The sequence below is a fragment of the Pseudomonas sp. PvP009 genome (genome assembly GCF_017832995.1).
Classification (GTDB): domain Bacteria; phylum Pseudomonadota; class Gammaproteobacteria; order Pseudomonadales; family Pseudomonadaceae; genus Aquipseudomonas; species Aquipseudomonas syringae.
In genome coordinates this window covers 2338110-2799482 of record NZ_JAFIBG010000001.1, presented here as the reverse complement: position 1 = coordinate 2799482, position 461373 = coordinate 2338110, and the positions used below count along the sequence as shown (strand labels likewise).

Here is a 461373-nt window from a genome sequence, read left to right as displayed (position 1 = left end):
CCACTGCATCGACGGCCAGGGCGCCGAGAACAATCCGCAGGTAGCGGGGCTGGGCAGCGACAATCTGGTCTACGTCATTTATACCTCCGGCTCCACTGGCCAGCCCAAAGGCGTGATGGTGGAGCATCGAACCCTGGCCAATCTGGTTGACTGGCACTGCCAGGCTTTCGATGTGAAGGCGGGCAGTCATACCTCTTGCCTGGCCGGCTTCGGTTTCGATGCGATGGCCTGGGAGGTCTGGCCGACCCTGTGCGCTGGCGCAACCCTGCATGTGGCACCGGTCCAGGAAGGTGGCGAGGACATTGAAGCCATGCTCGACTGGTGGCGCGCCCAACCGCTGGACGTGAGCTTTCTTCCCACCCCGGTGGCTGAGTACGCCTTCAGCCAGGATCAGGATCATCCGACGTTGCGTACGATGCTGATCGGCGGCGATCGCCTGCGGCAGTTCACTCACAACCGCCGTTATGCCGTGGTCAACAACTATGGTCCGACCGAAACCACCGTTGTCGCCACCTCAGGTCAGGTGCTGGCCACCGGCTTGCTGCACATTGGCGGCCCCATCGCCAACACCCGTGTCTACGTCCTCGACAAGCACTTGCAAGCGATGCCCGTCGGTGTGCCCGGTGAGCTTTACATTGGTGGTGAGGGTGTCGCACGGGGTTATCTGAACCAGCCGCAACTGACCGAGGAGCGCTTTGTTGCCGACCCGTTCAGCGATGTCGCGCAGGCACGCATGTACCGCAGCGGCGATCTGGTGCGCTGGAATGGTGATGGAACTCTGGATTACCTGGGCCGTAACGACGATCAGGTGAAGATTCGTGGCATGCGCATCGAGCTGGGCGAAATCGAGTCGGTGCTGGCCACTCTGGAGGGGGTGAAAGACGCGGTTGTGCTGGTTCGCGATCTCCATCTGCTGGCCTGGTTCACTGAAACCACCACGGTCGACACCGACACGCTGGCACCGGCAATGCGTGCACGCCTGCCGGGCTACATGGTGCCGCGCGCCTTTACCCGGCTGGCGTCGCTGCCATTGACGGCCAACGGCAAACTTGACCGCCGCGCGCTGCCCGATCCGGACCCGGCGTACCTGCTTGGCAACGCTTACGAAGCACCGCAGGGCGAAGTGGAAATCGCCATGGCAGTCATCTGGGCAGAAGTGCTGGGCATCGGGCGCGTAGGGCGGCATGACAACTTCTTTGAACTGGGCGGCCATTCCTTGCTGGCCGTCAGCCTGGTCGAGCAACTGCGCAAGGCCGGACTCAAGGCGGATGTGCATGTGCTGCTCAGCCAGCCGACACTGGCTGCTCTGGCGGCATGTCAGACGGACGTCAGCGCCTTCAAAGTGCCGGCAAACCTTATTCCGGCAGGCTGCAAACAGATCACTCCGGGCATGTTGAGTCTGGTGGCGCTCGAACAGTCAGCCATTGATCGCATCGTCGCCAGCGTGCCGGGTGGTGCTGCCAATGTGCAGGAGATCTACCCGCTGGCACCGTTGCAGGAAGGTATTCTCTATCACCACCTGACCGCGGAACAGGGCGATCCCTATCTGCTGCAATGGCGTCTGGCGTTCGACACGCCAGAGCGTCTGTACAGCTGGGCCGCAGCCTTGCAGGAAGTCATCGACCGCCACGATATCCTGCGCACCTCGGTGGTGTGGCAGGGTCTGGAAAGTCCGCAACAGGTGGTCTGGAACAATGCCGAACTGACGGTACAGGCCATCGAGTTCGAGGCCGAAGACTCCGAATCGGCTGTCATTGATCGCCTGCAACGCCAGTTTGACGCCCGTCATCATCGACTGGATCTGACCCAGGCACCCTTGATGCGTCTGGTGCATGCCCAGCAATCGTCGAACGGCGAAACCGTCGCCATTTTGCTCTTTCACCATCTGGTACTGGATAACACGGCGATGGAGATCGTCAGCCGCGAGATGCAAGCGTTGCTGTTCGGCCACCGCTATGACTTGAAGGCGCCGGTGCCGTATCGCAACTACGTCGCGCAAGTACGCCTGGCCAATGACGACGCAAGCCACACAGCGTTTTTCACTGAAATGCTCGGTGATGTCGATGAGCCCACCCTGCCTTTTGGCATACAGGACGTTCACGCCGACGGCAGTGGCATCGAGGAGGCGCGACGGGCCCTCGACCCTGAACTGGCCCTGCGCCTACGCGAACAGGCACGCCAGCTCGGGGTGAGCGCTGCAAGTCTGATGCACGTTGTCTGGGCGCGGGTTCTGGGCGTGCTCGCCAATCGTCGCGACGTGGTATTCGGCACTGTTTTGCTGGGCCGCATGGGCGGTGAGGGCGCCGATCGGGCGCTCGGTGTATTTATCAATACCTTGCCGCTGCGCGTGGATACGGCGCAGGACACTCGTCCAGCCGTCAAGGCGGTCCACGCCAAGCTGTCTGCGCTGATCGCTCACGAGCAGGCTTCGCTGGTACTCGCTCAGGGCTGCAGTGCGGTGGCATCGGGTTCCCCGCTGTTCAGTGCGCTGCTCAATTATCGCCACAGCGGGGAGGTGAAACCGCAGGACGGTGAAGGGCTCTGGCAAGGCGTGCGGGTGCTCGGTGGTGATGTACGCAGCAACTATCCGTTGACCCTCTGTGTGGACGATCTGGGCGAAGGTTTCGACCTGCATATGCTGGCGCAGCAGGGTATGGGAGCCGAGCGTATCGCTGGCTGGGTGCTCAACACGCTGGAGCATCTGCTGGACACTCTGGAACAGGCGCTGCCGCTGCGGCTGGAAAACGTACCGATTCTCGACGCGGCAGAGCGCAACCATCTGTTGCTCGATTTCAACGGCAGCGAGCAGCCGTTCCCGCAGGGCCGCACCGTCAATGCGTTGATCGAAGCGCAGGCCGCCAGGCGGCCGCACAGCCCTGCGGTGATTCAGGATGGTCATGTACTGACCTACGCTCAGCTCAACGAGCGCGCCAATCGCCTGGCCCACTACCTGATTGACCTGGGCGTCAAAACCGATGAGCGCATCGCCCTGTGCCTGCACCGTGGTCCCGAACGCCTGGTTGCCATGTTGGCGGTGCTCAAGGCCGGTGCGGCCTACGTGCCGGTCGACCCGGTCTATCCGGCTGAGCGTATCGCCTACCTGCTGCAGGACAGCGCGCCCCGCGTGGTTCTGACTGAAAACTCGACCCACGAGCTGGCCGGCGATACCGCGCGGGTGAACACCGAGCAGGCGGACTGGCTGGGCTCTTCCGGCAATAACCCCTGTGTTGCGGACCTTGATGCGCAAAAACTGGCGTACGTCATCTACACCTCCGGCTCCACCGGCCAGCCCAAGGGCGTCATGGTCGAGCACTGCACGCTGGTCAATCTGGTGCACTGGCACTGTCAGGCATTCGCTCTGCAGGCTGGCAGTCACACGGCGAGCGTCGCCGGTTTCGGCTTCGACGCCATGGCCTGGGAAGTGTGGCCGGCGCTGTGTGCCGGTGCGGTACTGCATCTACCACCGGCCGAGGTCGGCAACGAGCACGTCGATGAGTTGCTCGACTGGTGGCTGGAACAGCCACTTCAGGTCGGTTTCCTGCCGACCCCGGTGGCCGAACAGGCCTTCAGACGCCCGCGCCAGCACCCGACGCTGCGCACGCTGCTGATCGGCGGCGACCGCTTGCGCCAGTTCGACAGCGACCCTGGCTTCGCCGTGATCAACAACTACGGCCCGACTGAAACCACCGTGGTGGCGACCTCTGGTGCCGTTCAGCCGGGCGGGCCATTGCATATCGGCACCCCGATCGCCAACACTCGCGTGTATGTGCTGGATGAGCAGTTGCAGCCCGTGCCGGTGGGTGTCGTCGGCGAGTTGTACATCGGTGGTGCGGGGGTTGCCCGTGGCTATCTGAATCGTCCGCAAATGACCGAAGAGCGTTTTATCGCCGACCCGTTCAGTGCCGCAACGCAGGCGCGCCTGTATCGCAGCGGCGATCTGGTGCGCTGGAATGCCGATGCCAGCCTCGACTACCTGGGACGCAACGACGATCAGGTGAAAATTCGCGGCATGCGCATCGAGCTGGGCGAAATCGAGTCGGTTCTGGCCAGTCAGGCCGAGGTGCAGGACGCTGTGGTGCTGGTGCGCGGTGAACGTTTGCTGGCCTGGTTCACCGAAAACGCTCCCGTCGAACCCGAAGCGCTGCGCGAGGCGTTGCGTGCATGTCTTCCCGCGCACATGGTGCCGCTGGCCTTCACACGCCTGGACGCGTTGCCGCTGACCAGCCATGGCAAGCTTGACCGCCGTGCCTTGCCGGACCCGGAGCTGGAAGCGCTGACCAGTCATGCCTACGCGGCACCCGTGGGTGAAACAGAGATCCTCATGGCTGATTTATGGGCGCATGTGCTTGGCCTGGAACATGTCGGTCGTCATGACAATTTCTTTGAACTGGGCGGCCATTCGCTGCTGGCGGTGAGTCTGGTCGAGCGCCTGCGCAATGCCGGGCTCAGCGTCGATGTACGCGTCCTGCTCGGCCAGCCGACCGTCGCCGCGCTGGCCGCGTCGGTGGGCAAAGGGCGTGAAATCCCGACGCCGCTCAATCGCGTTCCGGCCGGTTGTACACACATCACGCCGGACCTGCTGAGCCTGTCACAGCTCGACCAGACGACCATCGAGCGCATTGTCGCCACGGTGCCTGGCGGAGCGGCCAATGTTCAGGAAATCTACCCGTTGGCGCCCCTGCAGGAAGGCATCCTCTATCACCACCTGACTGCCGAACAGGGCGACCCGTACTTGCTGCAATTGCGCATGAACATCGACAGCCCGGAGCGTCTGGAGGCAGTGGCCGCTGCCTTGCGCAAGGTCATCGCGCGGCACGACAGTCTGCGCACGGCGATCGTCTGGGAAGGGCTGGAAACGCCGCAACAGGTGGTCTGGCGCCAGGCGGATCTGCTTGTTGAACGGGTGACACTGGCGCAAATCGACACCCCGGCGGGCGCGGCACGCATGGACTTGAACTGTGCGCCGCTGATTCGTCTGGCCTACTGCCCGGACCCGACCGGCCCAGGCCTGTCGGCAACGCTGCGCTTCCATCACATTGTGGTGGACGCCACCGCGCTCGAAATCATGCGTGAGGAAATGCTCGCCGATCTACGCGGCGAGCCGGGCCCGACTCAGCCCGCCGTGCCGTATCGCAACTATGTGGCCCAGGCACGTCTGGGTGTCAGCGAAGCGGAGCATGAGGCGTATTTTCGCGAGCAACTGGGCGATATAGACGAACCGACGTTGCCATTCGATCTGCGCGATGTGCAGGGTGACGGCAGCTGCATCGAGGAAGCCCAGCAGATGCTGCCCGATGCGTTGCTACAGCGCCTGCGCAGTCAGGCGCGGCAACTGGGTGTCAGCGTCGCCAGCCTGTTGCATCTGGCATGGGCGCGGGTGCTGGGCGCGGCCACCGGCAATGACCGCGTGGTATTCGGCACTGTGCTGCTGGGTCGCCTGCAGGGCGGTGCGGGTGCCGACCGTGGTATGGGCATGTTCATCAATACGCTGCCGTTGCGGGTCGATCTGTGCAACCTCAGCGTGCGCGACGGTGCACGCGCCACGCATGCCCGACTGGCAGCACTGCTTGGCCATGAGCACGCATCCCTGGCTCAGGCACAGCGCTGGAGCGGGGTGGCAGCGCCATTGCCTTTATTCAGTGCAATCCTCAACTATCGACACGCCGCAGGCCAGGCGCGACAGGATGCGCAGCTCGACGCATGGCAAGGCCTGGAGATTCTGACCAGCGAGAAGCACACCAACTACCCGTTGAGCCTCAACGTCGACGATCTCGGCGACAGCCTGCGCCTGAGCGTTACCGTGCCACCTCGGGTAGGGGCGCAACGTATCTGTGCTTATGTGCAGCAGACGCTGACGGCCATGCTTGACGCCCTTGAAGGCCAGCCGGATCTGCCGGTGCAGCATCTCTCGGTACTCAGCGCGGAAGAGCGGCAACGCTCGCTGGTCGAGTTCAACGCCACGGCGATTCATCACGATCTTCAGCAAACCTTGCACGGGCTGTTCGAAGCCCAGGCGGTGCGTACGCCGCAGGCGATAGCCCTACGCGCCGGGCGTGCACAATTGAGCTATCGCCAGCTCAACGAACAGGCCAACTGCCTGGCGCATCACCTGATCGATCTGGGCGTGCGGCCTGATCAGCGGGTTGCGATCTGTGTCGAGCGCGGCCTGTCGATGGTGATCGGTCTGCTGGCGATCCTCAAGGCAGGTGGCGCTTATGTACCACTGGATCCGAGCTACCCGCGCGAACGTTTGCAGTACATGGTCAAGGACAGCACGCCGGTCGCCTTGCTGGTACAGGCCGGCACCCGCGATCTGCTTGACGACGAGCACGCGCTGCGGATCGATCTGGACAGCGTGACCTGGGACGCCCAGCGTGATCAGAATCCGCGCGTTCCCGGTTTGACGGCGGAGCATCTGGCGTATGTGATTTATACCTCGGGCTCCACCGGTACGCCGAAAGGGGTGATGGTCGAGCACCGCAACGTCAGCAACCTGGTGCAGTGGAGCTCGGTGTTGTGCCCACCGAGCTCGGGCACTGTCATGCTGCAAAAGACCCCGATCAGCTTCGACGCCTCGGTCTGGGAGATTTTCTGGCCACTGAGCAGCGGTATTACACTGGTGCTGGCGCGTCCTGATGGCCAGCGTGATCCGGCCTACCTGGCGCAAGTGATTCAGGAGCGCCAGGTCAGCGTGGTGCAGTTCGTTCCTGCGCTGTTGCAGCAGTTCCTCGATCTGCCGCAGAGCAGCGCGTGCAGCAGCCTGACCGACGTTGTCTGCGGGGGCGGTGAGCTGACCGTGGAGATGGCCGCACAGCTGCGCAAACGTTTGCCAGAGGTACGCCTGCACAACGTGTATGGCCCGACTGAAACCACAGTCGATTGCAGTGTCTGGACGCTAAGACCCGATGAAGCCGTGCCGGACAGTGCGTTGCCTATCGGGCGTCCGATCAGCAACACGCGGCTTTACGTGCTCGACGCCCATGACCAGCCCGTACCGCAGGGGGTTATCGGCCAACTGCATATCGGCGGTGCCGGGGTGACGCGTGGCTACCTGAACCTGCCAAAGACCGATGCCGAACGTTTTATCGACAGCCCTTTCGTAGCAGGGGATCGCCTGTACCGCAGTGGCGATCTGGTACGCCAGCGGGCAGACGGCAACCTCGAGTTCCTTGGCCGCAATGACGATCAGGTGAAGATCCACGGGTTGCGTATCGAACCGGGCGACATTCAGGCCTGCCTGATCAGCCATCCGGGTATCGAACAGGCGGTCGTGCTGGTGCGCGACGAGCAACCAGGCGGGCAGCGGCTGGTGGCCTATTACACCGGCACACAGCTATCGGTCGAGACCTTGCGTGAGGTGCTGCGTGCGCAGTTGCCGGATTACATGGTGCCCGCACTGTTCGTGCATCTGGATGAAATGCCCCTGAGCCCCAACGGCAAGCTGGATCGCAAGGCGCTGCCTGCGCCAGGACAAGATGCGCTCCTGACCCGCCCTTATGAAGCACCGCAAGGCGAAACCGAAGCCTTGCTGGCCAGGCTCTGGAGCGAACTGCTAGGGGTCGAACAGGTAGGCCGTCACGACAACTTTTTCGAGCTGGGCGGTCATTCGCTGCTGGCGGTGAGCCTGACTGCGCGCCTGCGCCAGGAAGGCATCGAGGCCGATGTCCGGGCGCTTTTCGAACAACCTACGCTGGCGGGCTACGCAGCCATCACAGAGAACATGGAGATTACCCTGTGAGCATCAACGAACTCTTGGCGACACTCAAAGCTCACGAAATCCACCTGACGGTCAAGGACGGTCAACTGGTGGTGCAGGGCAATCGCCGTGCCTTGACCGAGAACGGGCTGCTGGAACATCTGCGCGAGCATAAGCCGGCGCTGATCGAGCTCATCGAACAGGGCGATTATCAGAACGGCAAGCGCGGCGCACCGGCATTGCCAGCCAACGGCATCGAGCAGGGTTGCGAGCGAATCACTCCCGAAATGTTGACGCTGGTAAAGCTCGATCAGGCGGCTATCGACCTGTTGATGGACGCGATACCGGGAGGTGCCGCGAATGTCCAGGACATTTACCCGCTGGCACCGCTGCAGCAGGGCATTCTTTATCACCACGTCACCGCCACCCAAGGCGATCCCTATGTCATGCAGGTGCAATTCGCCTTTTCTGATCAGGCGCGTCGGGACGCTTTCGCCGAGGCGTTGCAAAGCGTCATCACCCGGCATGACATTCTGCGCACCTCAATACACTGGAAGGGGCTGGAAACCCCGTTACAGGTGGTCTGGCGCCACGCTGAACTGAAGGTCGACAGCTCGCCGCTCGCGGCAGACCTGACGATGGACCTGGGCCAGGCACCGCTGATGCGTCTGGTCTGCCATGCACCCGTGGCAGGTCAGCGGGTCGAGGCTACGTTGCTGTTCCACCACATTGCCATGGACCACAGTGCCCTTGAGGTGGTGCGCCATGAAATACAGGCCTGTCTGTCGGGGCAAGCCGAAATGCTGGGCGTACCGGTACCGTTTCGCAACTATGTCGGGCAAGCACTGCTGGGCGTCAGCGAAGCTCAGCACGAAGCGTTTTTCCGCGAGATGCTGGGTGATCTCGACGAACCGACACTGGCCTACGGCCTGCAGGATTTGAGCGGCGAGGGTGATGCGATCGAAGAGCACAGCATCACGCTCGATCAGCAGCTGTGTCTGCGCCTGCGCGCCCAGGCGCGAACCCTGGGCATCAGTGTCGCCAGCCTGTTTCATCTGGGCTGGGCACGGGTGCTGGCGGGCCTCGCCGGGCAGTCGCGGGTAGTCTTCGGCACCGTGCTGATGGGGCGCCTGCTGGGTGCCGAGGCCACAGAGCGGGCGCTGGGCATCTTCATCAACACATTGCCGCTGCGCCTCGATCTGGACGAGCAAGGCGTGCAAGCCGCAGTGCGTGCCACTCACCAGCGCCTGACCGCGCTGATGCGCCACGAACACGCACCGCTGGCACTGGCGCAGCGCTGCAGTGGGGTAAAGGCGCCGACGCCGTTGTTCAACGCATTGCTCAACTACCGCCACAGTGCACCGGCGCAAGCGTCCGGTGAAACATGGCAAGGCATTGAAGTGCTGCAGGCTCAGGAGCGCAGCAATTATCCGCTGGTGCTGAGCGTCGATGATCTGGGTGAAGCCTTTGGCTTGACGGCACAAACCGCCGCAGGCATCGACCCGCAAAGCATTTGCGCTTATATGCAATGGACCATGGAGAGCGTGGTCGATGCGCTGGAGCAGACGCCGCAGATGTCGGTCGATCAGCTTGATATCGTGCCCGCCAGCGAGCGTGCGCAGCTGCTGCTGGATTTCAATGACCGACGTGCCGACTACGAACGCAGGCTGACGACTCATCAGCGCATTGAGCAACTGGCAGAGCAGCAGCCTGACGCTATTGCCGCACAGGTGGGCAATCAACACCTGAGCTACCGCGAGCTGAACGCACTCGCCAATGCGCTCGCCCATCATTTGATCAGTCTTGGGGTACAACCCGATGACCGCGTGGCGGTGGTGGCGCGGCGCAGTCTGGAGACGCTGGTTGGCTTGCTGGCGGTGCTCAAGGCCGGTGCGGGCTATGTGCCGGTCGATCCGGCGCACCCGGACGAGCGCATTGCCTATCTGCTCGGCGACAGCGCGCCGGTTGCGGTATTGGCTCAACCAGTCTTTGTCGAACGCCTGCAAGGGTTGGGCTTGCCGGGATTGAACACCCCACTGATCGAACTGGACCTGGCAAACTGGCCCGAGCAGCAAGACAACCCTCACGTCGGCACGCTCGACTCGACCCATCTCGCCTACGTGATCTACACCTCGGGCTCGACCGGCCAGCCCAAGGGCGTGATGGTCGAGCACCGCTCGCTGAACAATCTGATCGACTGGCACCGTGAGGCCTTCGATCTGCGTGCGGGCAGTCATACCGCCAGTGTGGCGGGTTTCGGTTTCGACGCCATGGCCTGGGAAATCTGGCCGGCCTTGTGCGCCGGGGCGACGCTGCACCTGCCACCGGCCGAAATCGGCAATGAGCAGCTTGATGCGCTGCTCGACTGGTGGATCGCCCAGCCATTGCAGGTCGCTTTTCTGCCCACGCCGGTGGCCGAATACGCCTTCAGTCGCAATCTGCGTCATCCAACCCTGCGCACGCTGCTGATCGGCGGTGACCGGCTGCGCCAGTTCCATCGCGATCCGGGCTTTGCGGTGATCAATAATTATGGCCCCACCGAAACCACGGTGGTCGCCACCTCCGGTCGTTTATTACCCGACGGCAGCCTGGACATCGGCAAACCGGTCGCCAACACCTCGATTTACCTGCTTGATGAGCGGCAACAGCTGGTCCCGCTCGGGGTGCCGGGCGAGCTGTACATCGGTGGCGACAGTGTGGCCCGCGGTTACCTGAATCAGCCGCAACTGACTGCCGAACGTTTTGTGCATGACCCGTTCGCCGGGCAGCCACAGGCGCGCATGTACCGCACCGGGGATCTAGCGCGCTGGAATGCCGATGGCACGCTGGAATACCTGGGTCGTAATGACGATCAGGTGAAAATTCGCGGGGTGCGCATCGAGCTGGGAGAAATCGAAAACCAGTTCAGCCAATTGCCGGGTATCGAGGAGGCACTGGTCCTGGCTCGCGAAGATGAACCGGGGCAAGCGCGTCTGGTGGGCTATTTCACTGAGCGTGCCGGCGCTGCCTCCAGCACCGTGGAGCAATTGCGTACCGCACTGCTGGCGCGCCTGCCGGGTTATATGGTGCCCGGCGCATTGGTGCGCCTGGACAGCTGGCCACTGACGGCCAACGGCAAGGTCGACCGCCGTGCCTTGCCGGTGCCCGACCGCACCGCGCTGTCTACCAGCGAATACCAGGCTCCGCAAGGCGATCTGGAGAGCGCGCTGGCCCTGATCTGGAGCGAATTGCTGCAGGTCGAGCGCGTAGGGCGTCATGACCGTTTCTTTGAACTGGGCGGTCACTCGTTGCTGGCCATGCGCATGGTTTCTCAGGTACGTCAGCGCCTGTCACTGGAACTGGCCCTTGGCGACCTGTTCGCCGACAGTTCGCTGATCGCGGTCGCACACTGCCTGAGCGCTGCCGCGCGCAGTCAGTTGCCGGTCATCGACGTGCAGCCACGCAATGGCCCGGTACCCTTGTCTTCCGCTCAGCAGCGCATCTGGTTCATGGCGCAAATGGAAGATGCCAACAGCGCCTATAACATCTCGCTGGGCCTGAAACTGACCGGTCCACTGGACAGCCGTGCCTTGACGCGTGCACTGGAACGTATCGTGGCCCGCCACGACAGCCTGCGCAGCCGCTTCAGTCAGGAAGACGACATTGCTTGGGTACAGGCAGCGCCTGTGACTGAGGTACCGAGCATCTGCTGGCAGGATTTACGTGATCAGGACCCGCAAGCGCTGCAGGCCGTGATCAGGGAAGAGGCCGCGCAGCCCTTCGACTTGCGGCATGACCTGCCGATCCGTGGCCGTTTGCTGTGTCTGGCTGAAGACCGTCACGTCTTGCTGCTGACCGTGCATCACATCGTTGCCGACGGCTGGTCGCTGGGCGTGCTGACCCGCGAACTGACCGCGCTCTACCAGGCGTTCAGTCAAGGGCAGGAGGATCCCTTGCCCGCGCTGGCCCTGCAATATGGCGATTACGCCGTGTGGCAACGCAACTGGCTGGACGAGGAACGATTGAGTCATCAGGCCGATTACTGGCAGCAGACCCTGACGGGTGCGCCGGTATTGCTGACCTTGCCCACCGACCGTCCACGTCCCGCGCATCAGGACTACACCGGGGCCAGCGTCGCGCTGGATCTCGACCCGCGTTTGAGCAACGACCTCAGAGCCTTCTGCCAGACGCAGTCGGTGACACCATTCATGCTGTTCATGGGCGCCTGGGCTGTTTTGCTGGCGCGGCTGTCCGGACAGGAAGAGGTGCTCGTCGGCATGCCGGTTGCCAATCGCCGTCATGCCGAAATCGAAGGTTTGATCGGGCTGTTCGTCAATACCCTGGCCGTGCGTGTCGATACGTCGGGCGATCCGGATGTGGTGACGCTGCTGGAGCGCATCAAGGCCCGCGTGGTGGCAGCACAGGATCATCAGGACCTGCCTTTCGAACAAGTGGTGGAGCGCCTGCGGCCGCCGCGCAGCCTGGCACACAGTCCGTTATTCCAGGCATCACTGGCCTGGGATGGCAGCCAGGGGCTGGGATTGCAACTGGGCGATATGCAGCTCGAGCCGCTGGATGAACAGGCCGCTTTCGCGAAATTCGACCTGGCGTTGAGCGTCAGCGATGGCCCCGATCATTTCCGCTGCATCGTGGAATACGCCACAGCGCTGTTCGACCACAGCACCGTCGAGCGCCACCTGGGGTATCTGGAAGCGATACTGCGCGCCATGGTGGCTGACAGCCAGACGGTGGTGAGCCACATTAGGCTGTTGTCGGAGGCCGAGCGTCGGCAGTTGACCGACGGTTTCAATGCACCCGATGCGGTTTATCCGCAAGAGCAGACGCTGCACAGCCAGTTTGAAGCGCAAGCGCAGCGCACGCCGGATGCGATTGCCGTCAGCTATGAAGAGGAGTCTTGGAGCTACGCGACACTCAACGCCCACGCTAACAGGATCGCGCATCGCCTGATTGGCATGGGCATCGGTGCGGACGACCGAGTCGCCATCTGCACGCCTCGCGGCCTGCAGATGATTGCCGGCCTGCTGGGGATTCTCAAAGCCGGTGCCGCCTACGTGCCGCTGGACCCGGCTTATCCTATTGAACGTCTGGCTTATACCCTCGACGACAGCGCACCGGTGGCGTTGTTGAGTCAGCGGTCAGTGCAGGGCACCTTGCCGGTCTCGGAAGTGCCGGTGATCTGTCTCGACGACGACTTGCAGGACGAATCCGTCTGTAATCCGCAGGTGCCGGTAACGCCCGGCAACCTGGCTTATGTGATCTACACCTCCGGGTCCACCGGTAAGCCCAAAGGCGTGATGATCGAACATCGCAACGTCGCGAGACTGTTCTCGGCCACCGAAGAATGGTTCGGTTTCAACCAGCAGGATGTCTGGGCGCTGTTCCATTCGTTCGCCTTCGACTTTTCGGTCTGGGAAATCTGGGGCGCGTTGCTGCATGGCGGGCATTTGGTGGTCGTGCCGCAACTGGTCAGCCGCTCGCCCGAAGACTTCTACACACTGCTGTGCAGCACCGGGGTGACGGTGCTCAACCAGACGCCGAGTGCGTTCCGTCAGCTGATTGCTGCACAGGGCGAGAACGGCCAGGCGCATTCGTTGCGCAAGGTAATCTTCGGCGGTGAAGCGCTGGACACCGTGATACTCAAGCCGTGGTATGCCCGCAACGTGAACGCCGGCACACAACTGGTGAACATGTACGGCATCACCGAAACCACGGTGCATGTGACCTATTACCCGTTGCAGCCCGAAGACGCCCAGCGCCTCGGCGCCAGCCCGATCGGCAGACGCATTCCGGATTTGCAGCTTTATGTTCTCGATGCGCGCGGCGAGCCCGTGCCGATGGGTGTGGTTGGCGAGCTGTATGTCGGCGGTGCCGGTGTGGCGCGGGGCTATCTGCACCGTGAAGCACTGACGGCTGAACGCTTTCTCGACAACCCGTTCAGCCACGCAGCGAATGCGCGGATGTACCGTACCGGTGACCTGGGCCGCTGGCTGGCCGATGGCAGCCTGGAATACATGGGCCGTAATGACGAACAGGTCAAGATTCGCGGTTTCCGTATCGAACTGGGTGAGATCGCAGCGCGCCTGAACGATCATCCAGATGTTCTCGACGCTGTGGTTGTGGCGCGCGAGGATGTGCCGGGTGACAAACGACTGGTTGGCTATTACACCTCGGCTGAAGATAAAGCCGGGCTGGATATCGAACAGTTGCGTGCCTGGCTGTCGGGCCTGCTGCCCGAATACATGGTGCCTGCGGCCTATGTACGGCTGGCCAGCCTGCCGGTGACGGCGAACGGCAAACTGGACCGCAAAAGCCTGCCGGCACCGGACCGCGACAGCATCGCCAGCCGGGCCTATGAAGCGCCGCAAGGACCGATCGAAATCGCCCTGGCAAGCTTGTGGGCCGAGCTGCTGCATGTGGAGCAGGTCGGCCGTCAGGATAATTTCTTTGAACTGGGCGGCCACTCGTTGCTGGCCGTGACCCTGATTGCGCGTATGCGTCGTCTGGACATGCGTGCGGACATTCGCGTTCTGTTTGTCCAGCCAACGCTGGCGGCGCTGGCCGAGGCCGTCGGTGGAGACACTGAAATCGATGTGCCAGCCAACCTGATCGATGCGCACTGCCAGCGCATCACCCCTGAACTGCTGCCCTTGGTAGCGCTGGATCAGCCCGCCATTGAGCGTATCGTGGCGCGGGTGCCGGGCGGTGCCGCTAATGTGCAGGATATCTACCCGCTGGGCCCGTTGCAGACCGGTATCCTTTACCACCACCTGACCGCCGGGGACCGCGATCCTTATCTGTTGCAGCCGCAGTTCGCCTTCGCCGACGCCTCGCGTCTCGAGGCTTTTTGCCATGCCTTGCAGCGAGTGATCGAGCGCAACGATATTCTGCGCACCGGGTTGTTCTGGGAGGGTTTGCAAGCACCGGTACAAGTGGTCTGGCGCCAGGCGCCTCTGCGGGTTGAAGAGGCAGCCTTGCAAGACCTGTTCAATGCGCCGCGCATGGACCTGACGCAGGCGCCGCTGTTGCAGCTGGTTTATGCCCATGATCCGGCCAACCAAAGGATCGCAGCGGTGCTGCGCTACCACCATGTGATCATGGACCACATCGCCCTCGACATATTGAGCCATGAGTTGCAGGCCATCCTGCTGGACGACGAAACTCAGCTTGCAGCGCCTGTGCCTTACCGAAACTACATTGCCCATGTTGTGCGAGGGCCTGGCGAGGACGCCCATGAAGCGTTCTTCCGCGAGCAGTTGGGCGATATCGATGAGCCGACCTTGCCTTACGGCCTGGCCATGGCATCCGCAGAGCAGATTCCTGGCGAGGCCCGACTTACGCTGGACAGCGACCTGTGCCGGCAGATCCGCGATCAGGCACGGCAGTTGAGTGTCAGCGCCGCCACGTTGATGCACCTCGCCTGGGCGAAGGTGCTCGGCCAGTTGTCCGGGCGTGACAGCGTGGTATTCGGCACCGTGCTGCTTGGACGGTTGCGCGGCGGTGAGGGGGGCGAGCGCGCCTTGGGGGTGTTCATCAATACCTTGCCATTGCGCATGGATCTGGTCGGGCATTGCGCGCGCAGTGCAGTGCTCGACCTCCATGGTCGTCTGGTCGGGATGCTCGCCCATGAGCACGCTCAGTTGGCTTTGACCCAGCGCTGTAGCGCCTTGCCGGCTGGCGCACCACTGTTCAATACGCTGCTCAATTACCGCCACAGCGCTGTGCCTGAGGTCGATGACCCGGCGAACAACACGGCATGGCAAGGGATTGAGGTCGTGCATGCAGAGGAGCGCAGTAACTACCCGATGACCTTGAGTATCGATGACTTCGGCGATGGTTTCAGCCTGACAGCCCAGGCTGCGCCGGGTATTGATCCGCAACGGATTTGCGCCTACGTGCAACAAGCCGTTGTCCATCTGGTGCAGGCCCTGGAGCAGCAGTCGGCAGCAGCCCTGATTGAATCGTCAGTGGTGCCGGAGGCAGAACGCGAGCAGATGTCGGTAACGTTCAACGATACCCGGCGTGACTACCCACGCGGGCAGCCCGTGCACCGTCTGTTCGAGCGCCGCGCTGCGCTTCATCCGCATGCAGTGGCGGCCGTGCATGGCCGTCGCTCACTCACTTATGGTGAGTTGAACGAGCGCGCCAACCACTTGGCTCACTACCTGCTGGGGCAAGGTGTGCGGCCCAACGAGCATGTGGCGATTTTGCTACCGCGCTCACTGGAACTGCTGATCAGCCAGTTGGCGGTCGGCAAATGCGCAGCGACCTACGTGCCACTGGACGTCAATGCGCCTGCCGAACGTCAGCATTACATGCTCGATGATTGCCAGGCGAAATGTGTGCTGACGCAGAGTGCCACCTCGATGGGCTCGACGGTGCAACGCATCGATCTGGACCAGTTGAACCTTGACGACCAGCCTGCGCATGACCCGGGCCTGCCACAGGCATCCGACACAGCGGCTTACGTCATGTACACCTCTGGCTCGACGGGAGCCCCGAAAGGCGTCCGTGTCGCCCATCGCGGCATTGCCAGGCTGGTGTTGAACAACGGTTATGCCGACTTCAACGAGCAGGACAGCATCGCCTTTGCCTCCAACCCTGCATTCGATGCCAGCACCATGGAAGTCTGGGGTGCCTTGCTCAACGGTGGACAGCTGTTGGTGATCGAGCACACCACGCTGATCGACCCGATGCGTTTCAGCGCGGCTCTGCGTCAGGGCAATGTCAGTGTGCTGTTCTTGACCAGCGCACTGTTCAACCAGTACGTGCAACTGATCCCCGAGGCGCTCAGCGGTCTTCGGCTGTTGCTTTCCGGCGGTGAGCGCGCCGATCCGGCGAGCTTCCGCACGCTGCTTGCCCAGGCTCCGGGCCTGCACCTGTTGAACGCGTACGGCCCCACTGAAACGACTACCTTCGCTACAGCCAGCGATGTAAGAACACTGGCCGATCACGCCGAGTCGGTACCGATCGGTACACCTATCGGCAACACGACGGTCTACGTGCTCGACGCTCATCAGCACCTGACACCGTTGGGGGCGATCGGCGAGCTTTACATTGGTGGCGACGGTGTGGCGCTGGGTTATCTGAATCGCCCGGACCTGACCGCAGAGAAGTTTATCGCCGACCCGTTCAGCGATCAGCCTGGCGCGATGATGTACCGCACCGGCGATCTGGGCCGCTGGCTGGAGGACGGCCAGCTGGAATGCCTGGGGCGCAACGACGATCAAGTGAAAATCCGCGGTTTCCGTATCGAACTGGGCGAGATCGTCAATTGTCTGCACCAGTTGCCGGGCATCAGGGAAGCTGTGGTTCTGGCGCGCGAGGATGAGCCGGGCCATGTGCGTCTGGTTGCCTACTTCACCAGCCGGGTGGACGCCGAGGCGCCAGCACCGGAGCAAATGCGTGCTCACCTGCAGGCTAACCTGCCGGAATACATGGTGCCTGGGGCCTTTGTCGAGCTGACCGCTTTGCCGTTGACGGCCAACGGCAAGCTGGACAGCCGTGCGCTACCCAAACCGGATCACTCGTCGCTGTTGGGACTGGCCTACGAGCCACCGCAGGGCGAGATTGAAATCGCTCTGGCGCAGATCTGGGCTGAAGTGCTGCAGCTCGAGCGGGTCGGTCGCCACGATCACTTTTTTGACCTGGGCGGGCATTCCCTGCTGGCCATGCGCATGGTGTCGCAGGTGCGTCAGCAGATGGGCATGGAACTGCCATTGGGCGAACTCTTCGCGCTGGGCGAACTGGCAGCCGTGGCCAGTGCGCTGGCTGGTGCGGGACGCAGTGAACTGTCACTGATCCTGCCTGCGCCGCGTGATCAGTCGCTACCGCTGTCGTTTGCCCAACAGCGTTTGTGGTTTCTGGCACAAATGGAAGGCGGTAATCAGGCTTACAACATCCCGCTGGCCCTCAGTCTGCAAGGATCGCTGGATGTGGCAGCGTTGACAGCCGCGCTTGGGCGGATCGTCGAGCGCCATGAAACCCTGCGCAGCCGCTTCATTGCCCGCGAGGAGGGGGCTGAAGTCGTGTTCACAGCTCCGACAGCCATGTCGTTCCTGCACATCGAAGACCTGCGTCAAAACCCGCAAACCCTGGCCGAACGCGTCGCAGCAGAGGCTACCGCAGCGTTCGATCTGACACGGGGGCCGCTGATCCGTGGCTGCCTGCTGCAGGTGGAAGACGCGCGGCACGTATTGTTGCTGACCGTGCACCACATCGTCTCCGATGGTTGGTCGATGGGCGTTCTGACCCGCGAACTGCTTGCGTTGTATCCGGCGCTGCGTCGCGGCGAGACCGATCCACTGCCAGCGCTGAGCATCCAGTACGCCGACTATGCGCTCTGGCAGCAGGGCTGGATGAGCGGTGAACGTCTGCAACACCAGGCTGCCTATTGGCGGCAGGTGCTGGAAGGCGCGCCGACACTGCTGACTCTGCCTGCCGACCGGCCGCGTCCGGCGCAGCAGGATTTCGCCGGTGCCAGCCTGAACGTACGGCTGGATGGGCAACTGACTGCCGGCCTGCGTGCGCTGGCTCAGCGGCAAGGCGTTACGCTGTACATGACCTTGCTGACTGCGTGGGGCGCACTGCTGGCGCGTCTGTCCGGTCAGGCCGAGGTGGTCGTCGGCAGCCCGATCGCGGGCCGTGGTCGCGCCGAGCTGGAAGGGCTGATCGGCCTGTTCGTCAACACGCTGGCCATACGCATCGACACAGCGTCGGCACCCACCGGTGAGGCGCTGCTGGCACAGGTCAGGACGCGAGTACTGGAGGCTCAGGACCATCAGGACCTGCCGTTCGAGCAGGTAGTGGAAATCGTCCGCCCGACACGCAGCCTGGCCCATGGCCCACTGTTCCAGACAACGCTCAACTGGCTGGCCGGGGAAACTACCTTACCGGAGATGGACGGGCTGTCGCTGGCAACGGTCGAACAGCAGAGTCAGGTCTCCAAGTTCGATCTGTCGCTTAACCTCGGCGAACAGGGTGATGCGTTGTTCGGCACGCTGGACTACGCCACTGCGCTGTTCGATGAGGCAACGGTGCAGCGCTATTGCGGTTATTTCGAACAGTTGCTGCGCACGCTGGTGAGTAACCAGCAGGCAGTGCTCGCTGATATTCCGCTGGTGGGCCCGCAGGAGCGCGAGTATCTGCTCGACACTCTTAACGCCAGCACGGTGAGCCTGCCGCAAGGTCAGACCATTCATGCCCTGATAGAGGCACGCGCCGAGGGCATGCCCGAAGCCGTTGCCGCCAGGGTCGGCCATCAGTCACTGAGCTACGCGCAGATGAACCGTCAGGCCAACAGCCTTGCCCATCATCTGATCAGCCTGGGCGTGCGCCCGGATGATCGCGTCGCGGTCGTCGCGCGCCGTGGCCTGGACACGCTGGTGAGCCTGCTGGCCGTGCTTAAGTCCGGTGCTTGCTATGTGCCGGTGGATCCGGCGCACCCCGATGAGCGCATAAACTATCTGCTGACCGATAGTGCGCCAGTAGTGGTGCTCGCTGAACAGGCTTTCATGGCGCGCCTGCCTGCACTGACGGTGCCACTGCTCGCGCTCGATCGCCCTCAATGGCCTGAACAACCGGCAAATCCGCTGGTGTCGGGTCAGACGCCCGGCGATCTGGCGTATGTGATTTACACTTCCGGCTCGACCGGACAACCGAAAGGCGTGATGGTCGAACACCGCACGCTGGCCAATCTCGTTCACTGGCATTGCCAGGCATTCGCTTTGCACGCCGGTAGCCATACTGCCACTGTGGCCGGCTTCGGTTTTGACGCGATGGCCTGGGAAGTCTGGCCGGCCCTGTGTGCAGGGGCAACGCTGCATATCCCGCCAGCCGAAATCAGTAATGAACAGCTTGATGTGCTGCTCGACTGGTGGCTGGCCCAGCCGCTACAGGTGGCGTTTTTGCCGACACCGGTGGCCGAATATGCGTTCAGCCGCGAGCTGTATCACCCGACGCTGCACACGCTGCTGATCGGCGGCGATCGCCTGCGGCAGTTCCACCGTGAGCCGGGTTTTGCCGTGATCAACAACTATGGCCCGACCGAAACCACGGTGGTCGCCACCTCCGGTCGTCTGTTGCCTGACGGCAGCCTCGACATCGGCAAACCGATCGCCAACACCCGCGTGTACCTGCTCGATGAGCAGCAGCAACTGGTGCCGACCGGTGTTGCCGGCGAGCTGTACATCGGCGGTGAAGGCGTGGCACGAGGTTATCTGAATCAGCCGCAACTCACTGCTGAACGCTTCCTCAGCGATCCGTTCTGCGAGCACCCGCAGGCGCGTATGTACCGCACCGGTGATCTGGCTCGCTGGAATGCAGACGGCACGCTGGACTATCTGGGGCGTAACGACGATCAGGTGAAAATCCGCGGTATGCGTATCGAACTGGGCGAAATCGAGGCGCAACTGACCTCATTGCCGGGTATCGAGGAATCGCTGGTGGTGGCGCGCGAGGACGAACCTGGACAGTCACGTCTGGTGGCGTATTTCATTGAGCAAGGCTCGCGCCCGGCGCTTGATATCGCCAGGTTGCGTGCCGACATGCTGGACCGCCTGCCGGGCTACATGGTGCCGAGTGCGTTCGTGCGCCTCGATGCCTGGCCATTGACCGCTAACGGCAAGGTCGATCGACGTGCCTTGCCAGTGCCGGATCGCGACGCTATGCCAGGGCGTGAATACGAGCCGCCGCAAGGCGAGCTGGAAATGGCCCTAGCCGACATCTGGAGCGATTTGCTGCAAGTCGAGCAAGTAGGGCGCAACGATCACTTCTTCGAACTCGGCGGCCATTCGCTGCTCGCCGTTACGTTGATCGCACGCATGCGTCGCCGTGGCATGGATGCCGATATCCGCGTGTTGTTTGCCCAGCCGACCCTGGCCGCTTTGGCACGCGCTGTTGGCAGCGGCGCTCAGGTGAAGATTCCGGCCAACCTGATCGGTGCAGATTGCGCGTCAATCACCCCGGACCTGTTGCCGCTGGTGAAACTGGACCAGGCAGGGATCGATCGCGTTGTCGCCAGCGTTACCGGCGGTGCGAGCAATATTCAGGACATCTACCCGCTGGGGCCTCTGCAGGCGGGTATTTTCTATCACTACCTGTCCGCCGCTGAGGATGATCCCTATCGCTTGCAGGCACGCTTCGCCTTTGCCGACCGCTCGCGACTGGAGGCCTTCAGCCAGGCGCTGCAACAGGTGATCGCCCGCAACGACGTGTTGCGGACCTCACTGTGCTGGGAGGGCCTGGAAACGCCTGTGCAAGTGGTCTGGCGACATGCCGATCTGCCGGTGATCGAAGTGCCGCTGGCGGCGCTGGATAATCCCGAGCCGCTGGAACTTGTACGTGCACCGCTGCTGCGGCTGATTCACGCCGATGACCCGGACAGCGGGCGTATCGTCGCGGTCCTGCTGTTCCATCACTTGATCATGGACCACGTTGCCCTGGACCTGCTGAGCCAGGAATTGCAGGCGGTACTGCTCGATCAGGCAGCGCAACTGCCTGCGCCAGTGCCTTACCGCAACTACATCGCGCAGACCTTGCTGGGGGCCGGTGACGACGCGCATGAGACGTTCTTCCGCGAGCAATTGGGCGATCTGGATGAGCCGACCCTGGCGTACGCCCAGACCTGGTTGCCAGGGCCGGACGTTGCAGGCGAGGCCCGACTGCGTCTGGATATGGACCTGAGCAGGCGGTTACGTCATCAAGTGCGGCAGCTGGGTGTCAGTCCTGCCAGCCTGATGCACCTGGCCTGGGCTCAGGTACTGGGCCGATTGTCCGGGCGTGACAGCGTGGTGTTCGGCACCGTACTGTTGGGTCGCTTGAACGGCAGCGAGGGCGCCGAACGCACACTCGGGGTGTTCATCAACACCTTGCCGTTGCGCATCGACCTGGCCGATCAGAGTGCACGCGATGCTCTGTCCCAAACCCACCGCCGCCTGACCGGATTGCTTGCCCACGAACAGGCTTCTCTGGCAATCGCGCAGCGTTGCAGCGCCTTGCCTGCAGGTGCGCCGTTGTTCAGTGCACTGTTGAACTACCGCCACAGCGCTGCACCCGGTGAGGCAAACGAGGCTGCCGGCAAGGCCTGGAAGGGCATCGAGCTATTACAATCGGGCGAGCGCAGTAGCTATCCGTTGACGCTCAGCGTCGATGATCTGGGCGAGGCGTTCGACCTGACTGCGTTGACCTCGAAAGGCATCGATGCCCGACGTGTTTGTGCGTATCTTGCCTGCGCCGTGGAGGGGTTGGTCGACGCGCTTGAACAGGCACCTGCGGGACCGATTCAGGCACTGAATGTTCTGCCCGGCGCCGAACGAAACGAGCTGCTCGATGGCTTCAATGCCGATCGCCTTACTGCGGAGTGCCCGCTGCCCGTTCATTTGCGTATCGAACAGCAGGCGCTGGAACAACCGAACGCCATGGCCGCAAAGGCGGGCGACCAGCATTTGAGCTATGGCGAGTTGAACGCCCGTGCCAACGCACTGGCCCATCACCTGGTCGGGCTGGGCGTACGTCCTGACGACCGGGTGGCGGTGGTCGCGCGGCGCGGCCTGGAGACCCTGGCCGGTCTGCTGGCAGTGCTGAAAGCCGGGGCGTGCTACGTACCGGTCGATCCGGGCCACCCGGATGAACGCATCAGCTACCTGCTGGAGAACAGCGAACCTGTGGTGGTGTTGGCTCAATTCGACCTGCTGACACGTCTGCCCGAACTGCAGGTGCCGGTGATCGCGCTTGATCGCCCGGACTGGTCACAGCGCACCGACAACCCGTCCGTGCCGGAAATGACCACGCAACATCTGGCTTACGTGATTTACACCTCGGGGTCCACCGGGCTGCCCAAGGGCGTGATGGTCGAGCACCGCACGCTGAACAATCTGGTGGATTGGCACTGTGAAGCCTTCAACCTGCGTGCCGGCAGTCATACCGCCAGCGTTGCCGGTTTCGGTTTCGACGCCATGGCCTGGGAAGTCTGGCCTGCGCTGTGTGCCGGTGCGGTGCTGCACCTGCCGCCTGCGGAGATTGGCAACGAACAGCTCGATGTGCTGCTCGACTGGTGGCTGGCCCAGCCGCTGCAGGTGGCGTTTCTGCCGACCCCCGTGGCCGAATACGCCTTCAGCCGTGAATTACACCATCCGACGCTGCAAACTCTGTTGATTGGCGGTGATCGCTTGCGCCATTTCAACCGTGATCCCGGTTTTGCCGTGGTCAACAACTACGGCCCGACAGAGACCACGGTGGTGGCCAGCTCTGGCCGGATGCAGCCTGGCGAGGTGTTGCACATCGGCAAGCCGGTTACCCATGCCCGACTGTACGTACTGGATTCGCGTGGCCAGCCCGTGCCACTCGGGGTGCCCGGCGAGTTGTACATCGGCGGCGCTGGCGTGGCTCGTGGCTATCTGAACCGAGCGGACCTGACCGCAGAACGCTTCCTCGACGATCCGTTCAGCGACAGATCCGGTGCGCGCATGTATCGCTCCGGCGATCTGGTGCGCTGGCTGTCAGACGGGACGCTTGAATACCTGGGCCGCAACGATGATCAGGTGAAGATTCGTGGCGTGCGTATCGAGCCAGGCGAGATCGAACAGCACCTGGCGCAATGCCCGGGTGTCGGCGAAGCGGTGGTGACCACCCAGCGTCTGGACGATGGCACGTTGCGTCTGGTGGGTTACTTCACCCGTCGTGACGCGTCGCTCGACAGTGCCGCCTTGCGCGCGCATCTGTTGGGGCAACTCCCGGAGTACATGGTGCCTGCGGTGTTTGTAGGCCTTGATGCGCTGCCATTGACCCAGAACGGCAAAGTCGACCGCAAGGCATTGCCTGCGCCCGACCTGGCGGCACTGGCGAACCTCGCTTACCAGGCGCCTTCAACGGCTCTGGAAGAGCGTCTGGCGGACTTGTGGGCCGAGGTTCTTGAAGTCGGAAAAATCGGCAGGCACGACAGTTTCTTCGAACTGGGCGGCCATTCGCTGTCGGCCATCCGCCTGGTCAGCCTGCTGCAAAAAGCAGGTGTGTCACTGACGCTGGCCGAGCTGTTCCAGCACCCTAGCGTTGCAGCGCTGGCCGGATTGCTCGATCAGCGTCCAGGATCGCCGGACGAGGCTCGGGAGGTGATCACAGTGCGCGCCGGTGGCAGCGAGTCACCCTTGTTTCTGCTGCACGATTTCACCGGGCTGGATGCTTATTTCCCGGTGCTTGGGCAACATCTGCAGGGTGACTTTCCGATTTACGGCTTGCCGGGCATTGGTCTTGGGCAGCAGCAATTACGCACCATGGAGTGTCTGGCTGCGCGGATGGTGGAGCGCATTCGTCAGGTCCAGCCGCGCGGCCCGTATCGGTTGGCCGGCTGGTCGTTTGGCGGGGTGCTGGCCTACGAAGTGGCCACGCAACTGCTGGGCATGGACGAGGCCGTGACATTCCTCGGCCTGATCGACAGCTATGTGCCACGCCTGACCGATCAGGGCAAGGCGCGCTGGCAGGGGCCTGATTTGCTTGAGCGGCAATTGCTCTCGCATTGCACTGCGCACTGGCAAGCCCGGGCGGGTGAGGGCGCTGCGAAGTTGGCGCGTCTGAACTCATTGAGCGAGCAAGCGCCGCTGCCGGACTTCGCCACGCTGTTGCAACTGTGCCGTGACGAAGGCCTGTTGTACGAGGAGCTGGCGCTGGCGAGCGATCAGCAACTGCACCATTACCTGGACCGTGAAGTGGCGCATGGTCAGGCCCTGGCGCATTACCAGCTGGAGTCACTCAGCCTGCCGATTCACCTGTTCCGCGCCGAACAGCGCCCAATGGCGCCGATTGGAAGCAGTTCGACCTTGGGCTGGGGGGAGATTCTCTCCGCAGATCTACTGCGGTGCGTCGATGTACCGGGGGACCACATGACGATGATGCAGGCACCGCACGTCGCCGTGCTTGGTCTGAGCATCGTTCAGGCGTTGCAAAGCGCGCCTGCCACGCCACCGCCGGCACCGGCTCATCAGTCGCTGCTGGCCATCCAGAGCGGGCGTGACGGGCATGCGCCAGTGTTTTGCGTACCGGGCGCCGGGGACAGCGTTACCAGCTTCATTGGCCTGGCCGAGGCACTGGGTCCGGACTGGCCGATCCACGGCCTGCAACCGCGCGGTCTGGACGGTCGCAGTGTTCCGCACAGCCGCGTGGAAGCTGCAGCGCAGAGCCATGTGCAGGCCATCGAAGCGCTGTATCCGAAGGGCCCGCTGCATTTGGTCGGGCATTCGTTCGGCGGGTGGGCGGCGCACGCCATGGCGGTCAAGCTGCAGGCCCGTGGCCGCGAGGTTGTCTCGTTGACCCTGATCGACAGCGAAGCGCCTGGCGGCGAGGGCCTGGACGGCAAACCGTATACTGCCACCGCCGTGCTGGAACGCCTGATCGAGGCGCTGCAGTTGTCCAGCGGAAGAAGCCTCGAGCTCGACCCGCTGACGTTTGCCGGCAGCGATACCGTTACGCAAATGCACCTGCTTCAGCAAGCCATGGTGCGCGTCGGACTATTGCCGCCGCGTCTTGCGGCACAGGCCCTGCAAGGGATTGTTCGCACGTTCGCCAGCGCCTTGCGCACGGTCTATCGACCTGAGCCAGCAGGCTACAGCGGCAGGGCGAGTCTGGTATTGGTGGACGATCCGCAACTGGATGCGCTGGATAATCAACTTGAGCATGCCGCTTGCGCGAGCCAATGGCAGCACCTGCTACCGCAGCTTTCACTCTGGCACGGGCCGGGCAACCACTTCAGCGTCCTGAAAGCGCCGGACGTCTATAGCCTGGCGGCCTGGTGGTACGACGGATTGGCAGTGGGTGTGGGGGAAACGCAATGACTTGGTGGGTATTGATAAAGCGTGATTGCAGGCGCAAGGAGGTCTTGCATCGGAGGCGGTGAGGGTGGATCCGGGAGGGGCGATCGGTATCGCCCCGTCCTTTGCATCAACTGGCGGTCAGCAGGTTGAAAAAACGCCCGCTGATGAGCCATACATCCAGCGCATAAGGGAATTGCGACCACTGATGCCCAGCTTGATCGCCGCGCGGCGCTGGTAACTGCCCACGGTATTGACCTTGAGTGCGAGCCGCTCGGCCTGCTCAAGCGCAGTATGGCCGGCGAGTAGCCCCAGGCACACTTGGGTTTCGCGTTCGGACAACGTCAGCCCTGTTTCGCGCAGTCGTTCCTGAAAGCGCTTTTCAATGCTTTCGGGCTTTTTATGCTCGATGCCGGGCATTGCTGATTGCAGGGCATTGACATGTTTTTCAAGTATCGAAAACAGCAGAGGAGAAATGTCGCCTAGTTGCCGGCGTTCCTTTTCTGAAAATTCATGGGCGGGAAGCGCCCGAAATACGGTTATTTTACAGCTAAAGTTTTCCGAGGCCTGATCAGGGTAAAGATGAATCGAGTCACTGAGCAACAGCGTGCCTCGTGATGACGTCACGGTCTCGTTAAAGACCGTCGGTGCAGAGGCGGGTGGCGTTTGCCAGGGCTGTGGCAGGGAGGAGAGGTGCGTGGCATCTACCGCAAGCTGAGTGTCGATCAGCTTGTGGAACATGCTGGAAAAATTCCCGCTACCGATGCTGGCTATGGCCCTGCCAATCTGCGGAAGTAGTGTGTTAGGCATGTAGTCATCCATGAATTTAAAACTGCTGACAATGGTATAGACGCTGTAAGCATGGCGCAGTCACATCAACTTGGCCGTTGGTGTTTCCGCCACAAAATCAGCGTTAGATGCCCGCTAGAGCATCTGCAGTGAAGTACAGCAAAGCGTATCGCCCTGAGGTTACCTAAATACTTCACTATCAGAAAGAGTGATGATCATCGGTCGGACGGCGCGTAAGGAGGCCGCAGAAAGCGCTCAGGCGAACTAGCGCTAGCGGGTGTTTCCTGCTCTTGTTACGGGAAGTAGGGAGTGGAAAAGATCCCCGCGAATGTGCACTTAACGTCGCGACATGACGGGGACATACCGTTTGGCACGCGTCTATTTACCGATCATGAATCGGGTGACCAGACGCGTAAGCCGTCCGTAAGGTGCCGAGACCTTGTCGGACATGTTGAAACGACCGAGCTTGAGAACACCGCGGGCGTGGGACAGACGTACGAAGCCTTCGTAGCCATGATAGGCCCCGGTGCCACTGTCGCCGACACCGCCAAAAGGCAGGTCATCCTGAGTCGCGTGCAGCATGGTGCCATTGATGGTCACGCCGCCGGACTGCGTGCGGTTCAGCACCCGGTCTACAGACACCTGATCGTTGGAAAAGCAATAAAGCGCCAGCGGTGCCGGACGCGCGTTGATAAAGGCGATGGCTTCATCCAGCGACTCATACGCGAGGATCGGCAGCAGCGGCCCGAAAATCTCTTCGCCCATGACATCTGCTTGCAGGGACACCTGAGTGAGTGCCATCGGTGCGATTTTGCGTTCGCCCGCCGTTGCGGGCGCATTGTGTTGCCATGCCTTGGCACCTGTCGCGACGGCCTGACTGGCCATCGCCATAAGCCGGTCGTAGTGGCGCCGGGAAATAATCGAGGTGTAGTCAGAATTGCCATCGAGGGTCGGGTACAGTTTTTTCGCTGCAGCGAGCCACTCGCTGGCAAAGCTGTCCACCTGTTCGCGGGGGACGAGCACATAGTCAGGCGCTACGCAGGTCTGACCGGCATTGAACAGTTTGCCGATAGCGATCATCCGCGCGGCTTTGGTGATCGAAAAGTCGTCGCAGACCACCACTGGCGACTTGCCGCCCAGCTCCAGTGTGACCGGTGTCAGATTGCGTGCGGCCGCCGCCATGACCTGGCGGCCCACGTGGGTCGAGCCGGTAAACAGCAGATGGTCGAAAGGCAACTCACTGAACCGGCCCGCCAGTGTGGCGTCGCCAGTGACCACGACAACCTGTTCAGCCGGGAACGCTTCGCCCAGCAGTTGCTTGAGCAGCTCGGAGGTTCGGGGTGTCAGTTCCGAAGGTTTGATCATTACCCGGTTACCCGCAGCCAGCGCCTCTATCAACGGCACCAGTGTCAGCGTCAGCGGATAGTTCCACGGAGCCAGAATGCCGACGACGCCCAGCGGCTGATAAACCACCCGGGCTTTGGCGGGCCTGAAAACAATACCCGCCTTGCGCCGTGAGGGGCGCATCCATGCCTTGAGGTGCGAGCGGATGTGCTTGATGCCGTTGACCACCGGCATCAACTCACCGAGGCGGGTTTCGTCGAACGAGCGGTTGCCGAAGTCTGCGCTGACCGCCTCGAGCAACCTGTCCTGATTATCGCTGACCATACGCAGAACGGCGTTGAGGTCTGCGATTCGTTGATCGAAGGAAGGCGCGCCCTGAGCACGGAATGCAGCCTGCTGCGCCTCGAACAGCTCGGTTAGCCCGGAAGCGTGAAACGTCGTGTCTGGCGAAACCCTGGCGGATTGATTCATGACGCTGCTCCTGTGGCTGCGTGGTTTTTATAGGGGCTGCATGACGGCGATGGAACCTGCCGCTAGTACGGAGGCGTCAGCAGTAGTGTGTATTTCCTGGCTCACGTAATCGTTTAGCACCCCGACAGGCTGATGGAGGAACGATCCGGCCGGTTAAAGGGGCCAACCGGCTAACCTGCATGCCGCTCATCGCTTGCCATGCCCGGGTTCGGGCGCCAGGCGATCCAGATGACTGACGATCATCGCCGCCACCATCGCGCAGGTTTTCGCGGGCTCCAACGGCTCATCGAACAACAACTCAATGGTCGCGTGAATCATTTCCACCGCGACGCGGGCAACCATGGCGATGCGCTCGGGATCCGCGTCTGGAAAAGCACTGTCAATGATCGCAGCCTGAGCCTGGGAAACCCTGCGGTGTGAGTCGAGCCGCACATGCTCCAGAGCGGGAACCGCCCTCAGTGCCTTGAGCGTCCACATACCGCCCAGTGTGGCGTCAGTGACCCGGTACGTATCCAGAATCAGCTCGGCGAGCGCCTGTTCCAGCGCCTGCGGCGTGCCTGCGATCAGCTCGGGGGTGATCCAGTGATCGATCCGCTCGTTCTGTTTTTCGAGCAGGCGCTCACCCAGAACCGTCAGCAGCGCGTACTTGTTCGGGAAATAGCGATACAGCGCGGGCGGCGTGAGGCCGGCCCGTTCGCATACCAGATTGGTCGACAAGCGTTCTATGCCGACCTCGCACAGGGTGTTTGCCGTGGCGACCAGGATGCGCTCGTAGGTTTCGGTAGCACGCTGCTGCGCGGGCAGCTTCTTGCGTTCAACGCTTTTCCCGACGATTTGCTCGGGAGGGATTTCGGTTTTCAGCCTGGCCATAAATACCTGTCAAGAAAAGTGGGGCGCCAGCATGAGGATCAAAAAACAGTTGCTGCACGATAAAATGATAGCTATAACTATCGTGTAGCGATGACTATCATAACTGAAGCGTCGTTATTGTGACGATCTGTCAAAACAAAAAATAAAAAAGGTGACGCTATGAACGTACGGCAGTGGCTTTTCCTCTCTTCGGTTCTGATGTGCTCCACCGGCCTTCATGCTGCTGCCGGTCCGCTTGAGGCCAAGGGCCTTTGGCTGACGGCTGAAAAGGACGCGGTGGTCAGGCTTGACGACTGCGCAGACAAGGCCGGCGCTATCTGCGGGCAGATTGTCTGGGTCAAGGATGCGGCCTCGACGTCGAGTGATTGCGGCGTACAGATTCTGCAGCTGACCCGCTATGACCAGGACGCTTGGCGCGATGGCTGGGTGTACGACCCGCGTGATCAGAAAAAATATAAGGGCGCCGTTCGAGTCAAGGACGGACGCCTCAATGTAAGGGCTTTTGTCGGCACCGAAGTTCTCGGCAAGACAGAGCAATTCGAGCGAATCGCAACACTGCCTCCTGCCCCGGTTTGCAAATCGTAAATCCGGCACTTTAGCGTGGGAGAGAATCATGCGCACTTATACAACCCGTTATGTAATGGCTGCAGCCCTGTGCTCCGCAGCAGGCCCGACGCTGGCCATCGCCGATGAAATGTCGAGCTACGCAGTGGATGTTACCGCCAAGGTCAGCTCGGACATTCGTACCCGCGGGATTTCCGATTCGCTGAATCGGCCCGGGGCCAAAGTGACCATTCAGGTCGCCCATGAAACAGGCCTGGTGGCGCTGGCCGAATTTACCACGGTCAGCAAGAAACAGTTTCTCGATGGCGACGGCGCAGGTGTATTGCTGGCTGGCGGTTATCGCTTCGGCGATCCGGATGCCTGGCACTATGGCGTCGGGCTTGCGGCCGAGATGTTTCCCGGGGCTCAGTTCAAGGCGCCGAACCGGTTCGATTTCGAGACCTTCACGCCAGGTGAGGAGCACTCGACCAACTACAACAGCCAATTCGCCGTGCTTGAAATCGGTTACGGCGCGCTCGAAGGACGAATCGCCCGGGTGCTCTCGAAAAACTACCGGGGCGCCAACAGCGGCGGGGTGTGTGGCGCGCAATTGCAGTTCCGCGATGACCCGACCAAAGGCCTCGATTGCTATGCCAAGGGTGATCGCAACTCCCGGGGCAGCATGCTCTATGACCTCGACTACAAGTACGCGCTGGGCATCAACACCAACCTGAAGCTGCACGCCGGCTACCAACAGATCGAAAACTTCTCGGAGGCCGACTTTGCCGATTATGGCGCAGGTCTGGTCCACCACTGGTGGGGCGTCGACTGGGGGCTTGACTGGGTGACGACCAAGACCAGGGCGCGCGAACTGTATATGGCCGAGGACGACGGACATGTGCGCACCACGGACGGCAGTCGCTGGGTAGCGTCGATTTCCCGCACATTCTGAGTAGACCTTTATGACTTCGCTTTTCATTTCCCGGACGCCTGAGGCGGCTACCGGCCTGGAGCAACTCGTCCTCGCGATCGACCTGGGAACGTCCGGCTGCAAGTGCGCGCTGGTCTCCATGGAGGGAGACATCCGCGCCTGGGCGTTTCACGGCGTGCCGCTGCACGTCAGTGGCCTGAGTGCCGAGCAGGAACCCGAGGACTGGTGGAACGCGTTTCTGCTCGGTGCCCACGAATTGCTGGCAGCCGACCCGCTCAGGCGTCGTCAGGTGGTGGCCGTGTGTTGCTCGACGCAAAGCGAAGGCACGGTCTGTGTCGATCGCGAGGGGACCGCGATTGGCCGGGCGCTGCTGTGGCTGGACAAACGCGGCGCCGGCTCGATCAAACGACGCATGGGCGGAGGCTGGTGCAATCTGGGTGGCTACGGGCCGCTCAAGCTCTGGAAATCGCTGCGACTGACCGGCGGGGTGGCGTCACTGTCGGGCATGGACTCGGCCGGGCACATGGCCTACATCCTTGACCACGACCCGGCAAGGTATGACCAGACGCACAAGTTTCTGAATGTGCTCGACTACATGAACATGCGCCTGTCGGGGCGCTTCTGCGCCACAGGTGACTCGATGCTGACCGCCTGGGTGACCGACAATCGCGATCCTCATCACATCCGTTACGACGCCAGCCTGATCAGGGCACTGGGTATCGACGCCGGCAAACTGCCGGAGCTGGTGGGCTCGACGGAAGTCATCGGCACCTTGAAGCCCGAGCTCGCCGATGCCCTGGGGCTGCTTCGATCCACACCCGTGGTGGCGGGTGCCGTGGACACCTCGGCCGTGGCCGTTGGCGCCACCGTGCGTGACTTCGCTCCGCATCTTTATCTGGGCACCTCGTCGTGGGTCGGCGCTCACGTGCCGTTCAAGAAATCCAGCGTACGCCATCACATCGCTGCAGTACCCAGTGCGGTCAAAGGCCGGTATCTGGCGATGGCGATGCAATCGGCGGCAGGTGCCAATCTGTCGTTTCTGCGCGACAAGGTGCTGTATCACCCGGACGAGTTGTTGAGCGATGAGCAGCAGCCGGACGTGTACGCCTTGCTGGACCGTATCGCCGCCCGAGTGCCAGCGGGTTCGCGGGGGCTGATCTACACGCCCTGGCTGTGGGGCGAGCGCTCTCCGGTAGGTGATCCGAGCCTGCGTGCCGGCCTGATCAACCTGAAACTGGAGCATTCGCGGGAAGACATCATCCGGGCCTTCATGGAGGGCGTCGCGCACAACACGCGCTGGATGCTGGAGCCGTTCTCGCAGTTTATCGGCCAGTCGCGCGGAGTCATCGTCGCCACGGGGGGCGGAGCGCAGTCGGATGTGTGGTGCCAGATCATGGCCGATGTCTGCGGGCGGGTCATTCAGCAGCCGCATAACCCGATTCAGATCAACGCACGCGGTGCGGCCTTCATTGCTGCAGTAGCGCTCGAAAAACTGCAGTTCAACGATCTGCCGGCCCTGCAACGGCCGCATCGGCTGTACGAACCCTCCGAATCAACCCGAAACCTGTATGACGACCGCTTCGCCACGTTCAAGGAAGTCCGCAAACGTCTGGCGCCGCTCTATCGCAGGTTGAACCCATCGCAGGAGACGGCACCATGAGCAATGTTCAACAGCAGATCGTCGACCTGTCGCGGCATCTGTCACGCCGCGGCTTCTTTGCCGCAACCGGCGGCAACCTTGCGCTGCGTATCGACGCATTGCACATCGCGGTCACTCCGTCGGCCACCGACTACTTCAGCATGCGGCCAGAGGACGTCTGCGTATTGCGACTCAAGGACCTCAAGCAGCTGTCGGGCGAACGTTCGCCCTCGGTTGAAAGCGAGCTGCACGCGAAAGTCCTGCGCAGTCGCCCGGACGTCAATTGCAGCATTCATACCCATCAGCCACTGGCCAGCGCCTGCACATTGTTCGGCAAATCGCTGGACGTACCTTACCCGCCGCTATGGCAATCGCTGGGGCGGAGGATTCAGCTGGTGGGTTATGCGCCGTCCGGTTCCGGCTGGCTGGCAGGCAAGCTGGAAAAGACCATCCGGCCTGACCAAAACGCCTACCTGATGCGCAATCACGGCGTTCTGTGCTGTGGCCCGGACATAGAAACCACCCTGAAACGCCTGGAGGACCTGGAAACATTCTGTCGTGACCATCTTCTCAACCAGATCAAAGCCAACAGCCGTGGCAAACCCGAATCGCGCGTCGCAATAGCACGCCTGATCGACGCCCTGACCAGCGCCGGCACGCACGCCCTCAGCCCTCAGCCTTTTTCAGAGACTCAATCATGAACAGACCTCTCGATCCCGCCAATATCCCTGACATTCCGGCATCGGCCGTGTCGCAATGGCCCGATGTCGACTCACTCTATCGCCGCTTCGACGAGCTGGTGAAACAGCCGATTCGCCCGATCAAGCGCGACGCGATGAACAAAATCATGGGCTATTTCGACGAGCGCTGCCAAGGATCGAAGCGCCTTTCCGAGGCCGCCAAAAAGGTCATACCGGGGGGCGTGCAACACAACCTGGCGTTCAACTATCCGTTCCCACTGGCCTTCGCCCAGGCCCACGGTGCGCACCTGACCGACGTGGATGGCAATCGCTACACCGACTTCCTGCAGGCAGGTGGCCCGACGTTGCTGGGCTCCAATCACCCGGCCATTCGCAAACAGGTTGACCGGATTCTTGACGAATGCGGACCGGTAACCGGCCTGCTGCATGAATACGAGGTCAAACTGGCTGAGCTGGTCTGCGAATCGATGCCGGGTGTCGACATGCTGCGCTTGTTGGGCTCGGGCACCGAAGCGGTCATGGCCGCAGTTCGTCTGGCCCGTGCCTATACCCGCAAGAAATGGGTGATCAAGATCGGCGGCGCCTACCACGGCTGGAGCGACCAGTTGGTCTATGGCATGCGCTTGCCGGGCACCGGGCGCATGGAAGCGGTGGGGATCCCGCGAGGCGCCACCGCGAACACTCAGGAAAGCCCGCCGAATAATCTCGACGCTTTGCGCCGCAGGCTGCAAATCAACCGTCTGCGTGGTGGCACCGCAGCCATTATGGTCGAACCTTTTGGCCCGGAAAGCGGCACGCGTCCGGTGCATGCCGACTTCAACCGACAGCTGCGGGCGCTGTGCAACGAATTCGATGCCCTACTGATCTTCGACGAAGTGGTCACCGGGTTCCGCGCCGGTCTGGGCGGCGCGCAGGCTTACTTCAATGTCATGCCGGACATCACGGTATTGGGCAAATGCCTGACCGGGGGCTATCCCATGGCCGGTGCCATTGGCGGGCGCCGGGACGTGATGCAACTGCTTGCCGGTGGCATTGGCACATCCTCGCGACGGGCGTTCGTCGGCGGCACGCTGTCGGCTAATCCGTTGTCATGCGTCGCTGGTTATTACGCACTGGTCGAAGCCCGCCGCCTGAACGCGCCGGCGCTGGCGGGAAGGGCGGGCGACCGTATGCGTGCAGGCCTGGAGGAGATCATCAACCGGCGCGGCTTGCCCTATGTGGCGTACAACATGGGTTCCATTGTTCACCTGCAGACGTCCGGCGTCCTGCTGCTCGATACCGGCAACCCGCTCAAGCTGCTGAGGGCGCGCAATGAAGCCAAGACCCGCAAGCACATGATGGAAGAGATGGGCGCCGCGTATACCGCTCACGGCCTGATCACGCTGGCCGGCAGCCGTTTGTACACCAGCCTGGCTGACACCGACGATGTCATCGACGACGCGCTTGAACGCTTCGACGCTGTCTTTCAACTGGTGTGAGGTGAGCAGCATGCGCGATTCACTTCGACAGCAGTGGTTTGATCTGCGTGAACGCCTGATGGGTCAGGTGGACTCGCACAGCAGTGTTTCGTTGCGATTGCCGGGCGGACAGAGTATGTGGCTGGGCAAACTCGATGACCTGGCGCCGCAGGTGGTTGATTGCAACGACTCGGCAGCGGACGACGGCCAGACGCACGCGGCGATCTACCGGGCCCGAGCTGACGTCGGCGCCGTGCTGCTCGGCGGCGGTGCCTTTGCCAAAAGCCTGGTGGATTTTGGCGGAGTCCTGCCGATTCTATTTGATGAGCAGGCACGCCATATAGGCCACATGGCTACGCCCGCCAGTTCCGAACAACCGCTGGCGCGTCTGTTGAAGCGGGGGGGCAATGCTGCGGTGATCGACAGCACCCCGGTGGTGATGGGTACTACAGGGGCGCGAATGGTCCTCAATGCAGAGTTGTTCGAGAAATGCGCCAAGGCCTACACGCTGGCCAAGGCATGCGGCACGCACCTTACGCTACTACCCTGGTGGGTGGTGCTGGTGGCCAACGGAAGGCTAATGAAAGACGAGAAGCGGGCGGCACAGTGTTTTGCCGAAGGCCGGATTCCGCCCGAAACCCGCGGTTACTGAAACTTCCGAAGAGGCGCATGCCATGCAAACGTCATCCGCTGTAACTCGCAGGCACCTGAGTGCGGCCTTGGCACTGGGCTCTGTCGCAGTGCTGATGGTAGGTCTGCAACCGTTGCTTCTTGGCGAGTTACTGGCGCAAGACCACGTATCACTGGAAGGTGTCGGGCTGGTCGCGATGGGTGAAATCGTCGCGCTGGGGCTCGGTGTGGTGCTGGGCGATCTGCTGCGGTCGATGCTCAACCTGCGCCTGCTGACGGTCATCGCCATCCTCTGCGCTGCCGGAATGGATCTGGTCACCGCCAATGTCACCGGCGACGGGCCGTTGACCGCTGCACGTGCGCTGGCGGGGCTGGCCGAGGGCCTGCTGTTATGGGGCGCCGTCAGCCTTATCGTTCAGGGGCCCGCGCCAGACCGGGTGGCTGGCGCATTCATGGTCGTCCAGACCCTGGCTCAGGCACTGATGGCCGCCGCGCTTGCGTACCTGATACTGCCTGATCGTAGCGTGCATGCAGGGTTCGTGTTTCTGGGAATGCTGACCGCAGGCTCGGTGCTGTTCATTGTCTGGCTACCCGGACGCTTGCCGCAGCAGCCTGACAGGCAGCCGGATACGACAGGATTCAAATGGAATCTGAAGCAGGTGCTGCTGTTGACGCTGGTGTTCATGCAACTCTCGGCTGTCGGCGGGCTGTGGGCGTATCTGGAACCGCTGGGCATTCACGCGGGGCTGCGCGCTCATGCGGCGCAATTGCTGGTGTCCGCGATGCTGTTCATGCAAGTGCTGGGCGGCTGCCTGGGCATTCTGCTGGTACGCAGGGTGCCTGATTACTCGATGTTGGCCATCGCAGCGTTTTTCCTGGCCGGCATTGCATTGGGCATGTACATAACGGCCGATCAGGGGATTAACGTATTTCTGGGCCTGTGCGCGTTGTTTGCACTGATCTACCTGATGCTGACGCCGTTTCAGGTGCGCATTGCGCTGCAGATCGATCCATCGGGACGCATCGCAGGGCTCATTCCGGGCATGCAACTGCTGGGCTGTGCCTTCGGGCCGCTGCTTGCGTCGCAGTGGGTATCGGGCGACAACGCTCAACCGGTGCTGCTGGTCAGCGTCTGGCTGTCGGTATCGGCTTTGTGCCTGATAGCACTGCTGCACCGGCGGGCAGTTGATAGAAGGGTTGGGGTTGTGGGCGGGGTTTGATTGGTCGCCTGGGTGCGATTACAGAGCGAACAACCCGGGAGCCTCATTCAGGAAGGGCTCAACCAGGCGACCTGATTTCCTGCCTTCCATGCCAGTCCGCTTAGGACAAGGAGCCCCAACAACACGGAATACACCCAGTACGCGCCGATCCAATCGTATGACCAACCAGCCAGAATAACGCCCACCAGCCCTGCAAAACGACTCATGAAATCAATGGCGCCGTACCAGCTTCCAATGATCTCCTTGGGTAACGTAAGCTGAATGGCGCTAGCTGTACTGCGAAAATATACAGTGGTACCAAACTGGAATAGAAACATACCGACAGCCACCCATAAGAAACTTCCTCGGAACCACAGGGTCATTGCGATACCGGTGAACATTAACGCGTGGGCGGACAGTATGGTGGTGATTAGGCTTTTGTCCTGGAAAGACGACATCGTAAATCCTCCCAGCACTGCGCCAGTGGTTCCGAGCGCATAAAGATAACCTGTTTGCTCGGGAGAAAACGCATGGAAATCTCGGAGAAAAGGAATCCATAAGAGCGCCAGCACGCTTATCACCAGAACGCAGGTAGAGTAAGAGGCAAGGAAATTACGCCACTGCGAGGACCTTAGAAGGTTCACGGTTGCCATCGAAGCGCCGGTCACGCTTTCCTGGAAACGCGCTTTGAATGATGAAGACTCGACATCTGGGCGGGTAACACTCGTGCCTGCGGCCACTGACCACAGACTGAGCGCAAGAAACAAAGCGCCCATCATGAAGACGATTGAGGCAGTAAGAGCCATGGACAAGCCGACCTGGAAAATCACCAGCGCACCAATGGCAGGCCCTACCGCTCTGGCGACGCCGTTGATAATTGCAAGAAAGCCATTGACCCGTATTATCTCCTCCCTTGAAAAGAGGAAAGGAATAAAGGAAAACATGATAAGCCGGACGTACTGATGTACGAGGTCAACCAGGAAAGCAAATAACCATACCTGTTCGACAGAGCTGCCTGGCGTCGAAAGGGTCGTCACAGCCACCGTAAAAACAATGATATTTATGATCTGCGTGGCGATGAACAGCTTCCATTTATCAAATCGATCAATAAACCCCGCCCCTAGCAGGGTGACCAGTATTTCAGCGCTGTAACCTATTGCATACGTCGTCATGACGGACAGGGTTGAGCCCGTCAACGTGTAGGCCAGGTTGGCAAATGCCAAGTCGTATACCGCTTCGGAGAGCGCAATCAGCACGCCCACCGAAGCAAATATATAGAGTACCTTTTTGTTTGAATAGGGAAGGGTGTGCACAGTGTCCATCCGTTATTTTTGCGTTAACGCATCAGGCTGCTATGATTTCAAAGTGTTCAGGTATCGCACTCTTTAATTCATCGAGGCTTGCGAAATTACTCTTCAAATCAAGCGCTTCAGCAGCGGGCGCCAACATTTGAATTTTCCCAAGCAACGTTCGAAGTGAGTCAGGTGTATCTAAATAAGGAGTCAGTGCTTTTTGAAACGCTTCCAGCGCAACGCATTCCGTTTCATCCTTGGCTGAGGCCACCAACGCGGCAAGTTCGGTTTTCCACGACATGCTGTGTGTTGTGATAACTTCTTGCATAGTGAATCTCCATCGTTATGAGAAAAGCAAGTGTGTGCACACCCCAATCAGGTAAAGTTATGCTGTTCAAATTTTGCCATCTTGTATACTACGCTGTGCGGGCACTGTAGCGTAGGGAGCGAAATTCTCGGGTAAGGAAGAGTATCTGATAATGGAACAAGGTCCTGTCCAAACATAGGGATGTCCGTTCTAGGCTCGTTCTTGTCAACGAAGACCTCATGCTCGCAACGAATCAATATGTCTTGGGTGCTTGTTATACGGTAAGCGATACCTTGCTCTATTCTTATATTTATCCTGGGATCAGAAATAATGGTGTGGTTTGTCATCTGTCCAAATGTTTCAGAGTTCTCTCTCAGGTCAATAAAGCTTAGAGTGATTTCAGCACCTTCATTATTTAGGAAGGTGTATATTTTTCTGGTGCGTGCATGCCAGTGGTAAGCAGCGGATTCTGCGTAATCTGACTTGAGCAGCAAAACATCTGAAACACAAGCATTAGTGTTTGGTACGAGGGTAAATGATTTACCCCCTGTCAATGCGTAACGATTGCGCCTGACTTCAACACCTGGGATTTTAGCTTTTTCTACAACCGCCGCCAATGAACGGTCATCGTTTGCCCATTGCTTGGGCTCAAGCATTACAAATTTCTTGGCGCCAGCAATTTGCACGGAAAAACGTGCGAGGTACGACTTCGGATTTTCAAGAAGTGATTGGGATATCTTTGACAAAAAAAGATGAGCCTCATCAGGCAATATATACCGGTTTGGTCTGATGATGGGAAACTCGTCTAGCGCTGAAGAGCGAGGAACTGAAACCAGATCATTGTCCAGATTCCATGCGGGATTGTCGTGATCCACATACCATACAGGCTCATCGCGTGTCACGATGCTTTCGAGATTATCAAATGTATGCGCCACGCCTCGGGGGATGACCAATCGTCTTTCTAAAGAGGGCTTAAAGCGCAAGCGAACTATACGATGAAGCGTAGCACTGCCTTCTCTACAATCCACGAAAAAACCATCAATTTCAACGATCGGATCTCCCATGAACGTGAGTCGGTCATCTTGTCCGACGTGAATTCCATAAGTAGAATAATGAAAATTTTTCTCGTGAGTTACAAAGTCTGAAATGAGAGGGCCGGGACTGGAAATAAGCTTCTTATGGTAAAAACTAGTGGGTGATTTAGCTAACGATGTGAGATTAGGCTCAAACTGTAAGCCTTCAATAGAAAAGCCTAAGGAAAGGCTGCCATCATCAACTTTTTTGAACATAGATCCCTCGCATATTTGGGCACTTGAAAACTTTATTGTTCAAGCGCTTGCCTGCCTTGGCTGCGTGAGCGCTAGAGACCGCGAACATTTTCGGGTATCAGTTGAGTACTCACCTTGCGACTTAAATATTGAGTAGCGAATTATTCGAAGTCAATATTTTTTTAATTATTTTTTTGAACTAGGGCGCTCTGTTTTTGTGCCTGGCTTACCAAAGTGGTGCAAGAAGGGTTTTTTGAAAATTATCATGTCTACTCAGGGATTACCGCAGGGGCCATGCGATAAAAGCACGAGCAATCTATTTAGGTATCACTCATTTTTTGCGCGTGCTCCGAGACAGTGCGCCCTTGTTAATACATGTCGCTGGATTGCCCGCCCCAAGTACTCTCTCTCTCTTAGGTGGAGGTTGAGGTCATCAAGACCACATCCAAGCTTTATTTATTTAAAAAAAGCTATAGATAGTGTTTGACTGATAGCTTGACGCTTCTAGCTCGCCTAACCGCTGCATTATGAGGACCGCACTTTTAATTGTTGAATCGGCGCGGTCTTTTAACAGAATGCCCGTGCGTTAACCGGTGGGCCGACGCTTATGATCACCCGGCGTTAACTCAAACATGGCACTTTCACGCGCCCGGTCAGCATTCACGACGGAGCTTGGCGTAGACCTATATCTTGATCGCGCGGCGCTGAGTGCACTAGCTTGAATGGACGGCTGATCAATCCTTGGCAGGCTTTGTCTCGGAAAACGTACAAACAGGACACGCAGGACGCTTTTTCAGCGCTCATTTGTCGTCCGGGTGAATCGCCCGGATGCAGCGCGGATCAACGTGTTGCGGGCTGACAGCCCCGATTTCACGCAGCGGCGATGGGCTTTTTGAAAAAAAGAGCGTGGACTCGGGATATAACACTAATTAGAATCAGTCTCATTTGGCGCATCCCATCGCTCAAGGCTTTTGACATGACTCAAGCAGCGACGCTATCACAGCAGACCTTGCATTCCCTGTACCGCGATCATCATGGCTGGCTGGAAAGCTGGCTGCGCAGACGCATGGGCAATGCCTGGGATGCGGCTGACCTGAGTCAGGATACGTTCCTGCGCGTGCTCTCCAGCTCCCAGCAGATCGCCGATATGCAGGAGCCGCGTGCCTACCTGCTGACCGTGGGCAAGCGCCTGCTGAGTAATTTCTACACTCGCCGCAGCCTTGAACAGGCTTATCTGGAAGCGCTGGCGCAGTTGCCCGAAGAAAGCGTGCCGTCGCCGGAGCAGCGCTGGTTGCTTCTGGAAACCCTGCAGGCGCTGGACGAGCTGCTCGATGGCCTGTCGGCAGTGGTGCGCCGGGCGTTTCTCTGGAGTCAGCTCGAGGGGCTGGGCTATCGGGAAATCGCTGAACGCCTGAGCGTTTCTGAACGCACCGTCAAACGCTATATGGCGCAAGCCTACGAGCATTGTCTGTTGGTGGACTGGTGATTCGCCCGGCACCTTCGAACGAAGAACGCGAGGTCGTACGCAAAGCGGCGCAGTGGCTGGCGCTTCTCGAGTCCGGCGGTGCCAGCGATGAAGATCACGCCATGCTGCAACACTGGCGTGACAGCTCCGCCAGCCATGAGCGCGCCTGGCAAAAGGCCCAACAGCTGCGTCAGCGTTTTTTCGGTCTGCCTGCCAACCTGGCCATGGCGACGCTGGATCGTCCTGACAAGGCCAGGCGCGCAACGCTGAAAAGGGCGCTTGGGGCCGTTGTGCTGGTCCCCACCGTCTGGCTGCTGGGGCGTCAATTGCCGCTGGATGTCTGGCGTGCCGACCTGCAAACCGCAGTCGGCGAGCACAAGCGCCTGTCGCTGGCCGATGGCAGCACCTTGCAACTGAATACCGACAGTGCGGTGAACGTGGATATGGGCGCCCGGGCAATCACGCTGGTGCGGGGCGAAATAGCCCTCAAGGTGCCTGGCAGCGTGCCGCTGACCATCAACGGTCCTTATGGCCGCATCGTGGTCGGTCGGAGTGAAGTCTGTGTGCGTCTCAATAATAGCGACTGCCGGGTTTCGGTCGTCAGTGGCACGGTGCAGCTTTATCCCCTGCACGGGCCTGTGCTGGCCTTGAATGCGCAGCAGCAGGTCACTCTGAAGCAGAGCGGCATCGGTGCTGTCAGTGCCTTCGACGCCTTGCTGCCTGGCTGGCGCGACGATGTGCTGAGCGCGCAGAACCAGCCGCTGGGCGATTTCCTGCGCGAGCTGGGTCGCTACCGTCCGGGCCTGCTGCGCTGGGAGCCGGCGCTGGAAAACCTTCGGGTGACCGGCAGTTTCAGGCTCGACAATACTGACCGCGTACTGTCTTTGCTGGCGGCCAGTCTGCCGGTGGAGGTGCAGATGCGCACCCGTTACTGGGTGACGCTGGCGCCTCGAAAAAACATTTCGACAAAAAATAGTGCGTAACGCTGTCCCTTTTTTTTGTCTCGCTGGTCATTCCAGGTAAGTGCACAAAAAATACGAGAGCTTCCCTCTATGTCCGCAGTGTCTTCCTACCGTTTGCGTCCGCTTTTGCATTTCAGCCTGTTGCTGACGTTGAGTTCCAGTCCGTTGTTCATCTCGACCAGTTGGGCCGACACCTCGGGTAGACGCGCCTATGAGGTACCGGCCGGCAGCCTGAGCGCCGCGCTCACCCGTTTTGCCGGGCAGGCCGGGGTCAATCTGTCGGTAGACCCTGCGCTGGTGAATGGCCGTAACAGTTCGGGGTTGTCCGGCGAGTTCGCGGTCGAGGAAGGGTTTGCGCGCCTGCTGCAAGGTTCCGGCCTGCAGTTGATGCCAGTCGGGGAGCAGGCTTACACGCTGATCCCGGCACCTGAAAGCGCCAGCGCAGGTTTGCAACTCGCGCCCACGTCGATCGTTGGTGACAGCGGAGTCACGGACGGTCAGGAATACGCGGGCGGTCAGGTGGCGCGCAAAGGCTCGCAGGGCATGCTGGGTTCCCGGGACTTCATGGAAACGCCATTCAGCATGACCACCTACACCAAGGACGCGGTGAAAAACCAGCAGGCCCGAACCCTTGGCGATCTGATCGCCAGTGACCCGTCGGTACGCGCCACCAACCCTGCAGGTGGGCGTTACGAGCAGTTCACTATTCGCGGCTTGAGCCTGTTCAACAGTGACGTCTCCTACAACGGTCTGTATGGCATCCTGCCCACTTACACGATCGACATGGAAATGGCCGAACGAGTGGATATCCTCAAGGGGCCAAGCCAGTTGATCAACGGCATTTCACCGCGAGGCAGTGTCGGCGGCGGGATCAACGTGGTCCCCAAGCGCGCGACGGATAAGCCGATCACCGAGCTCACCACCAGCTATGCCTCCAAGGGGCAGGTGGGTGCTGCAGTCGACGTAGCCCGTCGCTTTGGCGAAGACGACAAGTTCGGGATCCGTTTCAACGGCGTGAAGCAGTCCGGTGACACTGAATGGGATCACCAGAGCGTCGATCGCGACATGGCCGTGCTGGGTCTGGATTTCCGCGGTGATCGCCTGCGTCTGTCCACGGACATCGGGCACACCGAACGCGACACTGATGCGCCGCAGGAACGTGTGCAGGTCGGTGCCAACGCGAAGGTGCCTAACGCCAACGATGTGCGCGACAACTATGCGCAGTCCTGGAGCAAGGCGCGCACCAAGGATACTTTCGGTGCAGTGAATGCCGAATATGACCTCAGCGACTCGGTCATGCTGTACGGCGGTGTCGGCGCGCGCAAAAGTAACCATGATTTCCTGCGCCATGCGGTATCGGTCACTAACGACGCAGGTGACTTCAGCGTTCAGCCGCGCGATTTCACCCGCGACGAAAATGTGCGCACAGCCACTGCCGGTGCACGCAGCTGGTTCACTACCGGGCCGGTTAGCCACGAGGTCAATCTGGCTGCCAGCTATTTCTACATGGACTTTGAAAACGGTGGTGCGCGCTACGCAGCCGCGCCGAGCAATCTCTACAACCCTGTCGATACGCCGACTCCCTCCAACCCAACGCGTACCGACTCCAAGGTTTACACCGAGAACCGCTTCAGCGGTGTGGCGCTGACCGACACGTTGGGCTTCTTCGAGGACCGTCTGCTGCTGACACTCGGCGCTCGCTGGCAGCGGGTCAAGGTTGATGACTGGACCGATGACGTGAAGGGCGATACCGCATACGACGAGGAGAAGGTCTCACCGTCAGGCGGCATTCTGTACAAGGTGACCGACGACTTTTCGGTGTACGCCAACTACATGGAAGGCCTGAGCCAGGGCAAGATCGCACCGTCGACCTCGGTGAACGAAGACCAGATCTTCCCGCCGTTCGTCAGTCGTCAGGTCGAGGTCGGCGCCAAGTATGACCTGGGGTCATTCGCCTTCACCGCCAGCGTATTCCGTATCAAACAACCAGCCTACGATACCAATACCACCTCCCGAGTGTTCGGCCCGAACGGCAAGCGCCGTAACGACGGTGTCGAGCTGACCATGTTCGGTGAGCCAATGAAAGGTTTCCGTCTGCTGGGCGGGGTGATGTACATCGACAGCGAACTGACCAATACCGTCAACGGCACATTCGACGGCAATCGCGCACCGGCCACTCCCAAGTACAACGTCAATCTGGGCGCCGAATGGGACGTCCCGGGCGTCAACGGCCTGACCCTGACCGGCCGAGGTATCTATACCGGTTCGCAGTATCTGGATCAGGCGAACAGCAAGAGCATCGATTCATCGGAGCGTTTCGACGTAGGGGCGCGGTATGCCTTCAAGGTCGATCAGAAGGACATCACGCTGCGGGCCAATGTCGAGAACGTGATGAACAAGTACTACTGGAGCTCGGCCGGCGCGTCGGACGACAGCGAGCCGGGGCTGACCCTGTCGACGCCGCGTACCTATCTGTTGTCGGCCACTATCGGTTTCTGAGTCGATACGTGACGCCCAGGGAAGGGCTCACGTGTATAGCGAACAACTGGCAGTCCTCATCGAGGGATAACCTGTGTGCAGTATTAAATAATCAACCTCAACACGGCGATGCAACAGTCTGTTATTGAAACAGGCTCTTTGGTTATATTGCCAAAATAATAAGTGCATACGTTCAATGGTGGCACATTGAATTGTACCGATTAATCCTGTCGGTACAATTGCGTGCCTTATTCATTATCAGGCACGCAATCGTCTTCATTTAAATTTCATCTTGTTTTTCGCAACAATGGGTTGCACTTTCAGGTAAATGATAATAGTTTGCATCCGGAAATCCAGTGAGGACTTACAGATGTTGAATAATGGCTTATTGCACTCAACTACGTCGCAGAAAACCAATGCCAACTATCTGGACAGGCAGAGCAAGTTTGAATCGAATGTAAGGAGTTACCCACGCAAGTTGCCATTGGCGATCGCCAAGGCACATGGCGTGTGGGTCACGGATGTTGAAGGGACCACGTATCTGGACTGCCTGGCCGGCGCCGGAACATTGGCATTGGGCCACAATCACGAAGCCATCATGGCCAGTCTCGACAGCTTTCTGACCTCGGGCATGCCGATGCACACCCTTGATCTGACCACTGCGGTCAAGGACGCCTTCAGCGAAACGCTGCTGAGTCTGCTGCCAGGACAGGGACGTGATTACTGCCTGCAATTCTGCGGTCCATCCGGGGCAGACGCCGTCGAAGCCGCGATCAAGCTGGCCAAGACCGCCACCGGTCGCCATAACATCATCAGCTTTTCCGGCGCCTATCACGGCATGACCCACGGTGCCCTGGCGCTGACCGGCAACACAGGGCCAAAAAACGCCGTCGCTAATCTGATGCCCGGTGTGCAGTTCCTGCCGTACCCCCATGAATATCGCTGCCCGCTGGGCATTGGCGGCGAGGCCGGTACCGAAGCGCTAAGTTACTACTTCACCCAGTTCATCGAAGACGTGGAAAGCGGTGTGTCGCTGCCGGCGGCGGTGATTCTGGAAGCGGTGCAGGGCGAGGGCGGTGTCAATCCGGCACCTGCAGCATGGCTGCGGCAGATTCGCGAAGTCACCCGCAAGCACGGCATTCTGCTGATTCTGGATGAAGTGCAGGCTGGCTTTGGCCGCACCGGCAAGATGTTTGCCTTCGAACACGCGGAGATCGAACCCGACGTCATCGTCATGTCCAAGGCGGTCGGCGGCGGTCTGCCGTTGGCAGTGCTGGGTTTCAAACGCGAGTTCGACGCCTGGTCTCCAGGCAATCATGCAGGCACCTTTCGTGGCAACCAGATGGCCATGGCGACCGGCCTGGCGACCCTTGAAGTGCTGCAACGACAGAACCTCGCTGGCCAGGCCGCAAAACGTGGCGACTGGCTCAAAGAACAACTCGGTCTGTTGCAACAACGCTATCCGGCGATTGGCAATGTGCGCGGCCGCGGTCTGATGCTGGGCATCGAGATAGTGGACGAGCGCAAACCGGCGGACCGCCTCGGCAGCCTGCCGATGGACCCGGACCTGGCTGTTGCCATTCAACAGCATTGTTTCAAACAGGGGTTGTTACTTGAACGGGGTGGTCGCAATGGCAACGTCATTCGTTTATTGCCGCCATTGATCATTACCGAAGAGCAATGCCAATTAGTGATCCAGCGTTTCGAACAAGCGCTCAAGGCGGCACTGTCCCAGCTGCGCCAATAAAACTCAGGTGATAAGCAGGGATAAACAGTAAGTCATCCGTGACACTGACATCACGACTGAAACACTACCCGCACACAACGTTTGGCTGGGCGAACTTATCGGACCTCGACAGCTCGATTGTTGTGCCGCAAGCGATAAATCAACGTTTGTTGCGACGTCATTTAAACGGTCAGCGTAAAGGCGACTGTGGAGCAGACATGACTAATACCGATCGCACCGTCTTATCAAACATGGTGAGCGAGTTGGCAACCACTCGCGCGTTACTCAATTGCCTGATCAAGGAATTCGCACTGCCGGAAGAGTGCCTGCATTACACCTGGCCTGAAGGCATGCAAGGCATAGCGCCGGGCAGTTTCGTGGATGGTGGGCAATGGAAGGGCATTCCGCTCACCATCAGCCTGCCCAATCAGCAGCAGTTCTTTGTCCTGGTGGACCGCCGCGACCATTTGGGCAGCCATCGCTACCTTTCCGATGTCTACGCACGTCAGGGGCAGAGCACCTGGCGCTGCCTGGCGTTTGCTGAATTCGCCCGACAACTGTTGACAGCCTGTGAGCACATGACCCGTGCCAGCAATGACGAACTGCTGGATCAGGTCCTGCAAAGCCAGCACCTGACTGCCGCCATCGTTGCCCATAACATGACCGGTCAACACCCGGAGCCACTCAGCGGCTATCTGGCCAGTGAGCAGGGTTTGTGGTTCGGCCATCCCAACCATCCTGCGCCCAAGGCGCGCCTGTGGCCTGAGCATCTGGCGCAGGAAACCTACGCCCCGGAGTTTCAGGCGCAGACTGCGCTGCATCTGTTCGAAGTGCCGCTGGAAGGGCTGCGAATCACCTCCAACGGCTTGAGCGATTCAGAGGTGATGTCCGGGTTCGCTGACCAGTCGCGGGCCCGACCCGGGCACGCGCTGATCTGCATGCATCCGGTACAGGCGCAATTGTTCATGCAGGACCGTCGCGTGCAACGTCTGCTCGAACTGGGGGATATCTCGGATATGGGCGCCAGTGGCCTGTTGGCCAGCCCAACGGCGTCGATGCGCACCTGGTACATCGAGGGGCACGACTACTTCATCAAGGGCTCGCTGAATGTGCGCATCACCAATTGCGTGAGGAAAAACGCGTGGTATGAGCTGGAAAGCACACTGATCATCGACGAACTGTTCCAGCGCCTGCAGCAAACCCGCCCGGAAACCCTCGGCGGGCTGTCTACAGTCGCCGAACCCGGTTCGATGAGCTGGGCTCCCAAAGGCGTGAGCGAGGCGGATGGTCACTGGTTCCGCGAGCAGACCGGCGCCATTCTGCGAGAAAACTTCTGTCGCCGCTCCGGCGCCGATTGCAGCGTGATGGCGGGCACACTGTTTGCCCGTGATCTGCGTTCACGCCCGTTGGTGCACGACTTCCTCGAGCGTTTCAATGGTGGGGAGCTTGAGGACCAGCATCTGCTGGACTGGTTCGATGAGTACCAGGCCTTGCTGCTGAGCCCGGTCATGGCGTTGTTCTTCAATCATGGCATCGTGATGGAGCCGCATTTGCAGAATGCAGTGCTGATTCACGATAACGGACGCCCGCAACAGCTGCTGTTGCGCGACTTCGAAGGCGTCAAGCTCACCGAAGAGCTGGGCATCAAGGCGATTCAGGTGGGGCTGCACCCGAGAATTCGCCAGTCGTTGCTCTACAGCCGCGAACAGGGCTGGAACCGCATTACCTATTGCCTGCTGATCAACAACCTGTCCGAGGCGGTACTGGCCTTGAGCTGGGAGCGCCCGCACCTGGCACCACTGATGTGGCAGCGCGTCGAGCGACAATTGCAGCGTATTCGTGACGAACTGATGCTGCCTGCACCCGAGCTGGACGCGCTGATCGCTGGCCAGTCGATTGCCTGCAAGACGAACCTCAAGGTCCGGCTTGCCGCCAAGGCTGACCGCGAAGCCAACTATGTGCGTCTTGCGTCGCCGTGGGCCAAGGAGGCACGTTATGCATAAGGTGCCGGAAACCGTACTGGCGGCCATCAAAGAGGCTCGGGCGCTGGAAACCGATCCGCTGGCGGCCTTTGTCTACGATCTGGACGCGCTGCAGCAGCATGTCAGTGAAGTCATGGCGGCGCTGCCTGCAGGTGTCGAGCTGTATTACGCGATCAAGGCCAACAGCGAAGCGCTGATGCTGGAAACCATCGCCCCGCTGGTCAGTGGCTTTGAAATTTCCTCTGGGGGCGAGATCGAGCGAGTGATGGCCTGTCCGACACGCAAGCCCTACGTGTTCTCGGGCCCAGGCAAACTCGATTCCGATCTGCGCTCGGCGTTGCTGAACAAGGTTGAAGCTATCCACCTGGAGAGCCTCAACGAAATCGCGCGTCTGCAGCAGCTCGCCGAACAAGCGGGGCGCGTGCAGCCGGTATTCCTGCGCATCAACCCGCAACTGCCCGCTGCGCAGTCGAGCAGGCTGGCGATGGCCGGGACCGCGACACCGTTCGGCATTGACGAAGCCGACCTGGCCGAGGCGGTCAGACGCGTGGACAACGCCAGTCACCTGATGCTCAAGGGCTTCCACGTACACGCCATGTCGCATCAGATGTCGGTTGAACGTCATGAGCAGTTGCTCGATTTCTACCTGCAGCGCTGGCAAGAATGGAAGGCTCTGGCCCGCGACCCAGGCCAGCTCACCCATTTCAACGTTGGCGGTGGCATTGGCGTCGATTACCTCAACAGTCAGCAATTCGACTGGCAGCGGCTGTGCCGTTATCTGGAAAAACGCCTGGGCGAGCAGCACGATGCGCCGATCCTGCGCTTTGAGCCGGGACGCTTCATCAGCGCCTACTGTGGTTATTACGCCATTGAGGTGCTGGACAGCAAAACCAGCCACGGCGAGCATTTTCTGGTCTGCCGCGGCGGTACTCACCAGTTTCGCCTGCCGGTCGCGCAAAGCCATGACCATCCGGTTATCCACCTGCCGACTGCGCCGCAGAGCACTGATTCGTCAGAGCAGGCTTACACCATTGTCGGGCAGCTGTGCACGCCCAAGGACGTACTGAGCCGTCGCCAGCCACTCAAAGGCGTGAACATTGGTGATCTGCTGGTCCTGCCTTTGGCGGGGGCGTATGGCTACAACATTTCCCACGCCGACTTTCTCTGCCATCCAAGACCGTCACAGCACTTCGTGCGCAACGGTGAACGGGTTCGCCAATGAGTTTCAACGTCCCACGCCGCTGGGTGGTGTTCAACGTGCTGCTCGGTACGCTGACGGTCAGCCTGAGCAACAGCTCGCTCAACCCGGCGCTGCCGACCTTCATGGAGGCGTTCAGGATCGGCCCGCTGCTGGCCACCTGGATTGTCGCCGGATTCATGACCAGCATGGGCATGACCATGCCGCTGACCAGTTTCCTCAGTCAGCGCATCGGACGCAAACGCTTGTACCTGTGGGGTGTGGCGCTGTTCATTGGCGGTTCGCTGTTGGGCGCGCTGGCCGACTCTATCGCGCTGGTGATCACCGCACGGGTGGTGCAGGGCATTGCCAGCGGCCTGATGATTCCCTTGTCGCTGGCGATCATCTTCTCGGTGTATGAAAAGCACGAACGGGGCAGGGTGACCGGGCTTTGGAGCGCAGCAGTGATGCTCGCACCGGCGCTTGGTCCGCTGTGTGGCAGCCTGATGCTGGAGTGGTTCAGCTGGCGCTCGCTGTTCCTGATGAATGTGCCCATCGGCCTGCTGGCACTGCTGCTGGGCGTCGGCGTGCTGCCGGACTCCGAACCTGCCGAGCGCAAGCCGTTCGACCTGATCGGCTACCTGCTGGTGGCGTCGGGCATCGGCTTGCTGATGATCGCCATCAGCCGTATGCACCATGCCCAGGCACTGCTCGATCCGGTCAATCAGGCCATGGTGCTGGTCGCGGTGGCCTGCCTGGTGGCGTTCGTCCGCGTCGAGTTGAGTCGCCAGGCACCGCTGCTGAATCTGCGCCTGTTCAACCTGCGCGGTTATCGTCTGAGCGTGATCATCGCCGTGGTGCAATCGGTCGGCATGTTCGAGTGTCTGGTGCTGTTGCCGCTGCTGGTGCAGAGCGTGCTGGGCTACAACCCGATCTGGACCGGCCTGGCGTTGCTGTGTACCGCCAGCTTCGCGAGCCTGTTCGGCCAGTGGGGCGGCAAGGCACTGGACCGCCATGGCCCGCGCACCGTCGTCGCCGTCGGCCTGCTGTTGACCGGCGTTTCGACCCTGGCGCTGGGCATGCTCAAGGCCGATGCCGCGATCGGCGTGGTGTTCGTGCTGATGATGATTCGTGGCGCCGGCCTCGGGCTCTCCTACATGCCGGTGACCACGGCGGGGCTCAATGCCTTGCCCGAGCCGATGGTCACTCAGGGCGCTGCGATGAACAACATTTCCCGGCGTCTGGTCGCGTCGCTGGCCATCGTCATCGCATCGCTGTGGCTGGAGTTCCGCCTCAACACCGCAGGACCGGCCGCCACGCCCTCGGCCATCAGTGAGGTGTTCATCGCCACCGGCCTGCTGATCCTGATGGCACTGCCCTGTGCCTGGCGTTTCCCCCTTAACGACGAGCGCGCCGAGGCCCAGCCCGACGCGGTCGAACCCCGATAATTTTTCGTTCGAGGTATGAACATGGCTACCCCTTTACCGCTGCAACGTAACGCCGCTTCGACAACGACAACGACGGGTACTGGTGCCTGGTTGGCCGACGTCAGCGCCGAGCGCTATCAGCAAGTACAACGCCGCGTGATCGGCCAACTGCTGCAAACCTTGCTGTACGAGGCGGCGCTGCCTTACCGCTGTGAGCCGCTGGATGATCATCGGCATCGTTTTGTCGTGGCCGTCAGCGACGGGGTGGAATACCGCTGTGACGGTCTGCTGAGCACCAGCTTCGAGCTGATCCGCCTGGATCACGCTACCCTTGAGCGGGTGGACAGTGCCAGCGAACGCAGCGTGCCGGGTCTGCATCTGGCGTTGACCGAGCTGCTCAGCCCGTTCAAGGACAGCCCGCACCTGACACGCTTCATCCAGGAAATCGAGCAGACCCAGCTCAAGGACCTGCAGGCCCGTAATCAGGGTTATCAGCCCGCCAAGCCTGCGCATCAGCTGGATGTCGACGCGCTTGAGCAGCATTTCATGGATGCCCACAGCTACCACCCATGTTACAAGTCGCGGATCGGCTTTTCCCTGGCTGACAACCGCCACTACGGACCAGAATTTGCCACGCCTTTCGCGGTGGTCTGGCTGGCCGTGGCGAAATCGAGCGCCTCGGTCGGCCACTCGCGGAGCATGGATTTTCAGGCGTTCATTCGTCAGGAGCTGGGCATACAACGCTGGCACGAAATAACCCGAGAACTGGCCGAGCAGGGCAAGTCGATCGACGACTATCAACTGATGCCGGTGCATCCGTGGCAGTGGGATAACGTCACGGTGTCGACCTTCTACCCGGAACTGGCCAGCGGCGAGCTGATTTACCTGGGTACTTCGACCGATAGCTACAAGGCTCAGCAGTCGATTCGCACGCTGGCCAACGCCAGTCAGCCACAGCGCCCTTACGTCAAGCTGGCGATGAGCATGACCAATACCTCCAGCACACGCATCCTGGCGCGCCACACGGTGTTGAACGGCCCGATCATCACTGATTGGCTGCACCAGTTGATCGCAACCGACAGCACCGCTCAAGCGCTGGATTTCGTGATTCTCGGTGAGGTGGCGGGGGTGAGCTTTGATTACCGTCATCTGCCGGAATCACGTTCGGCGCAGACCTACGGCACGCTGGGTGCCATCTGGCGGGAAAGCCTGCATCAATACCTCCGGGGCGACGAGCAGGCGGTGCCGTTCAACGGCCTCAGCCATGTAGAAAACCGTTACGGTGATGGCCAGCAGACGCCATTCATAGATGCATGGGTCAGCCAGTACGGGCTCAAGGAATGGACCCGGCAACTGCTGCAGGTCACGGTGCCGCCGATCATTCACATGCTCTATGCCGAAGGCATCGGCATGGAGTCTCACGGCCAGAACATCGTGCTGATCGTCAAGCAGGGCTGGCCGCAGCGCATCGCCCTCAAGGACTTCCATGACGGCGTGCGTTATTCACCTGCGCACCTCGGACGTCCCGAACTGTGCCCGGAGCTGGTTCCGCTGCCCGCCAGCCACGCAAAGCTCAACCGCAACTCGTTCATCATCACCGATGACGTAAACGCTGTGCGTGACTTCTCCTGTGACTGTTTCTTCTTCATCTGCCTGGCTGAAATGGCGATTTTCCTGCGTCAGCAATACCAGTTGGACGAAGCGCTGTTCTGGCAGATGACCGCCGACGTCATTCTCGACTATCAGCGTGCTCACCCGCAGCATCGCGACCGTTTCGGGCTGTTTGACGTGTTTGCGCCCTCGTACGAAGTGGAAGAACTGACCAAGCGCCGCCTGCTGGGGGATGGCGAGCGGCGCTTCCGCTCGGTGCCTAACCCACTGCACACCTACAGGCCGCAATGATGCTGAGGACCAATACGCTCAAAAGCAGAATTGCCGACGGACAGCCTGCACACGGGGTGATCAGTTCGATCCCGGCCCCGGCCGCCATCGAGTTGATCGCCGAGGCCGGGTTCGACTTCGTGATCATCGACATGGAACACGTCCTGATCAACCCGGAAACCGTGGAAAACATGATCCGTGTGGCAGAGAGCTACGACCTCACACCACTGGTGCGGGTCGCCGATCTCAACCCGAAAACCCTGCTGCGCCTGCTCGATGGCGGCGCGCAGGGCATTGTCTTGCCGATGATAGAGAGCCCCGAGCAACTGGCGGATGCGATTGCCGCCTGCAAATACCACCCGCTGGGTCGTCGCAGCCTCAATGCCGGACGTCCCGGCTCGTTCGGCAAGCACAGCCTGGCGCAGTACGTGGAGGCCGCCAATCAACAGATCATGGTGGTGGCGATGATCGAAAGCGCCGAAGGCGTACGCCGTGCCGCCGAGATCGCCAGCGTGCCGGGGCTGGACATGATTCTTGAAGGCGCGGCAGACCTGTCGCAGTCACTGGGCATGCCCTGGCAGATCGATCAACCAGATGTACAAAACGCGTTGCTTGCGACCTGGCAAGCCACCCACGCGGCGGGCGTCGCCTATTGCGCGATCCCTCGTCAACCCGGTGACGCTGCCCGCTGGCAGGCTCGCGGGGTCAACACCTTTGTCCTCGGGGATGAGCGCGGCATTGCCTTTCGCGCGCTTCAGGCCCGCCTGGCTCAACATTCAGCAGAAGGAAAATAAACCATGAACTTCACTTCACTCGCCGCTGACCTGGTCATGCAGGATTTGGTCGATTGCCTGCTGGCTGAGGACTTCTTTGGTCGCGAGCCATTGCGCCTGCAGGACAGCAGCCAATGGCAGCTGCGCCACCCACAGGCTCCGCAACTGGTAGAGCAGGGCAGCGCGCAGCAAATCTGGGAGTGGTGCTGCGATGATTCGGAGCAACGCTTCATCAGCATCGCGTTGCGCCCCGGCATCACCCAGCAATGGGAAAAAGTGCCCGGCACCCCGGTACTGGGCCGACAGGACGAGCGCTGGACGCAGTTGTCGCCGGAAGACTTCATGAAGTGGGTGTTCGCCGGCAAAACGACGCTGCTTCAGGACAGCGAGCGTCAGGACAACGAAAAGGGTATCGCGCTGTTTCTCGAGGTGTTGCGCATCAGTGTCTGGCAGACAGCGCTGTCGCTGGACCACAAGGTCGACGAGCAGAACCTGATGGCTCAGGACGGCGCAACCTTCTTCAGAACCATGGAGCAGTGGGCGTCGCTGCGTGATCGCCCTTATCACCCGCTAGCCAAGGCCAAACAAGGCTTGAACGAACAGGAATACCTACAGTACCAGGCCGAGTTCGCCCGTCCGGTCGCGCTGAACTGGGTGGCCGTCGACAAGACCTTGCTGCAATGCGGCGACGGTGTGGAGGACTTGAATGCATCCTTTCCGGCACGCTATCTGCTGCCCGAGAACCTGCAAGCAGAGCTTGACCAGGAGATGCAGGCGCGTGGCATTGCCGGCAGCCATGTTGCGCTGCCGGTTCACCCGTGGCAGTTCGAGCATGTCTTGCAGGTCCAGCTGGGCGATGCGTTCGCCAAGGGCGATTGCCAGCGGCTTGATTTCAATCAGGCGCAGGTGCATGCCACGTCGTCGCTGCGTTCGATGACACCGTGCTTCAACAGCGCTGACTACCTGAAGCTGCCCATGGCGATTTATTCGCTCGGCGCTTCGCGCTATCTGCCAGCGGTCAAAATGATCAACGGCGGGCTAAGTGAGAAACTGCTGCGTCAGGTGGTCGACAAGGATGAAACCCTGAGCCGTTCGCTGCACCTGTGCGACGAACGCAAATGGTGGGCATTCATGCCGCCACAAGCCACGCTGTTCGACGAAGGACCTCGGCATCTTTCGGCCATGGTGCGCGGCTATCCGGCCGCGTTGCTCGATGATCCGGAGTGCCGCCTGCTGCCCATGGCGGCACTGGGTACACCGCTACCGGGGAGCAATCGGCATTTCTTCGATGAGTGGATGGACTATCGCGAACTGCCGCGCAATCAGGCTTCGGTACTGACACTGTTTCGCGAACTGAGCCACAGTTTCTTCGACATCAACCTGCGCATGTTCCGCTTGGGAATGCTCGGCGAAGTGCATGGTCAGAACGCGGTCATGGTCTGGAAAGCCGGTCAGGCGCAAGGGCTGCTGTTGCGTGACCACGACTCGTTGCGTATTTTCGTGCCCTGGCTGGAGCGCAACGGCATGCACGACCCGGAGTATCGAATCAAGAAAGGGCATGCCAATACGCTTTATCATGACCGTCCCGAGGACTTGCTGTTCTGGCTGCAGACGCTGGGTATTCAGGTAAACGTGCGGGCAATCATGGATACTCTGGCGCAAGTGTATGACGTACCGGTCACTGCGCTGTGGACCGTATTGCGCGATGTTCTGGATAATCTGATCACAACCATCGAATTTGACGACGAGGCGCGTGGCATGATCAGGCAACAACTGTTCGAAGCCCCCAACTGGCCGCAGAAACTTCTGCTGACGCCTATGATCGAGCGCGCGGGCGGTCCGGGCAGCATGCCGTTCGGCAAGGGTGAAGTGGTCAACCCGTTCCACAGGTTGCGCCGTGCAACCTGACCGAACCCTGCATCCTTCGCGGCGCACAGTGTTGCGCCTTTCGCTGGGGTTACTGGCGCTGCCTGGCATTGCCCGGGCAGCGCCGCTACGCGTTATCACCCTGTTTCAGGGGGCGTCCGACACTGCCGTGGCCCTTGGCGTAACGCCTTGCGGCGTGGTGGATTCATGGAGCGAAAAACCAATGTATCGCTACCTGCGCCCGGCGCTGGCGGCGGTACCGCATGTGGGCCTGGAAACCCAGCCGAGCCTGGAAGATATCGTGCTGCTCAAGCCGGACCTGATCGTCGCCTCACGCTTTCGCCATCAACGCATCGCGCCGTTGCTGGAGCAGATCGGCACGGTGCTGATGCTCGAAGAGGTGTTCGAGTTCAAGCGCACCCTGGCAATGATGGGCGCGGCCCTGCAACGTCAACAGTTGGCCATGGACCTGCTCGGGCAATGGCAACAGCGTGTGGCAGCGCTGCGTGGCCAGTTGCAGGCGAAGTTCGCCGGACGCTGGCCAATCACCGTGTCGGTGCTCGACATTCGCGAAGACCATATCCGTAGCTATCTGCCCGCCAGCTTTGCCGGCTCGGTGCTCAGTGAACTGGGCTTTGCCTGGACGTCCGCGGCCCGCGAAGCCACGGGCGTGTCCCTTAAACTCAGCAGTAAAGAGAGTTTGCCTGTGGTCGATGCCGACCTGTTCTTCGTCTTTCAGCGCGCGGACAGCAACGCCGCGCAGCACACCTACGACAAGCTGGTACAGAACCCGTTCTGGCAACAGTTGCATGCAATACGGGACCACCAGGTATGGCGCGTTGATGCCGTGGCCTGGAGTTTGTCCGGCGGCATTCTGGGCGCCAATCGCATGCTCGATGAGATCGCCCGCGTGGCCCTGGCGGATAGCGCCTCATGACGGCTGCGGTAAAACTGGGCCTGGGGCTGTTGATACTGGTAGCGTGCATGGGATTGAGTCTGGCCACCGGGGCCACCTGGATATCGCCCGCTGCCATTGTGCGAAGCGTCTGGCAGGCTGATGCGCTGAGCGCTATCGAGCACGTGCTGCTCGACACACGGCTGACACGCACCCTGATGGCCGTCGCAGTGGGCTCTAGTCTGGCGGTTGCCGGGGCGCTGATGCAGGCGCTGACGCGCAATCCGCTGGCGTCGCCTGGCCTGTTCGGCATCAATGCCGGCGCGACGTTTGCCATCATCGCCTGTTCGTCGCTGCTTGCACTGTCGTCCATGAGCCAATGGCTGTGGTGCGCGTTCATCGGCGCTGCGGTGGCGGGCACGATTGTCTGGGTCATCGGCAACCGGGGGCAGGGCAGCCTCAATCCATTGCGCATCGTGTTGGCCGGCGCAGCGATCACTGCCTTGTTTACTGCATTCAGTCAGGCCTTGCTGGTGGTCAATCAGGACGGTCTGGACACCGTGCTGTTCTGGCTGGCCGGCTCGTTGTCGGAGCGCGAACTGAGCACCGCAGCGCCGTTGCTCGTCTGCGTGGTCATGGGGCTTGTCGGCGCGCTGGTGCTGGCAGGGCAGGTCAACGTGCTCAACACCGGGGAAGCCATCGCGACGGCGCTGGGCCAGCGTACGGGGCTGATTCGCCTGATGATGAGCGTGGTGATCATTGCTCTGGCAGGCAGCGCCGTGGCGCTGGCGGGCAGTATCGGCTTCATCGGTCTGCTGGTGCCACACATGGTGCGCAAGACGCTGTCCATCGACCATCGCTGGCTGCTGCCCGGCTGCGCAGTGCTGGGCGCGACGCTGTTGTTGCTGGCCGACACGCTGGCGCGCGTCGTGATTGTCCCTCAAGAAGTCCCGGTGGGTGTGATGACTGCGCTGTTCGGTGCGCCGTTCTTCATTGCATTGGTTCGGCGGGGCGCACGCTATGGATAAGCATTTCACCGTGCGCTTCAGGAGCTTTTCCCGGCAGTTCAGCCTGACAGCATTGACGCGCTTGCTGACGGGCCTGGCGCTGACGCTGCTGGTCGCACTGAGCTCGCTGGCCTTGGGCAAGATCAACCTGACGCCAGCGACCCTGCTGAGTGTTTTTACCGGTCAGGCGGATGCCAGCCTGGTCTTCATCGTCGAACAACTGCGCATGCCCCGGCTGGCCCTGGCCGCCCTGGTCGGCGCGGCCCTGGCGGTGTCCGGACTGATCCTGCAAAGCATCATTCGCAACCCGCTGGCCTCACCGGATCTGTTAGGCATCACCAGCGGTGCCAGCGCCGCAGCCGTGTTGTATCTGTCATTCTTCTCGGCTGCACTGGGTGCGCAGTTTCTACCCCTGGCGGCGATCTCTGGCGCAGGCCTCGCGGCACTGGTCATTTATCTGCTGGCCTGGAACCAGGGCGCTTCACCCTTGCGCATGGTGTTGATCGGGGTAGGGGTGTCGGCTCTGCTGGCTGCGGTGACCACGTTCATTCTGGTGTTCAGCCCGTTGACCACCACCTTGTCGGCTTATGTCTGGCTGACCGGGAGCGTGTATGGTGCCAGTTGGCCGGAGCCCCGCGCACTGGCCGGCTGGCTATTGTTGACGTTGCCGCTGCTGGCGCTGCTCGCCCGTCAGGTGCGCATGCAGCAACTGGATGACGCGCTGGCCCAGGGCATCGGCGTGCGCGTGCAATGGCTGCGCGCGGGGTTGCTGCTGGTGAGCGTCGCGCTGGCCGGGCTGGCGGTCGCCTGGGGTGGGGCGATTGCCTTTGTCGGGCTGATTGCGCCTCATATCGCCAAACGCCTGATGCCGCCGGGGTTCGTCGGTCAGGCGCTGATGGCGGCGTTGATCGGTGCCAATCTGGTGATGCTTGCCGATCTGGCCGGACGCACGCTGTTCCTGCCGCTGGATCTGCCCGCAGGGATTTTTGTCGCGGTGCTGGGCACACCTTTTTTTCTGTACCTATTGATCAACCAGCGGCACTAAGGAATTACGGATGGCGTCAATCGCAACCCACGACCTGACCCTGAGTTACCAGCGGCAGGTGATCATCGACAGTCTTGATCTGCAGTTACCCGCAGGCCAGGTGACCGTGCTGATCGGCAGTAACGGTTGCGGCAAAAGCACCTTGCTAAAATCCTTGGCGCGCCTGCTCAAACCCCAGCAGGGCACCGTCGTGCTCAACGGTGCCGACATTCACCAGAAGTCCACTGCGACCGTCGCGCGTGAACTGGCGATTCTGCCGCAGATGCCCAGCGCACCGGAAGGCATAAGCGTGCGGCAACTGGTGGCGCTGGGGCGTTATCCGTATCAGAACTGGATGCAGCAATGGTCCGCCGAGGATGAAGCCATGGTCGCACGGGCTCTGGCGCAAACCGGCATGCAGGACCTGGCCGACAGACCCGTCGATGCCCTGTCAGGCGGCCAGCGTCAGCGCGCATGGATCGCCATGACCCTGGCGCAGGATACCGACATTGTATTGCTGGACGAACCGACGACCTTTCTCGATCTGGCTCATCAGATCGAAGTGCTGGACCTGTTGCGCGACCTGAATCGGCAAGAGGGCAAGACCATCGTGATGGTCCTGCATGACCTGAATCTGGCCTGCCGTTACGCCGATCACATGGTTGCCGTCCACGAACGCAGCGCCTTTGCCCAAGGGCGTCCGGCCGATATCCTCAGCGAGGCGCTGGTCAAGCAGGTCTTCGGCCTCAACTGCCGGATCATCGCCGATCCATTCTTTGGTACGCCGCTGTGCATCCCCTTTGGCCGGGAACTGCCGCAATGAGTCTGGCGCAGGCGTTCAGCGAATCTGAATGGGCGTTGCTGTCCGAGGCGCTGCGGCTCAGGCCGGCAGGTGAGCACGATCCGCGCTCACTATCGGCCCGCGCGCTGCTGGACGACGCAGTCTGCGAGCAATTGCTTGGCGTGTTGGGGCCGGTGATCGGTTCTCCGACACAGGCAATCACCGCATCACTGCTGGCCAAGCGCATTTCTTTCTTGAGCACCGGTGCCTGCCTGTACGCGATGTCGGTCTACGACAAGGGCCTGACCCTGTCGCTGGACAACAGCGTGATCGAATACTCGCATGATGATGGCCTTTGGACCTCGTCAATGCCTTTGCTCGATACAACGCCAGTGGGTTATGAGCCGGATGCTCGCGAAGCATGGCGTGATCAGATCGCCACCACTTTGTTCCGCGACCTGCTTCAGCCGCTGTGGGAAACCTTCAACCGTGTCACTGGCATTTCCCGACGCATTCTGTGGGAAAACACCGCAGTACGCGTGTATTCGCTGTACGACAAGCGCATGGACAAGGTTGAAGACCCGGCGATCCGGCAGCGCTGTGAAGCCGATTTCGACTGGCTGCTGCACCAGGCCGATCCCACGCTGTTCGGCCTGACCTACAACCCGCTCAAACACTTCCGCCGTCCGCCGGTTGTGCTGGAAGCCGAAGGCAAAAGCATCCGTTTTCGGCGCACCTGCTGCTTCTATTACGACGCCAGCAACCCCGTCGAGTATTGCTCGACCTGTCCGTTACTGAGGCCCAAAAAATGTCGATGAACAAGCAGATTGCACACCGCCAGCAACAACTCAGCGACGCCGTCATAGAGCAATACCGTGACATTGCCGCGTCAACCATCGGCCACCTGACCGACGCGGGTTACCTGCGCGGGATCAGACCGCTGTTCGAGGGGGCCAGACTGGTTGGCAACGTTGTCACGGTCAAACTGCAACTGCCCGACGGCAGCATTTTGCGCGATGCACTGCTGAACAGCCTGCCAGGCGATGTACTGGTGATCGAATGTGTCGGCGACGAGCATTGCGCCTGCTGGGGCGAACTGCGCACCCTGGCCGGGCTCATCAAGGGGCTTGCCGGCGTCATCGTCTCGAGCGCAGTCACCGACGTTGCCGCCTTGCGCGAACATCGTCTTCCCGTGTTCAGCCGGGGAGTCAGCGCAATGACAACGCGCAGTCTCGGGGAAAGCGGCGAGCTCAATGGACTGATCCATATAGGCGGCGTGGAGGTGAGGCCAGGGGACATTGCAGTCGGGGATGATGACGGCGTATTTATCCTGAGTCCGCAACAGGCGAACGAACTGTTACCCGAGTTGCTGGGCAAGGAGAGTGCGGACCGAAAAAGAAGGGAAGAACTTATCGACAGACTGAATGGGCGCCAGCCGGAAATCGGAAGTTAACATTGACACGATGTTTAATATTTGGATCCTATATCCACAATTAGACAATAGGCGCGTCTTTTATGTATTAAGTTTGCTAGCCCTGCTCAAGATTGCGATTCCATGACCGATGCAGATTGGAAACCCAAACTGTCCCGGATAGCCGCAATGTTCAATTCGCATTTGAAAAACACCAATAAGGCATTGGAGCGCCGCCTCGCCATGCTTGAGCAAGCAGGGCAAATCCTCAATCTGGAGACAGTTGCCGTCGTGCTGGATGGCACGGGCAAAATACAGACCGTCAACGCGTTGTTCGAGACGGAGATGAGCTACGCACAAGCAGAACTCGTCGGACGCAACCTGTCTGATCTGAGCCCGCCGGAACTGAACGGTGACGTTCACCAGAAGCGCGCATTGACCGCGATTCGAGACGGCAAGCACTTCAGCGGTACGTTACGCCTGGTCAGCAAGACCGGGTCCAGGGTGTGGCTGAGAACCGTGGTCGTACCCTATAAAAATGAAACCGGCGGCGTCGAACAGATCACCCTGTACTCGAGTGTTCTGACGCGAACGATTGAAGCCTCTCGCGAGAACGAGGCGCTGGTCAATGCACTGCAACGCTCCACCGCCGTTATCGATTTCACCCTCGATGGCATTGTCATCGGCGCCAATGACAACTTTCTGAGGGCGATGGGGTACGAGTTGAATCAGATAAAGGGCAAACATCACAAGATGTTTTGCGTGCCTGAAGAGTCTGCCTCTGACGCATATACCCGATTCTGGGAAAGACTGCGTCGGGGGGAGTTTATCGTCGATCGTTTCCGCCGAATTGACAAAGGCGGTCGTGATGTATGGCTGGAAGCTTCTTACAACCCTATTACCGACGCCAACGGCAAACTCTATAAAATTGCCAAGTTCGCAACGGTTATCACTGAACAGGTTGAGCGCGAGAAAGCCGTCGCTGAAGCCTCTGAAATGGCGTATCAAACTTCTATCGATACTGACAGCAGCGCACAGCAAGGCCGCAAAGTCATCAAGGACACGCTGCAGATGCTCGGCCAACTGACCATTTCAATGGAAGAAGCCACACGAGGTATCGAAGCACTGGACTCACAAAGTCAGGTGATTGGAACAATCATCAAAACCATCAGCGGCATCGCCGAACAAACCAACCTGCTCGCGTTGAACGCAGCGATTGAGGCCGCCAGGGCCGGCGAACAGGGCAGGGGCTTCGCAGTGGTGGCCGATGAGGTGCGCCAGTTGGCCTCTCGCACGACAAAAGCGGCGGAAGAAATTGTAAGCGTCGTGAAGACCAACCAAAGCCTGGCCTCAGATGCAGTGGGCGTGATTGTGCGCAGTACCGAACAGGCGTCCGAGGCGCTGGTATTGGCCAACGACGCAGACCGTGTGATTCAGGAAATCCAGCACGGCGCAAACACTGTAGTGCGGGCCGTCAGCCGATTTGTGGACCAGCGCTCCAGCTAAGTGCGTGAGCAGTCGAGTCGACTCAGGCGAGGCGTTTGAATCGGAGGTCGCGACAGGAGGACGGAAATTTTTCCGCGACCTCCAACTGAGCTATCAGGTAGGATGAATGGCAGCCTTGGCCAGAATCAACAATCTGGCCGAGACAGAGGAGCCATTAGAAAACACTCTTTGAACACTTCGTGGCACGTAAGAGAGACGCTATGAACTGGCACACGTGGTGGGTATTTGCGGTTACTGTTTTCCTGCTGTCAGGGACGCCGGGGCCTAATATGTTGCATGTGCTTTCCAGAGCCGTTTCGTTAGGTTTCGCAAGAAGTATTCCCGCGATGATCGGCTGCCTGGTTGCTGTTGTTGCGGTACTCAGTATTTCGGCTGCCGGCCTTGGCGCGTTGCTTGCCGCATCCCCAAGGGCATTTGAAGCGCTACGTTATCTCGGCGTAGCTTACCTTTTCTGGCTGGGCTACAAGGCATGGCGCGGGTCAGCGCAATCACCACAAGACGCACCTGTGTCTGGCCCAGCGGTGTCGAGCTGGCGCGTGTTCATCAACGGACTCATTGTAGGATTTGGAAACCCTAAACTCCTGCTCTTCGCAGCTGCATTCCTGCCTCAGTTCATTGTTCCCAGCCAGCCGCAAATGACCCAGCTCATTATTCTGGTTATGACTTTTGCTGCGTGCGAGATGTTCTGGTACATGGCGTATGCGCTAGGCGGAACTCAACTCCGCCGATATTTAACTCGCCCTGCTATGCGCCGAGCGTTCGATCGTTTTACCGGGGTGCTCTTTGCAGGCTTCGGTGTTCTGCTTCTTCGCTTTCGCCCACAATGATCGCACGATGGACAGTGGCTAATAGTCGGCATTAGCTGTCGGCTGCTGCACCTCAGGTGTGAATGGATAAAAATCAGTACCGCCATTTTATGTATAGAAACTCCATAGGGCCCCGGCCGTAAACCAGATACTCATCGCAACCCCGGCGCCCTTAGGCTTTGCGGATGTTTTTGATCACACGGATTTGCATCCGCACGATGTCCAACTGCTTGCCAATGAAATGCTTGCGGCAACCGCAGGTCAGTTCGTGCTCGGGTAGTTCGTGGATGACTTCGATACGTAGCAATTCAGCCAACAGGGTTTTGCGTTTACCACAGCGTTTGACCGGTACAACGTGTTGCGCTGCCACCGAAGCACCGCGCCCAGATCAGGTCTCCAAGGCGGCCGAGTGGAATCCATCGGCGGGGTAAGGTGCCTGATTCAGATATAAGCATTCCTTATTGTCGATGACTCATGGACTATATGCCCATTTGGCTGCCTCTCTGAGGCAAGCGCTCGCATCTGCAGGAGCCCGTGAATGAACATCAAGATTGAGGCGCTGATCGCCCGGAAGATCGGTTTCGCCTCCCACCAGAACGCCGTACCGCTCGTACGTGAATTGAGTATCTGGAACCAGGAAGAAAGCGGTTTTGAAAACCTGACCCTGACTTTAAGCACCGATCCGGATTTCGTAGAGAGCCGCACTTGGCTTATAGACCGCATTCATGCAGGTGATCGCCTCAACATTTCCGAGCGTGATATCAAGCTTAACGCAGGTTATTTGTCCGGGCTGACTGAAAGCCTTAGCGCTGAGGTGGTGATGCGCCTGTCCCAGGGCGACAATGTACTCGTCGAGCAGCGCTTCCCGACAGAACTGCTGGCGCGCGCAGAGTGGGGCGGCTTGAGCGCCATGCCGGAGTTGCTTGCGGCTTTTTGCATGCCCAATGATCCCGCAGTAGATCGGGTACTCAAAGCGGCCTCACAGGTTTTGCGGCGCGCAGGCAAGAAAGATGGCATCGACGGCTATGAAAGCAAGTCGCGCACGCGAACCTGGGAGCTTGCCTCTGCTATTTGGTCCGGAGTGTGCAGCTTTCAGTTGAGCTATGCATTACCCCCGGCCAGTTTTGAGCAACAGGGGCAGAAGGTCCGGCCTCCGAGTGTGGTTCTGGAAAACGGCGTGGCGACCTGCTTGGATACTGCATTGCTGTTTGCTGCAGCTTTGGAGCAGGCGGGCTTGAATGCCCTGCTTATCATGACTAAGGGACACGCATTTGCAGGCGTATGGTTGCAGCCTCAAGAGTTTTCTCAATTGTTAACCGATGAGGCGTCGGCAGTACGCAAACGCCTGGATCTGAAGGAAATGGTGGTATTCGAAACCACGCTTGCCACACAGACACCTGCGCCGGGCTTCTCCCAGGCGATTACAGTCGCCGAGCGTCAGCTAGATGATGAGCAGTTCATCATGGCCATCGATTTGCACCGCGCCCGAATGCAGAAGATTCGTCCGATGGCGCTCGTCTCAGTAACCGAGGGATCGGATGATACAGCCGATGCTCCACCCACTATTGAAGGGCTGGAGGAGGCTCCGGCACTCCCGGGGTTCGATGTCGAAATAAATACGGATAGCGAAGGTCCAGCGGACAAGCTGACGCTGTGGCAACGCAAGCTGCTGGATCTGACGACTCGCAATCGTCTCCTGCACCTTCCGGACAGCGCAAAGGGCGTGCGCCTGATATGCCCGGATCCGGCCGTGCTTGAAGATCTGCTTTCCAGTGGCCAGCGCATTCGCATCCTGTCAGTGCCTGACTTGAAAAGCAGTGGCCGGGATGTGGCCCTGTACGAGCAGCAGAATAATGAAAACCTGGTCGACGAAGTTGCTCGTCAGGCGCTTGCTCGTGGTGAAGTGCTCGCCACTCTGGAAAAGGTAAAACTTGAAGCAACCCTGATTGATCTGTTCCGAAAGGCGAGTAGCGATCTGGAAGAGGGCGGTGCAAACACACTGTTTCTGGCCATCGGCTTTCTCAAATGGAAGAAGAGTGCAGACGACCCTAAAACCTATTCCGCGCCCCTGATTTTGCTGCCAGTAAAACTTGAACGCAAAAGTGCCTTGTCCGGGGTGACGCTCAGTCTTCTTGATGAAGAACCGCGTTTCAACCTGACGCTGCTTGAATTGCTGCGCCATGACTTCGAGTTGGTAATTCCCGGACTGGACGGCGAACTACCCAGTGATGAAAGTGGCATTGATGTGACGGGTATCTGGAACCTGGTGCGGCGAGCAGTGCGTGACGTGCCAGGTTTCGAGGTGAGTATCGAACTTGTGTTGGGCACCTTCTCATTTGCCAAATACCTGATGTGGAAAGACCTGAATGCCAACGCAGCACAGCTGCTGCAAAGCCCTTTGGTCAAGCATTTGCTGGACCCCTCTGAGGAAGATGAGGGCTTCTCCGGTTCAGACGAGTTTCCCAGACCAGAGCATTTGGACTCGTCAGTAACGCCCGCCATGCTTTTCGCCCCGTTGCCGGCCGACTCTTCACAGTTATCTGCCGTGGTGGCATCTGCCGGTACTCATAGCTTCGTCATGGATGGGCCTCCGGGAACCGGTAAGTCGCAAACCATTGCCAACATGATTGCCCACAATCTGGCCTTGGGCCGTCGCGTACTGTTCGTGGCAGAGAAGCGCGCAGCCCTGGACGTGGTTTACCGTCGCCTGGCAGAACAGGGGCTGGGCGAGTTTTGCCTGGAGCTACACTCAAGCAAGGCCTCTAAAGTTGAAGTACTCAAACAACTGGACCGCGCCTGGGATGTCAGCGATGCGTTGAGCCCGGAGGAGTGGGAACGTGAAGCCACTCGTTTGCAGACGCTGCGCTCGCGACTCAACGAACTGGTCGAGGTACTGCACCGACGCTGGAGCAACGGGCTCTCCCTGCATCAGGCGATTGGTCGTGTGGTTCGTGATCATGGCCCTCAAACACCCAGGCTGACCTGGCCATCAGACACGCAACATGATGCAGCCCAGTACAGCCAGTTGCTGGACCTTTCGCGTCGGTTAGGCTTGAACGGTGATGCCGCACGTAATCTGTCAGGCAAATTCGGCGCTCTGGCGCAGACCCAGTGGTCGAACGCCTGGCAGGCACAAATTGCAAATGCCTCACGTGAGCTGCCGCAGGCCCTTGACGCGCTGAGTGCCACGAGTGAAAGTCTTCTTGGCCTTACGCACCTTGACTTGCCTGTATCTGAACCGGCGCAGGTTCAGCACCTTAACGAATTGGCGACTCTGGTCGTGGAGTCCTATGGACTGAACCTCTCATTCGCTTTTGCACCCGATGCGGTCGCGCGTATCGAAGCAGCCCGGCGCGCGTGCCAGTTAATCGAAAGCTATCGAGAGCTTGAGGAAGGTCTGTCGCTGGATTATGCAGACGAAGCCTGCCGTCGCATTCCCGTTGAGGCGATGCGCAGCGAATGGCGAGATGCCGAAGGAAAGTTCTGGTTTCTGGCGACTTTCGCCAAGAAAAAGGTCGCGAAGAAACTGGCCTCTTCAGGTGGCGCAGCAGGCCTGCCGGACACGCTTGGCGACCTGGCGATTTTCGAGCGCCTGCTCGCGCAACTGAACGAACTGGATACATTAGCCGTTGGCCTGCAGTCGATCCCGGGCTGGCAGGGCCTGAGCAGTGACGTGTCACAGATATTTCGTGCAGCCTCAATGGCTGAAAACCTGCGCGGACTGATGAGCGGCGTGGCCGAATCACCGGACCACCTCGTTTCATTGCGCGGCGCCGTCGCGCGGCTGGTCGTTGAGGCAAATGAAATGTTGGCGCCGGGCGGGCAAATCGGCGTAGCGTTATCAGCCTTGCAACAGGCTTTGTCACGCTATGAAGACGCCGCTCGACTGTTTGCCGAATTGTCTGTAGCCGGTACAGATAAACAACTGAGCGCTACTGCCTTGCGGGCTACTTCGCTGTCGATCCAGCAACAGGAGGAGCAACTCAAGGCATGGTGCGATTGGTGCCGGGTTCGCGAACAGGCGGGGGAGGCTGGTTTGGCAAGTCTGGCCCATGCGCTCGAAGCAGGGGGGCTGTCACCTGCAGCAAGCGAGGAAACCTTCATCACGGCCTATGCTCATTGGTTCGCCACGCAAGGTATAGACGGCGAACCGCTGTTGAGGAATTTCGTGGCTGCCGAGCACATGAGTGACATTGCGGCTTTCGTGCGTCTGGACGACGAAATGGCCAAACTGACGGTGCGCTACATCCGGGCCAAACTGTGTGGCTTGATCCCCTCCAAAAATGACATCCCCAAGAGCAGCGGCTTTGCCATTCTCAAACATGAATTGCAGAAGTCCCGCCGGCATAAACCTGTCAGGCAACTGGCTGTTGAAATGGGCGACGCACTCAATCGCTTGGCCCCTTGCATGTTGATGAGCCCGCTGTCGATTGCGCAATTCCTGCCCGCCGATCAACCGCCCTTCGATCTGGTCATTTTCGACGAGGCTTCGCAGATTGCCCCATGGGACGCAATCGGTTCGATAGCTCGCGGCAGACAAGTCGTTATCGCAGGTGACCCGCGTCAAATGCCGCCGACGAACTTTTTCAACCGTGGCCCGAATGCCAGCGACGACGATACCGCGGAAGACATGGAAAGCATTCTGGACGAATGCCTGGGAGCAGGGGTGCCAAGTCACAGTCTGAGCTGGCACTACCGGAGTCGCCATGAAAGCCTGATTGCCTTCTCCAATCACCGTTACTACGACAGTAATCTCATCACCTTCCCGGCAGCAGAGACCCGTGCAAGTGCCGTCGAGTGGCGCAGGGTCGACGGCGTCTACGCAAAAGGCAAAGGGCGTTACAACCAGGCTGAAGCCGAAGCTATCGTCAGCGAGACAGTCAAGCGCCTTACCGATCCCGCGTTCGTGGCTGCTGGCCATTCGATCGGTATTATCACGCTCAACTCTGATCAGCAAAAACTGATCAATGATCTGCTGGACAACGCCCGCAAGCAATACCCGCAGATCGAGCCGTTTTTTCAGGACACACAGACCGAGCCGGTTGTCGTCAAGAATCTGGAAACAGTCCAGGGGGATGAGCGCGATCTGATCATGCTCGGGATAGGCTATGGCCCGACCGAGCCGGGTGCGCAGGTCATGTCGATGAACTTCGGCCCCCTCAACAAGGACGGCGGCTGGCGCAGGCTTAACGTGGCGATCACACGGTCTCGCCGGGAAATGCTGGTGTTCTCATCCTTTGACCCGTCAATGATCGACCTGAACCGCACCAATGCCCGTGCAGTCCGTGATTTGAAGCATTTCATAGAGTTTGCGCAACGCGGACCAAGAGCCTTGGCCGAGGCGGTACAAGGCTCGGTCGGTGGTTATGACTCGCCGTTCGAGGAAGCAGTCGCTCAAGGGCTACGGCGCCTCGGTTGGCAAGTGGTGCCGCAGATTGGTGTGTCGCGTTTCCGCATTGACTTGGGAATCGTTCACCCTGACCGCCCGGGTGACTATCTGGCCGGCGTCGAATGCGATGGCGCTACCTATCACAGCGCCGCCACCGCTCGGGATCGGGACAAGGTCCGCGGAGCAATTCTCAGTGGCCTCGGCTGGAACCTGGTGCGGCTATGGTCCACTGAGTGGTGGGTAGACAAGGAAGGTGCATTGCAGAGACTGAACGCAGCGTTGAATGATCTTTTGGTGCAATCCCGGGAGGAGACAGCAGATCAACAGATAACCGAACAGCCAGCGGCCGAGCCCATCGTCATAGACTTCTCCACCGTACCCCGCATCAGTGGAGAGTCGCCTGATGAGCGGGTTGCTTCCATCAGTGAGTTGCCAGCAGAGATGGGTGAGAGCCGCATCGCGCTGTCTCATGGCCTTACACCTGCCGCCGCGGAGCAGAAGGGTATCTATCGCATAGCCGACCTTTCTTCTCTCGCACCACTGATCCAGGCTGACCAGTTTCACCTGCCTGGTTACACTCCGGTACTTCGTCAGCTCATTGAGGAAGTGCTGCGCCAGGAAGCGCCGATTCGCGACTCAGCTTTAATCCAGCGTATTGCGCGTGCACATGGCTTCCAACGATCAGGACGGCTTATCAGAGACAGAGTGCTGGAATTGGCGGAGCAGCACCATTATGTTCAACAAGCTGGGTTTGAAGAGGTATTCGTCTGGCACTCGGAAGGCGATGTAAATGAATGGTCGACTTACCGTGTTCCGGCGTCAGGCGATGAAGCGCGCTCCATCGAAGAGATTGCGGCGGAAGAGTTACGCATCGCCGCGAGCATTGTTGATGCAGAAGATAAGCCCCAAGAGGTTGCCCGGTTGCTGGGCGTCAAACGCCTCACCGGGGCTGCTCGTGAACGAATGGAGCGAATCTTTAGCGCATAAGACGTGACTGTTCGACGCACTGGGCTCTCTGACAAGCGAAAAGGTCGGAGGGCGCCAGGTTCCGCTAAGGTGCAGCATATTCCCTGACGGCAATCCTTATCGCATTATCCATTTCAAGTCACCGGACCGTTCACCCATATCATTCTGCCGACCATAGCCGCACACACCGTGAGCACCAGCGCAGTCCCTAGAAATACGCTACCCATGCCGAAGTAACCGCCTAAAAGCCCTCCGGCCAATGGGCCAATTACTTGCCCAAGATACTGGCTCGATGTGGAGTAACCGAGCATCTTTCCGACGACCTCATTCGGTACTGAATGACGGATAATGGCCGCAACGCAAGGTAATAAGCCTCCCAATGCAAGGCCCATGACAAAACGTAATGCTGCAAGTTGCCAAACGTTGCTCACCCACGCTTGAGGAATCAGGGTCAGTGCTGTCATCGCCAAACAGCCGGCCAGCACCGGCAGGTAACCGATCCGGTCCGCCAAGCGGCCCAGGCGCGACGCAGCGATAATGCTGCCAAGCGCTGTGGCTGACATCACTACGCCAGCCATAAGTGTCACGTGATCAGCCTTCAACTGCCTGAGGTAAACGGTAATGATCGGCTCGACAGACATGGTCGAGAACATCACCAGACTAGCTATGACAAACATGCGTTTCACCATCCCTCGCTGCTTTCTGCTGAGCCGCGTTAGGGCTGGCAAAGGCCTGTTAGCTGATCGGGAACAAGCGAGTCGCGGCCTCTCATGAAGCAACAACAGAGTTGCAAGGAAAGTGATGAAAATCACTCCCCCCGCCAGAAAAAAACTGTTGCGAATACCCACCAGCAGCGGTAATACACCGCCTATCAAAGGCCCTGCCAGACTGCCAGCCATAATTCCAGATGACAAAATGCCAAGTGCCCAGCCAGAACGTGACTTGGGCGTTTGCGTGGCGACCAAGATGGTTGCCCCCGAGGCGTACCCGCCTAACAAACCGGCCAGAAGCCTTAGCAATAACAACTGCCAGACAGTTTGGGCCAAGCCGATCAAAGACATCGCCACAGCCATGCCAAGGCTGGCACGGATTAACATCAGCTTACGCCCGTAACGATCACCCAAGCGCCCCCATAGGGGAGCAGTCAGCGCGGCGGAAAAAAACGCCGCTCCGTATATCGCCCCCGACCACAGCACGACAGCCGCCGGGTCACTGACCCCCAGTTGCTCAACATACAGTGGCAGGAAAGGCAGCAATAAGGTCATGGCAACGATGGTAGTGAATACACCGAATACACAAACACAAAGGTTACGAAGCCAGTGAGGGTCGTAATCAGTCAGTGGTAAAGCGGGTCTGTCGGTTGAAGATGGCATAAGTAACTCCTGGCAAGGAAACCAGAGTAAAGAGCACCATCCAATAAATAAAATTCATGTTTTTTATATGTTTCATTCCATTCTGGAATAGCTGGACGATAAATCCTCCAGACTTAAATAGCGGGTTTCCGGATATCAGATAGAGCGCGAGTAGTTCGTCCAAGTGGCAGCTGCTGGCCCTCTCATCACTGAACATAGTCCTCAACGATCAACCTGGCAGAGCCGCTAAAGCGCTCGTCGGAGCGTAATTCGGGTCAATTCCGAAGGTTTGCCGAGGCGAATGGCAAACCCGGGCCAGAGGGCGGTGCCGTTGTTGACGTACAGTTGCATTCCGCCCACATCATAAAGCCCTGACACAAATCCGCCATTGGCCAGGGCCAGCAACCAGTGAAGACCGAAGATCATGCCGCCATGGGTATGCCCGGAGAGTTGCAGCGCTACGCCGTGGGTCGCTGTTTCCTTCGCGTTTCTGGGTTGGTGGTCGAGCAGGATGATCGGCGTGTCTTTCGCGATGCCTGCTATGGCTTTTTGCAGGTCTGGCGCAGGGAAGCCGGTTTTCGGCGCAGTGACGTCGGTGACGCCGGCCAGAGCGATGCGTGCACCGTCGTGCTCGATCATCGTGTGGCTGTTGGCGAGAGGGATCATTCCCAGAGACACGAAGTGCTGCATCCACGCCTGATTGTCGAAAAAGTACTCGTGGTTGCCGGGAATGACGTACACGCCGTCCGGTGCACGCAAATCGCGCAGGGCCTCGATATCCTCTTTCCGGTTGCTTAGCGATCCATCAATCAGATCGCCGGTGATGACGATCAGATTCACCCCCAGCGCATTTGACTGCTGTACCACCGCCTGGGTCCAAGGCGCATCGAACAGGCGACTGATGTGCATGTCGGTCAGTTGCAATACTTGGTAGCCCTCGAATTGCGGAGGCAGGTTTTTAATCGCGATCTGGATGTCTTTCACCGGCGGCACGCGCACAGCCTGCTGGACGCCGACTGCTGCCAGCAGTAGAGCTGCCACACCGATGAAGTAACGCAGATTGGCCGGAATGCTCAGCGTCTGCCGGCGCACCAACATCGTCAGCAACGTGCCGATGTCGACGATGATTTGCAGTACCGCAAGCAACAGGATTGCGCCGAACGCCCAGTTGAACAGCATCACGACGTAGCGAGGAAACTCCGGCGAGAACACGCTGCCGGAAGAAAACCGGCAATACAAATGGTATTGCGAGGCAAGGACAAGCACTACGGCAACGGCGATTTTCGCCGATAGCGCCCAAGGCATCGGCCACAGGAACCGGGCGATGACGTACAGGCAGGGCATGCTGAACATGACATGAAACATTAACGTGCTCCGTTGGCCGTATTGATGAGGTGGGTAACTGCGTCAAGGGCACGGGCAGTAATGAGGTCGACCTCGTCATGCTGCAGCTTGTTGCCGGGCCGAGGTGTCAAAGATCTTCGTGCCGAGGTAGAACTTCGACACAAGCACAACCGTGATGCCAAGTTTCTTGTAACGGGCGGCGCTTGTCGAGCCATGCTTGAACGTAGCGAATATCGGTAGCCGCCGACATCAATGCCGCATGCCAGGTGCTTCTGTCCATGGCTGGACATGAAACTGTAGACCCGACGTTGCGCCGGCGGCGTTTTTTTGACCTGGGCAGCGTGGCTGATACCAAGGGTTTCATGGCTATCCGTTTTCAGCTAACGGATAATGTGCGAGTTCGAGGTTCATGCTGCAATCTGCCGCACAGGAGTTAATGATGGTCAAAACGCGTCCACGTCCCGCCGTGAATGGAGTCGCATCAGCGGATAGGGTGCTCACCGTTCTTTCTTCGTTTCAGATCGGAGACTCGGCCTTGAGCCTTGTGGAACTGGTAGAGCGCACCGGACTGATCAAAAGCACGATCATGCGTTTGATGGTTTCCCTGGAAACCTATGGTTTCGTCAATCGCCTTGCAGACGGTCGCTACATGCTCGCGAGCGAAGTCATGCGCCTCAATGCGGTCTATCAGGATGCCCTGGATCTTGAGCGGCATGTGTTGCCAAGGTTGCACAAGCTGACCGGAGAAACCGGCGAGACCGCCTCTTTTTATGTGAAACACGGTGCCTATCGGTTGTGTCAGTACCGGGTCAACTCTCCTCACCGTCTGCGATTGCACATGCAGCCTGGAGACATGCGCCCCATGGACGGTGCGGCGAGTGCCGAAGCATTGCGTACACCGTATGCACGTGCAAAGGATGGGCTGGAGCCTTTTTACTCGAGCGGTGCGACGGATCCACATGCGGCCTCAATGGCGTTGCCCATTTTTGGCCCGCTGCATGAAAACATCGGAGCGTTGGTGCTTTCAGGCCCGTCGATGCGGCTGACCGCCGACTACGCAAAAGCGATCCGCTCCATCTTCATCGAGGTGGCTGACGACCTGACGCGCAGCCTGGGAGGGAAAAGCTTCGGCGAGGAGAAGGTGGCACATCGCGCACCGGCGGTCGACGAAGCGGTCTGAGTCCGGCAGCAGTGCGAAGTTTCCATAAACGGCCGACTTGAAGCGCTGCGCAAGGCAGCGTTTCAAACCGTTATCGCCAGTTTCTCAGTTGACCTCTACAGATTTGGCGTCCTCATGCACCTCACGCTTGCGGCTTCTGCCCATCACAACCACGGCGATTGCACCAGCCGTGCACAGCGCGGCCAGAGGCAGCAGAGCGATCGCATAACTTCCCGTGGCCTGGTGAATAGCACCATAAGCATTGACCATGATCCCGCCTCCGATCAGATTCGCCAGGGCGCCGATGGCCGCCAGCCCGGCAGCGGCCGTACTGCTCGAAAGCCAGTTGGACACCAGTGCCCAGAACGGACCTTTCATCGAGTAGGCGCCGATCAGCACCATGGTCAGCATCACGACAGTGGCGGGTAGAGAGGACGTGACCAGCGCCAGCAGCAGCCCCGCCGTGATCAAAAACAGGGTGGCGGAGGTGTGCCAGCGACGTTCATTGCTGCGGTCCGAGCTGCGCCCCCAGATGATCATGGCAACCGATGCAATACCGTAGGGGATGGCATTGACGAAGCCGATCTCCAGATTGCTCAGGCCAAAGCTTTTCAACAGCTGCGGTGCCCAGACGCTCATGGTGCTGCCTGCTGCAGACGCGCCTGAATAGATAAGCGCCATGACCCATATGTCCTTGTGCTTTAGCAGCTTCCACAGCGAGATATGGCCGGTGTTGGTCTTGAGCTTGCGCTCCTCGTCCAGCTTGTTGACCAGCCAGGTGCGCTGCTCGTCATCCAGCCAACGAGCCTGAGCGGGACGATCCGTCAAAATGAAAAGGCAGGCGATTCCCAGCAGTACGGCGGGGATACCCTCAAGAATGAACAGCCAATGCCAGCCCCTCATGCCCATCCAGCCGTCCAGTGTCAGCAGGTAACCCGAAAGGGGGGACCCCAGAAAGTTTGCACCTGGAATAGCGACCATGAAGATCGCCACCATGCGTGCGCGATAGGCCGACGGCAACCAGTAAGTCATGTACAGCAGCACGCCCGGGAAGAAACCTGCTTCGGCAGCACCCAGCAGAAAGCGCATGACGTACAGCGAGTTAGCGCCCTGCACAAAAGCCGTGCCTGCGGAAATCAGCCCCCAGGTGATCATGATGCGTGCAATCCAGATGCGCGCGCCGAATTTCTGCAGGGCCAGGTTGCTCGGCACCTCGATCAGAAAGTACGAGACAAAGAACAGGCTGCTCGCGAAACCGAAGATCGCCGGGCTAAGGCCAAGGTCATTATTCATCTGCAGCGATGCCATGCCGATATTGCCCCGGTCGATGATCGCTATCAGGTAACAGAGGATAAGGAAGGGAAGCAGTCGCCATGCGACTCGGCGCATGGTGGTGCGCTCGAGTTCGGTGACCGGTTGCGTCGGTTGGGTGCGGGCCATGGTGCTCTCCTGTGTTTATTTTTGTGGAGAAACGGTAGATGTTTGCCCCGCCAGCTCGGCAGCAGGGCGCAAGCTGGATCAGCTATCGAGAAATTGGCGATTCACGATACAGCGAGGATCAAGCGCGTCGCCGTCCCATACTTTGACGATCTGTTGAACAGCCAGCAGCCCCACGCGATCACGGGATTCGGTGGTATTGGCACCCGTATGCGGGGTGGCAACAAGATTCGGCAGTTGCCACAGCGGACTGTCGGCAGCAGGCGGCTCCGGATTGAACGTGTCCAGCCCCGCGCCTGCGATCCTGTTGGTTTGCAGCGCCTGGATAAGCGCCTGAGTATCGACCAGTTCGCCGCGAGCAGTATTGATCAAGATGCAATTGGAGCGCATGCGGTTCAGTTGCGCGGTACTGATCAGGTTGCGATTTTCGTCGGTCAGCGGGCAATGCAGGCTGATGATATCGCTGGATTCGATCAGGCGGTCAAAGTCGGTTTCGCGCTCGACGTGTGAACGTTCGGGTAGCGTTTTGAGGTAAGGGTCGAAGACCTTGACCTTCATCTGCAAAGGCGCAACCAGATCCATCAGGACGCTGCCGATCGCCCCCAGGCCAACCAGGCCCAATGTCTTGCCGAACAGCTCGATGCCGTTGGCGGTGGCCTTGTCCCAATGCCCCTGACGTGTACGGGCATCCAGCCAGGCAATGTGTCGAGCCACGCTGAACATGAGTGCAAAAGCATGTTCGGCCACGGATTGCGCATTCGCCCCGAGAGCGATCATGACAGGGACTCCTTTCTCTGCCGCCGCCTGAATATCGATGGTGTCGTAGCCGACCCCATGCTTGGCGACCGCCTTGAGCCTGGGGGATGCTTCGATCATTTCTCGCGTGAGCTTGCCTTGCCTGACGATGATCGCGTCGGGCTGTACGTCGCGGATGAGCGAGGTGAGCTCTTCAGCCGGCAGGTAGGGGGTGGAGGGGAAAATCTGAATGCCCAGATCATTCGCATAGCTCATCGCGTCGTGTGCCAGGGCGGGCCCTGTCAGCAGAATCTTGCGGGTCATGGATGCGTACCTTGTTCTTGTTTGCGTTCGCGTTTGGTGTGCGACCGGGCAGCAACTTCAGCCCGATGCCTAAAACCTACCATAATGAAATGCCATTTCACTATATTGATTTTTATCGATCTAAAAAGGGTTATTAATTCTTTTTTACTGCTTGATTGATTCTAAATGAAATGTGATTCTGAAATTGGCATTACGCAGCTTTTCGGCGGCACCCCATAATTTCAAGAGAGATATGCCCCATGACGATAGGATTCCGAGTCCTCGAAGCAGCCCGCAAAGTCAGCGCCGAGTGGGTGTCACGTTATCGCGACGTACCCGTCGCGAATGTCAGCGATTCGATGAATCGAATGACCGCAGGCGGCGCTCGCCTGCGTCCGATGCACCGTGAAGGTGTGCTGGCGGGGCCGGCATTGACTGTGAAAGCGCGGCCCGGTGACAACCTCATGCTCCATTACGCCATTGATATCGCCGAGCCTGGCGATGTGATCGTGGTGGATGCGGGGGGAGATCTGAGCAACGCGCTCATCGGCGAGATGATGGTGGCTTATGCGGTGAAGCGTGGCGTGGCAGGCATCGTCATCAACGGCGCGATTCGGGATGCAGGGAGCATCGCTGCCGGGACATTCCCGATGTTCGCAGCGGGCATTTCCCACCGTGGCCCCTACAAGGACGGACCGGGTGAGATCAACGTGGCCATTGCAATCGACGGGATGGTGATCGAACCGGGTGATCTGGTCATAGGCGATGAGGATGGCTTGCTGTGCGTACCCTACGACCAAGTCGCCGACGTCTATGATCGCGCCTCAGCCAAACACCATGCCGAACAAAAGCAACTGGAACAGATCGCCAGCGGAGAAAACGATCGCGCCTGGGTCCTGGAGTCTTTGAAGAAAAAGGGCTGCCAGCTACCGCAGTAACCTGGTGCACATGGCGTAAGCACGAGCGTGGCGCAACGCTGCGCCGTGCCGTGCCGTTACGCCACGCCAGGCGGTTGAAAAGGGCGGCCGGGATGTGAGTGTCGGACTTGATGCTCAGCGTTGAGCAGGTATCGTGTAGGCGACACATTGAAAAACACGCGGCTCTGAAAAGGGCCACACGATATTTTTCAAGGCGCGATACAGACACCTCTTCGCGCTGACTGCACAAGGATTATGTTCATGAAAGCTTTTCAGATCGGATCTCAACAAGGCCTGGACGCTTTGACCGCGACCACTCGGCCCGAGCCGATCGCCGGGCCGGGACAGGCCATAGTGGCGCCGCGCCTGGTGAGCCTCATCAGCCGGGATGTGCAAATCCTGCGTGGCACGTACGGCCCCAGACAATTACCAGAACGCATTCCCGTGTCCGAAGGCGTGGGTGAAGTCATCGCGGTAGGCGAGGGCGTCAGCCAGGTCAAACCGGGCGACCGGGTCATCTGCGGTCACTTTCCCAGCTGGCTGCAAGGCGAATTTCGCAGCAGTGTGTTCGCCCACGATGTCGGTGTCACCCATGACGGCTGGCTGGCTGAAAAAGTCGTATTGCCCGCCGCCGCATTGATTCACGTACCGGACGCGTTGGCTGACAAGGACGTTGCCGCACTGGCATCTGCAGGCCTGACCGCCTGGAACGCGCTGATGGAGGTGTGCAAGGTCAAACCGGGTGAACTCGTTCTGTGCCTGGGGACCGGCGGAGTGGCGCTGGCCGCGTTGAAACTGGCCAGGCTTCACGGCGCACGCGTGGCGATCACCTCATCGAGTGACGAGAAGCTTGAAATCGCGCGTCAGCTTGGCGCCGACATCACGATCAATTACCGCACGCACCCGGACTGGGCAGCGCAAGTCATGGCGCTCAGTGATAACGCAGGTGCCGACATTATTATCGAGACAGGAGGCCAGGACACCCTGGGGCAATCGATCGCGGCGGCTGCCGTCAACGGACGTATTGCAGTAATAGGCGTGACGCCAGGTCAGCACTCGCCGATTCCCGACTACCTGTCGCTGATCCTCAAAAACGTCACAATCAGAGGCATTGCCAACGGCAGCCGCGAGATGTTTGTCGACCTTATACGAGCCATCGAAGCGAATGGAATTGAAACGGTAGTCGCCAGGACATTCAAATTCGCCGAGGCCCCCGAAGCCTACGCGTATTTCGCCGCAGCACAGCACATCGGCAAGGTGTTGATCGAGTTTGAACAGGGGTGATCTCGCTGCGCCATAGTTGAACCTATAGCGAAAGGCTTACACGCGCTGGAGTGCATCAGCCCTGTACGACGTGCTCGCGAAGTAGCAATCTATAGCCATCAACCGTTACGCAGGAGGCGCTTCGGAGGTCAAGGATGATCACCATTGCCGGGACGGCTACTGACAGGATGTCGGAATGGTATTGATAGAAAAACGACCCGCTTCGGCGGGTTTTTTTATGCGCTAGAGGAATAGCGCTATACGCATAAACCTGCACAGTATTGTCGTTTACCCTCGACATTGATCAGTCGAGGGGACGGCAATGACGTCCGGCATACGCCGGATGGCGCGGCGGTCGCGGTCGAGACGGGTATCAACTGGTCTACAGACCGTACCGCTGCACGGCGGGAGAATCATTTAACGTGGAACGACCATAAAACCGCACTCTGCTCAGACAGCCGCCTGAAACATCTCTACTGGGATTGGATGCTGCATGCGCTGCTCTGCATGCAACCAGCGAAGTAGCGCACTGCGACCCGCGATGCCCATTTTTACCGCCGCGCGCTTGAAGTAGCTCTCCACTGTGCTGACTTTCAGATCAAGCCTTTCTGCCAGTTGAGGCACCGTGAGACCAGCCAGCAGGCCGACGCACACTTCGGTTTCGCGCGAAGACAGGCTTAGCGCCGATGCCTCGAGGCGGCCCAGGAAACGCTGGCGCAGGCCTTCCATGGCATCTTTGTTTTTCAGGCTTTTTGTGACAGGCAAGGGGTTTGTCGAAACGAGGGTAGGTGTCACGGTCGCAATGTGTTGCTTCACGATGGGCAATACGACCCAGGACAGGTCTTTGAGTCGGGCGCGCTCTTGACTGGTGAATGCCTTGGCAGAGGGTGATCGATAAACCGACAGCACATATTCCCCCTTTCCCGGGTAAGCGAGGTGTACTTGGGGGAGAGCGGCGTGGGAGGGCACATGACCTGGCTTCTCTTGCACGCTGTAAGTGGGCGACTCGAACCTGATGGATCTGTCGATGCGCGTATCTGCCAGCTCTGTCGGGCTCAACAGAACAGGCTCCAGACGTCTGCTATCGACCCCGGGAGTGAGCACCTGGTGTAGGTTTCCGCCAAATGCACCTATGGCCTGAGCGCCGGTGACTTCATTCGTAGATCGACTGAGTCCCTGAATGACATGGGTCGCATCCACGGGCAATGAAGCGGTAATCATCTCGTGGAGCAAGCGAGCGAACTGACGGCTTCCAATACCGGAGATCACTTTGCCGAGATGCGGGAAAAGCTGTTGCATGTTCATCGGGGTTCCTTTTTCCGTTTATAAAGAGACACGCCAAGGCGCAGCCTTGATTCAGCAAATGAATAAGTAAGTGCTTTGTACTCTTCAAGCCCTGCGATCAAACAGATTATATGTAGGGCGTCATACAAAATTTATACTGACTTAACAAGAGGTTGAACGTGAAGCGATACCGTTGCCCAAGAGCATGCACTAGTAAAAAGTCATGCGTGTTAAGAAAAGCGAGAATGCTAACCATAAGCAATGCACTCGTTAATAGTGATAACTTCTTTTATCGATGTTTATTGAGTCTGAGGTGCGCCAGGTAGCGCAGGGAAATGCGAATCACTCTGAGTAACCAGAGGGTTGTCTGATGACAATCGTCCCACAGAGTGAAGCCATAACGCCTGCGGCGGCGATCTAAAGGCAGCGAGTAACGTTGGCATGACGATCAACTCCTATCCCGGTCCATGTTGTCCACGTACGCACACGGGGGTGGCAATACGGGGGCGTGTTGCACCATTTTTTTATATTAAGGTGATCATATTGATCGAAGGGGCCTTAAATAAATCCATCTGAGCGTATGACCGAATACTAACCATATAGTTCATGTTTCACACCTGAATTGCAATGAAAAAAGCTTAATAATAAGAGAGAGATCACACGTGACGCTTATAACGCTGGGTGTCATTCCGCGCAGTATTACTGAATGTGCTGGACAGCAGCGAAGCGGCATGACGCTCCGGATAGGCACGCCATACTAGTTATCCTGCTCGATAGCAAGTGAATAAGTACCCACGCGTACGATAGTGCACAGTAAGTGCGCATCACAACGCCCTTCATCAGGGGGGCGCTTGTTTTTTATTTTAGTGTTTGCTGACTTCGCTACAGGCATTTTATAAAACTATCGCTGTACAACAGTAGCCTCACTCGGTTTAGCCGATGGAGGGGCGGTTGGCTGGCGGTGCGACACAGGCAGCATCACCGAGCACCTGGTGCAGATTGGCTTCGGCCACCTGCTGGGCGAGACGATCAGACAGGTAAAACCGCGCTGCGGCGCAGGGCGGGCTCAGGCTGTTTGAGATACGCCTGTCATCCACTTGACCAAACCGTGTCGCCCCTTCACACCAAGCTTCGCTCCGGCGCGCTTGAGGTAGGTTTCGATGGAGCTGTTCTTGACATGCAGTTTGTCGGCAAGCTCTGGGACCGTAGCGCCAGCCAATATGCCAAGGCATATTTCTTTTTCACGCAATGACAACCGGACCTCCGCTTGACTCAGCTTATCGTTGAACTCGCGTTGAAGCTGCTGGCCGCCCTGTGTAACGGCTTCATTGTCAGCATGCGCAGTGCACAAGGTACGGGTTGTCTGGGCATGTCTGTCCAGCAGGGGCAACAGGGCCTCTGAGAAATTCTTCAAAAACGATAATTCGTGAAGTGAAAAATCACGTTGATGATGGTCGCGGTGCAAGGAAATGACACAGCGCCTGTTCGACTTGCGCGACACCAGATTGCAGTGATAGGTACCTGTCGGGCCAGAGCTGGCCTGTCCAACGCTGCTGGGTAGTTTCAGATGAACGAGCAGAAAGTCGTCAACACTGAGCATTCGAGCGAGCAGCGTCTCCTGGTTCTGCGACACGGTTAGAATCATCGGTTTGTGATCGTCGGTCTCCTGCCCCAGAGGCTGGATGCTGATAACGCTTCCTTCATTCTCGTCGATCGTCCATTCGCTCAGGTCGAGGCAATCGATGGGAACGCTGGCCGCGATGATTTGGTACATGTTCGAAGCGAATCCTGCATCACCCACGCTTGCGATTAACTTCCCGAGCTCCAGAAAATACGCTGACTGATTTCCCGTCATTTGTAGATTGGCTTCCATTACACATTCGCCCCCATGGCGTTAATCTCCAGCAGAACCAAAAGCAACCTCGCATACAGGGCAGCCGTCTCATACCTAGCAATGAGTATACTGTCTGATTGTAGGACAATGTTACTAGTGCATTAGAGAATTTACACATAGAGGCCATACCCAGTCTGTAGGGGAAAAGGGGGACAAGCGTCTCGCTAGAGGCCGGATAGCCAGTGCCGACGGTGCTCACTAGCAAGTGACAAACACCCTAAGCGGGAACCCGATATTAGTCTCAGAATAAAAGATCTTTTGCGTGGCTGGCCTCTTCGATACGTCACGATTGCAACTACTAAAGCGTGACGCCTGCGACGAAATACATGGCGGGCCATCTGTCTCAAAAATAAAGTTCTTCATGCCAAGAGTCCATTGCCTCACGTGATCGCTGTAGGGTGCTCAAAATATGTTTCGTTTTTGCGTTTCAGACACAACCATCCGGCGAAGCCCCGCGATAATGTCCCTGAATGCGGGGACAGACGCACACAGGTCCTGATGTTTCCATTAGTGCATGGCTGCAGAATGAGCGCCTGCCTCGCAGGACAGCGGTAGTGGCGAAGTAGATATTCTCATGTACGCCCTTTATTTAAGTGTTGAGCCGTTGATTCATCCGAGATCCGGGAAGCCCATTAGGCGGGGAATACAGTGAGCATTGTCGGCTTTTTCCGGAAATTGAATTTCCGCAAAATCCTTTTGAGACTCGTGTTGATCGATCTAACGATCTCGCTGGCTGGCTACGCCTTCTATAAGGGCGCAAGCGGGGAAGAAGAGACAGCTTTTCTCTCTGCCGCAGCGGAAGTTACGGACATGGAGTACGCCGTCATGGCACAAGGCGTGCTCCATGGGCGTAATCAGGTGGACGTCGGCGCACAGGTTTCCGGGCAATTGCAGTCCTTGAAGGTCAAACCTGGTGACATGGTCAAAAAAAACCAGCTGTTGGCAGAGATCGACCCTCTGCCCGCCAGAAATGCTCTGCGCCAGGCGGTCGTCAAAATCGAACAACTCACGGCTGAACGGGACGCGACGCTGCATAAGTTGAAGCTTGCCGAGTCGAATGATCGCAGATACCAGGCACTGGGCTCCACGACGGCGGTTTCCAAGGCGGATCAGGACAAGACTCGATTTGAGCTGGAGGCCCAGCGCGCCAATCTGGTTTCGCTCACCGCACAATTGCAGACCGCCCGCGTGCAGGAAGAAGCGGCACGCATCAAACTCGACTACACACGAATCTTCGCACCAATGGATGGTCAGGTCCTCGCCATCGTCACTCAGGAGGGCCAGACCGTCATTGCAGACCAGATGGCACCGGTCATTCTGAAGATGGCGCAACTCGACACCATGACCGTGAAGGCGCAGGTTGCCGAAGCCGACGTGCTCAAAATCAAACCCGGTCTTGCGGTTTACTTCACTATCCCGGGCGATCCTGATACGCGCTATAACGCCACCCTCAAGGCGATCGAGCCAGGTCCTGTGGACGCTGCAAGCCAGTCCGGAGCAGCAGGCGAAAACAGTAAAGCCGTCTTCTACAACGCCCTTTTTGATGTCCCCAACCTTGAAAGCCGCTTCTACATCGACATGACCGCTAACGTCCGAATTGTGCTGGAGGCGAAGGAGGGCGTGTTGACGATTCCTGTTGCCGCGCTGGGTGACCGGCGGGAAGACGGCACCTACAGCGTAAGAGTTCTGGGTGAAGGTGACGAGGTCAGAACAGCGGACGTGGTGCCAGGTATCAATAACCAGGTCAGGGTCGAAGTACTTTCGGGGCTCAAAGCCGGCGACAGGGTTGTCATCGGAGAGCGGGGCGGTGTGGAGGGTGCTTGAAGGGGGAGCCGACTAACAAGACATCGAGGGCGGCAGTAAGTCTGCGTCAAATCGATAACGGATACGTTGTAAGCGCCTTGTTAATGAAATGGGCGTACGTAGTAAAACAAGGTCAACCGTGGATTAACAATCGATGCCAGCTTCAGCAATGTCCTGAAGGCTCAGGCGCTTGCCCATGCACCCGTGGAGTTCATGTTTGAAAACCCCGGCGAGCTGGAAAACAAATCTATTTTGGAGTGTTGGGTATGGCCATGTATTACGTTGCAATTGCAATGCTCACCTTGCTGCTGGTGCCAGGGCCGACTAATTCGCTGCTGCTGCAATCAGGCATCAGTCGCGGGCTGGGCATGTATTCGCTGAAGCTGGTCGCTGCCGAGTGGGCGGCTTATCTGATTCAGATCACCTCGTGGGGTTTGTCCATCGACGCAATGATCGAAAACTATGGCTGGGTGGTGGTCGCGACCAAAGTTCTGGCCGTGATGTTCCTGTTCTATATTTCTCTGAAATTATGGTTTTCGATTCAACAGGACACCGATGGAAAGCCAGCGCCGATTTCGATCCGAGCGTTGTTTTTGGCAACACTCAACAATCCAAAAGGGCTGTTTTTCGCTACGATCATAGCGCCCGCTGGAACCTTTTTGCACTGGGGAAGTTATGGGGCATTCATGACTGTTTTTTCGTTGGTCGTTATTCCTGTCGGAATAACGTGGGTCGCGTTGGGCGCATTTTTCGGCCGAAAGCTACCCTCGTTACTATCGGGCAATCGAGTCAACCGATTTGTTTCATTGGTCATTGGACTGTTCGCGATTATTGCGTTGTATAACGTGGCCACCACCGCGATCTTCGCCTGAGTTATTCAACCCGACAGTACCCCGCCCATACGCCATCTATTAAATGTGTACCGACCGTTGATTGTACTTATGAGGTTAATAATGAGTGGAGTGGTCACGTGAGCTACCGTGGCATTGTGCTCAGTGAAGATGAAGAGGTCGAGTTGAATCGGCGCTTTGAATCCATCACGGTCAGTCAGCGCGAAGGCCGCCGGGCGCAGGTGATTTTGCTTGCTGCACAAGGCTGCTCGCGTAACGAGATTGCCAGGTTGACCGGGCTATCGGTTGTTTCAGTCACCCGCTGGTGCAAGCGCTTCCGAGAGCTGCGCCTGCAAGGTCTGGTGGATCTGCCTGGAAGAGGCCGCAAGTCATCCCTGCCAGCCGAAGCCTTGAGGAAGGCCCTTGATCAAGTCACTCAGCCGTGTGTAGGTCACGCTCGCTGGAGCTGTCGAAGCATGGCGAAGCTTGTCGGTATATCGCCGGCCAGCGTCCAGCGCATATGGGCCGCCAACAACATAAGACCACACTTGGCAGAGGTATCAGAACTGCACAGCGGTTCGGACGTCGAAGAAAAATCCAGTAAGGGTGGCGGGGGGATATCCGAAACGCCCGAATAAAGCGTTGATGTTCTGTTATGACCAGCCAGACCAGGGACAGACTCTACAGCTTGCACAGCCAGAACATGCTTGCACAAGAGCAACTGATCAAGCCGCTTATCGCAATGTCATCTACTGCACCGGACTGCCTGCGGGTCAAATGATCAGTGTCATCTAGTACCGGTTCAGCGATTGCTGCAATCCCTGCGACGCCCAAGTGGTTCCTGATGCGACGCAACCCGCTAGGCCGGGTTGCTCTCAGTCATGATTGGGCATTGGCTCGCGGCGCGCAAGGATCAAATCCCGCTCCGAATAAAAGCCCTGCACCAGACGATTCTTTGACCGGTACTCGCACATCACCAGCAGAGTGTCCGGGAGAGGAGTGATCGCAGCTTCATGCTTGACCACCATGATTTTGCCGCCCGAGCGAAGGCGTACATGTGCTCCTGGTTCGAATGTGCCCATCTTCAGTTCCTCACAAGGGTTTTGATGTACGCTCTGTCCAGCCGCCGCCCAGCGCCTTGTAGAGATTGACTTCGGCGGTCAGCTGCGACAGTCGGTCGGTGATCAGGGTTTGTTGAGCGCTGAATAAAGAGCGTTGTGCATCGAGGAATGTCAGGCTGCTATCGACGCCAATGCGATAGCGGCGTTCGGCAAGGCTGTAATACTCCTGGCTTGCCTGTACAAGGTCGCTCTGCGCTTTCAGCTGACGTTTGTAGGTCTCGCGCGCAGCCAGACCATCGGAGACCTCCTGAAAGGCGGTCTGTATCGATTTTTCGTACTTTGAAACGCTTATATCCTTCTGGATCTTCGAGTAATCAAGGCTTGCCCGCAGACTGCCGGCGTTGAAAATCGGGATATTGATCTGCGGCGAAAACACCCAGCCTCCCGAACCCGCTTTAAACAGGCCGGACAGTTCGGTGCTGGATGTACCGGCGTTGGCAGTCAGGGTAATACTCGGGAAGAACGCCGCTCGCGCAGCACCGATACTGGCGTTGGCCGACTGCAACTGGTATTCGGCTTCCAGAATGTCCGGGCGTCGTTGCAGCAGCTCAGAAGGCAGCCCCGCTGGCACTTCAGCGAGCCATTCCGAGGACAACGGACGGCTGGGCGCGCTGTCTGCAACCGTCGTGCCCACCAGCAAGGTCAGGTTATTGAGATCCTGGGCGACCTGGCGCTGGAACGTCGCCAGACTTGCTCGTGCGCTCTCCACCGATGTACGCGACTGGGCCAGGTCCAGTGACGAGGAAGCGCCGACTTGCTGGCTACGAGTGGTCAGCTTCAGGCTTTTTTCGTAGGACATCAGCGTGTCCTGAGTCAAGGCTAACAGCTCCTGGTCGGCACGCCAGGTAAGGTAAGCGGTCGCGACACTCGCCACCAGACTGAGTTGAGCGCTGCGCCGGGCCTCTTCGCTGGACAAATAGGTGAGCGAGGCCTGATCGCTGAGGCTGCGTATGCGTCCGAACAAATCCAGTTCATAGGAACTGATGCCCAGCGTCGCCGAATAAGTACCGCTGGTCACCGGTCCGCCAGTCTGCGTGATACTGGCGGGCTGGCGTTGCCGGGTACCGCTGCCCGTGGCGCTGATCGCGGGAAACAGATCGGCGCGCTGAATGCGATATTGCGCTTGATAGGCCTCGACGTTGAGTGCTGCCACGCGCAAGTCACGATTGTTGAGCAGGGCGCTTTCGATAAGTTGTTGCAGCGTAGGGTCGCGGAACAGGTCACGCCATCCCATGTCCGCCGCCAGTGGGCCAGAAAGCGCTGGCGCCGAGTCGAAAGATTGTGGGTAGTGTGCGGCAACCGGGGCTGCCGGGCGCTGATAGTCCGGAATCAACGAGCAGCCGCTCAACGACAGTACGGCAAATAGCCATGGGCTAACGGATTTGTTCATTCTGCGCATACCAGCCACTTGGCCAGCCCATGTCGACCGCTGATACCCAGCTTGGCGGCGGAGCGTTTCAGATAGGTTTCGACAGAACTGCTCTTGACGCAAAGCTTCTCTGCGATTTCAGGAACTGTGCTGCCCGCGAGGAATTCCAGACAGGCCTCCTTCTCCCGTGCCGAGAGTGAGACGTCGCAGGCACGCAAGCGCTCGTTGAACTCGCTTTGCAATTGCTTGTGCTCGAGGGAAAGCGGGCCATGGGACAGCGCCCCCCCAGCGCTTTTCATACCGGATTGGCGATGGGCGCGGGCATGGCGCTCCGACAAAGGCAGCAGGGCCTCCGAGAGGTATTTCAAAAAAGACAGTTCTTGCAACGAGTAATCTTTGTCAGCTTGCGGACGGTGCAGTGAGATCACACAACAGCGATTGGCCTTGCGCGAAATCATGCTGCACTGGTGGGAGGTTCCGAGACAGTCATTGCCTTGCTGGTTTTTCATCCGGGCGTTCAGGTGAATCAGCAGGTCGTCCTCTACCTCCAGCACGCGCTTGACCAGTGGATGGTCGCTGCGGTGTCTGGCACGGGTCGGACACACCGTTTGCATCTGCGGATTCAACTCAGCGCCCGCGTAGCCCAGCAACTGTACATCGGTCACCGTCGCCTGACTGTCATCAACGGTCCACTCGCTCAGTTCCACACGGCTTACAGCCAGCGATGTATTGATTAACTGGTACATGTTGCTCAGAAACATGTCATCTCCGACGCTAGACACCAGCTTCCCGAGTTCCAGATAAATGTGCGTTTTCACTTCATCTTTGGCATTCACTTGTCGGTTCATATGTCCATTCCTGAAGATCAGAAGTTGCGTGCAATTCTGTCGCCCAGACTGTGAATTCGGCCCTAAGACCGCTCAAATCCTTCGCGCCTCAACATCACTCGAATCCGGTATCAAGCGCGATTATCTTCACAAGAAACGATTCAGCTTGAGGATCCAATTAAGCTGAGTTGTGCAGGAAAAGTCTGTCACGGGATACCGGGACATCCTGCACAACCGAGCGGTTACCCGTCAGAAAGTGCGGTTATCGAACATGGACCTCTTCACTGCTGCTCATTTGGACGGGCTCCTTGTCGAGCGCTCGAGAGATCGCCTGGCCCAATGCGCTGACGTGAGGCGCCCTGACCAGTGTGTCGTGGGTGCCGGGAAGCGCTGTAACGCTCACCGGTGTTTCAAGCAAAGCCCCCCAACCCAGCAGCGGATCGGTGCGCTCCTGCCCGCTTGCGGTAAACAGTGTCACGTGAAGCGGGGCGGGCAGGCTGACATAGGCACTGATGGCGATGTGGGTCGCATGGGCCACCGCAACATGGCTGCGTAGCATGGTGGCATCGACGTTCTGCGGCAGTTCTTCCGGAAGCAGGCGCTGTGCCATGCAAAACGCCAGCATTTCCTCGACGGCATCCGCGTTGGCCAGCTCGGTGAGCTGCCGGAGAACCTCGGGATCAAGCTGCTCGGGTAGCCAGCTCATCAGGAATTGACCTTCGCTCAATACCTCCGGCGCTTGCTGCTCAAGACGCGCGGAGGTGTCGATGATGCCGAGGAACTCCAGCTGTTCGCCGCTGGAATGCAGTTGGCGGGCCATTTCATAAGCGATAAGACCACCTGCAGACCAGCCGCCGATCCGGTAAGGCCCGCGCGGTTGTACTTGGCGAATCGCTGCCAGGTAACGCGCAGCCATGGCCGGCACCTCAAACAGCGGTTTCTCTCCAGCTGCCAGGCCACTGGCGGCCAAGCCATAGAGCGGCACCTGTGGGTCGATTGCCGCGGCCAGATCGCGCACGTACTGCACTTCGCCGCCCAACGGGTGGACCAGGAACAGCGGCCTTTTCGAGCCAGTGCGACGGACCGGTACCAGGTTGCTGTGATGGCCGGGACGTGTCTGGCTGTCCAGTGTCCTGGCGAAACCGGCAATGGTCGGCTCAATGAACAGATCGCGGACAGCGATCGGTTTGCCGAGTACCTTGCGCAAACGCGACGCCATCTGCACGGCCATCAGCGAAATACCGCCCAGCCTGAAGAAGTCGTCATGGCGACTGACCTTGTCCAGCTTGAGCAACTCCTTCCAGAGGTTGGCGAGGGCGATCTCGGTGTCGCCTTCGGGCGCTTCGTAAGGCAGGTCTTCAGGTTGTTCGTCCTCGACCGTCGCAGCGACAGTCGCGGTATGCGCCGAACTCGGCAGCGCTGGCGTATTGTCCAGCACTTGACCGATCGACTGCTGTGCGTCAGTCACCATGTTCTCCAGAACCCTGGAAAACAGCTGCATGATGGTCTGCACAGTGGTTTTGTCGAACAGGTCGCTGGAGTATTGCAGGCCGCCGCTCAGGCTTTCGCCGGTATCGGCGAGTGACAACGAAAGGTCGAACTGCGTGGTGATATGGGCACTGTCCATCGAGTCGACCTCCAGGCCGGGCATTTGCAGCACCGAAGGGGGCGTGTTGTCCAGGCTCAGCATCACTTGGAACAATGGGCTGTGGCTCATGCTGCGGGTTGGCTGCAAGGCGCTTACCACTTGCTCGAACGGCAGATCCTGATGACTGTAGGCAGCCAGAGTGATGTCTTTGATCCGACCGAGCACTTCACTCAGTCGGGTCTCTCGGCAGGTTGCCACACGCAATGCCAGCGTATTGGCAAAGAAGCCGATCAATGGCTCCAGCTCCGGGCGTTGACGGTTGGCGACAGGCGTACCGACTACTACATCATTCTGGCCGCTGAGGTGACTCATGAGCATCGACCAGCCTGCCAGCAGGACCATGAACAATGTGCTGCCCTGAGCCTGACTGAAGGCACGCAAGTCGGCACTCAGCTCTGGCGAGAGCACACAGTCGATCATCCCGCCGGTATAGCTCTGGATGGCTGGGCGCGGACGGTCCAGTGGCAGGTTCAATACGCTTGGCGCACCTTCCAGATGCGTGCGCCAGAAGTCGATCTGAGCTTGCAGCGCCGGGCCGTCAAGGGATTGCCGTTGCCAGGCGGCGTAGTCCACGTATTGCAGTGGCAGTGCTGGCAGCGGGTCTTTCTGGCCTTGACTGAAGGCGGCGTAAAGCACGCTCACTTCCTGGGCAAGCACACTGTTGGACCAGCCATCGGAGACGATGTGGTGCAGCGTGATCAACAGCACATGTTCGGTATCCGCGACCTGCAGCAGATGCCCGCGCAGCATCGGGCCCTTGGTCAGATCGAACAATTGCGTGGCATTTTCCTGACCCAGACGGGTCAGGGTCGCCGTGCGCTGGTCACTGGAAAGATCGCGCAGATCCTGGCGCAACAGCGGAAAGCGGGTATCGGCCGGGGCGATCTTCTGCACCGGTTCACCGTCCACCAGTTCAAAACGCGTGCGCAGGGTTTCGTGGCGTGCAACCAGGCGGTCCAGGGTTGCCTGCAAGGCAGCCGCATCAAGCGCCCCTGTCAGGCGCAACGCCATCGGCAGGTGGTAGGCCGCGCCAGCCGCGTGATCCAGATGATCGAGGAACCACAGACGTTGCTGGGAAAAGGACAGCGGCAGGCGGCCCGAACGATTGGCCTTCGGGATCGATTGCGCTTCACTGGGCGCAGTAGCGTTGACCAATGAAGCCAGGCCACGCACGGTCGGTGCGTCGAAGAGCTCACGCAAGGTGATTCGTGTACCAAGCTTGCGCCGCAGTCGTGACAGCAACTGCACAGCGAGCAACGAATGGCCGCCCAGCTCAAGGAACCCGTCGTTGCGGCCCACCTGGTCCAGATGCAGCAGGGCTTTCCATATTTCGGCGATAGCCTCTTCGGTTTCGCCTTGCGGCGCCTCGTATACCTTGCTGGCCAATGCGTCCTGGCCGGGGGCGGGCAGCGCGCGGCGATCGAGCTTGCCGTTGGCAGTCAGCGGCAGTGCGTCCAGGTGGACGAAAGCGCTGGGCACCATGTATTCAGGCAGATGCTTGAGCAGTTCGGCGCGCAAATGTTCGGCCGCCACCGCTTCCCCACAGACATACGCGACCAGGCGCTGGCTGTCCGAGTCCCCCTGGTTATCATTGCGGGCAATCACTATCGCCTCGCGGATGCCCGGCATGGCCAGCAGAACGTTTTCGATTTCACCCAGCTCGATACGGAAGCCGCGAACCTTCACCTGGAAGTCGTTGCGGCCCATGTATTCCAGCGTACCGTCTGCCAGCCAGCGACCCAGGTCGCCGGTTTTGTAAAGGCGTGCATTGGCGACATCGGAGAACCGGTCGACGATGAAACGTTCGGCACTCAGCTCGTCACGGTTGAGGTAACCGCGGGCCACACCGCGACCGCCAATGTGAATTTCACCGACGACGCCCAGTGGCGCCGGCTCGCCACGCGCATCCAGAACATGCACCTGAACGTTGGCGATGGGGCGGCCGATGCTTGGTTTTTCACCCAGATCGCGGATCAGATCGATGGTCGCGTCCACTGTGCATTCGGTCGGGCCATACATGTTGTAAAAGCGGATGGTCGGGCAGTTGCGCAGTTTCTCCCAGGTGCTGGCGTTAATCGCTTCGCCACCCAGCAGCACGCTGACCGGCTGATAGCTGCTGCGTTCCAGCAAACCGGCCGAGAGCAGGGTGTCGAGCTGCGACGGCGTCGAGTCGAAGGCATGAACCTGATGGGCTTCGAGGAAGTCCAGCAGTTCGCTGCCGTTGGCACGCAGCAGTTGCGGGATGATCACCAGCGTGTGGCCGGAGAACAATTGCGAGATGCCTTTGATCGACATGTCGAAGAAGAAGCCGGCATTTAGCGCCACGGTGGCCGGGGTCGGGCAATGCTGGTGGGTCGTGCGGGTCAGCACGTTCCAGAAGTTGAACACCGAGTGATGCTCGACCATCACACCTTTCGACTGGCCTGTGGAGCCTGACGTGTAGATCACGTAGGCCAGGTTTTCCGCCGTCAGGCTGTCGACCAGCGGATTGGCATCGAACGCCTGATCATCCGCCGCCAGCAGCGATTCAGCGCTGTCGAGCAGCATCAGTGGTGTATCGCCGGCCGGCAGACTGAGGGCGCTCTGGGTCAGCAGCGCACGCGGCTGGCTGTCCTGCAGCATGAAGGCCATGCGGTCAGTTGGGTGGGCAGGGTCGATCGGCACGTAGGCGGCGCCTGATTTGAGCACCCCCAGCAGGCCGACAATCATATCCAGGCTGCGCTCGGCGCAGATGGCCACGCGCTCGTCCGGTTGTACACCAAGTTGCAGCAGTTGCCGGGCTATGTGGTTGGCACGGCGGTTGAGCTGGCGATAGCTTAGCTGGCGGTCTTCGTAGACCAGCGCCACGGCGTCAGGATTGCGGCGGACCTGGTCTTCGAACAAGGTATGGATCGGCACGACCGGTGCGAAGTCGCTGGCAGTGTCGTTGAAGTCGTTGAGCAGCAGTTGCCGCTCGGCCTGCGGAATCACTTCCAGGCTGCTTGCCAGGCGTGCCGGATCCTGCTCAAGGGCATTGACCAGCTCGGCAACCGCCTGACCGAGGTAAGCGGCAATCCGATGCGGATCGATACCGCTGATGGACTGCGCAGTCAGCGAAAACCCGCTGCCCTCATTGGCCACGGCAATTTCGATCGGGTAGTTGGTACGGGTTTCGGATTCCTGGAAATGAATGCCTTCCTGCCCGGCCAGATCCTCGACGTTCTCCCCGGCAGTGTCCGTCAGATCGCCGTGACGGCAGTTGAGGATCACGGTGAACATCGGCAGCGATGCATCCACCGCACTGCAGCGCTGCGCCAGGGCCAGAGGTGCCTGCTCGTGGGTCAGCAGGCCGCTGAGCTGTTGGTAGGCCTCCTGAACGATATCGCGCACGCTGTTCTGTTGCAGGCGAATACGCATCGGCAAGGTATTGATAAACATCCCCAGCGCATGGTTGGCGCCGGAGGTGCCTTGGGAACGTCCGGAAAGCACGGTACCGAAAATCCCGTCGTCGCGTCCGCTGGTGGCGGCCACCACCAAACCCCATGCCGCGTGGAACAGCACCGAGGTGGGCACGCCCTGGGCCCGTGCGGTGCTATGGACCCGCGCGCTGAGGTCGTCGCTCAGTTCCTGCACCGAGCGCAGGATGACTGCGTCGCCGCCACGCACATCGAGCACGCCGTAGGGCGCGGTGGTGGTATCGACATCCCCCAGCAGTTGCCGGAAATAGGCTTCATGTTCGGCCTGGGAAACGCAGGCAGCCTGAGCGATGAAGTTGCGATACGGCTGCGAGGGCGGCAGGCTGTCCGCGCGTCCGTCCATCACCGCCTGGATCTCGCCCATGATCAGACGCAGGGTGACGTTGTCGCTGATTAGGTGATGGTCCAGCAACGCCATCAACCACTTTTCCTGCCGGGTATCGTAAGTGATATACGCGGCTATCAGCGGTGCCTGTTGCAGATCCAGACGCAGATGGTAGGTATCGGTGCGTTCGCGCAACATCTGCAAGGCGTCTTCGCCTGGCGCGGCGTCGAGCTGAATGACTGGCAACGTCGCCTGGCGATGCACCACCTGTACCGGTTGCGACAAACCTTGCCAGCGCAAGGAACTGCGCATGATGTCGTGGCGGTTGATCACCACTTGCAGTGCGCCGAGGAAGTTGTCGAGCAAGTCACGGCTGTCGAAGGTCGCAATGGTGCGCATCAGGTAGGCGTCGCCTTCTGACTGCAACAGATGGTGGAAGAGGATGCCTTCCTGCAACGACGACAGTGGGTAGATATCCTGAACATTGGCGACGCCGCCTGCTACGTCGGCAACGATATGTTCCAGTTCCTGCTGGGTCAGCTTGACCAGCGGCAGCATGTCCGGGGTCAACGCCGTGCAGTCGAGGGGAATCAGGTTCGCCGGGGCGACCCGTTCCGCCGTAGTGCCGCCCGCCAGGACGGCGGCCATGGCTTGCAGGGTCGGTGCCGAGAACACCGTCCCCACGTCCAGCAACAAGCCGATCTGACGCAAGCGCTCTATGAGGCTGATGACCAGAAAAGAATGGCCGCCCAGTTCGAAGAAATGATCCTGGCGACCGACACGTTCAACTCCGAGCAATTCCTGCCATGCACCGGCCAAGGTGGTTTCGATAGTGCCTAGCGGCGCTTCGTACTCACGACTCACCGTCGCCAACTGGTCCGGCGCGGGCAGGGCGGCACGGTCCAGCTTGCCGTTGGTCGTCAGCGGCCAGCTTTCAAGGGTCACAAAGGCACTAGGCAGCATGTGTTCAGCCAGCACGCTGGCCAGTTTGTTGCGCAGAAGCGCTGACTCGGGCGCGGTGCCGTTCTCGGCAATCAGGTAGGCAACCAGGCGTTTGTCGCCGGGGCGATCCTCACGCACGATAACCATCGCTTCACGGACCTCCGGGCAAGCGAGCAATTGCGCCTCGATCTCACCCAGCTCGATACGAAAACCGCGAATCTTGATTTGCGAGTCATTGCGGCCGACGTAGACCACACCGCCGTCGCTGCGGTAGTGCGCAACGTCACCGGTACGATAGAGGCGCGCGCCGTTTTGCATGGCATACGGGTCGGCAATAAAACGTTCGGCATTCAGTTCCGTGCGGTTCAGGTAATGCCGGGCGACCCCGGCACCGCCGATATAAATCTCGCCATTGACGCCCACCGGCACCGGCTGCTGGTAGTCGTCGAGAATGCGCAGACACAGGTCATCAAGCGCCGGGCCGATCAGACTTGGCATGGCTGTGTCGATTTCAGACTGGCTGATCGGGTAGTACGTGGCATGCACGGTGATTTCCGTGATCCCGTACATGTTCACCAGACGGGTGCGCGACAGCGGTGTGCGTGCAGTCCAGGGCTGCAGGCTGCGGAAGTCCAAAGCCTCGCCCCCGAACACCACTTCACGCAGCGCATGCTCTTGCGGGCTGCGTTCGCGCGCCTGAATGAACTGGCGGAAAGCGCTTGGCGTCTGGTTCAGAACGGTGACCTGCTGCTCGCAGACCAACGTATAGAAGTCATCCGGCGAGCGCGCCACCTCACTCGGGACGATGACCAGTTTGCCGCCGTAGCACAGCGCTCCCCAGATTTCCCAGACCGAGAAGTCGAAGGCGAAGGAGTGGAACAGCGTCCAGATATCCTCGCGCCCGAAGTTGAATTGCCCGGCAGTGGCGTCGAACAGGCGTGCCACGTTGCCGTGCTCCACCAGCACACCTTTGGGCAGGCCTGTAGACCCTGAGGTGTAAATGACGTACGCCAAGTGCTCGCGGGACAGACCCAGTGCAGCAGGCTCAGGGTTACAGTCCAGCGATTCATCCGCGGAGTCGGCAGTGTCGTTATCCGCGCCGAGGTTCAGTACCGGCACGCTGTGCCCCGGCAGCACGTCGAGGCAGGCCGACTGGGCCAATAACGCCACCGGCGCACTGTCTGTCAGCAGGTAGCCGAGACGCTCGGTGGGGTAAGCCGGGTCAAGCGGTACGTAGGCCGCACCGGCCTTGAGTACCGCCAGCACCGCGCAAATCATCTGCGTGCCGCGCTCTGCGAGGATCGCTACCCGGTCATCGGGACGCACGCCTTGGTCAAGCAGCTCACGGGCCAGACGGTTGGCGCGGCGATTGAGCGCCTGGTAACTCACCTCTTGCCCGCCAAAGACCAGTGCGATGGCCTGCGGATGCGCGGCAGCGAACTGCTCGAAGCGCTGATGCACCATCAGGCCCGAGGCGAATAGCGCTTTGGGCTGCAGCAATGCTGGCGAGGCCAGACGCTGCGCCGCACTCAGCAAAGGCAGGCCGAGCACAGGTTGCGCGACATCCTCGAGCATCGCTTCGAGCAGGGTGTGGAAATGCTGGGCAAAACGCTCGACGGTGGAGCGATCGAAGAGGTCGCTGGCGTACTCGATTACCCCGGTGAGAGTGCCGGCTTCGCTACCCAAAGTCAGCATCAGGTCGAACTGCGCGGTTTCATGGGCTTGTAAAACCGGATGCAGGCTAAGGCCCGGCAGGGTCAACTCGCCGCCGATGCTGGTGTTATCCAGCGACAGGGCGACCTGACACAGCGGGCTATGACTCATCGAGCGTGGCGGCTGCAAGGCTTCGATGACTTGCTCGAACGGAATGTCCTGATGCTCCTGGGCCGCCAGCGTGGTCTGGCGGACCTGCTCCAGCAATTGCGCCACGCTCGGGTTCTGCGCCAGATCAACGCGCAGGGCCAGGGTGTTGACGAAGAAACCGATCAGGTTCTCGGTTTCGGTGCGGCCACGGTTGGCGCTCGGCACGCCTATCACTACATCGCGTTCGTTGCCCAGACGTGCCATAAGCACCGACCAGGCACTGAGCAGGCCCATGAACAGGGTGACGTTATGGGCCTGGCAGAAGCGCTCCAGACGCTGATAAAGCGCCGCATCGATCGTCACTGGCACAGCGCCGCCGCGGTAGCTTTGTACCGCCGGACGCGGCCGGTCGATGGGCAGCGACAGCAGCGTCGGCGCGCCACCCAGGTGCTCACGCCAGAAGTCGGCCTGCTCGGCAAGGCGCTCGCCGGTAAAGGTGCGGCGTTGCCAGGCGGCGTAGTCGGCGTACTGGATTGACAGGGCTGGCAGCGGGTCCGGCTGATGCTCACTGAAGGCCTGATAGAGGGCGGCCAACTCGTTGACCAGCACACCCACCGACCAGCCGTCAGAGATGATGTGGTGCTGGGTGATCAACAGCATGTGCTCATCATCGGCCAAACGCAGCAGACGCCCGCGAATCAGCGGACCCTGGCGCAGGTCAAACGGTGCAGCGGACTCGCTGTCAGCGATACGTGCAGCGCTGAGGCTGGCCTGTTCATAGGACAGCGAGCGCAGGTCCTGTTCGGCAAGCGTGAAACCGCTATCCGCAGCAGCGATGACCTGCACCGGCTGTTCACCGTGCAGCGCGAAGGTGGTGCGCAGGCTTTCATGACGTACGACCAGCCGGTCGAGCGCAGCCTTGAGCGCACGGTGATCAAGCTCGCCGCGCAACAGCAGCGACATCGGCATGTGGTAGGCGCTGCTGGCACCAGGAGCGAGTCTGTCGAGGAACCAAAGGCGTTGCTGGGAAAAGGACAGCGCCAACGGCGCGTTACGCTCGATGGGTTCAATGCTGTCGGTAACGGCCGCTTGCAGGCCGTCGACGACCCTCGCCAGCTCGGCCACCGTCGGGTGACTGAACAACTGGCGCAGCATCATCTCGCCGCCCAGCTGTTGGCGGACTCTGGAAACCAGTTGAGCGGCCAACAGCGAGTGACCGCCGAGTTCGAAGAAGCTGTCATGCCGGCTCACACGCTCCAGGCCCAGCAGTTCCTGAAATATCTGCGCCAGGGCCAATTCAGTGTCGCCTTCTGGAGCGGCGTAGCTACGCTCGGACATGGCTTCCAGGTCCGGTGCTGGCAGTGCATCCTGATCCAGCTTGCCGTTACTGGTCAGCGGGTAGGCCGCCAGGCTCACAAAAGCGCTCGGAATCATGTAATCGGGCAGGGTGGCGCCCAGTTGTTTGCGCAGGGCGGCAATTTCCAGGCGGACCGATGGTTCGGCGATCAGGTAGGCAATCAGGCGTTTGCCTTGACTTGCGTCATCACGGGCCAACACTCGGGCTTCACGGACGCCCTCGCAGGCCAGCAGTTTGGCCTCGATTTCCCCCAGTTCGATGCGAAAACCGCGAATCTTGACTTGCGCATCCATGCGTCCCAGGTGAACGATTTCGCCGTTATCCAGCAGCTTGCCCAGGTCGCCGGAGCGATACAGGCGTGTACCGGGACGCAGCGGATCGTCGATAAATCGTTCGGCGGTCAGCTCAGGTCGATTCAGGTAGCCACGACCAACGCCCAGACCTGCGACACAGATTTCTCCGGCTACGCCAATCGGCAACAGCTCCTGCCGAGCATCCATGATATAGGCCACAGTAGTCGGGATCGGCCTGCCGACATTGGAAATGCCCGCGGCGATATCGTCGGCGTCAATGGCCTTATAGGTTACGTGTACGCAGGTTTCGGTGATGCCGTACATGTTCACCAGTGCTACGTGGGCAAAAGCTCGGTGGAATTCATCCAGTTTGCCCGGCTCAAGGCTTTCCCCGCCGAAGATGACATAACGCAAGTATTGCAGATTTACATCGCTGCGCCCGAGGGCGGCGCTGGCAAGTTGCAGAAAGGCCGATGGCGTCTGGTTAAGTACGCTGACCTGCTCGCTTTCGAGGAAACTCAGCAATTGCTCGGGGTCGCGGCGCAGGGCTTCGGGTACCAGTGTCAGGCGCCCACCATAGAGCAGGGCGCCGTACATTTCCCAGACCGAGAAATCGAAGGCATTGGAGTGAAACAGCGACCAGACATCCTCGGCATTGAAGGTGAATTGTGAGCGACTGTTGTGCATCAGGCGCACGACGTTGCGGTGTTCCAGCAGCGCCCCTTTGGGTTCGCCTGTGGAGCCGGAGGTGTAGATCACGTAGCAGAGATGTTCCGGGGCATTAACGTTCTGCAGGTTGACCGTGAACTCGGCGTTGTTGCCTGCGGCTTCGCTCGACTCCGGGGCGAAGACTTCGATTCCAAGCGCCAGCAGAGCAGGGCTCATGTCCTCACGGGCAATGGCTTTACGTGTGCCGCTGTCACGCAGCACGTAGTCGATTCGCGCGGCCGGTGAGCCAGGGTCAATCGGCACGTAAGCGGCGCCAGCCTTGAGTACGGCGAGGGTGGCGACAATCATCGCCGGCGAGCGCTCAAGGATAATCGCCACCAGCTCTTGTGGCTGCACACCGGCATTACGCAGACGATGAGCGAGGCCGTTCGCCTGTTCGTTCAGCTGGCGGTAGCTGAGCCGCTCCTCGCCCAGATTGACCGCGATGTTGTCCGGGGTCCGGCGCGCCTGTTCTTCGAAGATTTGATGCAGGGTCAGGGTGTCGGGCCAGGCCGCTTCGGAGTCGTTGAAATCGATTACCTGGCGTTGGCGCTCGGCGGCATCGAGCAGAGCCACGTCGTCAACACGCTGTTGCGGGGCATCGACAAAGGCCTGCAACAAGCGCACGTAATGGCGCATCAGTTGATCGATAAATTCAGCGGTGAAGAAATCGGCGTTGTAGGTCAGGTGGCCGTGCCAGAGCAGCTCACCGGCATTGATCAGCAAGTGCAGATCGTTCTTGCCGTAGCCCAGGTTGGTTTCCAGGCTGTTGACTTCCAGGCCTGCGACCATGGTGCCGCTGTCGCTGACGTGCTGAAAGTTGAACAGTACATCGAACAGCGCCGTACGGCTCATGTCCTTGGCCGGATCAAGCGCACGCACCAGTTGGTCGAACTGCATGTGGCGATGCCGGAGGGCCTCGGTCAGGGTGTTGGCGGTCTGCTCGAGCAGGGCTTGCAGGGTGGTCTCGCTGTCACAGGCAGCGCGGATCACCAGCAGATTGTCCAGTGGCCCGACCACATTTTGCAGAGCCGCTTCGCGGCAGGCCGCGCTGGTGCCGATGACCAGTTCGTCGTGCCCGGCGTAGCGCCGCAGCAGGGCGGTGAATGCGCTTAGCGCCAGGCTGGCAGCACTCACGCCGACGCGCTCGGCCAGTTGTTCCAGCCCCCGTTTCAGCGCTGTATCGATCACACATTCATGAGTCGCCTCACTGAACACATGGACGGCGGCACGTGGCCGATGGAGTGGCAGCTCAAGTGCCTGAAGCTTGCCGCGCAGCTGGTAGCTCCAGTAGGCCCGCAGGTTTTCCAGTACGGCAGCCGGCAACTGGCGTTGCCATGCGGCGAAATCGGCATAGTTCAGGGACACTATGGGCAGCGCGGCCTCACGTCCGGTACAGGCGGCTTCATACAGCGCCAGCAGGTCGCGTTTGATCAGTTGCAGCGAGGTGCGGTCGGCCAGCAGGTGATGCACGGCCAAGGCCAGTACGCCGTTATTTTCGTCTGCGCGGATCAGGCTGGCGCGCACCAGGCTGCCAGCGCTCATGTCCAGCGGGCGACGGGTCTCGGCCACAGCCAGTGCGCGCATGTTGTGCGCATTGCCTTGATGTTGCTCCAGCGTCAGGCGGGCCGGGCCGTCGAAACTCTGCCAGGCGCTGGCGCCGTCGCTGTGTACACGGCAGCGCAGGATGGCATGGCGGGCCAGCAGACCGTCAAGGGCGGTTTGCAGGGCCGCGATGTTCAGTTCGCCCGACAGCTCCAGTAGCAGCGCGAGGTTGTGATACACCGGGTTGGCGTCATACAGGTAACCGGTTTCGAAGGTGTCGACGAACCAGATACGCTCCTGGTGATAGGACAGCGGCAACCGCTCCGCCACCGGTGCCAGGGCGGTGACTTCGGGCAGCACCAGCGCAGGGTCCAGTTGCAGTTCGCCGATACGTGTCTGCGGCGCTTCGGTGAAGCTGCGCAGCAGGCGTTCGAAGCGCGCGGTCAGGCGCTCGATGGTGCTGGCGTCGAACAGCGCAGTGGAATACGACAGGCTGCACGACAGGTTCTCGCCACTTTCGTCAATGTGCAACGACAGATCATGCTGGGTGTTGTCTTTGTGGGAGGGCAAAAACTCGAGCTTCAAGCCTGGCAGTTGCAACTGCCCGCCAGTGCTGTCGGTATCGGTGTAGAGCATGGTCTGGAACACCGGGCTGTGGCTGGCACTGCGCGGTGGTTTGAGGGCTTCGACGACCTGCTCGAAGGGCGCTTCCTGACGGTTGGCGGACTCCAGCATCAGTTCCTTGACCTGCTGCAGTACCTGATCAAGGGTCGGGTTGGCATCCAGTCGTACCCGCAGTGCCAGCGTGTTGACGAAGAAGCCGATCAGCGCCTGCACGTCCAGCCGGTCGCGGTTGGCAGTCACGGTGCCGATCACCACGTCCTGCTGGCCGCTGATTCGACCCAGCAATACGGCCCAGGCGGCGATGAGCGTCATGAACGTCGTGGCGGCGCGGGACTGGGCAAAACGGGTGATGGCACCGGTCAGCGCAACCGGCAGATCAAAGCTTAGTGTCTCGCTCCGGTAGCTCTGCACCGCCGGTCGTGGCCTGTCGGTGGGCAACGCCAGCAAGGCCGGAGCGCCCGACAGATGGCTACGCCAGAACTCGATGTGCTGGCTCAGGCGCTCACCTTCCAGATGCCGCCGTTGCCAGGCCGCGTAGTCGGCATATTGCAAGGCCAATGGGGGCAGGGGATCGGGCTGGCCGGTGCTGAACGCCTCGTACAGTGCCGCGAATTCCTTGACCAGTATGCCAATCGACCAGCCATCGGAGATGATGTGGTGCTGGGTAATCAGCAGTCGATGTTCAGTGTCGCTAAGGCGTAGCAGACTGCCGCGGATCAGTGGGCCGTGCAGCAGGTCGAAGGGCGCTGCGGCTTCCTGCTCGCTCAATTGCACCGCGTGTTGTTCGGCCTGTTCCTTGGGCAGATGGCGCAGATCATGTTCGACCAGGCTAAAGCCGCAGTCGGCTGCGGCGATGATTTGCACCGGCTGTTCGCCTTCACGGCGGAAGGTCGTACGCAGGCTTTCATGGCGCGCCACCAGACGATCCAGGCTTGCCTTGAGTGCGCTGTGGTCCAGGTTGCCATGCAGCACCAGCGATGCAGGCATGTGATAAGCGGCACTGGCCGTTGGATCGAGTTGATCGATGAACCACAGCCGCTGCTGAGCGAACGACAGTGGCAGCGGACCTTCGCGGTGCGCGGCAACTATTTCGTCAGGGGCGCTATCGACAACCCGCGTGGCGCCGCGCTGTTTGAGCAGGCGCAACAGTGCGGCGCGTTTCAGTTGGTCGAGACTATCGTTATGTGAGTTCAATTTATCAAGCATCCTTGGAAAGGATAGAGAGCAGTTCGCTTTCGGAAAGCGAAGCCATTTCGTGTTCCAGGTCCATCAGGTCGTCCGAACCGTACTGCGCCAGTTGCAGAGTGGTGATCAGATCGGCCAGGGCCAGAAGTGAGGGATGTTCGAACAGCCCCCGCAGGGGCACTTCGACGCCAAAGGTTTCGCGCGCCCGCAGAATGACTTGCACTGCCAGCAGCGAGTGCCCACCGAGTTCGAAGAAATTGTCGTGACGGCCCACTTGCTCGATACCCAGCAGCTCTTGCCAGACATCCGCGATGGTCTGTTCGATTTCGCCTTGCGGTGCCTCGTACGCGCGGCTGGCAAACGCTTCCTGGCCCGGGGCTGGCAGCGAAAGGCGGTCCAGCTTGCCGTTGGGTGTCAAAGGCATGGCCTGCAGATGCACATAGGCACTGGGCACCATGTAATCGGGAAGCGCCTCCATCAGTGCGGCACGCAGTTGCTCGACGGGTACAGGGTCGCCGCACAGGTAGGCGATCAAACGCTTGCTGTCGGACTGGCCGGGCGTACTTTCACGTGCAACCACCACAGCTTCGCTAACACCGGCACAGGCACCCAGCACCGCCTCGATTTCGCCCAGCTCGACACGGAAGCCCCGTATCTTCACCTGATCGTCATTGCGCCCCAGGTATTCGAGGGTGCCGTCTGCGCGCCAGCGAGCAAGGTCACCGGTCTTGTACAGACGGGCCGCCGGGTCGTTTGTGAACGGGTCGGCGATAAAGCGCTCGGCACTCAGTTCAGCGCGGTTGAGGTAACCACGGGCAACACAGATCCCCCCGATATACAGCTCCCCGGCCACACCCAGCGGCGCGGGAAGGCCTGCGCTATCCAGCACATACAGTTGCGTGTTGCGCACCGGTATACCGATTGAACGGAAGTCCTCGTTGTCGCGCTCCATCAGGCGAATCGAGGCATTGACCGTGGCTTCGGTCGGACCGTAGGCGTTGAACAGCGCCGGACGATGCCCTTCGCGTTCGAACCACTGCGCGACAGCCTGCTTGCCCACCGCTTCGCCGCCGATCATGAATTGGCGCAGGCAGGTTGGCAGTGGTACATCGGCATCGCGGCTTATCTGTTGCCAGAAGACCGTGGGCAGGTTGGCGACGGTAATCGCGTATTGCTCGCACAAACTGGCAAAGGCCGCAGTGCCGGCGATCCAGGCATCGCTACGCAATACCAGGGCGGCACCGGACAGCAAGGCGCCGAAGATCTCTTCGACCGACATGTCGAAGGTCATGGTGGCAAATTGCAGGACACGATCCTGCGGGTTGAGGCCATAGCGTTCCTGCAATGCGCCGATCTGGCTGCATACAGAGCGGTGTTCAACCATTACGCCTTTCGGTTTGCCGGTAGAACCGGAGGTGTACATCACGTAACACAGGTGCCGTGAGTTCAGCTCTGTGAGCTGCGGGTTGGTGTCGTTGCCCGGTGCGTCCTCCAGTCGCAGGTTGAGGATCGACAGCGCCGGCAGTTCTTCGGTCAGGCGGCCCTGGCTCAACAAAACCCGTGGCGAGCTGTCGTCGAGCATGTGTTGCAGGCGGTCCTGTGGGTAGTTCGGGTCAAGCGGCACATAGGCCCCGCCTGCTTTCAGGATGGCGAGGATGCCTACGATCATTTCCGGGCTGCGTTCCACCAGCAGCGCTACGCGTTCGTCCGGACACAGGCCCGCTTCGATCAGGCGATGTGCAATTCGGTTAGCCCGTGCGTTGAGTTCGGCATAGGTGAGGCTGCACTGCGCATCGACCAGTGCGACAGCGTCGGGTTGCGAGCGCACCTGCGCTTCGAACAGATGCTGAATGCACAAGTCCGTCGGGCCGTCATGGCGGTTCTGGTTGAAGGTCTCCACCAGCAGGGTGCGCTCGGCGCCGGGCAGTACATCCAGTTGTGGGAGGGGAACATGCGGCGTGTGCGCCAGCGCTTCGGTAAGTTGCTCCAGCGCGCACTGCGTCATGGCGCACAGACGGTGTGGGTCCACGGGCTCCACGCTGTGTATCAACAGACCGAGGTCATTACCGTAATCATTGACCGACAGGCACAGCGGGTAGTTGGTCCGTTCCTCGCTGTCGAGCATGCGCATGCCCGGCCATTGCAACTGACTGTCATCGCCCTGGTGCCGGTAGTTGAGCAGGGTGGTGAACAGCGGTGCCGACGTGTCCACACTGCTGCAACGCTGGGCCAGGGCCAGAGACGCCTGCTCGTGGTCGAGCAATTCGGTGAGGTCACGGTGGGTCGCGAGTAGCAGTTCATTTGCGCCAAGGGCTGCCAGTTGCACGCGCACCGGCAGGGTGTTGATAAACACGCCCATGGCCCGTTCGGCACCTGCCGAACCTTGCAATCGACCCGCCACCACGGTGCCGAACACCACGTCATCACGACCGCTGCAGCGGGCCAGTACTTGTGCCCAGGCGACATGGAACAGCACCGCCGGGGTCATCCCGCGTTCCCGCGCCTGAGCGCGAATACGTCGGGACAGCGTGCTGCTGAGTAGCACCTCGGCTTCTTCAATGTTATTGCCGTCGCCTTGCACTTCCATCAGATCAAAAGGCGCGGTGGTCGCATCCACATCGGCGAGTCTGCGGCGGAAGTAGGCCTCATGGACTTCGGCCGGAACGGCCTGGGTCTGGGCGATGAACTCTCGATAGGGCTGTGGTGCAGGGAGGCTGTCGCCCTGGCCGTGGAGAATCGCGTTGATTTCTTCCAGGACCACTTCAAGGGTCACATGGTCGCTGGCCACATGGTGGTTGAGCAGGGCCAGCAGCCAACGCTCCGAGTGTGGATCACGGGCAATGCAGGCGCGCATCAGCGGCGCCTTATTCAGGTCCAGACGCAGATGCTGCGGATCGCTCATCGCATACAGCTGCTCCAGCGCGTCCTTGTCGCTGTCGAGGGTCATGCTGTGTACCGGCAGGTGCGCGTGACGTTGCACCACTTGCACGGCTTGGGGCAGACCCTCCCAGTGCACGGCGGTACGGTGGATGTCATGGCGCTCGATCACCACCTGCAACGCCGCGATAAAAGCATCGAGATGCTGGCGGTTATCGAACTCGATCATTGAGCGCATCAGATAGGCATCGCCTTCCTGGCCGAGCAGGTGATGGAACAGGATGCCTTCCTGCAACGGCGCCAACGGGTAGATATCCTGAATGTTGGCGGCACCGCCGGGCACCGCAGCAACGACCCGTTCAAGCTGGGCGGCGCTCAGTTGCACCAGCGGCAGCATGTCCGGGGTCAGGTGCGTGCAGTCAGCCGGGATGCGATTGGCCGGTGCCTGGAACAAGACGTGTTTGTCCTGGCTGATGGCCAGGGCCATTTCACGCACGCTGGGCGCCGTGAACACCGTGCGTACGCCAGCGCTCAGGCCATGCTTGCGCAGACGGTCGATCAGGCTGACGGCCAGCAGTGAGTGGCCGCCGAGTTCGAAGAAACGGTCGTGGCGACCGACCCGTTCAACCCCCAGCAGTTGCTCCCAGATCTGTGCAATAACCTGCTCAACCGGCCCTTCAGGCGCCTCGTAGGCACGGCTCGCGTAAGCGTCCGGACCCGGTTCGGGCAACGCGCGGCGGTCGAGTTTGCCGTTGGGCGTCAGGGGCAGGGCGTCGAGCACCACAAAGGCACTCGGCACCATGTGCTCGGGCAGACGGTTCAGCAGCTCGGCACGCAGTTGCTCCGCTGCGGCCGGTTCACCACACAGATAGGCCACAAGACGCTTGTCGTTGGCGTGTTCGCTCTGGTGATCGCGGGCAATCACCGCGGCTTCACGAACACCCGGCAAGCTGCCGAGCACGGCTTCGATTTCACCCAGTTCGACGCGCAGCCCACGGATTTTCACCTGATCGTCGTTGCGTCCCAGGTACTCCAGCGTGCCGTCGGGGAGCCAGCGGCCGATGTCGCCGGTTTTGTACAAACGGGCGTCTGCGTGGTCTGCGAACGGATTGGCAACGAAGCGTTCGGCGCTCAGTTGCGGCAGGTTGAGGTAGCCACGGGCGACGCCCACGCCACCGATATGAATCTCTCCGCGCACGCCCACAGGCAACAACTGGCCGTGATCGTCCAGTACATGCAGCTGCATGTTGCGGATCGGCTTTCCGATGGGCATCGAACGGTCGTGGTAGATCGCCAGGTCAGAATCGGCCACGTGCCAGGCAACCACATCGCTGCACTCGGTCGGGCCGTAGCTGTTGATCACGGTTGGCCGCGGCAGGCCGAGCTTTTCCAGCATGTTGATCTGAATCGGCTCGCCGCCCAGCACCACGCGCTTGAGGCACGCCATGGATTTATCAGTATCGGCGTCTACCAGGGCGTGGAAAGCGCTGGGCGACATATTGAGGTGGGTAATACCGGCAGCGGCAATCTGCGCAACGATGGCGTCCGGGTTGAACGGCTCCTCGGCCAGGTGCAGCGCAGCCCCGACCATCAGCGGTGCGAGGATGTTCTTCTGGGTCAGGTCGAAGTTGTAGGAGGAAGCCAGCAAAACCGCATCCTCGGCATTCAACGCCAGGTCGTCGATGTACCAGTCCAGCAGATTGCGCAGGCCCCGAAGCTCGACCATCACTCCCTTAGGCAGCCCGGTGGAGCCTGAGGTGTAGATCACATAGGCCAGGTGACCAAAGTTCAACTCTGCGACCTGCGGGTTGTGATCGGCGACGTGCTGCAGCGACGGACAGCCCAGCTCCAGCGTGGCCAGGCCCTCCGGCAGTGGCAGCGTGTCAAGCCCTTGCTGGATAACCAGTACCTTTGGCGCGCTGTCGGTCAGCATGTGCGTCAGGCGCTGCGCCGGGTATTGAGGGTCCAGCGGCACATAGGCGGCGCCAGCTTTGAGGATCCCCAGCAGCCCGATCACCATTTGCGGACTGCGAAGGGCGCAGAGACCAACGGTGTCGTCGGGGCGTACACCCAACGCAATCAAACGGTGGGCGATGCGGTTGGCCTCGGCGTTCAGAGCGGCGTAACTGAGGGTTTGCCCTGCGCAGACCAGCGCCACGGCATCCGGCGTCAGCGCTGCCTGTGCTTCGAAGGCACGCTGCGGCAGACGTTGCAGGTGCTCGTCCAGGGGCAGGGCGGGTGGATTGAACGTCACCAGCAGTTGCCGGCGCTGCTCGGCATCGAGCAACGGCAGGCTCGCCAGTGGTTGAGTGACGTCACTCAGCAGGGCGTCGAGCAATTGCAACAAGTGGCGACTCCAGCGCGTGATGGTGCTGGGGTCGAACAGGTCGGTGGCGTATTCAAACCGACCGTGAATGCTTTCGCCGTCGTCATTGAGCGACAAGGTCAGGTCGAACTGTGTGGTGGCGGTGGCATCGGGCAGCGCAGTCAATTCCAGACCTGGCAGGGTCAGGGCTTGATCCCGTGGGGTATTGCCCAGTACCAACATGGCCTGGAACAAAGGGCTGTGAGCAAGGCTGCGCTGCGGTTGCAGGGCTTCAACCACTTGTTCGAAAGGCAGATCCTGATGGCTGTAGGCGTCGAGGGTGATGGCCTTGACCTGCGCCAGCAACTGATCCACACGGCTGTGCGCCTTGACGTCGACGTGCAGGGCCAAGGTGTTGACGAAGAAGCCGATCAGGGCTTCGGTCTCCTGGCGCGTGCGGTTGGCCACCGGCGTCCCGATCACCACCTGCGGCTGGTTGCTCAGGCGTGAGAGCAGGATCGACCAGGCCGCGAGCAGGGTCATGAACGGGGTCACGTTCTGTTGCAGGCTGAACTGCCGCAAGCGGTGACTGAGCTGCGCCGGCAGTTCCAGTGGCAGGGTCGCGCCCTTATAGCTTTGCACCTGCGGGCGTGGATGGTCTGTGGGCAGCTCCAGCAGCGCCGGTGCGCCGCTGAGGTGTTCGCTCCAGAACCGGGTCTGTTGCTGCAGGCGTTCGCCTTGCAGGTGCTGTTGCTGCCAGACGGCATAGTCGGCGTATTGCAAGGCCAGCGGCGGCAAAGGGTCGTCGAGGCCCTGGCTGAACGCGCTGTAAAGACGGTTGAGCTCGTCAATCAAGATCGCCACAGACCAGCCATCGGAGACGATGTGATGCTGGGTCACCAGCAGGATATGTTCGTCCTCGGCCAGTTGTAGCAGGCGTCCGCGAATCAGCGGGCCCTGGCTCAGATCGAACGGCGCATGGACTTCAGCCTCGCTCAGCTGCCGTGTCATTTCCTGCTGTGCATCACCGGCGAGGTTGCGCAGGTCGTGCTCGGCCAAGGCAAAGCCTATAGTTTCGGGAGCAAAGCGCTGGCTGACTTTTTCGTTGTGCTGTTCGAAAGTCGCACGCAAGCTTTCATGGCGGGCGACGATACGGTCCAGAGCCCGTTGCAGCGCCTGGCGGTCGAGTGTGCCGCGCAGGTGCAGGGCCGCTGGCATGTGGTAAGCGACGCTGGCGGCGTGGTCCAGTTGATCGAGGAACCACAACCGTTGCTGGGCCAGGGACAATGGCAAGTCCTGGGTGCGTGGGACCACTTCAATCGGCTGTACCTGCGACTGGGCGGTTTGCTCCACACACTCGGCCAACGCCAGCAGGGAGCCCATGCCGAATAGCGTGCGCAGGTTGATCTCGACGCCAATGTCCTGATGCAGGCGCGCTTGCAATTGCACGGTCAGCAGTGAATGACCGCCCAGTTCGAAAAAGTTGTCGTGACGGCCGATTTTCTCCATACCCAGCAGGTCGGACCAGATCGCCGCCAGCCGCGCTTCGGTCTCGCTTTGGGGCGCTTCGTACTGGCGGTGGGCGAAGTCATCGGCGCCGGGCGCCGGCAGTGCTTTGCGATCGAGCTTGCGGTTAGGTGTCATCGGCAGTGCATCGAGCATCACGAAGACACTGGGCAGCATGTACTCTGCCAGGTGCGACGCCAGTTCGGCACGCAGCGCTGCCACGTCCAGGGTTGTCGCGGGCTGGGCGACCACATAAGCGACCAGACGTTTTTCCCCGGGACGGCCCTCCAGGGCGATCACTACCGCCTCCTTGACTCCTGGACAGGCCACCAGACGCGCTTCGATTTCACCCAGCTCAATGCGGAAACCGCGAATTTTCACCTGATCATCGTTACGCCCCAGGTACTCCAGCGTGCCGTCCGCCCAATAGCGCCCGAGGTCGCCGGTGCGGTACATGCGTGCCGTCGGGTCCTGGCTGAACGGGTCAGTGAGGAAGCGTTCGGCGGTCAGGTCGTTGCGGTTCAGGTAGCCTCGCGCCACCCCCGCGCCACCGATGTAGAGTTCACCGGCCACTCCTTGAGGTACCGGCTGCTGCTGTGCATCGAGCAGATAGAGGCGGGTATTGGCAATCGGTTTGCCAATCGGCACCGTGACCGACTCACCGAGCTCATCGACACGCTCGACGCAAGACCAGATGGTGGTTTCGGTAGGACCGTAGAGGTTCCACAGCTCGCTGCTGCGCGACAGCAGTTCACGCGCCAAGCTTCGCGGCAAAGCTTCGCCGCCGCAGAAAATGCGCAAGTCCTGTTTGCCCGCCCAGCCACTATTGACCAGCATTTGCCAGGTCGTTGGAGTGGCCTGCATCACCGTGATGTGCTGCTCGGCAAGCAAGTGCTGCAATTGCACACCGTCCATGGTCGTTTCGCGGGAAGCCAGGACCACGCAAGCACCGTTGGCCAAGGGCAAATACAGCTCCAGCGCAGCGATGTCGAAGGAAATGGTGGTAATCGCCAGCAAGCGATCGTGTGCCGAAAGCCCCGGTTGCTGTTGCATGGAATGGAGGAAGTTGCTCAGGGCCTGATGGCTGACCTGCACGCCCTTCGGCAGTCCGGTGGAACCGGAAGTGTAAATCACATAAGCCAGATGCTCAGGCAGCAGTTCGGTGCGCAGCGGGTTGTGATCAGGCTGGGCAAGCAATCCTTCGCATTCGGCATGCTCAGGATCGAGCAATAACACCGGTACGCTGCTCGCCGGAAGTACCGAGTGAAGCGCGTGTTGGGTAAGGATCACTGCCGGCGCACTGTTTTCCAGCATGTAGGCCAGGCGATCGAGGGGGAAGTGCGGGTCCAGCGGCACATAAGCGGCACCGGCTTTGAGCACGCCGAGCAGACCGACCATCATTTCCACGCCCCGCTCGACGCAGATCGCCACCCGGTCATCCGGGCTAATACCCAGACCGATCAGGTGATGGGCCAGACGGTTGGCCTGGCGGTTCAGTTCGGCATAACTCAAGCGCTGCGCGTTGAATACCACGGCGATGGCGTCGGGCTGCGCCTCGACCTGCGCTTCGAACAGGTCATGAATGCACCGGTCTGTCGGGTAGTCCTGCGTAGTCTTGTTGAAGGTTTCCAGCAACCGGGTGCGCTCGGCGGTGGGCAGCACATCCAGTTGTGTGATAGCGGTGTCTGGCGCGTGCGCCAACGCCTTGGCCAATTGCTCCAGTGCACGCTGCATCATGGCGACCAGGCGTTGCGGCTCCACCGAGGGCACGCTGTGAATCATCAGGCTGAATGCATCGCCGTAATCGTTGACCGTCAAGTCCAGCGGGTAGTTGGTCCGTTCTGCGCTGTCGAGAAGGCGCAGGCCCGGCCATTGCAAGCGGCTGTCGCGGCCCTGATGCCGGTAGTTGAGCAGGGTGGTGAACAGCGGCACCGCCGTGGCCACACCGCTGCAACGCTGGGCCAGGGCCAGTGGCGCCTGTTCGTGGGCCAGCAACTCGCTAAGGTCACGGTGGGTAGCCATGACCAGTTCGTGGGTGCCTTGCGCTGCAAGCTGCATGCGCACCGGCAGGGTGTTCATAAACATGCCCATGGCACGCTCGGCACCTGCCGTACCTTGCAGACGGCCAGTGACCACCGTGCCGAACACCACATCATCGCGGGCGGTACACCGCGCCAGTACCTGAGCCCAGGCGACATGGAACAGGACCGCCGGTGCGATGCCGCGCGCCCGCGCCTGAGCCCGGATAAGTTCATTGAGAGCGTTGTCGAGTGACACGTCCGCTTCTTCGATGCCATTGCCATCGACCTGAACTTCCAGCAAGTCGAAAGGCGCAGTGGGCGACTCGACATCAGCCAGACGGCGCTTGAAGTAGGCTTCGTGAGCTTCGGAAGGGGTGACCAGGGTCTGTGCGACAAATTCACGATAAGGCTGTGCGGGTAGCAGGTCGGCACCCTGGCCTTGCATCAACAGGCGAACTTCCTCTAGCACGATCTCCTGAGTGACGTGGTCGCTGATCATATGGTGATCCATCAGCGCCAGTAGCCAGCATTCGGAGTGCGGGTCGCGAGCGATGCAGGCGCGCATCAGTGGCGCCTGTTGCAGGTCCAGGCGCATGTGCCGTGGATCAGTGAGACGATCCAGTTGGCTGAGTGCGTCTTCTTCCTGCGTCAGCGTCAGGGTATGCACCGGTAGTTGTGCCTGGCGATGGACCACTTGCACGGCTTGCGGCTGGCCACTCCAATGCACCGAGCTGCGCATGATGTCATGGCGGTCAATGACCGTTTGCAGCCCTTCAAGAAAGGCGTCAAGACGCGCACGGCTGTCGAACTCGATCATCGAGCGCACCAGGTACGCGTCGCCTTCATGGTCCAGCAAGTAGTGGAAGAGGATGCCCTGTTGCAGCGGTGCCAGCGGGTAAATGTCCTGGATGTTGCCCGCACCACCAGGAACGGCGGCGGCTATCAGTTCGATCTGCGCGGCGCTCAACTCAACCAGCGGCAACATGTCCGGGGTCAGCTGCGTGCAGCCGGCCGGGATGCGGTTGGCCGGTGCGTGGAACAAGGTTTGCGTGTTCTGGCTGATGGAGTAGGCCATTTCCCGCACGCTGGGCGCGGTGAACACGGTGCTTACGCTGAGGTTCAGGCCCTGCTTGCGCAGGCGGTCGATCAGACTGACGGCCAGCAGCGAGTGACCACCCAGTTCGAAGAAACGGTCATGGCGGCTGACCTGCTCGATGCCCAGCAGGTCTTGCCAGACACCTGCGACAATCTGCTCGATCTCGCCCAGCGGCGCTTCGTAGGTACGGCTGGCGTAAGCGTCATCCGCAGGCACCGGCAAGGCCTTGCGGTCGAGCTTGCGGTTGGGTGTCAGCGGCAAGGCGTCAAGGATCACGAACGCGCCTGGCAGCATGTATTCGGCCAGTTGCGGCGCCAGTTCGGCACGCAGGCCGGCGGCATCCAGGGTCGCCTGTGGCTTGGCGACGACATAGGCCACCAGACGCTTGTCGCCAGGGCGATCTTCGCGCGCGATGACCACAGCTTCCTTGACCCCGGCGCAGTTGGCGAGACGGGTTTCGATTTCACCCAGTTCGATACGGAAACCGCGCACCTTGACCTGGAAGTCGTTACGGCCCAGGTACTCTATCCGGCCATCGGCCATGTAGCGCGCCAGGTCGCCAGTTTTGTACATTCGCGCATCCGCGCTGTTGCTGAACGGATCAGCCAGGAAACGCTCTGCATTGACCTCGGCAAGGTTGAGGTAGCCGCGTGCCACACCGTCGCCACCGATGAAAATCTCACCGGCCACGCCGTACGGTACTGGCTGCTGATGGGCGTCGAGCAGGTAGATGCGGGTGTTGGCCATCGGTTTACCGATGGTTGCGTTGCCGCTGCCTTCGCTGCCCGCTACCGCATCGTGACTGACATAAGCGGCGGTGCAAGACACCGTGGCCTCGGTCGGACCGTAGGTATTGATCAGTAACGTGTGTGCCGGGCGCACTTCATCCCATAGCTTGAGCTTTTGTGCGGACAGCGCGTCGCCGGTCACGTTGATCAGCCGAACGTGCTGCAAGCGTTGCGCGGCGACGTGTGGCTGGCTGTGCCATTCGGCGGCGAGAGTGTGCCAGTGAGCAGCGGTCAAGTGCAGGACGGTCGGATGAATGCCGTAATCTTCAGAGCCTTCGCTGCCGAAAATGTCGCGGCTTGGCGCCAACGTGGCACCGGCCAGCAGGGCGGGGAAGATCTCCTCCACCGACAGGTCGAAGTTCAGGGTGTTCTGCTGCAGCACAGTGTCGGCCGGGGACAGGCCGAAAAGACGCGCTGCATCGACGCTGTAGTTGACCAGCCCGCGGTGCTCGATCATCACGCCTTTCGGATTACCGGTGGAGCCTGAGGTGTAAATCACATACGCCAGGTTGCGCACGTCGAGGTTTGCCACCACAGGGTTGTCATTGCGCTCGGTGAACGTGTCGCGCTGATCGTCGTCGAGTAGCACCAGCGGCACCGCCAGTGCGGGCAGACGGTCCTGCAATGCGCGCTGCGTCAATACTACCGACGGGGTACTGTCCTGAATCATGTAGGCCAGACGTTCCGCCGGATACGCCGGATCCAGCGGCACATACGCACCGCCGGCTTTGAGCACGCCGAGCAGGCCGACCATCATTTCCACGCCACGCTCAACGCAGATGGCAACACGATCATCCGCGCCGATGCCCAGGCCGATCAGGTGATGAGCCAGACAGTTGGCCTGGCGGTTCAGTTCGGCATAGCTCAAGCGCTGCGCTTGAAAAGCCACGGCGATAGCGTTGGGCTGCGCCTGAACCTTTTCTTCGAACAGTTGATGAATTGTACTGTCCTGCGGATAGGGCACGTCGGTCGCGTTGAGTGTCAGCAACAGATGCTCACGTTCAACCGCATCGAGCAACGGCACCTGTTCCAGCACTTGCCGCTCATCGGCAACCATGGCTTCCAGCAAACGCTGGAAGTAGCCCAGATAGCGGGCCATGGTGCTTTCATCGAACAGCGCCGTGGCGTACTCCAGCGTGCCCAGCAGACGGCCTTGCGCTTCGCCGATGTCCAGCGACAGATCAAACTTGGCCAGCGTGTTGCTCGGGCTCAGGCTTTCCAGTTGCAGATCACCGAGCACGAAGTTCATGTCGTTGGTGTCTTGCCAGGTCAACATCGCTTGGAACACCGGGCTGTGCGCCAGACTGCGCACCGCTTTGATGACTTCAACGACTTGTTCGAACGGCAGGTCCTGGTGCGCCTGTGCCTCAAGGGTCTGCTGCCTGACCCGCGCCAGCAGCGTCTCTGCGGTGGGTGTGTCACTGAGGTCAACGCGGATAGCCAGGGTATTGACGAACAGACCGACCAGACCTTCGATTTCACTGCGCGTGCGATTGGCCACCGGAGAGCCGATAACCACATCATCCTGTCCGGCCAGACGGCCCAACAGTGCCGCCCAAGCGCTGATGACAGTCATATACAGCGTCGTGCCGTGACGTTTGCTCAGAGCCTTGAGGCCAAGGGTCAACTGTTCGTCGAAGGCGATGGGCAAGGCGGCGCCCGCGTAATCCTGTTGCGCCGGACGCACCCGGTCGGTAGGCAACATCAACAGCGCCGGAGCATGTGCCAGGGTTTGCTGCCAGTAGCGGGTTTGCTCTTGCAGCAGATCACCGCTGAGCCAGCGGCGCTGCCACACGGCGTAATCCAGGTATTGCAGCGGCATTGGCGCCAGTGGACTTTCCTGACCCTGGCTGAACGCGGCGTACAGCGCAGCCATTTCTCGGGTCAGCACGCCCACCGACCAGCCATCGGAGACGATGTGGTGCAGGGTCAGCAACAACACGTGATGGTCGGCAGCCATGCGGATCAGGCGGCCGCGAATCAATGGACCCTGTTCCAGATCGAAGGGTTGCAAGGACTCTTCGCCAGCCAGCGCCTGGAGCGTGTGCTCGGCATCCGGCACGCCCTGCAAATCGTGCGTTTGCAGGTTGAAACCGTTGTCCACAGGGCTGATACGTTGCAGTGGCTGTTGGTCAGCGCCCTGGATGAACGTGGTGCGCAAGCCTTCATGGCGCGCTACCAGCTGTTGCAGTGCCCGTTGCAGGGCCACGCTATCCAGCGCACCGCGCAGGCTGAGGCTGGCGGGCATGTGATAGGCCGCGCTGGCGCCTTCCATCCGGGCCAGAAACCACAGACGCTGCTGGCCGAACGACAACGGCCAGTCCTGATCGCGCGCCACCGGCAGGATGTCCGGCAAGGTGCTGCGCCCGGCTTGGGCGATGACCTGAGCCAGGTCGGTCAGTTCGGGGTGGGCAAACAACGTCGCCAGACTCAGCTCGACGCCCAGTTGCTGGCGGATCTGCGAAATCAAGCGCACGGCCAGCAACGAGTGACCGCCCAATTCAAAGAAGTCATCGCGGCGTCCGACCCCGGTCAGGCCCAGCAAGTCTTGCCAGAGATTGACCAGAGCGACCTCGATATCGCCCACCGGCGCTTCGTAGCCGTGGCTGATCACCGAATCAAGATCCGGTGCAGGCAGCGCCTTGCGATCGAGCTTGCCGTTTGGCGTCAGCGGCAGGCTGTCCAGGTGTACAAAGGCACTGGGAACCATGTATTCGGGCAGGTGCTTGAGTAACTCTTTACGCAGTTGTTCGGCAGGGGCCGGTTCGCCACACAGGTAGGCGACCAGGCGCTTGCTGTCCGGTTGCGCTGGATCATCGGCGCGGGCAACCACTACCACTTCGCGCACACCGGCGCACAAGGCGAGGGCGGCCTCGATTTCGCCAATCTCGATACGCAAGCCGCGAATCTTCACCTGAAAGTCATTGCGGCCCAGGTATTCCAATGCGCCATTGGCGAGCCAGCGACCGACATCGCCGGTTTTGTAAAGGCGTGCCTGCGGGTCGCTGGAAAACGGATCGGCGATAAAACGCTCGGCGCTCAGCTCTGGCTGGTTCAGGTAACCCCGCGCCACGCCGATGCCGCCGATGTGCAGCTCGCCGGCCACACCCAGCGGTTGGACCTGACCCAAGGCATCCAGCACGTGCATCTGAATGTTGGCAATCGGGCGACCGATAGGCACGCTTTCGCCGGGGTCTGTCGGGCGGCACTCCCAGGCTGTAACGTCGATAGCCGCTTCGGTCGGGCCATACAGGTTATGCAGCTCGACACCCTGCAGTTGTTGCTCGAAGCGTCGTTGCAGGCTGCGTGGCAAGGCCTCGCCGCTGCACAGTACGCGACGCAGCTGCGGAAAGTCACAGGAAGAGCGGTGTTCCAAAAACAGGTCGAGCATCGACGGTACGAAGTGCAGCAGGGTGATACCTGCATCACTCATGACCTGAGCCAGGTAGTCCGGCTCCTGATGGCCACCGGGGCGCGCCATGACCAGTTCGGCACCGGCAAGCAGCGGCAGGAAAAACTCCCAGACCGAGACGTCGAAACCGAACGGAGTCTTTTGCAGCACGCGATCACTGCTGTCCACTTGATAGGCGTCGCGGGCCCAGAGCAGGCGGTTGACCACGCCCAGGTGTTCGTTCATCACGCCTTTAGGCGTACCGGTAGAGCCCGAGGTGTACAGCACGTAGGCCAGATGATTGGGCTGCAGACCCAGGACTTTGGCATCCGGGTTGCCGGTTGGCTGCGCGGCGAGTTGCGCACTGTCATTGTGGTCATCGAGGACCAGCACTGGCACGGTACTATTCAGCGCCGACAGGTCGTCCAGCAGGTCATGGCGGGTCAGCACGGCACGCGGGGCGCTGTCGCTGAGCATATAGGCCTGACGTGCGCTGGGCAGGTCAGGATCAATCGGCACATAGGCGCCACCGGCCTTGAGAATACCCAACAACGCCACGACCATTTCCGGGCCGCGACGCAGGCTTACCGCAACCCGCGAGTCCGGTTCCACACCCAGCTCGATCAGGCGATGAGCGAGCTGGTTGGCCTGCTGGTTGAGTTCGGCGTAGGTGAGCAGCGGTCCGCTGTCGCTGCTCACGGCGCAGGCATTCGGGCGCTGGGCGGCCTGTTGTTCGATCAGTTGATGGATCAGCAGGTCACGGGGGTAGGCATGAGCCGTGTCGTTGAACGTCAGCAGGTGCTGGTGCTCGTCCTCGCCGATGAGCGGGAAGTGTGCCAAGGGCGTCTCGTGGTGCTCCAGTACCGCTTCGAGCATCGCGAAAATGCGCTCTTGTATGCGCTGGACTTCTTCAAAGGTGAAATAGGCGGTGTTGAAGTTGAAATCCAGGTGTACGTCTTCGGCTGGATGGTAGTCACGCACGAAGATCGCCATGGGCGTCTGCTCGTAGCCGTTGTCCAGCATGAGCACGCGTGCCGGGGTACTTTGTCCATATGTTGCGTCGCCGTCGAAGCTTTCGAACGACAGCGAAACATCAAACAACTGGCGTCGCCCGGCGTGTGCCAGATGCAGGCTGCGGTTGAGCTCAGCGATGGGGAAACGCTGGTGGCGGTAGGTCTTGCGCAGTTGTGTCCCGACGGTATTCATCAGCTCCACCAGCGAGCCTTGGGGATCGAACGCCAGGCGAATCGGGCTGACCGAAGAGAACATGCCGACCGTGGTCTTCTGTCGTGCAGTGGTGCGGTTGTGTACCGGCATGCCAACGACGATTTCATCGACCCCCACGGTGCGGCAGAAGTAGGTACCGATCACGCTGACCAATAAATGCGCCATGGACAGACTGCGTTCGCTGGCAAACTTCGTGAGGGCACTGTAGAGGGCCCGGGGCAACATGGCCTGAACCTGGGTACTGGGAGCCAGCACGTTGGCAAGGCCTGCCTTGAAGTCGGCGCGGCGTTGCAGCAGTGACGGCGGGAGTTGTGCGTAGGTTTGCTCCCAGAACAGGCGGTCGCGCTCGTAGCGACCCGATTGCAGATAAGCTCTGTCTTCTTCGAGGAACGACAGGTAGGAAGGCCCCTCGGGAACGTCTTCATTGCCCACCAGCAAGCCGTTGTAAGCATTATCCACGGCATGCCCGACCAGCACCGCACCGATACCGTCGACCACCAGGTGATGGAAGCGGTTGAACCAGTAGTAATGGTGCGGTCCGCAGCGCACCAGACGCGACTCCCAGAGCTGTCCGTTCAGTGATTCAAAGGGCTGCTGAAAGGATTTGCGCAGGTAGTCCATTGCCAGACCGGCATCGTCATCCGCCTCGGAAAAGTCCACCACCTCAAGTGTGAACCTGACTTCTGGCAGCACCTGCTGACGGCCGAAACCGTCGGCGTGACTGAAGCTCAGACGCAGGGCGTCATGGCTGTCGACGACCATTTGGATGGCCTTCTCGAACAGCGGGATGTTGATCTCGCCACGGATATCCAGGGACATGCCGATGTTGTAGTAGGGCAATTCCGGGTGTGCGATCTGATCGAGCCAGATACCTTGCTGAACCGAAGCCAGTTCGTGAGAAGCGCAGGCTTGCGCGGATAGCTTTTCGGGCGAGGAATCCATTGCGTAACACCTGTTTTCCGGATCAGTGGGGCGTCTCCAATCGAGGGCAGTGGCGCACGTTAGTGAACGCTTGGAGAAAGAAACTGCCGGTCGCCGGGACAAGGGGAAGCTGTTGAAAAAATTAGAGTATCCACCGGGGGATGTCTGTCATGGGAAGCAGGGACACCGTGAGGAGACGGCCATTGCGACGCTTGGGCGGGTCACTTGAGTCTGTTATATCAACTCTCGTTTAGTGTCTTTGTGAGGGTCGTAGGATGCCGTTAAGCGCCGAAATTGATCAGCCTGATTCGAAGTTCTGGAGTCTTTCCCGGTTCCCCAACCACTCCCGAGCCACGCCCGTGGAAGTGATCGATGCGTTGACTATTTCCCGGGAAGATTTCGTCCGTCGCTACGTCAACTACAACCGTCCCTGCCTGATCAAAAACGCAGTACTCCACTGGCCCGCGTTCCACAAGTGGAAGCAGCTGGACTACATCAAGGATCATTCAGATAACCGTCCGGTGGTGGTGCGCTCGAAAATCATTTCGGAAGTGGTGGGCTGGTCGAATCCGGAGATCAAAAAGGCCTTGATCGAGTATTCGAACGAGGTCCACAGTGACATCCCGTTTCATGACTTTCTCGACAGTCTGGGTGTGGGCGAACACCCACTGGTCGCTGACAGTTGCGGTTTCAAAGAGGGCGAGGCTCTTGAGTCACTGAGACATGACGTGGGCGGTCTGCCGTTCATGCCGGAACTGTCCACACCGCTGTACTATCCACCCTATCGAAGCTTTTTTTATCGCAACTCCTACACCGATTGGCATTTTCACAGTGCCGACGAGACCTTCATGTCACAGGTGGTCGGCGCCAAGGAAGTTCTCTTGTTGCCTCCGGACAACGCCACCTGGCAAGCGCTGCGGCCGGTGATCGAGGAAGCAGGCTATCTGTATGACATCGATACCCAGCGCTTCCCGGGCACTCGCAACCTGCAGGCTTTGCGTGCGGTGGTAGAACCGGGCGATGCCCTGTACATCCCGGTCTACTGGTGGCACGCAGTGCAATCGATGGATGACGCGGTCGGTGTTACCGTCGCGGCAACGTTCAAGACCCCCTTGCATGTGATTGGCGACATTAGCTCGCCCATCGCCAGACGCCTGCTGCGCACCCACTTGTTTTCCCGTCAGGCACCTCTGGTGCTGGTCGCCGTAGCCTATTCACTGGCCTATCGGTCGGCGCGTGCGCTGCTCGGTGTCTTCAGGCCGAAGACACGTCCGGAGGTGCGCCCGTGAGTTTCTGGCGTCGCGGCCAGTCATTGAAAGGTCTGGATCTGGGGCGAAGCTTCTACTTCCTCTGGTCCGGTGAGTCTCTGGCAATCTTCGGCATGGCGCTGACCGAATTCGCGCTCGGCGTCTGGGTCTATTCCAGCACAGGTTCTGCGGTTGCCTTCGCCAATGTGGTGCTGGCAGCAACGTTGCCGGCAGTTCTGTTCCTGCCCTTGGCGGGAGGGCTCGCTGACCGGATCAGTCACCGGCTGATCATTGTCCTTTGCGACGTAACCCTTGCGCTGTTGCTGGCCGGAGTTATCGGGCTGCTCTGGCTCGACCGCCTGCAACCCATGCATCTGTATATCTTCAACTGCATCGCCTCGATCGTTTCGGCATTCCGTGCCCCGGCTTATCAGGCGGCGGTCAGTGCTGCTGTCAGTCCGGAAAGATACACCCAGGCCTCGGGGCTGATGGGCATCACCAAGAACGTGTCATCGTTGGTCGCTCCGTTGTTGGCAGGGATGATCATGGCCAAGGCCGGCCTGGTGAGCGTGCTGATGGTAGACCTGATTACCTTCTGTTCCGGCACCGTGCTGGTGATCAAGGCGTTTTCCCATGTGCCTTGGGCGCGTGCGGCAAGAGAAGAGAGTACTGATGATGCGGTGCTTGGCGGTGCGCTAAGCAATGTCATGGCCGGGCTCAAGTTTTTTTCCGCCAGCCGCTTGATGATCTGGCTGCTGGTCTACACCGTGATGCGCAACGCGCTGCTGTCTATGGTTACGCTAATGATGGCGCCGTTGCTGTTATCGACCCTGGGCAGCGACAGCCTGGGCATGGCCTACACATGGGCTGCCTTGGGCGGGCTGCTAGGCGCCGGGGGGCTGGTATCAATGGGTGCTCGGCGCAGGTTGATGTTGATGGCGGCGATAGCTGATCTGCTGTTGTCGATCTGCATCATCGCCTTGGGGCTGGTTTCGCAGATCGCGGCGTACTGCGCAGTCGCTTTCGGCGCGATCATGGTCGCGAGCGTCGCCGATGCCGGTGTCAATGCGCTTTGGATGAGCCGAATCCCTGTCGGCAATCGCGCTAGTGCCTTTGCCTTGATCAATATGTTGACCATTGCCTTCAGCAGCCTGGCGATCTTTGTCGGTGGCGTGCTGGTAGATCACTGGTTTGGGCCGGCGATGATACTCGGCGGGGCCTATGCCGATTCGATTGGCGTGTGGCTAGGGGTGGGTGTAGGGCGCGGAGTAGGACTGCTGTTCGTGATCACCGGCGCCGTCTTCGCGGTGATGGCTATAGCGGCGCTGTTGCACGGGCCAATGCGCCGTCTTGAAGGTGCCAAGTCCGAAGCACCCGTCCAGCAGGCGGACGATACAGTCCAGGCCGATGCCCTTTGAAAGCGGTGCCCGGCGCATCAACGCCACTGGCAGTAACCTGGTGGATTTCGACAGCTCTGTGGAACGCTGTGCGGTCAACCGCACAGTGGTTTATCCAAGGTTTATCGAGCAAAGCCCATCGCTGACTGAGGGATGTTGGTTCGGAGGAGGATAGCGGACCGTTTTGTCGCGTGTGGGGGCCAAGGCCCCCTTTTTGTCGGGCGACTTTCAGGCGACAGCGGGCTGAAGGACTTCTTCGAGGAAGCGGAAGGCGGTTTGTTTCGATTGTTGAGTGGATGAGAAGAACTCCAGGTGGCTGCCATCGCGCTCTACGTGTAGCGTGGCGTCCTTTATCGACGCCGCAATATGCCGCGAACCGCCGATGTGCGTGGTTGCATCGGCATCGCCAGCCACCACCAGGGTCGGCGCGGTGATGCGCGTCAGTCGTGGTGCCAGCTCGGTCTTGTTCAGCGCGTCGTTCAAGCGCGCATAGCGATAGAACAACTCGGGATTGACGTAAGGGTAAAGCACCACATGGGCAATGGACTCAGGGGTGGTGGCCAGCGTTGACTGATCGAGGAACATCGCTTGCAGGTCAGCAGCCTCGCCACGATCCTGAGCAGCACTTTCCATCAACCACTCGAAGTTTTGCTGATGAGCGGTGCGCAGGTCGTTGTCGTCCAGATTGTAATCGCCATGCCACAGGCTCAGGGAGTTGACCCGGTCGGCATGGGCAGCAGCAGCGCTCAGGGCTATCACCGCTCCGCCGCAGATGCCCATCAGGTGTGCGGTCGATAACCTGAAGTGATTCATCACGCTGATCATGTCGGCGACCTGGGCGTCGGTGTCCACCGCAATCTGGTCGAACGCCTCGCAGGCACCGAACAACCCTCGGGTTTCCCAGGTGACGACAAAAAAGCGCTCGCTCAGGGCGTCGAACCAGTCGCGGCAGAGATCGAACGGAATGCCGCAGGGCAGTGCCAAAACCACGGGGGGCAACTCGCGGTTGGCACTGGCATGCACCAGCAACCGGGCATGGTCGTGGGTGGTCAGGAGCAGTGTCTCTATATGCGGCACTGCACCGTCGAATTCAAAATGCTTGAGCAGTCGATTGAATGCGGTGACGTCTCCAGCATCATCGAAGTGCTCGTAGCGATAGTCGAGCGCTTCGCAGATTTTGCGGCTTATAAAATATTCGAACGACGACAGTTGTGCCTCGCCACCGTGCAAGTACTGCAGGGTGCGCACGCCGATGCGCGCAAACGCGGCATTGATCGCCCGCTCTGTGGCTCGCACGCTGGAGCACGCCGGCTCTGGCAGCGGGCCATTTTCCTGGGCGAGAAAGCTCAGGCATACAGGATCGGGCAAGTTGAGGGCAAGGTGCCTGAGCATCCTCACCGTCTCGCACAGACGCAGCGTTGCGTCGGAGGAAATAGTCATGGATCGTTACTCTTCTTGGGCGCTTTTTTCAGGCACATTGCGCGAGGCTACTGTCGTCTGACGCAGATGGGTCAGACCGCTTCGAATTTCTTGCCGCGTGTGGTGTGGGTCACGAGGCGGTTGTATTCCGGTGTTTCGTCACCGATCACCTGCACCGCGCCGTATTTCTCCAGGCTGATGCGGCCACCGTACTCTTCGATGTGGTCCGAATCCGGATACACGTGCACAAACGACGGTACGTAGCGTGACGCGAAGCCCATGCGCATCTCCTGTGATTCGCCGCTGTGCGGATAGGAGGCATGCATCAGCGTCGACCAGAAAATGATGAACTGCCCGGCTTTCATCTGCATGGGCACAGCAGAGGCCTCGTCGGGTTTCCAGTTCTCATCGATCTGCAACTGACGATAGTCATAACCGAAGAACCCGCGACGCACGCCATCCTTGACCACCGAATTGTTGGCGTCGGGCTCATAGCTCATGCGCTTGGTTTCGTCGTAGTTCATGCTGTTCTGGGTGCCAGGAATGAACTGCAGGCAACCATTGGCAATGTTGGCGTCGGTGAACGCGGTCCAGACGGTGATAGTGCCGCCAAACTCTTCGTTTTCCGGCCAGATGATCTGCGGCTTGCCGGAGGCGTTGGCGAACGTATCGGCCTGATGCCAGTCGGTGCCTTCATCACCCGGATACTTGGGAAAGAACTCGGTGCGCCAGCAGAGCACGTTGGGGCCAAGGATGCTTTCGACGCGGTCACAGATTTCCGGGCGGCAGATATGGCTGGCCAGAAAGTCGTCGTCCAGATGGCGGTCGTAGTTGGCGATGTTGGTGCCCCCGGAAATAGCGTCCAGATCCTGATAGGCTGCGGCGCTGCGGTCGAGCAGGCGCAGACGGGTGCGCTTCCAGGTTTCCTTCATTTCTTCTGGCGAATAGGCGTCAAACGGGCCGATAAAGCCGTTTTTCTCGAACGACGCACGCTGTTCAGCAGTTAAAGCGAATTTTTTGCTCATGAGCTTTTCCTTTTCGGTCAATGGGCTTGAACAAGGCTGCGGGAGATGTAGTCGGCCAGGACTTTGGCCGTTGCGCCATCCGCCAGGATTCCCGGGTCCAGGTTGATTTTGTAATGCGTCTTGAGCTTGCTCAGCGAACGGATCAGGGCCAGAGAAGTGCCGCCGTGATCGAAGAAATCATCATTGACGCCGATGTTTTTCAGACCCAGGTCTTCGCTCCAGACCTTGAGCACGAAGTGCTCCTGTTCACTGAGCCCCTTGACGTCTGCCGCGCTTAAAGGCGTCGTGTCAGCGGCAGGCGAGGGCAGTTGTTTCTTGTCGATTTTGCCGTGCTGAGTCACCGGCAGTTCTGCCAATGGCACATACACCGAGGGCCGCATGTACTCAGGCAAACTGTCGGCCATCAGTGCAGCAACTTCGCTGCGGGTTTGCTCGGTCCAGGCATCAACGCCCTGGCCTGGCACCACGTAAGCCACCAGGCGCAAGTCGCCATCGCCGTAATCGTGTACGCCGACATGGGCGGCGGCCACGCTCGGGCTGGCTTGCAGAGACGCTTCGATCTCGCCGGGCTCGATGCGGAAGCCGCTGATTTTCAATTGCTCGTCGCAGCGACCGGCATAACGGTATTCGCCATTGCTCTCCAGGGTCATCAGGTCGCCAGTACGGTAAGCGCGTATGGCACCGGGCAACTCGACGAATCGCTCGACGTTGAGCGCCTCACGGTTCAGATAGCCCTGCGCCACACCGGCACCTTCGATGTACAGCTCGCCCGTGGTGCCTGCCGCGACCGGGGCCTGATTCGCGTCAAGCAGGTGCAGGCGCCAGCCGTCCAGTGGCTTGCCCAGCGAAACCATGGCCGCTGTTTCCAGGTCTTGCGCCAACACTCGCTTGAAGGTGGTGTGAACGGTGGCCTCGGTGATGCCATACATGTTGATCAGCGCTGGCTTCTGGTCGCCATGACGCTCGACCCAGGCACGCAGCACGGTGGCGGGCAACGCTTCGCCACCGAACACCACGTAGCGCAGCGCCAGAGGAGCAGTATTGCTACGATCGGCTTCATCAAGACCACGGAAGGCCGATGGCGTCTGGCTGAGCACTGTGACGCGCTGATCGGCGAGCCATTGACGCAGGGCGGCAGGAGAGCGCGAGACGTCGTATGGGACAACAGCCACTTGGCCACCGTGGGCGAGAGCACCCCAGATTTCCCAGACCGAGAAGTCGAAACCGATGGAGTGGAACATCGACCAGACGTCCTGGGCGTTGAAGCCATAGGCGCGTTGAGTACTTTCCAGCAGGCGACTGACGTTGCCATGGGAAACCTGAACGCCCTTGGGTTCGCCAGTGGAGCCAGAGGTGTAAATGATGTACGCAGTGGCGTGATCAGGGTCGACGCGGCTGTCTTCGACAGCCAGCTCCAGCGCCGGTGCGGACAACAACTCGTCGAGCGCCAAGGCACGCAGAGACGGTACTTTCGGCAGATTGGCAGCATCACCGATGATCAGGTTCAGGCCGCTGTCGCGCACGATGTGTTCGACGCGCTTACCGGGGTATTGCGGATCGACCGGCACATAGGTACCACCGGCTTTGAGAATGCCCAGCAGGCTGATGACCAGATCAACGCTGCGCGGCAGGTACATACCCACACGCATGCCCTGGGTCACGCCTTCGTCGCGCAAACGTGCAGCCAGCTTTGTCGAGAGTGCGTCGAGCTGTGCATAGCTCAAGCTCCTGAGCGCATCGCTAACGGCGGTGCGCTCGGGAAATTGACGTGCCCTGTCACTGAATATCTCGTGCAGGAAAGCACCGGGCTTGAGAGGGGCTGACGTAGCGCTGGGCGATTCGTCAGTGTTCTTAATCGGCATGACCAAGGCTCCTGTGTAATAACCAGATTCAGCGTTCAAATCCGCTGCAATCGAGACATCCCTGCGGCCTGACGCGTCCGAGAATGGGCCGGCATGATCCGCAGTTGTCGCATTTCAGCACCGACTGTCAGCCGGCGTCTGTCGAGGGAAATGGGGACAAAGCCTGCCCAATCTCACCACCACGCATCGACCCGCTGTGCGACCGCTGTCCCGGATTGCGGTGACAGACGCTTCTGATCATCAGTGTTTTGATTCTTGCGCGGTGCCGGAGCGTGCTGGTCTGGCTCCATACAAAAAGTGGATGTGAAGGGCTGAGGTCTAGGAGTTTGTTCATGAGTCTTCAAGCTAACACTGCGCCCGTTTTCGCTGACCAACGGCAAGCGGATGCGCCAAGCTGGCCCGACAAGGCCGCTGACCCCTCGGTGCGGTTGTCCCTGCTGGCGGCCGACATCAGTTTGCCGATAGTGGTCGAGCCAACCGTTGATGAACTGGACCCGGCCCAGTGGGCCAGCGCGCGACGCGAGGCGATTGAGGCACTGTTGTGTCGTCACGGCGCAGTGTTGTTTCGCGGGTTTGACCTGCCTTCGGTCGCCGCCTTCGAAGCGTTTGCCGAGGCGCTGTCGCCTGGCCTGCACGGCACGTATGGCGACCTTCCGAAGAAGGAAGGCGGGCGTAATGTCTATCGCTCAACGCCGTATCCCGAGCGCGAGATGATCCTTTATCACAACGAGAGTTCGCACCTGGAAAGCTGGCCACGCAAGCAATGGTTCTTCTGTGAGAAGCCATCGCAAGTGGGCGGGGCGACGCCACTGGCGGACATTCGCCAAGTGCTCGCGTACCTGCCGAAAGAGGTGATCGAGCGTTTTGAAAGCAAAGGTCTGCTTTACAGCCGCACCTTCACAGCCGGTGTCGAGCCCAGTTGGGAATCGTTCTTCGGCACCTCCGAACGCAGCGCTATCGAACAGCGTTGCCGCGAGCAGGGTACGGACTTCGAATGGCTCGACGGCGACACCCTGCAGCTTCGCACCCTCTGCCCGGCGGTGATCAGCCATCCGTTTACCGGCGAGCGTGGGTTTTTCAATCAGGTGCAGTTGCATCACCCCTATTGCATGGGCGAGGAACTGCGCGAGGACCTGCTAGACATGTTTGGCCCCGACCGCCTGCCAAGGATGGTCAGCTATGGCGATGGCTCAGCCATCGAAGACTCGGTGATGGCTTTGATCGGTGATGCCTACGAGGCGTGCGCGGTGCGCTTCGACTGGCGCAAGGGCGATGTCGTGATGCTTGACAACATGCTCGTCGCCCATGCCCGTGACCCTTATGAAGAACCCCGGCTGATCGTCGTGGCCATGGGTGAAATGACCGCTCGGGGCGATGTCTGGCGACCGGCCTGAATGATCGATATCCAGTGAAACCGCCAGGGCGTTCAACCACCGGCGCCCGCGCGGGCCAATGCATACAAGGACAGCAAGCAATGAAAACCAAGCAAGAGAAGAAGACCAGACCGGGCTCGATAATGCGTCTGCTATGGAGCAGCCATCCCTGGCTGACGTTCTTTACGCTGCTGACGGGTCTGATCAGCGGCGTGGCTTCCATTGCCGTTGTCAATGTGATCAACCAGGCGATTCACGAGGAGACCTTTCAGCGTGAGTCGTTGTTCTGGTTCGTTGGCCTGAGCCTGGTTGCCCTGGTTTTCCGCAACGGTGCGGCGCTGTTTCCGGCCTACGCCAGCATGCACATCATGACCCGTCTGCGCATTGCCCTGTGCCGCAAAATCCTCGGCACACCGCTTGAGGAAGTCGACCGCCGCGGTGCGCCGAATGTCCTGACGATGCTCACCAGCGATATTCCGCAACTCAACGCCACGCTGTTGATCATGCCAACGATCCTCGTGGAGTCGGCGGTATTTCTGTTTGGTATTGCCTATCTGGCTTACCTGTCCTGGGTGGTGTTCGCAATAACCATCGGGCTGATGGTGCTGGGAGTCGTACTGTACCTGCTGTTTTTCGCGGGCGGCATCAAGTACACCCACAAGGTTCGCGACGAGTTCACCGCATTCAACGAATACACACACGCGCTTGTGTTCGGCCTCAAGGAACTGAAACTCAACGGTATTCGTCGCCGCTGGTTCAGTCGCTCGGCGATCCAGGAGTCTTCGGCCCGGGTCGCGAGGTACAACTACATCGAACGGCTCTGGTACACCACCGCTGACAACGTTGGCCAGTTGACCCTGTCGCTGCTGATCGGTTGCCTGTTGTTCGCTGCTCCCATGTTCGCTGTAATCGATGCCAAGACCATGAGCGCCAGCGTGCTGGCGGTGCTGTACATCATGGGCCCGCTGGTGATGCTGGTCACCACCATGCCGATGCTGGCCCAGGGACGTATCGCCTGCACACGTCTGGCGGATTTCGGATTCTCCATCAACGAACCGCACCCGGAACCGGAAACCAGCGACGCCGACAATGTGTTGCTCCTCGATCACAAGAAGTCCTGGGGCAGGATCGAGCTGAAAAACGTCCACATGAACTACACGGACCCACTGAGCAATTCCGGGTTTGCCCTGGGGCCTATCGACCTGACAATCCAGTCCGGTGAGCTGATCTACATTGTTGGCGGCAACGGGTGTGGCAAAAGTACCCTGGCCAAAGTGCTCTGCGGCCTGTACATCCCGAAAGAAGGTCAGCTACTGCTCGACGGTACGGCAATCACCGAAGACTCGCGCAGCCACTATCGCGACCTGTTCTCGGCAGTGTTCTCCGACTTCCATCTGTTCAACCGGCTGATAGGTCCTGACGAGAAAGAACTGGCCAGCACCGACCAGGCGCAGAAATACCTGTCGACTCTGGGCCTGGAAGACAAGGTCAAAATCGAAGGGCAGGGTTATTCAACTACCAAAGCCTTGTCATACGGCCAGCAGAAACGCCTGGCCCTGGTTTGCGCCTATCTGGAAGACCGTCCGATTTACCTGCTGGACGAGTGGGCTGCCGACCAGGACCCGCCGTTCAAGCGTTTCTTTTACGAGGAACTGCTGCCGGACCTCAAACGGCGCGGCAAGACCGTTCTGATCATCACTCACGACGACCAGTACTTCCAGCTGGCCGATCGCATCATCAAGTTGGTCGATGGTTGCATCGTCTCCGACGTGAAGTGCGCGGTGCAGGACAAGCGCGCCTGAACTGAAGCGCGGTCCAAATTTCCAGGGATGATCCTTCGCAAAACGGCATGAAGCGCGCTACTCCCTGGCCCCGAATCGACTATCGGCTGTCGCCGCCTCTTGCGTGCGACAAGGCCAACCCTTTGCGAGAAGAAATGTATGGCATTTGTCCTGACCGCTGCCCAACGCAATATCTGGCTGGACCAGATGACCCAGGGCGACTCGCCGCTATACAACATCGGCGGCTACGTGGAGATCGACGGCCACTTCGATTCCGGGATATTCCAGCGAGCCGTGGACCTGTTGATCGAGAAGCATGATGCGCTGCGCATGGTCCTGCTCGAAGAGCGGGACGAGGAAGGCGTGCCGATGCAGACCTTCGCCACGAGCATGCCGATGCTTGTGACACCGTTTGACCTGCAAGGGCGGGACGACCCGCGTCAGGCAGCCGAACACTGGATGCAGACTCAGCTTGAACAACCGTTCAAGCTGGAAGGTGGACCACTGTTCCGAGTGCATTTGCTCAAGCTCGAAGCACAGCGTTTCTACTTCGTGATTCATGCCCACCACATTGCGCTCGATGGCTGGGGCATCGACCGGCTCTGTGCGTCTGTCAGTGAGCTTTACAGCGTATTGCACGATCAACGTGTGCCCGATCTGGCGGCGCCGTCCTATATCGATTTCATCGAGGACGACCGCCAGTATCGCGAGTCGCCACGCTTTGCTCTCGATCAGGACTATTGGCTGGACAAATACCGCGACATCCCCGATCCATTGCTGGCGCCACGTCACCAGGCTCGGATTCAGCACCCGGCGACGAGCCGCAGCGGCCACCTCAGCTACGGCATGGACCGTGGCCTGGAGCAGCAGGTCGAGGAGCTGGTCCTGCGACTGAACGCCTCGTCGTTCCACGTTCATCTGGCAGTGCTGTACGTGTACTTCACCCGCGCCTTTCAGCGTGATGAACTGGTCATCGGCTTGCCGATTCTCAACCGTTCCACTGCCAGCTACAAAAAAACCCTGGGGCTTTTTACCCAACTCAGCTCAGTGCGTCTGAAATTCAGTCCCGACCTGCCGTTCGCTGAACTGGTCCAGGGCATCTGTCGGGCAGTCAAGCAGGATTACCGCCACCAGCGGTTTCCGGTCAGCGACCTTAACAGCTTGCTGGAATTGCGCCGTGCCGAGCGTACGCAATTGTTCGACCTGACGTTCTCTTATGAGCGCCAGAACCAACTGCTTCGCTTCGGTCAGGCAAGCGCCCGCGCCTTCAAGTGTTCAAACAACCACGAGCAGACACCGCTGGCCATCCACCTGCGCAGCAACGCTTGCGACACTGAATCGCGGCTGCACTACATCTACAACGAGGCCTATTTTCAGCACGACGAGATCGTCCCGCTTGCCGAGCGCTTGCAGCAAGTCACGGAGCAGGGGCTGGCGAACGAACAACTGCCGGTGCATGAATTCTCGCTAATCAGCAAGACTGACACCTTGCAGATTCAGACGTGGAATGCCGGCCAGCCATATTCCGCCGGAGACCTGACGATCCACCAGCAGTTTGAAGCCCGCGCCGCAGAGCGACCAGACGCCGTCGCGCTGATGTTCGAAGGGCAGACCCTGAGCTACGGCGGACTCAACGCGCGTGCCAACCAGGTCGCGCATCGTTTGCTGGCACAGGGTGTAGGCCCGGACGATCGTGTGGCGATCTGCGTCGAACGCGGCCCGGCAATGATTATCGGCTTGCTGGGGATCCTCAAATCCGGCGCCGGTTACGTGCCGCTGGACCCTGCTTACCCGCTTGAGCGTCTGGCCTACACACTCGGCGACAGTGCGCCGGTAGCCTTGTTGAGCCAGCAATCAGTACAACAGGCGTTGCCGGTGTCGGATGTACCGCTGATCTATCTCGACGATGTCGACTTGCAGGATGAACGCGCCTGCAATCCGCAAGTAACGGTCAAACCCAGCGACCTTGCCTACGTCATCTACACCTCCGGCTCCACCGGCCTGCCCAAGGGTGTGATGGTCGAGCATCGCAACGTTGCACGACTGTTCTCGGCCACCCGGGACTGGTTCGGTTTCAATGAACAGGATATTTGGGCGCTGTTCCACTCGTTTGCCTTCGACTTCTCAGTCTGGGAAATCTGGGGCGCGCTGCTGCACGGCGGACGTCTGCTGATCGTGCCGCAACTGGTCAGCCGTTCGCCTGAAGACTTCCACGACCTGCTGTGCAGTGCAGGTGTTACGGTGCTCAACCAGACGCCGAGTGCGTTTCGCCAACTGATTGCGGCCCAGGGAGAGAAGGAACAGGCACATTCGCTGCGCCAGGTAATTTTCGGCGGTGAAGCACTGGATACGGCGATGCTCAAGCCGTGGTACGCACGCAGCGTGAACGCTGACACGCAACTGGTCAACATGTACGGCATTACCGAAACCACCGTGCACGTCACCTACTATCCGTTGCAGCCTGAAGACGCCCAGCGTGTCGGCGCCAGCCCGATTGGCAAGCGCATCCCCGACCTGCAACTTTATCTGCTGGATGCCTATGGCCATCCGCTGCCACCGGGTGCGGTGGGCGAGTTGTACGTCGGCGGGGCAGGCGTGGCCCGTGGCTACCTCAATCGCGACGAATTGAACGCGACGCGCTTTCTCGATGATCCATTTGCTTCGGAACCGGGCGCGCGGATGTATCGCTCTGGCGATCTGGGCCGCTGGCTGCCGGACGGCAGCCTGGAATACCTGGGCCGTAACGACGAGCAGGTAAAGATTCGCGGTTTCCGTATCGAGCTGGGCGAGATCGAAGCTCAATTGAGCGCCTGCCAAGGCGTGCGCGAAGCTGTGGTCGTGGTGCGTGAAGACGAACCGGGCGACAAGCGTCTGGTGGCGTATGTCATCGGCACAGCAGACCTGGAACCCGACGCTACCTATTTGCGTGAACAGCTGCGCCTGTCGCTGGCCGAGCACATGCTGCCAAGCGCTTTTGTCAGTCTGCAGGCGTTCCCGCTGACCGCCAATGGCAAGCTCGACCGCAAGGCACTGCCGCTGCCCTCGGCCGAAGCTTATGCCCGGCGTCAATACGAGGCACCGCAAGGGCTGACGGAAACCCGCCTGGCCGGGTTGTGGACCGAGTTGCTGGGCGTCGAGCAGGTAGGCCGCCATGACCAGTTCTTCGAGCTGGGTGGGCATTCGATGCTCGCGGTGAAACTGATCGAACGCATGCGCGACATCGGTCTGAATGCCGACGTGCGCGTGCTGTTCGGCCAGCCAACCCTGGCCTCGCTGGCGGCAGCCAGCGGCAAGGTCACAGAGGTGCAGGCGCCCACCAATAAGATTCCCGCCTATTGCCGGCACATTACCCCGGACATGCTGCCTCTGGCCGCGCTCACCCAGGCCCAGATCGACCGGGTGGTCGCCAGCGTGCCGGGCGGTGTGAGTAATGTGCAGGATATCTATGGGCTGGTGCCGTTGCAGGAAGGCATCCTCTATCACCATTTGGCGAATGAGGAGGGTGATCCGTACCTGTTGCAGGCCTTGTTGCGGGTCGATAGCTTCGAGCAGTTGCTGGACTTTACGGAAGCCTTGCAGCAAGTCATCGATCGTCACGACATTCTGCGCACGGCTGTGGCCTGGGAAGAACTCGACGAGCCGGTGCAGGTGGTCTGGCGTCAGGCACGGCTGCGGGTCGAGGCGTTTTTACCGCACCCGGATCAAGGGGATGTTGCGGCCCAGTTGCAGGCACAGTTCGATCCACGGCGGATACGCATGGACCTGCATCAGGCCCCGATGATGCGCCTGCACTACGCCGAAGATCCCGTCGACCAAAGCTGGGTTGCGGTGCTGCTGTTCCATCACCTGATCGACGACGCCACATCGCTGGCCTTGCTGGGCGCAGAGATCGAGGCGTTCAGACAGGGGCGCGGCGAACATCTGCCCGCGTCGGTGCCGTATCGTAATCATGTGGCTCAGGCGCGATTGAGCGTGAGCCGCGAGGAGCATGAGGCGTTTTTCCGCGACATGCTCGCAGATGTTGACGAGCCGACCCTGCCATTTGGCCTGCAAGACGTGCAAGGCGACGGCAGCGGAGTCGACGAAGCGCTATTGCCGGTTGAGCCGAAACTGGCCGGACGTCTGCGCGCCCATGCGCGGCGCCTGGGCGTCAGTAATGCCAGCCTGCATCACCTCGCCTGGGCCCAGGTGGTCGGGCGCCTGTCGGGGCGTCAGGATGTGGTGTTCGGTACCGTGCTGATGGGCCGCCTGCTCAGTGGTCAAGGCGCCGAGCGGGCCTTGGGCATGTTTATCAATACCTTGCCATTGCGCGTCGCTGCCGGAGAGCAGGGTATCGAGGCTGCAGTGCGCACCACCCACGCCCGGTTGGCGGCGTTGATCAGTCATGAGCATGCACCGTTGTCACTGGCCCAGGGATGCAGCGGCGTGGCGGCACCGACACCATTATTCAGTGCGCTGATGAACTACCGCCATGTCGCGGTCGGCGCCCAGACACCTCAAGAGGCGGGGCAGACCAGACTCTGGGGCGGTGTCGAGGTACTCGGCGGTGAAGAACGCACCAACTATCCACTGTCGTTATCGGTAGACGACCTCGGCGAATCCTTCGGTCTGACCGTTCAGGCGGTGGCCGGAATCGATGCCCGGCGCATCTGCGGTTACATGCACACGGTGCTGGAGCAACTGGCCGACGCGCTGGACAACCGGCCCGATGCTCCCTTGCACAGCCTCGACTGGCTGCCGGCGCACGAGCGTCGCCAATTGCTGGAAGACTTCAACGCGTTCGATAGCGCCTACCCGCAAGACCGTTTGCTGCACCAGCTGTTCGAGGCCCAGGCGGCTGCGCAGCCCGATTCGGTGGCGGTCACCTACGAAGACCAGCAGCTGAGCTACGCCGAGCTCAATCAGTGGGCCAACCAGATTGCCCATCGGTTGATCGCTGCAGGCGTTGGCGCTGATGACCGCGTAGCGATCTGTGTGGAACGCAGTCTGGAAATGATCGCCGGCCTGGTGGGCATTCTCAAGGCCGGCGCAGGCTACGTGCCACTCGACCCTTCTTACCCTGAAGAACGCCTGGCCTACATGCTTGAGGACAGCGCACCGAAAATACTGCTGACCCAACGTGGTTTGCGCGAGCGCTTTGCGCAGGCCGCCATGCCGGTGTTGCTGCTGGAAGCTGAGGCCCGCGCCGAGAGCGGTATCGACCGCGCGCCGGCAACCAACCCGCAGCTCGCAGGGCTTGGCGCGCAGCACCTGGCGTACCTGATCTACACCTCGGGCTCTACCGGTCAGCCAAAAGGCGTGGCCATGCACCATGCGCCGCTGGTCAACCTGATGCATTGGCAGATTGCCCAGGCTGTCGAGGACCGTCGCCCGAAGCAGCGTACCTTGCAGTTCGCGGCGCTGGGTTTTGATGTGGCCTTTCAGGAAATCTTCAGCACCTTGTGCGCAGGTGGTGAATTGTCGCTGATCCACAGCGATACCCGTCTGAATTTCCGCCGCCTGTTCGAGCATATCTGCGAACAGCGTATCGAACGCCTGTACATGCCGTGTATTGCCCTGCAGGCATTGGCCGAGGCCGTGGTTGACGAGCCTGAACAGCCTGAGTGCCTGTTGCAGGACGTGATCACTGCGGGTGAACAACTGCGAATCACCGAACCGATGCGGCAGTTATTCGCCCGTCTGAGCGATGCCCGCCTGCATAATCACTACGGCCCGACCGAGTCCCACGTGGTCACGGCGCTGACTCTCGATGGCGATCCACAGGCCTGGCCGACCTTGCCGAGCATCGGCCAGCCGGTGGCCAATACACGCATCTACCTGCTCGACGAACACATGCGCCCGGTGCCGGTGGGCGTCGCGGGTGAACTGTACATCGGTGGCGCATCTGTCGCCCGTGGCTACCTGAACCGCGATGACTTGACCGCCGAACGCTTTATCGCTGATCCGTTTGCGAGCAACGATGTCGGCAACCCACACGCGCGCCTGTATAAGACCGGCGACCTTGCCTGCTGGCAGGCGGACGGCAGGATTGTTTACCTGGGCCGTAACGACGATCAGATCAAGGTGCGTGGTTTTCGTATCGAACTGGGGGAAATCGAGGCACGCCTTGGTCAATATCCAGGCCTGCGCGATACGGCAGTGCTGGCCCGCGAGGACGTTCCAGGTGAAAAGCGCCTGGTGGCGTATTTCAGCGTGCAGGCCGGCCAGGTTGTGCCCCAGGCCGACCAGATGCGCCTGCATTTACAGGCTCTGCTGCCTGATTACATGGTCCCGGCAGCCTATGTACACCTGGAAAAACTGCCGGTGTCGCCCAATGGCAAACTGGATCGTCGTGCGTTGCCACAGCCATTGGCCGATGCTTTCGCCAGTCGCGACTATCAGGCGCCGCTTGGCGACACCGAGACCACGCTGGCCGCGCTCTGGTGCGAAGTACTGAGTGTGGAGCGGGTCGGTCGGCAGGACCATTTCTTCGAACTGGGCGGTCATTCACTGCTGGCGGTGAAGCTGATTGAGCGTATGCGTCAGGCTGGCCTGAGCGCCGATGTGCGCGTCCTGTTCGGCCAGCCGACCCTTGCCGCACTCGCGGCAGCGGTGGGCGGCGGCATCGAGATCGAAGTGCCCGCCAATGGCATTCCCGAGGGCTGCACACACATCACACCGGACATGCTGACCCTCACTACGCTGGACCAGGCGAGTATCGAGCGCATCGTCGCCGGCGTTCCCGGTGGCGCGGCGAACGTGCAAGACATCTACCCGCTGGCGCCGTTGCAGGAAGGGATCCTTTACCACCACATTGCGGCCGAAAAAGGCGACCCGTATCTGCTGCAAGCGACCTTCGCCCTGCATAACCCGGCGCACGTACGACGTTTTGCCGAAGGCTTGCAGGCGATGATCGATCGCCATGACATCCTGCGCACGGCGCTGGTCTGGGAGGATCTGGAGCAACCGTTGCAAGTCGCTCTGCGCCGGGTCGAGCTGTCGATGGAGCAGATCACCCTGGCCCCGGACGGCGGCGATATCGTCGCTGAGCTGCAACGCCGTTTTGATCCACGCGAGTGCCGCCTCGATCTCAGGCAGGCCCCGCTGATTCACCTGGCCTTTGCCAAGGACTCGGAGAACCACCGCTGGGTGGCGATCCTGCTGTTCCACCACATTGCCCTCGACCACACCGCGCTGGACGTGATGAGTGCAGAAATGCTCGCCCACTTGCAAGGCACTGCGGCGCAACTGCCGCCGGCGATGCCTTACCGGAATTACGTGGGTCAGGCCCGTCTGGGCGTGAGTCGCGAGCAACACGAAGCGTTTTTCCGCGAGATGCTCGGTGATGTCGATGAACCGACCCTGCCGTTCGGCCTGCTTGAGGTGCAGGGTGACGGGCAGGGCGTCAAGGAGGTTCGCCATGATCTTCCGGCTGATCTGTGTCAACGTCTACGCACTCAGGCTCGGCAACTGGGGGTGAGCGCAGCAAGCCTGCACCACCTGGCCTGGGCAAGAGTGCTGGGCGCCGCCAGTGGACGTGAAGATGTGGTGTTCGGCACCGTGTTGCTGGGACGTATGCAAGGCGGCCTGGGCGCCGACCGCGCGCTGGGGATGTTCATCAATACCTTGCCGCTGCGGGTCGATGTCGGTATCGGCGGCGTACGTCAGGCCGTGCGCCTGACCCATAATCGTTTGACTGCATTACTCGGCCACGAACATGCACCATTGGTGCTGGCTCAACGTTGCAGCGCGGTTTCCGCAACGTCGCCGCTGTTCAGCGCGCTGCTCAACTACCGCCATAGCCCGGCGCGCGAAGCAAGCGGTGGCGAGCGGTGGGCGGATGCTCAGGTGCTCGGCGTCCGCGAGCGGACCAACTACCCGTTGAGTCTGTCGGTGGACGATCAAGGCGAAGGCTTCCTGTTGAGCGTGCAGGTGGCAACTGGTTTCGATGGCCAGCGGGTCTGCGATTACATGCAGACCGCCTTGATTCACTTGGTCGAGGCCCTTGAATCCGCCCCGGATTCAGCCGTTTGCGATCTGCCGGTGGTGCCGGAAACCGAGCGGCAACAACTGCTGTTGGCGTTCAACGACACCGCGCAGGACTACCCACGGCTGCAGACCGTGCACGCCATGATCGAAGCCCGGGCGGCCAGCACACCTGAAGGTGTGGCAGCCCAGGTGGGCGAGCATCGCCTGCACTACGGCGAGTTGAACCATCGCGCCAACGCACTGGCCCATCACCTGATCAGCCTCGGCGTCGGTGTCGATGATCGCGTGGCGGTCATGGCCCGTCGCGGCCTGGACACGCTGGTGGCCATGCTCGCCGTGCTCAAGGCCGGCGCCGGCTACGTCCCGGTCGATCCATCGCACCCCGACGAACGCATTGCCTATCTGCTGACCGACAGCGCGCCCAAAGTGCTGCTGACTCAGCAGGCCCTGATCAGCCGTGTGCCGGAAACGGCTGCACCGGTCATCGCCTTCGACCGGCCTGAATGGCCGCAACGCCTGGACAACCCGCAGGTGGCCGGGCTCGACGCCACGCATCTGGCTTACGTGATCTACACCTCCGGGTCCACAGGCCAGCCAAAGGGCGTGATGGTCGAGCACCGCACCCTCGGCAACCTGATCGACTGGCATTGCCGAACATTCGATCTGCAGGCTGGCGGCCATACCGCCAGTGTCGCGGGCTTCGGCTTCGACGCCATGGCCTGGGAAGTCTGGCCCGCGCTGTGTGCCGGGGCAACCCTGCACCTGCCGCCTGCGGAGGTGAGCAATGAACACATCGATGCGCTGCTTGATTGGTGGGTTGCCCAGCCGCTGCAGGTGGCCTTCCTGCCAACACCGGTCGCCGAGTACGCCTTCAGCCGCAATTTGTCTCACCCCACCTTGCGCACGCTGTTGATCGGTGGCGACCGCTTGCGCCAGTTCCAGCGCGATCCGGGTTTTGCCGTCATCAACAACTACGGCCCGACCGAGGCCACGGTGGTCGCCACGTCGGGGCGCTTGCTGCCCGACGGCAGCCTCGACATCGGCACACCGATTGCCAACACCCGTGTGTACCTGCTCGACGAACATCAACAACTGGTGCCGCTGGGTGTGGCGGGCGAGCTGTATGTGGCCGGAAACGGCGTGGCGCGGGGTTACCTGAACCGGCCGGAGATGACCGCCGAGCGCTTTTTGCGTGATCCGTTCCACGCCGACGCACGGATGTACCGCACCGGCGACCTGGCACGCTGGAATGCCGATGGCACTCTCGACTACTTGGGGCGCAACGATGATCAGGTGAAAATCCGCGGCTTGCGCGTGGAGCTGGGTGAAATCGAAGCACGTCTGGCCGAACACGCCAATGTACGCGAAGCCGTGGTCATGGCCCGCGAAGACGTGCCCGGCGACAAGCGTCTGGTGGCCTATGTCACGGCGCGGCAGCCCGAAACCGTGCTCGATATTGAGTTTCTGCGCAGCCACCTGCAAGGCACATTGCCGGACTATATGGTGCCGGCAGCTTACGTGCAGCTCGATGCGCTGCCGCTAACTGCGAACGGCAAGCTCGATCGCAAGGCGCTGCCAGCGCCGGACGCACAGTCGCTGATCAGCCATGGTTACGAAGCACCGCAAGGCGAGCTCGAAACCCTGCTGGCCTCAATTTGGGCTGACGTGCTCAAGGTCGAACAGGTCGGTCGCCATGATCACTTCTTCGAATTGGGTGGCCACTCGCTGCTGGCAGTGACGCTGATCGAACGCATGCGCCAGGTCGGCCTGAGTGCCGACGTTCGCGTCCTGTTCAGCCAGCCGACCGTGGCGGCGCTGGCAGCTGCTGTCGGTGGTGGCTCGGAAGTCGTGGTGCCGGCCAATCTGATTCCCGAACATTGTGAATACATCACCCCTGAACTGTTGCCGCTGATCAGCCTGAGCCAGGCGCAGATCGACCGCGTCGTGAAGCATGTGCCCGGCGGTGCCGCTAACGTGCAGGATATTTACCCGCTGGCACCTTTGCAGGCGGGCATTCTCTATCACCACATCAGTGCCGATCAGGGCGATCCGTACACCCTGAAAGCTTTGTTCGGTCTTCGCGACCGTGCACGACTGGACGATTTCAGCCATGCCTTGCAAGAGGTAATCAACCGTCACGATATCCTGCGCACCGCCGTGCTGTGGGAAGGTCTCGATGAACCGGTACAAGTGGTGCTGCGTCAGGCTCAAATACACGTCACCGAGGTGGACCTCGACCCGACAGACGGCCCGCTGGACGAGCAGTTGCACGAGCGCTTCGATCCTCGGCATTACCGCCTCGACGTACGTCAAGCGCCCTTGATGCAGATCGCCTTTACCCATGATCCGCTTAATGATCGCTGGCTGGCGATGCTGCTGTTTCATCACCTGGTCAACGACGCCACCTCGCTGTACGTGGTGCTGCATGAAATTCAGGCACACCTGCTCGGTCAGGGTGCGGCTCTGGGTCAGAGCGTGCCGTATCGCAACTACGTGGCCCAGGCCCGCCTGGGGGTCAGCGAGGCGCAGCACGAAGCGTTTTTCCGCGAGATGCTCGGTGACATCGACGAGCCGACGCTGCCATTCGGTTTGCAGGATGTGCAGGACGGCGGTCGTGACATCGAAGAAGCCAGCGTGATCCTGCCCGCTGAACTGAACCTGCGTTTGCGGGCTCAGGCCCGACAGGCGGGCGTCAGCGCCGCGAGCCTGATGCACCTGGCGTGGGCGCGGGTGCTCGGCAGTGTCTCGGCCCGTGAACAGGTGGTGTTCGGCACGGTACTGCTGGGCCGTATGCAGGCCGGTGAGGGTGCTGACCGCTCATTGGGCATGTTTATCAACACCTTGCCGCTGCGCATCGATATCGGCGCGAGAACGGTGATCGAGGGCTTGAAAGCGACCCACGAGCAACTGACGGCTTTGCTGGGCCACGAACACGCGCCGTTGGTGCTCGCCCAGCGGTGCAGCGGCGTGGCGGCACCGACACCACTGTTCAGCGCGCTGCTGAACTACCGGCACAGCGGCGTGAACGATGTTGCGGCAGAAATCTCAAGCTCTTGGGACGGGATCGAGTCCTATGGCGCCAAGGACCGAACCAACTACCCGTTGACCTTGAATGTCGATGACTTCGGTGAAGGCTTCAACCTGAAAGTACTGGTCAGCAGCGCCGTGGGTGCCAAACGGGTCTGCGGTTACATGCAGACCGTGCTGGAGCATCTGGTGGATGCGCTTGAGCAGTCACCGGACACCGCCGTCAACAGCTTGCCGATCCTGCCGGCTACCGAGAGCGAGCAGTTGCTGGTGCAGTTCAACGACACAGCCCTGGATTATCCGCAGCAGCAGACCATTCACGGGCTGTTTGAAGCACAGGTCGAGCGCACACCGGAAGCGCTGGCAGTGCTGCACGGCGAACAGCGCCTGACGTATCGCGAGCTTAACGAGCAGGCCAACCGCCTGGCACATGCTTTGCGCAAGCGGGGTGTTCAGCCAGATTCTCGCGTCGGGATCTGTGTAGACCGCAGCGCGGAAATGGTCATCGGTTTACTGGCGATCCTCAAGGCGGGCGGTGGTTACGTGCCGCTCGACCCGGCGTATCCAGCGGAACGTATTGCTTATATGTTGCAGGACAGCGCTCCGGCAGCCGTGCTGGCTCAAACCGCTACTCAGGGCTTGCTGGCCGACGTTTCAGTGCCTGTGATCAATCTTGATCTGAGCGATTGGCAGGACGAATCCGTCCAGAATCCGCAGGTACCGGGGCTGACTTCCGCACATCTGGCCTACCTGATCTACACCTCGGGTTCGACCGGCTTGCCGAAAGGCGTGATGATCGAACACCGCAACACCGTGAACTTCCTGACCTGGGCGCACGCAGCCTTCGACGCTTCTGTGCTGGAAAAAACACTGTTTTCCACCTCGCTGAACTTCGACCTCGCCGTCTACGAGTGCCTTGCGCCACTCACCTCGGGCGGCAGGATCGAGGTGGTTAAAAATATTCTGGAACTGCAACACGGCGAACTTGATATCGGCCTGATCAACACCGTGCCGTCGGCGCTCAAGACCTTGCTGGATGTAGAAGGACTGCCGACGTCGGTCCACACCGTGAACGTGGCCGGGGAAGCCCTCAAGCGCAGCCTGGTGGAATCGCTGTTCGAGAAGACTGGCGTGCAGCGCCTGTGCAACCTCTACGGCCCGTCGGAAACCACCACGTACTCAAGCTGGGTAGCGATGAATCGCGAAGACGGTTTCGCTCCTCATATCGGCAAACCGGTTGGCAATACGCAGTTTTACCTGCTGGACGAACAGCAACAGCCCGTGCCACTGGGCGTTGTGGGCGAGATCTACATCGGCGGCGCCGGTGTGGCGCGGGGCTACCTGAACCGTGACGAACTGACCGCCGAACGCTTCCTCAAGGACCCGTTCAGCCAGCAGCCAGCGGCACGGATGTACCGCACCGGTGACTTGGGCCGTTATCTGCCAGACGGCAATATCGAATACCTGGGCCGTAACGATGACCAGGTGAAAATTCGTGGATTCCGTATTGAACTGAGTGAAATCGAGGCCGTTCTGGCCACGCACCCTGCGGTACACGAGGTAGCACTGCTGGTGCGACAAGACGCAGGAGAAAAACGCCTGGTGGCCTATTTCACTGTGCGCGAGGCCCAGCGAACACCGGAAATCGAGACACTGCGCAGTCATCTGCAAACTCGTCTGCCGGACTATATGGTGCCAGTGGCCTATGTGCGCCTCGATGCACTACCGCTGACAACCAACGGCAAACTTGACCGTAAAGCGCTACCCGAACCGGATGCGCAGGCATTGATCAGTCGTGGCTACGAAGCGCCGCAAGGTGAAGTGGAAAACCTCCTGGCGACCATCTGGGCCGAATTGCTCCAGGTTGAGCAAGTCGGTCGACATGATCATTTCTTTGAGCTTGGCGGGCATTCGCTGCTGGCCGTCAGCCTGATCGAGCGTATGCGCCAGGCCGGCTTGAGCGCAGACGTTCGTGTACTGTTCAGCCAGCCGACCCTCGCCGCACTGGCTGCAGCGATAGGTGGCGGAATTGAAGTAACGGTCCCCGAAAATGCTATTCCGGACGACTGCATGCGCATCACGCCGGAGATGCTGCCGCTCGCCGATCTCGGTCAGGCCGCCATTGACCTCATTGTCGCCAGCGTGCCCGGCGGTGTGGCGAATGTGCAGGATATTTACCCGCTGGCACCGCTGCAGGAAGGCATTCTCTATCACCATCTGGCCGCCGAAATCGGCGACCCTTATGTGTTACAGACGCAGTTTGCCTTTGCTGACCGCGAGCGCCTGAACGCTTTCGTTCAGGCCTTGCAGAGGGTCATCGACCATCACGACATTCTGCGCACCAGCGTGGTATGGGACGGTCTGGAGTCACCGGTGCAAGTGGTCTGGCGTCAGGCCCGGTTGCACCTTGACGCGCTTGAGCTTGATCCGGCAGACGGCGATATCGGTGCGCAACTGCACAGCCGCTTCGACCCGCGACACTACCGCCTGGACATCGGTCAGGCGCCGCTGATGCGCGTGGCTTATGCCGAAGACCCGCTCAGCCAGCGCATCTGCGCGATGCTGCTGTTCCATCACATGGCACTGGACCACGTGGCGCTGGAAGTGGTGAAGCACGAAATGCAAGCCTGGCTGGCGGGCAAGGCTGACACCTTGGCGGCGGCACCCGTGCCGTATCGCAATTATGTGGCCCAGGCACGCCTGGGCGTAAGCCACGAGGCCCATGAGGCGTTTTTTCGCGAGCTGCTCGGCGACATTGACGAACCGACGCTGCCGTTCGGCCTGCTGGATGTGCAGGGTGATGGCCACGACATTGAAGACAGCAACCTGATTCTGGACCGTCAGTTGACTCTGCGCCTGCGCGCTCAGGCACGGCAATTGGGGGTAAGCGTCGCGAGTCTGGTGCACCTGGCGTGGGCTCAGGTACTGAGCCAGGTATCGGGCAGGCACACCGTGGTGTTCGGCACCGTACTGATGGGCCGCATGCAAGGTGGCGAAGGCGCAGATCGGGCGCTGGGCATGTTCATCAACACCTTGCCGCTGCGCGTCGATCTGGACGGGAAGGGTGCACGGGAAGGGGTACGGGCGACCCATGCCCGACTCACTGCGTTACTCGGCCACGAACACGCGCCGTTGGTGCTGGCGCAGCGTTGCAGCGGCGTGGCGGCACCGTTGCCACTGTTCAGCGCGCTGCTCAACTACCGCCACAGCAGCGTCGCCGAACCCTCCAACGAGTCGATCGAGGCCTGGCGCGGTATCGACATACTCAGCAGCGGGGAACGTACCAACTACCCGTTGACCTTGAACGTCGATGACCGTGGGGACAGTTTAAGCATGTCGGTACTGGTGACCGGCAAGGTTGGCGCCGGACGCGTCTGCGGGTATGTGCAGACCGCGCTGGAAAATCTGCTTATTGCGCTGGAACAATCACCAGACACTGCTCTCAAGAGCCTGCCGATCCTGCCCGCCGACGAGCGTGAGCGGTTGCTGCTGGGGTTCAACGACACGGCGCTGGACTATCCGCAGCAGCAGACCATCCATGGTTTGTTCGAAGCGCAGGTCGAGCGCACCCCGCAAGCGCTGGCGGTGATTCACGGCGAACAGCGTGTGACCTATCGCGAGCTTAACGAGCAGGCCAACCGCTTGGCGCATGCCTTGCGCAAGCAGGGTGTGCAGCCGGATTCGCGCGTCGGTATCTGTGTCGAACGCAGTGCCGAGATGGTCGTCGGCCTGCTGGCGATCCTCAAGGCGGGCGGCGGGTATGTGCCGCTCGATCCGGCGTATCCGGTAGAACGTATTGCTTACATGTTGCAGGACAGCGCTCCGGCGGCAGTTTTGGTTCAAACAGCTACTCAGGGCTTGCTAGCAGACGTTTCGGTGCCTGTCATCAATCTTGATCTGAGCGATTGGCAGGACGAATCCGTCCAGAATCCGCAGGTGGCGGGACTGACTTCGGCGCACCTGGCGTACCTGATCTACACATCGGGCTCCACCGGCCTGCCGAAAGGCGTGATGATCGAGCACCGCAACACGGTTAACTTCCTGACCTGGGCGCACGCGGCTTTCGATGCTGGCACAAACAACTCGGCACTGGAAAAAACGCTGTTCTCCACCTCGCTGAACTTCGACCTGGCCGTCTACGAGTGCTTTGCGCCGCTGACATCGGGCGGCAGCATCGAAGTGGTCAAGAACGTGCTGGAACTGCAACACGGCGAACACGATATCGGCCTGATCAATACCGTACCGTCGGCGCTTAAAGCGCTGCTGGATGTTAACGGCTTACCAGAATCGGTTCACACGGTGAACGTAGCCGGTGAAGCGCTCAAGCGCAGCCTGGTTGAATCGCTGTTCGAGAAGACTGGTGTTCAGCGTCTGTGCAATCTCTACGGCCCTTCGGAAACAACTACCTACTCAAGCTGGGTAGCGATGGATCGCGAACACGGTTTCGCTGCGCACATTGGTAAACCGGTCGGTAATACGCAGTTTTACCTGCTGGATGAGCAACGACAGCCCGTGCCAATGGGTATTTCGGGTGAAATCTACATCGGTGGCGCGGGCGTGGCACGAGGCTATCTGAACCGCGACGACCTCACGGCCGAGCGCTTCCTGAACGACCCGTTCAGCCAAAACCCGGCGGCACGCATGTACCGTACTGGCGACCTTGGCCGCTACCTGCAAGACGGCAATATCGAATACCTGGGCCGTAACGACGATCAGGTGAAAATTCGCGGTTTCCGTATCGAACTGGGCGAGATCGATGCGCGCCTGGCCAAACACCCGGCCGTCCACGAAGCGGTGGTCACCGCTCGCGAAGACATTCCCGGTGACAAACGCCTGGTGGCGTATTACACCCTGGCAGCCGGGCACGACCTGGTGGACATCGAAAGCCTGCGCAGCCATTTGCAGGAAAAGCTGCCTGAGTACATGGTTCCCGTGGCTTACGTGGCATTGGCCGAACTGCCGCTGACGCCCAACGGCAAGCTGGACCGCAAAGCGCTGCCAGCCCCGGAAAGTGGCTCGCTGATCAGCCGTGGCTACGAAGCCCCACAAGGCGAAATCGAAACGCAGATCGCGGCTATCTGGCAAGAGTTGCTGGGCGTCGAGCAGGTCGGTCGTCACGATAACTTCTTCGAACTGGGCGGTCATTCGCTGCTGGCCGTCAGTCTGATCGGACACATGCGTCAGTTGGGCCTGAGCGCCGACGTGCGAGTGCTGTTCGGCCAGCCGACGCTGGCTGCACTGGCAGCAGCAATCGGTGGTAGCACGGGCATCGTGGTGCCAGCCAATCTGATCACCGAGGATTGCCACCGCATCACGCCCGAGCTTCTTCCTCTGGCCAACCTGACTCAGTTGCAGATCGATCAGGTAGTTGCCACCGTGCCAGGCGGCGTTGCGAATGTGCAGGACATCTACCCGCTGGCACCGTTGCAGGAAGGCATTCTGTATCACCACATGGCAGCCGAAATCGGCGACCCCTATGTGTTGCAGGCTCATTTCGCCTTCGATGACCGGGAGCGCATGGACGCTTTCGTTCGAGCGCTGCAGATAGTCATTGATCGTCACGACATTCTGCGCACCAGCGTGGTGTGGCAAGGTCTTGACTCCCCGTTACAGGTGGTCTGGCGTAAAGCCCGGTTGCCCCTTGAAGCGCTTGAACTGGATCCGGCAAACGGTGATATCGCAGAGCAACTGCATAGCCGTTTCGACCCGCGTCACTACCGCCTGGACATCGGTCAGGCACCCTTGATGCGCGTGGCCTATGCCGAAGATCCGCTCAACCAGCGGATTTGCGCGATGTTGCTGTTTCATCACATGGCCCTGGACCACGCCGCGCTGGAGGTGGTGAAGCACGAAATACAGAGCTGTCTGCTCGGCGAGGCCGAAGCCTTGGCAGCGTCGGTGCCTGTGCCATACCGCAACTATGTGGCCCAGGCACGCCTGGGTGTCAGCCAGGCCGATCACGAAACGTTCTTCCGCGACATGCTGGGCGATATCGACCAGCCGACCCTGCCGTTCGGCCTGCAGGATGTGCAGGGCGATGGGCGCCACATCAAGGAAGCCAGTTTAGCGCTGGCCCCTCAACTGAATCTGCGTCTGCGGACTCATGCCCGGCAACGAGGGGTGAGCGCAGCCAGCCTGGTACATCTGGCCTGGGGCCAGGTGCTTGGCACGGTGTCGAGCAAGCGTGACGTAGTGTTCGGTACGGTGTTGATGGGCCGAATGCAAGCCGGCGAGGGCGCCGATCGCGCCTTGGGCATGTTCATCAATACGTTGCCGCTGCGCGTGGATGTCGGCGCGATAACGGTAGTCCAGGGTTTAAAAGCGACTCACGAGCGACTCACGGCTTTGCTCGGTCACGAGCATGCACCGCTGGTGTTGGCCCAGCGGTGCAGCGGTGTTTGCGCACCAATGCCGCTTTTCAGCGCCTTGCTCAACTACCGCCACAGTGCGGTTGGCAGCGTGTCCGAGCAGGCGGTCCAAGCCTGGACCGGTATTCATACTCTGAGCAGTGAAGAGCGCACCAACTATCCGTTAATTCTGAACGTAGATGACCTGGGTACGGGTTTCAGCCTGAATGTGCAAGCTGTGGCCGGTGTCGATGCCCGGCGCATCTGCGTTTATATGCAGACCGCCTTGAGCCGTCTGGTCGAGGCCCTTGAATCCGCGCCGAATTCAGCCGTTTGCGACTTATCGGTAGTGCCGGAAGCCGAACGGCAGCAACTGCTGGTGGCGTTCAACGACACCGCGCTGGACTACCCACAGCAGCAGACCGTGCACGGCCTGTTCGAAGCCCAGGTGCGTGCGTGCCCTGAAGCTTGCGCGGCGATCCACGATGGCGTGGCCATGAGCTATGCCGAACTCAACACCCGGGCCAATCGCCTGGCGCGGCATCTGCTGGGGCTCGGTGTGCAGCCGGGTGACAGCGTGGCGATCCTGCTGGAACGCGGCCTCGACCTGCTAGCCAGCCAGCTGGCGGTGCTCAAGTGCGCGGCGGTGTACATACCGCTGGACATCAATGCACCGGTCGAACGTCAGACGTTCATGATCGAAGACAGTCAGGCGCGTATTCTGCTGACCCACAGCCAAGTGTTGCTGACAACCGCTGCGCAGCGTGTTGACCTCGACAACCTGAAGCTGGACGGCCGGAAAGACACTGATCTGGCATTGCCGCAGTCCAGCGAAAGCGTCGCTTATATCATGTACACCTCCGGCTCCACCGGCACGCCGAAAGGTGTGCTGGTGCCGCATCGGGCCATCAGCCGGCTGGTGATCAACAACGGTTACGCCGATTTCAATGCACAGGATCGCGTAGCGTTTGCCTCCAACCCTGCGTTTGATGCCAGTACGCTGGATGTCTGGGCGCCGCTGCTCAATGGCGGCTGCGTGGTGGTGATCGGGCAGAGCGACTTGCTGTCCCCGCGCGATTTCCAGCGCCTGTTGCTGGAGCAATCGGTAACCGTGCTGTGGATGACCGCCGGGCTGTTCCATCAATACGCTTCGGGGCTGGGCGAGGCCTTTTCGCGCCTGCGCTACCTGATTGTCGGCGGCGATGTGCTGGACCCTGCCGTTATTGGCCGGGTGCTGGCCAACAGTCCTCCACAGCATCTGCTCAACGGCTATGGCCCGACTGAAGCCACGACCTTCTCTGCGACCTACGAGATTACGTCGGTCGGCAATGGCTCGATTCCTATTGGCAAGCCCGTGGGCAACAGCCGCCTGTATGTGCTCGATGGCCAAGGCCAACCGGTGCCGTTGGGCGTGCCCGGCGAGCTGTTCATCGGTGGGCAGGGTGTCGCCAAGGGTTATCTGAATCGGGATGAACTGACCGTTGAGACATTCGTCGCCGACCCGTTCGACAGCGACCCGCAGGCGCGCTTGTACCGAACTGGCGACCTGGTTCGCTGGCGTGCTGACGGGAATCTGGAATACCTGGGTCGCAATGACGATCAAGTGAAAATCCGTGGTTTCCGTGTTGAATTGGGTGAAATCGAAGTACGCCTGGCCGAACACGCCGATGTACGCGAAGCCGTGGTGCTGTGCCGTCAGGATGTGCCTGGTGACAAGCGTCTGGTGGCCTATGTCACGGCGCGACAGCCTGAAACCGTGCTCGACATCGAACACCTGCGCAGCCACCTGCAAGGCTTGTTACCGGAGTACATGGTGCCGGCAGCCTACGTGCAGCTCGATGCGCTGCCGCTGACCGCCAACGGCAAGCTCGACCGCAAGGCACTGCCAGTGCCGGATGCGCAATCGCTGATCAGTCGTGGTTACGAAGCACCGCAAGGCGAAGTCGAAGTGGCGCTGGCCGAGATCTGGGCCGAGGTGCTGCAGGTCGAGCGGATTGGCCGTAACGACAACTTCTTTGATCTGGGCGGGCACTCCCTGCTGGCCATGCGCATGGTGTCTCAAGTGCGCCTGCAACTGGGCGTGGAATTGCCGCTGGGCGAGCTGTTCGCCCGCGGTGAACTGGCAGCGGTGGCCGCAGCGCTGGGTGGCGTGGCGCGCAGTGAGCTGACAGCGATCCTGCCGGTGAAGCGTGATCAGCCAATGCCATTGTCCTTCGCACAGCAACGGTTGTGGTTCCTGGCACAGATGGACGGCGGTAACCAAGCCTATAACATCCCGATGGCGCTGAGCCTTGAGGGTACTCTCGACGTCACCGCCCTGACACGAGCCTTGGCACGCATCGTCGAACGCCATGAAACCTTGCGTAGCCGATTCGTGAGCCGCGAAGGCGTTGCGCAGGTGCTGTTCGCGCCTACCTGCGCAGACGCAACACTGTCTGTCGAAGACATTCGCCATGTGCCCCATCGCCTGCAAGAGGCTATTCGGGTCGAGGCGGTCGCACCGTTCAATCTGGCTGACGGCCCACTGATTCGCGCTCATCTGCTGCATGTGGCCGACGACCGTCATGTGCTGCTGCTGACTGTGCACCATATCGTCGCCGATGGCTGGTCGATGGGCGTGCTGAGCCAGGAACTGCTGGCGCTGTACCCGGCGCTCTGTCAGGGACAGTCCGACCCACTGCCGCCGCTGGCGATCCAGTACACCGATTACGCAGTATGGCAACGTCGCTGGCTATCGGGCGAGCGTCTGCAGCACCAGGCGGCCTACTGGCGTCAGGCACTGGAGGGCGCGCCGACGCTGCTCACGTTGCCAACTGACCGGCCGCGTCCGGCGCAGCAGGACTTCGCCGGAGCCAGCCTTGCGATGCAACTGAACGCACGTCTGACGGCAGATCTGCGTCAACTGGCGCAACGTCAGGGCATTACGTTGTACATGGCGCTGATGACCGCCTGGGCGACGACACTTACACGTCTTTCCGGTCAGGGCGAAGTGGTGATTGGCAGCCCGGTGGCAGGGCGAGGCCGTAGCGAACTGGAAGACCTGGTTGGCCTGTTCGTCAACACTCTGGCGGTACGCATCGACACATCGGGCAATCCGAGCGGCGAAGCGCTGCTGGCCCAGGTCAAGACGCGCGTACTGGAAGCACAGGAACATCAGGACCTGCCGTTCGAGCAGGTCGTTGAAGTGGTTCGTCCGACGCGCAGCCTGGCTCATCCCCCTTTGTTCCAGAACACGCTGAACTGGATGCCCGGCAAACACGCCGCCGCGTCGCTGGGCGACCTGCGAGTGGTGCCGATCGAGCAGGTCAGTCAGGTGTCCAAATTCGACCTTTCGCTGAACCTGAGCGAGCAGGGCGAGACGCTGGTCGGTACGCTGGACTACGCCACGGCGCTGTTCGACGAAGCGACCGCGCAACGGTATCTCGGCTATTTCGTGCAAGTCCTCGAAACCCTGGCGAATGATGAGCAGACGCACCTTGATCGCATCACGCTGGTCGGCAAAGAGGAACGCCGTTACCTGCTGGAAACGCTCAACACGACGGCGCTGGCGCAGGTTAATGATGAGCAGACCGTGCACGCCATGATCGAAGCCCGGGCGGCCAGCGCGCCCGAAAGTGTGGCGGCTCAGGTGGGCGAACAGTGCCTGCACTACGGCGAGTTGAACCATCGCGCCAACGCACTGGCCCATCACCTGATCAGCCTCGGCGTAAGTATTGATGATCGTGTGGCGGTCATGGCCCGTCGCGGCCTGGACACGCTGGTGGCCATGCTCGCCGTGCTCAAGGCCGGCGCCGGCTACATCCCGGTTGATCCGTCGCACCCTGACGAGCGCATTGCCTATCTGCTGACCGACAGCGCACCCAAAGTGCTGCTGACCCAGCAGGCCCTGATGAGCCGTGTGCCGGAAACGGCTGCACCGGTCATCGCCTTCGACCGGCCTGAATGGCCGCAACGCCTGGACAACCCGCAGGTGGCCGGGCTCAACGCCACACATCTGGCTTACGTGATCTACACCTCCGGCTCCACAGGCCAGCCAAAGGGCGTGATGGTCGAGCACCGCACCCTCGGCAACCTGATCGACTGGCATTGCCAGACCTTCGATCTCCAGGCTGGCAACCATACCGCCAGTGTCGCGGGCTTCGGCTTCGACGCCATGGCCTGGGAAGTCTGGCCCGCGCTGTGTGCCGGGGCAACCCTGCACCTGCCGCCTGCGGAGGTGAGCAATGAACACATCGATGCGCTGCTTGATTGGTGGGTTGCCCAGCCGCTGCAGGTGGCCTTCCTGCCAACACCGGTCGCCGAGTACGCCTTCAGCCGCAATTTGTCTCACCCCACCTTGCGCACGCTGTTGATCGGTGGCGACCGCTTGCGCCAGTTCCAGCGCGATCCGGGTTTTGCCGTCATCAACAACTACGGCCCGACCGAGGCCACGGTGGTCGCCACGTCGGGGCGCTTGCTGCCCGACGGCAGCCTCGACATCGGCACACCGATTGCCAACACCCGTGTGTACCTGCTCGACGAGCATCAACAACTGGTGCCGCTGGGGGTGGCGGGCGAGCTGTACGTCGCCGGGGAAGGCGTGGCGCGGGGCTATCTGAATCGGCCGGAGATGACCGCCGAGCGTTTCCTGCGTGATCCGTTCCACGCCGGCGCCGACGCACGGATGTACCGCACCGGCGACCTGGCACGCTGGAATGCCGATGGCACTCTCGACTACTTGGGGCGTAACGATGATCAGGTGAAAATCCGCGGCTTACGCGTTGAACTGGGCGAGATCGAAGCGCAGCTCAGCCAATTGCCGGGCATTGAAGAAGCGCTGGTGCTGGCCCGTGAGGACGAGCCGGGCCAGCCAAGGCTGGCGGCATATTTCATCGAGCGCGACGGTTCGCTGTCGATGCCGGTGTCCGAACTGCGCGCTGCCTTGCTGGCAGTGCTGCCGGGCTACATGGTGCCCAGCGCCTTCGTACGTCTGGACGCCTGGCCGCTGACCGCCAATGGCAAGGTCGACCGCAAGGCCTTGCCATTGCCGGATCGCGAAGCGCTTCCTGATCGTGAGTACGAAGCACCTCAAGGGGTGGTGGAAACGGCTGTGGCCGAGATCTGGAGTTCACTGCTGCACGTCGAGCGGGTGGGGCGTCATGACCACTTCTTTGAGCTCGGCGGTCACTCGCTGCTGGCTGTCAATCTGATTGCACAGATGCGGCGCCAGGGGCTCGATGCCGATATTCGCACCCTGTTCACACAGCCGACGCTGGCCGCACTGGCTGCGGCGGTGGGTGGCGGAAATGAAATAACAGTCCCGGAAAATGCTATCCCGGACAATTGCACGCGCATCACGCCGGAGATGCTGCCGCTGGCTGATCTCGATCAGGCCGCCATCGACCTTATTGTCGCCAGCGTGCCTGGCGGCGTGGCGAATGTGCAGGACATCTACCCGTTGGCGCCGTTGCAGGAGGGGATTCTCTATCACCATCTGGCGGCAGACGCAGGCGACCCGTACGTCCTGCAATCGGTGTTTGAGATTGCTGACCGTGCGCGCTTGAACGCCTTTGTCGGCGCCTTGCAAAGCGTGGTTGATCGCCACGACATCCTGCGCACTGCGGTGCAGTGGCAGGGCCTGGAAACACCGGTGCAGGTGGTCTGTCGTCAGGCCCGTCTGCCTGTGGAGCAGGTCGAACTCGACCCGCTTGAAGGGCCGATCATGGCGCAGCTGCAACAGCGCTTCGACCCTCGCCATTCGCGATTGGACATGAGCCAGGCACCGCTGCTACGGCTGGTTTTTGCCGAAGATCAGCCCAACCAGCGGTGGGCGGCGATTCTGCTGTTCCATCACATGGTCCTCGACCATACGGCGCTGGAGGTTGTGCTCCACGACATGCAGGCACACCTGCTGGGCCAGGCTGACCAACTCGAGGTCGCCATTCCGTATCGCAACTATGTGGCCCAGGCTCGCCTCGGTGTGAGCCGCGAAGACCATGAAGCGTTCTTCCGCGAACAGCTCGGTGATATCGACGAACCGACGCTGCCATTCGGCCTGCTGGATGTGCAGGGCGATGGCCGCGACATTGAAGAAAGCAGTCTGACACTGGACCGTCAATTAAACCTGCGCCTGCGCGCCCAGGCCCGGCAGCTGGGGGTAAGCGCCGCGAGTCTGGTCCATCTGGCTTGGGCTCAGGTATTGAGCCAGGTATCGGGCAGGCAATCTGTGGTATTCGGCACCGTGCTGATAGGCCGCATGCAGAGTGGTGAAGGCGCAGAAAGGGCGTTGGGCATGTTCATCAATACGTTGCCACTGCGCGTCGATCTGGCCGGGCAGGGTGCGCAGGCCGGGGTCCGGGCGACCCATGCTCAACTCACCGCGCTGCTCGGCCATGAACACGCGCCGTTGGTGCTGGCGCAGCGTTGCAGCGGCGTGGCGGCACCGTTGCCACTATTCAGCGCGCTGCTCAACTACCGCCACAGCAGCGTGGGCGAACCCTCTGCTGAGTCGATCGAGGCCTGGCGCGGCATCGACGTACAGAGTGGCGAGGAACGCACCAACTACCCGCTGACCTTGAACGTCGATGATCAAGGCGACGGTTTCAGGTTGTCAGTGCTGGTGACCGGCAAGGTTGGCGCCGGGCGAGTCTGCGGCTATATGCAGACCGCGTTGGACAATCTGCTGGTTGCGCTGGAGCAGTCGCCAGATACTGCCCTCGAGAGCCTGCCGATTCTGCCGGCTGCCGAGCGCGAGCAGTTGCTGGTGGGGTTCAACGACACGGCGCTGGATTGCCCGCACGAACAGACCATTCATGGGCTGTTCGAAGCACAGGTCGAGCGCACACCTGAAGCGCCGGCAGTCGTCCATGGCGAACAGCGCCTGACGTACCGCGAGCTTAACGAGCAGGCCAACCGCCTGGCGCATACCTTGCGCAAGCAGGGTGTGCAGCCGGATTCCAGAGTCGGGATCTGTGTAGAGCGCAGCGCGGAAATGGTCGTCGGTTTGCTGGCGATCCTCAAGGCGGGCGGTGGTTACGTGCCACTGGACCCGGCTTATCCAGCAGAGCGTATTGCTTACATGCTGCAGGACAGCACGCCTGCTGCCGTGTTGGCACAGTCGGCGACAGAAGCGTTACTGACCGACGTTTCGGTACCGGTGATCAATCTTGATCAGAACAACTGGCAAGAAGAATCGGTGCGGAATCCACAGGTGGCGGGGCTGACCTCGGCCCATTTGGCTTACCTGATCTACACCTCGGGCTCTACCGGCTTGCCGAAAGGCGTGATGATCGAACACCGCAACACTGTGAACTTCCTGAGCTGGGCTCACACGGCTTTCGACGGCGCTGCACTGGAAAAAACACTGTTCTCCACCTCGCTGAACTTCGACCTCGCGGTCTACGAGTGCTTCGCGCCGCTTACCTCAGGGGGCAGCATCGAGGTGGTCAGCAACGTTCTGCAACTGCAACACGGCGAACACGATATCGGCCTGATCAACACCGTGCCGTCGGCGCTGAAGGCGCTGCTGGAAATCAACGCGCTGCCAGAGTCCGTGCATACCGTCAACGTCGCCGGTGAAGCGCTCAAGCGCAGCCTGGTGGAAAACCTGTTCGAAAAGACCAGCGTCCAGCGCCTGTGCAACCTCTATGGCCCGTCGGAAACCACCACGTACTCAAGCTGGGTGGCGATGGATCGCGAACACGGCTTCGCTGCACACATCGGCAAGCCGGTTGGCAATACACAGTTTTACTTGCTGGACCAACAGCAACAACCCGTGCCACTGGGTGTAGCGGGTGAGATCTACATTGGCGGCGCGGGCGTGGCCCGTGGCTACCTGAACCGTGACGATCTGACTGCCGAACGCTTCCTCGCGGATCCGTTCAGCCCGCAGCCAGCGGCACGCATGTACCGCACCGGCGATCTCGGTCGCTACCTGCCAGACGGCAATATCGAATACCTGGGCCGCAACGACGATCAGGTGAAGATTCGTGGCTTCCGTATCGAACTGGGCGAGATCGACGCATGCCTGGCCAGGCATCCAGCAGTCCAGGATGCGGTGGTCACTGCACGCGAAGACGTCCCCGGCGACAAACGCCTGGTGGCGTATTACACGGTCCAATCCGCGCAAACTGCGCCGGACATCGACAGCTTGCGCGGCTGGCTGCTGGGGCAGTTGCCGGCCTACATGGTCCCGGTGGCTTACGTGCGTCTCGACGCATTGCCTCTCACGCCCAACGGCAAACTCGACCGCAAGGCGCTACCCGCGCCGGGCGAGGGGGCATTGATCAGCCGTGGCTATGAAGCCCCGCAAGGTGAGCGAGAAATACTGATCGCCGGTATCTGGCAAGACTTGCTGGGTGTCACGCAGGTTGGACGGCATGACCACTTTTTCGAGCTGGGCGGCCACTCTCTGCTCGCTGTCAGCCTGATGGAACGCATGCGACAGGAAGGCCTGGAGGCTGAAGTCAAGTCGCTGTTCAAGCACCCGACACTCTCGGAATACGCAGCTACAACGGAAAGAATGGAGATTGTTCTGTGAGCATGATTGAACTGTTGGCATTACTGGAAGAGAAAGACGTGCAGCTTGCCGTCAAGGGCGACCAACTGCTCGTCAGCGGCAAGCGACAGTCCCTCATGGAACCCTCTGTGGTGGCAATGTTGCGCGAGAACAAAGCGGCATTGATCGAACTGATCAATGCCGGCGAGTATTACAGCGGCAAGGCCGATGAAGTGGACGTTCCTGCCCAGGCGATTGTGCCGGGCTGCGAGCGCATTACCCCGGACATGTTGCCGTTGATCGAACTCGACCAGGCAGCCATCGAAACAATCGTTGCCCGCGTCCCTGGCGGCGTGCCCAATGTGCAGGATATCTACCCGCTGGCGTCGTTGCAGGAAGGCATTCTTTATCACCATATCGCCGCTGAACAGGGTGATCCTTACGTACTGCAGGCACAGTTTACGATTGCCAGCCGGGAACGTTTCGACGAGTTCACCGCGGCCTTGCAGCAGGTCATCAACCGCCACGACATCCTGCGCACCAGCGTGGTGTGGGAAGGCCTGGACGAGCCAGTGCAAGTGGTGTGGCGCAAGGCTGATCTGGTGCTCAGCGAAATCACCATTGACCCTGCCGCCGGCCCCGCCAGCGAGCAATTGCAACAACGCTTCGACCCACGGCATTACCGCCTCGATATCAGCCAGGCACCCTTGCTGCGGCTGGCCTTCACCCACGACGAGGTCAACCAGTGCTGGGTGGCGATGCTGCTGTTTCACCACATCGCCATCGACCATGCGGCGCTGGACCAGGTCCATCATGAAATCCATGCGTATCTGTACGGTAAGGCCCACACACTGGGCGAACCGGTGCCGTATCGCAACTACGTGGCCCAGGCCCGGCTCGGCGTCACGAACAAGCAGCACGAAGGGTTTTTCCGCGAGATGCTCGGCGACGTCGATGAACCCACGTTGCCGTTCGGCCTGCAGGATGTGCGCGGCGACGGCCATGGCATCGAAGAGGCGCATCAGCCTCTGCCTGCCGAACTGAGCCAGCGCTTGCGTGCTCAGGCGCGACTGCAAGGGGTGAGCGCGGCGAGCCTGCATCACCTTGCCTGGGCACGGGTGCTCGGATGCCTGTGCGGGCGTAACGATGTCGTGTTCGGCACGGTGCTGCTGGGGCGCATGCGCGGTGGCGAGGGGGTTGGCCGGGCCTTGGGGATGTTTATCAATACCTTGCCGCTACGGGTGGACGTGGGTGAGCAGGATGTACGCGCCGGGGTCAAGGCGACCCATGCACGTTTGACAGCGTTGCTCGGCCACGAACACGCCTCGCTGGCGTTGGCCCAGCGTTGCAGCGGTGTATCGGCACCGACGCCACTGTTCAGCGCATTGCTCAACTACCGCCACAGTTCAGCCGGAGCGGCGAGCGATCAGGAAGTCACCGATCAGGCCGATCAACTCTGGGAAGGGATCGAGGTGAGAGGCGGTGAAGAACGCACCAACTACCCGTTGATTTTATCCCTCGACGATCTTGGCGAAGGATTCAGCCTTAATGTTCAGGCTGTTGCCGGTATCGGTGCCCAGCGGGTTTGCGGGTATATGCAGACGGCGCTGGAAAGCCTGGTGCATGCACTGGAGCAGACGCCGCAGGCGCCGTTGAACAGCTTGCCGATCCTGCCGGCCGACGAGCGTGAGCAGTTGCTGGTGGATTTCAATAACACCTCGCTGGATTATCCGCAGCAGCAGACCATCCATGGCCTGTTTGAAGCGCAAGCCGAGCGCACACCGGACGCGCTGGCAGTGATTCACGGCGAACAGCGCTTGACCTATCGCGAGCTGAACGAGCAGGCCAACCGCCTGGCCCATGCCTTGCGCAAGCAGGGCGTTCAGCCTGACTCTCGCGTCGGAATCTGTGTAGAACGCGGCGCGGAAATGGTCATCGGTTTGCTGGCGATTCTCAAGGCGGGCGGCGGCTATGTGCCGCTGGATCCGGCTTACCCTGCAGAACGTATTGCCTACATGCTGCAGGACAGCGCTCCGGCGGCAGTTTTGGTTCAAACCGCTACTCAGGGCCTGCTGGCCGGCGTTTCAGTGCCTGTGATCAATCTTGATCTGAGCGATTGGCAGGACGAATCCGTCCAGGATCCGCAGGTGCCGGGGCTGACTTCGGCGCACCTGGCCTACCTGATCTACACCTCGGGTTCGACCGGCTTGCCGAAAGGCGTGATGATCGAACACCGTAACACCGTGAACTTCCTGAGCTGGGCGCATAAGGCGTTCGACGGCTCTGCACTGGAAAAAACACTCTTCTCCACCTCGCTGAACTTCGACCTCGCCGTCTACGAGTGCTTTGCGCCACTGACCTCGGGCGGCAGCATCGAAGTCGTCAAAAACGTGCTGGAACTGCAACACGGCGAGCACGATATCGGCCTGATCAACACCGTACCGTCGGCGCTTAAAGCACTGCTGGACGTTGACGGGCTGCCGGCAACGGTTCACACGGTGAACGTGGCCGGTGAAGCGCTCAAGCGAAGTCTGGTAGAAAACCTGTTCGAAAAAACAGGCGTGCAGCGCCTGTGCAACCTCTACGGTCCTTCGGAAACCACCACCTATTCAAGCTGGGTGGCGATGGATCGCGAAGACGGCTTCGCTCCTCATATCGGCAAACCGGTCGGCAACACACAGTTTTATCTGCTGGATGAGCAACAGCAGCCGGTTCCACTGGGTGTTGCGGGTGAAATCTACATCGGCGGTGCCGGTGTGGCCCGTGGCTACCTGAACCGTGACGACCTCACTGCCGAGCGCTTCCTCAAGGATCCGTTCAGCCAAAACCCAGCGGCACGCATGTACCGTACCGGTGACCTTGGCCGTTACTTGCCAGACGGCAATATCGAATACCTGGGCCGTAACGATGATCAGGTGAAGATCCGTGGCTTCCGTATCGAGCTCGGTGAGATCGATGCGCGTCTGGCCAGACACCCGGCCGTCCATGAAGCGGTGGTCACCGCTCGCGAAGATGTTCCCGGCGACAAACGCCTGGTGGCTTATTACAGCGTCCAGTCCGCGCAAACGGAACCGGGCATCGACAGCTTGCGCGGCTGGCTGCAGGAACAACTCCCGGCCTACATGATCCCTGTGGCCTACGTACGTCTTGACGCAATGCCGCTGACTCCGAACGGCAAGCTCGACCGCAAGGCGCTGCCAGCGCCCGACAGTGACTCGCTGATCAGCCGTGGCTACGAGGCCCCTCAGGGCGAAATCGAAACGCAGATCGCGGTTATCTGGCAAGAATTGCTGGGCGTCGAGCAGGTCAGTCGTCACGACAACTTCTTCGAACTCGGTGGTCATTCGCTGCTGGCAGTCAGCCTGATAGGGCATATGCGTAAGTTAGGCCTGAGCGCCGATGTGCGCGCGCTGTTCGGCCAGCCGACGTTGGCCGCACTGGCTGCAACAGTCGGTGGTGGCACGGAAGTCGTGGTGCCAGCCAATCTGATCACCGAGGATTGCAAACGCATTACACCTGAGCTGTTGCCGTTGATCAATCTGACCCAGGTGCAGATCGATCAAGTCGTGGCAACCGTGCCGGGTGGCGTGGCGAATGTGCAGGACATGTATCCGCTGGCGCCGTTGCAGGAAGGTATTCTTTATCACCACCTGGCCGCAGAAATCGGCGATCCCTATGTGTTGCAGACTCAGTTCGTCTTTGATAACCGCGAACGCATGGACGCCTTTGTTCAAGCTCTGCAAACGGTTATCGACCGTCACGATATTCTGCGCACCAGTGTAGTGTGGCAAGGCCTTGAGTCACCGCTGCAGGTGGTCTGGCGCAAGGCACAATTACACCTTGAAGGGCTCGAACTGGATCCGGTGAACGGTGATATTGGCGCGCAACTGCACGGCCGCTTCGACCCGCGTCACTACCGTCTGGACCTCGGTCAGGCACCGTTGATGCGCGTGGCCTATGCCGAAGATCCGTTCAACCAGCGGATTTGCGCGATATTGCGGTTTCACCACATGGCCTTGGACCACACTGCGCTGGAAGTGGTGAAGCACGAAATACAGAACTGCTTGCTCGGCGAAGCCGAAGCCTTGGCAGCGTCGGTGCCCGTGCCGTATCGCAACTATGTGGTCCAGGCACGCCTGGGTGTCAGCCAGGATGATCACGAAACGTTCTTCCGCGACATGCTTGGCGATGTCGACGAACCGACCTTGCCGTTCGGCCTGCTGGATGTGCAGGGAGACGGCCGCCACGTCAAGGAAGCTAGTCTGGCGCTGAGCCCTCAACTGAATCTGCGCCTGCGGGCTCAGGCTCGGCAACAAGGTGTGAGCGCTGCCAGTCTGGTGCATCTGGCCTGGGGCCAGGTGCTCGGCACGGTGTCGAGCAAGCGTGACGTGGTGTTCGGTACGGTGTTGATGGGCCGGATGCAGGCCGGTGAGGGCGCCGAGCGCGCCTTGGGTATGTTCATCAACACCTTGCCGCTGCGGGTTTCGGTAGGTGAGCAGGCCGTGCGTGAAGAGGTCAAGGCGACCCATAAGCGCGTGACCGCGTTACTCGGCCACGAACATGCATCTCTTGCCTTGGCCCAGCGTTGCAGCGGCGTTGCCGCACCAACGCCGCTTTTCAGCGCCTTGCTCAACTACCGTCACAGTGCGGTTGGCAGCGGTTCCGAGCAGGCGGTCCAGGCTTGGCAAGGCATTCACGTTCTGAGCAGTGAAGAACGTGCCAATTATCCATTGAGCTTGAGCGTCGATGACTTTGGCGATGGTTTCAGCCTGAATGTACAGGCTGTAGCGGGTATCGATGCCCGGCGCATCTGCGATTACATGCAGACCGCCTTGAGTCATCTGGTCGAGGCCCTTGAATCCGCACCGGATTCAGCCGTGTGCGACCTGCCGGTGGTGCCGGAAACCGAGCGGCAACAATTGCTGTTGGCGTTCAACGACACTGCGCAGGACTACCCACGGCTGCAGACCGTGCACGCCATGATCGAAGCCCGGGCGGCCAGCGCGCCCGAAAGTGTGGCGGCTCAGGTGGGCGAACAGTGCCTGCACTACGGCGAGTTGAACCATCGCGCCAACGCACTGGCCCATCACCTGATCAGCCTCGGCGTAAGTATTGATGATCGTGTGGCGGTCATGGCCCGTCGCGGCCTGGACACGCTGGTGGCCATGCTCGCCGTCCTCAAGGCCGGCGCCGGCTACGTCCCGGTCGATCCGTCGCACCCTGACGAACGCATTGCCTATCTGCTGACCGACAGCGCACCCAAAGTGCTGCTGACCCAGCAGGCCCTGATCAGCCGTGTGCCCGAAACAGCTGTGCCGGTCATCGCCTTTGACCGACCTGAATGGCCGCAACGCCTGGACAACCCGCAGGTGGCCGGGCTCGACGCCACGCATCTGGCTTACGTGATCTACACCTCCGGCTCGACGGGTCAGCCAAAAGGCGTGATGGTCGAGCACCGCACCCTCGGCAACCTGATCGACTGGCATTGCCAGACCTTCGATCTCCAGGCTGGCAACCATACCGCCAGTGTCGCGGGCTTCGGCTTTGACGCCATGGCCTGGGAAGTCTGGCCGGCGCTGTGTGCCGGGGCGACCTTGCACCTGCCGCCTGCGGAGGTGAGTAATGAACAGCTTGATGCGCTGCTTGATTGGTGGATCGCTCAACCGCTGCAGGTCGCTTTTCTGCCAACACCGGTCGCCGAATATGCCTTCAGCCGCGACCTGTCTCACCCCACCTTGCGTACGCTATTGATCGGTGGCGACCGTCTGCGCCAGTTCCAGCGTGATCCGGGCTTCGCGGTCATCAACAACTATGGCCCGACCGAGGCCACGGTGGTCGCCACGTCGGGGCGTTTGCTGCCCGACGGCAGCCTCGACATCGGCACACCGATTGCCAACACCCGCGTGTACCTGCTCGACGAGCATCAACAACTGGTGCCGCTGGGTGTGGCGGGCGAGCTGTACGTGGCCGGGGACGGCGTGGCGCGAGGTTACCTGAATCGGCCGGAAATGACCGCCGAGCGCTTCCTGCGTGACCCGTACCACGCCAACTCACGGATGTACCGCACCGGCGACCTGGCACGCTGGAATGCCGATGGCACTCTCGACTATTTGGGGCGTAACGATGATCAGGTGAAAATCCGCGGCTTACGTGTTGAACTGGGCGAGATCGAAGCTCAGCTCAGCCAATTGCCGGGCATTGAAGAAGCGCTGGTGCTGGCCCGTGAGGACGAGCCGGGCCAGCCAAGGCTGGCGGCGTATTTCATCGAACGCGACGGTTCGCTGTCGATGCCGGTTTCCGAACTGTGCGCTGCCTTGCTGGCGGTGCTGCCGGGCTACATGGTGCCCAGCGCCTTCGTACGTCTGGACGCCTGGCCGCTGACCGCCAATGGCAAGCTCGACCGCAAGGCCCTGCCAATGCCGGATGCGCAATCGCTCATCAGTCGTGGTTATGAAGCACCTCAGGGCGAGGTTGAGACCCTGCTGGCGTCGATCTGGGCTGACGTGCTCAAGGTCGGGCAGGTCGGTCGCCATGATCACTTCTTCGAACTGGGTGGCCACTCGCTGCTGGCAGTCAAATTGATCGAACGCATGCGTCAAATCGGGCTGAGTGCCGACGTTCGCGTGCTGTTCAGCCAGCCGACCGTGGCGGCGCTGGCAGCAGCGGTCGGTGGTGGCACGGAAGTCGTGGTGCCGGCCAATCTGATTCCCGAACATTGTGAATACATCACCCCTGAACTGTTGCCGCTGATCAGCCTGACTCAGGCGCAGATCGACCGCGTCGTGAAGCATGTGCCCGGCGGTGCCGCTAACGTGCAGGACATTTACCCGCTGGCACCTTTGCAGGCAGGCATTCTCTATCACCACATCAGTGCCGAGCAGGGCGACCCGTATACCCTGAAAGCGCTGTTCAGTCTGCGCGACCGCGCACGACTGGACGATTTCAGCCACGCCTTGCAAGGGGTAATCAATCGTCACGATATCCTGCGCACCGCCGTGCTGTGGGAAGGTCTCGACGAACCGCTGCAAGTGGTGCTTCGTCAGGCTGAAATGCGCGTCACCGAGGTGTGCCTCGACCCGGCAGACGGCCCGCTGGACGAGCAGTTGCACGAGCGCTTCGATCCTCGGCATTACCGCCTCGACGTACGTCAAGCGCCCTTGATGCAGATTGTCTTTAGCCATGATCCGCTCAACGATCGCTGGCTGGCGATGCTGCTGTTCCATCACCTGGTCAACGACGCTACTTCCCTTTCCGTGGTGCTGCATGAAATGCAGGCGCACCTGCTGGGTCGGGGAGTTTCTCTGGGTCAAAGCGTGCCGTATCGCAACTACGTAGCGCAGGCTCGCCTGGGTGTCAGCGAGGCGCAGCACGAAGCCTTCTTCCGCGAGATGCTCGGCGATATTGACGAGCCGACGCTGCCATTCGGTTTGCAGGATGTGCAGGCCGGCGGCGGTGGCATCGAAGAAGCCAGCGTGACCCTGACTGCTGAGCTGAACCTGCGTCTACGGGCCCAAGCCAGACAGGCGAGTGTCAGCGCAGCGAGCCTGATGCACCTGGCGTGGGCGCGGGTGCTCGGCAGTGTCTCGGCCCGTGACCAGGTCGTGTTCGGCACGGTACTGCTGGGCCGTATGCAGGCCGGCGACGGCGCCGACCGCTCCTTGGGCATGTTTATCAATACCTTGCCGTTGCGCGTTGATATCGGCGGGGTAACAGTTGTCGAGGGTTTGAAAGCGACTCACGAGCACCTGACGGCCTTGCTGGGCCATGAGCATGCGCCGTTGGTGCTTGCCCAGCGGTGCAGCGGCGTGGCGGCACCGACACCACTGTTCAGCGCGCTGCTCAACTACCGGCACAGCGGCGTGAACGATGTTTCGGCAGAAACCGTCGCCGCCTGGGACGGGATCGAGTCTTTCGGCGCCAAAGACCATACCAACTACCCGCTGACCCTGAATATCGATGATGTGGGCGACGGTTTCAACTTGACGGTACTGGTCAGCAGCGCCGTGGGTGCCAAACGGGTCTGCGGTTACATGCAGACCGCGCTGGAGCAACTGGTAGATGCGCTTGAGCAGTCACCGGACACCGCCGTCAACAGCTTGCCGATCCTGCCGGCTACCGAGCGTGAGCAGTTGCTGGTGGCGTTTAACCACACCGCAAGGGACTACCCGCAACAGCAGACTGTGCATAGCCTGTTTGAAGCTCAGGTGCATTCGTCCCCCGAAGCTTGCGCAGCAGTCCATAACGATGTTGCCGTGAGCTACGCCGAACTCAACACCCGGGCCAATCGTCTGGCGCGGCATCTGCTGGGGCTCGGTGTGCAGCCGGGTGACAGTGTGGCGATCCTGTTGGAACGCAGCCTCGACCTGCTCGCCAGCCAACTGGCGGTGCTCAAGTGCGCGGCGGTGTACGTACCGCTGGACATCAATGCACCGGTCGAACGTCAGACGTTCATGATTGAGGACAGCCAGGCGCGCGTACTGCTGACCCAGCGCCAGGTGGCGCTGGCAACCGGGGTCCAACGTGTTGACCTCGATGACCTGACGCTGGAAAGCATGGATGGCGATGATCTTGCATTACCGCAGTCCAGCGAAAGCGTTGCCTACATCATGTACACCTCTGGCTCGACGGGCGTTCCTAAAGGTGTGCTGGTGCCGCATCGGGCCATCAGCCGCTTGGTGATCAATAACGGTTACGCCGACTTCAATGCTCAGGATCGCGTGGCGTTTGCCTCAAACCCTGCGTTTGATGCCAGTACGCTGGATGTCTGGGCTCCGTTGCTCAACGGCGGCTGTGTGGTGGTGATCGAGCAGAACGACTTGCTGTCTCCACTTAACTTCCAGCGTCTGCTGCTGGAGCAATCGGTAACCGTGCTGTGGATGACCGCCGGGTTGTTCCATCAATACGCTTCGGGTCTGGGCGACGCGTTTTCACGTCTGCGCTACCTGATCGTCGGTGGCGATGTGCTGGACCCTGCCGTTATAAACAGAGTATTGGCGAACAATCCTCCACAACATCTGCTCAACGGCTATGGCCCGACCGAGGCGACGACCTTTTCCGCGACCTACGAGATCACTTCAGTGGGCAGTGGTGGTATCCCCATCGGTCGACCTGTCGGCAACAGTCAGACTTACGTGCTCGATGCGCTGCGCGAACCCGTGGCATTGGGTGTGCCCGGCGAGCTGTATATCGGCGGGCACGGTGTTGCCAAAGGCTATTTGAATCGAGATGAGTTGAGCGCTACACAGTTTGTCGTCGATCCGTTCAGTGAGCGACCCGATGCGCTGATGTACCGCACCGGCGATCTGGTTCGCTGGCGTGTCGACGGCAACCTGGAATACCTGGGTCGCAATGACGACCAGGTGAAAATCCGTGGTTTCCGCGTTGAACTGGGGGAAATCGAAGCGCGCCTGGCCGAACATCCAGAGGTTCGTGAGGCTGTGGTGCTATGTCGTCAGGATGTGCCGGGCGACAAGCGCCTGGTGGCTTATGTCATAGCGCGACATTTTGAAACCGTGCTCGACATTGAACACCTGCGCAGTCATCTGCAAGGCACATTGCCGGACTACATGGTGCCTGCGGCCTACGTGCAGCTGGACGCACTGCCGCTGACCGCCAACGGCAAGCTCGACCGCAAGGCGCTACCAGCGCCGGATGCGCAATCGCTGATCAGCCGCGGTTATGAGGCCCCTCAAGGCGAGGTCGAGACCCTGCTGGCGTCGATCTGGGCAGACGTACTGACGGTCGAACAGGTCGGTCGTCATGATCACTTTTTCGAACTGGGCGGTCATTCGTTGCTGGCAGTGATGCTGATCGAACGCATGCGCCAAGTCGGCTTGAGTGCCGACGTGCGTGTGTTGTTCAGCCAGCCGACCCTGGCCGCGCTGGCAGCGGCGGTGGGCAGCGGTCGTGAAATTCACGTCCCGGCCAATGGCATTGATGCGGACTGTCAGCGGATTACACCGGACATGTTGCCGCTGGCAAGTCTTGATCAGGTCGCCATCGACCGGATCGTTGCCACGGTGCCCGGCGGCGTTGCCAACGTGCAGGACATCTACCCGCTGGCGCCGCTGCAGGAAGGTATCCTCTATCACCACCTCAGCGCTGAACGCGGCGATCCCTACTTGCTGCAATCGCTGTTCAGCTTTGACAGCCAGGAGCATGTCGACGATTTCGCCCGCGCCTTGCAGTTCGTGATCCAGCGTCATGATGTGCTGCGCACCGCGCTGGTCTGGGAGGGACTGGACGAACCGATGCAAGTGGTCTGGCGTCAGGCGCCACTGATGCGCGAAAGCTTTGATGCCGATCCGCATGCTGGCGACATGGCAGCACAGTTGCACCAGCGTTTTGACGCCAGGCACCATCGTCTGGACATTCGTCAAGCGCCGATGATGCGTCTGGTGTGCGCCTGGGATGAGCCAAACCAGCGCTGTCTGGCGTTGCTGCAGTTTCATCATCTGGTCATGGACCATACCGCGATGGACGTGGTGCGCTACGAGATGCAGGCCAGCCTGCTGGGGCAGGAGGCACAACTGGGCGTCGCGGTTCCGTATCGCAACTATGTCGCTCAGGCCCGACTGGGCGTAAGCCAGGAAGAGCATGAGGTGTTCTTCCGCGAAATGCTGGGCAATGTCGACGAGCCGACGCTGCCGTTCGGTCTGCAACAGGTGCACGGTGATGCACACGACATCGAAGAAGCCCGACTGACTGTAGACGCAGACCTCTGCAGTCGCTTGCGGAGCCAGGCCCTGCAACTGGGCGTGAGTGCCGCGAGCCTGGTCCACCTGGCCTGGGCGCGACTGCTGGGCCAGGTCTCGGGGCGTAGCGACGTGGTATTCGGCACCGTACTGATGGGCCGCATGCAAGGCGGCGAAGGCGCAGACCGGGCGCTGGGAATGTTTATCAACACCTTGCCGCTGCGGGTAGACCTGGGGGATCTGAGCGTACGTGACGGGGTCAAAGCCACGCACCGGTGCTTGTCCGGGTTACTCGGCCATGAACATGCCTCGCTGGCACTGGCCCAGCGCTGCAGTGGCGTGGCCGCACCGGCGCCGCTGTTCAGCGCCTTGCTCAATTATCGTCGCAGCAGCATTGCCGTGACCGATGAGGCACTGACAGCCTGGGATGGCATGCAGTCGCTGGGCGATGAAGAACGTACCAACTACCCGCTGACGCTGAACGTCGATGACCAGGGCGAAGGCTTCCAGCTGACTGTTCAGACCGTGCCACTGATTGAGGCGACACGGATCTGCGCCTACATGCAACAAACCCTGAACAGTCTGGTCGATGCGCTGGAACAGGCGCCGCAAACCCCGCTGCATGCTATTTCGATATTGCCGCTCGCCGAACGTGCGCAGTTGCTCGAGCAGTGCAACCGGCCTGAGAAGAGCTATGCACACGAGACACCGATCCACCGGCAATTCGAAGCACGCGCCGCAGAACGACCAGACGCCGTCGCGCTGATGTTCGAAGCGCAGCCCCTGAGCTACGGCGAGCTCAATGCGCGTGCCAACCAGGTCGCGCACCGTTTGCTGGCCTTGGGTGTACGCAATGACGATCGCGTGGCGATCTGCGTCGAACGGGGCCCGGCGATGATTATCGGCTTGCTGGGGATCCTCAAATCCGGCGCCGGTTACGTGCCACTGGATCCGGCTTACCCGTTTGAGCGCCTGGCCTACGCACTCGGCGACAGTACCCCTGTGGCGCTGTTGAGTCAGCGATCGGTGCAGCAAGCCTTGCCGGACTCCGGTGTGCCACTGATCTATCTTGACGACACAGACCTGCTGGATGAGTCCGTCAGCAATCCAATGGTATCGGTGCAGCCCAGCGACCTTGCCTACGTCATCTACACCTCCGGTTCTACCGGCCTGCCTAAGGGTGTGATGGTCGAGCATCGCAACGTTGCACGACTGTTCTCGGCCACCCAGGACTGGTTCGGTTTCAATGAACAGGATGTGTGGGCACAGTTCCACTCATTCGCTTTCGACTTCTCGGTCTGGGAAATCTGGGGCGCGTTGCTGCATGGCGGACGTCTGCTGATCGTTCCGCAACTAGTCAGCCGCTCGCCTGAAGACTTCCACGAACTGCTGTGCAGTGCTGGTGTAACCGTACTTAGCCAGACACCGAGTGCGTTCCGCCAGCTGATTGCGGCCCAGGGCGAGAAAGAGCAGACACATTCGCTGCGCCAAGTGATTTTCGGCGGCGAAGCACTGGAAACGGCGATGCTCAAACCGTGGTACGCCCGCAACGTGAATACCGGCACGCAACTGGTGAACATGTACGGGATTACCGAAACCACCGTGCACGTCACCTACTATCCGTTGCAGCCTGAAGACGTCCAGCGTGTCGGTGCCAGTCCGATCGGCAAGCGCATCCCAGACCTGCAGCTTTATCTGCTCGACGCGCATGGCGAACCAGTGCCGGCAGGCGTGATCGGCGAGCTGTACGTGGGCGGTGCCGGTGTTGCCCGTGGCTACCTGAACCGCGAAGCACTGACGGCCGAGCGTTTTCTCGATAACCCGTTCAGTAACGCTCCGGGTGCTCGCCTGTACCGCACCGGCGACCTCGGCCGCTGGCTGGCCGATGGCAGCCTGGAATACCTGGGCCGCAACGACGAGCAGGTGAAGATTCGCGGCTTCCGTATCGAACTGGGTGAAATCGAAGCACGTCTGGCTGAATATCCTGAAGTGCGCGATGCCGTGGTGCTGTGCCGTGAGGATGTGCCCGGCGACAAGCGCCTGGTGGCCTATGTCACGGCGCTGCAGTCGGAAAGGCTGCTGGATATCGAAACCCTGCGCGAGCATCTGCAAGGGACTTTGCCGCAGTACATGGTGCCGGCTGCCTACGTGCAGCTAGATGCACTGCCGCTGACCGCCAACGGTAAACTTGACCGCAAGGCTTTGCCTGCACCTGACCGATCTTCAGTGGCCAGTCGTGGCTACGAAGCGCCAGAAAGCGACGCCGAGATGGCCATTGCGCGGATCTGGCAAGACCTGTTGCAACTCGAGCAGGTCGGCCGGCATGACCACTTCTTCGAGCTGGGCGGCCACTCCCTGCTGGCCGTGAAACTGATCGAGCGCATGCGCCAGATCGATCTGGTTGCCGATGTACGCGTGCTGTTCAGTCAGCCGACCCTGTCTGCCCTGGCGGCAGCGGTGGGTGGCAAAGGTGCAGTGGAAGTACCCGCTAATCTTATTCCTGCCGACTGCTCGCGCATCACCCCGGATATGCTGCCGCTGGTGTCACTACGCCAAGAGGATATCGACCATGTGGTGTCCTGCGTACCGGGTGGTGCGGCCAACGTGCAGGACATTTATGCCCTGGCGCCGCTGCAGGAGGGGATTTTGTATCACCACATTGCAGCGGTCGAAGGCGACCCCTACTTGCAGTACGCAATGTTCTCCTTTGACAGTATCGAGCGCCTGCACAGCTTCGCCCAGGCACTGGAAGGGGTGATCGCGCGGCACGATATCCTGCGCACCGCCGTGCTTTGGGAACGTCTCGAGGCACCGGTGCAGGTGGTCTGGCGTGAAGCACCTCTGGTGCTTGATGAGTGGGTATTGAACCCGGCCGATGGTGACATAGCAGAATTAGTGCTCAAGCGCCTGGACCCGCGTCACACGCGTCTGGACATCCGTCAGGCGCCGATGCTGCGCATCGGCTATGCCCACGATTCGGTAAATAACCGCTGGCTGGGCATGTTGCTGTTCCATCATCTGGTGGACGACGCTACATCACTGCGCATTCTCAAAAACGAAATCGAGGCGCACATGCTTGGTCAGCAAGCCTCGCTGCCGCCATCCGTGCCTTATCGCAATTACGTGGCTCAGGCCAGGCTCGGCGTCAGCCGCGAGGAACACGAAGCGTTTTTCCGCGACATGCTTGGTGACATCGACGAGCCGACACTACCGTTCGGCCTGCAGGACGTGCAGGGCGACGGGCGCGGTATCGAGGAAGCATGCCAGCGGGTCGACATCGACCTGAGCCAGCGCTTGCGGGCGCAGGCTCGTCAACTCGGGGTCAGCTCTGCCAGCCTGTATCACCTGGCCTGGGCCCGTGTATTGGGCGCGGTATCAGGCAAAGAGGATGTGGTGTTCGGCACCGTTCTACTCGGCCGCCTGCAGGGCGGTGCCGGCTCCGACCGGGCGCTGGGGATGTTCATCAATACCTTGCCGCTGCGCGTCACGCTGGGCGAGCAGGGCGTACGCAGCGGTCTGAAAGCTGCCCACGTTCGACTCAGCGGACTGCTGGCCCATGAACACGCGTCGCTGGTGCTGGCTCAGCGTTGCAGTGGTGTACCGGCGTCAACGCCACTGTTCAACGCCTTGCTCAACTACCGGCATATCGACGTGGAGGTCAATCAGCAGGCTTTCGAGGCCTGGCAGGGCATCGAACATTTGCACGGAGAAGAACGCACCAACTATCCGCTGACCCTTTCAGTGAACGATGAAGGTGTGGGCTTCAGCCTCACCGTTCAAGCCATTTCCAGTATCGATGCGCAACAGGTCTGCGCGTATATGCAGACAGCGCTGGAGGGTGTGGTCAGCGCACTGGAGCAGTCCAGCGAGATGCCTTTGGCTGGTTTGTCGGTTGTGCCGGCAGCAGAGCGTGAGCAACTGGTCTTCGGGCTCAACGCTACCGCGCTGGATTATCCGCACGAGCAGACCATTCATGGCCTGTTCGAAGCACAGGTCGAGCGCACGCCGCAGGCTGTGGCCGTGGTGCATGGCCAACAGCGCCTGACCTATCGCGAGCTCAACGAACAGGCCAACCGCCTGGCCCATGCCTTGCGCAAACAGGGTGTGCAGCCCGATTCCCGCGTGGGGATCTGCGTAGAACGCGGCGTGGAAATGGTCGTCGGTTTGCTGGCGATCCTCAAAGCGGGTGGCGGCTACGTTCCGCTGGATCCAGCATATCCGGTTGAGCGGATTGCTTACATGCTGAAGGACAGCACGCCTGCCGCCGTGTTGGCACAGTCGGCAACTGAAGCGTTACTGGCCGACGTTTCGGTGCCAGTAATCAACCTTGATTTGAGTGATTGGCAGGACGAATCCGTCCAGAATCCGCGGGTGCCTGGGCTGACCTCGGCACATCTGGCGTACCTGATCTACACGTCCGGCTCCACCGGTATGCCGAAAGGCGTGATGATCGAGCATCGCAACACCGTGAACTTCCTGACCTGGGCACACGTTGCGTTCGACGGCTCTGCGCTGGAAAAAACGCTGTTCTCCACCTCGCTGAACTTCGACCTCGCGGTCTACGAGTGCTTCGCGCCGCTGACATCGGGAGGGAGCATCAACGTGGTCAAAAACGTCCTGGAACTGCAACATGGCAATCACGATATCGGCCTGATCAACACCGTTCCCTCGGCACTGAAAGCGCTGCTGGAAATCGACGGTTTGCCAGGGTCGGTCCACACCGTCAATGTCGCCGGCGAAGCACTCAAGCGCAATCTGGTGGAATCACTGTTCGAGAAAACCGGCGTGCAGCGCCTGTGCAACCTGTATGGGCCGTCCGAAACCACCACCTACTCAAGCTGGGTGGCCATGGACCGCGAAGACGGCTTCGCTCCGCACATCGGCAGGCCGGTGGGCAACACCCGGTTCTACCTGCTCGACGAGCAGCAACAGCTCGTTCCGCGGGGTATGCCGGGTGAAATCTACATCGGCGGTGCCGGCGTGGCCCGCGGTTATCTGAACCGTGATGATCTGACCGCTGAACGCTTCCTCAAGGATCCGTTCAGCCTCTCACCCGGCGCGCGTATGTACCGCACCGGCGACCTGGGTCGCTACTTGCCGGATGGCAATATCGAATACCTGGGCCGTAACGATGATCAGGTGAAGATCCGTGGTTTCCGTATCGAACTGGGCGAGATCGAGACGTCCCTGAACAAACACCCGCAGGTGCAGGAAGCGGTGGTTGTCGCCCGTGAGGACGTACCCGGCGAAACCCGTCTGGTCGCGTATTTCACACCGTCCGACCCGACAGTGTTACCGGAAAGCAGCGATCTGCGCACGTACCTGCAAGGGCTACTACCGGACTACATGCTGCCGGCCGCCTACATGCCGCTTGATGCGTGGCCGCTCACGCCGAATGGCAAGCTCGACCGCAAGGCCCTGCCGGCACTGGACAGCAGCGCATTGGTCCCGCGTGCTTACGAAGCCCCGGTGGGTGACGTCGAGATCAAGCTGGCAGCGCTCTGGGCGGATCTGCTCAATGTCGAAAAGGTCGGGCGTCATGATCATTTCTTCGAACTGGGCGGGCATTCACTGTTGGCGGTCAGCCTGATCGAGCGCATGCGTCAGGCGGACCTGGAAGCTGACGTACAGGTGCTGTTCGGTCATCCGACGCTTATTCAGGTGGCTGCCTCGGTGGGTAAGGTCAAGCGGCTGGAGGTGCCGCAGACGACAATTCCGACACTCAACCGCAAACGCCGTATCTGAAGCGACGGTAACTGCCCGCCCGATCGGCAACCGGTCGGGCGGTTGCCTTTCACCCTGAAGTCCTGCGTAACAGCTTCGCCCCCCCTCGCAACATTACACTCTGTCTGTTCAGCCAGCCGCTCGCACATCGCGGCGCCGACCGCCACCCTCAAGTCTTGTCCCAGCTTCCCACGACAGACAGTCGCCCATGGATGCTCTAATTTTTGCGGCGTGTGGGAAGCACGGCGAATGGGAAGTTTCGTGTGTGTCAGAGGACCGCAGCCCTTTATTGCTGCGGCGCCCATCATACCTGCACCCGGATCCCGTTCTGTCTTCGAGTTTAGAAGCCCCTCCGTTTTTATCGTGCGAAACACTGGTTGCGACACCGATCTCAGGGATCGTCGACCCCCTCTGAAATGATAAACAGCAGGTTATTCGATGCACTTCAGCGAATTGATGGCAGTTCTTTCCACGCATGCGATCCGTCTTCAACAGGAAGAAGACGATCTCGTGATTCTCGGAGACGACGAGGGGCTGGACAGTGCCACCCTTGAAAGCCTGAGCGTGCACAAGGCAGAACTGCTGACGCTGGTGGCTCGAATGGGCGGTGACTGGCTCAGCCCGGCCTTTCGCATTACCGCGGACATGCTGCCGCTGGCCAATCTAAGCCAGGAAGCGATCGACAGGATCGTCAACGCGGTACCGGGCGGTGCTGGCAATGTGCAGGACATCTACCCGCTGGCGCCTCTGCAGGAAGGGATTCTCTATCATCACCTGACCGCCGCGCAGGGCGACCCCTATGTATTGCAGGCGCTGTTCGGGGCCGAAAGTCGCGAGCGCCTTGATGACTTCGCCCAGGCACTGCAGGCGGTGATCGAACGCCATGACATCCTGCGCACGGCGATGGTCTGGGAAGGCCTCGACGAACCGGTGCAAGTGGTGTTGCGTGAGGCGACGCTGACAGTGGATGAGCTGACACTGGACGCCGCCGACGGTCCCATCGAGACCCAGTTGCTCGAGCATTTTGATACCCGGCACCATCGCCTGAACCTGCGCGATGCGCCGCTGATGCGCATGGTATGCGTTGAAGACCCGGCCAATGCCCGCTGGGTCGCTATCCTGCTGTACCACCACATTGCCATCGACCACGCCGCGCTGGAGCTGGTGAAACACGAGATGCAGGCCTTCCTGCTCGGCGAAGGCCATGCCTTGCCCGAAGCCGTGCCGTATCGCAACTACGTGGCACAGGTCCGACTGGGTGTCGGGGCAGATGCTCATGAAGGTTTCTTTCGCGAGATGCTGGCCGATATCGATGAGCCAACGCTGCCGTTCGGCGTGCTCGAAACGCCGGGCAGCGACTCGCTGATCGAAGATGTGCGCCTGCCCCTCGATGACGCACTGAGCGCGCGCCTGCGAACCTTGGCAAGGCAGCTTGGGGTTAGTGCCGCGAGCCTGCATCACCTCGCATGGGCGCGGGTGGTGGGTGCGCTGTCAGGCAAGTCGGACGTGGTTTTCGGTACGGTACTGATGGGCCGGATGCAGGGCGGCGACGGCTCCGACCGGGCATTGGGTATGTTCATCAACACCTTGCCGTTGCGGGTCAAGCTTGAAGGGCATGCGGTGCGTGAAGGGGTCAGAACCACCCACGCACGGCTGACCGCGTTGCTCGGTCACGAACACGCATCGCTGGCCCAGGCCCAGCGTTGCAGTGGCGTGGCCGCACCGGCACCGTTGTTCAATTCACTACTCAATTATCGCCACAGTGCCAGCGAACCAGAGGTTTCGTCAGAGGCGCTCCAGGCCTGGAAAGGCTTGGAGAGCCTGGGCAGCGAGGAGCGCAGCACTTACCCGATCACGCTGTCGGTGGACGATTTGGGCCAGGGCTTCTGCCTGGCGGTTCAAGCACTGGCACAGATCGGTGCAAAGCGCATCGGCAACTATATGCTGACGGCACTCGGCGCGCTGGTCGAGGCGCTGGAGCAGCAGCCGCAAACCCCGTTGCAGCGTTTGCAAATCCTCTCGTCAACCGAACGCCAGCAAGTACTGCACGACTTCAATGACACGGCACGCGACTACTCACGTAACAGCAGCCTGCAGGAACTGTTCGAACAACGAGTGGCAGCGCAGCCCGATGCACTGGCCGCTGTACAAGATGACCAGCAACTGACCTACCATGAACTCAACAGTCGCGCCAACGCGTTGGCCCGCCACCTGACCGAACTCGGTGTGCAACCGGGCGAACGGGTGGCGTTGTTGCTGGGGCGTTCCCTTGATCTGCTGGCCGGTCAGTTGGCGATCGTCAAATGCGGTGCGGCCTATGTACCGCTAGATATCAATGCTCCTGTCGAGCGTCAGGCATTCATGCTGCAAGACTGCGCAGCGCAGTACGTATTGACGCTGGCTCGCCATGATGTGCCTGAAGGCATCCAGCGGATTGACCTTGACCTGCTGGAACTGCAAAAAGATGCGCCTGACCCGCTACCGTCAGCGTCCGCCGAGTCGGTGGCCTACATCATGTACACCTCCGGTTCCACCGGTATGCCCAAAGGCGTATTGGTGCCGCATCGTGCTGTCAGCCGTCTGGTGCTCAACAACAATTATGCCGATTTCAATGCCAGGGATCGTGTAGCGTTCGCCTCCAACCCGGCTTTCGACGCCAGCACCCTGGATGTATGGGCGCCACTGCTCAATGGCGGCTGCGTGGTCGTGGTGGAGCAGTCGGTATTGCTGTCTCTCGACGAGTTCCGTGGGCTGTTGCTGTCCCAGTCAGTCAGCGTGCTGTGGATGACCGCTGGTCTGTTCCATCAATATGCCGACGGCCTGATGGAGGCCTTCGCCAGATTGCGCTACCTGATCGTTGGTGGTGATGTGCTGGACCCGGCAGTGATCGCCAGAGTATTGAAACACGGCGCACCGAGACACTTGCTCAATGGCTACGGCCCGACCGAAGCGACGACTTTCTCTACGATCCATGAGATCACCTCGGTCGGCAACGGCGGTATTCCTATCGGCCGCCCGATTGGCAACAGCCAGGTCTATGTGCTCGATGCCCTACGCCAACCGGTGGCGATCGGTGTGGTCGGAGAGCTGTATATCGGCGGGCAGGGCGTGGCCAAGGGTTACTTGAACCGCCCGGAGCTTAATGCTACGCAGTTTGTCGCCAATCCTTTCAGCGACGACGCTGGAGCCCTGTTGTACCGCACCGGTGACCTTGGTCGCTGGAACGCAGACGGAGTGATCGAGTATCTGGGCCGTAACGACGACCAGGTGAAAATCCGTGGTTTCCGTATCGAACTGGGTGAAATCGAAGCGCGTCTGGTCGATTGCCCTGGTGTCAGAGAGGCGGTGGTTCTGGCCCGTCAGGACGAGCCTGGACACAAACGCCTGGTGGCATACGTCGTCGGTGACGAAAACAGCGCCTTGTCAGCGGTCGAACTGCGCCGCGAACTGGCGGCGTCTCTGTCCGAATACATGGTCCCAAGCGCCTTTATGGTGCTGGATTCGCTCCCGCTGACCGCCAACGGCAAGCTTGATCGCCGAGCCTTGCCGGTACCGGACGCAGACGCCTATGCCAGCCGTGAATTCCAGGCACCCGAGGGTGAAGTGGAAATTACCCTGGCGCGCTTATGGTCCGAATTGCTCAACGTTGAACGCGTCGGCCGTCAGGATCACTTCTTTGAGCTCGGCGGGCACTCGCTACTGGCGGTCAGTCTGATCGAACGCATGCGCCAGGCGGGCCTGAGCGCAGATGTTCGCGTGCTGTTCAGCCAGCCCACGCTGGCCGCACTGGCCGCAGCCGTCGGCGCAAGCCATGACATCAAGGTACCGGCCAATCTGATAGACAAAGGCTGCGAACGCATCACCCCGGAGCTGTTGCCATTGGCGAATCTGACCCAGGTGCAGATCGACCAAGTGGTCGCCACCGTGCCCGGCGGCGTGGCAAATGTTCAGGATATCTACGCGCTGGCGCCGTTGCAGGAAGGCATTCTCTATCACCACATGGCAGCCGAGGCCGGCGACCCCTATGTGCTGCAGGCCCAGTTCGCCTTTGACAATCGCGAGCGCCTGGACGCCTTCGTTCAGGCTTTGCAGATGGTCATCGATCGTCACGACATTCTGCGTACCGGGGTGGTATGGGACGGTCTGGAATCACCGGTGCAAGTGGTATGGCGCCAGGCTCAGTTGCACCTTGAAGGGCTTGAACTTGACCCGGCGGACGGCGAGATCGGCGCGCAACTGCATAGCCGCTTCGATCCGCGTCACTACTGCCTCGATATGACTCAAGCGCCACTGATGCGCCTGGTCTATGCCGAGGACCCGCTCAACCAGTGCATCACCGCGATGCTGCTGTTCCATCATATGGCCCTGGATCACACGGCCATGGATGTTGTGCAGCATGAAATGCAGGCCTGGCTGCTAGGCGAGAGTGAAACTTTGTCGGCGCCCGTGCCATACCGCAACTACGTGGCTCAGGCGCGTCTGGGTGTCAGCCAGGCTGATCATGAAGTGTTTTTCCGCGACATGCTGGGCGACATCGACGAACCGACACTGCCTTTCGGCCTGCAGGATGTGCAGGGCGATGGCCATGATATCGAAGAAGCCGTCCTGGTAGTGGACAGCCAGTTGAGCCTGAGACTGCGTGCTCAGGCCCGACAACAGGGTGTGAGTGCCGCCAGTCTGGTGCATCTGGCCTGGGCTCAGGTGCTGGGCAAGGTTTCCGATCGTCGCGACGTGGTGTTCGGCACCGTACTGCTGGGCCGTATGCATGCCGGCGAGGGCGCTGATCGGGCGCTGGGAATGTTCATCAACACCTTGCCGCTGCGGGTTGCCGTGGGCGGGCAAGGGGTACGCGCCGGGGTCAAGGCGACACACGCGCAACTCACCGCGTTGCTCGCTCACGAACATGCATCCCTGGCATTGGCTCAGCGTTGCAGCGGAGTGTCCGCGCTGACGCCGCTGTTCAGCGCACTGCTCAACTACCGCCACAGTGCGGTTGGCAGCGCTTCAGAACGGACCGCCCAGGCCTGGCAGGGTATTCGTGCCCTGAACAGTGAAGAACGCACCAACTATCCATTGACGTTGAACGTCGATGACTTTGGTGAGGACTTCAAACTGACTGCGCTGGCGACGATCACTGTCGGAGCGCAGCGCGTGTGTGGCTATATGCACACGGCGCTGGAACATATGGTGGACGCACTTGAGTTGATGCCACAAGCGTCGCTACAAAGTTTGTCGATTCTGCCAGCCGTCGAGCGCGAGCAGTTACTGGTGGCGTTCAACGACACCGCACTGGATTACCCGCAGCAGCAGACCATTCATGGAATGTTCGAAGCGCAGGTCGAGCGCACGCCGCAAGCCCTGGCAGTGGTTCATGGCGAACAGCGCCTGACGTATCGCGAGCTTAACGAGCAGGCCAACCGTCTAGCCCATGCGTTGCGCAAGCAAGGCGTTCAGCCTGATTCGAGGGTTGGTATCTGCGTTGAGCGCGGTGCCGACATGGTCGTCGGCTTGCTGGCAATCCTCAAGGCGGGCGGCGGTTATGTGCCCCTGGACCCAGCTTATCCAGCAGAACGTATTGCCTACATGCTGCAGGACAGTGCGCCTGCCGCGGTGCTGACCCAGTCGGCAACCGAAGCGTTACTGGCCGGCGTTTCGGTGCCAGTCATCAATCTTGATCTGAGCGACTGGCAGGACGAATCCGTCCAGAATCCGCAGGTGGCGGGACTGACTTCGGCGCACCTGGCGTACCTGATCTACACCTCGGGCTCCACCGGCCTGCCGAAAGGTGTGATGATCGAACACCGCAACACCGTGAACTTCCTGAGCTGGGCGCATAAGGCGTTCGACGGCTCTGCACTGGAAAAAACGCTGTTCTCTACTTCGCTGAACTTCGACCTGGCCGTCTACGAGTGCTTTGCGCCACTGACGTCGGGCGGCAGTATCGAAATCGTCAAAAACGTCCTTGAGCTGCAACACGGCGAACACGATATCGGCCTGATCAACACCGTGCCGTCGGCGCTTAAAGCACTGCTGGACGTTGACGGGCTGCCAACGTCGGTCCATACCGTGAACGTGGCGGGGGAGGCTCTCAAGCGCAGTCTGGTGGAAAATCTGTTCGAGAAGACTGGCGTACAGCGCCTGTGCAACCTCTATGGCCCATCGGAAACCACCACCTACTCCAGCTGGGTGGCGATGGACCGCGAAGACGGCTTCGCTGCACACATCGGCAAACCGGTCGGCAATACGCAGTTTTACCTGCTGGACGAACAGCAACAGCCTGTGCCACTGGGTGTCGCGGGTGAAATCTACATCGGCGGTGCCGGTGTGGCGCGAGGCTACTTGAACCGTGACGACCTCACTGCGGAGCGCTTCCTTAAAGACCCGTTCAGCCCGCAGCCCGCGGCACGCATGTATCGTACCGGTGACCTTGGCCGTTACTTGCCTGACGGCAATATCGAATACCTGGGCCGTAACGACGATCAGGTGAAGATCCGTGGTTTCCGTATCGAACTGGGCGAGATCGATGCACGTCTGGCCAAACACCCGGCGGTCCATGAAGCCGTAGTCACCGCCCGCGAAGACATTCCCGGTGACAAACGCTTGGTGGCGTATTACACGCTGGCAGCCGGGCACGACCTGGTGGACCTTGAAAGCCTGCGCAGGCATTTGCAGGAAAAGCTGCCTGAGTACATGGTGCCGGCCATTTATGTGCGGCTTGAGGCCATGCCCCTTACACCGAACGGCAAACTCGACCGCAAGGCCCTGCCAGCACCGGGCAGTGATGCACTGATCAGCCGCGACTACGAAGCACCACAAGGCGAAACCGAAACCCAGATCGCGGCTATCTGGCAAGACCTGCTGGGCTTCGACCGGATTGGTCGTCACGAAAACTTCTTCGAACTCGGCGGCCATTCGCTGCTGGCGGTTAGCCTGATCGGGCGTATGCGCCAGTTGGGCCTGAGCACCGATATACGCGTACTGTTCAGTCAGCCGACCCTGGCCGCACTGGCTGCTGCAGTCGGCGGTAGCACTGATATCGTGGTGCCAGCCAATCTGATCACCAAGAATTGTCAACGCATTACGCCTGAATTGCTGCCACTGGCCGACCTGACCCAGACACAGATCGATCACGTGGTCGCCGGCGTGCCGGGCGGCGTAGCGAATGTGCAGGACATCTATCCGCTGGCCCCCTTGCAGGAAGGCATCCTCTATCACCATATTGCTGCCGAGCAGGGCGATCCCTATGTGCTGCAGGCCCATTTCGCTTTCGATGACCGCGCAACTCTGGACGCTTTCGTTCAAGCTTTGCAGGCAGTCATCGAGCGTCACGACATTCTGCGCACCTCTATGGTCTGGAAAGGCCTGGACTCACCCGTGCAGGTGGTCTGGCGTCAAGCGCAGTTGCCTCTCGAGGCACTACACATCGACCCGGCAGCCGGTGATATCGGCACGCAACTGCATAGCCGCTTTGACCCGCGTCACCACCGCCTGGATGTCACTCAGGCACCGCTGATGCGCCTGGTCTATGCCGAGGATCCGCCGAATCAGCGGATCTGCGCGATGCTGCTGTTCCATCACATGGTCCTCGATAACATGGCGATGGCCGTGGTGCAGCATGAAATGCAGGCCTGGCTGTTGGGCGAAGCTCAAACCCTGTCGGCACCGGTGTCATATCGCAATTATGTGGCCCAGGCACGCCTGGGGGGCAGCCAGGCCGATCACGAAGCGTTCTTCCGCGACATGCTCGGTGATGTAGACGAACCGACGCTGCCGTTCGGTCTGATGAATGTGCAGGGCGATGGCCTTGATATCGAGGAAGCCACCCTTGCACTGGACCCTCGGTTGAACCTGAGATTGCGCGCTCAGGCTCGTCAACAGGGCGTGAGCGCCGCCAGTCTGTTGCACCTGGCCTGGGCTCAGGTGTTGAGCACGGTTTCAGGCAGACAGGACGTGGTGTTCGGCACCGTGCTGATGGGCCGGATGCGGGCCGGCGAAGGCGCCGAGCGGGCATTGGGGATGTTCATCAACACCTTGCCACTGCGGGTTTCGGTAGGCGAGAAGAGCGTGCGTGAAGGGGTCAAAGCCACTCATGAACGCCTGACTGCCTTGCTGGGTCATGAGCATGCGTCGCTAGCCTTGGCTCAGCGTTGCAGCGGCATTGCCGCACCGACGCCACTGTTCAGTTCGCTGCTCAACTACCGCCATAGCGCGCCTGGCAGCGTATCCGATCGGGCTACCCAGGCGTGGCAAGGTATTCATACGCTGAAAAGCGAAGAACGCACCAACTATCCATTGACCTTGAACGTCGATGACTTCAGTGAAGGCTTCAACCTGAACGTGCTGGTCAGCAGCGCCGTGGGCGCCAGACGGGTTTGTGGTTACATGCAGACCGTGTTGGAGCATCTGGTGGATGCACTGGAACAGTCCCCGGCCTCGGCCCTCGACAGCCTGCCGATCCTGCCTGCTGCAGAACGTGCGCAGTTGCTGGTGGCGTTCAACGAAACCGCGCTGGATTACCCGCACGAACAGACCATTCATGGCTTGTTCGAAGCACAGGTCGAGTGCACTCCGGATGCGGTAGCGGTGGTTCACGGCGAACAGCGCCTGACCTATCGCGAGCTTAACGAGCAGGCCAACCGTCTGGCCCATGCGTTGCGCAAGCAAGGCGTTCAGCCTGATTCGCGGGTTGGTATCTGCGTTGAGCGCGGCGCCGACATGGTCGTCGGCTTGCTGGCAATTCTCAAGGCGGGCGGCGGCTATGTGCCGCTGGACCCGGCTTATCCGGCGGACCGTATTGCTTACATGTTGCAGGACAGCGCACCTGCTGCCGTGCTGGCACAGTCGGCGACTGAAGCGTTACTGGCCGGCGTTTCGGTGCCTGTGATCAATCTCGACCTGAGCGATTGGCAGGACCAATCCGTCCAGAATCCGCAGGTGGCGGGGCTGACTTCGGCGCACCTGGCCTACCTGATCTATACCTCGGGCTCCACCGGTCTGCCGAAAGGCGTGATGATCGAACACCGTAACACCGTGAACTTTCTGACCTGGGCGCATAAGGCTTTCGACGGTTCTGCACTGGAAAAAACGCTGTTCTCCACCTCGCTGAACTTCGACCTCGCGGTCTACGAATGCTTCGCGCCGCTGACATCGGGCGGCAGCATCGAAGTCGTCAGGAACGTGCTGGAACTGCAACACGGCGAGCACGATATCGGCTTGATCAACACCGTACCGTCGGCGCTGAAGGCCTTGCTGGAAGTCAATGGGCTGCCAACGTCGGTCCATACCGTGAACGTGGCGGGGGAGGCTCTCAAGCGCAGTCTGGTGGAAAATCTGTTCGAGAAGACTGGCGTACAGCGCCTGTGCAACCTCTATGGCCCATCGGAAACCACCACCTACTCCAGCTGGGTGGCGATGGACCGCGAAGACGGCTTCGCTGCACACATCGGCAAACCGGTCGGCAATACGCAGTTTTACCTGCTGGACGAACAGCAACAGCCTGTGCCACTGGGTGTCGCGGGTGAAATCTACATCGGCGGTGCCGGTGTGGCGCGAGGCTACTTGAACCGTGACGACCTCACTGCGGAGCGCTTCCTTAAAGACCCGTTCAGCCCGCAGCCCGCGGCACGCATGTACCGCACCGGCGACCTGGGTCGTTACTTGCCTGACGGCAATATCGAATACCTGGGCCGTAACGACGATCAGGTGAAGATCCGTGGTTTCCGTATCGAACTGGGCGAGATCGATGCACTACTGGCCAAACACCCGGCGGTCCATGAAGCAGTAGTCACCGCCCGCGAGGACATCCCGGGCGACAAGCGCCTGGTGGCTTATTACACCGTCCAGGCCGCCCACAATGAGCCAGACATCGATAGCCTGCGCGACTGGCTGCAGGAGCAACTGCCGGCCTACATGATCCCTGTGGCCTACGTGCGTCTTGATGCGCTGCCGCTGACCCCTAACGGCAAACTGGACCGCAAGGCCCTGCCAGCTCCGGACGGTGAAGCACTGATCCGTGGCGGCTACGAGGAGCCGCAAGGCGCAGCCGAAATCATTTTGGCGAAGATCTGGAGCGACTTGCTCAACATCGAACGTGTCGGTCGCCACGATCATTTCTTTGAACTGGGCGGGCATTCGCTGCTGGCAGTGAGCCTGATCGAACGTATGCGCCAGGCCGGCCTGAGTGCCAATGTGCGTACGCTGTTCAGCCAGCCGACCTTGGCGGCACTGGCAGCAGCGGCAGGCGCGGTCGACGATCTGGTGATACCTGCCAACGGTATTCCAGCGGACTGCCAGAGAATCACTCCGGACATGCTGCCGTTGATCGAACTGAATCAGGAGCAGATCGACCAGGTGGTGGCCTGCGTGCCCGGCGGCGCGGCGAACGTGCAGGATATCTACCCGCTGGCCCCCTTGCAGGAAGGTATTCTCTATCACCACATCAGCGCCGAACGGGGCGACCCCTATGTGCTTCAGGCGCAGTTTGCCTTTGACAGCCGCGCACACGTGGAGACATTCGCCAACGCGCTGAAAATGGTCATCAATCGCCATGACATCCTGCGCACTTCCATGCACTGGGAAAGCCTCGACGAGCCGTTACAGGTGGTCTGGCGCCATGTCGAGCTCAGCGTCGAAGAGATTGAGTTCAACCCTTGTTTAGGTAATGTATCGAGTCAGTTGCAAGACTACCTGGACCCGCTTCAGATACGCCTGGACATCCGCCAGGCACCCTTGATGCGCCTGGTGTGTGCCCTAGACAGCGGCAACGAACGCTGGTTGGCGACCCTGATGTTTCACCACATGATCCTTGACCACACTGCGCTGGATCAGGTGCGCTATGAAATGCAGGTCTGCCTGCTCGGTCAGGCCGAACAACTTGCCCACTCCATTCCTTACCGCAACTATGTCGCTCAGGCACGACTGGGTCTGAAAGAACAGGACCACGAACTGTTCTTTCAGGACATGCTCGGCGATATCGACGAGCCAACGCTGCCTTTCGGCCTGCACGATGTACAAGGCGACGGCAGCGCTCTCGATCATTCCCGTCTGCGGCTGGACGGCGCTTTGAGCCAACGCCTGAGAGTTCAGGCGCGGCAACTTGGGGTCAGTGCGGCAAGCCTGATCCACCTGGCGTTCGCGCAAATGCTCGGTCGCCTCAGCGGACGTGAACAGGTGGTGTTCGGCACCATCCTGATGGGTCGGATGCAGAGCGGCGAGGGTGCCGAACGGGCCCTTGGCATGTTCATCAATACCTTGCCGCTGCGGGTAGACCTGGGCGATCTGGGCGTACGTGACGGGGTCAAGGCCACGCACCGACGCCTGACCGGGTTACTCGGCCATGAACATGCGTCGCTGGCACTGGCTCAGCGTTGCAGTGGCGTGGTCGCACCGACACCACTGTTCAGTGCCTTGCTCAATTATCGCCATAGCGGCGTTGCCGTGACCGATGAGGCAATGGTGGCTTGGGATGGCATGCAGTCGCTGGGTCTGGCCGATGAAGAACGCACCAACTACCCGTTGACAGTCAACGTCGACGATATGGGTGAAGGATTTCTGTTCACAGCACTGGTGACGGCGAGCATCGGCGCGCAGCGTGTTTGTGACTATTTGCAGTTGGCTACAGAAGGGCTGGTGGATGCGCTGGAACAGGCGCCGCAAACGCCGTTACACAGTATTTCGATACTGCCGCTCAGCGAGCGTGCGCAGTTGCTCGAACAGTGGAACCTGCCCAACAAGACCGATACACACGAAACACCGATCCATCAGCAATTCGAAGCCCGCGCCGCAGAACAGCCAGACGCCGTCGCTCTGGTGTTCGAAGAACAGATCCTGAGCTACGGCGAACTCAACGCGCGTGCCAACCAGGTCGCGCATCGCTTGCTGGCCTTGGGTGTACGCCCGGATGATCGCGTGGCGATCTGTGTCGAGCGTGGCCCGGCGATGATTATCGGCTTGCTGGGTATCCTCAAATCCGGGGCCGGTTATGTACCACTGGATCCGGCTTACCCGCTTGAGCGCCTGGCCTATACCCTCGGTGACAGCACGCCGGCGGCATTATTGAGCCAGCAGTCAGTGCAGCAAGCCTTGCCGGTGACGGAAGTGCCTATCATCAGTCTCGATGATCCCGACTTGCGGGACGAATCCGTCTGCAATCCCGAGGTAGCGGGGCTGACGGCTGCGAGCCTGGCCTATGTCATCTACACCTCCGGCTCAACCGGTCTGCCCAAAGGCGTGATGGTCGAGCATCGCAATGTTGCACGACTGTTTTCGGCCACCGCAGACTGGTTCGCGTTTGGCGAACAGGATATCTGGGCGCTGTTCCACTCGTTCGCCTTTGACTTCTCGGTCTGGGAAATCTGGGGCGCCTTGCTGCACGGCGGACGTCTGCTGATCGTGCCGCAACTGATCAGCCGTTCACCAGAAGACTGCTACAACCTGCTGTGCAGCGCCGGGGTAACGGTGCTCAACCAGACGCCAAGTGCGTTCCGCCAACTGATTGCAGCACAGGGCGAGAACGGGCAGGCGCATTCGTTGCGCCAGGTGATCTTCGGCGGCGAAGCACTGGAAACGGCCATGCTCAAGCCGTGGTACGCCCGCAAGGTGAATGCCGGTACGCAACTGGTCAACATGTACGGCATTACCGAAACCACGGTGCACGTTACCTATTACCCGTTGCAGGCCGAAGATGCACAGCGTATCGGTGCCAGCCCGATCGGCAGGCGCATTCCCGATTTGCAACTGTATGTCCTCGATCCCCATGGCGAACCGGTGCCAGTCGGCGTGGTCGGCGAGCTGTATGTCGGCGGTGCCGGTGTGGCACGTGGCTACTTGAACCGTGAAGCACTGACGGCCGAGCGTTTCATCGATAACCCATTCAGTACGGCACCGGGTGCGCGCCTGTACCGCACCGGCGATCTGGGTCGCTGGCTGGCCGATGGCAGCCTGGAATACCTGGGACGTAACGATGAACAGGTGAAGATTCGCGGCTTCCGTATAGAGCTGGGCGAGATCGAAGCGCAACTCGCCGCGTGTGAAGGTATACAGGATGCGCTGGTGCTGGTGCGTGAGGACGAGCCTGGTGACAAGCGTCTGGTGGCCTACGTTATCGGCACCGCGGGACTGGAACCGGACGCTAGCCGATTGCGTGAGCAACTGCGCCTGTCGCTGGCCGAGTACATGCTGCCAAGTGCCTTCGTCAGTCTGGAAAGCTTCCCGCTGACGGCCAACGGCAAGCTTGACCGCAAGGCGCTGCCCGCGCCCGACCGTTCGGCGGTGGCCAGTCAAGGCTACGAAGCGCCTGAAGGCGATACCGAGATGGCCATTGCGCGGATCTGGCAAGACCTGTTGCAACTGGAGCAGGTCGGCCGGCATGACCACTTCTTCGAGCTGGGCGGCCACTCGCTGTTGGCCGTGAAACTGATCGAGCGCATGCGCCAGATCGATCTGGTTGCCGATGTGCGCGTGCTGTTCAGCCAGCCGACCCTGTCTGCCCTGGCGGCAGCGGTGGGCGGCAAGGGGCAAGTCGAGGCTCCCGCCAACCTTATTCCCGCGGACTGCTCGCGCATCACCCCGGATATGCTGCCGCTGGTGTCGCTCACCCAGGACGATATCGATCGCGTGGTCTCCAGCGTGCCCGGCGGTCTGTCCAACGTGCAGGATATCTATGCCTTGGCGCCGCTGCAGGAGGGGATCTTGTATCACCACCTTGCCGCTACCGAGGGTGACCCGTATTTGCAATACGCGCTGTTTGCCTTTGACAGTCTTGAGCGTCTGCACAGTTTCGCCCACGCGCTGCAAGGCGTGATCGCACGGCACGATATCCTGCGCACCGCCGTGCTTTGGGAACGTCTCGACGCCCCGGTGCAGGTGGTCTGGCGTGAAGCGACTCTGGGCCTGGATGAGCAAGTGCTGGACCCGGCCGATGGCGACATCGCCGAGCAGTTGCTCAAGCGTCTCGACCCTCGTCACACGCGTCTGGACATCCGTCAGGCACCGATGCTGCGCATCGGTTATGCACACGATGAAGTGAACAACCGCTGGCTGGGCATGTTGCTGTTCCACCACCTGGTGGACGACGCCACATCGCTGCGCATCCTCAGAAGCGAAATCGAGGCACACATGCTCGGTCAGCAAGCCTCGCTGCCGCCGTCCGTGCCTTATCGCAATTACGTAGCTCAGGCCATGCTCGGTGTCAGCCGTGAAGAGCATGAGGTATTTTTCCGCGATATGCTCGGCGACATCGATGAGCCGACGCTGCCATTCGGTCTGCAGGACGTGCAGGGCGACGGCAGCGGTATCGAGGAAGCACGCCTGCTGGTCGACGTCGACCTGAGCCAACGCCTGCGCGTACAGGCTCGTCAACTCGGGGTGAGTTCTGCCAGCCTTTATCACCTCGCCTGGGCTCGTTTACTGGGCGCTGTGTCAGGCAAAGAGGATGTGGTGTTCGGCACCGTGTTGCTCGGTCGCCTGCAAGGCGGCGCAGGGTCCGACCGGGCGTTGGGAATGTTCATCAACACCTTGCCGCTGCGTGTCACGCTGGGCGAGCAGGGCGTGCGCAGCGGTCTGAAAGCGACCCATGCGCGACTCAGCGGGCTGCTGGCCCATGAACACGCCTCGCTGGTACTGGCCCAACGTTGCAGTGGTGTACCCGCTTCGACGCCATTGTTCAGCTCGCTGCTCAATTTCCGTCATACCGGTGATGTCGCCGCGAGCGACAATGCGCAGGTCGCCTGGGAAGGCATTCAGGCGCTGCACGGCGAAGAACGTACCAACTACCCGCTGACCTTGTGCGTGGATGACATAGGCGAAGGTTTCGCCCTGACCGTCATGGCCGAAGGACAGATCGGTGCCAAGCGTGTATGTGCGTACATGCACTGTGTGCTGGAAAACCTGGTGCAAGCACTGGAACAGACCCCGGACGCTGCGCTGGGAGCGCTGCATATCCTGCCCGGGATCGAGCGCCAGCAACTGCTGGAAAGCTGGAACACCCCCCATGCGCTGCAGGCCGATGACACCCTGATTCACCGTACCTTCGAAGCCTGGGTGGTGGCGCAGCCGAATGCCGTGGCCCTGCACTATGAAGACCGCACCCTGACCTATGCCGAGCTGAACACCCGCGCCAATCAGGTGGCCCATTACCTGCTGGGCCTGGGCGTGCAGCCGGATGACCGGGTGGCGATCTGCGTAGAGCGCAGCTTGGAGATGATTGTCGGTTTGCTCGGGGTGCTCAAGGCCGGTGCGGGTTACGTGCCGATTGACCCGGCCTATCCGGCGGAGCGTATTGCTTACCAGTTGCAGGACAGCGCCCCGATGGCGGTGCTGGCCGATGCTGCCGGGCTGGCGCTGCTGGGTGCGTTCGACGGCCCACGCGTGGATTTGCACAGTCCGGCGTTGCAGGCCCAACCGGGTCACAATCCACAGCTGACCGGGCTCAGCCCGCGCCACCTGGCTTACGTCATCTACACCTCCGGTTCGACCGGCCTGCCCAAGGGCGTAATGGTCGAGCACCGCAACGTGGCCCGGCTGTTCTCGGCCACCCAGAGCTGGTTTGGTTTCAACGAGCAGGATGTCTGGGCGTTGTTCCATTCATTCGCGTTCGACTTCTCGGTCTGGGAAATCTGGGGTGCGCTGTTGCACGGCGGGCGTTTGCTGATCGTGCCGCAACTGATCAGCCGCTCCCCGCAAGACTGCTACGCGCTGTTGTGCAGCGCCGAAGTGACGGTGCTCAACCAGACCCCGAGCGCGTTCCGCCAGTTTCTCAACGCCCAGGGCGAGAGCGATCAGCGACATTCCTTGCGCCAGGTGATTTTTGGTGGCGAAGCGCTGGATACCGGGATGCTAAAGCCGTGGTACGCCAGGGTGATCAACGCCGGTACGCAGTTGGTGAACATGTATGGCATCACCGAAACCACGGTGCATGTGACCTATCACCCCCTGGTGGCGGCAGATGCGCAACGTGCGGGCGTGAGCCCTATCGGTGTACGCATTCCCGATTTGCAGTTGTATGTACTGGACGCGCGCCGCGAGCCGGTGCCGGTGGGTGTGGTCGGCGAGCTATATGTCGGCGGCGCCGGTGTCGCGCGGGGCTACCTGAATCGTGAAGCGCTGACGGCCGAGCGATTCCTGGCGAACCCGTTCAGTAAAGATCCTCAGGCGCGTCTGTACCGAACCGGCGACCTGGGTCGCTGGATGGATGATGGCAGTCTCGATTACCTGGGCCGCAACGACGACCAGGTCAAGATCCGTGGTTTCCGTATCGAACTGGGAGAAATCCAGGCTGCGCTGGCCGCCTGTGACGCGGTCCGCGAAGCGCTGGTGCTGGTCCGCGAAGATCAACCGGGTGACAAGCGCCTGGTGGCCTATGTGATCGCTGCGCCCGGCCACGAGATCGTGGCGGCTGACTTGCGTGAGCGCTTGCTGCTGTCCCTGGCCGATTACATGGTGCCCAGTGCTTTTGTGGCGCTGGACAGCTTCCCGCTGACCACCAACGGCAAGCTCGACCAAAAGGCATTGCCCGCACCGGATGCGCAGGCACTGGCAATGCGTGAATACGCGCCGCCCGAAGGCGATGTCGAGATCGCCATCGCGCAAATCTGGCAGTCTCTGCTGCAAGTGCCACAGGTTGGCCGCCACGATCATTTCTTCGAACTGGGCGGGCATTCGCTGCTGGCCGTCAAACTGATCGAGCGCATGCGCCAGATCGACCTGTCGGCTGATGTGCGGGTGCTGTTCAGCCAGCCGACCCTTGCCGCACTTGCTGCTGCGGTGGGCGGGCACACCGACGTACAGGTGCCGGATAACCTGATCGTGCCGGGCTGCGAGCGTATTACCCCGGACATGCTGCCGCTGGCTGATCTGGATCAGGCAGCGATCGATCGGGTAGTCGCCAGCGTCCCGGGCGGCCTGGCCAACATTCAGGACATCTACGCCCTGGCCCCCTTGCAGGAAGGTATTCTCTATCACCATCTGGCTGCGGATGAAGGTGATCCCTATGTCTTGCAGATGCTCTTCGCGTTCGATGATCGCGAGTGCCTGGCCAGTTTCGCCGCGGCCCTGCAGAACGTGGTCGAACGCCACGACATCCTGCGCACCGCCGTGGTCTGGGAAGGGCTTGAGCAGCCGGTACAGGTGGTCTGGCGCAACGCTAAACTGAGTCTGGAAGAGGTGGCCATCGATCCGCTCGACGGTGACGTGCTGACACGACTGCGCGAGCGTTTTGACCCACGTCACTATCGCCTGGACATTGGCCAGGCGCCGCTGATGCGCATTGCCTATGCCGAGGACAACACCCACCAGCGTCTGGTCGGCATGTTGCTGTTCCACCATCTGGCGCTGGATCACACCTCACTGGAAGTGGTGGTGGAGGAAATGCAGGCCAGCCTGCAGGGGCAGATCGAGCAATTGCCGGCCCCGGTGCCTTATCGCAACCATGTGGCACAGGCGCGTCTGGGTATCAGCCAGGCCGAGCACGAAGCGTTTTTCCGCGACATGCTCGGCGACATCGACGAACCGACTCTGGCTTACGGCATACAGGACGTGCAGGGCGATGGCAGTGGTATCGAGGAAGTGCATCAGGTACTCGACAGCCAGCTGAGCAGCCGTATACGCAGCATTGCGCGGCAATTAGGGGTTAGCGCTGCCAGTCTGGCGCACCTGGCATGGGCTCAGGTGGCCGGTCGGGTGTCGGGCCGTGAAGAAGTGGTGTTCGGTACCGTACTGATGGGCCGCATGCAGGGCGGCAACGGCGCCGACAGGGCGCTGGGAATGTTCATCAACACCTTGCCGCTGCGCATCAGCGTCGGAAGCCAGAGCGCTCTGGCGGCGGTCAAGCTCACCCACCAGCGCCTGTCGACCCTGCTGGGGCATGAGCATGCCTCGCTGTCGCTGGCCCAGCGCTGCAGCGGCGTGCCGAGTTCGCTGCCGCTGTTTAGCACCTTGCTCAACTACCGCCACAGCAACGGTGGTGCGGCCTCGAGCGAAACATTGTCAGCCTGGCAGGGCATTCAGACCCTGAGCATGGAGGAACGCACCAACTATCCGTTGTGCCTGAACGTCGATGACCTGGGCGATGACTTCATGCTCACCATTCAGGCCGTCAAGCAAATCAGTGCCACGCGCATCGGCGAGTACATGCAGGTTGCACTGCGCAGCCTGGTGCAAGCGCTGGAACACACACCGCAAGCAGCGCTGAACAGCCTGCCCATACTGCCGGACGACGAGCGCGAGCTTTTGCTGGCGGGCTTCAACGACACCGCTCACCCTTATCCGCGCGATGTACTGATCCATCAACTGATCGAACAAAGGGCTGCTCAGCGTCCGGATGCCTGCGCCGTACGCGGTGACAGCGGGCCGTTGCTCACTTACGCCGAACTCAACCAACAGGCCAACCAGCTCGCCCATCGTCTGATTGAGCTGGGCGTGGGGCCGGATGCGCGGGTCGCGGTCAGCCTGCGTCGCGGCCCGGAAATGGTCGTGGCGCTATTGGGTATCCTCAAGGCCGGTGGCGCCTACGTGCCGATCGACCCGGATCTGCCCAGCGCTCGCCAGGCCTATATGCTCAGCGACAGCGCCCCCCGTGCGCTGCTGACCAGCCAGGATCTGCTTGCAAGTCTGCCAGCCCTTAGCGTTACGGCGCTGGTGCTCGATGGCCACGATGACAGCGCCCGGCTTGCCTTACAGCCGATCAACAATCCCGATGCCAAGGCATTGGGCCTGAAGCCGAATCACCTGGCCTACGTGCTGTACACCTCGGGTTCCACTGGTCAGCCCAAAGGCGTGATGAACGAACACCTGGGCGTGGTCAACCGCCTGCTATGGGCCCGTGATGCCTATCACGTAGACAGCAATGATCGTGTGCTGCAAAAGACCCCGTTCGGTTTCGACGTGTCGGTCTGGGAGTTTTTCCTGCCGCTGCTGGCCGGTGCCGAACTGGTCATGGCACGTCCCGGTGGCCATCAGGAGCCGGAATACCTGGCGCAGGTAATGACTGACGCGGGCATTACCCTGCTGCACTTTGTGCCCTCGATGCTCGATGTGTTTCTGGAACACCGCTCGACCCGCGACTTCCCGCAACTGCGCCGCGTGCTGTGCAGCGGCGAGGCCTTGCCGCGTGCGTTGCAGCGCCGCTTCGAGCAACACCTGAAGGGCGTTGAACTGCACAACCTCTATGGCCCGACCGAAGCGGCCATCGACGTTACCGCCTGGGAATGCCGCCCGACGGATCCGGGCGACAGCGTGCCCATCGGCCGTCCGATTGCGAACATTCAGATGCACGTGCTGGATGCCTTGGGCCAGCTGCAACCAATGGGCGTGGCCGGTGAACTGCACATTGGCGGCATCGGCGTGGCGCGGGGTTACCTGAACCTGCCGGAGCTGAGTGCCGAGCGTTTCATCGCCGACCCGTTTTCCAGCGATCCACAGGCACGCCTGTACAAAACCGGCGACATGGGTCGCTGGCTGGCCAATGGCGCGCTGGAATACCTGGGCCGTAATGACTTTCAGGTCAAGATCCGCGGCTTACGCATCGAAATCGGTGAAGTCGAGGCCGCTTTGGCCAGACACCCGGCGGTCCACGAAGCGGTGGTCACCGCTCGCGAAGACATACCCGGTGACAAACGTCTGGTGGCTTACTACACGCAGTCTGCCGAGCACACTGCTGTCGATATCGACACCCTGCGCAGTCACCTGCAGCAACAGTTGCCTGAATACATGGTTCCGGCCATTTATGTACTGCTCGAGGCCATGCCGCTGACGTCCAACGGCAAGCTTGATCGCAAGGCGCTGCCAGCACCGGGCGGTGATGCGCTGATCAGCCGTGGCTACGAAGCACCGCAAGGCGAAATCGAGGAGCAGATCGCGGTAATCTGGCAAGACCTGCTGGGTGTCGAGCAGGTCGGTCGTCACGACCACTTCTTCGAACTCGGCGGCCATTCGCTGCTGGCGGTGAGTCTGACCGGGCGTATGCGCCAGTTGGGCCTGAGCGCCGACGTGCGCGTGCTGTTCAGCCAGCCCACCCTGGCTGCACTGGCCGCGGCGGTGGGCGGTGGCACCGAGATCGTGGTACCCGCCAACCTGATCACCGAGGACTGCCAACGCATTACGCCTGAACTGCTGCCACTGGCCGATCTGACTCAAGCGCAGATCAATCACGTCGTAGCCACCGTGCCGGGCGGTGTGGCCAATGTGCAGGACATCTACCCACTGGCGCCTCTGCAGTCAGGCATTCTTTATCACCACCTGGCCGCCGAAATCGGCGACCCCTATGTGTTGCAGACACAGTTCGCCTTCGATAACCGCGAGCGTCTGAACGCCTTTGTTCAGGCCTTGCAGATGGTCATCGATCGTCACGACATTCTGCGCACCAGCGTGGTATGGGACGGTCTGGACTCGCCGGTGCAAGTGGTCTGGCGTCAGGCACAGTTGCACCTTGACGCACTTGAGCTTGATCCGGCAGACGGCGATATCGGTGCGCAACTGCACAGCCGCTTTGATCCGCGTCATTACCGACTGGACATCGGCCAGGCACCTTTGATGCGTGTGGCCTATGCCGAAGACCCGCTCAACCAGCGCATCTGCGCGATGCTGCTGTTCCATCACATGGCCCTGGACCACGTAGCGCTGGAAGTGGTGAAGCATGAAATGCAGGCATGGCTGGCGGGCGAGGCCGACACTGTGGCGGCGTCGGTACCCGTGCCGTATCGCAACTATGTGGCCCAGGCACGCCTGGGTGTCAGCCAGGCAGATCACGAAGCATTTTTCCGCGACATGCTCGGCGATATCGACGAGCCGACCCTGCCGTTCGGCCTGATGGATGTGCAGGGTGAAGGTCGTGACATCGAGGAGGCCAGCCTGGCGCTGGACCCTCAGTTAAATCTGCGCCTGCGGGCTCAGGCCCGGCAACAAGGGGTGAGTGCCGCAAGTCTGGTGCACCTGGCGTGGGCTCAGGTGTTGGGCAAGGTATCAAACAAGCAGGATGTGGTGTTCGGCACCGTCCTGATGGGCCGGATGCAAGGTGGCGAAGGAACCGAGCGGGCTTTGGGGATGTTCATCAACACCTTGCCGCTGCGGGTTTCGGTGGGCGAGCAGGGCGTACGTGATGGGGTCAAGACCACTCATAAACGTCTGACGGCCTTGCTGGGTCACGAACATGCCTCACTGGCGTTGGCCCAGCGTTGCAGCGGGGTTGCCGCGCCGGCACCCTTGTTCAGCGCGCTGCTCAACTACCGCCATAGCGGGGTCGGCAGTGTGTCCGACCAGGCCATGCAGGCCTGGCAGGGCATTGCGGTCCTCAGCGGCGAAGAACGCACCAACTACCCACTGACCTTGAACGTCGACGATCTGGGCGAAGGGTTCAGCCTGACGGCGCTGGTGGTTTCGTCAATCGGCGCGCAACGTGTGTGCGGCTACATGCACACGGCGCTGGAAAACCTGTTGACGGCGCTGGAGCAGACGCCAGAAACGTCGTTGCAAGGTTTATCTATCCTGCCAGCTGTCGAGCGCGAGCAGTTGCTGGTGGCGTTCAACGACACCGTGCTGGATTACGACAAAGAACAGACCATTCACGGGATGTTCGAAGCGCAGGTAGAGCGCACACCGGAAGCGCTGGCAGTCGTCCACAGCGAACAGAGTCTGACCTATCGCGAGCTTAACGAGCAGGCCAACCGCCTTGCCCATGCCCTGCGCAAGCAGGGTGTTCAGCCTGACTCTCGCGTCGGGATCTGTGTAGAACGCGGCGCGGAAATGGTCGTCGGTTTGCTGGCGATTCTAAAGGCGGGCGGCGGTTACGTACCGCTTGATCCGGCTTACCCGGCAGAACGGATTGCTTATATGTTGCAGGACAGCGCTCCGGCGGCAGTTTTGGTTCAAACAGCTACTCAGGGCTTGCTGGCCGATGTTTCGGTGCCAGTCATCAATCTTGATCTGAGCGATTGGCAGGACCAGTCCGTCCAGAATCCGCAGGTGCCTGGGCTGACTTCCGCGCACCTGGCCTACCTGATCTACACCTCGGGTTCGACCGGCTTGCCGAAAGGCGTGATGATCGAACACCGCAACACCGTGAACTTCCTGAGCTGGGCGCATAAGGCGTTCGACGGCTGTGCACTGGAAAAAACGCTGTTCTCCACTTCGCTGAACTTCGACCTCGCCGTCTACGAGTGCTTCGCGCCGCTGACGTCGGGAGGCAGTATCGAAGTTGTCAAAAACGTGCTGGAACTGCAACACGGCGAGCACGATATCGGCCTGATCAACACCGTACCGTCGGCGCTTAAAGCGCTGCTGGACGTCGATGGTCTGCCGGAATCGGTCCACACCGTAAACGTGGCCGGTGAAGCGCTGAAGCGCAGCCTGGTTGAGTCGCTGTTCGAGAAGACCGGCGTGCAGCGCCTGTGCAACCTGTATGGCCCATCTGAAACAACCACGTACTCAAGCTGGGTGGCGATGGATCGCGAAGACGGCTTCGCTGCACACATCGGCAAACCGGTTGGCAATACACAGTTTTATCTGCTGGACGAACAGCAACAGCCCGTGCCACTGGGTGTTGCGGGTGAAATCTACATTGGCGGTGCCGGTGTGGCTCGTGGCTACCTGAACCGTGACGACCTCACTGCCGAACGCTTCCTCAAAGACCCGTTCAGCCAAAACCCAGCGGCACGCATGTACCGCACCGGCGACCTGGGTCGCTATCTGGCGGATGGTAATATCCAGTACCTGGGTCGTAACGACGATCAGGTGAAAATCCGTGGCTTCCGCATCGAGCTGGGCGAGATCGATGCACGCTTGGCCAAACACCCAGCCATTCATGAAGCAGTGGTGGCTGCCCGCGAAGATGTTCCGGGTGACAAGCGTCTGGTGGCTTATTACACACTGAGCGCAGGGCAGGCTTCGGTAGACATCGACAGCCTGCGCGGCTGGCTGCAGGAACAATTGCCGGCCTACATGATTCCGGTGGCCTATGTGCTGCTCGATGCACTGCCACTGACCCCGAATGGCAAGCTGGACCGCAAGGCCCTGCCAGCACCGGACGCCGGTGCACTGATCAGCCGTGGTTATGAAGCCCCACAAGGCGAAACCGAAACGCAGATCGCGGCTATCTGGCAAGACCTGCTGGGCGTTGCCCAGGTCGGTCGACACGACAACTTCTTCGAGTTGGGCGGTCATTCGCTGCTGGCCGTCAGCCTGATCGGACGTATGCGTCAGTCGGGCTTGAGCTCGGACGTGCGCGTGCTGTTCGGTCAGCCGACGCTGGCTGCACTGGCAGCGGCAGTCGGTGCTGGCACGGAAGTGGTAGTGCCCGCCAACCTGATTGATGAACACTGTGAATACATCACTCCGGACCTGCTGCCGCTGGCCGACCTGACCCAGGCGCATATCGATCAGGTGGTCGCAGGCGTGCCGGGCGGCGTGGCCAATGTGCAGGATATCTACCCGTTGGCGCCGCTGCAGGAAGGCATTCTCTATCACCATATCGCTGCGGAGCAGGGCGACCCCTATGTCTTGCAGACCCGGTTCGCATTTGATGACCGCCAGCGCCTGGATGCATTTGCCGAAGCGTTGCAGCTGGTCATCGATCGTCACGACATCCTGCGCACCAGCGTGGTGTGGCAAGGTCTCGACTCGCCGGTGCAGGTGGTCTGGCGTCAGGCGCAGTTGCACCTTGAAGCGCTTGAACTGGATCCGGCGAACGGTGATATCGCAGAGCAACTGCACAGCCGTTTCGACCCGCGCCACTACCGTCTGGACATCGGCCAGGCACCCTTGATGCGTGTGGCTTACGCCGAAGACCCGCTCAATCAGCGGATCTGCGCGATGCTGCTGTTCCACCACATGGCCCTGGATCATGTGGCGCTGGAGGTAGTGAAACACGAAATCCAGACCAGCTTGATGGGGCAGGCGGCACAACTGGGCAGCCCGGTGCCGTACCGCAACTATGTGGCTCAGGCGCGTCTGGGGGTGAGCGAAGCGGATCACGAAGCATTCTTCCGCGACATGCTCGGCGACATCGAAGAGCCGACCTTGCCGTTCGGCCTGATGAATGTGCAGGGTGACGGTCGCGATATTGAAGAGCACACCCTGGTCCTCGAGCCTCAACTGGACCTGCGCCTGCGGGCCCAGGCCCGGCAGCTTGGAGTAAGCGTTGCCAGCCTGGCACACCTGGCCTGGGCGCAGGTCCTGAGCAAGGTTTCAGGCAGGCAGGACGTGGTGTTCGGCACCGTACTGATGGGCCGGATGCAAGGCGGCGAGGGCGCCGAGCGTTCGCTGGGGATGTTTATCAACACCTTGCCGCTGCGCGTCGATATCGACACCTGCGCGGTACGCCAGGCGGTGCGTCAGACCCACACCCGTTTGACCGGTTTGCTCGGTCATGAGCATGCGCCTTTGGTATTGGCCCAGCGTTGCAGCGCGGTGGCCGCGCCGCTGCCATTGTTCAGTGCGCTGCTCAACTACCGCCACAGTGCGGTTGGCAGTGTGTCCGAACAGGCCGTGCAGTCCTGGCAGGGTATCCATGCCCTGAGCAGTGAAGAACGCACCAACTACCCGTTGATTCTGAACGTCGATGATATGGGTGCGGGTTTCGGCCTGAATGTACAGGCGGTGGCCGGTATCGATGCGCGGCGCATCTGCGACTATATGCAGACCGTCTTGAGCCATCTGGCCGAAGCCCTTGAATCCGCGCCGGACTCAGCGGTGTGCGACTTATCGGTAGTGCCGGAAGCCGAACGGCAGCAACTGCTGGTGGCGTTCAACGACACCACGCGGGATTACCCGCAGCAACAGACCTTGCAGAGTCTGTTCGAAGCCCAGGCACGGGCTTGCCCCGACGCTTGCGCTGCAATCCACGATGGCGTGGCCATGAGCTATGCCGAACTCAACACCCGGGCCAATCGCCTGGCGCGGCATCTGCTGGGGCTCGGTGTGCAGCCGGGTGACAGCGTGGCGATCCTGCTGGAACGCAGCCTCGACCTGCTCGCCAGCCAGCTGGCGGTGCTCAAGTGCGCGGCGGTGTACATACCGCTGGACATCAATGCACCGGTCGAACGTCAGACGTTCATGATCGAAGACAGTCAGGCGCGTGTTCTGCTGACTCACAGCCAGGTGTCGCTGACGACCGCTGTGCAGCGTGTTGACCTCGATGGCCTGAAAGTAGAGAACTTTAAAGGCACCGACCTGGCATTGCCGCAGTCCAGCGAAAGCGTCGCTTACATCATGTACACCTCAGGCTCCACCGGCACGCCGAAAGGTGTGCTGGTGCCGCATAGGGCCATCAGCCGGCTGGTGATCAACAACGGTTACGCCGATTTCAATGCACAGGATCGCGTAGCTTTCGCTTCAAATCCTGCGTTTGATGCCAGCACGCTTGACGTTTGGGCACCGGTGCTCAATGGCGGTTGCGTGGTGGTTATCGGGCAGAACGACTTGCTGTCCCCGCGCGATTTCCAGCGCCTGTTGCTGGAGCAATCGGTAACCGTGCTATGGATGACCGCCGGGTTGTTCCATCAATACGCTTCAGGGCTGGGCGAGGCCTTTTCGCGCCTGCGCTACCTGATTGTCGGCGGCGATGTGCTGGACCCTGCCGTTATTGGCCGGGTGCTGGCCAACAGTCCTCCACAGCATCTGCTCAACGGCTACGGCCCGACCGAGGCGACGACGTTTTCCGCGACCTACGAAATTACGTCGGTCGGCAATGGCTCGATTCCTATAGGCAAACCGGTGGGTAACAGCCGCCTGTATGTGCTCGATGGCCAAGGCCAACCGTTACCGCTGGGCGTGCCCGGCGAGCTGTATATCGGCGGGCAGGGCGTTGCCAAGGGCTATTTGAATCGTGCTGAATTGAGCGCCACGCAGTTTGTCGTCGATCCGTTCAGTGCGTCGGAAAACGCACTGATGTACCGCACCGGCGACCTGGTTCGCTGGCGTGCCGACGGCAACCTGGAATACCTGGGTCGCAATGACGATCAGGTGAAAATCCGCGGTTTCCGTGTTGAACTGGGTGAAATCGAAGCGCGCCTGGCCGAACATCCTGATGTTCTAGAGGCCGTGGTGCTTTGCCGTCAGGACACACCTGGCGACAAGCGTCTGGTGGCGTATGTCACAGCGCAGCAGCCTGTCGACATCGAACACCTGCGTAGCCATCTGCAAGGCCTGTTGCCGGAGTACATGGTGCCCGCGGCCTACGTGCAGCTCGATGCGCTGCCGCTGACCGCCAACGGCAAGCTCGACCGCAAGGCCCTGCCAATGCCGGATGCGCAATCGCTCATCAGTCGTGGTTATGAAGCACCTCAGGGCGAGGTTGAGACCCTGCTGGCGTCGATCTGGGCTGACGTGCTCAAGGTCGGGCAGGTCGGTCGCCATGATCACTTCTTCGAACTGGGCGGCCACTCGCTGCTCGCGGTTAAATTGATCGAACGCATGCGTCAGGTCGGCCTGAGTGCCGACGTACGCGTACTGTTCAGCCAGCCTACGCTAGCCGCACTGGCGGCAGCGGTCGGTGGTGGCACGGAAGTCATGGTGCCGGCCAATCTGATCCCGGAACGCTGCGAACACATCACACCGGACCTGCTGCCACTGATCAGCCTGACTCAGGCGCAGATCGACCGCGTCGTGAAGCATGTGCCCGGTGGTGCCGCTAACGTGCAGGACATTTACCCGCTGGCACCTTTGCAGGCAGGCATTCTCTATCACCACATCAGTGCCGAGCAGGGCGACCCGTATACCCTGAAAGCGCTGTTCAGTCTGCGCGACCGCGCACGACTGGATGACTTCAGCCGTGCCTTGCAAGGGGTGGTCAACCGTCACGATATCCTGCGCACCGCTGTGCTGTGGGAGGGTCTCGAAGAACCGCTGCAAGTGGTGCTGCGTCAGGCTGAAATGCACGTCACCGAGGTGTACCTAGACCCGGCAGACGGCCCGCTGGCCGAGCAATTGCACGAGCGCTTCGATTCTCGGCATTACCGCCTCGACGTACGCCAAGCGCCCTTGATGCAGATTGTCTTTAGCCATGATCCGCTCAACGATCGCTGGCTGGCGATGCTGCTGTTCCATCACCTGGTCAACGACGCCACCTCGCTGTACGTGGTGTTGCGTGAACTTCAGGCGCACCTGCTCGGTCAGCACGCTGCTCTGGGTCAGAGCGTGCCGTATCGCAACTACGTAGCCCAGGCTCGCCTGGGTGTCAGCGAGGCACAGCACGAAGCCTTCTTCCGCGACATGCTCAGCGATATCGACGAGCCAACGCTGCCATTCGGTTTGCAGGATGTGCAGGACGGTGGTCGTGACCTCGAAGAGGCGAGCGTGATCCTGCCCGCTGAACTGGACCTGCGTTTGCGGGCTCAGGCCCGGCAAGCCGGCGTCAGCGCAGCGAGCCTGATGCACCTGGCGTGGGCGCGGGTGCTCGGCAGTGTCTCGGCCCGTGACCAGGTCGTGTTCGGCACCGTACTGCTAGGCCGTATGCAGGCCGGCGAGGGTGCCGACCGTGCGTTGGGCATGTTTATCAACACCTTGCCGCTGCGCGTCGATGTCGGCGCTACAACGGTGGTCGAGGGACTGAAAGCTACGCACAGGCAACTGACGGCGTTGCTGGGCCATGAACACGCACCGCTGGTACTCGCCCAGCGTTGCAGCGGCGTGGCGGCACCGACACCACTGTTCAGCGCGCTGCTCAACTACCGGCACAGCGGCGTGAACGATGTTTCGGCAGAAACCGCCACTGCCTGGGAAGGGATCGAGTCCTTTGGCGCCAAGGACCACACCAACTACCCGTTGACCCTGAACGTGGACGACGTGGGTAACGGGTTCAGTCTGACCGTACAGGTCAGCAGCGAAGTCGGTGCCAAACGGGTCTGTGGTTACATGCAGACCGTGCTGGAGCATCTGGCGGATGCACTTGAGCAGTCACCGTCCCTGGCCCTCGACAGCCTGCCGACCCTGCCGGTCGACGAGCGTGAGCAGTTGCTGGTGCAGTTCAACGACACCGCTCTGGATTACCCGCACGAACAGACCATTCATGGCTTATTCGAAGCGCAAGCCAAGCGCACACCGGAAGCACTGGCAGTGGTGCACGGCGAACAGCGCCTGACGTACCGCGAGCTTAACGAGCAGACCAACCGTCTTGCCCATGCCTTGCGCAAGCAGGGTGTGCAGCCGGATTCCAGAGTCGGAATCTGTGTAGAACGCGGCGCGGAAATGGTCGTCGGTTTGCTGGCGATCCTCAAGGCGGGCGGCGGTTACGTGCCGCTCGACCCGGCGTATCCAGCGGAGCGTATTGCGTACATGTTGCAGGACAGCGCTCCGGCAGCCGTGCTGGCTCACACCGCTACTCAGGGCTTGCTGGCCGACGTTTCGGTGCCAGTCATCAATCTTGACCTGAGCGATTGGCAGGACGAATCCGTCCAGAATCCGCAGGTACCGGGGCTGACTTCCGCACATCTGGCCTACCTGATCTACACCTCGGGTTCGACCGGCTTGCCGAAAGGCGTGATGATCGAACACCGCAACACCGTGAACTTCCTGAGCTGGGCGCATAGTGCTTTCGATGCGTCTGCTCTGGAAAAAACACTCTTCTCTACCTCGCTGAACTTCGATCTTGCGGTCTACGAGTGCTTTGCGCCGCTAACGTCGGGCGGCAGCATCGACGTCGTTAAAAACGTCCTTGAACTGCAACACGGCGAGCACGATATCGGCCTGATCAACACGGTACCGTCGGCGCTGAAAGCACTACTGGACGTTGACGGTCTGCTGGCAACGGTTCACACGGTGAACGTGGCCGGTGAAGCGCTCAAGCGTAGCCTGGTGGAATCGCTGTTCGAGAAGACTGGCGTGCAGCGCCTGTGCAACCTCTATGGCCCGTCTGAAACCACCACCTATTCAAGCTGGGTGGCCATGGATCGCGAAGACGGCTTCGCTCCACACATCGGCAAACCGGTTGGCAACACACAGTTTTATCTGCTGGATGAGCAACAGCAGCCTGTTCCACTGGGTGTTGCGGGTGAAATCTACATCGGCGGTGCCGGTGTGGCTCGTGGCTACCTGAACCGTGACGACCTCACTGCCGAACGCTTCCTCAAGGACCCGTTTAGCCAAAACCCAGCGGCACGCATGTACCGCACCGGCGACCTGGGTCGCTATCTGGCGGATGGCAATATCCAGTACCTGGGTCGTAACGACGATCAGGTGAAAATCCGCGGCTTCCGCATCGAGCTGGGCGAGATCGATGCACGCTTGGCCAAACACCCAGCCATTCATGAAGCAGTGGTGGCTGCCCGCGAAGATGTTCCGGGTGACAAGCGTCTGGTGGCTTATTACACACTGAGCGCAGGGCATGCTTCGGTAGATATCGACAGCCTTCGCGCCTGGCTGCAGGAGCAATTGCCGGCGCATATGATCCCGGTGGCCTATGTGCTGCTCGACGCACTGCCGCTGACGCCGAACGGCAAGCTGGACCGCAAGGTCTTGCCAGCACCGGACGCCGATGCACTGATCCGCCGTGGTTATGAAGCCCCGCAAGGCGAAACCGAAACCCTGCTGGCGGGAATCTGGAGCGACTTGCTCTCGGTTGAACGCATCAGCCGTCACGACCAGTTCTTCGAACTCGGTGGCCACTCGTTGCTGGCCATGCGTTTGATTTCGCAGATTCGCCAGCAACTGGGTGTCGAACTGAGCCTGGCCGCGCTGTTTGCCCACCCCGAACTAAGCGCCCTGGCACTGGCCATCGCCCGCGCCGGACGCAGCATCCTGCCGGATATCGTGCCAGTGGCACGCGATCAGGCCTGGCCACTGTCGTTCGGCCAGCAACGTCTGTGGTTCCTCGCGCAGATGGAAGGCGCCAGCGCGGCCTATCACATGCCTATCGGCCTGAGCCTGCATGGCGAGCTGGACCGTACGGCGATGCAACGGGCGCTGGAGCGCATCGTCGCGCGCCATGAGGGCTTGCGCACCACCTTCATTCAGGGCGATGACGAACAGCCATTGCAACGGATCAGCCCGGCGGATGCCGGCTTCAACCTGCAACTGCATGATCTGCAAGGGCTGGTGGAAGCCAAAGAGAAGCTTCAGGCACTGGCCAGCGAAGAGTCGCTGCAAAGCTTCGATCTGGAACAGGGCCCGTTGATCCGTGGCCGCCTGATTCGTATGGCCGAGGACCATCACGTCCTGTTGCTGACCATGCACCACATCGTTTCCGATGGCTGGTCGATTGGCGTGCTGACCCGTGAACTGGCCGCGCTCTATGCGGCATTCAGTCAGGGCCAGGACGACCCGCTGACGCCTCTGACGCTGCACTACCTGGACTACGCGGTGTGGCAGCGTCGCTGGTTGAGCGGCGATTTGCTACAGCAACAAAGCGACTACTGGCAGCAAACCCTGGCAGATGCTCCGGCGCTGCTGATGCTGCCCACCGACCGGGCGCGTCCGGCGCAGCAGGACTATGCCGGCGCGGTGCTGCCCATCGTTTTCGACCAGGACCTGACTCGCGGCCTCAAGGCCTTGAGCCAACGTCACGGCAGCACCCTGTTCATGACTGCAATGGCGGCCTGGGCTGCGCTGTTGGGACGTCTGTCCGGTCAGGACGACGTGGTCATCGGCACGCCGGTGGCCAACCGTACACGCAGTGAAGTCGAAGGATTGGTGGGCCTGTTCGTCAATACCCTGGCGATCCGCGTCGACCTCAGCGACAAGCCCACGGCAGAGACGCTGCTGGCGCGGGTCAAGACCAACACGTTAGGCGCTCAGGACCATCAGGACCTGCCGTTCGAGCAAGTGGTGGAAGTGATCAAGCCGGTGCGCAGCCTGTCGCACAGCCCGGTGTTCCAGGCCATGCTCAGTTGGCAGGACATGGGCGGCGGGGATTTCGCCCTCGGCGATCTGCAACTGGAAAGCCTGAGCGCTGGCCATACGCTGTCCAAGTTCGATCTCTCGCTGGACATCGGCGAAGCCCAGGGCCAACTGTTCGGTTCGCTGGAATACGCCACTGCGTTGTTCGACGAAAGCACCATCGCGCGTTATCTGGGGTACTTGCAGCGCTTGCTGCACGCCATGGTCGCCGATGATCGCCAGGTACTGGAACAGGTGCCACTGCTCGATACGGTGGAACGCAAGCATCTGCTGGTCGACCTTAACGCTACCGACGTGCCTTACCCGCAAGACGCCACGATTCATCAGCTATTCGAAGAAAAGGTCCAGGCCCAGCCCGACGCCATTGCCGTGGCCTTCCAGGCACAACGCTTGAGCTATGCCGAACTGAACCGTCAGGCCAACCGCCTGGCTCATCACCTGATCGGCATGGGCATCGGCCCGGATGATCGGGTGGCGATCTGCGTCGAACGTGGGGTGAAAATGATAGTCGGGCTGCTCGGTGTGCTCAAAGCCGGCGCCGCCTATGTGCCGTTGGACCCGGCATATCCGGCCGAGCGTCTGGCGTACATGATCAACGATAGCCAGCCATCGGCGTTGCTCACCCAGCGCGGCCTGCAGGAGCGTTTGCCAGCACTGTCCATGCCGCTGGTATTGCTCGACGACGAGCATTGCCAAGGCTTCACCGAGTGTGATGACAACCCGGTCGTAGCGACTCTCGGCGTGCGCAACCTGGCGTATGTGATCTACACCTCGGGTTCTACTGGTAATCCGAAGGGGGTGATGATCGAGCATCGCGGTCTGGTCAACTACAGCGTCGATGCTGCACGCCTGTTTGGCCTGTCCCAGAGCGACACCGTGCTGCAACAGAACACTCTTAACTTCGACCTTTCGGTGGAGGAAATCTTCCCGGCACTCCTGGCCGGTGCAACCCTGGCGCCAAGCCGCGAGATCTTCGGCAGTGAAGGCACTGAAAATCACGGCATTTACCCGACCGTCCTGCACTTGACCGCTGCCCATTGGCACACGCTGGTCGCCGAATGGCACAACCAGCCGCAGGCTGCTGAACAACGCTTGGCCGAGGTGCGCCTGATCAACGTCACCGGTGACGCATTGTCGGCACAGAAACTCAAGCTCTGGGATGAGGTGCGCCCGGCACATACGCGCCTGATCAACACCTATGGGCCAACCGAGGCGACGGTGTCTTGCACTGCGGCTTACGTCAGCCATGACGCCGTGGCCGGCAGCGAAGGCAGCGGCAACGCGACCATCGGCAAACCGATGGCCAACACGCGCATCTACCTGCTTGATGCCCACCAGCAGCCAGTACCGTATGGCGTGGCCGGTGAGATTTTCATCGGTGGCGACGGGGTAGCGCGGGGTTACCTGAACCTTGCCGAGGTCAACGCAGAGCGCTTCCTCGCGGATCCGTTCAGCAACAGCCCTGATGCCAGAATGTACAAAACCGGTGACCTGGCACGCTACATGGTCGACGGCCGTATCGAATACCTGGGCCGTAACGACTTCCAGGTCAAGGTGCGCGGTTTCCGTATCGAACTGGGCGAAATCGAAGCCCGTCTCGGCAATTGCAAAGGGGTCAAGGAAGCGGTGGTGATCGCTCGGGAGGACAATCCCGGTGAAAAACGTCTCGTGGCCTACGTGATCGCCCAGCCACAAGCGAGTCTGGATGTCGCCAGACTGCGCGCCGAGCTGGCACCGCAACTGGCCGAATACATGCTGCCGAGCGCGTTCGTGCTGCTCGATGCACTGCCGCTGACACCTAACCGTAAACTCGATCGCAACGCCTTGCCGGCCCCGGCGGACGATGCTTTTGCCAGTCGTCAACATGTCGCCCCGCAAGGCACCAGCGAAAAAGCCCTGGCGCAGATATGGCAGAACCTGCTCAACCTGGAAGCAGTAGGGCGTCATGACCACTTCTTCGAACTGGGTGGGCACTCGCTGCTGGCGATGCGTCTGATTTCCCAGGTGCGTCAGCGCATGGGCGTCGAGCTGAGCCTGGCGGACATCTTCGCCCAGCCGGAGCTAGCGGCACTGGCTGAGGTAGTGGCGCACGCTGCCGGCAGCAGCCAGCAGCCCATCGTGCCGGTATCTCACGATCAGGCTTTGCCGCTGTCGTTTGCCCAACAACGCCTGTGGTTCCTCGCACAGCTGGACGGTGGCAGTGCGGCTTATCACATTCCAGCCGGTCTGCGTCTGCGCGGCAGCCTCGATCAGGACGCATTGAAACGAGCGCTGGACCGCATCGTTGCGCGCCACGAGGCGTTGCGTACGACCTTTGTACAAGAGCAGGACCAGGATCCGCTGCAGCGTATCGCCCCGGCCGATATCGGTTTCAGCCTGCAACTTCAGGTGCTGACCGGGCAGGCCGATGCAGAACAACAATTGCTCGCCATCGCCACAGAAGAGGCCGAAGAGGGCTTTGATCTGCTCAATGGCCCGCTGGTGCGCGGACGCTTGGTATGCCTGGCCGATGACGACCATGTGTTGCTGGTGACCATGCACCACATCGTCTCTGACGGCTGGTCCGCAGATGTATTGACCCGTGAACTGGGCCTGCTCTATGCCGCGTTCAGTGCCGGTGCCGAAGATCCGTTGCCCGCGTTGCCGGTGCAATACGCCGACTATGCCGTGTGGCAGCGCAACTGGCTGAGCGGCGACGTACTGCAACAGCAACGCCAGTACTGGCAGCAGACTCTGGCCGGCGCGCCGTCCTTGCTGACCTTGCCGAGCGACCGGCCACGTCCCGCACAACAGGACTACAGTGGTCAGTTGCTCGGGCTGGTGCTCGACGCCGACCTGACCCGTGGCCTCAAGGCGCTGAGCCAGCGGCATGGCAGCAGCCTGTTTATGACGGTCATGGCCGCATGGGCGGCGTTGCTGGGACGTCTGGCCGGTCAGGACGACGTGGTCATCGGCACGCCGGTGGCCAACCGCATGCGCGCCGAAGTTGAGGACCTGATCGGGTTCTTCGTCAACACCCTTGCCGTGCGCGTCGACCTCTCGGGGACACCGAGCGTGCAAAACCTGTTGCAGCAGGTCAAACAGCAGACCCTGGCCGCCCAGGCGAATCAGGACCTGCCGTTCGAACAGGTGGTCGAGGTGGTTCGCCCACAACGCAGCCTGTCCCACAGCCCGATCTTCCAGGCCATGTTGTCGTGGCAGAACAACGAAGCGTCCGACCTGGCGCTTGGCGACATGGCCCTGCAGGGCGTCGCGGTGGCAGGCCATACGGCCAAGTTCGACCTGACGCTGGACATGACCGAGGTTGGCGATCAATTGATCGGCACGCTGGAATACGCCACGGCACTGTTCGACGAACGCACCATGCAGCGCTACCTGGGCTACTTCCAGCATCTGCTGGAAGCGATGGTCGCCGACGACCGCCAGTTGCTGGAACAGGTACCGTTGCTCGATGCGGTGGAACGCGAGCATCTGCTGGTCGAGCTTAACGCTAACGATGTGCCTTACCCGCAGGACTGCACGATTCATCAGCTGTTCGAAGAAAAGGTCCAGGTACAGCCCGACGCCATCGCCGTGGCCTTCGAGGCGCAGCGCTTGAGCTATGCCGAACTGGACCGTCAGGCTAACCGTCTGGCCCATCACCTGATCGGCCTGGGCATTGGCCCGGATGATCGAGTGGCTATCTGCGTCGAGCGTGGCGTGGAAATGATGATCGGCTTGCTCGGTGTGCTCAAGGCAGGAGCGGCTTATGTGCCGCTGGACCCGGCGTATCCGGCCGAGCGCCTGGCCTACATGATCAACGACAGCCAGCCAACGGCATTGCTGACCCAGCGTGATCTGCAGAAACGCCTGCCGACGCTTGCTTTGCCACTGGTGTTGCTCGACGACGATCAGCGCAACACCTTTACCGAGCGTGACGACAACCCGGTGGTGGAAGCACTCGGCGTGCGCAATCTGGCGTATGTGATCTACACCTCAGGTTCCACCGGCAATCCGAAGGGGGTGATGATCGAACATCGCGGTCTGGTCAACTACAGCGTCGATGCTGCACGCCTGTTTGGCCTGTCCCAGAGCGACACCGTGCTGCAACAGAACACCCTGAACTTCGACCTCTCGGTGGAGGAGATCTTCCCGGCGCTGCTGGCTGGCGCCACTCTGGCGCCAAGTCGCGAGATCTTCGGCAGCGAAGGCTCTGAAGATTACGATATTTATCCGACCGTCCTGCACTTGACCGCCGCCCACTGGCACACGCTGGTAGCCGAATGGCACAAGCAACCGCAGGTGGCGGCTCAGCGCCTGCAACATGTACGTCTGATCAACGTCACTGGCGATGCACTGTCAGCACAGAAGCTCAAGCTCTGGGACGAGGTGCGCCCGGCGCATACCCGCCTGATCAACACTTATGGGCCAACCGAAGCGACGGTGTCATGTACCGCCGCCTACGTCAGCCATGACGCCTTGGCTGGCAGCGAAGGCAGCGGTAACGCGACCATCGGTAAACCGATGGCCAACACGCGCATCTACCTGCTCGACGCTCACCAGCAGCCGGTGCCATACGGCGTGGCCGGTGAGATTTTCATCGGTGGTGATGGCGTGGCGCGAGGCTACCTGAACCTTGCCGAGGTCAACGCAGAGCGCTTCCTCGCGGATCCGTTCAGCAACAGCCCTGATGCCAGGATGTACAAAACTGGCGACCTGGCGCGCTACATGGCCGACGGTCGCATCGAGTACCTGGGCCGTAACGACTTCCAGGTCAAGGTGCGCGGTTTCCGTATCGAACTGGGCGAAATCGAAGCACGCCTGGGCAATTGCGCCGGGGTCAAGGAAGCGGTGGTGATCGCTCGGGAAGATAATCCGGGAGACAAACGTCTGGTGGCCTACGTAGTCGCGCAGCCGGATATGCACCTGACGGCCGCCAGCCTGCGTACCGAACTGGCGCCGCAACTGGCTGAATACATGCTGCCGAGCGCGTTCGTGATCCTCGATGCCTTGCCGTTGACGCCGAACCGCAAGCTTGACCGCAGCGCCTTGCCGGCTCCGCAAGCCGAGGCCTTTGCCAGCCGCGAACATGTGGAACCGCAAGGCGACACCGAGCTGGCGCTGGCGCAGATCTGGCAGAGCCTGCTCAATCTGGAACAGGTGGGCCGTCATGACCAGTTCTTCGAACTGGGCGGGCACTCGCTGCTGGCGATGCGTCTTATTTCCCAGGTGCGCCAGCACTTGAGCGTCGAGCTGGGCCTGGCGGATATCTTTGCCCAGCCGGAGCTCGCCGCCATGGCACGGATACTCGCCGAAGCCAAAGGCAGCGTTCAGCCACCTATTGTGCCGGTGTCCCGTGATCAGGCCTTGCCGCTGTCGTTTTCCCAGCAGCGTCTGTGGTTCCTCGCACAGCTGGAAGGCGGCAGCGCGGCTTACCATATTCCGGCTGGGCTACGTGTACGTGGCGCTCTGGATAAATCTGCCTTGGAGCGTGCGCTGGACCGTATCGTGGCTCGCCACGAAGTGCTGCGTACGACCTTTGTGCAGGATCAGGACCAGGATCCGGTACAGCGCATCGCCCCGGCCGATATCGGTTTCAGCCTGCAACTGCAGGTGCTGACCGGGCAGGCGGATGCTGAAGAGCAACTGCTCGCCATCACCGCTGAAGAGGCAAACGAAGGCTTTGATCTGCTCAACGGCCCGCTGGTACGCGGACGCCTGGTGCGCATGGCCGACGACGATCATGTGTTGCTGGTGACGATGCACCATATAGTCTCCGACGGCTGGTCTGCGGATGTGCTGACTCAAGAACTGGGTGCGCTCTATGCCGCGTTCAGTGCCGGTGCCGAAGATCCGCTGCCCGCGTTGCCGGTGCAATACGCCGACTATGCCGTGTGGCAGCGCAACTGGCTGAGCGGCGACGTGCTGCAGCAACAGCGCCAGTACTGGCAGCAGGCCCTGGGCGGTGCGCCAGCGTTGCTGACCTTGCCGACCGACCGGCCACGCCCGGCACAACAGGACTACAGCGGCAACATTCGCGGCCTGGTGCTCGATGCAGAGCTGACCCGTGGCCTCAAGGCCCTGAGCCAGCGGCATGGCAGCACGCTGTTCATGACCGTGATGGTTGCATGGGCCTCGCTGCTGGGGCGTCTGGCCGGTCAGGACGATGTGGTGATCGGTACACCAGTAGCCAACCGCCTGCGTGCCGAGGTGGAGGACCTGATCGGGTTCTTCGTCAACACCCTGGCGATACGCGTCGATCTCTCCGGCGCACCCAGCGTCGAAGCATTGATGCAGCAGGTCAAGCGCCAAACGCTGGCAGCGCAGACCCATCAGGACCTGCCGTTCGAACAGGTGGTCGAGGTGGTTCGCCCGCAACGCAGCCTGTCCCACAGCCCGATCTTCCAGGCCATGTTGTCCTGGCAGAACAACGAAACGTCCGATCTGGCGCTGGGCAATATGAACCTGCAAGGCTTGGCGGTGAACGACCACACGGCCAAGTTCGACCTGGTGCTGGACATGACCGAGGTCGGCGATCAATTGGTCGGCACGCTGGAATACGCTACGGCGCTGTTCGACGAAAGCACCATGGTCCGTTACCTGGGCTATTTCCAGCGATTGCTGGAAGCCATGGTCGCCAATGAACACCGCATCCTGGAGCACGTGCCATTGGTGGATGCGGTCGAGCGCGAGCACCTGTTGAGCGGTCTTAATGCAGCCGAACGTGCTTACCCTCAGGGTCAGCTGATGCATCGCCTTTTCGAGGCGCATGCAGCGTCTCGACCTCAGGCGCTTGCGGCCCGTCAAGGTGAGCAGACGCTGACCTACGCCGAGCTCGACAGCCGCGCCAACACCCTGGCTCAGCACTTGCGCCAACACGGCGTGAAAGCGGGAACCCGAGTGGCGATCCTGCTGGATCGTTCGGTGGAGCTATTGACCGGTATGCTGGCCACGCTCAAGTGTGGCGCGGCTTACCTGGCGCTGGATCGCCTGGCCCCCGAGGAGCGTGTGCGCTTCATGCTCGAGGACAGCGAAGCACTCATGTTGCTGACCCGCAGCGAGCTGACGGCACCTGAAACGACGCCGCGACTCGATCTGGACAACCTGGACCTATCAGTGGCTCACCAGGTGCCAGTCACGCTTGCCGATGAGGTCGCAGGCGAGACTCCGGCGTGCATCATCTACACCTCCGGTTCCACCGGCATGCCCAAGGGCGTGATTGTGACCCACAACGGCATTGTGCGGCTGGTGCGGGACAACTATGACTTCCGTGCCGATGACCGCGTGGCGTTTTCTTCCAACCCGGCGTTCGACGCCAGCAGCCCGGAAATCTGGGGTGCCTTGCTCAACGGCGGTCAGTCGATAATCGTCGAGCCTTCAGTGTTGCTTGAGCCGACAGCCTTTGCCGCCTTGCTCAAACGCCATGCAGTGACGGTGATGTTCAGTTCGACCGCCTTGTTCAACCTGCATGCCGGGTTGATTCCCGAAGCGCTGGCGGGCTTGCGCATGCTGGAGTGCGGTGGCGAACGGGCGGATCCGGCGTCGTTCCGCCGGGTGCGTGAGCATTCGTCTCAAGTGCGCCTGTTCAACGGCTACGGCCCGACCGAGGGCACGACGTGCGCTACTCGTTACGAAGTGTTCGACGTGCAGCCGGGCACCCTGAGCCTGCCAATCGGCAAACCCAACGCCAACGTGCGCATCTATCTGCTCGACGCGTGCGGCGAGCCGGTGCCGATGGGCAGCGTTGGCGAGATCTATATCGGCGGTGTCGGCGTCGCGCTTGGCTACCTGAATCGCGCGGAACTCACTGCTGAACGCTTCAGCGACGACCCGTTCAGTCAGCAGGCGGGGGCGCGGCTCTATCGCACCGGCGACCTGGCGCGCTGGTTGCCGGACGGCAACCTCGAATACCTGGCGCGTAATGATGGTCAGGTGAAGGTCCGCGGCTTCCGGGTCGAGCTTGGGGAAGTCGAAAGCAGCCTGCATGGGTGTGATGGCGTACGCAACTCCGTGGTCGTGGCGCGCGAAGACAGCCCGGGCGACACGCGGCTGGTGGCGTATTACACCGTGCATGCGGGCGTTGAAGCACCCGAGCCGGAGGCCTTGCGTGCGCAACTGAGCGCCGGATTGCCGGAATACATGGTCCCGAGCGTCTTCATCTGCCTGCCAGATTTGCCGCTCACGCTCAATGGCAAGGTGGATGTCCAGGCGCTGCCAGCACCAACGGCGGATCAGTTCGCGAGCCATGCGTTTGAAGCCCCGGTAGGGGAGTTGGAGATTCGTCTGGCGAAAGCCTGGGCGCAAGTACTTGAATTACAACAGGTGGGCCGTTATGACAGCTTCTTCAATCTCGGAGGTCACTCGCTGATGGCAGTGCGACTGGTCAACCAACTGGTACAGAGTGGTTTGTCGGTGTCTCTGGCCGACGTTTTCCAGCACGCCAGCGTCGCGGACCTGGCGGGCCTGCTGGACAGCCGCAGCAAAGAGGCTGCACCGCAGCTTCATGAACAACTGGTGCCGGTGCGTACCACCGGTAGTCAGCGTCCGCTGTTCCTGGTTCATGAGTTCACTGGCCAGGACGTGCATTTCCCTGCGCTGGCGGTGCACATCGATAGCGATATTCCGGTCTACGGGTTGAGCGGCATCCCCCTCGGTCAGGAGCAGCTGCAGACCATGGAATGCCTGGCAACACGCTTGTTGAGTGCGATGCGCAGCGTTCAGCCGCACGGACCTTATCGCTTGGCGGGCTGGTCGTTCGGTGGGCTTCTGGCCTACGAAATCGCCATCCAGCTGGAGGGTATGGACGAGGAGGTGGAGTTTATCGGCCTGCTCGACACCTACATGCCGCGCCTGGTGGATCAGGGTCGCGAACGCTGGGACCTGCAGACCGCCCACCGTCAGCACCTGCTGGAACACTGCGAGCAGTTCTGGAGAGCACGAGGCGAATGCACGCAGGCCCTTGAGGCCCTTGAGCGAGTGCTTACAAACCGGCAGGCCTTTGATTTCGCCGGGCTCCTGCAACACTGTCGTGAGCAGGGTGCGCTGCCTCCGGAGCTGGAAACCTACACGACCGAGGATCTTTGGCGGTACCTCGACCGAGAGGTGGCTCACGGTCATGCGCAGGCCAATTACACGGTTTATCCCAACAGCGTGCCGCTGCACTTGTTTACCGCCATCGAGTGGGAACCCAACTCGCAGAAACACAGCGGTTACCTGGGTTGGGATAGCGTCCTGCCAGTCGGTCAGTTGCGCAGTATCAAGGTCGCGGGCGATCACTTGAGCATGATGAAGCCGCCGCATATCGAGGGCCTGGGTCAGGCGATCAGCCAGGCGTTGGCTGATCTGCCCGATCGGCCGCGGGGGGCTGAAAGCGCCCACCGGCCGTTGCTGACGATTCAGGGCGGACGTCGCGATCACGCGCCAATTTTCTGTGTACCGGGGGCAGGGGACAGTGTGACCGGCTTCATCAGCCTGGCCGATGCCCTTGGGCCGCACTGGCCAATCCATGGGCTGCAACCACGCGGGCTGGATGGCCGCACGGTGCCTTACAGCCTGGTGGAAACCGCCGCCGAAGCGTATCTGCAAGCACTCGACAGCACTCATCCCGAAGGGCCGGTGCATCTGCTCGGTCATTCGTTCGGCGGCTGGGTGGCCTTTGAAATGGCCACGCGCCTGACGGCAAGCGGCAGGGAAGTGGCTTCGCTGACACTGATCGACAGCGAGTCGCCGGGCGGCAACGGCGTGGTGGGCAAACCTTACACCGCGATAGGCGTACTGGAACGTTTGATCGAGACCATGGAGCTGGCTGCGGGCAAGTCGCTGGGCATCGATCGCACGGCCTTCAGGGCCCAGGACGATATCGGCCAGATGCGCTTGTTGCACGCCGGAATGGTGCGGGCAGGGATGCTGCCGCAGCGTTCGTCGCCGGACGCGATGCGTGGGCCTGCGCGGGCCTTCGGTACGGCGTTGCGCACGCGTTATCAACCGTCGCAGATCTACACCGGACCGGTGCGTCTGGTGCTGGCTGACGACCCGGTGCTGGATGCGGCGGGCAATCAGCGCGAACAACAGGCGATGGTCAGCGGCTGGCGCCGGTGTGCCCCGGACCTCACTGTCTGGCGTGGGCCGGGCAACCATTTCACCATCCTCAAGGCGCAGCATGTACAGCATCTGGCGAACTGGTGGCTACCCCGTCAATAACGTTGTTTCTTCAAGCCCGGCGGTTGATCGCCGGGTCAATCCTCAACACATTCGTGGCTTTCTATGAAAAAGTTGAAGTTTCGCAAAGTGCTCATTGTTGTAGTGCTGTTGGTTCTGGCAGCGGGTATTGCCTACAGCATCCAGTCCCCGGAAAAGCCACCGGAGTACCTGACTGCCAAGGTCGAACGCACCGAAATTGAAAACTCGGTGCTGGCCAGCGGGGTGCTGCAAGGCATCAAACAGGTTGACGTCGGCGCGCAGGTCTCGGGCCAGCTCAAGTCACTGAAGGTCAATCTGGGTGACAAGGTCAAACAAGGTCAGTGGCTGGCGGAAATCGATCCCGTGGTGCTGCAGAACACCCTGCGTCAGTCGCAGGTCAACGAACAGAACCTGATCGCCCAGAAGGACGCGGCTGTCGCACAGCTCAAGGACGCCAAAGCCATTTACCAACGTTACAAACAACTGCGTGCAGATGACGCGATCTCGCAAAAGGACTTCGATACGGCGCAATCGGACTTCGAGGTCCGCAGTGCCAACCTGCGCTCGCTGGAGGCACAAGTGCGCGACGCAAGAATCCAGATCGAGACCGCCAGGATCAACCTGGGTTACACCCGTATCGTCGCGCCGATCAGCGGTGATGTGGTGGGTATCGTGACGCAGGAAGGGCAGACCGTGATCGCCAGCCAACTGACACCAGTGATTCTCAAACTGGCGGATCTGGACACCATGACCGTCAAGGCACAGGTCTCCGAGGCCGACGTGATTCATATCACACCGGGGCAAGAGGTGTATTTCACCATCCTCGGTGATGCCGAAAAACGCTATTACGCCAAACTGAAAGGCACGGAACCGGCGCCGCAGAACTTTCTTGACTCGCAGTCCAGCAACGCCAGCAAGCCGAACAGTGCAGTGTTCTACAACGCGTTGTTCGACGTCCCCAACCCGGATCATCGTCTGCGTATTTCGATGACCGCCCAGGTGCATATCGTCCGCGAAAAGGCCAAGGACGTACTGACGGTGCCTGTTGCGGCCTTGGGCGACAAGAACGGCGACGGAACCTTCCCGGTGCGCGTGATGGACGCTCAAGGCCAGGCCCAGAGCCGCAATGTGCAGACCGGTATCAATAACAATGTGCGGGTCGAGATCAAGAGCGGCCTTGCCGAGGGTGACCAGGTGGTGATCGGTGAACCATCGGCCACACCAGCGGCAGCGGGGGCCTGACCATGAGTCGAGCTCTTCTGGAACTCAAGGGTGTAACCCGTCGTTTCGTCGCCGGCGAGAAAGACTTCATCGCGCTGAATGACATCAACCTCACGATCAATGCCGGCGACCTGATTGCCATTACCGGGGCCTCGGGTTCCGGCAAGTCAACACTGATGAACGTCCTGGGTTGTCTGGACCACGCCAACAGCGGCAGTTACAAGGTCGATGGGCGTGAAACCGGTACGCTGACCGATGATGAGCTGGCAGAGTTGCGTCGCGATCACTTCGGCTTCATTTTTCAGCGTTACCACCTGTTACCGCACCTGGCGGCGATCCAGAACGTCGAAATGCCGGCCATCTACGCAGGCACCGGCAAGAGCATGCGCGTGGAGCGCGCGCAGAAACTGCTCGAGCGCCTGGGCCTTTCGGGGCATCTGGAGCATCGGCCAAGTCAGTTGTCAGGCGGCCAGCAACAGCGGGTGAGTATCGCCCGGGCGCTGATGAACGGCGGCGAGATCATTCTGGCCGACGAACCCACCGGAGCCCTCGACAGCGTGAGCGGCAAGGAGGTAATGAACATCCTCCTCGAGCTCAACAGCGCCGGGCACACGGTGATCCTGGTGACCCACGACGAGAAGGTTGCAGCACACGCCGAGCGCATCATCGAAATGCGTGACGGCGAGATCATCGCCGACCGGGTCAACACCGATCGCCCGATCATCAACGAAAAAGCCACCGAGCGCCTGCCGTCCAAACCCAGGCAGGGCAACCGCCTGATGGCCAACATCGGCCTGTTCCAGGAGGCTTTCGTCATGGCGTGGGTGGCGCTGATCTCGCACCGTATGCGCACGCTGCTGACCATGCTCGGGATCATCATCGGCATCACCTCGGTGGTGTCTATCGTTGCGATCGGCGAAGGGGCCAAGCGTTATGTGCTCAAGGACATCGAGGCCATCGGCAGCAACACCATTGAGGTGTTCCCGGGCAGTGACTTTGGCGACACCAAGTCAATGGATATCCAGACCCTGGCGCTGTCCGATGTAGCAGCGCTGAGCAGTCAGTACTACATCGACAGCGCCACGCCGAATATCGGCCGTAACATGCTGCTGCGCTACCGTAACATCGACGTATCGGCGACGGTGAGCGGGGTCAGCCCTAGCTACTTCCAGGTGCGTGGCACAAAGATGGGCTCGGGGGTGGGGTTCAATAAGGATGACGCCCGTCGGCAGGCGCAGGTGGTGGTGATCGATTACAACACCCGGATCCGCCTGTTCGGTCCCAAGGTCGACCCGCTGGGCCAGGTGATCCTGGTGGGTAACCTGCCGTGTACAGTGATCGGCGTGACCGAGAACAAGAAGAACATCTTCGACACCAGCAAGAACCTGAATATCTGGATGCCCTACGAAACCGCCTCTGGCCGTCTGCTGGGTCAGAGCTACCTGGACAGCATCACCGTGCGGGTCAAGGACGGGCAACCGAGCAAGGTGGTCGAGGATAACGTCAACAAGCTGATGCAAAAGCGGCACGGAACCAAGGACTTTTTCACCTACAACCTCGACAGCGTGATGCAAACGGTGCAGAAGACCAGCCAGTCGCTGGCCTTGTTGCTGTCGTTGATCGCGGTAATTTCGCTGGCAGTAGGCGGCATCGGAGTGATGAACATCATGCTGGTATCCGTCACCGAGCGGACGCGCGAGATCGGCATTCGCATGGCAGTCGGGGCACGCCAGTCGGATATCCGTCAGCAGTTTCTGGTAGAGGCGGTGATGGTCTGTCTGATTGGCGGGATCATCGGCATCGGTCTGTCGTTCGTGATTGGCTATGTGTTTTCACTGCTGGTCAAGGAATGGCAGATGGTGTTCTCCGTGGGCTCGATTGTGACGGCGTTCATCTGCTCGACATTGATCGGCATCGTGTTCGGCTTCGTACCCGCACGTAACGCGGCACAGCTTGATCCGATCGAGGCGCTGGCTCGGGATTGACAAGGGGATTACAGGACAAGGATGTCCTGCCCAACGGAGAGTAACGCCTGTGCGCGACCGCGCACTGAAAGACGCCTGCGCGCGGGGTGAAAAAGATCGGCGTATGAAACGTCGATGCAGGAGGCTTCAGAATAGGATAGCGTTCGTGAGGGGCTCATACAGCCGACGTCTATCTGTCGGCTGCATCAACCTCTCAAGCAAGCTTTTGCGAGTGATCAGCCAACCGCGCTGACGCTGGAAACCCGGGCGGCGCTGCTGCTCTTGAGGGACTGTTCGAAGCGGTCGAGGACCATGCCTACTTCTGACTCTGTGATATTCAACGGAGGCAGGAAGCGCAGGACTGCACTGTTGCGTCCACCGGTCTCGATGATCACGCCATTCTTGAAGCACTCCAGCTTGATCGCCCGCGCACGTGCGCCATCGCCAGCCCCCGGACGCGATCCGCTGGCCGGTTTGACAATTTCCACCCCGAGCATCAACCCGCGGCCACGAACGTCGCCGATAAACGGGAATTGCCGGGCGATATCCTCCAGCCCGCTGTGCAACTGTTCCCCTCGGCGCGTGGCATTGCCGACCAGGTCGTGTTCCTTGATATGACGCATGGTCGCAGCGCCTGCCACCATCGCCACCTGGTTGCCACGGAACGTACCTGCGTGCATGCCCGGGCCCCATGTGTCCAGGTGCTCGGCATAGACGATCACCGATATCGGGTAACCGCCACCGATGGCCTTGGACAGCACCAGAATATCCGGCGTTATCCCGGAATGTTCGATGGCAAACAGGTTGCCGGTACGTCCGAGGCCGGTTTGCACTTCATCGATAATCAGCAATATCCCCAATTCGCGGGTGATCTCGCGCACGGCGCGCAACCACTCGGCCGATGCCGCAATACAGCCGCCTTCGCCCTGGATCACTTCGACCACCATCGCCGCCGGTTTGGGCACGCCACTTTCCGGGTCACTGAGTACCGTACGGATGTACTCGATGGAGAGACGGTCGGTGTGTTCGCCATCGGTGCCGAACGGGCAGCGGAAGCGATAGGGGAACGGCAGGAAGTGGGTACCCTGCGCCAGCAGGCCGGCCTTGGGATTGAGGTTGCCCATGGCCGACAATGCGCCAGCGGTCATGCCGTGGTAACCACCGTGGAAGGACATCAGCGGCGAGCGCTGGGTGTAATGGCGGGCCAGTTTGATGGCGGCTTCCACTGCGTCTGAACCGCTGGGGCCGCAGAACAGGATTTTGCTGTTGTCGCGCATGCTGGCGGGCAACGTCGCGAACAGTTCTTCGACGAAGGCGTGCTTGGCCGGTGTGGCCAGGTCAAGGGCCTGCTGCAGATGATCACTGTTGAGGAATTCGATCACCGCGTCACGGACAACCGGTGGATTATGACCCAGTGCGAGCGTGCCAGCGTTCGACAGGCAGTCGAGGTATTCCTGGCCGTTGGCGTCCTTGACTCGCATGCCCTTGCCGCTGACAAACAGCTGCTGGAAGGTCGCTGCGTAGGTGCGCGCATTCGACTCCAGTTTCTTGAGATTGCTTAACTCTTCCATAGTCGATCCCTTGTTGGCACAGGTACGGATTCATTGCTACTCGCTTGGAGCAGAGTCCGATTCTGTAAGAACCTCAGGGTGATCGCCAACTTATCGCCGCCGGACTGTCCCCGTATTCCACGACAGACATCTCGCGGCCTCAGGCGTTAAATGCATGCTACGAAAGGGATTTGTGGCGCTGTAAGAAACCTCGCGACAATGCTCCTGATCGTCCGGACTCTTGCCCCGTTACCCCCTTTCTCAAGACACCACTGTTCCGGAATCTTCGAGAGCTTTATGTCGATTGGCAAACCTGCTGGCTACTTCCTGGTGTCAACGCTTTGGGTATCGCTGCTGAGCGGCTGCACGCTAGGACCGGACTACCAATTGCCTGCGGTGGCGGTTGCCAGCCAGTGGCATGCGCCGCTGCCTCATGGCGCGTCGATGGTCGGGCTGCAGGATTGGTGGCAGCAGTTCAATGACCCGGCACTGGCAACCCTGCTGCGTCTGGCACAGGCAGACAGCCCGTCCCTCGATCAGGCTCTGGCGCGCATTGCCCAGGCTCGCGCCACGCTGGACGGCAGCGTTGCCGACAGGCTGCCGCAAGTAAGCGGCGGCGTGAGCAAATCGCGCGCCGGCATCAATCAGAGCGGATTGCACAAGAGCGGTACGACCTCCGGCGCAACCCTCGATGCGTCCTGGGAACTGGACCTGTTCGGCAAACTGCGACGCACCGACGAGGCTTCGCGTAATCTGCTCGAAGCACGTGTCAATGACTGGCATGACGCTCGTGTGTCACTGGCCGCCGAGGTCGGTGATGACTTCGTGCAGTACCGCGGCTGCCAGATGCTGGTCAACGCTTACCGTGATCAGGCGCAATCCCAGGAGCAGACCGCACGTCTGACTCGCGTGTCGTTTCAGGCCGGGTTCACCGCAGCCGCCGATTCATCGTTGAGCGACGCCAGTGCGGCGGCGAGCAATGCGACTCTTATCAAACAGCAAAGCGAGTGCGACGTGCTGCTCAAAAGCCTGGTGGCCCTGACCGGCAGCGACGAGGAACAGGTGCGAGAAGTGCTCGGCCATAACCCCGCGCGACTGCCGCAGCCTGCGTTGCTGGATGTACGGGAGATACCCGCCGACCTGGTGCGCCAGCGCCCGGACCTGGCGTCCAGCGAGCGCGAGCTGGCAGCCGCGAATGCGAAGATCGGCGCTGCCCAGGCTGATCGTCTGCCCAAACTGAGTCTGGTTGGCTCGTTCCAGGTGGGGACTACCACCGGAGTATTCAGCCGTGTCTGGAGCCTCGGCCCGCAACTGACCGTCCCGTTGTTCGACGCAGGCAAGCGCCGGGCGGCGGTGGACTCGGCGCAAGCGGATTATGACGCAGCGCTGGCGACCTATCGGCAGACCTTGCGCACGTCGGTGATGGAAGTCGAGCAGTCACTGGTGCGTCTGGACGCGGCACGGCGTGCGCAAGCCAGTACACAGCAGGCAACCGACGGCTATGAAGCGTCGTTCGAGGCCACAGACCGCAACTGGCAGGCCGGCAATGCCAGCTTGCTGGACCGCGAAGTGGCTCGACGCTCGGCGCTGTCGGCGCAAATCGAACTGATCACCGTGCAACAAAATCAGGTGCGTTACTGGATTGCCCTTTACAAGGCCCTGGGCGGTGGATGGCAGGACAGTCGCGAAGGTTTGGCCAGAGAGACACCGAAGCGGGGCGGCGCATGAGGAAGATACGCGTTTATGGGCTGCTGGCGTTGGCGGCGTTGGGTGTCTCGGGCTGGATATTGTTTGGCCGTGCAGAACCGACCCCGGCTGCCGTTACAGCGCCAGCTACCAGCCTGACGGTCGAGGCGGTTCAACCGCACCGCGAAGACTGGCCGCAGGAACTAGTGGCCAGCGGTGCGCTCGCGCCGTGGCAGGAAGCCGTGATCAGTGCCGAGACCGGGAGCTTGCGTATCGCCAGCCTGAAGGCTGATATAGGCGATCAGGTGAAGAAGGGCCAGGTCTTGGCGACTCTGGCCGATGACAGCGTGCTGGCCGAGGAAAACAAGCAGAAGTCGGCGGTCGCCCAGGCCACTGCGCAATTGCAGGAAGCCCGTTCCAATGCGCGACGTGCGGCGGTGGTCGGACAGAGCGGGGCCTTGTCCGAGCAGCAACTGGAAGAGTACCGGGTCAAGGTACAGACCGCCGAAGCCAACCTGGCCTCGGCGAATGCCGATCTGCGCAGCATCCGGATCAAACTCACGCAGACGCGCATCGTCGCGGTAGATGACGGGATCATTTCCGGGCGCAAGGCCTTGCTTGGCGATGTGGTGTCGGCGGGCAGCGAGATGTTCAGGATGATCCGGGATGGCCGGATCGAGTGGCAGGCAGAACTGGACGCCCAGCAACTGCCGGGCGTTAAGCCTGGCCAGCTGGCCCGGGTGATGTTGCCGGGCGGTATCGAGGTCCAGGGACGCGTGCGCCTGGTCTCGCCAGTGCTCGATGGCAAGACCAGCAGGGCGCTGGTCTACGTTTCCCTGCCGGTGGGGGCTGTGGCCCGCGCCGGCATGTACGCCAGCGGTCGCATCGAACTGCCTTCAAGCCCGGCGCTGACGGTTCCGGACACCAGCGTGATCCTGCGCGACGGGCACTCTTATGTGTTTGTGCTGGGCAAAGACATGCGCGTCAGCCAACACGTGGTCGAGATCGGCCGACGTCGTGGATCGGCGCTGGAAATCGTCGGAGGCCTGGCAGAGCAGGCGCAGATCGTCCGCAGCGGTGGCGCCTTCCTCAATGACGGGGCCAGCGTGACGCTGGTCAACGCCGAGGCCCGTGCGCAATGAATATCTCCGCGTTGTCGATTCGTTACCCGGTCCCGGCGGTCATGCTGTTTTTACTGCTGACCCTGTTTGGTTTCCTCGGATTCGAACGTCTCGGTATCCAGGACTTTCCCGACACCGATCTGCCTGCAGTGGTCATCAGTGCCTCACTGGAAGGCGCCGCCCCCGAGCAACTGGAAACCGAAGTCGCGCGCAAGCTCGAAGACAAGCTGACATCGCTGCGCCTGCTCAAGCACGTCACTACGAAAATTTCCGAAGGCAGTGTCCTCATCAATGTCATCTTCGAGATTGACAAGGATGGCAACGAAGCCCTCAACGAAGTGCGCAATGCGGTGGACAGCGCTGCGGCTGAGTTGCCAGCCAACCTCGACACGCCATCGGTCACCCGCCTGACCACCAATACCACGGCATTGCTGACCTATGTGGTCGATGCGCCACGTATGGACGAAGAAGCATTGTCATGGTTTGTCGACAACGAGTTGAGCAAGCAGCTTCTGACCGTGCGTGGTGTCGCGAAGATCAGTCGCGTGGGCGGTGTGGACCGCGAAGTCCAGGTTGACCTTGATCCCGCGCTGATGGCCGGTCTGGGTCTGAGTGTGACGGACATTGCAGATCGTTTGCGGGCAATGCAGAAAGACAATTCCGGTGGCCAGGGCGACCTGGGCAGCGGCCAACAGGCACTGCGTGTGCTTGGCGGCATTGATGACCCGGCGGCGCTGGGTGCTATCCGCATTCCTGTCAGCGATGGACGGATGCTCGCTGTGCAGCAGTTGGCCACCGTGCGTGATACCCATGCCGAGCGCAACACCCTGGCGTATCGCGACGGCAAACCGGTGATTGGCTTTCAGGTCATCCGCTCCCTGGGCTTTTCCGACGTAGGCGTGACCAAAGACTTGCGCCAGGCAGTCAGTGAGTTCGCCAGGCAACACCCTGACGTGCACATTGAAGAGGCGAGTAATGCCGTCGAGCCGGTAATGGAAAACTATCGTGGCTCCATGGCGCTGCTCTACGAAGGCATGTTGCTGGCGGTGCTGGTGGTCTGGTGGTTCCTGCGTGACTGGCGGGCGACCATTATCGTGGCCACGGCACTGCCTTTGTCGATCATCCCGACCTTCGGCGTCATGTATTTTGCCGGCTTTAGCCTCAATACCGTTTCGCTGCTGGCGCTGGCGCTGGTAATCGGCATTCTGGTCGACGATGCAATTGTTGAGGTCGAAAACATTGCTCGACACCTGCGCATGGGCAAAACCCCGCGACAGGCGGCAATCGAGGCGTCCGACGAGATTGGCCTTGCCGTATTGGCAACGACCGTGACCCTGGTCGCGGTGTTTCTGCCGACTGCTTTCATGGGCGGGATTTCCGGCAAACTGTTTCGCCAATTCGGCGTGACGGCCAGCGCTGCGTTGATGTTTTCGTTGCTGGTCGCCCGTCTTCTGACGCCGATGATGGCGGCGTATTTGCTCAAGGCACGGCCGCATGGCGAGCATGACAGCGGTTTGATGAGACGTTACCTGGGCTGGATTCACACCAGCCTGAGCCGCCGCAAGACCACCATGGCCATTGTTGGTGCTTTGTTTATCGGCTCGCTGGCGCTGATCCCGTTGCTGCCAACCAGCTTTCTGCCTGCTCAGGATATTGCCAGCAGCACCGTCAGCCTGGAATTGCCGCCCGGCACCAGTCTGGCTCAGACCGGTGAGATTGCCTTGCAGGCTGAAAAGCGTTTACGCGCGATTCCTGAAGTGGCCCACGTCTTCATCGCGGCGGGCAGCGGCGATGCGGGCGGTGCAGGTGATCGGGACGCGAAACTGACCGTCGATCTGTTGCCGCGTGACCAACGCACACTGAAACAGTCGCAGGTGGAAGCGAGCATGCGTGAAAGTCTGCGCAGCTTGCCCGGTGTGCGGGTAACGGTCGGTGGTGACGGCAGCGGAGAACGTCTGGACATTGTCCTTGCCAGCGATGACGGCGATTTGCTGGAGCGCACTGCCGCCGCTCTTGAACCGCAATTACGCCAGATAAAGGGCATCGGCAACGTCACCTCGAGTGCTGCTGTGCAACGCCCGGAAATCCAGATGCGCCCGGATGTTTTCCGGGCGGCAGCGCAGGGCATCAGTAGCCAGGACATCGCCGACACCTTGCGTATGGCCACCTATGGGGAATACAGCTCGTCCCTGGGCAAGATCAATCTGTCCCAGCGCCAGGTCAATGTGCGGGTGCGCATGCAGCCGCAAGTACGCACCGACCTGCAGAGCCTCGCTCAGCTACGGATCAAGGGGCGTGATGGCCAGATTGCGCTGGCGTCGCTGGGAGAGCTCAGCATGGGCAGCGGTCCCGCGGAGATTGATCGTATCGACCGCTTGCGCAATATCACGCTGTCCATCGAACTCAATGGCAGCAATCTGGGCGAAGTGATGGAGCAGGCCAGGCAGTTGCCGGCCATGCAGAACCTGCCAGCGCAAGTGAAACTGGTGGAGCAGGGCGAGTTGCAGTTGATGAGCGAGCTGTTTGGCAACTTCAGCCTGGCGATGGCCGTCGGCGTATTCTGTATCTACGCGGTGCTGGTGCTGCTGTTCCATGACTTCATGCAGCCGCTGACAATCCTTTCGGCGCTCCCCCTATCGCTTGGCGGCGCACTGTTGGCACTGTTGATCGGCGGGATGAGTTTTTCCATGGCGTCGGTCATTGGTTTGCTGATGCTGATGGGGATCGTGACCAAGAACTCGATCCTGCTGGTGGAATACGCAATCATGGCTCGCCGCGCACCCACCGTGAGCCGCTATGAAGCGTTGATCGACGCCTGTCACAAACGCGCCCGGCCGATCCTGATGACCACCATCGCAATGGGCGCGGGCATGTTGCCGACCGCACTGGGATGGGGCGGCGAATCAGGTTTCCGTCAACCGATGGCGGTGGTCGTTATCGGCGGACTGTTGGCCTCGACCGTACTAAGCCTGTTGGTAGTGCCCGTTATCTTTACTTATGTCGATGATGGTCATGAGAGGCTTAAAAGTTTGTTCCGCAGGCCTTTATAAAACGATGTAATCCGTCATAGAGGCGGGCACCCTGAAAGGGGTAGGCATCCAAGAAAATACTTCGCATTTCGATACACTTCCTCTCTGGATTCCACTGAACGCACCCAGCGCATCAGTGCCCGTTCTCATCTAATTACCACTTTTTTAGTCCGTTCCACACTACGCCTGTTCATAAAATCCAATCCATGCCGATAACGTCAGGGATTGCGAAAGGTTAGCGTGCAGTGAACAGCGCTTTCCACCTCTCACGACCTGTAAAGCTAACGGCTTGACGGCAGATAGCCACTACGCAGTGACGCCGTTAGTTGCTGTTATAAACAGGTTCCGCTCTGGCATAGAAATTGGATAGCCATTTCCGTAGCCCGATGAACCGCTTGTAGAAAAGGTACCTAGAACCACGTGCAACTAGTTGTCTCTAGTGCAGTAGGGCTTCCGGACAGAAGTGACCCCTTACTTAACGATGATGGATAATCAATGAACCTGATAAATCGCACCAGTTTCGCAAAAAAACTCATGGCCGCGTTCACCGTTTGCGCCGTGATCACACTGGCTGTGGGTGGTGTGGGTATGCTCGGTATCAACCGGCTTTCCGATGCCCTTGAGCTGACGTTCTCGAATAATCTGGTTTCAGTGGCCAACACCAACGAGACGATGACTGCCCTGACCACTCACAACCGCGGGCTTTACCGTTTGCTCGATGCCAAGGACACGGCCACGGCGGAGAAAATGCGCCAAAGTATCAATGCCGAGCTGGAGCGTGCGCAAAAAGTCTATGCCATCTACCGCGCGACTCCGTTGGAGGACGATGAACGTGCAGCGGGTGACCAGTATGACGCCTTGATGCCAGCCTACATGTCTGCTTCCCAGAATATCTTTGACCTGCAACAGGCCGGCAAACTGGAAGATGCGCGCATTCGGTTAAACGCGCTGGCTGACGGGGAGTTCAACAAGGCTCGCGGCTATCTGCAGATCATGATCGACTCCAACAAGCGCCAAATCAAAGAGGGTGCAGAAGCCGCTGACAGGTTGCAAAGCACCTCGGTATTCATGCTGACCGCGGGTGTTGTCATCGCGTTTGTGGTGGCGATCATGTTGGGTATTCTGATCACTCGCATGATTAGCGGGCCGCTGAGAAGCGCTATTGAAATTGCACAACGTATTGCATCGGGTGACCTGACCCAGAGCGTTTCCAGCACCCGAGGCGATGAAGCAGGGCAGTTGCTCAATGCGATCGGCACGATGCAGGGCAATTTGAAGCGGACCATTCAGGAGATTTCCAGCGCGTCCGATCAGCTTGCTTCGGCTGCCGAAGAGCTTGGCGCGGTCACGGAAGAAAGCACCCGCGGTCTTACTCGGCAAAATGACGAGATTCAACAGGCTGCAACGGCAGTGAATGAAATGACGGCGGCTGTGGAAGAGGTAGCCCGCAATGCGGTGTCTACGTCGGAGGAGTCGAAATCACTGGCAACCGACGCCGCTAACGGGCGGGGCCAGGTGGATAACACCGTCAAGGGCATCGGCACGATGGTCAGCGAGATTACCGAGTCGACGGGGTCTGTCACTACGCTTGCTGGCCACGTCCGGGATATCAGCAAAGTGCTTGAGGTCATCCGCAGTATCGCGGAACAGACCAACCTGCTCGCGCTGAACGCCGCCATCGAGGCTGCACGCGCCGGTGAGCAAGGCAGAGGATTTGCTGTGGTAGCCGACGAAGTGCGCGCTCTGGCGCACCGCACCCAGGCTTCAACGGTGGAAATCGAAGGCATGATCGGTACCGTGCAGTCCGGTGCCGACGGTGCGGTCGCTGCAATGAGCAAAAGCCTGGCGACGGCCACCAACACCCAGGAACTCGCTCAGCGCGCCGGCAGCGCCCTGGAAAAAATCACCAGCGGCGTGGGGATGATCAACGAGCGCAACATGGTGATTGCCTCGGCGTCCGAAGAGCAGGCCCAGGTGGCACGCGAAGTAGATCGCAACCTGGTCAACATCCAGGAACTGAGCGCACAATCGGCAGCAGGTGCCAATCAAACGAGCGCGTCCAGTCAGGAACTGTCACGCCTGGCGACTTCGTTCAATACCATGGTGGCGCAGTTCAAGCTTTAACGGGCTTTTGCAGGTGTATTTCCGGTCTGGTCGTCTGGACCATTTGGGCCGGGAATACACACTGCTTTTCCTTGTTTACGGGTCGACCTCGTCAGTTTCTGGGGCGACTCGCTTGAGGCTGATTTGAGTCTGGCTGCTGTATTAAAGACCAGACAATCGCCAGACTTGAAATATCTTGAAACATTCGTGTCACATGAAGAGTCAATGGAATAACCCTCTTCAAGGTTTTCCGATGAAAACGCCTCGCCCAAATACACGTCTCAAATCCCTCATCAACCTGCGCAATCTAAAGATGGCGCGGTCTGCGCACGCGTTCGTGCGAGGCAATACCGCCCAGTTCTATGAGTGGCTTCACAGCCAGTCGGGGAGACGCCTGCCCAGCGGTCCTCCGGTCTGGATCTGTGGCGATTGTCACGCCGGCAACCTGGGGCCCACGGGAGATTCGAGAGGGCGCATCGACATGCATATCCGCGACCTCGATCAAGCCGTGATCGGTAATCCGGTCCATGACCTGGTGAGACTTGGGTTGTCGTTGGCGACAGCTGCTCGAGGCTCGGATCTGCCCGGCGTTACCACCGCAAGAATGCTGGAAGAGATGATGCAGGGCTACGAAGAAGCTTTTATGGGCGACGACGATGAAGAGCCCGATCGTCCTGCACAAGTGAAAGCCGGAATGCGCAGCGCGGTGCAACGCACGTGGAAGCATCTTGCCAAAGAACGCTTCGAAGGTACGCAACCGACCATTCCGCTTGGCAAGCATTTCTGGCAACTGTCCCGTGCGGAGCGCGATGCAATCAAGGAGCTTTGTGAAACGCCGGAGATTCATGCGCTGGTGACATCGCTCAAAGGCCGGTCCCAGGATGACCGTGTGCGCTTACTCGACTCCGCCTATTGGGTAAAAGGATGCAGCTCTCTAGGGCTGCTTCGCTACGCAGTGCTGATGGGGGTTGGCGATGAAGAGGATGAAGAGTTCTGCCTGCTCGACGTCAAGGAAGCCGTCGCAGCAGCGGCACCACGTACGGCGAGGGCTCGCATGCCCAGAGACAATGGCAAACGGGTAGTGGAGGGCGCCCGGAACCTGTCACCCGGCCTGGGTAGCCGAATGGTTGCCGTGCGAATGCTGGATCATTCGTTCTTCATACGTGAGCTGCTTCCTCAGGACATGAAGCTGGAACTTGATGAGCTCACTGAGCAAGAGGCCATGCAGGCCGCAGCGTATCTCGCAAAAGTGGTTGGTAACGCCCACGCCAGACAGATGGACCTGGCCACACGCGCGGCGTGGATCAGGGATCTGCAAGCCAATCGGTCCGATACCCTGGACGCTCCCTCCTGGCTATGGTCGAGCGTCGTTCAACTGGTCGGCAGTCACGAGCAAGGCTACCTTGAGCACTGTCGGCGCTAAGCGCTGTAGCGCCTTATGAATGCCGAGATGAGCGGAACAGAATTCAGTTAATCGATATTCCGCTCATATTCTTGGGGAACGCATAAGGCAGTCAGCGTCAGGTACTTATCGGTTGTGGCGCAGAATGGAAAAGTTCAGCGCCGCTGCCACCGAGAGCCAGACCAGGTAGGGGAACAAAATCAGCCCGGTGATGATGTCCAGTTGCAAGGCCATTACGATCATCGCGGCAACCACGATCCACAACAAAACCAGAACAACCATCGCAGCAAAGAGGCGGTTCGCGCCAAAGAATACCGGCGTCCACAACGTATTCAGCGCAATTTGAGCCGCCCACAAGGCCAGCACGCTCTCGCTGCCGGGGATCAGCGTCAGGCGATAGCCTGCCCAGGCGAGAAGCAGATAAATCGTCGTCCACGCCACCGGAAACGCCCAGTCAGGCGGGGTGAAGCTCGGTTTTTCAAGAGATTCGTACCATGCTCCCGGCTTGAAGATGATGCCGGTTGCTCCGGCGGCGCAGCAGGCTAGAAGGAAAATGAAGAAGGTCATGGGTTGTCCTGGGTCGAGGGCTTATGAGGCTGATCGGTGGTAGCGATACCCAGGTTTGACGCCTTTGCGTTGAAAAGGTCCGTTTTTTTGATGTGAGGGGCAGGGCGTAGGGGTGCAATGTCCCAGCATCGAATGACAAACGATGTTGCACGGCTTCACAGCGATTGCCGTCGCTCGAACTGTGCGCGTAACAGCTTGGCGCTCAAATCCTCCCAATGCTCGACGAACGCCGTGCGGGCTGTTTCGAAGTCACGGCTGCGAAGGCAGGCTATCAAGTGCTCATGGTCCTTGACGATTTGCTTAGGGTCCTCATAACAAGGCTGTTGCAGCACCAGCAGCAGTTCAATCTCGCTTTCCAGCATGGCATAGCTGCGCTGCAGGCGTGCGCTGCCACTGGCGCGGATGATCGCCCGGTGGAAGTCACCATCAGCGGTGACAATGTCTGAGCGCGGGGTATCGGGTGCGGCATTGCGCAGTCTTTCCACGGCGTCCAGCGCATCAGCCGGGACCGTGCCATTGAGGATAATCATGCGCACCGCTTCAGTTTCCAGTACCCCGCGCAGCCGGGCGATGTCGACGACGTCGTCCGGGCCGAACTCGGGTATGCAGAATCCGCGATGAGGCACTTTCAGCAGCAAGCCGAATGACACCAGCAACTGTGCCGCACTGCGAAACGTGTTGCGCGCCACTTCGTACTCTTCCGCCATCTTGACGTCCCGAAGGAATTCGCCTGGCTCGAAGTCACCGTTCAGGATCCTGGACTTGAGCTTCGCGGCCAGTGCTTCGACCGCCGAGAGCCTGGCTGGGGATGTTTCGATGTTCGCGCTGGAAAGAATCATGGTAACCACGACGGGGGTTGGGGCTCGATAGAGTGCGCGATTCTAGTACGACTGGGTGTGCGCACACCAGTAAGCCACCCAGCTTCTTTTTAATTTGTACAACAATTTTATTTTTCAATATTTTTTAACATCATTTCAACCATATGATTATTAAGACTTTTTAAAAGATATCATCTGCAAATCAGGCCTTTCAGCCAAAATATTCGCTTCCAATAAAAATAGTTGTAGCACAATATCTGCGCATCGACGTCGTGCCATGCACGGCTTTGCCGGCCCAGGAGTCCAGCGATGCAAGTGATTGGGAAAGATCAGTTCAGCGAAAGCCTTATCGCCTTGCAGGGCGATTTGGCGGCGCCTTTCACGCCAGTGTCGCTGGAAGAAGGCCGGCGTATCGTGCTGGAGCAATTTGGTATCAGCGCGCAGTTGACGCGATTCGCCACAGAAAAAGACGATACGTTTCGCTGCGATTGTTCAAGCGGTCAGTCCTATGTGCTCAAGATCGCCAACCCGCAGGAGTCGCCCATTGAGCTGTCGCTGCAAATCGAAGTCATGCAGCATATCGGGCGCAGGGCACCCCAGCTGCCGATTCCCAGGGTTTACCCCGCGCTGGACGGCGGGTACCTGACCACTGTTGTAACCGCAAGCGGCGAGTCAAGGCAGGTAAGGCTTCTGAGCTTTCTGCCAGGTACACCCTTGGACAAAACCACCCTCAACGCCCAAGGGCGCGAGCAGATCGGCCAATTGCTTGCGCACCTCAGGCTGGCCACTGCCGACTTCGCCCACCCGGCAGAGTCCCGCCAGGTGTGCTGGGATGTGCAGCACCTGCGGGTGCTTGAGCCCCTGCTCAATGGTGTCGTCGAGCCCGCGCGTCGGCACTCGCTGGAGCGGGCGCTCGAACGCTTTGGCGAGGTGGAGGGTTTGATCGCCGGGTGCCGACAACAAGTACTGCATAACGACTTCAATACCTCGAACATCGTCATTGATGCGCATCGCCCGCAGTGCGTCGGGGCGATCATCGATTTCGGCGACACGGTCAAGACCGCCATTGCCATCGATGTGTCCACTGCCATGATGAACCAGTTGCTCGCAGTGCACCCCGGCCAGGACCTCGATATTTTTGCCCCCGCCAAGGATCTGCTCAGAGGCTACCTGCAAGTTGCCGACCTCACGCCTGAGGAGCTGGCGCTTATCCCTCATCTGGCCATGGCGCGCCTGGTTGCCAGAGCGTTGATTACCACCTGGCGCTCGCAGCTTTTTCCGCAGAACAGTGCCTACATCTTGAGGAACGCGGCGCCGGGATGGGGCCAGCTGGACTGGCTGCTTAACCGGTCACCGTCACAGATGTCAGCGCTTCTGATGCACTTCGCCCACTGATTCATCCATTGCTTAGGGGGTTTTAAATGAGCAACTCAAACATCCAGGCTGTCCGTGGAGACATGCCCAACGGCTTCAACCCTGCCAACGTTGATCGCCTCGACGCTGCTGCACGTGAACATATTCAGCGTCGGACCGATTTGCTGGGGCCTGCCTATCGATTGTTCTATAACGAGCCGGTGGGTGTCGTGCGTGGCAAAGGGGCTTACCTGTACGACAAGGACGGCAACGAGTACCTGGATGCCTACAACAACGTGGTGTCGGTGGGGCATTGCCATGCGCGCGTTATCGCCGCGATCACTGAACAGATGAATAAGCTGTGCAGCCACACTCGTTACATGCAGGACGGCATTCTTGACTACGCCGAACAGCTGCGCGCCACGGCGGACGGAGAGATGGGCGCCGACGGGCACTTGATGTTCACGTGCAGCGGTTCGGAAGCCAACGATCTTGCCATCCGCATTGCACGGCACCACACCGGCAATACGGGCGTCATCGTCACCGCCGAGGCCTACCACGGCAACTCGGCGACGGTGGCGGCCTTTTCGCCGTCGCTGGGTCTCAATGCCAAGCTCGACCCGTTCGTGCGACGGGTGCCTGCTCCGGACTCCTATCGCATTCCACGTGAAGCACTGGGTCGCTACATGGCCGACCAGGTTGCGGCGCAGATCCGCGATATACAGCGCCATGGCGGCGGCGTCGCAGCATTCATTGCCGACTGCCTGTTCTCGTCCGATGGCGTTTTCTGTGATCCGGTGGATGTATTCGGGCCTATCGCCGAGGTAGTGCGCAAGGCTGGAGGCCTGTTCATCGCCGATGAGGTCCAGTCGGGGTTTGGTCGCAGCGGCACGCATTTCTGGGGGCATCAGCGCCACGCAGTGGAGCCGGACATCATCACCATGGGCAAACCCATGGGTAACGGCTACCCGGTGGCGGGGTTGATGGTGCGTCCGGAGGTGGTCGCAAGCTTCGGTCGCGACATGCGCTATTTCAATACCTTTGGCGGCAACAGCGTGGCGATTGCGGCCGCCCAGGCAACGCTGGATGTCATTACCGAAGAGCAATTGATGGCCAACGCCAATCGTGTGGGCAGCCTGATAATGGCCGGCCTCAAGGACCTGGCTGCGCGGTATGAGCACATTGGCGACGTGCGAGGCACCGGCATGTACTTCGCCGTCGAGCTGGTAAAGGACAGGGCCAGCAAAACGCCCGACATGCAGACTGCTCTGCGCCTGGTCAACCATCTGCGAGAAAAACGGGTGCTCATTTCCGCCACGGGACCCGATGCGAGCATTCTGAAAATTCGCCCGCCCTTGATCTGGACAGCCAGGGAGGCGGGTCGTCTGCTTGACGCTTTGGAAAGCGCTTTTGCCGAGTTGTAAAGCCCACCCCGGCGTCTCGACAAAGTCTGCTGAGACGTGCCTTTTAAACGGTGTTTTGTATCAAGCAACCCTGCATTTAACCGCTTATTTACGGCCTCATGGTGGTGTAATGACCCCATGATGGCCAGATGCTCGGCACACCACAGCGGTTTGCGCCGTAATGACCTCATCACTGATCAAGGACCGCATTCATGAGCGATCTTCGCCCTAAGTACATCACCTTCGACTGCTACGGCACATTGACCAATTTCAAAACCGCAGCCCTGACGCGGGATCTGTTTGCCGATCGCATACCGGTTGAGCGGATGGAACAATTCATCAAGGACTACGCGGCCTATCGCCTGGACCAGGTCATGGGTGACTGGCTGCCTTATGATCAGATTCTAAAGATAGCCCTGGCGCGCACGTGCAAGCGTTGGGGCATCGAATACCGCGATGAAGGTCAGGTGTATTACGACGCCGTGCCGACCTGGGGGCCACATCCTGATGTGCCGGCGGGTTTGGAGAAAATCGCTGGCAAGATTCCCCTGGTGATTTTTTCCAACGCCATGGACGAACAGATCATGTCTAACGTCGACAAGCTCGGCGCACCGTTTTACAAGGTCTTCACCGCTCAGCAGGCCCAGGCCTACAAGCCACGTCTGGCGGCGTTCGAATTCATGCTCGATAACCTGGGCTGCGGGCCAGAGGATGTGCTGCACGTTTCGTCGAGCTTTCGCTATGACTTGATGTCGGCCCACGACATGAAGATCAAGCACAAAGCCTTCGTGGCCCGGGGGCATGAACAGCCGGCCAATGCTGCTTTCGGCTACCACCAGATCGCCGATATCGGCGGGCTGGCCGGACTGGTCGGGCTCTAGCAACAGGTTTCTCTTTTGAACTCATGTGGATAACCAGAACATGCCAGCACCTTTAACTCCCGTGCATACCTCTGCAGATCTGCCGGCGGAGGCCGATGTGGTTGTGATCGGCGGCGGTATAATTGGCGCGTTTACCGCCTATTACCTTGCCAGGCGCGGCATGAAGGTCGCACTGGTCGAAAAGGGCCGCATAGGCGCCGAGCAGTCAAGTCGTAACTGGGGCTGGTGCCGCCAGCAGAATCGCGATGCGCGTGAATTGCCGATGGCCACCAAAAGCCTGGAACTGTGGGAGCAATTCGCCGAGCAATCCGGTGAACAGACCGGTTTTACGCGGTGCGGCTTACTCTACCTGAGCAACAACGAGCAGGAGCTGGAAGGGTGGGCACGCTGGGGCGAGTTTGCGCGGACCGTCAACGTGCAGACCCAGATGCTCACCGCCGAGCAGGCCGCCGAACGGGGCAGGGCAACAGGCAAGCCTTGGAAAGGCGGGGTGTTTGCGCCTACCGATGGCATTGCCGACCCGTCCCGCGCAGCCCCCGCAGTCGCGCGCGCGATCATGGCACTGGGCAGTAGCGTGCATCAGGATTGCGCCGTGCGGGGCGTCGAGACCGAAGGCGGTCGATTGTCGGCAGTGGTCACCGAAAAAGGCACCATACGCACCCGGCTCGCAGTGCTTGCCGCAGGCGCCTGGGCATCTTCGTTCTGCCGCCAGTATGGTATTCGCTTCCCGCAAGCGACGATTCGTCAAACCGTGCTCTCAGTCTCCGCCCCGAGCCAGGAAATTCCCAGTGCGCTGCATACCACCGGCGCGTCCATGACCCGCCGCGTTGATGGCAGTTACACGCTGGCGATAAGTGGCCGGGGGCGAGTCGATATCACGCCGCAGTTGCTGAGGTTCTCTACCCAATTCCTGCCGATGTTTCAGCGCCGCTGGCGCAACCTTGCCCCTGGGGGGCTGGAAGGCTGGCAAGCAGGCCACGAAAGCTTGAAGCGCTGGCGCCTGGACCAGCCCACGCCGATGGAGAGAATGCGCATTCTCGACCCAAGCGCTGACGCCTCCGCAGTTGCGCTGACTTACAAGCGCGCGGTGGAATTGGTGCCGGCACTGCAGGGCACGTCAATCCAGGCGTCCTGGGCCGGTTACGTGGACAGTACGCCGGACGGCGTTCCCGGTATTGGCGAGATGGCCAGCCTGCCTGGGTTAGTGATTGCGGCCGGGTTCAGCGGACATGGTTTTGGCATTGGTCCGGGCGCGGGCCACCTTATTGCCGATATTGTCAGCGGTGTGAGCCCCATTGTTGATCCGCGGCCTTATCACCCGGACCGTTTTCAAACGTCCGCCTGGGGCAAGGTGGCGGACTTTTGAGCTGAAGCTGGGGCGAGGGGGTGGATTTATTTCACCTTTTCAGTCTCGCGCATAAACTGCCCGAGTTCCTTGCTATAGAACTTCGCCATGCTCGTGGTGCCGTGACCACGGGTGTCGGCACTGGCGGGGATAAGTAATAGCCGTGCGTGCTTGAGTTCTTTCATCGACGCCTCCATCAGACCTGTTTCCGGCGGGATGCGCTCATCGTCCGCCGAATTGATGGCCAGCACCGGCGCCTGGATTTTCTTCAGACCGGGGGCTGCGTTGAAGTCGGCGGAAGATTGCCATTGGTAGATAAAGTCATTGGCGTCGGCGGTTTGTGCAGCGCTGAGGCGTTCATCCACCAGCTTATCGGCCTGAGCGCGGGTCGGGGCAGCCGCCTGATACGCCAGGGTGCCGCCACTGGTCGCCACGCTGAACATCGCGTTTGCCAAGCGCAAGGAGGGTGGTTGCGTGCTGTAGTTACCGTTGTTCCAGGCCGGGTCTTGCTTGATCGACTCCACCAGCAAGCGGCGCATCATCCAGTTGCGGGATGACATTTCGGTGGGTTGGGACGCCATGGGCACCAGTGCGTCCATCATCTGCGGCCAGTTCTGGCCCCACATCCAGGTTTGCATGCCGCCCATGGAGTTGCCGATGATCAGCCTCAGGTGCTTGATACCCAGGCCTTCGGTGACCAAGCGATACTGGGCTTGAACCATGTCGTCGTAGTTGTACGCCGGAAACCGAGTGCGCAAGCCGTCCGATGGTTTGCTGGACTGGCCTACGCCGATGCCATCGGTGGAAATGATGTAGTACTTGCTTGCATCCAGCGGCTGACCAGGGCCAAACAGCTCACCGCCAAAGTCCTTGCTCAGCATATCGCTGCCTGGCCGATAAGTGCCGTGCAGGAAGAGGATGGCGGGATTCTTGGGATTGCCAAGGGTGATGTAGTGCAGTTTGAGGTTGGCGAGTTTCTCACCGGTATGAAAGGTGAACTGCGGGGCAACCCAGTCGCCGTCGGTTGCGGCGGGTAAGGGTGCGGCACTGACGGCGGAGGCCAGTAACGCTACAGAAAACAACAGCCCGATCGCGGGACGTGAAATGAATCTATGCATGATTGTGTCCTATTATTTTTGTTTTAGGAGGTCCTGCGCTCAGATGCCTGCAGGAGTGATTACTTGGCGCGCGTTTCGCTGGCTCTTGGGATGGTGCCACCGCGGCGCAATGTCCCCGGTGTCGATACAGGGGATCTTGGTTCCCGTCCCGTTTTGTATTTTTTTCAGGGCGTCATGGATGTCGAAAGGATCATCGTCCAACGATCAGATAATGTTAAGTTAATTTTTATATAACATTACTTAACACCTTGGCGCAGCTTTGTTTTGAAGAACAGGCTTGAAAAAAAGCGAGTTCGCGCTTTGGCGAGGGAGCGGTGGAGGGGGTGAATGAGTTGCGCCCGCAAGAGGGTTGACCGGGCCGAAAGCCCAGTCAGCCCAGTCGAAGCGATGGAAACGCAGCTGGAAACCTCAAACGGTTTGACCGGAAGCAATGACCTTGCTCGGGATTTCGCCAGGACGTCAAATGGAATGGCTAAGGAAAATTTTCGTTAGTTATCCTCGCCAGCGATCACTATATGGCTATGCTCATCAGCATCATTGATTCTGCTAGAGCCTCTTCCAGTCAGATCAAACGAGATTACCAAGCCTGGCCGCATGTCTTTCGGGCCGTCAGTCTTGCTGTTGCTGAAATGGCCGGCACCGCCCCATACGATACTTTTGTTCGCGCAGACAGCGGAGGCCTCTCTTGTAGCCGCCGCATCCCACGCTACATTCAAAGCTAGCCTCTTTTTCATGTACAAAATTTTTTGCATCGGCGTTTTAGGCTGATCTATCGCCATTTTTCTATCAATTCCAGAAACATAAATTCCTGCACGATGAGCACTGCACAGCGCCTCAGAAACCTTGTCTAGCCAAGCGTCTCCGTGTCGCCCCCATGATGCTTCCAGAAAGTGTTTGACAGCGCTTTTTCCATCGTTCAATGCTTCTCTGAATGCCGCGCCATCGGAGTGCTTTACAAACTCTACAGCCAAGTGGTCGACGCCTGCATTTCTAAGTTTTGCAGCGGACTCGGTTATGAGTTTAGGTATGAAAAGCTTACCGTGCTCATCACCAATGTACACAAGGTTGTTGTCACTGGCTGCGCCGACTAGCGTATCAACGGGCCCACCCCTTGGAGGCCTGACATTTATACTGGGGTTGATACCTGCCGATGAGCTGCCTGAACTGACATAGCTGGTCGGGCTGGATGATGAAATTCTATTTAGCATATTATGTCCTTCGTTGTTCGAGCCACGTTAGTTGGGAGTGTCGCTATCACATCGAATGTCACGCACCAAAGGGTTCCAGACATCACCGTCGTCTAAGTGGCTCGTACTTGCTTGTCAGTTCCCTGATATCTGAAGGCCATAAGATTTGCTTTATTGCGCACGTGAAAGGGCAACAACGGTGGCGCGCAACGACGGGCAAAAGCACGGAAAGCAGGGTTTTTCTGCAGCATCAGGGCTCATTAGATGACTCCGTCAGCAAGTAGCAAACTGATTGCACTCCTTGAAGATCAACGCTGGAGTTTGATCTGGATAGGCCGGGCAGGGGGCCGATGCGGGATCTCGTTCAATTTGCCCAACGGGTCACTGCTCTCGGCTCAATCACGATATGGGGTTACCCTGAAGAGCGGGTAATAAGGCGGAGCTCATCTGCCATCAATGTCTCACTCAAGCGGAGCTTTTGGGCCTACAGTCTTGAGTGTCGCTCACTGCAAGGAATACAAATGAACGCGTTGCCTTCAACCTCTCTGCCAAAGCACGTCAGCCTGCTGGGTTATGGCGGTCTTTTGCCGTTTATTTCTCTGGCGCTGCTGATCCCGTTCTCTAGCGACTATCGGCCGCTGTTTGCGATTGCGCTTGTTAACTACGGAGCTGTCATCCTGAGCTTCGTTGGCGCCTTGCACTGGGGCTTCGCCATGACCGCGCAAGACATGAAAGCCGAGCAGCGCAACGGCCGGTTCATCTGGAGTGTCATTCCTGCACTTATTGCCTGGATTGCCAAGTTACTGCCAATGCCATTGGGTTGCTTGCTGTTGGTCATCGGCTTTGTTGTCCACCTCTGGCAGGACAGGCAGCTCTCGCGGGTTATAAGCTTGCCCGCCTGGTACCTTCCGATGCGATTACGGCTTACTGTCGTGGCTAGCGTCTGCTTACTGCTTGCCGCGATAGTTGAGGTGCTTCATTTATGAAGCCTCTCAAAATCAGAGAGCTGTAGTGGTCTAAACCTTCGAGCACAACATCACGCTGGGCGAATATCGAAGCATGCAACCGATGCATCACCGGTCACCCATGCGCTTGAGGGCGCAGCCGCATGGGCGGGGCGGGGCGGGGCGCTTAAACTGTAATAGCCGAATTCAGGATCAACACGACAATCAATCCGACCACAGCCACAATGGATTGAACCACCGAGATCGTCTTCGTCGCTTCTCCCATTGTCATGCCAAAGGACTCCTTTACCATCCAGAAGCCTGCATGATTTGCATAATTGAAAAACAGCGAACCGCAGCCGATGGACAATGCCAGCAAGGGCAGGTTAAGGCTGGGATCGGCACCCGCAAGCGGCGCGAGCAAGCCCGCAGCGCCTACGATACCCACAGTTGCGGAACCTGTAGAGACCGAGAGCAACATCGCAATCAGCCAACCCAGGATCAACGGAGGGAAGGCAGACTGTTGGGTCAAGTGCACAATGGCATCGCCTACCTTGGCACTCGTCAGCAGCTCCTGAAATGCCCCGCCTCCAGCGATGATCATGATGATGGAGGCGATAGGTTTGAGGCTTTTACCCAGCGAATCGCGCAGCTTTTCGGCGTCGCCACCGCGCGCCAGTACCAGGCTTGCGCCGGCGAAAAGCACGCCTAAGAGCATGGAGATCAGAGGGTTGCCCACGAAACTGGCCATCTGCAGGATCGCATTGCCCTTGGGTAGCAGCATCTCGGCGACGGCATTTATCAGCATCAGGATCGCCGGTAGCAGGGCTGCCAGTGCGCCGAGCCAAACCCCGGGGCGGTGTTGATTGTCGGCTTTTTCAGCCAGAGTAAACTGATCAAGTAATGCCTGGTCAGGCCTGGTGCTCATGCGCTTCGAAATGAACGCACCGTATAGCGGACCGCCCAGAATCATTGCTGGAATAGCCGCGATAAAGCCGTAGAGCATTGTCGGGCCTACTGAGGCTTTAAGCGCGGCGATGGCCGTCAACGGGCCAGGGTGCGGAGGTACCATGCCATGCATAGCGGCGAGCGCCGAAATCACAGGAACACCGACATAAACATACGCCGAGCCTTTGAAACGAGCCTGGCTTTCCAGCTTTCGCGCCACACTGAATATCAGCGGTAGCATGATCACCAGCCCCACCTCGAAGAACATGGGTATGCCAATTACAAACGCAACCATCATCATTGCCCAAGGAATCATGCGATCCGAGGTGCGCTTAAGGATGACCTCGGCTATTTGCTCCGTGACGCCAGCATCAGCCAGGATTTTGCCAAGCATCGCGCCAAGCGCAATTACGATCCCAACTGCCCCCAGTGTCTTTCCGGCACCGGCGATCAAATGAGCGACGATACTTTCGGGCTGCATTTGGGTGGCAAAGCCCACTCCAACGGAAACGATCAACAGGGCCAAAAGCGGGTGCATCTTGAGTCGTGACACGATCAGTGCCACCAGCACCAAGACGCTGACAAGCGCTGTCATTAGAAGTTGTATATCTAGGGTAGTCATGAAGAGGTCTCAGTAATGGGAGCGCTGAGGCTGTACTCAGCCTTGGAAAAAGTCGTAACGCTGCCGAAGCACGCTAAGAATTAAGCTTGGGAGCACCCGCGTGCAACGGCCGCATTAGGAAAGGCGAACACGTCGTATCCTGCTGCTATGCCAATGCCGTCAGGTAATTTAGGTGTTAAGCGAATAGGGGCGCGGGCACGTGCAGCACCAAGGTTGAGGCTTCTGATGTCCGGCAAGCGAAGAGGTCGACGGACAGATGTGCGACGCCCTTGTTGACGCTCCAGCAAACCTGCGTTGACCCTCGCATCTACCGCCTTGGGTACGATGCAGGTCGATAGCAGGTATTCAGCTGAAAGCGGCGTCTCCGTGGGAATAGCTTCGCCAGAGCGCCCCTGGATGTTTGCAATCTGCTGAGCCAAGGGGTCATCAAGGCGCTGATAAAGGGGTGTACGGCTATCGTTGTGCACAGCATTCATTGAGTGATTCACCTTGTTATATAGTCATTTATATGAATCAAGGTAAAGTATTTGTCCGACGATGAGAGATTGTCAAGAGTGGCCTTGTGGGTGTGGGTCGAGTCCCGGCAGCACTTGGTTCTTCACCATCAAGCGGGTGGTAGCTATCTAGTTCCGACAAACACCAGGTTGCGCGCTTTCGGAAAGCCTCAGCCGGGCAGGGGGCCGATGCGGAATGTCGTTGAATTACCCAAATGGTCACTGCTCTCGGCTCAATCACGATATGGGGTTACCCTGAAGACCGGGTCATAAGGCGGGGCCCACCTGCCATCAACGTCTCGCTCAAGCGGGGCTTTTGGGCCTACAGTCTTGAGTGTCGCTCACTGCAAGGAATACACATGAACGCGTTGCCTTCAACCTCTCTGCCAAAGCACGTTAGCCTGCTGGGTTATGGCGGCCTTCTACCGTTTATTTCTCTGGCGCTGCTGATCCCGTTCTCTAGCGACTATCGGCCGCTGTTTGCGATTGCGCTTGTTAACTACGGAGCCGTCATCCTGAGCTTCGTCGGCGCCTTGCACTGGGGCTTCGCCATGACCGCGCAAGACATGAAAGCCGAGCAGCGCAGCGGCCGGTTCATCTGGAGTGTCATCCCTGCACTTATTGCCTGGATTGCCACGTTACTGCCAATGCCATTGGGTTGCTTGCTGTTGGTCATCGGCTTTGTTGTCCACCTCTGGCAGGACAGGCAGCTCTCGCAGGTTATAAGCTTGCCCGCCTGGTACCTTCCGATGCGATTACGGCTTACCGCCGTGGCTAGCGTCTGCTTACTGCTTGCCGCGATGGTTGAGGTGCTTCATTTATGAAGCACCTCACAAGTGCACCAATCGCGAATTGACGGCGCTGGCGCAGAAATCCCTCCAATGACCAAGCTTCGGGAAGCTGGAAACATTGAGCTCCTGCAGAAGCTGGTCGAGCTTTATGGCGTGCAAGACCTGGACAACGTCGGATCGGGGCGTGACCATGAATACATCTGACTGAGGTCGAGGCGCGCCTTGCGATCGATGGCATCATCAATGATTTGAAATCGCCGCAGCGGCGTCTTTAGCCGAGCGCCGCTGTCGTTCATCACCAGTGTTAGTCAGCAAGTATTCTGCTGAGGCATTCGACAGCTTCGAGCGGCTAGGGGCGCGATGGGATCTCTTGGGTAAGCACTTGGAGTATTCGGTATGCCTTGCACTGCCTACAGATCCGGAGCCACGGATCTCGCGTTTGGCGCTGCGCTCCATCGAATGCCCGGTTTTCGGGGGTTCAGGGGATTTCGGGGTAAAAGGATGGCCGCAAGATCTCAGGAAACGGATCGGGCTGCACGGAGCCATTGTGACGACTCGCGTGCAGTGCCGTTGAGCGTGTTTCGTTGGGCAGGAACGCCGGCGGGCATCCGTGTGTGGGTTAGGTGGAATATACATGATTTAACATAATATACATTATGCGTAACAAAGTATTTCACAATCCAGGCCAGTGCCCACCGCATTTCACCAGGAAAAGGCTCCTGTCGAAACATGCCAATCAGCCTCGAATCTAACCTGAGCGAAACCGCCACTAACAAAAACTTGATCGCGGCGATTGAAGCTGAGCTTCCGGCCTTCCGAACGATGTCAGTGGCGACCGAGAAAAACAGAAGCTCAAACTCACTGCATTACCAGCACCTGCGGAGTTTCTACGCACGTTGATCTATCAACAGTACGCTCGCCGAGCGAGCCCTGCGCTGTATCCACCTGGACGCAAGACCTGGCTCTTCGCCGGGAATTTTGTGCGGCGGCAAGCGCGCATCCATGTGGACACTCTCCTGCGATGTATTTAGGGTTACCATTCCACGCAAACCAACCTACGAGAGCTTCATGCCCAATACACTGAGTTTTCACCAGGTTGATGTATTCGCTAACAAGCCCTTGGAAGGCAATGCCCTCGCAGTCGTAAGCGACGCCGATGATCTGACCACCGAACAAATGGCCGCGTTCGCACGTTGGACAAACCTTAGCGAGACTACATTTCTCATGCGTCCTACCCATCCTGATGCGGATTATCGCGTACGTATCTTTACGCCAATGCGTGAACTTCCCTTCGCTGGCCACCCTACCTTAGGCAGCTGTTACGTGTGGCTGGGGGATAATGGTTTTTCGCAAAGTAAAGAAGTCGTTCAGGAGTGTGGTGCAGGTTTAGTTAACATCCGCCGCGACGGCACTCGCCTGGCTTTCGCGGCACCACCATTGCTGCGTGGAGGTGCGGTTGAAGGCGATGTTTTGCACCGCATCATCGATGGATTGGGTGTCGCACCTGACCGTATTATTGCGAGCCAATGGGCAGACAACGGTCCGGGTTGGGTTGTCGTAATGCTGCGCTCGCGTGAAGAATTGTTGGCAATACATCCAGACTATGCGGCACTGAATGGGTTAAATGTAGGAGCCTTTGCGCCTTGGACCGGGCGAGAGGCAGGAGCTGATGTCGAAGTTAGAGCCTTCATTAGTGACAGGTCTGCCGAAGACCCTGTTACTGGTAGCCTTAATGCCAGCCTTGCCCAATGGCTAATACCAGCCGGGCTAATGCCGAAACGATATACTGTCAGCCAAGGTACGGCTTTAGGGCGTCACGGACGAATTCAGGTAGAACAAATTGGCGAGCGCATCTGGGTTGGTGGTGAGGTTCAAAAATGCATTACCGGCCGAGTCTCTTTTTAGTAGATGATTGAAAATCCGGTTGAGTCAGTGAGCTTTTCAGGACGCTTTTCCAAGGAAACTTGAGAAACCAGAACAACCGCCCTCACCCAACCTTAAAATCACTGAGATTAATAACTCAACTAAACAGTCATTTAGTTGAGTTATCCATCAACACCAACAAGCGCCCCTCCTGCACTTTACCCAAACATAAAACACTACAGCTGACGATCAACGGCGCGGCATAACAGTCTCATTATGAGCAATAGCTTCAGTACGGCTGTGATGGCCGAGCGTGCGCAGATCCTCCAGCAACCGAACAAATTCGACGACGGCGGGAGCCATTGTTTGCTCCGTACGGGTAATAAGCCCAATCTGCCGAACAACGCCCGGATGATCGATTGGCACTTTACTCAGGTCTCCCCGCCCATCGTCCGCCGACTCCGGAAGAAGCGTAATGCCCTGCCCCTGTCTGACCAACGCCAGTACCGTAGACATGTAATTGGCTTCCAGACCCGCAGATAAAGGCAGTTGCTCGTCAGCAAACACTCGCTCGACAAGATCGCGAACACTGCTTTCCCTGCCGGTAAGAACGATCGGGAAACCAGCTATCTCGTTCAGTTTCACTGCGCGGCGATTCGCCAAGGGATGGTCTTTTGGAGCGAACAGGCACAACCGGTCTTCCAGGATGGCGTTGAACTCCAGCCCATGGGTGGGCCGAGCCTGCACGCCTAATCCGAAATCCACTTCGCGCTCCATGACAAGCGCATCGATTCGTTGCGCGACGACATCTCGCAGCCTGACCTCGACACCGGGAAACCGTTCGCGAAACGTCTTCAAAACTGCAGGCAGTACGCCTGAACACAGCGACGGCAACGCGGCGATCGTGATCAACCCGCGTCGTGAGGCTGCAATGTCCCGCGCGGCACTAACGATGTTGTCCAGATCCAGCAGCAGTTTCTCCATAGGCAAAAGCGCATTTTGGCCAGCCCCGGTCAAGCAGACATGACGTGGGCTTCGTTCCAGCAAGGCAACGCCGAGCCAATCCTCCAGTTGCTGGATTTGCACGGTCAGTGCAGACGGCGACAAGTTGAGAGCGGTTGCAGCCTTGGAAAAACTGCCGGTCTGAGCCACTGACAGGAAGGCGCGAATGTGCTGGATCGAATTCTTCATTTTGTTTTTCCGAATATGACCCACTGAATATTTCAATTCACAGAGCATAGCGTCGTTGCTATTACTCTTGCAAAACAACAATAGGGCGTCTCGTCGCTGCCGCGCACAGGGATGCCAAAGAGGACCAGCCTATGCTCGCCACACTCGGTGTGATAACCATCCTTGCCATGCTCGTCAGCATTATGAGCAAACGCATATCTCCCCTGGTTGCCTTGATCGCCCTTCCCATCATCGCCGCCCTCCTCGCTGGTTTTGGTCTACAAACCAGTGGTTTCATCATCACAGGCATCAAAAACGTTGCGCCCGTAGTCGGGATGTTTGTGTTCGCCATCCTCTTCTTCGGCATCATGACGGATGCCGGCATGCTCGATCCGATCATCGACCGAATCCTCAAACGGGTCGGTACACGGCCAACCCGCATCGTCATGGGCACCGCACTGCTGGCGCTGTTGGTGCATCTGGACGGCTCCGGCGCGGTTACCTTTCTCGTGACCATTCCCGCAATGCTGCCGTTGTACACGCGCCTTGGCATGGATAAACGCATACTGGCCTGCGTGACGGCGATGGCTGCGGGGGTCAACTTCCTGCCCTGGACGGGCCCGGTGCTGCGCTCCTCCGCCGCCCTTCATGTGCCGGTTTCGGATCTGTTTCAGCCGCTCATTCCGGTGCAGATCGTCGGACTGATCTTTGTCTTCACCTGCGCGTTTTTCCTGGGACGGCGCGAAGAGCGACGCCTCGGCCTGGGCCCCGACAATCTTGATGTAAAACCCCACCAACGCGTGCTTAGCGATGCCGAGCGTGAACTGCGCAAGCCTCGGCTGTTCTGGGTCAACCTGCTGCTGACGCTGGTGGTAATGGGCGTGATGATCGCGGGCGTTGTCGATCCGGTGGTGATGTTCATGCTCGGCACCGTGATTGCCTTGTGCATCAACTACCCCGCCGTGGACGCACAACGGGCACGCATCGACGCACACGCCAAAACAGCCCTGACCATGGCCAGTATTCTGCTCGCTGCTGGGGTGTTCACGGGAATCATGCAAGGCACCGGGATGCTGAAGGCCATGGCAGAAGTGGCCGTGGGCCAGATCCCGGCCGGGCACGGCAAGCTGATCCCGGTCGTCGTAGGCTTTCTATCCATGCCCTTGAGCCTGCTTTTCGATCCGGACTCTTTCTACTTCGGCATCATGCCGGTGGTCGCCGAGGTCGGCAAAGCGCTCGGCGTTGACCCGATGCAGGTCGCGCAAGCGTCGCTGCTCGGCGTGCATACCACCGGGTTCCCGGTCAGCCCGTTGACGCCAGCAACCTTTCTGCTGGTCGGCCTGTGCAAGATCGAACTGGCCGACCATCAGCGCTTCACTATCCCTTTCCTGTTTGCGGCCTCGGTCATCATGACCCTGACCGCTATGGTCATAGGAGTTTTCTGAATGAAAACAATACGGATTGGTTCAGGGGCCGGTTATTCCGGCGACCGCATCGAGCCAGCGATCGAGCTGGCCGAGCATGGGCAACTGGATTACCTGGTATTTGAATGCCTCGCGGAACGTACCATTGCGCTGGCACAACAGTCGCGTCTGGCAGACCCATCAGCAGGCTACGATCCATTGCTGAGCGAGCGCATGCGCCGGGTCTTGCCTTTTGTGGGCAAAGGCGTTGACGGTACGCGCCGTCGCTTGCGAATCATCACCAACATGGGGGCTGCAAATCCGCTTGGCGCCGCAAGTGAAATACGCCGGATAGCGGCAGATCTTGGCCTGACGGGCTTGAAAGTCGCAGCGCTGACAGGCGATGACGTGCTCGCAGCCCTACTGCAACAGCCCGATCGAACCCTCGACAACGGCAGGTCTCTGCGATCCCTCGGCGACAGACTCATTTCGGCCAATGCCTACCTTGGCGCAGAAGGAATCATCCAGGCCTTGCGCGCCGATGCTGACGTGATCGTTACCGGAAGGGTCGCTGATCCGTCACTGTTTCTCGCACCGCAAATGTTCGAGTTCGGCTGTGCCGAGGACGACTGGGCATTGCTGGGCCGTGGAACCTTGGTCGGACACTTGCTCGAATGCGCCGGCCAGGTCAGCGGCGGCTATTTCGCGGATCCCGGTTTTAAAGACGTTCCCGACCTCGACCGCCTGGGCTTCCCGCTGGCCGAGATAGATGCGGCAGGCAATGCCGTTATCAGCAAAGTGGCGGGCTCAGGCGGCCGCATTGATACCGCCACCTGCACCGAGCAAATGTTGTACGAAGTGCATGACCCTGCCGCCTACCTGACGCCCGATGTCAGCGCGGACTTCACCCATGCTGGCTTCGAATCCATCGCGAGAGACGAAGTACGCGTTCAGGGGGCGGGCGGACACGCACGTCCCGAGACGTTGAAGGTGTCCGTAGGTTTTCTCGATGGCTGGATCGGCGAAGGACAAATGTCCTACGGCGGCCCCGGCGCGCTGGCCCGCGGGCTGCTGGCGAAGGACATCGTGCTCAAACGACTGGCTCTGACAGGCGTGGCATGTGAGGACATTCAGGCCGAACTGATCGGCGTTAGCGCCTTGCATGGAAGTCACCTGGGGGCGCGCGCCGAGGGCGAGCCCTGGGAGGTACGCCTTCGGGTCGCCGCGCGTTGCGTGGACAAAAGCGATGCGGTACGCGTCGGCAATGAAGTAGAAACCCTCTACACCAACGGCCCATACGGAGGCGGCGGTGCGAGCAAATCAGTCCGCCAGGTGGTCGCGGTGGCGTCACTGTTTGTGCCGAGAGACCACGTCAACCTGCACGTACACCTGGAGCTCCTGCCATGAACACCACAAAACTACGGGACATCGCTCACGCACGTACCGGTGACAAGGGTGACGTCTCCAATATCTCCATCGTTGCCTTTCACATCGACGATTATGCACGTCTGGCTGAGCTGCTCACGGTTGAGCGGGTCACTGCACACTTCGCCGAACTGCTGGACCTGAATGGACCACCCGTAAGGCGCTACGAACTGCCTTGTGTAGGTGCGCTCAACTTCGTCCTGCCTGGCATCCTGCGTGGCGGAGTCACACGGTCACTGGCGCTCGACGCCCACGGCAAGGCTCTGGGGGCCGCCCTGCTCGATCTGGCTCTGGAATGGCAAGCCGCGCCACCCGATGCAACACTTCGGTCGACCAGCTAACGGCGCACTTTGGCGCACCCTGCACGCATTGATGCAACAAATCCGTACCCGTTGAAAAATTGGTTCACCCACCGGCGGACCAATCCTCTCAGCATGCCGCGGACCAGTCGGGCGGACCTTTGAACATTGGCCCGCCAGGCTTGATCGTCGCCAGTCGCTGGTCATCTTGTAGCTCAAAATCAACCGAACCAATTTTCATTGGCATCGCTCTTGCACCAGCCCTTCTGCCTGGAACCTCTGCCTAGGGGCAGTTCAGGGCATCTTTTTTTGGTCTGGCGCGAGTACCACGATGCAAAGGTTCGACCCTGACATCCCTATCGACAACTCTTCGAAACTGGCGCTGGATGCGTTGCGCCAGATCGTTGCCCAGCATGCAGCATTCCCCCAACGGGCATTGCCTACCGAGCGCGACCTGGCGGCCGATTTCGGGGTTAGCCGACGGGCAGTTCGTCGCGCCCTGTCGGTACTGGAAGCCGAAGGCCAGGTCTGGCGCCGACAAGGCAAAGGGACCTTTGTCGGACCGACGCCACCCAGTGCTGCCATGAGCTTCGCGCGGCTTTCCGGCCGGACCAATTTCACCGAGGTCATGGAAGCGCGTCTGCACCTGGAACCGGCACTTGCCTCACTGGCAGCGGTACGGGCCAACGGTGAACAGATGGCGATTCTGCGCCGCCTTGCCGAACGCACCACTCGCCAGCAGGTCGCCGAGCAGACCGATGCCGAAGGCATTGAGCTGTGGGACAGCGCCCTGCACCGCGCCATTGCCGAAGCGGCGGGTAATCGGCTGATGCTCGACATCTTCGAAATGCTCGATGCGATCCGTCTGGACCCGGCCTGGCGCGACTTGCGTCACCGGGCACGCAATGCCGACCGCCTCGACACTTACAGCCACGATCACGACGACATCGTCAGCGCCATTGAAAGCCGCGATCCGATCAAGGCCGCCACCGCCATGCGCGGCCATTTACGTGCGCTGCAACAGGCCCTGAACACCGTCATCAACCAAGACCTGGAGGCCAGCCTATGAGCGCCACTGCCCCCCTCACAGAAAACGGCGACGGCACGGTGCTCAGCATCAGCGACCTGACCGTACGCTTTGCCGGTGCGCCCGCCAATGTTGTCGACGGCGTATCGTTTTCCGTCAAGCGCGGCAAGACCCTGGCCATCGTCGGCGAGTCCGGCTGCGGCAAGAGCGTGACCTCAATGGGCCTGATGGGCCTGTTACCGACGACGGCCAAGGTAGATGCCAGCGACTCGCTGCTGATCGATGAAGCCTTGCTGGGCATGTCCGAAGAGCGCCTGCTGGACGTGCGCGGTAATCGCATGACGATGATCTTTCAGGAGCCGATGACCTCCCTCAATCCGGTCTTCACCATCGGCGAACAGATCGCTGAAAGCGTGATGCGTCATCAGGGCCTCTCAGACAAGGCTGCCCGCCAGAGGGCTCTGGACATGCTGGAAAAAGTCCGCGTGCCGGACGCTCGCCAGCGGCTGGACGCCTACCCGCATGAACTCTCGGGAGGCATGCGGCAACGGGCCATGATTGCCATGGCGCTGGCCAATGACCCGGCGCTGATCATAGCGGACGAACCGACGACTGCGCTGGACGTCACCATTCAGGCGCAAATTCTCTCGCTGATCGCCAACCTGCAGACCGAGACCGGCACAGCGATGATTCTGATCACCCACGATTTGGGCGTGGTTGCCGAAGTCGCCGATGAGGTCATGGTCATGTACGCCGGACGCGTCGTGGAAAGCGGCCCGGTGAAAACCCTGTTCGACGATCCGCAGCATCCGTACACCATCGGCCTGATGGGCTCGATGCCCTCGATCGGTCCTCGTGAAGGCCGCCTGGCAACGATCAATGGGCGAGTGCCGACGCCGGCAGAAATGCCCAGTGGTTGCCGCTTCGCCGGACGCTGCCCGTTCGTGATCCAGCAATGCAGAGACGAACGCCCGCCGCTGCTTGAGTTGTCTCCCGGACACTTCGCCGCGTGCATCCGTGCGCCTTTGGAACAGCATGTGGGAGTCAGTGCGTGAACCTTTCCAAACCTGACATCGCCGGGCGCGTCAGCCCCGACAGCAACGCGCAGAAACCCATTCTGGAAGGCATCGGCCTGAGCAAGCACTTTGCCGTGGAAAGCGGCCTTCTGCAGCCGAAGAAGCCACCGGTACAGGCCGTCAATGAGGTCAACCTGTCGGTCCGCAAAGGCGAGACGCTGGCACTGGTAGGCGAGTCCGGCTCGGGCAAATCCACGCTTGGCCGCTTGCTGCTCAACCTGCTGCAACCGACTGCGGGTGACGTGATTTACGAGGGCCGCAACCTCGCCAACCTGACACCGGAAAAGCTGCGTCAGGTACGCCGAGACTTGCAGATCATCTTTCAGGACCCGTTCGCCTCGCTGAATCCACGCATGACCGTTGAATCCATCGTTGGCGAACCGATCTGGCTGCACAGCCAGGCCAGCCGCAGCGACCGCCAGGCAAAGGTCGCCGAGTTGCTGCGCACGGTAGGTCTGGCTCCTGAACACGGTGGTCGGCATCCCCATGAATTCTCTGGTGGTCAGCGCCAGCGCATCGGCATCGCCCGCGCACTGGCTTCCGAGCCACGCTTGATCCTCGGTGACGAGCCGGTCTCGGCACTGGACGTTTCGGTGCAGGCGCAAGTGGTCAACCTGCTCGAAGACCTCAAGCATCAATTCGGCCTGACCCTGGTGATTGTTGCCCATGGCCTGGCCGTGATTCGCCACATGAGCGACCGCGTGGCGGTGATGTACCTGGGTGAAATCGTCGAACTGGCGCCGGTCGACGCGCTGTTCGAAAACCCGTTGCACCCTTATACCCAGGCGTTGATGGCCGCCGTGCCGGTCAGCCACCCTGACCTGCGCCAGCCGCGTCCGCTCCTCGGTGGCGACATGCCCAGCCCCAGCCGCCCGCCTTCGGGCTGCCGCTTTCATACCCGTTGCCCGCACGCCCGTGCGCTGTGCAAGGAGGCTGCGCCGGTCATGGAAACCGTCGAGGCCGAACGCCAGGTCGCCTGCCACTTCTGGCGTGAAATCGCCAACGCAGGCAGCGCCAAGCTGATCCTTCCGACACCCAGCGCTGCCTACACCCAGCGCCTGAATCTGTTCAAGCACCATCAATCCCTTGCAGTGGAGAGCCAGCCATGAAAATCGCACGCGTCGTGACAGGAACATTGTTATTGCTGGCCGTCAATGCTGCCTTCGCCGAATCGACGTTGCGCATCGGCATTCAGGACGATCCCGATGTGCTGGATCCGCATCGTTCGCGCACCTACTCAGGCCGTCTGGTGTACACCGCGCTGTGCGACAAACTGGTGGACGTCAACCCGGACCTGACCTACTCGCCGCAACTGGCCACTGCCTGGAACTGGAGCGAAGACGGTAAAACCCTGACCATGACGTTGCGCGAAGGCGTGACGTACCACGATGGCGAACCTTTTGATGCCGCCTCAGTGAAGTTCAACCTCGACCGCGCCCGCACCCTCCCCGACTCCCTGCGTAAAAGCGAGCTGGCCTCGGTGGACAGCGTCGAGGTGATAGACGCAAAAACCGTCGCCATCAAGCTCAAGCAAGCCGATGCCACGCTGGTTTCTCAGCTATCGGACCGTGCCGGGATGATGCTCGCGCCGAAAGCCGCGCAAGGCGAGTTTGCCTCCAACCCGGTCTGCTCCGGCCCTTACAAATTTGTCCAGCGCTTGCAGCAGGATCGAATCGTGCTGGAACGTTTTGACAACTACTGGAATAAACAGGCGTATCACTTCGACAAAGTGGTGTTCCTGCCGATTCCGGACACCTCGGTGCGCCTGGCCAACCTGCGATCCGGCGACCTGGACATCATTGAGCGTGTTGCGCCAACCGATGTGAAAACCGTCAAGGCCGACAGCAAGCTGGCGATCTACAACACACCGGGCCTGGGCTACATGCAGCTGATGTTCAACATCGGTAATGGTGAAAAAGCCAACTCGCCGATGGGCAAGGACAAGCGCGTACGCAAGGCGTTTGAGCTGTCCATCGACCGCGACGCCATCAACCAGGTGGTGTTCGAGGGTCTGTACGCGCCAAGCGCTCAACCGTTCCCGAAAAACAGCCCGTATTACGACAAGGAACTGCCGATCCCGGCTCGCGATATCGATAAAAGCAAGGCGCTGCTGGCGCAGGCCGGCGTGAAACTACCGTTGGCGGTGGACCTGAAAGTGGCCAACAACCCCATCGCGCAACAGGTCGGGCAGATCATTCAGGCCATGGCTGAGGAAGCGGGCTTCAAGGTCAACCTGATTGCCACTGAATACGCGACGATGCTCAGCGAACAGGCGAGCGGCAACTTCCAGATCGGCATGAGCGCCTGGTCGGGCCGTCCTGACCCGGATGGTGATATCCATCAGTTCGTGACCTGCAAAGGCGGCCAGAACGACGGCAAGTATTGCAACGCCAGGCTCGACGAACTGCTCAACAAGGCGCGCACCGTGAACGACGTTGCACAACGCCAGGCACTGTACAACGACGCACTGCGCTTGCTGGCCGATGAAGTACCGACCGCCTACTTGTATTTCGACCCGCGAATCATTGCCATGCGTAACAACGTGACCGGTTTCGTCCCTAACCCGGACGGTCTGATTCGTCTGAACAATGTCGCGTTCAAGCCATGACTGACGGGCGCACCTGCGAGGTTCCGGTATGCTGATGTTCATCCTGCGACGCCTGCTCAGCTCGATCCCGACGCTGATTCTGGTTTCGCTGTTCGTCTTCACCCTGCAGAAGCTGCTGCCGGGTGACCCGGTGCTGGCCATGGCCGGGGAAGAGCGCGATCCGGCGGTCATGGAATACCTGCGCGACAAGTACCGGCTCGATGACCCGATCCCGTTGCAGTACCTGAACTGGGTCGGCAACGTACTGACCGGCGACCTGGGCTCATCGCTGCGAACCGAGCAACCGGTAACCACGCTGCTGGCGTCGAAACTGCCGGTGACCCTCGAACTGGCGGTGCTGGCCCTGCTGATTGCGCTGCTGATCGGTATTCCCACCGGGATCATTTCGGCAGTGCGCAAAGGCACCGCCGTGGATTACGGGGCCAACGTGGTGGCGCTGTCGGGGATTTCCATTCCGCACTTCTGGCTGGGCATTCTGCTGATCATGGTCTTTGCGGTGAAACTGCAGTGGCTGCCCGCCTCCGGCTTTGTGCCGATGGGCGAGGACTTCGGGCAAAACCTGAAGACCCTGATCCTGCCTGCCTTCGTATTGGGTGCCGGGCTTTCGGGGATTCTCATGCGCCATACCCGCAGCGCCATGCTGGAAGTACTGCGCGCTGACTACGTCCGCACCGCCCGGGCCAAGGGATTGTTCCCGCGCACAGTGATTCTCAAGCATGCGCTGCGCAACGCGTTGATGCCGATCATCACCCTCACGACATTGCTGTTCGGCGAGTTGCTCGGCGGTGCGGTGTTGACCGAGCAAGTGTTCAGCATTCCGGGGTTCGGCAAGATCATCGTCGACGCTGTGTTCAACCGTGACTACGCCGTGGTGCAAGGCGTGGTGTTGTGTGTCGCGATTGGCTTCCTGATGCTGAACCTGCTGGCCGACGTGCTCTATCGCCTGATCAACCCACGTCTGAGGACTGCCTGATGACCGCTATTGCCAGCCTCTCGCACAGCGCGATCCTGCCCCGCAGTCGCTCGCCTTTTCTGAAGAAATTCCTGGCCAACAAAGGCGCGGTGCTTGGCGCGGCGGTGTTGTTGCTGTTTGTCCTGGCGGCCGTTCTGGCGCCCTGGATTGCGCCTCACGATCCGCTCAAAGCCAACTTCCTCGCGGTACGCAAGGCCCCCTCGTTGATCTACTGGATGGGCACCGACGAACTGGGGCGCGATCTGTTCTCGCGCTTGCTGTATGGCGCCCGCAGCTCGCTGCTGGCCGGGGGTGTTTCGGTAGCCATCGCCATGTTCATCGGCGTGCCGCTGGGCCTGCTGGCCGGGTACTTCGGTGGCAAGCTGGACATGATCATTTCGCAGGTCATGGAAGCGCTGCTGTCCTGCCCGTTTCTGGTGCTGGCCATCGCTTTGGGCGCCTTTCTCGGCCCCAGCCTGACCAACGCGATGATCGCCATCGGCCTGTCCGCGATGCCGATCTTTGCCCGACTGACCCGCGGCCAGGTGCTGTCGATCAAGCACGAGGATTACCTCGAAGGTGCCCGCGCCATCGGTCTGCCGGATCGCTGGATCATCCTGCGTTACGTACTGCCAAACGTGATGTCGCCACTGGTCGTGCAGGCAACGCTGACCATCGCCTCGGCGATTCTGGCCGAAGCCAGCCTGTCGTTCCTCGGCCTGGGCCAGCAACCACCGTCGCCGTCCTGGGGCTCGATGCTCAATACTGCGAAGAATTTCATGGAGCAGGCTCCGTGGATGTCGATTGCGCCTGGCGTGGCGATCTACATCACGGTCCTGTGTTTCAACCTGCTGGGTGACGGCCTGCGCGATGCGCTGGACCCCAAGGGCTAAACCTTTCGTCTTCTGCCAAAGAGAAACGCTTATGTTCGATGATCTGGATTACAACCAACCGTACGCGTCGGCCCGCTCGCCGGTGATGGGCAACAACATGGTCGCCTGCTCTCAGCCATTGGCCGCTCAGGCCGGGCTGGACATGCTGCGCCGTGGCGGTAATGCGGTCGACGCCGCCATCGCCGCGGCCATGGTGCTGACCGTGGTCGAGCCCACCGGCTGCGGAATCGGCAGCGATGCCTTTGCCATCGTCTGGGACGGCAGCAAGCTGCAAGGCTTGAACGCTTCCGGTCGCGCGCCACAAGCCTGGACACCCGAATACTTCGAAGGCCAGAGCCAGATGCCGCAACGCGGCTGGCCTGCGGTCAGCGTGCCGGGTGCGGTATCGGCCTGGGTGGAGCTGTCAGCGCGCTACGGCAAACTGCCCTTCGCGACCCTGGCCGAACCGGCGATTGGCTACGCCCGCGACGGCTATCAGGTCACGCCGATAATCGCCGAGTTGTGGAAACGCGGCGCACATCTGCTCAAGGACCAACCGGGCTTTGCCGAGTGTTTCATGCCGGATGGCAAGGCCCCCATGGCCGGAGAAAAAATCCGGCTCAAGGACCACGCCCGTACGCTGGAACTGATCGCGCAGACCAAAGGCGAAGCGTTCTATCGCGGCGAACTGGCGCACACAATCATCGCCCATGCCAACGCCAATGGCAGCGTGATGAGTCTCGACGACCTGGCGACGCACACCGTGGACTGGATCGACACCCTGTCGGTGCCATACGCAGGCGCTGTCGTGCATGAACTCCCGCCAAATGGCCAGGGCATTGCCACCCTGGCCGGCCTGACCATGCTCGAAGCACTGGGCGTCGGCGAACACCCGGTGGATAGCCTCGAGACGGTTCACCCGGTGCTGGAAGCAATGAAACTGGCGCTCGCCGACCTCGACGAACATGTCGCCGACAGCGAGCACATGCGCGTGCCCTCAGCCGACTTGCTGGGCAAGGCTTACCTGACGGAGCGCGCAGGGCTGATCACCGATCAGGCCGCCAATCCCGGGCACGGCTCGCCAAAACCGGGTGGCACGGTGTACCTGTCGGCAGCGGATGAAAGCGGCATGATGATCTCGTTCATCCAGTCCAACTACATGGGCTTCGGTTCGGGTGTGGTTGTACCCGGTACGGGCATCAGCATGCAGAACCGTGGCGCGGGCTTCTCGCTGGATCCGCAACACGTCAATTACGTCGCGCCGCGCAAACGCCCGTTCCACACCATCATCCCCGGTTTTGTCATGAATGCCGACGGCACGCCGCTGATGTCCTTCGGTTTGATGGGCGGCCCGATGCAGGCGCAGGGTCATTTGCAGATGATGATGCGCATCCTGCGTTACAAACAGAACCCGCAAGCCGCTGCCGACGCACCGCGCTGGAGAATCGAAGCCGGCCTGAAAGTCGCCGTGGAACGTGCGTTTGACCCCGAAGTGGTGAAAGCACTACGCGCCAAAGGGCACGATATCGATGTCGAAGAGCCAAGTGGCGTGTTTGCCTTCGGCGGTGCGCAGATTATTCAGCGCACCGCACATGGATACGTGGGCGGGACCGATCCGAGGAAGGACGGAACGGTCGCAGCGTATTGAGCGACCGCGATATCCGCTACTGACAAGCCATCGAGCAGACGGCCCTGGTCGGGAATCAGTTGCTCGATGCGCTTGGTAATCCGCGCAACTAAGGATTACACCTTGCCCTCGACCAAGGGTCTTGCGGCTCGCCGGTAGCCCAGTAGCGCGTCCAGGATGATAAAGCCCAGCAGACTCACGCCCAGTACGGGCAGCGCAAAGCCAGTCAACAGTGCACCCAGGATCAACGCCCATTGCGCGCCCGGATTCAACGAGCGCCAGAGACTCAAGAGCGTTGCCTGCTGATTGCGCGGCTGAGAAAGCATTGGCCTACGTCGCCACCACATCACATAACCCATGACGACCATGGCCGCCAGGCCACTGGCGAAGACCACCAGCACCAATTGATTGGCCAGACCGAACAACACGCCCATGTGCGCATCAATGCCCCAGCGGGTGAGCTTGGCGGGCAGCGAATAGTCTGCAAACTTGACATGATCAACCACGTCCAGTGTTTGCGGGTTGATCGACACAGCATCTACTTGCGTCGGCCAACTGCGATCTATCTCGCTGACTACCCACGCCCTGTCATTGCTTGCGGATGGCCTGATTTCAACCTTGGCAGCATCGATATGTGCGGCACGCGCGCTGGCCAGAACACTGTCGAACAAGGCAGGGTCCAGCTCGGCCGCCTGTGTCGTCGGCGCCATGTGCATATGGTGCTCGGCGTGCTCGTCCATGGGCATAGACATGGGCATCGCCGCCGACTTGCCCAGTGAGGTGGCCACACTGGGCGTTGACCAGCCGTAGTAGGCACGCAATACGCCAATGTTATCGCCAGCGTACTGTGACCACGTCAAACCGGTGGCCGAGAAGAACAGCAGGCCCAGCAGCAGCCATACGCCGGTGGTTGCATGCCAGCGGCGCACGTTGCCGCGTTCACGACTCTGCCGACGACGGCGAACCGCCCACAGCACCAGACCGCCGAGCGCAGCCACCCACAGCCATGAGGCGGCCAGCTCGCTGTAGATCCTGCCGACATCGCCCAGCAGAAGGCCCCGATGAAACTGATCGATCCAGGTACGTAGCGGTAATATGCCACTGGTACCGTAGACCTTCATGTCTCCGCGAATTTCGCCACTCACCGGGTCCACGAACAGCGCTCGATGCTCCGATGGGCCAAAGTCCGGATCGCTGAACATGACCCGAGTGGTATCCCCTTCCCGGGGTGCCGGGCGCACTGCGGCAACGCTCAGGCCTGGACCTGCCGATGCCTGCGCGCGCTGGATCTGCGCCTGCAAGCTCATGGCAGGACCACGGCTGTCTGTGTGCAGCGCACGCGCATAGAGCGAATCTTCGATCTGCGGGGTCAGTGCATAGACGACGCCACTCAAGGCCGCGACCAGCATGAACGGACCGACGAATACGCCGATGTAAAAATGGAGCCTTTTCAGAAAGGCGACAAATGCTCCGGAAGGCCGTGGCTCCGGGCTTGAAAATGATGCAGACATAGGGACTCACCAACGTATGAACGCGCCCCGCCGGAATGACCTTCCGGCAGGCTGTAAAGGCACTATCGGTTGTTCGTGCGAGCGATACTCACACGTCCACGATGTGCACTAGGCTCTATACGAAAAGTCGGCGAGCGAAGGTCAGGCAAGGCAAAAACAGACGAGGAACGGCCGGGGTCGCGTTCGACTCTACGTGTTGTAAATGAGCATTCCGAGCCTGTTTTTAACGAAGCATCACCGAGCGCAGCCACTTTTCGTACAGAGCCTAAGGGGCCTGTGGATTGAGTCCCGGGAGGGTATACCTTGGCAGGTTGCCGAGCCAGAGCTCGGGCAACACAAAACGAGTACGACGGACACGGATCAGCCAGCCCAGCGCCACGAAGAAAATCATCGCCAGCGTCAGTGTGCCGGCAAACGAACACTCTCCCGACTGCGCCTTCATGCTGCCTGACATGTCCATCTTCTTGGAAGAATCGTGCATGGCCATGTGCATCGTGTGATGCCCGGCATGCATATCAGACATCCCATGATCTGCATGGGAAACCGAAGCCATTGCAGTGCCGGCAAAAGCGGCCATCATCTGGCCGTGACCGACGCTGCACGCAAGACCATTGAACAGGACAACTGCGTACAGTATCCAGGCAATGGGCGAGCAATGGGTTCGGAAGAAGTTCATGGCGGCTAATTTAACATCTCTGGCCGGAACTAGACAGAACGGGGTGAGCGGGTCGGCAGCCCTTCGCAGGATCGATAACCGCCGAGTCCGCCACGTGTTCGCACGAAGCAAGGCACGCCGCGTGGCCCTTTACTTTGCTGCATCGAATAAACCTGGCAATGGCAGTCAAGCGGACCGTCGTTCTACACACATCGTTAACTACTTCGTCGGTACCCTCTCCTTACAGGATCGTGTCGAATATAAAGGCACATGAAGTAAGCCTTGAACACTTCGCAACCATCAGCACGCCTGCATGAAACTGCCTTGACCTTATAACTCACCCAAACATTTCTCGATGATTACCTATACCATCCTGTTCCTTATCAGCAAACTTTCTCTCTGCCGCACTGCCCGACCCTACCGCCTGGTTATATATATCACTTGATAGCGGTCATGTTTTCTACACCCGGCAAGCTTCCTCCTGACCGGGGTTTCCGCAAACGCACCGTCTGCGTCTAAAAAAAACCGAGAAAAAAGCTGCCCCCAATGAAACCTGGTCAATAGCAACCTTCTCGATTCAGGTTCGACCCTGTCCGACAACGCAAAACCCATTCCCCGGTCATGAAAGCTTCATTAAAAAAACCTGCAACTGCAACACACTTCATCCGCTTTAACTTTTCATGATTATCATGAGCAAGCTGAACTAAAGCTGTCTGTTCATGACGCGCTCGATGAAATCTGAACGGCAGATTAATAATTCTACATGGACGCATAACGGCGTTGTCGTTCGTTTGGCTTTCACCCTACTCTATGATTCGAAAGCCTGCCAGGCGATACAAAAAAGCAACGACGTCTAGACATTATTTTCATAGTTGAACGCCTAAGTTCACCGCACTCACGCGCACTCGTGGTGTGACTTTTTTATGTTCGGCCCTGCTGCGTCAATCGGAGAGTCTCTGTAGATGAGTCAAACTTTTCTTGCCTTTTCACGGCCGTCCATTGGCGATGAAGAAATTGCTGCGGTAACGCGCGTGCTGCGCTCCGGATGGATCACCACTGGCCCGGAATGTCAGAAGCTGGAGGAAGAGTTCGCCGCGCGGGTCGGCGCTCAGCATGCAGTGGCACTGTCTTCGGCCACCGGGGCAATGCACGTTGCGCTGCTGGCGCTGGGCGTAGGGCCTGGCGATGAAGTGATTACGCCGTCGCAAACCTGGGTGTCGACAGCCAACATGATCTGCCTGCTGGGGGCCACTCCGGTGTTCGTCGATGTCGACCGTGACACCCTGATGACCAGCGCCGCGCTGATAGCGCAAGCCATCACCCCGCGAACCAAGGCGATCGTGCCGGTGCATTACGCAGGCGCTGCATTCGATCTCGACCCGCTGTATGCGCTGGCCGACCGGCACGGCATCACCGTGATCGAAGACGCTGCGCATGCCGCCGGCACCGGTTACCAAGGACGTCCGGTCGGCCAGCAGGGCACTGCGATCTTTTCGTTTCACGCGATCAAGAACATGACCTGTGCCGAAGGCGCGATGCTGGTCACCGACAATGCGCGACTGGCTGATCGGGTGCGTCAGCTCAAATTTCATGGCCTGGGTGTCGATGCCTACGACCGCCTGACCCTGGGTCGCAAGCCCCAGGCCGAGGTTATGGAGCCTGGTTTCAAATACAACCTGGCCGACATCAATGCGAGCATTGCGCGGGTGCAGTTGCAACGCCTCGATGCAATCAATGCGCAGCGTCAGGCACTCGCCAGCCATTACCTCGAACGACTGGCCAGCAGCCCCGTTCTGCCTCTCGCCCTGCCCCGGCATGCCCAGCAACACGCCTGGCACCTGTTCATTCTGCGCATCGATCCCGAGCGCTGCGGGCTGGATCGCGACGCCTTCATGAAGGCCTTGCAAGCGCGAAACATCGGCACCGGCATCCACTTCATCGCAACTCACCTGCACAGCTATTACCGCAAACGTTTCCCCGACGTCCGCCTGCCCGACACTGAATGGAATTCATCAAGGCTGTGCTCCATACCCCTGTTTCCCGACATGACCCTCGATGATGTCGAGCGGGTTGTCGGTGCCATTGAATCGACCGTGGAATCCAGCCATTGAAACCGTATCCGATCAAGTTCGTGTCGATCGTCATCCCTGTCTACAACGAACGACAAAGCCTGCCTGAGTTGTTGCGCCGTACTGAAGCGGCCTGCAAACAGCTCGACCACCGCTTCGAAATCGTGCTGGTCGACGATGGCAGTCGCGACGACTCGGCAGACATCCTCCAGCGGGCTGCCGAGCGCGCTGACAGCCCCTTCGTCGCAGTGATCCTGAATAGAAACTACGGTCAGCACGCAGCCATCATGGCCGGATTCGAGCAGTGCCAGGGCGACGTGGTCATCACCCTCGATGCCGACCTGCAGAATCCACCCGAGGAAATCCCTCGTCTGGTAAAGCTCGCTGAACAGGGATACGACGTAGTCGGCACGGTGCGCAGCAATCGTCAGGACTCCGCCTGGCGACGCTGGCCATCGAAACTCATCAACCTGGCCGTGCAGCGCTCCACCGGCGTGGCCATGAACGATTACGGCTGCATGCTGCGCGCATACCGGCGCACGATTGTCGACGCCATGCTCGCCTGCCGGGAGCGCAGCACGTTCATTCCGATTCTGGCGAACAGTTTTGCTCGACACACCACCGAGGTGCTGGTCGATCACGCCGAACGCGAGCACGGCGACTCCAAATACAGCCCGATGCGCCTGATCAACCTCATGTTCGACCTGATCACCTGCATGACCACCACGCCCCTGCGCCTGCTCAGCATCATCGGCTTCAGCATGGCGTTGCTCGGTGTCTCGTTCGCGGCGCTGCTGATCGTTCTACGCCTGATCTTCGGCGCGTCATGGGCCGGGGACGGCATGTTCGTACTGTTTGCCGTGCTGTTCGTATTCACCGGCGGGCAGTTCATCGGCATGGGACTGCTGGGTGAATACCTGGGCCGGATGTACAGCGATGTGCGTGCGCGTCCGCGGTTCTTTATCGAAAAGGTCGTGCGCAGCTCGTCACCGGTTGCCACCGACAGCATTGATTCCTCTGTAACTCCCTATATGAACAAGGTCGCGCCATGAGCACTAAAGCTGTCGTTTTCGCTTATCACGATATTGGCTGTGTCGGCCTGCAAGCGTTGCTGGATGCAGGCTATGAGATTGCGGCGGTGTTCACCCATGCCGACGACCCCAAAGAAAAAACCTTTTTTGGCTCTGTGGCGCAGATGTGCGCCCGGCACGGCATTGCGGTGCATGCCCCCGAGGACCCGAATCACCCGCTATGGGTAGAGCGCATCGGCAAACTGGCGCCGGACTTCATTTTCTCCTTCTACTATCGCCAGCTGCTCGGCGATTCGCTGCTGGCCTGCGCGAAAAAAGCTGCGCTGAACCTGCATGGCTCGCTGCTTCCGCGATATCGAGGACGCGCGCCGGCCAACTGGGTGCTGGTCAACGGCGAAAGTGAAACCGGCGTTACCCTGCATCAGATGGTCAAACGCGCCGATGCCGGGCCTATCGTCGCTCAGCAGCGGGTATCGATCAGTGCCACCGATACTGCCTTGACGCTGCATGGCAAATTGCGTGACGCCGCCGCTGACCTGCTCTGCGAAACACTGCCCCTGCTGGCCGCGCAAGGGCAACTGCCAGCTACGCCCCAGGATGAATCCCGTGCGACGTATTTCGGTCGGCGCACCCCGGCCGACGGTTTGATCGACTGGTCGCTGCCAGCCACACAGCTCTATAACCTGATCCGCGCGGTAACACAGCCCTACCCTGGCGCGTTTTGCCCGGTCGGCGACAACAAGCTGATCGTCTGGGCTGCCAGCGTGGACACGAGCAGCAATGGCGAGGCGCCCGGCACGGTCATCAGTCACGAGCCATTGCGTATCGCCTGTGGCGAGGGTTCGCTGGTCATCACCGCAGGGCAACGCGGTGACAACGGCTTGTACCTCAGTGGTGCGCAACTGGCGCGCGAATTCGGGTTGGTAGCAGGCTCACAACTGCTCGACAAGGCAAAGCGCCGGTCGGTTCGTCGTACCCGAGTGTTGATCCTCGGCGTCAACGGCTTCATCGGCAACCACCTGTCAGAGCATCTACTGCAGGATGACCGTTACGAAATCTACGGCATGGATATCGGCTCGGACGCCATCGAGCGCCTGCGTGCCAAGCCGAACTTTCATTTCATCGAAGGTGACATCAGCATCCATACCGAATGGATCGAATACCACATCAAGAAATGCGATGTCGTGCTGCCGCTGGTGGCCATCGCCACGCCGATTGAATACACGCGCAATCCACTGCGGGTTTTCGAGCTGGATTTCGAAGAGAACCTGAAGATCGTTCGCTACTGCGTGAAGTACAACAAGCGCGTGATTTTCCCGTCCACGTCCGAAGTCTATGGCATGTGCCAGGACGCAAACTTCAACGAAGACACCTCCAACCTGATCGTTGGCCCGATCAACAAGCAGCGCTGGATCTACTCGGTGTCCAAGCAGCTGCTGGACCGGGTGATCTGGGCCTATGGCCAGAAAGGCCTGCAATTCACCCTGTTTCGCCCATTCAACTGGATGGGACCGCGACTGGACCGCCTGGACTCGGCGCGCATTGGCAGTTCGCGGGCCATCACCCAACTGATCCTGCACCTGGTCGAAGGCACGCCCATTCGCCTGGTGGATGGCGGCGCCCAGAAGCGCTGTTTCACCGATGTCGTCGACGGCATCGAGGCGCTGGCGCGGATCATCGAAAACCGTGATGGGCGCTGTAACGGACAAATCATCAACATCGGCAACCCCGACAACGAAGCAAGCATCCGTCAATTAGGTGAAGAGCTGCTTCGCCAGTTCGAAGCTCATCCGTTGCGCGGCCATTTCCCGCCCTTTGCGGGCTTTCGTGAAGTTGAAAGCCAGTCCTTCTACGGCAAGGGCTATCAGGATGTCAGTCACCGCACGCCGAGCATCGACAACGCCAAAAAGCTGATTGGCTGGACGCCGGGTATCGAGCTGAGCGAGACCATCGGCAAAACCCTGGATTTCTTCCTGCGCGAAGCCATGGCTGAAAAAGCGGATCAGTGCTGATGCAGGCAGGCTTGAGAATCGATGTCGACACTTACCGGGGCACGCGTGAGGGCGTGCCCAGGCTGCTGGACATACTCGACGAAGCGCAGGTCAAGGCGACCTTCTTTTTCAGTGTCGGACCCGACAACATGGGGCGCCATCTATGGCGCCTGGTAAGGCCCACGTTCTTCTGGAAGATGCTTCGCTCCAGGGCGGCGAGCCTGTATGGCTGGGATATTCTGCTGGCCGGTACTGCATGGCCGGGCAAACCGATCGGCCGTGACCTTGGCCCACTGATGCGCCGCGCGCTGGATGCTGGTCACGAAATCGGCCTGCATGCCTGGGATCATCATGGCTGGCAAGCGAATGCCGGACACTGGAGCGACAGACAGTTGACCGCCCAGATACACCGTGGGGTCGACTGCCTGAGCGACATCCTCGGCCACCCGGTGGTGTGCTCCGCAGCGGCAGGCTGGCGCGCCGACCAGCGCATTGTGCAGGCCAAAGAGGCGTTTGGCTTTCGTTACAACAGTGACTGCCGTGGCGCCAGTCTGTTTCGCCCGTTGCTGGCCGACGGTAGTCTCGGTACCGCTCAGGTTCCGGTGGATTTGCCGACCTTCGATGAAGTAATCGGCCCGCACCTGCAGCCGAATGCGTTCAACGACTACATTCTCGGCCGCTTCGCCGCACGACGGCTCAATGTCTACACCCTTCACGCCGAAGTGGAAGGGATCATCATGGCCGACGGTTTCGGGCAACTGTTAAAGCGGGCCAATACCCAAGGCATCCACTTCGCGCCGCTGGGCCATCTGCTACCCGATGCCATCGAACGGTTGCCTTCCGGGCATATCGTTCGCGGCCACCTGCCCGGCCGCGAAGGCTGGCTGGGGGTGCAGCAGTGATGCACGTCAGGCATCGTCATCTTGCGCTGCTATTACTGGCGTTCGTGCTGGCTTATCTGCTGCCGCTGGGCTTTCACGGCCTGTGGATTCCCGATGAAACCCGCTATGCCCAGATCAGCCAGGAAATGCTCCACAGCGGCAACTGGATTGCACCGCACTTCATGGGGCTGCGTTACTTCGAAAAACCGGCGGCCGGTTACTGGTTGATTGCACTGGGGCAGCAGGTTTTTGGCGAGAACCTGTTCGGCGTGCGCATTGTGTCGGCGCTGGCCAGCGGTTTGAGCGTGCTGCTGGCCTATCTACTGGCCGGCAAGATCTGGAACGACCCGCGCAAGCAGTTCGCCAGCGCCTTGCTGTTCATGAGCTTCGGCTTTGTCGCCGGCCAGGCCGGTTACGCCAATCTTGATCCGCAATTCACCTTCTGGACCAACCTGACACTGCTGGCATTCTGGTACGCCGTGCACAGCATCGGCCGGGCGCGTCTAGCGGCATGGGCGGCAGTCGGCGTGGCCTGCGCAATGGGCTTCATGACCAAGGGCTTTCTCGCCTGGGCACTGCCCGTCATCATCGCCCTGCCCTATATGCTGTGCCAGCGACGCCTGGCCGAGCTACTCAAATTCGGCCCGCTTGCAATCTTGATTGCCATCGCCGTCTGCCTGCCGTGGGCGCTGGCAATCCACCAGCAAGAGCCCGACTACTGGCGTTACTTCTTCTGGCACGAGCATATTCGCCGCTTTGCCGGGGACAATGCCCAGCATGCCCAGCCCTGGTGGTTCTATATGCCGTTGCTGGTGGCGGCTTGTGTGCCGTGGGCACTGCTGCTGCCGGTAACACTGAAACAGGCATGGCAAGAAAAAAGCCACCCTGACATTGCCTTTTTGCTGCTGTGGCTGCTGCTGCCACTGGCGTTTCTGAGCCTGAGCAAAGGTAAATTGCCGACCTACATACTGCCGTGTCTGCTGCCGTTGGCGCTGCTGATGGCCAACACTCTGGTCGAGCGCCTCGATCGAGGCCACAGCACAGCGTTGCGCGCCAACGGAATATTCAACGCGACCGTCACTTCTCTTGGGCTCGTGGCGTTGATCTACCTGCAACTCAAGCAGCCCGTCTACGAAAACGAACCGATGCATCTGTCACTGGCGGTCATCGTGCTTCTCGGATGGACACTCGCCAACGCCCTGCAAGGCTTGCGCCCCCTGACCTTTTGGGCCACGCCGACGCTGGGCAGCTGGTTGCTGATCGCATTGCTGCCCGCAGCACTGCCAAACGATGTGATCAACAACAAGACTCCCGACCCTTTCGTGGTCAGGCACCAGGCCGAACTGGCGGACTGCACGCATCTGCTGAGCAACGACCTGGGCGCTGCCTCGGCATTGGCGTGGCGCCTGAAACGGCCTGATGTTGCACTGTTCAACACCTGGGGCGAGCTGGAATACGGCCTGGGCTATCCGGATGTGCAGGGTCGCGAAGTCCGCCTGCAGGACATCGATGCCTGGATGAAGAACGCCCGCAGCCAAGGCCGGGTCGGCGTCATCATGCGCGGCAAGAGCGATGAGGAACTGAAAGAGCTCGAAAGTCTTCCCAAGGATGGTCAGCGCTATGACGAAGGCAACCTGGCCATCCTCGTTTACGAGAAATCCGAATCATGACCTGGCTGATGCTGGCAAGCGCATGCCTGCTGACCTGCCTGGGCCAGATCGCACAGAAGTACGCGGTACAAGACTGGCGCGGAGCATTTCCCGGCGCGTTTGCAGCGCTGCGCTCGATGTGGCTGTGGCTGGCGCTGGCCTGCCTTGGGTCGGGCCTGCTGGTCTGGCTGCTGGTGTTGCAACGCCTGAACGTCGGCATCGCCTATCCGATGCTGGGTGTTAACTTCGTGCTGATCACGCTGGCAGGTCGCTATCTGTTCAACGAGCCGATTGACGCACAGCATTGGCTGGGTATCGCGCTGATTCTTGTCGGGGTATTTCAGTTGGGGCATCAAGCGTGACCCGCTGCCGGGCAACCCTGTGCGCCATGGCCAGTGTGGCGCTGGTCAGCGCAGCGCAATTGGGTATGCGCTGGAGCATGAGCCGCCTGCCCTCGCCCGCTCAATGGCTCGAACTGCACAATTCGACGCAGCTCGATCTCAGTGCCCTGATGGTCGTCTGCGCCTCGATCACTGCTTATGCGCTCTCCATGCTTTTCTGGTTGCTGGCCCTTCGGGTCTTGCCCCTGAGCCGTGCTTATTCGCTGCTCAGCATCAGCTACGCGCTGGTTTATACGCTCGCCGCAGCACTGCCGTTTTTCCACGAGACATTCACGGTATCGAAAACTGTGGGTGTCACCCTGATCGTGGCAGGTGTCTTGATCATCAACCTTCGGCGCGTCCCCCGGCCATCACCTCAGGATCTTCCCCATGAAAATCAGCGTTTTCGGTAGCGGATATGTCGGCCTGGTACAAGCGACCGTGCTTGCCGAAGTCGGCCACGATGTGGTCTGCATGGACATTGATCAGGCCAAAATCGACCAGTTGCGTCAGGGCCAGGTGCATATCTACGAGCCAGGACTGGCCAATCTGGTGCGTGAAAACCTGGACCAGCAGCGTCTGTGTTTCACCACTGACGAGCAACTGGCAGTGGAACATGCCGAGGTCCTGTTCATCGCGGTCGGCACGCCCTCTCGTGCCGATGGTTCGGCCGACCTGAGCGGCTTTTTTGCGGTGGGCGAAGCCATCGCCCGGCATCGGCGCGAACCGCTGATCATCGTCGAGAAATCCACCGTGCCGGTCGGCAGTGGCGACGCTTTGCGCAACCACGTCGATCAGGCACTGCGTCAGGCGGGCCGGCTGCTGCAGTTCGATATCGTCTCCAACCCGGAATTTCTGAAGGAGGGCTCGGCGGTTAACGATTGCCGGCGCCCGGACCGTATTGTCATCGGCTGCGAAAATGAAGCCGTGCGCAACGTCATGCGCGAGCTGTATGCGCCGTTCAACCGCAATCATGAGCGGATCATGTTCATGGACCTGCGCAGCGCCGAACTGACCAAGTACGCCGCCAACTGCATGCTGGCGACCAAGATCAGCTTCATCAACCAGATCGCCGAACTGGCCGAGCACCTGGGCGCGGATGTCGAGTCGGTGCGGCTGGGCATCGGTGCCGACTCACGGATCGGTTACGACTTCATCTATCCCGGCTGCGGTTACGGCGGTTCATGCTTCGGCAAGGACATCCGCGCGTTGATTCACAGCGCCCGGGAGGCTCATTGCTCCAACGATCTGCTGTCGGTGGTCGAGGCCATCAACGAACGGCAGAAGAACAAACTCTTCGAGCGGGTCAACGCGTTCTATCAGGGCGATCTGCGCGGCAAGACCTTTGCCCTGTGGGGCCTGGCGTTCAAACCCAACACCGACGACATGCGTGATGCCCCGAGCCGCGTACTCATGGAAGCATTATGGGAGGCTGGCGCCAGCGTGCGGGCGTTCGACCCCGAGGCCATGCAGGAAACCCAGCGCATCTATGGCCATCGCAAGGACCTGATGCTCATGGGCACGCCGGAGTCCGCGCTCAACGAGGCCGATGCATTGATCGTCTGCACTGAATGGCAACAGTTCAAAGCCCCGGATTTCGAGTTGATCCAGCAACGCCTGAACGCGCCGATCATCTTCGATGGACGCAATCTGTACGACACCGAACGACTGGCAAAACGCGGCTTCCACTACTTCCCCATCGGCCGTGGCGAATCGTGCGACCTGCCAATCCCACAAAAGCAGTGGACGGCCTGTAACTCGCTTGTCAGCAGTCAGGTCGTGTAACGGGCTGCTCCGGTGGCCGTCAGTTGCCGACAGTCACCGGAGCCTGGCTGACGAAATAGTAGATACGCTCGCCGACCTTGACGCTGTCGACCACTCGCAAGGGTGGTTCGGGAGGCTGCAGGCTTTCCATGATCGCCACATTGCCGTCGGCACGGGTCAGAAAGCTGCTCAGGTCAGCGCTGGATATGAATGTATCCAGCAAGCTCTGGCTGTAGAACACGCTGGCACCTGCCAGCCGTTCACTGGGCTGAAACAAGGCGACGTGCCGTCCCTGGACTTGCAGGGAATGGACCTTGTCAGTCAGCGGCAGGAACGACAACTGCCGGTCCGCTCGCGGTTCCAGCCATATGGCTGCGCCGAGATACCCCGCCACGATCAAAACGGCACCGGCAACCGTCATCGCCCTTGCGTTTCGTACAACCAACGCCGCATACGGAGAGCGCTGCGAGCGCGCCTTGAGTCGCTCGCCCAACACAAAGGTATATTCCGCCGCAATGACCGCAGCCGCAGGGGCCAGTGACATCAGATAAACCATGCGTTTACTCGAGGCCAGCGACAACAGCAGGAACTGCGCGATCAGCCACAGGCTGAAAAACAGCAGGTAACGGTTGGCCAGCAGCTGTTTGCGGAAATGCCACAGCCCCAGATAGACGAGCACATTCCACGGCAAAAACGCTTCAGGCAGTTTGCTCAGATAGTAATGCACGGGCTCGTAATGCCCCGCCTCTTCGAACGAACCACTGAAGCGTCCGACACTGTTGGTCCAGAGCACGTCCTTCAACGACTGCGTACCGCCCTGCCCGTATAGAAAGCACAGCCATACCAGCAAAGGCACCAAAGCCAGGACGGTGAACATCGCCGGGCGTAGCCAGTGGGCGAGAACAATGCGTTTGCTCTGCACCGACTCGCACACAAGCCAGGCGAAAATGACCACACCCGGCATCGCGAGGCCCAGCACGCCCTTGCTCAGGGTTGCCAGCGCGATCCCCACTACGAAGAGCAGCCAGGCGCCTGCGGGAAATCCGTCGCTGCGCAGACGCTGACTGGCGCAAAAGAACCCCAGCAACGCCATGCTCACACCCAGCGCCAGCAACGCGTCCTCGCCCACCTGCCGCGAATTGCTCCAGAAACTGGCCTGGGTCGCCAGCATGAATGCAGCCACCCACGCTATGGAGGCAGGTCGCCCGAAGCGACGCAGCATGCTGTAAAGCAGCAACACGCTGAACAGCCCCGCACAGGCGGACGCAAGTCTGACCGCCCAGGGAGTCGCACCGAACGCCCCGATGGACGCAGCGTCGAGCCAGACACTCATCGGCGGTTTTTCCAAGAACGGTTGATCGTTCAGTTTCGGGGTAACCCAGTTGCCACTCAGGTGCATTTCCATGGCAATGCCGGCCACGCGGGGTTCTGTCGAGTTTTGTAATTGGTGATTGCCCAGCGCGATAAAAAACAGCAACACGCCCAACAGCAAAAGCAATGGTGACAGCACGCGAGAAGTTATCAAGGGAATGACCGCAGCGACGTGGAAGGGGGAGACATACAATCGGAGCGATAAAGTATAAGAGGGTTATTGTTGAGAATGTGTTAACCCATGAAGCCTTCAGGGTGAAATCCCAGCCTTGATCCTGAACAGTTCAGCCACTGTTCAGACTTCATTGCAGCTCTATGAAAACAAAAAAAATGGGGAGCGATAATCGCCCCCCATTCAATACATCAGTTCACTTTTTTTGCAGTGAATCAGACCGCAGCAACAACCTTGGCTGGCGGCTGAGTGCGACGACCCAGTACACCTGCACCCGCAGCTACCAGACCCGAGATCACCAGCGTGATCAGCAGAATCCAGGCGCCTTGCGAAACACGCTTGGCGGTCACTTCAGCCGCTTCGCGGGCTTTCTGTTCAGCCTGAGCTTTCAGTTCCTGATACTTGGCATAAGCCTGACGGTAGCTGGCCTGAGCCTGATCAACGATCTGGTTGGCTTCGGCATCAGTCTTGTTGCCACGCGCCTTGATCAGATTGACCAGCGCCTGACGGTCAGCGGCATCCCATGCCTGGTCGCCCTTGGCTTTGATGCGATCCATCAGGCCGCTCAATTGCTGGTCGGCTTGCTGAGGATTCTGTGCGCTCTGCTTGGCAGTGTTCTGTGCGTCTTGCTGGGTCGCCTGAGCTTCCTGCTTGACGTTATCCGGGTTCAGCTCGGGCTTGCCGGTCTGACGCATGGCTGTTTCGATCTCGCCCTGAATATCGTCCAGATTGAAATCGATGCCTTGGGCGCGCAATTGATCCTGAATCTTGCTGCCAACGGCTGGAGCCACCTGTGCGATACCACTGCCCAGTGCCGACATGCCGCTACCGGCCAGGTTGAGCCCGCCGCGCACGACGCCGGTCACTGCGCTGGAGACCAGATAAACCGTGATCAGCGAGACGCTCGCCCATACCAGCAGGCCATGAAATGCACCTTCACGCTGCGCCAGACGTCCAGCGGCCCAGCCGCCGACGAACAGCGAAATAACCGAGCTTACAACGACCCAGATACCTGCACCCGTGCCAATGCCGGACAACGGATTGGCTTCCTGCATGGGATCGATACTGGCACTTCCGATTGCCGTACCCAACAGGTTCAGCAACAGCGAAACAACCATGGCCAGAACAACACCGGCCAGAATCGCACTCCAGGAGATTCGTTTAAGCAGCGGAGCCGCTGCATGAGTTTCGTGGTACACAGGGGCACCTGGGGCGATACGGTCGTCGCGAATCATAGTCATAGTCCTTTGAGTCATTGGCAGTAAACGCACACATCTGTGGCGTACAATTCAATGACCCGAGCGACGTTCAAGAAGTTTAAAAATTTTATAGACTTTTTTTCAGGCTTGAAAAAGCACAATAGAACTGTATTGATAGTGACGCACATCAATGGAACGTTACCTGCTCGCCTTGCTCCAAGCGATTTACACACTTGTCATTTTATTAGGTTTTTTGCTCTAACTATTGGCAGTTGTCTGATGTCCGTTAATAACAGACGGGCATTACGGGCTGATTGCTTTTTGAATATCGGCACTCATTGGATAGGCTTAATTATATATCAAACAGCACGAAGGCCTGACTGAGAACAGGCAGGCCTTCATGTGTTCATTGTCAGTATCGTCAGGCGATGCCGTTCGGCCCGTCGAGGACCTGCCTGACCTTCCTGGCGAGGTCCTGCGGCATGCAAGGCTTGGATACCACCTCAAACTCGGAACCGCCAATGTCGGTTCGCTCGATCGAGCTTTCAGCGTAGCCAGTGGTCAGCAGCACCTTGACCTTCGGGTACCTGCGCCTCACTTCCCGCGCGAGCATCACCCCGTTCATGCCACCCGGCATGATCAGGTCAGTGAACAGCAAATCATATGTGGCGCCGGCCTCGAAGCGCTTCAGCGCCTCACGGGCATTGAGGACGATTTCCGATAAATAGCCGTAATCATCCAGCACCATCTTCGCCAGCTCGGCCACATCAGGACGGTCTTCCACGATCAGAATTCGTTCGCAACTGCCAATGCGCCTTTCCGAGGCTTTCGGCGGATCGTTCTTGCTCAGCACGGCTTCGTCTACAGGGAAATACAGGCGCAGCGTGGTGCCGACACCTTCTTCGGTATAAATACGCGCCGCACCACCCGACTGTTTGGCAAAGCCATAGACCATCGAAAGACCGAGCCCGGAGCCCTTGCCTTCTTCTTTGGTAGTAAAGAACGGGTCCATTACCCGATCACGGATACTCGCGGGCATGCCAATGCCGTTGTCCGTCACCGCAATAGAGACATAACGGCCGGGTAACAGACCGTCGTAAGACATATTGGCCAACTCGTCGACGACCAGATTGCGGGTTTCAATAAATATCTTCGGGTCGGGCCTACCAATGAGTGCATCGCGCGCATTAATGAAAATATTAAGCAGTGCGACTTCTGCCTGGGTTGGATCGATACGGCAGTTCTTCAGTGCCGGATCCAGATCGGTTTCGATAACCACTTCCGGGCCAAAAGTACGCTCGATCAGCGGCTCTGTCGTGGAAACCAGGCCATTGAGGTTGAGGACTCGCCCCTGCAGTTTCTGTTTCCGGGCAAATGCCAGCAGTTGCTTGGTCAGTGTACTGGCGCGTTCGACGGCAGACTTGGCGTGATGAACACTGCGCTGGACACGCTGCACATCAATGGTGGGTTTCTCTGCCGCACTGCCGATCAGATCGATATAACCACCCATCACTTGCAGCAGGTTATTGAAGTCGTGCGCGATGCCACCGGTAAGCTGCCCCAAGGCCTCCATCTTTTGAGCCTGACGCAATGCCTCTTCGGCATCTCGACGGCGGCTGATGTCCAGCTGCGACGCAAAGAAATAAATCAGGTCGCCCGCGTCGTTATAGACCGGGGAAATAAACAGCGCATTCCAGAACGATGAACCGTCCTTGCGATAGTTGAGAATTTCAGTGGAGATATCGACGCGCTCTTCGATGGCATCGCGAATCGACTGCACCGCCGCCCGGTCAGTGTCCGGCCCTTGAAGAAACCGGCAGTTGCTCCCGATGATTTCCTCTGACGCATAGCCGGTCATTTCCAGAAACGCCTGGTTGGCAAAAATGATGGGATTGTCCGGGCGATTGGGGTCCGTCACGATCATCGGCATCCGGGTCGTTTCTACCGCCGCGAAAAAGATATCCTTTCCCTGATGTTTGATATCTCCCGTCGCCGCATTGTCGACCCGGGCTTTATTGTCCGACACTCCAGAAACTCCACGACTGTTTATTGGGCTATTGCGCCTGCTCTCTAATGGCTAGGACTGGCGAAGCCTCAAAAGGGTTCTAAAGTATCTGACAAAAATCGAATTATATTCATTTGAAGGGGCACGCACTCCCGGAGCGCTTACTCAAACGGCAAATTTTCCATTCTTTTCTCGAATGAGAGCCGCCAATTCAAGCGTGTTTTCGCGCAACGCCACCTGCAAAGGGTCAAAGATCGCCCGAGCACCCTGCCCGTCTGCATAACCCAGCAGCCCCGCCGGACAGTATCGACCGTCGTCCCAGCCCGGATAATCGAGAACGGGATACCAGCAGATACCTTGCACAGGTACGCCTGCCCTCACCGCCTTGCTGACCTCGGCACAAACGTAATTGAACCAGGGCAGACGCTGAACGTCTTCAGCACCGGTTTCAGAAATCAATATCGGTCTGGCGTATCGCCTGTGCAGCTCTCTCAACATGCCTTGAAAAGGCCTGTACTGCGGATCGTCGTGCGTAAGCTTATGGCCATTGAGCTGCCATTGATTATGCGGATAAAAGTTGACGCCCAGGATATCCAGATACTCGGGGCGGCCGCCCAGCCCAGGCCATTGCCGTCCGGATAACAGATCCCAGGCTTCGAACTGTGCCAGCCGATAACGTTCTGCTGCCGCGGCATCTGCGCCGCTCCGCGTTGCCGGTACTACATGAATCAATGGCTCGGCCTGAATAAAACGCGCGTTGGGCTCTACCGTGCGTACCGCGTCTATTGCCGCAATACTGGCCCGGACCAGTTGATGCTTGAGCTCCATGCCGCGCTGCTCGCTAGCGGGGTTGAAATAAGCCATGTCGCCCCCGGCCCAACTCCAGAACGAAATCTCATTGATCGGCGAATAGAAAGGTGCGGTCTCCCCTTCGTCTTTGACGACCTGAGCCACCGCCGCTGCAAAACGCGCAAAGTGCTCGACAAACTGCGGCCGCCAGACATCCAGATGATCTGGGTAACCGTAATGGCACAAGTCCCAGATGACCTGGGTGCCCTGATGCCGCGCAGCTCGCAGCATGGGCCGAAAACTGCTCCAGTCGTAACAATCTGGACGGGCTTCAATCAGATGCCAGCGCAGACCGTCACGTACAGTACGCATTCCACACTCAGCCAGCGCGGCAAAATCTTTCTGTGCCCAGCGATCGTGCCCGGTGGCGTGAAGCAGGTCGAGTCGCACACCGTCACCTCGTCGATGGCTGGCGCACTCGAATCCGCCGATGAAAAAACTGTCGAACAGGCCGCCCATGCTCAACCTCGCGCAGGCTGTTCGATCGGTTCGGGAGGCGGCTCAGGGAAGTCATGGGCCAGCCGCTGGTACAACGCCAATGCCTGGCCCACGACCTGGTCCATGTTGTAATACTTGTAAGTGCCCAGCCGCCCAAGGAAAGTGACCTCATCCGATTGATCGGCCAATGCCTTGTAACGCTTGTACAACTCGGCATTTTCGGGTCGGGGAATGGGGTAATAAGGATCGCCTTCGGCACTTGGAAACTCATAGCTGAGACTGGTTCTGGCGTGCAGTTGACCGGTAAGGTGCTTGTATTCGGTGATGCGCGTATGAGGGACCGCCTCATCCGGGTAGTTGACCACCGCCACCGATTGAAATTGCGCCTGATCAACGGTCTTGTGCTCGAAACGCAACGACCGATACGGAAGACGGCCATAGCAATAACCGAAGTATTCATCAATCGGCCCGCAATAGATCAAATGCGAATACTTCACCGCCGTGCGAACATCGGCAAAGTCGACCCCCAGTACCGTATCGATAAGCGGATGGTTGAGTATCCGCTCAAACATGTGCGTGTAACCGTGCAGCGGCATTTTCTGAAAAGTATCTGTGAAATAACGATTGTCCGAGTTAGTGCGGGTAGGCACTCGGGCGGTAACCGACCGATCCAGTTGCGAGGGATCCAGCCCCCATTGTTTGCGGGTGTAGCCACGGAAAAACTTCTCGTACAGCTCCCGACCAATCTGATTGATCACAACGTCTTCGGAGGTTCTTATCGTCTCGACGGGCTCGGCACGGCTGGCAAGAAACGCTTCGGCTTCTCGTTCATTCATCTGTAAGCCGTACAGGCTGTTGAGCGTATCGAGGTTGATCGGAACAGGCAGCAGTTGGTCGTCTACGCTGGCAAGCACGCGGTGTTCGTAATCGCGCCATTCGGTAAATCGTGAAAGGTATTCCACAATCCGCTCAGCGTTGGTGTGGAATATATGTGGCCCGTATCGATGAACCAACACCCCGGCGCTGTCCAGGTGATCGTAAGCGTTACCCGCGATATGTGGACGTCGGTCGATGAGCAAAACGCGCTTACTCGATCCAGCCGCCAGCCTTTCCGCCAACACACTGCCTGCAAAACCTGCACCGACGATCAGAAAGTCATAGGGCGTCTTTTCACACGCGGCTGATTCAAGATTTATCCGAGGCATTCTATGTGCTCCCCGATGGCCACCAGGTCGATTTGCGCCTTCATGGCCGCGCACGTGTTGTCCCAAGACTCGCCGACCAACAACGCGTCAACTTTGCGAAGAAAATCAATAGTCCCTTTGTGCGCCAGTGCCTCTTGAATCGCGCGCGCAAACGCGTCGGCATCATCGGCAATCGCGACAACACCCGACTCACCATACGTTCTGACCACATCGGCAATCCGGGTTGATACCACCGGGCAGCCGCCAGCCAGGTATTCCGGCGTCTTGGTCGGGCTGATAAAGCGTGTGGAGTCGTTCAGCGCAAATGGCATCAGCGCAACGTCCCAGCCAGACAGATAGGCTGGCAAGTCGTCATAGGACTTGCTGCCTAGATAATGGACGTTGGCCAAATGCGGCAGGCTTGCCGGGTCGATCTTCACCACCGGGCCGATCAAAACGATTTGCCAGTGTGGCTGCAACTCGGCCAGTTGTTGAATCAGCCCGATATCAAAACGTTCGTCAATGACGCCGAAAAAGCCGAGTCTTGGATAGGGAATGTACTGTTGATCCTCGGGGTCAGGCTGCACGTTGCGAGCGGCTGAAAAATGCCCGAAATCGACACTGCTGGGCATGGCGTGCGCGTTCGCATGCTGCCGACGCTTGGTCTCCCACAGGCTGAAGCCGCCAGTAAACACAACATCTGCGCGCTTCATCAACGCTTCTTCCTGTTCGACAAGCTCTGGCGGCGCACCTTTGAACGCAGACAATTCGTCCATGCAATCGAAGATCGTCACGTGCGCGCTGAGGTGATCGGTAAACGCCAGGCTCATCGGGGTGAAATACCACAAAAGCAACTCACCAAAACGTTGTGCATCGATAAAACGATTCAGTAGTACACGCTGTGCGGTGATCACCTCATCAGGCTGCATCTTCCAGGGCAGGTGCGGCACCAGTACTGTGACACCGCACGCTTGCGGCAACTGCTCAAGGCGGATATCAGGGGAGTCCGACAGAACAGGCTCCTCAAGAAACACCACCTGATAGTCCTGCGCCATGCGCGACATGATGTGCTGAGGACGCTGATAGACAAACCCCCATCGCAGATGGGAAAGGCACAGCAGCAAAGGCCTGACGACGGCCTCGACTCGGGTTAAGGCCAACGTCTCGGACTGAATTGTTTGAACACCGTTCATAGAGTTTCCCTTCTGTTAGAAAGTCCTGGATGAAACTGAAGGGCTCTTGAAAGGGCTAGGCTTCGACGGCATTCATGATGAGGATAGGCAGTGGCGGCTGTTGCGTACATGGAACCATCACATGCATGCAGCAACCATAGACCGACTCATCAGTTTCGAACACGCGCCCAGGCCGCTGTTCGTTGATTCCGATAAAGGGTATGCGCCGTCGGGAATGACGCATTGAACTCGTCGCAGAGAATACGCCCTTAGTCTTGAGCGAATGTTTTTTTGGTACCTGCAGTACGTTTTAACCACGTCCCCCCACGCGGTGGTCTGGTCCTGATTTTCGCAAGCAAGGCTCCGCTGTCGTCCTGTTGAGAAAGGTCACGAGGCGGAGCCCTCAGCTCGCTTCTTAACGAGGCGGCGAAAATCCAGGAAGGACACTCATGATTCTGGTTACCGGTGGTGCGGGATACATTGGCGCTCATATCGCGCTCGAATTGCTTGAAGATGGCCACGATGTCGTCGTGCTTGATAACCTGTGCAACAGTTCGCGAGAGCCGTTAAGACGGGTTGAGGAACTCTGCGGGCGACAGGTTGTGTTCATCCACGGCGACGTGCGCAGCAAAGCGACGTTGCACCGATTGTTCGCTCAGCACCCTGTCAAGGCGGTGGTGCATTGCGCCGGGCTCAAGGCGGTGGGCGAAAGCGTTCGAGAGCCGCTGCGCTATTTCGAGACCAACGTGAGCGGCAGCGTCAACTTGTGTCAGGCAATGGCAGAAGCAGGCGTGTTCGACCTGTTATTCAGCTCATCCGCGACGGTTTACGGCGAGTGTGAGCAAATGCCGCTGGATGAGAACTGCCCACTGGGTTTACCGACCAATCCTTACGGGCACTCCAAACTGATGGCCGAGCATGTGATGCAAAGCGTCGCTCGCTCGGATCCACGCTGGTCCATCGGGCTGCTGCGCTACTTCAACCCCATTGGTGCGCATCCGTCCGGCTTGCTGGGCGAGTCGCCCTGCAACACGCCGAACAATCTGTTGCCCTTCCTGCTGCAGGTTGCCAATCGACTGCGCCCCGCTCTGCACATTTTTGGCAGTGACTACCCCACGCCGGACGGAACAGGTGTGCGTGATTACCTTCATGTCATGGATCTGGCCGAGGGACACTTGAAGGCGCTGGACAGAATTCATGACCAGCGCGGCGTATCCGTCTGGAATCTGGGCACAGGACAGGGCTATTCAGTGCTTGAGGTGGTGCAAGCCTTCGAACGTATCTCCGGCAAAGCTGTGCCTTTGATCTTTGAGCCACGCCGGCCCGGAGACATTGCAGCATGCTGGTCCGATCCAGGAAAAGCAGCGCGTGAGCTGGATTGGCGGGCCAGGTTCAACCTTGATTCGATGCTCACTGATGCCTGGCGCTGGCAGTGCATGAACCCGCAGGGTTATAGACCGACAGCGCTGGTCATTTGAATTTCATCCAGACGTGCCAACGGTACCCACGCCATCGTAACGGCACGTCAGCAAAAGCAGGCTAGAAGTTAGCGGGTGTGTTGGCGCTGATGATCTCGGCTTCATCCTGGCCGATATTGCGGAAGCGATGCGGCAAGGTGGTCGGGAAGTAATAGCCGTCCCCTGGACCGAGGATGTTGACCTGTCCATCGATAGTCAGCTCCACAGTGCCGCGCGTCACCAGACCACACTCCTCGCCTTCGCTGTGAACGATCGGTTCATCGCCCGAGTCGGCGCCTGGCGCGTATTGCTCACGAAGAAAGCGCATTTGCCGGCTCGGCAGGGTCGCCCCGACCAGCAGCAGGCGCGCACCGTTGCGCCCCAGGTCGGGTTGATCACCGGCTCGAAACACGTACTGATCCTGCCCAGGAGGCTGATCGAACGTGAAAAAATCCGCCAGCGTCATGGGAATGCCTTCAAGCAGCTTTTTCAGCGAACTGATGGAAGGACTGACACGATTTTGCTCGATGAGGGAAATCGTGGCATTGGTCACACCACTGCGTCTGGCGAGCTCACGCTGTGACAGCTTGTAGCTTTCACGCACCAGTTTGAGTCGTGCTCCCGTATCCATAGTGGCCTTATGTGAAAGATATCCGGTGAATGAGGCAGCGCCCCGGCGCAATGGATCGTCCATTACCCGAAGCCCGTCGAGCCGGATATTAAATCACGTTTGCCCACAACACTCAGCAGCTCATCGCTCTAGCGGCTGCTGCGCGCATGCCTCTGGCAGGCCTCGCGAAAGGCCTTGAACAGGCTGAGCGAAACAGGGTTGTCCATGAACTCCCATTCCGGGTGCCACTGCACGCCCAGCACAAAGCCTGGCGCGCCGGGCATGGAAACCGCTTCCACAAGGCCATCGGGGGCCAATGCTTCTGCGCGCAAGTCCGACGCCAGGCGATCGATACCCTGGCTGTGCAGGCTGTTGACCTCGAACCCCGGTGCCAGCCCGAGCGCGTCGAGCAGACCGCCCGGCTGCACCTGCACGGCATGCTTTGGCGCGTACTGCACCGCCAGCACATCGCTTTGCGGCTCGCGATGATCCAGATAGCCGGGCAACTCCTGGACCCGCTGATGCAGGCTACCGCCCAGCGCGACATTCAGCTCCTGAAAACCGCGGCAAATGCACAACACCGGCACGCCCTGAGCGATGGCAGCCCTGAGCAGCGGCAGAGTGGTGCGATCCCGGAATACATCATGAGCGGTGCCCTCCACGCTCGCCGGCCCATTGTAGTGACGCGGCTCGACGTTGGACGGCGAGCCGGTAAACAGCAGGCCATCCAGCGACGCGAGCAGTTGCGCAGGCTCGGTGGGCACCTCGAGTGCAGGCAGAATTACCGGCATACCGGCGAAGGCTGCGGCCTCGACGTACTTGTCGCCTGCCGTGTGAGAGGAATACTTGCCCAATTGCTGACGGCAGGCGGTGACACCGATCAAGGGTTGTCGCGACATAGGTTGAATCCTGTTTGAAATCTGAGTGGCCAGCGCCGATCGGGCGCTATCCAGCGAGAATGAAACCAGTCTAGGATAGTCATCTGCGCAACAAACATAGGCATTTCGGCAAAGGAACAATGCACCGATGCAATATGAAATCACCCACGCCGACCTTGCACTGGTGCTCGCCCTGGTTCGCGGCCGCACGCTGGCCCGTGCCGCCGATCTGTTGCAAGTTGATGTATCGACCGTATTCCGCTCGATCCGTCGCCTGGAAGCCGCGCTTGGCGCAGCGCTATTTGAAAAGAACCGGCGCGGGTACATACCGACCGATACCGCTCAGGCCATGGCCGAGCAGGCCGAGCGCGCCGAACAGGCACTTGCCGCTGCGCGCATCGCCTTGCAACAGGGCGAACAGGTGGTCAGCGGCACGGTACGCCTGACCTGTACCGATGCAGTACTGCACAGCCTGCTATTACCAGCGCTGGCAGACTTCATGCCGCAGTACCCGGCCCTTACGCTGGAGCTGGCCACCTCCAATGCTTTTGCCAACCTCAGCCGTCGTGATGCCGACATCGCCCTGCGCCTGACCAATACGCCACCCGAGCACCTGATCGGGCGCTGCCTGGGCAGTGCCGACTACTTTGTCTGCGGTCGCCCCGAATACCGCGAAGCCTTGACGCAAAACCCGGCCTCGATCCCATGGATCAGTCCGGACGACTCGATGCCCGACCACACCTCGGTGATCTGGCGCAAACAGACCTTTCCGGGGGTATTACCGAGCTACCGCTGCAGCAGCATGTCGGCTGTCTCGCAGTTGGTCGCTGCAGGCTTGGGCGTTGCGGCGCTAACCGGCTTTACGGTCGAGGGCCTTGGGGCGGTCGAACGTCTGAGTGGCCCGCTGGAAGGATGCCGCACCGAGCTGTGGCTGCTGACCCGCCCAGACTGTCGCGCACTGCGTTCCGTGCAGACTCTGCTGGAAGCACTCGCGCCGCGCCTGCGAGCAGCGTTGCAGGTATCCAGCCCTGACTGATCAGCCTCTGTGGATCCATTAAATAATAGTTAACAAAATTAATCATTGGATTAATCTCGATCCTGTGGCATTAATAATCACAAGGAAACAACTTGATTCATTCTGTGGATCCATAAGACCAATAATCGAACCGTGGAGAACCATCATGCACCCGAAAAATGCGTGGTACGTCGCTTGCACAGCGGATGAAGTCGCCGACAAGCCTCTGGGCCGGCAGATCTGCAACGAAAAGATGGTGTTCTATCGCGACCAGAACCAGCAGGTCGTTGCCGTCGAAGACTTCTGCCCGCATCGCGGCGCCCCGCTCTCGCTGGGCTATGTCGAGAACGGCCAACTGGTGTGTGGTTACCACGGGCTGGTAATGGGCGGCGACGGCAAGACGGTTTCAATGCCCGGCCAGCGTGTTCGAGGCTTCCCTTGCAACAAGACCTTCGCGGCGGTCGAGCGCTACGGCTTCATCTGGGTCTGGCCAGGTGACCGGGAAAAAGCCGACCCGGCACTCATTCATCATCTGGAGTGGGCCGTCAGCGACGAATGGGCCTACGGCGGCGGGCTGTTTCATATCCAGTGCGACTACCGCCTGATGATCGACAACCTGATGGACCTCACCCACGAAACCTACGTGCATGCGTCCAGCATCGGCCAGAAGGAAATCGACGAAGCCGCGCCTGTCACAACGGTCGAAGGCGAAGAAGTGGTCACCGCCCGGCACATGGAAAACATTATGCCGCCGCCGTTCTGGCAGATGGCATTGCGTGGCAACAACCTGGCCGATGACGTGCCGGTCGATCGCTGGCAGATCTGCCGCTTCACGCCGCCCAGCCATGTGCTGATCGAAGTCGGCGTCGCCCATGCGGGCAAAGGCGGCTATAACGCGCCTAAAGAGTTCAAGGCGTCGAGCATCGTCGTCGACTTCATCACCCCCGAGACCGACACGTCCATCTGGTACTTCTGGGGCATGGCGCGCAACTTCAATCCGGCCGACGAAGCGCTGACCGCCAGCATCCGCGAAGGCCAGGGCAAGATCTTCACCGAAGACCTGGAAATGCTTGAACGCCAGCAACAGAACCTGCTCAAGCACCCGCATCGCAACTTGCTCAAGCTCAATATCGACGCCGGTGGCGTGCAGTCACGCAAGATTCTGGAGCGGCTGATCGCTGCCGAGCAGGCCGGTCCCGGCGAGCAGATTCCCGTGATGGCAACAAAATGACCGGCCATTGCTCGTCGAAACACGAAGACAACAATCAGAAGTGACCCGTGCCGCGGTCACCCGAGGACTTACCATGATCGACGTGACGGTGTTATCACGTAACGATGAAGCGCTGGATATCTGCAGCTTTGAACTGGTGCGAGCAGACGGAGCGCTGTTGCCGCCGTTTACCGCGGGCGCGCACATTGACGTGCACCTGCCGGACGGGCTGATCCGCCAGTACTCGCTGTGCAATGCCCCGAACGAGCGTCACCGCTACCTGATCGGCGTCCTCAACGACCCGGCTTCGCGTGGTGGCTCGCGCAGCCTGCATCAACAGATTCAGACTGGCGCACAGTTGCGCATCAGCGAACCGCGCAACCTGTTCCCGCTGGCTGAAAACAGCCGACGCACGCTGCTGTTCGCCGGCGGTATCGGCATCACGCCAATTCTCTGCATGGCTGAACAACTTGCGCTGGAGGCTGCCGATTTCGAGCTGCATTACTGCGTGCGTTCCGCCGAGCGCGGCGCCTTTATCGAGCGCCTGAAGCATTCGGCATTTGCCGAGCGCATCACACTGCACTTCGATGAACAGCCGGATACCGTGCTGGACGTTGCCACACTACTCGCCCACCCACAGCCCGATACCCATCTGTACGTGTGCGGGCCAGGCGGTTTCATGCAATACATCCTCGACAGCGCGCGAAATGCTGGCTGGCCCGAGGACACTCTGCACCGTGAGTACTTTTCCGCAGAGACGGTGGACACCAGCAACGACGGCAGTTTTTCAATCGAGATCGCCAGTACCGGGCAGGTCATTGCCATTCCGGCCAATAAAACCGTCGCTCAGGTGCTCGAAAGCCATGGCATCGATATTCCGCTGTCGTGCGAGCAAGGTGTCTGTGGCACTTGCCTGACGCGGGTGTTGAAAGGCATTCCGGATCATCGCGACCTGTTTCTGACCGAAGACGAGCAGGCGCTCAACGATCAGTTCACGCCCTGCTGCTCACGTTCGAAGACGCCCGTGCTGGTGCTCGATATCTGATCAGTCCGGGCGCTGAATGACCTTCATGCGCTCGTTCTGCCCGGCGCCGAAGATTTCCGCGTAGCGCAAGGTGGCATTGGCATGCTCGCGCATGATCGCCTCGGCGCGAGCGCCCTGCCCGTTGACCAGCGCATCCACCACGGCGTGATGCTGCATGTGGGCGAAATTGAACCTCCGGTATTCCCGAATCAGGTTGTCGCGATCCACGGCCAGCGCGGTTACCGAGGCAAAAGGCAGATGGTCGTTGCGCGACAGTGCGTCGGCAATGGCACGATTGCCGCTGCCCTCGACGATCACGCGATGCAGACGCATGTTCATGTCGTGATAGACCTCCAGGTCATCTTCAGTGACATGGCCTTTTTCGAACAGCGCATCACCCTGCACCAGACAGGCCTCAAGCTCGTCGCGCGCCTCTTGGGTCACGCCGCGCTCAGCCATTTGCCGCGCCGCAAGCCCCTCAAGGACGCCGCGTACATCCACCGCGCCAGCGATTTCAAGCGGGCTGATCGAGCGCACCTGAAAACCACGCCCGCCAAAGGGCACCAGCAGCCCCTCCTGCTCCAGCGTTCGGAACGCCATGCGCACCGGCATGCGCGAAACGCCGAACAGCTCGGCGGTCGGCACCTCCATCAGGCGCTCGCCGGCAGCCAGCTCGCCTGATGCAATCATCTTGCGCAGCGCAACAAGGACGGTCTGCCCGGGTTTGCTCATCAAAAGGCTTCCGTGGAGATCAAAGAAGGCATCTTACCCCACGCACGCCCGAGTGAATGGCCCACATGCAATCGATCAGACGGGGCACGAGATGGCGTAACCGAAGGTGCGCTCTTCATCGGGTATTTCAATCCAGACCAGCGTCTCTGCAAAACTGATCGGCGGGCTGTAGAAGTAGCCCTGCACCATCGTACAACCCAGAGTGGTCAGTGCATTCAACTCATCCTGCGTTTCTACGCCTTCGATCACGCAGCCCAGGGACATGTCCAGACTCAAGGCAACCAGTGATTTGACGATCTTGTAGCTGGCCGGGTTGTTGTGCACCCCGGTGACAAAGCTGCGGTCGATCTTCAGCTTGGTCAGCGCCAGCGCGTGCAACTGACTGAGGCTGGAGAAACCGGTCCCAAAGTCATCCAGCGAGATACCGCAACCCAGCTTGCGGAACTGGGTAATGGCCTGCTGCACCTGAGCAATATCCTGCATGACCGCCGTTTCGGTGATCTCCAGATCGAGCCGCGACGCATCGAAGCCGCTGTTCTTGATGATCTCGACAATTCGGCTGACACTTTCCAGAGACGCACAGTCGTGCGCGGACAAATTGAACGACAGCCTGACAGGCGCAGGCCAGGACAGGGCCATGTGCAGCGAGCGGGTCAACAAAGGCGCGGTCAGCTTGTTGATCATACCGATGCGCTCGGCGATCGGAATGAAATGCGCCGGCGATACTGATCCCAGTTCCGGGCTGTTCCAGCGCGCCAGTGCCTCGAAAGCGACCGTTTCGCGTGTGCAGCTTTCAATGATCGGCTGAAACAATACGTGAAACTCGGTTTCCAGATTGGCGCGCCGCAAGGCCTGTTCGGTAACGCCGTCCACATGCAATTGCTCACGATGGCTGGCGGAGAACAGGCAGGTGGTGCCGGGGTTATGGTTCTTGCCCTGATACAGCGCGTAATCGGCAAACTCGAACAGCTGGGTCGCGTTATCCGCCGTGGCCGGGTACGTCGCCAGGCCCAGTGTTGCGCCAATCTGGATTGGCATGTCCGACAGCTCGAAACTTTCGTGCATGAGGTCACACAGGTGCTTGCCAAACGCCAGCAACGCGTCGCTGTCCATGTCACCCTTGATCACCAGCGCGAACTCGTCACCGCCCAGTCGCGATACATGCACCTTGTCACTAGAGGCGCTGGTCAGGCGTTCAGCAACCAGCATCAACAGACGGTCGCCGATTCGATGACCATAAAGGTCATTGACCGGCTTGAACCCGTCCAGGTCCAACACGCCCACTGCCAGCTCGCTGCGCTGCGCCACTGCCTCAATCATCGCGGCATCCAGCGTCTGAAAGAACTGTCGACGATTGGGCAGGCCTGTCAGGCTGTCCTGATTGGCCAGCAACAGGTTCTCGTTACTCAGTTGCTCGGTCTTTACCTGCACATTCACCAGGCTGGTGAAATCGCGGTACTGGTAATGAAGAATGATCAGCATGCCGATCGACACCAGCACGATATTCACCGCTGTGGCGATAAAGGTAATGTTGTAGGTCGAGGCGAAGAAGATGACGAAGGCGGTGTTGACGACCAGCGCGGTGGTCAGCGCTGCGGGCCGCAAGTGCATCATGCAGAAGATGCAGACAATTACCGTAATGCCCATGAAAAACGCGACATGTGCCTGGGAATAGGCATCGCCATAGGGGTAAAGCGACAGGGACCAGGCGGCAAACCCGGCCGCTATCACGCCCGCCAGGCCATGGGTTCCACGCAGCGTGGCCAGAATGATCGCCGGAGCGGGTGGCGGCCGGTTTACCGTGCGCAACCATTTGCGTGCACGGACAGCACAGATAATCGTGAGCAGCGACGGAACCAGCAGCGTCAACCACATCGGGGCTGTTCGCCAATGGGTGAACGCCAACGCCCAGGTATTGACCAGCAGCACGAAGTACATCAACGGCAGTTGTCGGGACAACGCAACGTATTGGGCCTGCAACAACCTGGGGTTATCAGCGGGCACAGACATCAGGGCACGCAAGGCACCCGGTAGTTTTTTCAGCATCGCAAGGCTTCTCTGTTACCACAGTCAAAGCACACGTGGCTTGCTGCTCATCATGCGAACCGGACAGCTAATTGTCGGTTCGCTTGTCAGGCTCTCGGCGGATGTGATTAATTCTTTACGGTAAAAACCAAGCCGTGCGTCGGTTTAATCGAAATAACCCGGTGATCGCCTTTTCGAGCGCACACTCGGCTAAGACAGCGACGCTTACAGACCCTCTTTTTAACCGTCCCCAATGAGCAGGAAGCATTACCATGAACAGGAAAGTCATTATTGATACGGACATGGGCTGGGATGACGTCCTGTCGATCGCCTACCTGATGAAACGACCGGACATCGACATCCTCGGCATTACAGTGACCGGATGCGGCGAAACGGACCTCGGTTGGGGTGTCGTCATCGCGCAGCATTTGCTGGGCATTGGCAATCGACTCGGCAGCGTCGTGGCAAAGGGCACCGATCAGCCGCTTGAGTACGACAACCGCTTCCCGCAACCCTTCAAAAACGATATGAACGACATCATGGGGCTGCTCGGGACACTGAACCCTGCCACGCTGCCGGAACTGTCGAGCCTGCCCGCCTGGGAGTTCATGTACCAGACAGTGAAAAACAGCCAGGACCCCATCACGGTGCTGTCGCTGGGGGGCTTTACCAACATCGCGAAGATGCTCGCGCTGAGCAGCCAGCCTGCCGACTTCAAGATGATCGAGCAGATTGTCGCCATGGCCGGCGCTGTCTACGTCGACGGCAACGTTGCCGCATTGAACAACGCGCAAAAGGCATGGGATCAGGGAGTGGCCTACAGCAGCAATCACTATGCAGAATGGAATGTGTTCGTGGACCCGGTCGCCGCCAACAACGTTTTCCAGTCAAACCTGCCGTTGACCCTGGTGCCGCTGGATGTCTGCAACCAGATCATCCTCGACGCCAGCTACTGGCAACTGATCACCGCCACCGACCCTGTCGCCACGCTGGTCAAACAAGTACTTGAACACAAATCCGGAACGTATGCTGAAGGGCTTCCCGTGCCGATCTTCGATCCGCTGGCGACCATGCTGATGGCGGGCGGTATTGAAGCGACGAAAGTCGATGAGCAGTTTCTGTCGGTCAACACCGAGTTGACGCCGCAGGACAACCACTGTGGTCAGATACAGGTGCAAGGCAGTGGTTCACGAATGATTGCGGCAGTGCTGGGTGTCTCGCAGGTCGCGTTCAGAAACAACTTTGCCCAGATCATCAACAGCTAAGACCATGGTGAAGTGCTGCGCCGCGCCTTCTCAGCCTGGCGCAGTCACTCCATCAGTTCGCCGCCACCTGCGCCCGGTCGGCCTGCATGACCAGGGCTTTGAGCGAGGCGTCGAACTGTTTCAAGGCATTCACTTGCAGGTCACGCTGCTGATCGATCTGTGCGGCGATCTCCGGAGCGGCCTTGCCTTGCACCCAGACCGAGGTCATTTCCCGAACCACTTCACCTTCAGCCTTGCCGATGTATTGCAGGTCATTGTCATAGAAGCGCGCCATGAACCGCGCCTCGACCTGACTGTTGCGCTTGCTCACCAGACGATTGTAAGTGTCGAGCATGACCACCACGTCCGGCCGCGCCTGCATCAGCGCATCGAGATTGTCGTAAACGGTTACCGAGGCAAACTCTTTCTTCAATGAGCCCACCAGCCAGTCGGTCGCCAGTTGAGGGTCCGAGCTGTTGATGAATGCGTTGCGGATACGCGCATCGAGTGCGCCATTGCTGCCGCTCCTGAGTGCAACCGAATGGTATTTGTTCAAATACTGAAGGTTGCTGAGGGTGTTTTCGCTGTACAGCACGCCCACCGACTGAGTGTGTTGCAGGCTGGCGGCGCTGTCGACGACGGGCATGAAATGGCAGGACTGTTCGGAGACCGGGGAGACGGCAGCATTGACGGGGGCAGTGAACACAATGCTGGTGCTGAACACGGCAGCAAACGTCAACAGATTGAAGATTCTCATCGCGTCGTCTCCCTTTGGAGCAGCTGGCTATGGCGCCATCCTCCTCCTTTGCCGGAAAAACAGAACTTGCCTTGCTTGATGATGACTATCGACTGAATGAATGATAGTTGATGCCACTGCGTTGCAAGGTTTTTCGCTTCAATTTTCATCTGCCCTGACGGCCGCACGTATGGCTTCAAGCAGCATCCGGCACGCCGGATTGTCATTGTCGGTACGCCAGGCCAGGTGCAATTCGCTCTGCACGCCCTCGCCCAGGTCAATGTCACGAAACACGACGTCCTTGAACACCACATTGGTTGCGCAACGCGGTACCAATGCCAGCCCCATTCCGGCGTTGACCAGCGCCAGGATGGTCAGTGACGATCCAAGCCATTGGACATACTCCGGCGCAACTTGCGCGGAACGAAACATACCGGTCAGCAGTTCGTTGAACGGTGGATACGCCGAATGCGAATACATCAGGAACGGCGCGCCATCCAGATCGGCAACCGCCACCGAGTCGGCATGCGCCAACCGATGATTGCTCGGTACGGCCAGCACGAACGGCTCGCGTACCAAGCATTCGCTCTCGTAACCCGGCTGAAACAACGGCGCTCGCACGATGCCCAGGTCAATGCGCCGCGCCCTGAGTGCCTCGTGCTGCTGATAGGTGTTCATTTCCGTCAGGGAAATCTTCACCTGCGGCTGCTTGAGGCGCGCCTCGGCGATCACTCTGGGCAGAAACTCATACACCGCGCTGCCGACAAAACTGATGGTCACCGAGCCGATGTCACCTTCGGCGAAGCGCCGCGCCGAAATGGCCGCCTGCTGCGCGCGCTCCAGCAAGGTCTGCGCCTCGATGAAAAAAGCCCTGCCCGCCGCAGTCAGGGCCACACTGCGAGTGCTGCGGGTGAACAGCTCGACGCCCAGATTGTGCTCCAGTATCTGAATCTGCCGACTCAACGGCGGCTGCGTCATGTTGAGCCGTTCGGCGGCACGGCGAAAATTCAGCTCCGTGGCCACCGTGGTGAAGCAACGCAGTTGGGAAAGCTCGAACATTGATCCACTCCCGGTATCAATCAAGTCACTAACTGGATTGGACGGGAATAATACACACCTCCATGATCGACTCATCCCCAAAAAAACAATGAATGGGAGTCGCCTCTTGAATACCGTCCCTGGTACTACGGACGCCACGGTGCTTGCCCGTGCGGCCGCCAAGGTGAAACGCCACGTGCTGCCGCTGTTCGTGGTGATGTTCATCGTCAATTACATCGACCGGGTCAATATCGGTTTCGTACGCAGCCATCTGGAAACCGATCTGGGCATCGGCGCGGCAGCTTACGGGCTGGGTGCCGGATTGTTCTTTGTCGGTTACGCACTGTTCGAAGTCCCCTCCAACATGCTGTTGCAGCGCTACGGCGCCCGCGCCTGGCTGACCCGCATCATGTTCACCTGGGGCGCGGCCGCGATGGCCATGGCGTTCGTGCAAGGCGAAACCAGTTTCTACGTGCTGCGCTTTATTCTGGGCGCTGCCGAAGCCGGTTTCTTCCCCGGCATCATCTATTACTTCACCCAGTGGCTAACTTCCAGCGACCGCGGCAAGGCCATGGCGCTGTTTCTCAGCGGTTCGGCGATAGCGTCGGTGATTTCCGGACCGGTGTCCGGCGCCCTGCTCGGCATCGAGGGCCTGAACCTGCATGGCTGGCAATGGATGTTCCTGATCGAAGGCTTCGCGTCGATCGTGCTCTGCGGTTTCGTCTGGTTCTGGCTGCAATCACATCCTCATGAAGCCCGCTGGCTCAGTGACGAAGAAAAAACCGCGCTCAGCACCGCCATCGCCGAAGAGCAACGGCTGCGCGAAGCTTCACAAACCGTCAGACCCTCGGTATTCCGACTGTTGGCGGACCGGCAGATCCTGCTGTTCTGCTTCATCTACTTTTCCGTGGCACTGACCATCTACGGCGCCACCTTCTGGCTGCCGAGCATGATCCGCAAAATGGGCAGCTTCAGCGATCTCGAGGTCGGGTTGTTCAATTCGATTCCGTGGATCATCTCCATCGTGGCCATGTACGGCTTTGCAGCACTGGCGGCACGCTTCAAGCACCAACAGGCCTGGGTGGCGGTCACGCTGGTCATCGCCGCAGCCGGCATGTTCATGTCCACCGTGGGCGGTCCGGTGTTCGCCTTTGTCGCCATCTGCTTCGCGGCAATCGGTTTCAAGGCCGCCTCTGCGCTGTTCTGGCCAATCCCTCAGGGCTATCTGGATGCACGCATTGCCGCTGCGGTCATTGCGCTGATCAACTCCATCGGCAACCTGGGCGGCTTCGTCGCGCCCACCACGTTCGGCTTTCTGGAACAGACCACCGGTTCGATTCAAGGCGGTCTGTATGGACTGGCAGCGACATCGCTGCTGGCTGCGGTGGTGATCTTCTTCGCCCGCACTACGCCACGAGGTGACCGCGGCCGCCCGTCCAGGGCTGAGCGGCCCGCAGCGCTCAGCCCTGCCGTCACTGGCACCCCTTCCAGCCTCAAACCCTGACTTCCGGGAGACCGCCCTTTGAAAATCATCCGTGTAACCGTGACCCCTATCGCCTTTCGCGACCCGCCGCTGCTCAACGCCAGTGGTATTCACGAACCCTTTGCCCTGCGCTCGATCATCGAGCTGGAAAGCGACAACGGCTACATCGGCCTCGGTGAAAGCTATGGTGATGCCCCGGCACTGGCGATTCAGCAACAGGTGCAGAACCAACTGATCGGGCTCGACCCGTTCAACCTCAATCAGCTGCGCAGCATCGTCCAGGCGACCGTGGCAGCGCATAAGCCTGCCAGCCTGGCCGGTGCCGAACTGGCGCCGGGCTCACACGCCAGCAAGGCAGTCAGCAATGCTTATTCTGCGTTCGAGGTGGCGTTTCTGGACCTGCAGGCGCGTTCCATGAACCTGCCACTGGTGGACCTGCTCGGCGGTGCCATTCGTGACCACATACCCTTCAGCGCTTACCTTTTCTTCAAATACGCGCAGCATGCCGATGCGCCTTACGCGCCCGACAGCTGGGGTGAAGCGCTCAGCGAAGAGCAGATCGTCGCCCAGGCCCGGCGCATGATCGAAGCCTATGGCTTCAAAAGCATCAAGCTCAAGGCCGGTGCGCTGCAGCCGGAACATGAGGTGTCGTGCATCAAGGCGCTGAAAAAAGCCTTCCCCGGTTATCCACTGCGCATTGATCCCAACGGCAACTGGTCGCTGGAGACCTCGATTCGCATGGCCGAACTGCTGGGCGATGATCTGCAATATTACGAAGACCCGACGCCGGGCCTCGACGGCATGTCCGAATTGCACAAACGCACCGGCCTGCCGCTGGCGACCAACATGGTGGTGACCGATTTCGACGAATTTCGCCGCAGCGTAGCCCTCGACAGCGTGCAGATCGTGCTCGCCGACCACCATTACTGGGGCGGCCTGCGCGACACTCAGGCGCTGGCGAAGATGTGCGACACCTTCGGCCTGGGCGTGTCGATGCACTCCAACTCGCATCTGGGCATCAGCCTCATGGCCATGGCCCACGTCGCAGCGTCGGTGCCCAATCTGGACTACGCCTGCGACACGCACTACCCGTGGCAGGAACCGGACGAGGAAGTCATCAAGGGCGGTAAACTGCCGATTGTCGACGGCTGTGTCAGCATCACCCGCGCCCCTGGCCTGGGGCTGGAACTGGACTACGACCAGCTCGGCAAACTCAATGATCAGTACCACAGCTGTGGCATCCGGCAGCGCGATGATGTGAAGCAGATGCAGAAGTACAAGCCGGACTGGAAGGCGGTCAAACCGAGGTATTGAAGCCGTCCGGCTCGGCTTAATCGGCTCGCTGAGCAGGTGCGGGCCTCTGGTAGAGGCCCGGTGGATCCTGCCGGGTGCGGCCACGGATCAAGGCTTCGGGGTTGCGGCTCAGGTAATCTGTCAGGACCCGTACCGAACGGGCCATGCGCTGAACCTCATCCGTTGTCCGGTCGATCTGTTGACGCACAGGCGAATCCTCGGCGAGCGCTGCGCCGGCGGCGTCCATCGTGCTTCGGGATTGCAGCAGGACGCCGTGCAGTTCAGGGATCACTTGTGCGTCGAAAAGCCTGAAAGTCTTCTGCGCCTCGCCAAGGCTGCCATTCAGGTTGCCGGCGATCTCCTGCACCGGCACTTTGCCGACCTTGTCGATGATCTGCTGTACCTGCTCCTGCATCTTTTCAAGCTCCCCCGGCACGGTCGGAATTATCAGCGGCTGCGCACTGACATCGAACGGTACCGGCGTAGCGTTGGCGATAAAACCCAGGGAAATATACAGTTGTCCGGTCAACAGACTCTCGCTGCGAGGCTGTGCACGCAGGCCCCGCTTGACGAAGTCGGCTATCAACTGCGCCGTACGTGCATCGTCGGTAACGCCCAATGTCTTTACGATTTTTTCATTGGCCATCCCCAGGCGATCCGGGTAAATCACCGCGCCGACGATACTGGTGAACGACTGGCTGGCCGCGTCGTAATCCAGGTCTACAGAGACGACTCGCCCCAGTGTTATCCCCATGAACTCGACCGGTGAATTGACCTCAAGCCCCCGTAGCGACTGACTGAATATCATGCGGATGTAACCCGGTTCGCCGTCGGGCGGCGACAGCGCCTTCTGCTGATCGTCGAACAACGTAAAGCGTGCATGCTCTGCAGCCTTGGGTGCCTTCATGCTGTAATCCGGCTCGACGAAGGCAACCCCTCCCGCCAGTATCGTCGAAACTGATTCAGTCTTTATTTTCAGACCATCGGCGTCCACCGTCATGCCGATGCCGCTGGCATTCCAGAAGCGTGTATCAGTAGTCACAAACCTGTCGTTGGGCGCATTGATGAAAACTTCCGCATCCACGCCCTTGCCGTCATCGGATAAATGAAAGGCCGCTATCTGTCCGACTTGAATGCGTCGGTAGTACACAGGAGACCCCACCTCCAGTGAGCCCATGTCCCCGGCGTGCAGGGTAAAACGTGTGCCTTTTGTACCGTAGGTAATGGGTGGCGCAGTTTCCTGACCGACAAAGTGTCTTTTCGTACGCCCGGACGTGCCACTGTCCGCAGCGATAAATGGCCCGGAAAGCAAGGTATCCACGCCCGACACACCGGTGGCGCCTATACGCGGGCGCACCACCCAGAACAGGGAATCCTCGGCAGTGAACGCACGGGCGCTGGCATCGAGGTCCACCGTCGCCACCACGCCTGTACGGTCGTTGTTCAAGACCACGGCCGATACCTTGCCAATCACGACATTCCTGATCTTGACCTTCGTCTTTTGAGCTTCAAGCCCCTCGGCGCTCTGGAAGGTGACGAAGATTCTCGGGCCTTTGGACAGTGTGCTGCCGATCAGCAGCGAAAGGCCTATCAAGGCAGCAAACAGCGGAACCAGCCAAACCGGGGATACGCCGAAACGTCTGTTTCGGGAGAGTGAAGCGCCGACTGCCGATGCAGAAACCGAACCTGAGCGATCAGACATTTTGTCCTCTGAGACGCCCACACGGGGTCATGCCGACGATTGATACTGTCGGTCGAACTCTGAACCTCGGCTTTCAATAAACCATCAAGGAAATATCAAGATCTGATCAAGGCGCGATGGTGCCGTTGCGGCGGGAATCCATCGTGTGGTCTTGCATGAAGCCGACCTTTTGGTCGGCGTCATGCCATTGATCAAGGCAACGGATCAAACTTCAATTCGCTGAGGCTTTGCACCTTGTCTTCGCGAACCATCTTGTATTCGGTATTCGGGCCAATCCAGTGCGCCCAGATTGCGTCGATCTCGCCTGCGGCTTCCATTGCGCGCAGTGATTCGTTGACCTTCGCCAGAAAGGCCGGTTCGCCCTGGCGCATGCCGGCACCAATGGGTTCAAGCGCCATCGGTTCTTTGGCGATTGCCAATTCCACGCCGCCGGCCTTGGCCTGCCCGACCAGCTTGATCGCAGTCATGGTGTTGGTCACCAGGCCCACCACCTTGTTCTGTTGCAGCGCCATGTAGGCAGAGCCGGTGTCCTGGAAGGTGACTGGCGTTGCGTCAGCCAGGCGGATCGACTGCTCGGACGTAGAGCCTTTGGTCGAACTGATGCGTTTGCCCTTGAAGAACGATTTCGGCTGATCGGCATTCGCCGCACGGACTACCAGTGTTTCCTTGGCGATGTAGTAAGGGTCGCTGAACTGGATCTGCTCGGCACGGCTCTTGGTGTAAGCCAGGTTAGCGAAAATCACATCCACGCGGCCCATTTTGACTTCCGGGATCCGTGCTTCGACCGACAGCGGCTTGAGTTCCAGCTCCACGCCCATGTGTTTGGCCAGGGCTTTGCAAAGATCGACGTCCATGCCCACCAGTTCGCGGGTTTGAGGGTCCGGTGCCGAGAACGGCGGAACGTCGGCGTACACGCCACAGCTCAGACTTTTCTTGCTCATCACATCGCTGAGCTGATCGGCATGGACCGCTGAAACAGCCAACGGCGACAACGCCAGTGCAGCCAATACAGACTTGATACGCATGGTGAGACTCCTGGAAATGAATTGAGTGATTCGCTGAAATCAGTGCCTGCGCTCAGTGGCTGCGCAGGTCGGCAATGAAGCGCTGGGCACGCGGATGGCTCGGTTGCTGAAAGAACACCTCAGGGCTGGATTTTTCGAGGATCTGCCCCGCATCCATGAACCAGATGGTGTCGGCCACTTCCCGGGCAAAATTCATCTCGTGGGTGACGCACATCATGGTCATGCCCTCTTTGGCCAGGCCTTTCATGACGCCGAGCACCTCGCCGACCATTTCCGGGTCAAGTGCGCTGGTGGGCTCGTCAAACAGCATGACGGGCGGCTCCATCGCAAGCGCGCGGGCAATCGCCACCCGCTGCTGCTGGCCACCGGACAACTGTGCGGGGTAGGCACCGGCCTTGTGTGCCAGCCCTACCCGATCCAGCAACTCCATGGCGCGGGCGCGCGCTTCGCTGCTCTTCAGGCCGCGGACCTTGGTCGGGGTCAGGATGATGTTGTCGAGCACCGACAGGTGCGGAAACAGATTGAAACTCTGGAACACGAAACCCACGCGGCTGCGCAGCCGATTGACGTTGGCGTCGGTGCCGTTCACGTCACGGCCATCAAACAGGATCTGGCCTTGCTGCACGTCCTCAAGACGATTGACGGTGCGAATCAGCGTCGACTTGCCCGAGCCTGAAGGCCCGCACAGCACCACCACTTCGCCGCGCTGCACCTCAGCGGTGATATCGGTCAGGGCCTGGTACTCGCCATACCATTTATTGATCCTGGAAAACATGATCATCGGATGCATTGGGCAACCCTCAATTATCGGTAGTCAAAGGCCGGGGAATGGGCACAGGCGATACATCGCCTTCACGTTTGCGGGCAATCCGCTGCTCCACCACAGCGGCGAGACGGGTCAGGCCGTAGCACAGCACGTAGTAAGTGATCGCCAGGATGAAGAACACCTGAAACGGCTTGGTCAGCAGCTGGTTATTGATCTGATTGGCGGCAAAGGTCACTTCCTGGACGTTGATCACGTAGCCCAGCGACGTTTCCTTGATGATCGAAATGAACTGGCTGATCAGACTCGGCAAGGCGTTGTACAGCGCCTGCGGCAGGATCACCCAGACCGTGGTGCGCAGGTAGCCCATGCCCAGTGCGCGGGAGGCTTCGTACTGACCGGTGGGCAGCGCCTGAATAGCGCCGCGGATGATTTCGCACAGGTAGGCGCTCTGATAGACCACCAGCGTGCAGAGCATTGTGGTGAAACCGGTGATGTTATGGCCGATCAGCAAGGGGACCAGAAAGTAGGTCCAGAAAATCACCATCAGCAGCGGAATGCCGCGCATCACATAGACCCAGACCGTCGCCGGGTAGCGCAACCAGCGCCACGGTGAAACCCGCGCCAGCGACAACAGCAGCCCCAGGGGAAAGGCCAGCAAGAGTGCCAGCGCCGCCAGCATCAGCGTCGAGATCAGGCCGCCCATCGGGCCATGGGGGTATTGACCGACCAGCAGCAAGGTCCAGTTATCGCGAACAATCGTGAAGACATCGAACATCGCCGCCTACCTCGCCATGGCTTTGCTGAACTGCCGGGCCAGCAACGCGCCCAGGCCCATCAGCATCAGTGAAATGGCCAGGTAGACCACGGTTGCCACCAGATACGCTTCGAAGGTGCGGAAGGTGTAGTTCTCGACCTCGCGGGTGGCATAAGTCAGCTCCACCACGCCGATGGCCATGACCAGACTGGTGTTCTTGAACAACAGGACCGTGTGATTGATCAACGACGGCAAACAGTTGCGAACCCCTTGCGGCAGGATCACGTAGCGCATCGAACGCACATAGCCCAGGCCCAGGGCACGCGACGCCTCGACTTGCCCGGCCGGAATCGCGCGCAACCCGCTGCGGATGTCTTCACTGAAGTACGCCGCCTGGCAAAGCCCCAGGGCGATGACCGAGAACAGATATTCGGTGCTGTAGTTGGCCAGCCAGATCTGCGTGCTTTCGGACAGCAACGTCGGAATACCGAAATACCAGAGCATCAGCTGCACCAGCGTCGGGACATTGCGGTGGTAGGACACATAGCCCGCCACCAGGCGCTCGGCGTACTTGTTGCCGGTCAGGCGAATCGACACCAGCAGCAGGGCCACCGCCATGGCCAGACACCAGGCAACCAAGGCCAGTTGCAGGGTCGTTTCTATGCCCTTGACGATCAGCTCGGCGTATTCGCCCTGCAGGATCGCTGAAAGATCGAATTTACTCGTCATGGTTGTTCCCATAGACATTCAGCCAGGGCAGAAGCAAGGCGCCAGTGAGTCTGGCGCGGGTATTGCATGGCGGCTGGTGCCGCTCTCGTGATGGGTACAGCCCTCGAAGACGCAGCCTCAGCCTTCGTAGTCCTGCGGGCGCGCAGTCGACAGCCCGCCGGGGACCTGCAGCGTCGGGGTGATCTCCATATGGCCGATGTTGACTGCGATGGGCGCGGCAATCACATAGGCGATCGCATCGGCAATGTCCTTGGCCACCGGCAGCTCATAGCCCTCGATGAAACGCTTGCGCACTTCCTCGGAGTCGCCATGCACGTGGGCGAAGATATCCGTCGCCACGCGCCCCGGACAGATTTCGGTAACCCGCACGCGCTTGCCGAAGGCATCGATGCGCAACTGCCGGGACAGCATGCTCACCGCCGCCTTGGTCGCGTGGTACGTCGAGTTGCCACCGAAGTTGTACGCGGCAGCGATCGAGCTGATGTTGATGATGTGCCCGCAATCACGCTCGACCATCCCTGGCAACGAGAGCCTGGCGATCTGCAATACCGCGCGCAGGTTCACATCGACCAGCAGATCGATCCCTTCGGCATCCGCCTTGAGCAGCGAGCCGGGCCGGTCGACGCCGGCATTATTGACCACGACATCGAAATGATGGGCCTGAAACAGGGCCGTCAGGCCAGCCAGATCCGTCACGTCGATAGCGTGCGCGATACAACCGGTGCGCTGCGCCAATGCCGCCAGCTTGTCGGCACTGCGCGCCAGCGCATGAACCTGCAGACCTTCGGCACACAGCCGCTCGACGACGGCCTCGCCAATGCCGGAAGAAGCGCCGGTGACCAGCGCGGTTTTGTAATCGGAAAAAGGCATGTCAGGGTTTCCTTGAATAAGCGTCGATCAGCCGCTTGGCTGTTAATGCTGATCGCCTTGTACTGGACTTTAACGAGCGTCACGAGCAGCGACCAAGACACAATGGTTGTGTGGCGATAAGCTGCGCTTATGACCCGAGCAACTGTGAAACCGGGGTGATGACACCGCCCTGCTCTTCGATACTCAGGCGAATGCTGCGCGCCAGCTCCACCGCCCCCGGCGTGTCGCCATGCAACAGAATCGACTGCGCGTTGACCGCCACACGCTTGCCGCTCAGGGTCGTGACCGTGCCGTCCTGCAGCAGTTGCGCAACCCTGGCTCGGACCTGCTCCGGGTCCTTGACCACCGCACCGGCAATGCCACGTGGCACCAGCAGGCAGTTTTCGTCATAGGCGCGGTCAGCCAGAAAGGTCGTCGCCACCCTCAGATTGCACGCCTCGGCGGCGCTCTCGATGGCCGCGCTGCTGGATGAGCTGATGATCAATTGCGGGTCAAACGCTGCGACGGCCCTTACCAGAGGCCCGGCCAGTTCGGCATCGGCTGCGGCCATATTGCCCAGCGCGCCGTGAAAACTCATGTGCGTGACGCGGTAACCGGCAGCGGCTGCAAGGCCCGCCAGAGCGCCGAGTTGATACACCACGATGGCGCACAACTCCTTGAGTTCGATGTTCATCCTGCGGCGGCCGAACCCCTGCAGATCAGGGAAGCCGACATGCGCACCGAGATCGATGCCCAGCGCCTTGGCGCGGCGCACCGTGCTGTCCATGATCAACGGGTCTCCGGCATGAAAGCCGCAGGCGACGTTGGCCGAGGAGATCAATGACATCAACGCCTCGTCCTCGCCCATGGTCCAGGGCCCGAAGCCCTCGCCCAGATCAGCATTCAGGTCAATGCGCATGCTCATGTTCCTCCAGTTCGACCAGCGGCTGGCCATAACCGACGCGCTCGTTTTCGGAGGCCAGGAAGCGCAGTACGCGCCCTGCCTGATGACTGCGCACCGGTAGATACAACAGGCCGATACGCAACAGCCCAAGCAACTGCCCTGCTGCCACTGCATCGCCGGGTTTCACGTAGCTGTCGCGTTCATCGGGATGACTCGACACAAATACGCCGGGGTTATCGGCACTCACCACATGCGCAGTCAGCGCAGACTGTTCAGCGGCAACTTGTGGCGCAGAAGGCGCAGCACAGGCCTGCACAGGCTCGCCACGGCGGATCAACAGCTCGAATCCCGGGCGTTTCAGTTCCAGTACAGTAAGCCCGGCGTCCCGAATCCATGCTGCCAGCTGGCGAATCTCTTTGATGTTCATCCGCGATGTCCTTGCAGGCTGCGCAGCGCGAGCATGCGCCGGGTGTCTTCGATGAAAGCGTGATTGGTGTCCAGCGCCTCGACCGCCTCGTCGTAACTGCACTGCACAAAACGCACCTTGCTGCCGATCGGCGCCTGCCCAAGGCGCCACAGGTCGGCTTCAATGACCGTGGCAAACTTGGGATAACCGCCACTGGGCTGGGCATCACGCATCTGCACGATCGGCTGACCGCCGTGGGGCACCTGAATCACGCCAGGCACGATGCCATGAGAGCGGATTTCCAACGCCTCGCGCGCAAGCAAGGGTGTGCCTTCCATGCGGTAGCCGTAACGGTTGCTCTGCGTGGTGATTTTCCACTCACCGGCAAAAAACGTTGCTTGCGCCTCGGCGCTGAAACAGTCGAATTCGGCAGCCGGCAGCACCCGGATGGCGGGCAACCCGTCGAGCATCAACGGCAAGGCCGCCACGGACGATTGCACACCGAAATCACTGGCGCGCGGTTCATTGGCAGCGCCCGCAGGAATCACATCGCCCTGCTGCAACGCACGGCCCTGCCAGCCCCCAAAAGCCCCACGCAATTGCGTACTGCGCGAGCCCAGTACCAACGGCACATCGACGCCACCGGCCAGGCACAGATACACGCGGCTGCCCATTGTCGGGTAATTGAGCCGCAACACCTGATTCTTGCGTGCCTGGGCAACCCAATTACCCGGCAGCCGCTCACCATCGAGCGACGCAGCGCAGGCGGCGCCGGTGATCGCAAAGGTGCAGTCATCGACAAAGCGCACTTCGAACGGGAACAGCGGAATTTCAATACCTGCGGCGTCTTCATCGTTGCCCAGTAACAGGTTGCCGAGCCGCAGTGACAGCGTGTCCATCGCGCCAGAGGTGCCGACGCCGTAACCCAGGCTGCCGTGTCGCCCAAGATCCTGAACGGTCGCCAGTGCCGTAGCGCTGATAACTTCGATCATCGGATAATCCTCTCGATACGCAAGCGCAGTTGATCGCCGGGTTGCAACAGCGCCGGAGGGTGCTGACCCGCATCGAAAAACACCATCTCCGTGCGTCCTATGGTGTTCCAGCCACTGGGGCCGGCCGAGGCGGAAATACCTGTCTGAACGCCACCGATGGAGACCGACCCGGCACCGATATCGAGTACCGGCACCTTACGCCGCGGCGTCGCCAGGCGCTGGTCCATACCGCCCAGGTAGCAATAACCCGGATGGCTGCCCAAGGCGTACACCGGGTACAGCGGCTCGCAGTGCAGATTGGCGACGGTTTCGATATCCAGCCCGGTGTGGGCGACGACATCAGCCATGTGCGGGCCGCCATCACCGCCGTACACCACCGGCAATTCAATGATCCGGCCTTGCAACGGCAGCGGCTGGCACTGCTCCCAGGTCTCCAGCAAACGGTTTTTCAGACCGGCCAGGTCCCGCGGTGGCGCTGCGAAGGTCAGCATCAGGTTGTTCATCCCCGGCACCGCCTCGCGTACCTGCGGCCAGTCCTTGCTCAGCCGGGCCAGTGCCCATATACGTTGCTGCGGTGCCAGGTCGAGCTCGCCGGGTGCTTCGAACAGCAACGCGGTGGTTCCCAGCAAGGTGATTCTTGGCGCATTCGGCGCCTGCACGAGACTCATGGTTGGCTCCTTGTCTGCAACCAGCGCTCCAGGTGATGAATGTCCATGCCACCCTTGCAGAACACCGGGTCCTGCAGAATGTCGCGATGCAGCGCGATGTTGGTAGAGATACCCTCGACGTGCATTTCGCTCAGTGCCAGACGCATGCGTGCCAACGCCTCATCGCGACTGGCGCCATGGGTGATGACCTTGGCCACCATCGAATCGTAATAAGGCGGGACGCGATAGCCGTGGCTGACATGCGAATCGACCCGCACGCCGAAACCACCGGGGATCTGCCAGCGAGTGACCAACCCCGGCGTCGGCATGAAGCTGCGCGGGTCCTCGGCGTTGATCCGGCACTCCAGCGAATGGCCCGAAACGCGTACGTCGGCCTGACTGAAACTCAGGCGCTCGCCCATCGCCATGCGGATCTGCTGCTGGACAATATCGATGTCGGAGGTCATTTCCGTTACCGGGTGCTCGACCTGCAGGCGGGTGTTCATCTCGATGAAATAGAACTCGTCCTTTTCGAAGAGGAATTCGAACGTGCCGACGCCCTGATAGCCCATCTGGCGGCAGGCCTGCGCGCAACGCTCGCCTACTCTGGCCATCAATGCTGCGTCGATGCCGGGTGCAGGCGCCTCCTCAAGGACCTTCTGGTGGCGGCGCTGCATCGAGCAGTCCCGCGAGCCGAGCCAGACGGCATTGCCGTAGGCATCGCATAACACCTGAATCTCGACATGGCGCGGCTGACCCAGAAACTTCTCGATATACAACTCGGGATTGCCGAAGGCGTGCCGGGCTTCTTCGCGGGTCAGCGCAATGGCATCGAGCAACTGAGACTCTTCCTGAACCACGCGCATACCCCGCCCTCCGCCGCCGCCTGCGGCCTTGACGATGACCGGGTAACCGATATCGCGAGCGATTTGCACGATGCTCTGCGAGTCGTCGGGCATGCTGGTGTCCGGACCGGGTACGCACGGCACGCCGGCCTCGCGCATCGCCCGCTTGGCTGCGACCTTGTCGCCCATGACCCGAATGCACGCAGCGCTTGGGCCGATGAAGGTCAGGCCAGCCTGCTCGATGCGTTCGGCGAACGCGGCATTTTCAGACAGAAACCCATAGCCGGGATGGATCGCCTGAGCACCGGTCAACTGCGCTGCATAGAGCACGGCCGCCTGATTCAGATAACTCTGCCCTGCGGCGGCAGGACCGATGCACAGCGCTTCGTCTGCCTGTTGTACATAACCGGCATCGCGATCCGCTTCGGAATACACCGCGACCGTACGCAGGCCCAGGCCCTTGCAGGCGCGCTGTATGCGCAGGGCGATTTCGCCGCGATTGGCGATCAACACTTTATCGAACATCAAAAACCCCTGATCGGTGAATCCGCAAAACGGCCTACAAGGCAGCTCAAAACCATCACGCAATGCTGAACAGCGCCTGGCCGGCCTGAACTTCTTCGCCATTGGCAACCAGAATGGCAGTCACGACACCTGCCGCTTCGGCCTTCACCGGATGAAACATCTTCATGGCCTCGACCACGGCCAGGGTCTGCCCCACCTCGACGGACGTGCCGATCTCGACGAAAGGCGGCTGGTCAGGTGCCGGTGTCAGGTGCAACATCCCGTACAGCGAAGCGCAGGCCTGTGTCTGTTGCACGGCGGCCGTCGTACTTGCCTGAGCCGCAGAAACAGGGTGCGCTGCGGGCGTCGTCTGCGCTGTCGAAACAGCCGGATTGACGCGATTGGCGACCTGAGCGGGCTCGCGCAGCAAACGCAGCTGCGCGTCGCCTTCACACAGGCTCAGTTCGCTCAGGTCCGATTCGGCCATCAGGTCGATAAGTGCTTTGATACGTTCCGGTTTCATGCAACAGCCCTTGCCTGGCAAATGAAATGTGGCTGAGGGCAATGTAACGAGGCAGGTTTTTGACCGCCAAGACGGTTTGACTGTGGGGTGATAAGCGCCCCTTATGACGTCGCGATCATTGCGTACGGCGGTTGCCGCGCATCTCTGCGACCAGTTCCAGAAGGATCGCCTTGACCGCCTGGGCCGGAACCGACAGCGGCAAGTGCCCGGAAAGGCACAGCGCGAGAGGTGCTTCGATTTCGGGTTCGACAATGCGGCTCAGGTTGACCGCATGCGTGTCTGCCAGCACCCGTGCAGCAGACTCGGGAAGAATGGTCGAGCCGAATCGATCGGCCACTGCTGCGGCCAGCGTCGTCGAAGATTCGACTTCTGCGACCACCCGGGCACTGCGTTCGATACGCACAAATGCCTCGTCCACCAGACGCCGGACAGTGTTGTAGGTGCGTGGCAACAGCAGGTCGATATCGGCCAGCTCGCTGAGCGGAATTTCCTCGCGGCCCTGGAGCGCCTCTTCGGCACTCACCAGGTACAGTTGCTCGCGTATCAACGGCACGAAACTCAGGCCATGCACCTCTCGCCCGCCATAGAGAACGGCCATGTCCATGCGCCCGTTCATGATCAACTCGCTGAGGGTGGTGCCAAAGTTCTCATTGAGGTACAGCAGAATGCCCGGATGACGCTCGCGTACGCGTTTGAGCAATGGCAGCGACAGTGTCGAAGCGGCAGTGCCGGGTGCCAGCCCTACCGACACCGGCCCCGATAGCGCCAGACCGCTGGCGTTGACGTCACTCTGCGCCTGCTCGCACTGGCGCAGGATCACCTGAGCATGCCCGTACAGCACCTTGCCCGCCTCGGTCGGGGTGACGCCGCGCTTGGTGCGGATCAATAATTGTTGCTGCAGCTCGGCCTCCAGCGTCACCAACTGCTGGCTCAGCGCAGGTTGTGCGATGTGCAGCACATCGGCGGCCTGAGTCAGGCTGCCGATATCGACAATTTTCACGAAATATTTCAAACGGCGAAGGTTCAAGGTCGTGCACTCCAGAGTCGCGATCAGGAGGCTTCAGCAAGACCCAGGCCAGCTCAAGAAAATCAGACATAAGCAATTGCTATGTCAGTCCCCGCTGATCGGGTTTGCCAGGCGCTGATCTCCCCGTAACCATTGCCCGCCCGTTTTTGGTGCAACGCTGGTTCATCTGCGGTCATAAGCGCTGCCTATCAACCCAGAACGAACTCGTCTTATGGCGAGCGCCTCGCTGGCTCGTAACGTATTCCTCATCAAGGCCATCAACGAGGAATGCCAACGTGACCGCATCTCGCATCGCTGCCCGCGTGCTCCGCATCAAACCGTCGCCAAGCAGTGCTGCTGCCGATCGGGCCAATGAACTGCGGCGCGCAGGCAAATCGATCATCAATCTGGTGGTTGGCGAGCCGGACTTCGACACGCCGGCGCACATTCGTCAGGCCGCCTGTGCCGCCATCGAGAACGGTGAAACGCGCTACACGCTGAACGCTGGCACCACAGCGCTGCGCGAGGCCATCGCCGCCAAGCTGCAGCGTGAAAACCGCCTTGCTTATGCGCCCGGTCAGATCGTGGTCACCAGTGGTGCCAAGGCCGCGATCTTCAATGCATTTGCGGCGACATTGGGTGTCGACGATGAGGTGCTGATCCCCGCGCCTTACTGGGTGTCATACCCGGACATGGTTCTGGCCTGCGACGGTCGCCCTGTGACCCTGGCATGCCCGGAAGAAGATCAGTTCAAGCTGACTGCCACGCAACTGCGCAATGCGATCACGCCGCGCACCCGCTGGCTGCTGCTTAACTCGCCGAGCAACCCGACCGGTGCCACCTACAGCGCATCCGAATGGCGCGCGCTGGCCGACGTACTGCTCGATTACCCGCACGTGCTGGTCATGACCGATGATATCTACGAGCACATCCGCTACGACGACGCTCCGCTCAGCCACTTGCTCACTGTCGAGCCAGCGCTGCGCCAACGCGTGCTGATCATCAACGGCGTGTCGAAGACCTACGCCATGACCGGCTGGCGCATCGGTTACGCCGCAGGCCCCGACGATATCATCAGGGCGATGGCGACCCTGCAATCGCAGTCCACCAGCAACGCCTGCTCGGTGAGCCAGGCCGCCGCAGTCGCTGCCTTTAACGGCGACCAGTCTTTTGTCAGCGACAGCGTCAAGGTCTACAAACAGCGCCGTGATCGTTGCCTTGAGCTGATCAACGCCATTGACGGCCTGAGCTGCATCAAGCCCGAAGGCGCGTTCTATCTCTACGTCAATTGCGGGGCACTGATCGGCAAAACCACACCGTCAGGTTCGGTACTGGAAGCCGATACAGACGTGGTGCTGTACCTGCTGGAAAGTCAGGGCGTGGCCGTTGTCGCAGGCAGCGCCTATGGCCTGGCACCGTTTTTCCGGATGTCTACGGCTACTGCCCTGGAAACCCTTGAAGACGGCTGCGCGCGCATGGCGACTGCTGTCGCTGCGTTGCGCTGAGCACCTCGACATGACGACGCCGAGCCATCCAGCCCTGACCTTCAAACAGGCCTTGTTGGCCATGCTCGGCATATCACTGGTACTGGGCCTTTCCGCGCTGGATCAGACCGTCATCGGCAACGCACTGCCAAGCATCGTCGCCGAGCTCAACGGTTTCGAGTTGTACGCCTGGGTCGCCACCGGCTACCTGCTGGCCTCTATCGTGACCATCCCGATCTTTGGCCGGCTGGGCGATTTTTACGGGCGCAAACCGTTCGTGCTGGCCGCAACAATCATCTTTACGCTGGCCTCGCTGCTCTGCGCACTGGCAGACAGCATGTTGGTGCTGGTGATCGGGCGAGCCTTGCAAGGCGTGGGCGGCGGCATGTTGATCGGTACCGCCTTTGCCTGTGTGCCCGAACTGTTTCCCGACACCCGCCAGCGGCTGCGCTGGCAGGTGTTGCTGAGTGCCATGTTCAGCGTGGTCAATGCCATCGGCCCAGGATTGGGCGGTTATCTGTCCGGCGAGTTTGGCTGGCGTTCGGTTTTTTGGTTGAACCTGCCACTGGGCGTGGTTGCCTTGTTTTTTGCATGGCGCTTTCTGCCGTGGTATCGCCCGCAAGGGCATCGAGCCCATTCTGCCGGTGCGATCCGGCTCGACTGGCTCGGGGCTTTATTGATCGTGCTGACTCTTGGCAGCCTGCAATTGTTCGTCGAATGGCTGGGCCAGCGTTCTCTGTCCGTCAGCCTGACCTGTGGCGCCGTGACCCTCGCGGCCATGGCCGGCCTCTGGTTCCAGGAGCGCCGCTGTGCCTTTGCCTTGCTGCCCGCCGGGCTGTTCGCCAACCGCAGCATCCGCCTGCTGTTCATCATGTCGCTGCTGGCCGGCGCCATCATGTTCACTCTTCTTTTTTATCTGCCGCTGCTCTTGCAGGGCAGCTACGGCTACTCGCCAAAAGACGCAGGGTTACTGCTTACCCCGCTGGCGCTGAGCATTACGCTGGGCGCCATCGTCAACAGCCGGATCGTCACACGCATGGCCAACCCCAACCGGCTGCCGGTCGCCGGGTTCGCGGCCTTGTCAGTCGCCTGCATTGCCCTGGCACTGGTCGGGCTGCATGCCGGGTTCAGCACCTTGCTGGGGCTCATTCTGCTGGCGGGGCTGGGGCTGGGTTTCATTCTGCTCAACCTGACCGTATTCACCCAGACGCTCGCCGAACGGCAATTTCTCGGTATTGCCACGGCACTGACGCAGTCCTTGCGACTGGTCGGCGGTTTGCTGGGTACGGCGGCCATGGGCGTGCTGGTCAACGTGCTGTATGTCGCCAACCTGCAAAGTGCGCTGAACGCAGCAGGTCAGGCGTCGGCCTTACCGCGTTTGGCTGACCCTCAGGTTCTGCTGCAGCACACGCCTGCCAATGTCGATGCGGCGCTGCTGATAGCCCGCACCGCCCTCGCCCAGGCGGTGGGCACGGGGCTGCTGACGTGCGCCGGGCTGGGCGTGCTCGCGCTGCTGGTTCTGCATCGTCTGCCTCGCGTCGAGCTTCATCGAGTGCCCGGTGCAACAACGCCTGCAACGGATTCATTTGCAACACCTGCGCCTGAAAAACAACAAGAAACCTGACTGCCGCCTGACTCTGCCTCTCAAAAAACACTTAATTACAGCATGAGGATGAATCCGATGGAGCGTATCAATCGCGCCGCCCCTTTCGTTGCGGGCTTTTGTGGTCTGCTGATCGCTCAGCAGAGCTACGCCGAAGGTTTTCTGGAGGACAGCAAGGCCAGTATTCTTGCGCGCAACTTCTTCAGTAACGCAGACAACCGCAGCGGCGCTGCCGACCCGAACTACACGCAGGAGTGGGGCCAGGGCTTCATGCTCAACTACCAGTCGGGCTATACGCCAGGCACAGTGGGCTTCGGTGTCGATGCACTCGGCCAGTTGGGCATTCGTCTGGACTCGGGCAAAGGCCGTCACTACAACCCGCAAAGCACGGCGTTCAACGGCAATATCTTCCCCACAGACAGCGACGGTCGTGCGGTCGACGAATTCAGCAGCCTGGGGGCAACGCTCAAGGCACGCGTCTCCAGGACCGAACTGAAATACGGCACGCTGGTGCCGATGCTGCCGGTGGTGATGTCCACCGACCGCATGTTGCAACAGACTTTTCGTGGCGGGCAGATTCAGTCTGGCGACCTGAAGGACTTCACCTTCACCGCAGGCCAGCTGGAACATGTCATGGGCCGTGGTTCGACCAATCAGATGGGCATGTCGATTCCGGGTGCAAACAACCCGCTGACCGGCGAGTTCGTCAACACGTTCTACTATGCAGGCGTCGATTACAAACCGACCAAAGACCTGACCTTGCAGTACTACTACGGCAACCTGGAAAACTTCTACAAGCAGAACTTTCTGGGCCTGAAATACGACATGCAACTGGGTCCAGGCACCCTGCGCACCGACCTGCGCCATTTCGACAACCGCTCGGACGGCGCCAACGGTCACGACCCGGCGTTCTACACAGTGGGTTATTACGGCAACGGCGTCACCAAGGGTGAAGTCGACAGCCGCCTTTCCAGCGCCCAGTTCACCTACCTGATCAATGGCCACACCTTCGCTGCGGGTTACCAGGCCGTGACCGGTGACAGCGATGCGGTCTGGCTGAATCAGGGTGACGGCTCGACTGCCTACTTCATGACCGAGTCAATGATCGGTAAATTCCAGCGCGCCGGAGAACGTACCTGGCAGGTTCGCTACGGCTATGACTTCGCCAGACTGGGCGTACCGGGTCTCAACTTCCTGGCAATGTATGAAAGCGGCTCGAACATCCAGACGTCCGACGGCGACAAGAAGGAATGGGAGCGCAACGTCACCCTGAGTTATGTGGTGCAGTCCGGTCCGGCAAAGAACCTCAGCGTCGCGCTACGCCACGCGCAACTGCGCACCGAATTCGCCAGCCAGCGTGATTCCGATGAGCACCGGGTTATCGTCAGTTACCCGATCAATATTTTCTGAGATATCGGCGGTGCTCAATAGGGCCCGGACTGACCGGGCCCTTCAGAACACTCAGCTCGATACCTGATCGAGAAATATCAGCTGCGGCGGCTCTGCCAGCAACTCGCCGCTGACTGCCGCGAACTGTTGGTAGTGCGGCGTGGCGACATGGGCGTCCAGCGCTGCCTGATCCTTGAAGCATTCACGCATGTAGAACGTGCCGCGCTCATCGCGCGCTTCGAACAGTGTGTACTCGATATTGCCTGGCTCCGCCCGGGTGGGTTCCACAAGTGCCGATAATGCGGTTTTCAGGGCCGACTCTTTGCCGGCACTGGCTTTCAGGACTGCCATCAAGGCCAATGGCTTTGCAGGTGTGTTCATTATCGATGCTCCGGTATTCGATTCGATCAGTGGGTAGGTGCGGGCGCAGCGTCTATTTTCAAACGCAGCAGGCTGTAGGGTTTTTCCCGCTTGTCGTGGCCGGCGTTGAAGTTGGCCTGGCGGTGCAACTGGTTGACGATGAAGTACAGGTAGCCATCCGGGCCGATCGACAGGGTGTCAGGCCACAGCATGCGCGGATCGTGTGCCACTGTTTGCCAGGTACCATCCGGCAGGCGTTTGCGAATCGAATTATGCTCGTAGTCGCCTGCGTATACCGCGCCTTTGGCATCGGCCTCCAATCCATCCGAAGCACCTTTTTCACCAAGGTCCTGCACCGCCGCTGCCAACTGCTGCTCACTGACTTTGCTGTCGTTCAACAGCTCGGTGGCGACGGAGTACAGATGGCGGCTGGACAATGGCGAGAAATACAGTGTCTTGCCGTCTGACGACAACGCAATGCCGTCCGAGGCGACGCCGACCGGTGTGCGCGTTCCGTTCGGGCCATCGCCCAGCACGGCCACGCCCTCGACGACGGGTACGAAAGCCGGATCGACAGATGTTGACTGCGCCCCGTTCAAGCGCCGCACGGCGTGACCGCTGGCAATGTCCATGACAATGATCGCACCCGGCCCGCTCAAGGATGAGTCCGTTACATAGACCGTCCCCTCCGCTCCCTTGCGAAAGTCAAAGCGCATGTCGTTGACATAGGTGCCGGGCAATATGACGTTATCCGGAAACACCAGGCGCTTGACGATTCGGTTGCTGGCCAGGTCCACGGCAACCAGTTTGGCGCCGCCTCGACGCGGGGACGCAAAGCCCGGTGCGGCCGTGTCCAGAAGCCAGACACGCCCCTTGCCGTCGGCGACCACGCTCTGCACGCTGATCAGCCCGTCGCCGGGGTCTTTGGGGTTCTCCTTGTTGACCGCCAGATCAGGGTAGGCAACCACTTTGCCGTCACGAATCTCGCCCACGGTAAACGGCACCTTGTCACCCCAACGCGGGAAATTGACGAAGATCCGCCCGGTTTCAGTCACCGTCACCCCGGTCGGCATCGCGTCATAAAAGGCATGAACCTGCTCGAGCTTGCCAATCGGTTTGTCAGCCGGCGCACTGGCGGGCAATGGAATGGCGGTCGCGCCGTAGGCCAGCGAAGTGGCGAGTGTGGCTGCGGAAATCATGGCAATTGCGGCGGAAATTTTCGTTCGATGCATAGTGCTCTCTCCTGAGGGGCTAACTGCCCATCAGCATTGGGGGCTTTGTGTGCCATAAACAGGTTGACGACTAGTCTGAACTTTCTTGTTTCAAAGAGAAACGCGAGGAATACGCTAACACTTTCAACGCGGAGGCGAAGATAGGTATTAATCGTCAGCCACCACTTGCAGTCAGCATCCTGACGATCGGCGGTTTTGATGACGGTCAGCATCAATGCTATATTCAGGCTCTTCCAGGCCCATACGGCCACCACCAGACAGGCAAAGAGGCAACCTGCATGAGAGTTACCAAGGCGCAGGCCCAGGCCAACCGGGCACACATCGTCGAGACGGCGTCCGTCCAGTTTCGCGAGCATGGCTATGACGGTGTCGGGGTGGCCGATCTGATGGCTGCCGCAGGCTTTACCCACGGCGGGTTCTACAAGCATTTCGGTTCAAAATCCGACCTGATGGCCGAATCGGCGGCCTGCGCTTTCTCGCAGACGGTGGCCAACTCGACCGGCATCAATCCAGCGAAGTTCATCGATTACTACCTGTCCCGGGAGCACCGCGACAACCTCGGCACGGGCTGCCCGATGGCCGCGCTGAGCGGCGATGCAGCGCGCCAGTCGGCCGAGGTCAAAGCGACCTTCGCCGACGGCATCGAAAGCCTGCTTGCAGCGCTTGCTCCCGACCAGGCAGCACCCGGCGACGAAGAATGGAAACAGGCGCGGGCAAACACCATCGACCGCTTTGCCCATGCGCTGGGGGCGTTGCTGCTGTCACGCAGCTGCCCGAATGACTCGCCGCTGGCGGACGAAATACTCGAGGTGTGCCGCGCGAAGATGCGGGCACAACTGGAGTCCGGGCAGGCCGACTGACCGTCTCAGGAAGGAAACAGTTTGCTCAGGCAGGCCAGCTTCTTCTTGTAGGACTTGCGCGCCACCAGCGCTTCCTCCAGCGTGACGGCCACGAATCGGGCGGTCTGATTGGGTTGCATCTGACCGATCAGGTCCAGGTCGGCGCTGATCACCGTGCCGATCATCGCATAGCCCCCGCCCGACACGGCATCACGATGCAACACAATCGGTTCCAGCCCGGCAGGCACCTGAATCGAGCCGATCGGGTAGCAACTGTCGACGATATTGGACGGATCGGAACCGGCGCCGAAGGGCTGCTCCCTGGGCTGGAAGGTCAGCGCCCTGCCCCCCTTGAAGCGATAACCGATGCGGTCGGCTTCCGACCCTACGCTCCAGGGCTCGGAGAAAAAACTGGTGGCGGCAAATTCGGTCAGGCGCTCGTAGTACAGGCCCGGCACCACCCGCAGATACACTTCCCCGCCCAACGATTGGCGCAAGGCCATCGGCAGGCTGGCCCCGGCGCGTCCCTTGCCGCTGGGTGTGCCTATCGGCAGCTGGTCATCAGCGGCCAGTCGGCGACCCTGAAAACCGCCAAGCGCACCCAGCGTGTACGTCGAACGGCTGCCTAGTACCAGCGGTACATCAATACCGCCGGCGACGGCCAGATAGGTACGCGCACCGTCCTTGGGGAAGTCGAAACGCAGCACTTGCCCGGCCTTCACCGCAAAGGCGGTGTCGTGGTGCATTTCCACGCCGTCGAGACGCGCCGCCATGTGCGCGCCGCAGACTGCAGCCAATGTATCGCACTGGAACTCCAGCTCCGGCCCCAGCAGTGTGCATTCAAGCGCCGCAGCGCCGGGTGGATTGCCGACCAACTGATTGGCGGCGCTGAGGGCATACTGATCGAGCGCACCGGAGGGCGGAATGCCCAAGTGATAATAGCCCTCGCGGCCGAGGTCCTGAACCGAGGTGGCCAGACCGGGTTTGAGCACCTTGATCATGCCAGCACCTCCTGCAACGACTTGGGATAGCCCACCGGATCGGCCAGAAAGGCATCCAGCGAAAACTCGACCGGGCGGATGAGCAGGTCGAAGCGCCCCGCTTCCACCTCTGCGACAGCCTCGTCATAGGCTTGCCGGTCAAGCGGTTTGAACTGGACGATATCGCCCGGCCGGAAGAACACCATGTGCTCTTTCAGGTAGGCCAGCTTCTGCTGCGGATCATAGATCGGCGCGGGAGTGACGCCAAACATCTGATAACCGCCCGCTCCGCGTACCGAATAGATGCAGCCGAAGCAGCCGCCGTGGCCGAGTGTGTGCTTGGGCGTATCGGTGCGCGGACGCAGGTATTTGGGCACTTGCAGCTGACGCTCGCGCTCCACCATCTGGAACATGAACGGCAGACCGGCGACAAAACCGACCATCGAAACGAACCACGGTGCACCGCTGTGCGCGGCGATGAAGGCATCGACATCCGCCAGGTTATTGATGCGTGCAGCGTATTCCAGGTCGGTGGAACCGGGGTCCTGATGGCGGTCACGAAAGCGCATCAGGGTTTCGTGGGTCCACGGATCGTTGTACAGCACCGGGATTTCGATGATCCGGGTCTGCAGGGTACGTTCGGCGACCGCACCGGCCTCGGCCGCCCTTACCGCTTCGAGTAAGATGTGTGGTGCGATGCGGTCCGGATCAAAACGAATCTGGAATGACGCGTTGGCCAGGCAAACGTCCAGCACACCATCCAGCGCCAGACGCTCGACCGCACGGGTCACCGCCAGTCCCTTGAAAAATGCTTCCAGCGACATACTGTCACTGACCTCGGCGAACAGATGTTCATCAGCGCCAAAGCTGTAGCGAATCGGATCAGCCATGTCTGTTCCTTTCTTGAAATCGTTGTAGAACGGCAGGCAAAAAATCAGTAACACGGCTCGTGCGTCTGTGCACACGATACCTTGGACTCAACGCGGTGCACGCACCTTGATGCCCGCAGCGTCGAGCGCCAGGCGTGTCGCTTCTGCAAGGTCCAGCGCACCCGGCGTGTCGCTGTGCAGGCAGATCGAATCGAATTCGATGCTCAGGTCATCACCCTCGACAGTACGCACCAGACCTTGCAGGCACGCGCGCACCACGCGGGCTGCGACTTCGGTCGGGTCCAGGGCGCGTACGTGACGGGTGAAGACGATGGAGCCGCTAAGGTCGTAATCCCGATCAGCGTAGAACTCGCGGATCACCGGCTGGCCCAGTTCCTCGGCGATCTTGCAGATAACCGAACCGGGCATGCAGTAAAGCAGCAAATCAGGCTCCAGGCGCTGCAGGTTTTCCACCAGCAGTCGGGCTGCGGCTTCGTCCCTGGCCAGGTGCATGTACAAGGCGCCGTGTGGTTTGAAATGCTGCAAGGCCACGCCCTGAACCCGCGCCAGCTCGCGCAGGGCGCCCAGTTGGTAGAGCATGTCGTCGACCAGCTCCTGGGGCGTCGAGTTGATATGCCGGCGGCCAAAGCCGACCAGATCGCGAAACCCCGGGTGTGCGCCGATGGCAACGCCCAGGCGTTTCGCCTGCTCGATCGTGCGGCGCATGGTGCCAGGGTCACCTGCGTGAAAACCGGTCGCAACATTGGCGGAGCTGATAAAGGTCATCAATTCAGTATCGACGCCGTCACCAATAGTCCACGCGCCAAAGCTTTCACCCATGTCCGAGTTGAAATCCACCTGCATGGCTGTTGCTCCTGTGGGCTGTCCGGACAAAGGGCTATCCGGCTTCATGCAAAGCACGTTAAATTCAGCCGCACCCCTTGGGTAGATCTATTAACAGATACGCCATCTTCTGAAAAACAGATACCTCGCTAAGTAGTACCTCTGTCTGGAGTGCTTATGTCCCTGACCTTGCGCCAAGTCCGTTATTTCGTGGCAACTGCCGAGATCGGGCAGATCTCGCAGGCGGCCATTCACCTGAACATTTCCCAGTCGGCGGTCACCACGGCGATCAAGGAACTGGAGAGCATGCTCGGCACCCTGTTGTTTCAGCGCTCGGCGCAAGGCATGAGCCTGACTGAAGCAGGCCGTCACTTTCTCAACAGGGCTTACGTCATCCTGCGCAGCGTCGATGATGCTCTGAACAGCCCGCTGCCCGATATCCGCGCCAGCGGCGTATTGCGCCTGGCCGCCAGCTACACGGTCATCGGCTACTTCCTACCGCATCATTTGCAGCGCCTGGAACACTGGCACCCGGACGTCGCCATCGAGGTGCATGAGCAGGAACGACAAGCCATCGAACAAGGCCTGTTGCAAGGTCGCTTCGACATGGCGGTGGTGCTGACGGCAAACATCACTCACCCGGATATCATCTCCGAAACGTTGTTCAACTCCGAGCGCCGCCTGTGGCTGTCCAGCCATCACCCGCTATGCCAACGCGCCTCTGTCAGCCTCGCCGACGTCGCGCAGGAGCCCTATATCCTGTTGACCGTCGACGAAGCCGAACAAAGCGCCATGCGCTACTGGGAACTGGCCGGGCAACAGCCCAACGTCAGAATCCGCACCAGTTCGGTGGAAGCGGTGCGCAGTATGGTCGCCAACGGCAGCGGCGTGGCGATCCTTTCCGATCTGGTGCATCGCCCCTGGTCGCTGGAAGGCAAGCGTATCGAAACGATCACCGTCACCGACACAGTAACGCCAATGAGCGTCGGCCTGGCCTGGCACCGCGAACGTGAGTTGAGCCCGGCCATGCAGGCCTTCCGCAACTATTTTCATGACGCATTCCTGGCCCCGCAGCAACTGTCGGCACGGCGTTGAACCCGCGGCGCACTATTGCGCAGGACGTGTCGGTGGCCGAGTGACAGGCGCATGCTCGGCCATCAGCTCGGTGATCCAGTCGATAAACACCCGGACCTTGATGCTGATGTGACGGTTCGGCGGGAAGGCCACGTACATCGGCATGCTGTCCAGCTGCCAGTCTTCGAACAACGGGACAAGGGCTCCGCGCTCCCGATACGGCTTGGCCATATAGTCCGGCAGCCAGAGAATGCCCATTCCGGCCAAACCTGCGGCAACGTAGGCATTGCCATCATCCACTGCCAGCGTATAACGCCCCTGCACATGGAGCTTTTCCCCGTTGCGTTGCATGGCATAGGGCAGCGCCTTGCCGGTGCGCGCCCACAGATAGCCGACGATGCGATGGGCCGAGTCTTCGAGCTCTTGCGGATGAACAGGCCTGCCCATTCGCTGCAGGTAGTCCGGCGCGGCGTAAACGCCCAGTTGCAGGTCGCCCACCCGCCGCGCCATCAGCGACTGATCGGCTATCTCGCCACCCCGCACCACGCAGTCGACGTTCTCGCCAATCAGATCGACCATACGGTCGCTGACACCCATATCGATCTGAATGTCCGGATAACGCGCATGAAAGCCTGGCAAGGCGGGCATCAGCAGCATGCTGGCCAGCGGGCTGGGCACGTCCACGCGCAATCGTCCTCTGGGCAGCGACGCTGCACTGGACAGGCTGGTCTCGGCGTCATCCATGTCGGCCAGCAGCCTGACCACGCGCTCGTAAAACACCGCACCGTCGGCAGTCACGTTGACCCGGCGCGTGGTGCGATTGAGAAGCTTGACCCGCAAACGGGCCTCCAGTTGCTGCACCAGTTGCGTCACGCTGGTCTTGCTCATGTGCAGCGTAGTCGCGGCCTTGGTGAAACTGCCGGTTTCCACCACGCGGGCAAACGCTTGCATTGCGTCGAAACGATCCATCCTCGCCCCCGCCTGTCATGCCTCATCAGCCTGTCGATTGTTTGGGTTTCCCAAACAGTGCTGAGTACGGTTGCTGGTTTATCGCACAGACGCAAGTCCCTAGTCTGGCTTCAACGCTGATTTCAGCTTTCGTACCCAAGTGTTGATGGAGACACCCATGACCCAACGTGACGTCGTTTTCCCGGCTGGCCGGCAGGCGCTTTACGAGCGCAATCGCTATTCGCCCGCCCTACGCTCCAATGGTTTTCTATTCGTGTCCGGACAAGTCGGCAGTCGCGAAGACGGCTCACCCGAGCCGGATCTGGAGAAACAGGTGCGCCTGGCGTTCAACAACCTGAATGCCATCCTGCTGGCGGCCGGCTGCACGTTCGACGATGTGGTCGACGTGACGGTGTTCATTGTCGATCCCGAGGCAAGGTTCGAGCGGATATGGAAGGTGATCCCAGAGTTCTGGGGCGACGCGCCGCATCCGACCCTGACCGGCGTCGGTGTAACCTGGCTGTATGGCTTTGATTTCGAGATCAAGGTCATCGCCAGGCTGCCAGAAGCCGTCGAGCAATAACCGGGTGGCGTGGGTCCGCTCAGCGGCGAATCGGCACCACGCGGTCGCTTGCATCCGCCGCCAGGGGCCCCTCGAACTGCTGGAAGAACTGCCCGGACACCACATGATCGAGAAACTGCGCCTGCTCTTCGGTGGCCAGACGTATCGGCGAGTAGCCGTCGGCATCGGGCACAGCCAAAAGGCGCGCCTTGCGTTCGTGAGCCACCGCGATGAACGCCCTTTTCTCTTCGTCGGACATCAACGAAAAGCAATCGGAAAGATTTTCCAGCGAGCGCACCGCCAGATCCTGGTCGAGCTGCTTGTCATCCGTGAACATCAAATGCCAGACGAAATCGAAAGAAAGCTCAGCGAGGGCACGCATAGACGGGGTTCCGTGGGGTCGAGAGGTGCGAGATTCACTGTTCGCTACGATTCGGTCAAGCGCTAAAGGATGACCTGCGTGAGGCGTAGCGTTTAAAGCAGGAAAATGTCGCATTTGCGGGTATGTTCCTGGCTAGACACGCTCGGACGCATAGTGGGGATTCTCGATCAGCAGCGCCATGCCCTGCCCGCCGCCGACGCAGGCTGCAGCGATACCGTAGCGCAGGCCCGTGTCGCGCAATTGCCGGGCCAGGGTCATGACCAGACGCAGCCCGGTGGCGGCCAATGGGTGACCCAGGCCCAGTGATCCACCCAGGCAGTTGAGCCGCTCGTGGTCAAGCTCCAGCGTTTGTGCCACTGCCAGAACCTGAGCGGCCTGCGCTTCATTGATTTCCAGTCGACCGATATCGCTCAGTGCCAGCCCGCTGCGCTGCAACAGCAAGCGGATCGCAGGTGCGGGGCCAATACCCATGAACTCTGGCGCGACCCCCGTCACCGCGCTAGCCAGCAGATGCGCCAACACCGGACTCGTCGATTGCGCAGCACTCCCCACCAGGGCCGCCGCAGCGCCATCGACCACCGCACAGCTATTGCCTGCGGTCTGCACCCCGTTAGCGTGAATGGCGCGCAGACGCGATAGCGCTGCCAGATGGGTCGCACGCGGATGGCTGTCCTGCGTCACCACTTCAACCCCTCGCGGCAACTCGATGCCGCGCGGCTGATAGCCTTCCAGCGCAAAGCGCTCGCTGCTGACCGGGACAATTTCCTCGGTCCATTTGCCGGAAACCTGCGACTGCAGCGCCCGCTCATGGCTGAGCAAGGCATAGCGGTCCACTGCTTCACGGCTCAACCCATGCCGTTTGGCGAGGTGGTCTGCCGTGGCGATCATGTCCATCGCCGGTGCAGGGTCATACAGCGCTTCCCAGAGAAAATCCTTGAACTGCACAGCGGCACCGAGCGAGAAGCCATTGCGGTGGGTATAGGCCGCGATCGGGTTGCGCGACATGGACTCGGCGGCGACGCACAGCGCCATCTGCCCGCCTTCGCCCACGTGCAAGGCGGCCTGGCGCAATAATTCGAAACCGGTGGCGCAGATGCGCTGCACACCCAGTGCCGGAACGCTCTGCGCGACGCCGCTGTACAGGCCGATATGCCGGGGCAGCAGGTACGCATCGAAACTGGCCTGCGCCATCGAACCGGTCAGTACGCTGTCGACCTGATCCGGCTCGACGGCAGCACGCGCCAGAACCTCGCGGCCGACCTTGATACCCAGGTCGATGGGCGAGACAGCCGCCAGAGCGCCGCCCAGATCCACCCAGGGCGTGCGCACGGCATCGAAGATGGCTACGTCACTGAATGCCGAATACTGCCCGCCGCCACTCATGCCTTGGGCGCTGCACTGAGCTTGTCCGGGTCCTGATCACGGTACAGCGCTTCGACCTTGTCTGCGCGCCACTGCAGGACGGCGCGCTGGTTGATCGACCCCTTGTCGGTGATTTCGCCGCGATCAATGGAAGCGGGCTGATCAAGCAGCACGATCCACTCCAGCCGGCTGGCGTTGCCGTTCGCGCCCTGATTCAGGCGCGCCAGCCAGTCGGCGAACCATTCGCGTACCGGCGCACTGGCCAGTACCTGTGCATCCGTGGCCTGTGCATCCAGCCCGGCCAGTTGCCGACACTCGTGCACCCTGGGAAACACCAGCGCCCCGAGGCATTCGCGGTCAGGCGCAGTGATGACCACATCCTGCACATACGGCGAGCCTTCCAGCACCGCGCGGTTGCGCATCGGTCCGACGCTGACGAATACGCCCGACGACAGCTTGAAATCCTCGGCCAGACGCCCGTCGAACATCAGGCCCAGTTCGGGTGCCGCAGGATCGGCAAGCTTGATTGCATCGCCGGAGCAATAGAAGCCGTTCTCGTCGAACACTTCGGCCGTCTGCTGCGGCGAGCGCCAGTAGCCCGGCATGATGTGCGGACCACGAAACCGCCCTTCGAGCTTGCCATCCACCGGCACCAGACACACTTCGCATCCCGGTGCGGGCAGGCCGATGTACCCGGCCATCGACAATGGCCCGGTAGTAAAGGTGCAGGACGGCGCAGCCTCGGTCATGCCCAGCCCGGCCATCATGCGAATCCGCTCGCCGCAATGCTGCTCGGCCACCCGGTCAAGACGATCCCAGATGCTTTGCGACAGGCCGGCAGCGGCGAAGAAGAACAGCTTGATGCGCGAGAAGAATCGCTCGCGCAGCTCGGCGTCCTGCTCCAGTGCGTTGACCAGCTCCTCCCAACCCTTGGGCACAGTCAGGTAGGCAGTAGGCGAAATTTCCTTGAGGTTGCGCAAAGTCTCGGCGAAGCCTTGTGCGGTGGGCTTGCCGTTGTCCAGATAGAACGTGCCACCGTTGTACAGCACGATACCGATGTTGTGACTGCCGCCGAAGGTGTGATTCCAGGGCAGCCAGTCGACCAGCACGGGCGGTTCTTCGCCGAACACCGGGAACGTCTGCAGCAGCATCTGTTGATTGGCACACAGCATGCGTTGGGTAGTCACCACCGCCTTGGGCAGTTTGGTCGAGCCCGAGGTGAACAAAAACTTGGCGATGGTGTTAGGGCCGCTGGCCAGGAAAGCGGCATCGGCCTCGCTGCCACCCGGCTCTTCGAGCAGGCTGGAGAAGCTCAAATGAGGCCTGCCATTGAGCTGCCCGCGTACAGTGATGACGGGCGTGTCCGTAGGAATGATCGCATCAATGGCACGCTGGAACGGCGCGGCATCACTGACAAATACCAATCCTGGCCGCAATACGTCGCAGACGTGTCGTAACTTGGCGAAATCCTGAGACATGACCGAATACGCCGGTGATACCGGGCAGTATGGAATGCCGGCGTACATGGCACCCAGAGCAAGCTGCAAGTGCTCGATGTCGTTACCTGACAGCAACGCCAGCGGCCTGTCGGCGGAAAGGTCGTACGCCAGCAGGCTCTGCGCGATAGAGCGCACATCAGTCAGCATCTCGGCATAACTGACCTTGCGCCAGCCGCCACGGCTGTCGCGGGCGGCAATAAAGGTCTGTTGCGGACGCAACTGAGCCCAGTGCACCAGCCGGTCAAGCAGCCGGTCGGGCAGGCGTGCCAGGGGCTCCAGGGAACGCATGTGCAGAACGCCCTGCTCTTCCCGCACCTCGATGGGCGGGTAGCCGATCGAGACCTGACGGTAGCGCGGTGCATTATCTTCACTTTGCAGCGTTGATGATCTGATATCGGAACTCACGTGCGTTCTCTCCATCAAGGTACGCAGGCGCCAAACGCTACGCAGCGGTTCGGGCCAAGCGTTGCAGCACCAGGCTGCAGCCTTGTTATTGTTGTGCCTGAGTCACCGGCGACACGGTCTTGTGTAAAAGAGCGTTACCGCCGGCCTGGAAGGTTTCAGATCGGGTGGTTCAAATGGGATAGTGCCGTGGCCCGTTTTGCAACGTCACCCAGCGCAACTGGGTAAAGTGCTCGATCGAGGCCTTGCCGCCGAAACTGCCATAGCCACTGGACTTCACCCCGCCGAAGGGCATTTGCGCCTCGTCGTGAACGGTGGGGCCGTTGATATGGCAGATCCCGGACTCGACCCGTTGCGCCAGCGCCAGGGCCCGGCTGGTATCACGACTGAAAATCGCCGCCGAGAGACCGAACTCCGAATCGTTGGCCAGTCGCAATAGCGCTTCGTCACCGTCGCCGCGCAGCACCACGGCCACCGGGCCGAAGGACTCCTCGCGGTACAGGCGCATGGCATCTGTCACACCGTCGAGCAGCGTCGGTTGCAAAATGCTGCCCTGCAACTGCCCGCCAATCACCAGCGTTGCGCCAAGCGCCACGGCGTCGTCGATCAAGCCCTTGATGCGCGTCCCGGCACCCACGTCGACCAGCGACCCGAGGACCGATTCACTGTCATCCGGATTGCCGGCGCGCAAGGTTTTGATCTTGGTCGTCAGCTTGGCAACGAAGGCGTCGGCGACCTTGTAATCCACGATCAGCCGCTCGGTGGACATGCAGATCTGGCCCTGATTGAAATAAGCGCCAAAGGCGGCGGCCTCTACTGCCGCGTCGAGATCGGCGTCGTCGAGCACCAGAAACGGTGCCTTGCCACCCAGTTCCAGCAGTGCCGGTTTCAGATACCGCGCCGACAGTTCACCGACGATGCGGCCTACATGAGTGGAACCGGTGAAATTGACCCGCCGTACTGCCGGGTTGGCAATCAGGCGCTCGACAATCGCCGGCGCATCGGCCGGCGCGTTGCTGATCACGTTCACCACACCGTCACCCAGCCCGGCATCCTGCAGCACCTGGCCGATCAGCCGATGCACGGCTGGGCTGAGCTCCGAAGCCTTGAGCACCACGGTATTGCCGCAGGCGAGTGGCATGGCGATAGCACGCGTGGCAAGAATCACCGGCGCATTCCACGGCGCGATACCGAGGACCACACCGCAGGGCTGGCGCAGCGCCATGGCAAAATTGCCGGGAACATTGGAGGGGATGACATCGCCGGTAATCTGCGTCGTCATGGATGCCGCTTCGCGCAGCATGTTGGCGGCCAGCTGTACGTTGAAGCCGTACCAGTTGGCCATTGCTCCGGTTTCGCCGGCAGCGCCAATGAATTCAGCGCTGCGGGCCTGCAACTGCGCGGCAGCTTCGAGCAGACGCGCCCGACGTTCGCCGGGCACCATCGCCGCCCAACCGGGGAACGCAGCCTGAGCGGCTGCGACCGCCGCATCGGCATCTTCCAGAGTCGCCGCGGCCACCCGCGAAACCACCTCGCCAGTCACCGGGTTGCAGCGTTCAAATGTACGTCCGTCACTCGCGGGGCACGACTGGCCGCCGATCAGCAGGGGCACGTCCAGCATGGTGATTCCTCTTTATTATCTTTATCAGGAACTACAGACTCGGTTTTAAAACTTCTGGATAACCGACTAGCGTTTGTAAGCTTCCAGACCAGGCTTGATGCTCTTGTCATCGAGGAACTGCTTCATGCCCTGCTCGCGCCCGCCTTCCTTGTCCAGCAGACGTGACTGGTCGAGTTTGGCGTACAGGTAGTCTTCGTTCTGCTCCCAGGTCAGTTCGCGGCAGCGTTTGAAGCCGTGCTTGGCGGCGCGCAGTACCACCGGATTTTTTTCCAGCAGATTGTTGGCCAGATCGATGGTCACCTGACGCAGTTGCGCCAGCGGCACGCTTTCATTGACGAGGCCCATTTCAGCGGCCTTCTGACCGTTGAAGGTTTTGCCGGTCATGATGTAGTAAAGCGACTGGCGGTGGCCCACGGTGTCCGCCATGGCCTTGCTCACCAGGTTGCCGGGCGGAATACCCCAGTTGATTTCCGAAAGGCCGAAGGTCGCTTCATCAGCGCAGATCGCCAGATCACAGGCCACCAGCGGGCTGAAACCACCACCGAAGCACCAGCCGTTGACCATGGCGATGGTCGGCTTGGCGTACATGCGCAACATCTTCCACTGCCACTGGGAGGCTTCGCGACGGATTTTTTCCTGAAGAATTTCCGGTCCGGCATCTACCTCGCGGAAGTACTCCTTGAGGTCCATGCCAGCGGTCCACGCCTCGCCCGCACCAGTCAGCACCAGAACGCCCGCATCGGGATCCTGCTCGAGGGTTTCCAGCACATCGATCATTTCGCGGTTCAAGGTCGGGCTCATCGCGTTGCGTTTTTCCGGCCGATTGAGGATGACCCATGCGATACCTTGCTCGATCTCGACCTTGATGGTTGACCAGCGGCCTTCATATTTGCTCATGGCGATGCTCTCTTGTTCTTGGCTTGAAGATGACTCAAAGCTAAACCGCAAATATAGTTATGTCAATTAACTGTTATCCACATTAATCAAAATCTCGGCACTCCGTCCGAACCCGTGGGTCACAGTGAAGTAACACCCCATAGCTATCATTCGCCAACCTCGGCAAACTGATCGGCTGATTGACCCATCAAACCATAAGGACCGCATTTTCAATGGCCAAGCCATCTGACATCGCCGACGTTTGCCAGGCTCCCGTACAGGCTGCCGAGGCACCTTTACCAACGGATTCTGCGCTGGATGATCTGATCGGTTATGCCATGCGCCGTGCGCAGCTCAAGCTGTTCCAGAACCTGATCGGACGTCTTTCCACACACGACCTGCGTCCGGCGCAGTTCTCGGCCCTGGCGATCATCGAGCAGAACCCGGGGCTCATGCAGGCAGACCTGGCCAAAGCACTGGCGATCGAACCACCTCAGGTCGTTCCATTACTCAACAAGCTCGAAGAACGCGCGCTGGCCGTCCGGGTACGTTGCAAGCCGGACAAACGCTCGTACGGCATCTTTCTCAGCAAAAGCGGCGAAACACTGCTGCGCGAGCTGAAACAGATCGCCGTAGACAGCGACCTCGAATCCACCGCAGCGCTGGATCAAAAGGAACGTCAGGACCTGCTCAGGTTGCTGAAAAAAGTGTATCAATCCTAAACGGCTTCCCTGCCGTCAAGGCGGGGGGCGCTACCAGAGCGGCAAGCTGTATTGCACGATAAAGCGTGTCTGGTTCTCGTCCCGAAACGCTGCACCTGCCGGGAAGTCGTTGCGATAGATCGACTTGCGCGCCAGCAGCCCGACGTTCTTTAGCGGACCGCTTTGCACAACGTAGCCCAGCTCCATCTGAAACTCACGCTCCTTGCGATCATCGGCATTGAAAGCGGGCAGCTCAATGTTGTCGCCACGCACATAACGCAGGCGGCTGCGCAACCCGACCAGCCCGACGGCGGTGAAGTCATAGTCGTAGATGGCTTGCCAGGTGCGCTCTTTGGCGTTGAGGAAGTCCGAGCTCATGGTCATCTCGCTCAACCCCATCAGTTCGGTGCCCGAGACATAAGGCGTCGCCGTGTCGCCACTGGAATGCATGTAGCCAAGGCTGACGCTGTGCCCTCCCCACTTGTAGCCAAACAGCGCGGACAGGTTCTGGTTGTCGACTTCGCCAGCTTTCGCGCTGCCGGTATCGCGGCTGAAAAAGCTGCGCAGATCGGTGCTCAGTACGCCGTCGCCAATCGCCAGCTTGTGCAGCAGGGCCAGGGTGTTCTGGGTATAGAGATCGTCTACTTCGGCATGATACGCACGCAGGCTCAGGTCCTTGTCGACCTGATAATCGCCACCGGCATAAGCCATGTGCGACGACGTTGCCGCCCCATTGAAACGGCGGTTCGGTGAAGCGATGCTGATGGCCTGGTAGTTGCTGGAGTCACGCTTGTTGACCCGGTCGATGTAGCCCGCGTTGAGGGTCAGGTCATCGATGTCCCTGGAAGTCAGCGTGGTGCCACGAAAGGTCTGCGGTAACAGTCGCGAGGGACTGGCGAAAGCGAACGGCAGGAAAATCGACACATCACCGGTCTTGACCGTGGTTTCATGGAATTTCAGCTTGCCGGTCAGGGCCAGCCGCGAATACTCGTCGGCCGCACGGCCATCACTGGCAGATACCGGCAATAGCTCGGTGCCGCTGCGGTCTGGCGAAGAATCCAGCTTCACGCCGACCAGCGCCCGGGCGTCCAGGCCGAACCCCACCGGCCCCTGGGTAAAGCCGGATTCCGCATTCATGATGAAGCCCTGCGCCCACTCCCGAGTTGCTGGCTTGGCGCCATCATCCTTGTAATCGCGGTCCATATAATAGTTGCGCAGGGTCAGGGTGCCATGGCTGTCATCCAGAAAGCCCTGCGCCTGTGCAGGGTCGGGAATGGCACTGATACCCAGCAGGCCCAGCGCGAGGCCACAACGTTTTCTACGAAAAAAGGGAGCTGACACAGCGCTTGCTGCATCAAGAGCGAGCTTAGGCATGTTCGGTGTCCACTTATTGTTGTTGTTTTTGGAGTCGGTCCGGCGCTTGATTGCAGGTCCGTGAGCAGAGAATTGAAAGATTCCGCAGCCACGTCAATCCAAAGTGATCGATAATCGAACATTAATATCATTAACTACTTTATCGGTCGCTCGACATTCATCTTCTAACTCAATGTTTTTAAAAGACTAAGATCCGTTTTTTACGAGTATTTCGACCAGATTCAATTTTTAGTTATTTTTGTTACCTTGATAACTACCTGTCACAACGCCTCGATTGGCGCTAGGGAACAGGCTTTTCTCCACAACAAAAACAACAATGAGGCTTGCCATGAACAGTCCGTTACGTCGATCGACGCTGACCATTGTCTTGTGTTTTATCGTTGCGCTCATCGAAGGTTTCGACCTGCAAGCTGCCGGAACGGCGGCCGCCGGGTTGCGTCAGACCTTCGCCCTTGAGCCGAAAATGATGGGCTGGGTGTTCAGCGCAGGGATCATAGGGCTGCTGCCTGGCGCGTTCTTTGGCGGGTGGATTGCCGATCGCATCGGCCGCAAGAAGATCCTGGTGAGCGCAGTACTGCTGTTCGGGGTCTTTTCGCTGAGCACTGCGTATGTCGAGAGCTTTTCCGGCCTGTTGCTGGTGCGCTTCATGACCGGCCTGGGTCTGGGGGCAGCGCTGCCCAACCTGATTGCATTGTGCGCCGAAGCCGTCAGCGAACGTCACCGCGGGCTGGCCATCAGCGTCATGTATGCAGGAGTGCCATTGGGTGGTGCCCTGGCGGCGGTCGTGGCCATGTTCACCAGCGAGCACTGGCAGACCACGTTCATCATCGGCGGTCTGGTGCCGCTGCTGGTAGCTCCGCTGATGATCCTGTTGCTGCCCGAGTCCAGCGCTTTCAGACAGCAGACCAGCGCTGGCAGCGTTCGGCATTCAAGCGCCACTGCGTTGTTCGGCGAAGGTCGGGCGCGCACGACGCTGGCCTTGTGGCTCGGTTACTTCTTTACCCTGACCGTGATGTACATGCTGCTCAACTGGCTGCCTTCACTGCTGATCGGTCAGGGTTTCAGCAAGCCGCAGGCGGGCATGGTGCAGATGTTGTTCAACATCGGCGGCGCACTGGGATCGCTGTTGGGCGGGCTGTTGCTCGATCGCTGCAATGGCATCAAGGTCGTGCTGTTCGTCTATGCCGGTTTGCTCGCAGCGCTGGCAGGCGTGGGTCTGTCGGTCGGTATCGTACCGATGGCCATTGCCGGGTTTGCAGCCGGGGTATTTGTCATTGCCGCGCAGTTGGTGCTGTATGCGCTGGCCCCACCCTCCTACCCGACCTCGGTACGCGCCACCGGTGTGGGAGCTGCAGTGGCCATCGGCCGTCTCGGTTCGGTCGCCGGCCCCCTGGCGGCCGGGCAACTGCTGGGCGCTGGCGCCGGAACCGCCGGCGTACTGCTGGCCACCTCGCCAGGCCTGGTGATTGCGGCACTGGCGGCGATCACCGTGCTGTCCAGATCAGTCGCCATCGAGAAGCGTGAGCTCAAGGCTGCAGAGTCGAGCTGATCAGACGCTATGCCATCGTCCCCACGCTCTGCACCCACAGTTATGCACAAGTCGTGTGGGAGCGAGCTTGCTCGCGAAGAGGTCGGTACAGCCTCCAGAAATAGAGCGTTTGGACTAACGTCTTTGTGAGCTATGCGGATCGCAGTGAGCGCAGCACGTGGGAATGCAGTGTGTGACGCTACGCGTCACACAGCGGTTGTTCTTTGTCAGGTGGATTGGGGTTCGACTCAGGTCACCTTTTCGCCCCTCGGCGAGTTACTTTGATAGGGCCAAAGTAACCAAACCCCCTGGCTCCGCTTCCGGCCCGACTTCGTCGGGTTCCTTCGTCCTGACACTGATCCGGGGGTCGCCGCAACGGGCCATCCATGGCCCGGTGCGTCTAGCCTGGCGTCCTGCCAGGCTACCCCCGGATCAGCGCCAGGACTCAGCCGTCACTTACGTCGCAATCTGCGTCGTCAGCGCCATCGCGATCGAAAAGCGCTTCTATGGCAGCGGCTAACGGCAAGTCATGCTGTTGCGCCGCATCTGAGAGGTGTGACGCAGAGCGTCACGAACTGCATTCCAACGCGGAGCGTTGGAACGATAGTCAAAACAATCTCATGCCTTACAGCTTGTGCAGAAAATTCAGCACCACCTTGTTACCTTCGGTGCGGTTTTCCGCGCCCTGTTCAAAATAGCTATTGACCGTCAGCACGTTCTCCTTGTTGAAGGCATACAGGAAGCCGGGGCCGATGGCCCAGACCTTTTCCTTGCGACCACTCACATCATGGCCGTCCACCTGGGTATCCGTGAACTGCTTGAGCCAGTAACCGTTGAGCCCCAGCGAAAGTTGCTCGTTAACCGCATATTGCAAAGTCAGGTTGGCATGCAAAGCCTGCCCTGCCTGCGTGTCGGAAACATTGCCAAACCCGGCTTGCGGGTCATCGTTCTTACCGTTCCATAAATACATGAAACGCCCGCTGGCCGACCATTTCGGCGAGAACCAGTAAGTCGCGGCGTAGTACGGGTTGAACGACCAGAAATTGCTGCCGGGGTTGATCGAGCGATTGCGATCGTAGGCGCCGACCGGAATCGCAATGTCCGCCTCGATACGCTGAGTCAGCAGCGGGCTGCCATCGGCACGGGTGATCGTCGGCAGCTGCAGAAACGGGCCGATGACCAGATCGCCGAAACCGGCGCGCGAACTCAGGGCGGTGTTGCCCAGACCGTCATCCACGTCGACATGCGCCAGCGACGTATTGATTGCGGTAATACCCGGCATGGCACCGTTGGCCAGCGGCTGACCGACATAGATGATCTGCGTGGTCACCGCCAAGACATCCACATCCTGTTTGGGAAGTTGCAGTTTGTCGCCATTCACGTCATTGAAGCGATTGGCCTTGGCATAGTTCAGATACTCCTCCAGATACCAGCCCGGGCCTGCAGGCGCCGGGGATCCGTCGTAGAAGCTGGTGTTGCCCAGATTGAGGCCGGGCAAGTCATAGGCGTATGCAGTCGATGACAAGGCGATGAATGATACGGTCGCAACGGTACGCAAGACTGACTTGGGCATCTTGTGATTCCTGTACTTATTGTTGTTGTTTTCAAGAGCCCCGACGCCACGAGCGCGTCGCCGGGGTTGCAACACGTGCAGCCATTACACGTAGGAAGCGGCCAACCCTCCATCCACCGGCAAGTTGACACCGTTGATCCAGCGCGAGGCGTCGGAACACAGAAACGCAATTACCTCGGCCACCTCATCGGCCAGCGCAGGGCGCTTCATGTGCAGGCCATCACGGGCGACCCGCTCCTGGCCAACCATGCTGACAAAGTCTCCCAGAATCGGCGTGAACACCGGCCCCGGGGCGACGCAGTTGACGCGTACCGAATGATCGCGAAACCATTCCTGCGACTGCTTGAAGCTCCAGACGATCAGCGCTTCCTTGAAATACTGGTAGCAGGTTTCATGGGCGACCGGATTGGCCGCCAGCCACTCCTGCCCTTCGCCGTAGCTTTCGGTGGCAGCCAGCGCCTTGTGCAACTCCAGCCTTTCAGGCCACTGCGAGCCGAGTATCGACGCCACGTTGACGATACTGCCGCCCGACACGATGCGCGGCAACACGCGTTGGGTCAGGTGACGCAGCCCGAGGTAATTGACCTGGGCGACTGCCTGAACGGGGGCAGTGCCGGGTACACCGGCGATGTTGCACAGGCCGTCGATCTGCTTGGGCAAACGCTCGATCAACGCGTCGATACTGCCTGGATCGGCAAGGTCCGCCTGGAAGAAACTGTCCACGGTCAGTTGCGGTTCATGACGATCGATGCCGATCACTCGGGCACCCTGGAAGCGCGCCACACGTGCCAGCTCAGCGCCGATACCGGATGACACGCCAGTGACGATCAGTGTTTTGTTATTCAGGTTCATAGTCACGCGCTCTTATTGTTGTTGGATCACGTTTTGCCGTTGAATCAAATCACTTGTTGCAGTGAAGCATGGAATATCAGTCAGACTCAGAATGGATAGGCCGGCGCCTGGTTCTTAACTGTCACCCACTGCCATTGGCTGTATTCATCCCAGTCCGAGGGGCTGCCAGCGCTGCTGCCGTTGCCCGACGCACCGCGCCCGCCGAACGAGTTGACGCACTCATCGGCCACTGTCTGATCGTTGATGTGCAGCATGCCGCACCTGAGTCGGTCGCCAAGCGCCGTCGCGCGGCCGATGTCAGGGGAAATCACCGCAGCCGCCAGGCCATACTCGGAACGATTGGCCAGCTCGATGGCTTCCTCGTCCGTGGAAAAACTGACCACAACCGCCACCGGGCCAAAAATCTCTTCGTCGAATGCGCGCATGCCGGGTTTCACGCCGCTGAGCACAGTCGGTCGATAGAACAGGCCTTCATACTCGCCACCGGTTTCCAGTCGCGCGCCGGCCTGCAGGCTGTCACTGACCACCTGATGCACGTGCTGCAATTGCCGTTTGTTGATCAGCGGCCCCAGAGCAGCCTCACCGAGTGCCGCGTTACCCACCGTCAGCGCCCGCGCCTTGTCCGCCAGCTTGCGGGTCAGGTCGGCGACAATGGACTCATGCACCAGAATCAGCCCGGTGGCCATGCAGATCTGCCCCTGGTGCAGCCAGGCACCAAACGCCGCATTGCTGGCGGCCAGATCAAGGTCGGCGTCTTCGAGAATCACCAGCGGATTCTTGCCGCCCAGCTCCAGCGACACTTTCTTCAGATTGCGACCCGCAGCCTCGGCAACCTTGCGTCCGGCGCCAGTCGAGCCGGTAAAGGTGATCATCTGCACGTTGGTGTCGCGGCACAACGCCTCGCCGGCATCGACCAAACCCGGCAGCACGTGCAACAGCCCCTTGGGCAGGCCGGCTTCCTCGAACAGCCGGGCGATCAGGAAACCGCCGCTGATCGGCGTCTGTGGATCGGGCTTGAGCACCACGGCATTGCCGGCAGCCAGCGCCGGAGCGACCGAGCGCAGGGACAGTACCAAAGGAAAATTGAACGGCGATATCACCCCCACCACACCGTGCGCAACACGCCGCGCATAGGACAGACGACCTGCCTGACTCGGCAGTATCAGGCCATGACCATGGGCCTGCGACAGCATCCCCGCAGCCTGACGCAACAACACGATGGTCTCGTTCACTTCGTGCTGGCCCTTTTGCAGGCTGCCGCCGGTCTCGCGGGCGACATACAGGGCCAGTTCATCGAACGCACAGACCGCATGATCGGCGGCCAGAAGAAATATGTCGGCCTTTTCACGCGGCCCCAGCGCCGCCCAGGCAGGTTGAGCCAGCGCGGCCTCACGGCAGGCAACGGCAATGTCTGCAGCATCGGCCATGGCAGTGTTCATCAGCAGCTCGCCTGTCGCGGGCTCGATGACGGGCAATGAAGGAGACGAGGAAGGAATCCAGTCGCCATTGAAAACGCATTCGGCTTCAATCGCGCGTTGCAACAGAGGGGTGCCATCAGACGCTGACATATTAAGACTCCGGCTTTTATGGTTGTAATCGCCTGCCCCTTTTGTAGTGGGAAGCATGCGCCGTACATACGTCAGAGCAAAGCCTGTGCCGGGATTGTAATCCGACCATCATGTCATCACTCAACCGCTTTGGAACGAGGGTTTGCGACGACCTTGCTGAAGTGTCGAGCCCCCTCAGTGGAAACTCTACGCGGACGCGCTTGTTCATTTGATGAAGTTATGTTTATTAATCAAGCCTCGATTTGATCATTTCGACCATCGCCCGGCCGAGGTACACCCATGAACAACCCTCACTGCGAGCTGCCCGATCACAGCGTTCCCACCGAGCATTTCTCGCCTCGCGGCGACAGCAGTCAAACGCACGCAGGCGGCTCGCCAACCGCCGAGGAATTGACCAGTTGCCTGTTCTTCTCGCCTGACGACGGGCGCATCTGGCTCAACGACCAGCGCATGTTGCTGCTGCACACCTCATCGTTCGGCACCCTGCGCCGCGAGATCATCGAGCGGCTGGGCCAGGAGCAGGCACGCGGGATGTTCACCCGTGCCGGGTACCTGTCTGGCGCGCGGGACGCCCGATTGATTCGCGAGCGCTGGCCACAGGCTGACGCCTCTTCGGCGTTTCGGGCCGGTACGCACTTGCATACACTGGAAGGCATGACCAAGGTCGAACCGTTGCACTTCAAATTCGACGCCGAGTCAGGGTTCTACGAGGGGGAGTTTCTCTGGCATCACTCGTGCGAAGCCGACGAGCATGTCGCAGCCTATGGTATCGGCCAGGATCCGGTGTGCTGGACCGAAATCGGCTACGCCACCGGGTTTGTCAGCGGCCTGTTCGGGCAGATGGTGGTTTTCCGCGAAGTCGAATGCCGGGGCATGGGGCATGCAAGCTGCCGTGTGGTTGGCAAAACCTCGGAACAATGGGGCGATGTCGAACGCGACCTGAGCTACCTGAGAGCGGTCAACTCACCTGCTCCAGTGCACAGCGCCCCGACGCCAGCAGCGAGCTATGAGGCAAGCCCGCCGACCGCCACTGACCAGCCACTGGTAGGCGCAAGTGCTGCCTTCAATGCGGCCAGCCAGGCGTTGCAACGAGTGGCGATGACCCCGGCAACCGTATTGATCAGCGGTGAGTCCGGAGTCGGCAAGGAAATGTTCGCCCGCCAGTTACACCAGCTCAGCCGCAACCGCGAAGGCCCGTTCGTAGCGCTCAACTGCGCAGCCATCCCCGACAACCTCATCGAGGCCGAACTGTTCGGCGTCGAGCGAGGGGCTTATACCGGGGCCACGCACTCCAGACCCGGGCGTTTCGAGCGCGCCAACGGTGGCACGCTGTTTCTCGATGAGATCACCTCGCTAAGCCTTGCCGGGCAAAGCAAGCTGCTGCGCGCCTTGCAGGAACGGGAGATCGAGCGCGTTGGGGGGGGGCACGGCATCAAGGTCAACGTTCGAGTGGTGGCGGCGACCAACGTCGATCTGCGCAAGGCGGTGGCCGCTGGCGATTTCCGTGAAGACCTGTTCTATCGCCTCAACGTCTACCCGATCGCCCTGCCGCCATTGCGCGAGCGCCGCGATGACATTCCACTGCTGATCAATTTCTTTCTCAAGCGCTTCTGTCAGGAGTACGGCAGGACGCCTGCCGGATTGACCATGCGTGCGCTGAAAACCCTGCTGGGTTATGACTTTGCCGGGAATGTGCGTGAATTGCAGAACCTGATTGAGCGCGGCCTGATTGCCAGCGACGAAGGCCAGGCCATCGATCTGGTGCATATTTTCCGCAACGAATCGTTACCACGGGACGCCTACTCGCTGAATCACCATGGAGCACTGCGTCAGGCATCGGCTCCTGCCGGACAGCAGGCACCTGCTGCTTTGCTGCTGGACTCCCTGAATCAGCCGGATCAGACGTTCTCCATCGACGGCCTCGAACAGCGCCTGATCCAGGAGGCGCTGGACAAGAGCGAAGGCAACCTGGCGGCCGCCTCGCGCTTGCTGGGCCTGAGCCGCGCCCAGTTTGCTTATCGCCTGAAAAAGCATCAGCCCTGAGCAGCCTGACTCAGCGGTAACGCGCAGCCGATCCCGCTGCGCGTTACACCTTACAGTGGCAAGGCGCTGACCACGCGTAGGGCCAGCCCTTCGTAGGCGTCCAGGGTGATAGTAAACTCGCCCTGCTTGGTCAGATCGCCTTCAACGCGCTCGTTGATGATGTCGACCACCGGACCCGGCGCGATACCGGGCAGTTGCAGCGTTTCGACGATGGTCTCCGCGCTGAAATTGAGCGCAGTGATCTGCGTGCCCTTGCCGGCCGGCAATTCATGGACCATGACCAGCAGCCCTGGATGCTCGACATCCGGAATCAGAATCTGACGGCTTGCGGCGATGTCATAAGCGCGGCGCACAGCGAGAATTTTCTTGAGCTGGGAGGCAAACGAATCGGGACGCTGGAGCTGAGTGACCAGGCTGCCGTACAGCGTCTTGGGACGCGGCATGTCACCCGCAGAAAACTCGGCTTCCGGGTCCAGATCGACCAGATCGTAGGCGCCGCGGTGAACCCAGCGTGTGTCGCCATCCTGCATCAGATGATCGACCTGCTCGGCCGGCAGTGTCAGGGCACCCACAAGGTCCCAACCCGACAGAGCAAACACGCCCGGCTGCATGGCGTTGTACATCACCAGCAGCAAGTGGATGTGCTGGATCTGCTGAATGTCGGCATCGGTGATGGTGTTCAGGTCACGAATGCCCAGCGCTGCAGTGATGATGCTCGCCGTGGTGCAAGAGACGCCGTTGGTGACGAACTTGAGGTTGTACGGCGCATGTTCGCCGGACAGCTTTTCGTACATCTCCTCACGGATGTGCTCGCGCAGGATGTTGCCCGGGAACGTCTGGCCCTGGTAATGGAAGGTGTCGTGGGCGTGCAGCGTCCAGAAATGCACCAGTTCCAGGGTCAGCTCATCGTGGTTCTGCAGGGCATGGATCAACGACGCCGGATCGATGCCATAGGCATGCACCTGACGCAGCATCAGGCGCAGGAACTCGGTGGTGCCGGTCAGCAGCGCGTGCTGATAGGCCGGCCGGGTAATGAAGTCGTAGGACAGATCCGCACCACCCTGCCCCATGGAGGCAATATCATCGATGGTCAGGTTCAGCTCCTGGAAGCTGAAGCCGCCCGCCTTGCGGATCGCACCGGCCAAAAGCTGGTTGCCGGTGATCGACAGCGGATGGCTTTCCGACCAGGCGGTACCCTCGGCGCGACGCTCGACACCAAGGAAGCCGTTGGCGTCCAGACGCAATACGCGGGCGCCCATGACATCGATGGCGTGCAGCGCGTCGCCGATGATCATCTGCTGCGCGGCAAAGCTGGGGTCCAGCCAGTTCAGGGAGGGCTGGCCGTCCTTGAAATAATGCAGGTAAACCCAACGGCGGGCCTTGCCATCAACGCCCTGTACCACGTCAGTGGCGCTCCAGTCGGTTTCCTTGACCCCAGGCTCGAAGAAAATTACCCGCTGCAACTGGCCAACGATGTAATGCTTGTCGCGCAGCTGATCCACCACATCGGGCATCAGGTTGACAGCATCGCGGCCCGCAGGCACTTCAGGCAACAGTTGCCAGTCTTCCTCACGGATCTCGACCATGTGGAACAGACCGGGGTAATCCTCGTACGCCATCTCGGCCAGGCGGAAGTCAGCGCCCTTGCCGGTGTGCGACGGGATGATGTCGTCGATGATCACCGCGTTGTGCGCTGCGGCAATGCGCGTCAGGCTCAACAACTGCGCCTCGGTACCCAGGTCGGGGTCGATGCCGAAACTGATGCGATCGAAGTTGCCATCGATACTTGGCGTACGCTCGCGGCCCTGCAAGCCGCCGGAAAGCTTCAGCGGCCCGTTGTGAATGCCCTGAATGCCGATTTCCGACAGTGCATGCCAGAGGGTCTCATCACCCAGCGCTTCGAGCACCGAGCCGCCTTCGCGGGTGACGATGGAGGCCGGGTAGGCGGTAAACCAGACCGAGGCGATAGCGGAGGCGTCTCTGGGACGTGCAAGGGCGAAAGGACGCTGCCAGAGCCTGCCCTGCCCCGAATAGGTCTTGGCGCGCTGTCTTGCGGCGTTCAGCATCGATTGCTCGACCAGCCAGTCCACGTACTGCTTGTCCGGTATCGTCATAGCGTTCAGTCTTCCTCTCGAATCGGCGACCTGAGACGCCCCGCGTGCGGAGCGTCCTGAATGTATTGCTTACGGATATGAGCCTTGCCGGCCCGATTCGTTGCATTCGTATCGCGTTCAAACGTTCGTTGAGGGCACTGTGACAGTGTTTTGTGACACCTCGGTCAATCAGGCCGAGTGTTAGAGGCCGGTGGTTTTTTCAGTGCCTGAACCACGGCATTGGCGGCGTTGGACAGCAATGAAGCAGGCCGCGCCACGACGCTGATCTGACGCCTCACGGTCAGCGGCAACGGGATCGATTCCAGCTCGCGAAGCCGCCCGCTCAACAGCGCGTTGGGCACAATCGAGATGCAATGGCGCTTGGTAACCAGATCCAGAAGCGTGTCCAGGCAACTGAGTTCGCCGCGATGGCTGAGCCGTACCTGTGCCGATGCCAGTTGCTGGTGCAGGCGCTCCACGCCTGGATGCCGCCAGGCAACATAGCGCGACACCTGCGCAAGCTCGGCGAAACATTGCGCCTTGCCCTGCTTGCTTCGCGCCGCCACCAGTACGTAGTGGTCCGACCAGCAATGGTGTTCGAGGTAATGCTCGTCCAGCACAGTACCCGGCAGGATGAGAATATCGGCCACGCCCTTTATCAATGCGTCCAGCGACGGATTCTGTTCGCTGCGGTGCAGCACATTCAGGTGGATATCGGGGTAATGATGGGCGAGAAAGTCCAGCGAGGCGCTCAGGCCGGTCTCGCGGATGTGCGAGTGGTAATGAATGGTGACGCTGCCACTGACCCCATTTTTTTTAGTTGTTCGAGCGTGGCCATGATATTTCCCAGGGTCTGGTTGATGACCTTGCCTTCAGGGGTGAGCGTGCAACCCGTGCGGCTGCGAATGAACAGGCGTTTTTCGAAAAAATCTTCGACTTCCTTGATCGCATAGCTGATGTTCGACTGGCTGCAGCCCAGAATGGCGGCGGCCTCGGAGAACGAACCGTGCTGTGCAACGGTTTGAACGACTTTGAAGAAGTGGGTTTTCATGTGTCCTGCACTCTGGTTTTGCAAAGGTGGGTGCGGTCCTGCCGCTGAGCCGAAGGCTCGGGAATACAGGAAACCCCCGCCGAAACACCGAGTTGGCCGGGTTATCGGTCGTTCGAATGAGTGTCTCAAGCGGGGGTAAGGCGGACGCTGGCTATAGCGTTGAAGCGCTGGCTATGCACATTTCGGGCACATAGCCTCTTCAGGGGTATCCGCAGCGCGACTGGATGACTCAGTCGTTCTCGGTCCAGTCGAAATCCATCTGCAGCGCGGTGCGTTCGGCCAGTTCACGGCTGTGCAGGCGCTCGACCAGGTGCAGGCTCATGTCGATGCCGGCAGAAATGCCTGCCGAGGTCACGAACGAGCCTTCATCGACCCAGCGCAGCGTGCTGAGCACGTCCACCGACGGGAACATTTCCTTGAGGTCGTCGATGTCTTCCCAGTGCGTGGTCACCTGCTTGCCGGCCAGCTTGCCGGTCCTGGCCAGCAGGAAGGCGCCGGTGCACACGGCAGCGACCACGCGACCAGGCTCCGATTGATCACTGATCCAGTGGATCACGTCGGGTTTTTCCAGTTCGGCGGTCACCACGCCACCCGGGACGATCAGGCAGTCGACGGGCGGATGGTCGTTGATCGAGAAATCCGGATCGACCTTGAGCCCGGCGCGGGCACGCACCGGCGCCGTGCTGCGGCCGATGGTGAACACGTTGAACAACTGCCGGTCATCACGGCTATTGCGGGCGTGCATGCGGGTTGCGGTGGTGAACACTTCATAGGGGCCAGCGAAGTCGAGAACCTCGACGTCGTCATAAACGTAGATACCGATATTGAGTGGCACGAGTTGGCTCCAGGGCCTGCATGGCAGACCACTTGCATCATATTGAGGGTTAAGCGGGTTTCAGCGGTGACACAGAGCAGATTACTCAGTAGCATCACGCCAAACTACTGGCTGAAATGCCAATATCCGGTAACATCGCGCCATGAAAAATCATCTCGTTGTCGCACTCATCTACAACCAGCTGTGCACCTTCGAATTTGGCTGCACGGTTGAAGTCTTTGCGCTGAAAAGACCAGAGTTGGGCGTCAGTTGGTACGAGTTCGCGACCTTCCCGGTCGACGACGGCCCGATCACCGCTGCCGGGGGCATCACCATCGTGCCGACACCCGGCGAGGTGCTGCTGGAAAACGCCGACACGATCATCGTGCCGGGCTGGCGCAGGGTGGAATCCGAGGTCCCGCAACGGCTCATTGAACAGCTTCAGGCGGCTCATGCACGCGGCGCGCGAATCTGCTCGATCTGTACCGGGGCTTTCGTACTGGCGGCGGCCGGTCTGCTCGACGGGCACAAGGTAACGACCCACTGGCGCTATACCGACCTGCTGGCCACCATGTACCCGGGCCTGACCATTCAGCCCAACGAACTGTATGTGGATCAGGGCAGCATCGTGACCGCAGCAGGCTCGGCCGCAGGGCTGGACATGATGCTGCACCTGGTGCGCAACGATCACGGCTCGCGCGTCGCCAACATGGTCGCGCAGCGCATGGTCATTCCACCTCATCGCGAAGGTGGACAATCGCAATACGCATCCCGGCAGCTGGTATCGGCCAGCGACGGGCCGATTTCCAACCTCATGGACTGGATTCGCAGCGACTTGCAGCGCCCGCATACCATCAAGGAGATGGCCTCACGCGCGGCGCTCAGTACCCGCACCTTGCACCGCAGCTTCATGGAAAGCACCGGGCTGACACCTTACGACTGGCTGCTCGGTGAGCGTATTGCCTACGCCAAGGAACTGCTGGAATCGTCGAAATTACGCCTGAACGAAGTGGTGGACCGCGCCGGCTTCGGCTCCGAAGAGTCGTTTCGCCGGCACTTCCGCAATCTGGTAGGCATCAGCCCGAGCAGTTACCGCAAGCAATTTGCCCGGGCCTGACCACGGGCTCCGGGTAAAGCGCATCGACGATTGCGTCGGCAAATTCGCCCCACGCGCCGGCAACCGCCGTGTTGGTCAGGACCACCATGCTCAGCGCAGCACGCGGATCGACCCAGTAATGGCTGCCATACAGCCCGCACCATGACCAGGTTCCCGCGCCCTGCCGCTGCCCGGCGAGCGCTGGATCGGTGAGGATCATCGGCCCCAGCCCGAACCTCCAGCCGGGCCCGCGGCTGGCGATGCTCGTCTGGCCGATCGCATTGCCCAGCAAGCGCGCGGTACTGGCCTCACCCAATAGCGGCGCTCCGCCAAGACGCAGGCATTCAAGCAGCCGAAGATAGTCATCCGCCGTGCCGAGCATTCCCGCCCCACCCGACTCATACGCATCAGTGTCAGAGGCGCGGGCTGCGGAAAGCTGCGCCTTGCCGCTGGCGAGCAGCACCTCATCGTCATCGCCGATACGCTGCGGGCCGCCGTCCCCGTCCTTGTAGGCGCTGGCCAGCGGCGGATATCCCGGCAGGTGCCTGAATGAGGTCGCATGCATGCGCAGAGGCGCGGTGACCCATTTATCGATGGCTTCTGACAACGCCAGCCCCGTGGCCTGTTCGACCACTGCACCCAGCACATCAGTGGCCAGCGAATATCCCCAGGCACTGCCGGGCTCGAACAGCAAGGGCACACGCGCCAAACGCGTCAGGTTTTCCTGCAGGTCGAACGCTACCCGGTCCAGCCCGTCCGACACCCCGGCTCGCTGATAGGCATTATCGGGCGCCTGCTCAAAGCCATAGCTCAAACCCGACGTGTGTGACAGCAGGTGCTGCAGCGTGATGAGTGGCTCGCGGCCATTGGCCAGACGCGGTCGAAAGGCTGGCAGCCAGTGCGTTACCGAAGCGTGCAGATCCAGCACACCCCGTTCGCAGAGCCGCAACACCGCGACCGAGGTCAACAGCTTGGTCAATGAGGCCAGGCGAAAACGCGTGCTGCGGGTGACCGGAATCTGCTGCTCGCGATCGGCCCAGCCGCGTGCATTGGCGTATGCCAGGCGGCCCTGGCGAGCCAGCAACAGCACGCCGCCGACGATCCGGCCCTGCTCGACGAAACCGCGCCAGACTTGGTCGAGACGCTGTATGCCCGCCTCGTTCAGGGCAGCCATGGTTCACTCGCCCCTCACTGCACGGCTGAAAATCTGCGCGTAGACCTGCGCCGAATGGCGAATCGGGTTGGTGTGCGAGCAGCCATCGGCAAAGGCCATCTGCCCTACCCGCTCGGCTTCGCGATCATCGATGCCGATCTCGCTCAGCGTATGCGCAATGCCAATCTGCTCGCGCAGCGTCAGCAGCCAGTCCATCACCCCGGAAAACCCGGGCGACGGCAACCGCAGGTAAACCGCCAGATCGTCCATTTGCGTCTGCAGCACCGATCGATTGGCCTCCAGCACATAGGGCAGCAGGATCGCGTTCAGCAAGCCATGATGCTGGTCGTAGAGCGCCCCAAGGCTCTGCGCGATCGCGTGTACGCCGCCCAGCCCGCGCTGAAACGCGGCCGCGCCTAGGCTGGAGGCCACCAGCATCTGCTGTCGCGCCTCCAGATCCTGCCCATCGGCAACAACGCGCGGTAAAAACGCTTTGATCATCTGCATGCCCTTGACCGAAACCGCCTCGGCCATCGGGTGCCAGGCCGGCGAACACCAGGATTCCATGCAGTGGGTCAAGGCATCGGCCCCGGTGGCGGCGGTCAAGTGCCTGGGCAGGTCGAGTGTCAGCGTGGCATCCAGAATCGCGATGCGCGGCATCATGCGAATGTGCAGGATGGTGCGTTTGACCTGCGCCTGTTCATCGGTAATCACCGACGCACGCCCGACTTCAGAGCCGGTCCCGGCCGTCGTCGGCAGCGCAATCACCGGCGCAATGCCATCCGGATGGGCGCGCAGATGGTTGTCGTTGATGTCTTCGAAATCCCATAACGGGCGGGTCTGGCCCGACATCAGTGCGACTGCCTTGGCAGCGTCCAGCGCCGAGCCGCCGCCAAACGCAATCACACCGTCGTAGCCACCGGCTCTGTAAGCATGCAGCCCCTCGGCGACATTGGTGCCGGTCGGGTTGCCCTTGACCCGGTCAAACAGGCCGCAGTGACCCAATTGGCTGCGGCAGTCCTCTACGGCGCTGGCGATCATGTCGGTGCTGCCGAGAAAGCTGTCGGTGATCAGCAGCGGACGTTGTATGCCGGTCACCCTGCAGGCGTCGGCCAGTTCATTGACGCGTCCTGCGCCTGCGCGGATGGAAGTCGGGTAGTGCCAGTCGTTGCGATGCATACAGGTATTCCTTTACAGATGATTTCAGTGAATGAAGCCAGCCGGCAGCAAGCCGATCAGCAGGCGCAGACCGAAAGCGATCATGAAAAACCCGGTGATGATGTCGATGGCCTTTTTCATACGCTGATAGCGCGTCTGTACCGCAGGTATCGAAAACAGCGTGGCGAGCAGCACGAACCAGGAAATCGCCAGTACCGCGATGATCGACACACCTGCAGTGCGCACCCACATCGGCATGCCTGGCGTGGTCACGGTGGTGAACACGCTGGTGTAGAACGCCAGCGCCTTGGGATTGGTCAGGTTGGTCAGCAGGCCGAACCGGTAGGCGCGGCTCAGACTGCCAATGCCCAGCGCAGCGATGTCCCTGGGTTTGGGCTGGCGGCCGGCACTGCGCAGGCTTTTGCTGCCGAGCCAGGTCAGGTAGGCACCGCCGAGCAATTGCAGCGTCGGTTGCAGCCATGGCAACTGTTGAAACACCAGTCCCAACCCGGTAGCGGCCAGCAAGGCCCAGAGGATGCTGCCCGAAGCAACGCCCAGCCCGGCACAGATACCCTGCTGCCGCGACTGGCTGAACGAGAGTTGGGTGATGACCAGAAAGTTCGGACCGGGGCTGATGATCAGCACGATGAACGCGCCAGCAAGGGCGGTCAGCAAAGTGATTTCGTACATAGCAATAATTCCTTTTTAATTAATAGCTTGAGTGGCTTTGCTCAACTGAAATGTGATGCCACTTGAAGTTGTGTTTGTCAGCGTATCCAGGCATGACTCGACCGCCCGGCGCGCCTCGATCAGCGCGCGACAGGTCGGATCAGGTGTCGGTACGTAGTGGTTGTAGAACGTGCAGCCTTCCACGGAGGGCCCGAGAACCCAGAGCCGCTGCTGCACCTCACCGTCGCGACCGATTGCGCGGCCCACGGCGTCGGTGTCGATGCCATCGGCAGGCCAGGCATGGGCGGCACGAATCAGCCCGCGCTCGCGCAGATCGTTGATCAACCCCTGACCACTGCCCGACACACCGCTGTGGGCGACACGGGCAGGCAGGCGGTTGTGCGGCTCCTGCACGTCACTCATCGGCGGCAAGACCGTCACGACCCCGGCCTCGATCAGCGCCAGCAGGTCTTCATGGCGTTCCTTCTGCGGCCCGCCGACCAGACGGTTGCTCAGTCCTGCCCAAGTGCCGTAGAACTCCAGCGTCGAGGATTCGGTCAGGCCGTTGCGATCGGCGACCAGACGCAACAGGTCGCGATAATCGCGCCAGACCTCCAGCGCCTGACAGATCGGGCTGTGCGCGGTGCCCAGCCGACTCAGGGCCAGGTCACGTTTAATCCAGTCGACGAACCACGGCCCATACGAGCCTTCGGCGCCAGACCAAGGCTGGGTGATCATCCAGTACTCAGGATCGAATGCACCCCCTTGTCCTGCCAGACGGGCAAACACTGCCGGTCTGGAGATTGACTCGCGCAGCAGGCGCTGGACAGAGTCCAACCGCCCAGGCGCCTCCATCCGGACCCTGGCCTGATAAAATACGGCTCGCATCTCATCCTGGATCAGGGGCAGCACATCGGCGCGAAAGTCGAGCCGCCCGCCTTCCTTCTGCTCGCGCAGACGCGCTATGGCGTCGGCCGTGAAAAACAACCTTGGCAAGGGTGCGTGACGGCAGGCATGCCATTGCGGCCTGGCATGAAACGGCAAACCGCTACGCGAATACATCAACACCCTGGGCTCGCGTCCGGACGGCAGGTAACGCCAGCCGGCGAAGCCGCCATCACGCACGTAGCGCCCGCCACGCCCCTGAGTCAGATGCGCCAGCGTGTCCATGGCCGTCAGCCCAAGGCCTTCGATGACCACGCACTCGCCGACGTCCTGCTGCGCGGGGTTTTCAGGTGCGTGTCCGCTGGTGAGGAATACGCCATCGACGTCCATTGCCAGACTGCCGGTGCGCAGCCGGAAACCCGGCGTTCGCAACGTTGGCTGGCAGCTCAGCACCTGCTCGGCGTGGTGACACACCTGCACATGCGCCGGGCAGCGTTGCAGCAGAAAACGGTAACTGTCCTGCAAATAGCGCCCGAGCAATGCTCGCGGCACGAAATCGCCAAATGCGACCGCTCTGCCCTGCCCATCCGGGCTGACATGGCCGCGCTCGTCCAGGCGTATATCCTCACGGCTGCACCATTGCAAAAAGGTCGGGCCTGGCGGTTCACACGCCGGGAATGCCGAGGAAAACGCCGACAACTGACCGGCCATGGTGTTGAGCATCAGGTAATCCGGCTGCTGCGCAAGGTGCAACCCGCTGCCCGGCGACTGCGGATCGAACACCTCGATACGCAGCGGTTGCTGCACGGCGTGACGACTCATGCCGATCAACTGCTCCAGAATGCTCAACCCGCGTGAGCCCATGCCAATAATGGCGACGGTATGCGTGTGCATGGCCATCACCAGCGCGCCGATTCAAAGAAGAACTGCGGCACCGGCAAAGCGCTACCCTCGGCCACCGCCTGGCGATACACCCGCTGCCCCACGGCGAGGTCCAGCACGCCGAGCCCGAACGGCGAAAAGATCGAAGCCTTGTCCAGGCTCAGCTCCACTTGCCCGGTCATCAGCTGTGCCAGCGTCCCGGTAATGAACGAGCGATGCTGATACTGCTGCACGGCGAGGTCAGGCGAGGTCTGAGCCTTGAGGCAGTGTTCGACGTCATCGAGGATGTTGTTGGCCTGGGCAATGACCTCCGGCCCCAGATCGCGCAACGAGATGTTCAGCACCAGTTGCCCCGGTTGAAACACCGGTTCCAGTACATAGGGGCTCGGCGCAGTAGTGGCGAACACCACCACATCGGCTTGCAAGCACGTCGCCAGGTCGCTTGGCTCGCTGTGCAGTCCATGGTGACTGGCAGCATGCCCGACCAGCGCCAGCGCCGAATCCTGGTGCTGATCGAAGACGCTGACCGCGTCCATCGTCCAGCCATCGCTGACGAACATGTCGAGGATGGTGCGGGCAATGAAACCGGCACCGATGAACGACATTCGCCCGACATGACGCTGCTGGCGGGTCATCCAGCGCGCAGCGAGCACCGCCGAGGCTGCCGTGCGCATGGCACTGATGCGCGAGGCTTCCAGGCAGGCAAAGGCATAGCCGGTGAGCGGATCGTTGAGGATCAGCACCGCCGAGGCGCGCTGCAGACCCGTGTCGATATTGCCCGGAAAGCTGGAAATCCATTTGATGCCACTGACCGGCTGCTCGCCCGACAGGCTGGCGGGCAAGGCAATGATGCGATTGGCCGGCGCCTGCGCAAAGCGCAGAAAGTAACTGTCGGGGTTGATCGTGCGGCCAGCCTCATGATCCAGATAAGCCGCCTGCACATCATCGATACACGCCAGCGGGTCTGCCGCCAGCAGGCGCGCAACCACCTCACCATCGACCACATGGAACGCCGCCCGCTTCAGCCGCTCGGCGGCCAGCCAGAAGGTTGAACTCTGCTCCTGCGCAAGCGCGCTTGCACCCGAAGGCGCTGCGACTGAACCGCCGATTTCGCGAGCAAGCTCGCTCCCACAAGGCGTTGCGTGCGCGCGCACGACATTTACACACCTATTCTGTGGGAGCGAGCTTGCTCGCGAAGGCGTTTTCACGCTTCCCGGAGATGTTGCAGCCTCTGATGAGGAAAGGTCTGCCAGGGTCATGCTCAGCACTTCGCGGCCAAAACGCTGCTCGACCCATTGGTCATCGTACAGCGTGTCCAGGTAGCGCTCGCCCCAGTCCGGCGACAACGCCACGACCACTGAACCGGGCTCGATGCGCTCGCGCCAGGCATGCACCGCAGCGATCACCGTTGCGGTCGACCCGCCGACCAGCAAGCCCTTGCTGCGCGCGAGGATGCGGCACATGGCGACGGTGTGTGATTCCGGGACCATTTCCAGCGCATGAATGCCGTCGGCGTTGAAGATCGGCGGGCGCTGGCTGGTGCCCAGTCCGGGAATGAAGCGCCGGCTGGCCGGGGTGTCGAAGGTCACCGAGCCGACAGTGTCCACAGCAATGATTCGGGTGGTCGGATGATGGCGCTGAAAATGCTGAATGCAGCCCATCAAGGTGCCAGTGGTCCCGGCGCCGACGAACACATAATCCACATGGCCGAAATGCTGGCTGATCGAACGCGCCGTGGTTCGCGCATGGGCGCGCGGGTTCGCTGCATTCTCGTATTGATTGAGCCAGACATAGCGCGGGTCGCTGGCCACTTTTTGGCGGATCAGCTCGATGCGCGTCCCAAGGAACCCGCCGTTGGCGTCCGGGATTTCGACCTGGATGACCTCTGCGCCGTAGCTGCGCATCATGCGGATGTTATGGCTGGAGCTGTTGGGGTCGACCACGCAAGTAAACGGGATGCCCCGCTCAGCGCAGATCATCGCCAGCGCCACCCCGAGATTGCCCGACGAGGACTCGATCAGAATCGTGTCCGGGCCCAGCAGGCCCCGCGCCTGAAGGTCATTGATCAACCCCACGGCAGTCTTGAGCTTGATCGAGCCTGCCGGGTTGAGTGATTCCATTTTCAGGAAAAAATCGGCGCCCAGGCCCGTCACCTTGAGGAAGGTCTGATCATGAACGATTTCGCAAAGAGAGTTGTACATGGGCTTCACTTCCACTGTGCCAGCAAGGGTTCGGCGGCCGGTGCTACAGCCTGCTGAAGGGCGGTGGCGATACGCTCGGCGCGCAGTGCCATCAGTGAAAACGACTGACTGTCACTGATTCCGTGACTGCGTTCGGAAAGACCGTTGACCCAGATATTCACGTCGCACTCGCCTTGGGTGGCGACCTGATAATCCCGATCGATGAGCAGCCCCCCGTCGACATCGGCCCGCAGCCATGGCTGCAAACCACTCAACAACGGCGGTATCAGGTACTGCTGATACCCGGTGCCGAGTACCACGGCGTCGACCTCCAGCACTTGGGTGCGCTGGCTAAAGGTGTCGGTCAGCTCGACACGGTAGCCCTCGGCGACGGGCTCAATGGCGCTGATCACGCTGTAGGCGTAGGTCTGCAGGCGTTTGCGCCCGGCGATGGCGTCTTCGTAGATCAGCGAAAACAGCTTCTGGCTTTCGTCCGGGTCGATCCCCGCGTAATTGGTCGAGCGGCTCCAGTCGAGAAAACGCTGCCGCGCGGCCGGGTCCAGACTATGGAAATAGTCGACGTGATCCGGGGCGAATACACGGTTGGGGAACTGGCCCAACTGGGTGAGTTTGAAACCGGCCGAGCGATGCACCGAATGCACCTCGATGCCGGCGTCGCGGCTGACCAGCTCCAGCACCGACTCACTGGCGCTCTGCCCCGAACCGAGCACCAGCCAGCGCTTGGGCAACTGCTCGCCGAAGGCTTGCAGACGGCTCAGAAACTGCGACGTGTGAAACAGCGTCGTGCCGATCAGCGCCTCGAACGCGTGGGGAATACGCGGCGCGCTGCCGCTGGACAGCACGACATTGCGCGTCGTGAAGCAGGTATCCGCCGTGCACACGCGTAGTTCATGCAGGCGCCCATGACGCAACACCGGGTCAATTCCGGTGACCAGCGTGTTGAAGCAGGTCTGGCTGTCCACCTGCGCGGCGACCCAGGCCAGATAATCCGACCATTCATGACGACTGGCCGGGCGGCCCAGCAGGCCGAAATCGAACATTCGCCCGTGTTCCTTGAGGTACATGGCGAACGAGAAGCGGCTGCGCGGGTTGCGCGGGGTCACCAGATCGCGAAATACGTGATGATTGATGTCCGTTCCGGCCAGCAGCAGTTCGCGATGCCATTGGCTGTCCTGCGCGGCCTCCAGATAACGAACGGACAGCGCGCCCAGTGGGTCATTGGCCTCTCGCGCATCGGCAAACGCGCAGGCCAGCGCGATACCGGCCGGACCGAAGCCGATACAGACGGCGTCCGAATGCAAGGTGTGTGGTGTCGAGTTACCCATGAAGTTCCTGTCCTTAGAGTTGATGTAAAGCGGTGTTTTGGGGGCTATCGGGTGACACGGCTCAGCCCGTTGGGGCCTGGCGTCCAGAGGCAGGTCGTCGCGCTGCGCAGCTCGCCCTGATCGAAGCTGACCGTGCCCAGCGGTGTGTTGAAGGTGCTGTGCCGAAACGCATCCGGCAGTTGCCCGGCGCGAAGACCGCCGCGGGCCACCTCGGCCAGCACGTAAAGCATCAACAGGCTTTCGCGAAAGTAAGTCTGTGGCTCAGCAGCGAACAGTGACCGGTGCAGTGCCTGGGCCTGACAGCGATGTCCGGCACTGTCGGGGGCTCCGAAGCCGATCACGAAGGTGTTGCCGTCGTGCCCTGCGGTGCCCAGATACGGCGAGGCAGCGTCGTCGGTCAGCACCAGCGGTCGGGTACTGCCGGCCTGCCGCCGCGCTTGCCAGTGCTCGCGACTGGGTTTGAGGCGTCCGGCAAACACCTCGACATCGGCCTGCTCGAGCTCGTCGACACGTTGCAACCCGGCACTATCCAGCGCCGCGCTGATAGCGACGCACAAGGCCCGACCGTGAGCACTGTCGTCGGCCTGAACATGCACGCGCGGCCACTGACGAGTCGCCAGCCAGCTGACCAGATCCGCCGCCAGTTGCCGGTCCGCGGGGCAGAAACGAAAGACATTACGGTGCTCCAGAGTCAGGCAATCGATCGTTGCTGCGGGGGTTAGCAGGGCAATACCGGCGTGTCGATACAACGGCGCGGCAGCGACGGCTGCATCCGAAGAGAAATGACCGATGACCAGGTCGGCCTTCCAGTCGATCATTTGCCGGCCTACATCGGCCCCGCGAACGGCATCGGCAGCGTCGTCGAGAAAGTGCCACTGCACCCGTTCAAGCCCCGGCATGCAATTGCGCGCCACCGCCAGTGCCCTCATGAAGGTCCGTGCATGCGGCGTGTCGTCGGGGTCGAACAGAGCGCTGACCCCAACCCGCAAGCCCGGCAGGCGCGAGTCGACCGAGGACGTCATGACTGCACGCTCGCCAGCGCGAGGTCTTGTGCTGAAAAGCCCGGCATCGACCTGCCTGGCGACAATGCCGACCAGCCGGGGCAAGCGCGGTCCGTTCCGGCCAGATGCCTGCGCAGTTGCTCGACAGCAATGTGCGCCACGCCGGGCGCGAACTTGAAGCCCAGCCCGGACATGCCTGCGGCCAGATACACCGGGCTGCGCTCGGCGCAGAACCCCAGCATCGGCCGACCGTCGGCGCTGTAGCTGTCGAAACCGGGCAACACATCGAGCACCTGCGGCTTGCCGGCCGAGGCGCACAACTGGGCGACGCGCTTGCAGGCGTCCTCGCGATGCCGTGCATCGGGCTGCGCAAGATGCTCGGGCCACAGGCCGCTGTCACGCGCGCCACAGCCGGTCTGCACGATATGCCGAGTCAGCGGTATGCCGTAGCTCTGGGTAACCGCATCAATCACCGGCATTGACCAGTCGCCTTCGGTCAGCACCCGGGCAAGGGGAATCGAGCGTGCTTCCAGCCCCGGGTGCGACACCAGGTGCTGGCTCCAGGCACCGGCCGCGACCACCACGGCCCGGCAACGCAGCGTGGCGCTGCCCAGATCGATGTGCACAAGGTCGGGGGCCCGGCAGTCAATGGACTTGATCTCGCGATGCTCGAGCAGCAAGCCCTGCTGGCGTACTGACTGACACAGCGCAGCAACGGCCTGGCGCACATTGCCGACGCAGGCGCGCGGCTCGAACAGGTTGACCCGTTCCAGCGTCGGGCAATGCGGGTAGCGCCGGCCATCGAGCTCGTGACCTGACAGCAGGCGCATCGGGTAGCGTTCGCTGCCGTACTGGTCGATGGCGCGGTACAGGTTATCCAGCTGGTCCGTAGCCGCCCGGTAAATCACCCCGGTACGCCGCAACGCACTGGCGTAAGTGGTCGCAAAAACGCCGTCGTCCATCAGGCTGATGGAATAGGCCGCCAGCTCCATCAGCAGCGGATCGCTGTCATACAGGCGAACCAGGCCGCCGGAATAACCGCTTGCGCCCAGGCTGCCGGCTGCGCCCTTGTCGATCAACGCGACCGACACACCGGCGCTGCACAGCTTCGCCGCGATACTGGCGCCGGTGATCCCGGCGCCAATGACCGCTATCTCATAATCGATGAGCATTGTCGTGAATCCGTTCAGATGGAGTATTCAGCGGCCGGGCCGTTCATGAGCGTGGCGTGGACGCGGGCTTCAGGCAGTCCGTACGCGCTGATGATCTGCGCTGACATGTCCGGAATCAGCGCCTTGCCAAGCACCGCGATGAAAGCTGCCAGATGGCTGATCGGGCGACCTTCGGCCAGACGCGCGCGAGTAATGGCGATCACGTCCAGCAGCACATGGGCCATGCGTTTCATCGAAAACTGCGCAGGCTCCGAGGCTTTGCTCCACTGCACGCGCAACGCTTCCAGCAGACTGGCGTCTGCCCCGCAGAGGCCGCTCCACCAGTGGTCGTCGCGGTTGCTGCCGGCCTCCAGCAAGGCCGGAAAAAACTCGCCGAACACCTCTGCCCGCCATGCCAGAAACTGCGCCTGGCGGAAATCACCCTCGCTTTCCTCCGGCGCGATACTCGCCAGATACAGGCGCGCACTGTCGACACAGGCTTCACGGGCCAGGTCGCCGACCCAGATCGCATGGTTGCGGCTGGTCGACAGGTTCAGGCCATCCAGCTTGAGAAACTGATTGGGCATGAAGCGCTGGCGGACCTTGATGTCGCGCAGCGCCGTCAGTTGCGCCGGATAGACGATGGCGTGGCTGAACACACAGTCAAAGCCGAGAAAATGCACCAGCGTGCCCAGCCCTGATTGCCAGTACTGACGAAACAGCTCCGGACGCCCGACGCGGTCGGCATACTCCCGAAATGCCGCCATATAGCCCGCCAGCCCCATGAACCAGGTGTGCACCCGGCACGAGCCGTCGGCCTGCAGGTCGAGCCCGCCGTCGCCCGGGCGTGTGACGCCCCAGTCATGCAGGTGCTCCAGGCTGTCGCGCAACCAGCTGTCGAGCGGCTTGCGCCATGACTGGCCCAGCAGGCGGTCACGCAACTGCGGCTTGAACCCGGCCAGTTTCAGAAACGCGCGATGGACGTTTTTCCATTGCGAGGGCTGACTGCAAAGCTTGCAGCGCAAGTCTGTCATCAACTCGGCGTCAGGGGCCTGGGCGCAGTTCTCGCACTGACTGGCGTCGGACTCGGCACCGCAGTAATTGCAGTTGCCCCGGGCAAACGCCTCGTAACCCCAGACATCGCAATCAGGGCAATACGGCTCGCTTGAATCCCGACATTCGATCGCGCCGGCATCACGCAACGCACCGAACACCTCACCCACCGCTTCGGCGAACCACGGGTTGTCGTGCGGGCGCATCCAGTTGTCGGGCTGTATGTTGATGGCCGCCAGCGAGGCCTCGATGCGGTCGGAATTGCGCCTGGCCAGCTCCACCGGGTCGACGCCCTGCTCCAGTCCTTTGCGCAGCATGTAGGACTGGTAGTCGTCGGAGTAGGACACCAGCACACACTCGTGGCCACGCTGACGCTGCACGCGGGTGAAGACATCAGCGGCCAGAAACGGCCCGGCGATGTGGCCTATGTGCAAATCGCCGTTGGGGGTCGGTGGCGTGATGGTGACAATGAACTTACTCATCGAGGCACCCCGTGGTCTCGCTGTGCTGCGCCACGAACGCGTTGACGTAGTTCATGTCCCACCAGACCACATAAAAGTGGAAGTCCTCGGCAGAATCGTTGATGACGTAATGGTTGGTGTGTTTCGGAATGGCGGCGATATCGCCAACGGTGAAATCCATCTGCCGGTCACCGACAACCAGACGCGCACTGCCCTTGATGGCAATGAAGATTTCCTGATCGATCTGGGTGTGTGCCTCGCTGCAGGTGCCCGGACGGACCACGCACCAGCCGCCAGCAAACGGCATCGGATAGCCTTCCCACGGCAGCAGGCGGCTGCCATCCAGACCGTACTCATGTACCAACGAGTCGAATCGGGTTTTACGGTGTATGTCGAACTTTTCCATGCTCAGTCCCGTACGTTTCAAGTGCGGCAAAGCATGGAATTGTTGCCAATTGTTGGCTATCCGATTGCCGGATAGCTCAGGGTCGAACTATCCAGTTTTTGGATGGCGATCCGCAGGCAGGCCCGCCGTCCTATTTTTTTTGACAATGACGGCTATCGATAACGCTGATAACTGAATCGGGGACGGCGGTGTTAACGTTGCCGGCGATGAACGAACATTTCTCCCGGCCCCGCGAATCCGCATCGCGATGCCGGTGAATCTCTGCTCTGCTTCATCACTCCTTTGGTTAGATCTTTTAAGCCACCCCGTTTACGCGAGGTGGCTTTTTTTTTGCTCAAAGATCAAACCGGTCCACAACGTTGCGCCGCTCGTTGTCACTGCGCATGTCGTAACTGGCGGTGGTCGAGATGTGCGTGTGATGCGCGAGCTTCTGGGCAATCGACAGATCGAACTCTTCGATCACCCGGGTGATGAACGAACGTCGAAAGTCGTGGGGCATGATGTTCACGCCCACCTGGCGCCCGCGCTGCTTGGCGATGAAGTAAATCGCATGCTTGGTGATTCTGTCGCGGGTGATATGGCTGCCACGGCGGATCCGGTTGAACAGGAACGGGTCGTCGCCCTGCCCCGGCGGGAGGCACGACCGGCGCAACGCCAGCCAGTCGTTCAGCGCCTTGAAGGCCCATTCGGGGGCGTACTTGATCAGTTGCTTGTTGCCTTTGCCCAGCACCCGCAGGCTGCGCTCGGCGAAATCGATCTGGGAAAGGTCGAGGTTGACCGACTCGGACTTGCGCATCCCCGAGCCATACAGAATGGCAATGATCGCGGCATCGCGACGCCCTTGCGGCCTGGGGTCGGCAGCACAGGCTTCCATCAGCTCACGAATCAGCGTGCGACGGATGTTGCGGCCCTTGACCAATCGCGTGCCGCTGACCGGTTTGATGGAGCGGATTTTCAGCAATTGATCGTGGCTGATCAGGTCGTGTCGCCAGGCTTCGTTCATCACCCCGCGAATGGCGTTCACATACAGCGAGGTGGTATTGGGCGCGTAGTCATCCTGACGCAGCGTTGCGACCAGCGCGGTAACGTGGCCAGGTTGCAGGGTATGCCAGGGAATATCATGAATATCGACGTCAGCCATGCCCAGCCGGTCTGCCGCATCCTGCAGAACGTAGGTCATGGTCAGGCGGCTTGAAGGTGCCAGGCGATCGAGGTAGAGGCGCAGCGGCTTGTTGACGTCGGGCAGCGAAGGCTGGCTGACAATGCGTGCGTCCTTATCGGTGTGAGGGTCGTGCGGCATAGAAAGCGACGCCTTTTCTGGTGCAAGCGCGTGCCAACAGCCACGGCGCTTTTCATTCGTATTCAGGCGACCGACTTTAGCACGAGGGCTCTGGTGCGACACCTGCGCTGCAGCGCACCACCTTTACCGTCAGGCAACGCCCGGTAACATCCTGCTGCTTGAACGACGCGTCGCCTGGGATAGCCTTGGCCGTCCTTTCCGCCATCGAAGGCCGGCACGCACCTTGATTCCTTCCTCTGCCAGCAAAACAACTGGCCGTCGTGAAGCGGCGGCCAGTTTCTGGTTGCTGACCCACCAGCTCAGTCAGCGCAGCGAGGCCGAACGCCTGATGAATATTCAGGCGGGCTTTGCGCCGCGCTGGATCCGAGCAGTGCGGGAAGCGCTGACACTTGGCCCTCGGCAAATGGAAGCACTGTTCAACGCATCGATTTCAACCCTCGAACGGCGTCAGCGCCAGCAGCAGTCACTGGATCTGGTGGCCTCCGAACGCCTGGACCGTGTGGCGATGATTGCCAGCCACGCCCTGCAGGTGTTTACAACGCCCGAGCGTGCCAGCCAATGGCTGGTTGCCCGCAACACCTCATTCGGCGGTCGCACGCCGTTGCAATTATGCGAAACCGGGCTCGGCACGACGCAAGTGCATCGCGCACTGGTCGAACTCGAGTGTGCCAGTGCCGACGCGCCGTGATTCACTCAACGTGCAGTATCCACCACGATCCGCCCACGAACCTGCCCTGCAATCAATTGCGGCGCGAGGTCGATCACCTCGCTCAAGCCGACTTCACGGCTGATCAGCGGTAACAATGACATGTCCAGGTCGCTCGCCAGCCTCGACCAGGCTTCCAACCGATCCGCGCGTGGGCGAGTCACGCTGTCGATACCCGCCAGCGTGACACCGCGCAGAATGAACGGCGCAACCGACCCCGGAAACTCCATGCCCTGCGCCAGGCCACACGCCGCCACCACGCCGCGATAACGAATACCGGCGCACACGTTGGCCAATGTATGGCTGCCGACAGAGTCGACTGCCGCCGCCCATTGCTCCTTGGCCAGCGGTCGCCCAGGCTGCGAGAGGGTTTGCCGATCAATGATCTGTGCCGCGCCGAGTTGCTGCAGGTAGTCGCTTTCCGAGGCCCGCCCGGTGGATGCAATGACCCGATAGCCGAGTCTGGCCAGGATGGCGATGGCAAAGCTGCCGACCCCACCATTGGCGCCGGTGACCAGCACATCGCCATGGCCAGGCGTCAAACCGTGCTTTTCCAATGCCAGGACACTGAGCATCGCGGTGTAGCCCGCCGTACCGATGGCCATTGCCTGCGCCGGCGTGAAGGCCTGCGGCAGAGGAATGAGCCATTCGCTCTTGAGCCGGGCCTTTTGCGCCAGCCCGCCCCAATGCCCTTCGCCGACGCCCCAGCCATTCAGCAGAACCTTGTCCCCGACCTTGAACTCAGGTGTATCGCTGGCCTCGACCGTACCGGCCAGGTCAATACCCGGCACCATCGGGAAGCTGCGCACGATCGGGCTCTGACCGGTGATCGCCAGCGCGTCCTTATAGTTGAGCGTGCTGTGCGACACGTCGATCGTCACGTCGCCCGAGGGCAGCCGCGCTTCGTCGATGTCGGTCAGATTGACGTGGTATCCCGCCTCATCCTTGTCGATCAAGATGCCCTTGAACATATGCGCCTCCAATTTAGACTGATCGTTTTTAAATAACTCTGACAAGAAATCATTGCGGCAAACCGCGAAGGTAGCCGGCAATGAACGTGTTCAATGGTGTAGCGCTTTTAACCAGTCGGGCACGCAGCACTGCGCCTTCCCAGCCGATCCAGAAAAACGCGGCCAGCTCATCGCAATCAGCGTCTGCGGCCAATTCGCCCATTGACTGCGCAGCCCTAAGACAACCCGCCAGTTTCGACTGCCAGTCCAGCAGCGTCTGTTCCAGTACCTCTCGAAATCCGTCCGGTAACAGACTGATTTCCTGGCCCAAATTGCCGACCATGCAACCGCGTCGATAGTCGTGTCGCGCCATACCGCCCTTGGCGCTCTGCACAAAGCCGACCAGTCGTTCCAGTGGCGAAAGCGCTTCATCCAGCAGCCAGTGGTCCAGCCGCTGCGCGAAATAGCGCGCGTACTCATCCAGCACCGCCCGGCCAAACGCTTCCTTGCTGGGGAAGTAGTGATAGAACGACCCTTTGGGAATGCCGACTTCCTTGAGGATGTAATCCAGCCCTGTTGCCGAAAAACTCTGTTCGGTGAGCACTTCCAGACCGCGACGCAGCAGCGCCTCGCGGGTCTCGAGGTTATCGCGATCAACCTTCGGCGGCCGGCCGGGACGCCGGGGCCTGGCGAGTGAGGGAGTAGGTAGCGGGATCGTTGGCTGAGTCATTCCCGAATAGTAGACCGATCGTTTTTTATGTCAACCAAGCGACCCTCCCGGCTTGTCGACGCTCGACGTGGCGTTTGCCATTCACGCCATTCTCGCGCTCAATGAGCGTCTGCCGAATGCCTGCCGGAGAACCACATGAGCCAATGGCCAGATAGCCGCATCATTGAACTGTTCGCCATCGACCTGCCGCTGTTGCAAGCTCCCATGGCGGGCGCCAGCGGCTCGCAGATGGCCATTGCTGTGGCTCAGGCGGGCGGCTTGGGGGCATTGCCCTGCGCCATGCTCACCCCTGAGAAAATCGAACAGGAAGTCGCGACTTTCAGGCAGCAGACCGGCAACGCCCCGTTGAACCTGAATTTCTTCTGCCATCAGCTTCCGGCCAACGACGCAGAGCGCGCCGAACGCTGGAAGCAGTCGCTCAAGCCCTATTACGAGGAATTAGGTGCCGATTTCGATGCGCCGACACCGGTCTCTAACCGCGCGCCCTTCGACAGCGACAGCTGCGCATTGATCGAGCGCTTGAGGCCGGAAGTGGTGAGTTTCCATTTCGGCCTTCCGCAGCCATCGTTACTGGATCGGGTCCGGGCCACGGGTGCAAAAATCATCTCGTCAGCCACCACGGTCGAGGAAGCTACCTGGCTGGAGCAACACGGCTGCGACGCGGTGATTGCCATGGGCTACGAAGCAGGCGGCCATCGGGGGCTGTTCCTCAGCGATCACCTGCACACCCAGGTCGGCACCTTTGCGTTGGTCCCGCAAATCGCTGACGCGACAAGCATCCCGGTCATCGCCGCAGGTGGTATCGCGGACGGTCGCGGTGTAGCGGCGGCATTTGTCCTGGGCGCTTCGGCGGTACAGATCGGAACCGCATATCTGTTCTGCCCGGAAGCCAGCGTCAGCGCCCTGCATCGCCAGGCGCTGCACGACGCCTCGGGCAGCCAGACCGCGCTGACCAACCTCTTCACCGGGCGTCCGGCGCGAGGCATCGTCAACCGGCTCATGCGCGAAGCCGGCCCCATCAGCCCGCTCGCCCCGGCGTTTCCGCTGGCAGGCGGTGCTTTGATGCCGCTGCGCGCGCAGGCGGAAAAACTGGGCAGCAGTGACTTCGTGAACCTCTGGGCAGGCCAGGCAGTCGGTATCAAACATCGGCTGGGAGCCACCGAACTGACGCGGCAACTGGCTGAAAATGCGCTGAAAATTCTGTCTCCGCGATAAAACAGTGCTTTCAGAACAACAGGCTGACGCTATATATTTATCTATATAGCGAAACGCCCTTACCCCGATGGCGTGCGTTTTCATCATCAAGGAGCTGTTTCATGCGAACGACCACGCTACGCGCCATTCTCAAGTTCTCCGTGCTGGCCTTTACCGCCTCTGCCGCAGCCCATGCGTCTGCCGACGAAGTGCAAGTCGCCGTGGCGGCCAACTTCACCGCGCCGATCCAGGCGATAGCCACTGACTTCGAGAAGGACACCGGCCACAAACTAGTCGCCGCATTTGGCGCTACCGGTCAGATCTATACGCAGATCAAGAATGGCGCGCCGTTCGAGGTATTCCTCTCGGCTGACGACACCACGCCGGCAAAACTCGAGCAGGAAGGCGACACCGTCAAGGGATCGCGCTTCACCTACGCGGTCGGAACACTGGCGTTGTGGTCGGCCAAGGATGGTTATGTCGACAGCAATGGCCAGGTGCTCAAGGCCAATCAGTATCAACACTTGTCCATCGCCAACCCCAAAACCGCGCCGTACGGCCTCGCGGCGACTCAAGTGCTGAGCAAACTGGGCCTGACCGAGGCCACCAAAGCCAAGATCGTCGAAGGTCAGAGCATTACCCAGGCCTACCAGTTCGTCTCCACCGGCAATGCCGAGCTCGGTTTCGTGGCCCTGTCGCAGGTCTACAAGGATGGCAAGCTGACCAGCGGCTCGGCCTGGATCGTACCGGACGACCTGCATGACCCGATCAAGCAGGACGCGGTCATCCTCAACAAAGGCAAGGACAGCGCCGCTGCCAAGGCGCTGGTCGAGTACCTCAAAGGTCCGAAAGCCGCCGAGATCATCAAGTCCTTCGGATATCAGCTGTAAATGCCGCTGGGGAGTGCCGACATCGCGGCGATCTGGCTGACGCTGAAACTGGCGTCGCTGACCACCGTCATCCTGCTGATCATCGGCACGCCCATCGCGCTGTGGCTGGCGCGCACTGATTCATGGCTGAAGGGGCCGATTGGCGCAGTGGTCGCCCTGCCCCTGGTGCTGCCGCCAACCGTTATCGGTTTTTACCTGTTGCTGCTGCTCGGCCCCAACGGTGCGGTGGGTCAGCTCACACAAAGCCTGGGGCTGGGTACGCTGACTTTCAGCTTTACCGGGCTGGTGATCGGCTCGGTTCTGTACTCGATGCCTTTTGTCGTGCAGCCGCTGCAGAACGCGTTCGCAGCGATCGGCACCCGCCCTCTGGAGGTCGCGGCCACCTTACGGGCTGGCCCTTGGGACACCTTTTTTCACGTGATTCTGCCTCTGGCCAAGCCGGGGTTTATCACCGCGGCCATCCTGGGATTCGCGCACACGGTCGGCGAGTTCGGTGTGGTCCTGATGATCGGCGGCAATATCCCGGAGAAAACCCGTGTGGTGTCGGTGCAGATCTTCGATCACGTCGAATCCATGGAGTACCTGCAAGCGCACTGGCTGGCCGGCGCGATGCTGGTCTTTTCCTTTCTGGTGCTGTTGGCGTTGTATTCCAGCGGCAAATCCAGAACGGGATGGAGCTGAGCCATGGCGTCGCCGATAGAAGTTCGCCTGCAGATGGCCTACCCGGATTTCACCGTCCGTACCGACCTGAGCCTCCCGGGGTCGGGCATTACCGCGCTGTTCGGGCCTTCCGGCTCGGGCAAGACGACCTGCCTGCGCTGTATCGCCGGTCTGGAAAAAGCCGATCAGGGCGTGATCCGCGTTCACGATGAAGTCTGGCAGGACACCAAAAAAGGTATTTTCGTGGCTCCGCACAAGCGGGCGATCGGCTACGTGTTTCAGGAAGCCAGCCTGTTCGCGCATCTGTCGGTGCGGGACAACCTGGAGTTCGGGATGAAACGTATCCCGCGCCAGCAGCGCCGCATTCAACTGCTGCAGGCCAGCGAACTGCTCGGCATCGATCACCTGCTGCAGCGCAACCCTGACAAGCTGTCCGGTGGAGAGCGCCAGCGCGTGGGCATCGCCCGCGCCCTGCTGACCAGCCCGCGGCTGATGCTGCTCGATGAGCCGTTGGCGGCGCTGGACACCCGGCGCAAAAGTGAAATCCTGCCGTACCTGGAGCGCCTGCACCGGGAACTGGACATCCCCATGCTGTACGTCAGCCATGCTCAGGATGAAGTCGCACGCCTGGCGGACCACCTGGTGCTGCTCGACGCAGGCAACGTGCTGGCCAGCGGTCCGATCCAAGAAACCCTGGCGCGGCTGGACCTTCCGCTGGCGATGGGCAGTGATGCGGGGGTGGTCATCGAAGGCACGGTCAGCGCCTATGATCAGCATTACCAACTGCTCACCGTGACCCTGCCCGACAGCAAGCTGAGCATGCGCGTCGCTCACGCGCAGATGCAGGTCGGCACCCTGCTGCGCATCAAGGTCCAGGCCCGGGACGTCAGCCTCAACCTGCAACCCGATTACCAGAGCAGCATCCTCAACCGCTTGCCGGTCACGGTGATAGAAGAAGCGCTGGCTGACAATTCGGCACACGTGCTGGTCAAGCTGGACGCTGGCGGCACGCCGTTGCTCGCGCGCATCACTCGCTATTCCAGCGACCAACTGAACCTGCACAGAGGTCAGTCGCTCTGGGCGCAGATCAAGGCGGTCGCGGTGCTGGCCTGACCTTTCGAAAAAAACACCCACGCAGCAAATAAACGGCACCACCGTAAAAGGCCGAGGTCAGTGTTTTTAACTGCCTTTGGAACTTAGCCATGCCTGACTCGACTGCCATCAGCCAGCCCGCCAGTGAACTGCATTACGTAGACGACACTCAACCGGGCCTTACGCGCAAGGTACTGCGCGGCAAATTCGCGTACTTCGACACTCAGGGTCAGCGCATCAAGGACGACTCGGAGATCAAGCGCATTAATGCTCTGGCAGTGCCGCCCGCCTACACCGAGGTGTGGATCTGTGCCGACCCGCTGGGTCACCTGCAGGCCACCGGCCGCGACGCCCGCGGGCGCAAGCAGTATCGCTACCATCCGCGCTGGCGCGAAATACGCGATCAGGACAAATACTCGCGGCTGATCGAGTTCGGCCATGCGCTGCCCAAAGTGCGCAAGCAGATCGAAGCACAGCTCGCCCAGCCGGGCATGGGCCGGGAAAAAGTCATGGCGACAGTCATCTCATTGCTGGACGCGACCTTGATCCGCATCGGTAACAGCCAGTACGCCAAGGAAAACCGCTCTTACGGCCTGACCACCCTGCGCAACAAGCACGTCGAAGTCAAAGGCGGCCAGATCCTCTTCGAGTTCCGCGGCAAGAGTGGCGTCGAGCATAAAGTCAGCGTCAAGGATCGACGTCTGGCCAACGTGATCAAGCACTGCATGGAGCTGCCCGGACAAAACCTCTTCCAGTACCTGGACGAAGACGGTGTGCGCCACGCGGTGACCTCATCGGATATCAATGCCTACCTGCAAAGCCTCACCGGCTCGGACTTCACCGCCAAGGATTACCGAACCTGGGCGGCCAGCGCGCTGGCGCTGGCAACACTGCAAAAACTGCACTGGGAGCCAGAAGCCGACGCCAAACGGCACATCGTCGACATGGTCAAGGCAGTCTCGAAACAACTGGGCAACACCCCCGCCATCTGCCGAAAATGCTACATCCACCCGGCGGTTCTGGAAGGCTTCCTGCTCGGCAACCTCGCCAAACTCCCCCGCTCCCGACAACGCAAAGGCCTGCGCCTGGAAGAAGTCGCCCTGGCGAGCTACCTGCGAATACTGGCTGACAAGGTCGAGGCTGTGGTTAAAGATGCTGTGGTGAAAGACAGCAAGGCCTGAGCCGCCTGACCGCGGCACGTCAGCCTTTGCGCCAGAGAAATTTCGTAGCTTCATGATTTGCCAAGCATTTCTGACAGAAAAAAAAGCAGCGTCTTGCCCCCTTCGGGACGCTTTCAAGCTTGCTTCATGGGGGCCGGGTGTATATATTCCCTGCTCTTGGCGCTACCGCCCCGATGGCGAAATTGGTAGACGCAAGGGACTTAAAATCCCTCGTCCTTTGGACGTGCCGGTTCGACCCCGGCTCGGGGCACCACATATATATAAAGGGCTTACGGGGCATTTTGCTCAGTAGGCCCTTTTTGTTTTGGTCCGCAACAACAGTTGTGGTCTGCAATTCCTAAAAACTCTTTGCCGTGTTCCTGATCAGTTATTACGGGACCGAGAGCGTCAGCGGCGCGGGCGAACCGGCACCAACCTTGGCTCTGGTCACCGCAGCAGGTCCACATGTGCGGCAAAAGCGTTACCCCGCCGTCCATGATAGCTCTCACTCAAGCGGTTGCCTTGAACAACTGGTGCAGGGCTGAACCGCTTGTCGCCAGCCACTGAAGGAACGGCAGTAGCTGGCCGATACGATTGCATGACCCTTCTAGTTCGGATAGGGAAATCAAGGAAGGCTACACTACGATGAATCTCTTACGCGGCACTATGTTATCAACACGCCTAATTTCTGCGTTTGTGGTATGCGCAGTTGTCACACTAGGTGTCGGCCTTGTCGGATACACGGGTATCACAGGCCTCAAAAACAGCGTAGATGGGATCGTCAGTAACAACCTCGTATCTGTGTACAACACGAGTAATGCACGCTCAAATGCGATAGCGCATTATCGCGACTTGCACCGCGCACTGCTGTATAAATTTGCAAAGGCAGACCAAGCCAAATATGACGAGACGTTGAAGTCCTTAGCAGATAATCAAAAAGAAGTAGAACAACTTTTCAATGCATATCGGCAAACGCCTCTGGAAGACGATGAAAGAGCGGCGGGTGATCAGTTTGAAAAAGACTGGCCAGCGTACATTAACGCATCCTCTCGCGTGATCGAATTAGCGGCGAAAGGTGACCTTGAAAGCGCGAACAAGATGTTCGCACAAGAGGTGGATCCTGCCTACAAGAAAACAAACGATGAGTTAAAAATAATAGTAGCGTCTAACAAGCGCCAGAGTGATGACGTCGCTATAGAAGCCGCGAAGACTTCGAGCGTCGCATACGGGTCATTGGGCATAGGCGTAGTGATCGCGTTTGTTGCTGCAATTATTCTGGGCTTATTGGTCACACGCTCGATCACTCGACCGCTTTTGGGGGCTCTACGGACCGCAAAACAAGTGGCCGACGGCGACCTTTCTCAACAAATTGATGTCACCGGGAATGACGAGATCAGCACACTGCAATCAGCACTGAGCACGATGCAAGTTAACCTAAGAAATACTATTAAAGAAATTGCCAATGCGGCTGATCAACTGGCCTCTGCGTCAGAAGAGTTGAATGCAGTTACGGAGGAGAGTTCCAAAGCACTGATACGCCAGAACGATGAGATCCAGCAAGCCGCTACGGCGGTGAACGAGATGACAGCAGCGGTTGAGGAGGTAGCGCGCAATGCCTCAGGCGCGTCTGAGTCCTCTGAAGAAACTAGCCGCAGTGCTATTGAAGGACGTGATCAAGTAAAGAATGCCGTTGGATCGGTTAATACTATGGCAGAGCAGATTTCTCAATCGACTGAAAAGGTCACGGTACTCGCCACGAGAGTCAATGAGATCACAGGCGTTCTCGCAGTTATTCAGTCCATAGCCCAGCAAACCAACCTGTTGGCCTTGAATGCCGCAATTGAGGCAGCCAGGGCTGGCGAGCAGGGTCGCGGCTTTGCGGTAGTCGCCGATGAAGTGCGCGCCCTTGCGCACCGAACGCAGGCGTCGACCGCAGACATTGAGGCTATGATGGCCCAAATTCGTGCGGGTGCGGATGAAGCAGTGATCTCTATGAATAACAGTAGGAGCCTTGCAGGAGAAACCCGTGATCAAGCGATTCAGGCAGGTCACGCGCTAGACAGAATCACCGAAGGTGTCTCAATGATTAATGAGAAAAATCTCGTGATCGCAAGTGCCGCCGAAGAGCAAGCTCACGTAGCTCGAGAGGTGGACCGAAACCTGATTAATATTCAAGATATCTCCACTCAGACTGCAACTGGCGCGCACCAAACCAATGCCTCGAGTGCAGAGCTTTCTCGACTTGCCGCCTCATTTGGAGTATTGGTCAATAAGTTCAAGACCTGAATAAAGTTGATCAGAACGCGTGTGTATATAGTAGGCATCTGACAATAGCGCATTCAGATGCCTATGTGCTTGCGCAAAGATCTTCCGCCTCGCTTGAGGCGCGAAGACGGCACGCCGCTAGACTGGTGTGAAATCACATCGCCCCCATACAGCATTGTCATCCCATGCGAATACATCCAGGACATGAACGGCAGCGAATACCGATCAGCGACTACACCAAAGCCCCTCCATCCTTTTTTTGCGGATCACCCGTTCGGAGTCGATCAGTTCGTTAAGCATGCGGACGGTGTCGATATCGGCACGTCCATGTCGCGATCGGTCGCATCCTTGGAGAGGACTTTTCTCAACCACAAGAAGTCACCCAGCAGGATTGTGCCTGTACCGCCCGGTCAGCCAAGTAGCTTTGCCTGGGCCAAGGTCGCTCGGATCCCTCTTTACCCCTGAAATAAAAAAGACCCGCCAGTAGGGCGAGCCTTGTCAGAAAAAAATGGCTCAGTTAAACCCGGCCAAATTTTTTCGTCTTGGGATCGAGATAATCTTGACCGGATCGAGTTATCTGGATAACCCAATCTCTAGAAACTAAAAGAAGGCCTGAATCAACACAGCGGTTTGCCAGATAGAAAAACTCAGCTTCCTCTAGGGGTCTCGTAATATTTCCACTGGATGATCTCCACTTTTCAAGAAGATCATCAAGATGAATCCCGCTAGAAGCAGCGTAACTCGGGAGCAGGTCCAATAAATGCTTAATCCTAAGTGAATCGGGTTTCATGTGAATCTCCCTTCCAAACCTCGGAAAGGATTTATTAACACATACCAGAGCAATATCAAAGCGCCATCACACATAAAAGACTCTAAGCCGACTGTTGCACAGGGAAAACAGGTACGAATAAGGCCCTCGCTGAACTTGGCAACCAGACGTTCCGAGGGATCTGAGTAAATCGCAGTCATGGAAAAGCCAAGCCGTGAGACTGGGCTTGGGCGATCGATACATCAATTGCGCGGGCCATAGACCTCATCCCGAATTGTGGTGCTTTCCATGACCTCGCCAAAATCTGTCTGTCCATGCAGACATCGAGAATCACTCACCATCAACATCGACCACGCTGAATATTGACCGCCCCCCCTCCCAGAGACCTGCATACCCTTAGGGCAATCATGAGCGTGACTAATGATTTATTGAAATCAATTCGTTTTTGTTCATGTAGGCAACCGACCTAAAATCCCTACAGCTCTTCACCCTCAGCAGAATAACGGCTGCTGATCGAAGACACAGACATCAGTCAACGCTAAAAGGGGCAAGACGCCTATCCGGGCGTTGCCTCGTAAGGAAGGATGCCAAGCCTAGATGAAAAAAGAATTCACATTTTCTACCAAGTGTACTTGTTTTGATGAGAATTACTCACCCTCAGACACTACCCGAGTCACGACTAATTTTGCGAACCTGGCCAGGGGAAAAAGTCGCCGAGAGAATTTACGTAATACCTTGAAGATGATCGACAATCGCTTCAATGCCCTAGCGCATTGGGACAACCCTAAAGGCGATCGTTATACGCTGGTGCTGAACATTGTCTCTGCGGAAATGAATATCGATGCTGAAGGTGATCACTCTGCCATTCCGTTAATTGAGGTTTTGAAGACAACGATCATTGACCGAAAAACCAATACGCATATTAACGGAATGGTAGGAAATAACTTCTCTTCCTACGTGCGAGACTATGATTTCAGCGTGAGATTACCAGAGCACAAAAAAAACCAGTCCGGGCTCAGCACGCCAGAAGATTTCGGAGATCTGCACGGAAAGCTCTACAAAAGCTTTGTCAATTCAACCAGCTACAAAGCGCATTTTGACAAACCGCCTGTTATCTGCCTGAGTGTATCGAGCGCCAGAACCTATCACCGGACCGAGAATCAGCATCCTGTTTTAGGGTATGAATACCAGCAGGACGAATACTCGTTGACGGATGAGTATTTCATGAAAATGGGCTTAAAGGTCCGCTATTTCATGCCCCCGAACAGCGTTGCGCCTCTGGCGTTTTATTTCTCGGACGATTTGCTGGGTGACTACACCAATCTGGAGCTTATTAGCACCATCAGCACGATGGACACCTTCCAGAAAATTTATCGCCCTGAGATCTATAACGCAAATTCAACGGCAGGAAAAATCTATCAACCTAGCTTGAAAAATAACGATTACTCGTTGACCCGCATTGTGTACGACCGCGAGGAGCGAAGTCAGCTGGCTATAAAGCAAGGGAAATTTGTTGAAGAGCACTTTATCAAACCCTATCAGCCCCTTCTGGATCAGTGGTCCGCAAGCTGCATTCTTTGATCATTTAAAAACCAAGGTTGATTTTTCATGAAAAAACTTTTGCCCACCTCCACTGCTGGCAGCTTGCCTAAACCTTCCTGGCTTGCACAACCTGAGACACTCTGGTCACCGTGGAAATTGCAAGGGGAAGAACTGGTTGAAGGTAAGCAGGATGCGTTACGTTTGTCGCTGCAAGAACAACAACTGGCCAATATTGATATCGTCAGCGACGGTGAACAAACGCGCCAGCATTTTGTAACTACATTTATTGAGCATCTCGATGGCGTCGATTTTGAACAGCGCGAGACCGTTAGAATTCGAGACCGCTATGATGCGAGCGTGCCAACGGTGGTGGGTGCTGTCGCTCGCCGAAAACCAGTTTTTGTTGAAGACGCAAGATTTCTACGCCAGCAAACCAGGCAGCCTATCAAGTGGGCCTTGCCCGGACCAATGACGATGATTGACACCCTCTACGATGCTCACTATAAAAATCGTGAAAAACTGGCTTGGGAATTTGCCAAAATCCTCAACCAGGAGGCCAAAGAGCTAGAGGCTGCCGGGGTTGATATTATTCAGTTTGATGAGCCTGCATTCAATGTGTTTTTTGATGAAGTGAATGACTGGGGCGTCGCCACCCTGGAAAGGGCAGTTGAAGGGCTTACATGTGAAACGGCCGTGCATATTTGCTATGGCTACGGCATCAAGGCGAATACCGACTGGAAAAAAACGCTGGGCTCCGAATGGCGACAGTACGAAGAGGCCTTTCCCAGGCTGCAAAACTCCAGTATCGACATCATCTCGTTGGAATGTCACAACTCGCACGTCCCTATGGATCTGCTTGAACTCATTCGAGGCAAGAAAGTGATGGTAGGAGCCATTGATGTGGCAAGCCATGCCATTGAAACGCCTGAGCAAGTCGCCAACACGCTAAGGAAAGCGCTTAAATTCGTCGACGCCGACAAACTCTATCCCTGCACCAACTGCGGAATGGCCCCTCTCCCTCGTCATGTCGCCAGCGGCAAGCTGCGCGCGTTAAGTGCAGGGGCAGACATCGTCCGCAAAGAACTCTTGAGCCAGTGATCGGCTACGTACGCAAGTCAGTAGGCGATACTCAGGCCTGGCTTGCACAAAAAAGCCCGGCGCTGAAGCCGGGCTTTCTGATCATCTATCCTTATGCAGAACACGCATGGCCAACGCTTCGCTGGTCGCTTGCACCCTGTCCTTCTCGTCTACACCTTCCCAATAGAACGGATTCTGGAAGCTTCGAGACGCGTAGCGTTCACTACTTAACGGGCGGCTTGTCAAAATCGACATCAAGCGTCTGATAAAATGCCATCGGTGATTCAGCAACGATCCAGAGAAGAAGGATGACGTGGTGACCTTGTTTGCCCTCTGGCAGTACTGCAGAGATCTCTGTTTTCGGAGCAAGTTCTTCACGGTGCTCGCTATACGGGTCAAGAAGAGAGATCTCTTCGTAAAAAGGTTTCTCTTGAAAGTGGGCACGCGTCAATCGAGTGCTCTCATCCCAGCCATCTTTAGTAATGAACCAGCGATAACCACGCGTCACATGCGGTGCCTCATACCGCCAAGTCACCATAAAAGTGCTGACACCTTTCACACCTTGGCGAGGCCAGCCTTCAGCGTTGCCCTCGGCTACCAGTCTGTCTGCGACCTCTCTATCGGTATAATTCAAGCACTCACGCTCGTCGGTCCAACCTCCGCTCACTATAAGGCCATCCTTTGGAGGCTCCGCACTGGGAACATCAGATTTAAAACCAGCGAATTCACCTCCAATGGTATCCGGAAAGTTTTTGCCGCTTTCTATCCCATGCAGGTGCCACTCCAGTACCCAGCTCTGATCCATTGCATAAGAGCCCCTCGTTGCAGGGTCTGTAATCCGCCCGTGTTTAACTCCCGTGGTGGTAGCATCACTCATGTCCCTATCCTCAATTATTAAATCAGGCATACCTTGCCTGTTACCCAATTGAAGACCTGCTTTCCTGAACGGAATAGCTAGCAGTTCAGCGAGTAGATTTTTCCATAAAACCCTGAAACAAGGGTGCGGGAAGCTAGCCAAGCCAGCCCGCTCTCCACTCCATACTCGGCATTAGCTTTTCAGAGCATCACGTTAATGCGAAAGACGTTCTGCTCAGGGTCCAGCAGCACGGCCTGATACCAGTTGTAATAGGTCAGGTACGGTTCCTTGATCAGTTTCGCGCCCTGCGCCACTGCCACCGGCACCAGTCGGTCCACCTCGGCCTGGTCGGACACGTCGATGTTCAGCAAAAACCTGCACCCCGTGCTGCCTGCAAACGCTTCCAGGCCAAGCAGCTCATACGCATCCAGTGCGTTGAAACCAATGCAGGACTTGCCGGTGTCCAGTCCGCGAAAGATCGGTGATCTGATGGCCTCGATTTCGCGAAAGCCGAACAGGTTCGAGTAGAACGAGCTCAGGCGGACGATGTCCTCCGCGAACACGTTGACGTAAGACAATGAGTTCATATCAGGCCACCTTGCTGCCGCCAAAAGTGGTCTGCTTGACGAACTTGGACAGCAAATGATCGCCTGATGTCACCGGCGCATGCCGAGGCGTGGCGCCAGGCTGCAGGCAGCCTGGCAGGCATTGAATCAACGTGTCGTAGTTGGGTTGGTGGAAAAACACCAGAGACTGTCGACGATTGTCCTGCTCGCTGGTCATCGGCGGGTTAACCACTCGATGCAGCGTGGAAATCCACTGGTCGTTGGTCCACTGCATCATCAGATCGCCAATGTTGACCACAAAACCATTCTCGACATACGGCACATCGACCCACTCGCCTTGACGATTACGTACTTGCAAGCCGCCCAGCGCGTTATCAGGGCGCACGATAGTCAGACTGCCGTAGTCGGTATGCGCACTGGCGCGTAACTGGCCAGCCTCGACTTCGGTCTTGATGTCCGGATAACTCAGGCTGCGGAACATGCTGATATGCCGGTCGATCTTGTCATCGAAAAAACACTCATCCAGTTCCAATGCCAGGGCAAACAGGCGCATCAACGATTGAGCCAACTCGCTCATGGCATCGAAATAGGCCTGATAAGTCTCCTTGAATCCGGGCAGCAGGTTTTGCGCAGGCCAGACATTCGGTGCGAAGTGCGAGCCGGCCTGGGCATTGTGATAATAATCTTCATCCGGCACATCGCTCGGTCCGATGGAGAAAGACTCCTTGAGATCTCCCGGCGCACTCTCCTCCAGAGAATAGGAAAGGCTCTCCTCGGCCACCGCACTGTAACCCCGCACCATCTCCGGGCTGGGCCGATCTACCTTGCGCTTTTCCGCCAGCGGCAAATCAAAGAATTGGCGGGTCAAACGCGAGACCCTGTCGATAAGCTCTCCGGGAATCTGGTGCTCGGTGATGACCAGAAACCCGATGTCCCTGCACGCCTGATTGACTGCCTTGGCTACGGCAGCCGTGCCGTCCGGGTCTTCTGAAAAATAAGGGGCCAGGTTGATAATGGGCACATAGTGCAGAGTCATACGGCTGTTTCCTCTCGCTGACACACTGCCGAAAAGGCTCACCTACAAGGGTGAAGGTCAGCGAGGCAAGAGCAGAAAGCATGCCACTGGAAGAATTCATCGTTCATACAAGCAGTTAGCTGTTTCGACGGTTAAAGCCGGATCAAATGGTCTGAAACAGAACGCATGGTTTGAATGCACAGGTATAAAAAACGGGCCAGAATTGCGCACATTCGACCCGCTGTTTTCAGGCGCTTGCAATACGCTCGATGACGTCGGCGGTCGTCGTTACTTCGCCGAACTCATAGGCAATCGTCGTCAGCGATATTCGCTGAACCTCCTCGGCTGAAACAGCGCCGAACCCGACGTCCGGGTAGTCCATCGCAGCATTCGCGTCGCTCAGGGCGATGACTTTGTACTCACGATGCACGCCGTCCCTGATCGTGGTTTCACAACACACATTGGTGACCGTACCACAGACGATGATCGTGTCGACATCCCGCGCACGCAGCACGGTGTCCAGGTCCGTGTTATGAAAGCCGCTGTAAAACAGCTTGTCGACAATCACGTCACCCGACCTGGGCGCGAGTGCTTCGATGACCTCAACGTCCGGATCATGCCGTGCCAGTATCTGGTCCACATTCGGATAAAGATCGCGCATGCGCCCGGTATCAGAACCATCGCCGCGCACGATATGGCGAAGATAAACCACCGTCACCTGCGCAGCCCGTGCGGTTTGCAGCAGCTTCTGGATAGGCTGGATGATGTCCGCAGTACTTTTTACGTACAACGCCCCGCTGGGCTCACAAAATACCTTTTGCATGTCTACAACGATGACCGCCGTTCTGCGCGGATCGATCGGCCAGCGGACAAGGGGTTTGCTCATGGGACTTACCTCGATTGAGCCTGACAGGCTAGGTAGTCTTGCCAAGCAATAATCGTGCTGTAGGTCTCCATAGCATCTGCTGGGAAGAACTGTGCACCGTTCACGCGGCATTACAACGTATGTGCCTCATGCGCCTGAACTGCCGTCCTAAACGCATCGAAAATACAAGGAACGTTGTTATGAAGCCGAGTTTCGTAGAGCAAAAACCGTCAGGCAGGTTTCATCTGAAAACCCATGGCATGCTACTGCTGGCACTTGCCTTGACGGGGTGCGGAACGATCAACACTACGTTTAGACCCGATTCCGTCGCAGGTGAAAAGCTTACTGACTGGAAATCAAATTGCTCCTCCATTCCGCGCGTTTACAGCGGGGTCATGCTCGATTTCTGTGAACTGAACGCAGAGCCCAAACAGAGTAGCGCTTATCAGAAGACCAATGCGCCTGAGTGGGTTTTACTGGACATGGGCTTATCAGGCATCGTAGATACATTGCTCCTGCCTTACACGATTTATCAGCAAAACCAATACGGCTATATCAACGCAAGCCGCTTTAAATAGCGTCTGAACTCGGCTTTCGGAATCCCTCATTTTCTCGCGCCCGATAAAAACCACGCAGACGTTAATCTGCGGGACTTTTGAATGGCGGGAGCACAGTCGGGAATCGGATCTGCCGAAACACGTCCATTGCGCAAAAAGCATCAGACGAAAGATCAGGAAAGCTTGAAGGCCTTCAGCGCCTGCTTGGCGTTGGCTATCAGGTCAGGCGTCATTGGCCTGCCTTGCCTGTCCAGAAGAACCGGGGTGCATGCGCATCGACAGCGCACCCGATTATCCCCCTCTGCCCACCAATCGAGCATCTGCTGACCCGTGAACAACTCGCCATGTCGTTCGATATGCTGCTCACGACTGGTGGGGGTCAGCGCGGACAGATGCATGAATTTCACCGGCATCCCGAGACGCTCTGAATCGGCGATGTCGTTCTGCAACTTGCGAATCCGCATTTCATGAAGTTCGGAATCAGAAATTCTACCGACCAAGGCTGAACCCTCGTTAAGACACACATCAAATTAATAGACCACTCACGCCACTCACGCCAGCTTTCAAACGTGTATGAGTCAGTTCTTTTGCTGGCTAAGCGTGGTACCTATGAATGATTTCAGTGTCCTGAAACTGATTTACCCGTCCCTGGCGCCCTGAGATATCTGCAAAGGCCTCATTGATGCTGTATATGTCCGAGACAGGCACGATGGACTCGATGGAACAGTGTTGCTGCTCACTCACGGAAGGCTGTGGATCACGGACAAGAGGCAAGAAAACGTTGCCAATCAACCCTGAGCCGGCTTGTTTTCGAATCAGGCCCGCCCTCGGCACAAGACCGTCTGATCGATAGGTCATCAACCATCGGCAATCAATGAGGCACTGTATGGACCTTTCACAAGTAGACCTTCTTCTTGACCCAGCTCCGCTTCGACTGGAAACCGGCTTCGAGCGCCTTCCAAGCGGCGTACTGCATGTCGCCTGCCGGACAGATCTTCACAACTGCACCGGTGAAATGTTCGAGTGGTGGTTCAGGTCGCGCCCAGGTACTCGCGAATACGTCTGGTGGCACCCAGTGGATCACGTCTCCAGTGAATGGGCAGAAGGCACCGAGGGGACGCACGTAGGCTCGATTCACCTGGCAAAGGAAGCATTTTCCGGACTTCCGGTATCGGAATTAGCAATTCAGTTCCGGGATGCGACTGAATTTTTTGATGCAGGTAAATACGCATCCGCACGCGAGAACGGTGCTATTTCTGCTGCGATCTGCGGTCGTGTGGGTATGAGTTTCACGCCCAAAAGACTTGCGACTGGTGAAGTGCTGGGCGGTCGTCTTCTGCACATGGGCCGTGATACCGAATGGGGGCTCGCATTGCGCAGCCACTTCTACATGGGACAAGACCTCGTGGCCGCAGGCTGGCCAGCTGACAAGATCGAGGCAGAAATCACTGATGAATTCGGGCAAGCGCTGCTAATGCATTGCTACAACAAATTTACTTTCCTCTCTCGCTTCCTGAAAGGCCTTTATACCGGTGACAACCGCGACTCCAAGCCGGTAGTCGCTCCTTGGTAAGATGACCCAGTAGGCTTGGATCTCTGATGTATGCCAGTAGCCTTGCGAGATGCAACATGATGATCCGGATTCGAGCCGCCCCCTTAGCTGCCGCCCATTCTGGTGAAGTCGCCTTTATAGGTGGCAGCGACGGCTCCAAATAGGTTCATCAGGAGACGCGGACTTGTCGGGACTTACCAACGCGCCCCTCAGATCGTTGTTACTGAGCAGTATGGGAGGCGCCTGGCTTATTTGTAACTATCGACCACTCCACTCTGCTACCGTGCCACTCCCAATAGGCAACGGACGTATGGAAAAATGAAACCATGGAAGGCTGTGGTGATGGCTCTGGCAACCCTGATCGGTGCTAAGATAGAAGCCGCGGATTACGTCAGATTAAGTACGGTCGGAACGGCTTTGGGGACTACAATGTCATCCGAAAAAATCGCTGATTTTTTTACGCCAGCTCGTGACGATGCTCTTGCTTTTATCGGCTCAGATGGCGAGATCCGTGGCGCGCAATTTGAGCAGGCTGTTCAGCGCTACCGTTCTATTACCAAGCCGCCACTGATGTCAGACTTACAACTGGCTAATGCCATCGCCGCAAGGTACTGAGCAGCCCAACTGCTTGGTCTTCTTTACCGGCCAGCGCCCAAAGAACGCTATCGCAATGAACCGAGGCTATATGGAGGGCGACTCTCTCAATGTCCAGCAAGGAAAGACCGGAAAGGGTCTGCACATTCAGATGCAGAACAGCGGCGCCCCAAACGGCCTGGGCCTGTTAACAGGCGCAATTAAAGTTTCGGAACCCCTCACTTTTCAGCGCACCATAAAAAACCCCGCAGACGTTAATCTGCGGGGCTTTGAATAGTGGAGGCCGAGGTCGGAATCGAACCGGCGTAGGCGGATTTGCAATCCGACCATGAAACACAATCAGGCTGCGGCCTGTAGCGATATTTGATTCCGAAATAGAAGCAAAAAAGTCCTCTGGAGGCCCCGTGGCCCGGCGTCCTGCCGACGGACACCACTCCGCAAACCCGAAGCACTCGACCACTGTATACCTATACAGAAATTGAGAATCACTCATCATGAACATCGACTACGCCGAAGACTGGCCGTTCTGCCCCACGGAGGAGCAGATGCTCAGGCAACACGCGCACCTGGTATCGGAAGAAAATAGGATGTTGCGCGATGAGGTAGACCGATATCGTAAACACGTCACCAAGCTGATTGACATGCACAATGACGCAGCCCTCGAGCGTGACAAGCTCCTGATAAAGCTGAGAGACGCGGACAGCAGGATATCTGATCTGCTGCGCGACGCTTGCGATTCCTGGGCGACCGACCTTCATGTGCTATTGAAATCCGTCTACGGAGGTCGGGCGCCGATATCGGTCCTCACGGTGAACTGGGGCGCGCTGGACGACCTGGTCCACATTCAAGGAGCTGATTTCCAAATGGACGGAGTAACCATCACGCAGGTTGCAGCACGATGAGCACCGAATTGAGTACCATCCAGGCCAACCGCGCAAAGTCATCCGAGCTATCCGAGGCCTTAAACGAGTTCCAGCGCAGCGGTGGAACGGTGCGCGACCTTGGGTCGTTTCAGGTCGCGCCCCGCCGTCCTCGTAAGGAGCCGCCACCCCGCAAGCCCCGCTACAACGGCGCGGATCAGCGGAAGTATGTTGAGGAGGAAGAGGACCGGGCGCTGCTCAAGCGTATCGAGGCAATGCGCGATCTGGGCGTCAGCCACTTCAAGGCCGAGAAGTTGTCCGGGATCAACCGCACCGTCATCAGGCGAATTTTTCAGGAGTACAGCCTGAACTACCCCAGCAGCAGCCGGGCGAAATGAAGCGTCTGCAAATGCGCGTCCGCCACGGCAGACGACAGCATCACATTCACTTGCCGCCAAGCGGCTTACAGGAGCGGTTTACTGGCGATGGATCAAGAAGAGCGATCAGCCAAGACGGCGCTGAAGCGGAAACTGGTCGCCTAGAAAGAGCAGCGGCACCGGGTTCGGCCTGGCATTGAGCAGGCCCTGAATCGGGTTCGATAGCGCGGCAAGATGCCCATCGTCAGCGAGGTCTTGCAGATCGCGATCATGAAGATGGATTTGATGGATGATGAAGAGCTTGATGCCTTCCTGACTTATCCGCGCCACGAAATCGAGGTTAGCGAATCCGTGGCGCGGGCAATCTACGACGCGGGCGTCAGAAATATCCGGAGCGCCGACCAAGACGAATCAGACAAGGTCATCTCACCGCTCGCCATCAATTGCTGCGACTGAGCTGAACGTTCTGGCTGATGCAATTGATATTAGTAACCGTACCCATGAAAGCATTCATCTGCACAGAGCACTTTTCAATATTCAGGCCGTTTCTGCCATCGCTTGAGATGTTGGTCACGTAAGGCCCTGCGGTTGAACAGCCAGCCAACACGGCTACGGCGACAAATAAAGCAAAAATCGACTTCTTCAAAGTACAGCTCCTAGTGCCCGGCTCCATGCCGGTCACCCGTAATACCCCATCCCAAATAAATTTTCCACCACCAGACACGGAAGGCGCATGCGTTGAAGCCACCATAGCACTGAGACTGCACACATGGTCGGTCCGCCGATAGGATTTGCAGCTTCTCCCCCGCCGGACATGTAAGTGCTTATTTTTGCGGAACAGGAACCTTAAGAAGCAATTGATCTCGTAGTTTAAAGTAATTTCCCATGAACGTTTTCATTTCTCTATTGAGCTGAGCAAAGATTAGTTTACGCTTTTCAGCATCAGACTCATCCGCATATTCACGTGCATTCACGGCGACAGTTTGCACATCGATATATAGATCGGAGTTGACGTATGGCATAAGTGCAGCAGCCTTTTCGCTAAGATCATTCGCCTTAACTTTAAAATCCCTCATCTCAAAACCACCGTCGGGAGGCAACAACATTAATGCATTGAAAGCAACTGTAATGGGTTCTGTTTTCACAGTGAACTGATCTAAAAAAGCTCTCGCATTTGCTGCTTCGATTGCGGAAGCCTCCTTTTCGATCTGCATCTTGACGGTAACCACCTGATAGTGGCTAGCCATCATACTTCCAACAACAGATCCGACAATTGCACATATAGCAACTATGTGACTCCATTTTGCATCGCTCATCAGGGCTCCCAATTTCCGACTCCGTGCCGGTCATCATCTATAGCTCACCCCCAACCTATTTGCCACCACCGGGAGCACTGCGCCAGGTCACCACTTTCCGGCAAGGTAAAAGATGCCCCAAGTAAGGCCGGCAACAAAGATTACTTTCAGCAAGTCGCTGAGCGTCGCGCATCCCGAAAAGTACGCATCGACCTTCACAGCAGCAAAGAGCATCGCGACAAGTAGCGGGACAAACATGATTCGTCGCTGAACCTTAAATCGTTCCTTCTCGGTTCCAATCCACACGTTTCAAACCTCCTTTGGTCATCCGCAATCATCCACGATAACGCGCGAAGCAGATCAGGTCACCCGCAAATGCGTTGAATGTGCTGTACATCAAGGAAGCGAGGAACCTTGGGCCCGCCAAGAAACTGATATGGATCAGCAGCACGCTCATGGAGCGACTCATCGCCGACTTCGACATCGATTACCCGGCGAACAGGATTTACCGCACGTGAGGCGCATGCAGTCCCGCGCCAACCATCGCCGCCGCCCTCTTCAATTCCACATCCCACCCAGTGGAATCAAGCCCCCGGAGAAAACCCCATGTCCACCCCTACCGATACAACCGAATTTCTGAACGAGCTGAATGGCGGCGCTTTCGCCAGCCAGATCGGTTACGCAATTTCCGAAGTCGCCTCGGGCGTTGTCGAGCATGGCAAGGCCGGGAAACTGGTCATCACCCGGGACATGAGCCAGATCGGCGATTCCCACATGGTGAAAATCAAACACAAGCTCTACTACAAGGTGCCGACCAAGCGCGGTACCCGGAGCGAGAACACCGCACTTGACACACAGATGAACGTCGGCACAGCCGGCCAAGTAACGCTGTTCGCTGACGCTCTGCACCCTGGCCAACTGTTCGAACGCGACCAAGCAACGGTCAAGCCTCGCACCTGATCAATCGCAACAACCCTTCCTCCCCAAAGAGAGCTGACAAATGTCCCTCACGAAAGAAGCAATTCAACTGATCACTGACACCGCGCTGATCGCAGAAGGCAAAGAGCTGAACACCATCACGCCAACCATCGTGCAGCCCGAAGGCGCGAAGGTCGTGAACCTTGAGCAATTCGGCGCAGGCCGCAGTCGCTTCCGTGGCACGTTCTCCACCAACTCCTTGGCGGATTTCGCCAAATACGTGTCTGACCGGGCAGTCGCCGACGCAAAAGGCTTCATCAATCAGGACGAAATGACCTGTTCGGTGCTGTTCAACCTGGGCAACGAGGAAGTGCCAGGTCACGCAGATGATCGCGCCGTGCTGAAGCTCAAACCCACCGCTGCCTATCAGGCCGTGCAGGCAATCAGTGGACGGGGCATGTCGCAGAAGGATATGAGCGACTGGATTGAAGACTGGCACACCACCCTGTCGGCGGTCGGTGATGACCTAAAGGATATCCCGCTGGCCAAAGCCATCGCCGCCGTGCGCACGATCACGGTCAAGGCATCGTCGGAAAGCGATCACACCGTCAGCGAGACACGTGCCAGCCGCAGCGCAATGGATGCCATCGAGGCGACCAGCAAGGAAACCTTGCCCACGTCGCTGATCTTCTCGGCTACTCCGTTTGAAGGCCTGCAATTGCGCGAAATCATCCTGCGAATCTCGGTCATCACCAGCGGCGCACAGCCGGTGATGAAGCTGCGTTGGGTGGCCGAGGACGTACAGCGCGAAGAGATCGCGCAAGAGTTTAAGTCGGTGCTTGAAGCGAAGGTGGGCGATGCCGCTCAGTTGGCGCTGGGTAGCTTCTCAGCCTGATGCATAAGGTTCCGCACCACGAAATCATAGTGTCAGAAATCGTGGCGCTGGAGTTTCACCGCAAGAGCATGCTGATGATTCAGAAGGACTCAGGAGATGAAGTTATAACCCAAACTAATCCTTTTTAGCTTTGCGAATTCGTTCGGCCCATGCACCGAAAAGATCCGCTAGGTCAAGAAAGTCCTCCTCGCTCATCTTCAAAGTAGGATGGTATTTACCCTCCGACCATTTCGCATGAATATCACAGGTGAATTCTTTACTCACAGGATCACGTATTTCTAAGAAATCGATCACCCGGTTTGGGTGTTTCTTGTCACTGAGGTCAATGGAGATGAATTCAAGCTCCTCTCCATATCGTTCATGCGTGTCTTTCTTAATCATATAACTACCTGATCTCCTTGATCCGGCTCCATGCCGGTCACCCGTAATACCCCATTCCAAACCAAATAGCCATCATGCACATGGAAGGAGGCGCATGAAGGATGCGTCAAGAACCCGCTTGCACAAGCAGCGCAGATACATTACTGCAGGTAGAACATGCGCTTATCATGCGTTATAGCAGGTCCGGAAACCAAGCGAATCAGATATTTGCATCAGAAATATTTTTAAAACAATCGTACAGTGACCCGACAAGAGCGCTAGACTTTAATACATCGAAAATTAAGTCTGTGTTAATATAATTAATTACACCACCACTACTAGCCCGAACCACAACACCAACCCACAACCACTTATCATCTATATAAGCCAATACGGGGGCACCGCTAAGGCCGCTGAAATTCAACGTAGACACCTCCCCCTTCAACGCCCCAAATCCCTCGCCTAAACTCGAGGGAACTTTCACTCCTTCTTTGATCAGCAAGTGAACCGATTTTGTTTTTTTATCCCAATCGTAAGGGTCGTCAGTAGTAGGGTACCCTGCGCAACGCATGATTGTGCCATCCGGCACCTTAGACCCGAGCATGCTTTCATCGCCAGTTTTTATCGAATGAAGCTCATGGATGCCTGCCTCGAAAGCTTTACGCTGATCAACATTAAAAACAGCAAAATCCTCAAGATCAACGTCGGTTTCATTTTTATTCCCAAACAGCATCATATCAAACGGTACTAGGAGGCGTGTCGCATGATCCGTAACCATCAATTCGCTCGCATAAATTTTTCCGCGTTTAAATATATTATGTTTAGCCGTGACAAAGTAGACTGATCCATTATAACTTATAAAAAAGCCTGAGCCCTCACCCCATAGGTATTCCGGGTTAGAAAAAGTTATATGCCGAACGACTCTACCCACCTCATCAAACTCGCGATCACTCTTCAAGCACACCTCCATTGAATACCCTTCACCTATGACTGCCAGCATCGACTTTAGCTGATTTCTCAGGTGCGATTGCTTGGAGCCACCGAATAAAGCATTCGAAACTAAAATACCACATGCCGCATCCGGCCACGGAGGGCGGCGCCTGCTTGGAGATTTCCATGAGCAAAGACACCAAGATTTTGATCCCAGAGATTCCTGGCGAGTGGACCGAGCGCACACGCAGCGGTCATACCTGTAGATGGAATGACGGCTGGCATGGCAGGCCACACCGCAACGGTCTGCCTTATGTCGAGCTGACAGCTCCGGAAAAGGGCTTGTACGCCGAGCGCATCGATGGGGCCTGGTACTGGGTGTCCGGCTGTGCGAAATGCACCGGCAGCGGTGAGCGTTACAGCTACAGCGTCTGCGACAAGCACGACGCATGTGTGAGCTGCAATGCGCACAGGTCCACGCTGACGGATACCCCGAGGGGTCGAGCTGACGGCTTTATCTGCACGCCTTGCCAAGACCGTGAGGATGCCGCTGCGAAGGCCGCCGCGCTGGCAAAGGTCGCCGAGGATGAGTACGACGAGTGGGACTACCGCGATCAAAGCGAGTGCAAGTGCCCTCACTGCGCAACGGTGATCCACATCGAGACTGAAGACTACAGCCATAAAAACATGGACTGCGACACCTGCGGCGGCGCTTTCAGCCTCCAGCTCGAATATAGCGTCACCTTCACTACTACAGTGATCGGCGAACGCATCACAGCTTAAGCACAAAGCACACCCTCTCCTATTGCGCTGAACGCTTACATTGCTCCACTTAAAGGCATGCAATTGCGCCGGGTAGGCGAGGACGTGCAGCGCGATGAGATCGCGCAAGAGTTCAAACTGGCGATAGGCAGCTTAATAGCCGAAGGACATAGACTAGGCGCTAAAAGAAAGAGTGGCGGCGTATGAAATTCAATCGCCCCCTAAGTTTTCTCCAGCTACGATTAAGCTCTAATTACCCGAGTGCTCTTATGTCTAAGCTTCTCAAACCTAACCCAATCGTCTTCACCCAAACGAACAGTGAATACCTCGATGCGAAGCACGCCGCCTGCGTCCTCATATAAAATATCTAACTCGCCCTCACGCGATATATTTGTCATTTCAAATTGCAACTCCAGATCCACGCCATGTTCCGCCGAAATCGTTCCGTGCTCTCTCAGACCACTGAACGGCAGATCACCTTTAAACTCACTAGTAACTTTATAAGCTATATTTTTATTATTATGAATTTTTATTATGTTGGTAACCATCTCCATTGACCCAAACTTAGAGATTGATCGTATCTCAAAGTCTGCCATCACTGTACGCTCCGCTCCCTGCAACTGCAGCTCTAAAGCCTGCCCCGCTGACTGAATCTGCTGCACGGCCGCATCTGCCATACGTCTTTGCTGCTCAACTGAATTTCTTAACTCTTCGGCTTGAAGTCTCAATGCATCGGTGCTCAATTTCAGCTCTCGGCCCTGCTGTAGAAAACCCAGAACGAGCCATAGAAAAGCCACAGGACCGAATACACCAGCTAAAAAGTCTCCAAGCTCATTTAGTTTAAGCTCTCGAAAGCTTTGAAAGTCGGAAAGGACCGCAAGCACGATTGCAATCAAGTAAATACCGGTACCCAAAGCACCCCAAATCTCAAGCCTTCTGCTCACGATATCGCTTCCTTTTACCGACTCCATGTCGGGCAGCACACCAATACCCTACTTCAACGACTCACGCCACCCCGGCGAGGATGAACTATGCCCGCTCACCAGAAGAAAAACCCTTTCGATTTCAAAACCCAGTACGGCCTTGGCTTCAATCCGCAAGACGATGAGATCGTTGTGGACTTCTTCTGCGGTGGCGGCGGCGCCGGTACCGGGCTGGAAATGGGCCTTGGGCGCACCGTCAGCGTGGCCAAGAATCACAGCCCGGCAGCAATCAGCATGCACACCGTGAATCACCCGGGTGCGAAGCACTTCACGACCGATGTATTCGACGGCGATCCGGATACCGAATGCGGTGGCAAGGCCGTGGGCTGGTTCCACATGAGCCCGGATTGCACCCATCACAGCCAGGCCGCTGGCGGGCAGCCGCGCAAGCGCGAGATCCGCAACCTGTCTTGGATCGGCTTGAAGTGGGCAGGCAAGAAGAAACCCCGCTTCATCAGCCTGGAGAACGTAAAGCAGATCCTGCAATGGGGGCCTCTGGTGGCAAAGCGTTGCAAGTCGACCGGGCGGGTCGTGAAGCTGGGCGGCGGCATAGCCGCACCTGGTGAGGTTGTGCCGGTCGATCAGCAGTTTCTGGTGCCAGACTCTGCCATGCGCGGCCAGACATGGGCGGTGTTCGTGGCCGAGCTCGGGCGCCTGGGCTATTCCGTCGAGTGGCGTGTGATCCGAGCGTGCGACTTCGGCGCGCCTACCAGCCGGGAACGCCTATTCATGATTGCCCGCCGTGACGAGCAGCCGATCGTGTGACCAGAGCCGACCCACGCCAAGCGCCCCACCAAAGGCCAGAAGCCTTGGAGGACAGCCGCCGAGTGCATCGACTTCACCGACCTGGGCAAAAGCATATTCGGACGAAAGAAAGACCTGGCTCCCGCGACCCTGCGCCGGGTCGCCAAGGGCATGAAGAAGTTCGTCATCGACAACCCGCCCCCCTTCATCGTCCCGATCGCGAACTGGTCGGTCGGGAATGTGCAGCCCTCAAGTGAGCCGCTGCGCACGGTGACGTCATATCCAAAGGGCGGCGCTTTCTCGGTAGTCAGCCCAATCATCGCGCCGGCGACCCACCAAGGCAGCGATCGTATTAACGACCCACTTGAGCCGCTGCCAACGGTGACGTGCGCCAACCGCGGCGAACTGACGCTGATCAGCCCTACCCTGATCCAATCTGGTTACGGAGAGCGCGAGGGTCAGAAGCCTAGGGTGCCAGGAATCGACCAGCCGCTAGGCACCGTTGTTGCTGGCGGCGTCAAACATGCGCTCGCGGCAGCGCACCTGGTGAAGTTTCGATTCAACGACGCAGGCAAAGCGCTTGATGAGCCTCTGCCAACTATCACCAGCGGCGGCAACTACCAGCGGCCTGCAGGTGCAGCCCACGCGATGGGAGTGTCTACGGTGTTCATGGCTCAGATGAACGGCGGCTTCAACACTACGCACGCCAAGGGTGTCGACGAGCCGATAACGACGGTCACCAACACCGGAAGCCAGCAGCAACTGGTAGCCGCAAGCCTGGTGCACCTTCGCGGCAACTGTGACGCGCGGGACACCGCCGATCCGCTGCATACCATCAGCGCAAGCGGCCAGCACCACGGCCTGGTGACAGCGTTCATGGAGCGGCAGTTCGGTGCCAGCGTCGGTCAGCCTCTGGATGAGCCAGCGCCTACCGTTACGGCCGGTGGCGGCGGCAAAAGCTCTGTCGTATCGCTCAAGCTCTCCCCGGAGCATGAGGAAGGCGCACTGCGGGTCGCCGCGTTCCTGATCAGTCATTACGGAACCGAGAACGTCAGCCGTGCAGGCGAACCGGCCCCGACTATCACGACCAAGGATCGCTTGGCGCTGGTCACCGTCATGGTCAAGGGCACGCCCTACGTGATCGTCGACATCTGTCTGCGGATGCTCAAGCCGTCCGAGCTTTACAAGGCTCAGGGCTTCCCCGCCGACTACGTCATCACCCACGGCGCCGACGGCAAACCGTTCACTAAAACTCAGCAGGTTCACATGTGGCAACAGCGTGAGCCCGCCGCCGATGGCAGCACTGGCCCGGGCAAATGACCCTTGGCGCACATCAGCTCAACATCAGGTGGCAGCATAATCAATCTCTTCTGGCGACTGCTCGCCAAGCTACAGTGCTGCCGCAAATCTTAGTTTGCGGCAGCTGTTTTAATAGCGGCAGAGTTAGTCACAGTCTCGGATGTTACGGCATGGATCATTGAGATTCGAATTATTTGGAACACGCGCCGCTACCTGGATAGGGGCTGACTTCGACTCCTTGGAGGCATTGCTTGCGTCCTGAACAAGAGTATGTTTCCCGTAGGCTGCAGGAGCGGTTGGCTTGGAAGCCGCTGCGAATGCCATGCCTTGCAAGCCAATCACTGCGACAGTTGTCACGACAAACCCTTTCAAAACGGATTTTTTAGTAATGTTGTTCATGGTATCTCCTCTGAATAACTAATGGCTCATAAGTATAAGAGCATCTGACTTATATGTTGCATGGCAGGTAAACCGCCATACAAATACTGTACCTACTTTGTGACAACAGCTGCATCGCGCTAAGGATGAATAAAACTTCATCTAGTTAGATTTTAAAAAGTTAACTTACCTCCCCCAAAGCTCTCGACACCGTATCGCCCTCATCGAACCTATACCAAATAACTCAATGTCAGCTGCGTGTGCAGCAAGGACGAAGTCATGTCCGAAGAAAAGCTGATAGGCCCTGTCGACGTAGGCCGCGACGAGGACGGCTACTGGCATCACCCAGGAATCCCGAATTTCGATGAAGACCATGTCGCCTACAAAACCTGGCTTGATGGCCAGCAGCTGAAGGTGGTCGGCTGGCACATGGACTCCGACCTTGAATCGCACCCCTACTGGGAAGAAGGCGCAGCCAACCCTCCACCGGCGCGCCCAGCTTGGACACCGGACTTTTCCAGAGTGAACTGAAATGCGCCCCCGGAATACTGAGAACAGGGATTTACCGCCAGGGATGGTACGGCGCAAGCGCCCCCGCAAAAACGGAACTTTATGGGTGGGGTATTACTATCGGGACGCGAACGGCAAAGAGCTGCCGTTGGGCGGAGACTTGGATAAGGCGAGACTCAAATGGGCTGAGCTGGAGGCAAAGACCAGAGCAAATCGAGAAATTGCGCTGCTATCTCACGTTTACAACATGGCGCGTGAATGGGGATTAACAGATCGCGAGAACCCCTGCGCCGGGGTGCGCAAGAACAAGGAAAAGGTCCGCGACTATTACGCGAATGACATGGTCTGGGCTGCTGTATACGGGCAAGCACCGCAGGAGCTCAAGGATGCGATGGACCTGGCTTACCTAACAGGTCAGCGCCCAGTTGACGCTATCGCAATGAACCGAAGCTATATGGAGGGCGACTCTCTCAATGTCCAGCAAGGAAAGACCGGAAAGCGTCTGCGCATTCAGATGCAGAACAGCGGCGCCCCAAACAGCCTGGGCCTGTTAACAGGCGCAATTAAAGTTTCGTAACCCCTAACTTTCCAGCGCCCAATAAAAAACCCCGCAGACGTTAATCTGCGGGGCTTTGAATAGTGGAGGCCGAGGTCGGAATCGAACCGGCGTAGGCGGATTTGCAATCCGCTGCATAACCATTTTGCTACTCGGCCTCAAACGAAAGATGCTTCACTTGAACATCAAACGCATTTTGATTTCGCGGGAAACCTGTATTTCTTTGGCTTCCAACCCATTGAATCTAAAGGGTTTTTTTCAATTCCTCGCTCAGGAATGGACGCAATTCTGTACTGGTTCGCATGCCATGTCAAGAACGAGGAGAAAATAATTCGCCGACGCTGCATCGCTGCAATCGCTACTGCGCCTGACGCTCCAGAGGCGTATAGGGTTTGAAGAACCCGCTGCCCATCCATTGCGGTGTTTTTTCCGTGGTCAACGGCTGGGCGCGCTGGTAGCTGTTTGCGTTTTTCGCGTAGCCCTTGTGGTCATACTCGGCCATGAACGGGTATGGGAAGACCTTGCGGGTGCGTCCGCGATTGCCCACGTTTTCCTTGACCATGGACGCCGGCAGCGACTGTGCCAGTGGTCTCTGCCTGTTGCCGGCCTTGTCGGGGCCTGCCTGTCGGACAACGATGGCATCCGGGGCCCGGCTTTTTTCGACCCAGGCCATGACCGGTGTCAGCAGATCGACCAGGCTTGGCCCTTCCCCGCCGCCGCAGTGATAAACGCCGGGCAACATGTACAGCCTAGAGAAGGCCTCGGTGCGGGTCTTGCCCATCTCGGCTTCAAGCGCCTCGTGATACGCCAGGGTGTTGAGTGGTGAGACGTTCGGGTCAGCCCAGCCGTGCCAGAGGATCAGCTTGCCGCCGCGGCTGGCGAATGGCGAGAGATCGGGATTGGTAGCATCGTACAGCGCATGCAGCGGGCGCAGCTGGTCAAAAGTTTTTTCGTCGAACGCCAGCGCATTCAAATCGAAACTGGCAGGCGGGTTCTTCTCGAACACGACATTGCGAATGGCCTCCAGCGCGGCCTTTTCGCTGTACACAGTCTGATCGGCGCTGATCGGCACGAACACGCCGGCCCAAGCCAGTTCCGAACCCGGCTGCGGGCCGCCCAGGGTCAGCCGCTCGCCACTGACAGGGTCTTTGGGGCCTTCGTAAAAGCGTCTGACCGTGGCCACCTCCTCTGCACTCAGGCACGTGGTGGGGTCAGCAGATGCCTTGCATTGCAGCGCTGCGGGGTCGAAGTGGCAGATACGCGGATCCGCTATAAGGCCATCGATCTGCCCGTCCAGCAGATCGCATTGTTCGAGTACGGCCTTGTGCAGCAACGGCAGTCGTGAAGCGAGAAGAATCGGCTTGCCGTCTGCGCCGCGGTTGGAGCGCGCCATCCAGCCGTGATACAGGGTTTTCTGCACTTGAAAGTTGAGCGCCGGGGCTCCGGCAATGATGCCGTCGAAATCGTCCGGGTAACGCTGTGCTTCGATCAACGCCTCGCGACCGCCGTCCGAGCAGCCACTGAAGTAGGCATATTGCGCTTTGCGTCCATAGAATGCGGCGATCAGTTTCTTCGAGGCCAGCGCAGTGAGGTGCACACCGCGATGGGCGAAATCGGCGCGTTTTTGCGGGTCATCGCCAAAATGCTCGTCTGCCGCCTGATGCCCCATGTCGGTGGAGGCCACCGCGAATGCGCCAGCACTCAGGGATGTACAGCCATCAGCGGCGCGCACGGTCGAGTTGACGTTGCCACATAATCCGCCGCAGCCGACTTGCAGGTAACGCTGCTCCCAGGTGCCGGTTGGCAGCTCGAGCCGAAAGTTGATCTGCGGAGCCAACCGGGCTTCCACAGTACACACCACAACACCATCACGGGTCGAGTCAGTGGCCGCCAGCACACGACTGCCCTGCCCGCCGATATCACTGAGATCCACGCTGCTCAGTGCAGCACAGCTGCTGACCGGTTTGACCACTGCAAGCCGAGCCACGTTGTCGGCGTTCGCCGAGGATGCCACACGGGCCATAGCCGGCGTCTGAATGCTGAGTGAAGTGACCAGCAGCAACAAGGCGTGGGCGTACTTCGGCTGGGAGGGTTTCATGAGAACTCCTGTTCATGAAGGATCAAAACCACAGTGCGAACCTGCAAATGGCCGCACTGCGCGTAAGGGTAAAACGTTAAGCCTGACGATTATTCAAAGGCTAGTAGAAAAAATCACCAAAGCCTCGTGGGACGGTGCCACGCTGGAAGAGCCCCGACAGCACTGCATCTGTTGGCAACCTGAGCCGCAGACAGGAACAGGCCTGCCCGGGTCAAGACCCGATCCAATCGCTGTATGGGGGTGGGCTATAAGCTGGAGTTGTGACCGTCACTGTGCTGAGCGCGCATCACGCATCCATACCGTTCCGAGCACTCAACATCGGACGCGGAGCGTCCAGAAAGGCATGCCCACGCGGAGTGGGCACAATAGTGATCTGGAGAATTCTCGTTTCCCACGCTCCAGTGGGAATGCCTGTCGTGACCCTATGTGTCACGCGTTCACGCAGTCTCCGTTTGCCGGTTGCGATGCAGCGCAGCAAGGTCACGGAAGACAGCCCCCGGATGACCTGCTTCCAGGCGCGAGCCATCGCCAAACAGCTTTTCGCGCAACGTGCCATTGGCGTATTCGGTCTTGTAGACGCCGCGTTTCTGAAGCTCCGGCACCAACAGTTCGACCGCGTCAATGAAGGTTTCGTGGGTCAGCGCGTACGCAAGGTTGAACCCGTCGACGTCTGTTTCTTCAACCCATTCCTGCAGCAGATCGGCCACGGTTTCCGGACTGCCGACAAACAGCGGGCCGAAGCCACCGATGCCGACCCAATCGGCCAGTGCCTGCGGCGTCCATATCGTGTTCGGGTCTGCCGTGGAAAAGGTCTCGACGGCCGACTGAATGGCATTGGTGTGAACGTGGCGCAGGGGTTCGTCGGGCTTGAACTGGCTGAAGTCGATGCCGGTCCAGCCGGAAATCAAAGCCATCGCGCCCTCATAACTGACCCAGCTTTTGTATTCTTCGAATTTGGCCTTGGCCTTGGCATCCGTCTCGCCGAGGATCACCGTCTGCAAATTGAAAATCAGCACCTTGGACGGGTCGCGACCAGCCTCTGCAGTGCGCCGGCGGATATCGGCCACGGTCTTTTTCAGCAGGACTTTCGAGGGGGCTGCAACGAAAACGCATTCGGCGTGCTCGGCGGCGAACTGCTTGCCGCGGCTTGAAGCGCCGGCCTGATAGAGCACAGGCGTGCGTTGCGGCGACGGCTCGCACAGGTGGATGCCAGGCACCTGGAAGTGTTTGCCGACATGGCGAATCTCGTGGATTTTACTCGGATCACTGAATACACGGCGCTCCCGGTCACGCAGAATCGCGCCGTCTTCCCAGCTGCCTTCCCAGAGTTTGTAACACACCTCCAGATACTCCTCCGCGTAGTCGTAGCGCGCGTCGTGTTCGGTGAGGGTTTTCTGGCCCAGGTTCTTCGCGCCGCTTTCCAGATACGAGGTGACGATATTCCAGCCTGCGCGCCCCTTGGTCAGGTGATCCAGCGTCGACAGGCGACGGGCAAACGGATAAGGATGTTCGAACGACAGCGACGCGGTCAGGCCGAAGCCCAGGTGTTCAGTCACCAGCGCCATGGGCGGGATGAGCTGCAACGGGTCATTGACCGGCACCTGAGTGGCCTGGCGAATCGCCGCCTCGCCGTTGCCGCGATAGACGTCGTAAATACCCAGCACATCGGCAATGAACAAACCATCGAACTTGCCGCGCTCGAGAATTTTCGCCAGATCGGTCCAGTATTCGAGGTCCTTGTACTGCCAGGAGCGATCACGCGGATGCGCCCAGAGGCCCGGCGATTGATGGCCGACGCAGTTCATGTCAAACGCGTTGAGGCGGATTTGGCGGGACATACACTTACTCCTGAAGCTGCGGCGGAACCACGCCATTTAGGCGTTGATTGCCGATAACCTGATAGTGCCAGCGCAGCGGTTCACGGCCGGTTGGGGCTGGCAATGACGGGCGCTGCCCGGTCAATTCGTACTGAATATTGCCCACCGCCTGCAAAGCATCGGCGCTGGCAATGACCGCCTCGCTGCTGGCGATCAGGCGTTGTTCGGCAGAACCGTCCTGCCGCCGAGCGCGTTCCAGCAGCGCGGCGGCGACGTCCAGACGAATCTGCAGATCCCCGACCTTGCTGATCACATAGGGGTCATCGACGATGCGCTGCAGACCACTGAGCGACCACGGCCGACCGTGCTCACGCAGGTAGTCGAGTGTGTGTTGCAGGCCCTGGCGCGCCTGATCAAGGTCTTCGGTAGCAACCGCCAGTTGTGCGGTAATAGCGGGATGTGTCATGGGCGTACTCCTCGATCAGTTCCAGGCGTGACGTGGTGGTGCGATACCGTTGAGCACCTGATTGCCGATCAGGTGGTATTTCCAGCGCGCCGGGTCATGCAGCGTGTGGGTCCGCGCGTTGCGCCAGTAACGATCCAGATTGAGTTTGCCGAGCACCGAGCGGGTGCCGGCCAGTTCGAACAGCTGGGTGCTGGCGAGCAAGGCAATCTGCGCCGACAGCACCTTGGCCTGGGCGACGATTACCGAGGCCTGTGCGACGCTGGCTTCGCTGGGTTCGGCCAGGGCATGGTCGATGGCCAGCCCGGCCTTGGCGAGGATCGCGTCGGTGCCGTGCAGCCGCCACTGCAAGTCGCCGATGGCAGCAATGCTGAACGGGTCCTGCCAGCCGAAATCCTGCTTGCTGTCGATCCATGGCCGGGCCAATCGGGCGTGCTTCAGGGTTTCTTCGAACGCGCCGTGAGCAATGCCGGTATCCACCGCCGCCTGAATGATCTGCGAAATCGGCCCATGGGCAGTCGGTTCGTCGAAAGCGCGATGCGCCGGGATCACCGCACTCGAGGGTACGCGAACGGCCTTCAACACCGCCCCGCCGCTGGCCGTGGTGCGCTGACCGAAACCGTCCCAGTTATCGATGATGGTCAGCCCCGGATTGTCACGCTCGACGAAAGCGATGAACGCCTGATTCTGCTCGTTGACGCCTGAGACCGGCACGATGTGCGCGAACAGTGCGCCGGTGCAGTAGAACTTTTCGCCGTCCAGCACGGCGTGCTCGCCATCGAATCGAATCCGGGTCTGGAAGGCGCCGGCGTTCTTGCTTTTTGACTCCGAGAACGCATTGCCAAAGCGGTAGCCGGCCAGCGCCTTGCCGAAGTAGTGGCGCTTCTGCTCCTCGGTGCCGGTCTGCAAGAGAATATCGAGCACGCCCAGATGGTTCTGCGGGATTTGCCCGAGTGAAGGGTCAGCGGCAGAAACAAGCTTGATCACTTCCGCGACGGTGACATAGGAAACGCCCGCACCGCCATAGGCCTTGGGTACGGTAATGGCCCAAAGGCCGCTGGCGGAGAACTCATCCAGCTCGGCGACTGGCAGACGCCGTTCGCGATCACGCACTGAAGCTTCTTCAGCGAAGCGACCGGCCAATGCTCTGGCCACTTCAAGGGCTTCGGCGTCCGAGCCAATGACATGCGCTGCGGGAGGTGCGGCAGTTGAAAGGGAGGAAGGAAAACTCATGGACAGGCTCCTGCTCGTTGGCGACAGGTTGAAAACACTCAACACGCTTGACCCTGAACATTGCACAGCCCGTGCCGAAAAATATTTCCCTTTAAAAGCAGTAAGTTGCGAAGCAACGCTAATGAATGGCCGCACCCTGCAGCGCAAAATGTTCGAACGCTGTTGCTGGCCGAACAGCGGCGCACTCGCAGCGCATCCAGCGCAGACACAGGTATTTCAGGGCTCATGAGCTGCCGACGTGGCTGACGACGCGATGGGATTTGCCAGCCAGCGCTCATGCCACTGTTGGCTGACCAACAAGAAAAACATCTCATCAAAAATAAGCTATTAAAATCAATTAGTTATATTCAGGCATAAAGCATGCAGAGAGTCCTGCGAACCTTCCACCGGCCCGTGTGCCGATCTCTTCGCGCTCAGGAGTACTGCATGACTCAAACAACCGGCTCAAACCCGCTCTCGCTGGGGACCGATTACGAAACCCTGGCCAACCGATTTCGCCCGATCTTCCGTGAGATCGGCGCTGGCAGCGTCGAACGCGAACAAGCCCGCGCCCTGCCCCATGAACCGATTGCCTGGCTGCAGAAAGCCGGTTTCGGCGCTGTGCGTGTGCCCGTCGAATATGGCGGTGCGGGTGCATCGATCAGCCAGTTGTTTCAACTGCTTATCGAGCTGGCCGAAGCCGACTCGAATATTCCGCAAGCCCTGCGCGCGCACTTCGCTTTCGTCGAAGACCGCCTGAATGCACCCCCCGGCGCGGACCGTGACCAGTGGTTCGCGCGCTTTGTCGCCGGGGATCTGGTGGGTAACGGCTGGACCGAAGTCGGCGCGGTGAAAATCGGCGACGTGATTACCAAGGTCAGCCCGCAAGGCGATGGTTTCGTGCTCAACGGCACCAAGTTCTACAGCACCGGCAGCATCTTTGCCGACTGGATCGACGTCTATGCCCAGCGCTCCGATACCGGTGCCGACGTGATCGCGGTCGTCGACGCCAGGCATGCCGGTGTGCGCCACAGTGACGACTGGGACGGGTTCGGCCAGCGCACCACCGGCAGCGGCACCTCGGTCTACGACAACGTACCGCTGCCGGCCACACACGTCATACCGTTCGAACAACGCTTCAAATACCAGACGGCGTTTTATCAATTGGTGCTGCTGGCGGTGCTGGCCGGTATTGGTCGAGCTGTCGAACGCGACATCGCTCAGGAAGTGCGCGATCGCAAACGCGTCTTCAGCCATGGCAACGCCGGGAGCGTCAGCCAGGACTCACAAGTGCAGCAAGTGGTCGGTCAGATCGCCGCTCAGGTTTACGCCGCAGAGGCCGCAACGTTGCGCTCCGCCGAGCCATTGCAGCGTGCGTACGTGGCACGCTTTGGCAATGACCCACAGCGGGAAAAAGACGCCAATATCGCCGCCGAAATCGAGACCGCCAAGGCCCAGGTGATCGTATCGGAACTGGTGTTGCGCGCTGCAACTGAGCTGTTCAACGCACTGGGCGCTTCAGGTGTCAGCGTCAACAAGGCGCTGGATCGCCACTGGCGTAATGCGCGCACAGCGGCATCGCACAATCCGCTGATCTACAAGGCGCGCATTGTCGGTGACTGGCGCATCAACGGCACCGAGCCGCCGTTTGTCTGGCAGATCGGCAGCGGTAAAGGCAACGCGTAAAGAGCACTCACACCGCGTTACGCAGCAGGTGGCGACTGGTAAAACTGAACGCCAGCACCAGAAAGATCAGCGCCCCGGTCGCAACCTGCTGCCAATAGAAGTTCCAGCCGATCAGCAACAGGCCGTTGGCGATCACGTTGATGAAGAGCACACCCAAAAGTGTGCCCGGAATATTCGGACGCCCTTGAAGACTGAGCGTCGTACCGATGAACACCGCGCCGATGGCATTGATCAGATAAGCGTTGCCTGACATCGGCACGTAGGCGTTGACCGTCGAGCTGAGCAGGATACCCGCCACCGCACAGGCCAGCGCGCTGGCGAAAAACACCTGCACGGCAATGCGTCGCGTGGGCAGGCCCGAGTAATACGCCAGTTGCGGCTGCGTGCCCAGCGCAAGGATTTCCCGTCCCAGACGGCCACGCGCCAGAACCAGCCCGTAAAGCCCTGCCAGCAACCCTACCACCAACAGCGGCAACGGCACGCCGAGGATCAACACAGCGCTGATGCCCGGTAACGCGCCCTGAGCGATATAGATCGGCTGGCCACCGTCGGACAACAACTGTTGCACGCTGGTGCCGATAAACAGCGTACCCAGCGTCGCCAGGAACGGTGAAATGCGCAGCCCGGCGATCAGCATCGCGTTGAACGCCCCCGCAATGCCACCTGCCAGCAGGGCCACCGCAATGGCCGCGCCCAGACCATGACCGCCATTCAGTGTGACCACGAAACCGAGGCTGGCAAAATCCAGCGCCGTTCCCACCGACAGATCGATACCGCCAGCCGCAACGGCCCAGGTCATGCCGATTGCGACGATGGCCAGCAACACGAAGTTGTTCAGCACCAGGCTCGACAGGTTGCCCCAACTCAGAAAGCCCGGCGCATTGATCGCGAAAAACAGCAGGATGACCGACACCAACAGCGGCAGGACCGATGGCAACAGGCGCGGCAGCACCTTGACCAGCGTCGAGGAGGTACTCAGGGTCAGCGTACTCATTGTTCACCCTCCCGGCGGCCGAATGCCCCGGAAAATGCCACCACCAACAGAATCAATACACCTTGCACGCCGTTGACCCAGAAGCTGGAAATGTTCAGCAATTGAAAACCGTTGATCAAAAAGCCCAGCAGCAGCGTCGCCAACAGGGTGCCGGGAATGTTCGCGGTCAGACGCCGCGAGAACACCACGCCGAGAAAAGCGATGGCCACCACTGACAGCAACATGTCACCGGAACCGGTCGTGCTGCCGCTGAAAAACGCTGCGGAACAGAACGCGGCAATGGCGGCGCATCCGCCGGCAATCAGGTAACTGGCAAACACATAACGCCGCAGATTCAACCCGGCAGCCTCGGCGGCTTGCGGGTATTCGCCAATGGCGTACAGACGCAGACCAAACGCGCTGTGCTGAATCACCAGCCACAACACCGCAGCGACACCCAGCAGTACCCAGGCCAGCGCGGGAATGCCCAGCCAGACGCCGGACGCCAGGCTGTCGAGTAATGCCGAGTCGGTCGCCAGCACAGTGTTCTGGGTCAGCACCAGCTCCAGGCCGGCAATCAGGTTCATGCTCGCCAGGGTCGCCAGTAACGGCGGCAAGCGTAGAAACACCACCGCCAAGCCGTTGAACGCGCCGACCAGCAGGCCGCAGCCGAGCGTCAGGCCAATCGCTTGCCAGGCATCGAACCCTGCATTGTTCAGGCTGCTGTAGACGGCCGCACACAGACCGAGATTGGTCGCCAGCGACAGGTCCAGGCCGCCGCTGACCACATTGGAACCACCACCGATAACCACGCAGGTCAGCCCCAGCGCGAGTATGCCGAGGGTTGCTGACTGGGCGAACACATTGCTGATGTTGCCGAGGCTGATAAAGTTCGGCGCACTAACTGCAAAGCCGAGCAAAATCGCCAGAAACACCAGCAACGAACCGCGCTGCGCCAGGTGCACGAGCCAGCGCTGCGCCGGGTCGCCAGCCTGCGCAACGGATAGATCAAGCGCGGACATAATGGGCCTCCGCAGGGAGTGATTGGCTGTCATGGTCGCTTTCACTGGCGCCCGTGGCGCAGGCCAGCAGTTGGTCGCTGTCGGTGCTCAATGAATCGAATTCGCCTGCAATGCGTCCTCTGTGCAGGACCACAATGCGCTGAGTGATGCCGATCAGCTCCGGCAAGTCCGACGACAGCACCAGCACCGCCGCGCCGCCCTCGGCAAGCCGGGCAATCAATCGGTAGATCTCCACCTTGGCGCCGATGTCGACGCCAACGCTGGGCTCGTCCAGCAGGTATAACGTCGAATGGCGGCTCAGCCACTTGCCCAGCGCAACCTTCTGCTGGTTGCCACCGCTGAGCGCGTGCACCGGCGCATCATGGCCTGAGGTCTTGATTGCCAGTTCGTCGATCAGGTGTTGGCTTTCCCCGGCTTGCGCCGCAGCGTCGAGCAATCCCCAGCGGCTGAAGCGCCCCAGGCTGGCCAGCGTGATGTTCTCCAGCACCGAAAGCGCCGGTGCCACGCCATGCGTGCGGCGCTCCTCGGGGACCAGTGCGATGCCATGGCGTACCGCGTCACGCGGTGATTTCAACTGCAAAGGCTGACCGTTCAAGAGCAATTCGCCGCGATCCGGCTTGAGCAGCCCGAACAGGCTCTTGAGCAGCTCCTTGGCACCCGAGCCGACCAGACCGGTCAGGCCCAGCACTTCGCCACGCCGCACGCTCAGGTCAACGCCGTCGTAAAAGCGCCCTGCCCCCAGCCCGCGCAGTTGCAGCACGGGCGTGCCGGGTGATGTCCGGGCACGAAAATATTGCTCGCCTACCTCCCGATTGACCATCAGCCGGGCGATCTGCGCAGTGCTGGTGAGTGCCGGATCGACCACCGCCACATCGCGGCCGTTACGCAGCACGGTGACCTGATCGCACAGCGATTCGATCTCCTGCAAATAGTGGGAAATGTAGACAATGGTCAGCCCTTCAGCGCGCAGGCGGCGGACGATGTCCAGCAAGCGGTCCACCTCCTGCTTGACCAGTGACACACTCGGCTCGTCGAACACCAGCACCTTCGGCCTGGCCAGCAACGCGCGAGTGATCTGCAGTATCTGTCGCTGGGCGCTGTCCAGATCGCGTACCAGCGCCCCGGCGGGCAGGCGCATGGCAAAGTAATCGTCCAGAAGTCTTGCCGCCTCACGCTCTTGGGCGCGGCGATCGACGAAGGGCCCACGCTTGATTTCCTGCCCGAAAAACAGTGCCTCGCCGACGCTGAAGCTGCCCGGCAGCAATCGTTCCTGATGAATGAAATGCACGCCTGCGGCTTCGACCTGACGCGGCGTGAAACTCTCGAACGGCTGGCCGTGAATACTCAAACGGCCGGCATCGGCACGATGAATACCGGCGAGAACCTTGATCAGGGTCGACTTGCCCGCCCCGTTTTCACCCACCAGCCCGTGAATCGTTCCGGCCTCGACCTTAAGGTTTACGCCATCCAGCGCCTGGGTGGCGCCAAAGCGCTTGCTGACACCCTTCAAGTGCAAGGCCGGTGGCACCGCCGCGACGTCTGCAATCGTTGATCCCATGATTGATCTCCCGCGTCAGTTATCGCCTCTGAGCTTTTGCACGTCCGGTAGATTGGCGGCCGTGGTCAGCAAGGTGGGCACCTGGGTCTCTTTCGGCAGATCGTGCTGTCCGGCCAGGTAACGGGCGACGTTCTGCACCGCGGTTTTGCCGATCAATGCAGGCTGCTGGGCAACCACGGCCCCCACCGGCGAATCGTCGCGACGCATCAGCTCAAGCACTTCCGGTGTGCCGTCGACGCCGTAGGTCTTGATTTCGGTTCTGCCGGCATCGATCAGTGCCTTGCTGGCGCCCAGTTGCGGGATGTCCCAGGCGGCCCAGATCGCCGAAACAGTGCCCTTGGGATACTTGTTGAGCAGCGCCGAAACTTGCGAGTAAGCGTCCTGGACCGTGTTGGGAATGACATCGCGCAACTCCGGCTCGATAATTTTCAGCTCGGGATGATCCTTGAGCGCCACCTTGAGCTGGTCATAACGAATGGCGCAGACCGGCACGCCATAAAAGCCATTGAACACCAGCACGTTACCCTGGCCACCTGCGTCCTTGATCAGTTGCCCGGCCAATGCCTTGCCGGTGGCCTCGTTGTCGGACGTGGTGTTGTTGAGGCTGTATTGCGATGGCGCGTCGATGGTGAACAGCGGAATACCCGCCTTGCTGATGCGCTTGAGCCACGGGTCGATAACGCTGAGGGTGCCGAGGGTCTGGATCACTGCATCGGGCTTTTGCGTGACCACGGTCTGCAATTGATTGACCAGGTTCTTGTCGTTGCGACCGGCATCGAGCGTGATGGGTGTGCCGCCCAGGCGCTTGACCTCATCCACCTGCGCCTGGAAGGCCTTGATATCGAAGTAGTGACTGGTGCCGGTCATGCTGATCGCAATGCGTTTACCGGCCAGCGAAGGCACATCGCTGTCTTCGGCATACGCAGTTGCGACGAGGCTGGTGGCCAACAGGGTCAGCACCAGAGTGCGCCCTATTGCATGCAGGCGGTTGGTCTTGGAGGTCGGGACGGCATCAGGCATTCGGGTGGCTCCGCTGGCTCAGGAAAACAATCCTGATCAGCAGTGCACAGGTCATGCCCAAAGCCTTGTAGTGCGCCTGGCGATAGCGCGACGCCCGGCGGCAGGCGCTTTCACGCCGTTGCGCTGGATGGTGTGGGTGCGCAGTAGCCAGGTTTTACCGGCGCAAACGCCGGACACTTTGTCGATTCGCTGTTGCACGGACAACAGCGAATCGATGCGGGAGCGTGCTTGCTATCGGCCCGTGTTATCTGAGCTTGAACTGCCCCAGGGTGGTCGTCAGGTCACTCGCCAGCTCGGCCAGTGACTGGCTGGCACTGCCGGTCTGGCTGGTGCGCACCGCCGATTGTGCCGACAAATCACGGATGCGCACCAGGTTGCGGTCCACTTCCCGCGCAACCAGCGCTTGTTCTTCGGAGGCGCTGGCGATCACCGTATTGCGCTCATCGATGACCATGACCGAACTGGCGATGCTGGCCAGCACAGCGTTGGCTGACTCGGCCTGTTGTTTGGTGCGTTGCGCCTGGTCGGTACTGACTTCAAGCGCGACCAGAGTACTTTTGGTGCCCTGCTGGATGTGCCCGATCATGGTTTCGATCTCGCGAGTCGATTCGCTGGTGCGGTGGGCCAGAGCGCGCACCTCGTCGGCAACCACAGCAAAACCCCGTCCGGCATCGCCCGCGCGTGCCGCTTCAATGGCCGCGTTGAGGGCCAGCAGGTTGGTTTGCTCGGACACTGCGCGGATAACATCCAGAACCTTGGTGATATCCAGCGTGCGGGTTGCCAGCGCCTGCGCCTCGGTCGAGGCCGTGCCAACATTTCGGGTCAATTCAAGGATCGATTTGACGGTTTGATTGAGCTCTTCCTGACCTTCGCGGGCCGACACCGAAGAGGCTTTGGATTCCACCGAAGTGGTCACCGCATTACGCGCCACTTCATCGACCGCCTGACTCATCTCGGTGACGGCGGTGGCGGCCATTTCGATTTCGCTGTTCTGCACCACCAGATCGGCGTTGCTGTTGACCATCAGGGCGCTCATTTCTTCCGTGGCCGACGCCAACTGGTGAGCGGCGTCGCCCACCTGGGTCAGGGTCTGGCTCAAATTGCCGCGCATGCGCTCCATTGATTGCAGCAACAAGGCGGCTTCATCCGTGCCCTCGCGGTTGATTGCGCTGGGACGCAGGTCGCCCGCGGCAATGGTTTCCGAACTGTGCAACGCCTGACTGATCGGCACTGCCAGACTTTTGGTCAGACGCCAGGCAAGCAATACGGTCAACAACACCGTCAGAAACATGACCCCATAAGTGACGATCAGGGCGTTCTCATACACCGACGTCGCTGCAGCGCTGGATTCGGCTTCGGAGTCATCATTGATCTTTTCCAGCTTGCCCAGGGCGGCTTCGATACCTTCCGCCATGGCCTTCATCTCGCCCCAGACGAGCGCCCTTCCGGCATCCGCCTGATTCTCGTTGATCAGCGTATAGACCTTTTCGGCACGGTCGATGTAGCCCTGATAAGTGCTCTTCAGCCCCTCGACGAGCGCGCGCTCGTCATCCTCGGTGATGAGCGGGTCGTAGGCCTCTACGGCCTTTTGGAACCCGGCCTTCTTTTCAAGGAGCTCGGTGTGAGCCAGAGTCACCTGTGCAGGGTCATGCGAGGCAAGCATTTTAGCCACGGTAGTGCGGGTTTTCTCGACCGCCAGGGCAATATCGTCACCCAGCGCAATCCCGGGAAGGGCATCGTTTTCGATTTCAAGCGATTGCTCACGAATACCGTGCAATTGCTGAATGCTGAAAATACCAAGCCCGAACACCAGCACCACCATCAACGCAAAGCAGGCGGAGGTCCGCGCGGCTATTTTCAGCTGTCTCAGCATCTTCAATCCCCTTCCCGTGACCGGTGAATAAATTAACTCCGTCATGTCTATCGGCAGGACAGGAAAAAGTATGAAGATGCTCTGAACAGAGAGATGCCACTGCTATCGTGGGCCCACCTGGATCGAAGCTTATGGTAGGTTTCGCGACGCTCGATAATTGCGAGATGGACGGGTCTTTTCGCCCTTCAGACTGACTTCCTGGAGCTGCCATGAAACATTCCTACGCCGCTGCACTGTTTGCTCTTTCACTGCCAGGCCTCGCTCACGCAGGCGACGCACTACCCACCTACTCCGCCATTACCCAGGCGTTGAACACTGGAGAGTCGGTCGCCGTGGTGATCGATCTGGGACAATGCAAATCCTCGATCGCCGGTGCCGAGCCGTCCAAAACCAAAGGCGGCAAACGCATCGATGCCTACCGCATTACCCCCGACGGCACCCTGGCGTTTTCGGACACTCACTTCAGCCTCGATCGCAATAACAAGCCCATCGAGCAATTCATTCGCTATCAGATACGCTCGAACGGCACCGCCACATTCAGCATGACCACGCTGAATGTTCCTGGTTACCAACAGGTGGGCACTCCGGTAAGTTATGACTGTGCGGTCGGCAAGGGATTGAGCTTTTTTGCCGGATGAGCCGGCTCATGACCTGACCGCATAAGACACAAAAACGTCGGCGTGGGGGAAAAACCAGCCTCACGCCGTCGAAATAAAGCTCGGCGTGCGCCATCACATCAGCGGTTTTTTTCAGTATCCCCTTGCCTGTCGTTGACCTGAAAAATACTCACAAGCAGGCTGTCATCCCGAGACCTGACATTCACCCTGCCGACGTACAGATTGCGCTGCAAGTGATCATGCGCACCGGAAGGCACGCTGAACTGTTTACTGCATGTAAAGCGCGAGTCGGTCACAGGTCCGCGGTCGGTTTCATGCCCTGCCAGGAGCCCCTCGCCAACAACCTCTATGTTTATTCCGTCGTCAGTCAACAAGGTGTAGTAAAGGCTGAGACGCGCAAGGTCGTCGTCCTGGGGCACCAGATAAAGACTGCCTCCCGGAAGGACCTGCCCCTGCAATCGCTCACCACTAAACTCTCCACCCTGTATTTCACAGCTGCTGCGCTGCATCTTCAAAGGGTCGCAAAGCAATTGCGGCTTATCGATACGCAGGTGAATGGTCAATATTTCATGCAACTGCATCGTCTCTATCCCCTACGTCCCATCGTGCATGTGAAGACTGGTGACTCGCTCATAACTGTACCAAGGTGTATGTTTTAGCCCGGACGCCTGGGAACTGTCAACTTAAGAGAACCACTCGGTACTGTTATGAGGGGTATAGGAAGAAATGCATTCAGAGCCTGTCGCTCACCGCCCAGGCCTCCGGCGTTCATGACGCGGCCGCACTTCCACCCTGCTGATACTCTCGCGGCGTGCAGCCGAACTCGCGACGAAACACGGTGTGCAGGTATTGCGCAGACCGGAAACCACAATCACGGGCGATCTCGGCAATAGCCAGCCCGGTGTTTTCCAGTCCGTTTGCAGCGGCGGCCAGTTTGAAACGCAGGATCTCGTCGTGCACGCTGCAGCCCCTTACGCGGCGAAAGTGCGACTCCAGTGACGAGCGCGAGACGCCCACATAGGCGGCTACCTGTGCAGTCTTGATGCCCTGGCACGCGTACTGCCGGATAAACAGCAGCGCCTGCATCACATAGGGGTCACCCAAGGGCTGATGCAGACTCGAAGCCTGCACGTTGACAGTGTCCGGCGGTATCAGAATGTGTGTACCCGAGGACGGCATGCCGTGCAGCATCTGGTGCAGCAGACGTGCAGCGGTGCGACCCATCGTATCGGTTCCTTGAACGACCGAACTCAGTGGCACGCGAGTGAGGGTTCGGGTCAACGGATCATTGTCGATGCCGATCAGCGCCACCTGCTCGGGGACAGCAATTCCGGCGGTCAGGCAGGCCTGCAGTAGCTGACGGGCGCGGGCGTCGGTCACGGCGATGATGCCGATCGGTTTGGGCAGGCTTTGCAGCCAGGCGATCTGCTGTTCTACGGCGCTGTCCCAGAGCGGCGCGCTGGTGCCCAGGCCACGATAGACCTCGGCGTGCAGGCCGTCGCGTTGCAGCAAGCGGCGAAAGGCCTGCTCGCGCTCCTGCGCCCAGCGATTGGCTTGCGCTTCAGGCAGGCTGAAGCAGGCAAAGCGCGTCAACCCGGCCTCGATCAGGTGCTCGTAGGCTGCCTTGATCAAGGCGTGATTGTCAGTCGCCACATATGGAATGCCCTTCGGGTAGGCGCGCTCGTCCTGATAGGACCCGCCCACCGCTACCACCGGCAATTTGATCCCGGCCAGTGCCTCGCCGATCAGTGGGTCATCGAAATCGGCAATGATCCCGTCGCCCTGCCAGCGCTCGATGCCTTTCAGGCGACAGAGGAAGTCCTCCTCGAGGAACAAGTCCCAAGACACCCGGGTGCTGCTGAGGTAGTTGCCGATGCCACTGATGATGCCGCGGTCATAAATCTTGCTGCCGTTGAACAACAGCGCGATGCGGTGAACGGGAGGTACGGTTTTCATTGTTTTTATGCCGATTCGATAAGCACGACGCCGTGGGCCACAGACTAGGCCGCTGACCGACGAATCTCAACACTCAAAATCGCACTGTACGTTGACGATTTTCATAATCAGCGCATGCAGGGCCGTTGCTAGTATCCAGACACCGCCAAGAACAATAAGGAAAACGCTCATGCCGTACTTCCCCGACGTAGACAGGGTTCGCTACGAAGGCCCTGACAGCGACTCGTCCCTCGCCTTTCGCCACTATGACGCCGACAAGCTGGTCCTCGGCAAACCCATGCGCGAGCACTTGCGCATGGCGGCCTGCTACTGGCACACCTTCGTATGGCCGGGCGCCGACATGTTCGGTGTCGGCACCTTCAAGCGCCCATGGCAAGGTTCCGGTGACCCTATGGAACTGGCCATCGGCAAGGCCGAAGCGGCGTTCGAGTTCTTCTCCAAGCTCGGCATCGACTACTACAGCTTCCACGACACCGATGTGGCACCGGAAGGCGCCTCACTCAAGGATTATCGCCACAACTTCGCGCACATGGTCGATCATCTTGAGCGCCATCAGCAACAGAGCGGCATAAAACTGCTGTGGGGCACGGCCAACTGCTTCAGCAACCCACGCTTCGCCGCAGGCGCTGCCAGCAACCCGGACCCGGAAGTGTTCGCCTACGCCGCGACCCAGGTGTTCAGCGCAATGAATGCCACCCAGCGTCTCAAAGGGTCCAACTACGTATTGTGGGGCGGTCGCGAAGGCTACGAAACCCTGCTCAATACGGACCTCAAGCGTGAACGCGAACAACTCGGTCGCTTCATGCGCATGGTCGTTGAACACAAGCACAAAATCGGTTTCAAGGGCGATCTGCTGATCGAGCCCAAGCCACAGGAGCCGACCAAGCATCAGTACGATTACGACAGCGCCACGGTGTTCGGTTTTCTGCAGCAGTACGGCCTGGAAAACGAGATCAAGGTCAATATCGAGGCCAACCACGCCACACTGGCCGGACACAGCTTCCACCACGAAATCGCCACAGCGGTCTCGCTGGGGATTTTCGGCAGCATCGACGCCAACCGTGGCGACCCACAGAACGGCTGGGACACGGACCAGTTCCCCAACAGCGTCGAAGAGATGACCCTCGCCACCTACGAGATCCTCAAGGCTGGCGGCTTCACCAACGGCGGTTTCAATTTCGACTCCAAGGTGCGTCGCCAGAGCCTCGACGATATCGACCTGTTTCACGGCCACGTCGCCGCGATGGATGTCCTCGCCCTGTCGCTGGAGCGTGCCGCCGCCATGGTGCAGAACGATAAACTCCAGCACTTCAAGGATCAGCGCTACGCAGGCTGGCAGCAGCCATTTGGCCAATCGGTACTGGCGGGCGAATTCAGCCTTGCGTCGCTCGCCGAGCACGCCTTCGCCAACGAGCTGAACCCGCAGGCCGTCAGTGGCCGCCAGGAACTGCTTGAAGGCGTAGTCAATCGCTTTATCTACGCCTGACAGGCTCAACTGGACGTCGCCGTGACATTCAGGCGACAAATCTTCATACGCGACGTCCAGCAACGCTCTACAGTTCTATCGTTATCGCCCAGTCAAGAAGTGTCTCAAACAACAATAAAAGGACGCACCCTATGAACACCCTGAAACGTACGCTGCTCGCCAGCGCGCTGGCCTTGCTGTCCCTGCCGGTGATGGCTGACTCTGTGCACCCGAAAATAGGTTTTTCCATTGATGACCTGCGTCTGGAACGCTGGTCACGCGACCGTGATTACTTCGTTGCCGCGGCGGAAAAGCTCGACGCCAAGGTCTTCGTGCAATCGGCGGATGCCAATGAGCAGAAACAGATCTCGCAGATAGAAAACCTTATCTCGCGCGGCGTCGATGTAATCGTCATCGTGCCGTTCAACGCCACCGTGCTGACCAATGCCGTTGCCGAAGCCAAGAAGGCCGGGATCAAGGTGGTGTCTTATGACCGGCTGATCCTAAATGCCGATATCGATGCGTACATTTCTTTCGATAACGAAAAAGTCGGCGAGATGCAGGCCAACGGCGTACTGAAAGCAGCGCCCAAGGGCAATTATTTCCTGCTGGGCGGCGCGCCCACCGACAACAACGCCAAGATTCTGCGCGAAGGCCAGATGAAGGCGCTGCAACCGGCTATCGACAAAGGTGATATCAAGCTCGTCGGCCAGCAGTGGGTAAAGGAGTGGAGCCCTACCGAAGCCCTGAGCATTGTTGAAAACGCCCTGACCCGCAATAACAACAAGATTGATGGCATCGTCGCCTCCAACGACGCCACTGCCGGGGGCGCTATTCAGGCCCTCGCGGCACAGAAACTGGCCGGCACAGTTCCTATCTCGGGTCAGGACGCAGACCTCGCGGCGGTCAAGCGGGTCATCGATGGCACCCAGACCATGACGGTCTACAAGCCGCTGAAACTGATTGCCACGGAAGCCGCCAAACTTTCTGTGCAATTGGTGCGCGGCGGTGACAAGCCGAAGTTTGACTCGCAGTCGGACAATGGCATGAAGAAGGTCGACACCATGCTGCTGACCCCGACCTTGCTGACCAAGGACAACATCGACCTGCTGGAAAAAGACGGGTTCTACACCAAGGCGCAGATTGACGGGCAATGAGCCTCGATCGTTGATACGTCGCTGAAAGCCTGAGCGGCGACCCTGCGGTTTAGCAGGGTCGCCGCTCAGGCCAAGCCATCACACTTTCGTAGAGCCCTGCGCCATGTCTGACTACCTGCTGCAAATGAACGGCATCGTCAAATCCTTTGGCGGTGTGAAAGCGCTCAACGGCATCGATATCACAGTGAAGCCCGGCGAGTGCGTCGGCCTGTGCGGCGAGAACGGCGCGGGCAAGTCCACGTTGATGAAAGTCCTGTCGGCGGTCTATCCCTACGGCACTTGGGAGGGCGAGATTCTGTGGGACGGCCAACCGCTCAAGGCACAATCGATCAGCGAAACGGAAGCGGCCGGGATCGTCATCATCCATCAGGAACTGACGCTGGTCCCGGACCTGTCGGTGGCCGAAAACATCTTCATGGGTCACGAGCTGACGCTCCCCGGCGGGCGCATGAATTATCCGGCCATGATCCACCGCGCCGAGTCGCTGATGCGTGAACTCAAAGTGCCTGACATGAACGTGGCACTGCCGGTTTCCCAATATGGCGGCGGCTACCAGCAACTGGTGGAAATCGCCAAGGCACTGAACAAGAAGGCGCGCCTGTTGATTCTCGATGAGCCCTCCTCGGCCCTGACCCGTTCCGAAATCGAGGTGCTGCTGAACATCATTCGCGAGCTGAAGGCTAAAGGGGTCGCGTGCGTGTACATCTCGCACAAGCTCGATGAAGTGGCCGCCGTGTGCGACACCATCTCAGTCATCCGCGACGGCAAACATATTGCAACCACCGCAATGGCGGACATGGACATTGCGAAGATCATCACCCAGATGGTCGGACGCGAAATGAGCAACCTCTATCCCACCGAGCCGCATGATGTCGGCGAGGTGATCTTCGAAGCGCGGCATATCACCTGCTATGACGTCGATAATCCCGGGCGCAAGCGGGTCGACGACGTATCGTTCGTCCTCAGGCGCGGGGAAATCCTCGGCATCGCCGGGCTGGTGGGCGCGGGCCGTACCGAACTGGTGTCAGCCCTGTTCGGCGCCTATCCCGGTCGGTACACCGGTGAAGTGTGGCTCAATGGCCAGGCTATCGACACGCGCACGCCGCTCAAATCGATACGCGCCGGTCTGTGCATGGTCCCCGAAGACCGCAAGCGCCAGGGCATCATTCAGGACTTGGGCGTTGGCCAGAACATCACCCTCGCGGTCCTCGACAGTTACTCGAACATGACCCGCATCGACGCCGAGGCAGAGCTGGGCACTATCGACCGGGAAATCTCGCGCATGCACCTCAAGACGGCCAGCCCGTTTTTGCCGATCACCAGCCTGTCCGGTGGCAATCAGCAGAAAGCCGTGCTGGCGAAGATGCTGCTGACCCGCCCGCGCGTCCTGATTCTCGACGAGCCCACCCGCGGCGTCGATGTCGGTGCCAAGTATGAGATCTACAAGCTGATGGGCGCGCTGGCAGCCGAGGGCGTGTCGATCATCATGGTGTCTTCGGAGCTGGCTGAAGTGCTGGGCGTGTCCGACCGCGTGCTGGTGATTGGCGACGGTCAGTTGCGCGGCGACTTCATCAACCATGAACTGACTCAGGAGCAGGTGCTTGCCGCTGCACTCAGCCACTCCGATGCCCCTCACAATAATGCCCGGAAGACCGCGTAGATGAACCAGGTCAAACAGTTCTTTACCCGCTACAAAATGCTCGCGCTGGTGATTGCCATCGCCGTTATCTGGCTGTTCTTCAGCTGGCAGACCGAGGGCGGCTTCCTGACGCCGCGCAACTTGTCCAACCTGCTGCGACAGATGTCCATTACCGGGATTCTGGCCTGCGGCATGGTGCTGGTGATCATCAGCGGCGAGATTGACCTGTCGGTGGGCTCATTGCTTGGCCTGCTCGGTGGCCTGGCGGCGATTCTGGATGTGGTTTACCACGTGCCGCTGCTGGCAAACCTGAGCGTGGTCGCCCTGTGCGGCCTGCTGATAGGCCTGGCCAACGGCTACATGACCGCCTACCTGCGGATCCCCTCGTTCATCGTCGGGCTGGGTGGCATGCTGGCGTTTCGCGGCGTTCTGCTGGGGATCACCGGCGGCACGACCATCGCTCCGGTGTCGCCGTCGCTGGTCTATATCGGCCAGGGTTATCTGCCGCATGCGGTGGGCACCGGGCTCGGTATTCTGCTGCTGGCGCTGACGCTGGTCCTGACCTGGAAACAACGGCGCAACAGAGCGCTGCACGGGCTGGCGGCACATTCGCTGATTCGTGATGTGTTGCGTGTGGTGTTGATCGGCGCGGTGCTGGGCGGCTTTGTCTATGTGCTCAACAGCTACGACGGAATCCCCGTTCCGGTGTTGCTGTTGCTGGTCCTGCTCGGCGTGTTCAGTTATGTCACCACCCAGACGGTGTTCGGGCGCCGTGTCTACGCCGTCGGCAGCAACATGGAAGCCACGCGCCTGTCCGGCATCAACGTACAGGCCGTGAAGCTGTGGATTTTCGGCATCATGGGCGTGATGTGTGCGTTCGCCGGGCTGGTCAACACCGCACGCCTGGCCGCCGGCTCACCCTCGGCCGGCAACATGGGCGAACTCGACGCCATCGCTGCATGCTTCATCGGCGGTACGTCCATGCGTGGCGGTTCAGGCACTGTCTACGGTGCCCTGCTCGGCGCACTGGTCATCACCAGTCTCGACAACGGCATGTCGATGCTCGATGTCGACAGCTACTGGCAGATGATCGTCAAGGGCGGGATCCTGGTGCTGGCAGTGTGGGTGGACGTGAGTACCCGCGCCGGGCGGCGCTGATCGCTGCCCGACACGCAAGCTGACAGCGCCCGATCAAGCCGGTCTGGCCGCTATCGCTTCGACCTCGATCAACGCGCCGGGCAATGGCAGCGCTACCACCTGCAACGCCGTGCGCGCGGGTTTGAGAGGTTGTTCCGGCGTGCCGAAAAATTGCGTGTAACCAGCCTGCAACCCTGCAAAATCCAGCTTGCCGGCGGTTTCCTCGGCACCGACCAGAAATACCCGCAACTGTACGATATCGCCCAGATCGAGGTCCTGTTGCTGAAGGATTCTGCGCAGTTTGTTGAATACCGAAACGGTCTGTACTTCGGTGTTGCCATAGGCTGCCGGCGTACCCGCCGGAGCATGCGGGTCGGCGAGGTCAGGCAAGGTGCCGCTGACGAATACCAGGCTGGTCGAGGCTGGCACTGTCACGGTTTGCGAGATCGGAAAATCGCCGACGCTGGTGCGTTGAATGCTGTCGCTCATGGTGTCTCTCTTTCAATGGATATTCAGGAATAAGGGTTACGTAAAACGCGGGGCTCGTGCAGTTGCACGTCATGACGCGGCAAGGGTCGAAATCTGCCGCGCTTGCGTCACTCGCTCGGCCAGTTGCGCCACCACATGTCGCGCCGAGTTGGCCGCTGACTCCTGCCAGATGCCGACTCCGCTTTGCACCAGCCCGTCACCGGCGAAGTACACACGACCGTGGGGCTCGTCCAGCAACGCACTGGCAGCGGCAGGGAAATGTTCGCGTTGCAACCAAGGGCCTTCGCTGTAAGGGATCTGCTCCCAGGACACGGCCAGCGGGTTGCGCAGCTGCCGCGAATACCCCGGGTGCAGCAGCTCTACCGCTTCTCTGGAAGTGGCGTATTGTGTGTCGAAGGGTTTCGCACCGAACGCATCGGCCCCCTCCCCTGTGACATAACCCGCCACAAGCAGGCCTTGTCGGGTGTTCAAGTCGTTGCTGGGATACCACAACAGACGCGCCGGATGGTCGATCCAGGACAACCCGCCGTAGATGCGGTAGTCGGTTTCCCAAAAACGCGGAGATTGCCAGGCCACCTTGGTCGCCTGATCGTTGCGGGTGCTGAGCAAGGCCGCCTTGACCGGGTCACTGAAATCGGTGTCCAGTCTGGCCAGCAAGGGCAGTGGCAGGGTTGACACCAGATAGTCGGCGCGCACCACATGCTCGCGACCGCTGTATTTGTCGTGATAGGTAACTGCCACGCCGTCTTCCAGTTGACGAATCTGCCGTACCTGCGCGTCCAGTTGCACCTGGTCGGTGAGGCGCTGGTAAAAGGCGTCGGTGATCCGGTCCATGCCACCGACCGGTTGAAACATGGTCGCGGAAAACTCGGGAAACTCGGTGTGCAGCAGCGCGCCCCATAATTCGGGGTGCAGCAAGCGATCCAGCGCCACCGGTTGCGCACTGCTCGGCAAGGCTCCCGGATGAGAAAGCGACGTTTGGTGCCCGGAGCGCAGGCTGCCCTCGTAAGCCAGCTCCTGCGAAAGGTCGCCATATACCTGCAAGAACGCCAGCAGCCGCTGACGCTCTTCGCCGCTCAACACATCGTCCAGCGCGTCGCGCTGCACCGCCTTGGCCAGCAAACCGGAAAGATGGCCGCGGGCGTCATTGATCGCCTGGCCGACAGTGAACGCGGGTCGTTGCAGGTCCGGGCGTACCTGAGCTCCATGGCTGCTGTTGACCAGTACTTCAAGCGGCACACCCAGTTCACTGCAGTAGTCGAGCAGCGTCCGATGCTGGCTGGGAATGCGCGCCGGACCGGCATTGAAATACACGCCTGAATCGAAGCTTGCGGTCTGTGAGCGGCCGTCCTTGTAATCCACCCGATCGCCGTTGCGCAGCGTCCAGTTACGGCCACCCACTCGATCACGGGCTTCCAGCACTTGCACGGCAAAACCTGCGCGCTTCAGCTCCAGTGCCGTGACCAGCCCGGCAACGCCTGCCCCCAGCACCAGCACGCGAGTGCCCTGCCCCAGACCGTCGCCGAGTTTCAGAGGCTGTGGCCGTCGATGCGATGAAGGCCCCAGCCCCAGTACCGCAAGCGCATCCTTGACGGCGGTCTCGCCGCCCACGGCAGCGATACTGGAAAGCGCTTCACGTCGTGTCAGTCCCATATCGTTTGCTCCCTTCAACGCTTCAGTCCGGCAAGCCGGGCGGATTGATCAGCGACTTGTCGACGCGTTCCACGTCCAGCCCCCAACGTTTGAGTACCTGCTCGTACTGGCCGCCGGCAATCGCCCCTTCCAGGGCGGTGTGAATCGGCTTGACCAGGCCGTTGTCCTTGCGCGTGGTCACGGCGATATCCGCCTGCAGCGGCCAACCGCCGTTGACCGTGCCTACCCGCTTGATGCCGCCAGTAATCGCGGCCGAATAGGCATATATCGAATTGGGCCCGAACAGCGCATCACTGCGACCCGACTGAATGGCAAGCTGTGCGGCCGCCTGATCATCGAAGTACTGCAACAGCGCAGGCTTGAGACCGGCCTTTTCGTTTGCTTCGTTCCACGCCAGCAGAACCTTTTCCTGATTGGTGCCGGAGCCGACGATGATTTTCAACCCGGCAATGTCCGACGCCTGTTTTATCTCGCTGATTTTGCTGTTGGTTTTTACGTAGAAGCCCAGTACGTCCTGACGGTAAGTGGCGAAATCGAAGCGTTTCTTGCGTGCTTCCGTGACCGTGACGTTGCTGATCACCGCGTCGTATTTCCCCGAACTGACGCCCAGTGGCCAGTCCTCCCAACTGGTTTGCACCACGTTCAATTGCAGGCCCAGGCTGTCCGCTACCAGTTGCGCGGTATCGGCCTCGCTGCCAATAGTGGTCTTGTCATCATTGGCCAGCAGCGCCAACGGCGGCCCCGCAACACCGGAGACGGCCACGGTGAACTTGCCAGGCTGGGCGAACTTGAAGCCCGCCGGGATCTGTGCGATGGCCGCCTCGTTACGCGGCACATGAATGCGTGGCCGGTCGGGACTCAGATCGACCGGTTGCGCGGTCGACGCCAACGTATTGTGGGCGACGCTGACGGCTAGGGTCAGCAAGGCCACACGGGCGCTATTGATGAACATCAGTGGTCACTCCTTGATAGCGGGAAAGTCATAGCACCTTGCCGAGAAAGGCAGCCGTGCGAGGATGTCGAGGTTGGCGGAACACCTGCTCCGGCGGCCCTTGCTCGATCAATCGGCCCTCGCAGAGAAACACGACATGGTCTGCCACCTCACGGGCAAAGCCGATTTCATGAGTGACCACCACCAGCGTGACGCCCAGTTGCGTCAGGCCCTTGATGACGTCCAGCACCTCGCCGACCAGTTCAGGATCAAGGGCTGAGGTGGGCTCATCGAACAGCAGGACCTTGGGGTCCAGCGCAAGCGCACGGGCGATGGCGACACGCTGTTGCTGACCACCGGAAAGCTGGCGCGGGTAAGCATCTGTCTTGTCTGCCAGACCTACCCTGGCCAGCAGTTCATTTGCCCTGACCCGGGCCTCGGACTTGCTCCAGCGTTTGTGGGCCAGAGGCGCTTCGGCGATGTTTTCCCAGGCAGTGAGGTGTGCGAACAGATTGAAGTTCTGGAACACGAAGCCGACGTCGATCCGCTGCTTGAGGATCTCGCGCTCCTTGAGTTCATAGAGCAGGTCGCCCTTGCGACGATAACCAACGTAATCACCGTCGATGGTGATGTACCCGCTGTCGATCTTTTCCAGGTGGTTGATGGTGCGCAGCAGCGTGGACTTGCCGGAACCGGAAGGACCGAGTATCACCGTGACCTTGCCCGGTTCGATGCTCAGGTCGATGTCCTTTAGCACCTGCTGGCTGCCAAAGCGCTTGCCCACGCCCTGGATCTGAATGCGCCCTGCGCGCACTGGCGTGGAGGCCTCACTCATGGTGCTTCTCCCCGGACACGCTGCCCTTGAGCCAACCGCGCAGGCGCTGCAAGGGTGTCGGCGGCAGTACACGTGCCGAGCCTCGGGCAAAATGGCGTTCGACGTAATACTGGGCACTGGTCAGCACCGTAGTGATAATCAGGTACCAGACGGTGGCCACGATCAGCAGCGGAATCACTGCCTGGGTACGGTTGTAGATGACCTGCACGGTGTAGAACAGCTCTGGCAAGGCCAGCACGTAAACAATGGATGTTCCCTTGACCAGTCCGATGATCTCGTTGAAGCCTGAAGGCAGAATCGAGCGCAACGCCTGGGGCAGAATGATCCGGAAAATCCGCCGCGACACAGGCAGGCCAAGTGCCGCAGCAGCTTCATGCTGACCGGCATCGACACCGATCAGCCCACCGCGAATGATTTCTGCGGTATAGGCCGACTGCATCAGACTCAAGCCCAGTACCGCAACGGTAAACTGGCTGAGCACGTCCACCGTCGACCACTCGGCAAAGACCAGTTGGGTGAACGGCACCCCCAGCACAATGTGGTCGTACAGGTAGGCGAAGTTGTAGAGGATGATCAACACCAGCAGCGCAGGCATCGAGCGGAAAAACCAGATGTAGCCCCAGGCCAGTGCCGCCAGCAGCGGCGAGCCCGACAGGCGCGCCAACGCCAGCGCCGTGCCGAGAATGATGCTGAACAGCGTGCTGAGCAACGTCAACAGAAGCGTCTGCGCAAGGCCGCGCAGCACCGATGGAGAGAAGAACCACTGGCCGAAGACGCCCCACTCCCAACGCGGGTTGGTCGCCAGCGAGTGCACAATGGCCAGCAGCACCAGCGCTGCGAATATCGACCCGAACCAGCGACCGGGATGCCGGGCGGGAACGACCTGCAAGGCCTTTATCGGCGGGGGTGCTACGCGGCTCTGAGGAAGTGGATAATGACTGGGCTCATCAATGAAGTCATAGGGTTTGGCGACAATGGGCATGGTGGTTCCTCGCACGCAATATTGAGTTGTCAGGTGCTGGCCTTAAAAGGCGTAAGTCAGCCGGGTGTAGTAGTAGCCGCCAGTGAAACCGTAGGGCGAATAGGTGCCGTAGCTGCTGACCATGGTGCTGCTGGGAATCCCCTGCTTTTTGGGATAGACGTCGAACAGGTTCTTGGCTCCGATGGCGACATTGAGGTTTTTGCTGAGGTTGTAGCCAAGGTCCAGATCGGTGATCCATTTGGCGCCGTACACCCGGTCCAGATCACGATTGGCTGAGGAATTGACCTCCTTGTAAGCGCCGTAGCGGGTCAGCGCCAGATTCAGGTTGAAGCGCTCGATACTCCAGTCACCGCCCAGAATCAGCTTGGTGCGCGGCTGCACACCGGTGATCAGGTTGCGCGCTTCGCGGTCCATCAGTTCATAGGACGTACCGAGAATCGAGGTGGACTCCTTGTAGCCAAGGATCTTTGTCTGGTTCCAGTTGAACGCCGCCGTCCACTTCAGTGATCCGTACGGCCCCAGTTCCTGACTGTAATTGCTGACCAGATCCAGCCCCTTGGTACGGGTGTCGGCACCGTTGATGAAGTACTGGCCACCCGACGTCGAGTCGATGCCATTGTTGAGCAGCACCTGCGTGACCTCATTGCCCAGCAAGGTGCCGGTCAGGGTGATGCGGTCACGCAGATTGATGACGTAGGCGTCGGCGGTCAGCGTGAGGCGGTCGGTCGGTGTGAGCGTGAAACCGAGGCTGAAGTTGGTCGAGCGCTCCGGTTTAAGGTCCTCGGCACCCAGCGCTTTCGCAGCCCCGGACCCCGTTGGCAACACGCCGTAGTTGATGGACTGATAGACCCCGTCCACCACGCCATACGTGGTCGAGCGCGCACTGAACAGACTGTTGGCCAGAGACGGCGCACGGAAACCATTGCTGACGGTGGCGCGTATAGCGAATTGGCGAGTGAAATCGTAACGCGTGGTCAGTTTGCCGCTGCGGGTCGCACCCACGCCCTGATTGTAATGCTCGTAGCGAAATGCGCTGCCAACGTACCAGTCCGGTACAGGGTTGAAGCCCACGTCGACATAACTGGCGACACTGTTACGCGACGCGCTGCTTTCTTCGTCAGGGGAAATACCGTTGGTGACTTGCGCTCCGGAAGACGCGCAGTTGCCCGGCGTAATGCAGTAGCCGCCATTGGCATAGGATTCATAGTCACCGGCCTGCACCTCATACGTCTCACGCCGATGCTCGAGGCCATAGGACAAATCCAGGGGCTTTTGCAGGCCGATGTCGAAGCCGCGCTTGAAGTCCAGATTGGTGGTCAGTTCGGTGGAGATCCACGTACCGGAAGTAAAGCGATTGGGCGTGTCTTCACCCAGGGACGGGTTCTGATTGTGCGTGGTGCCCTGCTCGGCTTCGTTGCGTCCGTAGGTGCTGGAAAGATCCCAATCCCATTCGCCGACGGTGCCTTTGCCGCCAAATGCGGCCTGGAAATCGTCTTCATCGATGTACCAGGTCGGTGTGTATCCCGCCGGGTATCCGTTAGGCCCGGTGGTAATGGTATTGGTGATGGTCGGCAGACGAAAATTTTGCCCCTGCTCGGCTTTACGACGTGAATACGTGGTGAAGGAATACAGGCTCAGGCTGTCATCGATGGGCAGTTCGGCGTTGTACCCCAGGGTCAGCAGATTAGTCTTTGGCGTGCCGTAGCCGCCATACGTGGACTTGCCCGCCAGGTCATAGGCCTGCTCGTAACTGTAACCATTGGCGCTGGCCTTGTTGTCATCATTCTGGCTGCGGGCGTCCAGCGCCAGTTGCACAATGCCCCCGTCGCCAATCTCGAAACCCTTGTTGAGGCTTTGCTGCACAGTCTGCTTCTTGCCGTCATAGCCGAGCCCGGCGTTGCTCACCGAGGTACCGCTGGTGTCAGCCTTGAGAATGACGTTAATGACCCCTGCAATCGCATCGGAACCGTATTGGGCCGCTGCACCATCGCGCAGGACTTCAACATGGTCGATGGCGCTGATGGGGATCAGGTCCAGGTCCGCAGGGGCAGCCCCGGTGTTAATACCGTTGATGTTCAGGGTGGCACTGGTGTGACGACGCTTGCCATTGACCAGCACCAACACTTCGGCGGCGCTCAAGCCACGCAAGTTGGGCGCACGGGCAATGCCGCTGGCATCCCAGCCGGTTTTTTCCGGCAGGGTCAGCGATGGAATTACTGCACTCAGGGCTTCCATCAGTCCGGGTTTGCCGGTGCTCTGTAGTTGTCTGGCGCTGACCACATCGATCGGTACCGGGCTGCTGGTGACCGTGCGTTGCTCGGCACCGCGATTACCGGTGACCACCACAGTGGACAAGGTACGCGGGTCGTCGGTGTTGTTTTCCTGGGCTCTTATGGTCCCTGACAGCAACACGCCCCCTATCGCCAACGCCAATGGGCAGTAGCCCATTGCAGCAGTCGATACCCGGGCACGTTGTAAGGCTTGTTTCATACCCACTCCAGACATGGCTGTCATAGCAGCCACACATCCAAATCGCGAAATCGGACATTCCCGCTGTCTTGAGGACGGCGCGGCATGCAAGGTTTTAAAAGTGATCAACGACATGCAGGAAAGCCTGCGGCCGGGTTTGGCACTTAGCGGTCTGAACGAACTAGCTGTGAGGCGAACAGTCGGTGCGCAGCAGTGGCAAGGCGACGCGCCTGTCAATGACAGGGCGAGAGAAGTAAAGGCAATGGCAGGATTGAACAGGCAACATACGTTGAACTCCCTTCCAACGATTCTGCACCGGGGTCAGCGTTGCAGCGCCCCTGTCACACCGTGCAGTCTGGCGGCATGACACACAGAATCTTGATTAAGATTGGTACCATCCGAGGTAAGGGGTAGGCTGTTGAAACCAAACATAACGGAATCAATTTCTAAAATATAATTCTATTTGGTCATAAGCTAATATTATTATTTCTGATCTAGATTAAATTTAATTATTCAAAAATAACATTTTCTGTACGCGCAATTCTCCAGCGTTATCAGGTCATGGAGGTTCAAATATCCGCCGTCTCTCTCCGAGCCTGATCAGCACCAGGCACGCAGCCTCACGGGCAATGCCCCTTGAAGGCACTATGTGTATTTCTAGATTTAACCAGGGGCACTCTATTACCAGGGGCACTCTATTAACTGCAGATATCGACCGTGGAAATACCCAGTTCTGATCGGATCATAAACGGCGAAAATCCTCGGCACGCAGTCCAAACCGACTCATTTTGTTGTACAAACCGCCCCTTGAAACGTTCAACTGTCGGGCAGCCAGACGGATGTTGCCTCGGGTGTTTTCGAGAGCAGCCACAATTGCGTGCATTTCATGGGTGCCAAGGTCTCTGGCCGTCATTGGCGCTGGCAAGTGCTCCGATACCGACTGGCTGGTGCGCTGCCTGATTTCAAGAGGCAAATCGCCAGTCTGGACTAACTCACCCAAAGCCAGATTGGCTGCGCGCTCAATGGTATTTTCAAGCTCCCGCACATTGCCCGGCCAGCTGTAAGCCGCCAGCAGCTCCAACGCTTGCGTCGAAAAGCCCTGCACCGACTTGCGCAGTGAATGGCCACAACGAGCAAGAAAATGCCGAGCCAGAAGTACGATATCTTCCTGGCGCATACGCAGCGGCGGCACGGTCAGGTTCAGCACATTCAGCCGGTAATACAAGTCCTCGCGAAAGGCGCCTTCGGCCACCGCCTGCCCCAGGTTGCGGTGAGTGGCTGCGACGATGCGTACATCCACCTGGCGCGAGCTTTTCGCTCCGACCCGGGTCACTTCTCCCTCCTGTAAAACCCGCAACAGGCTGATCTGAGCATCGAAGGACATATCGCCGATCTCATCAAGGAATATAGTCCCGCCATCGGCCAGTTCGAACTTGCCCGCCGAACCACCTCGAGCCGCACCTGTAAATGCGCCCTCGACATGGCCGAACAACTCGCTTTGCACCAGATCCCGGGGAATGGCACCGCAATTGACGGCCACAAAAGGCCCACCACCGCGGTCACTGGCGTTGTGGATCGCCTGGGCGAACAATTCCTTGCCGGTGCCACTTTCGCCAAGAATCAACGTTGTGGAATCGCTTCGACTGGCAATCCGTGCCAGGTGCAACGCGTCCTCCATGGCCCGGGAACGGCCCTGAATTGTCTCGAACGTGTAGCGGGCCTGAGTGCCTACGATTCGCCGCGTGATCTCCCGAATACGACGGTTCTCCCGCAACGACACCACACGCCCGCCCTGCTCCAGCGGGCACACAGAAACCAGGCAGGACAGCTGGCTGAAATCATGCAGCTCGAAAATGCAATCCAGATCCCGCAGCCCTTCGCCGCCGTGCGTCAGAATCTGTTCGCTCAAGTCACTGCGACCCAGGCGCTGGAACGGGCTGCCCAGCGCATCCAGATCGACTCGAAAGAGTTGCCGGGCATAACGATTGAGTGCCTTGATACAGCCTCGCTCGTCCAGCACTACCAGGCCTTCATTGAGCACTTCGAGCACAGTCTTCTGTTGTTCCAGCAGCGCCTGTAGCACCATCTGCCGCGAAACGGCCTCCGCCGCGGCCTGGACGGTGCCCAGGGTATGAAAGTGGAACCAGCCCGGCTCGGCGGTCAGAGTCAGCAGCGCCAGCGTCTGTCCCTGCGCATTGCGGATAGGGGCCGCTGCACAATGCATTCGTCGCTGACGCAGACCTTTACCGAAGTTTTCTTCAGCCAATACATACACCAGAGCATCTTCAGCCAGCGCCAGCCCCGTGCAGTTAGTGCCCTGCACGGACTCCAGCAAGCGCGTCCCTACCGGCGTAATGTCCAGGCCGCAAAAATACAGGGTGGTGCCTTCGACGTCAGTAAGGTTGATATGGCCCCGTGGGTTATAGGCGAGCAAGCCGTGCATTACCTGAGCAGCGGCCGCAATCAACCCTCGGTTGGCCGCCAGAGTGGCTGCCAGTGCCTGCGGGTCGATGAACCTGTAGTCGCCGTCCTCAGGGTCCACACCACCTGCAACGCTACGGCCCCAAGAGTCCCAGATCACCTTGCGAACCGATGACGGACGCTGGTCGAGGCCGTCCAGGCGCGCCTGCCAGGCTTGCTCCAGTTCAGGAATGGGCCCGGCATTGAGTGCAACGGTCCCCAATGATGTGAGGTAGTCGAGGTCTTCTGCGCTGAAGGTCATGGACTTTGGAGACATTGACGGCACCCATGTTCATATTTTCGACATGTCAGTATAGACATGTCGAAAATATGAACACTTTTTTATGATTAATAGTAAAAAACCATTTAATATCAATTAGTTACTTAATGGCACAACCCTTGCTACTTCGGTTGTACCCGGTCTGTTCACTGCCGGGAAATAATCGAAAAATAATGACAAGGGGTTATTTCATGAGCAAAAAAATCCTCCGCCTGGGGCTGATCGGGGCTGGTCGCATGGGCAGCTTTCACGGGCAGACTGCTGCCCATCACATCCCTGGTGCCTGCCTGGCAGCCATCGCAGACCCCACACTGGGACAGGCGTCGCGGCTTGCCGTGGAGTTGGGTGTGGACCGGGTCTACACCGACCCTCAGCAATTGCTGGACGATCCCGACATAGACGGCGTATTGATTGCCGCTCCTGCGCGCAGCCACGCGGAACTGGTCACGAGCGCGGCACGGGCTGGCAAGGGCGTCTTTTGCGAGAAGCCCATGGCAATCACTCTGGAGGAAGCCGATCGCGCGATCGCTGCAGCCGCCGAGGCAGGCGTCCCCTTGCAGGTTGGTTTCAACCGTCGCTTCGCCAGGAGCTTTCGCACAGCTCATCTGAACGTAGTCGAGGGACGCATAGGTACACCACAACTGTTGCGCTCGCTGACCCGCGACCCGGCGCTGAATAACCCGTCGGCCTCACCGCAATGGGTGGTTTTTCTGGAAACCCTGATTCACGATTTCGACACACTACGTTACCTGAACCCTGGGGCGGAGGCAGTCAGCGTATTCGTCATGGCTGATGCGCTGATTGCCCCGGATTACCGGAGCAATGGTTTTCTGGACACCGCCGTGGTGGTGATCCGTTTCGATAACGGCGCCATTGCTACAGCAGAAGCCAGCTTCCAGGCTGTCTACGGTTACGATGTCCGGGGAGAAGTGTTCGGCAGTGCTGGCATGCTGACCATGGGCAACGTCAATGACTCCGACCTGACCCGGTACCTGGCCAATGGCACACAGACAGACACCCGGCGACTGGACACCGACCTGCTGCGCGATGCGTATGTCGCTGAACTCAATCATTTTGTCGATTGCCTGCGCACCGGAGCCAAACCCATTGCCAGCGGCGAAGATGCCCGAGCAGCACTGGCCATTGCCAGCGCCTGCATCGAATCCTTCCAGCAAGGCCTGCCGGTAGCGGTATCACGGGGATTCGGCGCATGAGCTTCATACCATTCACATTAGCGGTCAGCGCCGAGATGGTCTTTCTGGAGTTGCCGTTCACCGATCGTGTCAGACGTATCCACGAGTTGGGCTTCAGCGTCGAGATATGGAGCTGGGCCAATAAAGACATAGCAGCCCTGGTCGCGACCGGAGCGAATTTCACATCCATGACCGGCTACACGCGCGGCAATCTGACCGATCACGATGCAATCCAGCAACTGCTCCACAGCGCCCGCGAATCGCTGGAGGTTGCTGCGCAGCTCGATTGCCCGAGTCTGAACCTGCATGGCACAGGGCTGGACGACAAGGGCTTGCCGGTCAAGCCAGTCGCCCACCTCGATGGGCGCATGTGGTTGAGCGCTTGTAGAACGCTGGAAAAACTCGCTCGCCTCGGGGAAGACGCAGGCCGGGTCTTTCTGCTGGAGAACCTGAACACTGAAGTGGATCACCCCGGCACACCCTTCGCCCGCGCCCAGGACACATTGGCCTTGATAGAGGCTGTGGGCAGCCTGCATTTGAAGATGAACCTTGACCTTTACCACGCCCAGATTGGTGAAGGAAACCTGATCGAACTTATCCAGCGCTCCGGAAACGCTATCGGAGAAATCCAGGTGGCCGATGTCCCCGGCCGCAAGGAGCCTGGTACAGGTGAGATTCATTATCCGGCCATTGCCAGAGCCCTGTTCGAGATGGGCTTCACCGGCGTGGTCGGGCTTGAGGGCTGGGCCAGCAGCAACAGTGAAACGGCACTTGAGCGCTTCAAGAAAGCCTTCACGCTGGATTGAAAATGCACCTGGAAGCGTTCTGGAGATGCGCGCGAAATTTTTCGCGAAAGATCGCAATAGCGTCAATTTATAACAACAAAAGGAACTCTCTCATGCCTCTCTGCAAACTGCTCATTGCTGCATTCCTGGTGGTGTCCAGCCAATGGGCTGCCGCCAGCTACCGCATCGGCGTCACGATCGCCCGGGTCGATGACAACTTCATGACCTATGTTCGCAGTGGCCTGGAAGAAGCCGCCAGGAAAGATGGCGTTCAGGTCCAGTTCGAAGATGCTCAAAGTGATGTGGTTCGCCAGATCAATCAAGTTCAGGGTTTTCTGAGTCAGAAAGTTGATGCCGTCATCGTCTTGCCCGTGGACACCGCTGCCACGGCCAACATGACGCGCGCTGCGGTCGAGGCAAAGGTACCGCTGGTCTACGTCAATCGCCATCCGGATGAGCGCGTCTTACCCAAGGGGGTGACGACGGTAGCGTCCAATGACATCGAGGCCGGACAACTGCAGATGCGCTACTTGGCAGACAGGATGGGAGGCAAGGGCACTATCGCCCTCATCATGGGCGACCTGGCGCAAAACTCGACACACGACCGTAGCGAAGGTGTCAAACAAGTGCTCAAGGAGTATCCCGGCATAACCATCGTCGAGCAGCAGTCAGCTGAATGGCAACGCAACAAAGGCATGGACCTGACCAGCAACTGGTTGCTGGCAGGCAGGTCCTTTGATGCAATCGTGGCCAATAACGACGAGATGGCCATAGGTGCCGCCATGGCGCTGCAGCAGGCGGGTAAAGCCAAGGGTGAAGTCGCCATCGTAGGCATAGACGGTTTGCCGGATGGCCTGGCGGCAATCAAGCGCGGAATACTCGCAGCTTCGGTATTCCAGGACCCGAAAGCTCAGGCGAGCATGGCGCTGCAGTCGGCCATCAAGATGATCAAAGGCGAGCCGGTCGATGCGGACATCTGGGTGCCCTTTCAACTGATCACGCCGGAACAGGTGACCGTGTTCGAGCAGCACTATAAATAGGATTCACTCCGTGCTGAAAGCAGTGTGCCGAGTTTCAGATCAGTCGTATCGACGGCAGACCGGCGAAATCATGGTCGCTCACAAGAATCTTAAAGCTCCGTTCAGTAACGGGCGGAGCGACTTTCTGCAGCCCGCTGTTGAACAGCATCGAGAGTCAATCAGATGACCACTGACCGTCCATGTTGAGGCGGGTCGTGCATTACTGAGCTGCGCTCAAGGATTCATTCTGAAAACTCGGGTTATCAGCCGGCCCCCTGTGTCATAGGCTCACGCAATGAACTGTCCAGCCAAACGGCTTCCTCACCCAGTGCACTCTCGATGAAAGATTTGCAACGCAAAGGAATCAGCAGCCCCGACTTCAGACCTGCACACTGCGAATGGAGACCTTGATGCCCCCTAGAACCCCCGCTGCGCCAGACGCTGGAATAGCAATATCCCGACGACAAGTGCTTATCGGCACTGCAGGTACTGCAGTTACAGCGGTATTGGCAAAAGGCGATGACACGCAAGCGGCTGCCAGGAAGCAGTCAGCACCGAAAAGTCCGCCTGGCAGTCATGTGACGTTCACACTCAACGGTCGACGCGTTGCTCTGGATGTCGACAACCGCACCACTCTTCTGGACGTCCTTCGCGAAAGACTTCATTTGAATGGCACCAAAAAAGGCTGTGATCACGGCCAGTGTGGTGCCTGTACGGTGATCGTGGAAGGCAGACGAATCAACTCATGCCTTACCCTTGCAGTCATGCACGAGGGCGACAGCATCACCACCATCGAAGGGCTCGGCACGCCGGACAACCTGCACCCGATGCAATCGGCGTTTATCAAACATGATGGCTATCAATGCGGTTATTGCACGCCTGGCCAGATTTGCTCCGCAGTGGCGATGCTTGAAGAGATAAAAGCCGGCGTACCCAGCCACGCAAGCGGCGATTTGATTGACGGCAGCAGTGTTACCGCGGTTGAGATACGGGAACGCATGAGTGGCAATATCTGCAGATGCGGCGCCTATTCCAACATCGTCGAAGCCATTCAAGAAGTAGCCGGAGTTGACGCATGAGATCCTTCACCTACGAACGCGTGACCTCTCTACAACAGGCAGTCAACGCCGCCGCCGATAATCCGGGCGCCCGATTCATCGCCGGTGGTACCAATTTGCTCGATCTGATGAAACTGGAAATCGAGACCCCTCAGCATCTGATCGATGTAAACGGACTGAGACTCGACAAGATATCCGCCACCGAGGACGGAGGGATAAGGATAGGCGCAATGGTACGTAACACCGACCTGGCAGCTGCGCCTGAGGTTCGTCGTGACTACGCAGTCCTTTCCAGAGCGCTGCTCGCGGGAGCGTCAGGGCAACTGCGCAACAAAGCCACAACGGCAGGCAATCTGTTGCAACGCACCCGGTGTGCATATTTTACGACACCCATCAGCCTTGCAACAAACGGCGTCCGGGTGCCGGTTGCCCCGCAATGGGGGGCGCCAGTCGGCAGCAAGCGATCATCGGCGTCAGCGATGCCTGCATTGCCAGCCATCCCAGTGACATGGCCGTGGCAATGCGGGTATTGGGCGCGAAGGTCGAAACCCTTGCTCCAAACGGTCAGACCAGGACGATTGATCTGGCTGACCTTTACAGCGCTCACGGGGACACTCCACATATCGAGAACGTCCTGAGTGCCGCCGAGTTGATTACCGCCGTGACGTTGCCTAAGCCCGTGGGAGGCAAGCATATTTACTACAAGGTTCGCGACCGCGCCTCTTACGCGTTTGCGCTGGTGTCTGTTGCAGCGATCGTAATGCCGGACCGGACTGGCCAGCTTGCCCTGGGGGGCGTGGCCTATAAACCCTGGCGAAGTGAAGAGGCTGAAGCCTCTCTTCCTGAAGGGGCGAATGCAGTCGCAACGCGCTTGCTCGCCGGCGCCCATCCTACCGCGCAGAATGCCTTCAAAATCAAACTGGCGGAACGGACTATCGGTCTTGCTCTTTCCAGCGCGTCTTCCTAAGCAAATCAACGGCATTGTACGGCTGCGGTCGATGACAAGGATTAAGCCTCATGAAGTTTGACACGCCTGCGAGCACAAACCCCATCGATCAACTGAAAGTGATTGGTCAACCCAGAGTTCGCCTTGAAGGAAAACTGAAAACCACCGGCACGGCGACGTATGCTTACGAACAACAAGCGGCTGTCAGCCCTCCTGCCTACGGGTATGTCGTAGGCTCATCAATCGGCAAGGGGCGGATCTCTTCAATCGATTCGAGTGAAGCGCGCCAGGCCAGCGGCGTCATCGCAATCGTCACCCATGAGAATGCCGGTCACTTGGACAGGGGCGAATTCTACGTCGACCGTGCGCTTGCCGGCCCGAAGGTCGATCACTATCACCAGGCAGTGGCAATCGTCGTTGCACAGACGTTTGAACAAGCCAGGGCCGCATCGGCATTGCTCCGGATCTACTACGCAAGAGAGCCTGGCGCCTATAGCCTGGCCGCGCAGCGAGAGTCCGCCAAGACACCCGCGCCGGGTGCGTTCGGCCCTCCTCCGCATACCGCAATCGGGGATTTCGAAGGCGCGTTCAAGAGCGCTGCGTTCAAACTCGAAGGCCATTACACCACCCCGGATCATGCCCACGCGATGATGGAACCTCATGCGACCATTGCTCAGTGGCAGGGAGACAAACTGACGCTGTGGACATCCATTCAGCAGATGAACTGGGGTGTCCGAGACCTGGCTAAGACCCTGGGTATATCCAGAGACAACATTCACCTGATATCGCCCTATATCGGCGGCGGTTTCGGCGGTAAAGGTACCATCCTGTGCGACGCGGTCCTGGCCTCTCTGGCAGCCAGAGAAGCCGGGTGCCCGGTAAAAGTTGCACTCCCTCGCCCGCTGATGTTCAACAACCTCACCCACAGACCCGCGACGATTCAATGCATACGGCTCGGCGCCAATGCGGACGGCACGCTCACTGCAATCGGTCACGAGAGTTGGTCGGGCAACCTGCGTGGTGGTCGAACTGAAGCCGCTACTGCATCCACCCGCACGTTGTACGCCGGCGCAAACCGTATGACGCGCCTGTATCTGGCCGAACTTGATCTGGCTGAAGGCAGCGCCATGCGAGCGCCCGGCGAGGCGCCGGGCATGATGGCGCTGGAAATTGCCATGGACGAAATGGCCGAGAAGCTGGGTATGGACCCTGTAAAGTTTCGCGTCATCAACGACACCCAGGTAGACCCTGAACAGCCGGACCGCCGTTTTTCTCAGCGTCAGTTGATTGAGTGCCTGAACACTGGAGCCGATCACTTTGGCTGGAACCAGCGTAATCCCGAACCCGGCAAGGAACTGCATGACGGCTGGTGGATCGGCGTAGGGATGGCGTCCGCGATTCGAGGCGCCCCGACGACAAAGTCTGCCGCTCGCGTGCGACTTGATCGCAAAGGCATCATCACGGTCGAAACGGACATGACCGACATTGGAACAGGCTCTTACACAATCATTGCCCAGACGGCTGCAGAAATGATGGGCGTCGACCTGGACAAGGTGAATGTCCACCTGGGAGATTCACGCTTCCCGGAGTCTTCCGGTTCAGGCGGACAATGGGGAGCGGCCTCATCCACGGCGGGCGTGTACGCGGCCTGCGTGAAACTCAGGGACGCCATTGCCACCAGGCTCGGGCTTGATCCGGCAAAAACCGAATTCGTCGATGGTCAGGTTCGCGAAGGATTAAAAAGCATGCTATTGGCACACGCGGCGATGGACCGCGACATAGTGGCGGAAGACGCCATGGAGTTCGGCGACCTGGCAAAAGAGTATGTCCAGCAGACCTTTGGCGCTCATTTCGTCGAGGTTGGGGTAAATGCCGCCACTGCGGAAATTCGCATTCGCCGCCAGCTTGCGGTGTGCGCAGCCGGCAGGATACTCAATCCCAAAACAGCGCGCAGCCAGATCATCGGAGGCATGACCATGGGCGCAGGTGCCGCGCTCACGGAAGAAATGATTGTGGACCATCGCCTGGGTTTTTTTGTGAATCACGATCTGGCTGGCTACGAAGTGCCGGTGCACGCCGACATTCCCCACCAGGAAGTCATCTTTCTGGATGAGGTAGACCCCTATGCCACGCCTCTCAAGGCTAAAGGTGTCGGCGAGCTCGGTATTTCCGGAGCGGCAGCGGCGATTGCTAACGCTGTTTATAACGCTACCGGCGTAAGGGTTCGCGATTACCCGATTACACTCGATAAGCTCATTGACCATTTGCCCACTCTGGGCTGATCTTAATCTCTGCTCACTGGTCTGGGAGTCATCAATGCAGCTAAGCCGCACGAACCTGGCAGATATTGTTTATTTCCTCGCCATCGCTCGGCATCAAAGCTTCAGAAAGGCTGGTCTTGAGGTGGGTATCAGTGCATCAGCGCTGAGCCATGCAATGAAAGGACTTGAAACCCGGCTTGGCATTCGGCTACTCAATCGCACCACCCGAAGCGTCACGCTCACGGCGGCTGGCGAAGAGTTGCAGGGGCTGATCAGCTCTCCGGTCAATGACATCGGACAAGCCTTGGAGACCCTCAATCGACTGCGCGACGAACCCGCCGGGCGTATCCGGCTGAACGTCTTGAGCGACGGTGCCAAACTGCTTCTGGGCCCCGTTCTACCGGTGTTTGTCGATCGCTATCCAGACATTGAGGTAGACCTCACCGTGACCAACCGAATGGTCGATATCATCGGCGACGGACACGATGCAGGAATCCGCTTCGGTGGCACGGTTCCCGCAGACATGATCGCTCAACGACTGTCTCCCGATGTCGCCTGGGCCGTTGTCGGGGCACCTGATTACCTCAAGCGGTTCGGCATCCCGAAACACCCGTCCGATCTGTACCAGCATCGTTGCCTGCGCATACGCCTGGGTAATGCACGTATTTATCACTGGCAATTTTCCAAAGAGGGCCAGCAGTTGGAGATTGACGCGCCCGGGGCCGTCACCATCGATGAAACGCGCGTCGGAGTAGCGATGACGATGCGCGGCGTCGGCTTGATGTACGTTCCGGCATGGGTCGTCGAACGACAGATCGCGGAGGGCTCCCTGCACAGGGTTCTGGAAGACTGGACTCACCACGACCCGGGTTTCCACATATATTACTCAAGCTTCAGACAGCTTCCCGTAGGGCTTCGCCTGCTGATTGATCTGATCCGCGAACTTCAACCTATGGGGCCACTGCCTTAGCGACTCTGGCGCTCCTGCCGCTTGGCGAAAACATCTCCGAATACCGGCACCGCGGAAAATGCATTAGGCCAGCCAGCGTAGAAAGCGAGATGTGACAACAACTCGGAGGCCTCGGTGTTCGCCAGGCCATTGTCTATCGCACGATTGAGGTGGTAACCGATCTGAGCAACCTGACCATTTGCCACCAGCGTAGTGACAGTGATCAGACTACGGTCTCTGGGGGCAAGACCTGGGCGCAGCCATAGATCATTGAATAACGCGCTGGTGGTGTATTGCACCAGCCCCGGCGAAACCGGACCGACGGACTGGTCGACACTCGCTACGCGTGCATCTTCTGCGACCTGATCAATAGGCAGCAGAACGGTAGACACCGGCGCCAGTCGCTCAGAGGTTACGCCGTTCCTGTCAAAGACTTCCCTGGCAATCGGCGCTGCTCCTGCGGCATTACCCCACCCTGAATAAAACGCAAGATGGTTGATTGTTTCGGACAACTCCAAAGGCGTCACGCCATTCTTCAGCGCCAGATCGAGATGGGCGGCAAGCTCCGCTGTCTGACCTCGGGCGATCAGGACAGCCACAGTCGCCAGGCTACGGTCACGGGGCGATAACGCTGAACGCTTCCATACCTCCCCCATAAGCAAAGTGTCGGCGTTGTGCGCCATTACCGGTGAAACGGCGTGGATATCGACTGCAGTTGGCACGTGAGAAGTCTCCCTGATGATCGCATCCCTTCAGTTGGCGCATCTGTAGCCCCCTGCTGGGTGAGTTGAGTCGCAGCCAACCTAACGCAAGGCGTTGAACTCAACTACCGGTAGCTCGGTTCATGTACCGATGAGCAGTACTCAGCAATCAACAATAAAGACACCTGCCGCGCGAGACTGCCGCATCAACCTGACACATCCCGCAATCTGTTATGGCGCATGCCCCCTCAGCATTTCTTTTTCTACAGCCCCCCTACCATGGTGCCAGAAACTGTCCTCCTCCCTGCCTATCATGGGTCGGCAAGGTAAGCCCCAGGCTGCGGTTTTGAAACCACTGCATGGATATTCCCGCGCCCGCCCATTCCAGACCGATCAAGAGGTATCAATATGAAAGCCGTTCAGTTCAACGAATATGGTGGCACCGACGTATTGAGAATCGTGGATACGGCGCCACCGCACGCTGGCCCGGGACAAGTGCGTATTAAAGTGCAAGCTGTCGGCGTTAACCCCATCGATTGGAAGTTGCGTGCCGGGTATGTCCGCGACTTCATGCCCGTTACGTTTCCGGCCGGTGTTGGCTGTGAGGCTGCAGGCATCATTGATCAAATTGGTGATGGCGTTTCAGGCTGTGCGATCGGCGATAGCGTGTTTGGCTACGGACAAAATACTCTGGCAGAACAGGCGGTATTGAGGAGCTGGGCGCATGTACCGCACACCATGCCGATCGAGGTGGCAGGTGGTTTACCGGTCATCATAGAAACCGCCACCCGTATTCTCGATCATGTCGATATCAAGGCCGGCGAGACGCTGCTGATAACCGGAGCGGCTGGTGGCGTCGGGTCCGCCGCAATCCAGCTGGCACGGCATCGCGGCGCAATTGTGATAGGTACAGCACGCGCCTCCAAACACGACTATATCCGCAGCTTGGGGGCTATGCCGACCACCTACGAGCCTGGCTTGGCGGCAAGGTTGGATAAGTTGGCACCTGCAGGCGTAGCTGCAGCACTTGATCTTGCAGGGGCCGGCACGCTAGCTGAATTGGTTGCGATCGTCGGCAATGCCACCCGAGTTGTATCCATTTCTGATGTCACAGCCCATGAGCATGGTGTGGTCTTTTCCGCAAAATCGCTCGAACATCCCGAGAAGGCTTTCGCTGAGGCCGCACGCCTGTATGAAATGGGAGCGCTGCATTTGCATATTGAGCATGCCTTCCCGATTGACCAGATTGCCACAGCACAGGAAATCAGTGCCGCGGGCCGTGTCACCGGCAAGCTCATCGTCACGATTCCGTGATCAGAACGACGGTCACGGGCTGTATCGATGGCTGCGACAGGTTTAGATTATCTGTTTCAGCAGTTGCAACAGGTCTGTCGCTCGGTAAAGGGCGAAAACCTGGTGGCACGGTGGTCATCGAGAGGTGCGGAAATGGCAAGAAGTGACCGTTTGTTTGAACTGATGCAAGTCCTGCGTCGACATCGCAGAACCGTATCGGGGCGGACACTCGCGCAAGAGCTGGGGGTGTCACTTCGTACCATACGCCGGGACATAGCGACTTTACAGGGCATGGGTGCCGATATTGAGGGTGAGCCTGGGCTGGGCTATGTGCTCAAGCCTGGGTTCCTTCTTCCCCCGCTCTCGTTTACAGAGGAAGAAATACAGGCGCTGGTCGTCGGCGCCTTATGGGTCGGTCGTCATACGGATGACAAGTTTGCCTTCGCTGTAAAAAACGCATTGGGCAAGATCAACGCTGTCTTGCCTCCGGGTATGCGCACGGCCTTCGACGATGAGACCTTTTACGTAAGCAGCCCGGTAACGGGCTCTACACCGATTGACCTGAGCGAGATTCGTCGTGCCCTGCGAGAACAGTGCAAGCTACGCATCACGTTATCAATGGATCATGTGCCTGTGGCCGAGCACATTATCTGGCCGATCATGTTGGGTTTTATTGAAACCCACCGCTCTCTGGCAGCATGGTGCGAGGCGGACAGCCAGTTCCGGATGATAGACCTGAATAACGTATCGCATGTTGAGGTGCTTGCAGAGCGCTATTCCCGCAATCGCCGTCAGTTGATCAGGGAATGGCGCACGTTGAATATTCTGCCGTGTAACACCCGCGGCGAGACGTGCCCGTCATAACCGTGAGGTTTGCCGGCACCGCTTAAAAATTGTCTGCCGTACCTTCAAATATGGCAGGGGCGACCGATATCAACATATTGCTATGTTTACGTACCACTGACGTACCTCCACACATTTCATGAGGCGTATACCTTGAATATCTCTACACCGCTGTCAGGTTTTAGCGCCGCCCCTATAGCCGTCACCGGTCCTGATACAGCTAAAGTTGCAGATGAATCGCTTGAGTCTTCTTCTCAACCGGTAGCTGTGGTGCCTGCTGAAGGGGTGAAAGTTTCATTGTCAGATGCGGGTATTCAGAAATCTGCCAACGAGAAAAAGCCCAAATCGAATGACGATATCGAATCAAGCGGTTTGCCTAACCAGACGCAGAAAACCCTCAAGATGATCCGCGAGCTGAAGCAAAAAATCGAAGAGAAGCAGCAGGAACTGCAAAAAGTTGCTGCTGATCAGAACATGGACCCCACGATCAAAAAAACCAGACTCGGCTCATTGCTGGCGGCGATCGCCACCCTTACGGCTGGCCTGGCGACAGCTAACAACGCCCTGACAAAACAGGCCAGAGAAGGCAAGCTGTCAGATGATCAGTTGCAGCAAGCCCAACAACTCGCGGCGAAGTGACATCGCGAAATCGTCATGAGCGAGCGACATGACCGATTGATTTTCTGGAACAGCACGCTTTGCGGGCTTTTCCAGAGGGGGTGGAGATTCAACCTCTGCGCGCTGTGACAGGGCATTGAATCAGCAGGTCAACATCCTGGGCAGGACAGTTGAGACAGAACCATTCCAGCGAATACCGCCAGAACGAAAAAAAGGGCCTTTAAGGCCCTTTTTTCGATCACTTACAGAATTCAATCGAACCCTGCAGCGTTATGTTTGGAGCGGGAAACGAGACTCGAACTCGCGACCCCGACCTTGGCAAGGTCGTGCTCTACCAACTGAGCTATTCCCGCATTGTCTTGATGACGGGCGCTATTCTAGCGGTTCAGATAGCGGCGTCAAGCCTTTGATTCAAAAACTTATTTTTTTTCTGCAGTCGTCCTGAGGTGCGGCCATGCGGCTCTCAGGTATTGCACCATGGACCAGAGTGTCAGCCCCGCAGCGATAAGCAGCAACGCATAGCCAAGAATGACCCAAACGGTGATGGCCGGCGGGTTACCGAGCAGAATGACCAGCGCGAGCATCTGCGCCGCTGTCTTCCACTTGCCCATGTTGGAAACGGCAACCTGCGCACGCGCGCCGATTTCCGCCATCCATTCGCGGAGAGCAGAGATTACGATTTCACGGCCGATGATCACCGCTGCGGGCAGCGTCAGCCATAGATTGGCATGCGCCTGAACCAGCAGCACCAATGCCACGGCCACCATCAGTTTGTCGGCTACCGGATCGAGAAAGGCGCCAAAGGGCGTGCTTTGTTCAAGACGGCGGGCCAGATACCCGTCGAGCCAGTCGGTCGCCGCAGCGAACGCAAAGACTGCACTGGCCGCCATGTAGCTCCAGTGATAAGGCATGTAGAACAACAAAATGAAGATCGGAATCAGTAAAACGCGTAGTACGGTGATCAGATTAGGGATATTCATCGGCACAACTGGCTACGAGGTGAACGAGCATTCTACTCGCTGTGCAGGTTTGCATAAATCGACTCTGCCAGCTTTTTGCTGATTCCGGGTGCTTTTGCTATTTCATCGATGCTGGCACGGGACAACTCCTGCAATCCGCCGAAATGTTTGAGCAGGTCACGACGCCGGGTCGGCCCGACACCCGCCACGCCCTCGAGGGTCGATGTACGCCGGGTCTTGCCGCGGCGGGCACGGTGGCCGGTGATCGCGAAACGGTGTGCCTCGTCGCGAATCTGCTGAATAAGATGCAGGGCCGGAGAGTCGCCGGGCAACGTGAATTCATGCGCCGAGTCGTTCAGATACAAAGTCTCGAAACCTGCTTTGCGCGTGGTGCCCTTGGCCACACCGAGCAGGATGAGATCAGGAACCTGTAATTCATTGAGCACGTCGCGCGCCATGGACATCTGCCCCTTGCCGCCGTCCACCAGCAGCACGTCAGGCAACTTGCCCTCCCCGGCCTTGATGCGGCTGTAACGCCGGGTCAACGCCTGGTGCATGGCGGCATAGTCGTCGCCTGCAGTTACGCCTTCGATATTGAAACGCCGGTAATCGGACTTGATCGGGCCTTCGGGGCCGAACACCACGCAGGACGCTACGGTCGCCTCACCGCTGGAGTGGCTGATGTCGTAGCATTCCAGGCGCATTGGCGGGTCTTCGAGACCCAGCACCTTGGCCAGCGCTTCGAACCGAGAAGCAACGTGCTGACGGTTGGCCAGCCGCGCGGTCAGTGCCTGCTCGGCATTGGTGACCGCCATTTGCTGCCAGCGCGCCCGGGTGCCGCGCACGCGATGACTGATGACCATCTCGACGCCGCGCAGCTCTTCGACGGCGTCGACGAACGCGGGGAAATCGTCGTTGATGACATTGACGATAACTTCGCCGGGCAGCTCACGGTCGATGCCGCCGAGGAAATACTGAGCCAGGAATGCCGACATCACTTCGCCGACCTCCTCTTCTATGCCGACCTGCGGAAAGAAGTTCTTGCTGCCCAGCACCCGCCCGCCACGCACGCTGATCAGGTGCACGCAGGCACCGCCAGGGTTGACGAATGCGGCGACTACATCGACATCGCCGGTACCGCCGTCCATGCTTTGCTGATCCTGGACGCGGCGCAACAAGGCCACCTGATCGCGCAACTCGGCTGCACGTTCGAAATCGAGCGCCATCGCGGCTTTTTCCATGGAGGCGTTCAGCTCGTCGCTCAGGGCATTGCTGCGCCCTTCGAGAAACATCACCGAGTGACGTACGTCCTCGGCATACACCTCAGGCTCGACCAGCCCGACACATGGCCCTTTGCAGCGCTTGATCTGATATTGCAGGCAAGGACGTGTGCGGTTCTTGAAGTAGCTGTCCTCGCACTGACGCACCTGGAAAGTCTTTTGCAGCAGACTGAGGCTCTCGCGAATCGCGCCTGCACTTGGGTAAGGCCCGAAATAACGACCCTTGGCCTTCTTGGTGCCACGATGAATGCTCAGCCGCGGAAAGGCGTTATCGGACAGAAACACATAGGGGTAGGACTTATCGTCACGCAAGAGAATGTTGTACGGGGGCCGCCACTCTTTGATGAGGGTCTGCTCCAGCAACAGCGCTTCGGTTTCGTTGCCCGTGATGGTGGTTTCGATCTGGGCGATGCGTGACACCAGCGCTCCGGTCTTGGGCGCGTGTCCGGTCTTGCGGAAGTAGCTGGCAAGACGCTTCTTGAGGTTCTTGGCCTTGCCGACGTAAAGCAGTGTGGCTTCGGCGTCGAACATACGGTAGACGCCGGGGCGACCGCTACAGGTCGCGAGAAATGCACTTGGATCAAATGTCTGGGTCATGTTCAGGCGCTGGCATCAACCATGCCGTGACGTACAGCGAGCAAAGCCAGTTCAACATCACTGCTGATCGAGAGCTTTTCAAAGATACGGTATCGGTAGGTATTAACGGTTTTCGGTGAAAGGCACAGCTTGTCCGAGATGGTCTGGACTTTCTGGCAGCCGACGATCATCAGAGCAATCTGGATCTCGCGCTCGGACAGCAGATCGAACGGCGAATTGTTGACTTGCGGCTGAAACGACTTCAATGCCAGTTGCTGGGCAATCTGCGGGCTGATGTAGCGCTGACCGGCAAACACCAGGCGAATGGCCTGGACCATTTCCGCAAGCCCTGCACCCTTGGTCATGTAACCGGCAGCGCCAGCCTGCAGCAAACGGGTCGGGAAAGGGTCTTCTTCACAGACGGTGACAGCGACGACCTTGATATCAGGGTGGCTGCGCAGCATCTTGCGCGTGGCTTCCAGCCCTCCGATACCAGGCATCTTGACGTCCATCAATACGACGTCAGGCTTGAGCTCGCGCGCTTTCTTCAGGGATTCCTCGCCGGAATCGGCCTGCCCGACAACCTGCAGACCATCAATGTCGGCCAGCATGCGTGTGATGCCTGTCCGGACAAGATCATGGTCATCGACAACTAGCACCTTAATCAAGCAGACACCTCGCGCAACGGTCATAACGAATGCCAATCACCATAACAAAAACAACGAGGCAGACCTAGCACTGCGAGCAACGTCTCACATCAATATGATGGCAGGCACATCAGGCAGGGCTGTAAAAACTCGATGTGCCGGCAGGGCTACGCCCGTTCCGGTCTTGTATCACTTGGCCGACGGAAGTTTCGCAGCCCCCGATGATAGCCCCGAGAGCTCGGCAATAGTGGTTGTCAGGCGCCGGATAGCGTCCTGATCTTCCTTGCCCAGCACCCGGTAATTGCCGAGGATCTTTTCTTCGATGAGACTGAGGTTGTCGATCGGCACCGGCGTTCGCGTCCCCGTTAACACATAAAGTACGTCAACACCTTTGGCCGCAACCGCAGCCAGATAATCGGCCTTCGGCGCGCGATCACCATTTTCGTACTTCCCCTGGGCGTTGGCCTCGACCCCTCCTATCTCACCAAATGTACGCTGAGACATCCTCAGACGCTCTCTTTCCTTTCTCAACCGGCAACCGATTCCACTCATTTGAACCTATGATCCTGTTGTAGCTATCCTAACGAATGTTAGAATCCCGCGGAATTGAATAGATTTGAACGGTTTTGAACTATGCCCGGAATACGCACCGCCGCACAAGCCAAGGCCTGGCTGGATCAACAGGGCAAATCTGTTCAGGAGTTCGCTCGTGAAAACAGCATTGATCCAGCGACCACTTACCAGGTACTGGCAGGACGCAAGAAAGGAAGGCGCGGTGAAGCGCATAAGGTAGCTGTACTGCTGGGCATGAAGATCGGGACGATACCGAACACGGAAGCCCTGCATGAAGATGCTCGTGAATAATAGCCGTTGTTGGCTGGCGACAACGCATCCCGGACAAAACGCCAAAGCCGTTGCCTGCATTCAGGTATACAGCGTTGCAGGCAAAATAGCCCGCCCCGAATACTGCATGCCGTCGACCGTTGAGCGGTTCGCTGTCGCTAGCGAGATTCCATCTGCCTGCCTTCGCAGAAATCGATAATCCCGCTGATTGAATTTTCCAATTGAAGGCGCCTCCTTTCCTGAAGTAAGCTTGCGCTCAATCTACGGAGACCCACCATGCTGCAATCCACTTCACCGCTACTCGACGTTGCTACCGGCATTGCTTGCCGTGTGCGCGCCGTGGCTGTGCAAGCGGCCTCGGTGAGCGCATCCGTTGATTCTTATTATGGGTATTGGTTTAGCCACTGGCGCGCCTGATACCCATCCGGCGCCCACATTAAGGGGACGCCAACCAGAGAATTCTCTAACCCCCGGTCGGCTTCCCGACCGGGGGTTTTGTTTTTTCAGGACTACGTATTTCAACGGTCTGTTCAAGAACAGCCGTAAGCAATCAACCTGCATCGCATCGAGGATCACGACATGAACTACGCCACTTATTACCGCAACGACATCGATTTTGCCTGGCGATTTAGCCACCTCCGTTCGGGACAGCCTGCCGCCTCCGTTCGGTCTCTGCCAGGTGGCAAGCACATACCCCCGGTTCTAGAAGCCCTTTGTCGAACACCCCAGTAGGTCTGCGCGGGAGCGTCCCGCCAGCCCAGGAAGCCAGAACATGAACTCGTCCGTTGCCGTAACCCCGTCCGACCTGTCCAGCCACGCCGTCAATCTGGCGGACAACAGCCCCGCCTCGAAACGCCTGCCAGGTACTCTGGAATTGAAGATGCGTCTGCCCCTCGGCGCAGCGCTCACCGAACAGGTTGCCGCCCATCGCCGCGCCGTACGCGCCATCCTTGAAGGCCAAGACTCGCGACTGCTGGTCATCGTCGGCCCCTGCTCGATCCACGACCCTCGATCCGCCCTTGAATACGCTGAGCGACTGGCCGACCTTGCCGCGCAAGTCAGTGATCAGATGCTGCTGGTAATGCGCGCTTACGTCGAAAAACCGCGCACGACGGTGGGCTGGAAAGGCCTGGCTTACGATCCGCGCCTTGACGGCAGCGACGACATGGCCGAGGGCCTGACGCTGTCGCGGCAATTGATGCTGGAGATGCTGGGGCTGGGCCTGCCGATCGCCACCGAGATACTGCAACCCATGGCGGCGGGCTACTTCGACGATCTGCTCAGTTGGGTCGCGATTGGCGCTCGCACCACCGAATCGCAGATCCATAGGGAAATGGCCAGCGGCCTGCCCATGGCTGTCGGGTTCAAGAACGGTACTGACGGCGGCGTGACGGTGGCCAGCGACGCGATGCGTTCGGCCGCGCATCCACATCGCCACTTTGGCATGGACCGTCATGGCCATCCGGCGATTATCGAGACACAAGGCAATCCGGATACGCACATCGTGCTGCGCGGCGGTCACGGCGGCCCCAATTACGATCACCAAAGTGTGGCCAACGTGCAGGCGAGCCTGAGCAAGAATAATGTCGCGTCGCGAATCATGGTCGATTGCAGCCACGCCAACAGTGGCAAGGACCCGCTGCGTCAGCCTGGTGTGTTCGAGGACGTTCTGGAACAGCGCTTGTCAGGCAACACCTCGCTCATCGGCATGATGATCGAAAGCCACCTGTTCGACGGCTGCCAGGCATTGGGCGGAACGCTGCAGTACGGCGTTTCGGTCACCGATGGCTGCCTTGGCTGGGAAGGTACCGAACGCCTGCTGCGTCGTGCGGTTGACCGTCTGCGCTACAGATAAACAGAGCGAAGGAACTTTGTCGGGAAATACCGCACTGAATCCGGTAGGCTGTTTCTTTTTTTTCACAGGAGATTATTCCCCATGGCTAAAGCCACTGCCCGCCACATCCTTGTTTCGAGCGAAGAAAAATGCAACGAACTCAAGGCGCAGATCGAAGGCGGCGCTGATTTCGCTGAAATCGCCAAGGCCAATTCCAGCTGCCCGTCGAGCCGTCAAGGCGGTGACCTGGGTTCGTTCGGTCCAGGCCAGATGGTCAAGGAATTCGACACTGTCGTATTCAGTGCTCCGGTGAACACCGTTCAGGGTCCGGTAAAGACTCAGTTTGGCTATCACCTGCTGGAAGTGACCAGCCGTCAGGACTGATCCTGTCGCACCGGGTGCCAGACGGCTCATCTTCGGATGGGCCGTTTTTGTATGTGGCCGTTTCAACGACACAGTGACCCGGCATGCGCGCAGTGGCTTGGCGAAGCGCCCATTTGTCTGTAGAAGATAGCGCGATGCAGAGGCATGAGCTCTGCCATGATTGTTGTCACCGCTGTACAGCCAGTCGCCTTTAACCCTGATATTCGCTTGCGAACGTCAGTCAGGATTCGAGTCATGCGTTTTGTTTTTTCATCGTTGCTCGCCTTGACGCTGACCTTCGTTGGCGCTGCCCAATCGCTGTCCGCAGCCCCGCAACACGCTCTGACCGTTTACGGCGAAGCGCCACGCTATCCCGCCGACTTCAAGCACTTCGATTACGTGAACCCGGACGCCCCCAAAGGTGGCAGCATGCGGCGCTCGGCCATTGAAATCGGCCAGTTCGATCACCTGATGCCGTTCACCGACAAGGGCATGGGCGTTTCGCAGATCAATGGCATGCTCTACTCTCCACTGGCCACGCGCTCGATGGATGAGCCCTACACCGTCTACGGGTTTGTCGCCGAGAAAATGGAGCGTGGCGCGGATGGCCTCTCCCTGCGCTTTTACCTGAACCCCAAGGCACGTTTCGCGGACGGCACGCCGATTACCGCCAGTGATGTGAAGTACACCTACGAGCTGCTGATGACGCAGGGCAACCTGCAATACCGGACCCAGTTTGAAGCGGTCAAGGGCGTGGAGGTCGAATCGCCTTCGCAAATCCGCTTCGACTTCAAGAACAGCGATAACCGCACCCTGCCCCTCGATCTGGCTTCGCTTCCGGTATTCCCCGAGCACTGGTGGAAAACCCGTGACTTCGCCAGCGGTGCCGGCTTTGAAATTCCGCCGGGCAGCGGGCCCTATAGGATCAGCCATGTGGACCCGGGCCGCACCGTCACCTTCGAGCGCGATCCGGACTGGTGGGGCAAGGACCTGCCGGTCAGCAAAGGCCTGTATAACTTCGACAGGTTCAGCATCGAATACTTCGGCGACACCGATGTTGCACGTACGGTACTCAAAGGCGGCGCCTACGATTACAACCGCGAGTTTTCGGCCACCGGCTATTCAATTCGCTATGACGGCCCGGCGCTCAGCGACGGACGCCTGCAGAAAGCCCAGTTGGCCAGAGGCGCGGTGCAAAGCTCGCAGGGTTTCGTCTTCAACCTGAGCCGCCCCATGTTCCAGGACCGCCGCGTGCGCCAGGCGCTGTCGCTGCTCTGGGACTTCGAATGGACCAACCGGCAGATGATGCGCAACATGTACATCCGCCAGAACAGCTTCTTCTCCAACTCGGAGTTGGCCGCCAGCGAACTGCCCACGCCGGCTGAGCTTAAAATCCTCGAACCATTGCGCGGCAAAGTCCCCGATCAGGTGTTCGACAGCGTGTTCGAGACGCCCAAAACCGATGGCACAGGCTTTATTCGCGACAAGCAGCTGCAAGCGCTGGCCCTCATGAAGGAAGCAGGCTGGACGCCAAAGGGCGATGAGCTGGTGAATGCCCAGGGCGAACCCTTCAGCTTCACCTTTCTCAATGCACAAACAGGCTTCGAGCGAATGCTGCTGCCCTACAAACGCACCCTGGCGCAGATCGGTATCCACTTCGACATTCGCCGCATCGATGCCGCGCAATACCTTAACCGCGTCATGGCCCGCGATTACGACATGATTGTCACCGGCTACCCGGTCTCGACATCGCCCGGTGCCGAGCTGTACAGCAGTTTCGGCTCCAAAGTGGCGATGGACCCTGGCTCGAGTAATTACATGGCGCTGCAAGATCCCGCCGTCGATGCGCTGATTGCCGGCCTGCTCAAGGCCGACAGCAAGCAGACCATGACCGACTACGCCCATTGCCTGGACCGGGTACTGCAGTGGAACTACTACTGGATTCCCAACTACTACCCGCCCGGCTCTTCAACCGTCTGGTGGAACCGGTTCGGCATCCCGAGAATTCAGGCCAGCAACAATGAGGCCATCGAAACATGGTGGGAAATCAGCCCTACACCGCTGACCAATGAGCAATTCGCTGAAAAACGCGGCGCATCAGCCACCGTTTCGGAGATGCAGTGAATGCTGGGTTATATTCTGCGTCGCCTGCTGCTGATCATCCCTACCCTGCTGTGCATTCTGCTGGTCAACTTTTTCATCGTGCAGGCCGCTCCGGGCGGGCCTGTGGAGCAGGCCATTGCTCGCCTGCAAGGGATCGGCGGTGCGACCGTGGGCGCCGGTGCCAGCGAGTCCGCAGGGGGCCACTCCAAGGCGTCGCGGGGGCTGGACCCTGCACTGATCAAGCAGATCGAACGCCAATACGGTTTCGACAAACCAATGCACGAACGTCTCTGGCTGATGCTGAAGAATTACGCACGACTGGATTTCGGCAGCAGCTTCTTTCGCGGCGCAACGGTGACCGACCTCATTCTGCAGAAAATGCCGGTGTCGATATCGCTGGGGCTCTGGGCGACATTGCTGACGTACCTGGTGTCGATCCCGTTGGGGATTCGCAAAGCGGTCAAACACGGCAGCCAGTTCGATATCTGGAGCAGCACCGCCATCATCATCGGTTACGCTATGCCAGCCTTTCTGTTCGCCATGCTGCTGGTGGTGGTGTTCTGTGGCGGCACGTCGCTGAACTGGTTTCCGGTACGCGGACTGGTCTCGGACAATTTCGAGCAATTGACCACGATCGGCAAGATCGCTGACTATTTCTGGCACCTGGCGCTGCCGGTCTCGGCGCTGGTCATTGGCGGCTTTGCCACGCTGACCCTGCTGACCAAACATTCCTTTCTCAACGAAATCACCCGCCAATACGTGACCACGGCACGCGCCAAGGGCATGAGCGAGCGACGGGTGCTGTATGGCCATGTGTTTCGCAACGCCATGTTGCTGGTGGTGTCAGGCATCCCGCAGGCGTTCATCAGCGTGTTCTTTGCCGGTTCGCTGCTGATCGAGGTGATCTTCTCGCTGGATGGCCTGGGCCGCATGAGCTATGAAGCCGCCGTGTCGCGAGACTATCCGGTGGTGTTCGGTTCGCTGTTCATCTTCACCGTGTTCGGCCTGCTGATAAAGCTGATCGGCGATATCTGCTACACGCTGGTCGACCCCAGAATCGACTTCAGCGCGAGGAATGCATGATGCGCAGCCTTTCGCCGCTGGCCCGCCGTCGCCTGGAGCGCTTTCGCAGCAATCGCCGCGGCTGGTGGTCGCTGTGGCTATTCTGCGGACTGTTTGCCCTGACCCTGGGTGGCGAACTGATCGCCAATGACAAACCACTGTTGGTCAGCTATCAGCACTCACTCTATTTCCCGGTGTTCAAGCGTTACACCGAGCAGCAATTCGGCGGCGAGCTGCCCTTCCAGCCCGATTACCGCAGCGACTACGTGCGCACGCTGATCAGCAAAGGGGACGGCTGGATGCTGTTCCCGCCCATCCCGTTCAGTGACGACACGCCCAACTATGATCTGACCACCCCGGCCCCCAGCCCGCCCTCTGCAGAAAACTGGCTCGGCACCGACGACCAGGCGCGCGACGTCATGGCGCGGGTCATCTTCGGCGCCCGGGTGTCGATCCTGTTTGCGCTGGCACTGACCTTTATCAGCGCGTTGATCGGCATCAGCGCCGGGGCGTTGCAGGGCTATTACGGCGGCTGGGTCGACCTGTTCGGCCAGCGTCTGCTGGAGGTCTGGTCGGGCCTGCCGGTGCTGTACCTGCTGATCATCCTGTCAGGCTTCGTCGAACCCGACTTCTGGTGGCTGCTGGGCATCATGGCGCTGTTCTCCTGGCTGACCTTGGTCGATGTCGTACGCGCCGAGTTTCTGCGCGGCCGCAACCTTGAGTACGTCAAGGCCGCTCGCGCGCTCGGTCTGGGGGATCGAAAAGTGATCCTGCGCCACATCCTGCCCAACGCGATGAATGCGACGTTGAGCTATCTGCCGTTCATTCTTACCGGTGCCATCTCGACCCTCACCGCGCTGGATTTTCTGGGCTTCGGCATGCCTGCCGGCAGCGCGTCGCTGGGCGAACTGATCGCCCAGGGCAAGCAGAACCTGCAAGCGCCCTGGCTGGGGCTTACGGCGTTCTTTGCCCTCGCGTTGATCCTGACGCTGCTGGTATTCATAGGCGAGGCGCTGCGTGACGCCTTCGACCCGAGGTCCTGACATGTCGGAAAACCTGATCGAAATCCGCGACCTGAGCGTCGCCTTCAACGGGCAGAAAGTGGTCAGCAACCTGAGCCTGGATGTGCACCGTGGCGAGTGTCTGGCACTGGTTGGCGAATCCGGTTCCGGCAAGTCCGTTACCGCCCATTCGATCCTGCAATTGCTGCCCCGCAGCGGCACCCTGACCACAGGCAGCATCACCTACCGGGGTCAACAACTGGTGGGTGCCGACGACCGCACCCTTCGCGAGCTGCGCGGCAACCGGATTGCCATGATTTTCCAGGAACCAATGACCTCGCTGAACCCGCTGCACAGCGTAGCCAGGCAAATCGGCGAGACATTGTTGCTGCATCGCGGCATCAGTGGTCGTGAAGCGCAAAAACGCATTGTCGAGCTGCTGGAGCTGGTAGGCATTCAACAGCCGGAAAAACGCCTGAAAGCCTATCCGCACGAGCTGTCCGGGGGCCAGCGCCAGAGGGTGATGATTGCCATGGCACTGGCCTGCGAGCCGGAGCTGCTGATTGCCGACGAGCCGACCACTGCGCTGGACGTCACGGTGCAACGCAAAATCCTCCTGCTGCTCAAGGAGCTGCAGCAGCGCCTGAACATGTCGCTGCTGTTGATCAGCCATGACTTGAACCTGGTGCACAGCGTCGCTCAGCGCGTCTGCGTAATGCGCGCCGGCGAAATCGTCGAGCAGTCCGATTGCAAGTCGCTGTTCAAATCACCTCAGCATCCCTACAGCCGCCTGCTGCTGGACGCCGAACCTGCCGGCGAGCCGCTGCCACGCGACACCCGGGAAACGGTGCTGCAAGTCGACAACCTGAAGGTCTGGTTTTCCCTGACCGGCGGCATCCTGCGGCGGCACAAGGAATACCTCAAGGCGGTGGATGACATCAGCCTGAGCATCGAGCGCGGCAAAACCCTCGGTATCGTTGGTGAGTCGGGTTCCGGCAAGTCGACACTGGGCCAGGCGATCCTGCGTCTGCTGGAGTCACGCGGCAGCATCCGCTTTCGCGGACAGGCGCTGGACGGCCTCAGTCAGAAACAGATGCGCCCGTGGCGTAAAGAGATGCAAGTGGTCTTTCAAGACCCTTACGGCAGCCTCAGCCCGCGCATGTCAGTGGCGCAGATCATCAGTGAAGGACTGGAGGTGCACAGCCAGTACAACCCGGCGAAATGCGATGCAGAGGTCATTCGGGCGCTGGAAGAAGTCGGCATCGACCCGCAGAGCCGGCACCGCTATCCCCATGAGTTTTCCGGTGGCCAGCGTCAGCGGATCGCCATTGCCCGGGCGCTGGTGCTGAAACCCGCACTGATTCTGCTCGATGAGCCGACATCGGCGCTGGACCGCACCGTGCAGAAACAGGTTGTGGCGCTGTTGCGCGAACTTCAGGAAAAGCATGGCCTGACGTATCTGTTCATCAGCCATGACCTGGCAGTGGTCAAAGCCCTCGCCCACGACGTGATCGTGGTCAAGGACGGCAAAGTCGTCGAGCGCGGCGCCAGCCATGATGTCTTCGATGCGCCGCAGCACCCATACACACAGGAATTGCTGGCGGCCGCGCATCCTGAATGATCTGGCCCACAACGAAGCTTCTGCCCGGAGGGCTTAGGAGCGTCACCGATTTAAGCCTGCGGACCCGGCGCGTCATCATCGACCAGCCCCCACTCGGCGGTGCTTGCCGTACTGCTGCCGGTCGGGGCCGGCGGCGGTGTGGTCAGGGTCCCGGCGCCGCCTTCACTGTGCAGTTTGAGGCGCAGGCGCACGTTGTTCTGCGAGTCGGCGTTCTTGAGGGCTTCTTCTTCGCTGATCGCCCCTTCGACGGCCAGATTGAATAGCGCCGAGTCGAACGTCTGCATACCGAGGCTGCCGGACTTCTCCATGATGCCCTTGAGTTCGGTCAGTTCATTGCGCTGAATCAGGTCGCGAATGGTCGGCGTGCCCATCATCACTTCCACTGCCGCGCGGCGCTTGCCATCCGGGGTTCTGACCAGTCGCTGGGAGACGAATGCCTTAAGGTTGTTGCCTAGGTCATGCAGCAACTGCGCGCGACGCTCTTCCGGGAAGAAATTGATGATCCGGTCCAGCGCCTGGTTGGCGTTGTTGGCGTGCAGTGTCGAGATCGCCAGGTGGCCGGTGTCAGCAAACGCCAGCGCATGCTCCATGGTCTCGCGATCACGAATCTCGCCGATCAGAATCACATCCGGCGCCTGGCGCAGGGTGTTCTTCAGTGCCGCATGGAAGCTGCGAGTATCGACCCCGACTTCGCGCTGGTTGACGATCGACTTCTTGTGGCGATGGATGAACTCGACCGGGTCTTCAATGGTGATGATATGGCCACTGGCGTTGCGGTTACGGTAGTCGATCAGCGCCGCCAAAGAGGTCGATTTGCCCGAACCGGTGGCCCCGACAAACAACACCAGACCGCGCTTCTCCATGATCACGTCGAGCAGCACGGGCGGCAGGAACAGGTCTTCGAAACGCGGGATGTCCAGCTTGATATTCCGCGCGACGATGGACACCTCGTTGCGCTGCATGAAGATATTGATCCGGAACCGGCCGATACCCGCCATAGAAACGGCGAGGTTCATCTCCAGTTCGCGCTGAAACTCGAGCTTCTGCTCCTCGTCCATAAGCCCCTGGGCGATGACTGCGACCTCCCCCGGCTTGAAGGTTTCGCTGCCCAGTGGCTTGAGCACACCGTTGAACTTGGCGCACGGTGGTGCTCCGGTGGAGAGGTACAGGTCCGATCCGTCCTGACTGGCCAGAATCTTCAACAGCGCCGGAAAATCCATAATCAATACCGTACAAAATGAAGTAAAAAGACCACGGCCGTCAGGACGGTACGCGTGACGTGCGGGCGTCGCTCAGCAAGAGCAGGCATAATGGCAGCCTTTTGCAGCAGGTGATATTGCGACATGAAAGCCCAAGCCCGCCATATTCTGGTGAAGACCGCCGAAGAGGCCGAACAGCTCAAGCTGCGCATTGCCAAGGGTGAGGCATTTGACGTGCTGGCTAAAAAGCATTCTAGCTGCCCGTCCGGCAAACGTGGCGGCGATCTGGGCGAAGTCAGGCCTGGGCAAATGGTCGGCGCCATCGATCAGGTGATCTTCAAAAAGCCGCTGCGCGTCGTGCATGGGCCAATCAAAAGCAAATTCGGCTATCACCTGGTGCAGGTGTTCTATCGCGACTGAAGCACAGTTCAAAAGCTGAAAAACCCCGAACCGAAGCGGTTCGAGGTTTTTCGGGCATTGACCAGCGCGGTCATCAGTTCGGCGAAATGGCGCCGTCTACCAGCACTTGAGCTTCTGCCACCAGACGCTTGAGGTGATCTTCGCTGACAAAGCTCTCGGCGTAGATCTTGTAGATGTCCTCGGTGCCTGAAGGGCGCGCCGCAAACCAGCCATTTTCGGTCATGACCTTCACACCACCGAACGCCTGATCGTTGCCCGGCGCGTTGCTCAGCACCTGCTGAATAGGCTCACCCGCCAGCTCAGTGGAAGTCACCTGCTCAGGCGACAGCTTGCTCAGCAGTGCCTTCTGTTGCGGGTTGGCCTTGGCATCGACGCGGGTCGAGAACGGCTCGCCCAGCTGTTCGGTCATGGTCTTGTAGATCTGGCTTGGATCGCGACCGGTGCGTGCGGTCATTTCCGCAGCCAGCAAGGCCGGAATCAGACCGTCCTTGTCGGTGGTCCAGACCGTACCGTCGCGGCGCAGGAACGAGGCGCCAGCGCTTTCTTCACCGCCGAAACCCAGTGAACCCTCGAACAGGCCTTGCGCGAAATACTTGAAGCCGACCGGCACTTCATAAAGGCGACGGCCCAGGCGCTTGGCCACACGATCAATCATGCCGCTGCTGACCACGGTCTTGCCGACCGCTGCATCGGCACGCCACTCAGGACGATTCTGAAACAGATAGTCGATAGACACGGCGAGGTAGCTGTTGGGCGTCATCAGTCCGCCAGACGGGGTCACGATGCCATGACGGTCGTGATCCGGATCACAGGCAAATGCAACCTGATAGCGGTCCTTGAGGCCGATCAGGCTTTGCATGGCGTGGCTGGAGGACGGGTCCATGCGAATCTGGCCATCCCAGTCGACGGTCATGAAACGGAACGTAGGGTCGACAAATTTATTGACCACATCCAGATTCAGGCCGTAATGCTCGCCAATCGCCGACCAGTAATTCACTCCGGCGCCACCCAGCGGGTCGACACCAAGACGCAGGCCCGAGTTGCGAATGGCGTCCATGTCTATCACGTTTTTCAGGTCGGCCACGTAGGTGTTGATGTAATCATGGCGGTGCGTGGTATCGGCACGCAGCGCTTTTTCATGGCTGATGCGTGAAACGCCAGTGACTTTCTCGGCCAGCAGTTCGTTGGCCTTGTTCTCGATCCACTTGGTGACATCACTGTCGGCCGGGCCGCCATTGGGCGGGTTGTACTTGAAGCCACCGCTTTGCGGCGGGTTGTGCGACGGCGTAATGACGATGCCGTCCGCCAGCCCTGAAGTACGGCCGCGGTTGTAGCAAATGATCGCGTGGGAAACCGCAGGCGTCGGGGTGTATTCGTCACCTTGCGAAATCATCACCTGCACGCCATTGGCGGCCAGCACTTCAAGCGCGGTGGCTGCGGCCGGGGTGGACAGCGCGTGGGTATCGGCACCCAGAAACAAGGGACCGTCGATGCCGTTGGCCTTGCGGTACAGGCAGATCGCCTGACTGATAGCCAGCACATGCCATTCGTTGAAACCCAGGTCAAAGGACGTGCCGCGGTGCCCGGAAGTGCCGAACGCAACACGTTGAGTGGGCACCGATGCATCGGGCTGGCCGGTGTAGTAAGCCGTGACCAGTCTCGGAATATCGACCAGTAACTGCGCAGGTGCCAGCTTGCCGGCGAAAGGACTGAGACTCATACAACCTCCACGAAGAAATGAAATACGGAGAAAAAATAAAGGCCTGCTGCAGCTGACAAGGTGATCGATGCCGCAGTTTACTGGCAGTTCGACAGCGCTGCTTGAGTATTGATCCCCTGCATTTGCCTCCGTTTCAGCTCAATCGCCAAAACGGCACCCGAGCTCAGGCCATTGGCGTTTCGGGCCGCCACCACGCTGGAAACAACTGCTTCACCTTATGCTCGGCAAAACGGTCATCGATGAGCATGACCACACCGCTGTCACTTTGGCTGCGAATAACCCGTCCGGCTGCCTGTATCACCTTCTGCACGCCAGGGTAAAGGTAGGTGTAGTCGTAACCGGCACCGAACAGCGCGGCCATGCGCTGCTTGAACTGTTCGTTGACCGGATTGAGCTGAGGCAGGCCCAGGGTGGCGATGAACGCGCCGATCAGGCGTGCGCCCGGCAAGTCGATGCCTTCACCGAACGCGCCGCCCAGCACGGCAAAACCGATGCCCTGACTGCTCAGGGTGAACCGGTCGAGAAAGGCGTGGCGCTCACTCTCGGCCATCCCCCGTGCCTGCTGCCAAAGGCTGATGTGCGGGTAAGTGAGCGCCATCAGCTCGGCGACCTGTTGCAGGTAATCGAAACTGCTGAAGAACGCCAGGTAATTGCCCGGCCGCGTGTCGAACTGCTCGGCCATCAGTTCGACAATCGGCGCCAGCGAAGCCTGACGATGGGTAAAGCGCGTAGAAATGCGGCTGACGATGCGCACGTCGAGCTGATCGTGATGAAACGGCGATTCCACGTCGATCCATGCCGTGTTGGCAGGCAATCCCAGCAGGTCCGCGTAATAGTGGCGCGGGTTGAGCGTTGCGGAAAACAGTACCGTGCTGCGCGCAGCGGTCAGGCGCGGGCGGATGAAACGCGCGGGAACGACGTTGCGCAGGCTGAGGCGCGACAGAATGCGCTTGCCGCCCGCCTCGCGCCGAGTGATGTCGAAAATGAAATGCTCATCGAACAGCTCGGCGATGCGCGCAAAGCCGATGGCTTCCAGGTAGAACCCCTGTAACGTGCCATCCACGGCCTGCGGGTGCTCGTTGAAATGATCACCGATGGTCGAGATGCACTGGTTGAGGCTGCCGATGAATTTTTCCGGTGCCGCCGAGTACGCCTGATAGGCGCCGGGCTGTACCTTGTGCAGCGCATTCCATTGGCGATCCAGACGCTGCAAGGCTTTCTTCACAGGTTCGGGCGCTGTCTGAATCAAGGCTTTCAGCTGGCTCTGATCAAGGCTGGCGCTGTACATCTGGCGTGCCCGCTCGACCATGTTGTGGGCTTCATCGACCAGCACCGCAACGCGCCACTGATGCAGCTGACCGAGGCCGAACAGCAACGCGCTCAGGTCGAAGTAATAGTTGTAGTCTGCGATGACCACGTCAGCCCAACGCGCCAGTTCCTGGCTCAGATAATACGGGCAGACCTGATGCTGCAAGGCGACATCGCTTACGCCCGCCTGATTCAACCACGGCGAGGTCAGCGCCGCCGAGCGAGCGGCTGGCAGACGATCATAAAAGCCGCTGGCCAGCGGACAGGAATCACCGTTACAGGCTTTGTCCGGATGCTCACAGGCCTTGTCGCGCGCCACCAGCTCAAGGACCCGCAGCTTCAGCTCCGGCGCGCTGTGATTAATGACTTCCAGCGCATCCAGCGCCAGTCGACGCCCTGGCGTCTTGGCAGTGAGAAAGAAAATCTTGTCGAGCTTCTGGCCGGGCGCAGCCTTAAGCAACGGGAACAGCGTGCCCACCGTCTTGCCAATACCGGTCGGCGCCTGAGCCATCAGGCAACAGCCGGTACTGACGGCCTTGTACACCGACTCGGCCAGCGCCCGCTGCCCGGTGCGGAAAGACGCGTGGGGAAATTTCAGGCTGCCCAGTGTCGTGTGCAGCGCCTGCGTATGCGCCAGCTCCTGCTGCGCCCAGCCGAGGAATATCGTGCACTGTCGTTCAAAAAACGCTTGCAGCGCGGCCGCACTGAACGGCTCGCGAATCAGGGTTTCCTGCTCGCTGACAATGTTGAAATACACCAGTGCCAGCGTCACGCTCTCAAGCTGCAGGCGCTGGCAAAGCAGCCAGCCGTAGACCTTCACCTGCGCCCAGTGCAACTGACGGTGGTTGGCCGGCATCGCGTCGAGTTCACCGCGATAGGTCTTCACCTCTTCCAGTTGATTGCGACTGGCGTCATAGCCGTCCGCCCTGCCCCTTACCGTCAGCTCGCGATAATCGCCACTCAACGACAGCTCGGCCTGGTAATCGGCACCGCGCCGCGTGGCGACCGTGCGATGCCCGGCAATGCCCTCCTGAGCCGTGGGTGACGGCGTGAAACGCAGGTCGAGGTCGCCGACCTTGGCAGTAAACTCACACAACGCGCGCACGGCCACGACATAACGCGCAGGCAGCTCACTGGCGAGGACAGGCTCGGGATCAGGGTTTACGGGGGCGTTCGGGGTCACTGCGCTGGGGAGCCGTTGGTTGTGAATACTGGACAGGCGTCCAGTTAACAACCTTGAAACACGTCTGGCAAACAGAAATGGATCGACGGCCTGCCATGTCGACGTCTATGGCAGACGAGCCTGGCTCAACGCCTCTCCCAGCGCGCTCAGCAGCCTGGCAGGTTCACGGGTCCAGTCAGTGGCATAACTGACCCACAGATGTTGCGAGTAGCGGTTCTGCACAGTGAACAGCTCACCGGGGCTGACGACAATCGACTGGGCCAGCAACGCAATGAAGACCTGGCGCATGTCCACCGGGTATGCGCTCTCGGCCCACACGCCGCAGCCGCCCTCGGGCAACTGATAACGCAGCATCCCGCCGGTGTGTTCATCCAGTAGCCGGGTCATCGACTGCATGCTTCTGCCCAGCGTCTCTCGCAACGCGAACAGTTGTCTTTCCAGACGCCCGCTGCTGCATAACCTGGCGATGGCCCTTTGCCGAAGCGGCGGCAGTTCGAATGCTCGCAGGCAGAAATACTGCTGCCATCGCGTATCCAGGTTCTTGCACAGCAGGTAAGCATAGGGCGCTTCAGGCCCCATGCTCTTCTCGAATCCGCCGATGATCACTAGCCGCTGCGGGTCGATCCAGTGGCGCAGCGGAGCTTGCCCGCCAACAAACTGCAGCCCGGCGTGACTGTCGTTTTCCAGCACCCAGACCTGATGACGATTGAGCACTTCCGCGACAGCCTGGCTGTTGTTCTGCGGACGCACGCTGCCTCGCACCGGGTTCAGCAACGAGGGCAACACGACAAGCCCTATGTCATAGCCGCGCAGCAGACCGTCGAGTCGGGCCGCATCAAGACTGCCGGTCTCGTCCAGCGGCAGTTCGATAACCCGGATATCAAATGATTGCAGCAGGCGCAGCACCCCCCAGGCACAGGGCGACTCCACCAGTACAGTGCCGCCGCGCAGCCGCAGCGTGCCGAGCACCGCCTTGAGTGCGCCGTGAAAGTCAGCGGCGACATAGACATTGTCAGCGTGCCAGCAATGCGCTGCATCGCGGGTGTAACGGGCGGCCAACGCAGTGCGAAGTTCCGGCTCGCCGAATGGCTGAAAAACCGGGTCCCGCTGACGCGGGTAATGCCTGCCCAGCTCGCGTTCCATCGCCGGCAGCGGACTGTCCTGGGCGTGCAAAAGCGCCGGCTCATCGCAACCCAGCAACGCCATGCCGGGACGCCTGGCGTTGTCGTACAGGGCCTGTAAAAGATCGCCGTCTGAGTCAGGCACTACGTGACCCTGCGCACTCAAGCTGCGCGCGACCGAGTAATAACCCGATTTTGGCAGCGAATAGACGCGCCCTTCCTTTTCCAGCAGCGAATAGGCGCTTTGCACCGTCGATATCGATACGTTCAGTCGCTGGGCCAGCTGTCGCAGTGACGGCATTTTCAGCGCCGGCTCGCCCTGCTGCTGGTCAACCAGACGCACCAGGTAGCGGTAGACCGCCTGATAGGCGAAATCCGTGTTGTTTTTCATGCAGGTACCCGCCGCTCAACCAGAACAGGCTTCAGAACATTGCTGCATGACCGACGCCGTTTGCAGGCAGCAGCCATGCCTGGCAACCGGATCAGCGTCCCGAGAGCATCTCGGCCACTGCCTGACCCGTCGCAGGGTCGACGGTCATGATCCGGCGCTTGTCGGGGTCGGCAGCGCGGATTCTGGCAATGATTGACTGCGGGTCGTCGAAGTTCACCCGCTGCTTGCCGTAGAGGTTGTGCAATGACTTGAGGCTCAAACCGCTGATATCCACCAGCCACTGCATGACCTGGTCCGGCGCCGTCGAACCCGACAGCGCCTTGTGCAGATCCGGCAGCGCCACCAGCATCCCCGGGTGGCAACTGCGCAGAAACGACTCCAGACCATGGCCATGATCCACGAACGGCGAAAACAGCATGCACACCAGCTGGGTCTCGTTCAGGCCGAAGCCCTCCTGAGCGAAGCTCGATGCCAGCTCGCGGCGCGCCTCGATGCGCGCCCGACCGGCATAAGCGCTGAGCGTCTGGTCGATCAATCGCGGCGGCATTTGCTTTCTGCGCATCAGTGACGTCGCCAGTTCAAGGTATTCGGCGATCCCGTCGGCATAAGTACGCGCTTGCAGGTACTGCGCCGTCAGGCCGCGCATGTGGGCCATCAACAAAGGGTTGGCGCAATCCGATTCGCTGAAGCTGAACGACAGATCATCGAAGCGGAAATCGAGGAATTCGGTCAGCAGGTTCCAGTGTTCGTCCGCCTTGCAACTGACCAGATCGGCAATAGTGATGAACGCCGGCGTGCTGCTTTTTTCAGGCAGCACCATGGCTCGGCTTGCCGGCGGGCTGTCATCGCCCTCGCCGTACAGCTCATGATAATAGGCCTGGCCAATCGTATCGATGACCTTGAGCACGCTGGCCAGCGTCTGCTTGCCCCAACTGCCCGAGTATTGCCCGGTACGCTGGGCCAGACGCATGATCCAGGTCGCGTACTGACGCTGCTCTCTGCGCGAGTCGCCACTGACCACCGCATCGACACCGCTGCCCCAGCTCAGGGCGCGCCCCAGAAACTCCGCCAGCCCGAGGTAACAGGTATTGCAAAACGTGGTGCGGGCGTCGCCTGCGGACAGGTGGCCACCCAGCAGCATGTCCAGACGATTCTGCTCACGCCCCGCACTGGAAAAAGGCAGGTCCGGCTCGAAGGCCTGGGTGTACTGATTGTCGATCACCAGCATCTCGACACGCGGGTCGTCGTACAGAAACAACGCTGAATAGGTGCGGTTGATGTTATCCATTACCGCAGGGGTCATGCCCGCGTGACGCCGATTGGCAACCCGCAGGTTGAACGTACCGGGCGAGCGGCAGGCAATGCTCAACTGGGCAGCGCGCAGAAAAGCCAGTGTGTAGGCACTGTCCTTGCCACCACCGAACGCCACCAGCACCTTGAAGCCGGCAATCCGCTCGATGCCGCCAGCCGCAACAATCAGACGCTGGATCAACAACTGCAGCGCGGTGCGCTCTGCACGCGAGAAGTACCCCAACAAGCGTTGCAGCACTTGCTGGTAGACATAATTCATTGCCTGTTCGTGAATAGAACTCATTGTGTGCCACCTGCCTGTCGCTCAAGACATGACACGGTGCAGACAGAACATTGAACATCAAGCTGACAACCAAACTTATAGTCGCGCATGACTCATTCCCTGAGTGGTAATTACCGACGCATTATCAGTATCTTTGAAACAATTACAATAGACAGTTTGCGTTGAAAAACAGTGCAGCCTCGGGCACAATTTCAACTGATTAAACACACTGTTTAATGTGTATCATTGAACGCAGGCGACAAACGATTTTTTTCAACTTAACAGCCTGCAACCCCAACAGCCAGGCCGCTCAGGCTTTACCACAAGCGGCCGAGCACCCGTCGCTGTTAATATTTCATTCTGCCTCGTAGGAAATGATATTTATAATGCCGCCTTCACTGACAGAACTCATACACTCAAATAAACAATCCTGCCGACCCTGTTGTCGATTTTATTTTCACCCTTCATTCAAGGTTATGCACTTCTCGGCAAGCTGACAGGTGCGTCATTGACGTCGTTTAATATCTGGCGTCTCTTTTGCAATATAGAATGCAAAAAGCCTTCCGACCGGAAGGCTTTTCAATAACGAGCGCTGACCAGGAGGTGATGAATCAGACCGCCTCGACTTCCAGCACCGCACGCCCGCCAATCGGGCAGACATCCATGTAACGGTGCGCCTGCACCACTTGCTCGAACGGAAAGCTGCGCGTCTGCAACGGCGCCAGTACCTTGTCGCGAGTCATCTGATTGATGTCCTGCAAGGCACGCTGCAGCGCTTCTTGATCCTGGGTAATGCCCAGCTCGGGCTTGCCGGTGAAATTGCCCAGGCAATGCACGTAGAACTGGATGTTCTTCTGGAACGCGGCACAGGCCGGAAACGGCGTCTGATTACCACCTTGCAGGCCATACAGCACCAGACTGCCACGTGGCGCAAGCACATCGCCCATGATCGACATCTGCGGACCACCAAGGCCATCGAAGACGGCATCGACACCACGGTTGTCGGTGTACTTGTTGATCGCCATCAACAAGTCCTGTTCTTCGGTGACGACCACCTTGTCGGCCCCCAGTGACAGCAGATACTCACGGGCGTCTTCGGTCTTGGTCGCGGCGATGACCCGAGCACCCAGCGCCTTGCCCAACTGCACGAATGCAGGGCCGGAGCAGTGGCTGGCATCAGTGACCAGCACGGTCTGGCCGGACTTGATACGCGCCAGATCGACATAAGCAAAGTACGCCACCAGATACGGCGTGTAATGCACGCTGGCTTCGACTGGCGTCAGTACATCCGGGTAGCGGGTCAATGCGCGGCGCGGCATGACGATGGATTCGCCATAAACCGGGTGCTGATTGGCATCGGCCGCAGGAAAACTGGCGACCTTGTCGCCCACTTGCAGATCATCAACACCGTCGCCCAGCGCGGTAACCACGCCAGCCATCTCATAACCCAGACCGGCAGGCAGCCGGGCTTGGGTAGACGCGAGATTTTGCCGCCAAAGAACGTCGTACCAGCTGACACCGATGGCCTGAACACGCACCTGTACCTCGCCGGTGACAGGCGACGCGACAGGATGCTCTTCGACTTTGAGCACCTCGGCCGGGCCAAACTGGTGAAAACGGATCGTGCGGGACATTTAGAACCTCGCCTGGTGAACCTTGATGCCACAAACTTTATCCGGGCATTGCCGGCAACACCATCGGTGGCTATTAATAGTCGACATGCCTGTCATCGATTGTGTCCTGTGCGCTGCACGGCGCAGCCAGACAGCGTCTGGGCGTCGATGCGCGTAATGGCCGCCATTGTTCGCATGTCGACGAAACATTGCAAGCCGTGTGGACATTCAGTAACCCCCACAGTAATTTTCGCTGCCCCCGACCCGCATTTGCTCGTACTATCGCACCCTGCTCACGTCCTCAACCGACAAATGGCCCGAGATATTCCGCATGAATCGCAACGACCTGCGTCGCGTCGACCTCAATTTGCTCATCGTTTTCGAGACCCTGATGCATGAGCGCAGCGTCACGCGTGCGGCGGAAAAGCTGTTTCTCGGTCAGCCGGCGATCAGCGCTGCACTGTCGCGGCTGCGCGGCCTGTTCGATGATCCACTGTTCGTGCGCACCGGGCGCAGCATGGAGCCCACCGCCCGAGCGACGGAAATCTTCGCCCTGCTCTCCCCGGCACTCGACTCCATCTCGACAGCGGTCAGCCGCGCCTCGGAGTTCGACCCGGCCACCAGCACCTCGGTCTTCCGCATCGGCCTGTCCGATGACGTCGAGTTCGCACTGTTGCCCACCCTGCTCAAGCGCTTGCGCTCCGAAGCGCCGGGCATTGTGCTGGTGGTCAGGCGAGTCAATTACATCCTCATGCCGCCCCTGCTCGCCTCCGGGGAGATTTCCGTCGGCGTCAGCTACACCCAGGACCTGCCCGCCAACGCCAAGCGCAAGGTCTTGCGCAGGAGCAAGCCGCAACTGCTGCGCGCCGACTCGATACCCGGCCCGTTGAGCCTCGACGACTTCTGCGCCCGCCCCCACGCACTGGTCTCCTTCGCCGGCGACCTGAGCGGCTTCATCGACGAACACCTCGAGAAACTCGACCGCAAACGCCACGTCGTCCTCGCCGTGCCCCAGTTCAACGGCCTGGCCACACTGCTCACCGGCACCGACATCATCGCCACCGTGCCCGATTATGCGGCGCAAGTGCTGACCGCAGCGGGAGGCGTGCGCTCCGAAGACCTGCCGATTGAAACCCGAACGTTCGAACTGCACATGGCCTGGCGCGGCGCGCAGGATAATGATCCAGGGGAGCGTTGGTTGAGGTCGCGGATTCAGATGTTTTTTGGGGATCCGGATAGTCTTTAGGTTTCGTTGGGATGCTGTGGTGATGGCGCCATTGCCTTGCACAATGCTTAGGGCATTCCTCTGCTATCACTCGGCACGGGATCGTCTCGCTTGCTGGTAGCAGTCCTTCAACGCCAGGTAGCACAGGCAGCCTCCATAGCATTGGTAAATGAGGTGGAGCATGGCCTGGAACCTCATCGTTTGATTCGTTTCATGGACTCCTTGGGCACCAAGGACACACCGGAAACCCTCCAGGTTTTCCTGACCACCCACTCGCCTGTTGCCCTACGAGAACTGTCAGACGCCAACGGAAGGTGATTGTGCATTCTGCAATGGTACTAATTCTGCAGAAATACTAAAATGCGACTGATTTTTTCATTTTTGTTTTTGAAGAACAGGGAGTTCTATGTCTTTTGATGCGTTTATGAAGGTTGATGGTGTTGAGGGCGAGTCTCTTGACGATGGGCACAAAGGTAAGCGAATGGATTGAGTACCAACAAATAAAATTGAAAAATTAATCTCAAGGGTAGATGTATGACTAACCGCACATACATCACCTGGCGGGAGTGAAAAATGAAACCAACAGACGAAAACAGCACAAACTATTTGATGGTCAGTGCCGCCGCTAAAAAGCTAGGAGAGCAAGCCTGTACATTAGGCATTAAGCATATTAAAAACGGCACACTGCGCTTGCAGTTCAACCGTGAAGTCGCCTATTACGCTAAAAGTATTGTTAATGATGTCTCTGAAGGTAAAAAAAGTCCTGAGCAGGGCCTAAAAGAACTAAAAGATGAACAAAATAGCTTGTTTACTCAGTCATGGGAGGTTGCCAAAAAAGGCGTTGGCGCAGTCGCCGGAGCAATGCAATTCGTAGCGGGTGCGGGCATTTGCTATGGCTCTGTAGTTACGCTGTGCCTCGTTGCCGGTGTACCCATTATGGCTCATGGTGCAAATAACGGTTATGAAAACGGGCGCAACCTTTGGGAGGGGCGCAGTGACACAGAAGGCCCAGTAAGAAAGGGGTACCAAGCAGCAGCGAAAGCAGTTGGTTACGGAGCACAAGAAGGAAATATGGCCTACGGGTCAGCCGACCTTGCGATGTCTGTATATGGTGTCACTAAGTTGGTTCTAAAACCAGACTCTTGGCGCCTATTTAGATACATTAGAACTGATTATGTTCGTGCATATAGAAACACCTCAATACCTGTATTGGTCATAGATAGGGCCGCCGACGCTATCACCGTAGACGGAATGCAAAAACAGTGAACCGACAAAAAGCTGGACGATTTTTTTCAAACGCAAGAGTTTATTTATTTGCGATTGCGTGCGCGGCTTTTCATTCAGTATGGATATTGCTTCTACTTAGTTACTTTTTTGATCTTAGCGTCTTTGCGGCTAGATTTGTAGCAACACTACTTTTTATTATAATTTCTTTTTTTTGCATTAAATTATTCTATGGAAAAATAAAGAGACTTTGATTTATATAGTCTGCAATATACAGTTTTTCTTAATTAATCAGAGACTCAATAATGAGCCGATCAGTATACCGATTACGTACGCCCGCCCACGTCCAATACTAAAGCTCAAACCCCCTCCCGCCGCCGATCCTCCCTCGGGCATTTCGTAAACCGTGCTCGATAGCTGCGGGTGAAATACGACGGCGATTCGAACCCGCAGGCGATGCTCACTTCCAGCACACTCAGACCGCTTTGCCGCAGCAGTTGCCGGGCTTTCTCCAGGCGCAGGCCCAGATAGAAGTTGCTCGGTGTGTCGTTCAGGTGCAGGCGAAACAAGCGTTCCAGCTGGCGCCGGGTGACGTTGATCGCTTCGGCAAGGGCCAGCGTGCTGAGGGGGCGTTCGGTTTGCTGTTCCATCTCTCCGATTACGTGCACCAACTTCTTGTTGGCGATGCCATAGCGCGTAGCGATCTGCATGCGTTGGTGGTCCTTGCGCGTGCGGATGCGGCCCAGTACGAATTGTTCGGACACCTGAATCGCCAACTCGGGGCCGTGCGCCTGGGCGATCAGGTCGAGCATCAGGTCGATGGACGCTGTGCCCCCTGCGCAGGTGATGCGGCGGCGGTCGATCTCAAACAGTTCCTGGGTCACGGTGAGCTGTGGGTAGGACTCCTTGAACGCTTCAATGGCTTCCCAATGCAGGGTCAGGCGATGGCCATCGAGCAAGCCGGTTTCAGCGAGCACGCAGGCGCCAGTGTCGATGGCGCCCAGGGTCACGCCTTCATGATCAAGGCGACGCAGCCATTGCTGCAGTGACGGCGTGGCGAACTGCAGCGGTTCAAAGCCAGCCACTACCAGCAGGGTCGCGCCTTTTTTCAGCGACTCAAGCGCCGCGTCGGCGTTGACCGACATGCCGTTGCTCGCCTGTACCGCGCCGCCATCGGCGCTCACGACGTGCCAGCGGTACAGCTCGCCACCAAAGCGGTTGGCCACCCGCAAGGGCTCCAGCGCGGAGATAAAGCCGATGGCCGAGAACCCCGGCATCAGCAAAAAATAGAAATCCTGGGCCATGGTAACGCTCTCCTCGGACCTGCAGCGTGGCACGTTGATACTCCCGTTCATGGGCGCATTCAAGGGGCAGGTCGCCGCAGTGCAAAAGCGGGTCGCTGCAGTGCGCTTGGCCGCCCTCCAGGCAGGGTAATTTGTTTCCACGGTGCACAAAGACGCCGACACCCCACAATAACGATCTGCCGAGGGCCCCACCATGAACCGACTGATTAGTTGCAGCGTGCTTGCACTCAGCGCCAGCGCTCTCTTGAGCAGCAATGTAATGGCGGCTGATGCCGCTTCATGCCAGAACGTGCGCATGGGTATGGTGAACTGGACCGACGTGATCGCAACCAGCGCCATGACCCAAGTGTTGCTCGACGGCCTGGGTTACAAGACCAAACAGACCAGCGCTTCCCAGCAGATCATTTTCGCCGGCATCCGCGACCAGCGCCTGGATCTCTTTCTGGGCTACTGGAACCCGCTGATGACCCAGACCATCACGCCGTTTGTCGAAGCCCGGAAGGTCAAAGTGCTCGACAAACCGAGCCTGGAAGACGCTCGCGCCACCCTCGCCGTGCCGACTTACCTGGCGGGCAAGGGCCTGAAGTCCTTTGCCGATATCGCCAGGTTCGAGAAGGAACTGGGCGGCAAAATCTACGGCATTGAGCCTGGTTCAGGCGCCAATACCCAGATCAAGGCGATGATCGCCAAAAACCAGTTCGGCCTGGGCAAATTCCAGTTGGTGGAGTCCAGCGAAGCCGGCATGCTCGCCGCCGTGGACCGTGCCGTACGCCGCAAGGAAGCCGTGGTATTTTTCGGCTGGACGCCGCACCCGATGAACGTCAACGTGGCGATGACTTACCTCAACGGCAGCGACGACGCCCTGGGCCCGAACGAGGGCATGGCCACTGTGTGGACGGTCACTTCGCCGACTTATGCCGAACAGTGCCCCAACGTGCACAAATTGCTGACTAACCTGACATTCACCGCCGCCGACGAGAGCCGGATGATGCAGCCGTTACTGGATCACAAGGATGCTCTCGAGTCCGCCAGACAATGGCTCAAAGACCATCCGCAAGACCAGGCGCGCTGGCTTGAAGGCGTCACCACCTTCGACGGCAAACCGGCTGCTGCAAACCTTCAATTGAGCAGCCAATAACCTGATTTTGAACGGCCGTTTCGCGATCCTCCAGAGTCGCGAACGGCGTCCTCACGCCTGTAAGGAGCCACCCATGAACCACGACGTCATCATCACCTGCGCACTCACCGGTGCTGGCGACACGACCGCCCGAAGCCCTCACGTACCGGTCACGCCCAAGCAAATCGCGGCCGCCGCGGTTGAGGCCGCCAAAGCCGGTGCCACCGTGGTGCACTGTCATGTGCGCGACCCACACACCGGTAAGTTCAGCCGCGACGTGGCGCTGTACCGCGAAGTGATGGAGCGCATTCGGGAGGCCGACATCGACATCATCGTCAACCTCACTGCTGGCATGGGTGGCGATCTGGAGATTGGCGACGGTGAGCACCCGATGGAGTTTGGTGCCAATACCGACCTGGTCGGCCCAATGACACGTCTGGCACATGTCGAGGAACTGCTGCCGGAAATCTGCACCCTCGACTGCGGCACCCTGAACTTTGGCGACGGCGACACTATTTACGTGTCCACCCCGTCGCAACTGCGCGCCGGCGCCAGACGTATCCAAGCGCTGGGCGTAAAGGCCGAACTGGAAATTTTCGACACCGGCCACCTGTGGTTCGCCAAACAGATGATCAAGGAAGGTCTGCTCGACAACCCGCTGTTCCAGCTGTGCCTGGGTATTCCATGGGGCGCACCCGCCGACACCACCACCATGAAAGCCATGGTCGATAATCTGCCCGCCGATGCGGTGTGGGCGGGCTTTGGCATTGGCCGCATGCAGATGCCGATGGCTGCGCAAGCGGTGTTGCTGGGCGGCAACGTCCGGGTCGGTCTGGAGGACAACCTGTGGCTGGACAAGGGCGTGCTCGCCACCAACGGTCAATTGGTGGAACGCGCCAGTGAAATTCTCAGCCGCTTGGGCGCACGAGTCATGACCCCGGCAGAAGGCCGCATCAAGATGGGCCTTACCAAGCGTGGCTAAAGCCTCCGAGACATAAAACCCCGTGATTGAATCACCGCACTCTTCAGGAGCGTCGCCATGAGCTTTATCACCGAAATAAAAACCTTCGCCGCTCTTGGCAGCGGCGTCATCGGCAGTGGCTGGGTATCCCGCGCCCTCGCCCATGGCCTGGATGTGGTCGCCTGGGACCCCGCGCCCGGCGCCGAAGCAGCGTTGCGTAAACGTGTCGCCAATGCCTGGGGCGCCCTGGAGCAACAGGGCTTGGTACCCGGCGCATCCCAGAACCGCCTGCGCTTCGTGGCCACCATTGAGGAATGTGTCAAAGACGCCGACTTCATTCAGGAAAGCGCCCCGGAACGCCTGGAACTGAAACTGGATCTGCACAGCAGGATCAGCGCGGCGGCCAGGCCGAATGTGTTAATTGGTTCAAGTACGTCCGGCCTGTTGCCAAGTGACTTCTACGAAAGCTCCGCGCACCCCGAGCGCTGCGTGGTCGGTCACCCGTTCAATCCGGTGTACCTGCTGCCGTTGGTGGAAGTGGTGGGCGGCAAAAATACTGCTCCGGAGGCCATTCAGGCGGCGATCAAGGTCTATGAATCCCTCGGTATGCGCCCGCTGCATGTGCGCAAGGAAGTCCCCGGCTTTATCGCTGACCGCTTGCTCGAAGCGCTATGGCGCGAGGCGCTGCATCTGGTCAATGACGGCGTGGCGACCACCGGCGAAATCGATGATGCGATTCGCTTCGGCGCCGGGCTGCGCTGGTCGTTCATGGGCACATTTCTCACCTACACATTGGCGGGCGGCGATGCGGGCATGCGCCACTTCATGACTCAGTTCGGCCCGGCGTTGCAGTTGCCATGGACCTACCTGCCGGCACCGGAACTGACCGGCAAACTGATCGACGATGTGGTCGACGGCACCACTGATCAGCTGGGTAAACACAGTATTTCGGCGTTGGAGCGCTACCGTGACGATTGCTTGCTCGCCGTGATGGAGGCGGTGAAGACTACCAAGGCCAGGCATGGCATGAGCTTTGCGGAATGACCCTCGGGAAACCGGCTTGCCTTTGCTGGGAGCTGTGAATTTTCCATCGCCCTGCAGAGCACGCCAGCTCCCTCATTCGATCAGTACCGACCCGGAATCCCCCGACATGCCTGCACTGACCACCTACACCACCCGAGTCCGACCCGACTGGGTCGACTACAACGGCCACCTTCGTGACGCGTTCTACCTGCTGATCTTCAGCTACGCCACCGATGGGCTGATGGACGCCCTGGGGCTGGATAGCGATAACCGCGAAGCCAGCGGCCACTCGCTGTTCACTCTGGAACTGCACCTCAATTACCTGCACGAAGTGAAACTCGGCGCCGAGGTTGAGGTGCATACCCAACTGATCGCCCACGACGCCAAGCGCGTGCATCTCTATCACAGCCTGCATTTGGCAGGTGATGACATGGAGCTGGCTGGCAATGAGCAAATGCTGTTGCACGTCGACCTGAGCGGCCCGCATGCAACGATGTTTACCGAGGCAACAAAGGAAAGACTTGACGCTATAAGCGCCGGGCAGTCCGATCTGCCGAGGCCCAAACTCCTTGGCCGGGTGATCGGGTTGCACGCTGGAAAATAATCGAAAAAGCCCTCCTACTGCCAAAGCCTTGACCCACATCGGACTGCACTGGGTGGCACTGGAAGGTGACTTGTCGAACTGCGAGCATCATTCGCGTAACCCGTTAAACATTGGTGCCTCGCATATCAATTCGCACAAAAACAGCTTGCATTCCGATCCAACATGCAACTATAAAATGTACATGACTAGACAGGTTCGATTCGACAAAAAAACCCAGGTGATCAATGAGCTGATCCGCCGTATCGAAAGCGGCCAGATGAGCTCCGGTGCCCTGCTTCCCGGGGAAAATCTCCTGGCCCAGGAATTCAACGTCAGCCGCGGCACGCTGCGCGAAGCGTTGTCCGAGCTCAAGCGGCGTAACTTCATTGCCACGCAGACCGGCGTGGGTTCGATCGTCACCTACGACGGCTTCAGTCTGGACCAGCGTGCCGGCTGGGCCCAAGCCCTGGCCGACACGGGTGCTGGCGTGCGTACGGAAATCCTGCGTCTGGTAGCGGTGGAACGGCCCGACATGGAGGTGCGCCTCGGCACTTCCAGCCTGGTGGCGCTGGACCGACGACGTATCGCCGCCGATGGCAGTATCGTTTCCCTGGAGCGAGCACTGATCCCGGCGGTCGATGGCCTGGAAAACCTGCCGCAAAACGGTCTGCTGGAAGGGTCGCTGACGATGACCATGGCTGCGCACGGCTTCATTGGCGACAAGGGCGATCAGTGGATCGGCGCAGGGCCTCTGAACCGTGATGACGCCGTGCTGCTGGCACGCGAGCCCGGCACGGTGTTTCTCAAGGCCGTGCGCACTACCTTTGACCGCCGTGAACGTTTTATGGAGCACGTGGAGAGCCTGTTGGACCCCGTGCATTTTCGCCTTCATCTCGCCTTCGGATCGTCCACATGAGCGCAACCTTTCTGCAAGACCGAGGCCTGGGCGCCTTTTATGGCCTGGCCTTGGGCGACGCCTTGGGCATGCCGACGCAGTCGCTGCCGCGCGCGTTGATCCTGCAACGCTATGGCCGTATCAGTACGCTGATCGGCGCCGATGCCGACCAGCCGATCGCACCGAACATGCCGGCCGGCGCTATCACCGATGACACCGAGCAGGCCATCCTGGTGGCACAGTTGCTGGTGGCCGGCGGCGGCAGCATCGACCCGACAGCCCTGGCCCACAGTTTGATCGAGTGGGAAGCCGCGATGAAAGCCAAGGGCTCCTACGACCTGCTGGGGCCATCGACCAAACGCGCGATTGAAATGATCCTTGACGGCCATAGCCCTGAAGAAGCCGGCCGCTTCGGCACCACCAATGGCGCGGCAATGCGTATCACCCCGGTAGGCATCGCGGGCGACGTGAGCAACCGCGAGGCCTTCATGGCGCTGGTGGTGCAGGCCTGCCAGGTAACCCATAACACCACGCTGGGCATCTCCAGCGCGGCGGCGGTCGCGGCCGTGGTGTCCGCCGGGATCAATGGCGCGCCCTTGGCCGAAGCTCTGGAGACAGGCGCCGAGGTGGCCCTGAGTGCCGAACGCCATGGCCATTGGGTTGCGGGTGGGCGTATCGCCGCGCGCATTCAATGGGCCAAGGCACTGTGCGCCGACTGCACAGACGACCAACTGGCCGACCGAGTGCACGATGTGATTGGCACCTCGGTCGCCTCACAGGAATCAGTGGTCGCTGCGTTCACCCTCGCCCACCGCGTGGCGAGCAGCCAGCTCAGTCCGTTCGATGCGGTGTGCATGGCAGCCAGCCTGGGCGGCGACACCGACACGATTGCCGCCATTCTCGGTGCCATGCTGGGTGCCTGCAACGGCATGCACGCCTGGCCGGCGGCGTTGATAGAGCAAATTGATGCGGTCAACGCGCTCCACCTCGCGCCTTTGGTCGAACAACTGCTGGCCCTGCGCACCGGTTGATGGACCGGGCTGTGCTCGCCCACTGTGAACAATATCACCCTCGCCCTCAGCCTTCCGAGCGGCGATCAGGCTGACCCGATTTCGGAAAAGCCGTTTTGCACTGGATTGCACCTGCTGACGTACTGCCACAACCACAATAAAGGCAATAGGAGCAACGCAAATGATTACATCGTCCCCCTCTCAAAGTGCGGGTCAGCTGGAAACCCGCGGCATCGAGCCCGTTCCTGAAAACGAGTGCAACGGCCACCCGCTGCAACTGTTCTGGGTCTGGTTCGCCGCCAATATCAGCATCCTGGGCTTGCCGCTCGGTGCTACCCTGGTAGCGTTCCAGGGGCTGGCCATCTGGCAGGCAATTATCGTCGCCATCCTCGGTGCCGCCGGCTCGTTCGCCGTGGTGGGCGTCATATCCATTGCCGGGCGCCGCGGGCGGGCCCCGAGCCTGACGCTGTCCCGGGCCATCTTCGGGGTACGAGGCAATATCGGGCCCACGCTGGTTTCGCTGATGTCGCGCCTGGGCTGGGAAACGGTCAACACCACCACCGCTGCGTTTGTCCTGCTGTCACTGTTCGCGATCCTTTTCGGCACTCCCGTGGAAGCGAAAAACTCGCCTGGCCTGACCCTGGTGTTCATCGCCTTGTTCGTGCTGCTGACCCTGACCGTCTCGGGCCTGGGCCATGCCACCTTGCTGGTCATCCAGAAATGGGCGACTTACCTGTTTGGCGCTCTGAACCTGGTGGTCGGGGGCTTTCTGCTCACCCACATCGACTGGAGCTTGGTCTTCGACGCGCCGGCAGCGCCACTGAGTGCCATGATCATCGGCGTCGGCACCATGGCCGCAGGCACTGGTATCGGTTGGGCCAACGCGGGCGCCGACATGTCGCGCTATCAGCACGCCAGCGTTAAGGCCACTCGACTGGTGGCCTCGGCAGCGTTTGGCGCGGGGATCCCCCTGGTCCTGCTGATCACTCTTGGCGGACTGTTGTCGGTGGGCAACGATCATCTGGCGTCAGCCACTGACCCGATCATCGCCATTCGCGAGATGTTGCCCACCTGGATGGCCGTGCCCTATCTGATCACTGCGTTCGGCGGCCTGCTGCTGTCCAACAACCTGTCGGTCTACTCGGCCGGCCTGACAACTTTGACCCTAGGGCTGAAGGTCAAGCGAGTACACGCAGTCATCGTCGATATCATCGCGATCTTTGCCGGTTCGATCTATTTCATGCTGATCGCCGACAGCTTCTACGGCCCCTTCATTACGTTCATCTCGATGTTGGCGGTGCCCATTACCGCGTGGGTCGGCATCTTCGTCGTCGACCTGCTGCACCGCCACATCTACTCCCCAAAAGACCTGCTGGACCAGACCCCAAACAGCGCCTACTGGTACCGCGGCGGCGTCGAATGGCGCGCGCTGGGCTCGTGGGCATTGGCTATCGTGCTCGGCTTCAGCTTCACCACCGTGGCCACCACCCCGGAGCATGTGCTGTTCAAAGGCTTTCTCGCCGATTCCTGGCTGGGTCATAACGGCCTGGGCTGGATCGTGACCTTCATTGTCGCCGGTGGCCTGTATGCGCTGCTCGGCGGGGCACGTGATCGCCGTATCGCTCCCAAAGAGGCTGCCCATGCCCGCTAAATTGTTCTACACCGGCCAGGTCGTGATTGACCTGGTCATGGCCATCGACCGCCTGCCGCCATCGGGCGGAGATGTGCTGGCCAGCAGCGCCACGTTCGAGGCCGGAGGCGGCTTCAATGTGATGGCCGCTGCCTGCCGCAATGGCTTGCCTACGGTCTATCTGGGTCGCCATGGCCAGGGCCGCTTCGGCGACCTTGCTCGCCAGGCCATGCGCGACGAAGGTGTGGAGATTTCTACGATGCCTGTTCCCGGAGAGGATACCGGCCTGGCCGTTGCCCTGGTGGAAGCCTCGGCCGAGCGCTCGTTCATCTCCTATGTGGGCGCTGAAGGTAGTTTGTCTGCCGATGACCTGCAGGGCGTGCTGGTCAGCGCCGAAGACTACGTATTTGTCAGCGGCTACAGCCTGGCCCACAAAAACAAGGTCACAGCCCTGCTCGCCTGGCTGGGCGGATTACCCAGCGGCACTGCCGTGGTATTCGACCCGGGGCCATTGGTGGATGCGCTTCATGGCGTCGAGATGCGCGCCGTACTTCCGCTGATCAGCTTATGGTCCAGCAACTGCGAAGAAGCCCTGCACTTCACGCAAACCCGGACGCCCGCCGACGCTCTCCACAGGCTCGCGTCCATTCTGCGCGAAGATGCGCTCATAGTGATTCGTGACGGCCCAGCCGGTTGCTGGATCCACCATGCCGGACAGACGCGACACATACCCGGCTTTGCCGTCACGGCAATCGACACCAATGGTGCCGGCGACGCTCATGCCGGTGTGCTGCTGGCCGAGTTGGCCAGAGGCAGCAGTGTCGACCGCGCGGCGCTGCGCGCCAATGCGGCAGCAGCGATTGCGGTCACACGCCGTGGGCCGGCGACTGCGCCTGGCCGTGAGGAGGTAGATGCGCTGGTGGGGGCCGATTTTTAGGCTGGCTTGAGCCGCGCTGCACCGTGATGGAGATAATGACAGGCAAGTTTGCGGATGCTCAAAGTCTTCCACACGGCCCTGAGCACTGGCAGCGTCGTTTATGAGAATCGCCCGTGACCGCCGTCGGCCTGACTGTGGTGTAACCGGGCTACGTTCTGATCAATGCGGCTCTGGATCATGCGCAGGGTGTCTCGAGTAATAACCTGCGGGCACAGGTTCTCGGCGATGGCTGTAAACCGGCTCGCGACGTCACACATGCCTTCAATCACTCCAGTTGCAGCGTCCGGGGACATCTCGGCCTCCTCGGCAAGCCGAAGCATTTGCGCACGGGAAATCTCCAGCGCCTCTCCCATCACGTCCATCTGATGGTATCCGCCTGCCCCCTCGCAGAAGGTTACGTCGTAAGCCGGCGACAGTTTCCACTGACCGTCCTGCGACATGATGTAGGCGAAGTTCTTGGGATGATCGTCTCGGTTGTTGAACGCAACGTTGAAAACGGCACGCTCGAACGCGCGTGCCATCTCTCGCACATCGTTGGTACACATTTGTGTTGCCCGCAAAAAGTTGACGTAGTCCAACACACCCGGAAACTGGTAATTTGCCCCCGTAAAGGCGGCCAGGCTTTGCATGGGTATCCGTAGACCATCGCGACGGTCAAATCGCTTACTGGCAAACGCTGCCAGGCCATCAGGCAGATTGAAGTACCGGGTGTCAGGGGTCTCGATACCGCACATGCGCAGGCACTCGGCGTAGACCATTTCGATGGCGCACACTTCTGCGTGTTCTTCTTTGGCCGGAAACTTGATCAACCATGCTTCAAATCCCGGCGTAGCCGCAGTGGTAAACCCGCCAGTTTCAGGATCGCGATAGACGAGAGCCTTGGGCCTTGCACCTTGAGGCGAGCCACCCACCAGCAGCAATGCCTGCAGGAACTCGCCACCGTTTCCACGCAGTACTTGCTTCACATCGGCGGCGAGCTGTTCCAGCGGGATGTGGACGTCAGATTCCTGCCCTTCGGGCGCCACGGGCTCAAACGTCATGGCGCCCATTGCACTGCTACCGATATAGGCCAGCCGCTCCAGAGCACCGATGCGCGCGGTGGTTAGCCCGCGGCGCCTGAAAAGACGGTCCATCAACAACATGCCCCATCCATCCGGCAACGAGTCGTAAACAGGCCCTGGCAAGTACAGCTGATGGTCCGGGAAGTCTCGGCGCAACCTGCCCCCATCCAGGGGCAGCGTATAGGAGGACAGTTCCAGGCCCCTTTGTCTGGCTTCATTGCTGTATTCGAACACGATCAGCGGGCGACCGGTCAAAGCGGTCGTCGAGGCCAGCGTGCCCCACTGCCATCGCTCACCCCAGCCCTCGTAGAAGACGTCAACCTGCTCAAGCATCGCCGGACTTCCTCTTTGTACGGAGACGATTGGCGCTGTTTTCGTAGCGTCGAATGTCTTCGATGCTGTCCAGCTTTGGCAGAAACAGGCCTTCGAGTTCCTTGGTTCGGCCAAGAGCCATAGCTACCCGCACGACGTTCTCGAATCCGACATTGCGTCCGGCTTCGAGGTTGGAGACCGTATTTGTGCCGATGCCGGCGCGCCCGGCGAGGTCGGCTTGTGTCATATTCAGCGCCAGACGCTCTGTGCGCAGGCGGTCACAAAGGCGCTTAACGATCTCACCGGGCTTGCTGAAGCTTAAATCCAACATAATGTGTATAAAGCTCGATTCAGCTATTTAATTCACAAAATTATAGAATTAACCTCCTATATCAGCAAGCAGCTTAATGTCCATATTCCGGTTCTTGATCGGATCACCCAGCCAAAACATGTTCCCGGTCCAGCCGGCTGCCCCGTGCAAAACCATGAGCACCTGCGCGCAGTGCGATCAACAGGCTCAGCAGCAAAAGCATCAACAAGACCCAAGGAAAGGAACCTGCTCCCCAGTGGCCAAGCAACACGCCACCCAGTAACCCTCCGCCTGCGATGGCGCTGTTCCAGACCACGACGTTCATCGAAAGCGCCACATCTGCGCCCTCGCCTGCCGCATCGGCGAGCGCGGTTTGCAGCAGTGTGGCGGCGCCACCGAAGGTCAGGCCCCAGATGAAAGCGCCGATATAAATGGCCGTTGCAGAGCCGGAGAACACGCCGAAGAACACTGACACCGCTGCGAAGGTTGCCAGGCTGGCAAGCACTGTCTTGCGCAGATGGCGATCAACCAACCGTCCCGTAACCCAGATGCCCGCCAGTGCGGCGACCCCGAATGCCAACAATACCAGGTCCACATCATTCGCCAGCCCCGCCGCGGAAACGAAGGGAGCGACGTAGGTGTAAAGCAGGTTATGAGCCAGCATCCAGGTGAAAACCACGCCCAGCACCGAGCGTACGCCGGGCGTGAAAAAGACCTGACGTAACGCCATGCGCTGTGCGGAGGACTTGCCGGAATAGTCCGGCACTTTGACCAGCACCCAGATGATCAACAGCACGGTCATCCCGGACATCAGGCCAAACGCCATGCGCCAGCCCATGAAGCCGCCAAGCCAGGTTCCCAGAGGCACGCCCAGCGACAAGGCAACGGGCGTACCGACCATCGCCACGGCCAATGCGCGGCCTTGCAGTTGCGGGACCACCATGCGCCGTGCATAACCGGCGATGAGGCTCCAGGCCAGACCCGCCGAGACGCCTGCGAAAAACCTTGCGATCAGGGTCAGTCCATAATTGGACGACAATGCAGTGACGCTGTTGAACACCAGAAAGCCGATAATCGTCACCAGCAATACCGTTCTGCGCCGCCAGCTTTGCGTGGCGATCGTCAGCGGAATGGCGGCCAGCAATGAACCCAACGCATAAACAGTCACCATCTGCCCTGCAAACGATGCGGACACCTCCAACCCGTCGGCGATCTGCGGCAACAAACCTGCCGGCAAGGTCTCGGTGACAATGCAGATGAACCCCGTCATTGCCAGCGCCAGCAACGCCCCCAGCGGGAGTGTTTCGCCCTGCTTTTCATCTGTAGTCATTTAAAAACCCTCACTAATATACTGATCGGTACAAATATAGGCAGATGAAGTGAGGTGGTCAATGACTTATGTATCGATTAGTATTTAATTAATTCCGAAGGAGACTCGATATGGCACAGCTGGGGCGTCCGCGTACATTTGACCGTGATGTAGCGATCACTCAGGCGCTGCATCTGTTTTGGGAGCACGGCTACGACGCAACCTCCCTCAGCCAGCTCAAGGCAACCATCGGTGGCGGTATCACGGCGCCGAGCTTCTACGCAGCGTTTGGTTCGAAGCAGGCCCTGTTCAATGAAGTGATGGAGCATTACCTCGACACCTACGGGCGAGTCACCGACAGCCTGTTCGATACGAACCTGCCACCCCGAGACGCAATTGAACTCACCCTTCGCCGCTCTGCGAAAATGCAATGCGAGCCAGGGCATCCCACGGGGTGCCTGGTGGCGTTAGGGCTGATGAGCGCCTGCTCGGACGAGAGCAAGGCCATTTCCGAACCTCTTGCGCGCGCCAGGGATCTGAACCGCGCAGGTATCGTGGCCTGTATCCAGCGCGCCGTTGCGGCAGGCGAGCTGCCCGCGACGGTAATACCGGAAACGCTCGCGGCCGTGTTTGACAGTTTTCTTCTGGGTTTGTCTACACTGGCGCGCGACGGTGTCCCACATGCCACACTGGACGCCGCAGTGACCCAGGTGATGAGGCTGTGGTACAGCCTGGGCAGCATTGCCGACAAACATTGCCCCTGAAGCTCAATCTGGAAGAGGTTCGGGAGGCGTCGAGGACGCCAGACTCTTTGCACTGATTTTTTTGGAGAACACCATGCTTCGCGCGTTTGAAAAATGGCTTGACCCCTTCCCGCCTGACGAAGTGCCGCCGCCACCTGACGGCCTGGCACGGTTTCTCTGGGCCTGTACGCGAGGGGCACGCGTTTACATTCTTGCGTTTGCTCTGCTGTGTGCCGGTGTGTCGATTTACGAAGCCTGGCTGTTTTCCTTCCTCGGGCAGGTCGTGGATCTGCTGTCCACCTGGAAGGCTGGCGGCGATACGGCCGCGCAGGAAAGTAGCGTGCTGTGGGGCATCGGCCTGGTATTGCTGAGCAGCATCGTGCTAGTGGCATTGCGCACGATGGTGCAGCACCAGGTATTGGCGATCAACCTGCCCCTGCGGCTGCGTTGGGACTTCCATCGATTGATGTTGCGGCAAAGCCTGTCCTTCTTCTCCGATGAGTTCTCCGGCCGCGTCACCACCAAGGTGATGCAGACAGCGCTGTCAGTGCGCGAGGTACTGTTCACCATTGTCGAAATCGTCCTCGGTATCGGCGTCTACTTCATCGCGATCATCGCCCTGGCCGGCGGCTTCGACCTGAAACTGATGCTGCCATTCCTTGGCTGGCTGATGCTGTTCGGTCTGGCCATGCTGTACTTCGTGCCACGCTTGGGCAAGGTCGGCCAGGAGCAGGCCAACGCACGCTCATCGATGACCGGACGTGTCTCGGACGCGTACACCAACATCACCACGGTAAAGCTGTTCTCCCACTCCAAGCGTGAAGCGCATTTCGCGCGGGCCGCGATGGAGGACTTCAAGCTCACCGGCCTGGCTCAGATGCGTCTGGTCAGCCAGTTCGAGATCGTCAATCAGGCACTGGTGGTCGCACTGATCATGGGTGCTGGCGGTTACGCCCTGTGGCTGTGGCACCAGGGCCAGGTCGGCACCGGTGCGGTCGCGGCGATCACCGCCATGGCGTTGCGCATCAACGGTATGTCGCACTGGATCATGTGGCAGATGACCTCGTTATTCGAGAACATCGGCACCGTTCAGGACGGCATGGAAACCTTGACCCGCGGTCCCAAGGTTGAGGATGCACCAGACGCGAAGGCTCTGGTCACCCGCGGCGGCGCGGTCACCTTCGATAACGTGAGCTTCAATTACAACGGCGAACGCCAGGTGCTCGATGCCCTGAGCCTGAGCATTCGTCCAGGTGAAAAAATCGGCCTGGTGGGTCGCTCCGGCGCCGGCAAATCCACGCTCATCAACCTGCTGCTGCGCTTTTATGACGTGGACAAGGGCTCGATCAGTATTGATGGGCAAGACATTGCGCACGTTACTCAGGACAGCCTGCGCAGCGCCATCGGCATGGTCACGCAGGACACCTCGTTGCTGCACCGCTCCATTCGCGACAATATCGCCTACGGACGCCCCGACGCGACTGATGAGCAAATCCGCAGCGCCGCAGCCAGTGCGCAAGCCGATGGGTTCATCAGCCAACTGAGTGACAAGCAAGGCCACAGTGGCTACGACACGCTGGTGGGTGAGCGCGGTATCAAGCTGTCGGGCGGCCAGCGTCAACGCGTCGCCATCGCCCGGGTGATGCTCAAGAACGCCCCGATCCTGCTGCTCGACGAAGCCACCAGTGCGCTGGACTCGGAAGTCGAAGTGGCGATTCAGGAGAGCCTTGATGAAATGATGCAGGGCAAGACGGTGATTGCCATCGCCCACCGCCTGTCCACGATTGCCGCCATGGACCGGCTGATTGTCATGGATGACGGCCGCATCATCGAACAAGGCACCCACGCCGAACTGCTGGGCAAAAACGGAACCTATGCGCGGCTGTGGCAGCACCAGAGCGGCGGGTTTCTCGGGGAGGATCAGGGTGTGGCCGAGGACATGGGATAGGCAGCAACAACAAAATAAACAAATGTGCTTTCAGTAAAAATACAATTATTCTTTGCCCATGATCAAAGAACTGAAAACGTTTATCGCCGTGGCAAGAGAAGGCACTTTCGCTGCGGCGGGCAGCAAGATCGGGCTGACCCAGGCCGCTGTCAGTGCGCAGATGCAGCGCCTTGAAGCTGAACTGGGCGTCGAATTGTTCGACCGAAAAGGACGTTCAGCCCAGCTCAACCGCATGGGGCAGCAAGTGTTGCTACAAGGTCAGGATCTGGTGCGCCAGTTCAGCAGCCTGGGCACTACTACGGTCGGGTTGCCCGCCAGCGTGCTGGTGACCATCGGCGCAATAGCCTCTGTGCAACGCTCCTTTCTGCCGGAAGCGCTCGCTCGGTTTCATCAGCAATTCCCCGCGTGCAGGACGCGTGTCATCCCCGGCCTGTCCATGGACCTGGTCAATCAGGTGGACGCTGGCGAAATTGACATGGCAGCGATCATCCGCCCGCCCTTCTCACTGCAAAGCGACCTGCGCTGGACGACACTGGTCCGTGAACCCTATCGCCTTATCGTGCCTGCCGACATGCCGGGGGATGACTGGGCCGAGCTGGTTTCGGCTCATCCATTCATTCGTTACGATCGATCGTCGTTTGGTGGCCGTCAGGTCGACCGGTTCCTGCGCCAGACCCATGTCTCGCTGCGCGAAGTCTGCGAGCTCGATGAACTGGATGCGATCATCAAACTGGTCGCCAACGGCGTCGGCGTAGCCTTGGTTCCGGAAACGGCAACCCTGCAGACATGGCACGCCGGTGTGCGCTCTATCGACTTGAAAGCGCATACGTTCCATCGCGATATCGGCCTGGTACATCGTGCTCGCCGCAGCCTGACCGAACCGGTGAGCACGCTGGTGCAACTGATTAATGACCACGTGCTGACTGGTTAGCGTTGCGCCCACTCAAGCAAGCCTGGCGCGACGTGGTGCGCGCCAGGCCTTTTACTATTTTGCGAACAGCTGACTCATGTCCTTGAAGGCCTTGAACTCAAGCGCATTACCGCAGGGATCGAAAAGAAACATGGTGGCCTGTTCACCCACCTGCCCCTTGAAACGAATATAGGGTTCGATGACGAACTCGGTGCCGAAGGATTTCAAGCGTTCGGCCAAGGCCTCCCACTGGGCCCATTCCAGAATGATCCCGAAATGCGGAACCGGCACGTCGTGACCGTCTACAGGGTTGCTGTGCACGCTCTCTTGAGAGGCGGTTTTCGGGTGTTCATGAATCACTAACTGGTGCCCGTAGAAATCGAAGTCGACCCACTGATCGCTGGAGCGCCCTTCGGAAAGACCGAACACTTCACCGTAGAAGGCACGTGTCGCGGCCAGGTCATAAACCGGGATTGCAAGGTGGAAAGGAGAAAGACTCATTAGGACTCCGATTGCAGCTCTTGGTGGCGGGTGAAGCCGGACGACGCGCTCGCTGCCCGGCGACTTCTTCAAGGTCCACTCATGCTAAAGCCGGCCGACGCCAATAAAAATCAATATATATTTTCAAGATACACAAATTATTTTTGTGATAGCTGCCAGTCTCAAACACCCGGCCATCTCACGAGTGCAGACCGATCCAGCCGTTGATCCCTACATACATCCCGACACAGATAATCAGGACGCTGGACAGATAAGGGGCGCGTCGAGCGGCGGCACTGAGCCAGGGAAAACGATTCGAGGCTTTTCGCGCACCGATGGCGGCGGCAGCGCCAACAGTGACCAGCGTAATGGCGAGACCCAGACTGAAACAGATCACCATCATCGCGCCCAGGGTCACCTGCTGCACCTGCAGACACAGCAGCAGCACGGTGATAGCCGCCGGGCAAGGGATAAGGCCACCGGTCAAGCCGAACATCAGGATCTGGCCATTGCTGACCTCGCGATGGGTGAAGCGCTTGCGAATGTCGTCGGCATGGGCCTTTTCATGGGCGTCCTGATAGCCTTCGGCGCTCAGATTCAAGCCTTCCAGATCGCTGTGGTCATGGCTGTGACCGTGCTCATGCTCACGGGAGTCCACGTCGTGCTCATGGCCATGGCCTGCATGCCCGTGACTCAGCCGGGCACTTTCGAACTTATACAGCTGCTCGCTACGCCAGGTGCGCCACAGCATCCACAATGCAATGGCGATGATCACGGCAGACGACGCGAGCTGAAAGTAAGGCTCCGTGGTTTCAGCGTCCAGCCCCTGCCCCAGATACATCCCGCCGATGGCCACCAGCCAGACAACGGCGGTGTGCGAAACGGTAGCTGCGACGCCAAGCATCACAGCCTGTTTCACCGAGCCACGAATGGCCACAATGAACGCCGCCATCATGGTTTTCGAATGCCCGGGTTCCAGCCCGTGCAACGCGCCCAGCAAAATGGCACTGGGGAAATACAGCCAGGCATGCGAACCACCTTGCTGCAACAACTCAACGAAGTTGGGCATGCGAGACCTAAAGGTATTTGGTGATTTGCTTGAAGGCTTCCAGCGGTGCCCGCTCGCCCCTGGCGAGTGAACCGAGTGTGTCTTCGAGGCAGTGATCGATATGATCCTGAATCAACGTGCGCTTGGCCTGGCATACCGCTTTCTCGACCGCGTGCAACTGCTGGGCGATGTCTACACACTCGCGCCCTTCTTCGATCATGGTGATGATGCCGCGCAAATGACCGTCGGCCCGTTTCAGGCGCTTGATGACAGCTTCGTGGGACTGGTGCGTATGGCCGTGGGGATGGTCGTGTTCACTCATGGATCGAGCTCCAGTCTGGATGATTCAGACCGGCACTCTATCCCCCCAGGGGGGATACAGTCAAAGCCCATGCGATATACATTTACTGAGGCTCTTTTTTGCGCAGGCAGATTCCCCGAAAACTTACTAGACGACTGGTCGGTTTACGTTTAGGATGCTTGGCATTATGAAGAAACCAGCCCAGGACATGCGACAGCACATCATTGATGTGGCCCGCTCGCTCATGACGAACAAAGGCTATACCGCCGTAGGCCTCGCCGAGGTATTAAGCACGGCTGGGGTACCCAAAGGCTCGTTCTATTACTATTTCAAATCGAAGGAAGAATTCGGTCAGGCGCTGCTGGAAGAGTATTTTTCCGAGTACCTGGGCCGAGTCGACGCCCTCATGGCACGTCCGGGAAGTGGTGCCGAGCGGTTAATGGCCTACTTCAACTATTGGATAGAAACACAGGGCACCGACCTTCCCGAAGGCAAGTGTCTGGTCGTCAAGCTGGGGGCGGAAGTCTGCGATCTGTCTGAAGACATGCGTGGTGTGCTCGAGGTCGGCACAGCAAACATCATTAAACGCCTGACTGCCTGTGTAGACATGGGCGTCGCCGATGACAGTATTCATCCCGAGGGCGATCATGAAGGATTCGCAGAGTCCCTGTATCAGCTATGGCTTGGCGCTTCCCTTCTGGCGAAGGTGAACAGGTCCACCGAACCTTTCGAGAAAGCACTGACCACGACCAAGCGCCTGCTGCGGTAGCAGGCATTTTTTTTAGTCTTTCAAGTAGACGACTGGTCTACTATGTGGAGTATTTGATGAACGACACCCATAACACTACCGACCTGTTTTCACCCGTCACCATGGGCTCTATGGAGCTGGCGAACCGTATCGTGATGGCACCGGTAACACGCAGCCGCTATGGCGAGGATGGTGTTCCTAATGAACTGCACGCAACCTACTACGCGCAACGCGCTACGGCAGGGCTGATCGTCGCCGAGGCGACAAACATTTCCGCTCAGGGTCGAGGCTATGCCGCAACCCCGGGGATCTGGAGTGATCAACAAGTCGCAGGCTGGCGGGCAGTGACCGACGCTGTGCATGCAGCAGGAGGCAAGATTGTCAGCCAGCTATGGCATGTGGGGCGATTCTCCAGTGTCGACCTGCAACCCAATGG

Annotated in this window: 282 protein-coding genes, 3 tRNA genes and 10 pseudogenes (2 of these 295 running past the window's edge); 155 read left to right on the top strand and 140 right to left on the bottom strand. The window is 59.8% G+C overall.

Features of this window, described 5'->3' with window-relative positions; all coding sequences use genetic code 11:
* Positions 1-7738, top strand: partial view of a non-ribosomal peptide synthetase gene (locus tag JOE29_RS11860; RefSeq protein WP_210079544.1) — the 3' portion only. 1760 nt of this gene lie to the left of the window's left edge; the window shows 7738 of its 9498 coding nt (coding positions 1761-9498); the start codon falls outside the window, past its left edge; it ends in the stop codon at positions 7736-7738.
* Positions 7735-25515, top strand: coding sequence for a non-ribosomal peptide synthetase (locus JOE29_RS11855; RefSeq protein ID WP_210079543.1), 17781 nt, complete (start codon positions 7735-7737; stop codon positions 25513-25515). The genes JOE29_RS11860 and JOE29_RS11855 overlap by 4 nt, the downstream gene beginning before the upstream one ends.
* Before the next feature lie 117 nt (positions 25516-25632).
* Here the strand turns inward: JOE29_RS11855 and JOE29_RS11850 are convergent, their stop codons facing one another.
* The 3 genes from JOE29_RS11850 to JOE29_RS11840 form a co-directional block, all read right to left on the bottom strand.
* A complete protein-coding gene (locus tag JOE29_RS11850; protein ID WP_024648407.1) occupies positions 25633-26301 on the bottom strand; it encodes a LuxR C-terminal-related transcriptional regulator in 669 nt (222 codons plus the stop codon).
* Positions 26302-26658: 357 nt separating this feature from the next.
* The gene (locus tag JOE29_RS11845) at positions 26659-28095 is read right to left on the bottom strand and encodes a coniferyl aldehyde dehydrogenase (RefSeq protein ID WP_210079542.1); all 1437 of its coding nucleotides are present in this window, start codon (positions 28093-28095) and stop codon (positions 26659-26661) included.
* 186 nt (positions 28096-28281) lie between these two features.
* Positions 28282-28965, bottom strand: coding sequence for a TetR/AcrR family transcriptional regulator (locus JOE29_RS11840; RefSeq protein WP_057406169.1), 684 nt, complete (start codon positions 28963-28965; stop codon positions 28282-28284).
* Positions 28966-29124: 159 nt separating this feature from the next.
* Here JOE29_RS11840 and JOE29_RS11835 point away from each other — a divergent pair, with 159 nt between their 5' ends.
* Genes JOE29_RS11835 through JOE29_RS11805 form a run of 7 tightly spaced genes read left to right on the top strand, consistent with a single transcriptional unit; the run spans position 29125 to position 36086 of the window.
* Positions 29125-29550 (top strand): DUF2147 domain-containing protein, encoded by a 426-nt coding sequence (locus JOE29_RS11835; RefSeq protein WP_004404540.1) that lies wholly within the window; start codon positions 29125-29127, stop codon positions 29548-29550.
* Positions 29551-29578: 28 nt separating this feature from the next.
* Entirely contained in the window at positions 29579-30460 is an 882-nt protein-coding gene (locus JOE29_RS11830; RefSeq protein ID WP_210079541.1) for a TorF family putative porin, read from the top strand.
* 10 nt (positions 30461-30470) lie between these two features.
* Positions 30471-32099, top strand: coding sequence for an FGGY-family carbohydrate kinase (locus JOE29_RS11825; protein WP_210079540.1), 1629 nt, complete (start codon positions 30471-30473; stop codon positions 32097-32099).
* Positions 32096-32779, top strand: a complete 684-nt coding sequence (locus tag JOE29_RS11820) for a class II aldolase/adducin family protein (RefSeq protein WP_032661727.1) — start codon at positions 32096-32098, stop codon at positions 32777-32779. The genes JOE29_RS11825 and JOE29_RS11820 overlap by 4 nt, the downstream gene beginning before the upstream one ends.
* Positions 32776-34257, top strand: coding sequence for an aminotransferase class III-fold pyridoxal phosphate-dependent enzyme (locus tag JOE29_RS11815; RefSeq protein WP_096115575.1), 1482 nt, complete (start codon positions 32776-32778; stop codon positions 34255-34257). The genes JOE29_RS11820 and JOE29_RS11815 overlap by 4 nt, the downstream gene beginning before the upstream one ends.
* Before the next feature lie 10 nt (positions 34258-34267).
* Positions 34268-34888, top strand: a complete 621-nt coding sequence (locus tag JOE29_RS11810; protein WP_024661779.1) for a hypothetical protein — start codon at positions 34268-34270, stop codon at positions 34886-34888.
* A 22-nt stretch (positions 34889-34910) separates the two neighbouring features.
* Positions 34911-36086: an MFS transporter gene (locus JOE29_RS11805; RefSeq protein WP_210079539.1), complete on the top strand. Its 1176-nt coding sequence runs from the start codon at positions 34911-34913 to the stop codon at positions 36084-36086.
* A 47-nt stretch (positions 36087-36133) separates the two neighbouring features.
* Here the strand turns inward: JOE29_RS11805 and JOE29_RS11800 are convergent, their stop codons facing one another.
* Genes JOE29_RS11800 through JOE29_RS11790 form a run of 3 tightly spaced genes read right to left on the bottom strand, consistent with a single transcriptional unit; the run spans position 36134 to position 38953 of the window.
* On the bottom strand, positions 36134-37387 hold the full coding sequence (locus JOE29_RS11800) for an MFS transporter (protein ID WP_024661777.1): 1254 nt from the start codon (positions 37385-37387) through the stop codon (positions 36134-36136).
* A gap of 22 nt (positions 37388-37409) precedes the next feature.
* On the bottom strand, positions 37410-37685 hold the full coding sequence (locus JOE29_RS11795) for a hypothetical protein (protein WP_010412379.1): 276 nt from the start codon (positions 37683-37685) through the stop codon (positions 37410-37412).
* 47 nt (positions 37686-37732) lie between these two features.
* Positions 37733-38953 (bottom strand): dTDP-4-dehydrorhamnose 3,5-epimerase family protein, encoded by a 1221-nt coding sequence (locus tag JOE29_RS11790; protein WP_210079538.1) that lies wholly within the window; start codon positions 38951-38953, stop codon positions 37733-37735.
* A 955-nt stretch (positions 38954-39908) separates the two neighbouring features.
* Between JOE29_RS11790 and JOE29_RS11785 the strand changes: the two genes are divergently transcribed.
* From JOE29_RS11785 to JOE29_RS11700, 18 genes are all read left to right on the top strand, one after another.
* Positions 39909-40418, top strand: a complete 510-nt coding sequence (locus JOE29_RS11785) for a sigma-70 family RNA polymerase sigma factor (protein WP_003318943.1) — start codon at positions 39909-39911, stop codon at positions 40416-40418.
* Positions 40415-41380, top strand: a complete 966-nt coding sequence (locus JOE29_RS11780) for a FecR family protein (protein WP_210080011.1) — start codon at positions 40415-40417, stop codon at positions 41378-41380. The genes JOE29_RS11785 and JOE29_RS11780 overlap by 4 nt, the downstream gene beginning before the upstream one ends.
* 69 nt (positions 41381-41449) lie before the next feature.
* Entirely contained in the window at positions 41450-43858 is a 2409-nt protein-coding gene (locus JOE29_RS11775; RefSeq protein ID WP_057406164.1) for a TonB-dependent receptor, read from the top strand.
* Between the two features lie 349 nt (positions 43859-44207).
* Positions 44208-45584, top strand: a complete 1377-nt coding sequence (locus tag JOE29_RS11770; protein ID WP_016568145.1) for a diaminobutyrate--2-oxoglutarate transaminase — start codon at positions 44208-44210, stop codon at positions 45582-45584.
* A 197-nt stretch (positions 45585-45781) separates the two neighbouring features.
* The gene (locus JOE29_RS11765; RefSeq protein ID WP_058446193.1) at positions 45782-47566 is read left to right on the top strand and encodes an IucA/IucC family protein; all 1785 of its coding nucleotides are present in this window, start codon (positions 45782-45784) and stop codon (positions 47564-47566) included.
* Positions 47559-48767: a type III PLP-dependent enzyme gene (locus JOE29_RS11760; protein ID WP_044312795.1), complete on the top strand. Its 1209-nt coding sequence runs from the start codon at positions 47559-47561 to the stop codon at positions 48765-48767. The genes JOE29_RS11765 and JOE29_RS11760 overlap by 8 nt, the downstream gene beginning before the upstream one ends.
* Entirely contained in the window at positions 48764-50170 is a 1407-nt protein-coding gene (locus JOE29_RS11755) for a DHA2 family efflux MFS transporter permease subunit (RefSeq protein ID WP_096115571.1), read from the top strand. Before JOE29_RS11760 ends, JOE29_RS11755 begins: the two co-directional genes overlap by 4 nt.
* Positions 50171-50191: 21 nt before the next feature.
* The gene (locus JOE29_RS11750) at positions 50192-52051 is read left to right on the top strand and encodes an IucA/IucC family protein (RefSeq protein WP_210079537.1); all 1860 of its coding nucleotides are present in this window, start codon (positions 50192-50194) and stop codon (positions 52049-52051) included.
* Positions 52051-52824 carry an aldolase/citrate lyase family protein gene (locus tag JOE29_RS11745; RefSeq protein ID WP_003318726.1) on the top strand — a complete coding sequence of 258 codons (774 nt, stop codon included), beginning with the start codon at positions 52051-52053 and terminating at the stop codon, positions 52822-52824. Before JOE29_RS11750 ends, JOE29_RS11745 begins: the two co-directional genes overlap by 1 nt.
* A 3-nt stretch (positions 52825-52827) precedes the next feature.
* Positions 52828-54711: an IucA/IucC family protein gene (locus JOE29_RS11740; RefSeq protein ID WP_210079536.1), complete on the top strand. Its 1884-nt coding sequence runs from the start codon at positions 52828-52830 to the stop codon at positions 54709-54711.
* Positions 54701-55606 (top strand): iron-siderophore ABC transporter substrate-binding protein, encoded by a 906-nt coding sequence (locus tag JOE29_RS11735; protein ID WP_210079535.1) that lies wholly within the window; start codon positions 54701-54703, stop codon positions 55604-55606. The genes JOE29_RS11740 and JOE29_RS11735 overlap by 11 nt, the downstream gene beginning before the upstream one ends.
* A complete protein-coding gene (locus JOE29_RS11730) occupies positions 55603-56592 on the top strand; it encodes an iron ABC transporter permease (protein WP_003420543.1) in 990 nt (329 codons plus the stop codon). Before JOE29_RS11735 ends, JOE29_RS11730 begins: the two co-directional genes overlap by 4 nt.
* Complete coding sequence (locus JOE29_RS11725) at positions 56585-57616, top strand: iron ABC transporter permease (protein ID WP_210079534.1); 1032 nt, start codon at positions 56585-56587, stop codon at positions 57614-57616. Before JOE29_RS11730 ends, JOE29_RS11725 begins: the two co-directional genes overlap by 8 nt.
* 10 nt (positions 57617-57626) lie before the next feature.
* A complete protein-coding gene (locus JOE29_RS11720) occupies positions 57627-58418 on the top strand; it encodes an ABC transporter ATP-binding protein (RefSeq protein ID WP_003318733.1) in 792 nt (263 codons plus the stop codon).
* Positions 58415-59194, top strand: coding sequence for an IucA/IucC family C-terminal-domain containing protein (locus tag JOE29_RS11715; protein WP_044312788.1), 780 nt, complete (start codon positions 58415-58417; stop codon positions 59192-59194). Before JOE29_RS11720 ends, JOE29_RS11715 begins: the two co-directional genes overlap by 4 nt.
* Entirely contained in the window at positions 59185-59829 is a 645-nt protein-coding gene (locus JOE29_RS11710; RefSeq protein WP_210080010.1) for an RraA family protein, read from the top strand. The genes JOE29_RS11715 and JOE29_RS11710 overlap by 10 nt, the downstream gene beginning before the upstream one ends.
* A 102-nt stretch (positions 59830-59931) precedes the next feature.
* A complete protein-coding gene (locus tag JOE29_RS25585; RefSeq protein ID WP_074907813.1) occupies positions 59932-61293 on the top strand; it encodes a PAS domain-containing methyl-accepting chemotaxis protein in 1362 nt (453 codons plus the stop codon).
* 200 nt (positions 61294-61493) lie between these two features.
* Complete coding sequence (locus JOE29_RS11700; protein WP_016568156.1) at positions 61494-62120, top strand: LysE family translocator; 627 nt, start codon at positions 61494-61496, stop codon at positions 62118-62120.
* A 154-nt stretch (positions 62121-62274) separates the two neighbouring features.
* On the opposite strand, the pseudogene JOE29_RS11695 reads toward JOE29_RS11700, so the two are convergent.
* Positions 62275-62454 (bottom strand): annotated as a pseudogene (locus JOE29_RS11695) (IS66 family transposase); the annotation flags it as partial.
* Positions 62455-62637: 183 nt separating this feature from the next.
* Between JOE29_RS11695 and JOE29_RS11690 the strand changes: the two are divergent.
* Positions 62638-68475: a DUF3320 domain-containing protein gene (locus JOE29_RS11690; RefSeq protein WP_210079533.1), complete on the top strand. Its 5838-nt coding sequence runs from the start codon at positions 62638-62640 to the stop codon at positions 68473-68475.
* A gap of 113 nt (positions 68476-68588) precedes the next feature.
* Here JOE29_RS11690 and JOE29_RS11685 read toward each other — a convergent pair whose 3' ends face one another.
* The gene (locus JOE29_RS11685) at positions 68589-69827 is read right to left on the bottom strand and encodes an MFS transporter (protein WP_010429165.1); all 1239 of its coding nucleotides are present in this window, start codon (positions 69825-69827) and stop codon (positions 68589-68591) included.
* A 225-nt stretch (positions 69828-70052) separates the two neighbouring features.
* Positions 70053-71171, bottom strand: a complete 1119-nt coding sequence (locus JOE29_RS11680) for a metallophosphoesterase (protein WP_044312786.1) — start codon at positions 71169-71171, stop codon at positions 70053-70055.
* Positions 71172-71589: 418 nt separating this feature from the next.
* Between JOE29_RS11680 and JOE29_RS11675 the strand changes: the two genes are divergently transcribed.
* Entirely contained in the window at positions 71590-72330 is a 741-nt protein-coding gene (locus tag JOE29_RS11675) for a helix-turn-helix domain-containing protein (protein ID WP_003420515.1), read from the top strand.
* An 84-nt stretch (positions 72331-72414) separates the two neighbouring features.
* Here JOE29_RS11675 and JOE29_RS11670 read toward each other — a convergent pair whose 3' ends face one another.
* Positions 72415-73749 carry an MFS transporter gene (locus JOE29_RS11670; RefSeq protein ID WP_210079532.1) on the bottom strand — a complete coding sequence of 445 codons (1335 nt, stop codon included), beginning with the start codon at positions 73747-73749 and terminating at the stop codon, positions 72415-72417.
* A 78-nt stretch (positions 73750-73827) separates the two neighbouring features.
* Positions 73828-74805, bottom strand: coding sequence for a hydroxyacid dehydrogenase (locus tag JOE29_RS11665; protein ID WP_044312784.1), 978 nt, complete (start codon positions 74803-74805; stop codon positions 73828-73830).
* A gap of 239 nt (positions 74806-75044) precedes the next feature.
* Between JOE29_RS11665 and JOE29_RS11660 the strand changes: the two genes are divergently transcribed.
* Positions 75045-75722 carry an RraA family protein gene (locus JOE29_RS11660; protein WP_210079531.1) on the top strand — a complete coding sequence of 226 codons (678 nt, stop codon included), beginning with the start codon at positions 75045-75047 and terminating at the stop codon, positions 75720-75722.
* A gap of 240 nt (positions 75723-75962) precedes the next feature.
* Complete coding sequence (locus tag JOE29_RS11655; RefSeq protein ID WP_122254966.1) at positions 75963-76985, top strand: NAD(P)-dependent alcohol dehydrogenase; 1023 nt, start codon at positions 75963-75965, stop codon at positions 76983-76985.
* A gap of 429 nt (positions 76986-77414) precedes the next feature.
* Here JOE29_RS11655 and JOE29_RS11650 read toward each other — a convergent pair whose 3' ends face one another.
* Positions 77415-78269: a helix-turn-helix transcriptional regulator gene (locus JOE29_RS11650; RefSeq protein WP_044312782.1), complete on the bottom strand. Its 855-nt coding sequence runs from the start codon at positions 78267-78269 to the stop codon at positions 77415-77417.
* A 1045-nt stretch (positions 78270-79314) separates the two neighbouring features.
* On the bottom strand, positions 79315-80103 hold the full coding sequence (locus JOE29_RS11645; protein WP_170963907.1) for a helix-turn-helix transcriptional regulator: 789 nt from the start codon (positions 80101-80103) through the stop codon (positions 79315-79317).
* A 687-nt stretch (positions 80104-80790) separates the two neighbouring features.
* On the opposite strand from JOE29_RS11645, the gene JOE29_RS11640 reads away from it, so the two are divergent.
* The 3 genes and pseudogenes from JOE29_RS11640 to JOE29_RS11630 all read left to right on the top strand — a co-directional run.
* Positions 80791-81966, top strand: a complete 1176-nt coding sequence (locus tag JOE29_RS11640) for an efflux RND transporter periplasmic adaptor subunit (RefSeq protein WP_170963906.1) — start codon at positions 80791-80793, stop codon at positions 81964-81966.
* A gap of 245 nt (positions 81967-82211) precedes the next feature.
* The gene (locus JOE29_RS11635) at positions 82212-82817 is read left to right on the top strand and encodes a LysE family transporter (RefSeq protein ID WP_074954414.1); all 606 of its coding nucleotides are present in this window, start codon (positions 82212-82214) and stop codon (positions 82815-82817) included.
* Positions 82818-82915: 98 nt separating this feature from the next.
* Positions 82916-83462 (top strand): annotated as a pseudogene (locus tag JOE29_RS11630) (helix-turn-helix domain-containing protein); the annotation flags it as partial.
* Between the two features lie 188 nt (positions 83463-83650).
* On the opposite strand, the gene JOE29_RS11625 reads toward JOE29_RS11630, so the two are convergent.
* The 5 genes from JOE29_RS11625 to JOE29_RS11605 form a co-directional block, all read right to left on the bottom strand.
* Positions 83651-83857 (bottom strand): hypothetical protein, encoded by a 207-nt coding sequence (locus tag JOE29_RS11625; RefSeq protein ID WP_003318753.1) that lies wholly within the window; start codon positions 83855-83857, stop codon positions 83651-83653.
* A 10-nt stretch (positions 83858-83867) separates the two neighbouring features.
* Positions 83868-85286 carry an AdeC/AdeK/OprM family multidrug efflux complex outer membrane factor gene (gene adeC / locus JOE29_RS11620; protein WP_122254969.1) on the bottom strand — a complete coding sequence of 473 codons (1419 nt, stop codon included), beginning with the start codon at positions 85284-85286 and terminating at the stop codon, positions 83868-83870.
* Entirely contained in the window at positions 85283-86113 is an 831-nt protein-coding gene (locus JOE29_RS11615) for a helix-turn-helix transcriptional regulator (protein WP_024692741.1), read from the bottom strand. Before JOE29_RS11615 ends, adeC begins: the two co-directional genes overlap by 4 nt.
* A 241-nt stretch (positions 86114-86354) precedes the next feature.
* Entirely contained in the window at positions 86355-99986 is a 13632-nt protein-coding gene (locus tag JOE29_RS11610; protein WP_210079530.1) for a non-ribosomal peptide synthetase, read from the bottom strand.
* A gap of 4 nt (positions 99987-99990) precedes the next feature.
* A complete protein-coding gene (locus tag JOE29_RS11605) occupies positions 99991-116130 on the bottom strand; it encodes a non-ribosomal peptide synthase/polyketide synthase (RefSeq protein ID WP_210079529.1) in 16140 nt (5379 codons plus the stop codon).
* Between the two features lie 254 nt (positions 116131-116384).
* Between JOE29_RS11605 and JOE29_RS11600 the strand changes: the two genes are divergently transcribed.
* A complete protein-coding gene (locus JOE29_RS11600; protein ID WP_044312779.1) occupies positions 116385-117398 on the top strand; it encodes a cupin-like domain-containing protein in 1014 nt (337 codons plus the stop codon).
* A complete protein-coding gene (locus JOE29_RS11595; RefSeq protein WP_044312778.1) occupies positions 117395-118774 on the top strand; it encodes an MFS transporter in 1380 nt (459 codons plus the stop codon). The genes JOE29_RS11600 and JOE29_RS11595 overlap by 4 nt, the downstream gene beginning before the upstream one ends.
* 207 nt (positions 118775-118981) lie before the next feature.
* Here JOE29_RS11595 and syrC read toward each other — a convergent pair whose 3' ends face one another.
* From syrC to syrB1, 3 genes are all read right to left on the bottom strand, one after another.
* Positions 118982-120193 (bottom strand): syringomycin E biosynthesis aminoacyltransferase SyrC, encoded by a 1212-nt coding sequence (gene syrC / locus JOE29_RS11590; RefSeq protein WP_210079528.1) that lies wholly within the window; start codon positions 120191-120193, stop codon positions 118982-118984.
* A gap of 71 nt (positions 120194-120264) precedes the next feature.
* Positions 120265-121197 carry a syringomycin E biosynthesis L-threonyl-[L-threonyl-carrier protein] 4-chlorinase SyrB2 gene (syrB2, locus tag JOE29_RS11585; protein ID WP_003383694.1) on the bottom strand — a complete coding sequence of 311 codons (933 nt, stop codon included), beginning with the start codon at positions 121195-121197 and terminating at the stop codon, positions 120265-120267.
* 17 nt (positions 121198-121214) lie between these two features.
* Entirely contained in the window at positions 121215-123059 is a 1845-nt protein-coding gene (gene syrB1 / locus JOE29_RS11580) for a syringomycin E biosynthesis L-threonine--[L-threonyl-carrier protein] ligase SyrB1 (RefSeq protein WP_210079527.1), read from the bottom strand.
* A gap of 332 nt (positions 123060-123391) precedes the next feature.
* Between syrB1 and JOE29_RS11575 the strand changes: the two genes are divergently transcribed.
* From JOE29_RS11575 to JOE29_RS11545, 7 genes are all read left to right on the top strand, one after another.
* Positions 123392-124453 (top strand): TauD/TfdA family dioxygenase, encoded by a 1062-nt coding sequence (locus tag JOE29_RS11575; protein ID WP_024959042.1) that lies wholly within the window; start codon positions 123392-123394, stop codon positions 124451-124453.
* An 80-nt stretch (positions 124454-124533) separates the two neighbouring features.
* Positions 124534-126234 carry a cyclic peptide export ABC transporter gene (locus JOE29_RS11570; RefSeq protein ID WP_057406145.1) on the top strand — a complete coding sequence of 567 codons (1701 nt, stop codon included), beginning with the start codon at positions 124534-124536 and terminating at the stop codon, positions 126232-126234.
* A 138-nt stretch (positions 126235-126372) separates the two neighbouring features.
* Positions 126373-152073, top strand: a complete 25701-nt coding sequence (sypA, locus tag JOE29_RS11565) for a syringopeptin non-ribosomal peptide synthetase SypA (protein WP_210079526.1) — start codon at positions 126373-126375, stop codon at positions 152071-152073.
* The gene (gene sypB, locus JOE29_RS11560) at positions 152070-168470 is read left to right on the top strand and encodes a syringopeptin non-ribosomal peptide synthetase SypB (protein WP_210079525.1); all 16401 of its coding nucleotides are present in this window, start codon (positions 152070-152072) and stop codon (positions 168468-168470) included. Before sypA ends, sypB begins: the two co-directional genes overlap by 4 nt.
* A gap of 417 nt (positions 168471-168887) precedes the next feature.
* Positions 168888-209447, top strand: coding sequence for a syringopeptin non-ribosomal peptide synthetase SypC (gene sypC / locus JOE29_RS11555; RefSeq protein ID WP_210079524.1), 40560 nt, complete (start codon positions 168888-168890; stop codon positions 209445-209447).
* Positions 209448-209510: 63 nt separating this feature from the next.
* On the top strand, positions 209511-210668 hold the full coding sequence (gene macA, locus JOE29_RS11550; RefSeq protein WP_004404596.1) for a macrolide transporter subunit MacA: 1158 nt from the start codon (positions 209511-209513) through the stop codon (positions 210666-210668).
* Positions 210669-210670: 2 nt separating this feature from the next.
* Positions 210671-212632 (top strand): MacB family efflux pump subunit, encoded by a 1962-nt coding sequence (locus JOE29_RS11545; RefSeq protein WP_024665406.1) that lies wholly within the window; start codon positions 210671-210673, stop codon positions 212630-212632.
* 215 nt (positions 212633-212847) lie between these two features.
* Here JOE29_RS11545 and JOE29_RS11540 read toward each other — a convergent pair whose 3' ends face one another.
* Complete coding sequence (locus JOE29_RS11540; protein ID WP_004417709.1) at positions 212848-214182, bottom strand: diaminobutyrate--2-oxoglutarate transaminase family protein; 1335 nt, start codon at positions 214180-214182, stop codon at positions 212848-212850.
* A gap of 276 nt (positions 214183-214458) precedes the next feature.
* Between JOE29_RS11540 and JOE29_RS11535 the strand changes: the two genes are divergently transcribed.
* The 5 genes from JOE29_RS11535 (at position 214459) to JOE29_RS11515 (ending at position 223523) form a co-directional block, all read left to right on the top strand.
* Positions 214459-215889 carry an efflux transporter outer membrane subunit gene (locus JOE29_RS11535; protein ID WP_210079523.1) on the top strand — a complete coding sequence of 477 codons (1431 nt, stop codon included), beginning with the start codon at positions 214459-214461 and terminating at the stop codon, positions 215887-215889.
* A complete protein-coding gene (locus JOE29_RS11530) occupies positions 215886-216989 on the top strand; it encodes an efflux RND transporter periplasmic adaptor subunit (protein ID WP_210079522.1) in 1104 nt (367 codons plus the stop codon). The genes JOE29_RS11535 and JOE29_RS11530 overlap by 4 nt, the downstream gene beginning before the upstream one ends.
* A complete protein-coding gene (locus JOE29_RS11525; protein ID WP_210079521.1) occupies positions 216986-220018 on the top strand; it encodes an efflux RND transporter permease subunit in 3033 nt (1010 codons plus the stop codon). Before JOE29_RS11530 ends, JOE29_RS11525 begins: the two co-directional genes overlap by 4 nt.
* Before the next feature lie 474 nt (positions 220019-220492).
* Positions 220493-222121: a methyl-accepting chemotaxis protein gene (locus JOE29_RS11520; protein ID WP_024960362.1), complete on the top strand. Its 1629-nt coding sequence runs from the start codon at positions 220493-220495 to the stop codon at positions 222119-222121.
* A 232-nt stretch (positions 222122-222353) separates the two neighbouring features.
* Entirely contained in the window at positions 222354-223523 is a 1170-nt protein-coding gene (locus tag JOE29_RS11515) for a DUF2252 domain-containing protein (RefSeq protein WP_210079520.1), read from the top strand.
* 105 nt (positions 223524-223628) lie between these two features.
* Here JOE29_RS11515 and JOE29_RS11510 read toward each other — a convergent pair whose 3' ends face one another.
* Positions 223629-224069: a TspO/MBR family protein gene (locus JOE29_RS11510; RefSeq protein WP_046235544.1), complete on the bottom strand. Its 441-nt coding sequence runs from the start codon at positions 224067-224069 to the stop codon at positions 223629-223631.
* A gap of 155 nt (positions 224070-224224) precedes the next feature.
* Positions 224225-224908, bottom strand: a complete 684-nt coding sequence (locus tag JOE29_RS11505) for a GntR family transcriptional regulator (protein ID WP_058444266.1) — start codon at positions 224906-224908, stop codon at positions 224225-224227.
* A 288-nt stretch (positions 224909-225196) separates the two neighbouring features.
* On the opposite strand from JOE29_RS11505, the gene JOE29_RS11500 reads away from it, so the two are divergent.
* The 4 genes from JOE29_RS11500 (at position 225197) to JOE29_RS11485 (ending at position 229890) form a co-directional block, all read left to right on the top strand.
* Complete coding sequence (locus JOE29_RS11500; RefSeq protein WP_058444264.1) at positions 225197-226282, top strand: phosphotransferase; 1086 nt, start codon at positions 225197-225199, stop codon at positions 226280-226282.
* 26 nt (positions 226283-226308) lie between these two features.
* The gene (locus tag JOE29_RS11495; RefSeq protein ID WP_210079519.1) at positions 226309-227664 is read left to right on the top strand and encodes an aspartate aminotransferase family protein; all 1356 of its coding nucleotides are present in this window, start codon (positions 226309-226311) and stop codon (positions 227662-227664) included.
* Positions 227665-227855: 191 nt separating this feature from the next.
* Positions 227856-228524 (top strand): haloacid dehalogenase type II, encoded by a 669-nt coding sequence (locus tag JOE29_RS11490; RefSeq protein WP_003426786.1) that lies wholly within the window; start codon positions 227856-227858, stop codon positions 228522-228524.
* Between the two features lie 40 nt (positions 228525-228564).
* Positions 228565-229890 (top strand): FAD-binding oxidoreductase, encoded by a 1326-nt coding sequence (locus tag JOE29_RS11485; RefSeq protein WP_058444259.1) that lies wholly within the window; start codon positions 228565-228567, stop codon positions 229888-229890.
* A 26-nt stretch (positions 229891-229916) separates the two neighbouring features.
* Here the strand turns inward: JOE29_RS11485 and JOE29_RS11480 are convergent, their stop codons facing one another.
* Together JOE29_RS11480 and JOE29_RS11475 are read right to left on the bottom strand one after the other, a co-directional pair.
* Positions 229917-230987: an alpha/beta fold hydrolase gene (locus JOE29_RS11480; RefSeq protein ID WP_210079518.1), complete on the bottom strand. Its 1071-nt coding sequence runs from the start codon at positions 230985-230987 to the stop codon at positions 229917-229919.
* Between the two features lie 488 nt (positions 230988-231475).
* Positions 231476-232195 carry a Type III secretion system effector HopBA1 gene (locus JOE29_RS11475; RefSeq protein ID WP_235387547.1) on the bottom strand — a complete coding sequence of 240 codons (720 nt, stop codon included), beginning with the start codon at positions 232193-232195 and terminating at the stop codon, positions 231476-231478.
* 500 nt (positions 232196-232695) lie between these two features.
* On the opposite strand from JOE29_RS11475, the gene JOE29_RS11470 reads away from it, so the two are divergent.
* Positions 232696-233160 (top strand): DUF3429 domain-containing protein, encoded by a 465-nt coding sequence (locus JOE29_RS11470; RefSeq protein WP_044313151.1) that lies wholly within the window; start codon positions 232696-232698, stop codon positions 233158-233160.
* A 145-nt stretch (positions 233161-233305) separates the two neighbouring features.
* Here the strand turns inward: JOE29_RS11470 and JOE29_RS11465 are convergent, their stop codons facing one another.
* Positions 233306-234688, bottom strand: a complete 1383-nt coding sequence (locus JOE29_RS11465) for a gluconate:H+ symporter (protein ID WP_137983825.1) — start codon at positions 234686-234688, stop codon at positions 233306-233308.
* A gap of 242 nt (positions 234689-234930) precedes the next feature.
* Positions 234931-235164 (bottom strand): annotated as a pseudogene (locus JOE29_RS25455) (GntR family transcriptional regulator); the annotation flags it as partial.
* A 377-nt stretch (positions 235165-235541) separates the two neighbouring features.
* On the opposite strand from JOE29_RS25455, the gene JOE29_RS11455 reads away from it, so the two are divergent.
* Together JOE29_RS11455 and JOE29_RS11450 are read left to right on the top strand one after the other, a co-directional pair.
* On the top strand, positions 235542-236006 hold the full coding sequence (locus JOE29_RS11455) for a DUF3429 domain-containing protein (protein ID WP_210079516.1): 465 nt from the start codon (positions 235542-235544) through the stop codon (positions 236004-236006).
* A gap of 1035 nt (positions 236007-237041) precedes the next feature.
* Positions 237042-237878, top strand: coding sequence for a PhzF family phenazine biosynthesis protein (locus tag JOE29_RS11450; RefSeq protein WP_057406844.1), 837 nt, complete (start codon positions 237042-237044; stop codon positions 237876-237878).
* 207 nt (positions 237879-238085) lie between these two features.
* Here JOE29_RS11450 and JOE29_RS11445 read toward each other — a convergent pair whose 3' ends face one another.
* Positions 238086-239027, bottom strand: coding sequence for a LysR family transcriptional regulator (locus JOE29_RS11445; protein ID WP_032661810.1), 942 nt, complete (start codon positions 239025-239027; stop codon positions 238086-238088).
* Positions 239028-239158: 131 nt separating this feature from the next.
* Here JOE29_RS11445 and JOE29_RS11440 point away from each other — a divergent pair, with 131 nt between their 5' ends.
* The 10 genes from JOE29_RS11440 to JOE29_RS11395 all read left to right on the top strand — a co-directional run bounded on the left by JOE29_RS11440 (position 239159) and on the right by JOE29_RS11395 (position 250316).
* Complete coding sequence (locus tag JOE29_RS11440) at positions 239159-240451, top strand: citrate:proton symporter (RefSeq protein ID WP_003314918.1); 1293 nt, start codon at positions 239159-239161, stop codon at positions 240449-240451.
* Positions 240452-241816, top strand: a complete 1365-nt coding sequence (locus JOE29_RS11435) for an acyclic terpene utilization AtuA family protein (RefSeq protein WP_210079515.1) — start codon at positions 240452-240454, stop codon at positions 241814-241816. It abuts the gene before it with no gap.
* Entirely contained in the window at positions 241813-242175 is a 363-nt protein-coding gene (locus JOE29_RS11430; protein WP_003426554.1) for a hypothetical protein, read from the top strand. The genes JOE29_RS11435 and JOE29_RS11430 overlap by 4 nt, the downstream gene beginning before the upstream one ends.
* 289 nt (positions 242176-242464) lie before the next feature.
* Positions 242465-243202, top strand: a complete 738-nt coding sequence (locus tag JOE29_RS11425; RefSeq protein ID WP_003401136.1) for an FCD domain-containing protein — start codon at positions 242465-242467, stop codon at positions 243200-243202.
* Positions 243199-244215, top strand: a complete 1017-nt coding sequence (locus JOE29_RS11420; RefSeq protein ID WP_210079514.1) for an ABC transporter ATP-binding protein — start codon at positions 243199-243201, stop codon at positions 244213-244215. The genes JOE29_RS11425 and JOE29_RS11420 overlap by 4 nt, the downstream gene beginning before the upstream one ends.
* Positions 244212-245345: an oligopeptide/dipeptide ABC transporter ATP-binding protein gene (locus JOE29_RS11415; RefSeq protein WP_210079513.1), complete on the top strand. Its 1134-nt coding sequence runs from the start codon at positions 244212-244214 to the stop codon at positions 245343-245345. The genes JOE29_RS11420 and JOE29_RS11415 overlap by 4 nt, the downstream gene beginning before the upstream one ends.
* Positions 245342-246844, top strand: a complete 1503-nt coding sequence (locus tag JOE29_RS11410; protein WP_210079512.1) for an ABC transporter substrate-binding protein — start codon at positions 245342-245344, stop codon at positions 246842-246844. The genes JOE29_RS11415 and JOE29_RS11410 overlap by 4 nt, the downstream gene beginning before the upstream one ends.
* A gap of 28 nt (positions 246845-246872) precedes the next feature.
* Complete coding sequence (locus JOE29_RS11405) at positions 246873-247817, top strand: ABC transporter permease (RefSeq protein ID WP_210079511.1); 945 nt, start codon at positions 246873-246875, stop codon at positions 247815-247817.
* Positions 247817-248689: an ABC transporter permease gene (locus JOE29_RS11400; RefSeq protein WP_003410575.1), complete on the top strand. Its 873-nt coding sequence runs from the start codon at positions 247817-247819 to the stop codon at positions 248687-248689. Before JOE29_RS11405 ends, JOE29_RS11400 begins: the two co-directional genes overlap by 1 nt.
* Positions 248690-248720: 31 nt before the next feature.
* Complete coding sequence (locus JOE29_RS11395) at positions 248721-250316, top strand: gamma-glutamyltransferase family protein (protein WP_003426548.1); 1596 nt, start codon at positions 248721-248723, stop codon at positions 250314-250316.
* A gap of 95 nt (positions 250317-250411) precedes the next feature.
* On the opposite strand, the gene JOE29_RS11390 is transcribed toward JOE29_RS11395, so the two are convergent.
* Positions 250412-251806 (bottom strand): PepSY-associated TM helix domain-containing protein, encoded by a 1395-nt coding sequence (locus JOE29_RS11390; protein ID WP_044313133.1) that lies wholly within the window; start codon positions 251804-251806, stop codon positions 250412-250414.
* A gap of 265 nt (positions 251807-252071) precedes the next feature.
* A complete protein-coding gene (locus tag JOE29_RS25655; RefSeq protein ID WP_044313132.1) occupies positions 252072-252482 on the bottom strand; it encodes a DUF2946 family protein in 411 nt (136 codons plus the stop codon).
* A gap of 941 nt (positions 252483-253423) precedes the next feature.
* Here JOE29_RS25655 and arnB point away from each other — a divergent pair.
* The 8 genes from arnB to JOE29_RS11345 are packed head-to-tail and all read left to right on the top strand — an operon-like array spanning position 253424 to position 262247.
* Positions 253424-254572, top strand: a complete 1149-nt coding sequence (gene arnB, locus JOE29_RS11380) for a UDP-4-amino-4-deoxy-L-arabinose aminotransferase (RefSeq protein WP_074954901.1) — start codon at positions 253424-253426, stop codon at positions 254570-254572.
* Positions 254569-255582 (top strand): undecaprenyl-phosphate 4-deoxy-4-formamido-L-arabinose transferase, encoded by a 1014-nt coding sequence (gene arnC, locus JOE29_RS11375; protein ID WP_024662437.1) that lies wholly within the window; start codon positions 254569-254571, stop codon positions 255580-255582. The genes arnB and arnC overlap by 4 nt, the downstream gene beginning before the upstream one ends.
* Complete coding sequence (arnA, locus tag JOE29_RS11370; RefSeq protein WP_044313130.1) at positions 255579-257573, top strand: bifunctional UDP-4-amino-4-deoxy-L-arabinose formyltransferase/UDP-glucuronic acid oxidase ArnA; 1995 nt, start codon at positions 255579-255581, stop codon at positions 257571-257573. Before arnC ends, arnA begins: the two co-directional genes overlap by 4 nt.
* Complete coding sequence (gene arnD, locus JOE29_RS11365; RefSeq protein ID WP_057406845.1) at positions 257573-258454, top strand: 4-deoxy-4-formamido-L-arabinose-phosphoundecaprenol deformylase; 882 nt, start codon at positions 257573-257575, stop codon at positions 258452-258454. The genes arnA and arnD overlap by 1 nt, the downstream gene beginning before the upstream one ends.
* The gene (gene arnT, locus JOE29_RS11360) at positions 258454-260103 is read left to right on the top strand and encodes a lipid IV(A) 4-amino-4-deoxy-L-arabinosyltransferase (protein ID WP_058444235.1); all 1650 of its coding nucleotides are present in this window, start codon (positions 258454-258456) and stop codon (positions 260101-260103) included. Before arnD ends, arnT begins: the two co-directional genes overlap by 1 nt.
* A complete protein-coding gene (gene arnE, locus JOE29_RS11355) occupies positions 260100-260444 on the top strand; it encodes a 4-amino-4-deoxy-L-arabinose-phosphoundecaprenol flippase subunit ArnE (RefSeq protein ID WP_024648523.1) in 345 nt (114 codons plus the stop codon). Before arnT ends, arnE begins: the two co-directional genes overlap by 4 nt.
* Positions 260445-260470: 26 nt before the next feature.
* On the top strand, positions 260471-260875 hold the full coding sequence (gene arnF, locus JOE29_RS11350) for a 4-amino-4-deoxy-L-arabinose-phosphoundecaprenol flippase subunit ArnF (RefSeq protein ID WP_003344963.1): 405 nt from the start codon (positions 260471-260473) through the stop codon (positions 260873-260875).
* Positions 260853-262247 (top strand): UDP-glucose/GDP-mannose dehydrogenase family protein, encoded by a 1395-nt coding sequence (locus JOE29_RS11345; protein ID WP_003426532.1) that lies wholly within the window; start codon positions 260853-260855, stop codon positions 262245-262247. The genes arnF and JOE29_RS11345 overlap by 23 nt, the downstream gene beginning before the upstream one ends.
* A gap of 19 nt (positions 262248-262266) precedes the next feature.
* On the opposite strand, the gene JOE29_RS11340 is transcribed toward JOE29_RS11345, so the two are convergent.
* The 6 genes from JOE29_RS11340 to JOE29_RS11315 form a co-directional block, all read right to left on the bottom strand.
* Complete coding sequence (locus JOE29_RS11340) at positions 262267-263748, bottom strand: glycosyltransferase family 39 protein (RefSeq protein WP_210080009.1); 1482 nt, start codon at positions 263746-263748, stop codon at positions 262267-262269.
* Positions 263749-263984: 236 nt separating this feature from the next.
* Positions 263985-265004 carry a hypothetical protein gene (locus JOE29_RS11335; protein WP_004417649.1) on the bottom strand — a complete coding sequence of 340 codons (1020 nt, stop codon included), beginning with the start codon at positions 265002-265004 and terminating at the stop codon, positions 263985-263987.
* 385 nt (positions 265005-265389) lie between these two features.
* Positions 265390-266994, bottom strand: a complete 1605-nt coding sequence (locus JOE29_RS11330; RefSeq protein WP_096113725.1) for a hybrid sensor histidine kinase/response regulator — start codon at positions 266992-266994, stop codon at positions 265390-265392.
* A 144-nt stretch (positions 266995-267138) separates the two neighbouring features.
* Complete coding sequence (locus JOE29_RS11325; protein WP_210079510.1) at positions 267139-268281, bottom strand: family 1 glycosylhydrolase; 1143 nt, start codon at positions 268279-268281, stop codon at positions 267139-267141.
* Between the two features lie 2 nt (positions 268282-268283).
* Positions 268284-269465 (bottom strand): UDP-galactopyranose mutase, encoded by a 1182-nt coding sequence (glf, locus tag JOE29_RS11320; protein ID WP_004417645.1) that lies wholly within the window; start codon positions 269463-269465, stop codon positions 268284-268286.
* Positions 269453-270637, bottom strand: a complete 1185-nt coding sequence (locus tag JOE29_RS11315; RefSeq protein WP_058444228.1) for a glycosyltransferase family 1 protein — start codon at positions 270635-270637, stop codon at positions 269453-269455. The genes glf and JOE29_RS11315 overlap by 13 nt, the downstream gene beginning before the upstream one ends.
* Positions 270638-271065: 428 nt before the next feature.
* On the opposite strand from JOE29_RS11315, the gene galE reads away from it, so the two are divergent.
* Positions 271066-272094: a UDP-glucose 4-epimerase GalE gene (gene galE / locus JOE29_RS11310; protein ID WP_074997373.1), complete on the top strand. Its 1029-nt coding sequence runs from the start codon at positions 271066-271068 to the stop codon at positions 272092-272094.
* A 61-nt stretch (positions 272095-272155) separates the two neighbouring features.
* Here the strand turns inward: galE and JOE29_RS11305 are convergent, their stop codons facing one another.
* Together JOE29_RS11305 and JOE29_RS11300 are read right to left on the bottom strand one after the other, a co-directional pair.
* Complete coding sequence (locus JOE29_RS11305; RefSeq protein WP_003344936.1) at positions 272156-272704, bottom strand: cupin domain-containing protein; 549 nt, start codon at positions 272702-272704, stop codon at positions 272156-272158.
* Positions 272705-272832: 128 nt separating this feature from the next.
* The gene (locus JOE29_RS11300; protein WP_074909155.1) at positions 272833-273582 is read right to left on the bottom strand and encodes a gamma-glutamyl-gamma-aminobutyrate hydrolase family protein; all 750 of its coding nucleotides are present in this window, start codon (positions 273580-273582) and stop codon (positions 272833-272835) included.
* Between the two features lie 127 nt (positions 273583-273709).
* Between JOE29_RS11300 and JOE29_RS11295 the strand changes: the two genes are divergently transcribed.
* The 3 genes from JOE29_RS11295 to JOE29_RS11285 all read left to right on the top strand — a co-directional run bounded on the left by JOE29_RS11295 (position 273710) and on the right by JOE29_RS11285 (position 276831).
* A complete protein-coding gene (locus tag JOE29_RS11295) occupies positions 273710-274597 on the top strand; it encodes a LysR family transcriptional regulator (protein WP_210079509.1) in 888 nt (295 codons plus the stop codon).
* Positions 274598-274742: 145 nt separating this feature from the next.
* Positions 274743-275807 (top strand): aromatic ring-hydroxylating dioxygenase subunit alpha, encoded by a 1065-nt coding sequence (locus JOE29_RS11290; RefSeq protein WP_057406826.1) that lies wholly within the window; start codon positions 274743-274745, stop codon positions 275805-275807.
* Between the two features lie 73 nt (positions 275808-275880).
* Positions 275881-276831, top strand: a complete 951-nt coding sequence (locus tag JOE29_RS11285; protein ID WP_210079508.1) for a PDR/VanB family oxidoreductase — start codon at positions 275881-275883, stop codon at positions 276829-276831.
* Here JOE29_RS11285 and JOE29_RS11280 read toward each other — a convergent pair whose 3' ends face one another.
* Both JOE29_RS11280 and JOE29_RS11275 read right to left on the bottom strand, forming a co-directional pair.
* Complete coding sequence (locus tag JOE29_RS11280; RefSeq protein WP_024662424.1) at positions 276832-277542, bottom strand: GntR family transcriptional regulator; 711 nt, start codon at positions 277540-277542, stop codon at positions 276832-276834. It abuts the gene before it with no gap.
* A 75-nt stretch (positions 277543-277617) separates the two neighbouring features.
* Positions 277618-279588 (bottom strand): EAL domain-containing protein, encoded by a 1971-nt coding sequence (locus tag JOE29_RS11275; protein WP_210079507.1) that lies wholly within the window; start codon positions 279586-279588, stop codon positions 277618-277620.
* Positions 279589-279839: 251 nt separating this feature from the next.
* Here JOE29_RS11275 and JOE29_RS11270 point away from each other — a divergent pair, with 251 nt between their 5' ends.
* Positions 279840-280832 carry a nucleoside hydrolase gene (locus tag JOE29_RS11270; RefSeq protein ID WP_044313118.1) on the top strand — a complete coding sequence of 331 codons (993 nt, stop codon included), beginning with the start codon at positions 279840-279842 and terminating at the stop codon, positions 280830-280832.
* A gap of 52 nt (positions 280833-280884) precedes the next feature.
* On the opposite strand, the gene JOE29_RS11265 is transcribed toward JOE29_RS11270, so the two are convergent.
* Together JOE29_RS11265 and JOE29_RS11260 are read right to left on the bottom strand one after the other, a co-directional pair.
* Positions 280885-281568, bottom strand: coding sequence for a hypothetical protein (locus tag JOE29_RS11265; protein WP_058444220.1), 684 nt, complete (start codon positions 281566-281568; stop codon positions 280885-280887).
* Between the two features lie 138 nt (positions 281569-281706).
* Complete coding sequence (locus tag JOE29_RS11260) at positions 281707-282606, bottom strand: LysR substrate-binding domain-containing protein (RefSeq protein ID WP_024960946.1); 900 nt, start codon at positions 282604-282606, stop codon at positions 281707-281709.
* 139 nt (positions 282607-282745) lie between these two features.
* Here JOE29_RS11260 and JOE29_RS11255 point away from each other — a divergent pair, with 139 nt between their 5' ends.
* Both JOE29_RS11255 and JOE29_RS11250 read left to right on the top strand, forming a co-directional pair.
* Positions 282746-284089, top strand: a complete 1344-nt coding sequence (locus JOE29_RS11255; protein ID WP_210080008.1) for an MFS transporter — start codon at positions 282746-282748, stop codon at positions 284087-284089.
* 18 nt (positions 284090-284107) lie between these two features.
* On the top strand, positions 284108-285382 hold the full coding sequence (locus JOE29_RS11250; RefSeq protein WP_099314597.1) for a glucarate dehydratase family protein: 1275 nt from the start codon (positions 284108-284110) through the stop codon (positions 285380-285382).
* 16 nt (positions 285383-285398) lie between these two features.
* Here the strand turns inward: JOE29_RS11250 and JOE29_RS11245 are convergent, their stop codons facing one another.
* From JOE29_RS11245 to nac, 13 genes are all read right to left on the bottom strand, one after another.
* The gene (locus JOE29_RS11245) at positions 285399-287063 is read right to left on the bottom strand and encodes an MlaD family protein (RefSeq protein ID WP_103693409.1); all 1665 of its coding nucleotides are present in this window, start codon (positions 287061-287063) and stop codon (positions 285399-285401) included.
* Between the two features lie 191 nt (positions 287064-287254).
* On the bottom strand, positions 287255-288088 hold the full coding sequence (locus JOE29_RS11240) for an ABC transporter substrate-binding protein (RefSeq protein ID WP_003416820.1): 834 nt from the start codon (positions 288086-288088) through the stop codon (positions 287255-287257).
* 52 nt (positions 288089-288140) lie between these two features.
* On the bottom strand, positions 288141-288869 hold the full coding sequence (locus JOE29_RS11235; RefSeq protein ID WP_170963801.1) for an amino acid ABC transporter ATP-binding protein: 729 nt from the start codon (positions 288867-288869) through the stop codon (positions 288141-288143).
* Positions 288870-288888: 19 nt separating this feature from the next.
* Entirely contained in the window at positions 288889-289629 is a 741-nt protein-coding gene (locus JOE29_RS11230) for an amino acid ABC transporter permease (RefSeq protein WP_003410639.1), read from the bottom strand.
* Positions 289630-289635: 6 nt separating this feature from the next.
* Positions 289636-290337, bottom strand: coding sequence for an amino acid ABC transporter permease (locus JOE29_RS11225; RefSeq protein ID WP_044313112.1), 702 nt, complete (start codon positions 290335-290337; stop codon positions 289636-289638).
* Positions 290338-290454: 117 nt separating this feature from the next.
* The gene (locus JOE29_RS11220) at positions 290455-291207 is read right to left on the bottom strand and encodes an SDR family oxidoreductase (protein ID WP_003370854.1); all 753 of its coding nucleotides are present in this window, start codon (positions 291205-291207) and stop codon (positions 290455-290457) included.
* Between the two features lie 127 nt (positions 291208-291334).
* A complete protein-coding gene (locus JOE29_RS11215) occupies positions 291335-292105 on the bottom strand; it encodes a 5-oxoprolinase subunit PxpA (RefSeq protein WP_058444212.1) in 771 nt (256 codons plus the stop codon).
* The gene (locus tag JOE29_RS11210) at positions 292095-292517 is read right to left on the bottom strand and encodes a biotin/lipoyl-containing protein (RefSeq protein ID WP_210079506.1); all 423 of its coding nucleotides are present in this window, start codon (positions 292515-292517) and stop codon (positions 292095-292097) included. The genes JOE29_RS11215 and JOE29_RS11210 overlap by 11 nt, the downstream gene beginning before the upstream one ends.
* Positions 292514-293488, bottom strand: coding sequence for a biotin-dependent carboxyltransferase family protein (locus tag JOE29_RS11205; protein ID WP_058444208.1), 975 nt, complete (start codon positions 293486-293488; stop codon positions 292514-292516). The genes JOE29_RS11210 and JOE29_RS11205 overlap by 4 nt, the downstream gene beginning before the upstream one ends.
* Entirely contained in the window at positions 293485-294156 is a 672-nt protein-coding gene (gene pxpB / locus JOE29_RS11200; RefSeq protein ID WP_210079505.1) for a 5-oxoprolinase subunit PxpB, read from the bottom strand. Before pxpB ends, JOE29_RS11205 begins: the two co-directional genes overlap by 4 nt.
* Positions 294153-295505, bottom strand: coding sequence for an acetyl-CoA carboxylase biotin carboxylase subunit (gene accC, locus JOE29_RS11195; RefSeq protein ID WP_210079504.1), 1353 nt, complete (start codon positions 295503-295505; stop codon positions 294153-294155). The genes pxpB and accC overlap by 4 nt, the downstream gene beginning before the upstream one ends.
* Before the next feature lie 55 nt (positions 295506-295560).
* Positions 295561-296007: an acetyl-CoA carboxylase biotin carboxyl carrier protein subunit gene (locus JOE29_RS11190; RefSeq protein ID WP_122219998.1), complete on the bottom strand. Its 447-nt coding sequence runs from the start codon at positions 296005-296007 to the stop codon at positions 295561-295563.
* A 115-nt stretch (positions 296008-296122) separates the two neighbouring features.
* On the bottom strand, positions 296123-297034 hold the full coding sequence (nac, locus tag JOE29_RS11185; RefSeq protein ID WP_003394172.1) for a nitrogen assimilation transcriptional regulator NAC: 912 nt from the start codon (positions 297032-297034) through the stop codon (positions 296123-296125).
* Between the two features lie 275 nt (positions 297035-297309).
* Here nac and JOE29_RS11180 point away from each other — a divergent pair, with 275 nt between their 5' ends.
* The 3 genes from JOE29_RS11180 to JOE29_RS11170 are packed head-to-tail and all read left to right on the top strand — an operon-like array spanning position 297310 to position 301510.
* Entirely contained in the window at positions 297310-298518 is a 1209-nt protein-coding gene (locus JOE29_RS11180) for an aspartate transaminase (protein ID WP_210079503.1), read from the top strand.
* Between the two features lie 10 nt (positions 298519-298528).
* A complete protein-coding gene (locus tag JOE29_RS11175; RefSeq protein WP_210079502.1) occupies positions 298529-300121 on the top strand; it encodes an MFS transporter in 1593 nt (530 codons plus the stop codon).
* Between the two features lie 57 nt (positions 300122-300178).
* Positions 300179-301510, top strand: a complete 1332-nt coding sequence (locus tag JOE29_RS11170; protein ID WP_024665394.1) for an OprD family porin — start codon at positions 300179-300181, stop codon at positions 301508-301510.
* Between the two features lie 51 nt (positions 301511-301561).
* On the opposite strand, the gene JOE29_RS11165 is transcribed toward JOE29_RS11170, so the two are convergent.
* The 3 genes from JOE29_RS11165 to JOE29_RS11155 are packed head-to-tail and all read right to left on the bottom strand — an operon-like array spanning position 301562 to position 303293.
* The gene (locus JOE29_RS11165) at positions 301562-301870 is read right to left on the bottom strand and encodes a putative quinol monooxygenase (protein WP_003344909.1); all 309 of its coding nucleotides are present in this window, start codon (positions 301868-301870) and stop codon (positions 301562-301564) included.
* Positions 301871-301896: 26 nt separating this feature from the next.
* Complete coding sequence (locus tag JOE29_RS11160) at positions 301897-303081, bottom strand: L-dopachrome tautomerase-related protein (RefSeq protein WP_044313104.1); 1185 nt, start codon at positions 303079-303081, stop codon at positions 301897-301899.
* The gene (locus JOE29_RS11155; protein ID WP_152625583.1) at positions 303045-303293 is read right to left on the bottom strand and encodes a hypothetical protein; all 249 of its coding nucleotides are present in this window, start codon (positions 303291-303293) and stop codon (positions 303045-303047) included. The genes JOE29_RS11160 and JOE29_RS11155 overlap by 37 nt, the downstream gene beginning before the upstream one ends.
* A gap of 66 nt (positions 303294-303359) precedes the next feature.
* On the opposite strand from JOE29_RS11155, the gene JOE29_RS11150 reads away from it, so the two are divergent.
* The gene (locus tag JOE29_RS11150) at positions 303360-303941 is read left to right on the top strand and encodes a TetR family transcriptional regulator (protein ID WP_044313103.1); all 582 of its coding nucleotides are present in this window, start codon (positions 303360-303362) and stop codon (positions 303939-303941) included.
* A 5-nt stretch (positions 303942-303946) separates the two neighbouring features.
* Here the strand turns inward: JOE29_RS11150 and JOE29_RS11145 are convergent, their stop codons facing one another.
* The 3 genes from JOE29_RS11145 to JOE29_RS11135 all read right to left on the bottom strand — a co-directional run bounded on the left by JOE29_RS11145 (position 303947) and on the right by JOE29_RS11135 (position 306633).
* Positions 303947-304921, bottom strand: a complete 975-nt coding sequence (locus JOE29_RS11145) for a biotin-dependent carboxyltransferase family protein (RefSeq protein WP_016568240.1) — start codon at positions 304919-304921, stop codon at positions 303947-303949.
* Positions 304918-305790: an allophanate hydrolase subunit 1 gene (locus JOE29_RS11140; protein ID WP_074909119.1), complete on the bottom strand. Its 873-nt coding sequence runs from the start codon at positions 305788-305790 to the stop codon at positions 304918-304920. Before JOE29_RS11140 ends, JOE29_RS11145 begins: the two co-directional genes overlap by 4 nt.
* An 87-nt stretch (positions 305791-305877) precedes the next feature.
* Complete coding sequence (locus JOE29_RS11135) at positions 305878-306633, bottom strand: 5-oxoprolinase subunit PxpA (protein ID WP_044313102.1); 756 nt, start codon at positions 306631-306633, stop codon at positions 305878-305880.
* Between the two features lie 156 nt (positions 306634-306789).
* Between JOE29_RS11135 and JOE29_RS11130 the strand changes: the two genes are divergently transcribed.
* Positions 306790-307707, top strand: a complete 918-nt coding sequence (locus tag JOE29_RS11130; protein WP_003346362.1) for a LysR family transcriptional regulator — start codon at positions 306790-306792, stop codon at positions 307705-307707.
* A 12-nt stretch (positions 307708-307719) separates the two neighbouring features.
* On the opposite strand, the gene JOE29_RS11125 is transcribed toward JOE29_RS11130, so the two are convergent.
* Positions 307720-308655 carry a LysR family transcriptional regulator gene (locus tag JOE29_RS11125; protein ID WP_057406839.1) on the bottom strand — a complete coding sequence of 312 codons (936 nt, stop codon included), beginning with the start codon at positions 308653-308655 and terminating at the stop codon, positions 307720-307722.
* 157 nt (positions 308656-308812) lie between these two features.
* On the opposite strand from JOE29_RS11125, the gene JOE29_RS11120 reads away from it, so the two are divergent.
* The gene (locus JOE29_RS11120; RefSeq protein ID WP_003394156.1) at positions 308813-309217 is read left to right on the top strand and encodes a RidA family protein; all 405 of its coding nucleotides are present in this window, start codon (positions 308813-308815) and stop codon (positions 309215-309217) included.
* A gap of 19 nt (positions 309218-309236) precedes the next feature.
* On the opposite strand, the gene JOE29_RS11115 is transcribed toward JOE29_RS11120, so the two are convergent.
* The 5 genes from JOE29_RS11115 to JOE29_RS11095 form a co-directional block, all read right to left on the bottom strand.
* On the bottom strand, positions 309237-309578 hold the full coding sequence (locus JOE29_RS11115; RefSeq protein WP_044313100.1) for a hypothetical protein: 342 nt from the start codon (positions 309576-309578) through the stop codon (positions 309237-309239).
* Positions 309579-309710: 132 nt separating this feature from the next.
* A complete protein-coding gene (locus JOE29_RS11110; RefSeq protein WP_044313099.1) occupies positions 309711-310961 on the bottom strand; it encodes a thiolase family protein in 1251 nt (416 codons plus the stop codon).
* A complete protein-coding gene (locus tag JOE29_RS11105; RefSeq protein ID WP_210079501.1) occupies positions 310958-312844 on the bottom strand; it encodes a feruloyl-CoA synthase in 1887 nt (628 codons plus the stop codon). Before JOE29_RS11105 ends, JOE29_RS11110 begins: the two co-directional genes overlap by 4 nt.
* Positions 312845-313013: 169 nt before the next feature.
* Positions 313014-314462 carry an aldehyde dehydrogenase gene (locus JOE29_RS11100; RefSeq protein WP_210079500.1) on the bottom strand — a complete coding sequence of 483 codons (1449 nt, stop codon included), beginning with the start codon at positions 314460-314462 and terminating at the stop codon, positions 313014-313016.
* Positions 314463-314528: 66 nt separating this feature from the next.
* On the bottom strand, positions 314529-315359 hold the full coding sequence (locus JOE29_RS11095; protein ID WP_003401024.1) for a p-hydroxycinnamoyl CoA hydratase/lyase: 831 nt from the start codon (positions 315357-315359) through the stop codon (positions 314529-314531).
* A 212-nt stretch (positions 315360-315571) separates the two neighbouring features.
* On the opposite strand from JOE29_RS11095, the gene JOE29_RS11090 reads away from it, so the two are divergent.
* Positions 315572-316060 (top strand): MarR family transcriptional regulator, encoded by a 489-nt coding sequence (locus JOE29_RS11090; RefSeq protein WP_003314860.1) that lies wholly within the window; start codon positions 315572-315574, stop codon positions 316058-316060.
* Between the two features lie 30 nt (positions 316061-316090).
* On the opposite strand, the gene JOE29_RS11085 is transcribed toward JOE29_RS11090, so the two are convergent.
* Complete coding sequence (locus tag JOE29_RS11085) at positions 316091-317413, bottom strand: OprD family porin (protein WP_210079499.1); 1323 nt, start codon at positions 317411-317413, stop codon at positions 316091-316093.
* Between the two features lie 328 nt (positions 317414-317741).
* Here JOE29_RS11085 and mhpT point away from each other — a divergent pair, with 328 nt between their 5' ends.
* A complete protein-coding gene (gene mhpT / locus JOE29_RS11080) occupies positions 317742-318962 on the top strand; it encodes a 3-(3-hydroxy-phenyl)propionate transporter MhpT (protein ID WP_210079498.1) in 1221 nt (406 codons plus the stop codon).
* A 604-nt stretch (positions 318963-319566) separates the two neighbouring features.
* Here mhpT and JOE29_RS11075 read toward each other — a convergent pair.
* The 3 genes from JOE29_RS11075 to JOE29_RS11065 all read right to left on the bottom strand — a co-directional run bounded on the left by JOE29_RS11075 (position 319567) and on the right by JOE29_RS11065 (position 322934).
* Positions 319567-320514 (bottom strand): transporter, encoded by a 948-nt coding sequence (locus JOE29_RS11075; protein WP_122232309.1) that lies wholly within the window; start codon positions 320512-320514, stop codon positions 319567-319569.
* 84 nt (positions 320515-320598) lie between these two features.
* On the bottom strand, positions 320599-321366 hold the full coding sequence (locus JOE29_RS11070) for a coniferyl-alcohol dehydrogenase (protein ID WP_003426464.1): 768 nt from the start codon (positions 321364-321366) through the stop codon (positions 320599-320601).
* Between the two features lie 86 nt (positions 321367-321452).
* Positions 321453-322934, bottom strand: a complete 1482-nt coding sequence (locus JOE29_RS11065; RefSeq protein WP_122255833.1) for a benzaldehyde dehydrogenase — start codon at positions 322932-322934, stop codon at positions 321453-321455.
* A gap of 279 nt (positions 322935-323213) precedes the next feature.
* On the opposite strand from JOE29_RS11065, the gene JOE29_RS11060 reads away from it, so the two are divergent.
* Positions 323214-324977, top strand: coding sequence for a sigma-54-dependent Fis family transcriptional regulator (locus tag JOE29_RS11060; RefSeq protein ID WP_103362289.1), 1764 nt, complete (start codon positions 323214-323216; stop codon positions 324975-324977).
* Between the two features lie 50 nt (positions 324978-325027).
* On the opposite strand, the gene treS is transcribed toward JOE29_RS11060, so the two are convergent.
* The 4 genes from treS to JOE29_RS11040 all read right to left on the bottom strand — a co-directional run bounded on the left by treS (position 325028) and on the right by JOE29_RS11040 (position 328956).
* Positions 325028-327091, bottom strand: a complete 2064-nt coding sequence (gene treS / locus JOE29_RS11055) for a maltose alpha-D-glucosyltransferase (RefSeq protein WP_210079497.1) — start codon at positions 327089-327091, stop codon at positions 325028-325030.
* A 164-nt stretch (positions 327092-327255) separates the two neighbouring features.
* Positions 327256-327825 (bottom strand): substrate-binding domain-containing protein, encoded by a 570-nt coding sequence (locus tag JOE29_RS11050; RefSeq protein ID WP_235387548.1) that lies wholly within the window; start codon positions 327823-327825, stop codon positions 327256-327258.
* Positions 327822-328121: a LysR family transcriptional regulator gene (locus JOE29_RS11045; RefSeq protein WP_024682648.1), complete on the bottom strand. Its 300-nt coding sequence runs from the start codon at positions 328119-328121 to the stop codon at positions 327822-327824. The genes JOE29_RS11050 and JOE29_RS11045 overlap by 4 nt, the downstream gene beginning before the upstream one ends.
* A 229-nt stretch (positions 328122-328350) precedes the next feature.
* Entirely contained in the window at positions 328351-328956 is a 606-nt protein-coding gene (locus JOE29_RS11040; RefSeq protein ID WP_003314850.1) for a DJ-1/PfpI family protein, read from the bottom strand.
* A gap of 142 nt (positions 328957-329098) precedes the next feature.
* Here JOE29_RS11040 and ftrA point away from each other — a divergent pair, with 142 nt between their 5' ends.
* A complete protein-coding gene (gene ftrA, locus JOE29_RS11035) occupies positions 329099-330052 on the top strand; it encodes a transcriptional regulator FtrA (protein ID WP_057407209.1) in 954 nt (317 codons plus the stop codon).
* Here the strand turns inward: ftrA and JOE29_RS11030 are convergent.
* The 11 genes from JOE29_RS11030 to JOE29_RS10980 form a co-directional block, all read right to left on the bottom strand.
* The gene (locus tag JOE29_RS11030; RefSeq protein ID WP_210079496.1) at positions 330012-331205 is read right to left on the bottom strand and encodes a serine hydrolase domain-containing protein; all 1194 of its coding nucleotides are present in this window, start codon (positions 331203-331205) and stop codon (positions 330012-330014) included. The two genes, ftrA and JOE29_RS11030, sit on opposite strands and share 41 nt — an antisense overlap.
* A 3-nt stretch (positions 331206-331208) precedes the next feature.
* Positions 331209-332363 (bottom strand): iron-containing alcohol dehydrogenase, encoded by a 1155-nt coding sequence (locus JOE29_RS11025; protein WP_210079495.1) that lies wholly within the window; start codon positions 332361-332363, stop codon positions 331209-331211.
* Between the two features lie 24 nt (positions 332364-332387).
* Complete coding sequence (locus JOE29_RS11020) at positions 332388-333032, bottom strand: LysE family transporter (protein ID WP_210079494.1); 645 nt, start codon at positions 333030-333032, stop codon at positions 332388-332390.
* A gap of 15 nt (positions 333033-333047) precedes the next feature.
* The gene (locus tag JOE29_RS11015; RefSeq protein WP_210079493.1) at positions 333048-334796 is read right to left on the bottom strand and encodes an FAD/NAD(P)-binding domain-containing protein; all 1749 of its coding nucleotides are present in this window, start codon (positions 334794-334796) and stop codon (positions 333048-333050) included.
* Complete coding sequence (sbnB, locus tag JOE29_RS11010; RefSeq protein WP_210079492.1) at positions 334796-336979, bottom strand: 2,3-diaminopropionate biosynthesis protein SbnB; 2184 nt, start codon at positions 336977-336979, stop codon at positions 334796-334798. Before sbnB ends, JOE29_RS11015 begins: the two co-directional genes overlap by 1 nt.
* Positions 336980-336984: 5 nt before the next feature.
* The gene (locus tag JOE29_RS11005) at positions 336985-338304 is read right to left on the bottom strand and encodes a SidA/IucD/PvdA family monooxygenase (RefSeq protein WP_099314586.1); all 1320 of its coding nucleotides are present in this window, start codon (positions 338302-338304) and stop codon (positions 336985-336987) included.
* A 44-nt stretch (positions 338305-338348) separates the two neighbouring features.
* Complete coding sequence (locus JOE29_RS11000) at positions 338349-339326, bottom strand: ABC transporter substrate-binding protein (protein ID WP_210079491.1); 978 nt, start codon at positions 339324-339326, stop codon at positions 338349-338351.
* Complete coding sequence (locus JOE29_RS10995; RefSeq protein ID WP_210079490.1) at positions 339323-340477, bottom strand: FAD-dependent oxidoreductase; 1155 nt, start codon at positions 340475-340477, stop codon at positions 339323-339325. The genes JOE29_RS11000 and JOE29_RS10995 overlap by 4 nt, the downstream gene beginning before the upstream one ends.
* Positions 340478-340491: 14 nt before the next feature.
* Positions 340492-341991, bottom strand: a complete 1500-nt coding sequence (locus JOE29_RS10990) for a methionine--tRNA ligase (protein WP_210079489.1) — start codon at positions 341989-341991, stop codon at positions 340492-340494.
* The gene (locus tag JOE29_RS10985) at positions 341984-342376 is read right to left on the bottom strand and encodes a cupin domain-containing protein (RefSeq protein ID WP_003410749.1); all 393 of its coding nucleotides are present in this window, start codon (positions 342374-342376) and stop codon (positions 341984-341986) included. Before JOE29_RS10985 ends, JOE29_RS10990 begins: the two co-directional genes overlap by 8 nt.
* A 334-nt stretch (positions 342377-342710) precedes the next feature.
* Positions 342711-343676 (bottom strand): tyrosine-type recombinase/integrase, encoded by a 966-nt coding sequence (locus JOE29_RS10980; protein WP_017279173.1) that lies wholly within the window; start codon positions 343674-343676, stop codon positions 342711-342713.
* A 223-nt stretch (positions 343677-343899) separates the two neighbouring features.
* Here JOE29_RS10980 and JOE29_RS10975 point away from each other — a divergent pair, with 223 nt between their 5' ends.
* Entirely contained in the window at positions 343900-344364 is a 465-nt protein-coding gene (locus tag JOE29_RS10975; RefSeq protein ID WP_044313085.1) for an antitoxin Xre/MbcA/ParS toxin-binding domain-containing protein, read from the top strand.
* Positions 344365-344369: 5 nt separating this feature from the next.
* On the opposite strand, the gene JOE29_RS10970 is transcribed toward JOE29_RS10975, so the two are convergent.
* On the bottom strand, positions 344370-345353 hold the full coding sequence (locus JOE29_RS10970) for an MDR family oxidoreductase (protein WP_044313084.1): 984 nt from the start codon (positions 345351-345353) through the stop codon (positions 344370-344372).
* Positions 345354-345402: 49 nt separating this feature from the next.
* On the bottom strand, positions 345403-346062 hold the full coding sequence (locus JOE29_RS10965; RefSeq protein ID WP_003416942.1) for a TetR/AcrR family transcriptional regulator: 660 nt from the start codon (positions 346060-346062) through the stop codon (positions 345403-345405).
* 135 nt (positions 346063-346197) lie between these two features.
* Between JOE29_RS10965 and JOE29_RS10960 the strand changes: the two genes are divergently transcribed.
* The 7 genes from JOE29_RS10960 (at position 346198) to JOE29_RS10930 (ending at position 353344) form a co-directional block, all read left to right on the top strand.
* The gene (locus JOE29_RS10960) at positions 346198-347277 is read left to right on the top strand and encodes a nitronate monooxygenase (RefSeq protein ID WP_103693302.1); all 1080 of its coding nucleotides are present in this window, start codon (positions 346198-346200) and stop codon (positions 347275-347277) included.
* Positions 347278-347378: 101 nt separating this feature from the next.
* A complete protein-coding gene (modA, locus tag JOE29_RS10955) occupies positions 347379-348146 on the top strand; it encodes a molybdate ABC transporter substrate-binding protein (RefSeq protein ID WP_044313082.1) in 768 nt (255 codons plus the stop codon).
* Positions 348147-348827: a molybdate ABC transporter permease subunit gene (modB, locus tag JOE29_RS10950; RefSeq protein ID WP_122219983.1), complete on the top strand. Its 681-nt coding sequence runs from the start codon at positions 348147-348149 to the stop codon at positions 348825-348827.
* A gap of 3 nt (positions 348828-348830) precedes the next feature.
* Positions 348831-349919, top strand: coding sequence for a molybdenum ABC transporter ATP-binding protein (gene modC, locus JOE29_RS10945; RefSeq protein ID WP_058446735.1), 1089 nt, complete (start codon positions 348831-348833; stop codon positions 349917-349919).
* Between the two features lie 89 nt (positions 349920-350008).
* Positions 350009-351079 carry a DNA topoisomerase IB gene (locus tag JOE29_RS10940; RefSeq protein ID WP_058446733.1) on the top strand — a complete coding sequence of 357 codons (1071 nt, stop codon included), beginning with the start codon at positions 350009-350011 and terminating at the stop codon, positions 351077-351079.
* Positions 351080-351246: 167 nt separating this feature from the next.
* Positions 351247-351332 (top strand) — tRNA-Leu (locus tag JOE29_RS10935).
* 371 nt (positions 351333-351703) lie between these two features.
* Positions 351704-353344 carry a methyl-accepting chemotaxis protein gene (locus tag JOE29_RS10930; protein WP_057406876.1) on the top strand — a complete coding sequence of 547 codons (1641 nt, stop codon included), beginning with the start codon at positions 351704-351706 and terminating at the stop codon, positions 353342-353344.
* Between the two features lie 234 nt (positions 353345-353578).
* Here JOE29_RS10930 and JOE29_RS10925 read toward each other — a convergent pair.
* Positions 353579-353791, bottom strand: a pseudogene (locus tag JOE29_RS10925) (hypothetical protein); the annotation flags it as partial.
* 898 nt (positions 353792-354689) lie between these two features.
* Here JOE29_RS10925 and JOE29_RS10920 point away from each other — a divergent pair.
* Positions 354690-355673, top strand: coding sequence for a DUF1852 domain-containing protein (locus JOE29_RS10920; protein WP_210079488.1), 984 nt, complete (start codon positions 354690-354692; stop codon positions 355671-355673).
* Between the two features lie 27 nt (positions 355674-355700).
* The gene (locus tag JOE29_RS10915) at positions 355701-356732 is read left to right on the top strand and encodes a methionine synthase (protein WP_016568266.1); all 1032 of its coding nucleotides are present in this window, start codon (positions 355701-355703) and stop codon (positions 356730-356732) included.
* Positions 356733-356934: 202 nt separating this feature from the next.
* Here JOE29_RS10915 and JOE29_RS10910 read toward each other — a convergent pair whose 3' ends face one another.
* The 4 genes from JOE29_RS10910 to JOE29_RS10895 all read right to left on the bottom strand — a co-directional run bounded on the left by JOE29_RS10910 (position 356935) and on the right by JOE29_RS10895 (position 360034).
* Entirely contained in the window at positions 356935-357588 is a 654-nt protein-coding gene (locus tag JOE29_RS10910; protein ID WP_057406984.1) for a lytic polysaccharide monooxygenase auxiliary activity family 9 protein, read from the bottom strand.
* Positions 357589-357767: 179 nt separating this feature from the next.
* Positions 357768-358154: a VOC family protein gene (locus tag JOE29_RS10905; protein ID WP_057406878.1), complete on the bottom strand. Its 387-nt coding sequence runs from the start codon at positions 358152-358154 to the stop codon at positions 357768-357770.
* A gap of 1 nt (position 358155) precedes the next feature.
* Positions 358156-359169 (bottom strand): 2-oxoglutarate and iron-dependent oxygenase domain-containing protein, encoded by a 1014-nt coding sequence (locus JOE29_RS10900; RefSeq protein ID WP_057406879.1) that lies wholly within the window; start codon positions 359167-359169, stop codon positions 358156-358158.
* A gap of 226 nt (positions 359170-359395) precedes the next feature.
* Positions 359396-360034 carry an isochorismatase family cysteine hydrolase gene (locus JOE29_RS10895; RefSeq protein ID WP_024649723.1) on the bottom strand — a complete coding sequence of 213 codons (639 nt, stop codon included), beginning with the start codon at positions 360032-360034 and terminating at the stop codon, positions 359396-359398.
* A gap of 179 nt (positions 360035-360213) precedes the next feature.
* On the opposite strand from JOE29_RS10895, the gene JOE29_RS10890 reads away from it, so the two are divergent.
* On the top strand, positions 360214-360591 hold the full coding sequence (locus JOE29_RS10890) for a YceK/YidQ family lipoprotein (RefSeq protein ID WP_003345840.1): 378 nt from the start codon (positions 360214-360216) through the stop codon (positions 360589-360591).
* 152 nt (positions 360592-360743) lie between these two features.
* Here the strand turns inward: JOE29_RS10890 and JOE29_RS10885 are convergent, their stop codons facing one another.
* Positions 360744-361034 (bottom strand): hypothetical protein, encoded by a 291-nt coding sequence (locus tag JOE29_RS10885; RefSeq protein ID WP_003314807.1) that lies wholly within the window; start codon positions 361032-361034, stop codon positions 360744-360746.
* A 422-nt stretch (positions 361035-361456) separates the two neighbouring features.
* Between JOE29_RS10885 and JOE29_RS10880 the strand changes: the two genes are divergently transcribed.
* From JOE29_RS10880 to JOE29_RS25430, 5 genes are all read left to right on the top strand, one after another.
* Entirely contained in the window at positions 361457-362143 is a 687-nt protein-coding gene (locus tag JOE29_RS10880; protein WP_210079487.1) for a hypothetical protein, read from the top strand.
* Between the two features lie 321 nt (positions 362144-362464).
* On the top strand, positions 362465-362737 hold the full coding sequence (locus JOE29_RS25440) for a DUF2388 domain-containing protein (protein WP_044313170.1): 273 nt from the start codon (positions 362465-362467) through the stop codon (positions 362735-362737).
* Positions 362738-363210: 473 nt separating this feature from the next.
* Complete coding sequence (locus tag JOE29_RS25435; protein ID WP_245226682.1) at positions 363211-363618, top strand: hypothetical protein; 408 nt, start codon at positions 363211-363213, stop codon at positions 363616-363618.
* Positions 363615-363974, top strand: a complete 360-nt coding sequence (locus tag JOE29_RS10865; RefSeq protein WP_210079486.1) for a hypothetical protein — start codon at positions 363615-363617, stop codon at positions 363972-363974. The genes JOE29_RS25435 and JOE29_RS10865 overlap by 4 nt, the downstream gene beginning before the upstream one ends.
* 213 nt (positions 363975-364187) lie before the next feature.
* Positions 364188-364409, top strand: a complete 222-nt coding sequence (locus JOE29_RS25430) for a hypothetical protein (protein ID WP_245226680.1) — start codon at positions 364188-364190, stop codon at positions 364407-364409.
* Here JOE29_RS25430 and JOE29_RS10855 read toward each other — a convergent pair.
* The 3 genes from JOE29_RS10855 to JOE29_RS10845 all read right to left on the bottom strand — a co-directional run bounded on the left by JOE29_RS10855 (position 364393) and on the right by JOE29_RS10845 (position 365554).
* On the bottom strand, positions 364393-364599 hold the full coding sequence (locus tag JOE29_RS10855) for a lipoprotein (RefSeq protein WP_029571807.1): 207 nt from the start codon (positions 364597-364599) through the stop codon (positions 364393-364395). The two genes, JOE29_RS25430 and JOE29_RS10855, sit on opposite strands and share 17 nt — an antisense overlap.
* Before the next feature lie 178 nt (positions 364600-364777).
* A complete protein-coding gene (locus tag JOE29_RS10850) occupies positions 364778-365269 on the bottom strand; it encodes a hypothetical protein (RefSeq protein ID WP_210079485.1) in 492 nt (163 codons plus the stop codon).
* Positions 365270-365356: 87 nt separating this feature from the next.
* Entirely contained in the window at positions 365357-365554 is a 198-nt protein-coding gene (locus tag JOE29_RS10845; RefSeq protein WP_029571805.1) for a hypothetical protein, read from the bottom strand.
* A 300-nt stretch (positions 365555-365854) separates the two neighbouring features.
* Between JOE29_RS10845 and JOE29_RS10840 the strand changes: the two genes are divergently transcribed.
* A complete protein-coding gene (locus JOE29_RS10840; RefSeq protein ID WP_210079484.1) occupies positions 365855-366208 on the top strand; it encodes a hypothetical protein in 354 nt (117 codons plus the stop codon).
* Positions 366209-366248: 40 nt separating this feature from the next.
* A complete protein-coding gene (locus JOE29_RS10835; protein WP_210079483.1) occupies positions 366249-367061 on the top strand; it encodes a DUF2303 family protein in 813 nt (270 codons plus the stop codon).
* 114 nt (positions 367062-367175) lie between these two features.
* Here the strand turns inward: JOE29_RS10835 and JOE29_RS10830 are convergent, their stop codons facing one another.
* Positions 367176-367442 carry a hypothetical protein gene (locus JOE29_RS10830; RefSeq protein WP_029571802.1) on the bottom strand — a complete coding sequence of 89 codons (267 nt, stop codon included), beginning with the start codon at positions 367440-367442 and terminating at the stop codon, positions 367176-367178.
* A gap of 199 nt (positions 367443-367641) precedes the next feature.
* On the bottom strand, positions 367642-368379 hold the full coding sequence (locus JOE29_RS10825) for a hypothetical protein (protein WP_210079482.1): 738 nt from the start codon (positions 368377-368379) through the stop codon (positions 367642-367644).
* Positions 368380-368537: 158 nt separating this feature from the next.
* On the opposite strand from JOE29_RS10825, the gene JOE29_RS10820 reads away from it, so the two are divergent.
* Positions 368538-369134, top strand: coding sequence for a hypothetical protein (locus JOE29_RS10820; RefSeq protein ID WP_029571800.1), 597 nt, complete (start codon positions 368538-368540; stop codon positions 369132-369134).
* 221 nt (positions 369135-369355) lie between these two features.
* Here JOE29_RS10820 and JOE29_RS10815 read toward each other — a convergent pair whose 3' ends face one another.
* A complete protein-coding gene (locus tag JOE29_RS10815; RefSeq protein WP_210080038.1) occupies positions 369356-370057 on the bottom strand; it encodes a hypothetical protein in 702 nt (233 codons plus the stop codon).
* A gap of 87 nt (positions 370058-370144) precedes the next feature.
* Here JOE29_RS10815 and JOE29_RS10810 point away from each other — a divergent pair.
* Positions 370145-372200 (top strand): annotated as a pseudogene (locus tag JOE29_RS10810) (DNA cytosine methyltransferase).
* A gap of 83 nt (positions 372201-372283) precedes the next feature.
* Here the strand turns inward: JOE29_RS10810 and JOE29_RS10805 are convergent.
* Positions 372284-372511, bottom strand: coding sequence for a hypothetical protein (locus tag JOE29_RS10805; protein ID WP_122242699.1), 228 nt, complete (start codon positions 372509-372511; stop codon positions 372284-372286).
* 285 nt (positions 372512-372796) lie between these two features.
* Here JOE29_RS10805 and JOE29_RS10800 point away from each other — a divergent pair, with 285 nt between their 5' ends.
* Together JOE29_RS10800 and JOE29_RS10795 are read left to right on the top strand one after the other, a co-directional pair.
* Positions 372797-373048, top strand: a complete 252-nt coding sequence (locus tag JOE29_RS10800; protein ID WP_245226679.1) for a hypothetical protein — start codon at positions 372797-372799, stop codon at positions 373046-373048.
* A 1-nt stretch (position 373049) separates the two neighbouring features.
* Positions 373050-373580 (top strand): annotated as a pseudogene (locus JOE29_RS10795) (integrase); the annotation flags it as partial.
* Positions 373581-373667: 87 nt separating this feature from the next.
* Here JOE29_RS10795 and JOE29_RS10790 read toward each other — a convergent pair.
* Together JOE29_RS10790 and JOE29_RS10785 are read right to left on the bottom strand one after the other, a co-directional pair.
* A tRNA-Cys gene (locus JOE29_RS10790) sits at positions 373668-373741 on the bottom strand.
* Between the two features lie 200 nt (positions 373742-373941).
* Complete coding sequence (locus tag JOE29_RS10785; protein WP_210079481.1) at positions 373942-375681, bottom strand: tannase/feruloyl esterase family alpha/beta hydrolase; 1740 nt, start codon at positions 375679-375681, stop codon at positions 373942-373944.
* A 164-nt stretch (positions 375682-375845) separates the two neighbouring features.
* Here JOE29_RS10785 and JOE29_RS10780 point away from each other — a divergent pair.
* A pseudogene (locus tag JOE29_RS10780) lies at positions 375846-375945 on the top strand (two-component system response regulator BaeR); the annotation flags it as partial.
* A 173-nt stretch (positions 375946-376118) separates the two neighbouring features.
* On the opposite strand, the gene JOE29_RS10775 reads toward JOE29_RS10780, so the two are convergent.
* From JOE29_RS10775 to JOE29_RS10765, 3 genes are read right to left on the bottom strand one after another with little or no spacing between them, the layout of a single operon-like run.
* Positions 376119-377519, bottom strand: a complete 1401-nt coding sequence (locus JOE29_RS10775) for an LLM class flavin-dependent oxidoreductase (RefSeq protein WP_210079480.1) — start codon at positions 377517-377519, stop codon at positions 376119-376121.
* A 4-nt stretch (positions 377520-377523) separates the two neighbouring features.
* Positions 377524-377964 (bottom strand): acyl-CoA dehydrogenase, encoded by a 441-nt coding sequence (locus tag JOE29_RS10770; protein ID WP_004417568.1) that lies wholly within the window; start codon positions 377962-377964, stop codon positions 377524-377526.
* Positions 377965-377979: 15 nt separating this feature from the next.
* Positions 377980-379194, bottom strand: coding sequence for an SfnB family sulfur acquisition oxidoreductase (locus tag JOE29_RS10765; protein WP_074954789.1), 1215 nt, complete (start codon positions 379192-379194; stop codon positions 377980-377982).
* On the opposite strand from JOE29_RS10765, the gene JOE29_RS25425 reads away from it, so the two are divergent.
* Together JOE29_RS25425 and JOE29_RS10755 are read left to right on the top strand one after the other, a co-directional pair.
* On the top strand, positions 379193-379423 hold the full coding sequence (locus tag JOE29_RS25425; protein WP_032620811.1) for a hypothetical protein: 231 nt from the start codon (positions 379193-379195) through the stop codon (positions 379421-379423). The two genes, JOE29_RS10765 and JOE29_RS25425, sit on opposite strands and share 2 nt — an antisense overlap.
* Positions 379424-379620: 197 nt before the next feature.
* A complete protein-coding gene (locus JOE29_RS10755) occupies positions 379621-380859 on the top strand; it encodes an acyl-CoA dehydrogenase family protein (RefSeq protein ID WP_032662081.1) in 1239 nt (412 codons plus the stop codon).
* A 7-nt stretch (positions 380860-380866) separates the two neighbouring features.
* Here JOE29_RS10755 and JOE29_RS10750 read toward each other — a convergent pair whose 3' ends face one another.
* From JOE29_RS10750 to JOE29_RS10730, 5 genes are all read right to left on the bottom strand, one after another.
* The gene (locus tag JOE29_RS10750) at positions 380867-381853 is read right to left on the bottom strand and encodes an ABC transporter permease (RefSeq protein ID WP_210079479.1); all 987 of its coding nucleotides are present in this window, start codon (positions 381851-381853) and stop codon (positions 380867-380869) included.
* Entirely contained in the window at positions 381850-382854 is a 1005-nt protein-coding gene (locus JOE29_RS10745; RefSeq protein WP_122255442.1) for an ABC transporter permease, read from the bottom strand. The genes JOE29_RS10750 and JOE29_RS10745 overlap by 4 nt, the downstream gene beginning before the upstream one ends.
* Positions 382841-384412 (bottom strand): sugar ABC transporter ATP-binding protein, encoded by a 1572-nt coding sequence (locus tag JOE29_RS10740; RefSeq protein WP_210079478.1) that lies wholly within the window; start codon positions 384410-384412, stop codon positions 382841-382843. The genes JOE29_RS10745 and JOE29_RS10740 overlap by 14 nt, the downstream gene beginning before the upstream one ends.
* A gap of 15 nt (positions 384413-384427) precedes the next feature.
* Complete coding sequence (locus JOE29_RS10735; protein WP_210079477.1) at positions 384428-385432, bottom strand: sugar ABC transporter substrate-binding protein; 1005 nt, start codon at positions 385430-385432, stop codon at positions 384428-384430.
* A 244-nt stretch (positions 385433-385676) separates the two neighbouring features.
* Positions 385677-387305 (bottom strand): methyl-accepting chemotaxis protein, encoded by a 1629-nt coding sequence (locus JOE29_RS10730; RefSeq protein WP_210079476.1) that lies wholly within the window; start codon positions 387303-387305, stop codon positions 385677-385679.
* A gap of 209 nt (positions 387306-387514) precedes the next feature.
* On the opposite strand from JOE29_RS10730, the gene JOE29_RS10725 reads away from it, so the two are divergent.
* Positions 387515-387943, top strand: coding sequence for a VirK family protein (locus JOE29_RS10725; protein ID WP_103364665.1), 429 nt, complete (start codon positions 387515-387517; stop codon positions 387941-387943).
* A gap of 98 nt (positions 387944-388041) precedes the next feature.
* Here the strand turns inward: JOE29_RS10725 and JOE29_RS10720 are convergent, their stop codons facing one another.
* Complete coding sequence (locus tag JOE29_RS10720; protein ID WP_024684339.1) at positions 388042-388512, bottom strand: DUF3237 family protein; 471 nt, start codon at positions 388510-388512, stop codon at positions 388042-388044.
* Positions 388513-388690: 178 nt separating this feature from the next.
* Entirely contained in the window at positions 388691-389878 is a 1188-nt protein-coding gene (locus JOE29_RS10715) for a XylR family transcriptional regulator (RefSeq protein WP_003318570.1), read from the bottom strand.
* Positions 389879-390047: 169 nt separating this feature from the next.
* Between JOE29_RS10715 and xylA the strand changes: the two genes are divergently transcribed.
* The 4 genes from xylA to JOE29_RS10695 all read left to right on the top strand — a co-directional run bounded on the left by xylA (position 390048) and on the right by JOE29_RS10695 (position 395297).
* Positions 390048-391364, top strand: coding sequence for a xylose isomerase (gene xylA / locus JOE29_RS10710; protein ID WP_210079475.1), 1317 nt, complete (start codon positions 390048-390050; stop codon positions 391362-391364).
* Positions 391365-391495: 131 nt separating this feature from the next.
* Complete coding sequence (gene xylF, locus JOE29_RS10705; RefSeq protein ID WP_210079474.1) at positions 391496-392500, top strand: D-xylose ABC transporter substrate-binding protein; 1005 nt, start codon at positions 391496-391498, stop codon at positions 392498-392500.
* A 103-nt stretch (positions 392501-392603) separates the two neighbouring features.
* Positions 392604-394160, top strand: a complete 1557-nt coding sequence (gene xylG, locus JOE29_RS10700) for a D-xylose ABC transporter ATP-binding protein (protein ID WP_210079473.1) — start codon at positions 392604-392606, stop codon at positions 394158-394160.
* A complete protein-coding gene (locus tag JOE29_RS10695; RefSeq protein ID WP_024691939.1) occupies positions 394161-395297 on the top strand; it encodes a sugar ABC transporter permease in 1137 nt (378 codons plus the stop codon). It begins immediately after the preceding gene.
* Positions 395298-395330: 33 nt separating this feature from the next.
* Here the strand turns inward: JOE29_RS10695 and JOE29_RS10690 are convergent, their stop codons facing one another.
* From JOE29_RS10690 to JOE29_RS10660, 7 genes are all read right to left on the bottom strand, one after another.
* Positions 395331-395765, bottom strand: a complete 435-nt coding sequence (locus JOE29_RS10690; RefSeq protein WP_003318564.1) for a RidA family protein — start codon at positions 395763-395765, stop codon at positions 395331-395333.
* Between the two features lie 69 nt (positions 395766-395834).
* Positions 395835-397418, bottom strand: a complete 1584-nt coding sequence (locus JOE29_RS10685) for an FAD-dependent oxidoreductase (protein ID WP_210079472.1) — start codon at positions 397416-397418, stop codon at positions 395835-395837.
* Positions 397419-397440: 22 nt separating this feature from the next.
* Entirely contained in the window at positions 397441-398370 is a 930-nt protein-coding gene (locus JOE29_RS10680) for an ABC transporter substrate-binding protein (protein ID WP_024684344.1), read from the bottom strand.
* A 28-nt stretch (positions 398371-398398) separates the two neighbouring features.
* A complete protein-coding gene (locus tag JOE29_RS10675; protein ID WP_103362272.1) occupies positions 398399-399184 on the bottom strand; it encodes an amino acid ABC transporter ATP-binding protein in 786 nt (261 codons plus the stop codon).
* Positions 399177-400166, bottom strand: a complete 990-nt coding sequence (locus JOE29_RS10670) for an amino acid ABC transporter permease (protein ID WP_063313998.1) — start codon at positions 400164-400166, stop codon at positions 399177-399179. The genes JOE29_RS10675 and JOE29_RS10670 overlap by 8 nt, the downstream gene beginning before the upstream one ends.
* A gap of 42 nt (positions 400167-400208) precedes the next feature.
* The gene (locus JOE29_RS10665) at positions 400209-402656 is read right to left on the bottom strand and encodes a TonB-dependent receptor (RefSeq protein WP_210079471.1); all 2448 of its coding nucleotides are present in this window, start codon (positions 402654-402656) and stop codon (positions 400209-400211) included.
* Between the two features lie 721 nt (positions 402657-403377).
* Positions 403378-405372 carry a sigma 54-interacting transcriptional regulator gene (locus tag JOE29_RS10660; RefSeq protein WP_210079470.1) on the bottom strand — a complete coding sequence of 665 codons (1995 nt, stop codon included), beginning with the start codon at positions 405370-405372 and terminating at the stop codon, positions 403378-403380.
* A 194-nt stretch (positions 405373-405566) separates the two neighbouring features.
* On the opposite strand from JOE29_RS10660, the gene JOE29_RS10655 reads away from it, so the two are divergent.
* From JOE29_RS10655 to JOE29_RS10625, 7 genes and pseudogenes are all read left to right on the top strand, one after another.
* Complete coding sequence (locus JOE29_RS10655) at positions 405567-406589, top strand: Gfo/Idh/MocA family oxidoreductase (RefSeq protein ID WP_210079469.1); 1023 nt, start codon at positions 405567-405569, stop codon at positions 406587-406589.
* The gene (locus tag JOE29_RS10650; RefSeq protein ID WP_024682519.1) at positions 406586-407374 is read left to right on the top strand and encodes a TIM barrel protein; all 789 of its coding nucleotides are present in this window, start codon (positions 406586-406588) and stop codon (positions 407372-407374) included. Before JOE29_RS10655 ends, JOE29_RS10650 begins: the two co-directional genes overlap by 4 nt.
* A gap of 92 nt (positions 407375-407466) precedes the next feature.
* Positions 407467-408393 (top strand): sugar ABC transporter substrate-binding protein, encoded by a 927-nt coding sequence (locus JOE29_RS10645; RefSeq protein WP_058446567.1) that lies wholly within the window; start codon positions 407467-407469, stop codon positions 408391-408393.
* Between the two features lie 389 nt (positions 408394-408782).
* Positions 408783-409451 carry an aldehyde dehydrogenase iron-sulfur subunit PaoA gene (gene paoA, locus JOE29_RS10640; RefSeq protein WP_103362509.1) on the top strand — a complete coding sequence of 223 codons (669 nt, stop codon included), beginning with the start codon at positions 408783-408785 and terminating at the stop codon, positions 409449-409451.
* Positions 409448-410397, top strand: a pseudogene (locus JOE29_RS10635) (xanthine dehydrogenase family protein subunit M). The gene paoA and the pseudogene JOE29_RS10635 overlap by 4 nt, the downstream one beginning before the upstream one ends.
* Before the next feature lie 50 nt (positions 410398-410447).
* Complete coding sequence (gene paoC / locus JOE29_RS10630) at positions 410448-412658, top strand: aldehyde oxidoreductase molybdenum-binding subunit PaoC (RefSeq protein WP_210079468.1); 2211 nt, start codon at positions 410448-410450, stop codon at positions 412656-412658.
* A 34-nt stretch (positions 412659-412692) separates the two neighbouring features.
* On the top strand, positions 412693-413607 hold the full coding sequence (locus JOE29_RS10625) for a LysR family transcriptional regulator (protein WP_003426387.1): 915 nt from the start codon (positions 412693-412695) through the stop codon (positions 413605-413607).
* Here JOE29_RS10625 and JOE29_RS10620 read toward each other — a convergent pair.
* Entirely contained in the window at positions 413604-414269 is a 666-nt protein-coding gene (locus JOE29_RS10620; RefSeq protein ID WP_232924233.1) for a carboxymuconolactone decarboxylase family protein, read from the bottom strand. The two genes, JOE29_RS10625 and JOE29_RS10620, sit on opposite strands and share 4 nt — an antisense overlap.
* Positions 414270-414695: 426 nt before the next feature.
* Here JOE29_RS10620 and JOE29_RS10615 point away from each other — a divergent pair, with 426 nt between their 5' ends.
* The 3 genes from JOE29_RS10615 (at position 414696) to JOE29_RS10605 (ending at position 417062) form a co-directional block, all read left to right on the top strand.
* A complete protein-coding gene (locus JOE29_RS10615) occupies positions 414696-415601 on the top strand; it encodes an NADP-dependent oxidoreductase (RefSeq protein WP_044313055.1) in 906 nt (301 codons plus the stop codon).
* A 132-nt stretch (positions 415602-415733) separates the two neighbouring features.
* Positions 415734-416444, top strand: a complete 711-nt coding sequence (locus JOE29_RS10610; protein WP_003429698.1) for a YafY family protein — start codon at positions 415734-415736, stop codon at positions 416442-416444.
* A 132-nt stretch (positions 416445-416576) separates the two neighbouring features.
* Positions 416577-417062, top strand: a complete 486-nt coding sequence (locus JOE29_RS10605; protein ID WP_004417532.1) for a hypothetical protein — start codon at positions 416577-416579, stop codon at positions 417060-417062.
* A gap of 256 nt (positions 417063-417318) precedes the next feature.
* On the opposite strand, the gene JOE29_RS10600 is transcribed toward JOE29_RS10605, so the two are convergent.
* From JOE29_RS10600 to JOE29_RS10580, 5 genes are all read right to left on the bottom strand, one after another.
* Positions 417319-417394: transfer RNA gene (locus tag JOE29_RS10600), tRNA-Gly, on the bottom strand.
* Positions 417395-417460: 66 nt separating this feature from the next.
* Positions 417461-418021: a CDP-diacylglycerol--glycerol-3-phosphate 3-phosphatidyltransferase gene (pgsA, locus tag JOE29_RS10595; RefSeq protein ID WP_003410850.1), complete on the bottom strand. Its 561-nt coding sequence runs from the start codon at positions 418019-418021 to the stop codon at positions 417461-417463.
* A 32-nt stretch (positions 418022-418053) separates the two neighbouring features.
* Entirely contained in the window at positions 418054-419877 is a 1824-nt protein-coding gene (uvrC, locus tag JOE29_RS10590) for an excinuclease ABC subunit UvrC (protein WP_003393963.1), read from the bottom strand.
* A 2-nt stretch (positions 419878-419879) separates the two neighbouring features.
* Positions 419880-420524 carry a UvrY/SirA/GacA family response regulator transcription factor gene (gene uvrY, locus JOE29_RS10585; protein WP_002553344.1) on the bottom strand — a complete coding sequence of 215 codons (645 nt, stop codon included), beginning with the start codon at positions 420522-420524 and terminating at the stop codon, positions 419880-419882.
* Positions 420525-420692: 168 nt separating this feature from the next.
* Entirely contained in the window at positions 420693-421055 is a 363-nt protein-coding gene (locus JOE29_RS10580; protein ID WP_003349299.1) for a hypothetical protein, read from the bottom strand.
* Positions 421056-421136: 81 nt separating this feature from the next.
* Between JOE29_RS10580 and JOE29_RS10575 the strand changes: the two genes are divergently transcribed.
* The 7 genes from JOE29_RS10575 to JOE29_RS10545 all read left to right on the top strand — a co-directional run bounded on the left by JOE29_RS10575 (position 421137) and on the right by JOE29_RS10545 (position 429330).
* The gene (locus tag JOE29_RS10575) at positions 421137-421367 is read left to right on the top strand and encodes a DNA-binding protein (RefSeq protein ID WP_003349302.1); all 231 of its coding nucleotides are present in this window, start codon (positions 421137-421139) and stop codon (positions 421365-421367) included.
* Between the two features lie 751 nt (positions 421368-422118).
* Complete coding sequence (locus JOE29_RS10570) at positions 422119-423201, top strand: 3-deoxy-7-phosphoheptulonate synthase (RefSeq protein WP_003318550.1); 1083 nt, start codon at positions 422119-422121, stop codon at positions 423199-423201.
* Between the two features lie 81 nt (positions 423202-423282).
* Positions 423283-423564, top strand: coding sequence for a peptidylprolyl isomerase (locus tag JOE29_RS10565; RefSeq protein WP_002553340.1), 282 nt, complete (start codon positions 423283-423285; stop codon positions 423562-423564).
* Between the two features lie 234 nt (positions 423565-423798).
* On the top strand, positions 423799-425667 hold the full coding sequence (locus JOE29_RS10560) for an extracellular solute-binding protein (protein ID WP_058446553.1): 1869 nt from the start codon (positions 423799-423801) through the stop codon (positions 425665-425667).
* Complete coding sequence (locus tag JOE29_RS10555) at positions 425668-426729, top strand: microcin C ABC transporter permease YejB (RefSeq protein WP_010408276.1); 1062 nt, start codon at positions 425668-425670, stop codon at positions 426727-426729. It begins immediately after the preceding gene.
* Positions 426729-427751, top strand: coding sequence for an ABC transporter permease (locus tag JOE29_RS10550; RefSeq protein ID WP_003318547.1), 1023 nt, complete (start codon positions 426729-426731; stop codon positions 427749-427751). Before JOE29_RS10555 ends, JOE29_RS10550 begins: the two co-directional genes overlap by 1 nt.
* 1 nt (position 427752) lies before the next feature.
* Complete coding sequence (locus JOE29_RS10545; protein WP_044313051.1) at positions 427753-429330, top strand: ABC transporter ATP-binding protein; 1578 nt, start codon at positions 427753-427755, stop codon at positions 429328-429330.
* A gap of 50 nt (positions 429331-429380) precedes the next feature.
* Here JOE29_RS10545 and JOE29_RS10540 read toward each other — a convergent pair whose 3' ends face one another.
* On the bottom strand, positions 429381-430550 hold the full coding sequence (locus JOE29_RS10540) for a PilT/PilU family type 4a pilus ATPase (protein ID WP_044313050.1): 1170 nt from the start codon (positions 430548-430550) through the stop codon (positions 429381-429383).
* Positions 430551-430673: 123 nt separating this feature from the next.
* On the opposite strand from JOE29_RS10540, the gene JOE29_RS10535 reads away from it, so the two are divergent.
* On the top strand, positions 430674-430949 hold the full coding sequence (locus tag JOE29_RS10535; protein ID WP_002553334.1) for a peptidylprolyl isomerase: 276 nt from the start codon (positions 430674-430676) through the stop codon (positions 430947-430949).
* Between the two features lie 73 nt (positions 430950-431022).
* Here JOE29_RS10535 and pgm read toward each other — a convergent pair whose 3' ends face one another.
* From pgm to JOE29_RS10510, 5 genes are all read right to left on the bottom strand, one after another.
* Positions 431023-432669 (bottom strand): phosphoglucomutase (alpha-D-glucose-1,6-bisphosphate-dependent), encoded by a 1647-nt coding sequence (gene pgm, locus JOE29_RS10530; protein WP_024960802.1) that lies wholly within the window; start codon positions 432667-432669, stop codon positions 431023-431025.
* Between the two features lie 163 nt (positions 432670-432832).
* Positions 432833-435160, bottom strand: coding sequence for an ATP-dependent DNA helicase (locus JOE29_RS10525; protein ID WP_210079467.1), 2328 nt, complete (start codon positions 435158-435160; stop codon positions 432833-432835).
* A gap of 105 nt (positions 435161-435265) precedes the next feature.
* Positions 435266-436672, bottom strand: coding sequence for a PLP-dependent aminotransferase family protein (locus tag JOE29_RS10520; RefSeq protein ID WP_103364674.1), 1407 nt, complete (start codon positions 436670-436672; stop codon positions 435266-435268).
* A 91-nt stretch (positions 436673-436763) separates the two neighbouring features.
* Positions 436764-438266 carry a hypothetical protein gene (locus JOE29_RS10515; RefSeq protein WP_057406904.1) on the bottom strand — a complete coding sequence of 501 codons (1503 nt, stop codon included), beginning with the start codon at positions 438264-438266 and terminating at the stop codon, positions 436764-436766.
* 590 nt (positions 438267-438856) lie between these two features.
* Positions 438857-439879 carry a zinc-dependent alcohol dehydrogenase family protein gene (locus JOE29_RS10510; RefSeq protein ID WP_137983438.1) on the bottom strand — a complete coding sequence of 341 codons (1023 nt, stop codon included), beginning with the start codon at positions 439877-439879 and terminating at the stop codon, positions 438857-438859.
* A 310-nt stretch (positions 439880-440189) separates the two neighbouring features.
* Here JOE29_RS10510 and JOE29_RS10505 point away from each other — a divergent pair, with 310 nt between their 5' ends.
* The 4 genes and pseudogenes from JOE29_RS10505 (at position 440190) to JOE29_RS10495 (ending at position 442349) form a co-directional block, all read left to right on the top strand.
* Entirely contained in the window at positions 440190-441104 is a 915-nt protein-coding gene (locus JOE29_RS10505; protein ID WP_003347707.1) for a LysR substrate-binding domain-containing protein, read from the top strand.
* An 18-nt stretch (positions 441105-441122) separates the two neighbouring features.
* Positions 441123-441383 (top strand): annotated as a pseudogene (locus JOE29_RS10500) (AAA family ATPase); the annotation flags it as partial.
* Positions 441384-441489: 106 nt separating this feature from the next.
* Positions 441490-441558 (top strand): annotated as a pseudogene (locus JOE29_RS25420) (Hcp1 family type VI secretion system effector); the annotation flags it as partial.
* A 134-nt stretch (positions 441559-441692) separates the two neighbouring features.
* Entirely contained in the window at positions 441693-442349 is a 657-nt protein-coding gene (locus tag JOE29_RS10495; RefSeq protein ID WP_137982898.1) for a DUF4225 domain-containing protein, read from the top strand.
* Between the two features lie 317 nt (positions 442350-442666).
* On the opposite strand, the gene JOE29_RS10490 is transcribed toward JOE29_RS10495, so the two are convergent.
* Positions 442667-443611: a GlxA family transcriptional regulator gene (locus JOE29_RS10490; protein ID WP_170963772.1), complete on the bottom strand. Its 945-nt coding sequence runs from the start codon at positions 443609-443611 to the stop codon at positions 442667-442669.
* A gap of 193 nt (positions 443612-443804) precedes the next feature.
* Here JOE29_RS10490 and JOE29_RS10485 point away from each other — a divergent pair, with 193 nt between their 5' ends.
* From JOE29_RS10485 to JOE29_RS10450, 8 genes are all read left to right on the top strand, one after another.
* Positions 443805-444749: a choline ABC transporter substrate-binding protein gene (locus tag JOE29_RS10485; protein ID WP_137982893.1), complete on the top strand. Its 945-nt coding sequence runs from the start codon at positions 443805-443807 to the stop codon at positions 444747-444749.
* A gap of 73 nt (positions 444750-444822) precedes the next feature.
* Positions 444823-445710, top strand: coding sequence for a 3-keto-5-aminohexanoate cleavage protein (locus tag JOE29_RS10480; RefSeq protein ID WP_024665847.1), 888 nt, complete (start codon positions 444823-444825; stop codon positions 445708-445710).
* 57 nt (positions 445711-445767) lie between these two features.
* On the top strand, positions 445768-446733 hold the full coding sequence (locus tag JOE29_RS10475) for an L-carnitine dehydrogenase (protein ID WP_099314560.1): 966 nt from the start codon (positions 445768-445770) through the stop codon (positions 446731-446733).
* A gap of 106 nt (positions 446734-446839) precedes the next feature.
* The gene (locus JOE29_RS10470) at positions 446840-447316 is read left to right on the top strand and encodes a thioesterase family protein (protein ID WP_057406910.1); all 477 of its coding nucleotides are present in this window, start codon (positions 446840-446842) and stop codon (positions 447314-447316) included.
* A 175-nt stretch (positions 447317-447491) separates the two neighbouring features.
* Positions 447492-448211 (top strand): GntR family transcriptional regulator, encoded by a 720-nt coding sequence (locus tag JOE29_RS10465; protein WP_137982900.1) that lies wholly within the window; start codon positions 447492-447494, stop codon positions 448209-448211.
* Positions 448208-449221, top strand: a complete 1014-nt coding sequence (locus JOE29_RS10460) for an ADP-ribosylglycohydrolase family protein (RefSeq protein ID WP_024683109.1) — start codon at positions 448208-448210, stop codon at positions 449219-449221. Before JOE29_RS10465 ends, JOE29_RS10460 begins: the two co-directional genes overlap by 4 nt.
* A 160-nt stretch (positions 449222-449381) precedes the next feature.
* Positions 449382-450851, top strand: coding sequence for a cytosine permease (locus tag JOE29_RS10455; RefSeq protein WP_103364677.1), 1470 nt, complete (start codon positions 449382-449384; stop codon positions 450849-450851).
* Entirely contained in the window at positions 450841-451767 is a 927-nt protein-coding gene (locus JOE29_RS10450; RefSeq protein WP_137982896.1) for a PfkB family carbohydrate kinase, read from the top strand. Before JOE29_RS10455 ends, JOE29_RS10450 begins: the two co-directional genes overlap by 11 nt.
* A gap of 98 nt (positions 451768-451865) precedes the next feature.
* Here JOE29_RS10450 and JOE29_RS10445 read toward each other — a convergent pair whose 3' ends face one another.
* The 3 genes from JOE29_RS10445 to JOE29_RS10435 form a co-directional block, all read right to left on the bottom strand.
* Positions 451866-453161: a type II toxin-antitoxin system HipA family toxin gene (locus tag JOE29_RS10445; RefSeq protein WP_137982897.1), complete on the bottom strand. Its 1296-nt coding sequence runs from the start codon at positions 453159-453161 to the stop codon at positions 451866-451868.
* Positions 453154-453471, bottom strand: coding sequence for a helix-turn-helix transcriptional regulator (locus JOE29_RS10440; RefSeq protein ID WP_003347681.1), 318 nt, complete (start codon positions 453469-453471; stop codon positions 453154-453156). The genes JOE29_RS10445 and JOE29_RS10440 overlap by 8 nt, the downstream gene beginning before the upstream one ends.
* Positions 453472-453574: 103 nt before the next feature.
* Positions 453575-454780 carry an MFS transporter gene (locus JOE29_RS10435; protein ID WP_024665854.1) on the bottom strand — a complete coding sequence of 402 codons (1206 nt, stop codon included), beginning with the start codon at positions 454778-454780 and terminating at the stop codon, positions 453575-453577.
* A 110-nt stretch (positions 454781-454890) separates the two neighbouring features.
* Between JOE29_RS10435 and JOE29_RS10430 the strand changes: the two genes are divergently transcribed.
* The 3 genes from JOE29_RS10430 (at position 454891) to JOE29_RS10420 (ending at position 458381) form a co-directional block, all read left to right on the top strand.
* Positions 454891-455523, top strand: coding sequence for a TetR/AcrR family transcriptional regulator (locus JOE29_RS10430; protein ID WP_044313025.1), 633 nt, complete (start codon positions 454891-454893; stop codon positions 455521-455523).
* A 73-nt stretch (positions 455524-455596) separates the two neighbouring features.
* Positions 455597-457450, top strand: a complete 1854-nt coding sequence (locus tag JOE29_RS10425; protein WP_137983094.1) for an ABC transporter ATP-binding protein — start codon at positions 455597-455599, stop codon at positions 457448-457450.
* Between the two features lie 58 nt (positions 457451-457508).
* Positions 457509-458381: a LysR family transcriptional regulator gene (locus JOE29_RS10420; protein ID WP_003347671.1), complete on the top strand. Its 873-nt coding sequence runs from the start codon at positions 457509-457511 to the stop codon at positions 458379-458381.
* Positions 458382-458435: 54 nt separating this feature from the next.
* Here the strand turns inward: JOE29_RS10420 and JOE29_RS10415 are convergent, their stop codons facing one another.
* From JOE29_RS10415 to JOE29_RS10405, 3 genes are all read right to left on the bottom strand, one after another.
* Positions 458436-458861: a VOC family protein gene (locus tag JOE29_RS10415; protein ID WP_003364399.1), complete on the bottom strand. Its 426-nt coding sequence runs from the start codon at positions 458859-458861 to the stop codon at positions 458436-458438.
* Positions 458862-459039: 178 nt separating this feature from the next.
* Positions 459040-459909 carry a nickel/cobalt efflux protein RcnA gene (locus tag JOE29_RS10410; protein WP_210079466.1) on the bottom strand — a complete coding sequence of 290 codons (870 nt, stop codon included), beginning with the start codon at positions 459907-459909 and terminating at the stop codon, positions 459040-459042.
* Between the two features lie 7 nt (positions 459910-459916).
* Complete coding sequence (locus JOE29_RS10405; protein WP_003318923.1) at positions 459917-460210, bottom strand: metal-sensing transcriptional repressor; 294 nt, start codon at positions 460208-460210, stop codon at positions 459917-459919.
* 166 nt (positions 460211-460376) lie between these two features.
* Between JOE29_RS10405 and JOE29_RS10400 the strand changes: the two genes are divergently transcribed.
* Complete coding sequence (locus tag JOE29_RS10400) at positions 460377-460958, top strand: TetR/AcrR family transcriptional regulator (RefSeq protein ID WP_074955435.1); 582 nt, start codon at positions 460377-460379, stop codon at positions 460956-460958.
* A 56-nt stretch (positions 460959-461014) separates the two neighbouring features.
* Positions 461015-461373, top strand: the 5' portion of a protein-coding gene (locus JOE29_RS10395) for an alkene reductase (RefSeq protein ID WP_074955432.1). The gene runs 745 nt beyond the window's last position; the window shows 359 of its 1104 coding nt (coding positions 1-359); it begins with the start codon at positions 461015-461017; its stop codon lies beyond the right edge, outside the window.

What these genes read in the sequence shown, in the direction of transcription:
- JOE29_RS11665 (WP_044312784.1), bottom strand. Translation starts at nt 74,805, where the DNA reads ATGACCCGCAAGATTCTGCTGACAGGGCCCGCCCTGGCACACGACGCG.
- JOE29_RS25440 (WP_044313170.1), top strand. Translation starts at nt 362,465, where the DNA reads ATGGCTCTGGCAACCCTGATCGGTGCTAAGATAGAAGCCGCGGATTAC.
- JOE29_RS11725 (WP_210079534.1), top strand. Translation starts at nt 56,585, where the DNA reads ATGGATAAGCATTTCACCGTGCGCTTCAGGAGCTTTTCCCGGCAGTTC.
- JOE29_RS10420 (WP_003347671.1), top strand. Translation starts at nt 457,509, where the DNA reads ATGATCAAAGAACTGAAAACGTTTATCGCCGTGGCAAGAGAAGGCACT.
- JOE29_RS11435 (WP_210079515.1), top strand. Translation starts at nt 240,452, where the DNA reads ATGAAAACAATACGGATTGGTTCAGGGGCCGGTTATTCCGGCGACCGC.
- JOE29_RS11190 (WP_122219998.1), bottom strand. Translation starts at nt 296,007, where the DNA reads ATGAAACCGGAACGTATCAAAGCACTTATCGACCTGATGGCCGAATCG.
- syrB2 (WP_003383694.1), bottom strand. Translation starts at nt 121,197, where the DNA reads ATGAGCAAAAAATTCGCTTTAACTGCTGAACAGCGTGCGTCGTTCGAG.
- JOE29_RS11655 (WP_122254966.1), top strand. Translation starts at nt 75,963, where the DNA reads ATGAAAGCTTTTCAGATCGGATCTCAACAAGGCCTGGACGCTTTGACC.
- JOE29_RS25585 (WP_074907813.1), top strand. Translation starts at nt 59,932, where the DNA reads ATGACCGATGCAGATTGGAAACCCAAACTGTCCCGGATAGCCGCAATG.
- JOE29_RS10850 (WP_210079485.1), bottom strand. Translation starts at nt 365,269, where the DNA reads ATGAGCGATGCAAAATGGAGTCACATAGTTGCTATATGTGCAATTGTC.
- JOE29_RS10490 (WP_170963772.1), bottom strand. Translation starts at nt 443,611, where the DNA reads ATGGCCCAGGATTTCTATTTTTTGCTGATGCCGGGGTTCTCGGCCATC.
- JOE29_RS11675 (WP_003420515.1), top strand. Translation starts at nt 71,590, where the DNA reads ATGGTCAAAACGCGTCCACGTCCCGCCGTGAATGGAGTCGCATCAGCG.
- JOE29_RS10890 (WP_003345840.1), top strand. Translation starts at nt 360,214, where the DNA reads ATGAAGCCGAGTTTCGTAGAGCAAAAACCGTCAGGCAGGTTTCATCTG.
- JOE29_RS10765 (WP_074954789.1), bottom strand. Translation starts at nt 379,194, where the DNA reads ATGAGTTTTCCTTCCTCCCTTTCAACTGCCGCACCTCCCGCAGCGCAT.
- JOE29_RS11145 (WP_016568240.1), bottom strand. Translation starts at nt 304,921, where the DNA reads ATGATCAAGGTGCTCAAACCCGGTCTGGCCACCTCGGTTCAGGACCTC.
- JOE29_RS11730 (WP_003420543.1), top strand. Translation starts at nt 55,603, where the DNA reads ATGACGGCTGCGGTAAAACTGGGCCTGGGGCTGTTGATACTGGTAGCG.
- JOE29_RS11265 (WP_058444220.1), bottom strand. Translation starts at nt 281,568, where the DNA reads ATGAGAATCTTCAATCTGTTGACGTTTGCTGCCGTGTTCAGCACCAGC.
- JOE29_RS11230 (WP_003410639.1), bottom strand. Translation starts at nt 289,629, where the DNA reads ATGTTCGATGTCTTCACGATTGTTCGCGATAACTGGACCTTGCTGCTG.
- JOE29_RS11150 (WP_044313103.1), top strand. Translation starts at nt 303,360, where the DNA reads ATGAGAGTTACCAAGGCGCAGGCCCAGGCCAACCGGGCACACATCGTC.
- JOE29_RS11600 (WP_044312779.1), top strand. Translation starts at nt 116,385, where the DNA reads ATGCCGTTAAGCGCCGAAATTGATCAGCCTGATTCGAAGTTCTGGAGT.
- JOE29_RS10730 (WP_210079476.1), bottom strand. Translation starts at nt 387,305, where the DNA reads ATGCTGAGACAGCTGAAAATAGCCGCGCGGACCTCCGCCTGCTTTGCG.
- JOE29_RS10965 (WP_003416942.1), bottom strand. Translation starts at nt 346,062, where the DNA reads ATGACTCAGCCAACGATCCCGCTACCTACTCCCTCACTCGCCAGGCCC.
- JOE29_RS11475 (WP_235387547.1), bottom strand. Translation starts at nt 232,195, where the DNA reads ATGCTAAATAGAATTTCATCATCCAGCCCGACCAGCTATGTCAGTTCA.
- galE (WP_074997373.1), top strand. Translation starts at nt 271,066, where the DNA reads ATGATTCTGGTTACCGGTGGTGCGGGATACATTGGCGCTCATATCGCG.
- JOE29_RS10930 (WP_057406876.1), top strand. Translation starts at nt 351,704, where the DNA reads ATGAATCTCTTACGCGGCACTATGTTATCAACACGCCTAATTTCTGCG.
- treS (WP_210079497.1), bottom strand. Translation starts at nt 327,091, where the DNA reads ATGACGATACCGGACAAGCAGTACGTGGACTGGCTGGTCGAGCAATCG.
- JOE29_RS10425 (WP_137983094.1), top strand. Translation starts at nt 455,597, where the DNA reads ATGCTTCGCGCGTTTGAAAAATGGCTTGACCCCTTCCCGCCTGACGAA.
- JOE29_RS10450 (WP_137982896.1), top strand. Translation starts at nt 450,841, where the DNA reads ATGCCCGCTAAATTGTTCTACACCGGCCAGGTCGTGATTGACCTGGTC.
- JOE29_RS10800 (WP_245226679.1), top strand. Translation starts at nt 372,797, where the DNA reads ATGTCCGAAGAAAAGCTGATAGGCCCTGTCGACGTAGGCCGCGACGAG.
- JOE29_RS10650 (WP_024682519.1), top strand. Translation starts at nt 406,586, where the DNA reads ATGAGCTTCATACCATTCACATTAGCGGTCAGCGCCGAGATGGTCTTT.
- JOE29_RS10910 (WP_057406984.1), bottom strand. Translation starts at nt 357,588, where the DNA reads ATGAGTGATGCTACCACCACGGGAGTTAAACACGGGCGGATTACAGAC.
- JOE29_RS10880 (WP_210079487.1), top strand. Translation starts at nt 361,457, where the DNA reads ATGGACCTTTCACAAGTAGACCTTCTTCTTGACCCAGCTCCGCTTCGA.
- JOE29_RS10660 (WP_210079470.1), bottom strand. Translation starts at nt 405,372, where the DNA reads ATGTCTCCAAAGTCCATGACCTTCAGCGCAGAAGACCTCGACTACCTC.
- JOE29_RS11125 (WP_057406839.1), bottom strand. Translation starts at nt 308,655, where the DNA reads ATGGATCGTTTCGACGCAATGCAAGCGTTTGCCCGCGTGGTGGAAACC.
- JOE29_RS10510 (WP_137983438.1), bottom strand. Translation starts at nt 439,879, where the DNA reads ATGTCCCGCACGATCCGTTTTCACCAGTTTGGCCCGGCCGAGGTGCTC.
- JOE29_RS11290 (WP_057406826.1), top strand. Translation starts at nt 274,743, where the DNA reads ATGCACCCGAAAAATGCGTGGTACGTCGCTTGCACAGCGGATGAAGTC.
- JOE29_RS11520 (WP_024960362.1), top strand. Translation starts at nt 220,493, where the DNA reads ATGAACCTGATAAATCGCACCAGTTTCGCAAAAAAACTCATGGCCGCG.
- JOE29_RS11840 (WP_057406169.1), bottom strand. Translation starts at nt 28,965, where the DNA reads ATGGCCAGGCTGAAAACCGAAATCCCTCCCGAGCAAATCGTCGGGAAA.
- JOE29_RS10550 (WP_003318547.1), top strand. Translation starts at nt 426,729, where the DNA reads ATGCGCAGCCTTTCGCCGCTGGCCCGCCGTCGCCTGGAGCGCTTTCGC.
- JOE29_RS10540 (WP_044313050.1), bottom strand. Translation starts at nt 430,550, where the DNA reads ATGGATTTTCCGGCGCTGTTGAAGATTCTGGCCAGTCAGGACGGATCG.
- JOE29_RS11660 (WP_210079531.1), top strand. Translation starts at nt 75,045, where the DNA reads ATGACGATAGGATTCCGAGTCCTCGAAGCAGCCCGCAAAGTCAGCGCC.
- JOE29_RS10515 (WP_057406904.1), bottom strand. Translation starts at nt 438,266, where the DNA reads ATGAGTTCTATTCACGAACAGGCAATGAATTATGTCTACCAGCAAGTG.
- JOE29_RS11170 (WP_024665394.1), top strand. Translation starts at nt 300,179, where the DNA reads ATGGAGCGTATCAATCGCGCCGCCCCTTTCGTTGCGGGCTTTTGTGGT.
- JOE29_RS10470 (WP_057406910.1), top strand. Translation starts at nt 446,840, where the DNA reads ATGCCTGCACTGACCACCTACACCACCCGAGTCCGACCCGACTGGGTC.
- JOE29_RS10505 (WP_003347707.1), top strand. Translation starts at nt 440,190, where the DNA reads ATGAATCGCAACGACCTGCGTCGCGTCGACCTCAATTTGCTCATCGTT.
- accC (WP_210079504.1), bottom strand. Translation starts at nt 295,505, where the DNA reads ATGTTCGATAAAGTGTTGATCGCCAATCGCGGCGAAATCGCCCTGCGC.
- JOE29_RS11740 (WP_210079536.1), top strand. Translation starts at nt 52,828, where the DNA reads ATGAACTTCACTTCACTCGCCGCTGACCTGGTCATGCAGGATTTGGTC.
- JOE29_RS11235 (WP_170963801.1), bottom strand. Translation starts at nt 288,869, where the DNA reads ATGATCATGTTTTCCAGGATCAATAAATGGTATGGCGAGTACCAGGCC.
- JOE29_RS11165 (WP_003344909.1), bottom strand. Translation starts at nt 301,870, where the DNA reads ATGAACACACCTGCAAAGCCATTGGCCTTGATGGCAGTCCTGAAAGCC.
- JOE29_RS11715 (WP_044312788.1), top strand. Translation starts at nt 58,415, where the DNA reads ATGAGTCTGGCGCAGGCGTTCAGCGAATCTGAATGGGCGTTGCTGTCC.
- JOE29_RS11605 (WP_210079529.1), bottom strand. Translation starts at nt 116,130, where the DNA reads ATGGATTCCTCGCCCGAAAAGCTATCCGCGCAAGCCTGCGCTTCTCAC.
- JOE29_RS10665 (WP_210079471.1), bottom strand. Translation starts at nt 402,656, where the DNA reads ATGAAACAAGCCTTACAACGTGCCCGGGTATCGACTGCTGCAATGGGC.
- uvrC (WP_003393963.1), bottom strand. Translation starts at nt 419,877, where the DNA reads ATGACCCAGACATTTGATCCAAGTGCATTTCTCGCGACCTGTAGCGGT.
- JOE29_RS11720 (WP_003318733.1), top strand. Translation starts at nt 57,627, where the DNA reads ATGGCGTCAATCGCAACCCACGACCTGACCCTGAGTTACCAGCGGCAG.
- JOE29_RS11745 (WP_003318726.1), top strand. Translation starts at nt 52,051, where the DNA reads ATGCTGAGGACCAATACGCTCAAAAGCAGAATTGCCGACGGACAGCCT.
- pxpB (WP_210079505.1), bottom strand. Translation starts at nt 294,156, where the DNA reads ATGAGTCTCGTGCAGGCGCCGAATGCGCCAAGAATCACCTTGCTGGGA.
- JOE29_RS11750 (WP_210079537.1), top strand. Translation starts at nt 50,192, where the DNA reads ATGGCTACCCCTTTACCGCTGCAACGTAACGCCGCTTCGACAACGACA.
- JOE29_RS10715 (WP_003318570.1), bottom strand. Translation starts at nt 389,878, where the DNA reads ATGAAAACCGTACCTCCCGTTCACCGCATCGCGCTGTTGTTCAACGGC.
- JOE29_RS10570 (WP_003318550.1), top strand. Translation starts at nt 422,119, where the DNA reads ATGAACTCGTCCGTTGCCGTAACCCCGTCCGACCTGTCCAGCCACGCC.
- JOE29_RS10920 (WP_210079488.1), top strand. Translation starts at nt 354,690, where the DNA reads ATGAAAAAAGAATTCACATTTTCTACCAAGTGTACTTGTTTTGATGAG.
- JOE29_RS10985 (WP_003410749.1), bottom strand. Translation starts at nt 342,376, where the DNA reads ATGGAAAAGTTCGACATACACCGTAAAACCCGATTCGACTCGTTGGTA.
- JOE29_RS11775 (WP_057406164.1), top strand. Translation starts at nt 41,450, where the DNA reads ATGTCCGCAGTGTCTTCCTACCGTTTGCGTCCGCTTTTGCATTTCAGC.
- JOE29_RS11690 (WP_210079533.1), top strand. Translation starts at nt 62,638, where the DNA reads ATGAACATCAAGATTGAGGCGCTGATCGCCCGGAAGATCGGTTTCGCC.
- JOE29_RS10940 (WP_058446733.1), top strand. Translation starts at nt 350,009, where the DNA reads ATGCCTGACTCGACTGCCATCAGCCAGCCCGCCAGTGAACTGCATTAC.
- JOE29_RS10565 (WP_002553340.1), top strand. Translation starts at nt 423,283, where the DNA reads ATGGCTAAAGCCACTGCCCGCCACATCCTTGTTTCGAGCGAAGAAAAA.
- JOE29_RS11335 (WP_004417649.1), bottom strand. Translation starts at nt 265,004, where the DNA reads ATGATTCGCGACGACCGTATCGCCCCAGGTGCCCCTGTGTACCACGAA.
- JOE29_RS10885 (WP_003314807.1), bottom strand. Translation starts at nt 361,034, where the DNA reads ATGCGGATTCGCAAGTTGCAGAACGACATCGCCGATTCAGAGCGTCTC.
- JOE29_RS11835 (WP_004404540.1), top strand. Translation starts at nt 29,125, where the DNA reads ATGAACGTACGGCAGTGGCTTTTCCTCTCTTCGGTTCTGATGTGCTCC.
- JOE29_RS11465 (WP_137983825.1), bottom strand. Translation starts at nt 234,688, where the DNA reads ATGACTACCCTAGATATACAACTTCTAATGACAGCGCTTGTCAGCGTC.
- JOE29_RS11215 (WP_058444212.1), bottom strand. Translation starts at nt 292,105, where the DNA reads ATGCGCATTGACCTGAATGCTGATCTGGGCGAGGGCTTCGGGCCCTGG.
- JOE29_RS10545 (WP_044313051.1), top strand. Translation starts at nt 427,753, where the DNA reads ATGTCGGAAAACCTGATCGAAATCCGCGACCTGAGCGTCGCCTTCAAC.
- JOE29_RS11110 (WP_044313099.1), bottom strand. Translation starts at nt 310,961, where the DNA reads ATGAGTGGCGGCGGGCAGTATTCGGCATTCAGTGACGTAGCCATCTTC.
- JOE29_RS11270 (WP_044313118.1), top strand. Translation starts at nt 279,840, where the DNA reads ATGAACAGGAAAGTCATTATTGATACGGACATGGGCTGGGATGACGTC.
- JOE29_RS10445 (WP_137982897.1), bottom strand. Translation starts at nt 453,161, where the DNA reads ATGCTTGAGCAGGTTGACGTCTTCTACGAGGGCTGGGGTGAGCGATGG.
- JOE29_RS11115 (WP_044313100.1), bottom strand. Translation starts at nt 309,578, where the DNA reads ATGCGTGCCCTCGCTGAGCTTTCTTTCGATTTCGTCTGGCATTTGATG.
- JOE29_RS11515 (WP_210079520.1), top strand. Translation starts at nt 222,354, where the DNA reads ATGAAAACGCCTCGCCCAAATACACGTCTCAAATCCCTCATCAACCTG.
- JOE29_RS11225 (WP_044313112.1), bottom strand. Translation starts at nt 290,337, where the DNA reads ATGACGAGTAAATTCGATCTTTCAGCGATCCTGCAGGGCGAATACGCC.
- JOE29_RS11240 (WP_003416820.1), bottom strand. Translation starts at nt 288,088, where the DNA reads ATGCGTATCAAGTCTGTATTGGCTGCACTGGCGTTGTCGCCGTTGGCT.
- JOE29_RS10785 (WP_210079481.1), bottom strand. Translation starts at nt 375,681, where the DNA reads ATGAAACCCTCCCAGCCGAAGTACGCCCACGCCTTGTTGCTGCTGGTC.
- JOE29_RS10415 (WP_003364399.1), bottom strand. Translation starts at nt 458,861, where the DNA reads ATGAGTCTTTCTCCTTTCCACCTTGCAATCCCGGTTTATGACCTGGCC.
- JOE29_RS11800 (WP_024661777.1), bottom strand. Translation starts at nt 37,387, where the DNA reads ATGGACACTGTGCACACCCTTCCCTATTCAAACAAAAAGGTACTCTAT.
- syrC (WP_210079528.1), bottom strand. Translation starts at nt 120,193, where the DNA reads ATGACTATTTCCTCCGACGCAACGCTGCGTCTGTGCGAGACGGTGAGG.
- JOE29_RS10980 (WP_017279173.1), bottom strand. Translation starts at nt 343,676, where the DNA reads ATGCCGCACGACCCTCACACCGATAAGGACGCACGCATTGTCAGCCAG.
- JOE29_RS10535 (WP_002553334.1), top strand. Translation starts at nt 430,674, where the DNA reads ATGAAAGCCCAAGCCCGCCATATTCTGGTGAAGACCGCCGAAGAGGCC.
- JOE29_RS11845 (WP_210079542.1), bottom strand. Translation starts at nt 28,095, where the DNA reads ATGAATCAATCCGCCAGGGTTTCGCCAGACACGACGTTTCACGCTTCC.
- arnB (WP_074954901.1), top strand. Translation starts at nt 253,424, where the DNA reads ATGAGTCAAACTTTTCTTGCCTTTTCACGGCCGTCCATTGGCGATGAA.
- JOE29_RS11090 (WP_003314860.1), top strand. Translation starts at nt 315,572, where the DNA reads ATGGCCAAGCCATCTGACATCGCCGACGTTTGCCAGGCTCCCGTACAG.
- JOE29_RS11540 (WP_004417709.1), bottom strand. Translation starts at nt 214,182, where the DNA reads ATGGAAGAGTTAAGCAATCTCAAGAAACTGGAGTCGAATGCGCGCACC.
- JOE29_RS11325 (WP_210079510.1), bottom strand. Translation starts at nt 268,281, where the DNA reads ATGGGCGGCCTGTTCGACAGTTTTTTCATCGGCGGATTCGAGTGCGCC.
- sypA (WP_210079526.1), top strand. Translation starts at nt 126,373, where the DNA reads ATGGCATTTGTCCTGACCGCTGCCCAACGCAATATCTGGCTGGACCAG.
- JOE29_RS11085 (WP_210079499.1), bottom strand. Translation starts at nt 317,413, where the DNA reads ATGCCTAAGCTCGCTCTTGATGCAGCAAGCGCTGTGTCAGCTCCCTTT.
- JOE29_RS11070 (WP_003426464.1), bottom strand. Translation starts at nt 321,366, where the DNA reads ATGAACCTGAATAACAAAACACTGATCGTCACTGGCGTGTCATCCGGT.
- modB (WP_122219983.1), top strand. Translation starts at nt 348,147, where the DNA reads ATGCCGCTGGGGAGTGCCGACATCGCGGCGATCTGGCTGACGCTGAAA.
- JOE29_RS10560 (WP_058446553.1), top strand. Translation starts at nt 423,799, where the DNA reads ATGCGTTTTGTTTTTTCATCGTTGCTCGCCTTGACGCTGACCTTCGTT.
- JOE29_RS11060 (WP_103362289.1), top strand. Translation starts at nt 323,214, where the DNA reads ATGAACAACCCTCACTGCGAGCTGCCCGATCACAGCGTTCCCACCGAG.
- arnT (WP_058444235.1), top strand. Translation starts at nt 258,454, where the DNA reads ATGCACGTCAGGCATCGTCATCTTGCGCTGCTATTACTGGCGTTCGTG.
- JOE29_RS10610 (WP_003429698.1), top strand. Translation starts at nt 415,734, where the DNA reads ATGGCAAGAAGTGACCGTTTGTTTGAACTGATGCAAGTCCTGCGTCGA.
- arnD (WP_057406845.1), top strand. Translation starts at nt 257,573, where the DNA reads ATGCAGGCAGGCTTGAGAATCGATGTCGACACTTACCGGGGCACGCGT.
- JOE29_RS11785 (WP_003318943.1), top strand. Translation starts at nt 39,909, where the DNA reads ATGACTCAAGCAGCGACGCTATCACAGCAGACCTTGCATTCCCTGTAC.
- JOE29_RS10495 (WP_137982898.1), top strand. Translation starts at nt 441,693, where the DNA reads ATGGTCAGTGCCGCCGCTAAAAAGCTAGGAGAGCAAGCCTGTACATTA.
- arnF (WP_003344963.1), top strand. Translation starts at nt 260,471, where the DNA reads ATGGCCAGTGTGGCGCTGGTCAGCGCAGCGCAATTGGGTATGCGCTGG.
- JOE29_RS11645 (WP_170963907.1), bottom strand. Translation starts at nt 80,103, where the DNA reads ATGACGGGAAATCAGTCAGCGTATTTTCTGGAGCTCGGGAAGTTAATC.
- JOE29_RS10555 (WP_010408276.1), top strand. Translation starts at nt 425,668, where the DNA reads ATGCTGGGTTATATTCTGCGTCGCCTGCTGCTGATCATCCCTACCCTG.
- JOE29_RS11025 (WP_210079495.1), bottom strand. Translation starts at nt 332,363, where the DNA reads ATGCATCGCAACGACTGGCACTACCCGACTTCCATCCGCGCAGGCGCA.
- JOE29_RS11405 (WP_210079511.1), top strand. Translation starts at nt 246,873, where the DNA reads ATGCTGATGTTCATCCTGCGACGCCTGCTCAGCTCGATCCCGACGCTG.
- JOE29_RS10895 (WP_024649723.1), bottom strand. Translation starts at nt 360,034, where the DNA reads ATGAGCAAACCCCTTGTCCGCTGGCCGATCGATCCGCGCAGAACGGCG.
- JOE29_RS11015 (WP_210079493.1), bottom strand. Translation starts at nt 334,796, where the DNA reads ATGGCCATGCACACGCATACCGTCGCCATTATTGGCATGGGCTCACGC.
- JOE29_RS11830 (WP_210079541.1), top strand. Translation starts at nt 29,579, where the DNA reads ATGCGCACTTATACAACCCGTTATGTAATGGCTGCAGCCCTGTGCTCC.
- sbnB (WP_210079492.1), bottom strand. Translation starts at nt 336,979, where the DNA reads ATGTACAACTCTCTTTGCGAAATCGTTCATGATCAGACCTTCCTCAAG.
- JOE29_RS11155 (WP_152625583.1), bottom strand. Translation starts at nt 303,293, where the DNA reads ATGCTGACCGTCATCAAAACCGCCGATCGTCAGGATGCTGACTGCAAG.
- JOE29_RS10615 (WP_044313055.1), top strand. Translation starts at nt 414,696, where the DNA reads ATGAAAGCCGTTCAGTTCAACGAATATGGTGGCACCGACGTATTGAGA.
- JOE29_RS11805 (WP_210079539.1), top strand. Translation starts at nt 34,911, where the DNA reads ATGCAAACGTCATCCGCTGTAACTCGCAGGCACCTGAGTGCGGCCTTG.
- pgsA (WP_003410850.1), bottom strand. Translation starts at nt 418,021, where the DNA reads ATGAATATCCCTAATCTGATCACCGTACTACGCGTTTTACTGATTCCG.
- JOE29_RS10685 (WP_210079472.1), bottom strand. Translation starts at nt 397,418, where the DNA reads ATGGGACTGACACGACGTGAAGCGCTTTCCAGTATCGCTGCCGTGGGC.
- JOE29_RS11525 (WP_210079521.1), top strand. Translation starts at nt 216,986, where the DNA reads ATGAATATCTCCGCGTTGTCGATTCGTTACCCGGTCCCGGCGGTCATG.
- JOE29_RS25655 (WP_044313132.1), bottom strand. Translation starts at nt 252,482, where the DNA reads ATGAACTTCTTCCGAACCCATTGCTCGCCCATTGCCTGGATACTGTAC.
- JOE29_RS11450 (WP_057406844.1), top strand. Translation starts at nt 237,042, where the DNA reads ATGCCCAATACACTGAGTTTTCACCAGGTTGATGTATTCGCTAACAAG.
- JOE29_RS11210 (WP_210079506.1), bottom strand. Translation starts at nt 292,517, where the DNA reads ATGAACATCAAAGAGATTCGCCAGCTGGCAGCATGGATTCGGGACGCC.
- JOE29_RS10575 (WP_003349302.1), top strand. Translation starts at nt 421,137, where the DNA reads ATGCCCGGAATACGCACCGCCGCACAAGCCAAGGCCTGGCTGGATCAA.
- JOE29_RS11260 (WP_024960946.1), bottom strand. Translation starts at nt 282,606, where the DNA reads ATGTTCGAGCTTTCCCAACTGCGTTGCTTCACCACGGTGGCCACGGAG.
- JOE29_RS11685 (WP_010429165.1), bottom strand. Translation starts at nt 69,827, where the DNA reads ATGCCATCTTCAACCGACAGACCCGCTTTACCACTGACTGATTACGAC.
- JOE29_RS11760 (WP_044312795.1), top strand. Translation starts at nt 47,559, where the DNA reads ATGCATAAGGTGCCGGAAACCGTACTGGCGGCCATCAAAGAGGCTCGG.
- JOE29_RS10840 (WP_210079484.1), top strand. Translation starts at nt 365,855, where the DNA reads ATGTCCACCCCTACCGATACAACCGAATTTCTGAACGAGCTGAATGGC.
- JOE29_RS11615 (WP_024692741.1), bottom strand. Translation starts at nt 86,113, where the DNA reads ATGAACCGACAAGTGAATGCCAAAGATGAAGTGAAAACGCACATTTAT.
- JOE29_RS25425 (WP_032620811.1), top strand. Translation starts at nt 379,193, where the DNA reads ATGGACAGGCTCCTGCTCGTTGGCGACAGGTTGAAAACACTCAACACG.
- JOE29_RS10670 (WP_063313998.1), bottom strand. Translation starts at nt 400,166, where the DNA reads ATGCCCATTGTCGCCAAACCCTATGACTTCATTGATGAGCCCAGTCAT.
- JOE29_RS10990 (WP_210079489.1), bottom strand. Translation starts at nt 341,991, where the DNA reads ATGAGTAAGTTCATTGTCACCATCACGCCACCGACCCCCAACGGCGAT.
- xylF (WP_210079474.1), top strand. Translation starts at nt 391,496, where the DNA reads ATGAACACCCTGAAACGTACGCTGCTCGCCAGCGCGCTGGCCTTGCTG.
- JOE29_RS11680 (WP_044312786.1), bottom strand. Translation starts at nt 71,171, where the DNA reads ATGTTTCATGTCATGTTCAGCATGCCCTGCCTGTACGTCATCGCCCGG.
- JOE29_RS11850 (WP_024648407.1), bottom strand. Translation starts at nt 26,301, where the DNA reads ATGCCTAACACACTACTTCCGCAGATTGGCAGGGCCATAGCCAGCATC.
- JOE29_RS10400 (WP_074955435.1), top strand. Translation starts at nt 460,377, where the DNA reads ATGAAGAAACCAGCCCAGGACATGCGACAGCACATCATTGATGTGGCC.
- JOE29_RS11410 (WP_210079512.1), top strand. Translation starts at nt 245,342, where the DNA reads ATGAAAATCGCACGCGTCGTGACAGGAACATTGTTATTGCTGGCCGTC.
- JOE29_RS11075 (WP_122232309.1), bottom strand. Translation starts at nt 320,514, where the DNA reads ATGCCCAAGTCAGTCTTGCGTACCGTTGCGACCGTATCATTCATCGCC.
- JOE29_RS10435 (WP_024665854.1), bottom strand. Translation starts at nt 454,780, where the DNA reads ATGACTACAGATGAAAAGCAGGGCGAAACACTCCCGCTGGGGGCGTTG.
- JOE29_RS10900 (WP_057406879.1), bottom strand. Translation starts at nt 359,169, where the DNA reads ATGACTCTGCACTATGTGCCCATTATCAACCTGGCCCCTTATTTTTCA.
- JOE29_RS10680 (WP_024684344.1), bottom strand. Translation starts at nt 398,370, where the DNA reads ATGTTCATCAATAGCGCCCGTGTGGCCTTGCTGACCCTAGCCGTCAGC.
- JOE29_RS11020 (WP_210079494.1), bottom strand. Translation starts at nt 333,032, where the DNA reads ATGTACGAAATCACTTTGCTGACCGCCCTTGCTGGCGCGTTCATCGTG.
- JOE29_RS11575 (WP_024959042.1), top strand. Translation starts at nt 123,392, where the DNA reads ATGAGTCTTCAAGCTAACACTGCGCCCGTTTTCGCTGACCAACGGCAA.
- JOE29_RS11815 (WP_096115575.1), top strand. Translation starts at nt 32,776, where the DNA reads ATGAACAGACCTCTCGATCCCGCCAATATCCCTGACATTCCGGCATCG.
- JOE29_RS11095 (WP_003401024.1), bottom strand. Translation starts at nt 315,359, where the DNA reads ATGAGCAAATATGAAGGCCGCTGGTCAACCATCAAGGTCGAGATCGAG.
- syrB1 (WP_210079527.1), bottom strand. Translation starts at nt 123,059, where the DNA reads ATGCCGATTAAGAACACTGACGAATCGCCCAGCGCTACGTCAGCCCCT.
- JOE29_RS10740 (WP_210079478.1), bottom strand. Translation starts at nt 384,412, where the DNA reads ATGGGATCAACGATTGCAGACGTCGCGGCGGTGCCACCGGCCTTGCAC.
- JOE29_RS11530 (WP_210079522.1), top strand. Translation starts at nt 215,886, where the DNA reads ATGAGGAAGATACGCGTTTATGGGCTGCTGGCGTTGGCGGCGTTGGGT.
- JOE29_RS10465 (WP_137982900.1), top strand. Translation starts at nt 447,492, where the DNA reads ATGTACATGACTAGACAGGTTCGATTCGACAAAAAAACCCAGGTGATC.
- JOE29_RS11065 (WP_122255833.1), bottom strand. Translation starts at nt 322,934, where the DNA reads ATGTCAGCGTCTGATGGCACCCCTCTGTTGCAACGCGCGATTGAAGCC.
- JOE29_RS10480 (WP_024665847.1), top strand. Translation starts at nt 444,823, where the DNA reads ATGAACCACGACGTCATCATCACCTGCGCACTCACCGGTGCTGGCGAC.
- JOE29_RS11030 (WP_210079496.1), bottom strand. Translation starts at nt 331,205, where the DNA reads ATGGCTGCCCTGAACGAGGCGGGCATACAGCGTCTCGACCAAGTCTGG.
- JOE29_RS11535 (WP_210079523.1), top strand. Translation starts at nt 214,459, where the DNA reads ATGTCGATTGGCAAACCTGCTGGCTACTTCCTGGTGTCAACGCTTTGG.
- JOE29_RS10455 (WP_103364677.1), top strand. Translation starts at nt 449,382, where the DNA reads ATGATTACATCGTCCCCCTCTCAAAGTGCGGGTCAGCTGGAAACCCGC.
- JOE29_RS11625 (WP_003318753.1), bottom strand. Translation starts at nt 83,857, where the DNA reads ATGGGCACATTCGAACCAGGAGCACATGTACGCCTTCGCTCGGGCGGC.
- JOE29_RS11000 (WP_210079491.1), bottom strand. Translation starts at nt 339,326, where the DNA reads ATGACGTCCTCGGTCGACTCGCGCCTGCCGGGCTTGCGGGTTGGGGTC.
- JOE29_RS10655 (WP_210079469.1), top strand. Translation starts at nt 405,567, where the DNA reads ATGAGCAAAAAAATCCTCCGCCTGGGGCTGATCGGGGCTGGTCGCATG.
- JOE29_RS25435 (WP_245226682.1), top strand. Translation starts at nt 363,211, where the DNA reads ATGAACATCGACTACGCCGAAGACTGGCCGTTCTGCCCCACGGAGGAG.
- JOE29_RS11570 (WP_057406145.1), top strand. Translation starts at nt 124,534, where the DNA reads ATGAAAACCAAGCAAGAGAAGAAGACCAGACCGGGCTCGATAATGCGT.
- JOE29_RS11175 (WP_210079502.1), top strand. Translation starts at nt 298,529, where the DNA reads ATGACGACGCCGAGCCATCCAGCCCTGACCTTCAAACAGGCCTTGTTG.
- JOE29_RS11390 (WP_044313133.1), bottom strand. Translation starts at nt 251,806, where the DNA reads ATGTCTGCATCATTTTCAAGCCCGGAGCCACGGCCTTCCGGAGCATTT.
- arnE (WP_024648523.1), top strand. Translation starts at nt 260,100, where the DNA reads ATGACCTGGCTGATGCTGGCAAGCGCATGCCTGCTGACCTGCCTGGGC.
- JOE29_RS11770 (WP_016568145.1), top strand. Translation starts at nt 44,208, where the DNA reads ATGTTGAATAATGGCTTATTGCACTCAACTACGTCGCAGAAAACCAAT.
- JOE29_RS11500 (WP_058444264.1), top strand. Translation starts at nt 225,197, where the DNA reads ATGCAAGTGATTGGGAAAGATCAGTTCAGCGAAAGCCTTATCGCCTTG.
- JOE29_RS11635 (WP_074954414.1), top strand. Translation starts at nt 82,212, where the DNA reads ATGGCCATGTATTACGTTGCAATTGCAATGCTCACCTTGCTGCTGGTG.
- ftrA (WP_057407209.1), top strand. Translation starts at nt 329,099, where the DNA reads ATGAAAAATCATCTCGTTGTCGCACTCATCTACAACCAGCTGTGCACC.
- JOE29_RS11440 (WP_003314918.1), top strand. Translation starts at nt 239,159, where the DNA reads ATGCTCGCCACACTCGGTGTGATAACCATCCTTGCCATGCTCGTCAGC.
- JOE29_RS10645 (WP_058446567.1), top strand. Translation starts at nt 407,467, where the DNA reads ATGCCTCTCTGCAAACTGCTCATTGCTGCATTCCTGGTGGTGTCCAGC.
- JOE29_RS10755 (WP_032662081.1), top strand. Translation starts at nt 379,621, where the DNA reads ATGACTCAAACAACCGGCTCAAACCCGCTCTCGCTGGGGACCGATTAC.
- JOE29_RS11505 (WP_058444266.1), bottom strand. Translation starts at nt 224,908, where the DNA reads ATGATTCTTTCCAGCGCGAACATCGAAACATCCCCAGCCAGGCTCTCG.
- JOE29_RS11295 (WP_210079509.1), top strand. Translation starts at nt 273,710, where the DNA reads ATGCAATATGAAATCACCCACGCCGACCTTGCACTGGTGCTCGCCCTG.
- JOE29_RS11205 (WP_058444208.1), bottom strand. Translation starts at nt 293,488, where the DNA reads ATGATCGAAGTTATCAGCGCTACGGCACTGGCGACCGTTCAGGATCTT.
- JOE29_RS11280 (WP_024662424.1), bottom strand. Translation starts at nt 277,542, where the DNA reads ATGAGCAAACCCGGGCAGACCGTCCTTGTTGCGCTGCGCAAGATGATT.
- JOE29_RS11765 (WP_058446193.1), top strand. Translation starts at nt 45,782, where the DNA reads ATGACTAATACCGATCGCACCGTCTTATCAAACATGGTGAGCGAGTTG.
- JOE29_RS10620 (WP_232924233.1), bottom strand. Translation starts at nt 414,269, where the DNA reads ATGGCGCACAACGCCGACACTTTGCTTATGGGGGAGGTATGGAAGCGT.
- JOE29_RS10735 (WP_210079477.1), bottom strand. Translation starts at nt 385,432, where the DNA reads ATGCCTGATGCCGTCCCGACCTCCAAGACCAACCGCCTGCATGCAATA.
- glf (WP_004417645.1), bottom strand. Translation starts at nt 269,465, where the DNA reads ATGCCTCGGATAAATCTTGAATCAGCCGCGTGTGAAAAGACGCCCTAT.
- JOE29_RS10865 (WP_210079486.1), top strand. Translation starts at nt 363,615, where the DNA reads ATGAGCACCGAATTGAGTACCATCCAGGCCAACCGCGCAAAGTCATCC.
- JOE29_RS10995 (WP_210079490.1), bottom strand. Translation starts at nt 340,477, where the DNA reads ATGCTCATCGATTATGAGATAGCGGTCATTGGCGCCGGGATCACCGGC.
- JOE29_RS11005 (WP_099314586.1), bottom strand. Translation starts at nt 338,304, where the DNA reads ATGGGTAACTCGACACCACACACCTTGCATTCGGACGCCGTCTGTATC.
- JOE29_RS10460 (WP_024683109.1), top strand. Translation starts at nt 448,208, where the DNA reads ATGAGCGCAACCTTTCTGCAAGACCGAGGCCTGGGCGCCTTTTATGGC.
- JOE29_RS10970 (WP_044313084.1), bottom strand. Translation starts at nt 345,353, where the DNA reads ATGTTCAAGGGCATCTTGATCGACAAGGATGAGGCGGGATACCACGTC.
- JOE29_RS11490 (WP_003426786.1), top strand. Translation starts at nt 227,856, where the DNA reads ATGAGCGATCTTCGCCCTAAGTACATCACCTTCGACTGCTACGGCACA.
- JOE29_RS11820 (WP_032661727.1), top strand. Translation starts at nt 32,096, where the DNA reads ATGAGCAATGTTCAACAGCAGATCGTCGACCTGTCGCGGCATCTGTCA.
- paoA (WP_103362509.1), top strand. Translation starts at nt 408,783, where the DNA reads ATGCCCCCTAGAACCCCCGCTGCGCCAGACGCTGGAATAGCAATATCC.
- mhpT (WP_210079498.1), top strand. Translation starts at nt 317,742, where the DNA reads ATGAACAGTCCGTTACGTCGATCGACGCTGACCATTGTCTTGTGTTTT.
- JOE29_RS11700 (WP_016568156.1), top strand. Translation starts at nt 61,494, where the DNA reads ATGAACTGGCACACGTGGTGGGTATTTGCGGTTACTGTTTTCCTGCTG.
- JOE29_RS10440 (WP_003347681.1), bottom strand. Translation starts at nt 453,471, where the DNA reads ATGTTGGATTTAAGCTTCAGCAAGCCCGGTGAGATCGTTAAGCGCCTT.
- JOE29_RS10745 (WP_122255442.1), bottom strand. Translation starts at nt 382,854, where the DNA reads ATGTCCGCGCTTGATCTATCCGTTGCGCAGGCTGGCGACCCGGCGCAG.
- JOE29_RS11420 (WP_210079514.1), top strand. Translation starts at nt 243,199, where the DNA reads ATGAGCGCCACTGCCCCCCTCACAGAAAACGGCGACGGCACGGTGCTC.
- JOE29_RS11285 (WP_210079508.1), top strand. Translation starts at nt 275,881, where the DNA reads ATGATCGACGTGACGGTGTTATCACGTAACGATGAAGCGCTGGATATC.
- JOE29_RS11545 (WP_024665406.1), top strand. Translation starts at nt 210,671, where the DNA reads ATGAGTCGAGCTCTTCTGGAACTCAAGGGTGTAACCCGTCGTTTCGTC.
- JOE29_RS11220 (WP_003370854.1), bottom strand. Translation starts at nt 291,207, where the DNA reads ATGCCTTTTTCCGATTACAAAACCGCGCTGGTCACCGGCGCTTCTTCC.
- xylA (WP_210079475.1), top strand. Translation starts at nt 390,048, where the DNA reads ATGCCGTACTTCCCCGACGTAGACAGGGTTCGCTACGAAGGCCCTGAC.
- JOE29_RS11670 (WP_210079532.1), bottom strand. Translation starts at nt 73,749, where the DNA reads ATGGCCCGCACCCAACCGACGCAACCGGTCACCGAACTCGAGCGCACC.
- JOE29_RS11045 (WP_024682648.1), bottom strand. Translation starts at nt 328,121, where the DNA reads ATGAAAACCCACTTCTTCAAAGTCGTTCAAACCGTTGCACAGCACGGT.
- JOE29_RS10475 (WP_099314560.1), top strand. Translation starts at nt 445,768, where the DNA reads ATGAGCTTTATCACCGAAATAAAAACCTTCGCCGCTCTTGGCAGCGGC.
- adeC (WP_122254969.1), bottom strand. Translation starts at nt 85,286, where the DNA reads ATGAACAAATCCGTTAGCCCATGGCTATTTGCCGTACTGTCGTTGAGC.
- JOE29_RS11810 (WP_024661779.1), top strand. Translation starts at nt 34,268, where the DNA reads ATGCGCGATTCACTTCGACAGCAGTGGTTTGATCTGCGTGAACGCCTG.
- JOE29_RS10775 (WP_210079480.1), bottom strand. Translation starts at nt 377,519, where the DNA reads ATGTCCCGCCAAATCCGCCTCAACGCGTTTGACATGAACTGCGTCGGC.
- JOE29_RS10410 (WP_210079466.1), bottom strand. Translation starts at nt 459,909, where the DNA reads ATGCCCAACTTCGTTGAGTTGTTGCAGCAAGGTGGTTCGCATGCCTGG.
- JOE29_RS11470 (WP_044313151.1), top strand. Translation starts at nt 232,696, where the DNA reads ATGAACGCGTTGCCTTCAACCTCTCTGCCAAAGCACGTCAGCCTGCTG.
- JOE29_RS10520 (WP_103364674.1), bottom strand. Translation starts at nt 436,672, where the DNA reads ATGAAAAACAACACGGATTTCGCCTATCAGGCGGTCTACCGCTACCTG.
- JOE29_RS10750 (WP_210079479.1), bottom strand. Translation starts at nt 381,853, where the DNA reads ATGAGTACGCTGACCCTGAGTACCTCCTCGACGCTGGTCAAGGTGCTG.
- JOE29_RS11795 (WP_010412379.1), bottom strand. Translation starts at nt 37,685, where the DNA reads ATGCAAGAAGTTATCACAACACACAGCATGTCGTGGAAAACCGAACTT.
- sypC (WP_210079524.1), top strand. Translation starts at nt 168,888, where the DNA reads ATGCACTTCAGCGAATTGATGGCAGTTCTTTCCACGCATGCGATCCGT.
- JOE29_RS10405 (WP_003318923.1), bottom strand. Translation starts at nt 460,210, where the DNA reads ATGAGTGAACACGACCATCCCCACGGCCATACGCACCAGTCCCACGAA.
- JOE29_RS10770 (WP_004417568.1), bottom strand. Translation starts at nt 377,964, where the DNA reads ATGACACATCCCGCTATTACCGCACAACTGGCGGTTGCTACCGAAGAC.
- pgm (WP_024960802.1), bottom strand. Translation starts at nt 432,669, where the DNA reads ATGAGTCTCAGTCCTTTCGCCGGCAAGCTGGCACCTGCGCAGTTACTG.
- JOE29_RS10580 (WP_003349299.1), bottom strand. Translation starts at nt 421,055, where the DNA reads ATGAGTGGAATCGGTTGCCGGTTGAGAAAGGAAAGAGAGCGTCTGAGG.
- JOE29_RS10835 (WP_210079483.1), top strand. Translation starts at nt 366,249, where the DNA reads ATGTCCCTCACGAAAGAAGCAATTCAACTGATCACTGACACCGCGCTG.
- JOE29_RS10675 (WP_103362272.1), bottom strand. Translation starts at nt 399,184, where the DNA reads ATGAGTGAGGCCTCCACGCCAGTGCGCGCAGGGCGCATTCAGATCCAG.
- JOE29_RS11650 (WP_044312782.1), bottom strand. Translation starts at nt 78,269, where the DNA reads ATGAACATGCAACAGCTTTTCCCGCATCTCGGCAAAGTGATCTCCGGT.
- JOE29_RS11430 (WP_003426554.1), top strand. Translation starts at nt 241,813, where the DNA reads ATGAACACCACAAAACTACGGGACATCGCTCACGCACGTACCGGTGAC.
- JOE29_RS11495 (WP_210079519.1), top strand. Translation starts at nt 226,309, where the DNA reads ATGAGCAACTCAAACATCCAGGCTGTCCGTGGAGACATGCCCAACGGC.
- JOE29_RS11275 (WP_210079507.1), bottom strand. Translation starts at nt 279,588, where the DNA reads ATGCTGAAAAAACTACCGGGTGCCTTGCGTGCCCTGATGTCTGTGCCC.
- JOE29_RS11455 (WP_210079516.1), top strand. Translation starts at nt 235,542, where the DNA reads ATGAACGCGTTGCCTTCAACCTCTCTGCCAAAGCACGTTAGCCTGCTG.
- JOE29_RS11400 (WP_003410575.1), top strand. Translation starts at nt 247,817, where the DNA reads ATGACCGCTATTGCCAGCCTCTCGCACAGCGCGATCCTGCCCCGCAGT.
- JOE29_RS11345 (WP_003426532.1), top strand. Translation starts at nt 260,853, where the DNA reads ATGAAAATCAGCGTTTTCGGTAGCGGATATGTCGGCCTGGTACAAGCG.
- JOE29_RS11130 (WP_003346362.1), top strand. Translation starts at nt 306,790, where the DNA reads ATGTCCCTGACCTTGCGCCAAGTCCGTTATTTCGTGGCAACTGCCGAG.
- JOE29_RS11245 (WP_103693409.1), bottom strand. Translation starts at nt 287,063, where the DNA reads ATGTCTGATCGCTCAGGTTCGGTTTCTGCATCGGCAGTCGGCGCTTCA.
- JOE29_RS10820 (WP_029571800.1), top strand. Translation starts at nt 368,538, where the DNA reads ATGAGCAAAGACACCAAGATTTTGATCCCAGAGATTCCTGGCGAGTGG.
- JOE29_RS11710 (WP_210080010.1), top strand. Translation starts at nt 59,185, where the DNA reads ATGTCGATGAACAAGCAGATTGCACACCGCCAGCAACAACTCAGCGAC.
- JOE29_RS10960 (WP_103693302.1), top strand. Translation starts at nt 346,198, where the DNA reads ATGAGCCAATGGCCAGATAGCCGCATCATTGAACTGTTCGCCATCGAC.
- JOE29_RS11425 (WP_003401136.1), top strand. Translation starts at nt 242,465, where the DNA reads ATGCAAAGGTTCGACCCTGACATCCCTATCGACAACTCTTCGAAACTG.
- JOE29_RS11140 (WP_074909119.1), bottom strand. Translation starts at nt 305,790, where the DNA reads ATGGCTGATCCGATTCGCTACAGCTTTGGCGCTGATGAACATCTGTTC.
- arnA (WP_044313130.1), top strand. Translation starts at nt 255,579, where the DNA reads ATGAGCACTAAAGCTGTCGTTTTCGCTTATCACGATATTGGCTGTGTC.
- paoC (WP_210079468.1), top strand. Translation starts at nt 410,448, where the DNA reads ATGAAGTTTGACACGCCTGCGAGCACAAACCCCATCGATCAACTGAAA.
- JOE29_RS11825 (WP_210079540.1), top strand. Translation starts at nt 30,471, where the DNA reads ATGACTTCGCTTTTCATTTCCCGGACGCCTGAGGCGGCTACCGGCCTG.
- JOE29_RS10695 (WP_024691939.1), top strand. Translation starts at nt 394,161, where the DNA reads ATGAACCAGGTCAAACAGTTCTTTACCCGCTACAAAATGCTCGCGCTG.
- JOE29_RS11135 (WP_044313102.1), bottom strand. Translation starts at nt 306,633, where the DNA reads ATGCAGGTGGATTTCAACTCGGACATGGGTGAAAGCTTTGGCGCGTGG.
- JOE29_RS11120 (WP_003394156.1), top strand. Translation starts at nt 308,813, where the DNA reads ATGACCCAACGTGACGTCGTTTTCCCGGCTGGCCGGCAGGCGCTTTAC.
- JOE29_RS10830 (WP_029571802.1), bottom strand. Translation starts at nt 367,442, where the DNA reads ATGATTAAGAAAGACACGCATGAACGATATGGAGAGGAGCTTGAATTC.
- JOE29_RS10625 (WP_003426387.1), top strand. Translation starts at nt 412,693, where the DNA reads ATGCAGCTAAGCCGCACGAACCTGGCAGATATTGTTTATTTCCTCGCC.
- JOE29_RS11755 (WP_096115571.1), top strand. Translation starts at nt 48,764, where the DNA reads ATGAGTTTCAACGTCCCACGCCGCTGGGTGGTGTTCAACGTGCTGCTC.
- JOE29_RS11100 (WP_210079500.1), bottom strand. Translation starts at nt 314,462, where the DNA reads ATGCTGGACGTGCCCCTGCTGATCGGCGGCCAGTCGTGCCCCGCGAGT.
- JOE29_RS11790 (WP_210079538.1), bottom strand. Translation starts at nt 38,953, where the DNA reads ATGTTCAAAAAAGTTGATGATGGCAGCCTTTCCTTAGGCTTTTCTATT.
- JOE29_RS11160 (WP_044313104.1), bottom strand. Translation starts at nt 303,081, where the DNA reads ATGCATCGAACGAAAATTTCCGCCGCAATTGCCATGATTTCCGCAGCC.
- JOE29_RS11315 (WP_058444228.1), bottom strand. Translation starts at nt 270,637, where the DNA reads ATGAACGGTGTTCAAACAATTCAGTCCGAGACGTTGGCCTTAACCCGA.
- JOE29_RS11305 (WP_003344936.1), bottom strand. Translation starts at nt 272,704, where the DNA reads ATGGATACGGGAGCACGACTCAAACTGGTGCGTGAAAGCTACAAGCTG.
- JOE29_RS10905 (WP_057406878.1), bottom strand. Translation starts at nt 358,154, where the DNA reads ATGAACTCATTGTCTTACGTCAACGTGTTCGCGGAGGACATCGTCCGC.
- JOE29_RS11510 (WP_046235544.1), bottom strand. Translation starts at nt 224,069, where the DNA reads ATGACCTTCTTCATTTTCCTTCTAGCCTGCTGCGCCGCCGGAGCAACC.
- JOE29_RS10915 (WP_016568266.1), top strand. Translation starts at nt 355,701, where the DNA reads ATGAAAAAACTTTTGCCCACCTCCACTGCTGGCAGCTTGCCTAAACCT.
- JOE29_RS11485 (WP_058444259.1), top strand. Translation starts at nt 228,565, where the DNA reads ATGCCAGCACCTTTAACTCCCGTGCATACCTCTGCAGATCTGCCGGCG.
- JOE29_RS25430 (WP_245226680.1), top strand. Translation starts at nt 364,188, where the DNA reads ATGCCCATCGTCAGCGAGGTCTTGCAGATCGCGATCATGAAGATGGAT.
- xylG (WP_210079473.1), top strand. Translation starts at nt 392,604, where the DNA reads ATGTCTGACTACCTGCTGCAAATGAACGGCATCGTCAAATCCTTTGGC.
- modC (WP_058446735.1), top strand. Translation starts at nt 348,831, where the DNA reads ATGGCGTCGCCGATAGAAGTTCGCCTGCAGATGGCCTACCCGGATTTC.
- JOE29_RS10430 (WP_044313025.1), top strand. Translation starts at nt 454,891, where the DNA reads ATGGCACAGCTGGGGCGTCCGCGTACATTTGACCGTGATGTAGCGATC.
- JOE29_RS10485 (WP_137982893.1), top strand. Translation starts at nt 443,805, where the DNA reads ATGAACCGACTGATTAGTTGCAGCGTGCTTGCACTCAGCGCCAGCGCT.
- JOE29_RS11300 (WP_074909155.1), bottom strand. Translation starts at nt 273,582, where the DNA reads ATGTCGCGACAACCCTTGATCGGTGTCACCGCCTGCCGTCAGCAATTG.
- JOE29_RS11445 (WP_032661810.1), bottom strand. Translation starts at nt 239,027, where the DNA reads ATGAAGAATTCGATCCAGCACATTCGCGCCTTCCTGTCAGTGGCTCAG.
- JOE29_RS10690 (WP_003318564.1), bottom strand. Translation starts at nt 395,765, where the DNA reads ATGAGCGACAGCATTCAACGCACCAGCGTCGGCGATTTTCCGATCTCG.
- JOE29_RS10725 (WP_103364665.1), top strand. Translation starts at nt 387,515, where the DNA reads ATGAAACATTCCTACGCCGCTGCACTGTTTGCTCTTTCACTGCCAGGC.
- JOE29_RS11480 (WP_210079518.1), bottom strand. Translation starts at nt 230,987, where the DNA reads ATGCATAGATTCATTTCACGTCCCGCGATCGGGCTGTTGTTTTCTGTA.
- JOE29_RS11395 (WP_003426548.1), top strand. Translation starts at nt 248,721, where the DNA reads ATGTTCGATGATCTGGATTACAACCAACCGTACGCGTCGGCCCGCTCG.
- modA (WP_044313082.1), top strand. Translation starts at nt 347,379, where the DNA reads ATGCGAACGACCACGCTACGCGCCATTCTCAAGTTCTCCGTGCTGGCC.
- macA (WP_004404596.1), top strand. Translation starts at nt 209,511, where the DNA reads ATGAAAAAGTTGAAGTTTCGCAAAGTGCTCATTGTTGTAGTGCTGTTG.